We start from the raw sequence: 461,373 nt of genomic DNA on the forward strand, positions 1-461,373 counted from the left end.
TGCAGCCTACAAGGCTGGTGTGATTTCCGGAATTGAGAACAAGCTGGTGGCTGGGCAAAAGAAGGCAACATTCCGTTTCGATCCGCAAGCCAATTTTACGAGAGCGGATGCAGCAGTAATGGCACAGCGTATTATGGCTAAGATGAAGAGGTTGTAGAAATAAATGTATATATGAAGTGAAAATAAGCCTCTGACTCCCTGTTTACGGGAAAGAGGCTTCTCTTTTACATTTTCCATATACAAATCTTTGAATTGTGTGGTACTTTGCGTTACAATGACCTAAGAAGCTGTAAGCACAAACATTTAATGCAAGAAGGAGAAAGCTATCGATGAAACCGATTTTATCAAAAGCACAATTGGATTACACGAAAGCAAAGAATATGTTTGAGAATAGAGCAAAGGTTATGGAGAAGGAAATTGCAGCGAAGCGGGCACTGCAGGAGATCACTCAGGAAGTAATGGAAGAGCTTGTACAAGCAACTGGCTTCCATGATGCTTATAATGAACTGGTTATTGCTGAGAATGCTTTGATTGAATGGTCTCATAGCACAATCAAGCATGAGAAGAGCTACCGCGAGAACCGTGCAGCGATCGATGCCATGTACGAGAATGTTAATGCAAGTCCTGAGAAGCGCCAGGAATTGATACAGCTATCGATGAAGATACGATAGTCCCGGATATACTAAGTTAAAGGAAAGGCTGCTGAGGTTAACTCAGCAGCCTTTCTTTATGTAAATCATTATCCGTGAACGTGTTAACTCTGTTGTAATGTGGGTATATACTTATTAGCTCGAATGCTGATCAACAAATATCATCGCTTTTAATATGTAATAATTGCTTATAAACTTAACAAATATTGTTTAATGACGTTCGGATTGCCTCTATGCTATACTGATTCCCGTAGCCACCCAACATTAACAATAGTTAGTAGAACATACATATTGTATCTTCTAGAGTTTAGGGGCAGGGATACAGCAGGGCAGAAAAAGTTTTTTTAACCAAAGCGCAACTTTTTTGAAACTACTGCGTTTAAGGTGTAGAGTCACTTGCACAAGGCAATTGCGGAATGCCCTGAAGGCACTGCCCATTGCTAAATGGAAAAATTAGCTTTACGTGACTAGAGGCACATTGTATAATACTTAGGTAGAATTAGGAATCTAGTATTACTATGCCTTGAAGCTGTTTACAAGTTTCTGTGATACCCGTCACAGACATTATTTATACTTAATCTGCTCAACTCGGGAAAGGGGGTGCTCGACAAATGAGTGATATGAGCTACACAACTAAAGAAAAATCCCAGTTTATGAATGTCCAAGGAGGAGAAAAAAAGGTTATGAAGAAAATTTTATCCGTAGCATTATCTACAGCAATGGCATTCTCGATGTTTGCCTCTGTAGCGTTTGGTGAAACAGCAAAGGTAACTCCACAACAAGCATTTGATGCTTTGGCAGCAAAAGGCGTTGTTAATGGGTTCCCTGATGGTAAGGCTCATCTTGAAAAAGATCTGACTCGCGGTGAATTTGCTAAGATCGTTACTAAATTGTTCGGTCTTACTGAAGTAACTGGCAAACTGTCTTACAAAGACAAAGGTTACACAGCTAATAACTGGACTGTTCCTTACGTAGAAGCTGTTACAGCTGCAGGCTTGATGCAAGGTCAAGATACAGTTAAAGGACTCTTCAACTACAACGGTAAAGTAACAGTTGAAGAAGTTGCTAAAGTATTGGCAATCGCTCTTAAGCTGGACCAACCAACTACAACTGACAACGGTGCATCTGTATGGGCTAAAGGCTATGCTCAAGCAGTAATCAACGCTGGTCTAGTTGCTCAGAATACCAACTTCAAAGCTAATGCTACTCGCTCTTTGGTAGTTGAAACAGCTTACTATGCTGAACAAATCGGTAAGGTTCCTACCTTGACTGTAGCTTCTGCTGAAGCAGTAAGCCCAACTCAAGTAGTTGTTACCTTCTCTGATAAGACAACTGCAAACGTTGAGTTGACAACTGCCCTGGTAGAAGGCGTTGAACAAACAATCAACTTCAAACACCTTGAAAAGGACTACACTGCAAAAGTAACTCTGCAGGCGCCTAAGGTAGTAGCTGTTGAAGCTCCAAACTCCAAGCAATTGGTTGTTAAATTCAACCGTGCTATCAGCACTGATTCCTTGATCTCTGAAGATAAGGTTATCGCTGACACAATCAAAGTGGTTACCGTAACTGGAACTAATAACGTTACTGTTGCAGGTGCTCATGCTACTGTGAATGCTGGCGGAAATGAAGCAACTATCACTTTCCCAAGCACTGAGTTCATGAAGGGTCAGTACTCCGTTGTAGTTACTGATGCAGTTAAGACTTCTACAGGAACTGCTTTCGCTACTTACACTACGCTGTTGAATGTTGCTGACACTACCGCTCCTACAGTTGTTAGTGCAACAGCAGTAGCTAAGACTAATACTAATACTGTAACTGTAAAAGTAAGCGAGCCAGTGAAAAAAGCTGGAATTATCGCTTATGTAAACGGTGCGGCTGCATCTGCTACTGTATCTGATGATACTTATGACACGATTACACTCACTACTGGCGCTGCTCTGAACAGTGGTTCCAGCTATGATGTATCCCTGTTGAACGTATCTGACTTTGCAGGAAACGTTGCTAACCCTAACCCGATCAAAACTACTGTTGCTGTAACTTCTGATACAGCGGCTCCAAGTATCGCTAAGATTGTCAATGTAAGTGACAAGTACTTCGATATCACTTTCAACAAAAAAGTTAACTATCAGTCCTTTGTTGCTAATGTTCGCTTGTTGAATGTATATGGTGAAAGCCAAGGTACATTGTCTGTGGTCACAACTAAAGACAGCGACACAATTAGACTGCGAGTTCCTGCAGGCTTCAAGGTTCCTGATACTGCTGCATTCACTGGAAACCTGGTATTCGGTGCATCCGTTAAGGATACACTTGGTAACACTCTGGGAACTGCACTGACTCAGCCAGTAACAATCACTAAGGACACAGTTGCTCCAACAGTTGTAAGTGCTGTTTACGGCAGCAAGGGTCTGGTTGTTACCTTCTCTGAGAATATCCTTTCTCTGTCCGGTGCTCCAACATTGATCAATGAATCCACTGGTCAGTTGGTAAATGCAAACTTTGGATCTCCAGCAATTGATGGCGCGAAAGTAACGTATCCTAACGTAACTGCTTTGAGCGGAAGCTACACACTTCGTCTGCCAGCTTCATTCGTTGTTGATGATTCCCTCACTGGAAACAAATCTGCAGCGACTACAGTTACTGTAACTGCTGCTGCTGCTTCGACAACTGATACGGAGAGACCTGTTGTAACTAATGTTCGTTACAATGAAAATGTAGTTAACGGAAAGAAAGAAAGTGTTACCATTGTTGTATATGCTCAGGATAACAAAGGCTTGAATGTTGCCAGCCTTCGCGACCTTAACAGCTACACATTGGATGGAAAGGCTCTGCCAAACACTGCCTACTCTTTCATCACCAAGACAACTGGTGACAATTCTTCTGCACCACTGTCAGCAGAACTTACAATCACTATTCCTAGCTCGTCGATCACTGAGTCTAAGACTTATAACTTCGTAGCTTCCGGTATCGTGGATACTGCAGGAAATGGAATTGTTGCATTCCCTCAAAACATGAGCCTGACTGATGGAGTTGCACCTACACTGACTGGAGCCACTGTTTCCACTGGTGATACTCAAGTTCTGGTGTTGAGCTTCTCTGAAAAACTGGAAAGTGCAACTGTTCAGAAGGAAGACTTCGAATTCTATATCAATGGCACTGCAACAACTGCCCAAGATTCCCTGTACACTGCAAACACTGTAAATGCTGGTGCAGGTAACGATTCCGGTAAATACTATGTAACGTTCACTGTGAAGGCAACTGGTAAGCTTCTTGACCTTAACGCTAACAACATCAACACAATTAAGGTTAAAGTTAATACCACTTCTAACATCACAGATACTTCCAACAACGTTATCGTTACTGGAACAGAAGTTGACGCTAAGTAATCTCCGATTACTGCAGTTCAAGAATAGCCTCTTCGGAGGCTATTCTTTTTTTATAGCCATTTATCCCACCATAAGGAGGAATCACATTTGAAGACCGCTTGGAAAGTTACGATGTCAGCAGTACTGCTGGCGGGTGGCCTGTGGGCAGGCTCCATGCTTAACTTAAGGGCTGAAGGCGCCGGTGTCGGATCACAGCCAGGAACGGCAGAGGACCCGGTGGTGACTAAGAGCTATGTGGACCAACAAATTCAGAAGGCTTTACAGGGTGGGGCAATAAGTCCACCTACTCAGGCTCCTGTCGCTACAGCAACTAATGCACCGGCTGCAACTACAGCTCCTACCAAAGCGCCGGCTTCCGGTTCGGGCAATACAGGCAATACTGGCAATGCCAGTGAAATTGTTGATGTGAAGCCTGGACAGACCCTTATTGCTGGAGCAGGTGCAGAATTCATTGTTCGTGCCGGCAAAGCGGTTATTTATTCCCAGGATGCTAATGGGGTAGCTGACTTGACGGATGGTATCGATTTGGCGAATGGTGTCGCTGCGCCTACGAATCATCTGTTATCTTTCCCGCGGGATGGCCGTGGGATCGCTGTACAGGACGGTCAGACGATGAAAATCGTTGTTATGGTCCGTGGTGCATATACTCTGAAATAAACTACAATTCGTGTTAAAGATCACTTCAATCGACATTTTTCTTTCTATATAAAGAATGCCCTATATTGGACTTCAATATACCCCGGAACTCATTCCCACAGCTGACAAACATTGAGCCGACTTAGGCCTTTGGAATTCGTACACAATACCACCTGTAATCTTAAAAAAAATTCGCAGGAGGTGCTGTAACATGGCACGTACAAATCGCACTGTGGTACCAGAGAGCCGGGCAATGCTGAAACAAATGCAATATGAAATTGCTTCTGAATTCGGATTATATGGAGCTTCGTACGGCGGTGGAATGGATACGGAGTTTGCTTCTGAGCTGGGGACGATTGGCGGAGCAAGCGTTTCTGGAGGAACTCCATATCTGGGACATTTAAGCTCCAGAGATAATGGATCTGTTGGCGGGGAAATCACAAAGAGGTTGATCAAACAGGCAGAGCAGTCTCTTTTCGCATAACTGGCTTCAATTGACAGCACCCGGTAAATAAGATAATATGACCTTTGAGGAAGGCCGTAGACCTTTTCCATTCGGAAAAGGTTCATTTTTTGAATAAAACAGGCATTGGCCATTATTATTCTACTACTTATATTTGGCCTGTTTTCTACTAGGGAGCCCCCTTGAATACAGTGTCAGATCAACAATATGGGAGGTTGTTGTATATGTCGATCAAAGGGCGTCATCTGTTTACTTCTGAATCCGTAACGGAGGGACACCCCGATAAAATCTGTGATCAGATATCCGACGCGGTACTAGATGCATTTCTTGCTAACGATCCTAATGCCCGTGTAGCTTGTGAGGTAGCTGTAGCAACAGGTCTCGTGCTTGTCATCGGGGAAATTAGCACCAAGTCTGAATATGTGGATATTCCGGCCATCGTACGTAATACTATTAAGGAAATTGGTTATACCCGCGCGAAGTTTGGTTTTGACTATAATACTTGTGCTGTTCTTAGCTCGTTGAACGAGCAATCGGCAGATATTGCCCAAGGTGTAAATGCTGCTCTTGAGCACCGTGATCCTGCATCATTAGCTGAAGAGACTGCTAACATTGGTGCCGGTGACCAAGGTCTGATGTTCGGGTTCGCTACGAATGAGACGCCTGAGCTCATGCCTCTTCCGATTGCCCTGTCCCACCGGATTGCCCGTCGTCTGGCGGAAGTCCGTAAAGATGGAACTTTGAAATATCTGCGTCCGGATGGCAAAACCCAGGTTACGATTGAGTACCAGGGCGACAAGCCATTGCGTGTGGACACGATCGTTGTATCTACCCAGCATGCAGAAGAAATCACCCTTGAACAAATTCAGGCAGACATCAAAGAGCATGTCATTCTTCCGGTTGTTCCAGCTGAACTATTGGATGAAGCCACTAAATATTTCATTAATCCTACTGGGCGTTTTGTTATTGGTGGTCCTCAGGGAGATGCCGGTCTGACTGGACGTAAGATTATTGTGGATACATATGGCGGTTATGCCCGTCATGGCGGCGGAGCCTTCTCCGGTAAAGATCCGACCAAAGTGGACCGTTCTGCAGCCTATGCTGCCCGTTATGTAGCGAAGAATCTGGTCGCTGCCGGCCTTGCTGACAAGTGCGAGATTCAATTGGCGTATGCTATCGGTGTTGCAAACCCTGTATCGATCAATGTAGATACATATGGAACGGGGAAGATTAGTGAGGAGAAGCTGGTTCAGCTGATCAGCGATAACTTTGATCTTCGTCCGGCAGGAATCATCTCGATGCTGGATCTGCGTAAGCCTATCTATAGACAGACAGCAGCTTATGGACATTTTGGCCGTACTGATGTGGACCTTCCTTGGGAACGCGTGGATAAGGCGGATTTGCTAAAAGCCCAGTCCGGAATCTAAGAGTTAATTAAGCGAATAGAGCTTGCTTAATACCATCAAAGTTAGCCCAAACAGCACCCTCTTCATGAGGGTGCTGTTTGGGCTTTTTTTGTGAAAAGAGCAAGCGCATGTGCCTTCAGCCGTCATCTTCTAAACTTTGGAAGCCCTTTAGCCGAATATAACAGTATACAAGAAACGCTCGAGGGGCTGAAGGGAGCATTATCAAGAATGAAAAAGAAGGTAAGAATAGGCACAGCTATTATTATTGCAGGTCATCTGCTGCTTGGTCTGGGCAGTCCGGCTATCGGTATACATACATCAGCGGTATACGCCGCTTCGGAATTCGGAATCAGCATTTCTCCTGCGAACGGGTCTGCTTTTGTAAATACCGGGGCTTCGCTAGGGCTTAGCTTTGACCGCCAGGTGATCCCGCAAGCCGGGAAAATCACCATTACAGATGTAAAGGCCGAAACGGTATTTACGGAAATTGCAATCGGGAGTGCAGGGCTAATCGGAAACTCGTCAAGCTACGAGATCAAGCTGGGCTCCAGTCTAAAATTTGCTCCCTACAAAACATATAGCGTAAGTGTGCCTAAGGGGCTGTTCAAGGATAGTGCAGGCAATGAATCAGCAGCAACAAGCTGGAAGTTCACGACAGCCCCGGAGGTGAATCCGGCGATTATAGCAAGCAGTATGTCTCCGGCCATCAATTCCAGAGTAGAGGCTGCGAGCTTAACAGAGCTGAGTATACGCTTATCTGGAGTGCTTACAGCCGGGGGAGGCAGCGTCAGGCTGCTCTCATCAGCGGATAACGCGGTTATACAGGAGTTTGCGATCCGGGAGGGAGAAGCTGGGGTAGCCTTCCAGAGGGCAGATTCCTCGACAACGGTTACGCTGACGCTGGCTAATAAGCTTCCGTCCGGCGGAAATTATTATGTGCTTATTGATGCGTATGCATTCAAGGATGCCAATAATACTACTTACCAGGGGATAGCCAGCGGCAGCGGCTGGAGCTTTTCCACGATCGGCACGGGGACTATCTCTGCATCTACGGCTCCGGCCAACGCCTCTTTTGGTGCATCGGTTAGTGGAGCCCTTAAGCTGTACTTCGACCGCCCGGTGAGTCCGGCTTCGGGAGTGATCTCAGTCTCTCCAGGTGCATTAGGGGACCCGGGAACAAGATGGCTGAATGTCAATTCAACGAACGTTACCGGTGGGGGAAGCTCGACAATAACACTATTGCCGGCCTCCGCGGCCTCGCCGCTGTTGAGCGGTACGCTATATACAGTTACTATACCGCAGGGTGCTTTTTATGATCAGGATGGCCATCTCTTTCCGGCTTCAGGCCCATATTCCTGGACGTTCACAACAGCTTCGCTGACAACTCTGTCTGTAGCCGCCTTATCACCAGCGGACCGCAGTGAGTCGGTGGATATCTCCAAAACGATTGCGGTTAATTTCAACCGGGAGGTTGTCTATAATAGCAACGTCGCGAACGGGGTTGTTTTATACAAGAGCAATGGAGCTAAAGTGACAGCGACAGTTCAGCAAGGACTCTCAGCCAAAGAATTTATTATTAAACCGTCTGCTGCGCTGGAATCAGATACGATCTATTATATCGACATTGCCAAAGGCGCGTTCACGGATGCCGCAGACCCTAGTGTACTGTATGAAGGATTAAGCGGTACCAAGTCCTGGAGCTTCCGCACTGTAGCCATAGATAAGACCCCGCCATCGCTGACGAGCGCAGTGCTGGAGAACAACCGGACAATCCGCCTGAGGTATAATGAGTCGCTTAATGCTTCTGTGGCTCTGCTGGCTTCCAGCTTCGGGGTGACCGTCAATGAGGAAACCAGGAATATTGAGAATGCCTATATTCAAGGAGACAGTGTATTTGTAGTGATTAGCACAGGCATCGCTGTAGGCCAAAATGTAAAAATCAGCTATACCGGCGGTGTGCGGACCATTCAGGATACAAGCGGAAATGCTGCGGCTACCTTTTCTGGACAGCAGATCACCAACACTATAGAATCGGCGCTCCCTACGCCCAAAGAAGGCAGAATTACAGGCAAAACAGTGACACTGACCTTCAATGATACACTCAAACCGGTCTCTCCATATGCCTATGAACAGTTTGTGGTCACGACTGACGGGTATTCGCTTGGGGTGAATTCTATCAGTGTCAGCGGCAACACCGTATATTTAACTGTAGGCTCTGAGGTGGGCAATTCGGAGTCGGTCCGGGTGTCCTATTACGCCGGTTCGTACCCGCTGGTTAGCTCTCTGGGACAGAATATCGCAAACTTCGCTGAGTATAACATTCGCAATAGTAAGGATAATGTTCCTCCCGTGTTCCAGAATGCGACGGGCGGAGGAAAGAAAATTACAATGAACTACAATGAGGGGTTATCTGACAGCAACCTTCCGATGAACAGCCAGTTCTCGGTCCTGGTGGGCGGCAGCCCCAATTACGTCACAAATGTTGCAGTACGTGGAAGCAGTGTGACATTAACGCTTCAAAATAACCTGGCAGCTGGTCAAATTGTAACAGTCTCCTATGTACCCGGCGTAAAAGGCTTAACTGATCTTAACGGCAACCGGGCTGTGTATGTGGACCTGAAGCCGGTTGATCTGAGCGATATCACAGTATCGGAGATCAGCAGTGCAACAGTGAACGGTAATGAGCTGACGGTAACTTTTGTCCAAAGTATGTTGACTTCTTCTGCACTGAGCACTTCGCAGTTTGCAGTCAGGTTGAATAGTACCACTACTCTGGTTCAGAGCTATACCCTAACAGGCAACGTCCTCAAACTAATGCTGGCAGAGTCTGCGGGCAGCGGCCAGACAGTTGATTTATCTTATACTACGGGGACTTCCTTCATTAAGGATCTTAACGGAAATGCACTCGCTTCGTTCTCGCAGCTTCCGGTGAAGAACCTTACTGGAGGTGTGGCGGCTGCTGTACCAACAGATGTGAACCGTCCAGCTTATCTGGGTACCTTGGAGGCAAGCGAGTTTGGAGAGGCGATCCCGCTACTGAAGAGTGATTCCGCCGTTATCGCAGCAGACCGCTCAATTTATAGTCAGGATGTTAAAAGATACAGCCTTAATGCAGATAAGCTGACAGCCAGTTACATGTATTTAAATACACAGGGTACGGCTTCACTTGTGTTTGAAGTGCCTTCAACCGAATTGGCTGCTTATGTTACTGTACCTCTACAGCCACTCGTGGATGCGTTCAACCGCAACAAGGCTTCGTCGTTTGGCATTCGTTATGGGGATCAGATCTATAGTGTTGATCTCGGGAAAATAGACCTCAACGGAATCGTAGCCAGTCTAAATACAACTGGCAGTAATATTTCTCTTATCTATCGCATTGAGAAAATGCCGTCTGAGGCGTTTGCTCCATTCGTCCAAAGATTTCAGACACAGGGGCTAACCAGTATAACGCCTTTGGCTGATCTTCGGCTGGCAGCATCTGTGACAGGAAATTACGCTAATGAGACTGCGCTTAGCTTACCAGGGAAGTATATGATCCGGACAACAAGTCCAAATAGCAGTGAGCAGACTTCTGTAGCACGGTTAGATCAATCCTATTACGATGCAGCGTATCTGCCTACAACGAGTATTACCAAAGGGAATTACAAAGTAATGCGTGCATTGACCAGCGGAAATCAGATCGTTGGAGCATTTTCCTCCACGCGTTCTTTTGCAGATATAGCTACTCATTGGAGTAACACGGCTGTTTCTGAACTGGGAGCCAAGAATATCATCGACAACAGCTATGGCAGCCAGTACAAGCCGGATCAAGCCATCACCCGGGGCGAGTTTTCTGTAATGCTGAGCAGAGGGCTAGGTCTGCTGGGGGATAGCGTGACGGCGCAACGCTTCTCAGATGTGCAGTCATCCAGTCAAACGGGCAATTATATCGGCGCCGCGGCCAAAGCCGGCATTATCAACGGTAATACGGACGGGACCTTCCGTGCGGAGGATAAGATTACCCGTGAGCAGATGGCGATTATGATGGTGAGGGCGCTGGAGTATTCCGGACAGTCTGTAACGCTGAGTGCATCGGTAATGGATACGCTAAGCCCGTTCAAGGACCGGGCGAGAATTCTGAGCCAGAGTATTGAATTTGTAGCCAAGGCGGTCAAGGCGGGGATCATTCAGGGAGTCAGCACCACGCAATTTCAGCCGCAAGGCAATGCTACCCGAGGACAGGCTGCGGTCATGCTGCAGCGGATGCTGAAGACAGCAGGCTATTTGTAAGAGAATGATATAGATAAGCAGAGCATCCGGTCTATGGGCCGGGTGCTTTTTCGCAACTTTTCGAGCTGAATTCAGTCTATTAAAGGTATAGTCTATTACTATGAACTGATATCGGGAGCTTGATAGCGAAGTAGAAGAGTACAAATAGATGGGAGAGTTACACTGAAATGAATGAGTTTTTCATGGGGAAAAAGAGTACAGAGCACACACGGGGAAATCAATGGTCGCCTGCTAAAAAATGGATTGCTGCATCTCTGGCGGGTGTAATCTGGATAATGCCGGTTGTCGGGAGTGAAGGTGCAGGATGGCTGGGCGCAAGCACTGCGCCGGTAGCACAAGCAGCAGCGTCCTTCTCGGCGACAAAACTGAGTGAAGAGGTTATCACTTCCGGTGCGATGATGATGAAATACAAATTTACCACGGTGCGTTCCGGTAAGAGTGCGACAGGACTGGCCAGCGTCATTCGTGTCGATCTGAATAATCCTTATGTCTCTCTGGATGTAATGACCGGCAAAGGCGGGAATCTGACGACACGGCAGAGCACCGGGGGCATGGCGGCTGAAACAGGAGCCGTCGCGGCGGTGAACGGGGATTACTTCAATACCGGCGGCGAAGGTGCGCCGATTGGCGGTCAGGTATCCGGCGGTGTGCTGGTGTCTACTCCTTCACAGCTGAACGGAATGTACGCTTTTGCAGTAACCAAGGACCGTAAACCTATCATTGATGAATATACGTTTGAGGGGATGCTGACCGCAGAGGATGGCTCCCAGTTCCCGCTGTCCGGCATCAACAAAGGGGCCTACAATCCCGAAGGCGGCAGTTCGACTTACAGTCACGCTAACGCTGCTTATATCTACACAGATGCATGGACAGCGCTGGAGCGCCCTAAGGGCAGCTCTACTACACCGACGGAGGTGCTGGTAGAGAATGATATCATCACTCAGATCTCAATGGATTCGGCCCTGCCGATCAAGGTGCCCAAGGGAGCCTATATTCTCCGTACACACGGGCTGGCTGCCCAGTTCGTTAAGGCCCATTTAGTTGAAGGGCAGAAGCTAAGCAGCACATACAAGCTCCGTTCCAAAACCACCCAGCAGGAGCTCGATCCTTCTACGCTGCAGATGATGATCGGGGGGCATACGATTCTGGTCAATAACGGCAAGGCGTCGTCGTTCTCCCGTTCTACAAGCAGCATTGGCGGGTACCGGGCGCGTACAGCGCTGGGCTATTCCCAGGATGGCAGATACGTATATGTCATTGCAGCCGAGAAGAACAGCAATAGTGCGGGTCTCTCGTTGACAGAGCTGCAATCCTTCATGACGAATATCGGGGTGTGGAAAGGGATGAATCTGGACGGAGGGGGCTCTACAACGATGGTAGACCGCCCGCTGGCTGAAACCTCGACTACACTTACCTTCAATACCGAATACGGCAAGGAGCAGCGCACAATCGTTAACGGCGTGGGGGTATATACTTCTGCTCCGCAAGGTGAAGTGAAAGGAATCAAGATCAGCGGCAGTTCGGTACTGTTAATCGGACAAAAGGCCACATACTCCCTGAAGGGATATGATACGTACTACAATCCGGTAGATGTGGCAGCGGCTAATCCGGCCTGGACAGCAAGCGGCGGCAGTGTGACTGTGAATGCGGGCGAAGCAACGGCAGTTAAGCCGGGAACCGTGAAGCTGAAAGCGACCAGCGGAACAGCGAGTGCGGAGACCGAGGTCACCGTTCTGGGCGGAGAAGACTTGTCCAGCCTGATTGCAGGTACAGCAACTGCTCCGCTGCAAGCAGGGGCCACTGTATCAGTTCCGGTTAGCGCAGTGTCGAAGAGCGGGGCAACGATTGCTGTTCCGGCAACCGCACTGAAATGGGAGTTTATCGGCTTCAAGGGAAGTGTGGGTGACGGCAAGCTTAAGGTGGAGGCGGTTGATCCTGGCGTAACTACCGGGTATGCGATTGCCCGCTATGACGGCTTCAGTACGGCGGTTGTCTTGTCTACTGCGGCTGCTACGGCGTGGGAGGATTTCGAGAATGCCAATTATCCGTTCGCGTTCACTACCAATGCGGCAGGGGTTACCGGAACAGCAGCAGTAGTACCGGGCAGCGCAGAACGTGCAGGGTCGAAGGTGTTATCGCTTAGCTACGATATGAGTGCAGGCACCGGTAAAATGTACGCATACGCCCAGTTCAACGGTACAACGGGCAAGGATATTCCGGCGGCGGCGACCTCAATGTCAGTCGATGTGATGGGAGACATGAGTCTGAACTGGCTGCGTGCCGAGGTGACGGATGCCAGTGGAAAGACGGCCTATATTGATCTGGCGAAGGTCATCGACTGGAACGGCTGGAAGACGCTTAATATCGATTTGTCCGGCTCAGGGATTAAATTCCCAGCTTCCCTTAAGAGACTTTACGTGGTAAATGTAGAAGAAGGCCAGGATGAACGGGCCAAGACGGGGACAGTGGCCTTTGATAATATTTCCTTCGTGATGCCATCGCTTTCCAGTGAGGCGGGACTGCCCAAAGGGACAGCGGCGATGAGCATTGGCGGCAAGGCGATGACGGTTAACGGCACCAAGCGGCCGATTGATGTCGCACCGATTGTGAAGGACGGCAGTACGTATGTGCCGATAAAATATGTACTGGACGCGTTCGGCGGCAATGCGGTCTGGGATGCGAAGACCAAGAAGATTATGGTCCTTCGGGGCGCCAAGGCGCTGGATCTGACCGTGAACAAGAAGGAATTCGTACTGAACGGGAAGCGGCAGAGTGCTGAAGTAGCACCTATGATCCTGAATGCCAGGACTTTAGTACCGCTCAGACTCGTGACAGAACAGCTCGGACTCACTGTAAAATGGGAACAGAACACTAAGACCGTAACTATCGAATCGTGATATGTTAGTATAAAGGAAAGCCTTTAATACGACTCGATAGAAATGGGGCAAGCATCCGTGGAATTTCAAGCCGATGCAATAGATCGGGTGATTAAGAACACCATCGACGTGATGGAGAGCAGCAAGTATCAGATATTCGAAATATTGCAGGTGGCACGGGATGAGCTTGCTGCACTCAACAAAGAACTGCAGCGGGTCATGGAAGAAACGGATGAAACATTGCAAAAGGTAGACAAGCTGGAGCAGCAGTACCACCGCTCCCGGATCCGGCTGACAGAGGTCAGCCGGGATTTTGTCCGCTACACGGAGAAGGATATCCGGATTGCCTATGAGAAGGCGACGGAGCTGCAGCTGGAGCTGATGATGACCAGGGAGAGGGAAGCTTATCTGCGGAGCAGACGCGATGAACTGCAAATGCGGGTTCGCAGTGTCGAAAATTCTGTAGAACGTGCCGAATCGATTGGTTCGCAAATGAGCGTTGTCCTGGAATATCTGTCCGGAGAACTAGGTCAAGTGACGCGAATTGTCGAATCTGCGAAGAACCGCCAGATGATTGGACTCAAAATAATCCTGGCTCAGGAAGAGGAACGGAAAAGAATTGCCCGGGAAATTCATGACGGTCCTGCTCAAATGCTGGCGAATCTAGTCCTAAGGACGGAAATTGTAGAAAGAATGCTGGTAAAGCAGGAATTTGGGCTGGTACAAGCCGAAGTAATAGACTTAAAGGGGCAGGTAAGATACAGCCTGGAAGAAATGCGCAAGGTGATTTTCAACCTGCGTCCGATGGCGCTTGATGATTTGGGGCTGATTCCGACTCTGCGGAAGTATGTGCATGATTATGAGGAGAAGACGAAGATCCGTACCTCTTTTGAAACCAGGGGGAAGGAGCACCGTTTGTCCTCAGCGATGGAAGCGGCGGTATACCGGCTGGTGCAGGAGGGTCTGTCCAATGCGGCGAAGCATGCTTATCCGAGCTACGTACTGGTGGAGATTACTTATCAGGCTCAATTGATCAAGATTGTCGTGAAAGACAATGGCTTAGGCTTCAATGTGAAAAAAATCAGTGAACAAGCCAACCGGGAAAGCTTCGGTCTGGTGGGTATGCGCGAACGCGTGGAATTGCTGGAGGGAAGAATGGAAATACAGTCAGCCGAGAACCAGGGCACAACAATCGTAATTCACATTCCGACGAATGTGGAAAAGGGAAAGGAGTAATGTGATGGAGAACCAAATCTCTGGCAAAGCGCCCATCAAAGTTCTTTTGGCCGATGATCATCAATTGTTTCGTGAAGGGCTCAAGCGTATTTTGAATATGGAGGATGACATCGAGGTCATTGGCGAATGCGGTGACGGCATCCAGGTGCTTGAATTCTGTAACGGCAACAAGCCGGATATCGTACTGATGGATATCAATATGCCCATTGAGAACGGCGTGGAGGCTACGCAAAAGCTCCGTGAAATGTTCCCGGATGTCAAAGTGATTATCCTCTCGATTCATGACGATGAAAGCTATGTGTTTGAGACACTGCGCAAGGGGGCGAACGGATATCTGCTGAAGGATATGGAAGCCGAGTCGCTGATTAATGCGATCCGCTCCGTGTGCGAAGGACATGCTTTTATCCATCCGAAGGTGACCGGCAAGCTGATTAATCAGCTGCGGCGCATGACGTACCTTAACGAGACTGGCGCGATGGCCGAGACGGCCGTGAAGGAAGCCGGTGTCAAATTCGTTGCAGGCGACAACAATCCGCTGACCCGCCGTGAGGCAGAGGTGCTGCGCTTGATGGCAGAGGGCAAGAGCAACAAAATGATCGGGGAGTATCTGTTTATCAGTGAGAAGACGGTCAAAAACCATGTCAGCAGTATTCTGCAAAAGATGGAAGTGGATGACCGCACGCAGGCTGTAATTAATTCTATCAAATATGGCTGGGTAACTTTATAGCTTCCCTCATAAACTTTTAACTGAGCGTTTTGGAGAATCCTAATGATCCTTATAAACGGTACATAACTTGTATGCAGCCGTGAGCTGCAGCCATAGTATTGTTTCAGTCCGCACTCTATTCGAATTTTGCAAAATGCTAACTTAAATATGTACCCTAAGTTAAACTGGCGGGAGAGGCTCCCGCGCCAGTGGGCTGTCACCGTCCTTTTATCACCGGCATATAGTGTGGGTATAAGAGGGAGGTGCATCTTCATGATCGCCCAGTTAATCTGGATTATCTCTATTTATGCATCCGCAGCAGCCCTTGTTCAACTCCTGCATCATCGGGAAGAGACCCGGGCAGCAGCACGGACTGGTAAGCGGCTTCACTATATTCTGATTACCCGTAATCATGAGGCCGTGGTGGAGTGGTATCTCAGGGTCTTTGCAGTGCATGCTTGCTGGACCGGCAGGCCCCTGCAGGTCACCTTGGTGGATGACGGTTCAGAGGACAGGACCATGGCAGTAGCCTCACGGATGGCTTATTACAACTCATCTATTGAATTTGCGCCTGCGGTGCCGTTCTACGGTCTCGCGGACAGGGATGCACTCCTGCAGGGGGTTACAGTGGATCTGCGGGTTCAGGAGCCGCTGCTGCCGCTGCGGATGATGCGGCTGCCGGGAAGCGGGAGATTCTCATCCAAGCACGGCGAATGACAGCTAAATATGTATGTTACGGGTGAAGCACACTCTCCAGGAATGGGGCGGTGTGCTTTTTGGCGTGCTTCTTAAGATAAGGGGGCGATGGGATTGAAGGTGGCTGTGTATGTGGCGGCGCAGGGCGGGGAGTGGCAGGCCCGGATTTCGCTGAATTTGGCGGTGGACGAATTATGGTGGGCGGGTGAGGGTTGGGGAGGGCGGTTGGAAGAGCAGGAAAACCAAGCGGCAGATCAGGTTGTGCTGCTCTCCCGGTCACTGCCATTGGGGTGGGCAGTGAAGCTGGCAGCAGCCTGCCAGTTCAAGAACCAGATGCAGCGCTGGGAGGAGGCAGCCTGGACGAAATACGCCGCCGCTCTTCTGAAGGCAGAGATCCGGTCGGAGCGGGCTGCTGGAGGTGGCCGGGGAGCGGGTTGGCCTTTTGAGGAGGTTAAGGTGTACAGGCTGCCGGAGGACAGGGGATGGAGCGGGTATGGGGGATTGCAGGGTGTGTGGGGGGACGAACAGGAAAGCTTATGGAGGAGGGGAATGGAGGTACTTGCAGCGGGAGCAGACCGGCTGGTTGCGGCGTTGGACGGGCGTTCTCTGCTTCAGGGTGAAGCAGAGGCACTGGTGGCCGAGCAGCTCCCGGAGCTGGCGGAGCATTGGCGGGCTGCGGCGCAGCTCGCCTATCTCCAGGGACGGCTGCAGCTGGAAGCCGCCGTCCAGGGCAAGGCGGGCGCGCGGCTGGGCCTGCGCCGCCGCGAAGCACTGCGCTGCCTACGCTGCGGCAGCGTGCCCACGGGCCGCACGGCCTGCGCCGCGTGCGGCCTTGCCGGCTGCGCCTATTGCGAGGCCTGCCTCGCACTGGGGCGCAGCCGGGCTTGCGCGCTGCTGCTGCGCAGCGCACCGCTGCCGGCCGTGCGCTGCACGGCCGGCGTGTCCCCCACCGTGGCGGCACGCCGGTGGGGGCTTAGCGCAGCGCAGGCTGCGGCCGCCGCTGCTGCGCTGGGGTTCCTGGCGGAGCCGCGCAGGCGCTCCGCCGCCCCGGGCCCAGAGCGGTTCCTGCTCTGGGCAGTGACGGGAGCGGGGAAGACGGAGATCACTTTCCCGCTCCTGGACGCGGCGCTCGCGGCCGGAGGCCGGGTGCTGATCGCCACGCCGCGGCGTGACGTCGTGCTGGAGCTTGCGCCGCGCCTGGCCAGAGCCTTCCCGGCGGATGTCCCCGCCGTGCTGTACGGAGGCAGCGAGGACCGCTTGCGCCGCAGCCGGATCACCCTGGCGACCACGCACCAGCTGCTGCGGTTTAACCAGGCCTTCGATCTGGTCATCATCGATGAGATCGATGCGTTTCCCTATCACAACGATCCCATGCTGGACTACGCCGCAAGGCAGGTCTGCAAGCCCGGCGGACGATTCATCCTTCTCTCCGCCACGCCGCCTGCGGAGCTGCAACGTCTTGCCCGCTCCGGCAGATTGCCGCATGCAAGGGTCCCGGTCCGCTTTCACGGCCATCCCTTGCCGGTTCCGCGCCATATCCGGATACCGCCGCTCTACCGCTGTCTGAGGCAGGGCAAGCTTCCGGGGAGACTGCTGTCAGCTTTGCAGCGGTCCCTTGACCGTAAGGCGCAGATTTTCCTCTTTGTCTCCCGAATCGCCCATATTGAGGAGCTGCTGCAGCTGCTGCGGAGGATATTTCTCGGAGTCTCTATAGAGGGAACCTCCTCTCAAGATCCGGGCAGGGCAGAGAAGGTGCTTAAGTTCCGGGACTGCACTATTTCCCTGCTGGTAACGACAACGATTCTGGAGCGTGGGGTCACAGTACCGCATAGTGATGTGTTTATTCTGGATGCGGACAGCGGACTTTTTGATGAGGCAGCCTTGGTGCAGATGGCGGGCCGGGCGGGACGCTCCAAGGATGATCCGGCAGGCAATGTCATCTTCGCTTCGGCAGAGTGGAGCCGCTCGCAGCGCGCTGCCATATCACAGATCCGCAGTATGAATGCCATTGCCCGCAGACAGGGATATATCAAGTCTTAATGATTTTGTGAGGATTCCTTAGAAATAGCTGTGAATGCCCGGCTCCCCTCATTTTGAATGCTATACATGCTGAACTTTTGATCTCCACACACCATATTTTACAAGGAGGATTACCATGCGTAACCTGACGTCATGGATTAATCAAGCCCGCTCCCTAATCGCGCCTTCGCAGCCGGAATGTCTGTTTTGCGGCCGCAGAGGCCGCCCTTCCCCTGATTGGCCTGAGATCTGCCTGCACTGCCAGAGCAGCATTCCATGGATTCGCGTTCCCCGGTGCCAGACCTGCGGGCGTCACGTGGGCTGTCCCGATTGCAGCCGGAGCCATGCACCCATACCAATTGTGTGCAACCGGAGTGCAGTAGCCTACACCAGTGAAATGCGTGAAATATTAGGCCAGTATAAATACAGAGGGAATGAGCGGCTCGCGCCCCTGCTCGGTCTGATGCTGGACAGGGCATACGCGCTGCTGCAACAAGAACAGAGTGGACAACAACTGAATGAAGCGCTACAAAGCAACTTTTTTAGTACACCATTCCCGATAATGCATTCAAAGCTTCGTATGCGTTCTAACCTATGGCAAGCCGATTTGCTGGTCCCTGTGCCTGTGAGCGCTGTCCGTTTGTCGGAACGGGGCTTCAATCAGGCGGAGCGGCTGGCGGAAGTAGTATCCCTGCGCAGAGGAATCCCTCAGCTCCCGCTGCTGGTCCGCACCCATCACACTGCCAAGCAGAGCTTCAAAAGCAGGAGGGAGCGGCTGGCCGATATGAAGCATGCTTTTGCCGGGAATACAGATTCGGTGGTTCTGCAAAGTCTGAAGGAACACCTACATTCCCGCGCGACGCATCAGCTTGAACAGCGTCCTCTGCGAATTATTATTGTCGATGATATCTACACTACCGGAAGTACGATTCGTGCCTGCGCCGAAGCGCTTCAGCAGCTCTGCCGCAGCCAGAATTGCCTTGCTGAAATCTACTCTCTGACCTGGGCGCGTTCCTAGCAGTTGCCGCTGTTCCAGAATTCAATAAAACCGCTTCCCTGACCGATACTAAACATAGACGGATCTTCGGCGATCATGTAATCTTAGTATCATAAGCGATTCATGAGTTGTGCAGAATGATAGAAGGGAGCCGCGATAGATATGAATGTAGACAATTGTCCGAAATGCGGCCGGTTATATGTCAAGAACCTGATGAACCTGTGCCAGCCCTGCATCAAAGAGTTAGAGCAGCAGTATGAAATCTGTGTAGAATATTTGCGTAAAAATAGAGGCACCAACATACAGGAACTGTCCGATGCCACCGATATTTCCATCAAAGAAATCACGCGCTTTATTCGGGAGGGACGGATTTCCATAGCCAATGCGCCCAATATGATGTACCCTTGCGAGGTATGCGGAACCCTGATCCGGGAAGGGCATATGTGCGACAGCTGCCGCAGCCGGTTAACGAAGGATCTGGCGAATGCCGTTAAGGAGAATATGGACAAAGAGAAAGCCAAGAAATCCCCCGATGCCGCCTACCGCGTTGTAGATAAGTTCCGTAACTAATAAAAACCTGCAAAAAAACGCTTGCAGCTATAAAGAATGTTTCAACTGGGGCCGATAAACTTAGTAAAGATTATCGGCTTTTTTATTACAGAAGGAAGGTGAAGTTATGAAAATTAACGATGCCGGACGAATCAATGCGATTAATCCATACCAGCGAAGTGCGGAATCGCAAAGGCAGGATCAGATGAAGAAGAGTACACGCAAGGATGAGGTATCGATTTCGGATGAGGCCATTAAGCTGCTCCAGGCACAGAAGAGCGGCAAGATTGACACTGAACGTGCGAACAAGATCGAGAGCCTGAAACAGCAAGTATCCGCAGGTACCTACCAGGTTGACGCAGCCAAGCTCGCCGAGACACTCGCCCCCTACTTTAAGCAATCCTCCGAGAATTAGGTGAACACACCCATGGCACTTACAACATTATTAGAATTGCTTGAGCGGCTGGACGAGGCGCATGTGCAGATGCTGGATCTGGCCGCAGTCAAGAAACAGACCATTATGGACAACAAGGTAGAGGGTCTCATTGATATCCTGAACCGCGAGTCCAAGCTGATGAAGGTGATCGGACAGCTGGAAGAACGGCGTGCAGAAGCGGCATTCGAGTTTTTGCAGGGGGTTGGAATCCGTTCCAATCTGAATCTGAATCTTACCGAGCTGTCCCGCCTTGTATTTGATCCCGATGACAAATCGCGCCTGCTGCATATTCAGCAGAAGCTGTCCGGCACATTGCAGCAATTAAAAAAGGCCAATGAGCTGAACCAGAAGCTGATTGAGCAGTCGCTTACCTTTATAGATTATTCCCTGGATTTGCTGGTCGGAAGACCAAATCAGGAAATGACGTACCATCATCCGTCCGACAAGGGCAGCAGTGTAACTCGGCCGGGTCTTTTTGATGCCCGTGGATAATCAGGTTATCCGCTGAGCTGCGCCCACCGCAGCAATCACAAGGGAGGTACAAGTAGCATGACATCGACATTTCATTCCATAGAGACCGCAAGACGAAGCCTGTTTACCCAGACAGCGGCGCTCAACACCACCGGCCACAACATTGCCAACGCCAACACGGAGGGCTACACCCGCCAGCGTGTGAATATGAGAGCATCTATTCCGATTGAAGCCTATGGCCTTAACAACTCTACAGTTCCAGGACAACTGGGAACAGGCGTAGAATTTGGTTCCATTGACCGGATACGGGAGACCTTCCTCGATACCCAATACCGGGGCGAGAACTCGGCGTTGGGGAGTTGGACAATCCAATCGGATACGCTTGATAAGCTGGAATCGATTTTTAAAGAACCATCGGATACAGGGATAAGTACAGTGCTCGATAATTTTTGGAAGTCTTGGTCGGATCTCAGTAAAAATCCGGAAGACAGCACTTCCCGTAAGATCGTAGTTCAGACTGCTCAGGCTTTGACCGATGCACTTAATTATATGAGTAGGCAGCTTAGTAACCTTGATACGGATTTGGCCTCCAATGTAGCAGTCAAAGGTACTGAGGTACAGGGATATTTAACTTCAATCGCAGACCTGAACTCATCTATTTTCAAAATTGAAAGCATGGGTGACAAAGCGAATGATCTACGGGATCAACGTGACCTGCTGACGGACAAGCTATCCAAGATTGCTAATGTCAGTGTAATAGATACCGAATATGGCTATAATATATCGCTTGGCAGCCAACAGCTTGTACAAGGAGCCGCTGTATCTGCGACCGTGGACAGCGCATTCCTTAACACTGCATTTGCTTCAGGGGATCTAAAAACTGGAGAAGTACATGGTATGATTACTTCCAGTCAGAAGTATGTTGCGGATTATAAGAAGCAGCTTGATAATATAGCTAACACGATAGCGGTTGGCGAGGTAGAGGTCACGCTTCCCAAGGGTTCGGTGCTTCCTGAAGGAACGGTGTTAACCAATGAGGCTACCATCACTCAAGCAGACGGCTCAAAGGCCACGCTTAGTGCAGGATCGGCAATGCCGAGAGGTGCTACACTGAGTTCAGATGTAAAGACGGTCGTCAAAGGCCTCAATGGACTGCATCAGATTGGCTACACCATGGACGGGACGCTGAATCCCGGAAAGCCACTGTTTACAATTAGCGGAGAAGGAACGGAGATTACAGCGGGTAGTATTTCGTTTAATGCAGAGATTGCTGCAGATACCAACCTACTTGCTACTTCCCTGCGGACCAGTGGAACAGGCACCTCTGAAACAGTTGTAAAAGGCAATAATACATTGGCCTTGCTATTGTCCATCCAGCAGGGCGGCAGTTTTTCTTCACCAACAACAGGGATAAAAGCAACACCGGGATCATTTTATAAGAGCTTAATTGGGCAGCTTGGTGTTCAGTCCCAGGAAGCTACACGCCAGACAGAAAACTCTAATTTTCTCGTGGAGCAAGTGAATGCCAGACGGCAATCGGTCAGTGGGGTGTCTCTGGATGAAGAGATGTCCAATATGCTGGTATTCCAGCATGCTTACAGCGCTGCTGCGCGTTTTATGACGACTTATGATGAAATGCTTGATAAATTAATCAACTCTACCGGAACTGTAGGCAGATAAGGAAAGGAGGGCTAAAGGATGCTTAGAGTAACTTCCAATATGATGAACTCACAGTTGCTCCTTAACCTGAACCGCAATGCACGCACTATGAATGACACCCAGTTGCAGCTGGCAACAGGACGCAAGATTAATAAGCCGTCGGATGATCCGGTGGGGATAACTTATTCTCTGCGTTACCGTGCGGAATTGTCCACAAATGAGCAATATAAGGAGAACGTGAGCAGTGCTGTTTCATGGCTTGAATTTAATGATACCGTTATGACTCAAGCGGGGGAAGTAGTCCAGCGCTTGAGAGAGTTGTCGGTCAAAGGGGCCAATGGTTCTAACCCTCAAGAGGCACTCAATAGTATTAACGAAGAGGTAGTACAGCTCAAAGATCAACTAGTTGATATAGCAAACAGCCAATTCAATGGGAAATACATTTTCAATGGGCAAAAGTATGATGTCAAACCTTTCGATTTCTCTACCGGAGAGGATGGGAAACTTGATATTTCCGGGGCCGCCCTTGTCGTTACAGATGAAGGTCTTGTTAATTATTCTGTTGGTGACAGTGTCCAAATGCCCATTAACGTTACGGGGAATGAAGTGTTCGGGGCTTCCTCTATTAACAAAGATGGTACAGTAGAACCGGATACAGATAATATCTTTGCAGTCATCGACAGAATCTCTTCCGCTCTTGCATCCGGCGATACAGCTGCAATCTCTTCAGAACTTTCTAACTTGGATGATAGAATAAACAAGATGCTGGCAGTACAGGCGAACATTGGGGCCAAGACTAATCGTATAGAATTGATGCAGAACCGTCTAGGTGATCTGGAGGTTAACCTTACCGATCTTCAATCTAAAACTGAGGACGGTGACTATGCCGAACTGCTTATGCAGTCTAAGATTCAGGAGAATATTTATAATGCTTCTCTGTCCGTAGGTGCAAAGATTATTCAATCTACCCTTGTTGATTTCATAAGATAAAAGGGAGGATTGTTGATGCAGCCCATTGTACAGATTCGTCAGACTCCTGCTCTAATTGGTTTGGATACAACAGCGGGCAAACTTTCCATTACTCAGCCCAAAGCTGACCTGCAGATTACGACTACGCCCGGGGAACTGAGTATACAGCAGTTCGAACCGGAAATGACAATAGATCAGTCGGCAGCGAGAGCAGCCTATACAGGTGGTACCTACCGGGAAATGAGTGAACGCATCTATTCAGGCGTAGAGCAGCTTTGGCTGCAGGGGATTGCCAAACGGATGGAGCAAGGTGAGCGTATGGCTAACTTTCATAAGCCCGGAAATACCATAGCAGATGTATATGGAGAGGATTGGCGGCCAGTCTCCTATCCTGAGGTGAGAGGGCCAGCTTCAGTTGATAATGTTCATATTGATGTCAGAGTAGTTCCGCCTCAAATCGAATACCGCAAAGCAGAAGTGCGCATTGAAGCAACAGCTCATAAAGCGGAAATCAGCTATAATCCAGCAAGTGTTGAGGTGTATCTGAGACAGAAGCCTTCTCTAAGCTTTATTCCTCCGGAGCTAAATGTACAAATGTAATAGAATAAGGCTATAGAATAGGTTGATAACGACCATCTATAGCCTTTTTTGCTAGATATGTGAAAGGAAAGGTGTGGAGAAGATGGTTAAAGAATCACTAAATATGGGAACGATGGATATAAGCGCGGATCAAATTTTTATTTTTCCGAAAGGGATTCCCGGTTTTGAGGAGGAAACAGAATTTGCTGTTATTGAAGTAGGGGAAGGGCAATTCTCATACCTCCAGTCGCTCAAAACAGAGAGCCTTTCTTTTTTACTAACCGACCCTTTTCTGTTCTACCCGGAATATGAATTTGAATTCCCGGATAAGGATGCTGAAGAGTTGGAGATTAAGGATTCATTCCTTATCCGCTCTATAGTGACGATTAGGGAGCAGTTGGATCAGTCAACAGTTAACCTGCTGGCTCCGATCGTATTGAATCCTATTAATCATACAGGCAAGCAGATTGTGCTGATTAAGTCCGCGTATCAGGTCCGTCAGCGTTTGTGGAGAGACAATAGTGACGAAGCTCAAAAAGGCGGTGAATGAACATGCTGGTATTAACACGCAAAAAGGGCGAATCTATTATCATTCAAGACCATATTGAAATCACCATATTGGGTGTTGAAGGGGATAGTGTGAAAGTCGGCATTTCCGCTCCTAAGCATGTAGATATTTTCCGACAGGAAGTCTATTTATCCATTAAGGAAGCCAACAAAGAATCAGTGTCAACCAGTGCCGGGGATCTGAGTGCACTCCTGGAGCGGATACGGCCGCAAAAATAATTTCAAAAAATTCTAAATTAGCTATTAACAATAAAGTGCGGAAGACGATATATATATTAGGCACTGATCGGCAGGGCGGCCGACCTTAACGACAGTGCTTACCACATGGATGTGGACAAACCAATTTCAGGGAGGAAATACACAATGATTATCAATCACAATATCACGGCGCAGAATACTCACCGCCAACTTAGCACTAACACTGCTAACCAAAGCAAGAACATCGAGAAGCTGTCTTCCGGTCTTCGTATTAACCGTGCAGGCGACGATGCAGCAGGTCTGGCCATTTCCGAAAAAATGCGCGGTCAAATCCGCGGTTTGGATCAAGCTTCCCGTAACTCCTCGGATGCGATCTCGATGATTCAGACAGCTGAAGGCGCACTGAACGAAACCCACAGCATTCTGCAACGTGTACGCGAACTTGCTGTTCAATCCGCGAACGGAACGAACACTGACAGCGACCGTAAGAGCATTCAAGACGAAGTGAACCAATTGGCTGATGAAATCAACCGCATTGGTAACACTACTGAATTCAATACACAGAGCTTGATCAATGGTTCCAAGGATAAAACCGAAGCTATTGCTGCTGTGAAAAACGCAACATCACTGGATAAGATTGGTGCAGGAACAGATAAATTCGTAGTGAGATCAGCTGCAACTGCTGGTACAGGAGTTGGTGCAGCTGTTTCTGCAGCTGTTACTATTCATGACGGTACTGTTGGTAAGTACACTAGTGGTCTTGGTGGTGGAACACTTACAAACGCTACAACTACTTTATCAACTGCTGTAGATGCTACTCACAATGAGTTGACAGTGAAAATTGGTAACTCAGTGCGTACCATTACACTTGCTGCTTCTGCAGATGATGGTGCAGTAGCTACTGATTTGCAGGCTAAATTACAAGCTGCATTTAATGCTGCTCCTGCTGGAGGAACTGATTCCGGAGCTGCTACAGCAGGTGCTACAGGAATTTCCGTAGCGATTACTGGTGGTAAATTAGTTATAACTGATGGCAATGCTGGCAGAGGTGCAGACAGCAAAATCAGTGTAGTCGGTGGTAATGCAGCATCTGCATTGTTTAACAGTGCTACCGATGTAGCAGAGAACGGAAACGCTGCTAACAACAAAATGACCGTTAATTATACTAAAGATGGCGGCGCTACACCAAAGAGTATCAATATTGTATTAGCTAATGGAACGTACAATACACCGGATCTCTTGGCTGCAGAAATCGACTCCCAATTTGACACTGCAGCAGCTGCAGATGCTGACGCGGCAACACTTGCAAACGATGTTACTTTCACATCGGCGGCTGCACTGGGTAGTTCGATTCAAATTGGTACAGCGGCAGCTGGCAGTGGTAATGGTGTGACCTCTATTACGGGTGTAGCAGCTGGTTTGGCTGGTTTGACTGATGCAACACTTACAGCAGGTCTTGCAAAAAATGATGCACTATCGCTGAATGTTGATGGTAACACCTATAGTGTTACTTTGACTGCTGGAGACTACACGGACAAGGACATTTTGTCTTCTGCTATTAAGACAGGAATTAACACGCAAATTCAAAACTGGAACCTTGCTAACCCAACTGCTGCTCAAAGAGACTTGGTAGACGTTCAGGCACTATCTGTAGCGGATACAGACAGAGTGCGTTTCCAAGTATCCAGTGGTAAAGAAGGCGCAGCCAGCCAAATTACATTTGGTACGGTAGCGGGAAGTTCTGCTGCATCAGATCTTGGATTTAACACTACATCCGCTGTCGGTGCTGCTGGTGCGGATGCTTCCGTTAACTTCCACATCGGTGCGAACAAAGATCAGAACCTGAAGCTGGCCATCGGCGACATGCGTTCCAAAGCGCTGGGTCTTACTTCTGCTACCAAAACTGCAGGACAGACTGTTACCTTGCAAAATGGTGATGTAGCTGACGTATCATACGGAGATAGTACTGTTAAGAATGGCTCCGCGTCTGAATATGTTATCAACGTTGCTAACAAAGATACTGCGAACAGTGCAATCAGCATCATCAACAATGCGATTGAAATTGTTTCCCAGGAAAGAAGTAAACTGGGTGCTAACCAGAACCGTCTGGAGCACACCATCAACAACCTGAGCACATCTTCCGAGAACCTGACTGCCGCTGAATCCCGTGTTCGCGATGTAGACATGGCGAAGGAAATGATGTCCCAGACTAAGAACTCTATCCTTGCTCAGGCTGCTCAAGCTATGCTTGCTCAAGCTAACCAACAGCCGCAAGGCGTTCTGCAATTGCTTCGTTAAGATCTGTAACACGAAGGGCTCTGGTCAATCCAGAGCCCTTTTTGTATTTATATTTTATACATATCGGATAAATATATATTGACTATTGTATTAATTTGCAATCGGAAACGGCCGATATATAGACTATACATGAGTCGTGCCGGGGGGGAGCTTTCATGGAGATACAGTCCAATAGTTCGTCTAATCAGTACAATAATTCTGTTCGTTTATCTAAACCAGCTCCACCAGTAGAAAAGACTTCAGAAAATTCATCCGTTGATCAGATTAGAAGTGGTAACCAGATGAAGAGACTCGAAAGTCAGGGGATTACCTTTTCTCCAGGAGAAGAACAAGTAATCAAAGCATTGGACCGGGCACTGAAGGCACTGGAAGGTCCTGAGAAAAGCTTTGAGGTAAGTGTTCATAAAGAAACCAAGGCGATTATGGTGAAGGTGCTTAATAAAGAAACGGGAGAGCTCATCCGAGAAATTCCTGCAGAAAAAACTTTGGATATGGTAGCCAATATGATGCATATTGCGGGAATCTTGGTGGACGAGAGAGTATAAGCTTCTATACGAAGGGAGTACAAGCATGGCAATTCGCGTAAGTGGGATGTCTTCAGGGTTAGATGTTGAGGGTATTGTTAAGGAAATGATGACTGCAAGAAGGCAGCCCTTAATCAAATTAAACCAGAATAAGATCGCTCTGCAGTGGCAGAGGGACAGCTATCGGGAATTAAACAGTAAGCTTATTGATTTTCGTAATAATAAACTTCTTGCTAAATATGATAATTCTAATTCCATGATTACTCAAAAAGCTGTGGTTACGGGGAATACAGCCGCCTTAAAAGCCGAGGCAACTGCGGATGCCAATGGCATCCCCATGACGATCGGCATTACAAGACTTGCTAAACCTGCTACCGTCGAGACAGCCGGAATGACATTAACTAATTCATCGGGTATAAGATTAAACGGAAGTTCGAAGCTCTCCGATCTTCAGAAATTGAATAACACTGCAGCCCCCTCAAATGGTAAGTACAAAATTACTCTAAACGGTGATACCCTGGAGCTTGATGCCGGCCTATCCATTAATGAGACATTAGCAATGATTAATAAGTCGGAGAAGGGCAACGTTACAGCCAAATTTGATGAAGTATCAGGGAAGCTTACTATTGCCTCCAAGACTTACAATAATACAGGGAAAGTTGAAATGGGAACAACGGATTCCCTCTTATCGCTATTTGGCTCGGGGACTGTAACGAAAACTCAATATCAAACCGCTCAAGTGAATATAAATAATAGCCCGAAAGATATGGACTTCGCCAGTAATACGTTCACTATCAATGGTATAAGTATAACACTTCTGGCCGAGACTACATCAACTACCAAAGCTAGTATAGCTACTGAGACAGATGCATCTAAAGCTGTAGAGACGGTAAAGAGCTTTATTCAGGACTACAACGAATTACTTAATACATTGAATACCAAAGTGAATGAAGAGCGCTATAAAGATTTTACCCCGCTGACCGATGAACAAAAGCAGGCCATGAAGGAAAACGACATTGAACTGTGGGAAAAGAAAGCGAAAAGCGGTTTGCATAAAAATGACGATGTGCTTAAGTCGACCATTTCCTCCATGCGTGCAGTCGTTATGGAGCAGTTGGGAGCCCTCAGTAATGTTGGGGTAACTACAGGACTCTATTATGAGAATGGCAAGCTTATCTTGAACGAGGAGAAGTTAAAAAAGGCGTTCGAGAGCAATCCACAAGGCACTGCAGCGATTTTTCAGGGAACCTCAAGCCAGGGCGGGGTGTTCGATAAACTCGCCACAGAAATTAACAGTACATTGGACAAGCTGGTTCTGAAGGCTGGTACTTCCAAGTACTCGATGGATCTAACAGCTACCTACAAAACCGAAAGTACCATGGGTAAGCGATTGAAGGATTACAATACACGGATCAGCAATCTGACAACTAAGCTAGCAACCCTTGAGAATAATTACTACAAAAAGTTCACAGCGATGGAAACAGCGATGTCACAATATAATAGCCAGTCATCCAGTTTGAGCAGTTTGTTTACGTCTAAATAGATTATTTATTTCATGAAGGAGTGAACTGGAATTATGATTACATCACCATATGAAAAATATCGACAATCGGCGGTCTCAACATCCAGTCCCGGTCAATTACTGCTAATGTTATATGACGGAGCCATCCGATTTGGAAAAGCCGCTATGGATGGAATAGATGCATCTGATTTTAATAGTGTCAGCGTGAATGTGGGGAAGGTCCGGGCGATCATTAAGGAATTGAGTTTTTCCCTGGATTCGACCTACGAGGTTTCCAATGGACTGAAGACACTCTATGAGTATATAGATCATTTATTTATGGAGACGAATATTAATAAGTCCAAAGTGCAGGCAGAAGAAGCCATCGGCTACCTTCTGGAGCTTCGTCAGACCTTCGCCCAAGCTGCTAAAATGACGGCCGGACAAGACCTCAAGCATGGATAAGCTGCTCCAGGAGCTTGAGCATTTAACATTAGCGATGGTCTCGATCCTAAATGATTCCTCTTATGAGGAACTCGAAGCTTTTGTAGAACAGCGCCAAATCCTTGTCGATGCCATCGGGCAAGAGGTCGAGAAATGTCAGCCGACCCTTGCACAAAAGGAAGACATTCGTCGAATCATGGAACATGATCCGGCCATCGTTGCCCGGATGAATGCCCATCGCCTGGAAGCCAAAGACTGGCTGCAGAAGCGCGGTCAAGCCAAAATTCAACGAAACGCATACGAGACGGCATACACCCCGGACAGCTTCCTGATGGACCGGAAAAAATAATAGAAAAAAATAATAGATTCCCCCTGTTTCATTGTTTCATTCGGGGAGCGGGCGGGTATTTTTAAAACGTCTGCTCCTTTTTTTGTATCCTATTTCACCGAATCTGGCTTTTTCTGAGGTCAATTAGGGCATGGTAAAATATTGAATGTAACCATTTACTATTCCAATTGACAATAGAGAAGCAGCGGTGGTATAGTCGAATTGTGAGCAAGACTCACGTTCATCTGATGACGAAGGGAATGTTTAGTCAATGGAAGGTAAAGTTAAATGGTTTAACGCAGAAAAAGGTTATGGTTTCATCGAAACTGCCGATGGTGGCGACGTATTCGTACACTTCTCCGCGATTCAAACTGACGGTTTCAAGACATTGGATGAAGGTCAATCCGTAGAGTTCGATATCGTTGAAGGCGCACGCGGACCACAAGCAGCTAACGTCATCAAATTATAATCATCCGGCGCAGCCGACCTACATATATGGTAGATGGTTAGCAATTGAGACAACGCTAGCATTAGACCCTGGGATCTTCCCCGGGTCTTTTTTATTGTGGTTTAAAATAATGATGACTGTCTGTTAGGGATAAGGTAAGTATGAAGTTGGGATCTTTGAGATCACGTGGGGACTTTACATATTTCTCATAAATATCCTATATTTCTAGTCGAAAAAAGTCCGAAATTGGACACTTTGTAAAAATTAGTTGCGGAAAAGTGTTATCCCCCTCCAAATTTTGGGTAATAGGTACCGTTGGGCTTTTTTTGTTGCCTAGTCTGCACTCTCATTATTGCTTAGGCGTATGCTTCCGAAAGATTTTTGGTAAGAAGACATGCAGTGAAGCCTATGCCCATCAAACTCACAGGAGGATGAACAAAAGAATGAAGAAATTGTGGCGTGGCCTTACGGCCGGAGTACTTGGTATTTCAATGCTGCTCGGATCTCTGGGTAGTGCGTACGCAGCGAAGACACCCAAGGATATTCAAGGACACTGGGCGCAGAAGCAACTGCAGAGCTGGCTGGATAAAGGATACCTGGGCGGTTATCCTGACGGAACGGTAAAGCCGAATAAGGCTATTACCCGTGGTGAATATGTGGCATTGATCAATCGCCTGTTCGGGTTCACCGATACGGCTTCCATTAGCTTCACCGATGTGAAGAAATCAAACTGGGTATATAGCGAAGTATCCAAGGCAGTGAAGGCCGGCTACATTGGCGGGTATGAGAATAATACCTTCCGGGCCAATAATCCGCTCACCCGGCAGGAAGCAGCAGTCATTGCTGCCAAGCTGCTTAAGCTGAGTACAAGCTCTACTCCGCTTAAGTTCAAGGATAATGCTCAGATCTCAGCTTGGGCCAAGGTGGCAGTAGCCTCAGCGGCTGAGAAGAAGATCATCAACGGTTATCCTGACGGAACCTTCGGTCCGAAGAAATCTCTTACCCGTGCCGAAGCGGTTGGAATTATAAGCAACTCGGTTGTGCATAAGCCGAATACCGGTGGTGGAGTAACCCCAATGCCAACACCTACAACAACCCCTGCTGCTACAGTAACTCCAGTGCCAACTACTAGCCCAACAGCTACTCCGGTTCCTGGCGGTAGTGGTGGTGGCGGAGGCGGTAGCGCGACCTCGCCTTCTGTCAGCAACGTAACCTACGGTCATGTAGGTTCGGTTACCGCAGATGTATATGTTAAGCCTTCTGTAACGGGAGCTGTGTATTATGTAGTTGCTCCTTACAGCATGAACGTAACAGCACCAACTGCAGCACAAGTGAAAGACGGAATGATTAATGCAACAACAGCAGGCGTTCATTCCGGCAAAATCGCTGCAACTGGCGACACTGCTGTTGCTTTCTCTGTGTATGGTCTAAGTGCAGGTACTGAGTATACTGTATATGTTGCTCTGGCTGACGCTTCAGGCAATTGGTCGGGCGTAACACCGCTTCGCTTGAAAACAGCAGCAAGCACTGCCACTTCGCTTACACAGGTTGGAGTGACTAGCATAGGAACGGTAACAGCAGAAGTCTATGCAGCTTACGGGCAGATGGCCGCACCAGTAACACCTCTGAAATATGTGGTGGTTAAGGCAACAGATGCTGATCCAACCGCATTTCAGATTTCCCAAGCACAGAACAGTGCAGGTGCTACAATACCAGCACCTTGGGCTGGAACTCTTTCAGGTGGCCCAGTTGTGAAGCAAAGTATCAACATAACTGGACTCACTGCCGATACAGCCTACAAAGTCTTCTTCATCACAGACTCTAATGGCACATTGTCGCCCGTAGAGCTTCTGCGGATTCACACGAAATAAGTAAGCTTGATGAATGCAATCATTCATAATCCAGGCTTCAGAGTGAAATAATACAGCAATAGTATTCGGTCCGGCTAGGGCGGCTTTATGCTCAAGCCGGGCCGTTTGTTGTTAAGGCAGGACTTTTACATGTATTGTTAGATGAATGTAAAGTCTGTCATGATTTGTTTTTTACTTAGCCCTGACAATTTGCTATAATGGAAAAGTAAACAAAGGAGGAGTGCCTTATGAAATTCAGCATTCGAGGTCAACAAATTGAAGTGACCGACGCTTTGAGAGAGTATGTTGATAAGAAGCTCAGCAGACTTGAGAAGTATTTCGAAGCACCCCCTACCTCTGAAGGATTTGTGACGCTTGGCGTCGTTCGCGGCCTTCATACGGTGGAAGTGACAATTCCTCTAGCTGGTGTGACGCTTCGTGCGGAAGACCGCAGCGATGATATGTATGCATCCATCGATGCCGTAGTGGACAAGCTGGAACGTCAGATCCGCAAGCACAAGACTAAGCTTAATCGCAAGTTCCGCCAGGAAGGCAGCCTGAAGACCTTGTTCGTTGAAGGTTCGGCCAGCGCCGTAGCTGTTGAAGAGCAGGAACAGGATTATGATGATCTTGAGGTTGTGCGGAACAAACGGTTCACCTTGAAGCCTATGGATGTGGAAGAAGCGATTCTGCAAATGAACATGATTGGACATACGTTCTTCGTGTTCTCCAACATTGAGACTTCCGAAGTTAGCGTAGTTTACAAACGCGATGACGGCAAGTACGGTCTGATCGAACAGAACTAACCTGTGGACCGGGAATTGTTGGAATAAGCAAGGGCATCGGTTCAGCCTAACATGGACAATTAGACGAGTCCCTATTCGCCTGAAGCGAATAGGGCTCTTGTGCGTATATATAGAAGATTCGGTAAAATGCCATCATCTGTCCTCTTGTAAGGGGATTATACAGAATAAGGTTAGGGCGGCTTGTATTGCGGCTTCCCTTACAAACTGTTACAATTTATGAAGCAGCGGAATCGAAATCATATATGGCCCTTTCAATCTATGAGGATGGGCTCGGTTCCACCATCTGTGTTGCATGAAAGGGGTTAACCATGCTAGGACTTGTTAAGAAAATATTTGGCGACACTAATGAACGGGATGTCAAACGTCTCATGAAGACGGTCGAAGTAATTAATGGGCTGGAGCCGGATTTCGTATCGCTTACGGATGAAGAGCTGCAGGCGAAGACAGCGGAATTCCGCGCCCGTATTGAGAAAGGTGAGACCCTGGAAGAGATTCTTCCCGAGGCCTTTGCTACCGTACGCGAAGCTTCCAAACGGACGCTGGGCATGCGGCATTTTGACGTTCAGCTGGTTGGGGGTATGGCGCTGCATGAAGGCCGGATCTCCGAGATGAAGACCGGGGAAGGCAAGACACTGGTTGGAACACTGCCGGTGTATTTGAATGCGCTGCTGGGTAAAGGCGTGCATGTCGTCACCGTAAATGATTATCTGGCTCAGCGCGACAGTGGGCAAATGGGACAAATCTATAACTTTCTGGGCATGAGCGTTGGGGTCAACCTGAACGGCATGGACCATAATGATAAACAAGCGGCTTATGCCTGCGATATTACGTACGGAACGAATAATGAATTCGGGTTCGACTATCTGCGCGACAACATGGTGCTTTATAAGGAACAGATGGTACAGCGTCCGCTCTACTTCTGTATTATTGACGAAGTCGATTCCATCCTTATTGATGAAGCGCGTACTCCTCTGATCATCTCCGGCCAGGCTGAGAAATCGACAGAGCTGTATTATGCAGCAGACCGTTTCGTGAAGAAACTGACTGCCGAAGAGGATTACACCGTGGATATTAAGGTGAAGTCTGTTGCACTTACCGAGAAGGGCGTGGCTACGGCTGAGCGTGCTTTTGGGATAGAGAATCTGTATGACCATAGCCATGTTACCTTGAACCATCATATTGTACAGGCCTTGAAGGCGAACGCTATTATGCGCCGGGATGTCGATTATGTGGTGAATGAAGACGAGGTTATGATCGTCGATGAGTTCACAGGCCGTCTGATGCAGGGCCGCCGTTACAGCGACGGGCTGCACCAGGCGATTGAAGCCAAGGAAGAGATCGAAGTTCAGAATGAGAGCATGACGCTGGCTACGATCACCTTCCAGAACTACTTCCGGATGTACCGTAAGCTGGGCGGCATGACGGGTACGGCGAAGACGGAGGAAGAGGAGTTCAAGAAGATCTATGGTCTTGAGGTTCTTCAGGTTCCTACGAATAAGCCGAATCAACGGATCGACATGCCTGACGTGGTCTACAAAAGCGAGAACGGCAAGTTCAACGCGGTCGTTGATGAAATTGTGGAACGCCACAAGAAGAATCAGCCGGTGCTGGTAGGTACGGTATCGATTGAGAACTCCGAACGTGTATCGGAAATGCTGAAGCGCAAGGGTGTCAGACACCAGGTACTGAATGCGAAGCACCATGCGGCCGAAGCCGAAATTATCTCTTATGCCGGTCAGCCGGGAACCGTAACGATTGCCACGAACATGGCTGGACGCGGTACGGATATCGTGTTGGGCGAAGGGGTAACCGATGTGGGCGGTCTGCATATTATTGGTACAGAGCGTCATGAATCGCGCCGTATTGATAACCAGCTCCGCGGCCGCGCTGGTCGCCAGGGCGATCCGGGTTCGACACAGTTCTACCTGTCCCTTGGGGATGAGCTGATGAAGCGTTTCGGTGCGGATAACGTGCTGAACATGATGGACCGTCTTGGATTCGAGGAAGATCAGCCGATCGAGAGCCGTATGATTACCAAGGCTGTTGAATCTGCGCAGAAGCGGGTAGAAGGCAACAACTTCGACATCCGCAAAGTCGTATTGCAATACGATGACGTCATGAACCAGCAGCGTGAGATTATCTACAAGCAGCGCCGCGAAATTCTGGAGTCAGATAATATCAAAGACATCGTAGTGGAAATGATCAAGCCGGTTATCGACCGCATTGTGAATGCCCACTGTAGTGACGATATCCCAGAGAACTGGGAGCTGCAAGAGGTTGCAGATTATGTGAACAGCAAGCTTCTTGAAGAGGATGAGCTGACACGCGATGATCTGTGGGGCAAAGAAGTGGAAGAAATCATCGAATTCATCTTCGCCCGTGTGCTTGAGAAATATGCTGCCCGTGAAGAGCGTCTTGGCTCGGAGCTGGTACGTGAATTCGAGAAGGTTATTGTGCTTCGCTCCGTAGACAGCAAATGGATGGATCATATCGATGCTATGGATCAGCTTCGTCAAGGGATTCACCTCCGTGCTTACGGCGGTACCGATCCGCTGCGCGAATATCAATTCGAGGGCTTCGAGATGTTCAACGCCATGACAGCGAACATTCAGGAGGAAGTGGCGACCTACATTATGAAGGCGCACATTGAGACGAATCAGGAGCGGCAATCGGTAGTGGAGGAAGACAAGATCTCCACCAACGCGGAGCCTGCTGAGAAACGTCCGGTGCATGTGGAATCCACTGTCGGCCGTAACGATCCATGCCCATGCGGCAGCGGCAAGAAATATAAGAACTGCCACGGTCAGGCGTAAGATATAGTGAAGCTTCATGGAAGTTGACGAAAGTTTGGTGAAATAGTGAGCAGGCATTAAGCTGCGAATACTTTTCACAGATGTAGTCTTGCTCTTGAGTTCGTAGGTTATAATGACAATAAAAAGCGGCTGGGCCCGGGGGACTCCCCGTTTGCGGCCCGGCTGCTTTTTTGGGCTTGAAGTGGTTTGGGACGCACAGCTGTGCGGCAGACGGGAGCGCTCAGATGTTTTATGGCTGAGGTGGAAGTAACGGAGGGGAATTTTGGAACTGCAGGAGCGGTAGCGTCCGCCTTTAGGATTGAATTTCTACTGCGATGAGCAGTTTGAATGAGGAAATTCAATCCTAACAGCGGCCGAAAGTCCAAACATTCCCTGCAGTTACGGCGTACACCTGGCCATGGGGCAGCTGAAGCAATGCGACAGCAGCATAGATGTCCGTCCATGCCGGTGAGCCCAAACCGGCAGTCCCGGCGCAATATTTTAATTTGAAAGGTGATGTGATCCAATTGATCGATCCAAATGTGAAGCAGGACCTGCGTGAAATGGGCAAGAAATTAACCAACCTTAGGGGGTCACTTTGACTTAGACCTGAAGCTGGAGATTATAGCGAACTTCGAAGAGAAGATGGCGGCTCCCGGGTTCTGGGATGATTCCGAGCAGGCGCAGAGCGTGATTGGCGAGATGAATGCCGTGAAGACGGTGGTTGACCAATTCGAGAAGCTGCAGCAGGATTATGACGATGCTGCCATGATGGCGGAGCTGGCCGATGAGGAAGGCGACGACGCACTGGCTGAAGAGATAGCCGGAACGATCCGCAGTATAAGTGCCAGAGTGGATGAGTTCGAGCTGCAGCTGCTGCTCAATCAGCCTTACGATAAGCTGAACGCCATTCTGGAGCTGCACCCGGGTGCAGGCGGTACGGAGTCTCAGGACTGGGGCCAGATGCTGCTGCGCATGTACACACGCTGGGCGGAGAAGCGGGGCTTCAAAGTAGATGTGCTGGATTATCTGCCAGGCGATGAAGCGGGGATCAAGAGTGTAACTTTGTTAATTAAGGGCCACAATGTATATGGGTACCTCAAGGCAGAGAAGGGCGTGCACCGGCTGGTGCGCATTTCGCCTTTTGACTCCTCAGGCAGACGGCATACCTCCTTCGTATCCTGCGATGTGGTACCGGAGATTGCAGACGACGTTGAGGTGGATATCCGTACGGAAGACCTGAAGATTGATACGTACCGGGCCAGCGGCGCGGGCGGCCAGCACATCAATACTACCGACTCGGCGGTGCGGATTACGCATATGCCAACCGGCGTGGTGGTCACGTGTCAGAATGAGCGTTCACAGATCAAGAACCGGGAGCAGGCAATGAAGATGCTGCGTTCCAAGCTCTATGAGCGCAAAATTCAGGAGCAGCAGGCACATCTGGACGAGATCCGCGGAGAACAATCCGAGATTGCCTGGGGCAGCCAGATTCGTTCCTATGTATTCCATCCTTACAGCATGGTGAAGGATCACCGCACTTCGGTAGAGACCGGCAACGTTGGTGCAGTCATGGACGGCGATCTGGACGGGTTCATTGACGGATATCTGCGCAGCCAGATCAAGACGGAAGCTGAATAAAGGTAATCACATTCCTACGCGTCTTCGGAGGTGTAGGGATTTTTGTCTGAACATAAAGGAGTCCGGCCAACGATGCAAAAAATCAATTCACGCAACAAACCTCCGCTTATTCCCCTGAACGGGCCGCTGCGTCATACGGTGGACATTGCTCTTATTCTGATCGGCTCGCTGATCACAGGGTTGGCGTTCAACCTGTTCTTCCTTCCTAACCGGATTGCATCCGGCGGGGTGTCGGGGCTGTCGGTACTGGCTGAGGCCTGGTTTGGGGCAGAGCCTGCTTTTACCCAGTGGGCGCTTAATATTCCGCTCTTCATCCTCGGCGTGATCTTCCTCGGCAAACAGTATGGCATCCGTTCTCTGCTGGGAAGCTTTGTGCTGCCGCTGTTTATTTTCCTCACGAAGGACGGACCTGTGCCGACCACGAATCCGCTCCTGGCTTCTATCTATGGAGGAATTGGTGTGGGTCTCGGCCTGGGCCTCGTCTTCCGGGGGCGCGGCTCTACAGGCGGACTGACCATTGCGGCTCAGATTATTCAAAAGCTAACCGGCTTCAGCTTCTCGCTGTCTGTCGTGCTGCTGGATGGTACGGTGATTACCTTGGCGGCTTTTGTGCTGGGGATGGAGCAGGCGATGTATGCACTGATCGGGCTGTTCGTCACCGGCCGGGTGATCAACGCGCTGGAGGTGGGCTTCAGCACCACGAAGGTGGCGTATATCATCTCGGATCAGACCGAGGATATCTCGCAGGCGATTCTGAATGATCTGGACCGCGGGCTGACCAAGCTGAATGCGCAAGGCGGCTATACCGGTGACAACCGTACGGTGCTGATGGTCGTCGTAGGCCAGAATGAAATTACCAGGCTGAAGGCGATTGTCCGCTCGGTGGACCCGGGTGCTTTTGTGATTATAACCGAGGCTCATGAGGTGCTGGGCGAAGGGTTTAAAAGAGAAGCGTAGACTCCCTTAAGGGAGCTCTGCGCTTCTTTTGATATACTGCAGCGAATAGGATAACCCTGCGTTTCTTCTTGTGCGCCAGCTGAATAAAGTTAACGCAACATGTTGTATTTATATTAATTCGGTCGTATAATAATACATATTTGCAGGACGGTTATGCATGAGCGATAATGATAGAAATGAGAAACGGGAAGCGGGGATGACAGTGACAGACAAGCTGAGAGCGGCAATTGTCGGATCAACGGGTTATGGGGGCGTGGAGCTGATCAGGCTGCTGCAGGGCCACCCTGATATAGAGATTACTTCAGTGATTTCCTCTTCGAGTGCGGGTGCGCCGATTGAGGAGGGTTTTCCGCATTTAACGGGAGTGGTGCAGCGTAAGCTGGACGGTGTAGATGCAGCAGAGATTGCAAGCAGAGCAGATGTTGTATTTACTGCTACCCCGTCGGGAGTGAGCGCGAAGCTGGTGCCCGGGCTGCTTGAGGCAGGACTCAAGGTTGTCGATCTGTCGGGGGACTTCCGGTTGAAGGATGGCGCGGAGTATGAGCAGTGGTATAAGCATCCGGCTCCTCCGGCAGCGTATCTGGAGCAGGCGGTATACGGTTTATGCGAGGTGTACGGCGAACGTGCGGCCGGAGTGGATTTCATCTCGAATCCGGGATGTTACCCGACAGCTACGCTGCTGGGGCTGATTCCGGCGCTTGAGGCAGGCTGGATTAAGCCGGACAGCATCATTATTGATGCGAAATCCGGGGTGTCCGGGGCAGGGCGGGGAACGAGCCTGATGGTGCATTTTGCCGAGATGAATGAGAACTTCAAAGCCTACAAAATCAACAAGCATCAGCATATCCCGGAAATTGAGCAGGTGCTGACCGATATCGCGGGGGAGAAGGTTACGGTAACGTTCACTACGCATCTGGTGCCGATGACCCGGGGAATTATGAGCACGATGTATGCCGGACTGAATGGCGAACACAGCGAGCAGGATCTGGTGGAATTATACCGTAACTATTATGCAGGCAGGCCTTATGTGCGGGTGCGTGAGCCCGGAGTGGTTCCGGCGACAAAGGAAGTCAGCGGATCGAATTACTGTGATATCGGCTTCGTCACAGACGCGCGTACCGGACGGGTTACCATTGTGTCGGTCATCGACAATATCGTTAAAGGCGCCGCAGGGCAAGCGATTCAGAACCTCAATTTGATGATGGGATGGGAGGAAACCCGCGGGCTTGGTTACACACCAGTGTATCCATAAGCGCAAGCGGTCAAACAATATCATGAGTGAGCAACCACTATATACCGTCGTAGAAGGCGGAAGCATTACTGCACCTAAGGGCTTCACCTCCGGTGGCCTGCACTGCGGTCTCAAAAAAACAGAGCGCAACGACCTCGGCGCGATTCTCTGTGAGGTGCCGGCTACGGCGGCTGCGGTGTATACGACCAATGTGTTTCAGGCGGCTCCGCTGAAGGTTACGCGGGAGAGTCTGGCGGACGGGACGCTGCAGGCGGTGATCGTGAACAGCGGCAATGCCAATGCTTGTACAGGGGACCAGGGCGAGGCGGATGCGTATGAGATGCGTGCGGCGGCTGCCCGTTATTTGGGCGTGAATGAGCTGGATGTCGCTGTGGCCTCCACGGGCGTAATCGGGGAACTGCTGAAGATGGACTGTGTGCGCAGCGGGATTGCCGGACTGCCGGAGAAGATGGATGCGGGCGCTGCCGGTGCGGAGGAATTCAGCCAGGCGATTCTAACCACCGATCTGGTCAAAAAAGAAAGCTGCGTGAAAGTAACGGTAGGCGGTACTGAGGTTATTATTGCCGGAGCGGCGAAGGGTTCCGGGATGATTCACCCGAACATGGCGACGATGCTGGGCTTCATGACCACTGATGTGCTCATTGATGGCGAGGATCTGCTCAGTCTGCTGCGCACAGCTACTAATTCAACTTTTAATATGATTACAGTTGATGGTGATACCAGTACGAACGATATGCTGGTTACCATGGCCAGCGGACTTGCCGGCAATGAGAAGCTGACGCGTCTGCATGCGGACTGGGAGGCTTTTGCAGCGGCGTTCACTCATGTGTGCCAGAGTCTGGCGATGGCGATTGCCCGTGACGGCGAAGGGGCCACGAAGCTGATTGAGGTGCAGGTGAATGGGGCGGTGCATGATGAGGCTGCGGCGGCGATTGCCAAGACCGTGGTCGGCTCAAGCCTGGTGAAGTCGGCGATCTTCGGCGCAGATGCCAACTGGGGGCGGATTATTGCGGCCGTAGGGCGCGCGGGCGTTCCGGTATCGCCGGAGCAGGTAGATATTAAGCTGGGTGAGATCGAGGTGCTGCGCGGATCGCGTCCGGTGGCTTTTGATGAGGAGCAAGCGCTGCAATATCTGCAAAAAAGCGATACCGTGCTGATCACGGTAACCTTATCAGACGGCAGCGGGCAGGCTACAGCCTGGGGCTGTGACCTGACTTATGATTATGTGCGGATTAATGCGGCTTATCGCACGTAACCTGTGCAGAGGCATGTAGAAGCTTGTAGTGAGGGGGCAGGGAGATGACAGTAGAACCGATGGAGTCACAGGCGCAGACGGGGACCGCAGGGTTGTTCGTAATGAAATGCGGGGGGAGTACGCTGGCGGCGCTGCCGGATTCGTTCTTCGAGGATCTGCGGGAGCTTCAGGTCAGCGGGATTCAGCCTGTAATCGTGCATGGCGGCGGTCCGGCGATCTCCGGCAATCTGGAGAAGCTCGGCATTGAGAGCCGCTTCGTGAACGGCCTGCGGGTAACGACGGAAGAGGTGCTGGATGTGGTTGAGATGACCCTGTCCGGCAGCATCAACAAGGCGATTGTCCGCCGAATTCAGGCCAGCGGGGGGCAGGCACTCGGGTTGTCGGGCGTTGACGGCAACCTGATCATGGCGCACCCGGTGGCCAATCACGATGAAGTGGGTCTGGTGGGTGAAGTGACCGGTGTTCGAGCGGAGATTGTGACGGGTATCCTCGCGATGGGCTATATTCCGGTGATTGCACCTGTCGGTGTAGACGGCGAAGGACAGCGGTATAACATCAATGCGGATACCGCCGCCGGAGCAGTGGCTTCTTATATAGGGTCACCAAGTATGATCGTGGTTACGGATGTGCCGGGCATTATGCGGACGGTGGACGGGGAGAAGATCGTGCTTCCGTCCGTAACGGTGGCGCAGATCGAAGCACTGATTGAGAATGGCGAAATCTACGGCGGAATGATTCCCAAGGTGCGTGCCGCCATGGACTGCATCCAGGGCCAGGTGTCCGAGGTTATTATTGTAGATGGCAAAGAGCCGCGTGTCCTCAGCCGGGTGCTGAAGGGCGAAGCGCTGGGCACGCGGATTGTAAGAGCATAGATTGGCTGGAAGAATAATAAGACGCGCTGACGGGAAGCCGGCAGCAGCATGGTGGGAGAGTGACTAAGAATGAGTGAGCTTACGCAAACGGACAAGAATTCTTTGACAGGGGCGCCGCAGGAGCGTTCAGCAGGAACGAACGGACAGGGGGCCGCTCCTGCCAAGCTGAGCGCGGTATTCCCGTCGTATAGCAGATATGATATCAGTCTGGTCAAAGGCAAAGGCAGCTGGGTATGGGATGAGCAGGGTAACAAGTATCTGGACTTCATGTGCGGACTTGCGGTAACGAGTCTGGGCCATGCGCCGGAGAAGGTCGGTGCGAAGCTGAAGGAGCAGATTGATACGCTGTGGCATGTCTCGAACCTGTTCCACATTCCGGGTCAGGACCGGGTAGCTGCGCTGCTGACAGAGAATAGCTGTGCAGATCAGGTCTTCTTCTGCAACAGCGGAGCGGAAGCGAATGAAGCGGCCATCAAGCTGGCGCGCCGGTATCATCAGAAGGTAAGAGGTGTTGACCGCTACGAAGTTATTACGTTCGAGCAGTCCTTCCACGGCCGTACACTGGCTACTCTGACGGCCACCGGACAAGCGAAGGTCAAGGAAGGCTTCTTGCCGCTTCCCGCTGGCTTCAAGACGGTGCCGCTGCATGATCTGGACGCGCTGAAAGGCGCCATTACAGAGTATACGGCAGCGATTATGCTGGAGATGGTGCTGGCCGAGGGCGGTGTGCTTGAGGTGCAGCAAGAGTTCCTGGATGCTGTTGTAGCGCTGTGCAAAGAGCACGGTCTGCTGCTGATCGTGGACGAAGTGCAGACCGGGATGGGCCGTACGGGCAAGCTGTTCGCTCATCAGCATTATGGCATCGAGCCGGACATCTTCACCTTAGCCAAAGGGGTGGCGAGCGGCTTCCCGGCTGGTGTGATGCTCGGTAAAGGCTATCTGCGCGAGGCCTTCAGCCCGGGCAGCCATGCCAGCACCTTCGGCGGCACCCCGCTGGCGGCAGCGGTGATGGAAGCAACCATTGAGACCATGCTTGAAGACAAGCTGCCCGAGCGGGCTGCGGAGATGGGCGAATACTTAAGCGGACAGCTTAGAGCGAAGCTGGCGGACACTTCTTTTGTGAAGGAGATTCGCGGCAAAGGCCTGCTGATCGGCATCGAGTGCCAGGAGCCTGTAGCCGAGATCGTTCTTGCCGGACAGGAGCGCGGACTGCTGTTCGTTCAGGCTGGACCGGATGTGATCCGGCTGTTGCCTAATCTGTACGTCAGCAAGGCCGAGATTGATCAGGCGGTGGACATCCTATCGGAACTAATTCATACTTATGCTAACAAAGTAAGCGGGGAGGAAAATTGATGAGTCACGGAACACCAGGCGTAACAGAGACGATTGCCGCACAGCTCAAAGGCCGTGATTTGCTGGAGCTGAATGATTACAGCCCGGAGGAAATCACGTATTTGATTGACCTCGCGATTGAGCTGAAGCGCAAAGCTAAGAACGGTGAGGTCTACCAGCCGCTGCTGGGGAAGACGATCGGCCTTATTTTTGAGAAATCCTCTACCCGTACCCGGGTGTCGTTCGAAGTGGGGATGTATCAGCTGGGCGGACATGCACTGTTCCTGAGCAAGAATGATATTCAGCTGGGCCGCGGCGAGACGGTTGGTGATACGGCCCAGGTTATGTCGCGTTATCTGGACGGTATCATGATCCGTACGTTCGGCCATGATAAAGTGGAAGATTTGGCCCGGTATGCCTCAGTGCCTGTAATCAACGGCCTCAGCGATCTTGCACATCCCTGCCAGGTGCTGGCAGACTACCAGACTGTATACGAGCACAAGGGCAAGCTGAAGGGCTTGAAGCTGGCGTACATCGGTGACGGCAATAATATGGCCCATTCTCTGCTGATCGGCGGCGCCAAGCTGGGTGTGCATGTCTCTATTGCCGGACCTGAAGGCTACGAGCCGGACGAGGCTGTCGTGGCTGAGGCGCGCGAGATCGCCAAGGAGACAGGCTCGGTCATCACTGTGACCCGCAGCCCGCAGGACGCAGTACAGGACGCAGATGTCATCTACACGGATGTCTGGGCGAGCATGGGCTTCGAGGCCGAGCAGCTGGCGCGTGAAGCGGCGTTCAAGGACTATCAGGTCAACGAGGAGCTGGTGAAGGGCGCGAAGAGCGATTATCTGTTCCTGCACTGCCTGCCGGCTCACCGGGAGGAAGAGGTCAGCACCGGCGTCATCGACGGCCCGAACTCCGTGATCTTCGATCAGGCGGAGAACCGCCTGCATGCGCAGAAGGCGCTTATGGCGGCTTTGATGGGCTAGGCCGGCCGCACCTAACCTTCAAGCAAGCGCTGGGTTAAAGTAATTGAATTATATATACACAACACATATATAAGATCAACAGGCACTTAGATAGGAGGGTTGGAGGATCGGAGGGGAATTTTGGAACTGTAGGAGCTTCAGCGTCCGCCTTTGTCTACGGATTTCAACCGCGAACAGCGGTATAAATCAAGAAATCTGTAGACAACAGCGGCCGGAAGTCCAAATATTCTCTGTAGTGACGTCCAAAACCCGTTTTTAAAGCCGAAGTTGATCTTATAATCACCCTCCACACCGAAAGGAAGCTAAACACCCCATGCCAAAAGAAAAAATTGTACTCGCCTATTCCGGCGGGCTGGATACCTCAGTCATTCTGAAATGGCTGAAAGAAACGTATGATGCGGAGATTATTGCTTTTACAGCGGATATTGGCCAAAAGGAAGAACTGGACGGCCTGGAGGAAAAAGCACTCGCTACCGGCGCATCCAAGGTCTACATCGATGATCTGCGCGACGAGTTCGCAAATGACTTCATCTACCCGATGTTCCAGTCGGGAGCACTGTATGAGGGACAATATCTGCTGGGCACGAGCATTGCCCGTCCGCTAATCGCCAAGCGTATGGTCGATATCGCCATCGCCGAAGGCGCAACAGCCATTGCCCATGGAGCTACAGGTAAAGGGAATGACCAGGTACGCTTCGAGCTGAACGCTGCTGCATTATCGCCGAGCATTAAGGTAATCGCGCCTTGGCGTCTGGAAGAGTTCCGCAACCAGTTCCCGGGCCGCGCCGAGATGATCGCTTACGCGGAAGCCAACGGTATTCCGGTACAAGCCTCTGCGGCCAAGCCGTATTCGATGGACCGTAACCTGCTGCATATCAGCTATGAGAGCGGCGTGCTGGAAGATCCGTGGTTCGATCCAAGCGCACCGGAGAACAAGGAAATGTTCCTGCTCTCCAATGCCCCAGAGGATGCTCCGGATGAAGCCGAGTACCTGGAGCTGGATTTCCTGAAGGGTGACTGCGTAGCGCTGAACGGCGAAGCGTTATCCCCGCTGCAAGTGATGGAGAAGCTCAATGAGCTGGGCGGCAAGCATGGCATCGGACGTGTGGATATGGTCGAGAACCGTTTTGTCGGCATGAAGAGCCGCGGCGTGTATGAGACTCCGGGCGGAACCATTCTGTTCACCGCTCACCGCAAAATGGAATCGATCACCATGGACCGTGAAGTGATGAACCTGCGTGACAGCCTGATCACCCGTTACAGCACGCTGGTGTATAACGGCTTCTGGTTCGCACCGGAGCGGATTGCGATGCAGGCCCTGGTGAAGGAGAGCCAGAAGAACGTGACTGGTACGGTACGTGTGAAGCTCTACAAGGGGAACATCATCGGCGCCGGAGTCAAGAGTCCGGTCAGCCTGTACAACCCGGATATCGCCACCATGGAGGCAGATCCTACCCAGGCCTATGACCAGGGCGATGCGACCGGCTTCATCCGTCTGAATGCCCTTCGTCTGAAGGTATCGGCAGGCGTAGCTGAATCCAATAAGTAGCACTATATAAAAGCGGACACAAGAAGGCCGTTCCTCCCAACTGGACAGGGGCGGCCCTTCTAACGTCTATCAAGGAGGAACAACAGGTGAGCAAGCTGTGGGGCGGACGTTTTACCAAAGGGACGAACAAACTGGTAGAGGAATATACGGCTTCTATCGAATTCGATAAAGTGCTGGCGGAAGAGGATGTGCAGGGCAGTCTGGCGCATGTCATGATGCTGGGCAAATGCGGAATTCTGCCGCAGGAGGATGTCGAGACGATCAAGAACGGGCTCGCGAAGGTACTGGACAAGGTACGTGCGGGGGAGATTGTGTTCTCGGTTGCCGATGAAGATATCCACATGAATATTGAAAAGAACCTGATCGAAGAGATCGGCCCGGTCGGCGGCAAGCTGCACACCGGACGCAGCCGCAACGATCAGGTGGCTACAGACATGCACCTCTACCTGCGTAACCGCGTGGTGGAGCTGGTAGCGCTGCTGCATGAACTGCAGGGTGCGCTGATCGGGCAGGCCAAGGATAACCTGGAGACCATCGTTCCAGGATATACCCACCTGCAGCGGGCACAGCCGATTCTGTTCGCGCATCATCTGCTGGCTTACGTGTCGATGTTCCGCCGCGATGCGGAGCGCCTGACGGACAGCTACAAGCGGATCAACGTGCTGCCGCTGGGTGCCGGGGCGCTGGCGGGAACGACGTTCCCGATTGACCGCCACTTCGTGGCTGAACAGCTTGGCTTCGATAGCGTCTATGAGAACAGTCTGGATGCGGTCAGTGACCGCGACTTCATCGTTGAGTTCCTGGCGAATGCATCGCTCGTGATGACTCACCTGTCCCGTCTCAGCGAAGAGCTGGTGCTGTGGAGCAGCACCGAATTCAGCTTCGTGGAGCTGGACGATGCCTTCTGCACCGGCAGCAGCATCATGCCGCAGAAGAAGAACCCGGATGTACCGGAGCTGGTACGCGGCAAAACCGGCCGTGTCTACGGCAACCTGATCGGACTCCTGACCGTGCTGAAGTCGTTGCCGCTGGCCTATAACAAGGACATGCAGGAAGATAAGGAAGGCATGTTCGATACCGTTGCTACCCTTACAGGGGCCTTGCAGCTGTTCGCACCGATGATCTCCACCATGAAGGTGAACAAGGCGCGGATGCGCGAAGCGGTGAATACCGACTTCTCCAACGCGACCGATATTGCCGACTTCCTGGTAGGCAAAGGCCTGCCCTTCCGTCAGGCGCATGAGGTGATCGGCAAGACCGTCCTGTATTGCATCAACGAAGGCAAGTTCCTGCTGGATCTGACGCTGGACGAATTCAAGCAGTTCTCGCCGCTGTTCGACGACCAGATCTATGCGGTGCTCCAGCCGGAGGCCGTGGTGAACGCCCGTAATGTTTACGGCGGTACCGCCACGGTTCAGGTACAGGCTGCCATCCAGCGGGCCGAAGCGGACCTGACGGCTGCGGGTGAATGGGTGAAGCAGCATGGCGGAGCCGTGTAACTATACGCAGATCGTCTGCATTGCCAGCTAGAGGCACAGGATTGCTGAAAGCATTAGAGACTGTCATTTGCAGCGGAAGCTGCAGAAGGGCAGTCTTTTTTACAATAAAGTGAGAGGGGGGAAGGTATGGTTTGGAAAGCCCACATAGAAGGCTGGGGCCGTACTGCGGTCAGGCTGCTGGAGGTTCAATTATTCGCTGCGCAAGCTGGAACGGTGCCTGAGTATGATGTGGCAGCTTCGAGTTTTTTCCTGCTGAGTGTGCAGGGCGAGGCGACTGTAAGTCTATCGGGGACGATCTATTCCACCCGGTCTGCGCCTCTTCTGCATGGCGGCATGGAAACGGAGCTGAGGCTGACGCCGCTGGACAACGAATTTGTCTGTTATTTCATTCGCTACCAAGCTGACAGTGTATTGCCGGAGGACCGGGAGAGCTTCCATATGCCGTATGCCTTCGCTCCCTATACCCTGCTGCCCTTGCAGGAGATGGGCCAGACAATGGATCGTCTGTGGCAGCATACCGCCCCGCTGGACAAGCTGCAGGCACAGACGGTTTTTCATCGATTTGTATATGAGCTTATGCGGCAGATTCACACCTCGGCTCAGGAGACCAGCAGACCGGGTGTAGTCACCGAGGCCATTCACTATATTCATGAGCATTACAGTGAGCCGATTACCGCAGAGGTATTGGCCGGCATGTGTAGTTGCAGTACGAGCTACTTGTTCCGCATGTTCAAGAATCAGCTGGGGTTCGGTCCGATCGATTACCTGATCCATGTACGAATCCGCAGATCCAAGCAGCAGCTGCTCCAATCCAATGCCCGAATTCAGGAAATCGCAGCCAGTGTGGGTTATGCCGATGTCTATTATTTCAGCCGTTTGTTCAAAAAGCATGCTGGCTGCTCGCCCCAACGATTCCGGGAGAATAACAAGCACACCGTTCAGAATAATCCATTACATCTGCTGAAATCGTCTATTGTAACTGGTAAGCCTGTTTCTCATAATGATAATGAGAATTATTATCAATGTAATGAGGAAGGGGACACACCGATGTTCGGATTTTCAAGACCGGCCTTAGGGGCCACGCTGCTGTTATGTTCAGCTTTATTTCTAAGCGCATGTCAGTCAGGCAACAACGCTGGAAAGGCAGGCTCTGAGCCTATTCCCACCAGTACGGCTGCAGACAGCGAGGCCGCAGATACACGTATTTACAAGCATTTGAAGGGGGAGACGGAGATTCCCGTGAAGCCCAAACGGGTCGTCAGTCTTTTTCATCTGGGGGAATTGATGGCGCTTGGAGTGAAGCCGGTGGGAGCAACAACCTTCATTCTGAACAATCCGCTGTTAAGCGATGTGTCGGATATTGAAGATGTAGGTTCTACGCCTGATGCGGAGAAGATCCTGTCGCTTGCGCCTGATCTGATTATTACAACAGCCCCGTTCGCGGAGGTGGTCGAAGGAGGATACGAGGCTCTGAGCCAGATTGCACCAACCCTTGTGGTGGAGCAGTATAATGATCCGGTCAAGGATGTCGAAATGTTCGGAGATATTCTGGGCAAGCAGGCGGAAGCGAAGCAGTGGAACGAGGATTTTGCAGCCAAAATAAAAGAGTCCAAAGAAAAGATCACCCCCTACATCGAACCGGGCGAAACCTTCTCCATTCTGAATGTGCGGTCCGGTTCAGTCTTCGTTTACGGGGATACCAATCTGGGCGGGAATATCTTGTACAAATATCTGGGTCTGAAGCCGACCGAAAAAGTGGACAAAGAGGTGATCCACGGAGAGACCTGGGAGATCTCCAACGAGGTCATTCCCGAGTTCATCGGCGACCGGTTATTTCTCGCAGTGAATGAAGGGGCGGAGGCAGAACTGAAGAAAGTGGATAAGCTCATTCAGAATTCACCGGCAGGGAAAGCGGGCAAAATCTACAATATTGACTTTAATGAATTCCTGTTCAGTGATCCGATTTCGGTTGAACAACAAATGGATATCATCGTTAACCTGCTGGCTGGGAGCGGCACGTGAATAGGTGGGAGCCTAATAAAAAGGGGACGCTGGATGATTTGTCCAGGTCCCTTTTATGTAAAGATAAGAATGTATATGCTTCGCGCTAAAATCATCCTTATCTTTCTCGCTGAAACGGTACCGACCTTTAAAAGGACGGCAATGCCGTTTCCACTTGTGAATTTATCCGCTTACATATGAAATTCTCTACTTGTTTAGCGGCAGCCACTTCAGCACATCGCGGATCTTGGCATCCCAGTATCCCCACTCATGCTGCCCCGGCCCTTCCTCATAGGTCAAAGACAGCTTGGTCTTGGAGCAGGCCTTGCGGAAGACCAGATTGTCCTCATAGAGGAAATCCTCGGTTCCACAGCACTGGTAGAGCAGCGGCTTCGGCCCTTTGGAGCGGTTCACTTCTTCAAGCAGCCATAGCAGATCTTCCGGAGTACCAGCAATGTCCTTGTCCCCAAAAATCTGCAAATAATCCTTGGTCTTCTGCGATGGATCTTCAAAGTTTAAGAAATTATGCGCCATGTCCAGTGCTCCCGACAGACTTGCAGCGGCGGCCCAGTCCTGCGGCTTGCGCAGTCCCAGCTTCATTGCCCCGTATCCGCCCATCGACAATCCCGCCACGAAGTTATCCTCGCGCTTGGCCGACAAAGGGAAGAAGGAACGGGCCAGCGCCGGTAACTCCTCACTAATGAACGTCCAGTACTTGCCGCCCGCCTCCATATCCGTATAGAAGCTGCGGTGGACCTGCGGCATAACAACAGCGATGCCCAGCTCTGCCACATAACGCTCAATCGAGGTCCGGCGCAGCCAGATCGAATCATCGTCAGACAAGCCGTGCAGCAGATACAACGTGGGGTGTAAGGTCCCTTTGGAGACATTACTCATTCCGATCTGCGTCGTGGTCTGCTGCGGCAGAATGACAGTCATCGAAGTACTGAGCCCCAGCACCTCCGAATAAAATTTACATTCAATTAAAGCCATTTGCGTATCCCCTTTCTGCCCACATGATAGCACAGCCCCTACCTGATATAAACTGTAGATTTCTCCAGATTTATTGACCGCAAGCATTGCTGCTGCCGGAGGAGAAAGAATATAATGGAAGTAGGTAGAAAGATTCATAGAAACACGCAAGGACACAGGACTGAAGACATGGATGTGCTCCGGGCAGCGGGTGAGAGAAGCCATTATTCTGCTGCGCGGAAACTATCTATAATGGAATCCAATAGAGTATAGGGAGCGAACATAATGTCATGGAAAGACCCATGGAACCGCAGCCGCGAGCGGGGCAAGGAAGCGGGCTTCACCTTAATCGAGGTGCTGGCCGCCATCGTCATTTTGTCGATAGTGTCCCTGGTGCTGACCTCATACTTCACCCACGCGCTGTCCTACTCCAAATCCAACCAGAACAAGACGATCATGGTCAATCTGGCGCGGAACGCTTTGTTTTATATGGAGAAGCAGGATTTTGAAGCGATGAGTAATTATTTCAATATAAATGATACAAATCCCAACGCTGCACACCCTAGTATTGAAGCTAAGCAGTGTACAAGTACTTCTTGTATGTATAGTAATGATGATTTCATCAATTCATCGGTTTTGCCTGAAGTGCTGAATCCGGTAATTAATAATATTCTCTATCAGGTGAACATAACATACCAGGCAGATTTGCATCGGGACATGCTGACAGGGGGAGACAACCGCAAACAGGAAATGGCTCCTTATCTGATCCCTGTACAGATAGAGGTCACCGGCCCGGGCGGCCCGAATGCGAATACAGCCAGCACGGTAGTGGAGGGTTATATTACTGATGAGAAAATACGTTGAATGCCTAAAATCACAGCAGGGCTTCACACTGATTGAGCTGATCGCCGCCATAACTATATTTTCAATGGTTGTGGGCATTATCTCCATGGTGACTATGTTTGGTTTTCGCAGCTATCATAAGATAACTATTGAGAATTCACTTAGAGATGAAGCAGACATCATTATGTCTTCGATTATAAATGAGTTATACATATTTGCTCCTGAGCGGGTAGAGAGAACAATCGATAATGACGGAATTTTGCTAAAAAAGAAAAAAAGCGATACCGACTCTACGCTTGAAGTGATTAAGATTGCTTTCACTCAGGGGAAATTGGTCATCGGTGCTGAAACGGATGCGCCTTCTAATGACTCCCGGACAGCAGTGAAATCAGACCTGACAGGTTCACTCATTTCTTCGGCGACACCTGACGGAAGATTTTGCACTGGTACATCTCCTTGTGATAGCGGACTAATTGAAATTACGCTCAAATTGGCTCGGGAGTATGATGGCAGGGATTATACCATGGAGATGAAAAGTAAATTTGGATTTTAGGAGGATGCTGCCCATGCCTGGAGCTGGACCATCACTGCATCATGAGAGAGCGGGGAAATGGAAGGGATTCGCCGGACGCATCCGGGAAGAACGTGGATCAGCACTGGTGCTAGTGATGTTTATTGTGCTGCTACTAACGATTTTGGGCCTAAGTGTACTTTCGGCAGCTGTTGGGGGCGCCCAGCGAACGGAGACGCGTAAGAACGATGTGCAGAGCCTGCATCTGGCGGAGAAGACGCTGGATGAGGCGGTGGCCTACATTACGGCCGAACTGAATGATATAGTGGACAAAAGTGTTTATTCGAGCCAGAAAGAGCTGCGAAAGGCTTTGGATGATGAAGTGGATACTATTCTGAATAACATAAACGGCAGCGATGATCCACTGATTGCGAGTACGAAGCTGAATCAGGGCAGCGCGGACAAGGCAATCGGCAGAATTGTAAAGGTGACTAAGGCTGCTAACTCATCTAATAGCACGCCCTCTAATAGCAAGGAGCCCATCAACTACACCTTGACTCTGAGCGCTCAGGCTGAGGTCAATGGAGTCATCCGTAATCTATCCAAGAGCATGAGCATCGATACTTATCCGGATTTTCTGAAATATACCCTAGGCTCTGAGAGCGATCTCGTTATCAATGGATCACCTTATATTGAAGGGAATATCTATGCAGGCAATACGCTGAGGATCAGCGATAGGGCTCTATATATGTACAATTTTAATCCCTTTTTCTTCTCATCCCCTGGCTTTGAATTAAAGGGCGATGCGTATATCCAGTCGCTTGACAATCTGTTCTATACAGAAAATGACCAGGAATTCACTGGGAATCAGACTATTGGTAAAAAAATCATCGACGCAGCTAATGTCAAAATCAAAAGCCGCCGGAGCTTCGTTGAAGTCAATGTGGAGTCCTCATTCATCGATAAGGTAGAGGAGGCAATAGGGCCTGGAGCTAATAGGGAAGAGATTCTAACCCATATTAATAATGGCAGCCTGGGTGAGTACCTTAGTAGTAACTACGATGCGATCTTCGACCACCCGGTTCCTCCAGCCGAGCCTCCTGATCCTGAGGATACCCTGGAGGAATGGGAGAATGCTAAGCAGGAGTATGAGAAAGCGGTGACACATCCCAAGCAATCCCTGGTGTACAAGGGGAACTTAACAATAGACGGGCAGACACTCAAAGGGATAAATTATACACAAAAAAGTATCCCAGGTGATACCGATAGAGGATACTGGTATATTGTAGATGGAGATTTAACCATAAATAATTATAAAAACTCTTCTTCTATAGACATCTGTGCCAATATTCTGGTGACGGGCAAGGTTCAGATTAGAGGTGAGGTGCAGTTTGACTCTACCATGTATATATGGAAAGCAAGTCCGGACGATGGTACGGAGGACTTTACAACAGTATTGGAGGATGCCTCGATTCGAGGGCTGAACGGCAAGGAACTGGTTCTAATTTCTAAGGGGCAGATTTTGATTAATCGTGTGGAATCGTTCTCTCAAACGGCGTTTCCGCTTGATGCGTTCTTTTACACAGATTCTTCCGCTAAGTTGTATGGGGTAGGATCGATCTTCTCACTTAGCGGCGGCTTCTTCGCCAAGGGTAACCTGACGATCAATGCGGTTCGCGGCACAGCCATCGGTAGAGCGGAGGAGATTGATATCCAGCCCAATAATGACCTACCCCGCTTCAAGGCGGTTTATAACGATCAGGTCTTTGCCCACCAGCAGGCAGGGCTTCCCCGGGTGAAGACCGTTAATATACGGGTGGGGGACTTGAAGCTGGAGTAGGCAGCAATATGCAGCGTCAATTCAGGCGAACATAAGGAAGCGGATGTCCTCCATAGTGGAGAAACATCCGTTTCTTTGTGCTCAGCTAGTAGCGGTCTTCGTTGATAACATTGACTACAGCTGAAACCTTGATCTGAGGGTTCTCTGTAGAAGTCACCGTAATTTGCGTGGAGCCTTTCACCAGACCGGTGATAACCCCAGCCTGGGTGACGCTGACCACAGCTTCATTACTGCTGCTCCATGTTAGCTTGCCGCGCAGATCCTTATGTTCAATTGAGGCAGGAGACACTGACAGATCATTAATATTGAACAGGTCATGTTTAGTACCTACTCTGATATTGATGGGGTCCCTCAATTTGAGCCCTTCCAGGCGGGTTCCTACCGTGACATTGAAGGTGGCTTCAACAGGGTGCTCAGCGGGCGCTCCCTCTAAGGAGGCTTTTACAACTACCGGCCTGTTAAGGTCGGTAATCTTGAGGCCCAATAGTTCAATCTGGCTGCTGTCAGCGGACGGAACGATTTCTGCATATTGGCCGCCGTCGGCTTCCAGAGTCCATTCATAATCTGCCGGATCAGCGTCCAGCGGTTGAAGCACGACTACTTTTAATCTAATGCTCTTAGTAACGTTCACTTTATTCGGCCCGCTGATGGCAATTTCCCGCACTGGATTGATAAAGGTGACCGTAACCTCCTCTGGAGGTGTACCTCCTTTAAATGCCTTGGTCTTAGCGATGGCGGTCAGGGTCACTTTTCCGGACTTCTGTGCCAGGAGTGACGCATGATCCCTTACAGGAAAGGCCGAGTCAACGGTAAGAATTGCCCCTGCGGTGTTGCTGCCCTCTTTAATGGCCCACTCATATTGTTGAACGATATCGTCTACAGTATCGTAGCTGGCCAAGTAGTCTGTTGGAGTACCTACGTATGAAGCAGCAGGACCGCTGATATTCAGTTTTGGGGTTTTAACGGTAACTTCTGCACTAGCTGTGAAGGTTTGACCTGCTGCATCAACAGCCGTAAGTCTTATGGTGGCTACCCCAGGTGCAACCCCCCACACTACACCTGTATCAGAGATGGTAGCAATCCTGGAATTTAGAGACTCCCATTTGAGTGCTGGAGTGTTTGCATTATTAGGCATGATTTTTTTCAGCAAGTCCATACTTAGTTCGGTGTTGATCCGGATGGTCGCCCCTTGTAAGGTCAGGCCGGTCATCTTGACGTATGCGGTGAACGATAACTCTGCAAAATCCAGCGTGGTTCTCTCCAGGACTGGCGCAGGTGTCTGGCTTGGCGTTGGCGCAACGGTCGGTGTTGGCGTTGGCGCTATAGTTGGTGTGGCGGCAGGTGCTGTAGGCTGTGGCAGCCCCGTCTCTCCGCTGAACTTCACATTCATTGGAGTCCCTCCACCATTCAGAGAAGCGCCGATAATGTTGCCATGGACCCTACCGCTATTGAATTCAATGTCAGCCCGTGGGGCAAGAATAGTCCCTTCGATGTCGATCGAGCTGATGGTGAGTCTGGTTGCAGCATCTATGGAGCCGTTTGTTTTATTGTAAAAATTATAGATTACCTTCGAGCGTTGCTGCTCCAGTTCACTGCTTGAATATTTGTCGTCAATTTTGCAACTGTCCATACTGTACTTGTAATCCTCAATCGTTTTGTTACTTGAGCAGAATACAAAGGACGTGTTCTGTAATGTCGCAGTAGGACCTGTGACATTGAGAATGACGGTCGAACCTTTGGGGACATCAATTCCGACCGTATTTGTAATGGTCTGGCCGTTAATTGTGAAGATATTAATAGCCTTCGTTCCCTTGAGCAAGGTCTCGCCCCAGTTGTACCGTGTGGACTGGCCATTGTCAGAGAGGGCAGCAAGCGCGTCGGATTGTTCCTGCAGGTACTTGAATTCTGCAGCGAAATCAATCGGACTCCCCTGTTTAAAGTCCCCTTTGATATGCACATTGCTTGCAATTGACGCAGTTCCCCCCACAATTACATTACCATTAACGGAATCGTTGCTGATATTCAGGTTGCCACCGACGACCAGCGCATCCAGCGTATGCGGATCACCGGTGAAGCTGCTGGCAATCCCGCTGCTGCTGGTCGTGACATTGCCACCCGCAGCAATCGTTCCTTCGATTCCGCCTGTCCGGTTAATGTCCCCCCGAATGAATAGGCTGAAATCCTTAGCTATTCCAAGCGGCGGCATTCGGATGACCTGCGGTGGCGCTGGTGTCTGGCTGACTGTTGCAGCAGGTGTCACAGTTACGGTTGCAGTAGCCGTGGCTGCAGCCGTATTACCGGGTGTTGCAGACGCCAAATCTTCCTGCTCAGCATGAAGGTCCACGTAACTTATTTTCGAATGGTCCAGCGTATAATCCTGTTTCGCGGTAGCAATTGCCTTAATTTCGAAGCTGATTCCCTCTGCTGCATCAGGCACATAAGTCAATCCATCTGATGACAGCTTATAGGTGAACTTGCCAAGCTCCTTGGTAAGAGTGATACCGGAATCCTCACCACCGTTTTGTGTAAAGCCACTTGCGGCCAAATCACTGAACTTAAGGCTTGGCGGAAAAACCTCGGAATATTGGACATCGGAGATCACCGGCTCCTTGGAGCCAAGATCTAAGCTAAGTGCTGGAATAGGTTTTGGAATGATTTTATACGTGATCGTAAACGTTTCTCCCCGCTCCACCTTATCCTTGGATAACGACCTGCTAATAGACAGATTCGCTTGTACCTTCTCCACGTTGACTGTAATGATCTTGGAATCTAGCGCACCCTGTTTGTCCCTGGCCGTAATTTCAATCTGAAGTACGCCGTTCTCATGCAATGGATTATCAAAGGTATGGGTGACAGTCTCACCGGATAGAATTGTCTTCTTGTTCATAGCATCAACCTGTACATAGTTACCTGTCTGTTTGTCGCCAACCCATTTCCTGACGGTAATATCGGTAATCAGTTCTTTATCCTTGAGATCCAGGTCGGTAGCTGAATAGCTGACCGTTAACTTGTCATGATAAGAAGGCTTGGTGCTCATATTCTGCGGTGTATGCACAGTGATCTTCGGAGCGTGGTTGGCGCCGATGAAAGCACGGTACATGGTGTTGACGAATAACATCTGCTCCCAGTCCGGAAAGCCTGTGCTAGTGTGTCCCGTACCCGAGAAGGTGATATTGCCGACAGAATAGGTATAAAAGTGATTATAGCTATCATCCGTATCCCGTTCTGAACCTGAGATGTTGTACCACGGGATGACATCCGCCCGTTCCAGGTTAAGCGGGAAGAACTGGTCATGTGTCGTAGCAACGGTATACCGGCTGGAGTTGCTTCCACTCTTGTCTAGGATGAATGGGTATTGCGTCATTAGCCCCTGGTTGACGGGCACTACCTTAGTGGACGGGTAAATCGCATTACCGCCCAGATAAGTCCGTGGCAGAGCTTGTCCAACCATGTCATGGAAATAGTAACTCCAGTAATTCAGGTTATTGGCGCTTTCTTTGTAAGGCGCATCCTGTTCACGGAAAATGGTATCGTGCGTCAGCATCAGACTTTGCTTTGTTTCCTCAGCGAAGGCCTTGACTGCCCGGGCAGCCGCTTCGGATAGCATCGGTGTCGTGGCCCGGTCATACATGTCCAGGAAGCCAAATACGACCATGTCAAAGCTCCCGTTAAGTCCTGAGGTTCTGTCATCAGCACTGGTATGCTCGGCAATGTAGTTATTGAACCAGGTCATGTCATGAGGTGTAATGGTTAGTTCGTAGTAATCAGGATTTTTCAGATAAGCTGCTTTCATGTTTTTGGTGTTGAGCAAGTTACTATCGGTCTTGCCGGCAGGCATTATCTGTAGCACCTTGATCTCACGCTTAACGCCTTTGTAGAGAATGTTGCCGGTGTCGAAATCCTTCAGTCCACTTAAGGTACTTACTTCCATTCTCCAATACAGAGGCCCGGAGAAGGTGGAAGGTAAAGTGTAGCTTAAGGTATCGGTACTTGAGGTTACTTCTTTGGTGGCAACCGCAGTCTCCTCTGTCATCGGCAGGGAGGAATCCACATTTATATAAAGCTTGATGCGTACAGTATTAGTTCTTAAGTCAGGGATATTGTTGAGTTTAATAGGAAATTCAAGGATATCTCCGGCTTGATATAAGGTTGTAGAGCCTTTGCTGTAACTGTCCGGCTTGTGAGTAATGGTTAGTCTCGGCCGTTGTTTAAATGCCGACATTTGCGGCCAGCTTTCATTCTTAACCCCTGTTGTAAAAGTATCGAGTTCATTCTTGTTCTTCAGAAAAACTACATTGGGGCGGGTCGAAGTGCGGTAAGGGTTGAACGTTTCGTAGAGAACACCTTCAGTACCTTTTGCTTTCTGCTCAGTGAAAGTCTCTTCACGAAGGATAACATTCAAGCCTTTGTTAATATAGTAATCGGTGATCTCTTGGGCCTTAAGGTGTGTAATATCATTCTCAACATTGATAGTCTTATGTGCCGACTTGCGTTCGTCTTGGGTAGAATTGCTGTTACTGTTTACGAGATTTTTGCTAAAAGCTCCCTTGCCGATGTAAATGGCATCATATTTGCCGTCCCAATTATCACGCAGAGATACAAAGCGCTTCATAGTCATTGTATCAATCTCGATGCTTTCTACCCCTTGAAGACTATCGAGTTCACTCAAGGGGTACTTGTCATTGGCATCCAGTTCTAAGCTTGCAGTACTGGTGGGATCTGTGATCTCCAGAATACGGATCGTGTATGTATTATCAACTGCATTAACGGATAAAACAAAAAAATGAATGCTTAAAGCGATTAGCAGCGCAACGAATATCCCCCCTGAGAAATAAAACCATGTTCTCCGCCGGAATAATTTCATTCAGCATCTCCCCCGATAAGAAGTGGAATAATTGGTTGATAGATTTATCGAAAATTTTCGCTAAAATTGTCTAACAATTGGAAATCATAATTGTAAAAAAAACAGTTATGTGCTATATATCATTCTAGGACAATTTACCTTCATAGGCAATAATAACATATGTAAAAGATACCTTAAATTTAAGCAATTAGAACTATAAAATCAATGAATTATCAGAAAAACACTTCTGTAACACGCAAAGTCCTGGGCAAGATAGATTTCGATTTTTTTCGGAAAAATGGAAATTTACTTTCCACTTCTGCTAAATGTTATGAGGTTCGAATATTGAGGAATTTAAGTGAGAGCTGGGGATGAGCTACTGTGCCAATCATAAAAAAAAGACTTGGAGATTTGTTGGTAGACAACAGCATTATCTCGCAGGAGCAGCTGACTGAAGCACTGGCGGAACAACGCAAAACCAAACGAAAGCTTGGTGACTTGCTGATCTCGCAGGGCTACATTTCAGAACAACAATTAATCGAAGTATTGGAATTTCAGCTTGGTATACCACACGTTAGTTTGTTCAAATATCAGATTGATCCGGCTATCACACAAATTATTCCGGAGAGCATGGCCAAACGCTATCAAGTGCTTCCCTTCATGAAGGAAGGCGGCAAGCTGATGGTCGCTATGGCTGATCCGCTGGACTATTTTGCTATTGAAGATTTGCGGATGAGTACAGGATTCAGAATTGAACCTGCGATCTCTACCAGGGATGAGTTGCAGCGGGCGATTGCCCGTCATTATGGTATGCGTGATTCTATGAGCCAAATGATGGTAGAGTTGCCCACTCAGGAAGAGATTGAAGAGACCGAGATTACGGATGAGGATTCACCAATAGTCCGGCTGGTCAATCAGATGATTCAGCAGGCAGTAGCCTTGCGCGCATCCGATATTCATGTAGATCCGGGAGAGAACAACCTCTCCATCCGATACCGGATCGATGGAACACTACGGACAGAACGTGTAATTCCCAAACAGATGCAGGGCTTTATCACCGCGAGATTGAAGATTATGGCGAAGCTTAACATAGCAGAGCGCAGGCTTCCGCAGGACGGACGCATCAAGATGCAATTTGATTACAAGATGGTTGATATCCGTGTGTCGTCCCTGCCGACTATGCATGGAGAGAAGATCGTGCTACGGCTGCTGGATCTCAGCACTGGCGTCAAATCCGTAGACAGTCTTGGCTTCAGTGAGTCGAATGCTGCTGTATTTAGAGAAATGATTGCCAGACCGTACGGAATTTTGTTGATTACAGGGCCAACGGGAAGCGGGAAAACAACGACCTTATACTCTGCCTTGAACCAACTAAATGTGGAGAGTACGAACATTATAACCGTCGAGGACCCGGTAGAGTATCAGCTTGAAGGGGTCAATCAAGTGCATGTGAATGCTGCGGTCGGTCTCACCTTTGCGGCTGGATTGCGATCGATTCTGCGTCAGGATCCCAATATCGTTATGGTCGGGGAAATACGTGATACTGAAACAGCAGAGATAGCTGTCAGAGCATCGTTAACCGGACATCTTGTTCTATCTACATTACACACCAATGATGCTATCAGTACCATTTCGCGCCTTAGGGATATGGGAGTTGAGCCTTATTTGATTGCCTCGTCCCTTATAGGAGTAGTTGCCCAGCGGCTTGTGCGTAAAATCTGCCCGGACTGCAAAGAAAAGTACACGCCGTCGGAGCAGGAAGCGATCATGCTGCGGAAATACGGTCTGCCTACAGACTATTTGCACCGTGGACGGGGCTGCGGGAGTTGCAGCACTACAGGATACCGTGGGCGAATGGCCATTCATGAAGTCCTGACGATAGACGACCACATGCGGCAATTAATTACCAATCTGGCATCTGTTGATGAATTGAAGGCTGCTGCCCGGCAACGCGGGCTTGTACAACTAATGGAGGATGGCTTTCTTAAGGTTACACAGGGAACTACAACACTCCAAGAGGTCCTGAGAGAGACTGTATCGCAATAAACAAGAATTGATGTATCTTATCATGCGTTGAGGAGGATAGCCAATGTCTACTTTCACGAGGAACATCATAGAACTGCTCCATAGGACCTATACCTCCAAAGCTTCGGATTTGCATATCTCCGTAGGGTCTGCACCTGTAATCAGAATTGATGGAGTCCTGCACCCTGTTGAAGGAGACCGGGTCACGGCTGCGGAATCACAGGCAATGGCAGAGGTGCTTATGGGGAAAGGGAATAGCGGTATTTTCAATACTGCTGGAGAAATTGACTTCTCTTATCCGCTAGATAACGGAGTACGTTACAGGGTCAATGTGTACCGGCAGCGGAGCGGGGTAAGCATTGCAGCCCGTTCTATTCCTGCGGAGATCCCGTCACTACAGCAACTATCCATGCCGCTCATTCTGGAGAGCTTGGCCAAGAAGCCGCAAGGTCTGATCCTGGTGACAGGCCCTACGGGCAGCGGCAAGTCCTCCACACTGGCAGCAATGATTCATTCAATCAATCAATCGGAGAGCAAACATATCGTAACGCTGGAGGATCCCATTGAGTTCTTGCACAGTCATGGTAAGTGCTTAGTGGATCAACGTGAAGTCGGGAGTGACACCCACAGCTTCGCCAGCGGTCTGCGGGCGGCATTGCGGCAGGATCCGGATGTTATCCTGGTCGGTGAAATGCGTGATCTGGAGACGATCTCGGCAGCCGTTACTGCGGCTGAGACAGGGCACCTGGTACTGGCAACTCTACATACAACGGATGCACCACAGACGATAGACCGGATTATCGATGCTTTTCCAGGCCATCAGCAGAATCAGATTCGTTCGCAGCTGGCTTCAGTGATGCTAGCCGTAGTCAGCCAGCGTCTATTCCCAAGAGCCACAGGCCGGGGGCGGGTATGTGCAACGGAGATTCTGGTGAATACACCGGCCGTGGCCAATTTGATCCGCACGGAGAAGACACATCAACTAAAGAACGTCATGCAGACCAGCAGGGCGCTGGGGATGCACACACTGGAGATGAACATCCGTGAACACCTTGCGGGTGGTCTTATAACTCCTGCGGCAGCCAAAGCCTATATGAGCGAGGTGAACGGCTAATGGCATTATTTGAGTACCAGGTTAAGACACCGGCAGGCAGACCAATCAAGGGGAAGCTTACCGCTACGGATAAACCAGCTGCCATGGACGAGCTCCGTAAGCGTGGTCTTACCGTATTCTCACTGGTCGAACGTAAAACCTCCCTTCTGCAGATGGATATTTACATAGGAAATCCTGTTAAGACGATTCACTTTATTATTTACTGCCGCCAATTCGCTACGCTAATGAGGGCTGGAGTATCTATCGTAGACGCCACGCGGATTCTGGCAGAGCAGACGGACAGCAAGCCGCTACGCAAAGCACTTCAGGATGTAGGTTCCAGCCTGCTGCGGGGGATTCCGTTCTCCCAAGCCGTGCAGGATCACAAGCGGATCTTCCCGCCGCTGTTTGTCAGCATGATCCGTGCAGGTGAGGAATCGGGAAATATGGAAGGGACGCTGGAGCGGCTGGCGGTATTTTTTGAGAAACAGCATACAACGACTGAAAAGATAAAATCCGCGCTGACTTACCCCATCACCGTTGGCGTCATGGCTGTCGGGGCAGTTATTTACCTGCTGTGGGCGATTGTGCCGCAGTTTGTCACCATGTTCGAATCAATGAATGCAGAGCTTCCTGCAATTACTAAGATGGTGCTGGCGCTCAGTAAGAGTATTCAGGGCCAATGGTATTTCTGGATATTGGGAGTACTCCTCTTGGTGGTTGCTTATCAAATAACGAAACGTACCGAGAAAGGTGCATACGCGCTTGATTATGCCAAGCTGAAGGTACCCGTTTTCGGTAAGCTCAATCAGAAGGGCTCGATCGCGCAATTTACCCGGACCTTCTCATCACTCTATGCAAGCTCTGTACCGATTCTGCAATCCCTTGCCATTGTTGAAGAGGTGGCAGGAAATAAGGTGATTGGTCGTTATATCCGCAGTGCAAGTGATTCGCTGAGACAGGGAAATCCGCTCTCTGATCCGCTTAAGAAGGCATGGGTATTTCCGCCGCTGGTGACACAGATGATCGCCATCGGTGAAGAGACAGGGGCCCTAGATACGATGTTATCAAAGGTCGCTGATTTCTATGAGATGGATGTGGAGAATACAGTGGACCGATTGAAATCATTGCTGGAGCCACTTTTGATAGCCTTCCTGGCAGGAATCGTTGGGGTAATTGTAGCAGCTATTATGCTGCCGATGTTCAGTCTGTACGGTAATATGTGAACCTTGCGGTTCCTTGAAGATATTGAGAGGGGTGACGCCGGACAGACGGCGCAGAGGCCGAAGCTAGGCAGCGGGAAAGTTGCAATACAGGATTTAATTTCTGTCGGAATATCACATACTACTAAATTCAAGGGGGACACGAAATGTTAGCACAGGCGATCAAAAGAAGACTTAGTAAGAAAGAGAACCAAAAGGGGTTCACGCTGATTGAGTTACTGGCGGTTATTGTTATTTTGGGGATTATTGCGGTGATTGCAGTTCCAATGATTAGTGGAATTATAAATAAAACCAAAGTAGATGCTGATCTAGCTACTGCTCGCCAAGTGTACGAATCTGCAAGACTATACGTAACAGCAGAAAAACAGGGCGTATTCACAAGCACTAGTGGAATGACTGTAACCGTAGCAGAGTTGAAATTGAAGAAGTATTTAGATAATGGGATAGTCCTACCAAGCACCAAGGAACCTCTTTCAGGCGGTAATGTGTATTTTGACGCAGATGGTACTTTAGTTAATCTTGTGGCTGTAGATCTTAGAACATCTACTCTAAATACAGATTCAACAATGAAGAAATACAAAGAGACCGAAATTCTTTCAACAGAAAAAGAGTGATTTTTACTATTGTATATTTTAAGGAATCGGACTCATTCCGGTTCCTTTTTTAAAATCCCCGAAAGGGACAACCATCAACTATGACTACATTTATCGCAATCTATATAACGCTGCTAGGTCTGACGCTTGGCTCTTTCTTCAACGTAGTAGGTTTGCGGGTACCGGCAGGAGAGTCTCTGGTGCATCCGCCATCGCAATGTCCTAAGTGCAGGACCAGGCTTACGGGAATGGATTTGATCCCGGTGGTCAGCTATCTGTTCTCGCGGGGGAAGTGCCGGCATTGCGGAACTCCGATATCCCCTGTGTACCCGCTTGGTGAAGCGGCGACAGGATTCCTGTTTTTGGTGATGTATCTGAGATTGGGGCTGACCCTTGAGGGCGTTACCGGAATACTGCTGGTGTGCCTGGCGGTTATTATTACGGTCTCTGATCTGAGATATATGCTGATTCCTGACAAGGTTCTGCTATTCTTCACGCCGCTCTTCCTGGTGTTAGTTCCTTGTTTGGCAAAGGTTTCGCTGGGGGCTCATCTGCTGGGCGCTTTATGCGGAGGGGGCATTCTGCTGCTGTTGGCTCTCTTCGGGGGCATGGGAGTTGGTGACGTTAAGCTGTTTGCATTGCTGGGCTGGATTATCGGATGGCCTAATGTTATTTTGGCCTTTCTTATAGCATGCGCCTTGGGGGCCGGAGTGGGCGGTATATTGCAGTGGTCCGGGGTCATTCAGCGCAAACAGCCTGTTCCGTTCGGGCCATTCCTGGCGCTCGGCGCACTGCTGTCGTTTCTGTTCGGCCCAGACATCATCAGCGCATATCTTTCGTTTATCGGTTAGGGGGAACATCATCGGATGATGGGATTAGGTCAACAAACAGTCGGGATTTCCATAGAGGAATCCGCTATCCGCTGCGTCAGCTTGAAGAAGAATAAAACATGGGAAGTCCGCAAGAAAAAGGTGCTTCCATTACATCCCGGTATAATTGTTGAGAATCAGATTGCGGATGGGGAGTCGCTGCTGGATATTCTTAAGCCCTGGGTTAAGAAGCAGGGCCTTCGCGGAGCTAAGGTATCCTTAGCCATCCCGCCTGCTCAAATCATAATCCGTAAAATGAGTATTCCCAGCACAAATGAGAAGCAATTGGAGCAGCTTGTGAAGCTTGAGGTGGAGACGGGGCTGCATCTGCCTTTTGAAAATCCGGTATACGACTATGTAACTACTAGTGTTGATGAAGACCAGAGCCACCTGCTGGTATTTGCGGCACCGCGTAAGCCGATTCAGGATTATATCGATATCTTGGAAGCTGCGGGCTTGCGGGTAAATAGTATCGAAATATCCGCAACAGCGTTAGCCCGAAGTATCATGCTGAATCAAGGTCAAACCTTTGCAGAGACGATGCTGATCCATTTGGAGCGTTCACTGCTGGATATTTATATGTTCCGTGAGGGGAATCCTGTCTTCATCCGAACCATTAATGTCGCTGATCTTCAAGCAGGCAGGACAGAACCGATGGCTGTTCCTGGGCGGGAAGAGATCTCCTACAGGTCAGAGGTAGCTGCTGCTTATGAAAGTGCAGAGGAGCGTTTGTCGCCTGAGCAGATGCTGGAGATTACGGCTGAAATCTCACGGATGCTGAATTTCTATCAATATAGTCTTCATGACGGAAGTACAAGAATCAGCAATATTCTGATTACAGGAACACCTGGTATACGCGGTCAACTGCATGAGGAGTTGAGCCAGTCCTTAGCGGAGCAGGAGATTATTCCTTTGAGCCTGGATCAGATTGAGGCCAGCGCGGCGAGAAGCGAGGATCAGCAGTTGAACAGCTACCGGATAGCTACCGGAGCTGCATTAGGCTATGGCCGAAAGCATATTAATCTTTTGCCGCGAGAAGACCGTGAAGCTATGATGTTTCCTTATTTGGTCATTGCACTCGTTGGCATTTGGATGCTGGGCATGGTGGGGACGGGGATCTTTTATACAGCCAATAAGGGACAGATTAGCAATCAGTCTGAGCAAATTCAGGGTCTGAAGGACCGGGGGGAACTACTTCAGCTGGAGCTCGCCAAGGCTAACAATGGAGGTTCAGGTAAGCTGGACCGTAAGACTGCCGTTGAAGCGATTCTAAAGTATAAACAGAATATCGTTCCTATATTAAACGAGCTTGCATCTGGTCTGCCGAAAGGGGCTTCGTTTAATAGTATTGGCTATACGTTCCATAATTCTATTGACCTAACAGTGAAGCTGTCCAAAATGGAAGATGCGGCTAAATATCTGGCTGAATTGCGTGAAATGTCCTTCACTGTAGACGTTGTTGTTCAAAAGTTGTCTGAAGGAGATTTATCTGGCAACCTACCATCACCTAATACTCTAAAAAGCTACTATACAGCGAATTACCATGTTAACTTGGTTAAAGATCGGCTGCAAGAATCTGCTGCTTCTACAAACCCGGGGGAGGAGAATGAGCATGGAACAAATCAATAAATATCGTTCACCAATTGTGCTTGGCGTTCTTGTTTTGTTTCTGCTATTGTTCGCTTTCTTCTTGCTAGGATTTCAACCTACAACTAGTAAGATTGCAGAGCAGGAATCAGAGATATCGCAGTTGGAACAACAGAACCGACTCATGGAGAACAAAATACAAGAGTTTAATAGTTCAACGGCTGATAATGGTGCGCAGGATGAGCTTCTAGCCAAGCTTCCACGAGGAGACAATAGTGAGCAGTTAATTATTGACTTACAAACTATTGGAACAATGACCAATGCCAGATTGAAGGATATCGGCTTTGCGGTGGAGGATAACAATCCAGCTCAGGTTATGACGGGTTCTTCCGAAGCTGCATTTCCGGCAGTAAAGACAGTGAGGATGGATGCACTGGTAGAAGGGACTTATAGCAATGTCCTGAGCTGGATGAATGCATTACAGCTTCTGCCGCGTATTATAAATGTGGATTCATTCAGCTTCCAGCACTCTAGTAATGCCAAAAATATGATTTCAGCAAGTATTACTTTCACAGCATACTATGAGAAGTCAAAGGATACCGCTGATTAATCCCGCTCCCCCAACTCTGCCCCCATTTACACGGGGGCAGAGTTTTTTTACGCATTTCCCCCAATACCCGTTTATACCCCCGGGTGGTTTGGGTATTACAGCTTACGGGCTATTGTAATGTTATACAGTACTTATCGCAGCAGCTTAGTCTGAAGTACGCTTCAGGCTACCACACAGGAATACGAGGAGGCGTTCAAGATGAAGAACAAAAAATGGATGATCGGTTCACTGGCATTATCACTGGGTCTTGTCTCTGCAGGGGGCGGAGCGCTTGCGGCTTCACCGGTGGCAAGCATTGAGGGCGTAAGAACGGTTGCGGCGTCTGCACCGGGCAAGGAAGGGCCGGCTACCATTAACAATCTCACGGAACGTAGCGTTGTTCCGCTGGTGGTTCATGCCAAGAAGTTATATACGTATGCCAGCCGGGGAGGCAATGCATTCAACCCGGAGCTGTTCACTTATAAAACACTGGAGTACCGCTATCTGTCCAGTGATCTGAGCACGAAGCAGCAGCTGATGAGCTATATCAAGAAGGGATTCACGCATAATGCGGCGGCCTTCTACACACAGACACAGTTCCTGGAGCATGAGGGCAGAATGGCGCAGGTCAATGCCGATCTGGGGAATTCGCTGGACTTCACCAGAGCCACTGCCCGGATGGTCTCCAAGACTGCACAGACAGCAGTGTTCGAGCTGACTGTACCTGCGGAAGGACCGACTGGGTCTCCCGAAGTAGTAACAGTGAAGCTGAAGAAGGTTAACGGCTACTGGAGAATTGATATGTCGCCGGCTACTCTGTTCTAAGAAGCGGCTTCAGGTTTCGTCTAGCGCTTCATAAAATAACGGCTGTGCCGACCTTGTCACAAGGTGAGCACAGCCGTTTCTGTTTGCCATACATTTCAGGGGAATAGACGTTACCGTCCCTTCACTCCGTCCTCGACGAGCTGTCTGCGCGGGGATTCCGGCTGATCGGTTTTGCTCATCCCGCCGCGGTTGATGGCGATGACACGTTTCTGGGCGTAATAGGTATCGCGGGAGAGGAGATTCCTTTCTACCGCTTTACCATCCACATGGCGGGTAATGTAAGTTTCAACTACATAGCCGGTTTTACCGGCAAGCAGTACCCGGGTTCCGCCCTTGGGGAGCGACGCATCGCTCACATATTTATCCGTGGGGGGCAGCACCTCGACGGTTCTGGATTCAATGGAATAGGTGACGTTCTTCGGGAACGTGCCGAACAGCTTGATGGTCAGCGTGCGCCCCTGGACTTCGGATTTGATGATCAGATATTTGCCGGTGTTGTTGCGGAAGCGGAAATTGATATACCCCTCGGCAAAAGTGGCGTCCTGCCCCTTCGGCAGATAGCTGACCGGAAGCGAATGGCTCCGCCGTTCTACGATCTCTAGTCCGGAGCGCAGCGCGGCATTATACAGGGTGCTGGAGACCTGGCAGATTCCCCCGCCCGTACCAGGCTGGAGCTTGCCGTTCACGATGACCGGGGCTTCGCGGAAGCCGTATTCGGTCTGGGCCTTCTGGATCGCTTTTCCGTAATCGAAAACCGCATTCGGCGGCAGCACCGTGCCGTTCACGGCTTTGGCGGCGGCCTCTACATTGAAGCTGCGCCCGGGGCCGCTGGCCCCGAGGGAGGTGCTGAACTGGACGATTTTGCGATCGATGCCCTGATCCTTAAGCGCCTGTAGCGTGATCTTCGGCTGCTTGACGGCAAGGGGGATCTCCAGCTGAAGCTGCTGATCCTGAAGTGTGCCGTCAGCGGCCAACCGGGTAGGCACCGCCGCCTGCATTGCAAGCTCCAGCGCCTGCCAGTCCACCTCGTAGGAGGAGGTGCCGGGCGTATATACGACCCGGTCATCTCCGGTGATTTGCCGGACTGCATCGACCGGAACGCCGAAGGATTCTTTTTCCCACTCAGGATTCAAGAGACTCCTAAGCTGCGAAGTCTGCAACTGAATCTCCATATTCCAGCTGCCGGGCCAGCTGCGCCGGGCTTGTACGCGCTCCATCAGCGTGCCGTCCGTCAGTGTCTTCAGCGCCTGGAGGAAATCCCCGGCTTCATAGGTCACACCTGCCTGCTTAAGGGTAACCTGGAGTCCGGCATTATTTTTTGCCTTCAGCATGAGTGGAGTTGCTTCCAGCGCCTGAAGTCTTGCATCCATTCCGGCCGCTACGTCAGCGATGTTCATTCCGCCTACCTCCCAGCCTGCAATAGCGGTGTTTGCGGGCAGGGTGGGCTGGCTGCCGTAAAGATGAAGCCCTCCGGCAGCAAGCGAACCGGCCAGCATCAGACCGAAACCCGCGATGAGAGCGGCGTGTATTTTTTTCATAAGTAATCTCTCCTTCTATGGGGCGAAACCTGATGTTTTTATGTATATGTAAGGATTCGGTAAAACTTTCGGGTACTCAAGGGGTTATGGATTTGTTACAATAGATACGCCTGCGATAATCATGCAGTTTATGGAAGCTCCCCCGGCCCAGTGGCGCGGCGGAAGATGTCAGAATCGGGAAGTGAGAAAATGATTGAGATGCAGGATGTATGGAAGACCTATGCTAACGGGACCCATGCATTGCAAGGAATATCCGTCAAAATCGACCGTAATGAGTTCGTCTACATTGTCGGACCGTCCGGCGCAGGGAAATCAACGTTCATGAAATTAATTTATAGAGAAGAAACCCCAACCAAAGGACAGATCTCTGTAGGCGGGTTCAATATCGGCAAGCTGAAGCCCCGTAAGATCCCTTATGTGCGCCGCAATATCGGTGTGGTCTTTCAGGATTTCCGGCTGCTGCCGAAGATGACGGCGTATGAGAATGTGGCTTTTGCGATGGATGTTATTGAGGCGCCGAAGAAGATTATCAAGAAGCGTGTGAATGAAGTGCTCGATCTGGTGGGACTGCGCAGCAAGGCGGGGCGTGAGCCCTCACAGCTCTCAGGGGGAGAGCAGCAGCGGATCGCGATTGCCAGAGCTATCGTCAACAATCCTTCCGTTATTATTGCGGACGAGCCTACCGGAAATCTGGACCCGGAGACCTCGTGGGGCATTATGCAGCTGCTGGATGAGATTAATTTTCGCGGCACCACGATCGTTATGGCAACCCACAACCGGGATATTGTGAACAAAATGCGTAAACGGGTGCTTGCGATTGAGAATGGAACGATCGTCAGAGACCAATTGAGAGGGGAATACGGTTATGAGTTTTAAAACCTTCTTGCGGCATTTGCGGGAAGGCTTCAAAAACGTATTCCGCAACGGCTGGATGTCGGTGGCGTCCATCACTTCCATCGTTGTCTCTCTCTTCGTACTCGGTGTGTTCATCCTGCTGGTGCTCAACGTCAATCAAATTGCGGACAAAGCAGACAGCCAGGTGCAGATCAATGTGCATCTGACGCTGAATACGGACCAGAAGATGCGGGAGAAGCTGGAAAACGAAATCGGCAATATGCCGGAAGTCAGCAAGGTGGAGTTCGTCTCCAAAGAACAGGGCTTGAAGGAATTCCGCGAAGATATGGGGCCGGATGCCGCCGAGCTCCTGGAAGGATTCGATGAAGATAATAATCCGCTGCCGGACAAGCTGCTCGTTGAAGTCATTGAGCCGACCACAGTTCCGTTTGTAGCGGAGAAGATAGAAGCCCTGAACAAGACGCATGAAGAGCAGCCGATCTACAAGGTGAACTACGGTAAAGGCTCTGTGGAGACTTTATTCAAGGTGACCAAGGCGGTGCGGAATATCGGGTTTATTTTTGTAGCGGGACTGGCGCTGATGTCGATGTTCCTGATCTCGAATACTATCCGGGTAACGATTCTGGCCCGCCGCAAGGAAATCGGCATTATGAAGCTCGTGGGCGCGACGAATTATTTCATCCGCTGGCCCTTTTTTATCGAAGGCGCTCTAATCGGATTGATTGGTTCAGTGGTAACCTCGGGTGCACTCTACGCCGGTTACAGCAGTCTGGTGGCTTCTGTGAAGGGAGATCCGATGCTGGGGCTGCAGCTGATTCCGTTTGAGAATATCTGGTTGCTGCTGTGCGGGCTGCTGGTGGGCCTCGGGGTACTGATTGGCGTATGGGGCAGCACGGTGTCGATCCGCAAGTTCTTGAAGGTATAGCCTGTATGATTCACATTATTGAACAAAGGACGGAGAGTGCAAGTTGAAAAGAATTGCTGCCGGAATGGCCGTAATATTGCTGGCTGTCACAATGTTCGGGCCCTCTGACGGGTATGCGAAGAAAACAAGCGTTGCCGAAATTGACAAGCAGCTGAAGCAGCTGCAGCAGGAGGTCCAGGCGGCCAAGGCGGCGCAGGAGAAGGCGGACTCCCGTAATCAGGAAGCGAAGCACTATAAGAATAAGACCACGCTGAATTTGGACTATGTGCTGGGGCAGATTGCACAGGTGAAGGGTGAGATGACCACGATATCCGGCAAAATTGCCAGCACGGAGAAGTCGCTTACCGTGACGGCAACGGAGCTGGATGATGCTGAGGCGCGCGTGGCCTCCCGTGAAAAACTGCTGGAATCCCGTGTCCGTCTCATGTACACGGATGGCGCAGTCTCCTATCTGGATGTATTGCTGTCCTCGACCAGCTTCTCCGACTTCCTGGACCGGGCCGATTCCCTGAAGATGATCGTGGATCAGGATCAGGATCTGCTGGTGCAGCATAAGCTGGACAAGCAGACGGTGATTGCCAAGAAGCAGGAGCTGGAAGGGCAATATGCAACGGCGAAGCAGCTGTATACCGATCTGGAAGCCCAGCGCAGTATGCTGAAGGAGAAGGAAGCGGAGAAGCAGGAACTCATCGCTTATTATGATGAGGAGATTCAGAATTCGGAGGTTATCTCTGCTGAACAGGATGCTAAGCTGGTAGAGCTGGCTAGCAGCCGCTCTTCTCTGGAAGCGCAGAAGGACAAGCTTAAGGCGGAGGAAGCGGCGCGCAGAGCGGCTGCAGCGAAGGCTGAGGCGCAGCGCCGGGCGGCAGTAGCCGCAGCCAAGGCGGCCGAAGCTGCCAAGGCCGCGAAGGCCTCCAGGTCTTCGGGCGGCGACAGCTCCTCCGTTGCGAGCGCAGAAGAATATTCCGGTGGAGACGGTCCTTACCTGCGGCCGGTTGGCTACGCGCGGATCTCTTCTCCTTTTGGCTACCGTACACATCCGGTGACACATGAAGTCGGCAAGCTGCATACCGGTATAGACTTTGCCGTGCCGCAGGGTACGAGTATTCATGCGGCAGATTCCGGTACAGTTGTGGTAGCACGCTGGTATAGCGGCTATGGTTATTGTGTCATTATTGACCATGGCGGCGGGGTATGGACGCTGTACGGTCACATCCGCGAAGGCGGCATTAGAGTGAACGAGGGAGAACGGGTGGAGCGCGGACAGACGATTGCGGAATCCGGTTCAACGGGACGTTCTACCGGCCCGCATCTGCATTTTGAAGTGCGGATCAACGGGAAACCGGTGAATCCTATGCCTTATCTGTAAGTGGACTGAGCGGATATATTTCAAGTGTGGCTGAACTATATAGATTGAACTAAAAAATTCAAGTTAAGGGGAAGTCCAAATATTCTCTGGAGCCACGGCCAATCCCAAAACATAAAAATCATCAGTTCAATTTATAAAATAAATATATTTTCGTGCTGCGGCATATACTGGAAGAGATGCCGTTTCTCATGGAACGGGCCCATGCTGGTGTTAAGATGGACAAGAAGGGACGGTGGGAACATCATGTTAAAGAAAAGCACTGCGGCCTTTATGATCGTTGCGGCACTGCTGTGCGGCAGTCTGCTGACCCTGGGCGTGACCGGTTATGTGCAGGTATTCGGACAAGCCGCAGGTGAAGGGCTGGCGACGGTCCTGCAGACTGCCGGACTACAGGAGAAGGAATCGAAGAAGCTGGGTACCGCTCTTAGCCTGATCGAGAGCAATTATTATGAGAAGGTCGACCGGGAGAAGCTGATTGACGGTGCGGTCAACGGAATGATGGAAGCACTGGGCGACCCGTATTCGAACTACATGGGCAAGGAGACGGCACAGCGGTTCGAGGAGAGCATTGAAGGCTCCTTCTCGGGGATTGGCGCTGAAGTCTCCTCCGACAACGGCAAGGTCGTTGTAGTCTCCCCTATCAAGGGCTCACCGGCAGAGAAGGCCGGCATTCAAGCCAAGGATGTGATCCTCTCCGTTAATGGCGAATCGCTGGAAGGGCTGGAGCTGAATGCGGCTGTAGCCAAAATCCGCGGTCCCAAGGGCAGCAAGGCGACCCTGAAGGTCCAGCGGACCGGAACAGCAGAGCCGCTGCAATTCGTCATCACCCGTGATGATGTCAGACTGGAGACAGTCTATGGGAAGATGGAGAAGGAGCATGTCGGTGTGATCGAGGTTACGCAGTTCTCACAAAATACCTCGGAGCGGTTCAAGGAAGAGCTGACGAAGCTGGAGAAGCAGGGCATGAAGGGACTCGTTATTGATGTCCGCAATGACCCGGGCGGTGTGCTGCCGGTCGTCATTGAGATGGTTGAGCAGTTCGTTCCTTCCGGCAAGGCCATCGTACAGGTGGAGGACAAGAACAAGCGGCGCGAGATCAGCACCTCGAAGGGATCAAGCAAGAAGTATCCGGTAGTCGTGCTGATGAACAAAGGCAGTGCGAGCGCTTCTGAGATCATGGCCGGAGCCCTGCAGCAATCTGCCGGAGCCAAGCTGATCGGGGAGAATTCGTTCGGCAAAGGAACCGTGCAGACCAGCTTCGAGGAGCAGCTCGGTGACGGAAGCCTGCTTAAGATCACGATTGCCAAGTGGCTGACGCCTGACGGCACCTGGATTCACGGCAAGGGCATTAAGCCGGATATCGCCGTAGCCCAGCCGGATTACTTCTCGGTGGCGCCGATTAACAAAAGCGTTACGCTGCAATATAATATGAACAATGCAGATGTCAAAAGTGCACAGACCATGCTGGATGGGCTAGGCTACAAGCCGGGCCGCAAGGACGGCTACTTCGATGCCGGGACCAAAGAAGCCGTCAAGAAATTCCAGAGCGCAGCCAAGCTGAAATCGACAGGCTCGATTGATGCCAAGACCGCGGAAGCGCTGGAGCTGGCGCTGATCAAGGTCATCCAAGATCCGGTGAATGACAATCAGCGGAATAAGGGGATCGAAGAAATTCAGAAGGAAATCAAGGCTGCGGCGTCGAAAAAGTAAGAAGGCTGATTTCAGCCTTCTTTTTTTCTTTGATTGGGATATTATCATTTAATTCTGTTTTTAATTGTGGCCCGAATGAATGTGAAAAACAGCATGTGCTGGCATGCAGGTAATCCCATGTATCCCTTAGGATGAATTTGGTCTTTAAAATTTTAAATAAAGTATTATATATGTTCTAGGCTATGAAAAGGAGTGTGCGAACCGTTGAATGTCCTCCCGGAGCTGCTGACCAGCTTAGGCACAGCAGTCCTACATCTGCTGATGCAGCCCTATTACTATATCGCTATTCTATTTATTGCCCTGTATTACCGCAGACAGGTAGCCCTGGAACGGAAGCTTATTCATGTGAAGCTGCATAGCTGGGGACCGGAAACCTGGCGGACCGTCTGGACCGGCGGCCTCATGGGGCTGGTGGTCTCCCTTGCCGCAGTTGCACTGGGAGTTTCGTTATCCTATACGGCTGTAGCCTGTATCTGGGTAGTCAGCCTTGTTTTAACGCTGTTTCGGGTGCGTTACTTATGCTTTGCGTATGCCATAGGCGCGCTTGGAATTGTACAGTTTGTACTGTCGTTCTTCCCGGGGACGCTACAGAGCGGAGCCGCCGGAACGGTTGCCGGTGCCGTGCGGGCGATGGACATCCCCGCGCTGCTGGCGCTCGCCGCGCTGCTGCACGTGGCCGAGGCGCTGCTGGCGCGCTGGCAGGGGCCCCGGCTGGCGACGCCGCTGTTCCTTGCCGGCAAGCGCGGCAAGGTGGTGGGCGGCTACCAGCTGCAGGCCTTCTGGCCGCTGCCGCTGTTCGTGCTGATTCCCGCAGGCACGGGAATCGGTGAACTGCCGTGGCATCCGCTGCTGGGCGGGGGCCTCGGCCTGGTCTCGCTGCCGGTCATCATCGGCTTCAGCGAGATGACCCAGGGCATGCTGCCCGGACGCAAGGCGGCCCGGACGTTCGGACGGCTGCTGATCTACAGCGCCGTCCTGCTCGGCCTCAGCCTGCTTGCGGATCTATGGAGCCCGCTGACGGTGGTCGCGGCGCTCGCGGCTATTCTGCTGCACGAAGGTTTAAGCTGGTACAGCGCTCTGGAGGAGCGCAGCCTTAGCCCCGTATTCGTGCATCCCCCTGCCGGCCGCAAGGTGCTGGCCGTGCTGCAGGGCAGCCCCGCGCAGGAGCTGGGCATCCTGCCCGGCGAGATCCTGCTGAAGGTCAACGGGGTCCTGTTGACCAGCGCGGCGCAGCTGCATGAGGCGCTGCGCATGAACCCCGCGTTCTGCAAGCTGGAGGTGCAGAACCGCGAAGGAGAGAGCAAGTATCTGCAGCGCGCGATCTATGCCGGGGACCATCATCAGCTCGGCATCATTCTGGTGCCGGACCCGGACGGGGGCATCACCGCAGAGACCAAGCCGTCCAGCATCTTCAGCATTATCGGGATGCGGACAGGCATCCGGAAGCGGGGAGTGCAGGGTGACCAGCTGGGCCGGACGAAGAAGACTTCGCCGGCAGAGGCCAAGCAGGAATCTGCTGGCGTCTGACGGCGTCTGACGGTAGATTACCAACGTAATTGGCTCCCCCAGCGGCTGCTGGTGCGGAAGGTTAAAGAGGCCCGTTCTTTCTGAACTAAGTTCAGGGAGAACGGGCCTTTTATGTTTGTTAAGGAAATGGTGTAAGGTACCTGGAATATATGCGAAAAAACCGACCACATTCGGCGCTGCATGGGCACATGGACCAAATGTAATCGAAAAACCGACCACATTCGGCGCTGCTTGGGCATGTAGACCAAATGTAATCGAAAAACCGACCACATTCGGCGCTGCGTGGGCATGTGGACCAAATGTAATCGAAAAACCGATCACATTCGGCGCTGATTGTGTGCGTGGACCAAATGTAATCGAAAAACCGACTACGTTCGGACGGAGCGGATCGCACTAAGCACCGGAATTCCTGCAAATGATGCAATAATGTACCCGTAGCCCGTAACATTTTTAGAAGAATCCTGCAAAATGTGCAACAATGCGGCTCCAGACAAGCGGCCCGTGAGAGGAAACGCTCAGAATTGGCGAGAGATAGCATTTCCGTGGCTCAAGGGTTCCCCTGCGTACGCTTCAGATACAGAATCGCAATCTGTGTCCGGTCGCGTACGCCGAGCTTGCTGAGGATGTCGGTTATATAGTTTTTGACGGTGCCTTCGCTCAGGAACAGCTTGGCGGCGATTTCCTTGTTGGTGAGTCCCTCTGCAATGGAGGTAACGACTGCTTGCTCGGACTTGGTCAGGCCATAGGAAGCAAGCGGCTGAGCCTCGGGGGCTTCCTGACGCGCGGATGGCTGGAGGAAGCCCGCCAGCTTGCGGGCAATCTCGGGATGAATGAGCATATTGCCCTCATGTACGGTTTTGATGCCTTGAATGATCCGGTCCGGCGGGATGTTCTTGAGCAGATATCCGCTGGCTCCGGCGCGCAGAGCCTCAATAATATATTCGTCATCATCGAAGGTGGTCAGCATCAGGACGGCTAAGGCCGGATAGGCTTCTTTGATCAGCCGTGTGCCTTCCACCCCGTCACATCCCGGCATCCGGATATCCATGAGTACAACATCCGCTCCGCCGGGCAGCTCCCCCAGCAAGGAGATTGCCTCCCGGCCATTCCCTGCGATTCCGGCCACTTCGATACCGGCATCCAGCCCGATCAATACCTTCAGGCTCTCGCGGATGAATGAATCATCGTCAACAATCAATACTCTAATCATGAGTCAGCACCTCTTATCTGTGAATATACTCCCGCTGCCCGTCCCCGGCGAACTTGATGAGTGTATGCAAACTACCTGGTTGGCTCCATCTCTTATAAGACTAATATAGGAAGTTGGGGGATGCGGCATGCGTTACAGTTGGATAGCGGATCAGTCTGCCGATGTTCTAGCGTAGGGAAAATAGTTGGATTTTGAGCATTTGCTAATCCACGAGTGGCCTCTCTGGGGACAACAGTTGGAAAAACGACACTTAATTACTCCCGATTTGCCCTACAGCAGTAAAACCATCAGCAGTAGATGCTGTTTTTCCAACTAAATTCCCAAAATCATCGGAAACTGTGAAATTAAGATGCGTTTTTCCACTTGCTTCTGGCAGAGGGGGAGCAGCCCCCCGAGAACCGCGAATTATCCGTATGAAGCACTGGTGCATTAACACTCCCCCATTCAGCGCGGCACTCCCTCCGGCTGCCGGTACACGGGCAGCCGGGTGATGACCGTGAACTGCGGCTGCAGCCGCAGCTCCAGCGTCCCGCCCACCATGGAGCAGCGCTCGCTCATGCCCTTCATGCCCATCCCGCTGCTGCCCGGCAGACGGCTCAGCGGGTCAGCCTCGGGCAGCCTCCCATTATTGCCGGTCTCCATCCGCACTTCATGCACCGTATAGGTGATCTCCACCCATACGGAGCTGGCCTGCCCGTGCCGCAGCGCATTGGTGATGGCCTCCCGGGCATTTGTGTACAGCACAACCTGAAGGCTCGGATAGAGCGGATAAGGAATCCCTTGCACCGTATAGGAGGTGGCAATGCCGGTATCGCGGCCCACTTCCTCCAGCAGCCGGTCCAGCGCATAGGCACCGTCTGACTGCGGAGTAGGGTTAATCCGCTTCAGCGCCGCACGCATATCGTCCATACTGCCCGAGAGCTGATCCCGGATCTGGTTCATCATCTGCAGTCCCGTTTCCGGTGCGGCAGGGAGGGTGTGGATGGCCGCTTCGGTCATCATCTTGACCCGGATCAGCCGGTGACCGATGTCATCATGCAGCTGGCGGGCGATCCGCACCCGCTCCTCCGCTTGGGCGGCGGCCTCGACCTGCGAGGCGAACTGGAGCAGCCGCGAGCGGGCCTCTTCCAGCTCGAAATGCTTTTTGCGCAGCTCATCATAGAGGAATAAGGTGTCGGCACGCCCGCGCCCTGTCCGGAGCAGTAGCAGGTTCAAGCCGGCACACAGCAGGAAGGTGAGGTTCGTGAACACAAGCACTGCCGGATCTGCATTCAGCAGGGCAGCATTCAGCAGGGCCAGATGAATACAGAAGAAGGTAAGGGCCGTATTCTTGGGCTGCCGCCGGGTATAGGAGAGCACCGCAGACAAGGCCGGAAAAACCATCAGCGGCCCGTATTCATAACAAAGCCAGGCAGTGAGCACCAGCTCCATGCCTCCGGTCAGTGCGGCGGGAGATCCGGATGTCCTTGCACCCAGTGTGACCAGCAGCATCAGCAGCATGAAATGCAGAGTGAACCAGTCATAGTCGGCGAATTCATAGACTTGAATCGAGAGGATCGCCGGGATTATAAGCAGGCTGTAGCGCAGCAGTATCAGTTCTCTGGTCAAGTAAGCTCATCCTTTTAGATAAAATATCTCTTTTCTTCAACACTCTTCTCAGGTATATCCATCTTAGCATAGGAGCGCTACTCTTCAGGAGATGACTTTCGTCACCTCCGGATCATGACCTTTAGTACCTTCGGCTGTGCCTGCCCTGCAGTACAATGAGAGTATGAGATTGAAGGAACAAGGGGGCGCAGCAATGGCACTTGCGGTATTGAGCGATGTTGTGAAGAGATACGACGGTAAGCTGATTGTGGATCACGTGAATTTCAATATACAGGAGGGTGAAATCTTCGGCCTGCTGGGCCCGAACGGTGCCGGGAAAAGCACGACCATCAGCATGATCTGCGGACTGCTCCAGGCCGACAGCGGCGAGATCCGGATCGATGGGCTGTCCGTAAGGGAACGGCCGCTTGAGGTGAAGAAGCGGATTGGCCTTGTGCCCCAAGAGCTGGCATTATACGAGAATATGTCGGCAACCGATAATGTAAGCTTTTTCGGCAGACTCTATGGGCTGCGCGGACAGCTGCTGAAGGAGCGGACCCAAGAAGCGCTGGAGTTCACAGGCCTAAGCGACCGGGCGAAGGATAAACCGTCCACCTTCTCGGGAGGGATGAAAAGACGGCTGAATATCGCCTGCGCTATTATGCACCGGCCGCGCCTGATTATTATGGATGAACCCACAGTCGGTATTGATCCGCAGTCGCGCAATCATATTCTGGAGTCCGTGAAGGCTCTAAATAAGATGGGGTCGTCGGTGATTTACACCAGCCATTATATGGAGGAGGTAGCTGCGATCTGTGACCGGGTAGCCATTATGGACCAGGGGCATATCATTGCCTGCGGTACGGAGAACGAGCTGCGCGAACGGGTGGCCCACGAGGAGAAAATCGTTGTGAAGGCAGCGGGCATCACCCCTGCCTTAGTGAACGAATTGGGGCAGCATCCCCGGATCAACCGGGTAGAAGCGTTGCAGGATGCGATCGAGCTGTATCTTCCCTCCTCGCAAAGTGCGCTCCAGGATATTCTGTTTATTTTCTCCAAGCACCAAGGGGTCATTGCCTCCCTGAATATTGAAGAGCCGGATCTGGAGACCTTGTTCCTTAGTCTGACTGGCCGGACCTTGCGGGACTAGAGAGGGGGATAGGTGTGAATATCTGGATCATTATGGGGTTTGAGCTGCGCAGACAGCTCCGTTCACGCACATTGCTGCTTAATATGTTCCTGCTGCCGCTGGTGCTGATTTTCCTCTTGGGCGCTTCACTCTCCGGGGTGGTCGGGGTACAGGGGGCAGATGAGATCAAGCCTGTACGTGTAGCTATCGTGAATAACGGAGGCGGAGGGGCAGAGACGTCTGCGATCCTTACAGCTTTTCTGGAGACGCCTGAGGTGAAGGGGCTCATTATTCCTGTCAAGACAGAGAGCCGTGAAGCCGCAGAGAGCGGGCTGCGCACCAGCAAATATGCCTATGGGGTTATTGTTCCTCCGGGCTTTGACCAGGAGGTGCAGAGTGGTAAAAAGGCGAGCCTGGAGTTCATTCTGGGCAGGAGCCATGACGATAACCGGGTAGCCGGAACCGCCTTCGACAATCTGTTGATGGAGCTGAATTATAAGCAGGCGGCAGCCGTTACCCTTGGACCGCCGGCGTTTACAGCGACTTCGGCACCTGCCAGTAAGGCGGGGGTGGTGCTGGGGGATCTGAACAATGGCGGGAAGACCTATTCGGCGGCCCAGTTCTATGCAGCGTCCATGCTGCTGATGTTCCTGATGTACAGCGGACTTACTGTGGCAGCCTCACTTTTTAACGATAAAGAGAACCACACGCTGTTCAGAATCCATTCCATGCCGGTAAAAGATAGCCATCTGTTCATCGGAAAAATGCTCGGCGTAGGGCTAGTCAGCATCCTGCAATGCCTTACGATTATTCTGCTGTCTGACTGGCTGTTCGGGGTCTACTGGGGCAACCGCCCGGGACTGCTGCTGCTGTTCTGTCTGCTGATGATTGCCGCCTCAATGACGCTGGGCGTACTGATCTGCCTCTTCAGCCGGACCTCGGCGACTGCTACGAACATCATTAGTGTCCTGACTATAGTGATGACCTTCGTCAGCGGAGGAATGGCGCCGCTTCCCGATTCCTGGGTGAACAGTGCAGGTGCATTCACGCTTAACCATTGGGTACAGCAGGCGGTTATCCGGATGATGCTGCATTCCGGTCTGGAGCAGCTTTTGCCGAATCTGTGGGTGATGTGCTTCATCAGCGCGGCATTATTCGCGGCAGTGATTGTCTCATACCGGAAGGTGGGTTACCGTGGATAAAATATTAATTATTGCCTGGAATATGATTAGACGAAGCATTGGCACCTTCAGGGGGCTTATGGTATTCATTCTGCTTCCCGGCGTAGTGGTGGCAGCGATTATCTCCCTCACCGGAGGGATGGCGGAGGGGCCGGCAACTGTGCTGTATGCCAACTCGGATACGGGGGTAGCCGGCAGACATTTAATTACGGAGCTGGAGCAGGCCGGAGAATATAAGTTCGAGCCGCGCAGCGACGAGGCCACTTTGAAGGAAGCGACAATTAAGCAGGAGGGAACGGTGGGGGTGTTCATTCCTGCCGGGTATACTGCCGCCTTACTGGCGGGGGAGCCGCCGCAGATCAGCATCTATGAGCTGCGGGCAAGTGAGAGCTCAATCATGATGAAGCTGAAGATCACCGCCACTGCCGCTCAGATTGCCGAAGCAGCGCATACCGTTACTGCCGCCAGCGGAGGAACAGGCGATATGCAGGCGCAGCTCGCTGCTGTGCTGAAGCAGTCGGAGCAGCATAACGTGGGCAGCACCCGCACCGATTATGATCTCTATCCGCGGCAGACGCTGGGCGTGGTTACAGGGATGACGCTTATGTTCCTGATGGCACTGGTGACCAGCTCCGTCTCCCAGATCACGGATGACCGCAGAGGGCGTACCATGATGCGCATGTTCAGCGCGCCGGTCCGTTCGTATGAAATTGCGCTTGGCAACTTCCTGGGCAGCTTTCTTGTAGGAATGATTCAGATCCTTGTCGTACTGGTTCTGGGAAAATGGGTGCTCCGCTACGATTACGAGATGCCGCTCTTTCTCTACTTCCTGGTTCTGGCGGCCTTCATGCTGGTATCTATGGGCATCGCCAGCACCGTTGCAGGCCTGATCCGCAATCCGCGTAATGCGGGGATGCTGAATTCGCTGATTCTTACCCCGACCTGTATGCTGGGCGGCTGCTTCTGGCCCGTCTCTATCATGCCGGAATATATGCAGAAACTGGCCAATTTTACACCGCAGAAGTGGGCCATCCAGGCGGTAGATATTGCCGCAACCGGCGGCGGCTGGAATGAACTGTGGCTGCCGTTTGCGATCCTGGGCCTGATGGCAGCCGTTCTGCTGGCGATTGGCTCTGCCATTCTCCGTCCGAATGAAGCGGGAATCAGCACCTGAGATTGAAGCGTATCCTTGCTGCTCTACATGTCTAAAACCGACATATTCAAATCGCATAATTATGTGATATGATCGAATCAAAGGAATATATGACAGGGGGATGCGAGGATGGGCAGCAATAAGCTGGCTTGGACCTGGAAGGTGAAAGAGGAATACTTAGAGGAATATGTACAGATGCATCTGGAGCCGTGGCCGGAGATTCTGGAGGAGCACAGCAGGGCAGGCATCCGCAATTATTCGATTTTTCAGAACGGCAACCAGTTCTTCTATTGCTTTGAATGTGATGATACGGAAGCTGCATTTGCCTACATCGCCGGGAGTGAGGCCTGCAACCGCTGGAATGCGATCACCTCGAAGATGGTCGAAGGTTCCTTTGATTTCAACGACGCCGTTCCGATGGTGCCGCTGCGTGAGGTCTTTTATCTGAAGTAGTCCGGTTTACAGCAATGTTCATTGGAGCTATACTGGAGAGAATCGTTTGAAGCGAACTGAATAATTCAGTGTTATTAGGAGGAGCCTGTCACCAAGGCTTCTCTTTGTCGTTTTTCGTGTTTTTTAGGAGAAAATGAGTGAAATCGCAAGTGGAATTCATATTGTATTTACTGCTGATTCTATTATTCACCAAGCTGGCCGGGGACTTGTCTGTGCGGCTCGGGCAGCCTGCGGTGCTGGGGAAGCTGCTGGTCGGCATCCTGCTTGGACCGGCGGTGCTCGGCTGGGTGCAGCCTGGCGGATTCATTCATTACATGTCGGAGATTGGCGTGCTGCTGCTGATGTTCATTGCGGGACTGGAGACAGACCTGAGGCAGCTGCGTGAGAACTGGAAGGCGGCTTTTGCGGTAGCTGTGGGCGGCATACTGCTGCCCTTTGCCGGCGGATTCGCCATTGGGGAGTGGTTCGGCTTCGCGGATTATAATTCCCTCTTCTTGGGCGTCATTCTCAGCGCTACCTCGGTCAGCATTTCCGTTCAGGTGCTGAAGGAGATGGACCGGCTGAATTCGCCGGAAGGCTCGACCATTCTGGGGGCGGCGGTGATCGATGACATTCTCGTTGTGATTCTGCTGGCGGTGCTGATGAGCTTTTTCGGTACGGGGGATAACATTTCCCTAAGTCTTCTGATCGGCCAAAAACTGCTGTTCTTCGCCGTAGCTGTCATTGCCGGCTGGCTGACCGTGCCCCGCCTGATGCGCTGGCTCGCCCCTTTGCGGGTAACCGAGGCGGTCATGACTGCTGCGCTGGTGATTCTCTTTGCTTATGCGTATTTTGCCGAGAAAATGGGAATGGCCGGAATCATCGGCGCTTTTGCCGCCGGAATTGCTATTGCCCAGACGCCCTTCAAGCAGGTGGTAGAGTCCAAAGTAGAGCCGATTGCCTATACGCTGTTTGTGCCGGTCTTTTTTGTGAGCATCGGGCTGAATGTCAGCTTTGAGGGGCTGGGCAGCCACATTCTGTTTGTGGTGGTGTTATCCATGTTCGCTATATTGGCCAAATGGCTGGGCGGCGGAATCGGCGCTCGGCTGACCGGGTTCAATACGCGGTCCTCGCTCATTATCGGCGCAGGCATGATCTCCAGAGGCGAAGTCGCCCTGATTATAGCCGCCACCGGTCTTGCGAGCGGACTGCTGCTGCCACAGTATTTTACCGGCGTGATTATTGCTGTAATGGTAACCACACTCGTCACTCCGCCGCTGCTCAAGGGAATGTTCCGGTGACTATTTTTTAAAGAAAATAAGACAATCTCTAAATTTGTGGACCGTGATAATCTTATATAATGGGATGTACTCAAAAAACGATTAGAGGGGAATGAGTCCAATCCGATCTACAGCTACAACACTGGCGGCAGGTGCGGTCCTGTCGCTTAGCCTACTGCTGGGGTGTAGCAGCCAAAATACATCCGTCACCAATACTCCGGCGGCAGAACCGGCTTCGTCTGCTTTAGCATCTGCTTCTGCATCGCCGTCTGCAACTCCTACTGCTCCTGCACAGACTGTATCATCTGCACCAACTGCTTCCGCAGTCACCTCGGAAACTGCATCCGCAACGGCCCCGGCAACTCCAGCCGGCCTCACCAGCCAGTTCCCGCCGGATGGGCTGGCCGGATCGGTCATTATCGATTCCGTGAATGCCGAAGGGACGGTTCGGGCGAGAACCTCAGCGGGATCAGGCGAACTGCTGATGATCTCCGGCAGCCCGGAGGAGCGAGGGCATCTGAATGTGTCCAGCAATGACGGCCTCGAAGGGGAGCAGACGTATCAGGCCGATTACTCCATCGTGTACCGGGTGGGGAAGCAGGATCAGGTATTGCTTAAGCTGCCTGCCTTCTTATTCGTGCAGCCGACCGACCGCGTCCTGGAGTTTGCAGTCATTCGCTTTAAGGAGGCAGAGGTATATCTGCTTGCTCCCCAATATAAATCAGGACATGGCCTGGTGGCTTATGCTTTTGCTATGGAGAAGGCGAGCGGAGAAGTGTTTCCGTTATCCTTCAAGCAGGGAGAGATCGTACACGATACACTGGTCTATTCAGAGCTGCCGCCGTTCCCGGCCAATCAGAACGAACAGCTAGCGGTGCACTCGCCTGAGGGTGCCGGGACCGACCCGGAGCTGAAGCCACGGGTGTATGACTTGGATCTGGAGAAGCTGCAATTTGTTGCACAGTAGCGAAGTAGAGTAAAACCTCCCTTGTATCTGGAGTTTTTCTTCCAGGTAACCAAAGGGAGGTTCTTTAATATAGTAAGATACTGAAAATCAAAGGGTAGTGATTCAGGAAGCTGGCGGAGGTATGTCGGAAACTGCCATACCGCCACATTGCCACGCCTGCCACATCCCTCAGTTCCCTGTACTCTCATACCGGGACAACCCGTACCGGAAGACCCCGTAAGCCGCCGCCGCGCTTCCGATAGCCGCGACAGGGGCGAGGAGCCACCAGCCGGACCAGCCGCTTTTGCCAAAGATATAGGTTGCCGGATAGAAGCTGATGAACGAATAGGGCAGCACCGTAGAAATGAAGATGCGGATCGCCTGCGGAAACAGGGTAATCGGGTATTTGGCCAGATCGGACAGATTATGCACCATCAGCGGGAACGCATTCCCGGCATTGCGAATCCAGAAGGCCGCCGAGTTACCCATGAGATTAATCGATACCCGGATAATGACCGCAGTGACAAACAGCAGGATAAGAATGGCGGCCTTGCCCATAGTCCAGTGGATAGGGCTGTGCACAAGCGACTGCCAGATGATCACCCCGCCGATGAGCAGATTGCCGAGTCCGTTAATCCCAATCCCCGTACAGAACACCTGAAGAACCACCGGCACCGGCCGCAGCAGATAACGGTCCAGCTCCCCTGTGTTGACGAGCCTGCCCAGCCGCCAGCTTCCTTCGAAGAACAGCGAACCCGCCCCCTCCGTCAGGAAGATCATGGCGTACATGAAGGTGACCTCCCAGAACTGCCAGCCCTGAATGTCCGGAATCCGGTCATAGATCACCCACAGGAACACGAACCCCAATACCTGCGTCAAGGCCGCCGAACACATTAGGATATAAAAGTCTTTGTTATACTCCAGAATCGCCTTAAGCTGCTGCACATACAGTCTTCTATAGAGATAGAGCATTTGCGATATTTTCATTCTGCGTCCTCCTTCAGCCTTAGCCTCCATGAATGGTCACCTGGCGGACTGCCCAGTTCCACATGGCTTTGCCTGCCATCCAGAGCCCTGCTGCCCATAAGAGCTGAAGGGCGATCAGCCTTAGACTCTCCCCGGTATCTGCCTGCTGCAGGAAGATCATCGTTGGCGTATGAATGATGGCCTGGAAGGGCAGCAGCAGCGCCAGATTCTCCAGCCAATCCGGGAAAAAGGCCAGCGGCACCAGCGCGCCCGACAGCAGGTTGGTAAGCGCAATCCGCGTCCAGACAATTCCCAGTGATCCCGTGGACCAGAAGCATAACAGAGCTGCCAGATAGACCACGCCGAATTTGACCACAACCGCGCAGAGCAGACTGACCGCAAACAGCAGATAGACGATCGGCGAGTGGGGGAAGGTCACTCCGGTAAGGAAGGTGGCGAACACGATCAGCAGAACCGTACTTATCGCCCCCTCCAGCAGGCTCGCCCCCAAGGTCTCGGCGAATCGGGCCGTCTGGAAATCAATCGGCTTCAGCAGGTCCATGGCGACGCTGCCATCCAGGATTTTGCCGGAGATGGCGGTCTCGGAATACCAGGACAAGACGGAATTGGCCAGAAAGGTCACCAGCAGATAGGTTTTCATCTGATCCCAGGAGTAGCCGCCTACCGCCTCGCGCCCGCCATAGATTCCCTGCCAGAGGAAGAAGATCGCTACGAGATTAATGGAGTTTGCGAGTAAATTAATGATATAGGAGTTCCGGTAAGCCATCACATTTTGCAGAGAGCGATTGGCAATGCTTCTGTATTTGTTAAGCCGGGCTGCTGTCATCATGGTGCGCCTGCCCCCTTGCTCCCCGGTGCTCGTTCAAGTCCAGATGGCCGTCATAGACTGCCTTAATGACCTGCTCAATATGGGTATCCTCCATGCGGAAATCGAGTACCTCCCCATGCTTCATCACCCGGCTAACCACTTCACTGGCCGTATATTCATACCGGTCAAAAGTGACCGAGAACTCCTGGCTGCTCTGCTGTTCCAGCTTCAGCCCGGGACTCTGCTCCAGCAGCGCGTATAACTCCGGCACCCCGGAGCGCACCTGGAAGAAGATGACGCGGTTTTTGGCAAAACGGGCCTTGACCTCGCTCAGCGTACCGTCATAAATGATCGTGCCGTGATCGATAATGACCAGCCGCTTGCACAGGTCCTCGATGTCGCCCAGATCATGGGTCGTCAGCATCACGGTCGTCTGCTGCTCCTGGTTGATCTGCTTGATGAACCCGCGGATCTTCTCCTTCACGGATACATCAAGGCCAATCGTCGGCTCATCGAGATACAAAATCGGCGGATTATGCAGCAGGGCTGCGGCCAGATCGGCACGCATGCGCTGACCCAGCGAGAGCTTCCGCGCAGACAGGTGTATGAATTCGCTCATCCCGAGCATTTCGGTGAACAAGTCCATGTTCTTCCTGTAGAGGGCATCCGGAATCTGATAAATATCCTTCAGCAGCGAAAAGGACTCGGCAATCGGAATATCCCACCACAGCTGGGTGCGCTGCCCGAAGACTGCGCCGATCTGGGCGGCGTTTTCCATTCTTTTGCGGTACGGATTGATCCCGTTCACCGAGATACTCCCGGAGGAAGGCATCAGAATGCCGGTCAGCATCTTGATGGTGGTCGATTTACCGGCACCATTCGGTCCCACGTAGGCCACCGTCTCCCCTGCTTCAATCCTCAGATCCAGCGGCTTGACCGCTACTTTCTCGATATGCCGGGGCAGGAACAGATGCTTCACCGCTCCCTTAAGGCCCGGCTCCTTCACCGCCTGCATAAAGGACTTACTCAGTCCTCTCACTTCAATCATACTCAAGCTTAACCCTCCTGTTCATTACTTTGAAAGCGTTACCGCAGATGGCTGCGGAGAAAATATCTGAATCCTCAGCGATCTGAAAGACGTAAGAGTAAATATATCACTGAGCCGATGTCGAAAACTATCAGTTTAGGTCGATTTTGCAAAAAAAAGCGGCAACCCCGGATAGACTACACCAGCCGGGATTTACCGCTCCGCTTAAGCAGAGTCTGGGCGGCGAACCCTACCAGCAGGGGAAGCGCCAGTTGAACCTCAAGTCTCCAGTCTACCGCATACAGGTCTACGAGGTTAATCTGCTTCAACAATACATAGGTCACGTTGTATAAGAGGAATGAACAGCTGAAGGTGAGCAGAGGAATCAGATATAATGTCCTTTTGTTCTGCAGCAGCCGGTATCCCGCAAGGGTTAAGAGTGAATAGCTGGCCATGATGAGCAGGGCATAATTACCTCCGAAGCGCAGGAATGACACCATGGCGGTAGCCAGATTAAGGGCAGCCGATAGATAGCCGATGCGAAGCATGTCGAACCTCCTGGAATGATGTAGAAATATAAGATGAACAGATTTCTACATTTTACAGCGCTAACGCGGGGATTTACAGATCCAATACTGAATGTTCATTATTCCGTAATTGTATGTTATAATGCTTTCTTTTAAAATTGATGATATAGGAATTGGTAAATATGGAGGGATCGTTTGTGAGAGTCTTTAATCAATCAAGAGCATGGAGTATGCCTGGGGATTTAGAAGCTAGCGAACTTGAAGCCTTCCGGCCGCTGGGCGCACCACAAGTTGATGTCCAGGGAGGGGTGTCTGCGGCGGGTGCTTCTGAAGAATCCAGGGAGCACATCTATCATAGAGCTATGATTTCTTCGATCCGCAGTGAAATGAACAAATTAAGCCAGCTGCTTTCCATTCCTTATGTGGTGTTCCTGACGGACAAGGCGGGGACCATTCTGGAGCTGGTCTATTCTTCTTCGGAGACGCAGGCGGAGATGGAGCAGGCGGAGCTGCGTCCGGGGGTCAGCTTAAGCAGGCAGCAGGCGGGAATGAATGCCGTATCGCTGGCGATGGAGATGAACTGCATCGGGGTGGTGCGGGGAACCGAGCATACGGATCAGACCTTCCGGGACTGGAACTGTGTATGCGCTCCGCTGCAGGATGATGATAGCGTTTACGGGTATGTTGATATTTCTTTTAATAGAGGAGAGCCTATTGAGTTCGCTATTCCCTTCGTGCAGCAGATTGCCGAGAATATTATGGAGAAGTGGATGGAGAAGAACCCGGAGATGCAGCGGTACCGGCTTGAAGCCACGCTTCTGGAATATAAGCTGACCGCGCGGGAGCAGGAGGTAGCGAGGCTGTGGCTGATGGAGAAGAGCGCGCTGCACATCGGGAGCGACCTGGGCATCAGTGAAGGCACCGTGCGCAATATGCTTAAGAGTATCTATAGTAAAATGCGGGTGAATGACCGCTTCCAGTTCGTGAAGCGCCTTACGCCTTAGCCGGGGCAATTCGTTTCCGGGTACATACAAAATAGCCGGGCAGCGATACGAATGTATCCCTGACCCGGCTATTTGAAAATATAAGAATTGATGTGTTTCACGCTATCCATTATCCTTCTATTTCTCGCTGAAACGTTACCGTCCTTTAAAAGGACGGCAAAGCCGTTTCCACTTGTTTGCCACAGAAGCCCTGCTTCTCTAGTAGTAGGGTTAACCGCAGGAGCAGTTGAGTACCGGCTTACGCGCGGCCTGCGTCTCATCCAGGCGGCTGATTTCAGTCGTATGCGGTGCGTTAATGACTATCTCCGGCGTCTCCTCGGCTTCCTTAACGATTCGGATCATCGTCTCAATGAAGCCGTCGAGCGTCTCCTTACTCTCGGTCTCGGTCGGCTCAATCATCATACATTCCTCTACCGTCAGCGGGAAGTAGACGGTTGGCGGATGATAGCCGAAGTCAAGCAGCCGTTTGGCTACATCGAGGGTACGTACTCCGTATTGCTTAAGGTTCTTGCCGGACATGACGAATTCATGCTTGCAGACGCCCGGGAAGGGAATCTCGAAGTAAGGAGCCAGCCGGTGCATCATATAGTTGGCGTTCAGCACGGCGTTCTCGGACACCTCACGCAGGCCGTCAGGACCGTAGGTGCGGATATACGCATAAGCACGGACGAGAATCCCGAAGTTGCCGTAAAAGGCTTTGACGCGGCCGATCGATTCCGGCCCGCCGCAGTCCAGCGTGAAGCTGCCGTCCCCGTTCTGGGCCACAGTAGGCTGCGGCAGGAACGGGATCAGCTTCGCCTTCACACCGACCGGTCCGGCTCCCGGCCCGCCGCCGCCATGCGGCGTACTCATCGTCTTGTGCAGGTTGAGATGCACCACATCGAAGCCCATATCGCCAGGGCGGGTGATGCCCATAATCGCGTTGGAGTTCGCTCCGTCATAATAGAGCAAGCCGCCCGCTTCATGGACAATTGCGGCGATCTCGACGATCTGCGTCTCGAAGAGTCCGAGGGTACTCGGGTTCGTGAGCATCAGCGCAGCGGTGTCACTGCCGACAGCCGCCTTCAGCGCCGCAAGGTCAACCATACCCTTGTCATTGGACGGGATGGTGACCGTCTCAAGGCCGGCAGCTGCGGCGCTTGCCGGGTTGGTGCCGTGCGAGGAATCGGGCACGATCACCTTGGAGCGAACCTCGCCGCGGCTCTCATGATAGGCGCGGATCATCATCAGGCCGGTCCACTCGCCGTGGGCGCCGGCAGCGGGCTGCAGGGATACAGCATCCATGCCAGTCAGGGCGGCAAGATCCTTTTGCAGCGTGTACATCAGTTCAAGTGCACCCTGGATGCTCTCCTCCGGCTGGTACGGATGGATCTTGGAGAGTCCCGGGAAGCGGGCGACATCCTCGTTGATCTTCGGGTTGTATTTCATCGTGCAGGAGCCGAGCGGATAGAAGCCGTTATCGACTCCGAAGTTGCGGCGGGACAGGGCGGTATAGTGGCGGATCACATCCACCTCGGATACCTCCGGCAGTACGACCGGCTCACTGCGCAGCAGCCCTTCAGGGATGAGTGAGCCAAGGCCCTCGTCCTGCGGCACATCACACAGAGGCAGGGAGTAGGCAGAGCGGCCTGGACGGCTTAATTCAAAAATCAGACTTTGTTCCGGTTTCATAGACAGCCCTCCAGTGCACTTGCGAATTCATCAATTTCGGTCTTGCTTCGTTTCTCCGTTACGGCCACCAGCATATGTCCGGCCAGCTCGGGATAATCCCTGCTTAAATCATAGCCACCCAGATAGCCTTCCTTCAGCAGCTTGGAGTTCACTGCACTCACACTGCTGCCCTCCGGGAGCTTCAGGACAAATTCATTGAAGAACGGGGCAGTGAAGACGCGCTCTGCGCCGGTGATTTCAGCCAGCAGCCCAGCGGCATAGTGGCTCTTGCGGATGTTCAGCTCACCAACCTCACGCATGCCCTCTTTGCCCATGACGGAGAGGTAGACGGAAGCACACAGCGCCAAGAGCGCCTGGTTGGAGCATATATTTGAGGTCGCCTTCTCCCGGCGGATATGCTGTTCGCGGGCTTGCAGCGTCAGCACGAAGCCGCGCTTGCCATTCCGGTCAACCGTCTGGCCGACGATCCGGCCCGGCATCCGGCGCATGAGCGGCTCAGCCACCGCGAAGAATCCGCAGGTAGGGCCGCCCAGCGAGGCGGCGATACCCAGCGGCTGCGCGTCGCCGACTACGATGTCTGCGCCAAGTCTTCCCGGGGCTTCCAGCACGCCGAGCGCAATCGGGTTCGCGCTGACGACGAGTAGACCCTTTACCGCATGGACCAGCGGCTCGATCTGGCGCAGATCCTCAATGCCGCCGAAGAAGTTCGGGGACTGGACCAGCACTGCAGCCGTATCGCTGTCGATAGCTTCGGCCAGCTTGGCGAGATCCGTTACCCCGTCTGCGTAGTCAATCTCCACAATTTGCAGGCCCCAGGCGTTGGCAGAGGTGCGCAGCACCTGACGCGCCTCAGGATGAACTGTGCGGGAGACAATCAGCTTCTTGCGTTTGGTGGCTCCGGCGGCCAGCACCGCTGCCTCGGAGAAAGCAGTTGCGCCGTCATACATACTGGCATTGGCAACCTTCATCCCGGTCAGCTCACAGATATAGGACTGGAATTCGAAAATCGCCTGAAGCTCACCCTGGCTGATCTCCGGCTGATAAGGGGTATAGGCGGTATAGAATTCCGAACGGGAAATCACATGGTTGATGACGACTGGAACATGGTGATCGTATAATCCGGCGCCAAGGAAGCTGGCGTGGGTGTCGAAATCGGTATTCTTGTCTGCCAGCCCCTTCATATGGCGAAGCAGTGCGTACTCATCCAGAGCGCCGGACATCGGCAGAGTACCCTGGTAACGGACAGACTGCGGAATATCGGCGAACAGCTCATCGATGGACTGGATGCCTACGGTTTCCATCATTTCTGCGCGGTCTTGCCCGGTCATAGGCAGATAGCGGTGCTTCATTGCGGCTTCACTCCTTGGCTTCTTTTGTAGAATGGGGCTTTGATGACGGCAGCCTTCAGCTGCTTGCCGCGGATCTCTACGTACACCTCTGTACCGATCTCCGTATAGGCAGTATCCAGCAGGGCGAGTCCGAGATTCCGCTTCAGGGTCGGGGACTGGGTGCCGGTCGTTACTTCACCTATCTTCACTCCATCCGCGTATACGGGATAGTGGGAGCGGGGAATGCCGCGGTCGATCATCTCCAGGCCCACAAGACGCCGGGGCAGGCCGGCATCCTTCTGCTTCAGCAGGGCATCGCGGCCGATGAAGTCCCCTGCGTCCAGCTTCACGAAGAACTGGACACCGGCTTCAAGCGGCGTAATCTCCGCAGACAGCTCCTGGCCGTACAGCGGCAGCTTGGCCTCGAAGCGGAGTGTATCACGTGCGCCGAGTCCGGCAGGCGTAAGGCCGTGCGGAGCGCCAGCGGCCAGCAGGCCGTTCCAGAGTGTTGCTGCTGTATCGGCGGGAGCATACAGCTCGAAGCCGTCTTCGCCGGTATATCCGGTACGGGAGAGCAGGACAGTGACGCCGCAGACTTCAGCCTGTTCGATGAAGTGGAACGGCTTAAGCTCTGTTAGAGACACCTGCGTAACTTTGGCCAGAATCGTCTCGGCCAGCGGTCCCTGCAAGGCAAGCAGCAGGGTCTCATCCGAGACATTGTTCAGAGTGACCCCGCTGAACTCAGCGGTGAGATGCTCCTGCAGCCACTGGAAGTCTTTGTCGATATTGGAAGCGTTGACGACAAGCATATAGCGCTCTTCGCCCAGCCGGTATACGAGCAGATCGTCCACCACTCCGCCGCTTGGATAGAGCATCAGAGTGTACTGGGCCGCGCCGTCTTCCAGGCGTGTGACATCATTGGTGGTCATTCTCTGGAGGAAGGCTTCAGCGCCGCTCCCGGTAACCATGAATTCTCCCATGTGGGAGACATCGAACAGTCCGGCCCGTTCACGGACAGCTTCATGCTCCTTCACAATGCCTGTGAACTGCACCGGCAGCTCCCAGCCGCCGAAATCAATACATCTGGACTCCGCATAAGCGGCATAGAGGTCATAAAAAGGCGTTCTTCTCAAAGACTCCATCTTGTCACTCCCTTGGCTTTGATTACATACGAAAAAGGACAGGCGAAAGCCATTATGCACGCATGCATAAATGGACTTTCGCTCTGTCCCTTGTACCTGAGAGTTACCCTGCAGTACAGCGCAGGTTTCCCCGTTGGTGATCCGTGAAGCCTGCGGCGCAGGCACCCGGATGCTCTCCAGAGATGCGTCCGGCAAAGGTCCTTTTGCCTGAGAGATTCACCCATCCCGGGCTTACTCCTTCGGCGCTGTCTTCCTGTGAGACAGTCTCTCCCTATGCCATCATTCGCAAACCATATGTTTTTCTACTGTCTCCATTAAACCGGGTAACCCTCTGCCCTGTCAATCAAAAAACGTCAAAAAGTTGACAAATTTAATTTTACTGTCAGTTATATTGACATTAGGCAAGCCGATAACTTAGGCTATAACTAAATTTAGAACTCCAATTACGGAAAAGAGGCGGCTTGGACATGAGTGAAGTGCTTGACAACCTGCTATACAGCGAAGAGCATGAGTGGGCGCAGCAGGGCGAGGGACGCGTAGTACGTGTAGGGATTACGGATCATGCGCAGCATCTGCTGGGCGATATCGTGTTTGTAGAATTTCCGGAAGTGGGCGCAGCGATCTCCGCAGGCGACAGCGTGGGCAGTATCGAATCCGTGAAGACCGTATCGGAGCTATATTCACCCGTATCCGGTAAGGTGACTAAGATCAACGATGCGCTGGAGGCCAGCCCGGAGCTGATCAACGATCAGCCTTACGGAGACGGTTGGATTTTTGAGCTGGAGCTGGACGCAGAGTTCGCAGAGGCAGTAACCGGCCTGCTGGATGCGGCTGCGTACAAGGAACTGGTTGGGGAATAAAAGTTAGCTTATCCGCGAAAGCGCTGAATACGGCAGACTTCTCTTTATTACATTAGATGTCACTAATGTGAGAGGTCTGTCTTTTTGCGTCTGTCTGTTATTCCGGGAAGCTGAGCAAACCGGGATAGACGATGGGAGCAGAGTGCCACAGGAAGGGCAAGAGAACCAGGCCCGCCACAGCAAACAGAAGGCACAGCAGCAGGAAACGGTACCTTTTTCGGGGACGGGTGGCGGGCTTCAGCACGAAATAATACACTCCGGCTGAATAAAACGGGAAAAGCACGGCGGCAGACATCCCCATACATACGATAAATGTCGCTTCCCCTGCAGAACTGGGGATCATGGCTTCCGGGTTATAGACCGGATTGACTTGTAAAAAGAGGAGAAGAAACGTCGAATATGCGCTCAGCAGAAGCAGGGGGAAACAGCGGATCCGCCCATTCCCGGACAAGCCGTAGAGCATCCACCAGACCCCGAACCAAGCCAGGGCGAAAAGAGCTCCGGCAATAAGGTAATCAGCGCCAATTGCAATCAGCTTGTCCAGCGGATAGACGCGGGCCAGGTCTCCCCAGAAGTAACGGGAGGAGAAGAACTGCATGAAGGCGGCAAAAAATCCGACGAAGAGGGTAAGCATCCCCTGGGCAATAATGATCATGATCAGCGAAACGGCCAGCCGCAAAAACCTGAAAAACCCTGCGGCCTCCGGCGCCGCTCCGTTTGTATCCTGCATAGCGGTCTATCTCCTTATATTAGTAAGTGGATATATGTTTCTGCCGCCTGCCGGTATCTGAGCTGATTCGCTCGCGGTTACGTGCTATTCTTCCTCCTGAAGCTGCCGCAGCACAATCAATTCCACCCGGCGGTTCCGCTGCTTTCCCTCGGCGGTTGTATTATCGTAAGCAGGCCGGGTATCGGCATAACCCGCGTACTGGAAGGTATCGGGGCTCAGCCCCTCTTTGTCCAGAAAAAAGCGCAGGACGGACAGCGCCCGGGCGCCGGATAGCTCCCAGTTGTCTTTGTACACTGATCCTGGCGTCACGGGAACATTGTCGGTGTGGCCTTCGATGCTGATGGTGGCGCCGATACCGCGGAACAGGCCGGAGAGCTGGCGCAGTGCAGGGAAGGCAGGGGATTTCAACTCAGCCTTACCCGCATCGAACAGGAAGCGGTCACTCAGCGTGATGGCAATGCCCTGCGGCTTATCGGCAACAAAAATCTGTTCCCCGAGGTTATTCTCCTCCACATACTGGGTGATGACGCCCATCAGTGCAGCCAGCTTCGCTTCCTGTTCCCGAAAAGCAAGCTCGCGCGCTGACGGCTCGTGTCCCTCCCCATCTCCTGTTTGTCCGGTTCCAGTATGATCTGCCCTGGTTCCATTCAGCCCGCCCGCATTCGCGGAGCCTGTAGCAGAAGGACCGCTAGCCGTTCCGCCTTCTTCAGTATCCCCCTTCGAAAGGCCATTCCCGGTGATTCCCTGGTTGCCCTCCAGCACGCCGCTTCCGCCTTCCAGCACTGCACTTCCGCTCTTGAAGGTATCCGATAAGGAGCCGCTGACAATGGCGTACTTCTGCGAATCCAGGCTGCTCATAGCATACAGAATCACGAAGAAAATAAGCAGAAGCGTGATCAGATCTGCGTAGGTAATCATCCAGCGGTCCCGGCTCTCCTTGCCGGCGGCGCGGGGCTGCCGGCGGTTTCTTTGTCTCATAGCGGTTCTCCCGGGCTGGTGCTGCTGCTGCGTTTAGGGGCGTCTGCCAGGAAGGGGGCCAGCTTTTGCCGGACCAGATGCGGGTGATCCCCGTTCTGCAGGGACAGAATGCCGACGAGCAGCATCTCCATGGTGCCCAGCTCGCTTTGGCTGCGGGACTTGATTTTGGAGGCAATGGGTAAAAAGAGTAGATTAGCGCTGGCTACGCCATAGAGCGTTGCTGTAAAAGCTACGGCAATCGACGCGCCCAGGTTGGAAGGGTCCGTTAAATTGCTCAGAACCCGGATCAGCCCCATGACGGTGCCGATAATCCCCATGGTCGGTGCATAGCCGCCGGCGGATTCGAAAATTTTGGCATACCCTTCATATTTCAGCTCTTTGGCATCCATCCCAAGCTCCAGGATCTGGCGGACCTGATCCGGGTCATTGCCGTCGACAATCAGAAACAGTCCTTCACGGGTGAAGGGATCTGGATGTTCCTCTGCCCGTTTCTCCAGGGCGAGAACACCGCCGCGCCGCGTGAGTGCAGCCATGGCAATCAGCTCTTCGGCTTGTTCCCGGCTGTTATCCCGTTGACGGCCAAAAGCCAAGCGGAGCGCCGCCGGAATGCTGCGGAGCTTGGACGCCGGGAAGCTGATGAGCACCGCCGCAAGGGTACCGCCGAACACGATCAGGGCAGCATTGGGCTGCAGCAGGCCGGACAGGCTGCCGCCTTCCCACAGAAAACCGCCGGTCATAGCGGCAATTCCGGCCAGCAGGCCGAGTATTGTAATGAAATCCATAAATTCAGGCTCCTTAAATTTCTATATATTATGGTTTGCAACAGTCTGGGCAACGCTGTATAATAAACGGGAACGTGCATTCCTATCTTCCATATTTTTCAGCTTGGTATGGATGAAGGATAATTAGGGTTAAAATTATAATATATTCATATATTCTAGACGATAGAGGGGAGACGGGCAAATGAGTGATATTGTCGTCAGTACGAAGACTTTTGCACTGGAGTCCGAGTATACACCCCAGGGCGATCAGCCTCATGCCATAGAAGAGTTATTGGACGGCATCCGGCAGGGCAAGAAGCACCAGACGCTGCTGGGAGCGACAGGTACAGGCAAGACCTTTACCATCGCACAAGTGATTTCCAAGTTGAACCGCCCCACGCTGGTTATTGCGCACAACAAGACGCTTGCTGCGCAGCTGGCGAGCGAGTTCAAAGAATTTTTTCCGAGCAATTCCGTGGATTACTTCGTCAGTTACTACGATTACTACCAGCCAGAGGCGTACATCCCTTCCTCCGATACTTACATTGAGAAAGACTCCAGCATAAATGAAGAAATCGACAAGCTCCGCCATTCGGCAACCAGCTCGCTGTTCGAACGCCGTGACGTTATTATTGTAGCGAGTGTGTCCTGTATTTATGGTCTCGGTTCGCCGCAGGAATACGGAAGCTTGCTGCTCTCGCTGCGTGTAGGGATGGAGAAGCCGCGCAATCAGATTCTGAGCCGGCTTGTAGATATCCAGTATCAGCGTAATGATATTAATTTCGTGCGCGGTACGTTCCGTGTGCGCGGGGATGTCGTTGAGATCTTCCCGGCATCCCAGGGCGAGCATGCGATCCGGGTAGAGCTGTTCGGAGACGAGATCGAACGGATTACGGAGATTGATGTTCTGACAGGCGAGCTGATCGGTGAACGTGATCATATCGCGATTTTCCCGGCGTCTCACTTCGTTACCCAGGAAGAGACGATGCGTGTAGCACTTGTCAATATTGAGCGTGAGCTGGAGGAGCGGCTGTCTGTGCTTCGTGAAGCAGGCAAGCTGCTGGAGGCTCAGCGGCTGGAGCAGCGGACCCGTTATGATATCGAGATGATGAAGGAAGTCGGCTTCTGCTCGGGGATCGAGAACTATTCCGGTCCGCTTACCTTCCGGGAGCCGGGAGCGACTCCGTATACATTGATGGACTATTTCCCGGATGACATGCTGATTGTGATTGATGAGTCCCATGTGACGCTGCCGCAGATCCGGGCGATGTATAACGGTGACCGTGCGCGTAAGACTGTCCTGGTGGAGCATGGCTTCCGCCTGCCGTCTGCGCTGGATAACCGTCCGCTGCAATTCGAGGAATTCGAAGACAAGGTCAGCCAGATTGTATATGTATCCGCAACACCGGGCCCTTATGAGATGGAGCATTGCGATACTATGGTTCAGCAGATTATCCGTCCTACCGGTCTGCTTGACCCGATCATTGAAGTGCGTCCTACCGAAGGGCAGATCGATGATCTGATCAATGAAATCCGTGACCGGGTAGAACGCGATGAGCGTGTGCTCGTTACCACCCTTACGAAGAAGATGTCTGAGGACCTGACGGACTACTTCAAGGAGATTGGCATCAAGGTACGTTATATGCACTCCGATATCAAGACACTGGAGCGTATGGCGATTCTGCGTGATCTCCGTCTGGGCACCTTCCACGTGCTGGTCGGTATTAACCTGCTCAGAGAGGGTCTTGACCTGCCGGAGGTGTCGCTAGTCGCGATTCTGGATGCTGACAAGGAAGGCTTCCTCCGTTCCGAGCGTTCGCTGATCCAGACGATCGGCCGTGCCGCCCGTAACTCGGAGGGCCGGGTCATTATGTACGGGGACCGCATTACGGACTCCATGGAGAAGGCAATGAGCGAGACCCAGCGCCGCCGCGAGATTCAAATCGCCCATAACGAGAAGCACGGGATTACCCCGACGACCATCAACAAGAAGGTGCGCGATATCATCGAGGCGACCAAGGTGGCCGAGTCCAAGGCCGATTACCTCACCGGTGTCGGCGGCAAGCTGAACAAGAAAGACAAGCAGAGCCTGATGCAGCGCCTGGAGGCCGAGATGAAGGACGCCGCCAAGAACCTGCAATTCGAGCGCGCCGCCGAACTGCGCGATGCCTTGCTTGAATTGCGGGCAGAGTAACCCGGCGCTGAAGTTAACGATCCAGGGAACGGCGCTACTCAGGCCGTTCCTTTTGAAGATAAAGGGGCCACGCCCTTGCGCATCCCGTGGGAACAGCGTGCCGTTAAGTTCTTTGCGCATTCCGCAGGAACAGCCGCAGTTAAGTTCTTAGCGCGTATCCCGGAGGGACAGCGTGCCGTTGAAGCCCTTAGCGCGTATCCCGAAGGGACAGCGTGCCGTTGAAGCCCTTAGCGCGTATCCCGGAGGACAGCGTGCCGTTAAGCTCTTGCGCATTCCGCAGGAACAGCCCGCAGTTAATTTTTTAGCGCGTATCCCGAAGGGACAGCGTTGTCGGCAAGCCACAGCGAGCCGAATCGCTCTAATCGTAGGAGCGGCCCCGTAGGGGTTAGCGGGCCCATTGCCCCAGTAGTCGTCCATTCACCAACCTAATTCCTTCCGCCGAGCTTGCGGGTGTCCAGAGGGTGCAACCCTTGGGGCCCTCCCTTGGAAGGGAGGGTTTGGGAGGGATCGAAAGGTAATGTTTTTCCATTTTAAATTCCCCTTAAAGGAGAGGTACCGTTGGCACATGAAAGTATAGTAATCAAGGGCGCAAGGGCCCATAATCTCAAGAACATCGACGTAACGATTCCGCGTGACCGCTTCGTCGTGCTGACGGGACTGAGCGGTTCGGGCAAATCCTCTCTGGCCTTCGACACCATCTACGCCGAGGGACAACGCCGGTATGTGGAGTCTTTGTCTGCCTATGCCCGCCAGTTCCTGGGCCAGATGGAGAAGCCGGATGTAGATTCCATCGACGGACTCTCCCCGGCCATATCGATTGACCAGAAGACGACTAGCCGTAACCCGCGTTCCACGGTTGGGACGGTTACCGAAATCTATGATTATCTGCGGCTGCTGTTTGCCCGGATCGGCCATCCGCATTGTCCGGATCATGGCATAGAGATCACTTCCCAGACCGTTGAACAGATGGTGGACCGGATTATGCAATACCCGGAGAAGACCCGGCTGCAGATTCTGGCCCCGGTCATTTCCGGCCGTAAGGGTGAGCATAAGGGTCTGTTCACAGATATCTCGAAGCAAGGCTTCGTCCGTGTACGTGTGGACGGTGAACTGCGCGAAGTGACAGAAGACATTGTACTGGAGAAGAATAAAAAGCATACAATTGAGGTTGTTGTTGACCGGATTGTGATTAAGGATGATATCGAGACCCGGCTTACCGATTCCCTGGAGACTGCGCTGAAGCTGTCCGGCGGTCAGATTCTCGTGGATGTGATGGGCCAGGAAGAGCTGCTGTTCAGTGCAAGCTTTGCTTGTCCGGTCTGCGGATTCAGCATAGAAGAGCTGGCTCCGCGCATGTTCTCCTTCAACAGCCCCTTCGGGGCCTGCCCTGAGTGTGACGGGCTGGGAATGAATATGGTAGTCGATCCCGATCTGCTGATCCCGGATATGGAGAAGTCCATTGAAGAAGGGGCTTTCCTGGCCTGGACAGGCAGTACGTCGAACTACTATCCGCAGTTCCTGAAATCGGTGTGTGAGCATTTCAAGATTCCGCAGAATGTACCGGTTAGCAGCCTCTCCGCGGAGCATATGAACAAGCTGCTGCACGGAACGGGCAGCGAGAAGATCCGCTTCCGGTATGAGAACGACTTCGGCCAGCGCAAAGACGCCCTGGTTGCTTTTGAAGGAATCATTCCTAATCTGGAGCGCCGGTACCGCGATACAGCTTCCGAAGGAATCCGTGAGTTCATTGAAGGCTTCATGAGCGCCAAGCCCTGCCATTCGTGTAAGGGCAAGCGGCTCAAAAAAGAGATTCTGGCGGTGACCATCAATGAGCGGAACGTTGCGGATGTGACGGATCTGTCAATTGGGGATTGCCTGGACTTCTTCGCAGATCTCCAGCTCAGTGAGAAAGAAACAGCGATTGCCAATCTGATCCTCAAGGAAATCAGCAGCCGGCTCGGTTTCCTGGTGAATGTGGGGCTGAACTATCTGACCCTTAGCCGGGCAGCCGGCTCGTTATCCGGAGGGGAAGCCCAGCGCATCAGGCTGGCTACCCAGATCGGCTCCAGTCTGATGGGTGTCCTCTATATTCTGGATGAGCCAAGTATCGGCCTGCATCAGCGGGACAACGACCGCCTGATTGCCACGCTCGCCCATATGCGCGACCTGGGCAATACGCTCATCGTCGTTGAGCATGATGAGGATACCATGATGGCAGCTGACTATATTATCGACATTGGACCGGGTGCCGGCAAACACGGCGGCCAGGTCATTGCCCAAGGGACCCCGGAGGAGATTATGAAAGACCCCGGTTCCCTGACCGGTGAATACTTGAGCGGACGCAAGTTCATCCCGGTGACTTCCAAGCGGCGGCCAACCGATAATGAACGCTGGATTGAGATCCGTGGAGCGAAGGAGAATAACCTGAAGAATGTGAATGTAAAAATTCCGCTCGGTGTCTTCACAGCGGTAACCGGGGTATCCGGCTCCGGCAAATCTTCGCTTATTAATGAGATTCTCTACAAGAGTCTGGCCCGCCAGTTGAACAAGGCGGTCAAGGTCCGTCCCGGCCTGCACAAAGAAATCCGCGGTCTGGAGAATCTGGACAAGGTTATCGAGATTGACCAGTCTCCCATTGGACGTACTCCGCGTTCCAATCCGGCTACGTATACAGGGGTGTTCGATGATATCCGCGACCTGTTCTCCAAGACGAACGAGGCCAAGGTGCGCGGCTTCCAGAAGGGGCGCTTCAGCTTCAATGTGAAGGGCGGCCGCTGTGAGGCATGCCGTGGAGACGGCATTATCAAGATTGAGATGCACTTCCTGCCGGACGTCTACGTGCCTTGTGAAGTCTGCAAAGGCAAACGGTATAACCGCGAGACGCTGGAAGTGAAATATAAAGGCAAGAACATCTCGGATGTGCTGGAGATGACTGTCGAGGATGCAACGGAGTTCTTCAAGAATATTCCTAAGATTCACCGCAAAATGCAGACTTTGCTGGATGTAGGTCTGGGCTACATCAACATCGGCCAGCCGGGAACCACCCTGTCCGGCGGTGAAGCCCAGCGTGTGAAGCTGGCTTCCGAGCTGTACCGCCGCAGCACCGGCAAGACACTGTATATCCTGGATGAGCCGACAACCGGTCTGCATGTCGATGATATCGGCCGTCTGCTTGAGGTGCTGCACCGCCTGGTCGATTCCGGCGAATCGGTACTGGTCATCGAGCATAATCTCGATGTCATCAAGACAGCCGACTATATCATCGATATGGGGCCGGAAGGCGGCAGCGGCGGCGGTACTGTCCTGGCCACCGGGACACCAGAGAAGCTGATCAGTGTTGAAGAATCCTACACGGGCCGCTACCTGAAGCCTGTCCTGATCCGTGATACGGAACGTACGCAGGCTATGGAATTGCAGGCTTCTGAGACGGTGTAGCAATCAACTCATAAACCTGAATACCCCATGTCCCTTCTTACAGAAGAGGCATGGGGTATTTTTAATATATTGCGGCAGGTTTCACATGTTTCAAACGCTTTGGGGAGACAGAACGCCCTCTACGGATTCTCTAACTTTTAAAGCATACGTAATTGGAAATAAGGCACTTAATACAGCCAAAATGGTGTGTTGAACGAACGGAGTTGGAAAAAGTCCACTTCTCTCCATGGAACTCTGTAAATTTCTGAAAATAGATTTCAACAAGTGTTGTTTTTCCAACTATTGATAATAATTTCAAGGTTTTTGCCAAAATAAATGTACGAATTCCACTAAATATCCCTCGCACTCCCACTACGGCGGTAAGCAAAAACACACGAAGTAGTAATTTTGCCCAATCAGCAATTTATAGTATCTGCTCCCCACTACAAATCACTGCGGATGCCGAAGATAATCTTAAACCGGCGGGTAGCCTTAGATCCCCGTTTGAAGCCTTCCTGTGAGTCCGCAATCCAAACTGTTCTTCCAATCCAGACTCGAATGTAACAGGATAATGAGTACCGAGTCTCGAGATGGATTCGGAGTAGAGCGTGTGTATTCTCGTCAATGGGTCTGCTTTGTAAGGATACCGGACAAGAAAGCGCTTAGACATATTATTCAGGCTTTGTTAATAGGTATGAGTAAGCTCAACTACCTTTGAAAAAGGAGATCGTAAAATGACAAAGCATGCACTAATTACAGGGATTACAGGACAAGATGGATCATATTTGGCAGAACTTCTGTTATCAAAAGGCTATAAAGTATATGGTTTACGCCGTAGAACAAGTATACCAATAATGGATAACATCGAGCATCTCAAGAATGAAATAGAGTTTATAGAAGGCGATCTGCTTGATTTGGGATCACTGATGAGAGCAGTGAGCCTCTCGGACCCGGATGAAGTGTACAACTTGGCTGCTCAGTCTTTCGTAGCCACCTCATGGCTTCAACCTGTTGCAACTGCTCAGGCTACTGGAATGGGTGTTACCAATTTGCTCGAGGCGATTCGTTTGACTAAACCGGAAGCAAGATTTTATCAAGCCTCAAGCAGTGAAATGTTCGGTAAAGTGTTAGAAACACCACAAAAAGAAACGACTCCTTTCTATCCGCGAAGTCCATATGGTGCTGCTAAAGTTTATGGTCACTGGATTACTGTTAACTACAGAGAAAGTTATAACATGTTTGCCTGCTCCGGGATATTGTTCAACCATGAATCTCCACGCCGCGGTATTGAATTTGTAACCCGTAAAGTGTCTGATGCTGTTGCGAGAATTAAGCTGGGTCTGCAAACCGAACTCCGGATGGGGAATCTGGATGCCAAAAGAGACTGGGGCTTCGCAGGCGATTATGTAAAAGCAATGTGGCTGATGCTTCAGCAGGATAATGCGGATGATTTTGTCATCTCTACGGCAGAGACTCATTCAATTGAAGAACTTGTAAATATCGCATTTAGTCATGTAGGATTGAATTGGAAAGATTATGTTATGGTTGATCAGAGATTTGTTAGACCTGCTGAAGTGGATTTACTGCTTGGTGATTGCTCCAAGGCTAAAGAAAAGCTAGGCTGGGAACGGGAGGTTCCATTTGAACAATTGGTCAAGATGATGGTGGATAGCGATTTAGCACTTATCCGGTCCACTAAGTCCACAAAGGCCAGCCAAATCAATCACGCATAATTACAGCATGTCCGCCGTAAGATTCAATGAGAAGCTTTTACGTTGAATGGATAGCAGCAGCTGTAGGCTGGATTGAGGTGGATTGGCTCCTTGAAAATTAAAAAAACAACCGCAGTCAATGATAAATATCGCCAATCCGAGGCGTGATTTAGCCATAAGGAATATTTTTTGTGACAAATACACCGTTTTTAAAATTTTTCTATTGCGTGACGGAAATGGTAACGATAACATAGAAGGTGATATGGATTAGAGAAACTTGCTTGACAACACTCTCAGGGAGGGATTGCCATGCTGCTTGCAGAAGCTGCCGCGCAAGAACCGTCTAAATTTCATACCTTCGATGCGTTTATGATTGTATTCACGATCCTGATACTTATCGGTGTGGTCCGGCTGCTTAGAGCTCCGCAGAAGAACAAATTTGCTATCGGTTTTGCAGTGGTAAGCCTGCTGGTTTTTGTGGTATCCGATTATGCAATGATTATGAACTGGTTCAGCTAGAGTAAGGCACACATAACCTCAGAGGCAAGCTCATCTTAAAGACACCTTTACCGCCTGCGGCGATCCTAAAGGCGTCTTTTTTTGAAGATAAGAATTCATATGCTTCGCGTGCAGGAAAGAAGGGGAGAGCCATGGGAATAGGGAGGAGCGGGACGGCCCGAGGCAAGGTGGTACTGCCGGGTATTCTGCTATTATCATTGTCGGGATTCATAGGTCCAGCCGGTGTCGTTCATGGGGCGGGCTACGGCGGGACAGGAGCATTAGCGGCTGAGAGAGGCACGGCTGTGAACGTAATGAAGGCCGGACAAGCAGGTAAGGTGCAAAAGGAGAGCAAGGGACAATGGAGCCAGTCCGCAGCAGCAGATCCGGTTCCGCAAATCATAAGCAGAGTCTCGCCGTCAGTAGTCGGCATTATCGGCAAAGCGGGCGGAGAAACCGGCGGGCCGGATGACCGTTACAATCTGACTCATGGCTCCGGGATTATCGTCAGAGCTGACGGATGGATCATTACCAATGCCCATGTCATAGCAGGCCTGGAGAAGGCAGTAGTGGTCACCTCAGACGGGACGAGCTATAACATCACAGATACATACTCGGACGAATTCAGTGATCTTGCATTGGTCAAAATCAAAGCCAAAGCCTTAAAACCTGCAACCTTCGCAAGCAGCGCCGCCAATCTTCAGGTAGGGGAGAAGGTTATCGCGATCGGGACGCCGATCTCCTTTTCCCTGAGAAATTCGGCTACTGTAGGCGTGATTAGCGGTCTTAACCGTTCGGTGGATGCGGCATACCGGCTGATCCAGAGCGATACGGCCATCAATCCCGGCAACAGCGGAGGACCGCTGGTCAATATGAAGGGCGAGGTGCTCGGGGTCAACAGTATGAAGTTCGCAGCTGTGGGTGTGGAGAATATGGGCTTCTCGATTCCCGCAGATACGGTGAAGTACATCATGAATCAGCTGCTCCAATATGGAGAGGTCCGGCGTCCGAGCCTCGGCATTGAGCTTGAGGAGAGCTGGCCCGTGATTGTCGGACTGCCGGGGCAGGAGCCATTGACGGTGACGAAGGTGCTTACGGCAGAAGCGCGCAAGGCAGGAATCACGGCGGGAGATGCACTATATGCCATAGACGGACACCGGGTGACTTCGCTTGTGGATGTCAATGAATTATTCAGACAGTACAAGCCGGGGGCAGTGGTCAAGCTGCTGATGCAGAGTGACGGCGATATCGTAGCCAGAAGCCTTATTCTCGGACAAGGTGATCCTTTGGTGAACGCTGCTAAGACGGAGGGGGAGACCGATGATCAGACGACAGAGTGAGGAGGCGTCAGGTATAGCCGGACCGGGCAGCAGGGCGGGACATCTACAGCGCGGAGTTTCTGTTATTGCAGTCCTATTGTTGCTGCTCAGCCTATTTCCTGTGGGAAAGGCCCAGGCGGCGGAGGGGGCTCTGCTACAGCTTAGTCTTCAAGCGGGCAGTGCTTCTGCAACGGTTAACGGGAAGCCGGTCACGATTCCGAAGCCTTTTTCTGAGAATGGAACGCTGCTGGTCCCGCTGGGTATTTTCAAAAAAGCCTTCGGCAGCACCGTCTCCCTGCAAGGCGATGATGTGGTGAAGGTTATGTACGGGCCGCATACCGGTGCGATGACGATAGGCAGCACTACTGCCTGGAAGGATGGCGTCAAAATCAAGCTCGCCGCGCCCCCGCGTATGGTATCCGGTGTGCTGATGGTGCCGCTGAGGTTTGTGGCAGAAGTACTCGGCGCGCGGATGACTCCGGCGGAGGGCGGTGGGGTACTGGTTACGCTATCTCCTCCAGTAGCTGTTGTATGCGTTGAAGCGCAGAGCGGGATTGACAGTGACGCCGGCAAAACCCGGATCGGCAACAGTTATCTGGAGTGGAGCATGAACTATCCGCCGGGGCTTGTGGTAGGCGACAGCGGCGGGAATGAGAGCGTAGCGACTTTTACGAGTGCAGAGAACGGGTACTATCTGGAGGTGCACGCTTCGCCGCTGGCCGTTCCGCTTGATCCCGAGGGGCTGCTGGAGAATCTGGTCCGCTCCTCGGAGGAGGGCGGGGAGATTGTGCTGGACCGGGAGGCTGTGTCTAAGGCTAAGGTTCCATACGCCCGGACTGTGAGCAAGGATTCCAGCGGCGCGCTCTGGGAGGGCAGGCAATATTATGCCGGAGGCAGGCTGTATGAGATCTATCTGACAGATGATAATGCAGCGAATTATAAGGATCTGTGCAAATATGCGGCGCTGCTGAATTCATTCCAGCCCTCTTTTGATGCAGCCGACGGAAAGCTTCGCGACCTCTCCACCATCCGCAACGGGCTGCGCGAAGGCTACAACGATGATTACGGGATTGCGCTTAAGGTCCCTGCCGACTGGAGTGCGGATGATCAGCAGCTCTACTATGCGGGCAAACAGGGGAGTTATCTGCGTGTAAAAGTAAGCTCCGCTCCTGCGGGCTCCACGCTGGCAAGCTGGAACCAGGAACTGCAGTCTCAGCTCCGTGACACGTATGTGGCTGAGGCCTACACCTCGAAGGACAGCGTAGCGGGCAAGGTCTCGGGTGAGCCGGTGCTGATTAACGAGATCGGGCTTAACCCAGGCAGCGGGTGGAGCACTGAATATCAGATTTTGCTGCTGAAGAACGGTTACCGTTATTATTTTGAATATGTTGCGGCTTCCGGGCCCGGGCAGAGTGGTGATCAGGCGCACTTCAAAGAGGTGCTGAACTCCATCGATATTGATTTTGCCCAGACGAAGAGGAACTTCGGACGCCTGGCGTCCGAGGATTATACCCAGCTCAGCCAGAAGTCGGTCACCAAGACCTCCAAGACTTACGGCTATAAGCTCGAGATTCCGCGGCTGTGGAGCCCGGTTCAGGATCTGTTTGAGAGCCAGAGTGTGGAATACCGCTTCACCGGCGGCCGGTTCCAGCTCTATGCCAGCCCCGAGGTTACGCCGGAATATGCCGTCAGCCAGCTGCAGAGCTATTACCAGAACACCAAGCAAGATCCCAAGGGCCCGCAGGTGAAAAGCGTCACAGAAACCACCTTCGCCGGTATGCCAGCCACCATACTCACAGTAGAGCAGACCAAGAACAGCATCCCGGTGAGCACGAAGATCATTGTGTTCAACCGCAACGATGTGGTCTATACGCTCACTATTACACTGAACACCGCCAACGCTACGGCGAGCCAGCAGGCGGTACTGGAGCGGGTGCTGGGGTCGTTTGGGTGGGTGGGGGAGTAGGAGGAGAATAGGAGTAGGAGTATATGAAAAAAACGTCCCAGGCTGCCTGATCAGCTGGGACGGTTTTTTTGTAACAAACGAATAATATTATTACTTAAGCCTGATAAACAAAATTATGCTTTACATCCTTTAACAGCGGTGCTTGTTCATCCTTAGCAGACAGTACAGGAATTACATCGATCGGCCATTCAATGGCAATATCGGGGTCATTCCAAAGAATTCCGCCGTCACATTCGGGTGCGTACAGCTCATCGCATTTGTACTGTACCTCGACATCCTCTGTTAGTGTCATGAAGCCATGGGCGAATCCTTTGGGGATGAGCAGCTGTTTCTTATTCTCGGCATTCAGTTCAATGCCAAACCACTTACCGTATGAAGGACTGCCTTGACGGATATCGACAGCTACATCAAAGATTGATCCGCGTGTACAGCGTACAAGCTTGGTCTGTGCCTTCGGATTGAGCTGGAAGTGAAGTCCGCGCAGAGTACCTTTTACAGCGGAATAGGATTGATTGTCCTGAACGAACTGATACCGGAGCTCTTGTTCATGGAATTTAGCCTCGCTGTAGGTCTCCATGAACCAGCCCCGATGGTCTCCAAAGACTGCCGGTTCAACGACGAGGACATCTTCCAGATGGGTTTTGATAAACTTCATCGTATCCACTCTTTCTTTGGTTTAAAATTGAATTTTACCTGTAGCAACCTTAATTAAATATTGGCCGTATCCGGTCTTGCTCAGCTTATGTCCGCATTCGAGGAGATGTTCCTTAGTGATCCAGCCATTAATATAAGCAATTTCTTCGGGTGCAGAGATTTTGATCCCTTGATGGTCTTCAATCGTTCTGACGAAGTTGGTGGCATCCACCAGACTCTGATGGGTTCCGGTATCGAGCCAAGTAAATCCGCGTCCAAGCAGAGCAACATCCAGCTCACCCAGCTTCAGATAGGCTTCATTAATCGAAGTGATTTCCAGCTCGCCACGATGTGACGGCTTGACTTCCTTAGCAATAGAAATTACCCGGTTGTCATAGAAATAAAGGCCGGTAACCGCATAATTAGATTTTGGATGCTCCGGTTTCTCTTCGATGCTGAGGACCTTGCCGTCTCCGTCAAATTCCACTACACCAAAACGTTCGGGATCGGGAACATGGTAGCCAAATACGGTCGCCCCGCTTGTTTTGTCGGCAGCTTGCTTCAACATCTTAGTCATGCCGTTCCCGTAATATATATTATCTCCGAGAACCATAGCTACGGAGTCTTCCCCAATGAAGTCTTCCCCCAGAATAAAAGCCTGCGCCAGCCCGTCCGGACTTGGCTGAATCTTGTATTGCAACGAGATTCCAAACTGGGAGCCATCACCGAGTAAGTTTTCAAAGCGCGGTGTGTCTTCAACGGTAGAGATGATAAGAATTTCTCGGATGCCTGCCAGCATTAATGTGGACAGAGGATAATAAATCATGGGTTTATCATAGACCGGCAGTAATTGTTTGCTGGTTACCATTGTGAGAGGGTATAGCCGGGTGCCGCTGCCTCCCGCAAGAATTATGCCTTTCATAACTGTTTCAACTCTCCTTTTGCTGCATATAAATTTTGGGAACCGTGAGATCATTTACGTATTTATTCTTTTCTATTCATATTTTACGCTGGTCATTCTTCGTTTGTCTATTCAATCAGGAAGCTCCTGGCCTATTTTAAGATAGATCCCTGTAGAAAGCAAAATCCAAGTGTTTCTATTTTACTGGCAGACAGCTGTGATATTTGATACAATTAATAAGTTAAAAAGCTGTAAATGACCCGCCATCAGGCGGTTTGGGAGGATATAAATGAAAGAGCAAGGAATACGCAGAGAAGACGTAGAGCTACTGGCTCCGGCGGGAGATTGGGACTGCATGCGTGCAGCGGTGGCGAACGGGGCGGATGCTGTCTTTTTTGGCGTAGAGAAATTTAATGCACGGGCCAGAGCGAACAACTTCCGGATGGACGAGCTGCCGGAGATTATGGCGTTTCTGCACAGCTATGGAGTGAAGGGGTTCCTGACCTTTAATATACTGGTGTTCGAGAATGAGCTGCCGGATGCCAAGGGACTAATTGATGCCTGCGTGGATGCGGGGGTGGATGCCGTTATCGTTCAGGACCTGGGGCTGGTGAAGATGATCCGCGAGATCTCGCCGGACTTCCCGATTCACGGTTCTACGCAGATGACTATCACCTCGCCGGAAGCGGTGGAATTCACGAAGCCATGGGGGCTGGAACGTGTTGTCCTGGGCCGTGAAAATAATCTGAAGCAGATCCGCACGATTGGCGAGCAAGCCCGCCTGCCGATGGAGGTCTTCGTGCATGGTGCGCTCTGTGTATCCTATTCGGGCCAGTGTCTGACCTCCGAGATGTGGGGCGGACGCTCCGCGAACCGCGGGGAATGCGCTCAGGCCTGCCGTCTGCCGTATGATCTGATGATTGACGGTGAAGTGAAGCCGATGGGCGATGTAACTTACCTGCTGTCTCCGAAGGATCTTGCCGCCATCGACCTGATGCCGGAGCTGATTGAAGCTGGAGTGACTTCGTTCAAAATCGAAGGCCGGCTCAAAACCCCGGAGTATGTCGCTAATGTGGTCAGTAAGTATCGTAAGGCGATCGATAAGTATTTTGAAGGTAACTGGACGCCTACCTCGAAGGAGGATATGCGTGAGCTGCAGCAGAGCTTCTCGCGCGGGTTCACGAACGGTTTCCTTGAAGGCACTAATAATAAGAAGTTAGTCGATGGTACCTTCCCGAAAAGCCGCGGGGTGTACCTGGGCACCGTGGAGCAGATCCTGCGCGATGGTGTAGTCTGCCGCATTAATGCTCCGCTGAAACGCGGAGACGGGATTGTGTTCGATGCCGGAGATCCGACGAAGAAGGAAGAAGGCGGCCGCGTCTACGATCTGCGCCGCAAGGGCGTCAAGCTGGAAGGCGAAGCCGGTGAGGGCTGGATCATTGATATCGTTCCGGGCCGCAGTGACGTAGATCTGCGCCGTCTGCATGTGGGGGACCGCATCTGGAAGACGAATGACCCGGCGCTGGACAAGGCGCTGCGCCAGTCCTACGAGACCGAGAAGCCGTACCGGGTATTCCCGGTTCATGTGCGGGTGCAGGGCTGCGCAGGCGAGAAGCTGACGACCTGGTGGACAGACGTTCAGAAGAACGTCACTGTCCGTGTGGATTCGGAGCTCGCGCTGGAGACAGCGCAGAAGCGTCCGATGGATACCGCGCTGCTGGAAGAACAATTCGGCCGCCTGGGCGGGACCCTGTTCCAGCTTGAAGTGCTGGAGTCGCATCTGCAAGGCGACGTAATCGTGCCCATGCGCGAGCTGAACAGCATCCGCCGCCAGGCGGTGGAGCTGCTTGCGGGCGAGCGCCCTAAGCCTCCCGTGTATGTGAAACGGGAGGTTGAGGTCTACGGCGGCGCTTCCCGCAGGGGCGCCGCGGCGGGTGCCATCGCCGCAGGAGATGGCGCGGGGGCAGGCAGCGGTATTGCTGAGCTCACCGCGCTGTGCCGCAGCCTGCCGCAGGTGCAGGCTGCGCTCGAAGCCGGCGTAACGAATATTTACGCTGACTTCGAGTTCATCAAGCAGTTCCCGGCGGCAGTAGACGCTGTGCGGGCTGCAGGGGCCAGCATTGCGCTGGCCACCCCGCGCATCCATATGCCGAACGAGAACGGCTACCATGCCAACATCCTGCGGCTGCAGCCGGATGCTGTGCTGGTCCGCAACACCGGTGCGCTGTATTATTACCTGCGCCACCGCATGGAGCATCCGGAGGCGGCGCATCCCCGGCTGATCGGCGATTTCTCGTTGAATATCGCCAATCACAGAGCTGTGGATCTGTTCCTGGACGCCGGTTGTGACATGGTGACACCATCTTATGACCTTAATATTCAGCAGATGGTTGATCTGCTCGGGCACAGCGACACCTCCCGTATGGAGGTTGTCATCCACCAGCATCTGCCGATGTTCCATACAGAACACTGTGTCTACTGCACCTTCATGAGTGAAGGCACAGATTACACGAACTGTGGCCGCCCTTGCGAGGAGCAGCGTGCATCCTTACAGGACCGCATCGGCATGTCCCATCCCGTCCGAGTGGATGAAGGCTGCCGTAACACCGTCTATAACGCCGTCGAGCAGTCGGGTGCTGAATACCTCAATAACTTCCGTGAGCTAGGCGTAGCTTCTTTCCGTGTTGAGTTCCTGGAGGAGACTCCAGAGCAGGTAGCAGAGGTCATCAGCCTCTACAGCCGCGCACTGCGTGGTGAAATCTCCGGCACTCAGGTCTGGAAAAGCCTGAAGGCCACCAACCAGCTTGGGGTTACACGCGGGCAGTTGGTGAATGCGAAGTAAGTGTATTAGACCCATTCCCTCAAGGATTGACCTATTTTCGCGCGTTTTACACACTTAATCAGCTAAGGACATAATAACAGGCCCGGCAGTTACCGGGGGCATCCAACCAGATGGCTCCCGATATTCTTCCGGGCCTGTTTTTGTATCCTCCACAATATCCAGGCCAACCAAACCTTTTACCCATCCGCTCTTTCTTACAACGGCAACAGCTCTGGCCAGATGTCCAGAGCTTCACCACAGGCCGGGCAGTTCACCTTTCCGGTGAGATAAGGCAATTGTTCCATCAGCTGACCGTTCTTGACGGCATGAGCTGCTTGCCATAGGCGTGCTAACGGGCTGTCTTCAGGCTTTACACTATCAAGCACGGAAGGCGTAACAGCTTGACCATTCTCCTTGCCGTTGAATACCGGGTCGTCAGAATAGGCGGTCATCCCGAGGCTGTTCTCATTCGGCCAAATATACATTTCCTCGTAACAGCTCGGGCATCCGACCATATACTCGTCGCCTTCCGAATAGGTAAGTAATATACCTGCAACTGCCCGATCTCCCCGGTAAGCAGCATCCGCAGCGAGGATGTATCGCTTCTCCTGGTCATCCTTTTGAGCCGCTTCTGCATAGCGGAAGACTTCTTCTGATAGCTTGCCCAGATAATCTACAGCGGTAAGGTAGGCCGTATAAATCTCTTGGACAAGTTCCTTAGCAAGCGACGGGTTCTGGTGAGCAAATTCAGCAGGAAGCTGTCCGCTGTTCACTGTCCGCTGATTTGCCACGAAGATTCCGCAAGTCACGTAGATATCCAATTTTACTTCGGGATCAGCCGACTGCCCGGCCAATTCCGCCAGATAAGGCAACGCGGCATAAGTGCTACTGTAGATCGTGTCCTGATGGAACAGGTGCTCCCAGTACAGCTCATCTTTAGCTTCGGTGCTAAACTCCTTCTGCAACTGCTGCAGTAACCCGGGGACCGCTTCAGCCGGGCCGAAAGGGCCGTGAAGCTGTTGCCATACCGGACTGGATAAGTCTAACATGGATACCCTCCTCTTCGAATGGAAGTGCTGTATAGTGCTGTTATATCAATATCTATTGGGAACGTCAACGCCGGGCGTTCACCCAGAGATCTTCGTCCCTGTTTGTCCCTGCCTCAGTATACTGCCCAAAATCAGCAGGAACTGTTATAATTGAGATTATGAGTATATCTGTTAAAGGAGCCATGAGATGAAGATCCGTAAAGCGATTATTCCCGCTGCCGGTCTGGGAACACGCTTCCTGCCTGCGACCAAAGCGATGCCCAAAGAAATGCTGCCCATCGTAGACAAACCAACGATTCAATATATTGTGGAAGAAGCAGTTGCTTCCGGGATTGAAGATATTATTATTGTGACGGGTAAAGGCAAACGTGCAATCGAAGACCATTTCGATAATTCATTCGAACTGGAATTCAATCTGGCAGAGAAGCAGAAGTGGGAGCTGCTGGAGTCGGTACGCAAATCTTCAGAAATGGCAGACATCCACTACATCCGCCAAAAAGAACCGCGCGGCCTCGGACATGCTATCTGGTGTGCACGGAAGTTCATCGGTAACGAGCCCTTCGCCGTTCTATTGGGCGATGACATCGTGGAGTCGAACAAGCCCTGCTTGAAGCAGATGATCGAAGTGTACGAGCAGTACAGATCCTCCATCGTTGGCGTTCAACCCGTACCTTGGGAGGACGTTTCCCGTTACGGGGTGGTAGACGGATCTGAATTAGCAGAACGTGTCTATAAAGCCAACCGGCTTGTAGAAAAGCCAAAGCGTGAGGAAGCTCCATCCAACCTGGCAATCCTGGGACGGTATATCCTGACTCCGCGTATCTTCGATATGCTGGGTGAACAGCAGGTAGGGGTAGGCGGTGAAATTCAGCTTACGGATGCGATTTCCCGTTTAAGCGAAGTAGAGCGGATTATTGCTTATGACTTCGAGGGCAGACGGCATGACGTCGGCGAGAAGATGGGTTTTATCCAGACAAGCATCCACTACGCACTTCAGCATGAGGAGCTTAAGGAAGGGCTGTTAGAGTATTTGAAGGAAGTTATTGAGAATGAGGAGAGACTGATTAGCAGGTAATCAAACTATTGCTTATATTCATACTTACTCTTATCTAGCCTTCCCTAAATCATCATAAAAAAGCGGCCCACTGTACTCAGACAGTAAGCCGCTTTTTTGTATATCTGTTCTGTTATTCCGATCAGTACTGCGTATTCACAACAGCCTCAATGGCTGCGGCCTCAGCCGGATCTGCGGCAACCAGCTTGTCATAGACTGGCTGATCGACTGCTGCTCCTGCTTTCTTGAGTGCCGCCAAGTACCAGCGGGCTAACTCGCGGTTAGTGGTATCGCTGTAATCTTCAGTCAATCCAAGTTTCAACGTAGCAGCAGCCACATCATTTTGTCCTGAGATGACCTTTAGCTTACCTGCATTTAGTGCAATGGCGGGGGTGACAGAGAATGGACGTCCTTGCATCTGCTCAGGCGGTAGAGTTTTCAAATGCTCCACGCCATCCACCACGTGTTTGTATGCGGCCAGACCGGTTGCAATGTATTCCTGTTTCTTGGCCTCATCCTTCTGCTCACTAGCTACCGCAGCAAGTGTCTGAGCACGGTTAATCAATGACTCATACCACGTGATATCCCAGTTGAACTTGTAGGCATTGTCGCTGTACACTGCCAACGCCATGTCAGGTTGGCCTTTCAGATCATAATAGCTGGCCAATTGAGTCAATAAATTTTTATTGTAAGGCTCATCTTTCAGAGCACGTGTCAACACATTGGACGCTTCATCCAGATACTGCGCATCTTGAGTTTGCTTGAATACCTGCATGTCAAGAGAGGACAAGTATAATGCTGCTTCCGGATGGTATGGACGGGCATCTAATGCTTTGACCAAAGGAGTTTTAATTTCCTCATAGGAAGTACTCACGGCAACTAAGTTTTTGCCCTTGAGCGCAGCATTGCTGGACCCGATATAACTGCTCGACAGGAACAGCAGGAATATCGTCCCGATGGTCAGTACAGCCATGTATCCCATCCGAATTCCAGCTTTGTTCCAGCTCTGGCGGAGCGGCTTGTTATCCATTACAGCGCCCATACCAGCCAAACCGATGAACACCAGAATACCCATGAACGCGTAACTCATATTAAAGTCCAGCAGACTGTGTACAAGGATAGACAGTGCAATAATGTAGAAGAAGAATCCGTTATTGAACTCATCCTTGTCACGTTTCAGGTAGGCACGAATGTATTTGTAGAAAATATACCCGATAAAGCCCATAAATACAATGAACCCGACAATCCCGACTTCGATCAAATACTGCAGGAAGAAGTTATGGACCTGACGGCTCACATAAGGATTGTTCTGGTACTCTTCATATAAAGCAGACCAGCCGCCCCCACCCGATCCGAGAACCGGATAATCCTTCACTACCTTCATAGCATCTTTATAGAAAGTAAAGCGTTCGAGTACACTATGCTGCTTGAAGTTAATGTTCTCCAGCCGTGACTCAATATTATCTGGTAAAATACTTTTCAAGCCTGTCCCAATGAGCAGGAAAGCAACAACCGCTACAGCCACGACTGATCCGAGTGGAATCCATAGTCCTGTGAATTTACGTGTTTCCGAGCCCCCCAGCTTCCCGTGCAGCCATGGCGCCACAAACCTTTGGATCACCCAGCCCAAAGCAGCAACGACTGCAGAGGCCCCCAGCAGGTAAGCCCAAGCTTTAAGTGCTGATGATGAGGAATAAGTAGTATTTAGCTCTGTTCCAAGTGTTGTCAGCGGGTTAGTAACCAGCAGAGCCGCAAGGCCAGAAAGCGCGAGATGAATAATCCAGAGAATCTGCTGTGCAGGCTTCAAGAACAGCAGGAGCAGGATGAACACTACAGGCAGCATGACAAGTCCCCCACGGGACAAGGTCAGCAGCAGAGATACAATAATTGGTACCAGCATGAAGCTGTGTGTCAGCATGCCGTACCACTTTTTGGAGCGAATCAGGGCATATACCGCTACGAACAGGAAGGCCATTAGGAAGGCTGCATAAGTATTGGCATACTGGAAAATGGAGGTCAGACGCAGCCCGTTAGAATCCGTCATGACTGCATCCAAGTATTTACCATTACCCACCGTATTGGAGAACCAGCCTACCAGCCCACCGGCGAATTTCCAACTGCCAAGCCAGTTCAGCAGACCGAAACCGACGATGAAATAAGCAATCGCCAGAATGGCATTTTGAATGACAACATTTAGTTGCTTTTGCTGGAGCAAATATAACGCTATAATGAATATTGCGACATACATGCTCTGAATAAACAGCAGGTTCATCGCCATATAATGCGAAGCAGCGCCAATAAGCGACAACGCATAGGTAGCAGGCAACAGCAGCGAAGCCACAGCCAGCGCATCACGCTGTCCCTCCAGCTTGAACTTGGAAAAGTACAAGCCTACCCACACTAACAGCAACAGGCTGCTTAGGAGTGAAGACAGATAGATCGGCTTCTCAAAGTCAATCTGCTGCCCGTTAAATAATCCTACTTGAAACGGGGCCCAGACTAAAAAAACAATGAACCCTATCGCTAATGCCCATATGTAACTGGATATCTTTTCAACATTTCTCGACTGAACCGCATTTTTACCGTATACTGGTTTCGACACGTTTATAATCTCCTTTATCTGTAGGTACGAGGATATTTTAGCATATGAGTAGCTAAGGAGCTAGTTATCTTAACTTGCTTATGACATTTGAAATGAATATATGAACTAACATAATATTTTTCATAGAATTTAGAAGTAAAAGGCGGTAGTTTTTGTGCATGTTAAAGTATTATTATCAACTTTTAACGGTGAAGAGTATATTGCTGAACAAATAGAAAGTATTTTGAATCAAGACTATAAGGATTTAAGCCTACTAATAAGAGATGATGGTTCTCTAGATAATACAGTGGAAAAAATTCAATACTTTACATTAAAGTATCCAGAACGGGTGAAGTTGATAAAAGGGCATAACATCGGAGTTATTAACAGCTTTCGTTTTTTATTAGAAGAAGCAGAAAACGGACATTCTTTTTACTCATTTTGCGATCAAGATGATGTTTGGCTGCCACACAAAGTTGAGACGGCTGTCAACACTTTGAATAAACAGGTTGAGACTGAACCTTTAATGCATTTCACTTCAACGTATCTAACGGATTCCAAATTGGGAGTGATTAAAGTGTGGCCATCTCCCCCGACAAAGAATCTGTTTTTTTACAATGCATTGATAGAGAATATTGCAGTAGGCACAACCATCACTATTAATAAAGTTGCTAGAGAGATGCTCCTTACAAAGAATCCAGTCGAAAAAAATATTATTATGCATGACTGGTGGTTCTATTTATGTATTTCAGCATTAGGAGAGGTGATTTATGATCCTTCACCTTCAGTGTTATATAGGCAACATGAGAGAAACTTAATTGGTGGAAATAAATCACTAAGAGATTTGATACTTCGGAAATACCGAAGTTTTTCTTCTAATAAAGGGAGCAGGATATTGTATCATCAAGCCTTAGAGTTTTGGAAATGCTATGAAAATGAGGTGAAGGGTGATGTAAAAGAACAACTCAAGCTTTTTTTAGAACCAAGAAACAACATACTTAAGCGTTTAATATACCTTAAAAAAAGCAGGCTTCATAGACAAGGAATAATTGAAAATGTCTGGTTTAAATTCCTTGTTGTTATCGGATATATCTGAATGAAAAAATGGAAAATAAAGTTTACGGGGGATTTAGGTGCTTAAAAATACTAGTTTAACCTATTATAAAAAATATGGTTTTCTTCTTGCACAATTAGTGGAAAGAGATTTTAAAACAAAATATAGAAGATCTGTTCTTGGAGTCCTGTGGAGTCTGTTAAATCCGCTTCTGATTATGACTGTTCAATATATGGTATTTTCAACTTTATTCCGCTTTGATATACCTAATTATGCTGTTTATTTACTTAGTGGTATTGTAATATTCAATTTTATGTCTGAAGCAACATCTCAGGCAATGACATGCATTATACAAAATGCTTCTTTAATAAATAAGGTGTACATGCCTAAGTACATATATCCTTTCTCACGTGTACTATCTTGTGGTGTGAATTTTTTGTTTTCTCTTGTGGCTTTATATATTGTAATTATTGTCTCTGGTATGAAAATTACGTATCACCATATTGCATTGCTTTATGGAATATCCTGCTTAATTATTTTTATTTGTGGGCTTTCTCTACTCCTCGCTTCTTTAATGGTATTTTTCCGTGACACACAGTTTCTTTATAGCATCGTGCTTACAATTTGGACCTATATCACACCTATATTTTATCCAGAAAGTATATTGCCCTCACAAATGAAATTGCTTATGGAGTTAAATCCGATGTATCACTTTATAAGATTTATCCGTGTAATTATTTTAAATAACGGATTTCCTGATCCGTTAGCATGGGTATATTGTGCGATTTTCGCTATTGTTGCATTGATATTTGGATCGTTGATATTTAAGAAAACTCAAAATAATTTTATTCTTTATTTATAAGAGAGAGGGTTTCACTTGATTAAGGTAGAGAATGTATCGATGAAATTTCGTATGGCCAATGACCATATTACAAGCCTTAAAGAATTTATGGTTAAAAAAATAGTAGGAAAGCTTGAATATAAAGAATTCATTGCTTTGAATGATGTTTCTTTCACAATTGAGAAAGGCGATGTTGTAGGCATTATTGGAAAAAATGGTGCAGGGAAAAGCACTCTCTTAAAAATTATATCTGGGATTTTATCTCCTTCAAAAGGGAAATTAGAGGTTTCAGGAAATATCGCGCCAATGCTAGAGCTTGGGGCAGGATTTGATGTTGACTTGACAGCAAGAGAAAACATCTACTTGAATGGTGCGGTTCTGGGATATTCCAAGAAGTATTTAACCGAACGTTATAATGATATTGTGGAATTCTCAGAACTACATGATTTCATGGACACTCCAATTCGTAACTTCTCATCTGGTATGACTATGCGCTTGGCATTCTCTATAGCCACTTTGGTTAATCCCGATATATTAATCGTAGACGAAATCCTATCTGTCGGAGATTCACAATTTCAGAAAAAAAGCGCTAAAAGAATGCGCGAATTGATGAGTGGAGGGACTACAGTACTCTTAGTCTCACATAGTATTGATCAGATAAGATCGATGTGTAATAAGGTTGTATGGTTAGAGCATGGAACAGTGCGGATGTTTGGCAATGCACAGGAGGTTTGCAGTGAGTACACAGAGTCTTCTAGACAAGAATATTTAGTAAAGGAACAGAAGGAACATCTAGTAAAGGAAAATAGTACAACGTATGAATGGAAAGAACAATTATATACTCCTACACATATTGAAAAAATAGACGAATGTTACTTTATCGTGGATTGCTGGCACCAACGCGTTATTTACAGTAGTAACTTAACCGAACCAATAATTAATTGGAATACACTTTCCGATACTCTTGGGAATCCCCATTCAATCTCAAGCGATGGGAATGTTTTTTTGGTAGATGATGCTGCAGGAAATGAAGTTAGAGCTTTTGTTAAAGAAGGCGACAAGTTTATTCAAACTCAAATATTAGATAGAGTAGGAGAAAGTCCGAATAAAATATTGTATGATGCTCAAGCTCAGAGGTTTTTTGGGATATCGGCCATGTCACAGCATGTCTTTGTTTTAAATAATAGCGGTGACAAAGTTTGGATTGATAAGGTGATAAGATTAGGATATCTACAGGAAAATTCCTACATCAGAAATATTCGTATAATAGATGGAGAACTTTTTTTTGTATCAGGTCCTGGTAAGATTATAGTGGCAGATTATATTAATTCGCCGTTCAATATAATCCGTGAATATAAGGTTCCCTTCGAATTAAGAGGGATGAATGATATTTTGAAAATTGGTTCTTTCTTTTATATTACTGTATATCAAAATGGTGCTGGTGAAGTTGCACCGAAATTGATTAGAGTAAAGGATTTAAATGACCTGGAAACTTCTGATTTTGAAGATTTGAGAGAAATTGTTGATTTAAAAGGAGTGCCATATAGTTTTTCGTTTTTTGACGGTAGGGTATTTTTGACGGAGATAGATACGTACTCTCGAATCATCTCATTTCTGATTGTTAATGATGAAATAACTGATATTCAAGTTCATTTTGATACGGGCAGCCCCAGTGAATCATCTATTAGAAAGCGTAGCGGACAATAATGTTTGCAGAAAACTTGAGGGAGAGGCTATAATGGCAAAATTTAATTTGCAGTTTTACAATAATGAAACTAATTATACAGATGGTGAGATTATAGAAGATAAAATATTGGATTTTGTAGTAAATAATAAACACAATGATCTAAATGGACAAAATAATATTGATTGGCCTCTGTTTTATCATCTTTCTCATTTGAGAGAAAATATTTTGAATTGGTATCCCTTCAAGGAGAATTGCAGAATACTTGAAGTGGGTGCAGGTTGTGGCGCAATAACTAGATTATTATGTGAAAAGGCAAATTATGTTGCATCTGTAGAATTAACGTACAAACGTGCTAACATAAATTTTGAACGACATAAAGAGATCGAGAATTTAGAGATATTTGTTGGGAATTTTGAAAACATGAGGTTTGATGAAAAATTTGATTATGTTATTGTAAATGGAGTTTTAGAGTATGCAGGTGGATTTATTAATAGTGATAAACCCTATGAGGATTTTGTAAGAGGTTTGTCAAAACATTTGAAGAACGATGGAGAGGTCATCATTGCAATTGAAAATAGAATAGGAATGAAGTATTTTTCTGGAGCTAAAGAAGATCATCTTGGAGAATTATTTGTAGGATTAAATGATTATGTTAACGAAAAGAACATCAGAACGTTCTCGAAAAGTGAAATAAGTTTTCTATTAGAAGAAAGTGGTTTAGCTCTGAAGAAATTTTATTATCCATACCCTGATTATAAATTTCCGGAGACAATTTATTCTGATGAAGGTTTTGAATTGATTCCTTTATCTTATGATACGCATAGTTATGATACTGACCGTTATATGTTTTTTGATGAAATTAAAATGCAGAGTGTTTTAGTTAAAGAGAGTGTGGGAAGTTCATTTGCGAATTCATTTCTAATCGTTGCGGGAAAGAACGATGAACAAAGAGAATCTGAACAAGAAGCATTCACTGAAGAAATATTATATGTGAAAATTAATGCTAACAGAGATGATTCCTATAAGATATTTACTATGATTAAGAAGAATGATAGGGGATTAGCGGTTGTTAAGCATCCTCTCACCAAAAAAGCAAAAGAGCATTTAAAGCATATGGCACACGTATTTGAGAATTCGAAAGAACATAATAATAACATTTCTTTATTGCCTGGTTATATTGTAGACGATGATCTAGTCTTTGACTTCCTTGATCTACCTACAGTTGAAACTTTATTACTGGAAAAACTTGAAAATAGAGACCTTCAGGATTTTATGTCAATTATAAATAAATTTAGAAATATAATAATAACTCAAAACTATCAAGTGAATTCTTATTCGGATAAGTTTCAACAAATATTCGGTCCAGAAGTATATGATGGGGAGTTAGAATTTACCTCTTATAGCAATATAGACACTTTATTTGATAATATGTTCTATAATAACGAACAATGGATCGTAATTGATTATGAATGGAATTTGGATTGTGATTTACCTGTGAACTTCATTTTATGGCGATCTATTAAAGAATTCTATGCAAAGCATAGACATGTTAGATTTTTCATGGAAGAGAATGGTGTGTATGAGAATTATGGTATTACTCCTGAAATGATAAATGTATTTTATAAATGGGAAGGTTTCTTTTCTTCTGTCTATGTCAAGATGTTAAATAAAGAAATATACCAAAAGAATATTATAACTCTTCTTGATCCGGAGCAGGTTTTCAAATCGGAGAATTTAATTGCAAATCTGTATTTAGACACAGGGGACGGATTTAATGATTACGAAAAGATTCAACAGCACTTTGATAAAAATTTAAAGGAAATTGTTTTGGAATTTGATATTAGCGAATACAAAAATATTAAAGCTATTCGGTTTGATCCTCTCGAAGGCCATGCTTGCAAGTGTTCAATATTATCTTCTATGATGGATGGGGAGTCAGTCCTTTTAAAACCCTTTAATTCTTATTCAGATGATTCTGACGTAGACTTTTTTATAACAACTGATCCCATTTACTTAATGGATAATTTACCACCAAATATACTTAAATTACATCTTAGAATGAAAATTGAAGTTCTTGATGAGGAGCAGGCTTTTAAAGAGATTAATGAAAAAATACACCAAATGAAAGAAATGCAAGAGCAGTTTCAGTATGAAATTGATGAAATAAAGACTGAAAACAATAAACTTGCAAATGAATTGAAAAAAACGCTAAAAGATAAGGGATTACTTGCTGTTGAGCGTGAGAATCTTCTGGTTATCAAAAGAGAATTGAGCGATAATAATAATCGTTTAAATAATGAAATATCATTATTAAACGATCAAATCAGTCGATTAATGCATGAAAAATCAATATTAGCTCAAGAGTACACTACTTTAGTTACTTCGAAGATATGGAAATCAACTAAACCCGTAAGACTTATATTAGACAGTGTTAAAAACTTGAATAAGAAGTTTGTAAATTTAATAAGAGAATGCTTCAAACTAATCTTAAAGACAAAACAAAACTTAAAAACAATAGGTTTAACGAATACTATCAAAAAAATTTACAATAAAGGTCCAGAGTCATTAGCTAATGTTAAAGAGTCAGGCAAATTAGCTGAAATTGTTCAAGAACATGATATTTGGCGGGAGATCACTCAATGGATTGAAAATACTCCGCATTCATTTGTTGATATATTCCATGTACCAATGGGCTGGAATACCCCACTGTTTCAGAGATTTCAACACTTATCTCTTCAAGCGGGTAATGTTGGGGGGATTTCTTTTTATGGTGCTCATCCATTAGTAGATAAAGAAATAGAGATTTGTGAATTTGTCACTCCAACATTATGTGTAATCAATTTAGACAACTATGAAATTAAGAAGAAGCTTTTTGAAATATTGGATAATGTGGGTGGTCTCAAAATTATACGCCTCCAATCGATAGATCTTGCTACTAGAATTGAAGAATTAGAGTCATTTATCAATAAGGGCTACCATATCGTTTATGAATACATTGATGAAATTACACCTCAGATTACTGGGAATATTCCTAAGTTTGTCTTAGAACGTCATGATTATATACTGCAAAATTCAGAAATATCAATAGTTGCTACAGCCGACAAATTGTTTGATCAAATTAAACCGTATCGCAATCAAAATATGGAGTTAATAACTAATGGCGTTGACTATGAGCATTGGAATCTTAATAGGCATGCTGCAAAATGCCCAGAGGATATTCGAGAGATTGTTGAACTAGGGAAAATTGTAGTTGGTTACCATGGAGCATTGGCTCAATGGATCGACTATAATATGCTGAAAGATTTAGCTGAGAACAAAGAATACGTTTTGTTGCTGATAGGATATGAGCATGATGGATCGTTAAGAGAAAGTGGACTATTAGACTACGACAATGTGCATTTTATTGGGTCAAAACCATACGCACAGCTTAGTAATTACGCTGTTTTCTATGATATAGCCATTTTGCCGTTTTTGCTAAATGATATTACCAAATCTGTTTCTCCTGTAAAGATATTTGAATATATGGCTTTGAAAAAGCCTATTGTTACTTATGCACTTCCTGAGTGCCTGAAATACGAATCTTGTTTAATTGCCTATAGTCCAGCTGAGTTTATTGAATATGTTGAGAAAGCTACAACTTTGCGTATGGATACTACTTACCTTACAGTATTGACTAAAGAAGCATTGGAGAATACATGGACTTCCATAACTCAGCGTACAGTTGATTTAGTTAGACGTAATCCAATTGAAAAAGTATTAAACAATAGTAATCATAATGAGTTATCAGAATTGGATGTTCCTCTATCAGTTACGGCTCATGACAGACGAATTTATCAAGTTTTAAAGAAAGTATTTTGGAGGCTTCCATTATTCAGTCCGAGGTTTAAAAAAAATTTTTTGTATAATACTAAGAAATTATTTAAACCAAGTCTGCTTGCACACCCTCCCTCAGAAATACAGGAGGAGAATGGTCAAGTTATGCATAAGGAAATTGAAGGAGCTCAAAAAGAACAAATTCAATATATTGAACAGATATTGAAAATTCCAGAGCGTGATAAGGAAGCTTTTGTAGCTCTTACAGAATCACATTATAGTAGGGTTGAAGGAGACAGTAAGATAATTGCTTACTACTTAACTCAATTTCACCCAGATGAACATAATGAGAAGTGGTGGGGAAAGGGAGTTACAGAATGGGACAATGTTGCGCGTGCAGTTCCTCAATTTGTCGGACACTATCAACCACGGTTACCTGGTGAGTTAGGGTTCTATGATTTAAGGATTAAGGAAAACATGGCCCGCCAAATAGAATTGGCACAGATGCATGGGGTCTTTGGTTTCTCTTTTTATTATTATTGGTTTAACGGGGAGCGACTTCTGGAGAAACCGATTGAAATGTTTCTTGAAGATAAGAGCCTCGATTTTCCATTTTCTCTTTGCTGGGCCAATGAAAACTGGACTAAGCGTTTTGATGGAACGAACTCTGGAATATTGATGGAGCAGCCAAAAACTTTGGAAAGCTATAAAAATGTGATTCACGATATGGTTAGATTTTTAGATGATAGCCGTTACATCACTGTAAAAGGTAAAAAAATGATAACGGTTTACAGACCAGGGTTAATGCCTGAACCTGATGAGATAATTCGGTATTGGCGAGAGTATTGCCACAACCAAGGCATAGGTGAGTTATATATTATCGCGGTGAAGGAAAATATGGTTGAGTTAGATCTGCTTGGAATGGGATTTGATGCAATCTCAGAGTTCCATCCAGGCACCGTCTATACTCAACTGAAAAATATTACACATGACATCGAATATATTCGTAAAGATTTCTCAGGTGAGGTGTTTGATTATAAAGACTTGGTTGAGAAGCAAAAATACTTTAATTATGATCTACCTAAGCTTTATCGGGCAGTTATGCCAATGTGGGATAATACTGCTCGTAGAAACAACAAAGGAATGATTTTTCAAGGTGCAACACCTGCATTGTATAAGCAATGGTTAAAAGACGTGATTTTAGAAGGAAAGAGCAGGTCGGACTTAGATGACCAATTAGTATTTGTTAATGCGTGGAATGAATGGGGAGAGGGTGCTTATCTAGAACCTGATAAAAAATATGGATATGCTTATTTGCAAGCAACGAAAGAGGCAGTAGAGGAAACAAGATGAAATTAATTTGATTAAAATAATGCTTGGAAACTATGAGGAATGGCTAAGGTACGGCTAAGTCATTCCTCCATACTGTATTTCAAGTATGTTAATGTAGGGAGTGATATAGGTGCTGAGAAATGCAATGATAAGAGACAAATACTACTGGGTAGCATTTTCAATAACGGTAGCTTTAGCATATGGCTTTACACTGACGAATTTTTCAATGGGTGTGGATGATGAAAGCTTTGAGCGTTATATAAGTGATGGGGGGCTGTTAGCACAAGGGAGATGGGGAGGATATATTGCGAGATTCGTAATTAATACTTATGATTTCCTCCCTTTTTGGCGGGATTTATTAGGTGTACTTCTTATTGCTATTGGGATCACTTTTTGGGGATATATAATTCAAAAGTTCTCTGATAATTATTTTGATAATGTAGCAATCACGGTGTTTGCTTGTGTTGCAATATCCTGCCCATTAATTGCAGATAATTTCATTTTCATGTTGACTACTATAGAAATGGGGACTGTTTTCTGTTTGATTCCCTTGGCGCTTAATGGTTTTTTTGAATATACAATGCAAAAAAGAAATTTATTGAAAATAATACCTTCTGTTTTCCTGTGTAACTGTGCGCTTGCTTTTTCGGAGTTAGCTATAGTTTATTTTTTGTTTGGGGTTTTTATGGTGTGTTTTATTTCGGTTAATTTCTCTAAAAGTAAAGCTGAGTTTTCTTTACATAAAATGCTATTTACATTGCTAAAGGGTGTTTTTTTTATTGCTGTTGTTATCTTCTTGAACTCAATCATTACCTCTATATTGCAAAAGATTTTTTCAGTTGCTCCTTCAGGATATACCTCGAATTATATTCAGTATGATTTAAGTAACATAGGGGCTTTCATGAATTCCCTAAGTAGCTTTATAAAAGAGTTTGTTGGATTTAATTACATATGGCATCATATGGGGATATATATGGCCTTTATATCTGCCCTTATTTTAGTAATATACAGTGCTATCTACTTTATAAAAAATAAAAAAATATCAATATTTTTAGCTGGATTAGGATGTGTACTTGCTGCGTTTTCAATGTATTTCATTACAGGAAATCTTCATCTTGTAAATCGGATATTTATTACTAATAGTGTATTCACAGGTTTTGTTGCTGCATTGATTTATATGTGCTTTAATAATAAAGAATATTTTGGGATCAAGTTCCGTATTATCATAACTACTTTAATAGTATTGATCGTTTTATACCAAACAAAGTACATGAATCAAGTATTTTATGTGGACTATCAGAGATATCAATTGGACTTAGCGAAAATGAATTCAATTGCTATGGAATTAGAGAGAAATAATGCTGGAAATAACCGAAAAGAAGTAGTGTTTATAGGACTTCCAGAAAACTATAATTTAAAACTTGGTGATACAGAAGGGTACTCTATCTTTCAGTGGGATAGATTTTATGGTAGCGAAAGTGAAATAAAAAAATCTAGTAGAATCTTCCGCTTTATGAATTTACATGGATACAATATTAAACCACTTACAGAAATAAATGAGCAGGAGATTCTTACTAATGCAGAAGGAATGAAGTGCTTTCCTCATGAAGGGTATGTTAAGGATGTTGGGAAGTATTTAATTGTTAAATTGGGGCCCACTGCCTATGAGGTTAAGAATCTTGCTTTGTCAGAGTTCTATAAAAGTTATATTCTTGATTCAACCGAAGTAAAGTACACTAAGGATTGGTTTTCATATGAAGGCAATTTACTTAGCATGGGCGGATGGGCAGGTATTAATGGAGACGAATCTCCGTTAATTAAAATACAGGTTACGTTAATCGGTGAGCAACGACAGTATTTTTTGAGAACAAATACAGTTAGTAGAGATGATAGTTCTTCAGAAGGCTTAAATACTGGGTATCATATTTATTCCTTTGATACAAGTACCTTTAAAGGTGGGGAATATGAGGTCGCTTTGATAATAAGTGACAATTTGGGTGAACATGTAGTGAAAATAGGGGAAAATATTCAAATACCCTAGTATTGGAGAATAATCATATAGTCTCTAAATGTACTCTAATTACCGAACTGGGGAAACTAACTCTCCACATGGTAGCTGGAAATTGGATAACAAGGAAATCGAGCATTTGAAATACAACGATGAACGAACTGACAGATAACGCATTGTAGTTTCGAAGCTGGTACACTTAGACACTTCCGATGGTGGAAAAGTGTGTCATATAGAGCTGGCCCCACATGAGACTCTGTAAGATTAGATAGCTACTAAAAAATACAAGACGTTTCATTATAGCGGGTAACAAGTTTGCGGGGAATTAAGTTTATTAAAGAAGCACTCTATCAAATAAGAATAAATCAATGATACGCTATTATCAATTGCTACAGATATTTAGTTTTGTTCGGCAGATATCGAAATAACACGCGTAAAGGAAATGCGAAGAACCGAATTCTGATACCATGAATAACAGTCTTTTTTTGAGGAATGCCCGCGTCTAAAATTAGGTTTATCATGGATTGGTTGAAAAGGAGTGGAATAAGTGTATAAGGCAAGGAGATCGTTTTTTTCTGCTTCATTAAGTATAATTCTTACAACCATTGTGTTTTATTGCATTGGTACAATGATTAATGTAGACCTACCAAGCGATTTTTCGACAAGTATAAAGGGGATTTTCTCTGTTGATCCAGCTTCATTTTTGCCAGAGCCAACAGAGAAAAGAATGTTTTTTATATCTGTAATAGGTTTTCCCATAGTAATGTGCTTTTTGTATTTGATTTTTGACAAAGCATTTTTGAAATTTGAAATTCTATCATCAAAAACGATATATTATATCGTTTTTGCATTGAATACTTTATTAATTATATATTTACTCTATTCTTATACTACACAAAGTGGAAATGTGTTTTTTATTAATAACTCTTTTATCAAGGAATCTCCCATCTTATATATAGCAATTGTTATATTTATTTTGATAATGAAATTTTTTTTGGAAAGAAAAGAGAATGAAAAGTCGTTCTTTCACAACGCATTTAATGAAAAAATAAATAAGGTTATTAAATGGACTGTGATTTTGTATATCATTTTTGTTGGTTTTTCGAATACTCTTACAATCAACTCATTTTATGATATTGCGCAATATACAAGTCACTTTAATGCAGTATTTCATTCTGTTAGCCAAGTTTATTTAGGGAAGACAATGCTAGTGGATCTTACAAATCAATATGGACTATATCCTCATATATTAGAACCGATATTCAAATTAATTGGTTTAAATGTATTTACTTTTACATTAGTTATGAGTTTGTTAATATCGCTTTCATTCTATTGTATATATAAGGTTCTTGATAAATTGATTCTTAACAAATTTATATGCTTTTTAGCATTCTCATTTGTTTTGTTTTATGGATATATACATTTTAGGCTTATTAGCCCTGATCCATATTATCAATATTATCCCATAAGAACGTTATTTCCCTCTTTGTTATTATATCTTTCACTTAAATTTTTCGAGAGGAAAAGTAACTGGAAATATTATTTGTTTAGCTTAATCTTCTCATTGGCTGTATTGTGGAATATGGACACAGGAATAATTGTTTTCTTAACTTGGATATTAGCATTGATTTTCGATGAAGCTCTTAACTGGAAAGGCCTTTCTTTGTTTTGTAAAAGTTGTTTAAAACATTTTCTCGTTTCATTAGCAGGGTTAGTATTGGTTCTATTGACGTTTTCCTTATTTGTTTATTTGAGATCCGGAGTGATGCCGGATTATATAAGTTTTTTCAGTTATCAAACATATTTTTATGGTTTTGGATTCTTCATGCTACCTATGAAGATAATACATCCTTGGAATCTAGTTATTCTCATGTATATTATTGGGCTAATAATTTCATTGAATAGTATTATTCAAAAAGTAAATACATTACAAGTTAGATTAGTATTTATACTGTCTATTCTTGGAGTAGGGCTATTCACGTATTATCAAGGTAGAAGTCATGACCATGTTTTAACTCTAACTTGGTATCCTGCATTAATGTTATTGGTTATATATATATACATGATGTATTGTGAAGTGGAGAAAAAAAACAATGAGGTCGGGAAGAGGAAATGGTTGCTGTGCAGTACATTATTTCTTTTAATAGTATTAATTGGATCTTCATTACTTAGCATAGTGAAAAATACAAATAATATTTATCACCTATTTGAAAGTCGTTGGTCTTTAGTATTTGATAAAACTGAGACACCAGTTACGTCAGGTATTAATTTTATAAAAGAAAACACAACTGAAGGAGAAAAGATTTTAATTTTATCTTATCATTCAGGAGTGGATTATTTATATACTAAAACTATGCCTATAATCGATATTCCAGGAATGTCAGAATTATTTTTAATAAAAGAATACAATAAAATTAATACAGCAATAAATAAAAATAGTTCTTTGAAAAAGGTCTTTGTAGACTTAAACTTTTTAACAAACGCCCAACAGAATTATGAAGCTAATCTAATGGTCATGAAATCATTATATGATAATTTTGAGATAATAGATAAAAGTCCCTATGATAATATGGTGTTGTTAGTTCGAAAATCCGAAGGAACATCGTCTAATTCATTTCTACTGCCTAATCGACAAAATGATATTCATTATCTTATAAGTAATAATTTTTTCGTAAGTAAACCATTTAATGACAGTATAGTGGGTGTGAAGGAGTATCTGCCCGCAGTCTCGTTAAATCAAGAATTTACTATTGAGGTGGTTCTAAAACCGGATAAGGTTCAGAAACCATATGGCATAATAATCGGGAATCATCCGGGAGATGGATTTCAAGGATTTGTAATACAACAGGAAAATGATAATCAAAATGTTTATTCTTTTAATTATGGGAATGGAAATCAATGGGCTCCCCCATTAAAGTTCTCATTAGTTCCAAATGAATGGAGTTATATTACCGTTGTGTTTAATAAAGGAAAGACTAATATTTATATAGATGGCCAATTGTTTTTAGAGACTTCTGAGTTGAGTTTAGAACATTTTGAGAATAGTCGGCTACCATTATCAATAGGAAACTGGATGAATATGGATCGTGGTTTTAACGGTATTATAAGTGAAGTTCGAATAAGTAACAGTGTCTTATTGGATCAAGAAATATCTGATAATTGGAAAGGTATGAGAGATCATTTGCCAGACTTATAATAATAGGAGTTTTGATGATTTGTGAAAAATCCTTCGGTTAAATTTGTAATAGTAGGTATTTTAAATACAATTGTGGGACTTAGTGTATATACAGTATATCTAAAATTCATTCAAGACAATTATCTCCAAGCACTTATTCTATCACATGTGATAGGTGTGGCTCATAGTTATTTATGGAATAATAGATGGACATTTCAGCAGAAGAGATATAATGCCAAAAGTGGTATGAAGTTTATGTTGGTATACATCATTACTTTTTTTGTTAACTTATTTCTATTAACATTATTAGTTGATACAATAGGAATGAATAAATTAATCGCTCAGGCGACGGCTCTTTTTTTGACTACAGTAATTAGCTTTTTTGGCCATAAGTACTGGAGTTTTGGAGCTTCTAAAAATTCTTAAGGGGTGTACTAATGCTAAAGCAAGGTATAATTATTTTAATTAAAGAATTAGGTGAATATGGTTTGATTTCCTCTGATGTTAGGAATGATCAAGTCGAAATCTACAATCTTTTCGATAAACTTGCAGATGAATTTTCAGAGAAATACAATTTTGAAGTAAAACATGGAGATCTTAAGGTTTCATTATATTTAGATACTCGTGTTAAGACAAAAATATCCTTGGAAAATATCACTCAATTTGCTGAAATTAGCAAAACTGATTATGAGAAAATTACAAGACTTGATATCTTGTCTAAAGTAGAAAACTATTACGAATTATTCCATTCGGAAAGAAACAAAGACTTTGATTCTGAATTAACCCAAGTTTCTTATGGTGGACGTGTATATGATGAGAAGGAAATGAGAAGCTTAGTAGACTCATCACTAGATTTTTGGCTTACCGCTGGCCGATATAACAAACAATTTGAAAAAGAATATGCAGAATTCTTGGGAGTTAGATATGCACTCCTTACTAACTCTGGTTCCTCTGCCAATCTACTGGCATTCTCCGCTTTAACATCTCCGAAATTGAAGGATCGTCAGATAAAACCTGGAGATGAAGTAATTACAGTAGCAGCAGGTTTTCCTACAACTGTAACGCCTATTGTACAGAATGGTGCTATTCCTGTGTTTATCGATGTTGAATTGGGAACTTACAATATCATAGTAGATCGTATTGAAGCAGCGATTACACCAAAAACCAAGGCAATTATGGTTGCTCACACTATGGGTAATCCGTTTGAGTTAGATAAGGTTATGGAGATTGCTGCTAAATACAATCTATGGGTGGTTGAAGATAACTGCGATGCTCTTGGCTCTAAATTTAATGGGAAATTAACAGGTACACATGGACATATCGGTACATCAAGCTTCTATCCTCCGCATCATATGACTATGGGTGAAGGCGGGGCAGTATACACCAATAACGCCTTGCTTAAATCAATCATTGAATCCTTCAGAGATTGGGGCAGAGATTGCTGGTGCCCATCTGGCTGTGATAATACATGTAATAAACGCTTTGGTTGGGAGCTAGGTTCTTTACCATATGGGTATGATCATAAATATACCTACTCACATATTGGTTACAATTTGCGGGTTACAGAGATGCAGGCAGCTATTGGGGTTGAACAACTTAAGAAGGTTCCAACTTTCACTCAAGCACGTAAAGAAAATTTCAAACGATTGTTTGAAGGTTTGAAGGATCTGGGAGAACACTTTATTCTGCCAAGGGCAACTGAAAACTCAGATCCAAGTTGGTTTGGGTTTATGTTAACTGTACAAGATGGTGCAAAATTCACGAAGAATGAAATTGTAGAGTATTTGGAGGCCAATCGGATTCAGACACGCATGTTATTTGCCGGCAATTTAACCCGTCAACCAGCATTTCAAAATGTGAATTATCGTATAAGTGGCGATCTTAAAAATACTGATAAAATTATGCATGATACATTCCTGGTTGGAGTTTATCCAGGATTAACTAAAGAAAAAATTGATTATGTGGTTAGTAAGATCAGAAGTTTCGTGTTAGATAAAAAATAATTCGGGGGCTAATGAAATGAAGGTAGTTATTCTTGCAGGTGGGTATGGTACTAGAATCAGCGAAGAATCTCATCTCAGACCGAAACCTATGATTGAAATAGGCCAGAAGCCCATTTTATGGCACATCATGAAATTATATTCCCATTATGGTTTTAATGATTTTGTGATATGTCTTGGTTATAAAGGATTTTACATCAAAGAATACTTTGCTCATTATTTTTTGCATGAATCAGATGTTACATTCGATTTCACAAGTGATAATCAGTTGGTGACACACACCCATACAGCAGAACCTTGGAAAGTAACTCTTGTGAATACCGGGATTGATACAATGACTGGTGGAAGAGTAAAAAGAATACAAAAATACATTGGAAACGAACCTTTCATGCTAACTTATGGCGATGGTGTATCTGATGTGAATATATCAGAACTTGTTAATCAGCATAACTTACATGGACGTCTCGCAACAGTAACTACTGTGCAGCCAAGTGGCCGCTTTGGTGCATTAGATATAGCTTCCAACAACGAAGTAAAGGGCTTCCAAGAAAAACCTAAAGGTGACGGGTCTTGGATTAATGCAGGGTTCTTCGTGTTACAACCAGAAGTATTTAATTACATTGATGGTGATGAGACTTTCTTTGAAAAAGAACCTTTGGAAGGATTGGCACGTGATGGTGAATTGTTTGGTTTTAAGCATCATGGATTTTGGCAACCAATGGATACACTGAGAGATAAAAACCATTTAGAGGATCTTTGGAGTAGCGGGCAGGCTCCTTGGAAAACGTGGGATGCAAAGCCGGTGAAAACAAAATGATAAATAAACAATTTTGGAAGGGGAAAAAAGTTTTTTTGACTGGGCATACGGGTTTCAAGGGATCTTGGCTAAGCTTATGGCTAAGTTCCTTGGGCGCTGAAGTTACAGGATATTCTTTAGAGCCTTCAACTACTCCTAGTTTATTTGACTTATGTAATATAAAGGATCTATTGAAAAACAGTGTGATAGCTGATATTAGAGATGGCGAAAGTTTGAATAGAGCTATGCTCCAGGCTCAACCTGAAATTGTTATTCATATGGCTGCTCAGCCGTTAGTGCGGGAATCTTACAAGAGTCCAGTCGAAACCTATGAAGTGAACGTTATGGGTACAGTCAATTTATTGGAAGCCGTCAGAAATTGTCTAAGTGTTGTTTCTGTAGTTAATGTTACAACTGACAAGTGTTATGAAAATAAGGAATGGCATTGGGGATACAGAGAAAACGAGCCACTGGGTGGGCATGATCCTTACTCTAGTAGCAAGGCATGTTCTGAGTTGGTGACTAGTGCTTACCGAAATTCCTTTTTAAATAATCAGCTTGATGGTAGAAAGATTGCTGTTGCTTCAGCCAGAGCTGGTAATGTAATTGGTGGTGGAGATTGGGCAGTTGATAGGTTAGTACCAGATATCATTAGGTCTATTCTGACTGATCAAAAAATTATCATTAGAAATCCAAATTCTATTAGACCATGGCAGCATGTACTTGAACCTTTGAGTGGTTATCTTTTATTAGCAGAGAATTTATATAATTATGGTGAGAAATTCGCTAGTGCATGGAATTTTGGCCCTCTAGATGATGATGCCAAACCTGTTGAATGGATTGTTCGGGAGATTTGTAGTATATGGGAGGGAGCCAGCTTTGAAGTTGATACTAGTGCTCAACCTCACGAAGCGCAATATCTAAAGCTGGACTGTTCCAAGGCTGCTGCTGAATTGGAATGGCACCCGCGCTGGAACCTGAGGCAGGCGATTGACAAAATTGTAGAGTTCACGATTGCATACCAGAAAGGTGAAAAACTAATTGACGTTTGTGTAAAACAGATAAAGGAATACCAAGAGTCTTTGTAAGGAGTGGGGTTAGTTGAAACTATCCGATTATGTAATAGATTGCCTTAAGCAACAAGGTGTATCTCATGTTTTTGAATTTATCGGAGGAGCTATAGTCCACTTGTTGGATTCTGTCTCTTTCAGAGATGATATGGAATGTATATCTGTTCGCCATGAACAAGCAGGCGCATTTTCGGCTGAAGCTTATGCCAGAATAAACGGAAAGCTTGGAGTTGCAATGGCAACGAGTGGGCCCGGAGCATTGAATCTACTTACTGGAATAGGTAGTTGCTACTTCGATTCAGTTCCGTGTTTGTTCATTACTGGACAAGTAAACACTTATGAATATAAGTTCGATAGACCTGTCAGACAAATTGGTTTTCAAGAAACAGATATTGTTAGTGTAGCTAAACCTTTAACGAAGTATGCTGCTATGGTTACTGACCCAGATCAAATAAGATACGAAATAGAAAAAGCAATATACTTGGCACAAAATGGACGTCCCGGTCCAGTATTGTTAGATATTCCAATGAATCTTCAGAGAGCACAAATTGAGCCTGAAACTTTAGCCAGCTTCTATGATAGTGAAGAATATTTTAATGAACTTTCTAAAAAATCAGAAATCAGTGAATCTGTTATTGCAGATGTTATTAAGATGTTATCTGCTGCAAAAAGACCTCTCATTTTGGCAGGTGGTGGTGTAAGAGTTAGCAATTCAGCAGCAGCACTTACACAGTTTGTAGAGAAGTCGGGAATACCGGTTGTAAGCTCATTGATGGGAATTGATGTGATTTCACATGATAATCCTTTATATTCTGGTCTAATTGGGTCATATGGTAACCGCTATAGTAATCTAATCCTGGCCAACTGTGATCTATTACTTATATTAGGGTCAAGACTAGATAGTAGACAAACCGGGACCAGACCAGATACGTTTGGGCGCAGTGCTATAAAAATTCATGTTGATATTGATTATAATGAGCTCAACAGTAAGGTTGAAGCAACTCTGGCAGTAAAAGCAAATCTTAATGAATTCTTGGAGAAAATGAATTTAGCGCTAACAGACTTTAATAAACCAGATATCTCTAAATGGTTGAATTTGATTGGGGCTTTAAAAGAACAGTTTCCTACGTACTCTTTTACTCCGGTTGCTAATGAAATTGAACCAAACCGTTTTATGGAATTACTCTCGTCTAAGTCTGAAAAGTTTGGAGCGGTTTGCCTAGATGTTGGTCAACACCAAATGTGGGCATCGCAATCTTTCAAATTATCTGGAGAACAAAGATTATTAAACTCTGGTGGTATGGGAGCAATGGGGTTTGCCTTACCGGCTGCAATTGGCGCTTCCTTAGCAAATGGAGAGGAAACTCTTGTTATTGCAGGAGACGGGGGCTTCCAACTTAATATACAAGAATTAGATACTATTGTTCGTTTGAATTTACCTATAAAAATGGTTGTTATGAACAATAGTTCTCTTGGAATGGTAAGACAATTTCAAGATTTGTATTTTGAGGGTAGACAACAGTCAACAGTGAACCCCAATCCTTCATTTATAAAAATAGTTGAAGCGTATGCAATTCCAGCGTATCAGATGAATACAATGGATGATATTCATCAGCTTGAACAGTTCTTGAATACTAACGGACCAGCATTTATTGAGGTGAAGTTGGAAAAGAAAACAGAAGTACATCCTAAATTAGTTGTAAATAGACCTATTGAAGATATGTACCCATATCTTGATAGGGAAGAGTTAAAGAAAATAATGCTAATAGATCTTGTTGATGAAATGGACATTCCTACTTAAAGGGGTTCTCAGAGTGCTTAATAAGGATTGTATGAAAATCGCAATATTTGGTGCTACGGGTCATATTGCGAAAAACTTAATAGTTGGTCTTTCTTCTTCGGAACATTACGAATTATATTTATTCGCTCGGAGTCAAGAAAGACTGACTTCCTTTTTATTTGAGAATAGCATTCAAGGCAAGACTCATCTTAGAGAGTATAAACAGTTTCAAGACTTAGATACTTATAACGTTATTATTAATTGTATAGGAGTAGGTAACCCAGGAGACCTTCTCCGGAATCCCTTTAGTGTATTTCAAATCACAGAACAATATGACAACATTATTCTTCGCTATATACAAAATAATCCCGATTCTATATATATTAATCTTAGTTCTGGGGCCGCATATGGCTCTAATTTTGAAAAGCCTGCAACAAATACTAAATTACTTAATTTGAATATAAATAATTTATCACTCAAAGATTACTATGGGATTTCTAAGTTGAATACGGAGGCGAAACATAGAAGTCTAGAAAAGTTTAAAATAGTCGACCTTAGGATATTTGGTTTTTTTAGCGCATTTATTGATATGGATTCAAAGTTTCTTCTAACTGAAGTAATTGAGCATGTTGGGATGAGGAAAGTACTCAATACATCTTCAGAAAATATCCTTAGAGATTATGTACATCCAGAAGATTTCCTTTCTCTTGTGCAAAGTTGCATGGACGAGAATATACAGAATGGGGTATATGATGTGTATTCTCTCAAACCAGCGACTAAATTTGAAATTTTGGACTATTTTGTTAGGGAACATGGATTGAAATATCAAGTTGACACTAGCTACACTTACGATTCTATAACAGGCTCAAAGAGTAACTATTATTCTTTAAATGGAGAGGCCTCAACTATAGGCTATCTTCCTAAATATACTTCTTTAGAGAGTATCCAGTCAGGTTACCAACAATTAAGAATGAGGAATAAAAATGAAAACAATTAGTATAGTAACGCCTTGTTACAATGAAGAAGAGAATGTTAGGGAGCTTTATACTCAAGTAAAGGCAGTTTTTGCGGAGATGCCAGGTTATGTCTATGAGCATATATTTATTGACAATGCATCAAAAGATAAGACAGTGGCAATTCTAAAAGATATTGCAAAAGAAGACTCAAACGCAAAAATCATTGTTAATTCACGTAATTTTGGACATATACGATCTCCGTATCATGCCCTGCTACAGGCTGAGGGAGATGCTGCTATCTTACTTGTAGCTGACCTTCAAGACCCTCCTGGAATGATTAAAGATTTTGTTGATAAATGGGAAGAAGGATATAAAGTTGTTCTAGGTGTGAAAACGCAAAGTCATGAGAGTAAGACCATGTTTGCAATACGAAAGATGTACTATAATTTTATTAATCGTGTTTCAGAGATTGAACTGACTAAGAACAATACTGGTTTTGGATTATATGATAAACAAATTATTCAAATTCTAAAAGAGATTGATGATCCATATCCTTACTTCAGAGGGTTGATTTCTGATATTGGTTTTGAAAGCTATAAAATTGAGTATGTGCAGCCTGTTAGAAAACGTGGAATAACTAAAAATAACTTCTACACTCTTTATGATATTGCCATGCTTGGTATTACTAACCACTCTAAAATACCGTTGCGATTGGCTGCAATGCTAGGGTTTACTATGTCTGCTTTAAGTTTGCTGGTAGCAGTAGGTTATTTACTGGCTAAACTAATATTCTGGAATTACTTTTCTTTAGGTACAGCTCCTCTCATCATAGGGTTATTCTTATTCTCTTCCGTTCAGCTTTTCTTTATAGGAATAATTGGCGAATATATTGGTTCAATTCATACACAGGTCTTAAAGCGGCCGTTGGTAGTTGAGAAGGAACGGATAAATTTCTAAACGCTCTTCCTAACACCCAAGTGCAGTACAAAGTGAACGAATGTTATTCCCTTGAGCATGACCGTGGCATACTATGGAATGATCTGGCGCTTGGGACACTGACCAGCAGCCGTTTCCTCTCGGAGCTATAGCATCTCAATCATCATTACAACTAGTAAAAGGTGGGTACAAAATGAAACTCCTAATCACCGGCGGAGCCGGCTTCATCGGCAGCAACTTCGTAATCTATATGCTGCAGCAACATCCTGATTACCAGATCGTCAACGTTGATGCGTTGACTTACGCAGGAAATCTGGAGAACCTGAAATCGATTGAGAATCATCCGAACTATACGTTTGTGAAGGCAGACATTACCGATGTGGCGGCGATGGATAAGCTGATCGGTGACGGTGTAGACGTGGTGGTTAACTTTGCTGCGGAGTCTCACGTAGACCGGAGTATTCTGGAGCCGGAAGTGTTCGTGAAGACGAATGTGCTGGGCACTCAAGTGCTGCTGGATGCGGCTAAGAAATATAGTGTGAATAAGTTTGTTCAAGTGTCCACGGATGAGGTCTATGGATCACTTGGTGCTACAGGTCTGTTCACGGAAGAAACACCGCTGACGCCGAACAGCCCGTATTCTGCAAGTAAAGCAGGCGGAGACTTGCTGGTGCGTTCTTATCATGAAACCTTTGGGTTGCCAGTTAACATTACCCGGTGCTCGAATAACTATGGTCCTTACCAGTTCCCGGAGAAGTTGATTCCGCTGATGATATCGCGTGCGCTGGCAGATCAGGCTTTGCCTGTGTATGGAGACGGAATGAATATCCGTGACTGGCTGTATGTTGAGGATCACTGCAGCGCAATTGATCTGGTTATTCATGAAGGCGTGAATGGTGAAGTGTACAACATCGGTGGTAACAATGAGCGGACGAATGTGCATATTGTGAATACTGTGCTTCAAGAGCTCGGCAAGCCGGATTCGCTGATTTCTTATGTTCAGGATCGTCCCGGACATGACCGCCGTTATGGCATTGATCCAACGAAGATTACGAACGAGCTGGGCTGGAAGCCTAAGCACACGTTCGAAACCGGCATTAAGGAAACTATTCAGTGGTATCTGAATAACAAGGAATGGTGGACCCGCATTCAGTCTGGTGAATACCAGAAGTATGCTGCACTTCAGTACGGCAGCCGTCTGGGGGATTCTCTGTAATGGCGAAGATGAAGGTGTTTGTCACAGGCTCTGGCGGGCAACTGGGGCAGGATCTTATGCTTTTGCTTCTAGGGCAGGGGTATGAAGTGCTGGGCTGTGACCGTCAGGAGATGGATATTACCGATCTGGACCAGTGCCAACAGACTATTGGTGCGTTCGCTCCCGATGCGGTCATTCATTGTGCGGCTCATACGGCAGTGGATGCAGCTGAGACTGATGTGGATGCGGCGTACCTCATTAATGCAACCGGAAGCCGGAATGTGGCGCTCGCTGCTGAGAAGGTGGGAGCTAAGCTGGTCTATATCAGTACGGACTATGTCTTCGATGGCATGGGGGAACAGCCTTACCATGAATATGATAATACAGATCCCAAGAGTATCTATGGTAAGTCCAAACGGGCAGGAGAAATCCTGGTCCAGTCCTTATCTTCTAAATTCTTTATCGTACGCACCTCTTGGGTCTATGGCAAATACGGTAATAACTTTGTCAAAACAATGTTGAAGCTGGGGCAGGAAAAGCCATTGCTGCAGGTTGTCGATGACCAGAAGGGCTCACCTACCTATACGGTGGACCTGGCAAGATTCTTGCTTGAGCTTATCCAGACTGAAAAGTATGGAGTGTACCACGCCTCGAACACAGAGTCTTGCACATGGTATGAATTCACCCAGGCCATCTTTGCGGAAGCAGAGGAACTTCTGGGGCTGAAGTTTACAGCGAAGCTTGAACCTTGTGCGACGGAGCAATTCCCCCGTCCGGCGCCTCGTCCACGCAACTCGGTGATGGAGCATCTGGCGATCCGTACCAACGGGTTCCAGGATATCCGTCCATGGCGTGAAGGGCTGAGAGACTTTTTGCTGGAGCTGAAATAGCTGTAGGATATGTTGAATAACCCCTAATCCATCTTAATGGTTAGGGGTTTCTTATTGTAATTCGATAGTATTGGTGGGGTCAATTCAACAACCTTCCATAGCCCGGCACCTCTGTTTTCGTTATAATGGGGAGTAACAGGTTCGTACAATGAATATATGGAATTCGAGGTACCCCATGAAACTTAAAACAGTCAGTGTGCATATTGTTACTTATAACAGCGCAGATGATATAGCGGAATGCTTGTCAGCTGTGCTCACTCAGGATTATCCGGTCAAAAAGATTGTGGTGGTGGATAATGCGTCCACGGATGGATCGGCGGAGAAGGTTAGGGCGTTCTATCATGAGCTTACTCAGGGATCAGCACGTATGCGTATCGATTCGTTACACTCCGTAGACGCAGCAGTAATCTCATCACGTACCGCAGCTTCAGCCAACTGTGTAGGAAGTTTGGAGAGCCCTTCTATCCCTAACCTAGTCCTTCTGGAAAATGAACATAACACCGGCTTCGCCCCCGCACACAATCAGGCGATTGCCGGGACTACGACGGATTATGTGCTGGTGTTGAACCCGGACCTTACGCTGGCCCCGGATTATATATCTAAGCTGATCGCAAGGATGGAAGCCGATTCCCGGATCGGGAGTGCCACAGGCAAGCTGCTGCTGAAGGCGGATCATTCGCTGGTGGACAGTACTGGACTATGGATGAATAAGGCGCGGAGGGCGTTTGACCGTGGAGCGGGAGAGCCTGCTGACCAGTGGAATGAATCTGACGAAGTATTCGGTGTCTCCGGTGCAGCGGCGATGTACTCGCGGCAGATGATTGAGGATATCAGCGTGGAGGGGGAGTTTTTCGACGCGGATTTTTTTGCGTATAAGGAAGATGTGGATGTAGCTTGGCGTGCGGAATTGTTCGGCTGGAAGGCCTACTATGATGCGGAAGCGATAGGCTACCATGAGCGGGGCTGGAAGACTTCTGGCCGAAGCAGCAAGGCGATGTTCATCAAGCGGATCTCCTACATTAACCGTTACAAAATGATATACAAGAATGAGCCCTCCCGCACACTTCTACTCACTCTGCTAAATTCTCTGCCTTACGAGATCGCCGCACATGGCTATTCGCTATTGAAGGAGCCTAAGCTGCTGGGAGCCTGGAGATCCTTTTTCGCACAGAGAGCTGCCTTGAAGCGCAAGCGCCGCTACATCCAGGAGAAGGCTAAACGCCAGTGATATTGATAGCCTTGTAAAAACCTCCCTGAACAGGCGCTGCCTATCAGCGGGGTTTTTGTGTTATAATAATTGTCGATAGATTACTATATTTGTCAGGAGAGTATAGCAGTGAATGTAGATGTTAGTATATTGATTCTAAATTACAACACATGCCGCCTGACGATGGATTGTCTGAGGTCGGTATATGATTCCGAGACAGGATATTCCTATGAAATTATTCTAGTAGATAATAACTCCCAGGATAACTCGGTGGAGACGATAAGCAAGGCGTTCCCGGAGGTGCTGTTAATTGCTAATTCGGAGAATGTAGGCTTTGCCAAGGGGAATAACCAGGGGATGGAGGTCGCTTCCGGGCGTTATGTGCTGCTGCTCAATTCAGATACTGTGATCCGCAAGGATACGCTGGAGACGATGATCCGGTTCATGGACAGCCGTCCGGATCTTGGCGCGTCCGGGTGTAAGGTGATTTTGCCGGATGGGTCGCTCGATAAGGCCTGCCGGAGAGGGTTCCCGACCCCATCTGCATCGTTCTATTATGCTTTTGGCTTCAGTAAGCTGTTCCCGGACCGTCCGAAGTTCAACGGCTATCAGCTCGGTTATCTGGACCCGGATGACGAATATCCGGTAGATTGTCTGGTTGGAGCGTTCATGCTGCTGCGCCGGGAGACGATTGAGCAGGTGGGCGGTCTGGATGAGTCTTTTTTCATGTACGGAGAGGATTTGGATTGGTGTTACCGGATCAAGGAAGCCGGCTGGGGGATTTATTATTATCCGCAGACGTCCATCGTACATCTAAAGGGTGGCAGCGCGCGCCGCAGACCGTTCAAGATTGTGTATGAGTTTCACCGGGCCATGATTTTATTTCATAAGAAGCATTATAGCAGCCGTTACAACAGTATGATAAATGGAGCGGTCTATGCGGGAGTCGGCGTTAAGTTCACACTCTCGCTGCTGCGCAATGCATTAATTGCCCCGCGTAAGGTACCTACACCCGCACAGAGTCTGAATGTTCCCGGGGAAGCCGGTATCCGCAATGAATCGAAGGCTGAGGTGAGATTATGATTCGCCGGAATCAAAAGTTTTTGACCCAACTATATATGGTAGCCGACTTTATCGTGATCCAGTTGTCCTTCCTTGCGGCCTGGTGGCTGAAGTTCAAGAGCGGCTTGCTGGAATCCTACCGGACGCTGCCTATAGAATCCTATGGGTACTGGAGCATCATCTACGGGGCCATAACCGTACTGATCGGTATTATGATATCTCTATATTTGCCCAAGCGGAAGAAGCGGTTCATTGATGAATTCCTGAAGATTTTCCAGGTGCATGCCATGGGGATCTTTATACTGCTCGGCCTGATGTTCTTCCTGAGGGAGATTGATGTCTCCCGGCAATACCTGGCGATCTATATGGGCTTCAATATTCTGTCCATTATGCTATACCGTTATGTGCTGAAGAAGATGCTGAAGTCGCTGCGTGAAAAAGGCTTCAACCGCCAGTTCGTCCTTATTCTTGGTGCAGGCACATTGGGTAAAAGATTCTATAACAACCTGGAGCAGTATCCGGAGCTGGGCTATGAGGCTATTGGCTTCCTGGATGACTTCCATCAGTGGGATGGCATTGAGGAGCAGCGGTATAAGCCGATTCTGGGTACTGTGGATCAGCTGGAGGCGATGCTGGAGATGCTTCCTGTCGATGAGGTGATTCTGGCGCTGCCGCTGGATGCCCACTCGAAATACCCGGCTATTATTGCTACTTGTGAGAAAGCCGGGATGCGGACGCTGATTATCCCTGACTTCTTCGATTACCTGCCGGCCCGTCCGTATTTCGATAACTTTGCCGGGATGCCGATGATTAATGTACGCGATATTCCGCTGGATATGGCCGGGAACAAAATGGCAAAGCGTGCGTTTGATATTGTGTTCGCCTTGTTCGCCATTCTTATGCTGTCTCCGGTGATGCTGATTGTTGCGCTTGGAGTGCGTCTGACCTCTCCCGGACCAGTGATTTTCAAGCAGGAGCGGGTGGGGCTGAACCGTCGTAATTTCATGATGTACAAGTTCCGTTCCATGAAAATGCAGACGGACGGTGAAGTGGACACAGGCTGGAGCACGAAGGAAGATCCGCGCCGGACCCGCTTTGGTACGTTTATCCGCCGGACGAGTCTGGATGAGCTGCCGCAATTCTTCAATGTACTGTTCGGGCAGATGAGCGTGGTTGGTCCGCGGCCGGAGCGCCCTTATTTTGTAGAGCAGTTCCGCGGCGAAATTCCGAAGTATATGGTCAAGCATCATGTGCGGCCGGGGATTACCGGCTGGGCCCAGAGCAACGGTCTGCGCGGGGATACCTCGATTGAGGACCGGATCAAGCATGATATTTTCTATATCGAGAATTGGTCTCTGCTGTTCGACATCCGGATTATTGCCAAGACGATTCGTAACGGCTTCAAGAACGCTTATTGAGATTCTCAGTTGTGAAGATTGAATTACTTTCTGACTGGAAAAAAGGGTTTATACGGTGATCATCAGTAATTGATTTGAAACTTCTTAATGACTAAAAAATACATTCTCCTCGTATAACTTGAGAAGAATGTATTTTTGTTGTTTAAATTTTTGTTCAGTTTTGAAGTTTGAAGTGGCAATTTCTTTGATATACATCATTGAGCATTTAAAAATCCATTACCAGCCATATTTAGGCCTCCGTTTTCTACAATTTCATTTGAAATAATTAGTTTATAATAACCTTCGGGGACGTTATTCCAATAAATTGTATTATTAGAACCGACATAGCTACCGACAACTTTTATAACGTTAGTTTTATAGTCACTACTAGTACTCTTAAGATAATAGTAGACTCTGACACTACCTGTACCTCCAGGAGTATGCTGAGTGTGTGTTAAGTAAACAGTTGGTGTACTTGATGATACATAAAGTGTACCATCAGTTTGAATCCATCCTCCTACAGATAAAGTTTTAATAGTATAGGATAGACCCGCAGCCAGAGGTGAAATGCCCCCATCTAGAGACCTTGTGAAATTTGTGCTATTCCAGGTAATAGAATTATCGATTGAACTTTGCATTTCTGGAGTTACGGTTTTTATTTCAGAGACATTACTGGCGTCATTCAAATTGCTTGTAGCAGAGGATACATCAGCAGCATACGATTCTGCTGAAATAGGTGCAGTTGCTAGAAAAATTAATGAAGCAACTAATAACGTTTTTACCATTTTCATAGATCTGTCCTCCTAGTATTTTAGATAATAAGGAAAAATATTAAATAACTTCAAATACTGAACATGTATTATTTAACCATTATGATATTTATCAAACTTTTTCTAATTAATTGATATAATCCGAAATATTACAAGTGCATAAAATGTTCGCATTTTGTTCTCTTTTAAATTGACACCCCCCTTCGTGCTGACTTAGACTAGAGATACGGATTGTGCGTACGCAGGAGTGTGTATATTCACTTAGATGAACAATGAGGATGGACAAAGATGAACGAGATGCGGCAAATGATCAGACCGTGGCGGCATGTCTTCAAGCTGGACCCGGACCGTGTGCTTGGTGACAAGGAGCTGGCCGCTGTCTGCCAGTCGGGAACCGATGCGATTCTCGTCGGCGGCTCTACCGGCGTGACTTATGAGAATACGGTGAGTCTGCTTGCGAGAATCCGGCAGTTTAACCTGCCTTGCGCGCTGGAGATCTCGGATCTGGAGGCCGCTGTGCCCGGTTTTGACCTGTATATGATTCCCATGGTGCTCAACACTGACGATACTTCATGGATTCTCGGCCATCACCGCCGGGCGATTGAACGCTTCGGCAGTCTGATCCCATGGGAATTGCTGCTGACAGAGGGCTATATTGTGCTGAATAGCGATTCCTCGGTAGCACGCCTGACCGGTGCGGACTGCTCGCTGGATGCGGCTGGTGCGGGAGCCTATGCGCAGATTGCAGACAAGCTGATGAACCTCCCGGTGGTCTATCTTGAATATAGCGGACGCTACGGAGATCTGGAGATTGTGCGCGAGGTCAGGGAAGTGGTTGAGCACAGCCAGCTTTTCTATGGAGGCGGAATTACAGGTGCAGAGGAAGCCATGCATGTAGCCGCGCTATGTGATACAGTAGTGGTCGGCAATATTATTTATAGTAATATGGAACAAGCGCTGTTGACGGTCCAGGCTGTGCGGGATACCCCGCAGATGGACTGGTAGAGTTTATAGATCTTGATATAGCTTTTATTCAGAAAGGAGCATGTAACACATGCAACTTGTTAACATACAAGACGCCGTAAGCCGTCTGAATCCCCCGCAGCGTCAGGCTGTAGAAGCAACTGAAGGCCCCCTGCTAATTATGGCTGGCGCAGGCAGCGGCAAGACCCGCGTGCTGACCCACCGGATTGCCTGGCTGATCGCGAACCGCAAGGCGCCGCCTTGGGCGATTCTGGCGATTACGTTTACGAATAAGGCCGCCCGGGAGATGCAGGATCGTGTCTCCAAGCTGGTAGGGCCGGAGGGCCGGGATATTTGGGTATCCACTTTTCACTCGATGTGTGTGCGGATTCTGCGGAAGGATATTGATCAGATCGGCTTCACCTCGAATTTCTCCATTCTGGATTCGACAGACCAGCTGTCCGTCATCCGTAATTGTATGAAGGACCTGGATATCGATACCAAGAAGTTCGAGCCGAAGGCCATCCAGGCCGTCATCAGCACGAACAAGAATGAACTGATTACACCGGCGCAGTATGAGCAGAAGGCCGGCGATTATTTTGAAGGCTTAGTTGCTAAAGTGTACACCAAATACCAGCACCGGCTGAGAAGCAACAACTCCCTGGATTTCGATGACCTGATTATGAAGACGATCGAGCTGTTCAAGGAGAAGCCGGATGTACTGGATTTCTATCAGAAGAAGTTCAAGTATATTCATGTCGATGAGTATCAGGATACGAACCGGGCGCAGTACATGCTCTGCCGGATGCTGGCTGAAGGCCACCACCGGATCTGCGTGGTTGGGGACAGTGACCAGTCCATCTACCGCTGGCGCGGGGCGGATATCTCGAACATCCTGAACTTCGAAGAGGATTACCCCGAAGCCCAGACGATTCTGCTGGAGCAGAATTACCGTTCCACCTCGAACATTCTGAATGCCGCCAACGGCGTGATTGCCCTCAATACGGGCCGCAAGCCGAAGAAGCTGTGGACCGACTCCGATGAAGGCGCGAAGATTAAGGTATTCCGCGGCGACACTGAGCATGACGAAGGATATTTCGTCACCGGGGAGATCAGCAAAAATGTGAAGCAGGGACAGGCTTACCAGAACCATGCGATTCTGTACCGTACGAATGCCCAGTCCCGTGTAATAGAAGAAATTCTGATCAAATCGGATATTCCCTACCAGATCGTCGGGGGGATCAAGTTCTACGACCGTAAAGAAATCAAGGATCTGCTGGCGTATCTCCGCCTGCTGTCCAATCCTGATGATGATATCAGTCTGACGCGGATTATCAATGTTCCTAAGCGGGGACTTGGAGATACAACCGTTGGTAAGCTGGCGGCAGCGGCTGCTGCCCAGGGCGTCTCGATTTTCCGGGCGCTGCAGACGGTGGATGATCTCGGGTTCGCCGGACGGACCCGCAACACGCTGGTGGAATTCTACGATATGATCGAAGCGTTGCACCGGATGGTGGAATTCCTCTCGGTGACAGAGCTGACTGAGAAGATTCTAGAGCTGTCGCAGTACCGCCTTGAACTGCAGAATGAGAATACACTGGAGTCCCGTTCACGCCTGGAGAACATTGACGAGTTCTTGTCTGTTACGATGGAATTCGAGAAGAACAATGAAGACAAGTCGCTGGTCTCCTTCTTGACCGATCTGGCACTGATTGCGGACATCGACAGCGTGAATGATGATGAGGAACGCAGTGATGCGGTGGTGCTGATGACGATGCACAGCGCGAAGGGGCTGGAGTTCCCGACCGTCTTCATCATCGGAATGGAGGAAGGGGTATTCCCGCACAGCCGTGCCTTCCAGGACAATGATGAACTGGAAGAAGAACGCCGGCTGGCGTATGTGGGCATTACCCGTGCGGAGAAGCAGCTGTTCCTCAGCTGCGCACGGATGCGCACGTTGTTCGGGCGGACGAACGCGAATGCGCCGTCCCGCTTCCTGGAGGAGATTCCGGAGGAGCTGAAGGAAGATACCGTCCGTGAAACGGACCGCTTCCGGCGCGGAGGCGCAGAGGCAGGCGGTGCCTATGGCGGCCGGGGCTTCAGCGGAAGCGGAGGCAGCCGGGGGAACTTCGGCAGCCGCACCGCTGCTGCCGGGAACGCGCCGGGAGGCGGCGGGTCCGCCAGCTTCGGCAGCGGCAGCTCGGCAAGCGCGGTGCCTGGCGCGGGCCGTGTTGTGGTAACGACCGGAGGCGCGCAGCGCACGACGGGCGGAGCCGGGGCGGCTGCGGAGGCCGGAGGCTTCAAGGCGGGCGACAAGGTCTCGCACGGCAAATGGGGCATCGGCACCATTGTAGCCGTGAAGGGCAGCGGTAACGATACGGAACTGCAGATTGCCTTCCCGGCACCGGTAGGCGTCAAGCGGCTGCTGGCCGGCTTTGCGCCGATCACCAAAGTTGAATAAATCAAGCTTGCGATTAACGGCAGTGCTTTTGGATCACGCTAACCGTAGGAAACCCATTTGACGGAGGGATGTGCCGGATGGATATTATGTTCACGATGGAAGAACTTGTTGCCGAGCTTAATCAATACAATTATCACTACTACACGCTGGATGCCCCGCAGATCAGCGATAAGGAATACGATGTGCTCTACGATAAGCTGGTAGCACTGGAAGCGGAGAGCGGAATTGTATTGCCGCATTCTCCGACCCAGCGGGTAGGCGGGGAACTGCTGAAGGGCTTCACACCGCACCGCCATCTGGCACCGCTGTGGAGTCTGGATAAGGCGCAGAACATTGAACAGCTTCGTACCTGGAACACCCGTGTGCTGAAGCTGGTGAATGATTATAATACCAAGAACCCGGACAATCCGCTGCCGGAGCCGTGTTATGCCGTGGAGCTGAAGTTCGACGGCTTGACGCTGAACCTGACCTATCGTGATGGGGCCCTTGTACAAGCAGCTACCCGCGGCAACGGGGTGACAGGTGAGGGGATTCTGGCTCAGGTGAAGACGATCAAGTCCGTTCCGCTGAATATCCCGTTCAAGGAAGGCGTTATTGAAGTGCAGGGTGAGGGGATTATGAACCTGTCTGTACTGGCTGATTATAATACCCGCGCAGCAGAGCCGCTGAAGAATGCACGCAATGGTGCGGCAGGCGCGCTGCGCAACCTGAATCCCAAGATGACTGCCGACCGCAGGCTGAATGCTTTCTTTTATAATGTGGGGTATGCAGAGGGTGTACAGTTCGGCGATCATCAGGAGATGATGGATTTCCTGCGCAGTAACCGGTTCAAGGTTAACCCTTACCTCAACTACTTCAGCAATTTCGATGATGTAACCGAGCAGCTGGCAGAGATTGAAGAGAGCCGTTCCGGTCTGGATTATCTGATTGACGGAGCAGTGATTAAGGTCACAGACTTCCGCATCCGTGAGGCGCTGGGCTATACCGACAAGTTCCCGCGCTGGGCCGTTGCCTATAAATTTGAGGCGGAAGAGACCACAACTATTCTGGAATCTGTAAGCTGGAATGTCGGACGTACCGGCAAAGTGACTCCGCTCGCGCGGGTAGAAGCTGTAGAACTAGCAGGGGTTACTGTACAGAACTGTACCCTTAACAATGTGGGCGATATTGAGCGCAAGAATCTGAAGTTTGCACTGGGCACACGGGTGTTCATCCGCCGCTCCAATGATGTCATCCCGGAGATTCTGGGCAAGGTGACAGAAGAGAGTGACGGCGGGGAGATCCTATTCCCTGAGGAGTGTCCGGCCTGCGGGTTCCCGCTGGAGATGCGCGGTGCTCATCTGTTCTGCAACAACAAGCTTGACTGCAAGCCGCAGATTGTCAGCCGGATTACCCACTTTGCGTCCAGAGATGCCATGGATATTGAGACCTTCAGTGAGAAGACAGCCGCTCAGCTGCATGAGGAGCTTAGTGTACGGGAGCCTGCGGATCTGTATGAGCTAACCTTCGACCAGCTGGTGAAGCTGGAGCGGTTCGGAGAGAAGAAGGCGGCGAATCTGCTGAAGGCACTCGAAGACAGCAAGGGCAGAGATCTGGCCTCCTTCCTCTATGCGCTCGGCATTCCTAATACCGGCAAAGCCACGACAAGAATGCTGGCCGACCATTACCGCAGCCTGGAAGCCGTCATGTCTGCTACCGCGGAGGAGCTGGCCGGGCTGCCGGATATCGGGGGAATTGTGGCGGAGAGCATCGTGAACTATTTTGCCGACCCGTTCGTAGTGGTTAGCATTGACCGTATGCGGGCGCTGGGGGTAGAGGCCAAGGCTCCTGAAGCTCCGCGTGTAGTTAATACCAATACCTATTTCAGCGGCAAAACAGTCGTCCTGACCGGTTCCCTGCAAAAAATGACCCGCGAGGAAGCCGCTGAACGCCTGGAAGCTCTGGGAGCCAAAGTATCCGGCAGCGTCTCCAAGAAGACGGATCTGGTTATCGCCGGGGAGAAGGCAGGCAGCAAGCTGGCCAAAGCCCAGCAGCTCGGCATTCAAGTCATTGAGGATGAAGACGAACTGATCCGGTTACTGGAGTTGTAAGGCGGGAACGATCAACTGATTGAATAGCCCATCCTGAGTCCTGTACTTGCTTTGCCTGACGGCAGAGGGGTACAGGGCTTTTTTATGTACGTATGAGCATTTGATAATTTAATACAACTCCATACTTATTTTGACAGTTAGTTAATCTTTCCAAGGTAAGCTTGGGATTAGAACCGTCACAATGAGGAAGGGGTATATGATGAACAAGTTAATGAGGGGCATGATTGTTGGAGGATTGGCGGCAGCCGTAGTATCAGGAGCAACCCTTGCAGGTGCGGCCAAGAGCCCGGCTAATTCCGGGGGCGCTGCCAAGGCCCAGTCTAAGAATCTTATCGTTCTGATCGGCGACGGTATGGGCCCGGCCCAAGTGTCTGCGGCAAGATATTTTCAGCAATATACCAAGGGTGTCAAGCACCTGAACCTCGATCCATACTACGTGGGACAAGCTACTACATATGCAGACCGGGGAGAGGACAGCGGTAAAATCGTATCCGGGATCGTCACCGACTCCGCCTCAGCCGGTACTGCATTTGCTACAGGCCATAAAACCTATAACGCGGGCATCAGCGTCTCTAATGAGGATGTCTCGAGGCCCTTTGCTTCTATTATCGAAGCTGCCGAGAGCGCGGGCAAGGCCACTGGTCTTGTGACTACTGCCCGTATCACCCATGCCACACCAGCCGTATACGCATCCCATGTCCGTAACCGTGACAATGAATCAGCGATTGCCTCACAGTACCTGGAGAGCGGTGTAGATGTGCTCATGGGCGGCGGGAAGCAGTTCTTCCTGACCAAGGATGAGAAGGGCAAGCGTTCGGATAAGAACCTGCTGCCTGACTTCGAAGCCAAAGGGTACACGGTCGTTGAGAATACCACAGCCTTAAATGCACTTACTTCCAAGAATACCAAGGTCTTAGGCTTGTTCGGTAATTCCCATGTGGCTTACACTCCAGACCGCACTCCTGAAATTCCGAGCCTGGCGGCGATGACCTCCAAGGCACTGAATATTCTGTCCACCGATAAAGACGGCTTCGTTATGATGATTGAAGGCGGGCGTATTGACCATGCCGGTCATGCCAACGATCTGCCGACCCTCGTGCAGGAAGCGCTCGACTTCGATGCAGCCTTCAAGACAGCCGTTGAATTTGCGAAGAAAAACGGCAACACCTCCGTGGTGGTTACGGCTGACCATGAGACAGGCGGCCTCTCACTCTCGCGTGACAATATCTATGAGATCAACATCGATCTGTGGAATAAGCAGAAGCATTCCTCCGAGAGTCTGGCAGCCGATCTTGAAGCCGCGCAGACACCGGAAGAGATCCGCAAGATCGTAACGGCCAACACCTGGATTACAGATCTGACGGATGAGGAAGTTACCCAGATTATGAATGGCGACGGTTCTTCCTACAAACGCGAAGGCGCATATAATGCAGTGATTTCCAAGCGCCTGCTGGTCGGCTGGTCGGGTCACGGCCACTCTGCGGTGGATGTGGGGGTGTGGGCGTATGGCCCGATTGCTGACAAGGTGAAGGGGCAGATCGACAACACGCAGATCGCCACTGTGGGAGCAGGAATCCTGGGACTTGATCTGAACAAGCGTTCCGCAGAGCTGCAGTCGAAGTATCTCTATCCGAAATTCAAAATCAGCCGCGACAATGAGGTGCTCTACCCGGCACAGGCTCTGGTGAAGGCGCTTGGAGGAAACTATACAGGGAATACTTCTGCCGCCAAGCTCACTATCGGAAAGAATACGATCGAGGTCGATCTGACCGGTAAAACAGCGAAGCTGAACAACAAAGCGGCCGCATACACGGTGGATGTGGATAACAATGTACTCTACCTTCCGCTTAGTGCCTTCAACCAGTTGAAGGGCACGACCTTAACCTGGGATGCGCTGTCCGAACGCATTGTGCTCAGATAGGAGTGGCTTGTATTGCTCCAGATTCAGAATTTGACCAAACAATTCAGAGTGGATGGCAGAGCTGTGCCAATTCTTGATATCCCCCTTTGGAAGGTTGAAAAGGGAGAGCGTGTAGCCATTACCGGACCCAGCGGGTCCGGTAAAAGCACGCTTTTGCATCTGATCAGCGGCATCATGCGTACAGACAGCGGCAGAATTACAGTAGATGGACAGCCGCTTCACGAGTTAACTGAGGCGAAGCGTGATGCTTTCCGGGCTTCTGCTATCGGCTATGTGCTGCAAGACTTCCATCTGATTCCTTCGCTGACCGCGCGGCAGAATGTGGAGATTGCCATGACGGCCCGGCTTCCGCAAAAGGAGAGACGGCGCATAGTGGACGGCTGGCTGGAGCAGGTGGGTCTGGGAGGCCGCGGAAGGCATCTGCCTTCCCAGCTCTCACGCGGGCAGCAGCAGCGTGTTGCCATTGTAAGGGCTATGGTTAATCACCCGCCGCTTCTGCTGGCAGATGAACCGACAGGCAGCTTGGACTGGGAGACTGCCGATGAGATATCCTCGCTGCTCTTGGAGCTTAGCGCGGCTCATGGGCACACCTTAATCGTGGTAACCCATGACCTCAATATGGCCGAACGGTTTCCGCACCGCTTGAACATTCAGGATATCAATGAAGTACGCCGGGAGGTATTAGCCAGGCAGCGCTCTTCGTTCAGCGGGATAGGCAGGGAGGGGATTTCATTATGAGCTTGTTCCGGCTCACCCTCCGCAATGTGCTGCACCGGCGGTTCCTGTCTCTACTTACCGTGTGTGCCGTGGCAATTACAGTGGCCTTTATTGTCCTACTTGTTCTATCCCGTCAGAGTGTTGAGCAGGGGGCCAAGAAAGGCTATGGCCCCTTTGATCTTGTCATAGGAGCAGCGGGCAGTGAGACACAGCTGGTGCTCAATACTTTTTATCATATCGGAGCGCCAACCGGGAATATCCCGCTCGCTGTTCTGGATGAGGCACGGCGGGACCCGTCTGTGGAAGCCGCCTTTGCGATGACCACGGGCGATAACTACAAGGGCTATCCGATTGTCGGGATAGATTCCGGTTACTTCTTCACCCGCTACGGCGGCAGCAGGCTACAGGAAGGCAAGATGTATACCCATACTGGTGATACGATTGTTGGATCGTATATCGCCCGGTCCCTGGGACTGAAGGTAGGCGATACCTTTGCGGGGGCGCATGGACTTGTGCAGGGAGAAGACCACGAATCCGCAGCGGCTGAGCACGAGGAGGGTCAGGAGGAGGAACATGGGGCCGGAGAGTCAGGCGGGCATGCCCATGAGGATTTTCGCTACAGGGTAGCAGGTATTCTTCCGGAACTCCATACTCCAGATGACCGTGCAGTCTTTACAACGGTGGACTATGCCTGGGCTGTACACGGGCTGGCGCCCGAGGAGCGGGAGATTACGGCGGTGCTGGTTAAGCCGGCTAGTCTGCTAGGGGCCCATGATTTGAAGCAGGCGTTCGATGGCAGCAGCGGGGTTCAGGCGGCGTATACCAGCAAGGCTGTGTCCGATGTGCTGAATGCAGTGGACCAGGGCTCCCGGCTGCTTGGGATGCTGACCGTCATATGTGTGCTGCTCGCAGGTATTGCGATTCTATTATCTCTTGTTGCAGCAGCCTCGGAGCGGACCAAGGATGTCGGAATACTGCGTCTTCTCGGAAAATCACGGGCCTATGTATGGCTGTCTTTGACCACAGAAGGCCTGCTGGTAACAGTAACCGGACTCATCGCGGGGCTTGTGACCGGTCATCTAGGTGCCTATCTGCTGAGGGACATGCTCTTCTCGCAGGCTGGCATTCAAATCGAGCCCTACCACTGGACACCGGAGCATTGGCTTATTGTGCTTGGGGCGCTGGCTATAGGGCTGCTGTCCTCGCTTGGACCGGCCTTCCGGATGTACCGGATGCATCCGCTTGCCTTGTTCAAATCATAGGAGGTACGTTCAATTGATACGACTACAAGGAAGAATGCTTCTGCTGTCAGGAGCTGTGACAGGTATGCTGCTGCTTCAGGCGTGTGGCCAGAATGCTGAGAATGCTGCTACTAATGGGAACGGAGAGTCCTTTGCAGCGGTGGCGGAAGCTCCACAGAGCACTGAGGAAGTCCCGGTGGAAGCACAGACATCTGCATCCCCTTTCCCGCAGGCCACTGCTCCAGTTGCCAAGCGCGGAGCTGCTGCGTCTGCTGTTCCATCCAAGGGTACGGATGCCGGACCCGAGGTGACGGTTACGTTCAAGCCGTCTCCATCGCCTGCTGCTGCTGCACCTGTTGAGACGGCTACCCTGAAGCCCTCAGGGAAGACTGTAACTACTACCCCGAGTCCAGCCGTCTCTGCTTCTGAAACAAGCCCCCGCCCAGCGGCAGCGCGTAAGGGTACTGGAGGGAGCAGTGCTGAAGCAGAACCCGTCAAGGCTGGATCTACTCCGGCATTGAGCATGTCACCGTCACCGTCTGCGGCAGCAGCGGCTACAGTGGTTGCTGCCTCCACAGGGAATAAGACTATAGACTGGAACGGTTTTTTTGACGGAGACGATCAGACCCGGCCCTCAGAGCACTTCTGGGATCTCAGCGGACAGCAGGTCACCATTAAGGGATTCATGGGTGAGGTCCTTTCTTTTGAGAAAAACTGGTTCCTGCTTATTCCCGAACCGGGTGCTGAGTGTCCGTTCGATAATGGGGATGAGACCTACTGGAACAAGATTATGATCGTGTTTGTTCCTGAAGGCAGTAAGCTCCGCTACACCTCAGGTCCGCTGGAAATATCCGGGCGCCTGGATGTTGGAATCAAGATTGACGAGTCCGGCTACAAAACCATGTTCCGCCTGTACGACGCTTCCTTCAAAAGCCTGTGATCCATTGAGCAAGAACAAAAAACCTCCAAATCCCTAATTGGGAAAGGAGGTTTTTTAAATTTAACATAGAAGTTAGATGCTACATTATACCCGCTTCGCACCCGGCAGCCAGGCATCCTTATCGTACCCCCGCTGTTCCCAGTACCCGACATAATCCTCATTGATTAACTCAATGCGGTTCAGCCATTTGACTGATTTATAGGCATACATTTGCGGAGTAACGAGACGAACCGGCCCGCCGAGCTGATTGGGGATAGGTTTGCCATCGTGCATCACAGCCACCATGATATCGTCCATCCTCGCCTGATCCAGAGTGAGTGAGTCCGTATAGACACCGTCTCCCGAGTAGAACTTGACCATGACGGCCCCAGGCTGCACACCGGCCATATCGAGCAGCTTCGAGAGGGGGAGGCCCTCCCATGTATTTTTGTACACAGACCAGCCTGTCACGCAGTGAAAATCACTGACCTGCACCTCGCGCTGCAGCTTGACGAACTCTTCCCAGTTCCAGCTCAGCTTCTTATCCACCAGGCCATCAATAGTAAAAGACCAGTTGGAGTTGTCGAACGCGGGAATGGCCGTGACCGTATATACGCGAAAGCTGCCCTCGGCTCCCCCGCCGATAGGAGGTGCAGATTCCGCCAGCGGAATAGGGTCAGGAATCAATGCATTGGCATTGGTTGCCGCATAATCGGCTGTACCCGGAAACTGCAGGGATTTACCGATCCAGCGGACAAAAGTAGGGCCGAGCGTGACAGCAAGCCCTGCGCCTACCGCAACCTTAATGAACCCGCGGCGTGAATACATAGGCTGGGCTTCAGAAGGAGCCGCGCGCCGCGTCCGTCCTGCGGGAGAAGAGGTCTCTTTTACAGGTGCAGCTTCAGCCACAATCGTGCGCTTCTTGGGCTCCTTCAGCCACTTCACCCGGGTAATGGAGTGATAGATAATTACGGGCAGGCCGATCCAAGTCAGCAGATCATGAATGAATAACGCAGTATTCGCTGCTCTTGGCCCGGCAAGCCTGAACTGCCAGAGCACAACCCCTGAGATCAGCCAGCCGATCAAAAGCGTCAGCACGAAGAGGACGTTGGCTTTTTGCGCAGGTTTACCCTTCAGCCGCTTCCAGTGCTTCGCCGCCAGGAGCAGATAATAGACCACAGGGATCAACAGCGCCAGACCGAACACGATATGGCCCCATTTCAGCCACACTCTGCCTTCACCCAGCAGCTCTCTCCAGAAGCCGCCCACCAGCATCAGACCGCTAAGGGCAAGAATGAAGACCAGCCAGGCATTCCACAAGTGAATCGAGACGAGCTTCTTTCCGTATCCTTTCCGGATGCCGGTCAATATTTTTTTCACCTGTAGTCCCTCCCGTTGATGAATAAGTGTCCAACATCATATTAATTTAAGTTTTAACTAATTGTACCGCAAAAAAACACCGCTGAATAATATTATCCTGATCAAGCCCGACCGCAGGGTTGCCTTCGCTCAACTTTTTCTTATAGACTGATGGAAAGAGCTAAGGAAAGGATCAAATGCCCGTGAACCAAGAAACGATTCTGCTGGTGGATGATGAAGTGGAGATTGTGGAACTGCTGGATATTTATTTTCGCAATGAGGGGTACCGGCTGCTCAAGGCTTTTGACGGAAGGGAGGCGCTCGAATGCCTTGGCAAGGAAGAGGTGGATCTCATTATACTCGATGTGATGATGCCACACATGGATGGGATTGCCGCCTGCATGAAGATTCGTGAAGAACGCAACATGCCGATTATTATGCTCTCCGCCAAGAATGCCGATATGGACAAAATCCTTGGACTCAGCATCGGTGCAGACGATTATGTGGGCAAGCCGTTTAATCCGCTGGAGCTGGTGGCGCGGGCCAAATCGCAGCTGCGCCGTTACCATAAATTGAATCGGGATACTTCTGCCAGAACGAATGAGCATGAACTGATCTTTGAAGATTTGCTGATAGATACACTTCGGCATGAGGTAAGTGTGGACAATCGCAAGGTGAAGCTGACACCCCGCGAGTTTTCTATCCTGGAACTTCTGGCGCGGCATCAGGGACAGGTGCTCAGTATGGAGCAGATTTATCTGAAGGTGTGGAACGAGCCTTTTCTGGATGGAGGTAACACCGTGATGGTGCATGTCCGTAATATCCGCGACAAAATCGAGCTGGACGCCAAGCAGCCCCGTTATGTGCAGACCGTATGGGGCATTGGCTACAAACTGGATCATCCATCCTGAAAGCTGAGGTGAACCATAGTGAAGAACAAATATATAAGCACCATCCGCTGGAAGTTTATCTGGGCCTTTGTGCTGAGTATGTTGTCGGGGGGAGCACTGCTTTTGGCGGGCTATCGGCTGGTTCATTCCTTGATTTATCTGCAGCCGGCGCAGCCCTCCGCACTGTACTCGCGTACTCTGAAATGGATCATCAACCATATCGGTTCAGCGCCGCTGATGACTGCCGTCGGGATTGCCAGCTTCCTGATCTTCTTCTTCATCTATACGCGTAGAATCGTCTCATACCTCGAAGAGATCACCAGCGGGATCCAGCAGATCACGAAGCTTGATGAATCGCACCGGATTGAGGTTCGTACATCAGACGAATTGGGGGTACTTGCGGAGAACATCAACATTATGTCTGAGCGGCTACAGCATTCGCTGCTGGAAGAACGCAAGGCGGTCGAGTCCAAAAACGAGCTGATTACCGGTGTATCGCATGATCTCCGCACCCCGCTGACCTCGGTGCTTGGTTTTTTAGAGTATATTGAGCAGGACCGCTGCCGGGAAGAGACGGAGATTCGTTACTATGTAGGGATTGCCTATCAGAAGTCATTGGTGCTGCGCAAGCTGATTGACGACTTGTTTGAATACACGCGGGTTAACAGCAGCAGACTGCCGTTAGTGCTGGAACGGCTCGATCTCAAGGCATTTATGCGCCAGCTTGCGGAGGAATCGGTTCCGGCACTGAACCATGCGGGCATGACTTACGAACTGCAGGATAATACCGAATCGCTGTGGATTGAAGCGGCTCCTTATGAACTGGTGCGTGCGTATGAGAATCTGATTGCCAATGCGATCCGGTACGGGAAGGACGGGAAACGGCTTGAGATTGGTCTCAGCTGTGAAGGTAACGATGCAGTTGTGCGGATCAGCAATTTCGGCGAGATGATTGCGGAGGGGGATCTTCCACATATTTTTGAGCGGTTCTACCGGGCGGAGCGCTCCAGATCGCAGATTACCGGGGGATCGGGATTGGGTCTGGCGATTGCCAAGGGAATTGTGGAAAGGCACCATGGGGAGATTACGGCTCACAGCACCAGATCCCGGACTGACTTTGTTACCCGATTTCCGGTATCCTCCTGACAATCTTCAGTATTTCTTAAGAAGTGGCAAGGGTGTTTCTTAAGATTTAGCCGATATCCTTGGGCTATGGGATGAGACCCGGGGAGGCAGGAGAAATTGGATGATGTCAAAAATACACACGATCCGCACACTTTACCTCTACATATTCTGCGGTAGCGTTCTGCTTAGTGCAGGGCTGTTGCTGCTTATGCGGGGGATTTTTACTATGCTCTACTCCTGGTATACGCCGGAATCGGCTGCGCTGTTTGTCCGTTTCGTGCATTGGATTATCAATCATATCGGCGCAAGACCGGCGGCTGTCATGATGTTCACCGCTCTATGTGCAGGGCTGTTCCTGCTCCGTTCACAAAAAGCAGCCAACGATACCACCGCGCTGCTGCGCGCTGCAGAACAACTGGCGGTTCACGGCTCCTGTGAGCTTATGGACCTTGAGGTGCAATCGGGTGGGGAATTCAGACGGCTGGCCGCTAGTCTGCGCCGGATTCATCAGGCCGGATTGCGGCCAGCAGCGGCCCCTGTACCGCAAATACAAATGCCGGAGCCGGATGCACAAGAGTTCATAACGCTTATTTTGCGGACACGGGCGTTGATCAGCACGCTGGAACAGACAGTGGCGGAGTCAGAGGAAGAGGTCTGTATTCTCCCCGGTGCAGTTCTGCAGCATCTGGTGATGGCTAAGCACGAGGCGTTGGGACTGGAAAAGCTTCTGGAGAATTGGAGTCGGCAGGTATGAATATGGGAACAGGACGGAGATTCCTGCTACGTATTTGCTATACCGTTTTTGATCTGACAGTCATCCTTGCCATTCTCATGCTAGCAGGAATTATTTATATGAGTCAGTATGGAAAGCTGATGCTGGACCGTTATCCGGAGAAAATGATTCTACCGGAATCAAGCGTCATTAGGGCCTCTGACGGAACAGTGTTGCGGAGAATACCGCTGCCTGAAACGGGCTATCGAATCAAAACAGGACTAGGGGAAATGCCGCAGCTGCTCATAGATACTTTCATTGCTGTTGAGGACCGCCGTTTTTACAGCCATAAAGGTCTGGACTACCAGGGAATAGCCCGTGCATTAGTTAACAATACCGTACGAATGGGGGTATCTGAGGGTGGAAGCAGCATCACCCAACAGCTGGCAAGAGGATTGTATCTGAACCGGGGGCAGAATCTGCTGCGTAAGCTGAACGAAGCCTCGATAGCGTTGGCCCTGGAGAAGCAGTTATCGAAGGATGAGATTCTGCAGTTGTATCTCAACCAAATTTATATGGGACAAGGGCAATATGGGGTGAAATCTGCAGCGGAGCGTTATTTTGGTATAACTGATCTGAAGCATTTGGAGATCGGGCAGATCGCAACGCTGGCGGCTATTCCCAAAGGGCCTTCCATCTATAACCCGGCAGACAACATTGAATTGTCAGCAGGCAGACGGGATTTGGTCCTGCGGATTATGCAGCAGCACAAGCTGATAACAACCGAGCAGATGACGGCAGCAATGAAGAGCACCTACGTACCTCCGGTTAAGGATAAGACTGAGATTGTCGGGGCGTCCTATATGGATGCGGCAATTCAGGAAGCGATACGGCAGACAGGATTATCGCAAAAGGAGCTAAGCACAGGCGGTTATACGCTGGTGACGGGCATGAATATTGAGGCGCAGCGGGCTATGGAGCGGGCCTTCTCACAGGAAGAGGCATTTCCGCCGGATGGCAAAAACCAGAGAGCAGAAGCAGCCATGGTCATCATGGACCAGCGGACCGGTGAAGTGGCCGCACTGTTGGGAGGGCGAAGCCCGCGTACAGGCGGTCTGAACAGAGCCGTAACTCCTTCCCGGCAGCCAGGCTCCACGCTCAAGCCCATTATAGATTATGGACCGGCGCTGGAGAGCGGGAAATATACGCCGGACAGTCTCCTGCCTGATATTAAAACAACCTATGGCAGCTACAGTCCGGCTAATCTGAACGGTGTATATCGTGGGCAGGTGAGCATGAGGGTTGCCCTGCAGCAGTCCATTAATGCCCCAGCGGTATGGCTGTTGAAGCAGGTGGGGGTCAGCTATGCCCGTGGGTTTGCAGCCAGGCTGGGAATGGAACTCGCTGCAGAAGACAACCATCTGGCTATTGCCCTTGGAGGTCTGCATAGCGGGGTTTCTCCGCTCACGATGGCTCAAGCCTACACCGTCTTTGCAAATGGAGGCATTCTTAACAAGGCGTATCTGGTGCGTAGTATCAGGAATTCGCAGAATCAGGTGGTGTATTCACATGTCGCTGCGCCGCAGCAGGCCATTTCGGTACGTACCGCAGCGGATATGACAGCGATGCTCCGTCAGGCGGTGAATGAAGGGACGGGCAAACGGGCGCAAATGAACGTTACGGTGGCCGGTAAGACAGGAACCACGCAGCTGGACCTGCCGGGAGTCCCCGGCAAGGCCAACCGGGACTTATGGTTTGTAGGCTATACCCCTAGATGGACAGCGGCAGTATGGATGGGTTTCGACCGCTCTGATCCCGACAACTACATGACTGCCGGCAGCGGGCTTGCAGCTGCTATGTTCTCCAAGGTTCTCTCCATGCTATGAATAGATTTGCTTATTCCGCCGCCCATTCCTCCAGCTTCTTGTCACCGGGCAGCAGCAGAGCCAATAGGCCGAGCAGCGGCAGGAAGCCGCAGGCCACGAACACGGTGGCGATTCCAATTGTGTCGATCAGATGCCCGATCACAACAGAACCAATTCCGCCAAGCCCGAAGGCAAGGCCGGTAATCAGACCGGAGACCGTGCCGATATTGCCCGGATACAGCATCTGCGCGTAGATCACAGTGACGGAGAAGCTGGATAATAGAATGAACCCGGAGATGATCAGCAGCACAGCCGCCCAGAACTGGTTCACAAAAGGCAGGGCCAGCGCAAACGGCACCGTTCCGATCATCGACACCAGGATGAGATTCCGGCGGCCGAAGCGGTCGGCAAGCGGGCCCCCGAAGAAAGTGCCGACAGCACCGGCAGCGAGATAGATGAAGATATAGATCTGTGCCTTATCCAGCGTCATCCCGTATTTGTCCATTAAATAGAAGGCATAATACCCGCCGATGGAGGCGCCGTACCAGGATCTCACGAATACGATGAAGACCAGAATAACCGTTGTAATCAGAATACGTCTGCTGCGGGCAGGGTCAATGGAACGGGATACTGATTTTTTTCGGAAGGTATATCCGGCATCCAGCATCTCACGGTACCAGCGGGCCACATAGGCCTGGATGGCTACTCCGCCAGCGGCGATAACAGTGAAGCCTAGAGCACCCATCTGCCCGAAGGGAATGAATACCCACTTCATTAATAGAGGACCCAGGGCTTGGCCGGCGTTGCCGCCCACCTGAAATATGGATTGCGACAGCCCCTTGCGCTGACCGGCAGCCATATGAGCCACGCGCATGCCTTCCGGATGGAACGCAGCTGATCCGAAGCCCACAAGCATTACGGACACAATCACTAATACATAATTACCGGCAAAAGCTAGCAGGAACACTCCGGCAAAGGTGCAGCACATCCCCAGCGGCAGCAGGATCGGACGCGGCTTACGGTCAGCGGCGAAGCCGATAATAGGCTGTATCACCGAAGAGGTGAGGTTCAGCGCGAACGCAATCCAGCCGATTTGTGCATAGGAGAGCACCAGGTTATCTTTTAGTACAGGGAACATCGCCGGAATCAAAGCCTGAATGGAATCGTTGAATAAATGAACAAAGCTGACAGCGAGCAGAATACGGTAGATGGTAGCCTGCTGCAGATTGCGTGATTCCCCCAGAGGGCCGGGCGGAGCTTGAGACAGGGTCTTGTTGGACATTTGAACTCCTTTCAGGAACAGCTAATAAGTTAGTTATCTTTGGATATGAAGATAAATTCTATTGTAGCGACAAATGAAGTATTATGGGAATCAATTTGTGCAGGTGAGCGGTCAACTATTCATTATTAACTCAAAAAAAGCAGTGCTTAATCCTATTGTAAAAAAAGACTTGCAAACGTTTGGGACGCGTGATATATTATCTCTTGTGCTTATGAGACATCGACGCTGAATTGAGCGGCGGAAGAAAAATAAGTTGACAACAAACGTAATAAAATGATATGATCTAATTCCTGTGCAAGAGACATAACGTTGAAATGCCGGGAGCAAGTTCTTTGAAAACTGAACAAATGGAACGCTTTAATTTTTACAAGATTCATTCAATGAATCGTCAGTTTCAAAATGAGCAATCGCTCTTTCTATACTGCAATCTCTTCGTCCGCTCAGCTGAGCTGGACCGAAGAGATTGCAGGTGACGCTTACTTCGTAAGCGTCCTAATTGGAGAGTTTGATCCTGGCTCAGGACGAACGCTGGCGGCATGCCTAATACATGCAAGTCGAGCGGAGTTTGAGAGGAAGCTTGCTTCCTTTCAGATTTAGCGGCGGACGGGTGAGTAACACGTAGGCAACCTGCCCTCAAGCCTGGGATAACTACCGGAAACGGTAGCTAATACCGGATAATTTCTTTTTTCTCCTGAGGAGAGAATGAAAGGCGGAGCAATCTGCTGCTTGGGGATGGGCCTGCGGCGCATTAGCTAGTTGGTGGGGTAACGGCCCACCAAGGCGACGATGCGTAGCCGACCTGAGAGGGTGAACGGCCACACTGGGACTGAGACACGGCCCAGACTCCTACGGGAGGCAGCAGTAGGGAATCTTCCGCAATGGGCGCAAGCCTGACGGAGCAATGCCGCGTGAGTGATGAAGGTTTTCGGATCGTAAAGCTCTGTTGCCAGGGAAGAACGTCCGGTAGAGTAACTGCTGCCGGAGTGACGGTACCTGAGAAGAAAGCCCCGGCTAACTACGTGCCAGCAGCCGCGGTAATACGTAGGGGGCAAGCGTTGTCCGGAATTATTGGGCGTAAAGCGCGCGCAGGCGGTTATTTAAGTCTGGTGTTTAAACCTTGGGCTCAACCTGAGGTCGCACTGGAAACTGGGTGACTTGAGTACAGAAGAGGAAAGTGGAATTCCACGTGTAGCGGTGAAATGCGTAGATATGTGGAGGAACACCAGTGGCGAAGGCGACTTTCTGGGCTGTAACTGACGCTGAGGCGCGAAAGCGTGGGGAGCAAACAGGATTAGATACCCTGGTAGTCCACGCCGTAAACGATGAGTGCTAGGTGTTAGGGGTTTCGATACCCTTGGTGCCGAAGTTAACACAGTAAGCACTCCGCCTGGGGAGTACGGTCGCAAGACTGAAACTCAAAGGAATTGACGGGGACCCGCACAAGCAGTGGAGTATGTGGTTTAATTCGAAGCAACGCGAAGAACCTTACCAGGTCTTGACATCCAACTAACGAAGCAGAGATGCATCAGGTGCCCTTCGGGGAAAGTTGAGACAGGTGGTGCATGGTTGTCGTCAGCTCGTGTCGTGAGATGTTGGGTTAAGTCCCGCAACGAGCGCAACCCTTGACTTTAGTTGCCAGCAGGTTGAGCTGGGCACTCTAGAGTGACTGCCGGTGACAAACCGGAGGAAGGTGGGGATGACGTCAAATCATCATGCCCCTTATGACCTGGGCTACACACGTACTACAATGGCCGGTACAACGGGAAGCGAAGCCGCGAGGTGGAGCCAATCCCAGCAAAGCCGGTCTCAGTTCGGATTGCAGGCTGCAACTCGCCTGCATGAAGTCGGAATTGCTAGTAATCGCGGATCAGCATGCCGCGGTGAATACGTTCCCGGGTCTTGTACACACCGCCCGTCACACCACGAGAGTTTACAACACCCGAAGTCGGTGGGGTAACCCGCAAGGGAGCCAGCCGCCGAAGGTGGGGTAGATGATTGGGGTGAAGTCGTAACAAGGTAGCCGTATCGGAAGGTGCGGCTGGATCACCTCCTTTCTATGGAGAATCGTCTTCTGCAATGAAGACATTCAAATAAAAGTCTTCAGGAAGCTTACTTCCTGAAGCAGGCTTTACTTCGTAAAGCCTTGAGCGTTTCCATTTGTTCGGTTTTGATGGAATTTGCGGGGCCATAGCTCAGCTGGGAGAGCGCCTGCCTTGCAAGCAGGAGGTCAGCGGTTCGATCCCGCTTGGCTCCACCAACAAACTTCATCTATTTGTCATGTCTGAAATATTGGATACAACTTGATCCTTGAAAACTGGATACCGAAACGAATTTGCGTTTTAGAACATTCCTTTAAGCTGAACTTGTGTAAACAAGTTTTGAAGTTTTTAGCGATACTGAGCGATGGTTTTGGATTATGAGGGACTTTTGGCTTTGAATAGTCCAGCATGCGGAGTAATCCGGATGCGCTATTCAAAACAAGATGAGCGAATGAGCCAATACCGGAGCGATTTGGTTAAGCTACTAAGAGCACACGGAGGATGCCTAGGCGCCAGGAGCCGACGAAGGACGTGGCGAACAACGAAACTGCCTCGGGGAGCTGTAAGCAAGCTTTGATCCGGGGGTGTCCGAATGGGGAAACCCAGCTGTGGTAATTCGCAGTTACTCGTATCTGAATACATAGGATACGCAGAGGCAGACCAGGGGAACTGAAACATCTAAGTACCCTGAGGAAGAGAAAACAATAGTGATTCCGTCAGTAGCGGCGAGCGAACGCGGAACAGCCTAAACCAAGGGGCTTGCCTCTTGGGGTTGTGGGACGTCTCACATGGAGTTACAAAGGAATATGGTAGGCGAAGAGGTCTGGAAAGGCCCGCGATAGAGGTAAAAGCCCTGTAGCCTAAACTGTGTTCTCTCCGAGACGGATCCCGAGTAGTGCGGGGCACGTGAAACCCCGTATGAATCCAGCAGGACCATCTGCTAAGGCTAAATACTACCTGGCGACCGATAGTGAAACAGTACCGTGAGGGAAAGGTGAAAAGCACCCCGGAAGGGGAGTGAAATAGAACCTGAAACCGTGTGCTTACAAAAAGTCAGAGCCCTTTCTATGGGTGATGGCGTGCCTTTTGTAGAATGAACCGGCGAGTTACGTTTAACATGCAAGGTTAAGGTGAGAAGCCGGAGCCGCAGCGAAAGCGAGTCTGAATAGGGCGACTAAGTATGTGGACGTAGACCCGAAACCGTGTGATCTACCCCTGTCCAGGGTGAAGGTGCGGTAACACGCACTGGAGGCCCGAACCCACGCATGTTGAAAAATGCGGGGATGAGGTGGGGGTAGCGGAGAAATTCCAATCGAACTCGGAGATAGCTGGTTCTCCCCGAAATAGCTTTAGGGCTAGCCTCGGTGAATGGAGTGGTGGAGGTAGAGCACTGATTGGGTGCGGGGCCCGCAAGGGTTACCAAGCTCAGTCAAACTCCGAATGCCATTAACTTCTTGCCGGGAGTCAGACAGTGAGTGCTAAGATCCATTGTCAAAAGGGAAACAGCCCAGACCATCAGCTAAGGTCCCCAAGTGTGTGTTAAGTGGGAAAGGATGTGGAGTTGCACAGACAACCAGGATGTTGGCTTAGAAGCAGCCACCATTGAAAGAGTGCGTAATAGCTCACTGGTCGAGTGACTCTGCGCCGAAAATGTAACGGGGCTAAACACACCACCGAAGCTATGGCTAGGATCGACTTCACTGCGCCTTTGAGGCGTGTTTATCCGGATTGACATTGATGCCGTGAAACATCCGAAGGGGTGAATGGCTAAATGCTTTCAGGGCATAAACACAGACTTCGAAGCTGGAGTGAAGTCGATCCTGGGGTAGGGGAGCGTTGTATGTGGGTTGAAGGTGTACCGTAAGGAGCGCTGGACAGCATACAAGTGAGAATGCCGGTATGAGTAACGAAAAGATCAGTGAGAATCTGATCCGCCGAAAGCCCAAGGTTTCCTGAGGAAGGCTCGTCCGCTCAGGGTAAGTCGGGACCTAAGGCGAGGCCGAAAGGCGTAGTCGAAGGACAACAGTTTGAAATTACTGTACCACCGTAATCCGCTATGAGCGATGGGGTGACGCAGGAGGGTAGTGACGCGGACTGATGGATGTCCGTCTAAGCAGTGAGGCTGGTGTGTAGGCAAATCCGCACATCGCACAGGCTGGGCTGTGATGGGGAGCGAAAATTATAGTAGCGAAGGTCATGATCTCACACTGCCAAGAAAAGCCTCTAGTCAGGAGAAGGTGCCCGTACCGCAAACCGACACAGGTAGGCGAGAAGAGAATTCTAAGGCGCGCGGAAGAACTCTCGTTAAGGAACTCGGCAAAATGACCCCGTAACTTCGGGAGAAGGGGTGCCTCGGTAGGGTGAATAGCCCGAGGGGGCCGCAGTGAAAAGGCCCAAGCGACTGTTTAGCAAAAACACAGGTCTGTGCGAAGCCGCAAGGCGAAGTATACGGGCTGACGCCTGCCCGGTGCTGGAAGGTTAAGGGGAGCGGTTAGGAGCAATCCGAAGCTGTGAACCGAAGCCCCAGTAAACGGCGGCCGTAACTATAACGGTCCTAAGGTAGCGAAATTCCTTGTCAGGTAAATTCTGACCCGCACGAATGGCGTAACGACTTGGGCGCTGTCTCAACGAGAGATCCGGTGAAATTTTAATACCTGTGAAGATGCAGGTTACCCGCGACAAGACGGAAAGACCCCATGGAGCTTTACTGCAGCTTGATATTGAATTTGGGTACGATCTGTACAGGATAGGTGGGAGCCGTAGAGGCAGGAGCGCAAGCTTCTGCGGAGGCGCCGTTGGGATACCACCCTGATCGTATCTAGGTTCTAACCTAGTGCCCTCATCGGGTACGGGGACCGTGTCAGGCGGGCAGTTTGACTGGGGCGGTCGCCTCCTAAAGAGTAACGGAGGCGTTCAAAGGTTCCCTCAGAATGGTTGGAAATCATTCGCAGAGTGCAAAGGCATAAGGGAGCTTGACTGCGAGACCTACAAGTCGAGCAGGGACGAAAGTCGGACTTAGTGATCCGGTGGTACCGCATGGAAGGGCCATCGCTCAACGGATAAAAGCTACCCTGGGGATAACAGGCTTATCTCCCCCAAGAGTCCACATCGACGGGGAGGTTTGGCACCTCGATGTCGGCTCATCGCATCCTGGGGCTGAAGTAGGTCCCAAGGGTTGGGCTGTTCGCCCATTAAAGCGGTACGCGAGCTGGGTTCAGAACGTCGTGAGACAGTTCGGTCCCTATCTGTCGTGGGCGCAGGAAATTTGAGAGGAGCTGTCCTTAGTACGAGAGGACCGGGATGGACGTACCGCTGGTGCATCAGTTGTTCCGCCAGGAGCATGGCTGAGTAGCTACGTACGGACGGGATAAGCGCTGAAAGCATCTAAGCGTGAAGCCCCCCTCAAGATGAGATTTCCCAATTAGTAAGACCCCTTGAAGACGACGAGGTAGATAGGTTGGAGGTGGAAGTGCAGCAATGCATGGAGCTGACCAATACTAATCGGTCGAGGGCTTATCCAAAAGTTACCCCAAAAAGTGAAGATGAAGCTGACGAAGCGGATTCCGAGTACTTTCCGGGGGCCCCGTAAGAAGGGCAGACGCAGATTCGTTTCGGATTCAGTTTTCAGGCGATCAAGCCTGGCAGGATGTTAAACCGATGGTTTGATATTTTCTGTAGCGATTTCGAGAAGCGTAGGCTTCGAAAAATCATGTTTGGTGGCGATAGCGGAGGGGTTCCACACGTACCCATCCCGAACACGACCGTTAAGCCCTCCAGCGCCGATGGTACTTGGACCGAAGGGTCCTGGGAGAGTAGGACGTTGCCAAGCACACATGAGCCATTGTTGAGCAATCGACAGTGGTTTTTTTGCGTGCGGGCAGGGCTGTGGAAAAGCTGTGGATAGATTTCAGTAAGTGCAGAAAAGTTGCGCACATGTGGATACCTTTGCAGGAACAAAATGATCCCCGGATGTTGGGGGCATAACGCATAATATTGTGGACGAGTCAAGAAAAAACATAAGTAATACACCGATTTTGTGGATAAAAAGTGAATATTGTGGATAGATAAAATGTAATCGTGGATAACTCGTTTGAGCCGGAAAGAAACTTTTTCCGGTTTTTTGCTTTGCTGTGCAAAAGCTGTGGATAACTATTCTTTTTGCAGCTGATGGCAAGCCTTTATTAGCATCCGGGGGCTTTGCTTGTTATACTCACTGGTAAGCAGATAGCTGGAGCTAATTTATGGAATGTAACGGGGGGAACAGAATGGAAATCAGGCAATTACGTGCCGGAGAATTTGAGGACAGCCTGAGCTTGTCCGAATATGCTTTTAAGTATAAGGTTTCTGCAGAAGATAGAGTACGCGCCAAAGAGAATTTCAAACCGGAAGAAACCTGGGCGATTTTTGAAGGGGACAGCATCGGTGCGAAGCTGACGCTTCTTCCGTTACAGGTATATATACAAGGCAAGCCCGTTTCGATGGGGGGCATCGCCGGTGTAGCTACTTGGCCGGAGAACCGCCGGCAGGGTTATGTAGCCCATCTGCTGACCCATGCGCTCGAGACGATGAACGAAGCCGGTCAGACGTTGTCCTTTTTGCATCCGTTCCTGATTCCTTTTTACCGTAAATTCGGCTGGGAGATCTACTGTGAATATAAGAAGTACACTCTTCCTGTAGGGAAGTTCCCGCACAAGACGGAGATTAAGGGCAGTGTGAAGCGCGATTCTCCTGATCTTGCAGTATTCCAGCAGCTGTACGACCAATTCGCCATGAGGTATAACGGGACTCTCCAGCGCAGCGACACCTGGTGGAAGGAAAGTGTGCTCGATGACGACACGCATTCCTGTGTGTATTATTCCGAGCAGGGTGAACCGCAGGGCTATGTGCTGTATAAAATAGTGCAGCAGGAGCTGGTCATAGATGAGTTCATCTATGGGAACGAGCTTGCCCGCCAGGGCTTGTGGAGCTTCCTGGCCAATCATGACTCCATGATTACGGCTGCACAGCTGAAGCTGGTGCCTGCTGACGATATTCTGCCTTTTCTCCTTCCTGATCCGCGGATTGCGCAGGAGAATTATCCATACTTCATGGCGCGTATCGTCAATGCTAAGGCTTTTGTGGAGAACATGACCTTCAATATGCCGGAGGGTGACCGGGAGCGGGTGCTTTATATTGAAGATAAGCATGCGGTCTGGAACAACGGGTTATGGCGGTGGACTGTGTCGGAGCAGGGGGAGGCGACGCTTACCCGGATTCAGGGCGAGCGCTCAGAGGCTGGCCTTGAATGCAGTATCGGCACGCTTACAGTGCTGCTAATGGGATACAAACGTCCGCTTCAGGCGGCCGGATACGAACAATTATCCGGGACTGCTGAGGCGATAGCTTGGCTTGAAGCGCTGATTCCGCAGGCCGAGACGGCATTATTCGATTTTTTCTGACAGTGAACGGCTCCTCCCCTTCCCTCGGAAGCGGAGGAGCTTTCCTATACATAACGCCCCAATTCAGTGAACTAAGCAGGCAACCGGAATACAATACAGCCAAAAAGTAAAAAATAAGAGTAACCCCTTGGAATTCAGTGAGAATATGTTATAATATGAAAAAGTCAAAGAAAGTCAAAGTCAACGCAGGCCGGATATCATCGTTCTCAGGAATGTAACATTTAGAGAAAAAGCGCAGTGCAGAGGCTATTACAGCCGATTCTTATTGCATTGCCCGGTTTAAGTTCTTAAGAGCATGTCTCTGACGGCAGGCGTTGGCGCAGCACAGATTTAACCAATGCTTACACACTGGAGGATGAGTGATGCGTAATATCTCCGATATTATTGAACAATATCTGAAGAATATTTTGCATGAAAGTCCCGAAGGTACGGTGGAAATTCAGCGCAATGATCTGGCGGACCAGTTCTCCTGTGTCCCGTCACAGATCAATTACGTCATCAGTACACGGTTCACATTGGAAAAGGGATATGTGGTGGAGAGCAAACGCGGCGGTGGCGGATATATCCGGATTCAGCGCTATGAGCTGCCTCAGAATGTAGCCTTATACGCACATCTGAACTCCACGATAGGGAATGATATTGATCAGAATTCTGCCGAAGGGCTGATTTATCAGCTGGAGGAGGCCCGTTTCCTCTCCAAACGTGAAGCGTGTCTAATGCGGTCTGCGGTTTCCCGGGAATGCCTGACGGTTAATCTGCCGTACCGGGATGAGATTCGTGCCAAGCTTATGAAGGCTATGCTAATCTCTTTATTGGGCAAATAATTTGTCAAATGGTAAGGAGGGACACCGCTTATGCTATGCCAGGAATGCGGCGTCAAACCGGCAACACTCCACTTCACGAAGATCGTGAACGGGGAGAAGACGGAATTTCATATTTGCGAAAGCTGTGCGCGGGAGAAGGGTGAACTGATTCCCGGAACTGCGGGAGGCTTCTCTATCCACAGCTTGCTTTCCGGTCTTCTGGATCTGGAAGGCCCGGGCAAGGGCAAATCAGCGGCAGCACAAAGTGTGCAGGGTCTGCATTGTGAAAACTGCGGCATGACCTATTCACAGTTCAGCAAGCTGGGACGGTTCGGCTGCAGCTCCTGCTATAAGTATTTCGACAGTACGCTTGACCCGCTCTTCAGACGGGTGCATGGCAGTACAGCACATGTCGGCAAGCTTCCCAAACGGGCTGGAGCACAGATTATGTGCAAGCGCCAGATTGATGAGCTGAAGCAGGAATTACAGCAGAGTATTGTGCAGGAGGAGTTCGAGACCGCAGCTGAGCTGAGGGACAGAATCCGCAAGCTTGAAAAAGAAATGCCACAAGAGTAAAGTCTTTGATATATAGGGGGGATCAGGCATGTCAAGTCTCCGGTATACCGAACAAGCACTTAGTGAATGGATGCGCTGCGGCGGCAGTCATTCGGAGATTGTCATCAGCAGCCGTATGCGTATCGCCCGTAATCTGGAGCATCTTCCGTTCCCGCTACTCGCTTCAACAGAGCAGTCGGAGGAGGTGCTGGAGCAGCTTGCCCCTGTATTTCAGGGTGATGCCGCTGCAGGTTTCGGCAGCTTTGAACTGCTGAGACTGGATGAGCTGGGTGAGCTGGACAAAAAAGTGCTGGTGGAAAAGCACCTTATCAGTCCTAATCTGGCGGATGATTCCAAAGGCGGGGCAGTCATTCTTAATGAGGACGAGTCGGTCAGCATTATGATTAATGAGGAGGATCATCTCCGCATTCAATGTCTGTTCCCTGGGCTGCAGGTCAGAGAAGCATGGGTTAGGGCAACCGCCATCGATGATATTTTCGAGGCTGCTGTCAATTACGCCTTCGATGACCGCAGAGGATACTTAACAAGCTGTCCCACCAATGTGGGAACAGGACTAAGAGCTTCGGTTATGGTCCATCTGCCAGCATTGGTGATGACTCATCAGATCAACCGCATTTTATCCGCAGTCAATCAGGTGGGGCTTACCGTTAGAGGAATTTATGGTGAAGGCAGCGAAGCAGTAGGGAATATCTTTCAGATCTCGAACCAGATTACGCTGGGACAGACCGAAAGTGAGATTATTGAGAATCTTCACAGTGTAGTCACCCAGATTATAGAGCATGAGCGGAATGCGCGTGAACGCCTGCTGGCGGATTCCGCATTGCGGATTACTGACCGTATCAAGCGCTCCTACGGAATTTTGGCCTATGCTGCTGTGATGGAACTGAAAGAATCGGCACAGCGGCTCTCCGATCTGCGGCTTGGTGTAGATCTGGGGATTCTGGAAGGGCCTTCGATTTCAGTGCTCAATGAGCTGAATGTCAAGACTCAGCCTGGCTTTCTGCAAAAGCTGTTCGGTGACGAGCTGTCGCCTACTGAACGCGATATGTACCGGGCGAAGCTGCTCCGGGAGACACTGGGATCACAACATTAATTATAGATATTTATTATCCGTGGAGGTGCAGGAGATATGATGTTTGGAAGATTTACGGAACGCGCACAAAAGGTGCTGGCGCTGGCGCAGGAAGAAGCCGTACGTTTGGGACACAACAACATTGGGACAGAGCATATTTTACTCGGACTGATTCGTGAAGGAGACGGCATTGCCGCTAAGGCATTGATCGGACTTGGTCTGGGTCTGGAGAAGATACAAGATGAAGTGGAAACGCTGATTGGCAGAGGTCAGGAACAACCGACCAACATCGCTTATACTCCTCGTGCCAAGAAGGTGATTGAGCTGTCTATGGACGAAGCCCGCAAGCTGGGTCACACGTATGTGGGAACAGAGCATATCCTGCTCGGTCTGATCCGTGAGGGAGAGGGCGTAGCAGCCCGTGTGCTGAACAATCTCGGCATTAGCCTGAACAAGGCCCGCCAGCAGGTATTACAGCTCCTGGGCAGCAGTGAAGCCACCTCCAGTCACAGCGGAGCTCCGGCTAACGTCAGTACGCCAACATTGGACGGCCTGGCCCGCGATCTGACGGCTTATGCCAAGGACGGTAATCTCGATCCTGTGATCGGCCGCAGTAAGGAAATTGAGCGTGTCATTCAGGTGCTCAGCCGCCGGACCAAGAATAATCCGGTATTGATCGGTGAGCCTGGGGTCGGTAAAACGGCGATTGCCGAAGGTCTGGCCCAAAAGATCATCAACAATGAAATCCCGGAGACACTGCGCGACAAACGTGTCATGACCCTCGATATGGGTTCTGTAGTGGCCGGTACTAAATATCGCGGGGAGTTCGAAGACCGCCTCAAAAAAATTATGGATGAGATTCGTCAAGCAGGCAATATCGTGCTCTTCATCGATGAATTGCATACGCTGATCGGAGCGGGTGGTGCGGAAGGCGCCATCGACGCCTCCAACATACTGAAGCCTGCCCTGGCCCGTGGTGAGCTGCAGTGCATCGGTGCTACAACGCTTGATGAATATCGCAAATATATTGAGAAGGACGCTGCCTTGGAACGCCGCTTCCAGCCGATCACGGTGGATCAGCCTTCGCCTACAGAAGCTGTTCAGATCCTGTTCGGCCTGCGCGACCGCTATGAAGCCCACCACCGGGTGAAGATTACGGACGAAGCTATTGTAGAAGCCGTAAAGCTGTCGGACCGCTACATTCCAGACCGCTTCCTGCCCGACAAAGCGATTGACCTGATCGATGAAGCGGGCTCCAAGGTAAGACTGAATTCTTACACGATTCCGCCGAATCTGAAGGAACTCGAAATGCGTCTGGATGATATCCGTAAGGAGAAGGATTCTGCAGTACAGAGCCAGGAGTTTGAGAAGGCTGCTGCACTGCGCGATACCGAGCAGAAGATTCGTGAAGAGCTGGATACTACGAAGAATCAGTGGAAAGAAAAGCAGGGCCGCACCGATTCCCAGGTTACACCTGAGGATATCGCACAGGTGGTTGCCAGTTGGACCGGCATTCCGGTCAGCAAGCTGAAGGAAGAAGAGACAGACCGCCTGCTGAATATGGAAGCTCTGCTGCATGAACGTGTTATCGGCCAGGATGAGGCCGTTAAGGCGGTAAGCCGGGCACTCCGCCGGGCGCGTGCGGGCCTGAAGGACCCGAAACGTCCGATGGGCTCCTTCATCTTCCTCGGACCTACCGGGGTTGGTAAAACCGAGCTGGCGCGCGCGCTTGCCGAAGCAATGTTTGGTGACGAGAATGCGGTAATCCGTATCGACATGTCAGAGTACATGGAGAAGCATTCCACCTCCCGACTGGTCGGAGCGCCTCCAGGGTATGTTGGCTATGAAGAAGGCGGACAATTGACAGAGAAGGTGCGCCGCAAGCCGTACTCGGTTGTACTGCTGGATGAGATCGAGAAGGCCCACCCTGAAGTGTTCAACATTCTGCTGCAGGTGCTGGAAGACGGCCGTCTGACCGATTCCAAAGGCCGCGTGGTCGATTTCCGCAATACCCTGATTATTCTGACCTCGAATGTCGGGGCACAGGCGATCAAGAAGAATTCAACACTCGGATTCACGGCTGTTCAAGATGCAGGCGCCGATTACACCAATATGAAGGGCAAGGTTATGGAAGAGCTGAAGAAGAGCTTCCGGCCTGAGTTCCTGAACCGGATCGATGAGATTATTGTCTTCCACTCTCTGGAGGAGAAGCATATCGCAGAGATCGTTACCCTGATGTCCGACGAGCTGCGCAAGCGTCTGCGTGAGCATGATGTAGACTTCCTGCTCACCGACGGCGCCAAAGCGTTCCTGGCCAAAGAGGGTTATGATCCGGCCTTCGGTGCCCGTCCGCTCCGCCGGGCGATTCAGAAGCATATCGAAGACCGCCTCTCCGAAGAGCTGCTCAAAGGTAACATCAAGAAGGGGGATTCCCTGAGCATAGATGAGGTGAACGGCGAACTGGTCGTAACCACCGTTGAAGCACCGGCCGAGGTCTCCCTGGAGAAAACAGTCGAAACTGAATAATTGTACCGGAAAATGAAACAAAGCTCCCGCTCCTCCGTATAGAGGGGCGGGAGCTTTGTTTGTTTACGCCCCTCAGGCATACCTAAACCCGCCTAAAAAAAGACGCAAATGAAAAGTAGATCTTAAGTGACCTTCCGTTCAGTGTGCAGAAATGGTAAACTTTGAATAAGAGTAAAATATCCGCAATTTTAGCAAGTTCGGACGGTAAGGAGTACACATGGCTAAACCTAAAACAAAATTTTTCTGTACCGAATGCGGCTATGAATCACCGAAATGGTTCGGGAAGTGCCCGGGGTGCCAGGAATGGAACTCAATGGTAGAGGAAACGGAAAGCGTCGTCAAAACACAAGGCATGAATGCACCTATTTTTCAGAGTAAAGAAAAGGCGCAATCGATCATAAATATAGAAAGTGACAAGGAGCCGCGTATTCTGACGGGCATCGGTGAGCTTAACCGCGTGCTTGGCGGCGGGATCGTCCCCGGCTCGCTGGTGTTGGTTGGAGGCGACCCCGGAATCGGGAAATCGACACTGCTGCTGCAGACCTCGCATGCCTTGACTACACAAGGGCTGCGCGTGCTGTATATTTCGGGGGAAGAATCCGTGCGGCAGACGAAGCTGCGGGCTGACCGCCTCGGAGCGCTCTCTGCAGAATTGTACGTTCTATGTGAGACGAACATGGAGAGCATTGAGGAAGCAATTGAGCAGATTCAACCTCAATTTTTGGTCATTGACTCGATTCAGACTGTATTTATGCCGGAAGTAACCAGTGCGCCGGGCAGTGTAGCACAGGTGCGGGAATGTACGACAAGATTCATGCGGATTGCTAAGATCCGGGGAATTGCTACGGTGCTTGTAGGGCATGTAACTAAGGAAGGCGCTATTGCCGGCCCGCGTATGCTGGAGCATATGGTGGATTGTGTCCTTTATTTTGAAGGGGAACGCCATCATACGTACCGTCTGCTGCGGGCGGTGAAGAACCGTTTCGGCTCCACCAACGAGATCGGGATCTTTGAAATGGGGGAAATCGGGCTGACCGAGGTGGAGAACCCGTCGGAGCTGTTCCTGTCCGAGCGTCCGCTCGGAGTGGCCGGATCTGCAGTGGTAGCCAGCATGGAGGGCACAAGACCCGTTCTTGTTGAATTGCAGGCGCTGGTTGCTTCGACACATTTCCCTTCGCCCCGCAGAATGTGCACAGGTATGGATCATCAACGGATGGCGCTGATCATAGCTGTACTGGAGAAGCGGATGGGCATGTTCCTGCAGAATCAGGACGCTTACCTCAACGTTGCGGGAGGGGTGAAGCTGGATGAGCCGGCGGTGGATTTGGCTGTTGCCATCAGCATTGCCTCGAGTTTCCGTGATTTCCCGACCAAGCCGTATGATGTGTTTTTCGGGGAGGTAGGGCTTACCGGTGAGGTGAGAGGGGTATCACGCGCAGAGATGCGGGTGAAAGAGGCGGCCAAGCTTGGCTTCCGGCGGGTCATTATGCCCGAGAAGAGTCTGAAGGGCTGGAAGCATCCGCAGGATATCCAGATTATAGGCGTCAGCACAGTAGCACAGGCACTAGCGGTCGCGTTAGATTAGGGGGCACAGGGACATGAAAGAATATAATCCATCAGATAATATGAATGATCTGCTTAGAATGGCCGCACCCGGAACACCCTTCCGGGAAGGGCTGGAGAATGTGCTTCGCGCGAAGACCGGGGCACTGATTGTTGTCGGATATAGTCCGGAAGTTATGGCGGTTGTCGATGGCGGCTTCTCCATTAACTGCGATTTTTCACCAAACTATTTATACGAGCTGGCCAAAATGGACGGAGCGATTATTCTGAGCGAGGATCTGAAGCGGATTCTGTACGCCAATACGCAGCTGATTCCCGATTCCTCCATCTCTTCCATCGAGACAGGAATCCGGCACCGGACCGCTGAACGTGTAGCGAAGCAGACCGGCAAGCTCGTCGTTTCCATTTCCCAGCGCCGGAATATTATTACGCTGTATCAGGGCTCCATCCGTTACGCGCTCAAGGAAATCGGTTCTATTCTGGCCAAGGCCAACCAGGCGATTCAGACCCTGGAGAAGTACAGAGCCGTTCTGACACAAGGGCTTACGAACCTGTCCGCTTCGGAATACGAAGGGATTGTGACGGTGGCCGAAGTCGTCGGTGTGATCCAGCGCGTGGAAATGGTGCTGAGAATCAAAATGGAAATTAAACGTTACATCAACGAGCTTGGCAATGAAGGCCGGCTGATCAGCATGCAGATGGAAGAATTGGTTGGAAATACAGAGGAAGAAGCATGGTTGCTGTACAGAGACTATGCAAGAGAAGAGCAGGAGGAGAAGATCCGTGAGATCATTGCCGGGCTGAAGCGCAGCAGCGATGATGAACTGATGGATGACAACCATATTGCCCGCCTGCTGGGCTATTCCTCGACAGCCATTTCCTCCGAAGAAGCTGTGACTCCGCGCGGTTACCGCCTGCTGAACAAAATTCCAAGGCTGCCGAATGTGATCATCCACAATTTGGTGGAACGCTTCGAAATGCTGCCTAACCTGATGAGGGCAAGCATAGCTGAGCTTGATGAAGTAGACGGCATTGGCGAGGTCCGCGCACGCAATATTCAGGACGGGCTGAAGCGGCTCCAGAAACAAGTTCTTATTGACAGACAAATGTAAATACCATACAATCACGTAATGTTGTAGTCCCATGCAGTACAAGTAGGAAAATTGAGGTGAAGAAATGATACAAAAATCAATTCCAAGTCTTTTTACGATTGGTAATCTGATGCTTGGAATGTTTGGTATCATGATGGCGTTTGACGGCAAGCTGAGCATGGCCGCTATCATGGTGATTATCGCGATGCTGCTCGATGGGCTGGATGGCCGTATGGCCCGTGCGCTGAAGTGTGAGAGTGAATTCGGCAAGGAGCTGGATTCTTTATCCGATGTAGTTTCGTTCGGAGTCGCACCGGCGCTGATTATGTATTTAACAAGTCTGCAGGAGCTGAATCCTGCACTGGGATGGACGGTCACAGCGATCTTCCCTGTATTCGGAGCCTTACGTCTGGCCCGGTTCAATGTCCGCCCGGGGATTCCGGGATATTTCGTAGGATTGCCGATTCCTGCTGCGGGCGGAGTTCTGGCCACGCTTGCACTTTTCCATAAAGATGTATCTGCACCATTCATGATTGTTGCTACCTTGCTGCTGTCGTATCTGATGGTCAGCACAGTGAAGTATCCCAATTTCAAGAAGATCGGTTTTCCAAAAAAAGCGGTTATAGGCGCACCTGTAGTTATCGTGATTGCTGTAGCTGTTGCGGTGGTCTTCCCTGAACAGATTGCCAAGCTGATCTTTGGACTGCTGGCGCTGTATGCCTTGTATGGCTTCAGACAGAGCTTAGGACTATTTAAGGTACGGCGGCAACGCCGCCGCAGAAGACGCGCGGAAGATAAGGTATATCATTCTAAGAACGGTTAGCCCTTCTTCAGAACTTATTTCATTCATAGACCGGTAAGTACAAAAGGCATTGCCTTTCCTGAATATCAGGAGAGTGCAATGCCTTTTTGCTGCCTGAGGGAAGGGAAGTACACGGAATACGGTTCCCCCCTGAGCTGGCGGAATGGATGAAGGAGAGCGCGGACGGTCTGCTCAGGACAAGTTGAACAACCCGAGTGTTGCGCATTTCTGCGATTCCTTGGCGACAACCTCGTCCATATTGATAGCAAGCAAATTGCAGAGTGCAGACATGTAGAACAGCTCGCGGCCCAACTCGGAGCCAATGACCTCCCGGCAGTTCTCACACAGCTCTCCTGCCAGATGAGTCCCGGCAAGCTCTTTGGCTTGCTCAAGCCCTAGAGTAGGCTCGAAGACCTGCTTGGTGGCGTGCAGCTGAATGCAGCCGCATTCGGTAATGGCTTTGACGACAGCCCGGTTGACGGAAGCACTGCTCTGTCCGTTCTTGGACATGACATCCAGAAGACTACGGTGACGGAGCAGCAGTTCGGAGACTTGATCCTGGAAGGCCTGTAAACTTGGTGCGCTCATTTTCCATTCACCCCTGGGTTCGAATTGAATTCATTATATGCCAGGGCCTCCCTCATTTTCAACCAGGAATAGCAGTTTACGGCAACAGAGCCGGACGAAATTCGGGGCTTGCAGAAAAAATAACGCTCCCCCGGATTATTGTCCTAAAAATTGGAACATACTGGTGAGGTATAGAGGATTGATGGATGAATAAAAGGAGGTGCGAGGTTATGTGGAAAAAGTCTGTTTTGATACTTGCCGGGTGTTGTGGAGCCTGGTCCGGTTATTCGCTATATCACGCGGCAGAGAGAGGGTTCCCGGTAGGCCTTGGGAAACTGGAGAATAGCTTGCCTATGGAAGGAAGTATTTTGTTTGCGGTGCTGGGTGCCATTATTTTTCTGATTGCGGGGACTTTATGCGCGGAATGGGCAAGTTCAAAGCTGCGGGAGATGGTTGCGTATTGCTCGCGTATCCCGATGAATGAGCTTGCTGCAGGCGCAGCAGGGCTTACGGGAGGTCTGCTGCTGTCTCTGCTGCTGTATCCCGCTATGTCCTGGCTGGGCAAAGCAGGGGAGCTGCTGCAGGTAGCTGCTACGCTTGCTCTGGGCTATATGGGCCTGCGGATCGGGCTGGAAAAGAAGGAGGAGCTGGCTTCGCTCTGGAACACCGGACGCTGGGCACGCGCTGCTGAACCTGAGGAGCGTGGAACTCAGGAGCATAAAATCCTCGATACCAGCGTGATTATTGACGGGCGGATTGCTGACATCTGTAAAACGGGCTTCATCGAAGGTACGATTGTTATTCCTGAGTTCGTACTGGAGGAGCTGCAGCATATTGCGGATTCATCGGATTTGCTGAAGCGTAACCGCGGACGCAGAGGGCTTGATATTCTGAATAAGATTCAGAAAGAACTGGACGTTAAGGTGCTGATCTATGAAGGGGATTTCGAGGAGATCTCGGAAGTGGACAGCAAGCTGGTCAAGCTGGCGAAAGTACTGCACGGCAAGGTCGTCACCAACGACTTCAACCTTAACAAGGTATGTGAGCTCCAGGGTGTGTCGGTGCTGAATATTAATGACTTGGCAAATGCAGTGAAGCCGGTGGTTCTGCCGGGCGAAGAGATCATTGTTCAGGTCATTAAGGACGGCAAAGAACATGGACAAGGCGTAGCCTATCTGGACGATGGCACGATGATTGTGGTGGAGGGCGGCCGGGATTATATCGGCACTACAATGGAGGTTCTGGTGACGAGCGTGCTGCAGACATCGGCAGGACGGATGATTTTTGCCAAACCGAAGCTTCTGGAAAAAGCACAATAAGTTCAGCCGTGGCTTCCGGCAGCACCCTTTCGGGCTTGGAAATGCCAGCCAAACACGTTATGATGGGAGTATACGTGAAAGAAAGACAGGAGCCGAAAGCATGTCAAACAGTGTTGGCGTCGTTATCGTAGCGGCAGGCAGAGGAACCCGGATGGGAACGGCAGAGAGCAAGCAATATTTGCTGCTGCAGGGCAAGCCGATTATCGTGCATACCCTGGAGGTATTCCAGCGGCATAAGCTGATCTCCGAGATTGTGCTTGTCACCGGGGAAGAGGATGTGCAGCGCTGTAAGCAGTGGGTACAAGCCTTCAAGCTGGATAAGGTGGCTGCGGTCATTCCCGGGGGAACGGAGCGCCAGCACTCGGTACGCCGCGGACTGGATGAACTTAAGACCCATTGGGTCATGGTTCATGACGGGGTAAGGCCGTTCGTACAGGACAGCGAGATAGAAGCTTGCTACGAGCGGGCGCAGTCCGCCGGAGCATCGGTGCTTGCAGTCCCGGTTAAGGATACGATTAAGCAGGTAGACAGTGAAGGCAAGGTGCTGTCAACGCCGGACCGGCGAAGTCTGTGGGCGATTCAGACCCCGCAGACTTTTCGTTTGTCCGATCTGCTGTCCGCCTATGAGGAGGCAGAGCGGGACGGTTTTCTCGGGACTGATGATTCCAGTCTGGCGGAACGCAGCGGGATTACCGTGTCAGTTGTAGAAGGAAGCTATATGAATATTAAGATCACGACGCCGGAGGACCTGGATTTCGCTGAATTCACAGTAAGAAGCAGGGGAGAGGAACACAGATGATTGCTGTAGGACAAGGATTTGATGTACACCAGCTGGTCGAGGGAAGGCCGTGTATTATCGGCGGAGTTACGATTCCTTATGAGAAGGGGCTGCTGGGGCATTCCGATGCGGATGTGCTGCTGCATGCTGTAAGCGACGCTATACTGGGAGCGCTGGGCCTTGGGGATATCGGCAGACATTTTCCCGATACCGATCCGGCCTTCAAGGATGCAGACAGCCTGAAGCTGCTGGAGCAGGTATGGGCACTAGCGCGTGAGCGCGGATACCGGCTGGGGAATATCGATTCAACCATCATAGCGCAAAAACCGAAGATGGCACCTTATATTCCGCAGATGACGGAGATTATTGCCCGCACGCTGGGCGCTGATGTAGCGAAGGTGAATGTGAAAGCAACAACGACTGAGCAGTTGGGCTTCGCAGGGCGCGGAGAGGGAATTGCCGCCCAATCTATTGTCTGTCTGCTGCAAGATGTGATATCATCGTGAGATGGCTTTAGCGCAAGTAAAGGCCTAATTTTAACCAATATGAAGCGGAGGGAAACCCATGGCGGATCAAGTTCGGGTGCGTTACGCACCGAGCCCTACGGGACATTTACATATCGGAAATGCCAGAACAGCCTTGTTTAACTATCTGTTCGCCCGCAATCTGGGCGGCAAATTCATTATCCGGATTGAAGATACGGATCTTAAGCGCAACATTGCAGAAGGTGAAGAGAGCCAGCTGAAGTATTTGAAGTGGCTGGGAATCGATTGGGATGAAAGTGTGGATGTAGGGGGCGAATACGGGCCTTACCGCCAGACTGAGCGTCTGGATCTATACCGTGTATACTGGCAGGATATGCTGGACCGGGGCCTGGCTTACCGCTGCTATTGCACGGAGGAAGAGCTGGAGGCCGAACGCGAGGAGCAGACGGCACGAGGCGAAACCCCGCGTTATTCCGGCAAACACCGTAATCTGACCGAGGAGCAGCGCCTGGCCTTTGAGGCGGAGGGCCGTGTGGCCAGCATCCGTTTCCTGGTTCCGGAAGACCGCACTTATACCTTCAATGATATCGTAAAAGGCAGTATTTCGTTCAATAGCAAAGAAATGGGCGACTTCGTCATCGTGAAGAAGGATGGTATTCCAACCTATAACTTCGCCGTAGCGGTGGACGACCATCTGATGGCTATCTCCCATGTGCTGCGCGGAGAAGATCATATCTCCAATACCCCGCGCCAGCTCATGATATATGAGGCACTGGGCTGGGAAGCTCCGCTCTTTGGCCATATGACGCTGATTGTCGGCGATGACCATAAGAAGCTGAGTAAACGGAATGAATCGATCATTCAGTTTATTGAACAGTACGATCAGCTGGGCTACCTGCCGGAAGCTCTGTTCAACTTCATTACCCTGCTGGGCTGGTCGCCTGAGGGAGAAGAGGAGATCTTCACCAAGGAAGAGCTGATCTCGATCTTTACGGCAGACCGCTTGTCGAAAAGCCCGGCAGTGTTCGATACGAACAAGCTGGCGCATCTGAACAATCACTATATCAAGCATGCCGATCCTGAGCGGATTGCGGCACTAGCCATTCCTCATTTGCAGAAGGCGGGCCGTCTGCCTGAGGTACTCAGTGAGGAGCAGCATAGCTGGGCAGAGAGCTTGGTTGCGCTGTACCAGGAGCAAATGACCGCCGCATCGGATATTGTCGCGCTCTCTGAGCTGTTCTTCCGCAGCCATCTGGAGCTGGAGACCGAAGCGGCAGGGGTGCTTGCCGAAGCCCAGGTTCCTGAAGTGCTGTCTGCGTTTCTGGCCAAGGTGGAGGCTGCCGAAGACTTCAGCGCTCCCCATATGGCTGTTCTGATCAAGGAAGTGCAGAAGGAGACCGGACACAAAGGCAAAGCGCTGTTTATGCCGATTCGTGTCGCTCTTACGGGACAGATGCATGGTCGTGACTTGAATGCAACGATTGCGCTGCTCGGCCGCAGCCGGGTGATCGAACGCCTGAAATCACAAATCAAAGGCGCTTAGGGCAGGGACATACAAGGGGGAGAAGACCCTTGTCAGGTCTGCGTCTTTTCGCTAAGATAGAAGAATATACGAATAGCTGGGATCAGGAAAAGTAGGCGTATAAGGGCAATTACCAGAGAGAATAACCGCTTAAGGGCGAATGCCCTTGAAGGCTGGGAGTTATTCATTTGTCTGCCGCTGAAGATGCACCTGTGAGCTGCATGGTTGAACGTCCCTGTGCGGGGCTGTAGACTGTGCCGGGCTGTCGCCGTTACAGACACCAAGAGGAACACCGGATATAGGGGCTGCGAAGTTTAACAGCTCTGACGTATACGAATGTTCAAGCAGAGTGGGACCGCGGTTAAACGTCTCTGCAGCTATTATGCTGCAGGGGCGTTTTTTGTTGAAATATAAGAATGAATAGGTTTCACGCTATCCATTATCCTTCTATTTCTCTCTGAAACGGTACTGTCCTTTAAAAGGACAGCAAAGCCGTTTCCACTTGAAATATAGCAGCTCAAAGAAGAGGGGACCGCGATGTTTAAGCATATCAAGTCGGACATTCGGGCAGTATTCGACAATGATCCCGCCGCCCGCAGCAGGTTCGAGGTCGTTTTCACCTACGCCGGGCTTCACGCGATATGGGCACACCGGATGGCCCACTCTTTTTACAAACGCCGCTGGTTTACCTTGGCACGCATGGTCTCGCAGATCAGCCGGTTCATGACGGGAGTGGAGATTCATCCGGGCGCGGTTATCGGCAGCCGGTTGTTTATTGACCACGGAATGGGTATTGTCATTGGTGAGACCTGTGAGATTGGCGATGATGTCATTATCTATCAGGGCGTTACACTTGGGGGAACCGGTAAAGAGAAGGGCAAGCGTCACCCTACCGTCGGCAACAATGTAGTCATCGGCTCTGGTGCCAAAGTACTGGGTTCCTTCCGAATCGGCGATAATTCTAATATCGGCTCTAACGCAGTTGTGCTGCGTGAAGTGCCTAACAACAGTACGGTAGTCGGCAACCCCGGGCGTGTGGTCAAGCGTAACGGGGAACGTGTATCCGACCGGCTGGATCATACCAAGATGCCAGACCCGCTGATTGATTCCCTCAAATTCCTGCAGAAGGAAATCGAGGAGCTAAGAGAACAGATGGGTGCTGAAGATAAGTCGAAGAAGGAACAGCGGCGGCTCGAAAGCCAGCAATATATCGGCGATTACGAAATTTAAGAGCACCGGCATTTCAGGAATCCGGGGACAATAGAAAGGGTTGGGACAAGAATGGCTTTGCACATTTACAATACAATGACGCGCACGAAGGAAGAATTTGTACCGCAGGAGACGGATAAGGTGAAGATGTACGTCTGCGGACCCACGGTCTACGGCTATATGCATATCGGGAATGCAAGACCGGTCATTGTTTTTGACATGGTGCGCAACTACCTGGAGACGCTTGGGAATGAGGTCCGCTATCTGACAAATTTCACCGATGTGGATGATAAAATGATCCGCAAGGCAGAGGAGCTGAACATCACCGTAGCCGAGGTTGCCGAAATGTTCATTGCCGCCTACCAGGAGGATCTGGCGGGGCTGGGCGTGAAGCCGGCGACGATGAATCCGCGCGTTACGGAGAGCATGGACACGATTATCGAGTTCATTAAGGAGCTTGAAGATAAAGGCTATGCGTATGAGAACGGTGGAGATGTGTATTACCGTACCGGCAAATTTGCCGATTACGGCAAGCTGTCCCGCCAGAATCTGGAGGAGCTGCGCTTCGGTATCCGTGTCGAGGTGGATTCGCGCAAGGAGAACCAGGAGGATTTTGTACTCTGGAAGGCAGCCAAGCCGGGCGAAGTACACTGGTCCAGTCCATGGGGAGAGGGCCGTCCCGGCTGGCATATTGAATGCTCGGCGATGGTGCGCGAATATTTGGGGACGACGATCGACATTCACGGCGGCGGGGAGGATCTGAAATTCCCGCATCATGAATGCGAATGTGCCCAGACTGAAGCGCTGACGGGTGAACCGCTGTCGAATTACTGGATGCATAATGCTTTTCTGAATATCGGCGATGAGAAGATGTCAAAGTCGCTCGGGAACGGTCTACTCGTGAAGGATATCCGTGCGCGCTTCAAGCAGGGGGCTATCCGTTACTTTATGCTATCCAGCCATTACCGTAATCCGCTGAACTTCACAGAGGAAGCACTGCTGTCTGCTGAGAAAAGCGTAGAGCGGATCGCTCTGGCAGAAAGCAATGTGAAGCACCGCCTTGAACTGGCGGCGGAGGGGGCAGAGAATGAGGCAAGTCTGCAGGTTACGGAGCGGCTGTCCGCTGTCCTTAGCAACTTCCATGCCCGGATGCAGGATGATTTCAATACACCGGATGCTATTACGGCGGTGTTCGACTGGGTGAGCCTGGCGAACCTTACGCTTGCTGATCATGAGACGAATCCGGCTGACTTCGCCGTATTGCTTAAGGCTTTTGCCGAGATGAATGCTGTGCTTCGCCTCACGGTAGAAGCTGAGGAAGAAGTGGCAAGCGAAGAGGTGGAACGTCTGATTGCGGAGCGTGCGGAAGCTCGAAAGAACAAGAACTGGAGCCGGTCGGATGAAATCCGCGATGAGCTGAATGCGCTGGGGATTCTGCTGGAAGATACTCCACAGGGAATGCGGTGGCGGCGTAAATGAACGGGCTGTTTGATCTGAACCGCGCCTGGTTTCCGTATGAACCCTCCAAGCCGGCCCATCTGCTGCCGCCTATTGTTCTTGCTTATGCAGGTGATGCCATCTACGAAGTAGCAGTCCGGCAGTATCTGATCTCGCTGCCCAATCTGCGCCCCCAGCATCTGCACCGCTCGGCTACCGGGCTGGTCTCCGCCAGGGCGCAGAGCACCATTCTTGCTTTTCTGGACCCGGTACTCACTGAGGATGAGAAGGATGTGGTCAGACGGGGACGCAACGCCAAATCCGGCAGCATTCCCAAAAATGCGGATGTGCTGGAATACCGCCACGCCACTGCTTTTGAATGCATGATCGGTTATTTATATTACACAGGACAGCAGGCAAGAATCCAGGAGCTTGTTCACAGCAGTATCGAATATATGATGCACCGCCCCAAGTGAGTATACAGAACAGGAGATAAAACAATGGAAGAATTGAGAACTGAAGAGGAAATACTGGCAGGCAAGCATTCGGTGCTTGAAGCCCTTAGAGCGGGACGTACACTCAACAAAATATGGATCGCCGAAACTGCACAAAAGCACCTGACCGCACCTATCGTTGCGGAAGCGCGCAAGGCGGGCATTGTCATTCAGCATGTGGACAAGCGCAAGCTGGATCAGCTCGCACCGGGCGTTCAGCACCAGGGAGTGGTGGCGCAGGCGGCGCCTTTTGCCTACACGGAGGTTGCTGATATTCTGGCAATTGCTGAAGCCAAGGGAGAACCGCCGTTTCTGCTCCTGCTGGACGAAATTGAAGATCCGCATAACCTCGGGTCTATCCTGCGTACGGCTGACTGCACAGGTGTGCACGGAGTCATTGTGCCGAAGCGCCGCTCCGCGCAGATTACTGCCACCGTATCCAAGACCTCGGCTGGTGCAGTTGAATATGTGCCCGTGGCCCGCGTGACGAATCTAGGACAGACCATTGACCGGCTGAAGGAGCTGGGAGTCTGGGTAGTCGGCACGGATGTGGATACCGATCAGAATTTGTTCGGATCGGATATTGTCACCGGACCGGTAGCCGTGGTGATCGGCAATGAGAATAAAGGGATGGGCCGCCTGATCCGTGAGAAATGCGATGTGCTGCTTAAGCTGCCGATGGCGGGAAGAATCAACTCTTTAAATGCATCGGTGGCAGCGGGTGTAATCATGTACGAGGTACTCCGCCGCCGCCAAGAACAGGGATAACTATGGCAGACTGGCGCGATATCCTGCTCGTGGACGGATACAATATGATCGGCGGCTGGCCGGAGCTTGCGGCATTGTCGCAGACCGGTATGCAGGGGGCACGCGACCGGCTGCTCGATATGCTGGCCGATTATCAGGCATTCTCCGGGCTGCGCGTCATTGCTGTATTCGATGCCTACCGTGTGCCGGGACTGGGAAGGTCGTTTGAACAAGGGAAGATCCAGGTCTTCTTCACCAAGGAGAAGGAAACGGCAGATGAATGCATTGAACGGCTCGTTGGGGAATTCACGCACCGCCGCAGACAGATCTCGGTAGCCACCAGTGATTTTGTGGAGCAGCATGTCGTTTTTGCCCAGGGCGCACTCCGGATTTCGGCCAGGGAACTGAGGCTTGAGATTGAGGAGAACCAGAAGCAGGTGAAGAAGGCCATCGAGCCGGGAAGCGTGAGCGGGACCCGTCACTCGCTGGAAGACAAGCTGCCGCCGGAGACGCGTAAACGGCTGGAGGACTGGCGCAGACAGTAGGACAGGAATAGCAGTTGCCTCATACAAGAAAATGACATAATATGTTATTGAAGATTGTTTTTGGACAAATCCGGTTGACGGTGTAAGGTAACATAATATATACTGTTCCTATATTTCGAGAAGTAACGATGTGTCTTGCGTTGCAGCCGGGGGGATTCTTGGTGAGTGTCGACCTCAAGGAATTAATGCTGTCCGAGTATGATTTCATAAGTGATGAAGAAATTGTCGAGATCTTCCGTGGTGGCGACAGTGGCGCATTGGAGCATTTAATTAACAAGTACCGTAATTTTGTGCGTGCCAAGGCTCGTTCCTATTTTTTGATCGGGGCAGATCGTGAAGATATTGTGCAGGAAGGAATGATTGGCTTATACAAGGCCATCCGTGACTTCAAGGGTGACAAGCTGTCATCATTCAAAGCCTTTGCCGAGCTGTGCATCACCCGTCAGATTATAACCGCCATTAAGACCGCTACCCGCCAGAAGCATATTCCGCTTAATTCATATGTCTCGTTAGACAAGCCCATCTATGATGAGGACTCCGACCGGACATTGATGGATGTGATATGCGGAAGTCAGGTGCTGGACCCGGAAGAGCTGATTATCAACCAGGAGGAGTTCATCGGACTGGAAGATAAGATGGCCGAGATTCTGAGTGATCTGGAACGGAAGGTTCTGATGCTCTATCTGGACGGACGTTCCTATCAGGAGATTGCCGAGGATTTGAAGCGGCATGTGAAGTCCATTGACAATGCTTTGCAGCGAGTGAAACGTAAATTGGAAAGATATCTGGAAGTGCGTGACAATTAATGATATAATGACTAGGAAGGCTCGGGACTCGAGTCTTTTTTTAGTGTCCGCTAGATTTGGATAAGGTGAATTTGCGATAGGTGAAGCGTTGGTGGATGGCAGGTTTATACACAAGCGAATTGCAGCATAATGATTATGGAAGACAGCTGGCGCACAGGAAGAAGCAGGATCAAAGATGACTTATGGCATAAGGCTACAGCACCCGGAATTACCCAGTGCGATGGGGGAAACTTTCGTTGACACAGACATTGATATTATGCTAAAGTGTTTTAGGTAGGCCTAAATTCGCGGCTTTTTTTTGAATCAATATCTACGTCTTCTAATTTGATGATTAGAAGTACGTCTTCGGGAGGTGCACATCATGCGGGTAATTATCACTTTGGCTTGTACAAGTTGCAAACAAAGAAACTATGCAACAACCAAAAACAAGCGAAATCACCCCGACCGCTTGGAGATGAAGAAATTTTGCAAGTTCTGTAACGAGCAAACTCCTCATCGCGAAACCAGATAGTCTTTTGGAGGTGTAGTCGGCGTGAAACGTAGTTTCAAGTCTTTGTTTTCCTTTTTCACTGAGAGCTGGAGTGAACTCAAAAAGGTTCGCTGGCCTAGCCGTAAAGAATTGAAAAACTATACATTGATCGTTCTTGGTACAATTGTAGTTATTTCTCTTTACTTCTGGGTTCTGGACATCGGTATTTCCGCTGTGATTGAAGCGATTATTTAGAGAGGTCCCAGGTGGCTTGATATGGAAAAAAGATGGTACGTTGTTCATACCTATTCCGGGTATGAGAATAAGGTCAAGGCCAATTTGGAAAAACGCGTTGAGTCCATGGGCATGGAAGACAAAATATTCCGCGTTCTTGTTCCTATGGAAGAAGAACTGGTAAACAAGGATGGCAAGAAAAAAACTGTCATGCGCAAAGTTTACCCTGGTTACGTTTTGGTCGAAATGGTTCAGACTGATGATTCTTGGTATGTTGTCCGCAATACGCCGGGCGTTACCGGATTTGTCGGTTCAACTGGTTCGGGCTCTAAGCCTACCGCTCTGCTACCCGAAGAGGTTGAACAGATTCTGAAGCATATGGGCATGGTTGAACCTAAAGCGAAGATTGATTTCGAAATTAAGGAATCCGTGCGTATTATGGTCGGTCCGTTTGCGAATTTTGTGGGCTCCGTGGAAGAGATTTTGGCAGACAAAAGCAAGATCAAGGTACATGTCAACATGTTTGGACGGGAAACCCCGCTGGAGTTGGATTTCACTCAAGTGGAGAAGATATAACAAGCACAAGGGTTTCTTGTGGGAGAATGCTGTTTAGCATTCGAATACCACTATTTACGCAAGGAGGTGTCACTCATGGCTAAAAAAGTTATTAAAATGGTGAAACTGCAGATTCCTGCAGGGAAAGCGAATCCAGCGCCTCCAGTAGGTCCGGCGTTAGGTCAAGCGGGTGTCAACATCATGGCATTCTGTAAGGAATTCAACGCTCGTACTGCCGACCAGGCTGGTCTGATCATCCCGGTTGAAATTACAGTATTTGAAGACCGTTCGTTTACCTTCATCACCAAAACTCCTCCGGCTGCTGTTCTGCTTCGCATCGCTGCAAAAGTAGAAAAAGGCTCCGGTGAACCAAACAAGAAAAAAGTAGCGAAGCTGGGCCGCGCAGCGGTTCGTGAAATCGCTGAAACCAAAATGCCCGATCTGAACGCTGCATCTGTTGAAGCTGCAATGCGTATGGTTGAAGGTACTGCCCGCAGTATGGGAATCACAATCGAAGACTAATATGTATTCGATGAACCGGTCATTCATGACCGCAATATGTGGGAGGAATTTCCGCTAATACCACAAAGGAGGAACATTTCATGGCTAAACATGGTAAGAAGTACCAAGAATCCGCGAAGCTGATCAACAGCGAAGCGACTTACGAGCCTTCAGAAGCTGTAGAGCTTGTGAAAAAGGCGGCAACTGCCAAATTCGACGAAACCGTTGAAGCAGCAGTTCGTCTGGGTGTAGACCCGCGTAAACAAGACCAGGCAGTTCGTGGTGTTGTTGTCCTGCCTCACGGCACAGGCAAAACACAACGCGTGCTTGTATTTGCAAAAGGTGAAAAAGCGAAGGAAGCGGAAGCTGCTGGCGCTGATTTTGTTGGTGATGCTGACATGATCAACAAGATTCAACAGGGCTGGTTCGAATTCGACGTCTGCGTAGCTACACCTGATATGATGAGTGAAGTCGGTAAACTGGGTCGTCTGCTCGGTGGTAAAGGTCTCATGCCTAACCCTAAAGCAGGTACAGTTACTTTCGACGTTACCAAGGCTGTTCAAGAAATCAAAGCCGGTAAGATCGAATACCGTCTCGACAAAGCGGGCCAAATTCACGCGCCAATCGGCAAAGTGTCTTTCAACGCTGAACAATTGAACGAGAACCTTAAAGCTCTTATGGACGCTCTGAACCGTGCGAAACCGGCTGCTGCCAAAGGTGTATACCTTAAAGGTATCGCTATTTCGTCCACAATGGGACCTAGCGCTCGTGTGAACGCAGCTGCTTTCAGATAATTAAAGGTTGACTCCTTGAGTAATCTTTGATAATCTATAACAGTTGTGAACATTAAGGCGATCAATCTTAAATGTGAATATGCTTACCGTAGACAGTAGGTGCCGTAGGGCTTAATTTCCTACCGAGGTGTTGTGATAGAAACAAAAAGTGCCAGGCTCGCCTGATTAACTTTCCGTTTTATCAAGCCTTCGTGAATCTGCGGAGGCTTTTCTAATGCCTGCGTAGGAACGGCGCGGTTTCTCCGGAAGAATCGCCGTGACATAAATTTTCAGGAGGTGTATACAATTGGCAAATGCAAAAGTAATCCAAGCAAAACAGGATGCGGTTGATGTTGTTACTAGCAAACTGCAGAACAGTGTCTCCACTGTTGTTGCAGACTACCGCGGATTGAACGTATCGCAAGTGACTGAACTGCGTAAGCAGCTTCGTGAAGCTGGCGTTGAGTTTCAAGTCCTGAAGAACACATTGCTTCGCCGTGCAACTGTGGCAGCTGAGCTGACTGATCTGGACGCTGTCCTGACGGGTCCTACAGCGATCGCATTCAGCGAGACTGATGCGGTAGTAGCAGCTAAGATTCTAAATGACTTCGCTAAGAAGAACGACGCTTTGAAACTGAAAGGCGGCGTTGTAGAAGGTAAAGTTATCGATGCGGACCAACTGAAAGCACTGGCTGAACTGCCATCCCGCGATGGTTTGCTCTCCATGCTGCTTAGCGTGCTTCAAGCTCCAATGCGCAACTTCGCGCTTGCAGTTAAAGCTGTTGCTGAGAAAGAAGAACAAAGCGCGTAAGCCTTTGCTTCTGGCTTCATAATCAAGACCACAAACCAATTCAAATATAATGGAGGTTCAATCATGAGCAAAGAAACAATCTTAGAAGAAATTAAAGGCATGAGCGTACTGGAACTGAACGACCTGGTAAAAGCAATCGAAGAAGAATTCGGCGTAACTGCAGCAGCTCCAGTAGCAGCTGGCGGCGCTGTAGCAGCTGTTGAAGCTGAACAGTCCGAATTCGACGTAATTTTGACAAGCGCTGGCGCTTCCAAAATCAACGTTATCAAAATCGTTCGCGAAATCACAGGTCTTGGCTTGAAAGAAGCTAAAGAAGTTGTAGATAACGCTCCAAAAGCAATCAAAGAAAAAGTAAGCAAAGAAGAAGCCGAAGCTACCAAAGCAAAATTGGAAGAAGCAGGCGCAGCTGTAGAAGTAAAATAAGTTGATTCAATAGGTACTGCCCCGGAGCAGAAATGATTCTCTCCGGTTCCCGCAACCCCCTTGAACTTGTTCAAGGGGGTTGCTCTATAAGGGAGCCTTGCGGGTATTTGTAGTTCAACGTGAAAGGGAGGATGGTATGTCGCAGCATTATTACTCGCAGCAGCCGGAAGCGCGTCATGACAGACGGAGCATCGATACGGAGCTGAGAGGCAAACGCCTCCGCTTTACAAGCGACGCCGGTGTTTTTTCTAAAGGAGATATTGATCATGGCAGTCGTGTTCTGATTGAGGGGATGGAAATTCCTGAGGATGCGAAGGTACTAGACGTGGGCTGTGGTTACGGGCCTATAGGGATTAGTGCGGCGCATCTCGCTTCTAAGGGACATGTGACGATGGTTGATATCAACAGCCGTGCGGTAGAGCTTGCCCGCGAGAATGCGCAGCATAATGGAATCCGCAATGTTACGGTGATGGAAAGTGATGTGCTATCGGCAGTGCAGGGGCAGACATTCGATGTGATTCTAACCAACCCGCCGATTCGCGCCGGCAAGGCCGTAGTGCATGCGATTTTTGAACAGGCGTATGATCATTTGAATGAGGGCGGTTGTCTGTGGGTTGTCATTCAGAAGAAGCAGGGTGCGCCGTCGGCGGTTTCCAAGCTGGAGAGTATGTTCCCGGTAGTAGAAGAAGTAGGGAAAGACAAGGGCTATAGAATCTTAAAAGCTCAGAAATAAATAATAATACTCATTGACATGCGATGTCCGTAGTGGTATTATTATAAAATGTCAGTATTAAGCTAGGCTCCATGTCTTTAGTTTGCTGAAATGTCAAGTGATATATTGTCGCCCGGTAAGCGCATGCCGCACGGCAGGTTTTTGCGAATTCCGTTCTCTATGTTCCTGTCACGGCGAAGGTCGCCGGGGCAATAGATAATAGCGCATGAACTGTAGCCTGGTGACGTATAATACGCACGTTTTGGGCAAATCTACTGGATAAGGAGTATTTTGGCCGTGGATAGATGTGCTCTTTTTTCGAAAGATTTCGATAAGGGGCTTTTCTGTATTTATGGCCGAATCCTTGTGATATGGTTCCATTATACGGGTCCAAACAAGGGTTCGCAATCAATTTTTAAGTGAGTAGACATGAGGGGTGAGTAAAGTTGGCAGGACATCTTGTTCAGTATGGTCGACGCACTCGGCGGAGCTATGCGAGAATTAACGAGGTACTCGAGGTCCCGAACCTGATCGAGATCCAACAAAAATCTTATGACTGGTTTTTGGAGGAAGGATTGCGGGAAATGTTCCAGGACATCTCGCCGATCCAGGATTTCACAGGGAATTTGGTACTAGAGTTCATTGATTACAGCCTGGGTGAACCGAAGTATACGGTTGACGACGCTAAAGAGCGGGACGTAACATATGCAGCTCCTCTGCGTGTGAAGGTGCGTCTCATCAATAAGGAGACCGGTGAGGTTAAAGAGCAGGAAGTGTTCATGGGAGATTTCCCTCTGATGACGGAAACCGGCACTTTTATTATCAATGGTGCAGAACGGGTTATTGTCAGCCAGTTGGTTCGCTCTCCAAGCGTCTATTTCAGCACAAAAGTGGATAAGAACGGCAAAAAAACTTACACCGCCACAGTAATTCCGAATCGCGGAGCCTGGCTGGAGCTTGAGACCGACGCTAAGGACATCATGTATGTCCGTATCGACCGGACTCGTAAGATCCCGGTAACAGTCCTCTTGCGTGCTCTGGGCTTCGGCAGTGATGCTGAAATCCTGGAACTGCTTGGCAATGATGAATATATTCGCAATACGCTGGATAAAGACAACACGGATTCCACGGAGAAGGCGCTTATTGAAATCTACGAGCGTCTGCGTCCGGGCGAACCACCAACACTTGATAATGCTAAGAGCTTACTGGTCGCACGTTTCTTTGACCCGAAACGTTATGATTTGGCCAATGTAGGCCGTTACAAAATCAATAAAAAGCTGCATATTAAGAATCGTCTGTTCAATCAGCGTCTGGCACAGCCTTTGGTTGACGAGTCTACCGGAGAAATCCTGGCAGAATCCGGCCAAATGGTGGACCGCCGCCTGCTTGATGAGCTGATTCCTTATTTTGAGAAGAGTATGGCTGCTAAAAACTACCGTGTAACCGGCGGAGTGATGGACAGCGAAGATATTCCGCTTCAGACCATTGACGTATTCTCGCCAATCGAAGAAGGCCGTATCATCAAACTGATCGCCAATGGCAACATTGATAAATCGGTTAAGCATATTACTCAGGCTGATATTATATCCTCAATCAGCTACTTTATTAATTTGCTGCATGGTATCGGCAACACGGATGATATTGACCACCTGGGTAACCGTCGTCTGCGTTCTGTAGGTGAGCTTCTGCAGAATCAGTTCCGTATCGGTCTATCCCGTATGGAGCGCGTAGTCCGCGAGAGAATGTCGATTCAAGATGCCAATGCGATTACACCGCAGGCGCTGATCAACATCCGTCCGGTCATCGCGTCCATCAAAGAGTTCTTCGGCAGCTCGCAGCTGTCCCAGTTTATGGATCAGACGAACCCGCTTGCCGAGCTTACACATAAGCGTCGTCTGTCTGCACTCGGACCCGGCGGTCTGACTCGTGAACGCGCAGGCTTTGAAGTCCGCGACGTCCACCACAGTCACTATGGCCGTATGTGTCCTATCGAGACCCCGGAAGGTCCGAATATCGGTCTGATCAACTCCTTGTCCACCTTCGCCCGCATCAATGAATACGGCTTTATCGAAGCTCCGTATCGTTGGGTAGATCCGAAGACCGGCAAGGTAACTGAGCAAATTGATTATCTGACTGCCGATGAAGAAGATAATTATGTAGTTGCACAGGCAAATGTACTGATCGATGAAGAGGGCTCCTTCAAGGAAGACCAGGTTATCGTTCGTTACAACAAGGATTCAGACAACATCACCACCATGCCTAGCAATCGGGTAGACTACATGGACGTTTCGCCAAAACAGGTCGTATCCGTCGCAACGGCGCTCATTCCGTTCCTTGAGAACGATGACTCCAACCGCGCACTGATGGGATCGAACATGCAGCGTCAGGCCGTTCCGCTTCTTATTCCTAAGGCTCCGCTTGTAGGGACAGGGATGGAGCATAAGTCTGCTAAAGACTCCGGCGTATGTATTGTCTCCAAATATGACGGTATTATCGAACGCTCCTCTGCCAATGAAATCTGGCTGCGCCGTGTTGAGGCAGTTGAGGGCAAGGAAGTCAAAGGCGATATCGTTAAATATAAATTACACAAATTCATGCGTTCGAACCAGGGTACCTGTATTAACCAGCGTCCACTGGCGAAACGTGGGGATATCGTCAAAAAAGGTGACATCCTGGCAGATGGACCTTCCACAGAAATGGGCGAACTTGCGCTTGGCCGCAACGTAGTCGTTGCGTTCATGACTTGGGAAGGCTACAACTACGAGGATGCGATCCTGCTGAGTGAGAAGCTGGTGAAGGAAGATGTATACACTTCGATCCACATCGAGGAATACGAATCCGAAGCCCGTGATACGAAGCTTGGACCTGAAGAGATCACACGTGATATTCCTAACGTCGGTGAAGAGGCGCTTCGCAACCTGGATGAGCGCGGAATTATCCGCATCGGTGCGGAAATCAATGCCGGTGATATTCTGGTAGGTAAGGTTACTCCGAAGGGTGTAACTGAGTTGACTGCTGAGGAACGCCTGCTGCATGCGATTTTCGGTGAGAAAGCCCGTGAAGTTCGTGATACCTCTCTGCGCGTTCCACATGGTAGTGATGGTATTGTCGTTGACGTAAAAGTATTCACTCGCGAGAACGGCGATGAGTTGCCTCCAGGTGTGAATCAACTGGTTCGTGTCTACATTGCCCAGAAGCGTAAGATTTCTGAAGGTGATAAGATGGCTGGACGTCACGGTAACAAGGGTGTCGTTGCCCGTATTCTGCCAGAGGAAGACATGCCGTTCCTTCCGGATGGCACGCCGGTACAGGTTGTCCTGAACCCGCTGGGCGTTCCTTCCCGTATGAACATCGGACAGGTGTTGGAAGTCCATATTGGTATGGCTGCACTCCGTCTAGGAATCCACGTAGCTACTCCGGTATTCGACGGAGCTCGTGAGTATGATGTGTTCGATACGATGGAAGAAGCCGGTATGCAGCGTAATGGTAAGACCATACTGTATGACGGACGTACAGGTGAACGCTTCGAACGTGAGGTTACAGTCGGTGTCATGCATATGATCAAGCTGGCGCACATGGTTGATGATAAGATCCATGCCCGTTCTACAGGTCCTTACTCCCTAGTTACACAACAGCCACTAGGCGGTAAAGCTCAGTTCGGCGGACAGCGTTTCGGGGAAATGGAAGTATGGGCGCTCGAAGCTTATGGTGCGGCTTATACACTGCAAGAAATTTTGACTGTGAAGTCCGATGATGTGGTCGGCCGTGTGAAAACGTACGAATCCATTGTCAAAGGCGAAAACGTTCCAGAACCGGGTGTTCCGGAATCATTCAAGGTATTGATCAAGGAACTGCAGTCGCTCGGTATGGATGTCAAAATCCTTAGCGGTGACGAGCAGGAAATTGAGATGAGAGAACTGGATGATGAGGACGAGACGTCAGGCGACAAGCTGAGCCTCAATTTAGAAGGCACAGAAGTCGGCATAGAGTAGTTCACCAGCAAGCCACTAATTTCATTACACAAAAGGACCCGCCCTCTGTTGACTTCAGCGTCAAGAGAGGGCTGTGGTACTAAATCAGGATATAGGTTAAGGAGGGTTGCTCCTTGTTGGACGTTAACAATTTTGAATTTATGAAAATCGGGCTCGCTTCCCCGGAGAAAATTCGTTCTTGGTCCCGCGGAGAAGTTAAAAAACCGGAAACCATTAACTATCGTACATTGAAACCGGAAAAAGAGGGTCTCTTTTGCGAACGTATTTTTGGACCGCAAAAGGACTGGGAATGTCACTGTGGTAAATACAAACGCGTCCGTTATAAGGGCGTAGTATGCGACCGCTGCGGCGTGGAAGTTACCCGCGCTAAAGTCCGCCGCGAACGTATGGGCCACATTGAACTGGCAGCTCCGGTATCTCATATCTGGTATTTCAAAGGTATTCCAAGCCGTATGGGTCTGGCACTGGATATGTCTCCTAGATCCCTCGAAGAGATTATCTACTTTGCATCTTATGTTGTAACCGATCCGGGGGAAACTCCGCTGGAGAAGAAACAATTGCTGTCCGAGAAAGAATACCGCAGCTACCGTGAGAAATATGGTTACGGATTCCAGGCTGGCATGGGTGCGGAAGCCGTCAAAAAACTGCTTCAGGATATCGATATCGATAAAGAGCTGGAATTCCTCAAAGAAGAGCTGCGTACCGCTCAAGGCCAGCGCCGCAACCGGGCGATCAAACGTCTGGAAGTCATTGAGGCCTTCCGCAACTCCGGCAACAAGCCTGACTGGATGATCATGGATGTACTCCCGGTTATACCTCCGGAGCTTCGTCCAATGGTTCAGCTGGATGGCGGCCGGTTTGCTACGTCTGACCTTAATGACCTGTACCGCCGTGTAATTAACCGGAACAACCGTCTGAAAAGACTGCTGGATCTTGGCGCTCCTGACATTATCGTTCAGAATGAGAAACGGATGCTTCAGGAAGCAGTAGATGCACTCATTGACAACGGCCGCCGCGGCCGTCCTGTAACGGGGCCTGGTAACCGTCCGCTCAAATCGCTCAGCCATATGCTGAAAGGTAAACAGGGACGTTTCCGCCAGAACTTGCTCGGTAAGCGTGTCGACTATTCCGGCCGTTCGGTTATCGTAGTAGGGCCTTACCTGAAAATGTACCAATGCGGTCTTCCGAAGAAAATGGCACTGGAGCTTTTCAAACCGTTTGTAATGAAAGAGTTGGTTAACAAAGGGCTTGCCCACAACATAAAGAGCGCGAAGCGTAAGGTAGAACGCGTTAGTCCAGAAGTCTGGGATGTGCTTGAAGAAGTGATCAGAGAGCATCCGGTTCTGCTGAACCGTGCCCCTACGCTGCACAGACTGGGTATCCAGGCGTTTGAGCCGATTCTGGTAGAGGGCCACGCGATCCGACTTCACCCGCTCGTATGTACGGCTTACAATGCCGACTTTGACGGTGACCAGATGGCGGTACACGTTCCTCTGTCCGCTGAAGCTCAAGCCGAAGCCCGTATTCTTATGCTAGCGTCTGGTAACATCTTGAACCCTAAGGATGGTAAGCCGGTTGTTACTCCTTCTCAGGATATGGTCCTTGGTACGTTCTATCTGACCATGGATAACAATGAAGAAAAAGGAACAGGTATGATTCTGCGTACTGTGAACGAAGCGGTCTCCGCTTATCAGCGTGGAACTGCCGGTCTGCATGCGCGTGTTGCTATTCCAGCTAAAGCTCTGGGCAAAACCTGCTTCACAGAAGCGCAGCAAAATGCATTGCTGATCACTACGGTGGGTAAGATTATCTTCAATGAAATCTATCCTAGCAGCTTCCCGTATATCAACGAAGCGACCAAAACCAACCTGCTGCAGGGAACACCTGAGAAGTACTTCATCTATGAAAAGGGTGCGGATGTCCGCGAACTGATCATGGCTGCTCCGGAAGCCAGTGCTGTAGGTAAAGAATATCTGGGCCTCATTATTGCCCGCTGCTTTGAAACGTATCACACTACCAAGACCTCAGTAATTCTGGATAAAATTAAGCAACTCGGCTTTACGTACTCTACTCGTTCCGGTGTTACGGTTGCCGTATCGGATGTTATCGTGCCTGAGGAAAAAGTCACCATCCTTAAAGAATCCGAAGCTAAGGTTGATGTAGTGGCGAACCAATACCGCCGCGGTCTGATCACCAATGATGAGCGGTATGACCGCGTTATCGAGATTTGGTCGAAGACCAAGGATGATCTGACTAACGTATTGCTTAAATCGATGGACCGCTTCAACTCCATCATGCTCATGGTCGACTCCAAGGCGCGTGGTAACAAATCGCAGATCACCCAGCTCGGTGGTATGCGTGGTCTGATGGCAACACCTTCGGGCCGAATCTTTGAATTGCCAATCAAAGCGAACTTCCGTGAAGGCCTAACCGTCCTCGAGTACTTTATCTCCACTCACGGAGCGCGTAAAGGTCTGGCCGATACAGCGCTGCGTACAGCGGATTCCGGGTACCTGACACGCCGTCTGGTTGACGTAGCGCAGGATGTTATTGTCCGTGAAGAAGATTGCGGTACTGATAAAGGCTTCATGGTTAGCCGGATTCAGGATGGCAAGGAAGTCATTGAGGATCTTTACGACCGTATTGAAGGCCGTTATTCCTTCGAGACCGTCCGTCATCCGGAGACGAAGGAAATCATCGTTCACCGTAACGATCTGATTGATTCGGATAAGGCTGAAGAGATCGTGAATGCTGGCGTTACCAAGCTGCAGATCCGCTCTGTATTGAGCTGCCGTGCCCGTCACGGTGTCTGCAAGAAATGCTACGGACGTAACCTGGCAACAGGTAAATTCGTGGAAATCGGGGAAGCTGTCGGTATTATTGCCGCACAATCCATCGGTGAACCAGGAACACAGCTTACCATGCGTACATTCCATACCGGTGGTGTAGCCGGAGACGATATCACGCAAGGTTTGCCGCGTATCCAGGAGCTGTTTGAAGCGCGTAACCCTAAAGGTCAGGCTACGATCAGTGAGATTGACGGGGTAGTTAAGGAAATCCGTGAAACCAAGGACCGCCGTGAAATCGAAGTCCAGGGTGAAGCAGAGTCCAAGACGTATTCCATCACTTACGGCTCCCGTCTGCGTGTCAGCGAAGGCCAGGAGATTGAGGCCGGCGATGAATTGACAGACGGTTCAATTGACCCTAAAGAAATGCTGCGTATCAAAGGGATCCGTGGGGTACAGAACTACATTCTGCAAGAAGTACAGCGTGTATACCGTAACCAGGGCGTTGAAATCAATGATAAGCACATTGAAGTTATGATCAAGCAGATGCTGCGCAAAATCCGCATTATCGATGCCGGAGATACCAGTCTCCTGCCGGGTGCTTTTGCGGATATTCATGAATATGAAGCAGCCAACAAGGAAGCCATTCTTGCCGGAAATGAACCAGCAGTCGCCAAACCGGTTCTGCTCGGGATCACCAAGGCTTCCCTGGAAACTGATTCATTCCTGTCTGCGGCATCCTTCCAGGAAACTACCCGCGTCTTAACAGATGCAGCTATCAAGGGTAAAGTGGATAAACTGCTTGGTCTGAAAGAGAATGTAATTATCGGTAAGCTGATTCCTGCAGGTACTGGCATGAATCGTTACCGTAATGTGAAGCTGAGCGACCCGAATGCTGAAAGCAGTGAAGAAGCTTTGGAGCCGGTACCCGCTGAATAATTGAATACTCATGGCAAACAGTATCCGCGTCACGCAGAAATCTGGCGTGACGCGGCTGTCTGCTGTGATTATTAATAAATTAATTGTCGTTTTTCTTGACATCATGTGCTGAGGATGCTAATATGTCTAAGGTGCGTGAGTAGTCTTGTCATTCTTATTCAGTGGAGGTAATGGTTTTCATGACTGATGACAGAGGGTTACAGGATACTCAGGTCAAGATCGGTTCCAAGCAAACCGTTAAGGCGGTGGAGTTGGGCCAAGCCGCAGAAGTCTATGTGGCAGAGGACGGAGATCAACGGCTTACTTCCAGAATTGTAATGCTTTGCAACAAACAAGGTGTGAAGGTCACGTATGTGGACACAATGCTGAATTTGGGCAAGGCCTGCGGTATAGAAGTTGGTGCTGCGATGGCAGCCGTCTTAAAACAATAGCAGCAAGAGAACGTTTTTGTACCGGGGTACACTTCGGCAGCAAGGACTTTTCATTTGTCTTTTTATGAACCACCTGGGTCTGTGGACTTAATGTTTGTAAATTGACTATCATTTTAGGAAGGGGGTGGCACAACATGCCAACTATCAATCAATTGGTTCGTAAAGGCCGTCAAGCCAAAATCGAAAAATCCAAATCTCCCGCTCTTCAAAAAGGGTTCAACGCCCTCAAGCGTGAGGCTACAAATTTGAGCGCTCCGCAGAAACGCGGTGTATGCACTCGTGTAGGCACAATGACTCCACGTAAACCAAACTCAGCACTTCGTAAGTATGCCCGTGTTCGTCTGACGAACCGTCTTGAGGTGACTGCTTACATTCCGGGTATCGGACACAACCTTCAAGAGCACAGTGTAGTATTGCTGCGCGGAGGTAAAGTTAAGGACCTTGCAGGAGTTCGTTACCACATCGTTCGTGGTGCACTGGATACTGCAGGTGTTGCTAACCGGATGCAGGCTCGCTCCAAGTATGGTGCGAAACGTCCTAAAGTCAAGAAATAAGATGAGCTTATCAGAATAATAACCATATAAGAAAGGGGGATATCCATGCCACGCAAAGGTCCAGTTACTAAAAGAGATGTATTGCCAGATCCATTGTATAATAGCAAGTTGGTTACTCGTTTGATCAACCGTATTATGCTGGGTGGTAAAAGAGGTGTCGCTCAAAGCATTTTGTACAATTCGTTCAAGTTGATTCAAGAACGTACAGGTAAAGAGCCGATGGAAGTTTTCGAAGCTGCCATCAAGAATATCATGCCTGTATTGGAAGTTAAAGCTCGTCGTGTCGGCGGTGCTAACTACCAAGTACCTATTGAGGTTAAACCTGAAAGACGTACTGCTTTGGGATTACGTTGGCTTGTAAACTACTCACGCAACCGCGGTGAGAAGACTATGGAAGAGCGTTTGGCGGCTGAGATTATCGATGCTTCCAACAACACAGGCGCTTCCGTTAAGAAACGTGAAGATACACACAAAATGGCTGAAGCGAACAAAGCGTTTGCTCACTACCGCTGGTAGGATTACAGTCGTTCAAATAACTTCTATTTTGAAAGGAGATCCATTTCATGGCAAGAGAGTTCTCCTTAAAAAATACACGTAATATCGGGATCATGGCACATATTGATGCTGGTAAGACTACTACCACAGAGCGGATTCTTTTCTACTCAGGCCGTACGCACAAAATCGGTGAAGTTCACGAAGGTGCTGCTACAATGGACTGGATGGAGCAAGAACAGGAGCGCGGAATTACGATTACTTCCGCTGCTACCACCGCTGCTTGGAAGGGTAACCGCGTTAATATCATTGATACCCCAGGACACGTTGACTTCACTGTTGAAGTTGAACGTTCCTTGCGTGTATTGGATGGGGCAGTAGGCGTATTTAGCGCCAAAGAGGGTGTTGAACCTCAGTCCGAGACTGTTTGGAGACAAGCTGACCGTTATAGTGTTCCGCGGATCGCCTATGTCAACAAAATGGATATTATCGGTGCTGATTTCCTTAATGTAATTGATTCTATGCGTGATCGTTTGATGGCGAATGCAGTTGCTATTCAATTACCGATCGGCGCAGAGAATGACTTCATTGGTATTATTGACCTGATCGAGCAAAAAGCTCATATGTTCAAAGACGATCTGGGTCAAAACATTGAAGTTACGGATATTCCGGCTGAATACCTTCCGAAGGTTGAGGAGCTTCGTCTTGAGTTGATCGAGAAAGTTGCTGAACTTGACGAAGAACTTACTATGAAGTACCTTGAAGGCGAAGAACTAACAATTCCAGAAATCAAAGCTGCGTTGCGCAAAGGCGTATGTGAAGTTAAGATTTTCCCTGTAATTGTTGGGTCCTCTTACCGTAACAAAGGGGTTCAACTTATGTTGGACGCTGTTGTTGATTACTTGCCATCGCCTCTTGATGTACCAGCTATTGTTGGTCATCATGATGATGGATCTGAAGGGGTTCGCCATTCTTCGGATGAAGAGCCTTTCTCAGCTTTGGCATTTAAAATCATGACAGACCCTTATGTGGGCAAGCTTACGTTCTTCCGCGTTTACTCTGGTGTTCTGGAGTCCGGATCATACGTAGTCAATGCTACTAAGAACAAACGTGAGCGTATCGGCCGTATTCTACAAATGCACGCGAACAGCCGCCAAGAGATTTCCATCGTGTACTCTGGTGACATCGCTGCTGCAGTAGGATTGAAAGATACTAGCACGGGCGATACTCTGTGTGATGAGAAGAATCCAATTATCTTGGAATCCATGAACTTCCCTGATCCGGTTATCGAAATCGCTGTTGAACCAAAAACCAAAGCCGACCAAGATAAATTGGGCGTTGCTCTCGGTAAGCTGACCGAAGAAGATCCAACTCTTCGTGCTCATACTGATGAAGAAACTGGCCAAACTATCCTGGCAGGTATGGGCGAACTTCACTTGGATATTATCATTGATCGTATGCGCCGTGAATTCCACGTTGAAACTAACGTTGGTAAACCACAGGTTGCTTACCGTGAAACATTCAATGCGCCTGCTCGCGTCGAAGGTAAATTCGTTCGTCAATCCGGCGGACGCGGTCAATACGGTCATGTATGGGTTGAATTCGAACCTCTTGAGGCTGGTACTGGCAACCAATTCGAAAGTAAAGTAGTCGGCGGTTCTGTACCTAGAGAATATGTCGCTCCTGCACTTGCGGGTATTGAAGAAGCTATGAAAAATGGTGTTATCGCAGGCTTCCCGCTTGTTGATGTTAAAGCCACTATCGTAGATGGTTCTTATCATGATGTTGACTCCAATGAAATGGCGTTTAAAGTTGCCGGATCATTGGCGCTTAAGGCTGCAAAAGACAAGTGTAAACCTGTCTTGCTCGAGCCAATCATGAAAGTGGAAGTAACTGTTCCTGAGGAGTATATGGGCGATGTTATGGGGATGCTTAGTTCCCGTCGCGGTAAGATCGAAGGTATGGACTCCCGTGGTGGAGCTCAGATTATCCGGTCTAAGGTGCCTCTCTCCGAAATGTTCGGTTACTCTACAACACTTCGTTCCGGTACTCAAGGACGCGGCGTATTCTCAATGGAGCTTTCTCACTATGAAGAAGTTCCAAGAAGTATTGCAGAAGAAATCGCAGCCAAGAATAAAGGCGGAGAATAATTCAGAGTTTTTAACTTGCCGTCCGGATATACCACTTAAGACATCTTAGAATTGCAAATAGGCGGACGGCTCAAATATATGGACCCCACAATAAGGAGGAACTGTTCAAATGGCAAAGGCAAAGTTTGAACGTAACAAACCGCACGTTAACATTGGTACTATTGGTCACGTCGACCATGGTAAAACAACTCTTACTGCTGCAATCACAACTGTATTGTCCAAAAAATACGGTGGTGCTGCTGTAGCATTCGACCAGATTGATAAGGCTCCTGAAGAACGCGAACGCGGTATCACTATCTCCACCGCTCACGTTGAATATGAAACTCCTAACCGTCACTACGCTCACGTAGACTGCCCTGGACACGCCGACTATGTTAAAAACATGATCACTGGCGCAGCGCAAATGGACGGAGCAATCCTGGTTGTATCCGCAGCTGACGGCCCTATGCCACAGACTCGTGAACACATCCTGCTGTCCCGTCAAGTAGGCGTTCCTTACATCGTTGTATTCCTGAACAAATGCGACATGGTTGAGGACGAAGAGTTGCTTGAATTGGTTGAAATGGAAGTTCGCGATCTGCTTAGCGAATACGACTTCCCAGGCGATGACACTCCAATCGTTCGTGGATCTGCTCGTGAAGCTCTGCAGAACCCTGATGGCGAGTATGCACAGAAGATCGTTGAAATGTTCGAAACGATCGACACATACATCCCGCTTCCAGAACGTCAGACTGACAAGCCTTTCTTGATGCCTGTCGAAGATGTATTCTCCATCACTGGCCGCGGTACTGTGGCAACTGGTCGCGTAGAACGCGGAACAGTTAAAGTCGGAGAAGAAATCGAAATCGTTGGTATTCACGAAGAAACTAAGAAGTCTGTAGTTACTGGCGTGGAAATGTTCCGTAAATTGCTTGATTCCGCTCAAGCTGGCGACAACATCGGCGCATTGCTGCGTGGTGTTGACCGTAACAACATCGAGCGTGGCCAAGTATTGGCTAAGCCTAACTCCGTTAAGCCACACACTGAGTTCACTGCTCAGATCTACGTTCTGACTAAAGAAGAAGGCGGACGTCACAAACCATTCTTCACTGGTTACCGTCCACAGTTCTACTTCCGTACAACTGACGTAACTGGCATCATCAACCTGCCAGAAGGTACTGAAATGGTTATGCCTGGTGACAACATCACTGTAACTGTTCAACTGATCTCCCCAATCGCTATTGAAGAAGGTACTAAATTCTCCATTCGCGAAGGCGGACGTACAGTTGGTGCCGGTTCCGTAGCTTCCATCCAGAAATAATTCAGGCTCTATCCGTTAGGATAGACCGAATATAAGTCAGGCCCCCTTCATTTGAAGGGGGCCTGTTTTGTTGTTATGACAAAGATTATGAATTAGATTTCTTTCGCATACTCCGCATTAGGCAGCTTGGACAGAACGACATGCAGGCTGGACGGGGAAGAACTATTATTCGTATAAGCGAATGACTCGTCACCGGCGATGTAGATGGTCTCTCCTTGGATGAAGGAGAACTCTTCCTCATTAACATGAATGGTACCGTCACCGTGTAAGGCAAGGATGTAGACATCTGCTCCGGGGTGTTTGTGAACGGGAAGCTTTTGACCAGGCATGAAATTAAGCACGAATACGACGCTATCCCCTTTTTGGAAAATGATCTTTTTGGTAAAGCGGTCCTCTTGATACTGTACTGCCTCAGCTATTGTTTTCTTTTCCATTATAAATCCCTGCTTTCATTAATTGTATTGTTCAAAGCTTAACTTCATACTCGCAATGCTCATGACCGGTGACATTACATTTGATCTCTTTCACTGATACCTTACGGCCAAGAATCCGGCACAGCGCACCTTCAATGATAGCTCCCTCTAGATCACAGACCATTCTTTCATCTTCAAGGGAAGGTAGCCCTTTGCAAAAGCAATCGTCAACAGCGATATTAATTCTGCGCTCATCGGAATGAACAATTCGGGGGATCCCAATTTTGAGCTCCTCAAAGATCTGAAGCAGTTCTTCTACGGAATGGACAGGCAGGCTCCCGCCGATTTTTCTGCCAATGGTCACAGTCGTTCCCTTTCCCCCTAACGGAAGTCCCTGGTTCATTCCAATTAGACGGATGGTCCGGAATAGCTCAAGGGGTACCATATTGCCCAGAGTTGTTCTATTCATCTGGCGCATATCCTCAAAAGTGTATTGCTGCAAGCCCATCAACTCCTTTTCTCTCTATGAACCTATTGTATAGACAGACGGAACGTTAATCCTTGATATAGATCAAGTTTTATGAAAATCTGTGCGTTCAGTCACCCGGCAGCGCTTCGATCATTGATATGGTGGGATAAGCGACAGTAGAGGAGGAATGAGGTATGGATTGTAATACGTGCAGCTCTCATGCTTGTGTGCGCCAGGTTCCGGTATTCAGGAGTTTATCCGATGAAGAATTGGTTATCATAGAATCAATTACAGAATCCCATTCTTATAAAAAGGGCAGCCAGGTCTGCAGAGAAGCAGAGCCGTCTGAAGCGTTGTATGTGGTGAAGAGCGGTCTTATCAAACTGACGAAGAACAGTAAAGAAGGCAAGCAGCATATTGTCCGCTTTCTTTTCCCGGGGGATTATTTCGGGCAGTTTGCCCTGCTTCACAATAAAAATAATGATGTAACGGCGGAGATAATTGAGAGCGGAGTGGTCTGCCGGATGCACCGGAAGGATTTCATTCCCCTACTGGAGCAGAATGCGGGTCTGGCGTTTAGCTTTCTGATGTCTGTCAGTGAGCAACTGCATCTGGCGGAAGAAACAGCAGGGGCATTGCATATGTTTGAAGTTGAAAAACGGTTAGCCCGGCTTCTGGTCTACTTATACATGAGAAATCTACCAGAACCAGCAGTGACTATGCAAGACTTGAGACATACCGTAGATCTCCCGTCGGCGCAAAAAGAAGTGGCAGCAATGATCGGCACTACCGCCGAGACCCTAAGCCGTAAGCTGAACAAGCTGGAAGCGCTGAAGATCATCGCTATGCATAAAAGAACCGTGAATATTCTGGAGATGGAGGCTCTAATTCAGCTCGCTGAAATCAGTAATTAATAATTTTCAGATAAAACCGTGTGTTTTATAATTTTTTTTCTGGAAAAGGTGATTTGTTTTGCAAAGGCTCTTGCAATATAGCCGCCTATTAGATATAATAATAAATGTTGTTCTGAGACGTTGCGATGATGTGAGAGGTTACTGACACACCCGGCCCCTTTGCCATGGAGTCGACGTCAGAAAATTTTCACGGAGTATGTCCGATAATAAATTGGGCGATAGAAGGAGGGACTAAAATGGCAAAGCAAAAAATTCGTATTCGCTTGAAAGCATACGACCACAGAATTCTTGATCAATCCGCAGAGAAAATCGTTGAAACAGCAAAACGTTCGGGTGCTGGTGTATCCGGGCCGATTCCGCTGCCAACTGAGAAGCAAATCATTACCATTCTCCGTGCGGTACACAAGTACAAGGATTCCCGTGAACAGTTTGAGCAACGGACTCACAAACGTTTGATCGATATTGTGAACCCAACACCACAAACTGTGGATGCCTTGATGCGCTTGGATCTACCGTCCGGTGTAGATATCGAAATCAAATTGTAATTCATTAAGTAATCAGGAAAAGAAAAGAGGTGTCAACATTGAAAGGTATCTTAGGAAAAAAACTCGGTATGACTCAAGTGTTTACTCCAGAAGGTAACGTAATCGCGGTTTCTGTTATCGAAGCTGGACCTTGTGTGGTACTGCAAAAGAAAGACCTGAATATCGACGGATATGAAGCAGTGCAGTTGGGCTTTTCCGATAAAAAGGAAAGTCGCTCCAACAAGCCTGAACAGGGTCACGCCAAAAAGGCAAATGCAACACCTAAGCGCTACGTTCGCGAAATTCGCGGTGTTGACCTCGGGTCACTCGAGGTTGGACAAGAGCTTAAGGCTGACATCTTCGCTGAAGGCGAGTTTGTTGACGTAACAGGTACTTCGAAGGGTAAAGGCTTCCAGGGTAACATCAAACGCTGGGGACAAAGCCGCGGACCAATGGCACACGGATCGCGTTACCACAGAAGACCGGGCTCGATGGGTTCCATCCAGGCTAACCGTGTTCCTAAGGGCAAACGCCTGCCAGGACATATGGGTCACACGACCATAACGGTTCAAAAGCTTGAAATCATCCGGGTTGACGTAGAACGTAATGTACTGCTGGTTAAAGGCGCTATTCCGGGCCCGAAAAACAGCTTCGTGAAAGTTAGACAAACCGTTAAGAAATAATTACTGAAGAAAGGAGGAACATGAAATGCCAAAAGTAACACTTTTCAATACTAGTGGTAACGAAGTTGGCGAAGTTGAACTGAGTGATTCAGTTTTCGGTATCGAACCGAATGTACATGTGCTGCATGAAGCTGCACTTATGCAAAGAGCTTCCCTTCGTCGCGGTACACACAAAGTAAAAGGACGCTCTGAAGTGCGTGGCGGCGGACGTAAACCTTGGAAACAAAAAGGTACAGGTCGTGCTCGTCAAGGCTCCATTCGTTCTCCACAATGGAAAGGCGGCGGCGTAGTCTTCGGACCAACACCACGCAGCTATTCCTGGAAATTGCCTAAGAAGGTTCGCCGGTTGGCCATCAAATCCGCGTTGTCCTCGAAAGTACTTGAGAATGACATCATCGTATTGGATAGCTTGACTCTGAATGCTCCGAAGACGAAAGAATTCGCAGCGATTCTGAACAACCTTAAAGTGGGCAGCAAAGCCCTGATCGTAGCTCCTAGCTATGATGACAATGTAGCACTTTCCGCTCGTAACATCCCTGGGGTGAAATTCGTAGCGGCTGACGGCATCAATGTTCTTGACGTACTGACGTACGACAAACTGATCATCACTAAAGAAGCAGTTCTGAAGGTAGAGGAGGTGTTCGCGTAATGAAAGATCCTCGTGATATAATTAAGCGTCCAGTGATTACGGAACGCACATCCGAATACATGAGCGAACTGAAGTACGCTTTTGAAGTGGATATCCGTGCTAACAAGACCGAAATCAAAAAAGCTGTCGAGGCTATTTTTAAAGTGAAAGTCGTTAGTGTGAACACAATGCGCGTACCTGGTAAACTGAAACGTTACGGCAAATATTCCGGTTATACTCCGGAGTGGAAAAAAGCCATCGTGAAGCTTAGCCCGGACAGCAAGCCGCTTGAGTTCTTTGAAGCGGTAGAATAATACTCTTAAAGTAAGGAGGAAACTATAGTGCCAATCAAAAAGTACAAACCGACCTCTCCGGCAAGACGCAACATGTCTGTGTCTACGTTTGAAGAAATCACAACAAACCAGCCAGAGAAATCGTTGCTGTCCCCGCTGTTCAAGCATGCCGGACGCAACAACCAAGGTAAAATTACGGTTCGTCACCATGGCGGCGGACACAAACGTAAATACCGTATTATCGACTTCAAGCGGACTAAAGACGGCATACCAGGTAGCGTTGCTACAATTGAGTATGACCCGAACCGCACTTCCAATATTGCTTTGATCCACTATGCTGATGGAGAGAAACGTTATATCATCGCTCCTAAAGGCCTTAAAGTTGGGGATAAAGTTGAGTCCGGCCCTGCTGCGGATATCAAAATTGGTAACAGCCTTCCGTTGATCAATATCCCGGTAGGTACAGTTATCCACAACATCGAGTTGAAACCAGGCAAAGGCGGACAATTGGTTCGTGCTGCCGGTACTGAAGCTCAGTTGCTGGGTAAAGAAGATAAATACGTATCTGTTCGTTTAAACTCGGGTGAGGTTCGCAGAATCCTCAGCGTTTGCCGTGCGACTATCGGAGCCGTTGGTAACGGAGATCACGAACTGATCAAGATTGGTAAAGCCGGACGCAGCCGCTGGCTCGGACGTCGTCCTGAAGTACGCGGTGTTGTCATGAACCCTAACGATCACCCACACGGTGGTGGTGAAGGCCGCGCTCCAATCGGACGGAAATCGCCAATGTCACCTTGGGGCAAACCAACCCTCGGCTACAAAACGCGTAAGAAAAACAAAGCATCTGATAAATACATCGTTCGTCGCCGCACAAAATAAGACGCTTCAGGCAAGTTAGTTAAGCGCGAAGCGTCGATTCGCGGTTTTGAAGAACCGGATGAAGGGAGGATTCACACATGGGTCGCAGTTTAAAGAAGGGGCCGTTCATCGATGGCTACCTGCTGAAAAAAGTTGAGGATTTGAACGAGACAGACAAGAAAGTCGTAGTAAAAACCTGGTCCCGTCGCTCAACCATTTTCCCTCAGTTTATCGGACATACGTTTGGTGTATATGACGGCCGCAAACACGTGCCTGTATACGTAACAGAAGATATGGTAGGTCACAAGTTGGGCGAGTTCGCGCCAACACGTACTTACAAAGGCCACGCGGGTGACGATAAGAAAACCAGAAGATAATTGACGTCTTCGTTTGAGAGGAGGGAAAACAATGGAAGCAAAAGCACATGCAAGATCGGTGCGGATTTCCGCTCGTAAAGCGAAACTGGTTGTTGACTTGATTCGCGGCAAGCAAGTGGGGGAAGCAATTGCAATTCTTCGCCACACTCCGAAGTCCGCTTCTCCGGTTGTTGAGAAGCTACTAAACTCGGCGATTGCGAACGCTGAGCATAACTACTCTATGGACGTTAACAGCTTATTCGTAAGCGAAGTTTTCGTTAACCAGGGTCCTACAATGAAACGTTTCCGTCCGCGCGCCATGGGCCGCGCAAGCCGGATCAATAAACGTACCAGCCACATTACTTTGGTGGTATCTGAGAAATAAGGAGGGATAACACGTGGGTCAAAAGGTAAATCCAGTCGGACTCCGAGTCGGTATTATTCGCGATTGGGAATCAAAATGGTATGCAGGCAAAGATTTCGGTACTCTTTTAATGGAAGACGTCAAAATCCGGGAATACCTTAAAGGCAAGTTGAAAGATTCCTCTGTTTCCCGCATCGAGATCGAAAGAGCGGCAAGCCGAGTGAACGTTACAATTCACACTGCCAAGCCAGGTATGGTAATTGGTAAAGGCGGAGCAGAAGTAGAAGTACTTCGCAGCGCAGTTACAACTATCGCCGGCGGTAAGAAAGTGCACATCAACATCAATGAAATCAAACACCCTGAACTGGATGCTATTCTTGTTGCTGAAAGCATTGCACAACAGCTGGAACGTCGCGTATCGTTCCGTCGTGCTCTGAAGCAAGCGATTCAAAGAACAATGCGTTCCGGCGCAAAGGGAATTAAAACTCAGGTTGGCGGACGTCTTGGCGGCGCTGAGATTGCCCGTTCAGAAGGCTATAGTGAAGGAACAGTTCCACTTCATACGCTTCGTGCTGATATCGATTACGGAACAGCTGAAGCACATACAACTTACGGTCTTATCGGCGTAAAAGTATGGATTTATCGTGGAGAAGTTCTTCCCCCAGCTAAGAAACAAGCTGCTCAGGAAGGAGGCAACTAATCATGTTGGTACCAAAGCGCGTTAAACACCGCAAGCAACAACGCGGTCACATGAAGGGTATGGCAAAAGGCGGAACTGAACTCAACTTCGGCGAATTCGGTTTGCAGGCTCTGGAGCCATCTTGGATCACTAACCGTCAGATCGAAGCTGCTCGTATCGCAATGACACGTTACATCAAACGTGGCGGTCAGGTTTGGATCAAGATTTTCCCGGATAAGCCAATCACTCAGAAGCCTCTCGAGGTTCGTATGGGTAGTGGTAAAGGTAACGTTGAGAAATGGGTAGCCGTAGTTAAACCGGGTAAGATTATGTTCGAACTCGGAGGCGTGTCGGAAGAAATCGCTCGTGAAGCGATGCGTCTTGCCGCTCACAAGCTGCCTGTAAAGACTAAGTTTGTGAAACGTGAAGAATTGGGTGGTGAAGCAAATGAAAGCTAATGAACTTCGCAACTTAACCACTGCTGAGATTGAACAGAAAATCGCCGGATTCAAGGAAGAACTTTTCAATCTCCGTTTCCAATTGGCAACAGGCCAACTGGATAACCCGACTCGGATTCGTGATGTGCGTAAGGAAATAGCTCGTGCTAAAACCGTTATCCATCAAAGAGTACTTGGGATTAGTTAAGTGACGGCGGATGCATAATCCGTAATCAGGAAGGAGGCTAATTATGAGCGAAGAGCGTAATGCACGTAAAGTGCTGATCGGTAAAGTAGTCAGCGACAAAATGGATAAAACCATCGTAATTGCTGTTGAAACCTATAAAAAGCACAGTCTGTATCACAAACGCATCAAGTCCACGAAGAAATTCAAGGCACATGATGAAGAGAATGTAGCTAAAATTGGTGATGTCGTGAAAGTCATGGAAACTCGTCCATTGTCGAAGGACAAACGGTGGAGACTGGTTGAAGTGGTAGAAAAAGCGGTAATCATCTAAGACACGACATGAAGCAGATCCCTTTCCGGAAGGAGGAAAATAATAATGATTCAACCATTTACACGTTTGCATGTGGCTGACAACTCTGGTGCGAAGGAACTGATGTGTATCCGCGTACTGGGTGGTACTGGACGCCGTACAGCAGCAATCGGCGATCTGATCGTTTGTTCCGTTAAACAAGCAACACCAGGCGGCGTTGTCAAAAAAGGTGATGTTGTTAGAGCGGTAGTTGTTCGTACAAAACGTTCGGTACGCCGTAAAGATGGATCTTACATCGCATTCGACGAAAATGCAGCTGTTGTTGTCAAAGACGACAGAAGCCCGCGCGGAACACGTATCTTCGGACCAGTTGCTCGCGAACTTCGCGACAAGGACTACATGAAGATCGTTTCCTTGGCACCGGAAGTAATCTAAAAAATCGAGTGATGCTCGGTTGTACTTGATAAGGTCAGTTATAGGAGGTGTAATCAATGCCTAGAGTTAAAAAAGTTCTGGAATCCCATAACAATAAACTGCATGTGAAAAAAGATGATGTGGTGCTTGTGATCAGCGGGAAAGACAAAGGTAAAAAAGGCCGTGTCATCGCTGCTTATCCTCGTGAAAACCGCGTCCTGGTAGAAGGCGTGAACATGGTGAAGAAACACCAGAAGCCTAACCAGTTGAATCCGCAAGGCGGAATCATCGAGCAAGAAGCTTCGATCCATGTGTCCAACGTAATGCACATTGATCCGAAGAGCGGGAAAGTTACTCGCATCGGCTATAAAGTACTAGATAACGGTAAGAAGGTTCGGGTAGCAAAAAGATCCGGAGAGATTATCGACTAATACAGTCCTAATGAAAGGAGGTAAATCTTCATGGCAGCAAGAATGAAAGAACGTTATCTGAATGAAATCACACCATCTTTGATGCAGAAGTTTAACTACACAACAGTTATGCAAGTGCCTAAGATCGAGAAGATCGTCATCAACATGGGTGTGGGTGACGCTGTTCAAAACTCCAAAGTACTTGACGCTGCAGTTAATGACATGCAGTTGATCACTGGTCAAAAGCCAGTTATCACTAAAGCAAAGAAATCCATCGCCGGTTTCAAACTGCGCGAGAATATGCCGATCGGGGTTAAAGTAACACTGCGCGGCGAGCGTATGTATTACTTCCTGGATAAATTGATCAACGTAACGCTTCCACGCGTTCGTGACTTCCGTGGTATTTCCAGCAAAGCCTTTGATGGCCGCGGTAACTACACACTGGGTCTTAAAGAGCAATTGATCTTCCCGGAAATCGAGTATGACAAAGTGGATAAGGTTCGCGGTATGGACATCGTTATTGTAACGACTGCTAAGACGGACGAGGAATCCCGTGAGCTGCTGAATCAGCTGGGAATGCCTTTCACAAAATAAGAATCATCCATTTCTCCGAAAATGTTTAGGAGGTGTCAGTCTAAGTGGCAAAAACTTCAATGAAAGTTAAACAACAACGCGAGCCTAAGTTCAAAGTACGTGCATACACACGTTGCGAGCGTTGCGGTCGTCCACATTCGGTACTGCAAAAGTTCAAAATTTGCAGAATTTGTTTCCGTGAATTAGCTTATAAAGGCCAGATTCCTGGCGTGAAAAAAGCAAGTTGGTAAGAAGTTTATAAACGGGAAGGAGGTTTACACACATGACTATGTCTGATCCTATTGCAGATATGCTTACTCGTATTCGTAACGCCAACACTGTGCGTCACGAGACAGTAGAAATGCCTGCTTCTACTATGAAAAAACAAATCGCGGACATCTTGAAGCGTGAGGGCTTCATCCGTGATGCTGAATTCGTTGAAGATAGCAAACAGGGGATTATCCGTATTTTCCTGAAATACGGCCCAAGCCAGGAACGCGTTATCACTGGTCTGAAAAGAATCAGTAAACCAGGTCTTCGCGTATACACGAAGAGCAATGAAGTGCCTCGTGTACTCGGTGGCCTTGGAATCGCGATTATCTCCACATCTAAGGGAGTTATGACCGACAAAGAAGCTCGTCAATCTAAATCCGGCGGAGAAGTTGTCTGCTACATTTGGTAATAAACGTCACAAGATAAGGAGGTGCAACACATGTCTCGTATTGGTCGCAAACCAATCGCAGTACCTAGCGGTGTAGATGTCACTTTGGACAACACCGTTATTACAGTAAAAGGTCCTAAAGGCACTTTGACTCGTGAGCTTCATAAAGACATGAAGATTACAGTTGAAAATAACGAAATCACTGTTGTTCGCCCGTCGGACAATAAATTGCATCGTTCACTTCACGGCACAACCCGCTCCGTTGTCAATAACATGGTGAGTGGTGTGACTGAAGGTTTCTCGAAATCTCTGGAACTGGTTGGGGTCGGATATCGTGCAAGCAAATCCGGAGATAAAATCGTATTGAACGTTGGTTACTCCCACCCGGTTGAAATTACACCGGAAGCGGGTATCGAGTTTGATGTTCCTGCTAACACGAAGATCATCGTTAGAGGAATTGACAAAGAACGCGTTGGCGCTTATGCTGCCAAAATCCGTTCCGTACGTGAACCTGAACCATACAAAGGTAAAGGTATCAAATATGAAGGCGAGCGTATCATCCGCAAGGAAGGTAAAGCTGGTAAGAAGAAATAACCAGCTCTACCTTAATTGTAAGATACCCCGTGCATCTTAAAGTGAAGCTGTTTACGGCAAACTGAAGGGAGTGAAAGGGAAGTCATGATTACAAAAGAGGATAAAAACAAGGCTCGTCTCAAAAGACACCTGCGTGTTCGTAAGAAGATCCAGGGTACTACTGAGCGTCCACGTTTGAATGTGTTCCGTTCTTCGAAACACATCTACGCTCAACTGATCGATGATGTGACAGGCGTTACTATCGTATCTGCCTCCACACTTGATAAGGAATTGAGTGCTACAATCGGAAATGGCGGCAGCGTTGAAGCTGCAAGCAAAGTGGGTCAATTGATCGCTGAGCGCGCTAAAGAAAAGGGTTATGCAGTGGTTGTATTTGACCGCGGTGGATACTTGTACCATGGACGGATTCAGGCTCTGGCTAGCGCAGCTCGCGAAGCTGGTCTTGAATTCTAGAATATTTCTAAAAGGAGGTTAACGACTTGCGTGTAGATCCGAACAGTTTAGAACTGACAGAAAGAGTTGTACACATCAACCGTGTTGCAAAAGTTGTAAAAGGCGGACGCCGTTTCAGCTTTAGTGCACTTGTTGTTGTGGGCGACGGCAACGGCTACGTTGGTGCTGGTATCGGTAAAGCCGGCGAAGTTCCGGATGCCATCCGTAAAGGCATTGAAGACGCCAAGAAAAACCTGATCCACATTCCAATCGTAGGAACTTCGATTCCTCACCTGGTTACTGGACATTTCGGCGCAGGACGCGTTCTGTTGAAACCAGCATCCGAAGGTACCGGCGTTATCGCTGGTGGACCGGTTCGTGCGGTGCTTGAATTGGCAGGCGTTGGCGATATCTTGACAAAATCTTTGGGTTCTTCGAATTCCATGAATATGGTCAATGCTACTTTAGAGGGTCTTTCCCGTCTGAAGCGCATTGAAGAGGTCGCGAAGCTTCGCGGCAAATCTGTCGAAGAATTACGCGGTTAAGGAGGGGAACGTCAATGGCTAAATTGCAAATTACCCTCGTACGCAGTGTAATTGGACGTCCAGAAACACAACGTGTTACTGTTAAGACGCTCGGCCTGCGCAAAACCAACTCGTCCGTGGTTCACAACGACACTCCTGCAATTCGCGGAATGATCAACAAAGTGAGCCACTTGCTGTCCGTTACTGAAATTGAAGGCTAATAAGCCTCGCATAAATTAACAAACATAAGGAGGTGCAAACGATGAAGTTACATGAACTTGCTCCAGCTCCTGGATCACGGAAAGAACGCAACCGCGTTGGTCGTGGACCAAGTAGCGGTAACGGTAAAACTTCGGGCCGTGGTCACAAAGGTCAAAACTCCCGTTCCGGCGGTGGTGTACGTCCAGGCTTCGAGGGTGGACAAAACCCACTCTATCGTCGTCTGCCTAAACGTGGTTTCGTCAATCCTACCCGTAAAGAGTACGCGATTGTGAACCTGGAAGATCTGAATAGCTTTGCAGAAGGAACAGAAGTAACTCCTGAGCTTTTGCTTGAAACTGGTGTTGTCAGCAACACTAAGAGCGGCATCAAGATTCTCGGCAATGGTGAACTGGCTGTTAAATTGACTGTCAAAGCAAATAAGTTCTCTCAATCTGCGGTAGAGAAAATCGAAGCTGCCGGCGGTAAAACCGAGGTGATCTAATGTTCAAGACGCTTAAGAATATATGGCATGTTGAAGATTTGCGCAAAAAGATCCTGTTTACCCTGTTCGTTCTGATCATTTACCGCATCGGTTCGTTTGTACCGGTTCCCGGTGTGAACAAAGAAGTACTGGAATCAACAAATCAGGGCGGAGACGCTTTGATGGGTCTTTTGAACACCTTCTCGGGCGGAGCGCTCAAAAACTTCTCGATTTTTGCGATCAGCATTTACCCGTATATCACAGCATCCATCATAGTTCAATTGCTTTCGATGGATGTTGTTCCTAAGTTTGCCGAATGGGCTAAGCAAGGGGAGCACGGGAAAAAGCAACTGGCGCAAATTACGCGTTACGGCACAGTAGTGCTAGGTTTGATTCAAGCGTTTGCCACATCTATCGGGTTTAACCGGATTTATGGCACTGAGATGATTCCAAATGCAACCTTTGCGGATTACCTGCTTATTGCGATCATACTGACGGCGGGTACATCGTTCTTGATGTGGTTAGGTGAGCAGATCACTGAAAAGGGTATAGGAAACGGGATTTCGATCCTGATTTTTGCGGGAATCGTCGCCGCCTTTCCGGGATATATCACCACTACGGCGCAATCAAGCTTCATCCAGCCGGGTCAGATGTTCCTGAATATTCTTAAAGTCGTTATTGTACTGATCGTGGTTGTTGCGATTATTGTCGGGGTGATCTTTGTTCAACAAGGTATCCGTAAAATCCCTGTACAATATGCCAAACGCGTAGTCGGTAACAAAATGTACGGTGGACAGAATACGCACATTCCGCTTAAAATTAATGCGGCTGGTGTAATTCCTGTTATCTTCGCCGTTTCGCTGCTTCAATTCCCAATCGTTTTATCGAGCTTCTGGTCCACCCACGCTTGGGCTAAATGGGTCTCGGCTAATCTGGATCATACCAAGCCGCTCGGCATGCTGCTGTATGTAGTCATGATCATCGGATTCACGTTCTTCTATACGTTTGTCCAGATGAACCCGCAGCAAATGGCTGACAATATGAAAAAGAATGGCGGATACATTCCAGGTATACGTCCAGGTAAGGCTACAGAGAAATACCTGACTAGAGTAATGTCGCGTCTGACGATGTCCGGTGCGCTGTTCCTATCACTCATCTCTGTACTGCCAGTGTTATTTGGATCGTTGTCCGGGTTGCCGAAGCAAGTACAGATTGGTGGTACTGCACTCCTGATCGTTATTGGTGTTGCACTGGATACCATGAAGCAGATCGAGAGCCAATTGATCAAACGCCATTACAAAGGCTTCATCAATAAATAGGCGATAGGTTCCGGAGAAGTACCTAAGGATATTAAACTTCCCGGTACCTATTGTGCTGTTTCTTGCTTGGTGGCGAACTTTTGGGGGGAGAAGAGAATCGTGAACATTTTATTCATGGGCCCTCCTGGGGCAGGCAAGGGAACACAAGCCGCTGTTGTTGTTAAAGAACTTGGTATTCCGCATATTTCGACCGGTGATGCTTTTCGCTTGGCAATCAAGCAGGGAACACCGATCGGGCTGAAGGCTAAATCTTACATCGATGAAGGTTTGCTTGTACCTGATGATGTGACTATTGGAATCGTCGAAGAACGGCTGCAGCAGTCCGATTGCGAAAAAGGTTTTTTATTGGATGGCTTTCCAAGAACCCTTTCGCAAGCGGAAGCGCTGGGAGAAATCCTCAGCCGGCTTGGAACTTCACTGGATCACGTTGTTAACTTGAATGTGGACCGCGGACTGCTGATGGCGCGTCTTACCGGACGCCGGATCTGCTCAGTATGCGGAACATCCTACCATTTGATTTTCAATCCGCCGAAGCAAGAAGGCGTCTGCGACATTGATGGCGGAGAATTGTATCAGCGTCCGGATGACAACGAAGAAAGTGTAGGCAAGCGTCTGGATGAGTATGATAACAAGACAGCGCCGCTGCTTGCATTTTATGACGATAAAGGTCTTGTGCGTCAGGTAAACGGAGAATACGAAATCAATGTCGTTTCTTCTGAAATCGTATCTATGCTGCGGGGTTAATGTAATGATCATTTGCAAATCCGAACAGGAACTTGTCTTTATGAGGGAAGCTGGTCGAATTGTTGCCGAGAGTCACCGTCTTATTGCTGAAGCTATCCAGCCAGGCATTACTACCGGTGAGCTCGACAGAATCGCCGATGGGTACATTCGCAGTCAGGGTGCTGTGCCGTCTTTCAAAGGCTACAACGGTTTTCCTGCCAGCATTTGCGCTTCAGTCAACGAACAATTGGTGCATGGATTTCCAGGGAAACGCAAACTGGTAGAAGGCGACATCGTTACGCTGGATATCGGTGCAGAGTACCGTGGTTATCACGGTGATTCCGCCTGGACTTACGGGGTGGGCAGCATTTCCGAAGAGGCTCAGCGTCTGCTGGACGTCACGGAAGGCTCCCTGTACGCTGGACTGGCGTTAGTCAAACCGGATGTGCGCTTGTTTACAATCTCCCATGCAATTCAAGCATACATTGAAGACGCCGGGTTCTCCGTTGTCCGCGAGTATGTTGGTCATGGCATTGGGGCAGAACTGCATGAAGAACCGCAAATTCCGAACTATGGCATAGCGGACCGCGGACCACGTTTGAAGCCGGGTATGGTACTCGCCATTGAACCGATGGTTAACGCGGGAGAACGTTATGTCAGAACGCTGGATGATAACTGGACGGTCGTTACGGTTGACGGTTCACTGTGCGCTCACTTCGAGCATACAGTAGCAGTTACACCGGACGGCATGGAGATTTTCACAAAACTGAATGCGTAGGTGATCTTCACGTGAATACTGGGAGCAGCCCGCAGGTTGGTCAAATCGTGAGAATTCTCAAAGGCAAGGATGCCGGAGAGGCTGCCGTTGTTATCGCAGTTGTGGATAGCAGATTTGTATATATTGCTGATGGGGACAAACGTAAGTTTGACAGCCCAAAGAAGAAGAATATTCAGCACCTGGAGCTCATACCCTCCATCAGCAGTGAGATTGTAGACAGTTTGGAAGAAACCGGCCGGGTCACCAACGGAAAGCTGCGGTTTGCAGTGATGAAGTATGGCGCGCCCGCTGGAAAAAGTGCTAATGAGAAAGGAGACTAACTGTGGCTAAGGAAGACGTCATTGAGGTAGAAGGAACGGTTATTGAGCCGTTGCCTAACGCAACTTTTAAGGTTGAGCTTGAGAACGGTCATCAAATACTTGCCCATGTGTCCGGGAAATTGCGGATGCACTTTATCCGTATCCTAACCGGAGACAAAGTGGTCGTGCAGTTATCGCCTTATGATCTATCAAAAGGCCGTATAACTTACCGGAAATAGATGGGAACTACAACAAAAGTTTTGCTTCGCAAAACTTTGAGGAGGTAATTAACATGAAGGTAAGACCTTCTGTAAAGCCCATGTGCGAAAAATGCAAAGTCATCCGCCGCAAAGGGACTGTTATGGTAATTTGCGAAAATCCGAAACACAAACAAAAACAAGGTTAAGAAGGGGGTGTAGCGTAAAATGGCTCGTATAGCTGGAGTGGATTTGCCACGTGATAAGCGCGTTGAGATCGCCTTGACTTATATTTTCGGAATCGGTAAAACGACTTCCCAGAAAATTCTTAATGGAACAGGCATTGACGTTAACACACGTGTCCGTGATTTGACGGAAGATGAAGTCAGCAAACTGCGTGAAACGATCGACAAAGAGGTTAAGGTTGAAGGTGACCTTCGTCGTGAAATTTCCTTGAATATTAAGCGTCTTACTGAGATCGGCTGTTACCGCGGTGTTCGTCACCGTCGTGGATTGCCTGTTCGCGGTCAACGTACCAAAACCAATGCTCGTACCCGTAAAGGCCCGCGTCGTACTGTAGCAAACAAAAAGAAATAAGAAGAGGTGATAAGAGACAATGGCTAAACCGAAAAAAGTCGTACGTACGAAACGTCGCGACCGGAAAAATATCGAGTCTGGCGTGGCACATATCCGTTCCACGTTCAATAACACTATCGTTACGATCACGGATCCCCACGGAAATGCAATTTCCTGGGCAAGCTCCGGTGGTCAAGGATTCAAAGGTTCCCGTAAATCGACTCCATTTGCAGCGCAAATGGCAGCCGAAACAGCTGCTAAGGCAGCTATGGAACACGGCATGAAGTCCGTTGAAGTTATGGTTAAAGGACCGGGCGCGGGCCGCGAAGCAGCCATCCGTTCCCTTCAGGCCGCTGGTCTTGAAGTAAACCTCATTAAAGACGTTACTCCAGTTCCTCACAATGGATGCCGTCCGCCGAAGCGTCGCCGCGTTTAGTACAATCAGAATTGTGATTGTGGTATAATTCTGACGCATCTGCTAATAATAGGTGTTTAGGCATACTACATGATACACCTGATGGGGTGACTGTTTCATATAGGAGCGACGTTTGAAGGAGGGGTACACTCGTGATAGAAATCGAAAAGCCGAAGATTGAGACCGTAGAAGCCAATGATGATGGGACCTATGGGAAATTCGTAGTTGAACCGCTGGAACGTGGATATGGCACGACTCTGGGGAACTCGCTTCGCCGGATACTGCTTTCCTCCCTTCCGGGAGCCGCAGTGACTTCGGTCCAAATTGACGGCGTTCTGCATGAGTTCTCGACCGTTCCCGGCGTAATGGAAGATGTGACGGAAATCATCCTGAACCTTAAAGCTCTTTCTCTGAAGATTCATTCGGATGAAGAGAAAGTGTTCGAGATTGATGCTGAAGGAGAAGGCATCGTTACCGCAGGTGATATCCGTGCGGACAGCGATGTTGAGATCCTGAACCCGGATCTTCATATTGCAACGCTGGGACCTGGCGCGAGACTGCACATGCGCATTTTTGCAGGCCGTGGTCGCGGCTACGTCCAAGCGGACCGGAACAAACGCGACGATCAGCCAATTGGTGTAATTCCAGTTGACTCTATCTACACTCCTATTTCACGTGTGAATTACGGTATTGATAATACCCGTGTTGGTCAAGTGACTAACTACGACAAGTTGACGCTGGAAATTTGGACAGATGGCAGTATCCGACCGGAAGAAGCCGTTAGCCTTGGAGCCAAAATTTTGAACGAGCACCTCGTTCTGTTCGTAGGTCTTACGGATGAAGCGAAAGACGCCGAAATTATGGTTGAAAAAGAAGAAGACAAAAAAGAAAAAGTACTTGAGATGACTATCGAGGAGCTTGATCTTTCTGTCCGTTCCTACAACTGCCTCAAACGTGCCGGTATTAATACCGTGCAAGAGCTGACTACGAAAACTGAAGAAGATATGATGAAGGTTCGTAACCTGGGCCGCAAATCTTTGGAAGAGGTTCAAGAGAAGCTTGAGGAACTTGGTTTGGGACTTCGTACAGAAGAATAGTACCCGGAGTTCTTGAGACTTGAGTGAAGGAGGGAAAACAAATGGCATACCAAAAATTGGGCCGTGATTCCAGCGCGCGTAAAGCTTTGTTCCGCGATATGGTAACGGATCTGTTCCTATACGAACGTATTCAGACAACAGAAGCCAAAGCGAAGGAAGTTCGTTCCATCGCTGAGAAACTGATCACTAAAGCGAAAAAGGGCGATCTTCATGCTCGCCGTCAAGTAGCTGCATTTGTTCGTCGTGAGACTGTAGATGGTGAACAAGATGCAATCCAAAAATTGTTCTCTGACATTGCTCCACGTTACACAGAGCGTCCAGGCGGATACACTCGTATCCTGAAGCTGGGACCTCGCCGTGGCGATGCTGCGCCTATGGTTTATCTTGAACTGGTAGACCGCGCGTAGTTTCACAAGCTATGATTTCCGGATGTACGCTTTACGTATTTAACGTTATTGTACTGCAGGGCATATTACCCTGCCGTGCAAATAACCGCGGGAATCACCTTGTATAGAGTAGAAGGAGCTCCCGCCGGGGCTCTTTTTTTTGAGAGTAAATCAAGTATATGGATCAACAGGAGAATGAAATGCGCAATCTATTGATGAAAGTCAATTATGACGGCACCCACTATGATGGCTTTCAGACCCAGCCTCAGGGCAATACGATTCAGGACAAGCTGGAGCATGCTATTCAGCATCTGACCGGTGAGACGCTCAAAATCACGGGCTCAGGACGGACTGATGCGGGGGTGCATGCTTATGGCCAACCTTTTAACTTCATAACCTCCTCCCAGATTCCGCTGGAGCGCTGGTGCCTGGCTCTAAATGCCAGACTGCCGCAGGACATCGTGGTTACAGAGGCCGCTGAGGTTCCGCTCTCGTTCCACTCCCGTAGAGGGGCGAAGCGTAAAACCTACCGGTACACGATTAACGGCAACCGGTTCCCGGACCCGTTCCAGCGGCGCTGGCAGCATCATCATCCGATGAAGCTGAACGTTCCTGCGATGGAACTGGGGCTAAACGCACTGCTGGGTACCCATGATTACACCTCGTTTGCTTCCAGGAAGTCCACTAAGACTTCGCATGTGCGGACCATTTATGAGGCTTATCTTGAAGTTGACCGCAGCATGTGCCGCCCGGGCTCTCCAGACCAGGGAGTGATCCATACCTATATTACAGGCAGTGGCTTTTTGCAGCATATGGTGCGCATTATTATGGGGACGCTGATGCAGGTCGGGCAAGGTAAAATCAGCGCAGATAGAATGCCTGCCATTCTTGCGGCTTGTGATCGTGCAGCAGCCGGACCTACGGCTGTGTCAAAGGGGCTGGCACTCTGGAGTGTGGAATATGATGAGACGGAAGACTAAACGGCCGGCACTATATTTTTTATAAAAATAGTACTGAATGTTTAAAAATCACTTGCGCTTGTCATGTTTATACTGTAATATAAAAGTTGTGTTTTCTTGATGGCTATCCCACAGCCCCGATCAAGGAAATGCCAACAAATAAGTTTTTTAACTCACTAAATTGTAATTCAATCGCGAAACAAGATATACGAAACAGATGATTTTCGTACGAGAACAAGGAGGAAACATTCATGCGTACCACCTACATGGCGAAGCCGAACGAAGTTGAACGCAATTGGCACATCATTGATGCCGAAGGCAAAACACTTGGCCGTTTGGCAAGCGAAGCCGCTGCCCTGATCCGCGGCAAACACAAACCGCAATTCACTCCACACGTTGATACCGGTGATTTCGTAATTGTTATCAACGCTGAGAAGATTCACCTCACAGGTAAAAAAATGCAAAACAAGAAATACTACCGTCACTCGATGCACCCAGGCGGCTTGAAGGTTACTGTTGCAGAAGACCTGATCAAGACCAAACCTGAGCGTATGATTGAATTCGCAGTTCATGGCATGATTCCTAAGACTCGTCAAGGTAATCACATGAAGCTGAGACTTAAAGTATATGCAGGCGCTGAACATCCACATGCAGCACAAAAACCTGAAGTTTACGAACTTCGCGGATAAGAATAAAGGAGGACAGTTTCATGGCACAAGTACAATACTATGGGACAGGTCGTCGTAAACATTCGGTAGCACGTGTTCGCCTTGTACCGGGTGAAGGACGCATTGTCATTAACAAACGTGAGATGGACGAATATTTCGGTGTTGAAACACTGAAAATGATCGTAAGACAACCTTTGAACCTGACTGAAACTCTGGGCAGCTACGATGTAATCGTGCTTGCACATGGTGGCGGCATTTCCGGTCAAGCTGGCGCAATCCGTCACGGGATCTCCCGTGCATTGCTCAAAGTAGACCCTGAATATCGCGGTACGCTGAAGAAAGCCGGCTTCCTGACACGTGACCCACGTATGAAGGAACGTAAGAAATACGGCCTCAAAGCTGCTCGTCGCGCTCCACAGTTCTCGAAACGTTAAGATTTCCATGTTCTCAAGGAATGAAAGCTCCTGGCCTTTATGGTCAGGAGCTTTTTTATCTTTGCGTGCCGTATTAAATTTTGCCTTGCGCAGAAATTCACAGAAATCTTCGTATCGTACTCTGATCTGCTTCGAGGATCTGTTCGATGTCCCGCATCTGTAATACAAAATTCCCTTTAGTTAATCCGTAACGATAAACAAGCTGATGAATTTGTAAAGTAAGCTGACCATCGAAGCAAATTAAATCCCCTCTCGTTGCTGACTCAAGCGCAATATTTTTTAATGCATCCAGCTCTATCTCCTGAAACCGTTCTTCCATCGGGACGATCCATTCATGCTGAGTGGACAATGTTCTCTGATCCAGACAGACAATAAGCTGATCGGGACCATCCAAGGTGCTATAGGGATCGTAATAAGCAAAGATTACAGGTTTATCTATATGAGCCTCTAAAATCGGTTGACCAGAATGAGATGATTTATACTCCTCGTAACCCCTAGGCAACATTTCACCCTCATACTCACGGCGCAATATTTGATCGAAGCGTATTTTTGCCATATCTCTGGATACCCCAAATATCTTAGAAATCTGCTGGATGGCTATATTGTAATCTGCAGATAAATTAAAGGGCTGAATCATGAAAAAAGGCATTGTGGCATAAAGAACAAACTTTTCAGCATCTTCTTCTTGTGCTTTGATAAAAGGAACAGGAAGTACCATCTGATTCCCGGCATGTCTCAGCATGTGGCATAATTCATGCAGAAAATCAAATCGCTGCTTCATTGGTGTAGAACGGTTGTCCAATAATATACAGCGCAGACCCGATGAAGATTCGTATGCACGGCTTGGGACAGGAGCAAAATCTGTATGTATATTTAGCTCAGCTGAAAGCCTGGAAATCGTAATGTCTTCAGGTTGGAGAATGGAATGATTTATATAGAGATTTTCTACGAAATTTTCTAAATGTGTTTTTTTATAGTGAATAAACATATGAAACCTCCGAGTGGGAATGTATGTTCGTATATATAGATATGAGGAATCAGCCCGTTGGCTGAAACCACGATTTTCCTGCACATATTAATTAATGTTGTCTGAAGATTCTGCTTTTTTCTTTTCAAGATCTTTAATAAAATGCCAAAACGTTAACATTTCCCGTTTACGTTCTTCTGGTGCATCTAAATAATCCTTGAAGAACAGTCCATGCTCGGGATTGCTTAAAAAGGCTTCAAATTCAGAAAGCTCAGGAATTGGTGATGCGCCCTCCACTTCGCTAGACCCAAATGCAAGACGCTCCATTTCTTCAGCAGTTATGCCTAGAGCACGACAAACCTTAAGGACATTATCGACGGAAGCTCCTCCTACACCTCTCATTAAGATGGATCTCAGTGTCGTATAAGGAATCCCCGCTTTTTCTGAAAAAGCCTTTGTGTTCAGGCCGGTTTCTTCAATTAACCTCTTTAAGACTTCAGCCCGCTGCACATGTAGCCCCTCCCCATAATCATCGGTATATACGCTACTTCGTATTATTTACCTTTATTGTAGAAGCTTTAATGCGAATTGTAAATATGCATATTCGTATTTTTAGGCAAACAAGTCTTGACATAATGCGAAATTGAGCATATTATGATCTAAAAATACGAAATTGAGTATATTATCGATATTTTAACAGGAATGAGGGATAAAGATGAGTATTATCGAACAGGAGCACATGGTATTTGAAAATTCTGATTTAGTACAAAGAATGCTTCCGGAATACCAGATTTCATTAAAAAGTGTAGAGCGGTTATACAGAGTTGCAGACGAGGATGATAAAAAGATAATCGCCGGGATGGTTAGTGACTGTAAATATGTGATTGATTGGCTGAGCCATGGCCGGCGACCGGGAAATAAGCGGGGAATTGAACGCCGTGCTGGTTATGAGCGGGAAATTCTTTTAGAGCCTATTCGTATGCAGAACTTCACCTGCGACTTCAAAGCGATCCCTTCACAAGGACTGACAGAAGATGAACAGTATCAATTGGACTATATCCTTGGGCTGCTTAGCAGAAGAGAGCGAGAGTGTTATATGCTGGCTAACGGTGAAGGATTCTCGCATGTTGCTATTGCTGGAATGCTCATGATTTCGGCGGGCAGTGTAAGTGAGTATATCCAGCGTGCGCAAAAAAAGATCAGTTCCGTAATGGACGAATTTGGTTCACTTCTCAGATGAAGCACACTGCACGAAATATGAATAATGGGTTTGTCTAGTGAAAGCCCCTAATAAATAGAAGGGAGGTTAATCATCATGAATCCGTTACGTGCGACCCGCACGGTTCAGAAATGAGTCCTAAATACAAGGAGGGCGAAAGTGACCATTACGCTGTTAATTATGGCAATCCAGAAATTTCTGCAAAATGAATTAGCGGATGATACGCAGCCTGTTCCCCCAGTGCTGCTAGGTTATCTTTTGCCGGATACCACTGTAAATCTGGACTATCCGGTAATTATGATTCTGCCTGCTGAAGGAGAAGGAGATTCTGGGCAAGGGAAAATTCAAATTAAACTTCAATTTGGAACCCATTCCGAAGAGGATACAGGCTTGATTATGCTGCTAAATCTAATGGAGCGGGTACGTATCCTGCTATTGCGCCAGAGAGTTCTTGAACAGAAATTCAGTTTGGACGCCGTTTGGACATGGAAGCTTGACGAAGAGCACCCTTCAGCAGTGTGGAGGGGCGAACTTACAACAACCTGGGCATTGCCCCAAATTCGACAGGAGGTAGTATTGTGAATTCTATTGAAAATAATGACCAACCTCAAACCGGGCAGGAGCCCATACAAATTTATCTGGGTCCTAACTTGCGTGGCGGCCAACTGCTGCAAGCGGCCGTATTCCGGTCGGGCATTCCATCTTATTTAACGCCCCTAATGGCTGAACAGCCGGATGTGGCTGAATTGATTGTACCAGTTGAGGAAATGACCGCAGTGCAGGAGCGCATTCTTCAAGCAGGAACCGCAGAATATACAGTCTATCAAAGGCTTTTAGGGAAGGGGATCTAATCAATGTCATTTAAACATGGTGTAAGCATTATTGAACAATCAACTTCGGTTCTGGCTCCGGCAAAAGCAACAAGCGGTATTCCTTTTGCAGTAGGTACAGCTCCCCTCCATATGGCAACGGCGGCTGTACCTGTTAATACTCCTGTGCTTGTGTATAGCTACGCGGAAGCCGTTGCGGCTCTGGGATATAGTGAAGACTGGTCAAAATATACGCTGAGCGAATTAGTGTATTCTCATTTTGCCTTGTACGAGAGAGCTCCTATGATCCTGGTCAATGTGCTTGACCCGGCTATCCACAAAACAACGGTTGCTCCAGCAGCGGTAGTTGTCAGTAACCGGCTGGCAACTTTGCAGGCTGATGGGGTACTACTGCCGACACTGATTGTTAAATCTTCAGATGGTACTTCTACTTATATATCCGGTAAGGATTACACAGCTGCTTTTGATGAGAATGGACATGTGTTAGTCACAACGAAGTCTTCTGGTGCAATTGCATCCAGTATTGATCAGCTTTCTATTGGATATGACAAGCTGGACCCTGATGCTGTAAAAGCTGAGGATATCATTGGGGGCGTAACATCTTCCGGTGAATATACCGGTTTTGAGCTGGTTCATCAAGCTTATCCGCGTTTTGGTATCCTTCCGGATCTGCTGCTGGCTCCGGGCTGGTCGCATTTGCCTGCGGTTGCTGCAGTGATGAAGGCGAAAGCCGGAAATATCAACGGGAATTTCAAGGCGATTGCGCTGACGGATATTGATCCCTCCCGGTCTTACACAGACGCCGGTACATGGAAAGCCAACAATAGTTACACGGGTGCTTTGCAAGTTGCCGCTTACCCGATGCTGACGCTTGGGGGTAAGAAATATCATTTCTCCACCCAGCTTGCCGGCCTTATTGCCGCGACCGATGCGGGTAATGGCGGCATTCCTTTTGTATCCCCTTCTAATAAATCTTTGCAGGCGGACGGCACTGCATTGTCTGACGGGACAAACCAATTCCTCGGGATTGATCAGGCCAGCTTCCTGAACAGTGCAGGCATTGTAACAGCACTTAATTTGGGAACAAGCGGCTGGAAGAGCTGGGGGAACAACACCGCTGCCTATCCGGGCGTAACCGATCCTAAAGACAGCTTTATTCCGGTCCGCCGGATGTTCAACTGGATCAGCAACAGTCTGATTCTGACCTATATGCAGAAGGTGGATGACCCGATGAACAAGCGGCTGGTAGCCGCGGTTACGGATTCAGTTAACATTTGGCTGAATGGCCTGACGGCATCGGGAGCACTGTTGGGCGGTCGGGTAGAGTTCAATGAATCCGAGAATCCGGTGACAGATCTGATGGCCGGTAAAATTACATTCCATCTGCATCTTACGCCGCCTGGACCGGCACAGGAAATTTCATTCCTGCTTGAATACGACACAACATACTTGGCTGCGCTGGTAGCGTAGAAGGAGGAGCAATAATGCCAAACAGATCAGAACGGGTTATTGATTATTCGGTGTACTTGAATGCCGTCGATTACTTGGGAACAGCAACCGCGACCTTGCCGGAAATTACTTACTTGGTAGATACAATCAAAGGGGGCGGGATTGCAGGAGAAATGGCGGCACCTTCCCCAGGGTACACGGGAGCGATGAGTCTGGCGCTTAAATGGCGCACGATCGAGAAGGCAGCAGCCTCTCTACTGGCACCAAAGGTCCACACGTTGGATCTGCGTGCTTCCATTCAGACGTTCGATACCGCGACAAGTGAATACCGCGAGGTGCCGTTTAAGGTTACCGTTCGGGCGAGACCGCTCGGCTTGACACTTGGTAATCTGGAGACTGGAGCCGCAATGGATACCACCAACAACTTCTCGGTTAACTATTTGAAGGTCACGCTGGATGGTGTTCAGGTGTTGGAAATTGATAAGTATAACTACATTCATAAAGTATACGATGTCGATTACCTTGCGGCTACCAAACAGAATCTGGGTCTATAAGGAGAGTGCACGATGGGAACAAAAGAATTGGAGGAGACCGGAGCGGAAGTATACACTTTCGCCCGGCCCGTTAACTTTGAGGGCGATACGTTTGAAAGCCTGAGTATTGATTTTGACAAGTTAACCGGCGAGGACATCCTTACCTGTGACCGGCAATATCAGATGGAATCTGCCCGTCAATCCGGTGGAGAATTGATTAAAGAGACCAATAAAGCTTATCAGGCTTATATTGTGGCCAGGGCTGCTGGTGTTCATGTGGGGCTGATTAAAGCTCTGCCCGCTAAGGATTTCACAAAACTGACCTTACAGGCACAAAGTTTTTTGCTGCTGTAGGCTGCGGAGACGGCGATGGGATCAAAGACATCGCCGTCTCTTTGGCCATGCTTACCCACACTCCAATCCCCTATTTTCTCGGCCTGCCTGTTGAGGAACTGGGGGATTGGGCAGAGCGGGTGGCGAGAATTAAAGGAGGGAGGTAACCTATGGCAGGTTCAGGTTCAGGCAATCCAAGCAGCATCAGTGAGCTTATTGTCCGGCTGAATGTATTGGTGAATCCAAATGTTCCCCGCTCTGTCGAGGAAGTGGAACAGCAAATTAAGGATTTGGAAGACGTGCTTAAGGAGCTGGCCAGGGCGGGCTACTTCGATCAACTGCGCGGAGATGCTGAGGACGCTGGCGACGAAGCCGAACAACTTGGTGACAAACTTAAGGCTGCTTTCGAAAAAGTGGATTTCTCCATGCTGACTAAAGCGGTTGAACCCCTAAAAGCCGTATGGACGGCTGTGAATGATTCTGCCGGGGCAATGGCGCAGCTTCAGGCATCAACCGGATTAACCGCCGCTGAAATGAGCGGAATGAAAGAAATCTCGGATAACCTGTACAGTCAGAATTACGGTAAAAACTTCGAAGATATCGGTGACGCGGTTGGAACGGTGAAGCAAGTTCTGGGTCAAACCGGAGATGAGCTGGAGAAGACCACCCAGACAGCTATGACGTATCGCGATGTTTTTAAGGGGGATATACCAGACTCTGTACAAGCCGTTGACGCGATGATGCAAAAATTCGGCATCTCTTCAGAACAGGCCTATAATCTGATGGCTCAAGGTGCGCAGAAGGGGATGAATACATCCGGCGGGCTTCTAAGTGCCGTAGAGAAGTACAGCGCGGACTTCAAAAAGATGGGGTATTCTGCTGACGAGATGTTTGAATTATTAAGCTCTGGCATGGACAATGGGGGGGATTCCCTTGAGGGTCTTGCCGGGGTTGTGAAGAAATTCAGCTCAACGGTGAAAGAGGGCTCAGATTCCACAAAGGCCGCAGTCTATGAGTTATTTGCTCCTGAGCAGCTGAATCAATTCAGTGCTGCGCTTGTAAGCGGTGGGACGAAGTCGAAGGAATTCGGCGAATTAGTGAAAGTGGCCGGGAAGAATGGAGCTGTTGCCCTGGTCAAGGATTTGAAGGCAGGGGGAGATTCGGCGAGCAAGGCCATGCTTCAACTGCGCAAAACAATGGGCAGCGGGGATGAAATCTTCAAAGGGCTGGCAGACGGGTCCATGACCGGCAAGGATGCCATGAATCAGGTGATTGCGAAATTAAAAGCAGTTAAAGATCCGGTTCATCAAGCGGCCCTTGCCAGCGCTATATTCGGGGCTCAGTTTGAGGAGATAGGAAATAAAGCAGTGTTGTCGCTGGGCCAGACGCGGCATCAGTTTGATATGACCCGGCAGACGATGGATGAAGTATCTGCGATTAAGGACAATACGTTAACAGAGCAGTTCGCAGCTATAGGGCGGGAGTTGATGTCCGGTCTAGTGGTTCCTCTGGGAGAGAGCGTGATGCCTGCGCTTCAGGGGCTGACTAGCTGGGCGTCAGACAACAAAGAAGTGCTGATGGTTATAGGTCTTGCAGCCCCTACTGCAGTGCTGGCAACCAAGACTGTGAAGATTGTTCAGGAGTTCTCGAAGATCATCAAGGCGGCCAGCGGGGCCAGCGGAGCGGCTGGAGGATTTGCGGGTGCACTGGGATTGCTGACGAATCCCGTAGGTCTCGCTATTGCCGGTGTCGGACTGGTCACAGCCGGTGTCATTGCCTTCAAAAAGCATCAGGAGGATGCGCGCCAGGAGCTTTTGAATATGGGGGATGTGCTGGGTGAATCCTATGCTAATTATTCAGCGATTGAGGAGGCTAATTCCAAGACCCAGAATCTAATCACTGAGCATGACCGGTTGACAGGGAAGATTAAGGATGCAAAAACTCCTGCTGATGAATTGTTAGAAGCCAGACGAAAACTGAAGGATGTAGAGCAGAAACTTATCGATATGAATCCGAATATTCTGTCTGCTGAAGGCTCCAAGAATGATAAATTCCGAGAACAGATGGGTCTTGTCGGAGATATTGCCAAAGCCCGAGAAGAAATGGGACGTCGTGAACTAGAACATGAGGCCCTTACTGCACAAGCCAAATTGCCTGAATTAGAAAATAACTATTCAAAGCTGACTCAGGATCTTAAAGATCAAAGTGCCGCCTATGAGGAGATGAAGGTAAAGTATAGGGACTATGTCGTGCTTATGGAGGAGTACAACGAAATAGAATATAGTGATCTCGATCCTAATCAAAAAGGTGAGAAAATTTTAGCGTTTTCTAAAAAAGCAAGCCAAGTGACTGGGAAAGATTATACAATAATAGATCACTTTGAAGATGACTATTCTAAAATGGAGGAATCCATTAATAAAAAGAATACCCAAATTAAGAAAACAGATAGTGATAGGAAAGAGGCAGAAGATGGACTGGTAAATTATTATAATACTCAGAAAAAAATAGTTGAACTTGATCTTGGTGGTACCTTGCAAGAGCAAGCAGCCAAGTACAAGGATATGTCTGCTGCTGAACAAGAGCGATTCAGGCAGGCTCTGGATAAGGTGATGCTTCTTAACGCTGCACTTGATAAGCTGCCTACTGAAATGAAAGTGAATTTGCAGCTTATTTGGGAGCAGATAGGGAAAGTCCCGAATGCTACTGGAGTTCCAGGGGGAGAAGGCAAAGAAGGTGTCAAACCGAAAGAGAAATCATACCACCCGCTCTATGGCGGACCAACCATTGCAGAATACGCTGAAGGCGGTATCGCATACGTTCCCTCTATTTTTGGTGAGGCTGGCCCTGAAATCGCCATTCCCTTAAACCGCAAGCCCCGGTCGAGGTCTTTGCTTGAGAAGGCAAATGATTTGATGGGATATAATAACAATTCCGTTAACAATGGGGATATTCATGTAACCTGGGCGCCTAGTGTAACTCTTCAGGGTGGCGATACATCTGTAGCTGAACAGGTGCGGGAGGCTTTAAGGCAGACAGAGGACGGATTTGAACGCAGGTTCAAGTCGATGCTAGTGCAACAGAGGCGGGTGAGCTTCCAATGATCTATAGAACTGTACAAGGCGATATGTGGGATGGGATTGCTTTTAAAATATATGGAGATGCCCGTTTCCTGACGCTGCTCCTGAATGCTAATCCGGCACATGCTGCTGTCAGTGTATTCGCAGGCAATATTGTACTGAATGTACCAGACCTGCCCACAGACATATCCAGCTCACTGCCTCCCTGGCGAAGGGAGTAAAGCATATGGAAATTATGCAGGACGCACGCAGAGCGGTACTGGAATTGCGCTATAACGGAAAGGATGTTACGGAGGATATCACTAAATCGCTGACAGACTTTCAGTATAATGATGCTGCCTCAGGTTCTTTGGATGATCTTACAGTCACGCTGGAGGACAGGGGGCACAATTGGCAGGGGCCTTGGTCACCGGTTGAAGGCGATCAACTAATTGCTGCCATCCGTACGGTCAACTGGGATAAGCCGGGGGAAATCAAGAAGCTGCCACTGGGCACCTTTGAGGTAGACAGTATTGATTTTAGCGGTCCTCCTGACACGATCTCGATTAAGGCGGTCTCGCTTCCCGTGACCTCCGAGATTCGGATGCAGCGCAGCTCACGCAGCTGGGAGAAAACCAATCTGAAAACAGTAGCTGCCCAAGTGGCCAAACGCGCGAAGCTCAAATTAATCTATGAGGCTCAGGACAACCCCTCTTATGACCGGCTGGAGCAGTCGGAGGTGTCGGACTTGGCCTTTTTGCTGAACACAGCTACGCAAGAAGGCATCGCGATTAAAGTATCTTCTGGAAGCCTGGTACTTTTTGATGAACAAGAATATGAACAAAAAGAAGCGGTGGCCACGATTGTGCGCGGGGAGGACAATGTGACGGATTACAGCTTCGCTTACAATACTGCCTATGCAGCTTTCCGGGCATGTACAGTGACGTATACTCCCTCACAGGGCAAAGAGCCTCTCAAGGCTACGTATACCCCTCTAGGCGCACCTAAGAGCGGCCCTGTACTTAAGATTAATGAACAGGTTGACTCGCAGGCAGATGCGATGCGGCTGGCCCGTAAAAGGCTTCGCGAAAAGAATAAAGAGGGCGCCAAAGGGACTCTCTCGCTTATGGGAGATCTACGGATGGCTGCCGGACTCACAATTAATATCAAAGGCTGGAAGCGGTTTGACGGCAAATACATTGTTGAATCAGCAAGGCACTCAATTGGAAGCAGCGGATACACAACCAGTCTGGACATTCGTAAAGTATTGGGGTGGTGAATGGTGATACTTATTGGCAGGGTATCTACAGCTAATCCGGCAGCCGGAAGTGTCAGGGTTACTTTTGCAGACCGCGATGATATGGTTTCCGGCGAGTTACCGGTTCTAACACCGGGCGGCTGGGGAAAAGGCAATGCAGTACCGTTGCCGGGAGAGCGGGTCGTGTGTGCTTTTTTGAATCATGCGCGTTCCGCTGGCATCTGTTTGGGAACCTATTTTGCGGATGATGGTCAGCCTTCCGGTACCCAGGATCAGCGGGGGGTATGGTTCGAGGATGGCAGCTATGTCTATTACGACCGAACAGCCCAGAAGCTGAATGTTAAGGCAACCGGCGGGGTGCGGATCGAGGGAGACTTGACGGTTACCGGCAAGCTGTCTGCCAGCTCAGTTCATGATGGAGGAGGCAGAACCGGATGAGTAATAAGGGCAGTAAAGAGCAGAAGCAAGATTATAAAATGAATAAGATTGGCAGCCTGGGCCCTGTGGTATTTGTCGTTGCTGAAGGCGCTATTCGTACCATAGATGAATTCAAACGCAGCAGCTCCAGCCGGTGGGCGCAGCATGACATTATCGGCAAGAAGCCCAAGAAGGAATTCCTTGGACCGGGGGCAGATTCGGTTTCTTTCTCCGTTCATTTCTCGGCGGCGCTTGGCCTTAATCCGCGAAAAGAGTTAGACAGGCTTACCGAGCTGGACCGTGCCGGCAAGGCGATGCCGTTAATCATAGGGCGTAAGAATGTGGGGGTTGGGCTATGGGTCATCAGCAGTTTGTCGCAGGATTGGAACAGGTTGGATAGCATCGGCAATGTGCTGGACGCACAGGTCACGATCTCACTTGAGGAGTATGTGAAATGATATATACCATTGATATGACTCAGCCCGCCCTAATTGATTTTAGCCCGGCAACGGTAGAAGAGGAAGTCGCTCAGAATATAAGAATGATCCTTGCTACTCCGCTTGGGAGTGCACCGTTGGCCCGGGGAGTTGGCCTGGACTACTCAATTATTGATGAACCGGCATATATCGCAGAATCCCGCCTGACGGCAGAGATCATCACAGCCATTACAGAGCAGGAGCCGCGTGCGATAGTGGCCGATGTTTCTTTTCATAAGGATATAGAAGAGCAGCTTACAGGCAGTTTGGCCGTTGTACTGAAATATAGCCTGGCAGAGGAGGAGTAGGAATTGGAATATGCAGAATTACCGGATATCCGCTTTTCAGAGGAGGATGCAGCAGCCATACAGCAAAATGTAATCACAGTGTATGAAGGCCTTGCCGGACGCACTTTACAGCCTGCCGATCCGGTGCGGCTTTTTTTGTCTTCGCTCGCAGCTGTGATTATCCAGCAGAAGGTGCTGATCAATCAGACAGCCAAAGGAAATTTGCTGCGCTATGCCTCAGGCACGTTATTGGATCACATGGGGGCTTTTCAGGGAGCGAAGCGGTTAGAGGCATCGGCGGCAATCGTTACGCTTCAGTTTGTTTTATCGATCCCGCTGGCTTCAGCAACTTCGATACCAGCAGGGACACGCGTCGGAGTACAGGGCGGTAAGGGTTCGATATATTTTATAACCATGGAGTACTTGGAGATTCCTCCAGGAGAGACTGCGGGGATGATTAAGGCAAAATGCTCCGAATCGGGGACAACAGGGAACGGGTTCTTGCCGGGGCAGATTAATGTTCAAATGGACCCGCTGCCTTTTGTCCAGTCTGTAAGTAATCTAACTACCAGCTCTGGCGGAGCTGCTGCTGAGACGGATGAAGCCTTCAAGGAACGCATCCGCCATGCGCCGGAATCGTACTCAACGGCGGGGCCTCAGGGAGCATATGAATTCTGGGCTAAGTCCGCTTCCCCGGCAATTAAGGATGTTCATGCTTACTCTTCGGCACCCGGGCGTGTTACCGTTGTTCCGTTACTGGCAGAGGGGGGGATTCCAAGCGAGGATGTCCTGAATTCTATTGCTGAGACTTTGGAAGACCGGGGAATCCGGCCGCTTACCGATCTAGTAACCGTGAGTGCACCGCAGCCAATCAGTTACAATACTTCGCTGGTCTATTATATTAGCCGCAGCCGGGCTGCTGAGGTTCCGGGTATCCAGGCGGCAGTATCGGCAGCTGTTGCTGCTTATCAGCTATGGCAGCGCTCCAAGCTTGGCCGGGATATCAACCCGTCAGAGCTGATATCCCGTGTTATGGCTGCTGGGGCACTCCGGGTGACAGTGACAGAGCCCGTGTATAAAACCATGTCCGCAACCCAAGTGGCTCTGGCCGGCACAACGGCAATGACTTACGGAGGGTTGGCAGATGATTAATATCCAGACTTTAAGCCTGATCGATCTGCTGCCGCTTCCCATTCGTAAGGACCCTGCCATGGCTGCGGCTGCGGCTGCGTTAGATATACAGTTACAAGAGACGAATGCTATGATCGCCGGTTTGAATATTTTTGGCCGGTCAGCGGAATGGACAGATGCGGAAACGGATGAGCTGGCCTGGCAATTCAAGCCACCGTATTATGATCCAGCTCTGCCTGTTGAACAGAAGCGGCTACTGATTCAAAATGCAATACCCTTTCACAGACACAAAGGTACTGCAGGTGCAGTAGAAGATCTGATCGCCATCCTGTTTGGCCAGGGTGCAGTCGAAGAATGGTGGCAATATGGGGGAGACCCCTGTCATTTTCGGGTGGTCACCAATAATGCTGATGTGACTGCTGCACGGGCACAGGAGTTTATCGCCGCTGTTGATGCAGTGAAGCGGTTGTCTGCTGTACTGGATAGCGTCACTATTTCACAAGCGGAGCAGCTGCCTCTTTACTTTGGCGGCTTTTTACATTTTGGGGAACACATTAAGATATAGGGAGGGAATCATGTGGCAGTATTTGGAGGCATGACACTGACCAACAAAGGTCTTGTGCTGCAGGGAAAGGCCCAAGCGGGGGGCAAGTTGAATTATACCCGCATTGCTGTAGGCGACGGTTCACTTACAGGACAGGCTGTTCCGGCGATGAATGGACTGATTTCGCAAAAGATCAGTTTGCCGATTACACGAATAACTACACAGCCGCCTAATAAGGCGATTATTGGTTCGGTGCTGCGGAACGCGGATGTCTCTACAGGATTTTACTGGCGGGAAGTGGGAGTCTTCGCACAAGACCCGGATGCGGGGGAAATCCTCTACGCCTACGCTAATGCCGGAGTAACCGCAGATTACATTCCGCCAGGCGGCGGATCAGACATTATCGAGAAGACGTTCGATTGTGTCGTAGTAGTAGGCACAGCCGCCAATATTACGGCGGTCATTGATGAGTCGCTGGTGTTTGCGAAGAAGTCTGAGCTCAATAATGTTGAAGCTGCCAAAGTGGATAAAGTATCAGGCAAGGGATTATCAGCGAATGATTACACCACAGCCGAAAAGACTAAACTGGCTGGGATCACTGCGGGGGCAGGCGGGGGAAGCTCAGCAACGGATACGGTTATTGGGAGCCGGACGATTTCAGATACTACGGCACCAACAGGAGATAGCGGCACTATTACCAATCTGCTGGGTTGGCTGGCGAACACGGTCAAATCCATCACAGGCAAGTCTTCCTGGCGGACTGCTCCGGCCACAACACTGGAGGCTGCAAAAGCACATGCGGACGATGCCACCCGGCATCTGACGGCAGCGGATCGGACGGCAATCGCCGGGGCTATTCCTTCTTCGCAGAGGAATGTTGCGAACGGGGTGGCTGCTTTAGACAATGCATCGCTGGTAGTGGGCCAAGGGTTGAGACTTGGAGGCAGTGAGCAGTACATCGAAAAGGTGTTCTCATTCCAAACCGTTAATGGTACCGCTAATCAGAAGATAGATTACACATTTGGTCCAGCCGTCATGTCTGGATTTATTGAGGTGACAGTAACTGGGGCTTGGGGTAACTCTTCATCTGAAGGTAGATTGACAAAGCGGATGGATGTTATGGGTAGCACTGCGGGCACCATTAACCGTCAAAGCTCACAATATACCGAGGTTTCTGGCGCTATTAGAGGGCAGTTGTCAATCTCAGATGTGTATTGGAAAGAGGGTAAATGGACCGTAACAGTGGAAGCAAGAACTAGTGCAGGGAACAACTATACTACCCACGTTAAGCATCACGGACCACTTGGGGCTAAAGATTGGGTGCAGGGGAGTATCTACACGGGATCACCAACAACCTTGCCAATAGCAGTGCAGGTTATCTCAGATGATACGAAAACAAAGAGCGGGCAGCAGATTGAAACGGTTATAGGCTCTCAATCTAAGGCAGATGCAGCGCAGGCTGCTGCTATTGCCTACACCGATACAAAGGTAGGTCGGGTAGACCTGACCCAGACTCTGGGGCCGGGCACATCGATAATCCAAGCGGACCAGAACGGCAGCGAGTTGGACCTGACGGTTCAGGGAGTGACGCGGAATAACGTGCTGGCAATCTATGGGGACGCAGAGAGTTTGGCGGGGTGGACCCAATCTAGCGGCGAGCCGGTCATTTTGTCTTCCACTCAAAAGCGATCTGGTAGTTACTCCTTCAAGGCTGTGCCGAATGCGAGTAAGGGCAGTTATGTGTACAGAGACTTCACCACATCTCTGGAAGCAACCAAACAATATGTCTTAGCATTCGCGGTATTTGTGGAGACGTATACCAACGGCAATCAAGAGGTAAGTCTGCGGGACATTGGAACTTTTACACCGAAGTATAATGTCTACCTGGGAGCATCGGTTCCCGTGGGAAGCTGGCAGACTTACTACCTGAAGATTCCGCCAGGTAATACACTGGTGGGCAACGGCTTCAGGCTGTTGGTCGGTGCGGGCGGGGCAATGGTTAACTATATGTATTTCGATGACATACGGATGTATGAAGTCACCGCAGCGGAGTATGCGGCCATTGGTGCAACAATCACCGGAGCCGCGATTGATTCATATTTCCCACATGTTTCAGGCAAGCAGCACGTGCAGGGCGTGTCCGTCACAAAGCAAGGAAAAAATGCAGCTAGTGTATCTGTTTTATCAATGACCAATACAGTTAACGGGGCCACTTTAATTGAAGATAGGTCCACTAACTCCATTACTGTGAATTCCGGCACAGTGGCCGGCTACAACTACGCTGCAACAAGCAGGATACAGGTTATTCCTAACACCGTGTACACTTTGTCTGCAATTTTGACTAATGTATCAGGACCTGACTTACCTTCCCTTAGCGTAAGAAAAGGTAGCGATAATGGAGTGAGTAATATTACAGGATTAGGAGGGGTTGGCTCCAAAAGCTTCAGTTTTAATTCGGGTGCTGAAACTGAAATTATCCTTTTTGCCTATGGATCGGTTGCAACGGCTGCTGTCCAAACAAAGCGTTATGAGAACATTCAGCTTGAACTCGGCAGCGCAGCCACCTCATTCACGCCAGCAGAGCCGCAGTCCGTTATCCTCCCGGTCACGCTTGGGCAGATCGGGGATGTGCGGGATAGTGTGTACTCGCAGGGTACGGAGTGGATGTATGTGGAGCGTATAAAAAAGGGTATCGTTCTGGATGGGGCGCTTGCTTGGACGTATGGTGGAGGTTATCCCGGATTCCATCGTGCCATGCATACGAATTATCCTAATGCTGTTATTTTGAGCGGCTTGTATACCAAATATGATGGATTTACATCTCAATTTAAAGAGACTAGCGCCTCTGATGATTGCGCCAATATATATCCCACCAATGGCGGGAGCTTATACTTATCGCTGCCGCATAGCAAAACAGGGTGGTCGGACTCAATTAATCCGTCTAATAACGCTATCAAGGCCCTCATGAATGGATGGAAGGCAACAGCAAACGATGGATCAGCCTATTCATCTTGGGTGGCTATCCTGGACGGCAGCGCCCCGGCAACGAATACTTCAACCTATGTAGCCGCCAATAAAGCCCCGGGCTGGACGGCATGGGCTACGCTGGATTACGTGCTTGCTTCTGCCGCAGCTCCGGTGCCGATTCCAAACGCTGAGGGGAGCATTACGCTGCACCCGGGCGGGAACCAAATTAATATCGAGACCGGAGTTATTCAGAGAGAAAAGGTTACCCCTGTATTTAATTCTGGTGCCAACTACTGGGAGATAAATCGAAGTGACTCACCTTATGTTGCGTCAAAAACGTCAAAACGGTGCGGGAAATTTGTAGAGGTTTATGCGGGCAGTGAGGCGATACCAAGGGTATGGGCTGTAAATGCGATAGGTGTTGTCGGGACAGATAACGGCGTGCGTATGGGCATCCCCGTAGCCTACTATGACCCATCAGCGACCTACTACGTAACTTACATCGCCCTCGACAAATACGCCCTCACCGCCAATGTCACCGAGACAGCAGCCACATGGCGGACTGGCCTGGGCGGCGCGGTCTCGGATGTTCTCCAGGCTGTCGCGGAGATACGGCAGAATAATGATCTGCAGGACTTTGCCGATGATTATATTGAGGCAAAGGTTGATAACCTGAAGTTAGGGGTTGCCAATGGTTCAGCACTGCCTGCTACCATTCAGAAGTACAAGCTGACTGAGGATGGTGGATGGGCTACGAGGTATACAGGCACATTAAATAACTTGACCACTCCAGGCTACTACTATATACCAAGCACCCCATCAGATGCACCTATCGGCTATACTGATTCCGGTATTTTAGAGGTAATCAGGCTAGCAGACAGCACTACAAATACAATTCAAAGGCTGACTACTTATGGAGCGGGGAGGAGAACATTTACCAGAGGTGGCGGAAATGGCGGTATCTGGGGAGCTTGGCAAGAGACCGTCATGAAAGCCACACAGTTAGCCAATACTATGGACTTAAACACGCTGACGGAAGGAGAGTACTACGCTGTAAGCAACGCCTCTGCTGCAACTCACATAAATATGCCTGCCGAGGTTGCAGGTGTGTCGTATGCCTTGAAAGTTTTAAGGAATGTGGGAGATGGTGTGACACAGCTTTTAACGACTTATCTAGTAAGCTCTCCGAGAATGTTCGTTCGGAGCAATTACAACGGATTATATGGGGCTTGGTATGAAATTGAAACCACTCGTACCAAAAATGTTGCCGGAGGGTATGCCGGACTGGATACAAACGGGGATATCCTACTGACGGCAGTTCCTGACGCAGTTCAGAAGTACAGCCTCACCAAAGATGATGGGAAAGCACTAGTCCTAGCCGGGGGAACCGATCTAAATACTGTTCTTACAACAGGATTCTACTCAGCACAGAGCCTTGTCAATGCTCCCGGAGACTCCAGCGCATGGTTCCACATTATAGTCCAGACTCATTCTGGCAATACAGACGGCACCAGCTATGTGGTGCAAAGAGCGATAAATTTAACATCCGCCGGAACTCCTCCCGAATGGATCAGGAGACGGGTAGCAAATGTATGGGGAGCATGGGTTAATATTCCGAACAGCAGTATGTATAACGTTGCAAACGGATTAGCTTTTCTTGATGCAAACGGCGATCTATCTTTAAATACTATCCCTGATGCGATTATTCAGGGTACGGTTGCTTATGCCGTCACCACCGGTACAGTACCGAATCTCTACGTTCAAATATCATCCTTTTCCACAACTGCCCTAGTCACTGGAATCCGGCTGTCTATCAAGATTCATGTCGCTACCTCCGGCCCGATTACACTCAACGTCAACGGCCTGGGAGCTAAGTCCATCAAAAAGCCAAACGGCAATAACCCTCCGTTGGTGCAGGGCGGGGTGTACACAGTGGTGTACGATGGAACGGCTTTTATCTTACAGGGTGAAGGGGGTGAGTATGGTACAGCTGAAGCAGCACAGGTACTAACCGGCTATAGCGTTGGGAGAGAGTACGGGGTGGTGGATGGCTCCATGCCTAACCGATCCACTGAGAATCATCACATGCCTGCATCGCAATACACGGTTTGGGAGGGGGATCGAGTCTTCCTAAATCCACCTGAGGGATATTACAATGGTTCATCGTGGGTTACAGCTCCCGCGACAGATATTAGACCTGAAAATATTTTAGTCGGCAAGAATATACTTGGGGTGTCAGGTAATGGTAAAAGCCCAATGAAAGAAGCAGTTCGGACGTTTAAGTCTAACGGAGGGACAGTTTCAGTTTCGTTTGAAGGGCTTCCATTTGTCCCTATGCTTTTAATTTGTTCGCAAAATGTAGTATGTACTAACAGCTCTGTTCCGGGAACTTCTGGCTTAACTGAAGGTTACGGATTTGCAGTACGCAACACAGTGTCAGGTACAGCAAGGGGAGGGGCACTTCGTACAGCGTATACTCCGGTTTCTGGAGGATCTTCGTATTCTCAGTTCGGGTCATTCAACGTAACATGGACGGACAATTCAGTCACAATCACCATGTTTGATAATGGAAGTGTGGGCAATAAGGTCGCATTTATTTATGGTATTTAAGAGGAAGAAAGCAGAATGAACAATGGAATAAGCTATCCATTGCAGCCTCTCCAGAAACGGAGGGGCCTTTTTATTTTATAAGCTATCATCTGCCTCCACTCCATACTTTATTCCAAAATGAACAAAACCCATTGACTTCGCTGCATAAACGGATATACTATATCTTATAGAATTAGTCGGGATTAACCTCGTAGGTTTCGATCTTGACGATATCCGGATGGAGGAAACTTAGATGAACCTGCTCGAGAAAGAGGATTTAATCAAAGTGAAAGCGGAAGAGCTGGAGCATGCGGCTCCAGAAGAAATTATCCGCTGGGCGGTGGAGACCTTTCCGAATATAACCTTTGCCTGCAGCTTCGGGGCGGAGGATGTGGTGCTGGTGGATATGATCCAGAAGGTTAGTCCTTCGACAGATGTGTTCTATCTAGATACGGATTATCATTTCAAGGAAACCTATGAGACTAGAGATATTATGGCTGACAAGTACGGTATGGAATTTGTCCGGGTATCTCCGCAGATAACGGTGGAGGAGCAGGCCTTGCAATATGGGGAGGCGTTATGGAATACTGACCCTAACCAGTGCTGCGCCATCCGTAAGGTGGAACCTTTGACCCGTATTCTCTCACAATACGACGCTTGGATTACCGGGATTCGCCGGGACCAAGCCCCTACCCGTGCCAATGCGAAGAAGATAGAATATGATAATAAGTTCGGGCTGGTCAAGTTCAATCCGATTGCGAACTGGACTACGGAGGATGTGTGGAATTATATCCGCGAGAATGATGTAATCTACAATCCGCTGCATGACCGCAATTTCCCGAGTATCGGCTGTGAGCAATGCACCCGGGCTGTTATGCCTGGTGAAGATCCGCGTGCCGGCAGATGGTCCGGTTCGGACAAGACAGAATGCGGATTGCACAAATAAGATAGGGCTAAATAAGTATCAGCACTACACAGGCACTGCACAGGAGGAGAGAACAGGGATGACTTCAATACTTCCTCACGGAGGAACGCTGATCCGGCGCATAGCAGACGGAGAAGAGAGAGTAGAACTGCTGAAGCAAGCTTTAGGCCAGCAATCGATTGCCCTTAATACTTGGACCTTATCTGATCTGGATTTAATTGGTGTAGGCGCCTTCTCGCCGCTTACCGGATTCCTGAACGAAGAGGATTATCACTCGGTAGTAAGCAATATGCGGCTGGCTAACGGTACGGTATGGAGTATACCGGTTACACTGGCTGTCGGTGACGAGCTTGCAGCAACTCTTAAGACAGGCGACAGGGTTTCTCTAATCGGTGAAGACGACGGTGTTATCTACGGTCTGCTGGATATTGAGAGTATTTATACGGTAGATCAGCAGGTTGAAGCGCACAATGTGTTCAAAACAACCGATCCAGCGCATCCCGGAGTCAGCAAGCTGCTGTCCCGTCCGGCAACGTATGTAGGCGGACCCATAACGGTACTGAACCGCCCGCAGCCGGAGAAATTCGCCGAATTCTATTTTGACCCCGCCGAGACCCGCCGGATCTTCGCAGATAAGGGCTGGAGAACGGTTGTAGGCTTCCAGACGCGTAACCCGGTACATCGTGCCCATGAGTATATCCAGAAATGCGCTATGGAGGTTGTAGACGCCCTGTTCCTCAATCCCCTCGTAGGTGAGACCAAGTCGGATGATGTTCCGGCCAACGTACGGATGAAGAGTTATCTGGCCTTGCTGGAGAATTATTATCCGGAGAACCGTACTTTCCTAGGCGTCTTCCCGGCAGCGATGCGTTATGCGGGTCCGCGTGAAGCCATCTTCCATGCCATGGTGCGTAAGAATTACGGCTGTACACACTTCATTGTCGGGCGTGATCATGCAGGTGTGGGAGATTACTATGGTACGTATGAAGCGCAGGAGATCTTTGCTAACTTCACCGCCGAGGAGCTTGGGATTACACCGCTATTCTTCGAGCACAGCTTCTTCTGTGTGAAGTGCGGCAACATGGCCTCCAGCAAAACCTGTCCGCACCGGGCTGACCAGCACCTGACACTTTCGGGTACGAAGGTACGGGCACTGCTGCGTGACGGACAATGTCCGCCTCCAGAGTTCACACGCCCTGAGGTAGCACAAATTCTAATTGAAGGTATGTCACCGGAAGTCTCTGTAAACTCCTGACAGCCAGTACTATTTGGCCCTCTTGTCCCATATAGATGAGTAGAATCTATCGGGACGAGGGGGTCTTTGTTATGTCTGGAGGGCAGAAGCATAAAGTCTCGGTCTGGATCTCTTGGCGCGGCATCAAAAAAAGTATCCTGGGCGCAATGCTGCTCACTATAATGATTGGAATCATTGCCTACGACATGCCGACTGCCAAGACGGTCAATTATTGGAGCCTGCCGCTCTCCGGCAAGGTGATTGCCATTGATGCAGGTCACGGGGGACCGGACGGGGGAGCAGTGAGCCGCTCAGGCCTGATTGAGAAGGATATCAATCTCTCCGTGTCTCTGTATTTGCGCGATTATCTGCAGCAGGCTGGGGCGATTGTGGTGATGACCCGTGAAGGGGATTATGATCTGGCCCAGGGCAGCACCAAAGGGTACGCAAGGCGCAAGACGGAGGATCTCAAGCAACGGGTGCGTAGCATTGAAGAGAAGGGGGCCGATCTGTTTGTCAGCGTACATATGAACAGCATTCCTTCCAACCGCTGGAGCGGGGCACAGACCTTCTATTATCCGAGCAACGAAGGGAATAAGGCTTTGGCCGGGCTGGTACAGGATGAACTGAGAGCTACCCTTGAGAATACGGACCGCGTGGCGAAGACCGCGAATACCATTTATTTGTTAAAAGTGTTAAAGATGCCGTCCGTGCTCGTTGAGGTAGGCTTCCTGTCACATCCTCAGGAGTCCTTGCTCCTGGGGGATGATCTGTACCAGCGGAAGGTGGCAACCAGTATCTACAGGGGCATCCTGCGGTACAGCTCCGAGCAGCCATAGCGGCGTAGGGTGGGACTACTCTTCCCTCCGGGGGTAATGCTATAATGGGTACAAATACCGGGGCTTACCGCCGGATAGGAACAGAGGTGCTTTTCCATGCAGACCAGGGAACAAATTCAGGAACTTTTACAGCCGCTTACAGACCCGGAATCCGGAAAAAGCCTGATCGAACTACAGTTAATCCGCGATATCATGATCAAGGAAGACCGTATTTCGTTATCCATCGTATGTCTGGATTCGGATGAGAAGAAGCGGATGGAGCTGGAGCAGCAGGTGCGCGACCTGCTTACGGAGGGCGGGGCAGAACAGATTCACATCCGCCTGCGTGATGCCACCGACTATGAACGGGCTATGCTTCTCGGCGAGGGCGGCGGGGATGAGCCGGATTCAGAGGAAGGGGAGAAGCTCAAAGGACACGCAGCGGGCCTTGAGGGGCATGAGCTGATCAATGAGAACTCAGGGGTGAACTTCATCGCAATTGCCAGCGGCAAGGGCGGGGTCGGGAAATCAACCGTAACCGTGAATCTGGCGGTGGCACTGGCCCGCAAGGGCAAGAGAGTCGGCCTGATCGATGCAGATATTTACGGCTTCAGTATTCCGGACATGATGGGAATTGAAGAAGGGCCGATCGTGGAAGAAGGCACGATTATTCCGGTAGAACGCTTCGGTGTGAAGGTTATGTCGATGGGCTTCTTCATCCGGGAGAATAGTCCGGTCATCTGGAGAGGACCCATGCTTGGTAAAATGCTGCGACAGTTCTTCAGTGATGTCGGCTGGGGGGAACTGGATTACCTGCTGCTGGATTTGCCTCCAGGTACGGGCGATGTTGCCCTTGATGTCCACCAGATGCTGCCGCACAGCAAGGAGATCATTGTCACTACCCCGCATGCTACGGCTGCCTTTGTGGCGGCGAGAGCGGGCTCTATGGCTCTGCAGACGGAGCATGAGATTCTTGGCGTCATTGAGAATATGGCATATTACGAATGCTCCTCCTGCGGCAAAAAGGATTACATCTTCGGCAGAGGGGGCGGAGCCCGTCTGGCTGAGACGCTGCATACAGAGCTGCTGGCCCAGGTGCCGCTGGGTGCCCCGGACAACCATATCTCCGAGCCGGACTTCTCACCGTCAGTATATAAGGCGGATACGGCTACCGGAGTATTGTTCGCAGACATTGCAGACAAGCTGATTGCCAAGTACGAGCAATAATCACCCTTTGACCTTGCCGTGCACATAAACAAATAAGGCCTGTCCCTTCCAAGGGGCACGGCCTTATTTTGATTAAGAACCTGAACCGGAACCGGAATCGTCTCCGCCTTCCTGCTTCTGGCTGTCACCGCCCTGCTTGTCCTCCCCGCCACTTTCGCCTTTACCACCATCCTTTTTCTCAACCTTAGGCTGCAATTCATCCTGGACTACGGATTTGAGAAGCGTAAGTACCTCCATACGGAATAGCGGGTTCTGCATGGCTTCCTGCATAATGGTCATGGACTGCTTGCGGTAATCCGGTGTCTTCGTAAGATCGAGGAACATTTTCGTCATTTCGGGCGACTTCATAATTTCTCCAACCGACTTCTGATAAGTAGGGTCCTTGATTAATTGAAGATGAAGTTCCTTGCTCTCTTTGTTAATCGCTTTGGCGAAATCTCCGGCAAACTGCGGATCGGTCATGATTTTTTCGATTTCCTTCTGATACTCCGGCGCAGTGAGGGTATCTTTAACAGCGATGCGGATCTGCTCAGTTGTCTGCATAGGCATCATCTTCATGCTTAAACCACTGGTGGCGCTGCCCCCCTCTGAGCTTGGAGTAGACAAGGCCTCCTCTACAGCCTTTTTCCCTTCATCGCTTTTCAATATATCGACAACCATCGTCTTCATTTCCTTATATCCGCCTTGCCCCGAAGAAGAACTGCTCTGTTCGCCCCCGCAGGCCGTCAAAGTGATCATCAAGCCAAGTGCCAAGCCTCCAGACCAGATAGCCCTCCATTTCATTGGCGCTGCCCTCCTTTATAGAATTACTGCTTGTAGTATGCCGCGCGAGGGAACATTTATGTTGAAGCGGAATGGTTTTTTGACGGTAACCTTGGTAAAATAAATCTGACACGGGGAGGTGAAAGCGCTGAGCTTGAGAAAATGGTTTTATTTGTTCTGGACCACGCTTTTGATCGGTGCAGGCGGGGCGGTCATTGCTGGACTTGCTCTGCAGATAGGGAATGGCGGTATACAATTTAAAGGCACTGCCGATCTTCTCCTGTACTCACTGATTCTTTTGGGCTACGGAGTGCTTGTAAGCGTATACGCCCAGCTCGGATTTTTTGCGTATCTGATCCTCAACTATACGGGCATCGGGGTGTTCCCGCGCAAGGCGTGGCGCTACATACAACTGGTGCTGGCTGTGCTGGCACTGTTTGAGCTGATGTTCCTGCGCACCTTTGTCGGCGGAGACCAGAGCGCCCGGACGGATGTGACGCTAGGTGTGGCTATTCTGTTCACTGCACTTATTGTATCCTGGCTCAAGATACGCAGCACGAACGTGTCGGCCTGGGTCCCGACCTTTTTCTTCATGACAGCCATCACTATAGTGGAGATTATCGGCGTGCTGCGGATCGGCGTGGACAGCGCCACCATCTTTATTCTTGTACCGCTTGTCGCCTGTAATGCCTTCCAGATTCTGATGCTGCACCGTGTACTGAAGCCGGCTTCAATTTGACGATAGCAATCATGCTCAAAACCCCGCCCTCTGTATACAACCAGGGAGGCGGGGTTTTGGCACTGTTTGCACGGGAGCGGTTAGAATGAATATGAAGAGGTTAATCTTAAAGAACAGAGTGGAGGAGGGAATATATGAACATCAAGCGCTATATGATAAAAGACACCAGTGAAACACGCCTGAAGGACCTCGATCCTAATGAACGGGGAGACTTCAAATCCAAAGAAGAAGCCGAAGCCAAAATGGAGAAGCTGATTGAACGGCTGGTCAAACTGCAGGATATCCTTTTTGCACAGAAAAAGCATTCGCTGCTGGTTATCCTTCAAGGAATGGATTCAAGCGGTAAGGACGGAACCGTCAAACACATCTTCTCCGGCATCAATCCGCAAGGGTTCATCGTAACCAGCTTCAAGAAGCCCTCACTGGAGGAGGAAGCACACGATTTCCTGTGGAGAGTCCATATGAAGACCCCGCCCAAAGGCTATATTGCCGCATTCAACCGTTCGCATTATGAGGATGTGCTGGTGCCCCGCGTGCATGGCAGTCTTAGCAAGGAGGATGCCAAGCGGCGGTTCCGCTACATCCGCCAGTTCGAGGAGATGCTGGCGGAAGAGGGAACGACAGTTATTAAGCTCTTTCTGCATATCTCCAAGGAGAAGCAGCTCGAGAAGATTAAGGAGCGGCTTGAAGATCCGGCGAAGCACTGGAAATTCGATGCCAGTGATCTGCAGGAACGCGAATACTGGGACGATTATCAAAAGGCGTATGAGGATGTTTTTCAGGAGAGCAGTATAGATAAAGCTCCTTGGTACTGGATTCCGGCGAATCACCGCTGGTACCGCAACTATCTGGCCCTCAAGATTGTAGTCAAAACGCTGGAGGGGCTTGACCTGAGCTACCCGAAGCTGAATACACCGACGCCTGATATCTCTCAGCTGATCTCACCGCGTCACTGATGCATACACAGGTAAGGGAATTACATTCCTGCAGCGTCTTCCAGGCCATTATTCAGCAAGGCGGAATCGCGGACTTCCTTGCCGTTTGCACTGCTTTGGCTGATTAGCTCGGAGACGGTTACGAACTCATACCCCTGGCTGCGCAGCTTATCAATAATCTGAGGCAGGGCTTCATGCGTTTGTTTGCAGGAGTCGCTGGCATGCAGCAGCACAATATCTCCGGGATGGGCTTTGCGCGTTACACGGTTAACGATGTTATCCACACCTATGTTCTTCCAGTCCAGTGAGTCCGTGTCCCATTGAATGACTTTATAGCCGAGATCGGTCGCCACCTGCAGGACTCTTTTGTCAAAATCACCATTAGGCATTCTGATCAGGTTGGGCTGAGAACCGGTTAACTCCGTCAATACTGAATGGGCCGTACTGATCTGCGTGCGGATTTCATCATTGCTTAAGGTACTGTAGTTCACATGCTTGTGACCGTGGCTGCCAATCTCGAACCCGGCGTCTTTGATGCTTGTAACGATCTCAGGATGGGTTTTGCTCCAAGGTGAGGACAGGAAGAAAGTCGCTTTATCCACCTTTTTGTCTTCCAGCACCTTCAGAATCGGCTCAGGCCGTTTCTCTCCCCAACTGATATCGAAGGTTAAGGCGATCAGCTTCTTTTCCGTCGGCACACTGTAAATGGCAGAAGGGGCAGCTTCAGAGAATACGGTAATATTGCCCCTCTCCACATAGACAACGCCGGCGGTAAGAAGCGCAGCAGCAAAAATGTACAGGAACCGTTTGATCTTTTTGCCGCTAAATACATAAAAAGAATTCATAATGTCAGCGCTCCTCTCCCATGCGAAATGCTTGTTTGTTCTAAATGTATGCTCGTACAGGGCGCTTATGACCTCAGATATGAATCATTCCATACGAATTGCAATCCGGCAGAATCTAAATCAGGAGGTACGCATGTTATCTTTTAATACATTTATCAAGGATCTAAGGACAATTCGCACCGCGCTCCTAATGGCCACAATTCTATTCATAGCCGGGGGATTCTTGGGGTGGATCGGTACAGGAAGTCTTCAGCAGCTGCTGAATGAACAATTAAAGGGAATCAGTAAGATTAGCGGGAACCTCAGAGAGTCGTCCAATCCGCAGTGGAGCTTTTTTGTATTCATTTTTCTGAACAATAGCATCAAAAGCGTAGTCATCATTTATCTCGGTGCCTTATTCGGTCTCTTGCCGGCATTCTTCCTGCTCATCAACGGTGCGGTTATCGGCTATCTGATTCATTTGTCCGCGATACAGGGACAGGATCTGTTCACGCTGATTGTAAAAGGACTGCTGCCGCACGGCATCATTGAGATTCCGGCCATCATCATTGCCTGCGCCTTTGGGCTGAAGTTCGGCAGTAAGGTGCTCTCTGCACTCTTTGGATCGATGAGGCGGAGCGGGGAAGGGGCAATGAATTGGCAGGCCTTTATGCGGCAGACCTTCACCGCTTCGGTCTGGATTGTGATTCTGTTATTTGTGGCAGCAATCATCGAGAGCACAATTACATTTTGGCTTTTATCATAAAATCTTGGGGAATTGTGCATAACAGTAAAGCCGAAACAATTGGATCTGCTGCCAGGTTGAATAAAGAGAGTCCATAAATGGAATTTTCTTATGATAATGGTTATAGGTTCAATACTCCGGTTAATTTAGTGTAAGCACTTCAATAGAGCTTCCCACATCAAATGGCTTTTTTGATTGAGATGAAACGGCGTTTGATGGTTTTGGATAACTATGAATTTCATGAAGGAGGCCAAGCATATGCTCGGAATGTTATTCAATGAGAAGGAATGCAAGGAGCTGGACTATGTTTTGCGCAAAGAGCTGGATGAGATGCTACTGGATATGAGTGATCAGCGTTTAGATCAGAACATTAGGCATGCGATTGCCAATCGATATAAAACAGTTTTCCGTATGTATGCAAGATTTGCTCCACAGAAAGAGCTGTCTAAGTATGCATGGGGTGGACGTTCTTCTCAGTTCAAGCACTAGGCTGAAGCAGGCTGATAACCGGAATAAATAAAATGAATGAAATAGCTTGACGAAAAGGGAGCCGACATGATACATTATATCTCGCGCTCCTTTTGAATGTTTAAAGAGAAGACGCGGGCAAGAAATAATGAAAAATAACTTTTTCAAAAAAAAGCTTGCCAAACCATGAAACACTATGATATATTATGAAGGTCGCCGCTGAGATGCGGTGAAGAGCTAAAACGAGGCATTGATCTTTGAAAACTGAACAACGAGTGAGTGGGAAATCACTTCGGTGAGATCCAAATTAGAGAATGTAACAATTCTCGTCAGATGTTTCAAAATGAGCAATCGCTCTTTCTAAATACCAATTTGGAGAGTTTGATCCTGGCTCAGGACGAACGCTGGCGGCATGCCTAATACATGCAAGTCGAGCGGAGTCTGAGAGGAAGCTTGCTTCCTTTCAGATTTAGCGGCGGACGGGTGAGTAACACGTAGGCAACCTGCCCTCAAGCCTGGGATAACTACCGGAAACGGTAGCTAATACCGGATAATTTCTTTTTTCTCCTGAGGAGAGAATGAAAGGCGGAGCAATCTGCTGCTTGGGGATGGGCCTGCGGCGCATTAGCTAGTTGGTGGGGTAACGGCCCACCAAGGCGACGATGCGTAGCCGACCTGAGAGGGTGAACGGCCACACTGGGACTGAGACACGGCCCAGACTCCTACGGGAGGCAGCAGTAGGGAATCTTCCGCAATGGGCGCAAGCCTGACGGAGCAATGCCGCGTGAGTGATGAAGGTTTTCGGATCGTAAAGCTCTGTTGCCAGGGAAGAACGTCCGGTAGAGTAACTGCTGCCGGAGTGACGGTACCTGAGAAGAAAGCCCCGGCTAACTACGTGCCAGCAGCCGCGGTAATACGTAGGGGGCAAGCGTTGTCCGGAATTATTGGGCGTAAAGCGCGCGCAGGCGGTTATTTAAGTCTGGTGTTTAAACCTTGGGCTCAACCTGAGGTCGCACTGGAAACTGGGTGACTTGAGTACAGAAGAGGAAAGTGGAATTCCACGTGTAGCGGTGAAATGCGTAGATATGTGGAGGAACACCAGTGGCGAAGGCGACTTTCTGGGCTGTAACTGACGCTGAGGCGCGAAAGCGTGGGGAGCAAACAGGATTAGATACCCTGGTAGTCCACGCCGTAAACGATGAGTGCTAGGTGTTAGGGGTTTCGATACCCTTGGTGCCGAAGTTAACACAGTAAGCACTCCGCCTGGGGAGTACGGTCGCAAGACTGAAACTCAAAGGAATTGACGGGGACCCGCACAAGCAGTGGAGTATGTGGTTTAATTCGAAGCAACGCGAAGAACCTTACCAGGTCTTGACATCCAACTAACGAAGCAGAGATGCATCAGGTGCCCTTCGGGGAAAGTTGAGACAGGTGGTGCATGGTTGTCGTCAGCTCGTGTCGTGAGATGTTGGGTTAAGTCCCGCAACGAGCGCAACCCTTGACTTTAGTTGCCAGCAGGTGAAGCTGGGCACTCTAGAGTGACTGCCGGTGACAAACCGGAGGAAGGTGGGGATGACGTCAAATCATCATGCCCCTTATGACCTGGGCTACACACGTACTACAATGGCCGGTACAACGGGAAGCGAAGCCGCGAGGTGGAGCCAATCCCAGCAAAGCCGGTCTCAGTTCGGATTGCAGGCTGCAACTCGCCTGCATGAAGTCGGAATTGCTAGTAATCGCGGATCAGCATGCCGCGGTGAATACGTTCCCGGGTCTTGTACACACCGCCCGTCACACCACGAGAGTTTACAACACCCGAAGTCGGTGGGGTAACCCGCAAGGGAGCCAGCCGCCGAAGGTGGGGTAGATGATTGGGGTGAAGTCGTAACAAGGTAGCCGTATCGGAAGGTGCGGCTGGATCACCTCCTTTCTATGGAGAATCGTCTTCTGCAATGAAGACATTCAAATCGGAAGCTTCGCTTCCACAATAGAACCTTCGGGTTCGGACACTCACTCGTGTTCAGTTTTGAAAGAGCAAGTCTCTTTCGTATGCGTTTGGTGGCGATAGCGGAGGGGTTCCACACGTACCCATCCCGAACACGACCGTTAAGCCCTCCAGCGCCGATGGTACTTGGACCGAAGGGTCCTGGGAGAGTAGGACGCCGCCAAGCGAACAATCAATTCATTGATTGCTTCACAACTGTAAGTTTTGTTATATGGGCTTTTAGCTCAGTTGGTTAGAGCGCACCTCTGATAAGGGTGAGGTCGGTGGTTCGAGTCCACCAAGGCCCACCATATAACAATCTTGAATTGAATAGCAAGTACCGGGGTCCCCAGACAGTAATCGGGATTAACCTCGAAGCTACACCTCGCTTTTTGGGGTGATTATATGGGGCCATAGCTCAGCTGGGAGAGCGCCTGCCTTGCAAGCAGGAGGTCAGCGGTTCGATCCCGCTTGGCTCCACCAATCATTATTTACAAGAGTATATGCAAGAACTTGATCCTTGAAAACTGGATACCGAAACGAATTTGCGTTTTAGAACATTCCTTTAAGCTGAACTTGTGTAAACAAGTTTCAATATTTTAGTGATGCTAAGTGAAGGTTTTTGATTGTGCAAACAAGCAAAACACCGGAACGTTGGTTAAGCTATTAAGAGCACACGGAGGATGCCTAGGCGCCAGGAGCCGACGAAGGACGTGGCGAACAACGAAACTGCCTCGGGGAGCTGTAAGCAAGCTTTGATCCGGGGGTGTCCGAATGGGGAAACCCAGCTGTGGTAATTCGCAGTTACTCGTATCTGAATACATAGGATACGCAGAGGCAGACCAGGGGAACTGAAACATCTAAGTACCCTGAGGAAGAGAAAACAATAGTGATTCCGTCAGTAGCGGCGAGCGAACGCGGAACAGCCTAAACCAAGGGGCTTGCCTCTTGGGGTTGTGGGACGTCTCACATGGAGTTACAAAGGAATATGGTAGGCGAAGAGGTCTGGAAAGGCCCGCGATAGAGGTAAAAGCCCTGTAGCCTAAACTGTGTTCTCTCCGAGACGGATCCCGAGTAGTGCGGGGCACGTGAAACCCCGTATGAATCCAGCAGGACCATCTGCTAAGGCTAAATACTACCTGGCGACCGATAGTGAAACAGTACCGTGAGGGAAAGGTGAAAAGCACCCCGGAAGGGGAGTGAAATAGAACCTGAAACCGTGTGCTTACAAAAAGTCAGAGCCCTCTTTATGGGTGATGGCGTGCCTTTTGTAGAATGAACCGGCGAGTTACGTTTAACATGCAAGGTTAAGGTGAGAAGCCGGAGCCGCAGCGAAAGCGAGTCTGAATAGGGCGACTAAGTATGTGGACGTAGACCCGAAACCGTGTGATCTACCCCTGTCCAGGGTGAAGGTGCGGTAACACGCACTGGAGGCCCGAACCCACGCATGTTGAAAAATGCGGGGATGAGGTGGGGGTAGCGGAGAAATTCCAATCGAACTCGGAGATAGCTGGTTCTCCCCGAAATAGCTTTAGGGCTAGCCTCGGTGAATGGAGTGGTGGAGGTAGAGCACTGATTGGGTGCGGGGCCCGCAAGGGTTACCAAGCTCAGTCAAACTCCGAATGCCATTAACTTCTTGCCGGGAGTCAGACAGTGAGTGCTAAGATCCATTGTCAAAAGGGAAACAGCCCAGACCATCAGCTAAGGTCCCCAAGTGTGTGTTAAGTGGGAAAGGATGTGGAGTTGCACAGACAACCAGGATGTTGGCTTAGAAGCAGCCACCATTGAAAGAGTGCGTAATAGCTCACTGGTCGAGTGACTCTGCGCCGAAAATGTAACGGGGCTAAACACACCACCGAAGCTATGGCTAGATGCGTTGCATCTGGGGTAGGGGAGCGTTGTATATACGTTGAAGGTGTACCGTAAGGAGCGCTGGAGAGTATACAAGTGAGAATGCCGGTATGAGTAACGAAAAGATCAGTGAGAATCTGATCCGCCGAAAGCCCAAGGTTTCCTGAGGAAGGCTCGTCCGCTCAGGGTAAGTCGGGACCTAAGGCGAGGCCGAAAGGCGTAGTCGAAGGACAACAGTTTGAAATTACTGTACCACCGTAATCCGCTATGAGCGATGGGGTGACGCAGGAGGGTAGTGACGCGGACTGATGGATGTCCGTCTAAGCAGTGAGGCTGGTGTGTAGGCAAATCCGCACATCGTAAGGCTGGGCTGTAATGGGGAGCGAAAATTATAGTAGCGAAGGTCATGATCTCACACTGCCAAGAAAAGCCTCTAGTCAGGAGAAGGTGCCCGTACCGCAAACCGACACAGGTAGGCGAGAAGAGAATTCTAAGGCGCGCGGAAGAACTCTCGTTAAGGAACTCGGCAAAATGACCCCGTAACTTCGGGAGAAGGGGTGCCTCGGTAGGGTGAATAGCCCGAGGGGGCCGCAGTGAAAAGGCCCAAGCGACTGTTTAGCAAAAACACAGGTCTGTGCGAAGCCGCAAGGCGAAGTATACGGGCTGACGCCTGCCCGGTGCTGGAAGGTTAAGGGGAGCGGTTAGGAGCAATCCGAAGCTGTGAACCGAAGCCCCAGTAAACGGCGGCCGTAACTATAACGGTCCTAAGGTAGCGAAATTCCTTGTCAGGTAAATTCTGACCCGCACGAATGGCGTAACGACTTGGGCGCTGTCTCAACGAGAGATCCGGTGAAATTTTAATACCTGTGAAGATGCAGGTTACCCGCGACAAGACGGAAAGACCCCATGGAGCTTTACTGCAGCTTGATATTGAATTTGGGTACGATCTGTACAGGATAGGTGGGAGCCGTGGAGGCAGGAGCGCAAGCTTCTGCGGAGGCGCCGTTGGGATACCACCCTGATCGTATCTAGGTTCTAACCTAGTGCCCTCATCGGGTACGGGGACCGTGTCAGGCGGGCAGTTTGACTGGGGCGGTCGCCTCCTAAAGAGTAACGGAGGCGTTCAAAGGTTCCCTCAGAATGGTTGGAAATCATTCGCAGAGTGCAAAGGCATAAGGGAGCTTGACTGCGAGACCTACAAGTCGAGCAGGGACGAAAGTCGGACTTAGTGATCCGGTGGTACCGCATGGAAGGGCCATCGCTCAACGGATAAAAGCTACCCTGGGGATAACAGGCTTATCTCCCCCAAGAGTCCACATCGACGGGGAGGTTTGGCACCTCGATGTCGGCTCATCGCATCCTGGGGCTGAAGTAGGTCCCAAGGGTTGGGCTGTTCGCCCATTAAAGCGGTACGCGAGCTGGGTTCAGAACGTCGTGAGACAGTTCGGTCCCTATCTGTCGTGGGCGCAGGAAATTTGAGAGGAGCTGTCCTTAGTACGAGAGGACCGGGATGGACGTACCGCTGGTGCATCAGTTGTTCCGCCAGGAGCATGGCTGAGTAGCTACGTACGGACGGGATAAGCGCTGAAAGCATCTAAGCGTGAAGCCCCCCTCAAGATGAGATTTCCCAGTATGTAAGACCCCTTGAAGACGACGAGGTAGATAGGTTGGAGGTGGAAGTGCAGCAATGCATGGAGCTGACCAATACTAATCGGTCGAGGGCTTATCCAAATTTCTAACAACGCAGATTCGTTTCGGATTCAGTTTTCAGGAATTAAATTCCTGAAGCATTTACGCTGTAAATGCCCGTTTGGTGGCGATAGCGGAGGGGTTCCACACGTACCCATCCCGAACACGACCGTTAAGCCCTCCAGCGCCGATGGTACTTGGACCGAAGGGTCCTGGGAGAGTAGGACGTTGCCAAGCGGACAATATTCCCTGATAGCTCAGTTGGTAGAGCACTCGACTGTTAATCGAGTTGTCACAGGTTCGAGTCCTGTTCGGGGAGCCATGCTCTCATAGCTCAGCAGGTAGAGTGCTTCCATGGTAAGGAAGAGGTCACCGGTTCGAATCCGGTTGAGAGCTCCACAAATTTACTAAGGCCCGTTGGTCAAGGGGTTAAGACACCTCCCTTTCACGGAGGTAACATGGGTTCGAATCCCATACGGGTCACCATTTTATGGGATGAGAATTCCCAGGGTTCGTTGAAGCATAAACATCGTAAGGAATACTTCGCAATCTCGTAATGGAGTGAAGAGTATCCCATACGGGTCACCATTATTAATTAGTACCCTTATTAGTCACCATACCTATGGAGGCTTAGCTCAGCTGGGAGAGCATCTGCCTTACAAGCAGAGGGTCGGGGGTTCGAACCCCTCAGCCTCCACCATAATGTTCTTGATATTTGAGGGAGATTGTGGGCATTATATAGGTATCTATTGTAGGGGATTCGCCAAGTGGTAAGGCAACGGACTCTGACTCCGTCATCATAGGTTCGAATCCTATATCCCCTGCCAAATATGAGCCATTAGCTCAGTTGGTAGAGCACCTGACTTTTAATCAGGGTGTCGAAGGTTCGAGTCCTTCATGGCTCACTTTTATTGATTCATGCGCGTGTGGCGGAATGGCAGACGCACCAGACTTAGGATCTGGCGTCGTAAGACGTGGGGGTTCAAGTCCCTTCACGCGCACCAATTATTTGCGGACGTGGCTCAGCGGTAGAGCATCGCCTTGCCAAGGCGAGGGTCGCGGGTTCGATTCCCGTCGTCCGCTCCAATATTTTTTGCGCCCTTAGCTCAGCTGGATAGAGCGTTTGACTACGAATCAAAAGGCCGGGAGTTCGAATCTCTCAGGGCGCGCCACTATTCTTTCGAATAGTAACTTGTATTAACGGGATGTAGCTCAGCTTGGTAGAGCACCTGGTTTGGGACCAGGGGGTCGCATGTTCAAATCGTGTCATCCCGATATTTCATTTCACCTGTGCGGGTGTAGTTCAATGGTAGAACTTCAGCCTTCCAAGCTGATAGCGTGGGTTCGATTCCCATCACCCGCTCCATAATAATCTAATAGTTTCGGGATGTAGCTCAGCTTGGTAGAGCACCTGGTTTGGGACCAGGGGGTCGCATGTTCAAATCGTGTCATCCCGATCGAACAGCTTATGGCTGGCAATGAACTCTTACTGCGGTAAGAGTTTTTTGTTGCGTTATTAAAGGAACGTATGTTCCTTTAATCGTCTAAAAAAAAGACAACCTCAGCCGGGATGCCGATCCTTGCATAATAGCTCTGTAGGGATTCATCCTGCTCGATGGCAGTGCCGATTGATAGCAGCTTAACTGCAAATAGGTTAGCCTGCCGCTCCAGCTTGCCTGGAGAGAAGTAAGAATTCTCCTCCAGAAAGAAACGGTTGACCCCTTTGTGCAAACGGTCATGCGCGAGTTCATGGGCGCATACGAACCGTTGCCACTCCAGCGGCAGCTGGTTATGAATGACGATGAACCGTCTTCTTAGCTTACGGTAGTAGAGGCCCTTGGTGCCGTCACCCAGATGCATAAACCGGATGTGAATCCCGAGTGCTTCAGCCAGTTCGAAAGGGCTGCTGGTATTGTATTTTTTGACCAAACGCTTGATTAGCTCATCCATATTCTTCACCCGCAGCATGTTAATAGTAGTTGGATTGCCTGGTACTTACTCTTTACCTGGATGGTGCTTGGGCTTGGTCCGCTTGTTCATCTGCTTCGCCTCCCAGAACAGGCCGGTTAATACGTCCTTGATCCGCTGTTTATCTTCCTTGTTCAGGGGAATCCCGTCAAACATCAGCTCACCGTCATCCTCCAGCATTTGGCGGAAGTCCCGCTTATCCTTGCTGGTGGCCCAGGCAGGGACAGCGCCCTCTGTACTGCTTCCAGTCTCGGTTAAATAACCGGCATGTCCCATCAGTTCCTCGTAAGACACATCGGTCGCTTCAGCAATCTTACGCAGTGTAGCTGGCTTGGGGACACCCCGTAATCCATTCTCGATCCGTGAAATTTGGGCTCCACTGATACCGGCAAGCGCTGCCAGCTGATTAATGGTCAGTCCCTTTCCTTCCCGAAGCTGTCTCAGATAGTATCCGAATTCCTCTGCCATCGATAACCACTCCTTATCCCTAATCACCTAAAAAGCTGTTGTACTAACTATAAGCTATTTATGCCAATAGGTAAACAATAAAGAGTCTATTATTGCCAAAAGGTAAGAATAGGCATGAATATAGCTTGTTTATGCTCCAAAACGGGCTTAAATGAGATTTTACTGAATTGGGAGTTAAGTGGTATATTATCAAAAAAAGCGAACACTATGCGAACAAGTAGAATTTTAACACATTTGGCCGGAAAGGTCCGCAACAAAGTTCTTAAATCTGTATAACATCTAAGGAGTGGTATAAATGATGATGATTCTATCTTCGCTGCCTGAGCTTGACCGCCGCCGGACTCAGGTCACTATAGAGAATATGCTGGAGAAGTACCGGATTTTCAAATCTGTAACGTTCGAGGCTAGAGAGGCTGGGATTACTTATTCCTATACGGAACGGTTCCATGGCGCTACCCATACGGTTACCGATCAGACAGCAGCCATTGCCACGCATAATGTAGATGTGCCTGCTGCAAGACGCGCATACTGTGCTCTAATCGATTCAGTTGTAGAGCGGCTTACCCAGAGGGAACAACAACTGGTGCGTGAGAGGTACATGCGCAGAGAGGAGAGCTATGACTACACTATCTATAATCATGTGTTCGATCCTCCGGTGAGCAAGGATACTTATGTGAAAATAAGATCGAAGGCGTTCTATAAGATGGCGCTGGCGCTCGCCGATCTGCAGCTGTTGTCTCTGGCTACGCTCATGAAGACCCCGTCTGGAGGGAATGGATCTAAGGCGCCGAAATCCTTTTGACAACTTGCAGCTACCATATGTAATTGAGATGGCCGTATTGCCCGCTGGGGTGATGCGGCTTTTTTGTTGAACGGGGAAGAAGAGCGGGTCCGCCTTTTACCATCCCTTTTACCACCGGAAGTTATCGTTAACTCCTCTGTAATAGCGCCTGCGCAAGGTCTCAGGGGGGCTATGATTATAACATGGCAAATGAAGCAGAAGGACACCGCAGGAGCATGAATGCTCCACATCATCGAAGCCTAAGCAGGCTGGCAGATAAGCGCGGTGAAAGCTCCTTCGGTCATTGCCGGGTACAAGACGGTCCTATTCTTCCAATCGAATCCGCGGGTGACTTCAAGAAAGGCAGGAGGGGTTACTACATCTAATCATGAGAGGAATGAAATCATGACGGTACAACAGCTAAGGGGAAATATCACTGCTGCGCTGGTGCAGTTTTTCCCGGATATTCCTGTCTATGTGGAAGGGGATAAGCCGCAGTCAGCCTACTTCAGGCTGGAACTGCTCTCGGCAACCTACGATAGGCAGCGTGAAGGCAGATACATGGCGATCTACCGCTTCGGTATCCGCTATGAGCAAGGAAGTCTGCTGGACGCAGAGGCTATGGCTGACGGGCTCTGTGAGGCGCTGGACACAAGAGAAAGTGTTAATCCCGCTTATCGGGTGGTGCGCCAATCCTGGGTGGCCGGAGCAGAGGGACGGGGGGCGCTGTTCACCGTGGACTATATGCTCTATCTCCAGAAGCAGAAGCAGCCGGAGGAAGAGGCAGAGCTGATGGGACACTTCACAGAAGGGACGCGGCTGAAATGAGTTCTAAGGAAATGACGGCAATTGAGCGGGAACGAGCCAGCGGGGGGCCGGATGCTTTTGGAAAGAAGCAGATGATGAACTCCGCTCTGTTTGCGCCGCGGGAAAAGGATGTACTGGAGGTAGTTCTGCAAGAGGACGGGAGCTATACCTTGGAAGAGGCTAAGCATTTAATGGAGCTGTATCTAAATAAGGAGGTTATCTAATGGCTGGAGGAACATGGACAACACAAAACAAGGTGCGTCCGGGGGTATACGTAAATGTGGCCTCGAACAGCATTGTGGCAGGTAAAATGGGGGAACGCGGTACGGCTGCTTTGGCGCTTGCACTGCCTTGGGGGCCTGCGGGCGTCATTCTGAAGCTTACGGCTCAGGATGATTTCCAGCACAAGCTGGGCTACGATCTGACGGCTGCAGAGCTGCTGCCGGTGAGAGAGGTACTGAAGCGGGCGGGCACTCTGCTGCTCTACCGTCTGAATCAGGGCGTGAAGGCTGCTGTGACCAATAACGGAGTTCAGGCGACTGCGCTGTATGGCGGGGAACGCGGGAATGCGCTTAAGGTAGTGATCGAGAAAAATATCGATGACGCTACTAAGTTCGATGTCCGGACGCTGCTTGATGGTAGTGAGGTGGACAAGCAGACGGTAAGTGCTGCTGCCGGTCTGGCTGCGAATGCTTATGTGGAATTTAAACCGAATGATTCTGGCGCGCTGACGGTGACCGCTGGACTGCCGCTGGCAGGCGGGGCGAATGGTACGGTCACGAATGCGGAGCATAGTGCGTTCTTGTCGGCGCTGGGGGTTCAGGATTTCCAGACGGTAGGTCTGGTATCGCAGGATAACACGCTGAAGTCACTGTATAGTGCCTATGTGAAGCGTCTGCGTAATACGGAAGGCAAAAAGGTGCAGGCGGTCTTGTCCGATTACGCTACGGCTGATCATGAAGGCATTATCAGTGTGGCGAACGGCGTCATTTTGAGTGATGGAACGGTAGTGGATAAAGCGCATGCCGTGGCTTGGGTTGCAGGTGCTACTGCCGCTGCTGCGGTGAACGAATCCCTGACTTATCAGGCCTATGACGATGCTGTAGATGCGGATGTGCGTTTCAGCCATTCCGAGACCGTAGAAGCACTTACAGACGGAGAGCTGCTGTTCACCTATAGCGGAGGCCGTGCAGTAGTGGAGCAGGACATTAACACGTTCACTTCCTTCTCCACAGACAAAGGCAAGGCCTTCTCCAAGAACCGCGTGCTGCGCGTGCTGGATGGGATCGCTGGTGATTTGAAGCGGATTTTCGAGAGCTACTTTATTGGCAAATTGCCTAATAATGAGGACGGGCGCGCGCTCTTCTGGTCGCAGTGCGTCACTTATATGAATGATCTGCAGAACCTCGGGGCGATTGAGAACTTCAATGCGCAAAGCGACATTGTGGTGACTCCCGGAGCGGACAGTGACAGCGTGGTGCTGGAGGTAGCTGTGAAGCCGGTAGATTCCGTAGAAAAAGTATATATGAAAGTGAAGGTGGTCTGAGATGACATTCTTGAGAGCCAGTGATACGCTGTCCGGCCAGGAGGGCCGGGCGTATGCCATGATTAACGGACAGACGGAAGAGATGTTCTATGTCAAAACCCTGGAAGCCACTGTTGAGAAGCAGAAGGCGGAAGTGAAGACGCTGGGACGCCGAGGGGTGCAGCATAAGGCGACCGGCTGGTCGGGCAGCGGTACGATGACAATTTTTTATATGACGAGCCGTTTCCGCCAGATGATGCTGGAGTACATGAAGACAGGGATTGACCAATACTTCAGCATTAACGTGACCAATGAAGATCCGTCCTCAACCGTGGGCGCCCAGCGCATCATGCTGAAGGATGTCAACCTGGACAGTGTCATTATGGCTTCGCTGGATACGGAGTCGGATGCGCTGGAGGAAGAGGTTGCTTTTACCTTCGAGGATGTGGAATTGGTGCAGCCTTTCGCGGCTCCGGCGAATTCCGGCCAATAAAGCATAAGCGGGCTATCCGCAGGTTGTATAAAGAGTATATGACTGAATAGGTTCGGGGGCTCCCGCAAAGTATCTGGAGGATCATTGAAACCATTGCTGCGCTGTGCGGCGGTATTCTGCGGCGGGCCTCTTCGCTGCCCTAACACAATAAGAATCCGGGAGGAACAACATGAGTGAATTAAGTTTGTTTTTTGCGCAAAATGCGGCTTGTGATACCACAGAGGAATTCGCGGTCTCGCTGCGGTTCAAGGACAAGGAAGGTAACCCTGCCGTCTGGAAGCTGCGCAGTATGAATGAGGAAGAGAACCAGGAATGCCGCAAGGCGGCTACCCGTAAGGTCAAAGGAAAGAACGGCACCTACACTACGGACATTGATCCCAATGAATATATGGCGAAGCTGATGACAGCAAGCATTGTGCATCCGGATCTGAAGAATACAGAGCTTCAACGCTCCTACGGGGTGATGGGCGCCGAATCGCTGCTGCGCAAAATGCTGCTGCCCGGAGAATTCGCTGCGCTTGGAGAACGGGTACAGGCCCTGAATGGCTTCGCCACAGACATGAATGAGCTGGTAGATGACGTAAAAAACTAATTAACGAGGGCGATGGTGAGGCTAATCTGGCCTACTACGCCCTCCATGAGCTGCATATTCTCCCGCATGAGCTGATGAAGCTCTCCGTCCGCGAACGCGCGGCGATCTATGCCATGATCTCTGTACGCGTTGACAAGGAAAAGCGGGAGCGCGCGCGGAGCAAGGGGAAGAAGCGATGAAGGGGGTGAAAGAATGGAAATTACAAGTACAGCGCTGGTTCCCGTAACTGCACTAACCGTCTGGCAAAATGTAAACTCACAGTGGGACAGGCTGAACCAGAATTTTAATCGGGCCAGCCACTCGCTTAGTGGTCTGCAGCAGATCCTGGAGCGGGTGTATGAAGAGAAGAACAAGTCTTTCATGGAAGGGTTCATGCAGTCTCAGGATGCGGCCAGACGACTGTCGGAGGAAGGTGCTTCGTCACGATCCCGCCGCTCTGCTGGAGGGGCAGATGATAACGGTCCAGATGACGGCGAGGTCCGTGATGCCAAAAACGGGTTCATGGGTAAAGTCCAAAAAATAATGAAGGCGCTGGATGTCAGCGGGTTTGAGTTAATCACATACGTGGGTGAAAAAGCAGTAGGGTATATTTTGGACAAGAAGAAGGAAAAGGCGGAAGACAAGGAAAAAGAAAAGGCTGAGAAGGAGAAAAAGGCAGCGGAGCCCGGATTTCTCTCTAAAGCAAAGGATTCCTTAGGAGCACTGGACCTTGGGAGCGTATTTGATAAGGTCAAAGAACTGGGCACCAAGGCAGTAGTAGCCAATGCTTCTGACGAAGATAAGGCGAAATGGGGCAAGCTGCAGGGCAACATGGATAACGCAGTTGAATTGATGGGGCAAAAAGCGATCGTTGCGCTGCGTCCGATTCTGGATACCTTGAACAATGCGTTTCAGTCTGAAGGAATGACTACGGCTCTAAATCTGATCGCGAATGGCTTCTTGGTCATTGCTACGGTGATTAGCGAAGTGGTGGACGGCATCATGTATATGTTCACAGCATTTCAGGAGAACTGGGATGTTGTAGGTCCGATCCTTGCGGCCATTGCTATTGTCTTCATAGCGGCGATGATTGTGCAGTTGTATAGTCTTGCTGCCGCGTGGCTTGTAGGCATGTGGCCAATCCTTTTAATAGTTGCTGCTGTAGCATTGCTTATTTACATTTTGCAGCAAGCGGGAGTATCCGTAGACGCGGTAGTGGCTTTTATCGGGGGAGCATTTGGCTGGCTGAGGGCAACCATAGAGAATTTTGTAATCGGTCTGTACAATAACTTCGTCTCCTTTGCAGACTTCTTCCGTAACTTGTTTATTGATCCGACATATGCGGTGCAAAAGCTATTTTATGACCTGGCTACGAACTTCCTGGGCTTCATGTATCAAATGGCATTAGGTGTTGAAAGCTTTGCAGGCGGGTTCGTCAAAGCCATAGCTGAGGGTATAAACTTCGTGCTTAAAGGAGTTCAAACGCTGGCAGGGTGGTTAAGCAAAGTTCCAGGCTTTGAATTCTTGGCTGATTTCAAGCCTAACTTCCTGGAGACGGAGAACCCGCATGTCTTCAGTGATATGATCAAGAACGTTCAAGGGACACTGGTAGAACCTAAATCGACTAAGGATGTATACAATACTCCGAAGAAGGAATTCGTAGATGCCTCCAAGAGTGTGGAGGAATACACGACCAAAGCAAATAATCTCAAAAATAAATTAAATGAAAAGCTGGGTCCGACAAAGCAAAAGGAGGATACTTCTCCAAATACTGCCCAGACCGCTGCCACGAACATGAATAATATCGGCAAGGTGGGCGAGGTAGGCAAAATCAGAGAAAAGGTCGATGTCTCCAGCGATGATCTGGATATGCTGCGGGAGCTGGCGGAGATTCAGGCGATTCAGAATTTTGTCGAGCTGACGCCAACAGTGCAGGTAACAACCGGAAATATTAATAATTCTGGGGATATTGACTCCATTATCACGAAGATTGGGCAAAAGCTGAAAGAGGAGTTCGTCTCTACGGCGCAGGGGGTGTACACGTAACATGGAGGAGTATGGATTCTATCTTAGCTTCAATAATTATGAAGAGGTGATCCGGCTTCCGGTGAACCCCGAGACGCTGGAGATCAAGGAGATTGGCGACAGCAAAAGCTATACGATTGTGGATTTTGGCGAAATCAATGCGATTGCTTATCCGAAGCTGACGGAGATTACGATTGAGAGTATGTTCCCGGCACAGTATTATCCGTTCGTGGTGTATTCCGGTGAGAATGCCGGCAAGCTGCTGAAGCCCTATGAGTATGTAGAGCTGATCCGCAAATGGATGCTCAGCCGCAGGCCGGTCCGGTTTGTTTTCTCAGGGCTGAAATCGGCGAACGTGCAGAATACGCAGACCCCAGACTGGCTGAAGCAGGCCAGGGCACAGGCGCAGCAGGCTTTTACCGGGGATATTGGCATTAATATGGCGGTCAGTATTGAGAACTTCTCCTGGAAGCTGAGTGCGGGGTCCTCGGGGGATATCGATTATACACTTGGACTCAAAAAGTATGTGTTCTATCAGGCTCTAGCTGTGAAGGTGGGCAGCACCGGTGAAGTGAAGAAGCAGCAGAAACGGGCAAGCGAGAAGGCAGCACCCGCTACCTATACGCTCAAAGCCGGGGATACGCTCTGGTCGGTGGCCCAAAAGCTGCTCGGTGACGGCAGTAAATCCAAAACGCTGCAAAAGCTTAACCATATCTCGGACAGCGAACTGAAGAAGCTCAAAATTGGCCGAGTGATCAAGCTGTCTTAGGAGGCCGTGGCGATGGAATTAATCGTAATTAATAAGGAAGGCGCCATCTGGAATATTGCCGGAATCGTGACGGATATCACGTGGAAAACAACCCGGACCGGCAAGCCTGCGACGCTTGAGCTTACGCTGGTGGACAGCGGTATGTATCAGCATAAGAAGTTCGCGATCAGCAACGGGGATATTGTGCAGTTCCGCAGAGATGGGGTCGATGTATTCTACGGCTTCGTCTTCAGCATCGACACGGGTGCGAATCAGGAGATCAAGCTGACGGCCTACGATCAGATCCGCTATCTGCTGGGCAATGGCAGTTATGTGCTTCAGGACGTTACTGCGGCTGAGGTCATCAGCACCATTGCCAAAGACCGCGGCTTGCGGCTTGGATTACTGGAACCGGCTGAGTACAAGATCCCCTCGCTGATCGAAGACGGCAAGAAGCTGCTCGATATTATTATGGGGGCGGTCGGGAGTGAGCTGCAGTATAAGGGGAAGCTGATGGCCTTCTATGATGATTTTGGCAAGCTGACGCTGCGCAGTCCGCAGTCCATGCTGCTGAAGGTGATTCTGGGGGCAGGTCATTACCTGTATGATTATTCGCTGAAAAGAAGCATCGACGATAATACGTACAATACGATTCTGCTCTACCAGGACAACGAAAAGACCGGCAAACGCGAGTTCTATCCGGTCACAGATAAAGAAAATGTAAAGCGCTGGGGTATCCTGCATCTCTACCAGAAGGCGGACGATAATGCCAATGCTGCGCAGATTCAGGAAAAGGCAGGCAATCTGCTCAAGCAGCATAACCGTGAGAAGGTCAGTCTCTCCGTGCAGGCTATTGGCGATATACGGGTGAGGGCGGGGAACTTCATCTATGTGCTGCTGGATGAATTCCAGACGCAGCTGTTCCTGGTGGATCAATGCAGCCATAAAATTTCCGGAGGGGAGCATACGATGTCCCTAGACATTAAGGTGGTGTAGACAACATGCTCGATATTATTAAACAGGCAAGCCTCGGGGCCGTATCGAATACGAATCCGGTGGCTTTTTCTTATGGGACGGTGGTTCTGGCACAACCGCTGCAGATTCAGGTGGAGCAGCGGCTGCTGCTGACGGGAGCCGCACTGGTTGTGGTGGAATCCGTGATGGAGAGCAAGGCTGTGATCGAAGGCCGGGAGATCCTGCTGCGGCGTGGACTTGAAGCAGGAGACCGCGTGCTGCTCGTGCGGATGCAAGGCGGACAGAGTTATATTGTCCTCGATCGGCTGGTGGACCTATGATTCCGGCAATAGGCAGATCCGGTCCGGTGACGGGAGCGCTGGAAGGGAATGTGACCGCTCCGGGGAATGCCCCGAGCCTGACCTACCGGATGGACTGGGAGCGCGGGCGGATCGGCGGGCGGGTAGACGGGCTGGAAGCGGTGAAGCAGGCAGCAATCAAGGTGCTGCAGACCAGCCGTTATGAACACCTGATCTATAGCGCGGACTACGGAACGGAGTGGAAGCAGGTGCTGGGCCAGGACAGGCTGCTGGCCCGGCCGGAGCTGCGCCGCCTGATCAGCGATGCGCTGCTGCAGGATGAGCGGATTCAGGCGCTTGAGGATGTGGAGATTCTTTTTGAAGGAGATACGGTTAGCTTCAGCTGTACGGCTGTCACAGTATACGGTGATTTGGAGCTTAGAAAGGAGGGGATGGCCAGTGTATGAGGATCAGACGTACGAGGCTCTGCTGGAACGCATGTTGGATCGTGTGCCAGAGGGGCTGGATAAGCGCGAGGGAAGTATTATCTATGATGCGCTTGCGCCGGCGGCGGCTGAAATGGCCCAGATGTATCTGGAGCTTGAGGTCAGCAATAATCTGTTCTTCCCGGATACGGCGGACGGCGAATATCTGGAACGAACCATTGCCTGGACGGGACTGAAGCGTCATCCGGCAGGCAAAGCGCAGCTTGGCGCGAGGTTCTATACCAGCGGCGAACAGCCTCTGGACATTCCGCTGGGCAGCCGTTTCTCCCTGGGACTGCTTCATTATGTTGCGGCGGAGAAGCTGGCTCCCGGGACGTACCGCCTGGAGAGCGAGACGGCCGGGGCTGAGGGGAATCAGTATTCTGGCGCGCTGCTGCCGATTGATTATATCCCTGGACTTGCGCGGGGGGAGGTTACGGGCCTGCTGGTTCCCGGCACGGATGCGGAGACGGATGAAGCGCTGCGGCAGCGGTACTTCGATTCGGCCCGGCGGCCTGCAACGAGCGGCAATAAATATCATTATATGGAGTGGGCGCAGCAGATTCAGGGCGTAGGGGGAGCGCGAGTCTTCCCGCTGTGGGCCGGACCGAAGACGGTCAAGGTGGTCATTGTGAACGCGGAGCATCAGCCCGCCTCCCCGCTGCTGGTCTCCCAGGTGCAGCAGTTCATTGATCCTGCACCGGGTCTTGGCGAGGGCCAGGCTCCGGTGGGAGCGGTGGTGACCGTGGAATCGGCCACTGGCAAGGTGGTTGATGTCTCAGCTAAGGTTACGCTGGCAGCCGGCTATGCGTTGCAGCCGATTATTCAAGCTTTTACGGCGCTCCTGGAGAAGTATCGTAAGGAGAAGGCTTTTGCCGCTACCTATATCAGTCAATCGGTCATTGGCGCATTGCTGCTGAATACGGAGGGCGTAGTGGACTATAGCTTACTTAAGCTGAACGGCGGAACGGCAAATATCCCTCTGCTGGAGACAGAAGTGCCGCTGTTCGGCAATGTCGTACTGGAGGTGTAGGCATGGGATATCCGGAGCAAATCGATGTCTTTCAAGATAAGCTGAACAAAAAGGCAAACGGCGGCAGTCATGTTGTTGAGGAGAAGCTTCGGCTTAATAATGGTGTATTCAGCGGACTGCTGGCCCACGACAATATTAATAATCTGACGCTGGCCGTGTACACAGGCTCCCGCTTCAGCGGGACAGAGGTGCGGAATTACTCGGTCTCTTTCCCGGACGAGGCTCCTTGGCGGCGGCTCATTAACATCTATGCGGATGTGCCTGAAGTCTATGTGACTTACGAGACACCGGGAGACACTGTGGAAGCGGATGATGTGAACCAGTTACAGGGCGGGCTTATGGCTACGCAGCGTGAACTGGAGCGGTATAAACAGGCCGGTCTGATTGACGGCGGATCTTTTAGAAGAGAGGTGTAATATGGCACAGACCATTCAGGTCAAACGCGGTACCCGGGCCGAGCTGTCCACTTACGGGATGCTGAAGGCGGGCGAAATGGGCTTCTGTACAGATACGAAGGAGGTCTATATCGGAGACGGTTCATCTAACTCCATGGTGGGCCGGGCCTTGTCCGGTCCTGAAGCTTCGCGTCCTGCGGCAGCCTCGGCGGGGCGTCTGTACCTTGTGAGCAGCGGGAGTAACAACGGGTATTTGTATTTCGATGACGGGACCGCCTGGCGGCGGGTTAATGCGCAGAAATTAACAGATGTGAGCGGTACGGTGGACGATATCGCTGACGGCTCGACATATGCCAAGGTACTCAGGGCGGATGTTACAGCAGGACACCCCAATAAAGTGTCGGACGGCACGAATTCGAAGAGCGCTGCAGAAATTGCAACGCATCTTAACGATGCCGCGAAGCATAGGATGATCAACGATGGCGGTTCGACGATTACAGATCTGTGGTCCGCACAAAAAATCAAAAACGAAATCGAGCTGGCCAAGCATAATATTGAGCCGCAGGCTTCGGTGAAGGATCAGCACCTGACGGCTCCGCCAGGAAGTCCCGTGGAAGCTGACCGGTATATTATTCCTTCCGGTGCTACCGGTGTCTGGGCGGGTAAAACCAATCAGATTGCAGAATATGCCGCAGGTAGCTGGGCTTATTATGTTCCGGCTGTCGGCTGGACAGCCTACGTGGACGATGAGCAGAAAATCTACAGCTGGAACGGGAGCGCCTGGGTGCGGACGGGCGGCGCGCTACAGACGATCACGGCTGGGAATGGTCTTACCGGCGGCGGGCAGGCGGATAGTGTCACGCTGACCGTCGGGGCAGGCAATGGGATCATTGTCGGCTCAACCAGTGTTGCGGCCAAGCCGGGTAAGGGAATTCTGGTAAACTCGACTGGCATCGAGGTCAACATTGACGGATCGAGTATCGTCTACGATTCCGCCAATGGCAACCAGCTCACAGTAAGCACTATCGATGGCGGAACATTCTAGGAGGCGGTGACCATGGCACGGAAGACATTGATTCAAATCCGCCGCGGCCTGGAGAGTGCGCTGGGTACGCTTGCCGCAGGCGAGCTGGGCTACTGCACAGATAGCGGCAAGTTGTTCATCGGCAGCGGCAGCAGCAATATGCTGCTGGCGGCAGGCCAAAGCACAGGCGATATGCTGAAAAGCATCTACGACACGAATAACAACGGCAAGGTCGATTATGCCCAGGCTGCGGATACAGTTCCCTGGTCAGGTGTAGACGGCAAGCCTGCTGTATTCGCTCCGGCTGCACATACCCATGATTATCTGCCCAAAGGCCCGCTGACCTGGAATCAGCTGAAGGGGGTGTAGCTGTGGCTTATGGAGACAGTATCTATGGCCTTGTGGCGTATTCGGCAGATGGTGTGACAGGAGAGGGGCCGGAGATTACCGCTCCCAATCTGATGAAATACCTGCCCGATTATTATCAGGGCGTGCCTGAGATGAAGGCTGTGCAGGCCAGCGCAGGTAGAGCCTGCGGTGAAGCGGCTTACGCCATGGCCGACAGTGACGATCAGAAGACGCTGGAGTCGGCGACGTGGGGGCTGGCCCGCTGGGAGCGGATGCTGGGACTGGCCTCAGATCCGAACAAGTCCTACGCCACCCGGCGGGAGATGATCAAGGCCAAGCTGCGGGGCAGCGGCACGACGACACCGGAGATGATCCGGCGGACGGCGTCCGCTTTTTCCGGGGGAGATGTGGAGGTCGTGGAGGTGCCCGGAGCGTATAGCTTCGAGGTCCGATTCGTCGGCACACTGGGTATCCCGGCCAATATGGCAGGGCTGATTCAGATCATGGAAGAGATTAAGCCGGCACATCTGGACTATAGCTTCGTGTACAGCTACACCTGGTGGGATTCCTTGAAGTCCCTCACCTGGAACGGTGCGCACAGCAAGACCTGGAACGAACTAAGAGTATATGAATAGGAGTGTGAGCGATGAAGACAACGGGTAATCTGGGGCTGAAAAAGCCCGATGGTACAGACATTGTAGATATCACCGACCTGAACGGCAATATGGATATTCTGGACACCGCCGTCAAGGCCGTGCAGGATCATGCTGCGGATACGGTCAAGCACATTACGGCGACGGAACGCTCGGCATGGAACGCAAAGGCGTCTACGGCGGTTGCGACCACGACTGCTGCTGGCCTGATGGCTGGAGCGGACAAGTCGAAGCTGGATAGTGTGGCGCAGGGGGCTAATAATTATGTGCATCCTTCCACGCACTCGCCATCGGTCATCGCCCAGGACTCGTCCAATCGCTTCGTAAGCGATGTGGAGAAGACGGCCTGGAATGGCAAAGCGAATCTAGTGACAACACCGCAGCAGACTACGGCGGATATTACCTATTACGTCCGGACGGATGGAAATGATGGGAATACGGGGCTGGGGGATACGGCGGGTGGAGCGTTTAAAACATGGGCAAAAGCTTATAGCGTCCTGCCGAAAACAATCAATCATACAGTTAATGTTTATATAGGACCGGGAACATACCCAGAAGCAATTTCACTAAAAGGATTTGGAGGTGAAGGTGCACTGAGTGTTATCGGGGTCGCTGCAAGCAGATTTGTACAGAGGGTTGAGATTGTTAACTGTACGATAGTCACGACTATTGACGGTTTTACTTGTACTGCAACAACGGTTGAAGCGGTGAGCATTCGTTCTTCTACTGCCGCAGTCGTGAACCAAGTAATATCTACTGTGAGCGCGACGAATCAATCTGGTATTGTGCTAAATTTGGCAACTGCACGATTAACAGCTTGTGTGATTTCTAATAAAGGGCGGGTTGTGAGCGCCGTTAATGGCGGGAAAGCTTATGCGGAAAATTTCAGTGGCACAGGAAATACACACGGGTATGTAGCAGATTTGGCTGGTCACATATCGTATGCGGGCACTCAGGCATCTTCTACAAATGGGAATTTTGCCGGAGCGGGAGGGATTGTAAATTCAGAGGTGCTCAACCCATGGGGAGATAATACCTTTTCATCGCGTTCATTCGCTTACGGGACTCATACCGTTCAACAAAACTTATCTGCCAACGTATTAACGAAGATAATTTGCAATGCAGAGGGCAATGACAACAGGGGAGAATACAACCCAGCAACAGGTATCTTCACAGCTAAGACAACAGGCGTTTACTTGATTACAGCTGCCGTCCAATTTACAAATGTTCCAGACGGAAGTGAAATTAAGCTAGGAATAGGTTCTGCTACCGGAGGGTCTTTATACGTCTCGCATTTGCGACCAGGCAGTTCGGGTTATGGCTCTGTCAGTGGTGCAGCTTCAATGGGAATGGAAGCAGGAGGCACGTTGGTTTTGTGGGCAATATCAACGGCAAGCGTGGCAACCAATCCAGATCCTGCTTACACATACGTAATAATTACACAAATAGCATAGAGGAGGGGAATCGCATGAATGTAGCGCAAGCAATTATGTATTTATACCCAACCGCCAACCCCCTGCACGACTTCATCGTACAGGACAACGGCCCGGAACCCGTCCTTCGGCCGGGAGCCGAAGCCAAAGGCCGAGTCCGCTACGAGATCAAGCCGCCTGAAATTGGTGAACAACCTGTAGAAGGCGTCCACTACCGCTACGGCATTGACTACAATCTGCTGACCGAAGGCGAGGATTATGATCTGGTAGAGAAAGGGCCATATATTGCGGTCTGGAAGCTGAATGTGCCGCAGCCGACCGAGGCTGAGTTGCAAGCAGCTTGGGAAGCGTACGAGGAGGCTGAGGCGAACAAGCCGCCGGTCCTGACTGAGATGGAGCAGCTGCAGCAAGAGAATATGGTGCTGAGAGCGCAGAATCAGGCGCTGGCCGAACGGGCGGATTTTATCGAGGATATTATTGCTGAAATGGCAACCCAAGTCTATTCTTGAGCGTTCGGCTGGCTTGCCTAAGGTTTCACATATTAATAGAAAGGTGGTGAGAGCAATGGCCTTATTTTTTGCACAACGCGTCACGCTGGGGAAGACGAAGTATAGCGAGGTCCCCGCTACGCTGAAGCCTGCCGTCAAGCAGATTCTGATGGAGAACGGACTTACGTTCCTTGTAACTGAAGAGTAGATTGCCAGAGGCGCCGCTGAGGGCGTTTTTATTTTGCCCTCGGACCCGTCCGGGGGCTAAGTCCAAATGTTCAACGCAGTGACGATGAAGCTTCAAGTTTAAATCTTAAGTGCGTCTTATAGAACTACTTTAATAACTATTTTAATAACCACACAGAAGGGAGTGAAGCAATGGACAGCAACGATGTAGCGAATCTGGAGAAGCTGCTGCCGCTTGCGGATAAGTATGGACTGGCTTATATCATCGCTCTGATTCTGCTCATGATTATGCTTGTGCTTTTGCGGTCAATTGTGAAGGGGAATCTGGTGCCGCGTGAACTGCTGGAGCGTGCTGAGGAAGACCGGGACAGGCTGCAGAATATCCTCGATAAAGAGCGGTCAGACTTCATGGCACCCACGCTTGAAGTATTACAGCGGTTGAAGATAGACCATTCCGCGGGCAACCATACGGGTAGTAATAGTATTAATGAAGAAGACAGGGGGGGATAACGTGCTGAGTGCGTGGATCAAGCGTCTATCGCCCCTGCACCGGGACAGAGAGCGGAGGCTGGCGCTGGCAGGACATAAGGTGTCGCTCTCTATCCGAAGGTACAAGAATGTCTCTCAGGACATTCAGGATGAAATCAGGAACAACGGGTTCGCCCAGTTCCTAATCTATGATCGGGGGGCAGAAGATGAGCAGCATTGATATTGTGTTGTTACTGGCCTATTCCATATCCTTTATCTGTGCGCTGCTGCTGATGGCTGCGCTTTTTTTGTATTTCCGCCGGAGATTCCGGGTGCGCGTAGTTAGTCTGTTTATGCTGGCGGCGTTCTTTTTCCTCGGAGCGTATACGGTGAAAATGGCGGTGGCCTTCTGGATCAGATTCAGCTCCGCTCCCGCCCCGGAAGCTATACGAAGCTCGCTGCAATCGGATACCTGGGCTATTGCCCAGACGGGAACGACCCTAGGGCTAGTCATCCTAACCCTCTTGATGTACACCAGACGTCAGGATCTGTTCGTGGTCCTCTCTGAAATCAGGAAAGGGGAGGAATCGCATGCTGACGCTGGCTCAGCTTCTGAATAAATCTGCTGCCCGGTTAAAAGGGCTTCATCCCGCTGTACTCTCCGCAGCCACCGCACTGATTGAACGCTCTCATGCTTGCGGTGTGCCTATCCTGATTACCCAAGGCCTGCGGACGATTGCCGAACAGGATGCGCTCTATGCCCAGGGGCGAACCCGGCCGGGAGCAATCGTGACCAATGCGCGCGGCGGGTACAGTTATCACAATTATGGGCTGGCGGTGGATTTTGCGCTGCTGCTTCCGGATGGCTCCAGCGTCTCCTGGGATATGAGCAGGGACGGCAACCAGAATGGCACTCGGGATTGGATGGAGGTGGTGCAGCACGCTAAGGCCATCGGGTTCGAATGGGGCGGCGACTGGACTAGCTTCAAGGATTATCCGCATCTGCAGATGAGCTTCGGATTAAGTCTGGCGGAGTTGCGGACGGGGAAAAAGCCTGCGGCTGCGGCCGTGGAGGCGGTGGTTGAACGCATCAAGCCCAAGGAGGAGCAAGCGGTGAAGACTCAGATGAAAGTTGCAGTACAGGTGAATGGCAGGAAGATTGCGGACGGGTGGCTGGAGAATGGGGTTACCTATGTTCCTGCACGTAAAATTGCGGAGGCGCTGGGCGCTCAGATTGCCTACCATCCGGCTGCTAACACCGTGGAGATCACCACCACACCGCAGAAAGGAGCAATCTCATGATGAACCGCGAACTGCTGGACCATGTATTGGCTTTTGCCTCCATCCTGGCCGTATTTATTCTTGCCTTGGTGCAGCTGATCAAAAATAATACCCATTTGCCGCGTAACAGCATCCCTTTTATCGGACTGGGCATCGGGCTGCTGGTTGGAGCGGCGGCGTATCCTTTTACAGAGCTGGAGTTGACCTTGCGTCTATGGGCAGGCGGATTGGCCGGGTTATCGGCTACCGGATTATTCGAATTGGCATTCAACAACCGCTCAGGGCACACAATGAAATAAAAGTTAACCTGTGATGAACGGCCGGCTCTGCGGAGCTGGCTGTTTTTGTCGTTTCACGTCATATAACTTAACATTAACACTGCATAAAGCACATATCAAAGAGAGAATATACCAGGAAGAAATACATAATTTTTTGGGACTGCATAAATGGCCGGTTTGGTGTATAATCGAAATCACTGCACTGCTTTACCGCGCAATAAAGTTGAAGATTTCCGGGCGTTTTTATTGTATGATATGAGGAAGCTTTTCAAATAGACAATGCTAAGAGCATTGATCCGGAAGAGGATGGGGGGAGCAGCATGACCGAACTTACGACTACCGTTAGCAAAAGCAACTCCAACAATCTGCTGCGGCGAGACGTACGGTTCCTGGGGAACATACTGGGCGAAGTCTTGGTACACCAAGGCGGCAACGAACTGCTGGATATTGTGGAGAAGATCCGGGAGACCAGCAAATCGCTGCGCTCATTGTTTTTGCCTGAACTGCACAATGAATTTAAAGAGCTGATCAGCTCACTGGACCCGGAGAATCGCCATCAGGTGATCCGCGCGTTCGCGATTTATTTCCAGCTGGTGAACATCGCCGAGCAGAACCATCGGATTCGCCGCAAACGCGACTACGAACGATCTGCCGGAGAGACTGTACAGCCGGGGTCGATTGAGAGCGCGGTTCAGGAGCTTCGCGAACGGGAATTCTCCCACGAAGAGGTTCTTGAGATCATGAGCGGCATGTCGCTCGAGCTGGTTATGACCGCTCACCCTACAGAAGCTATGCGCCGTGCGATTCTCGATATCCACAAACGGATTTCCGACGACGTCATGGGGCTGGATAATCCGACGCTGACCTTCCGCGAACGCGAACAGCTCCGGGAGAAGCTGCTGAATGAGGTTATTACCTTGTGGCAGACCGATGAACTGCGTGACCGCAAGCCAACGGTGCTGGATGAAGTGCGTAACGGAATGTATTACTTCCATGAGACGATTTTTGAAGTGCTGCCGGATGTATATCAGGAGCTTGAGCGCTGTCTGAGCAAATATTATCCGGGCCAGAACTGGCATGTGCCGACCTATCTGCGTTTCGGTTCATGGATCGGGGGAGACCGCGACGGCAACCCTTCAGTGAAGGCATCCGTTACCTTACAGACCCTCCGTCTGCAGCGCAAGCTGGCTATTCGTGAATACCAGCGTATTATGCGCGAGCTGATGCAGTATCTCAGCTTTAGTACAAGCATTGTGAATGTGACGCCGGAGCTGCTGGAATCCATTGAGGCAGACCGGAATATTATCAATCTCAACCGCGTCGATGCCTGGCGTAATGATAACGAGCCTTACCGGATTAAGCTCAGCTATATGATCTCGAAGACCCAGAATGTGCTGGACGATGAGAAAAAAGGAACACCAGAGCGCTACGCATCCCCGGCGCAATTCATCGACGACCTGAACGTGATTGACCGCAGCCTGCGGCATCATTACGCCGATTATGTAGCAGATACCTACATTAAGAAGCTGATTCGTCAGGTGGAGCTGTTCGGCTTCCACACCTCTACGCTGGATGTCCGCCAGCACAGCCAGGAGCATGAGAATGCAATGACAGAGGTTCTGGCCAAGATGAATGTTACACCGGATTACTCCAAGCTGTCGGAGCAAGAGAAAATTGTGCTGCTGGAGAAGCTGCTGAATGATCCGCGTCCGCTGACTTCCCCTTACCAGTCTTATAGTGAAGGGACAGAGGAGTGCCTGGCGGTATACCGTGCGATCTATGAGGCGCAGGAGGAATACGGCGTACAGTGCATCACTAGCTATCTGATCAGTATGGCGGAGGCGGCAAGCGATATTCTGGAGGTTATGGTCTTCTCCAAGGAAGTCGGCTTGTTCCGCAAAGACAACGACGGTACGGTAGTCTGTACTCTGCAGGCGGTGCCGCTGTTCGAGACGATTGACGACCTGCATGATGCGCCGCAGATTATGCGTACGCTGCTCAGCATGCCGATCTACCGCGATGCGGTTCGTGCGATGAATGATCTGCAGGAGATTATGCTGGGATATTCCGACAGTAATAAAGACGGCGGCGTGGTTACAGCGAACTGGGAGCTGCGTGTGGCCTTGAAAGAGATTACAGCGACTGCCGATGAATTCGGCATTAAGCTGAAGTTCTTCCATGGACGGGGCGGCGCTCTCGGACGCGGCGGTATGCCGCTCAACCGGAGTATTCTGGCTCAGCCGGCTTCCACCATCGGCGGCGGGATTAAGATTACCGAGCAAGGCGAGGTTATCTCTTCCCGGTATTCGATGAAAGGCATTGCTTACCGCAGTCTGGAGCAGGCAACATCTGCGCTGATCACGGCGGCTATTCATGCCAAAACGCCGCAGACGGATCTGTACGAAGCCAAGTGGGATGAGATTATTGCCCGTATCTCTGAAGTCTCGCTGAATAAATATCAGGATCTGATCTTCCGTGATCCGGATTTCCTGACGTACTTCAAAGAGTCAACCCCGTTGCCGGAGGTAGGCGAGCTGAATATCGGCTCTCGCCCTTCGAAGCGGAAGAATAGCGAGCGCTTCGAGGACCTGCGTGCCATTCCTTGGGTATTCGCTTGGACGCAGAGCCGTTATCTGCTTCCAGCATGGTATGCCGCCGGAACCGGTCTGCAGAGCTTCTATGAGGGCAAGGAAGAGAATATGAAGATCATGCAGCATATGTATGCTAACTTCTCATTCTTCACGACCCTGATCGATACGCTGCAGATGGCGATTGCGAAGGCGGATCTTGTCATCGCCAAGGAATACGCGGGCATGGGTAAGAACGAGGAGGCGCGTGCGCGAATCTTCGGCCAAATCGAGGCCGAGTTCAAGCTGACCTCCGAGCTGATCCTTCAGATCACCGGCCAGCAGGATATTCTGGATAATGTTCCGGTCATTCAGGAATCCATCCGCCTGCGTAATCCGTACGTTGATCCGCTCAGCTACCTGCAGGTTCAGCTCCTCGCCGAGCTTCGCGCCTTGCGTGAGGCTGAGGGGGATGACGCTGAGCTGCTGCGCGAAGTGCTGCTCACGATCAATGGTATTGCCGCCGGTCTTCGGAATACCGGCTGATGGTTTGCGTTGATCACCGTAGCTGCACTTTACTCTACCGATCTTGTTCTTCAAAGTCGGCGAAGCCGCTTTAGGGTTTTGGGTCTAAAAGTCGGCGAAGCCGCTTTAAGGTTTTGATTTTCCGGTCTTAGGTTTTGATCTCTCGGTCTTGAATCTTTGAAGCCGGCCCTAAGGCGCTTTAGAAGTTCCCGCCCACCTCCTAGCCGGAGGTGGGCTTTTTTTATAGGAAATTGGCGGTCAGGAAGGCGCACGGGCCAATTGTATGAGGAAAACCGAACACATTAGAAGGTCGTGAAGTCGCATGGGCCAAATACAGTGGGTCCGCATACCGCCACCCGGCGCAATGTAGTCAGTTTTTCGATTACATTTGGACCACACGGCACCATCCGGCGCAATGTAATCGGTTTTTCGACTACATTTGGACCGCATACCGCCACCCGGCGCAATGTAGTCAGTTTTTCGATTACATTTGGACCGCACAGCACTCGTCCGGCGCAATGTAGTCGGTTTTTCGATTACATTTGAACTGCACAGTACTCGTCCGGCGCAATGTATGCCAAAAACCGAATACATTGGGTGATCTGAGGGTTATCGGCAAAATGTATGCAAAAAACCGAATAGAAATAGAATGAGGATGAAACAGGTGGATGCAAACAAGTGAGGTGCTGCCCTAAGAGGGGCATACGGCACGGGCATGCTTCATCTGATAGGAGGTTTTGCCGTTCCAGGGAGGCCGGGGGTCAGGGACCCGGCCGAGTCCATGCCCCACCCCATTGTTGCCTGAGATATACTTGGGCAACAAGAAAAGCAGTGGGGGGAACCAGGCTGATGGAGTGGGCGAAGCGGAAATTTGGAACTGTAGGAGCGATAGCGTTCGCCTTTATTGGCAGATTTCAACCGCATCTAGCGGTTCTAATCAGGAAATCCGCCAATAACAGCGACCGGAAGTCCAAATGTTCTGCGCAGCCCCCGACTAATCAGCCGCCAGGGGGCCAGGGGGTTCCATCAGCGCAACCCGGCAGCAAGCTTTCCCAGCACATTATATAGAAGGTAACAATACAAACCTTGATTTTTGAACACACATGATTTACGATTTAAATGCTTGTACCGTGGTCTTCGAAGAGCTGACAGTCCAAGGGCGGCAAGTCTGGGGGAGTTAACAGGTGGAGAATCTGGAAGGCAGACTGACAAAGCTCGCCCTGAAGGGTGACCAAAGGGCATTTGCCGAGCTTGTGGAACTATATAAAGACAAAATTTATCATTTGGCTTACCGTATGCTGAATAACCGCCATGAGGCGGAGGATGTTGTTCAGGAGACTTTTTTGCGCGTCTACAGAAATCTGGACAGGTATGATGATAAGCAGAAGTTCTCGACATGGATCTACCGAATTGGCACGAACCTCTGCATTGACCGGCTGCGTAAGCGGCGCCCGACCTATTCCCTGGATGCCGAGATGAACGACCAGGAGGGGATTGACGGGTATTCGATGATTCCGAGCGATAATGTGACCCCGGAGACGGAACTGCTGCTCTCGGAGACGCAGAGACTCATCTATGAAGCCATCGACAGCCTGCCCGTGAAGTACAGGTCGGTGATGATTCTGCGGTATTTGCAGGATTTGTCACTACAGGAGATCGGCGATGTGCTGGATATGCCCGTGACGACGATTAAGACCCGGGTGCACCGGGGTCGTGAGTTTTTACGTAAGAAGTTAGGACCCAAATTGTAAAAATAGATTATTTTTTATGAAACTCCTGCAGGGCAGGGACGTATGTAAGTTAAGCAAGTCTTATGCACTAAATTAGCACGTATGAAAGGATTGGCTCCTATGGAATGCAAACTGGCCGTCTCTATGATGCACGACTACCTGGATGACGACTTGCCCGACCTGCAGCAGAGGGAATTGAAGGAGCATCTTTTATCCTGTACGGAGTGCCGTGCGAGGTTCAAAGAACTGGAACAGACCGATATGCTGATGTTTTCCCTGATGCACCAGACACCTGTGGCCTCGGAGGATTTGGTTGGCCGGATTATGGATTCATTACCGAAACCCAAGAAGGAAAGAGCCTTCATCACCTGGATCAAGCGACATCCGGCCCTGACGGCGGCGTCTATGTTCATTCTTGTAATGCTGATGAGCTCCGTAACCTTTTGGAATCAGGATCGGCAGCTTGTGGTTAGAGGGGCAGACCTCGACCAGGTTGTGATCAAGGGGAATACGGTGATTGTACCCTCCGGCAAAATTATCTCCGGTGATCTGACGGTGGAGAACGGTAAGACTCAAGTCTACGGGGAAGTCAACGGGAACGTAACGGTGATCGACGGTTCGCTGTATCAGGCTTCAACCGCCCATATCTCCGGGCAAGTCAAAAGTATAGACCAAGCCGTAAGCTGGATCTGGTATAAAGTGACAAACATGTTCTCTGAAGTTGCCTACCGATAGCTAAATGTTGGTCGCTTGTAGCAGATAACTCATTTGCGCCTCTTTTTCCGGAAAGATGGCGCTTTTTTGTTGCCTGAAATTACAGGTTCTTCAATTTACCAGCCGCTAAACTTGCAACCGGAGGCGGAACGTTATAACCTAGAATAAGATTCAAGCTTAACAGACAATTTACATAAACCCAGCTAATTTGAAATGACGGGGGTTTTCGGCCATGAGCTACTTTACTGACCTTACATGGAAAGAATCCATTAAAGATATAATCGATATTCTAATTGTCAGCTATATTATCTATAAAGTGCTCAATATGGTGCGCGGGACGCGGGCAGTTCAGTTGCTGAAGGGGATTCTGGTGCTGGTCGTGATCTGGGGCGGCAGTACGCTTCTCGACTTATACACGCTGAAATGGCTGATGAACCAGATGTTTACGTTCGGGGTGTTTGCGATCTTTATTATTTTTCAGCCGGAGCTGCGGCGGGGGCTGGAGCAGCTCGGCCGGGGCAAGTTCTTCGGACGAAATGCGGAGAGCGATGAGGAGATCAGCAAATTAATCGGTGAAGTGATTAAAGCCGTGAATTATTTGGCTGTCCGCAAAATCGGGGCATTGATCGTATTCGAACGGGCCACGGGGCTTAATGAATATACGGAATCCGGGATCGCCATGCGCTCTGAGGTCAGCTCGGAACTGCTGATTAATATCTTCATCCCCAATACGCCGCTGCATGACGGGGCGCTGATTATGCAAGGAAGCCAGATCGCGGCGGCGGCCTGTTACCTGCCGCTCTCTGAGAATCCGTTCATCAGCAAGGAGCTGGGAACCCGGCACCGAGCCGCCATCGGTATCAGTGAGGTCGCTGACTCGGTGTCTGTGGTCGTCTCCGAGGAGACGGGGCAGATCTCACTGGCCATTAATGGACAAATTGTCCGGGATATCAAGGAAGAATCCCTGATCTCGAAGCTGCACCAAGAGCTGAGTGCAAGCAGCTCGCCCCTGATGGAGAAGAGCTCTGCTTTCTGGAGACGGAGGGGGAATAAAGACAATGGATAAATGGATGAAGAACAACAACTTCAACAAGATCCTTGCCCTGGCTCTAGGGATTATTCTGTGGACCATTGTGCATGTGGATACAGCGCCAACGTACCAGACTACGGTTAATACTGAAGCTAAGACGATTGAGAATGTCAAAGTGGAGATTGAAGGCTTCGACAGTGAGAAGTATGTACTGACCAAGGATGTGGATAGCGTCAGGATGGAGGTAATGGGCAAAAAGTCTGATCTGACCTATAAGTTCTCCGATGCTTATCGGGTATGGCTGGATCTGAAGGATGTGAAGCCTGGCGATAACACGCTTCCGCTGATGTATTCGACTCCAAGCGGTGTAACCCTGGAAGCTATGGTCCCGAATCAGGTGAATGTGCATATCGAGGCGCGGACGACCAAGTCTTTTCCCGTCTCGCTGAATATTACGGGAGAGCCGGCAGCAGGATATGAAGTAGGCAGTCCTGTAATTGATCCGGTATCCGTGGAGGTTACCCTTCCTGCAAGTGATCTTGGACGGGTAGCGAAGGTGCAGGGGAAGGTGGAGCTGGACGGGCAGAATGAGACTTTTAGCGAGAAGAGGCTGAAGCTCTTCGCTCTGGATAGTAAGGGGAATGCGCTTGAGGATGCGGTCATTGAACCCTCTACAGTAGCGGTAGAAGTGCCTGTTACCCTCCCTTCCAAAACCTTGCCGCTGGACATCAGCTTCACTGGCAGTCTGCCGGGTTCACTGGTGCTCTCTAGGGTAACGCCTGAGCAGGATATGGTAACAGTGTACGGCAGTGCAGAGACCCTTAAGACCTTATCCTCGTATGAGGCAGTGCTGGATTTGAGTACTATCAAGAATGCAGGTACAGAGCAGATGAAGCTGGAGCTTAAGCCGCCCGAGGGCACCGGCAAGATTGAGCCTGCAGCAATGACCGTAGCGGTCTCTGCGGCGGAGATTACCCAGCGGACCCTCTCTGCTATCCCCATTAAGCTGGAGGGCGTCAGCACCGGGCTGACATCCCGTGTCATAGATCCTGGAAGCGCCACTATGGATCTGACCCTATCAGGTGCGCCAACGCTGCTGGATCAGCTCGACCAGGATAGCATCAGCGTAGTTGCAGATGTCGGAGGGCTTACGGCTGGCGTTCACGATATTACGCTGCAGGTGTCGCTCCCCCGGTTCATTACCCTGCAGAATACCGCCTCGCAGCTTGTTGCGAAGGTGGAGCTGGTGGCACCTGCTGCTCCGGCCGCGACTGCCGCGCCGGACAGCAGCCCGGTCTCCTCATCGCCTACGCCGGAGCCCAGTGCTGAACCTGCATCCGGGGACGAGACGCTCGTAGAACCGACCCCGGAGCATACAGGTGAGGTTATAGAGGAGACCCCGGCGCCGACACATATTCTGCCGGAGACTGCTGAACCAACGCCGCCCGCAAGCGGAAATAATGCCGACAGTACGGGCGGAACGTAACTTTTCATGTACGTATGAGTCTATTTATATGCACCTGACATACACGAATTATCGAATCATTCATACTATAATTTATTAAGCTGAAGCAGCGTATTCTAAAGGAGAAAAAAAGATGGGTAAGTATTTCGGAACAGATGGCGTACGCGGGGTGGCTAACCGTGAATTAACAGCAGAAATGGCCTACAGTATTGGACGCTGCGGGGGATATGTGCTGGCAGGAAATGTGGAAAAGCCTAAAGTGGTCATCGGGATGGATACACGGATCTCGGGTCCGATGCTGGAATCTTCACTCATTGCGGGTTTGTTGTCCATTGGGGCAGATGTGATCCGTCTGGGTGTAGTCTCTACACCTGCTGTTGCTTATATCACAAGATTGCTCCAGGCGGATGCCGGAGTTATGATCTCTGCTTCACATAATCCGGTGGAGGATAACGGAATCAAGTTCTTTGGCGGAGACGGCTTCAAGCTGACAGACGAAACGGAGCTGCGGATCGAGGAGCTGATGGATGCCGAGCAGGATGAACTGCCGCGCCCGGTAGGATCGGGTCTGGGCACGCTGCAGGTGGATGATCAAGCGAAATACCTCTATTTGGAGTATCTGAAGACCACCATCGATCAGAGCTTCAAGGGCACGAAGGTGGTGCTCGACTGCGCGCACGGCGCAGCTTATGAGCTGGCGCCGCGATTGTTCAAGGAACTGGGCGCAGAAGTGATTGCCATTGGGGCAGAGCCGGACGGGCTTAATATCAATGACGGCTTCGGCTCCACACACCCGGAGACTCTGCGTGCAGAGGTGCTGCGCCATGGTGCGGATTTGGGACTTGCTTTTGACGGGGATGCGGACCGCCTGATCGCTATCGATGAGAACGGCGACGAGGTGGACGGCGACTTCATTCTCTGCATTTGCGGGGATGCGATGAACCGTGCAGGGAAGCTGAAGGATGGCACCATTGTATCTACAGTAATGAGCAACATCGGGTTCTACAAGGCAACAGAGAAGCTGTCGCTGAATACAGCGAAGACTGCGGTCGGCGACCGTTATGTCATGGAAGAGATGCGCCGCGGCGGCTATAATCTGGGCGGGGAGCAATCCGGCCATGTTATTTTCCTGGACTATAATACTACTGGTGACGGAATTCTGACTGCGATTCAACTGGTGAATACCATGAAGTCCTCCGGCAAAAAGCTAAGCACACTGAAATCCATGATGACTAAATATCCGCAGGTGCTGGTCAATGTGCGTGTGCAGGACAAAACCAATTATCCGAACAATCCGGCCATTGAGGCCGCGATCATAGAAGTGGAAAGCAAGCTGGGCGACAACGGGCGTGTCCTGGTGCGTCCTTCGGGAACCGAGCCGCTGATTCGTGTAATGGCCGAAGGGCCGGATAAGGCGGAGCTGGATCTTTTTGTAGGGCAGATTGTTGAAGTGGTTCAGCGCGAGCTGGTGTAAACACTCACTGAATTAGCAGGAACGGGTAGCCGGTGGATGGAGCAATCCAATTCGTTCACCGGCTGAATTATTAATAAGGTCATAGCTGTTTGGAAAAAATGTGAAATGGATGAAAAAGGTTTTCTTCGCCACATCGTTGCAAAATCAGTAAGAGGTGCATATAATAGACTAAGTGTCATTCCAGAAGGAAAGCGAGGATTGTAAGGTTATTGCAACACAAGCGCCAGAGCTTGATTTGCGCGGGAGAGAAGGGAGGACCGGTGGCTGCGTAAGCAGTGCAGGACGGTCTGAACGGATCACGGCAGATGTAAGCTGACGAGGTGGAGGTGTTCGAAATGTTCGGCGGGGACCTCCCGGTGATGCACCAGAGCCGTAAATGGAAGCGGAAAATGCGAGGGCGACCTTGCACACAACGCTTTTGTGGGTGCCAACTTAAAGATGTACAAATCATGGGTATGCGCATTTGCAGGAACGCAGACAGTTCTGCCACGGCAGAGGAGAAGACTGTGCATAATCGTGACTAACGATGTAATTGACAGGTTATCATGTTGGTTGTAATGGACAACATCATATTTGCTTTTCTTCAAAACATGCCGCACGGCACGTTTCTTTCCTCATGCGCGCCTAATTACGATAAATTGGACGGAGGAAATTATAATGTGTGGTATTGTAGGATATATTGGTAATCAGAATTCGCAGGGGATCTTGGTAGAGGGTCTGAAAAAGCTGGAGTATCGCGGGTACGATTCCGCAGGGATTGCCGTATTCACGAAGGATGGTCTGCAGGTGGTAAAAGCACAGGGACGTATGGCGAACCTGGAATCCCGTCTGGACGCGACTCCGCTGACAGGCAGTGCCGGTATCGGTCACACTCGCTGGGCAACACACGGCAAGCCGTCCGATGAGAACTCTCATCCTCACACTGACAACAGTCACAAATTCTCGGTAGTACACAACGGGATTGTCGAGAATTACCTGGATCTCAAAGAAGAGCTGATTGCCGGAGGATGCCACTTCACTTCGGAGACAGATACAGAAGTCATCTCTCACCTGATTGCCCGTGAGTACAAGGGAGATATCGTTAAGGCTGTACAGCAGGCGATTTCTTACATGCGCGGAGCGTTTGCCCTGGGTGTATTGACTGAATATGAACCGGATAAGCTGGTAGCTGTGCGTCAAGCCAGCCCGCTGATCATCGGTCTTGGAGAGGGCGAGAACTTTATCGGGTCGGATATTCCTGCACTGCTGGAATACACCCGCAACGTATATATTCTGAACGACGGCGAAATGGCTGTATTGACACGGGATGCTGTCGAACTGATGACGATTGAAGGTAATTTTATTTCTCGGGAAATGATTACTGTCGATTGGGATGCCGTTACCGCAGAAAAGGGCGGTTATGAGCACTTCATGCTGAAAGAAATCCACGAGCAGCCAAAGGCATACCGCGATACAATGCGCGGACGGATGAACGCGGAAGGTAACAAAGTCATTCTGCCTGAGCTTAACCTGACAGAAGAACAAATCAAGAACATCCGCAATATCCAAGTGGTAGCTTGCGGTACTGCATATAATGCCGGTCTGGTTGGACGTAACCTGATTGAGTCCCTGGTACGTATTCCTGTAGAGAATGATATCGCTTCTGAATACCGTTACCGTTCGCCAATCGTAACTCCGGAGACACTGGTGATCGTAGTCAGCCAATCAGGTGAAACTGCAGATACTCTGGCCGCTCTTCGTGAAGGTCAAGCAAACGGAGCCCATGTGCTGGCGATCACCAACGTAGTAGGCAGCTCTATTGCCCGGGAAGCAGACAGTGTACTGGTTACGCTGGCTGGTCCAGAGATCGCTGTAGCCTCGACCAAGGCTTACACTTCCCAGCTGATCGCATTCACTTTGCTGGGTCTGTATCTGGCTGAAGTACGCGGCACACAGACTGAGGCTGAGGTTACCAAGATTCTGGCCGCTATGCAGTCTCTGCCGGAGCAAGTTGAAGTCATTCTGGGCCAAAAAGACGCGATCGAAGCTTACGCTGAGCAAATCGCTGAGCACAAGCACCTGTTCTTCATCGGCCGCGGCGTAGATTACGCTGTAGCGCAAGAAGGCTCGCTGAAGCTCAAGGAAATCTCCTACATTCACTCCGAAGCCTATGCTGCGGGTGAACTGAAGCATGGTACCCTGGCATTGATCGAAGAAGGCGTTCCTGTCATCGCTCTGGCTACCCTGGAATCCGTGCTGGAGAAGACCGTCAGCAACATCAAAGAAGTGAAGGCACGCGGCGCCCATGTCATGGCCATCACCCACGAAGAGCACAAAGACGACCTGCTCCGCTCCGTTGACCAGGTGTTCGTGATCCCTCAGACCCTGCCGCTGCTGACCGCTGCACTGTCTGTAGTTACCCTGCAGTTGCTTGCTTACTATGCATCTCTGGCCCTGGGTCACGATGTGGATAAGCCAAGAAACTTGGCGAAGAGTGTTACTGTGGAGTAGGGTTTGGGGAAGTGGTTATATTTTTGATTAAAGTTGATATAGAAATATTCTATAATTAAGTTAATTCATCTTGAGCCGCCCTGAGAAATTAGGGCGGCTTATTTTTTTTGATGGGAAGATACAAATAAATAAATCAACTTCATCGTTAATTCCGGTAGAGTCTGCTATGATATGTAAGCGATTACGCTCCGCGGTCCCTAGGGTAGTTAAGGTATCATCATATTCAAACAGACAGTAGGCATAGAACAGTAAACAGGTTGTCATGGAGGAGGAAATCCATATGCTGTATATATTCGGCGGGTTGCCAGGCACCTGTAAGTCTACATTAGCATCAGCTTTAGCAAGTGAACTTCGGGCACCGTATCTTCGGGTTGATGTCGTAGAACAGGCTATGCGCGTGGCCGGGGTTAAGGTTGATGGACCTGAGGGTTACATCGTTTGTTACGAGATAGCGAGGCAGAATCTCATTTTGGGTCTGGACGTGATAGCGGACACGGTCAATCCCATTCACTATACCCGCCAAGCTTGGCGTAATGTAGCAGAGTCTCTAGAAATTTCGTTTGTCGAAATTGAAGTGGTCTGCTCGGACGAATGTACGCACAAGCATCGAATCAGCACTCGTACAACCGATATTCCCGGCTTTACCCTGCCCACTTGGAATGAGGTGAAGAACAGACATTACGAGCCTTGGGACCGTGACCGCATCGTGATTGATACAGCGCATCAAACCGTGACGGAAAGCTGGATGTCGTTACGTGAACAGCTAAGTCTGAAGAAGTTAGCTACTTAGATAATCCAAGAATCCCCTGAACATCGGTCGCCGGAGGTCTCCCATATTGGCGGGCATATTCGCGGCTGAATTGGGAGGGGCTCTCATAGCCTACGCGGAAGGCGGCATCGGAGGCTTGGAGGGATTCGGTCAGCATGAGGCGGCGGGCTTCCTGTAAGCGGATGACCTTCTGGTATTGCAGCGGGCTCATGGCGGTGACGCGCTTGAAATGCTTATGGAAGGCGGATGTGCTCATGTTTACAGACTCTGCAAGCTGTTCAACGACAAGGGATTGATCGTACTGCTTGGTGATCACTTGGATGGCCTCAGCAATCCGGTGTGCATGGCTGCCGATGATGGCGAACTGATGCAGGTGGGAGCCTTGGTCGCTTTGAAGAACGCGATAGAGAATCTCACGGATAATCAGTGGTGCCAGAACAGGAACATCCTGCGGCACATAGAGCAACTGGATGAGCCGTACGATGGCTTCGAGTAAGGGCTCAGAGGTTCGGGCAACCGTGATGCCAAGCGAGGTTTCACCCCGCACAAGGGTGGGGTCTGCCATTTCTTTCACAATTTCCAGGATGGTGCCAGAATCGAAGCTTAGCTTGATGCCCAGAAACGGATGCTCAGGCGAAGCCGTGGTAATTCTACCGTTGATCGGCAGCTCGACAGAGGTGACCAGGTAAGTGGAAGGATCGTAATGATAAGTTTCGCCGGACAGGGTGGCTGCTTTGGCTCCTTGGGCAACGACGCAGATCGATGGCTTATACACGGATTCCAGCGGTTCAGCTACATCAGTGGCGTGCATCAGCTGCAGGGAAGGGATAAGCGTCTGGCGGGTACCTGCCGATGGAGCATGGCGGAGGATCAGCGCAGCCAATTGCTGCAAAAGTGGCCCAGTCCGCAATGAATCGTTCAAGTTAGAAGCCTCCTTTTCCCATACTCATGGGGTTTGCTGTTAATCATAACGAGTTGAAGAGAAATAGGCAAGAAGTGAACAGGTCTGTTATAACTGGATGCTGGTCGATTGATTTACAATGGATCCATAAGGCCAACCGATCATCATCCGGCCTAAGCAAATTTAAGGAGAGTGGTCCTAATGAGTCAGAATGGAAAAGTAGCCATCGTCACAGGTGCATCAAGGGGTATTGGAAGACAAATTGCTATTCAATTGGCCGGGTTAGGAATGAAAGTGGTTGTCAATTATTCATTTAATCCTGGGAAAGCGGACGAGGTCGTCCAAATCATTAAGGAGTCTGGCGGGGAAGCGATAGCCGTTCAAGGCGACGTAAGCAAGGTGAGCGAGGTCGAAGCGCTATTCTCGGAGACAATCGGGCAATTCGGGCGTATCGATATTCTAGTGAATAATGCCGGGATTATGGAATGCGTGCCTATTGCGGACGTAACAGAGGAGATGTTCGACCGGCATTTTGCTGTAAATGTAAAAGGCACTTATTTCGCTTGCCAGCAAGCGATGAAGCATATGGAGCAGGGCGGAACGATTATTAATTTCTCGACCTCGGTATCAGGAGCGATGCTGCCAACCTATAGCGTCTATGCCGCAACCAAGGGGGCAGTCGAGCAGTTAACCCGCCAATTAGCAAAGGAATTCGGAGCGAAGGATATCGTCGTGAATTGCGTTGCACCCGGGCAGGTATCGACGGAGTTATTCCTGAACGGGAAGTCCGAGGAACTGGTGGATTCCTTCCGGCGGATGAATGCTTTTGGACGGCTTGGGGAGCCTGAGGATATTGCGAATGTGATCGACTTGCTTGTCAGTGACAAGGCCCGCTGGATCACAGGTCAGACGATTCGCGTCAACGGCGGGTTTAACTGAAGCAGATGATGAGTTCCGTCCTCTATCGCCTATGGTTTATAATGGATGGATGAATAGGAGGGGACGAAATGAATAAAGGCATGTTGCTTGTTCTAAATGGAACTTCAAGCTCCGGGAAGAGCTCCATCTCGGCTGAATTGATAAAGCAGAAAGAGATTCCATTTTATCATGTATCGATTGATGATTTTTTCATGAACTACAATGATTTCATTAATCATAAATTTCCAGACGAGCCTGTACGGGAAATAGACCATCAGGCGGTCTCGCAAATACTTGATGACTCCATAGTCTCCGTGTACTATTCGACGATTAAGCTGTTATCGGAAATGGGCTTCAATGTCATCGTGGATACCGTATTCGACAACGATAAGAGATTTAATGAGTTTTGGGATCATTTTGCTGATCGGACTACTACGCTATTTGTTGGTGTCCTGTGCTCCCGGGAAGAACTCATCAGAAGAGAGCAGGCCAGAGGCGACCGGCAGATTGGACTGGCGGATGCGCAGTTCGACATCGTCTATTGTTTTGAGGAATATGACCTCGAAGTGAATACGGAAGAGCTGAATCCGGCAGAATGCGCCGAACAGATCCTTAACTACATTAAGTCCAATCAGGAATTCTCGGCATTTCAGAAATTGCGCAAAAGAGATGCAGATCTTAATAGAACGCTACTGACATAACGTTGTCAGGAAGGGTGGGTATAATGAAGACTATATTAACCTACAAACGCGAATATTAGGAGGCTATTATGTCAGTCATTGGACCCGATTTCATCTCACTTCAGGTCAGCGATCTTGAAGGCTCTGCTGAGTTTTATCAACACTATCTTGGACTTGTTCGTTCACAGGCGGGCCCGCCTCATGCGGTGGTTTTTGACACCAAGCCTATTGCTTTTGCACTTCGTGACCTCCTGCCGGGAGTCGAACTCAGTAGGGGGACTCAGCCTGGACTTGGTGTTGCGCTATGGCTCTATGCCCCGGATACACAAGACATTCACGATAAGCTCGCAGCAGCAGGCGTGAAAATTACATCCGCCCCCATCGATGGTCCCTTCGGACGTACCTTTACCTTCGCCGATCCGGACGGTTACCTGATTACTCTGCATAGTAAAGGCTGATCCGCAACATAAGAAGACAGTGTTTCTGCACTGATTTGCTCCCCATATGGTAGACAGGTGAAATAATAAAGCCTGTTGCTGTATGGGGAGTTTTTGTGTGACCGAATTCTATTTTCTTAGTGAAATCAGATGCGTGAGAGTAGTTTGTGGTGAATTATTTAAGAGGAGGAAATATTATGATGAAAAGATGGACGATTGCATTGCTTTTAACAGCATTTCTTATGCTACATTTAACAACTGGGTCTAGTTATGCGGCAGAGGCACAAGCATCTACAACGATTAACAATGGTCAAATCAACAACGGACGAGTATTAATCCCCTTACGTGCTGTCTCCGAAAATCTTGGCGCAAGTTTGGAATGGTTTCAAACAGATAAAGTTGTTAAAATCAAAACCGGCAATTCGACGATATGGCTTGCAGCAAATTTCAAACGTGTGATTATTGAATCTGCTCCATCGAGTGAAGATCCAGATACACCATCGCGGAAATATGTTGATTTGGATACTGCTACACAAGTCATCAATGAAACTACTTACGTTCCTCTTCGTTTTGTTAGTCAGTCGTTAGGAGCAACGGTATTATGGAACCAGCTGTCTAAACAAGCAACAGTAACAGCGGGCAACAAAGGATTGGTTGTTAATATGGAGCCCCCATCTATTCAAATTCCTGAAAAGAATAAAGTTTCTGAAGCACGTTTGAAACTTCTATCAGATAAATTAAATCAAGCCTCAAATCTATCTTCAATTAAAAATGTGAATTTAACCCTCAAACCGTACTTCACGGATAGATTAATGAAGTCTATTATTCAGAATAAAGGATTGAAAACGACGGGTACTTATGAAACACCTGTCACTTTACCCATGTATACCAGTAATAATTCTGCCATACTTTCACAATCTGTAATAGTGGCCAATGGTCTTACAGGTGAAGATCAATATGCAGAAGATCGTACAGTCTCGCTAATATTCGCGAACGGAACTTGGAAGGTGGATAGCGTCACCAAGGGGTCTAGAGTTCTGATTTCGGGATTCTCTGATTATCATCCACAGTGAACAGGAGGTGAGGCATTTGAGTCCAGGGGTGAAGTGGTCGGCCTTTTTCTTATCGCTACTGGGTATTGGACTAAGTTTTCTGTTTCTGTTTGATAACCCATACAGTGATCAGGTGGTAACCATCAGAACACAAGTGATTGTGGTCCTCATGCTCATAGTACCTTCAGCCGTCATGGCCATTTCAATCTGGCTTGGTCTTCGCGTGTTTATGGCCATTTCGTTGGTCTGGCTGGCACCCTATTCATTCTACTTGGCTATGGCATCCATTCCGAGCATTTGGAACGTATTTTTTCTGATTCTATTGGTTCAATTTATAGCTACCATTTATTCTTCCAAACAATGCACAACAAAACCGGTACAATCACCGTCTAACCTAAAGAATGGAAAATAGCCTCTGAGGAGAGTGGACCACAGGTGTTTAAAAAGCTGGCTTTAACCCTACTAATGACGACGATGGTGTTCAGTGCAAGTGTAGCGGGTCCATCGCAATCGCAGGACAAGGCCCAGGCCGCCAGTGAGGGCACTGTGCAGGCGAAGACGGCCGATCAATTGTATCCGATTGAAGTGAACGGGAAATACGGCTTCATCAACGGCAAAGGCACAGTAGTCATCGAAGCGGTGTATGACGGATACGGGTATTCAGGAGTGCCTGGAGGAACGCTGTATGTCGAGGACCATGCGGCTAAAAAGCAATATTATTTCAGTTCAGCAGGCACCAAGCTGTTCGAATATAAGCTGAGAGACGCCGGCATTCTTTATAATGACCGCGCGCTGTATACGGCGAAGGTTCAACTCGCTGGCGGGACTACGGCGACACGGTACGGGTATATCGATAGCCAAGGCAAGGTGGCCATACAACCCATCTACGTCCGGGCATTTAACTTCTCCGAAGGCCTAGCCCGGGTTAATATGGGTAAAGCCTCCGGGTACATTAACACGAAGGGCGAGCTTATCGTTCCGTACCGGTATAGCTTTACGTCTGATTTCTCCGATGGCATGGCAGCCGTTACGCTTGCCGTTGGCGGCAAATACGGCTATATCGACACCACCGGCAAGCTTCGCATTACACCCCGGTATGATTACGCCACATCGTTTGCCGACGGGGCGGCAGTCGTGTATGTGAACGGCAAATACGGCTACATCGACAAAAAAGGTAATTACCTGATCAAGCCGCAATTCAGCATGGCGCAGCCGTTCTCGGAAGGACTGGCGTTTGTTGAACGCAACGGAGTCACCTTCTATATTAATAAGAAGGGCGCCAAAGTCATCCAGGGCTTTACGGCCGGAGGGTTGTTTAAGGGCGGTCTGGCTTCGGCCAGCCCGGGGCAGCGGTACGGCTATATTAATACCTCCGGCCGCTTCGTGGTCAAGCCGCAACTCTATTGGGCCGCTGATTTTAACGGTGAATTGGCGGAAATCACCCTGCTGGTTCCGGATACGCGCGAGGAAATCAGAGGGTACATGAACCGCAGCGGAACCATCGTCTGGCCGCCGGCTTCCGAGCTTCCGGGCGGAGTGGTGAAACCGTAACTAAATTAATCGATCAAGGGTAGAGGAGGCAATCATATTCCATGGGCAACGACTTATACAGAAAACTAGGGGCAGCCTTTCTGATTACGGCCGCGTTAATCTACACTATCGAGCGTGTATGTACATTGATCGCTCGAAATTATGAAATTTCTGCGTTATACGCGCAAATTTACGATGTCCAGCCTAAAACTCATGTCGCAGGCTTCTTCGATAATATCTTTGTGCCAATCCTTACGTTAATTGGTGTGATACTATTCGTCTACGGTTTTCCGAAGAAAACAAAATAGGAGAGTGAACAGCGATGAACAGTGATGAAAGGTTTTCGAACCGGGTCGATTCCTATTTGAAGTACCGTCCAAGCTATCCACAAGAGGCTATTGATTATTTGTACGACAATATTGGTCTGCGCCCGAACAGTAAAATAGCAGATATCGGTTCTGGCACTGGGAGCCTGTCCAAGCTGCTTCTGGAACGCGGCAGCGATGTAATCGCGGTCGAGCCCAATCAGGCCATGCGAGAAGCCGCAGAGCAAAGGCTCTACAGCAATCCGAACTTTCAGAGCGGATCAGGGTCGGCGGAAGCTACCGGGTTACCGGATCGGTCGGTTGATTTTATTGTCTGTGCTCAGGCATTTCACTGGTTTGACCGGGAAGCCGCGCAAAAGGAGTTCCGCAGAATACTACAGCCTGGCGGGAAAGTCATACTAATATGGAATTCCCGGCTTACTAACGGTACTTCATTTCGTGAAGAGTACGATCAACTGCTTCACACCTACGGCACTGACTATGAACAAGTAAATCATAAAAACATTTCTCAGGCGATGCTTCGCTCCTTTTTCAAAGAGAATACGATGCATAAAAGCCAGTTTGAAATGACTCAGGAGTTCGATTTCGAGGGTCTGAGCGGCCGTCTGTTATCCTCCTCCTACAGCCCTGTTCCGGGGCATCCGAATTACAATCCGATGATGACAGAACTGCAGAATATATTTGACCGGCATAATCAGGGCGGTGTGGTTCCCTTCGAATATGAAACTGAGATTTTTTGGGGAGAAGTATAGTCAAAAAGTATACACATGCTCACCGGCATCCGCCCAGGCCAGCGTTCCATCCGGCATCCAGCCCAGCAACGTGCCTGCGGATACGAACGTGAAGGTCCGCTCTTGTGTGTCGTAGACCTGTATGGCGCCTGTGCCGGATTTGAAGGCTGCGAATCTGTTGTCCGGTGACCACTTCAGGCCGGATAGCAACAGGTCATTATGCGGCTGCCGCTCATGCTCTGCGAGATCCTTCTTTAGCTGGTCCGTGATGCGCTCATCCTGCATAACCGAGGAGTCCCCGCTTCCGGTATTGTACCGGTTTTGGCCCAGCGGGTTCTTCTCATTTCTGTCTACGGGAAGAAGCAGATGCGAATCGTCCTCCCAAGTCAGAGAATAGACGAACAGGAAGCCGTCACTATGGGAGATGAAGGCGGCGTTCTGCTGCGAATGCAGTAATTTCCCCTTCTGATCCAGCACCGTCAGATCCGCCCCAGGTCCAATGTATTCGTCATGAGCAGTTAATACAGCTATGCGCTTGCCGTCAGGCGAGGAGGACATGCCGTAGACCGGCTTGCTGAATACATGAAGCTTCGTACGGGTGAAGTCCTTCAGGTCTAAGCGATACAACGTCTTATTGCCCGAGATCATATAAGTGAAGTCCCCATAGAAACGGTCGGAATACATCTCATGGTAACCGTAGTCATTACCGTAGGCATCCTTCTCCTGGGGAAAAGCCGGAATCTCCAGCGCCTCGCCCGTCAGGGCATGCACCAGATGGTGCTTCTCCTGCCCATAGAACAGATAGGAGGGGGCCACCGATTTCGGGGTCTGAATGGACTTAATCCAGCCCGTGTTCCAGGCAGGTACTACGCGCCGGGTACCGGAGGTGATGCCTTGGAACAACAAACTGCCCTTGCCATCCTGGGCTCTGATCACTACCGTGTTACGGTACGGCTGCTCGGTGCTGGCATACTTGCGCCCGTCTGTGGTGACGGCTTCATCCAGATTGAACGTCCCGGACCAGGCGCTGCTCTCATCCAGATGCAGGCGGATTTGTAGAAAGCGCGGAGACTCCCATTCCAGTGTATAGCTGAACTTAACCTCCGGGGCACTGGTTTGTAGACTATTTTTCAGTGCTTGCTCCAATGATTTCTGGTCGATATCAATGTTGGATTTCACCTGCACCAGTTGTCCGCCTCCGCCGATCATTCGCAATTGCTCAATATATAGCAGCGGCTCTTCCTCGCTTGAAGGTGCTGGAGCGGAAGGTGTGGCTGACACAGCCGTGGGTGATCCGATGGTTGGGGAAGCTGTGGGTGGCGTTGGGGAAGAGCTGTTTACAGTGGCCTTGTCCGCCCCCTGACACCCTGAGAGCAGAGCTGCCGCCAGCACAATTGCTGCCATATAGCGCATATAGAAACCTCCTGTAATGTTCGATTGTCCTATTGTTTTCAGAGAATAGATAGATTTTCCATATTGTTATGGACGCGGTTGCTGCGGAGAAGTTGCAGATGCGGGTTTGACTTCACAATCCGGCTTGGCTACCATGGAAGCAAAGATCTGGCTGTTATGCCACAAACAGAGGTGATCCTAAATGATAAGAGAAGTAGAGATGCAGACTCATTCCTTGAAAGAAATGAAAGACTTCTATGAGGATACTCTTGGGCTGGCGGTAGTCCAGGAAGATTTAGCCTCCTTTAGTGTACAAGCATGGGCGTCTACTCTAACCTTTACTGAATCTGATCCAGGCAGCCAGCCGAAATATCATTTTGCTTTTAATATTCCTGAGAATCAGATAGATGAAGCGTTGCGGTGGATCACTCCGAGGGTCCGGATTATTCCGAGCCAAGGACAGGAGATTGTGCAATTCGAGTCCTGGAATGCCGACTCCATCTATTTCTATGATCCGGCAGGTAATATTGTAGAGCTGATTGCCCGGCACAATCTGAACAATTCCTCCAATGAGGCGTTTTCTCCAGCCAGTCTGTTATGTGTAAGTGAGATCGGCCTGCCTGTATCCGATGTGGAGGAGGCCTTGCTCAAGCTATCCCGGGTTGGGATCGTCCCTTGGCAGGATTATAGTAGCCAGTTCGCTGCTGCCGGTGACGAGCACGGGCTGATTATTGCTGTGAAGCAAGGCCGGGTCTGGTTCATGTCTGACCAGGAGGAAGCTTATCCGCATCCGCTGACGATCAGAACGGATGTCTGTGAGGTTACGCTGGATGCTTCGGCGGGGATGAAGATCCGGGGGTTTCGTTAAGCTAACCGTATAGAATGAGTATAACGGTTCTTTCTTTTGACTTCCCGGCTCCAACACTCTAGCCTGAAGTTACATAATAAGGGAAGCGAGTGAACTTATGAATAGAAGCGCTGACAGGCTGAACGTTGTCGATCGGGACACGGAAGGGGTTAAGCTGTCACGCCAATCCACTTCCGTGTAGGCACAACAGATACGGAGGTATAGCTTTTGAAGAACACACAAGCAAGCTTTGAGTACAGTGGGGATTATTATGAAGCCATCGGAGATTTCATGCGGGAGCAGTATTTGAAATACGGTTTCGCCCAGGGAACGATGCAGGAAGCAGACTTTTTAATGGAGTTAATGAATCTGCGGCAGGGGACTCGCATCCTGGATATTGGCTGTGGTCCGGGTCGGCATAGTCTGGAGTTGGCCCGGCGCGGAATCAGAGCAGTAGGCGTGGATATTTCTGCGGAATTTATCAGGCACGCGAATCGGGAAGCTGCGAAGGAAGAGTTACAGGCAACATTTCTGGTGGCGGATGCCCGCGAGTCAATGTTTGAGCAGGAGTTCGATGGTGCGATCTGTCTCTGTGAAGGGGCTTTTGGACTGGCAGGCAGTGAAGAGAATCACCGGAAGGTCCTTAGAGGAGTTCATCGGGCGCTGAAGCGGGGTTCTCTATTTGTTCTTACGGTAATTAATGCGCTTAACTTAGCCCGGCGTATACAGGATGAGTCGTTATTTGATCCGTATTCCTGCACCGTAATCGATAAAGAAGAGGTCTACAGCCCCGAGGGCGAATCCAAAGAGGTATTGATCTATACTACCGCTTTTACCTTCCGTGAATTGCAGATGCTTCTGGTTAGTGAAGGGTTCGCAGTGGAGGCCGCATATGGCTGTAGCCCGGGACAATTCGGGAATCATCCCTTACAGCTCGGCAGTATGGAGATTATGATGGTTGCCTGCCGTAAGTAAATAGTAGTGTGGTGAATAAGCAGCGGTAGCCGGGACTCTTAAGGGGCCAGGGCTGCCGCTGTATTTTGATATGCGCCAGTCTGAGTTAGTTTACTGGACCTGAAAAGAGCTTCAAAAAAGAAACTGAGTTGAGAAGATTATGCAACTTTTGGAAGAGCGGTTCAGTCTATTATGGTGAGGTGACAAATCAACAAGTGGAGGATATTCCATGAACTACAAAAGGAAAGTCGTGTTTATTGGTTTGCTGCTTGGTGCTTTATTAGCAGGATGCAGTCAGAATGTAAATTCATCTTCAAATACTCCTGCAACTGAAAATTCCGCCAATAATGAAGGTGAAGGAATGACAGAAGCCGAGCCGTTCTCTTATACCGCAGAACAAAAAAATGAAATTAGTGAAGCTGCTAAGAAAGCCGGATTAGATAAAGTCTATATCCCTACAGTAGAATTAGGTGTCGATGATTTTCTGGATCGTGTTGAAGCTAAAGACAATCAAGTCCGTATTGTATTTTTTCGTGGTGCAATCACTCAATCCAAAGAAGAACTTAAACCAACTAACGAGATTGCTTCGACTAAAAAAGTTGAGCTTTCTAAAGATGTATCTGGTGAGTGGATTGCTCAAGAGAACGAAGTACCGTATTTATACTTTGAGAAAGACGGATTATATTTCAGTATGAGTTCAGCTAGAACCTTTTTTCAGGCTGATTATGAGAGAGCAGCCGCTTCGCTTGAACCATTAACAGTTCAAGATACGGCAGGGACGAAAACAATTCCTTACGCCATTACAAACAGTAGCGCCATTAGCTACGGAACATTTTCTGAAATGGATGCACAAACAGATATTGTTGTTAAGGGAACGAAGGCAGGGGCTCAGGAAGTAGTTCTGAAAAAAGAAGATGTGGACGGATTGGTTATTGACAATCGCACATTATCCGAATTTGTACTGAGCGATGTATTTAGAAATAATACCGGTCACACGTTGTCTAGCGGGGAGACCATCACCGTCCAAGAAAATGCAGCGGCCGACTCATCAAGAGTTTACAGCACATTTGGATATCAGTTGATGAATGAAAATGAAGAATACTTGCTGTTTTTGAGAGAGAGCCTCACTGATCCTGGTGTATACATTATCCGTGGCGTTGTTTATGGTAAAGTACCTGCTGCGGGTGAAGGCATTCAATCTAAGAGCACTGCTGATGATATACAGTTTAAAGGAGACGATTACACCAGGGTACAATTAGATACTATTTTTGAGGACGCCCGGAAAGCATATCTAAACTGAGTGTAAGTGATCTTTGTATAGCAAATGAACCTTTTCCCCGCTCTATTTGTTTATAACTTGCCAGGCTCTGAGTAGTGAAGCTTAACAACCAAAGCGGGGGGATTAAAGGTGTCTATGATATTGGCTATGCATATTGCTACACATCTGCTCACGGGCAGTTTTATTGTATCGATTGTGCTTATGCGCAAGGCGATTTCTTTTAAGGAAAAAGTGGTTCTGCTCGGACTGGCCTCATTCCTGGGAATTGTGCCGGATCTCTTAGGTAACAGGTATGTATCTCCATGGTCGCATTCCGTTGTAGTTATGGGGCTGGTTATGGTTCCAATGGTGTTCATATTCAAGCTGCTATTGAAGAAATATTCGTATATCCAGTTATATCTGTGTCTGGCGGGGAGTGTGCTGGGGCATATTCTGGTGGATTATTTGGGACATGGGGTTCATTTGATCTATCCTCTGTCCAGTGAAGCTTATACGCTGCCATTGATCTATCTGGGTGATCCAACAGTATGGGTGCCTATGCTTGCGGGTGTGATGAGTTTTGTGCTTCCGGTGTCGTTGGGCAGGAGACGGGTGTTTAGTACGGGCTGTGCGGTGTTTATTGTCCTGTATCTCGGCCTTAAGCTTGCTATGCTAGTGCAGCTGGAGCAAGGGCTTCCACGTAAATTCACGCTCACTCCACAGGCTGCCATACAGGTGTCTCCGCTGGGAGATAATCAGGTGCACAAACTGAGCGATTTTTGGAAAATGGGGTTTGATGTCATCGACTCTCAGCGAAGGGTGCTTGGGGTGTTGCCTGTCTTGGGCGGAGAAGTCCAGTTGGACGTGAATATGCTCTTTGCCGCGAAGGGTGATATTGTTCGAAGTAATATGGGAAAAGACGGACTGGAGTACGTATACCGGAAGCCTATTTCTGAGGATGAAGCAACATTTGAAGTGATCGAGGAGAGCAGACAAGGGCCGGAAGGGGAGATTGCTGCCCGCGACCGGGAGGGAAATCCCCGTTATTTCATCTATAAGGATGGAGAGTGGCAGGAAACAAGCGGAGGCCATGGCTCGACCAGCCTGCTCCAATATCTTAATGCAATCTTAATGTCTTTGCGTAATCCTTAACGCTATATTAATGCCGGACATGATATGTTGAACACCACAGAATAGTCTTCTGTGGTCTTTTTGTTGTGTCAGGGAAACGGGGGATATGGGGTTTCAACCAAGATCCTACAAATAACAAGCGAGTGGTGAAACTGAGTGATTTCATTTTTAAAACGATTTTTAATTGGCAGGCCCTTAAAGTCCAGTGAACTCGGAGAGCAAAAGTTAAATAAAAAGAAAGCGCTGGCTATACTGTCTTCTGATGCGCTGTCATCCGTTGCCTACGGGCCGGAGCAGATTCTGATTGTTCTGGTTACGATTGGGGCCGCCGCCTTCTGGTATTCAATCCCGATTGCGCTGGGTGTGTTGGTCCTGCTGACTGCGCTCATTCTGTCCTACCGGCAGATAATTTTTGCTTATTCCCACGGCGGGGGCGCCTATGTGGTGTCCAAGGAGAACCTGGGCAAGTATCCGGGGTTAATTGCCGGCGGTTCGCTGCTGGTTGACTATATTTTAACGGTTGCTGTAAGCATATCGGCGGGTACGGATGCCATCACCTCAGCGTTTCCAAGCCTGCATGAGCATAAAGTGGTGATCGCCATTGTGTTTGTGCTGCTTATCACGATTTTGAACTTAAGAGGGGTCACGGAATCTGCCTCCGTCCTCGCGTATCCGGTCTATTTATTCGTCCTGGCCTTATTCATCCTGATTGGTACAGGTCTGTATAACATCTTGTCAGGTAACGTTCCGGCGGAACTGCATACCTCACTGGGTACTCCGGTAGCGGGGATCAGCCTATTTCTATTATTGCGCGCATTTTCTTCCGGGAGCTCTGCGTTAACGGGGGTCGAAGCGATCTCCAATGCCATACCGAATTTCAAAAGTCCGGAAGCGTCCAACGCGTCCAAAACCTTAATCGCCATGGGAGTGTTACTGGCTGTGATGTTCTCAGGCATTGTGGTGTTAGCCTATTATTACGGGATTGCTCCCCGTGCTGACGTCACTGTGGTATCGCAAATTGCCGAGCAAACCTTTGGCCGGAATGCGATGTACTATTTTATCCAGGGAACGACTGCATTAATCTTGATCCTGGCTGCCAATACCGGTTATTCCGCCTTTCCATTGCTGGCTGTGAACCTTGCCAAGGATAAATTCATTCCGCGAATGTTCACCATGCGGGGGGACCGGCTGGGTTACTCCAACGGTATTATCATATTGGGTGTTCTGTCCATGCTTCTGATTTATGTCTTTGAGGGGAAAACGGAGCAGCTGATTCCTTTATATGCTGTAGGTGTGTTCATTCCCTTTACGTTGTCGCAGAGCGGGATGATGGTGAAATGGCTCCGGGAAAAGCCAGCAGGCTGGGTGCAAAAATTCATCATCAACACGGTTGGCGCTCTAATCAGCTTCGTTGTGACGATGATGTTCTTCATGACCAAGTTTACTCAGGTATGGCCGGTATTTGTCTTTCTGCCGATTCTGCTCCTGGTGTTCCACCGGATTCATAAGCATTATGAGGCCATTGCGGACCAGCTTAGAATTTCGACCTGTGAGGAAACGATCAAGATTGAAGGCAATGTCATTATCGTGCCGGTTGCCGGAATCACTCATGTCGTGATGAACTCCCTGGAATATGCCAAGTCGCTGTCTCCGCAGCAGATAATAGCCGTCTACGTGCCCTTCGAGCGGGAAGATGAAGCGGTGTTCGAGGAGAAGTGGAGAAAGTGGCAGCCGGACGTTAGATTAGTAACCCTATATACTCCTTATAGAAGCATTGTACAGCCGTTGACCAAGTTTATTGATAAAGTGAATTGGAAGGCCGCAGAGCTGAACCATAGGGTAACGGTAATTATTCCACAGTTCATTCCGAAGAAAGGCTGGCATAATATCCTTCATAATCAATCGAGTCTGCTGATACGCGCCCGTCTGCTGTTCCGCAGCGATGTGATTGTTACTACAGTGCCTTATCATTTGAAGAAGTGACGTATAACAGCAAGAAGCCTGCACCCCTATACCGGGCGTGCAGGCTTCTTGCTGTTATTAAGGTTCGTTAACTTAACTAGCTTAAGCAGCCTGCTTCGCAGGCAGCAGACGGCGGATCAGCTTCGCCAGCTCCATCACTATGACTGCGCCTAGGGCGAGTCCGGTGGCGGTCAGCCAGTGGTTCATTCCGAACGTGGCAGGGATCGAGAAGATCTCTCTGACACCTGGCAGGACCGCAATGCCGTAGAAGGCGAAGCAGATCATGACTGCGCCGATTACATATTTGTTGCTGAAGAAGCCGGCCTCCACAGAGGTCTGGCTGTTGGAGCGGGCGGCGAAGGTCTGCAGGGTGCGCGCCAGAATCAGCGTGGTGAAGGCCATCGCAATCCCCATTTCATCCGAATGCTGCAGCCCGATATACTGGGAGATAATCACGGCAATCCCGATAAGCAGACCACGGGTGATCACTGCCTGCATCATCCCGCCTGCGAAGATACCCTCGCTGATGTCCCGCGGCTTGCGGCTCATCACATCCGGCTCGGCTTTTTCCATGCCCAGCGCAATTGCCGGGAGGGAGTCATTCGCCAGGTTAATGAACAACAGCTGAATGGCCGTGAACGGATTGATCCAGTCGAAGATCAGGGCGAACAGGATGGCGATAATCGCACCCAGATTGCCGGCGAACAGATAGGCGATCGCCTTCTTAATGTTATCGAACACTGTCCGGCCAACGGCCACTGCATTGACAATCGATACGAAGTTATCATCGGTGAGGATCATGGCTGCTGAATCCTTGGCCACATCGGTTCCGCTGCCCATCGCAACCCCGATGTCGGCCTGCTTCAGCGCCGGGGCATCATTGACACCGTCACCGGTCATGGCGGTGATTTTGCCCTTACGCTGCCAGGCCCGGACGATCCGGATCTTGTTCTCCGGGGAGACGCGGGCATAGACGCCGATCTGCTCCAGCCTGCTGTCCAGCTCTTCGTCGGACATGGCATCCAGCTCCTGGCCGGTAACGGCGATCTCATGCTCCGCCATCAGCCCGATGTCGCGGCCGATTGCCTGGGCGGTGGTCTTATGGTCCCCGGTGATCATAATCGTACGGATACCTGCTTTGTTCGATTCGGCGATAGAGCCGTATACTGCCTCGCGCGGCGGGTCAATCATCGCCGACAGGCCGACCAGAACCATGTCATGCTCATCGTCTAGGCCCACCTCAGTCACCGTGTCCGGCACGTTCTTATAGGCATAAGCAAGCACGCGCAGCGCTCTGCTGGAGAACTGTTCGTTCGCTTCATTGAAGCACTCCAGGACCTCCAATGACAGCGGAACCTCCTGGCCCTCCAGCAGGACATGGGAACATCTGCTGAACAGAACATCCGGGCCGCCTTTGGTAAGCAGGGCCTTCTGTCCTTCGAACGTATGCAGCGTGGTCATTAGCTTGCGTTCCGAATCGAACGGCAGCTCGGCCTCGCGCGGGAAGTTATCGCGGATCTCGCGGTAATCCCTGTCCTTGTTATTACTGAAGGCAATCAGTGCTACCTCGGTCGGGTCGCCCAGCTCCTTGCCTTCTTCATTAATATTGGAGTCGTTACAGAGTACTGCGATATGCAGCAGCTTGCGGGCCTCTTCTGACCAGTCATCGGCCTTCAGCTTGAACTGCTCCTCCGGGCCTCCGGGAAGGAAATAATCGACAACCGTCATTTTATTCTGGGTTAGTGTTCCTGTCTTGTCTGTACAGATGACGCTTGTTGATCCCAGTGCCTCTACAGCAGGCAGCTTACGGATAATAGCATGCTGCCGGGCCATTTTGTTCGTGCCCACGGAGAGCACAATGGTTACGATAGAAGACAATGCCTCGGGAATAGCGGCAACGGCTACTGCTACAGCGAACATCAAGGCATTCAGGATGGCTTCGGTGGTGTCTACCGTGTCATTCGACAGCCAGACGCGTGCGGCCTGAATGGAGAAGATCAGCACAGACAGCAGCAGGACGGCGATCCCCAGCTTTTTGCCGAAGCTCTCCAGCTTGCGCTGCAGGGGCGTCTGCTTGGCTTCGGCACTCTCGATCAGCCCGGCAATCTTCCCGAGCTCGGTGCCGAGTGCCGTTCCTGTAATGACCAGTGTTCCCCGTCCATAGACGACCAGTGAGCCGCTGAAGGCCATATTGCGCCGGTCGCCCAGCGGAGCCTCCTGCTGGATAGGATCGGTATGCTTATCCACGGCTTCGGATTCGCCGGTCAGCATGCCCTCATCGATCCGCAGACTCCCGGATTCAATAATCCGTCCATCCGCAGGCACATAATCGCCAGCTTCGAGGAATACGATGTCACCCCGGACCAGCTCCCTTGCCGGAATCGACAGTAAGGCCCCGTCCCGCATGACCTTGGCCTCGGGTGCGGACATTTTGCGCAGAGCATCCAGTGAGCTCTCCGCCTTCCGGGTCTGAACCACACTGATTACAGCATTCAGAATCAGCACCACGAAGATGATGACGGATTCCATAATATGTCCCATTACGATCTGAACTGTTGCCGCGATGAGCAGCACAATGACCATAGGATCTTTGAAATTCTCCAGAAACAGCTTCCAGAGCGGGTCCTTCGCTTTGCCCTTCAACTCATTGTAGCCTTCCTTGGCCAGCCGGGTATCTACTTCAGCAGACGTAAGCCCGCTTGTGGAACTGTCGACTTCTTTCAGGGTGTCTGAACTATTGCGGCGGTAATACTCCATCAGGTACAAGCTCCTCTCCCGTTAGTGATTCTTTAGTCTGTATGGTCCAAATTTACGTTATATAGTATGACAAGTTTCAAGAATTTCAGCCTGGACGGCTGTTCTTAGATAATTTCTGAGAATTCTAATGAAATTCAAAGGAAAGTAGGGTATATTTTATAAATATAAACTTTTTTTCTAAATTGAGGAATCGAAATGGAGCTGATTCCGTGAGGATTTTATTAGTGGAAGATGAGCAGAGACTTTCCGAAGCCTTAGTGTATATTTTGAATAAGAATAATATTACGGTGGATGTAGCGAATGACGGAATTATAGGTCAAGGTATGGCTGAGATGGGAGGGTATGATGTAATTGTTTTGGATCGGATGCTTCCTGGCAAGGAGGGAGTAGATATTTTGAAATATCTGCGCTCCATCCAAATTAAGACTCCTGTGATTATCGTGACGGCTAAAGATGCCGTGGAGTCCAGGGTAGAGGGACTGAATGCAGGGGCCGATGATTATCTGATCAAGCCATTCTCCGTGGATGAGTTCGTAGCCAGAGTACGGGCGCTCGGTAGGCGCTCTGAAGCTGCTTTTACAGACAATAAGGTCAAGATTGCCGCACTAACTTTTGATCCGTTGCTGGGTGAAGCTATCTGTGATTCTACTACTATAAAATTCACACAAAAAGAGGCACAACTGTTGGATTTGCTTATCCGTAATCAAGGACATGTGCTGACCAAAGAACAAATCCTGGAGCGGGTCTGGGGATTCGATACTGACGTCGAGATGAGCAGCGTGGAAATCTATATCTATTATTTACGTAAGAAGCTGATCCCCAAGGCATGTGGAATTACCATTAATACCGTGCGGGGCGTGGGCTACTGCCTGAAGGAGGCCTAACATGCTTCAAAAGGTCAGATGGAGATTAACATTTATTAATATCACAGTAATAGGCAGTATAGTGTTATTGTTCTCACTGGCGATTTACTGGAAATCACCCCGCAATCATGATGCTTTGTTTCCTTTGCTGTATAAATCACTTCCACTTCTCCTCATTACGTTACTTCTGGTATTTCTGGGGAGCTGGTTCATTGCTGGGAAAGCGTTGGTTCCGGCGAGAAAGGCATGGCAGAGACAAATTGATTTCACAGCGGATGCTTCGCACGAACTGCGTACGCCAATCACTGTTATTCAGACGAATCTGGAGCTTGTGTTGGGCAACCCTGAGGAGACCGTTGAGAGCCAGAAAAAGTGGCTGGATAATATCTTCATGGAGAATAAAAGAATGACCCATCTGGTTAACGATCTACTGATGCTTTCACGTGCAGATGCCAATGAGCATCCCTTCTCCCTGGTGTGGATGGATCTGGATCAAGTTCTTCTTGAAGCGCTTATCCCTTTTGAACCTCATGCAGCTAATGCAGACGTTACCTTAGTTTTCGATCTTGAACCGAATACATACTGCTGGGGAGACCCAGAGAAATTAAAGCAGTTAATCATTATTTTAATGGATAACGCTCTTCGTTACACTGACCGATCCGGCCAAATTACAGTTCAAATGGTCAAGAAAGACAAGACTGTAGAACTGTCAGTGGCCGATTCCGGTGTGGGAATAGAAGCGGAACATCTGGAGAAGATTTTTGACCGCTTTTACAGGGTTGATAAAGCCAGATCAAGAGACGGTGGGGGATCCGGTCTTGGGCTTGCTATCGCCAAGTGGATTGTGACGAAGCATCACGGACATATTCGGGCAGTAAGCAGCCCGGGGGAAGGGACAGCTTTTCAAATAACTTTGCCGGTGGTTAGAACTTAATGAAGCAGCTAAAGCGTCTTACAGAAGGCTGTTTTTTAATAGGTTGTAAGTTGCGTAGTTCCTTCTGGTCAAGGGTACCCTGTAATGACTGTCTGGATAGATAATTTCGTGATTTCCCGGTATAGAGGGGAACGGAATAACTGCTTGTATATGTATAATATTGGCCAGATAGCTACGGTGGGGAATGAATATATTAGGAGAACATTGCTCTTTGATCTGCTCCAGATTCGTACTGGTCTCTATGACAGAATTATTGGCCATATAAATTTTGAATAATCGTTTGTCTGTCTTTTCTATAAATAAAATATGGTCTTCATTAACATCTATGTCGTAATATCGTTGTTTAATATTGATCAAATGTGCTTTTTCGTGTAGCAACTGGTTGAGAAGTCTTTGTTCATTAAGGTTGGTTTTGGCTTGCCTGAGAGCCTTGTCCAGTCGGGCTTCCTGTATAGGCTTGTTGATAAAGTCCACCAGATTCAGTTCAAATCCAATACTGTAATGTTCGGGCAAAAAAGAGTTTGAAACCACAATAATTTGCAGCGGAAATCCTTGTTTGATTAGATTGCTGCAAGCGGATAAACCATCCATTCTGTCCAAAAGAATATCGGTAATAATGATATCAGGTTTGTACTTCATTACACTTTCCATTAATCTTGTTCCCGAGGAGACGCTATCCAGCAGATTGAGTCCTGCACCTAAGGCAGCCTGAATTAATTGTTTTCTTACATGATAGTCATCTTCTGCAACAATACAAGAATATCGTTCTTTCATGGCGATCTCCTTTTATAATTGAGAATCATATGAGTATTTTCAGTATATTTTATATTTTTGACAGAAAAAAGTCTATGAGTTATTTCTTAGCTATATTATTGGAAGGTACTTTAATAACCTATGAGCGGAGAAGCAGGGGGGGGTGTCTGGGATGCTCAAGCATATGGTATATATTTGTGTGTTTATTTTTATCATTGTTTGTTTGGAAAATGGAGGATATTTTCTTGTTCATAGTAGTCATACCACTTCCTCTTTTGTAGTACTGGACAAGCCGGAGTACCGTCTTGGCGATTCCCCTTATGATGAAAGCGGAGTACCTGTGTGGACCTATCTGGACAAAACTCCGTGGGAGATTTCTAGCTCAACGTTCCTATCCAGAGCACGAGAAACAGAAGAACAGTATGTATGGTTTAAAATTAAACTTCCAGATGCAGCTTGGAAGCATCCTTATCTGTATATTTACCGGGTTCATGATAGGTTCGAAGTATACTCTAACAATAAGCTGCAGTATGCTTCCAGTGATTTGAAGCCGTCTCAACAATCATCTGCCAGCTGGACTTCGCATTATATTGAATTAGATGAAGAATTGCTGGGACACGATGTTTTTTTTCGTGTCAATTCAAATAGCCGACATCTTGGGTTTGAGCCCAAAATAATGATAGGCACTAATTCGAGTGTAATTAGAGAGCTTTTCTATGGGGATCTTGATAACTACGCGGCTGGTGTCATTCTAGGTTTTGTGGGTTTTTTGGCACTCTTCTTTTTTTTTCGATACAAAAAAGAACCTTCACTACTACATCTATCATTGTTTTCTGTAAGTGGTGGCATTATTGCTGTCACTGAGCAGGTGCAGACCCGTTTTTTGTGGAACACTCCGGTGCTGGATTCTTATCTCCATATTACAGCTATTTCTTTTATATGCGTTCCCTTTCTCTCGCTTGTAGAAATGATGTACCAGAAGCAGACGATTAAAAATAAAGTAATAAGAGTGTTAAAGCAAGGAGCTATTCTGCTGTTCTTTTTCGTAATCACATTGATGTGTTTTGATATGGAGCTACTGGACAGAATTAATTATCACATCTTGTTTTCTGTCTTTGTTTTTGTTGTGTTTTCAATTCTGAGTGTTACCTTGAGCCTTTCTCTAATCAAAAGAACAATGGATCAGGAATTGATTATATTAAGCTATGGCGTATTCGTATTTCTGCTAATCAATATGAAAGATCACATTGATCACCTCTTGCATTCTTTTATTTTTCTTCCGGGAAGAGGCATGAATTTGCAGCCTCATCCGGTACAAATTTCCTTGCCCTGGTCCTTATTGTGTATGATGATGACTTTTTCCATATTTCTGTACAGACGCTTTTCGAAAATTTCTGATCAAAATAAGCTATATTTAATGAAATTAGAGGAGCAGAATGAGGAACTACGGGAATTGAATACCATGAAAGATGACTTCTTGTTCAAGACCTCCCATGCACTGCTTGCTCCTTTAAAAGGGATGATTGGGGTTGCAGATTCACTTATAGAGGGCAGAAGCGGCTATTTAGACGAAGTGATTAAAAAGAGCTTATCCATGATTGTGATCAGCGGGAAAAGGCTGACTAATCTCGTTGACGGAATATTGGACTTTACCAAGCTTAAGTATGAAATAACAACCCTGGATCGTAAGGCCATTTCGTTAAGAGAGATAGCCGAACTGGTTATCCTTTCTTGTCGTACTCAGCTTCAGGGTAAACCAGTAAAAATTGCGAATAGGATTGATCCCAATGTTCCGCTTGTAGATGCGGATGAAGGCCGTGTTCAGCAAATCATTTATTATCTAATCGAAACTGCTATTAAATCTACCAATTGGGGAAATATAGAGATTAGCTCGAAGGTAATCGAAGGATATGTTCAGATTGAAATTCGGGATACAGGAGTGGGGATAACGCCGGAGAGGTGTGAAATCATCGAGAGCTGTGTAGAAGCGGATACCCAATTCTTTGCTGATGGAGGAGGCGAGGAAGTAGGTCTGGTAATCGCCAAACACTTGGTTCAATCCCACGGCGGCGACTTTCATCTCATCTCAGACCTGGGAGCGGGAACCACCGTGATATTTACACTCCCCATCTTTTCGGAGCCTAACGGCTGTTCGGTTCACCTTCCTGAGGAAGGCATAGCTGCAGATACATATGATATGACGGACCCGGCTGCAGAACACAATCTGCCTAATGATGCTGGATATTCTCAGAAAACGTTTATTCTCATTGTTGATGATGAGCCAATTAATGCTCAAGCTTTGCTCAACTTTCTGTCATCTGAGCAATATCTGGTTATGTTCGCATTAAGCGGGAGTGAGGCCATTGAGCTGATCAATAAAGGATTTGAGCCTGATCTGATTATATCGGATATTATGATGCCGCAGATGTCAGGATTTGAACTCTCCCAACGATTGAGGCAGATGTATTCTCCTAGAGATCTGCCAATCATTATGTTGGCTTCCTCCAATCTTGAGCAAGACCTGGCAAAGGGCCTGGATGCCGGAGTAAACGATTATTTAGTCAAACCCGTGTCAAAGCAGGAGCTGTTGGCACGTATAAAAATGCATACCCAGTTAACCAAGAGCAACAAAAATATAGAACTTATGCTATCTGAAAGAATAAGTAGAATCAGAAACATGTTAGATCATGCGGGACAAGGATTCTTGCAATTTGAAGACGATCTTCAGGTTCAAGCGGACTACAGCCGGGAATGCCTGGCGATATTCGGTTTTTCTATTGAACAGTATGATTTCCCCAGATTAATTTGCCCGCATCATGCGGAGAATCAACAATTTGTTAGGGATCTTCTTAAGAAGCTTTTTCATTCACAACTTAAAAAAAATCAGTTAGATACCTATCTTACCCTATTGCCGGATACGTATGAAGTAGATGATCTGCTCTATAGAATTCAGTACCGGTTCTTTACTTGCAAACAGACAAATAAAAAGATTTGCCTAGTTACCATCAAGGACATCACCCAGCAACGATTGTTGGAGCAGCAGCTGGAAAAGGAACGGCAGCAATTGAGAATGATAGTACAGGTAAGAAGCAATCATAATCTCTTTTGTGATTATTTACAGCAATACCGTGAGTACTCCCTTTCTCTAAACTACCTGATTGAAGGCAGACACGAATTGTTGTTAGAGGAGGTGATGGGGATATATAAGACCATACATACGTTCAAAGGATATTTTAAATCATTTCATATGCATACAAGTTCATCCAATATTTACGAGATGGAGAAACGATTATATGAATTCACAAGGAGAGCACATAAGGAGCAAGGCGATTTAACAACAATAATAGATGAATTGAAATTATTTGATACATGGATTCAGAAGGATATGGAGCTGCTTGAAGAAATTTTTGGGGAAACCTTCTTGGAGCAGGCGCATGTGTCTGGGAATGAAACAACAAGCTTAAAAAGTATTTCAGAGGTAACAGATTTAAATTCAAAAGAATTGTTAACACTGGCAAGAGAAATTGGCAAGAACATAAATCCGTTAGTCGTTACAGGCGCGGATATTGAAATTAATGTGGACCTTCACCGCGGAATCTCACAAATCCTGACCCATCTGCTGCGAAACTGTATTGTGCATGGAATTGAGATTTCGGGTGAGCGGATAAGCAGGGGCAAGAGCCCTTACGGCACCATTCAATGTCATTTTTCACTACACCACGATAATGAAAGGCTTCACTGCATAATTATGGATGACGGACAAGGCATTCGAGAAGACTTAGTCAAAAATATTTTTGAAGAAGGTGTTACAACGAGCTTTGGGCTGAATTCTTATGCTGGTCATGGGCTCGGGTTATCAGTAGTCAAAGAATTGATTGAACGGCTAAATGGTTCTATTACAGTGATCACCGAACCGGGTGCAGGAACAGAAATGCTGATAGACCTTCCGTACCTTATTCATGATTATTCAAGGCGAAAGCTTAACGTATATTAAAAAATTTCAAATAAGAGAGTGGGAGAATATCCTGCTTTCTTTTTTTTATGGAGTCTTCCGAAGCATCCATTCTACCGAAAGAGGTCGAATTTCCAGCCTAATTGTCCATTTTTAGTCCTATCTGGACAAAGGGGTTATTTATACCTACTTCTCCCTTTATAGTTAGTACATTGGGAACGTAATACAGATTTTTCTGGAAAGAGGGAGGAGGTCACTGGTATATGAAGTTATTTTGCTTTTCTTATGCAGGCGGCTCGGCCATGTTTTACGGGAATTGGAAGGATTATTTTCAAGGCGTGGTATCCGTTATTCCAATGGAATTGCCAGGTAGAGGCAGCCGTTTTACAGAACCGTTATGCCGCAGTATTGAGGAAATGGTGGATGATGCCTTTAATAAGGTTCGGAGGCAGCTGGATGGCTCTGCGTACATATTATTTGGTCACAGTATGGGGACTATTGTCGTTACTGAGCTCATTAACAGGTTATTGCTTGCAGGATACTATGAACCTCAGCATGTATTTCTCTCCGGGAGATTTCCGCCACATTTGGGTACTAAACGTCCTATAAGTGAATTCCCTGAAGAGCAGTTCATCGACGAAATCTACCGGATAGGAGGAACTCCACGGGAGCTTATTGAGAACAAGGAGTTATTTCAGATGTTCATCCCGATTTTGCGGGCCGATTATAGAGCGTTAGAAACATATTCATATAGAGATAGGGGCTTTCTCTGGAACTCGGATATCACTGTATTAACTGGGAAGGAGGATGCAACACTTACCGAATCCGATAACAAAGCCTGGAAGAACTATACTCTTGGAAGCTGTAGCTTCATCGAATTCCCGGGAGGGCATTTCTATCTTTTTGAGCAAGCCAAGAGCGTTACAACATTAATTAATGAGACACTGCTGAGCAGAAAATATGCTGAAAGGAGTATGAGTTACTAATGAGAACAATAACTGCGCATAAAAAAGAAACCGCACCACTGAATTATCTTACGGATGAGGAGAAGAAGTTTCAGAATCATGTAAAGCATTTTGCCCAGACAGAAGTTAGCCCGCTTATCCATCAAATGGATAATGATGCGAAGATGGATAAAGGACTTACAAACAGTCTGTTTACAGAAGGGCTGATGAATATAGAAATTCCTGAGGCGTATGGGGGATCAGCACATCCCTTTTTCTATTCGATCCTGGCGATTGAGGAAATGGCAATTGTTGATCCGGCAGTAGCCGTCTTTATCGATGTGCATAATACACTGGTAGTTAATGCATTTATACGCTGGGGAACCGAGTCGCAGAAAGAAAGGTTTTTGCCAAGATTGGCGAACGGCACTGTAGGTGCATTCTCCATTACGGAAGAAGAAGCGGGCAGTGATGCGGCCTCTTTGACCTGTCGGGCAGAGAAGGTAGACAACGGGTATATTTTGAACGGTAAAAAACACTGGGTAACCAATGCGGCTGAAGCCGAATTGTTCATCATGTTCGCGAAGGTTCCTTCCTCCAATCCAGCACAGTCATCCAGCAGCGGGCATTTAACCGCATTCATCATTGACAAGAACGTATCTGAAGGAATAACTGTTTGTGAGCCGCAATTAAAAATGGGAATCCGGGCAAGCTCCACCTGCGACATGATTATGGATAATGTGTTTGTACCCGATGAGAATGTTTTGGGTTCTCGAAGCAAAGGGCTAATGATCCTGCTTGAGACGTTGTCAGATGGAAGAATTGGTATAAGTGCTCAAATGTTAGGCCTTGCGCAAGGCGCTTTTGATGAAGCTGTGAAATATTCAGGAGAACGAATTCAATTTGGAGAATATATCTCCACTTATCAGGGGGTACACTTTCCTCTTGCTCAGCTGGCAACGGAAATTCAGGCAGTTCGATTAATGATCTACAATGCGGTGCGGATGAAACAAGCTAAATGTAACTTTAGAGAGCTTGTCCTTCATTCAAGCATGGTTAAGCTGTACGCTTCTCAGGTGGCGGAAAGAGCTGCCTCGCAATGCCTGGAGATTATTGGCGGGAAGGGATACATGAAAGGAAATGTATTAGAAAAGTTATATAGAGATGCTAAAATCGGAACGATTTATGAAGGCACATCGAATATACAGCTTAGTAATATAGCAAGGCATTATGTGAAAATTAAATAGTGGAGGGTATATTGCATGAGAGACTTATATGCTGTGGTCCAAGCGTCGGATACTCTTGATTCTGAGGAATTGAAAAAGAACTCAACAATTGTCGAGATACTGCAAAAACGTGCAGCGATCCACCCGGATCAACCAGCTTTTTGTTTTCTCACATATTTGAGTGACAAAAGACAGGAGCATACGCTGAACTTTAAACAACTGGATACAGGAGCACGCAAGGTAGCTGCTTATATGCAAAGCTTGGGGTTGTCCGGGAAACGGGCCATTCTAATGTATCCGGATGGTTTGGATTTTATTGTCGCTTTTTTGGGTTGTCTTTACGCGGGAGTAACTGCCGTCCCTCTCTATCATTTCATTACCAGAAGAAAGTCTGACCGGATGTTGTCTATCATAGAGGATTGTGATCCCCAAATCTTTATGAGCGATAGCAAGCGCATTTCAACGATCAAAAAATTTACCGATAATCAATTCTCCGGCACAACCTTTAATTGGTTAACAGTGGAACAGGCGGAGGAAGTGAATCCGGACGATTTCAAGCCAATGAACTACCAGCGAGATGAACTGGCTTACCTGCAGTATACTTCAGGCTCCACCTCTACACCTAAGGGAGTCATGATCACGCATAACAACATCATGCACAATATGGATGTTAACCAATGGAGCTTTGACCTTACACAGGATTCCATTGGCGTGTCATGGATTCCTCATTATCATGATATGGGACTTGTGCTCACGATCTTACAGCCCATTTATTCAGGATATCGCCAAGTCTTCATGCAGCCGGCAGATTTCGTATCAAGACCGTTCCGGTTTTTGAAAGCGATATCCGATTTTAAGGGTACCATGACACTTATGCCCAACTTTGCCTATGAACATTGCGTTCTCCATGTTACAGCCGAACAGAAGCAGGAGCTAGATTTATCCAGCATTGTTATAGCCATTAACGGTGCTGAACCTGTTCAATATTCTACTCTGGAAGTGTTCAATCAGGCCTTCCAAGTATGCGGCTGGAAGGAGAATGCTATGGCCCCTGCATGGGGGCTGGCAGAGGTGACACTTACGGTAACAGCCCATAAGCCGACGGGTGGTCCGGTCCGGGTATTGGATGTAGATCAATATAAGCTTGAGCAGAATATCGCTGAACCGGCCGGCAAGGATTCAGGTACGATACGTTACTGCAGTGTGGGAGCAGCGAGAGCGGATACACAGGTGGTGATTGTTAACCCTGATACCCTGACAGAGTGTCCCGAGGGGCATGTCGGAGAGCTTTGGGTATCATCAGATAGCGTCGCTATTGGATATTGGAATAAACCTGAGAGCACTAACGATACGTTCGCAGCTTATTTGGCTGTAACGGGAGAAGGGCCTTTTATGCGTACAGGCGACTTGGGTTTTGTATGGGAAGGGCAGCTATATATTAGCGGCAGAATAAAAGACGTAATTATTATCCGGGGTTCGAACTATTATCCAAATGATATTGAGTTTACGGCAGCCCATTGCCATCCCCAGCTTGTACCTAACAGCTGCGCAGCATTTGCTGTCACGGAGGGGAATCAGGAATGCTTATATATCGCCCAAGAAATTAAACGGACGGAGACCAACCGGATAGATGCACTGGGGATCTGTGACAGCATACGTAAATCTGTTGCTGAAATTCATGGATTACAAGTACAAGGGATCTTGTTATTGCGCTTTGGAGGGATACATAAGACATCCAGTGGAAAAGTTCAACGCAAGCAGTGTAAAGAAGCCTACTTGCAGGGTGAGCTTGATGTGTTGCATACCAGTATCGCCGGTCAGGACAATAATGATGTGACAGAACCATCCGCTGAATTAAAGCAAATCGAGAAGTGCCTCCTTGAGCTAGTTGGCAGTTCAACCCGTATAGACTGCAAGCAAGTCCGTATTACAAGCAGTATGGTGACTATGGGACTCGATTCAATGGCGATGATGATGCTCAAGCAAAAAATCGAAGATATGTTCCTGTGCCAGCTTGAACTGGCTGATCTATTCAACTGCACATTGGCGGAATTGGCATGTATTATTAAGGATTTCACCCATTCGAAAGAAGGGTCAATACATCCATTAGAGGATTTGGCAGCGCTCGGTTCTATTAAGGACGTAGAGAGTGAAACCTTCCCTTTGACGGAGCTTCAGAATGCCTATTGGATGGGGCGTAATGAAGGATTTGAGATAGGTGGAATTGCCGCTCACGGGTACCTCGAAATAAAGGTGAAACGAATGGATGTGGATTATAAGCGATTAAACCTTGCATGGCAGAAAATTGTAAAGCGCCATGAAATGCTCAGAGCTATGATCACTTCAGACGGAAAACAGCTTATAGTAGATTCGAACTCAAGCTATGATATTACTTACCACGATTTAAGTACACTGCATTCAACCCTTCAACAAGATCACTGCGAAGAAATAACACGCAAACTCAGTCATCAGGTTATCCCTCTGGATACTTGGCCGATGTTTGAAATTCATCATAGCAAGCTAGGCCCACAGGAAAGTATTTTGCATTTCAGTATTGATCTAATGATTGCGGATATCTGGAGCATCAATCTGCTATTTAAAGAGTGGTACCAGACGTATGTAGATCTGGAAACATCGCTCAATGAATTAAATTACACCTTCCGGGATTATTGCCATGCGTTAGAGCTGCTTAAGGGAACTGAGTTATATCGGAAATCTGAGATTTATTGGAAAAATCGTGTGGAGCAGCTGCCTCAGGCCCCCGTCCTGCCATTGGTTAAGTCGTTAATGAATCTGGGTGAAATCAAATTCCATCACCGGAGTTACACACTTCCTTCACACCTGTGGAACAAGTTAAAGGAACAGTCTTCCTTACACGGAGTGACGCCCTCTGTAGTTATTCTTTCGGCGTACTCCAAAATACTCGGAATGTGGAGCCAATCGGCACAATATTCACTGAACTTGACGCTCTTTAACCGGCAGCCCCTTCATCCCGATATTCACCTGCTCGCTGGCGAGTTCACTTCAGTTCTGGTGTTTGGAGTAGACCTGGCACGAGCCGAATCCTTTGCGGACTATGCGCAACGGATACAGCGCCAACTGGCTGAAGATATGGATCACCGTTATTACAGTGGTGTTAATGTAGTTAGGGATCTTGGTCATAAGTGGGGGAAATCACCATATGAGTCTGTTCTACCGGTAGTCTTCACAAGTGCGATATCCAGCGAATCCTCCATGGTATTCGGTGGAGGCGACAATTTTTTTGGAAAGGTAGAGACCCAATCCCAGACGCCTCAGGTGTACCTGGATCACCAGGTGTATGAAGAGGGAGACGATTTGATTCTAAGCCTGGATGCCATAGAAGAATTGTTTCCAAATAAGATGCTGGATGATCTATTCCATGTGTACATTAAATACCTGGAGGAACTGGCCTTACATTCGGAGAGATGGAGCAGTCTGGACGGCGGTCTTCTGCCTGAGAAGCAGTTGGAGCGGAGAACTACGTATAACCGGACCGAAGCACAGTTGTCCGAAGTGCCTGATGAGATGCTGTACAGCCGGTTTGTGAAGCATGCGATTCAAAAGCCGGGGAATGCAGGAATCATTACATCTGCACGTACATTAACGTATGGGGAAATATTGAACGGTGCCAGTTTTATTGCAGCTTCATTAAAAGCACAGGGAGCTAGACCGAATGAATTAATTGCTGTATCTATGGAAAAATGCTGGGAACAAATCGTAGTTGTTCTGGGAGTTGTAATGGCAGGAGCCGCTTATGTGTGCATAGATCCTGCATTGCCTAAAGCGCGTCAAGAATATGTGATGGAGCATAGCAGTGTCAGGTTTATTTTCGCCCAACGCCTCCTTAAGGGCCTGCCTCCCGGCATAACCTGTTGTGTCGTGGATGAGACTATTTTACAGGAGCAGGTCAAAATTGTAGAGACTGATGCCAGTCCGGATGATTTGGCCTATGTGTTATATACTTCGGGATCAACAGGACTGCCTAAAGGGGTGTCCATCTCTCACCGGGGAGCACTTAATACGATTCTGGATATTAATCATAAGTTTGAGATTCATGAAAAGGATCGGATTTTGGCATTGTCTTCTCTCAGTTTTGACTTGTCGGTGTACGATATTTTTGGAATTCTCCTGGCGGGAGGAGCTATTGTTATCCCTGATCCGTCTACGGAACGCAACCCTGCACATTGGTTAGAGATGATGAACCGGCATAAAGTTACGATTTGGAATTCGGTTCCATCCTTGATGGAGATGCTGGTGGAGACAGTAGAAGCGATGCGATGCAGCATCCAATTAAGGACGGTACTAATGAGTGGTGACTGGATTCCATTACATCTTCCTGAGCGTATTTGGCGGCTTGGGCCTGCTACGGAAATTATCAGTCTCGGCGGAGCTACTGAAGCATCTATCTGGTCGATCTACCATCCTCTCCGTTATATAGATTCTTCTTGGAGCAGTATTCCGTACGGGAAACCTTTGTCCAATCAAAAGGTTTACGTGCTTCACCCGGATTTAAGTGATTGCCCGGAATGGGTGACAGGCGAATTGTACATTGGCGGTGCCGGAGTCGCTTTGAATTACTTTGGGGATCAGGAAAAGACGAAGAGGTCATTTGTGCAGCATCCTGTTACAGGTGAACGGATCTATAGAACAGGAGATTTAGGGCGTTTTCATCCTGAGGGTCATATCGAATTCCTGGGCCGTGAAGACTTCCAGATTAAGCTGGGCGGCTTCCGTATTGAACTGGGCGAAATCGAGAGCGTGATTCATCAGCATCCGAAGGTAAGAAGAGCTGTAGTTAAGAAGGTCTTAGGTAAAGAAGGAAACGCCAGCTTAGCCTCCTATCTTGTTCTGCATTCAGCGGTTGAGTCAGAGGACATGGCAAAACAAGGCGGAGATGATTTCGGCCGCAATATGTCACAAGAGCTGCGGGACGACAGCTTCATTACTGACAAGCAGGAAAGGATTCTTTTTAAACTAAGCCACAAGGGACTTAGAGCGCCTGAAATGTTAATGCGTGAAGCCGGAGAAACGGGAGAACACACGATAATGCTGGAGGCGCAACCATTCGATCATGACGATTATATTAAACGGTCCAGCTCCAGACGTTTTCTGGATACTCAGGTGTCTCTGCGGACTCTTTCCAGCTTCTTAGGGTGTCTGCAAGGCAGGGAAGTTGGGGATGCAGAACGTTTCCGCTATGGTTCGGCAGGACATTTATACCCTGTGCAGGTGTATTTATGTATTAAGGACAATAAGGTAGGTGGATTAAGCGGAGGTACTTATTATTATCATCCTTTGGATCATACGCTGATTCCTCTCCGTACCTCCAAGGAAATGAATGGGGATCTGCATGTCATTGAGAATAGAATGATATACGAATCGGCGGCCTTTACGATTTTCCTGATAGGAAAGCTCCCGGCGATTGAACCCTTGTACGGCAAACGTTCCAGAGACTATTGCCTGATTGAAGCGGGTCTAATCACACAGCTGCTGGAGACCTCTGGTATTCAGAACGAAATTGGAGTATGCCAAATCGGTGCATTAACCGATGAGCGTCGGGTTCCCGAACTATTGGCGTTGGATTCAGATCATATCCTTCTTCATACTTTATTGGCTGGAGGGGTTGATTATGCAGATCCGCTGCGGGGAGTTCCTACGGAAGCGAAAGACAACTTACCCATTGAGTCCTTCCCAGAACGAGTAGAAGAGGAAATTCGTAAATATTGTACTCAAAAGCTCCCGCATTATATGGTGCCTTCATCCTTTACATTTATGGACAGATTGCCGCTCACGCCGGTTGGCAAGGTCGATCTGAAGGCATTGCCGGAACCGGCAATTGAACGGCCAACGGATCAGGGCAACACGAACCCGGCAATGAATGAGATGGAAGCTCTAATCCATCGTATATTTTTCGCGAAATCAGGCATGAATGCCCAGCTTGATGTCCACAAAAGCTTCCTGGAGCTTGGGATTGATTCATTGACAATCACCCGGGCTTGGAGAGAGATCGTACAAGAGACCGGGATTCAGTTCCCCGTTGTCCGCGTTTTTGAAAAACCTACGATCGCCAGCTTGGCCGCCTTCCTAATGCAGCAAGATGCAGAATCGCAGAGTAAACTGCTTGTAAATGAAGCCATTGCGGATACAGCGGTTAGCGAGAAAGCGGCGAAACAGAGACAAGCATTAATCAATCGAAGCAAACGCCGCTGACATTATATGGGCAAGCCACAGAAAAGGAGAGAGTCATGGATAATAATTTTGGTGCATTAGATATAGCCGTAATTGGTATGGATTGCCGATTTCCTGATGCTGCAAGCCCGGAAGAGTTCTGGGGTAACCTGGTAAGCGGATTAGAGTCTGTAATTCCCATATCGGATGAAGAGCTACTATACTCAGGCATTCGGCAGGAGACGTTAGAACATCCGAATTATGTGAAATACGGCTCCTTTATAGATCATTATGATAAGTTTGCCGCCTCCTTTTTTGGATACAGTGCCAAAGAAGCGGCTATGATGGACCCCCAGCATCGAATATTTCTGGAGCTGTGCTGGCATGCTCTGGAGAAATCCGGTTGCGATTCTGAGCAATACAATGGAAGTATCGGGGTATTTGCCGGCTCGACCTTTAATTCCTATTTGCTGAACAATGTACTGAATGGAAGGGGGGCAGGCAGTAGTGCTGATAATTTCTTTGTACAAATCTCCAATGATAAAGATAATTTGGCAACCCGTGTTGCTTACAAGATGAACTTATCGGGTCCTGCTCTATCCATTCAGACAGCGTGTTCTACTGCCTTGGTGGCCATCCATTACGCTTCCCAGAGTCTGCTGAATCAGGAATGCGATGTTGCATTGGCGGGCGGAGTTACTGTGCGCAGTCCTCACAAGACAGGTTATATGTATCAGTCAGATATGATCTTATCTAAAGACGGACATTGTCGCCCTTTTGATGCTGATGCTTCAGGAACTATATTTGGCAGTGGAGCAGGGGTAGTCGTCTTGAAACGGTTGGAAGATGCTGTTCGGGATGGCGACATCATTCATGCTGTGATCAAAGGTTCCAGTGTTAATAATGATGGCGGCGAAAAGGTGGGTTATACTGCACCGGGAAGAAAAGGGCAGGAGACGGTTATTAAGACTGCGTTGGCACTCGCGGACATTCCGCAGCATAGTATTACCGCTGTTGAGGCTCATGGTACCGGTACCTTTTTGGGAGACCCGGTCGAGTTCGAATCGCTAAACCAGGTGTATGGTTCCAGTCATCATCAACAGCAGATTGCTCTCGGCTCGGTAAAAAGCAATTTGGGACATTTGGAGTGTGCAGCGGGAGTTGCGAGTTTTATCAAGATGGTGCTGTGCCTGAAGCATAAAATACTTGTTCCGAGCCTGAACTATCAGACGCCTAATCCTCATTTGCAAATCGAGAAATCACCGTTTTATGTGAATACGCTGGTCAAGGATTGGGAGCGGGTAGAGGGAGAACCGCTAAGGTGTGCCATCTCATCTTTTGGGATCGGAGGAACGAATGCACACTTGATTTTGGAGGAATGGACCGAAACGAAGAACTCCGCGGCTTCCTCTCCAGAGCTTGTGCTGCTGTCTGCACGAAGCCAGCACGCATTAAGCGAAATGTCAGCAAGTATGGCCTGCTTTTTAAGGTCAAATCCAGAGGTGAGTTTGGGCGATGTAGCTCATACCCTAAGAGTTGGGCGCAGAGCATTTGAGTATCGGCTGGCAGCTGTTGGCTCCACTGCCTCAGATTTGGCTGGTGTACTTGAGGATTACGAGACAAAAAATAAATGGATAGGCTTCATCAAACAGACTAAACCGAGAATTGTGTTTATGTTCCCGGGACAAGGTTCTCAATATATTCATATGGCGAAGGAACTGTACGATAGTGAGCTTGTATTCAGACAGTTGATTGACCAGGGAGCTGATCTGTTACAGGAATTTATGAAGATTAATGTGCTGGCCGTGCTCTTTCCGTCAGAAGGGGAAGAAGCAGAGGCAGAACGTCTGCTCACATTAACTCATATTACACAACCGGTGATGTTCCTGATTGAATATGCGCTAGCCAAGCTCTGGATGAGCTGGGGAATCAACCCGGATGCATGCATAGGACACAGTATTGGTGAATATGCTGCTGCCTGTCTGGCAGGTGTATTTACATTTGAGCAGGGACTGATGCTGACGGCTAAAAGAGGCGAGTTCATAGGTAATCTTCCCGCTGGCTCTATGTGCGGTATTTCGGCCTCTGAGCAGGATATAACTCCTTACTTGACTGAGAAACTATCTGTTGCTGCTGTGAATGGGCCGGGGTTTACGGTTGTAAGCGGACCGGAGAATGACATAAGAAAGTTCATGCAGACCATTGAGGAGAATGGCATAAGCTGCAGTAGGCTGCACACCTCTCATGCTTTCCATTCATGGATGATGCAACCGGCTTATGAGCAATACTTACGGTTTATGCAAGGAATAACACTCAATCAGCCAACAATTCCTTACCTGTCTAATGTAACCGGTGATTGGATTGAAGCCGGACAAGCTACATCACCTGAATACTGGGCCAGTCATATTATCTCTTCGGTACGTTTCAGTGATGGGGCGGACAAGTTATTGGAGAATGAGGAGAGTCTCTTTATTGAAGTTGGGCCTGGAAACGTCTTGAGTATCTTTATGAAAAATATTCAACCGACGACTAAGGTGTTCGCTTCTCTGCCGCATGCCAGGGAAAAAAGCCATTCTGTGAAATACATTTACGGTTCAGCCGGGAAGCTGTGGACTAATGGTGCTGTATTCCATTGGAATGAATTCTCGGAAGAAGGCACCCGGCGTAAAGTTGAACTTCCTGTGTACCCGTTTGAGCGGAGACGGTATTGGATGGAGCCCCACACCCATGACCTGGACACTGATTTTGATGTGGTGATAAGTGATTCGGAGTCCGGGCTTGATGAGCAGGATAAGGTGCTGTACAGCAGCGGACAAGCCCCTCGTAATGAGCTTGAACAGAAGACGATGGATGCTTTTTCAGCTGTGCTTGGCTTCCATTCTATCGGCATTTACGATAGCTTCTTTGAACTGGGCGGACATTCTTTATTGGCAATTCAATTGCTGTCCAGGATAAACGAGCAATTCGGAATTGAAATTAAATTGAATGAGTTTTATAAATTTCCTACGGTTGAAGCTTTAGCACAAGAAATCGGGCTTGCTATTTCTTCAAGAGCAGATCAGCCTTCTGAACCCGCGCAAGAGCTTTGGAAGCTCAATAATGTTATTGAGGATGTGGAAAGGAGAGCTGATCCGTTCCCATTAACCGAAATGCAAGAAGCACAATGGCTGGGACGGATATCCAGTTTCGGTGTGGGCAACATAGCGGCGCATGTCTATTACGAATCGGAGAAAGAGGGACTTGATATTCAGCGTCTGGAGCAAAGCTGGCAAGCGTTGATCGACCGCCATGAGATGCTTCGTTCAGTCCTGTTACCCGACGGAGGCCAGCGCATCCTTACGGAGAGATTAACCTATAACATTCGGAATTTGGATGTGCGGAAACTGGATCACGAGTCGGCTGAGGCAGAAGCGCTAGTTGTCCGGTCCCAAATGGACCACGTTGTCCGTCCTGTAACGGAATGGCCTCTCTTTGAGATTCGTACAACGCAGTTACCCGGGAACAAGGTGCGTATTCATTTCAGTATGGATTTGGTGATTTGCGATGTGGGCAGCATGCGGATTCTGCAGAGCGAGTGGGCGCAGCTGTACAGGGGAGAAGCTCTTCAGCCTGCGGTGTTAGACCTTTCCTTCAGGGATTATGTTCTGGCAGAGAAGCAACTGAAGGATTCACCGCCATACGTCAAAGCGGATGAATTCTGGGAGCAGAAGATAAAGAGTCTGCCAGCGAATACAGCTCCTGAGCTGCCAGTGGCTAAGGATATTTCATCTATAAAAGAAATCCGGTTTAAACGTTGGAGTTTTGTTGTTGAAACCTCCAGATGGGATCAAATTAAAGAGGCTGCTGTAAAACGGGCGTTATCTCCTTCCAGCGTGATTCTAACCGTGTTTGCTCAGGTACTCGGTCTTTGGAGCAAATCCAATGAGTTTTGTATTAATACACCGATCATTAACCGCTTGCCTATTCATGAGCAGGTCAAGCAGATTGTAGGGGAATTTGCCTCCTTTGCTCCGGTTGTTGTCAGCCTGAATAAACAGAAGACCTTTGAAGAATGTGCCAGAGAATTACAGCAGAATAGTTGGGAGAATCTCGATAACCGGTATATAAGCGGAACTTCTATCTTACGTAAGCTTGCAAAGCTGCGAGGCGGGAGTTCAGGACCAGTGTTTCCGGTTGTCTTTACTAGCACCATCGTACAAAAGGTTGCAGGTGAAAAAGAGTTCTTCGAGACATTGGGTGATTATTCCTACCTGATATCTCAGACTCCTCAAGTATGGCTGGATCATACGGCAATGGAGATGGAGAATGGCCTCTTGCTAAGCTGGCATGCGCTGGAAGAGATGTTCCCGCAAGGAATGCTGGACCAAATGTGGGAGACTTACGAAGGAATTATGAATCGGTTAGCTACTGATGAGTCTACATGGGGCAGTACTTATAATCAGCTACTTAGAGAGGTTGATCTATCCATCGTTCTTGAGGCCAACGCCACGGATCAGCCAATAGATTGTGAATTGTTACACGATCCAATCTTCCGTTATGCCAAGGCGAATCCCAATCAAATCGCGTTAGTGACCTCCCGGAAGGAAATAAGCTATGGAGAATTGGATAAGCTGGCAACAGCAGTAAGCTGCAAATTGATGGAGAAGCAATTACGGCGTGCGGAGTTGGTTCCTGTCATCATGGAGAAAGGGTACGAGCAGGTAGTTGCGGTATTGGGCATTCTGCAAGGAGGCGGGGCTTATCTGCCGCTGGACCCGGAGCTGCCCCGGGAAAGATTGCAATATATATTGGAGAGCAGCGCGGTCAGAGTGATTCTGATACAGGAGAAATATCGTGCTTCTCTTCAGTGGATTCAGGACTTGGGAATTGCAGTCGAAACGATTACCTCACATAATGCAGTGTCCCCGGATAAGGTTACACGGCGGGATTCTTGTCAGGAGCTGGATGATTTAGCTTATGTCATTTTTACATCTGGTTCTACGGGAATGCCCAAAGGCGTTATGATCACCCACCGGGCAGCACAAAATACGATCATGGATATCAATGCCAAATTCCAGGTTAGTTCAGAGGATATAGGGTTTGCACTCTCCGAGCTGAATTTCGATTTATCGGTATACGATATATTCGGTATCCTGGGAGCAGGAGGGGAATTGGTGATTCCTGATGCCCATTCCTCACGTGACCCTAAGCATTGGCTGGATATGCTAAGTCTTCATAAGGTGTCTGTGTGGAATTCTGTTCCTGCACTGATGGCGATGCTGGTCGAATATACAGCGCTCTTAGAGGCCAGTCTTCCCTTTAGACTTGTTCTTCTGAGTGGTGACTGGATCCCGTTGAATTTAGCTTCCCGCATAAAGAAGCAGGCGGCATTGGCGCAGGTAATGGGTCTGGGAGGTGCGACGGAGGCTTCAATCTGGTCCAATTATTACCCGATTCAGGAGGTAGACCCTTCATGGAGGAGTATACCTTACGGTAAACCGTTATCCAACCAAAAATTCCACGTATACAATAAGGAGTTCGTTGATTGTCCGGTGTGGGTACCTGGCGATCTGTATATTAGTGGAAGAGGGTTGTCACTGGGATATTTGAATGATGTCACGCTCACAGACCAAGCTTTTATAACCCACCCTGATACAGGTGAACGGTTGTATAGAACAGGCGATATGGGGCGTTATCTTCCCGATGGGAACCTGGAGTTTATGGGACGCGAAGATTTTCAAGTGAAAATTTCCGGATTTCGGATTGAGCTGGAAGAGATTGAATCCGTGTTGTTAAAGCATATAGCCGTAAAAGGGGTCGTTGTCCATCTTGCAGGCAAGGATACGGATAAGAAAACTCTGACCGCTTACATCCTTGTAAAGGACGGAATGACGCTTGATACGAAAGAACTGAAATTATTCGCTGCAAATGCTCTACCTAATTACATGGTACCGAATCAATATATGATTCTTGATGAATTCCCGCTTACTGTGAACGGTAAAATTGATCGTAAATCGCTTCCCGTTCCGGAGAATACCGGCAGAAAGTCGAAAGCTCAAGACCTGTCGGACAATAAAGTACTGAATATCTTAATCCCCATATTTGCAGAAGTGCTTCGTCTAGCGGAGGAGAAGGTTGATATCCATACCAATTTCTTTACCCTTGGAGGGGATTCGATTAGGGGAATTCAAATTATTAGTCTTGCTTCCAAGGAAGGCATAGAGATTTCACCGCAGTTATTCTTTGAACATTCTACACTAGCTGAGCTGGCAGAGGTTCTGAACAATAGTATGGTTGAGCTGGAAGATGGAGAGGAGCAGTATGTTGGAGAATTGCCCTTAAGTGCTGGTCAACAGCTTCTACTGGAAAGGTATGAATCTCTCCCAGCCTTAAATCAATCGCTTCTGTTCAAGGTGGAAAAGTTAATGGAACCGGAAAAATTGGAAAGTGCGTTTCAGTATGTAGTTTCCAGGAATGCAGCATTGCAAATGCAGTTCAACCATAGTGACGGAGTCTGGACACAAGCTCTTTACAGTAAGGTAAAGAAGCCGGAGATTGATTATGTAGATTTGAACGGCCTGGAGGAAGACGAGGTTCATAAATTGACCGAACAGATTCGTTTTGACCAGGAGCAGCAGTCAGCAGACATCCTGATCAAGCTAATTTTTTTGGATCAGCCAGATCAGAAATTGCAGTATATACTGCTGGTTTGGAATGAGCTGATTATGGACCAGCGTTCCGTAGGGCTATTCCTGGAACAGATTTATGATTGCTACAATCAGATCTCTGCGGGAGAGAAGATTAAGCAGATTCACCGTACCAAGCAATTTAGGGATTGGCTGAATCTGAACAGGGAGGAGCCTGCAGAACAAAGTCTGCAAGATTGGGATGACTCATCCGTAGCCCTTCACTTGGGTAATCCAACAGAAACCTCTGACCGTATGTGTACCCTAAACTTTACATTTACGAAAGAACCCGTCTGGAGTGCCGTGCTTGAGGAAGCAAAATTACAGGATTATGAGCTTCTCCTCATTGCAATGGGGTATTCCATGCAAGAGCTGGGTTATGCGCAGCAGCTTTGGGTTGACTGTATGTGTGAAGCGGAGCAGAAGGTACTCGTGCAAAATGGAATGAATCATATCTTGGGCCAATTAGGCAGCATACATCCCGTTCACTTCCGCTCAGATTATAGATCAGGATTGAGCGAATACATTCGAGCAGGCAAGACAACTATCCGTAATTGTAAAAAGTCGACAGGGGGCAAGCCCTCCATCCATCCAAAGATTAAGTTCTCCTTCAGTGAAGCACTGGAAAAGTTGAATAAGAGAATTGGTGTGAGCAGCGCAGCTTCATTGATCTCGTCAACCAGCGAAAGAGCTTACCGTAGCCCCTACTTACTAGAGATAAGTGCATCTGCTGATGAGGAAGAATTGTTATTTCAATTCCAGTTTAATGCTGCCCAAGTAGATGATAGACGAATGGAGAAGCTGGGATACAGTCTATTACAGAATTTGCAGTCCTTATTCCTGTCTATCAAAAGTGAGGATTTGGATGTTTATGTGGCAAGTGATTTTCCTGATATGAGTTGGAGCGATGCAGAACTTAAATCATTCATGGGGATATTGGCAACTAGCCATTAAGAAGGGGAGGAAGTTTATGATGTCAACTGGACTTGCAGAAACAAGGAGCCCATCTGCAGTGATGAGGAACCTGGAAGATATTTATGAGCTAAGCCCATTACAACTGGATAACTTTAACCGCTACCTTACTTCACAGGGAGATGGTTTGTTTCACGAGAATCTGATCTTTAACTTTGATGGGGAAATCGACGACAGGATTTTTACTCAGTGCTGGCATGAAATATTGAAGCATCATTCGATTTTGCGAACAGCTTTTTTTAATAAAGGTATTGGGAAGCCTGTGCAGGCTGTATTAAGGAAGGCCCTGTTTCCTATTCAAATACACGATTGGACAGGCATAAGTGAGGAAGAACAAGCACACAGGATGGAGGTGGTGATAGAGGCGGACCGGTTAATCCCGTACCGCATGGAGGAAGCGCCATTAATGAGAGTAGCGCTAATCCATCTTAATGATCGTAAGTTCCGTCTCTGGTGGCGTTTTCACCATATGATCATGGATGGGTGGGCATTTACGGTAGTGCTGTTTGATTTCCTGCAGCTCTACAAGCAGTTAAGCAGTTCAGGGGAGATAGCACTCATGCTTCCAGGATATCCTTATAAGGATTACATTCGTTATCTTAAAAATAGGGATACTGCTGAGGAAAGTGCTTTCTGGCCCGAATATTTACAAGGATGCACGCATCAGCCTCCGCTGAGCCTGCTGAAGCCTCCAGCACCAGACGCTCCTGTAAGTCAGGTGCGCCAGGGAAGGCTCGATTATCATATATATGAATTGTTTCAACCTTTACAAGAAGTGATCAAGGCGAGCGAAGTAACGATGAATGGTGTATTTCAAGGGATCTTCTCGTTATTAATCAGTCATCTGAGCGGCGGGGGAGCTGACGTTGTCACCGGACAGACAGTAGCAGATCGGCCGCTGCTGCTTGAGAATGCTCAAGCACGCGTAGGTTTGTTCGTTAATACCTTGCCGATTCGTTGTCAAATTCGGAAGGAGGAGGGCTTCGTTGAGTGGGTCAGAGGCATTCAGACGTCTATGATGAATACGTTTCGCTTTGCTTCTTCATCAGAGCAGGAGATTAAACATTGGTGTGGCATGTCCGATGACCGGGACCTGTTCCATAGTGCTTTGGTATTTAAGAATATCCCGCTTGCTGATGATCCGTTTGTAGGTCTGCCCTTCCGGACGGATGATTACAGTCTGGAGAGTCGCCCGCATTTCGCGCTTTCATTATTTGTGTGGCCGGAAGCTAAGCTTGAGCTTAAGCTCATTTATGATAATAGTCTTTACAGCAGCGAATCTGCTTGGAGTGTTCTGAACAACGTCAGAGCTGCGCTCGTGAAATTTATTGAAGATCCTGAGATCTCGGTGTTATCCATGATGGATTTCGATATTTAGCAAAAGGAGTAGAGATGATGCGAGTACGTACTAATAACGGTAGGCTCACGGTAACATACAGCCCATTATTTGTTGCTCCAAAGCTTAATCCCCAGGCGACTTGTCGTATATTCTGTCTGCCCTATGCCGGAGGGATGGCCGAGATTTATTACCCCTGGTTGAATGTTCTTCCGGAAGAGTTCGAATTGGTGGCAGTGCAATACCCGGGTCATGTCCCGGGGACCGGGGATGAGCTGTATACCTGTCTAAATTCGCTTGCTGAAGAGATCGCAAATGAGATTAGCGCCTTCAGCGATAAGAAATATATTATTTTTGGACATAGTATGGGTGCACTCATAGCATATGAAGTAACCAAACGGTTAGCCGGAAAAAAAGTCAGACAACCGGAGCATTTATTTATTGCTGCCCGCACTCCGCCGAATCTTCCTGTAGTTGCCCCTATGATTCACAAAATGTCGGACAGCGAAATTATTCAGATAGCGCGGGCTTTTAATGCTTTGCCCGAAGAGGTGCTTCAGAATGAAGACATCCTCCAAATGATTATTCCTACATTAAAAGCTGACTTCGAGATGATTGGGACATGGAAACATGATCACAATGCACCTCCGCTTAATGTTCCGCTGTGTGCCTTTACGGGGATGTTTGACAGTTTAGGGGTTCCAGAACAGATGAAAGAATGGAGCAACTATACCAGCAATTCATTCAGGATGATAACGATGCCGGAGAAACACTATTTTATTCTAAACCCCGCTGTTCAGGAAGACATTATTCATATTATTCAAGATTGCATACGTTAGACAACAAGGCTGGAAGGAAGGAAGATATGAACACAAATGATAAAAAAATATTTATGCTTGGGGAGGAGGCTATTCCTAAGGCACTGTTAAAGCTCTCCACACCAATGATATTAGGAATGCTGATAAATGCAATCTACAATGTAGTTAACGCTTTGTTTGTAGGTGGACTTGGAACGAGCCAAATGGGGGCCGTGTCTGTTGCCTTTCCGATCTCTATGCTCGTAGTGGGGGTAGGCTTGACCTTCGGGAGCGGGGCCGGATCTTATATTTCGCGTCTTCTTGGTGAAGGAAGACATGATCAGGCGAGCAGGACTGCATCCACCGCAGTATTAACCAGTATAGTAGCCGGCGGGTGCTTGATAGCGGTCATATTAGGGTTTCTTGAGCACGTGCTTACTTTCCTGGGGGCAACGGATACTATTATGCCTTATGCGACGGCTTACGCTACCCTCTATATCGGAAGTTCGATGCTTAACGTATTTAATGTTACCATGAATAACATTGTGGCCTCAGAAGGCGCAGCCAAATTTAGTATGATTGCAATGCTGCTTGGTGCAGGGTTGAATATTATACTGGACCCCATTTTTATATATGGTCTGGACTGGGGAATAAGAGGTGCAGCAATTGCCACAATGGTTGCCCAAGGAACCACTACCATCCTTTATTTATGGTACATTTTGGGCCGGAAAAGCTTCGTGAAGATTTCATTTCATAACTTCTCCCTGGATGGAGAAATCTACCGACAAATCTTGAAGGTGGGTGTTCCTACCTTTATCTTTCAGGTCCTCACCAGTGTGTCCATAGGCTTGACTAACACGGCAGCAAGTCATTATGGAGATACCGCTGTGGCATCAATGGGCATCGTGACCCGGATTTATTCCATTTTTTCTTTTGTGGTATTTGGATTTACCAAAGGATTTCAGCCGCTTGCCGGATATAGCTATGGCGCCAAAAAGTATGACCGTCTGCAAGACACGATTCGAATTGCGATTAAATGGTCAACCTGGTTTTGTGGAATAGGGGCGTTCATCCTAATTGTGTTCTCAAGACCGATTATTGCTCTGTTCTCTAACGATCCGGATGTAATTCGAATAGGGAGTCAAGCTCTAATTGCAAACTGCTCGATGTTTATCTTCTTTGGGTTCCAAATGGTATACATCACCTTATTTCTGGCTATTGGAAAGGCGAAAGAAGGAGCCATACTCAGCATGTGCAGGCAAGGAGTATTTTTTATTCCGACCCTATTGATCTTGCCCCAATTTATGGGCCTGAACGGTGTCATTGTTTCACAGGCTGTAGCTGATTTCCTGACAGTGCTCTTAACGGTGTCTTTTGCCTGGAAGATGAGAAAGAATGTTTCTGGGGTGGTAACCGGATAGTTGGTAACCGGATAATTAAAGAGAACCAGCCAGTCCTCTATTATTGGGGATTGGCTGGTTCTTTGTTTATTCAAATACCAAGGTCTCTTTAACCTTCATCCTGGCTGCCTTGCGTGAGGAAAAGATACTAGACATGTAACCGACGAGAAGCAGAATAACAAACCAAATGATATTTGGAAATATGAACGAGAACAGGTCAACAGTCAATGGCGTTTTGATTGTAACGTTCCCGATGATTATGGAGCCTAGATATTCAATCGGAATCCCCAGAATCAACGTGATACTCCAACTGATCAGGGCGATGAAGATGGCCTCCGCAGTTATGATTCGTTTGATTTGTTTCGTGGTAGAGCCGATAGCCTTCATGATCCCAATTTCTTTGGTACGTTCGGCTACTTGAATACTCATCGTGGAGGTCAGCCCAATGGCACCGACAATCACTACAATAATAGCGACGAACAGAAAGGTGTACATCGTCATCAGTGAATGTTTTTTGACAATCGTGTAGAAATTCGTCTTACTCTCGCTTGAGGAAGTGCTGATTCCTTCTTGTTCGAGCTTCTCTTCAATGAGGGAAAGGCCGCTGTCTTGTTTCACGAGTTCGGGTGATGTCATTATTTTAATATGATTATTCGTCTCAATAGCGGGGCTTAACTGGTCAAAGCCTTGCTTGTTAATGAACATCGTAGAGCCACCCAGCTCTTTAACGATTCCCACAATGTGGAGTGAATGAACCTCTTCTCCGATCCTGACATTAATCTCGTCGCCCATCTTTACTGAAGGCTCCGAGTCGAAGAATCTGTATCCGATAACGACCTCATTGGTGTCGCCCTCCTTCAGCCAGCGGCCCTCCATCACATCAGGAGTATAGGTTTTCGTATCAAAGGGAGGGGCTAAAAGGTGGTAACGGCTACTCATCCTTCCATCAGCATTAATCAGATTTACGCTGCCGCCTCCCCATAATTCATAATTCTTGATTTCTGGAATATGTTGTACCGCCTGATCTAATGTTCCGCTATCCACAGGGGATTTGGTATTTATTTCATAATCATAACCGAGCTTATCCATCGACTGATCTATTGTATAATTCAAGGAAATGATTGAGGTCACGACAGATATAAAAAGTGCTCCCCCAAACGTTAACGTTACAATATTCAGATAAAAGCGTCCTTTCCGCTTCACTGCATTTCGAATAGAGAGACGGATGGGTCTGGACAGAAACCTTCCCCCTGTTGCCCACTTCATCATAGGTCCTTCTTTAATATAAGCATCATCGCTTGAATGGCTGTTCAGCGAATCTTTCACTGACATCGCCACCCCTTTTCGTATAGGAATGAAAGCTATTACCAGAGGGACGAATAATGCCAATAGAGCAAATAACAAGAGGAGGCTGTTAGGGATACTGGAGTTTGGAAGGTCCATATTACTGATTCTCATCAGAAACTTGGAAAAGCTCTGGCTGAGTACGGAAGAGAGTGGTAATGAGATTGCGATGTTCCCCGCGACCAGCAGCAGAATAATACATAAATAGGCTCCAAATATGTTGTTGGTCTTTGCGCCGATAGCCTTTAGTATGCCAATCTGCTTCACCTGTTGAGTCAGAATAGTTGAAAGCAGACTGGTAATGATCATGCAGCCTAATACAAAGGCCAGGCCGCTAAATATCCGAATTATAAACAACACGGCATTGTACTCAGCCTTATGTGGGCTTTGTCCAGGAGTAAGAGAAACCTCAATGTTACTCACGGAATATCCCTTATTAACAATCTCTTTCATGTAATCTCTGGTTGTGGACAGAATATGCTCACGGTTATAAGGATGTTCGGACAAGGTGATATCTAAGCGGTTGGGGGTGAGGCCCAGCTGGGCAAGAGTCTCAAATGACACATAAGCGTATACCGTTTGATGCATAGAGGCAGGGTGAACATGGATATCATTAACCGAGCCTACGACCTTCAGCTCCTTGATGCTTGAATCGGGAAGGGTGAATACAATGTTTTCATTAATCGCCGTTTTGGCCACACCCAGCGCATCCCGCTCAATTAATACTTCGTTTAGACCCGGGTTGAAGGAGCCGTCAATACTGGAGATTTTATTGCTTTGAATATTCTTGAAATCTTTTATCCCGTATAAATAAAGGGTTTTCCATTTATCCTCCCCGATCTTGATGCGCAGCGGGTATGCCGCCTTTTCTTCAACTTTACCAATGCCTTCAAAGTTCTTGGTCAATTGGATCAGGTTGTCTTCAACACGGTCTAACATAATATTTGCTGATGAAGGCTGGGTGGGTACGAATACATCCACTAGCTCCCGGTCCAGAATGAAATAGGTGAACAACATGATCCCAAAAGCTGAAGTGCCGACTAGCATGGCGAGCAACGACAGGATCGTTCGGAATTTATCCTTGGCTAAATCACGGAAAACCTTTAAAAGTAATAATTTCATATCGCTGCTTCCTCCAGTTGGATTGTTTTATCTTCTATAATAGCACCGTCCTTCAGCAGAATTTTTCGGGAAGCTCCCTGAATCATTTCTCTTTCGTGTGTAACCATAATGATGGTCTTGCCCTCCTGCTGAAGTCGCCCAAAGAGCGCATGAATAATTTCCGCATTTCTGGAGTCCAGATTACCTGTAGGTTCATCCGCTACAAGAATCTTCACATCGTTTGCGATGGCTCTGGCGATGGCTACGCGTTGTTGTTCCCCGCCGGAGAGAGCACTGGGTCTTTTATTGGCGTGATTGGCAAGCCCGACTTTATGGAGCAATTCGAGAGCGCGTTCTTTTCTAAGCTTAGGCGGGATTTTATTGACCAGATCCATAGGGAGGAGGATATTCTCAATGACGGACAGTGTAGGGATCAGTTGAAAGAATTGAAATACAATGCCTATGTTTTGTCCCCGCCATGCAGCCATCTCGCTTTCATTTAAAGGGTTGATGAGTTCTCCGTTTACCCGTACTTCTCCTCCGCTAGGCTTATCTACTCCGGTCAGAATATTGAGCAAGGTTGATTTTCCGCTTCCGGATCTCCCCATGATCAGGGTGAACTCTCCTTGAGGAATCTCCAGGGTAATATTCTTAAGTGCAGAATAGGAGCCGGCTTCAGTGCAATAGTTTTTCTCGACATTATTTAAGCTAATCATTCGTGTAACCTCCGTTTGATTTGATATGATTTGATCTCAGAGTTGCTGTTGCAAAAGCTTTAATATACGGCTACCGGAATATTCCTGTATTTTACGGATTCAGGAAGCTCCAGGATTTGGGTGACTTTACCTTTAGCCAGATCTACCCGCACCTCTACGATTCCTTTTCGCTCACTGACTTGCGTGAGGATGTCCTTACCTTCTACATTTTCCCCGGATCGCATGGTTGCTTTGGTGAAAATAATCTTATACAGGTTGTGATCATAGTCTGCGGGAGACTTATGACCTGCTCTATATTTAACGCCATTCATTGGAATCTCGGCGGCAAACCAGGTGGTAGGCAGCACATAATTTAGCAGCTTGGCGGGATGGTCTTGCTGAATCCTTGTCTGGACCCGTTCATCCGAAAGGGCAGTCTCAAGGACCTGATCCAATATAGCTGTATCAGTGGTATTGATGGAGATAGTGGCTGAATCGCTGCTGTATACCGCATAGAGGCTGTTGATTGTCAGTTTTTGAACTGCACTTGCCAGCAGGATACCAATAAGCAGAGCCGCCAGATAAGTGAGCAGCGGAAGGATGAACCTGCTTCGCCGGGGAGCCGTCCGCTGCCGTATGTTCATAGAGAAGGGGATTCTGAAGGGAAGGAACATGCCCGTTCTGTTTCTATATTCGGAATAACTTGATCCGAACTTGGCTTCGCATTCCCGTTCCTCTGCTCTTGCAAGCATGTAATAGACGAACAGCATGGTGATGAACATGATCAGCACGATATACCGGGGCCACAGAATCAGCAGCCCAAAGCTGCAAATGATGAATGAGGCATACTGCGGGTGTCGTATATGGTTGTAGATTCCTCCTGTGACGACTCCTTTTTTGGCTAATTTATAATAGTAAACATGGACTGCGCCTACCAAAAAACCAATGAAGCCTAATAATGCCAGGATGCCGCCAATGATATTGTGTGCATTTACCAAGGATGATGAGGTCTCGCGGACCGCGTGCGGCAGGAAAAATTGAATTAGCCATGACAAAAGTGGGGATTGATTAAAAAAATTCAATGCAGGCTTATACACCGAATAGAAGTAAACCGCAAAGGGACTGGCCATATAAAAGAACTCAAAAGCCACCAGAAAGTAAAAAAGGAAGGACCCCCGGAACGTAAACTTTGCAGATTTAATGGATTGCATGTCTCACACTCCTTATCTTGTTACAGGAATCATGACATGCGAGTCTTAGAATTGGATTAGAGATTGAGTCTTGTAAGCGAACATTTCTTGAAAAAAGACACTTTCTAGAAAATGGAGGTGTCTTTTTTGTACTTTTTAGAGCAAAACCCATAAATAGTGGTATTTTTCCCAATGAGGGTTCCTTATGCCGGAGAGGGACAGGCACTATAATATGAAGGCGGTTACATGAAACCGAGGATGAATATAAAAGGGGAGGCAAAGTATGAAAAGTATGAAGCGTGTTTTAGCGGGGCTCTCAACAGTACTCGTAATGTCATCTGCTCTGGCAGGATGCGGCGGGAACTCGGGTAATAGCTCGTCCGGCGCAGCTGCAACAACGGCTCCGGCATCGAATGCGGCAGAGGCAACCAAAGCTCCGGAAGCGGGTAGCGGTGAGAAGGTAACGATCAATCTGTGGAGCTTCACCGACGAAATTCCAAACATGACTAAAAAGTATTTGGAAATTCATCCAGAGGCAAATGTGGAGTTCAAAACTACGATTGTTGCAACTACAGATGGCGCATATCAGCCTGCTCTTGACCAGGCTCTTGCTGCCGGCGGCAAAGATGCACCTGATATTTATGCTACTGAAGGCGCATTCGTTCTCAAATATACACAAGGTGATGCATCCACTTTTGCAGCCAACTATTCGGACCTGGGCCTTACTGATCAAATGGTTAAGGATGCAGGCATCGCTCAATATTCTGTTGATATCGGCAGCAAAGACGGGCAACTGAAGGGTCTCGGCTATCAGGCAACAGGCGGAGCCTTTATCTATCGTCGTTCGCTTGCCAAGGATGTGTTTGGAACAGATGACCCGGCTAAGATTAAGGATGAGGTGGGTCCAGGCTGGGATAAATTCTTCGGTGCAGCAGAGAAGCTGAAAGCTAAAGGATATGCCGCAGTTTCCGGTGACGGCGATATCTGGCACGCGATCGAAAACAGCTCGGATAAAGGCTGGATTGTTGATGGCAAGCTGCATATTGATCCGAAGCGTGAAGAATTCCTTGATCTCTCCAAGAAGCTTAAAGACAATAACTACTACAACGATACGACAGATTGGCAAGAAGCCTGGTTCGCTGATATGAACGGCACTGGCGAAAAACCAGTCTTCGGTTTCTTCGGTCCCGCTTGGCTCATTAACTATACGTTAAGCGAACATGCCAAAGATACAAAGGGCGACTGGGCAGTTACTGAATCACCAACAGGATTCTTCTGGGGAGGCACTTGGTTGCTCGCTAACAAAGACGTAACTAAGGACGAAGCCAAGAAAAAGGCTGTTGCAGACTTTATCAAGTGGGTAACACTCGATACTACTGAAACCGGACTCCAGTACTACTGGGCTAACGGAACGTTGAAAGATGGCGAGCAAGGCGCGAAGGACAGTGTTGCTTCCTCCGTTGTTATGGATAAGTCTAAAGGTGACTTGGAACTCGTTGGCGGACAGAACATTTTCGATATCTTTGTTCCGGCGAATGCCAACGCTTCCGGTAAGAACTTGACTGCATTCGACGAAACGATCAACAAGCTCTGGCGTGATCAAGTACGCGAATATACTGCAGGCAATAAGACCCGTGATAAAGCAATCGAAACCTTCAAACAGCAAGTCAAAGATCAACTTAATATCGATAGCGAATAAAAATCAAACGAAGGGGCGGGGAGTCATCCCGCCCCTTCATATCAACTAAAGGGGTGAGAGCATGCGCCGCAAAGGTGTGAACTACTCTAAATTCGGCTATATTTTTACGTTTCCGTTTGTTTTGGCATTTCTGATCTTCTCACTCTATCCGATTTTGTACACCGCATTCATCGGGTTCACGGATTTGCAGGGATTAATACCAAAACCAATACATATTTTGGATAATCCTTTTCAGAATTTCAAAGATTTGCTCTTTAGTAACGCCTCTTTCCGGAAATCTCTGATTAACACCGGGTTGCTCTGGTTCCTTAACTTCGTTCCCCAGATCCTTCTTGCACTCTTACTCACTGCCTGGTTCACTAACCAGCGTCTTAAAATTAAGGGACAAGGCTTTTTCAAGGTTCTGCTCTACATGCCAAATGTTATTACTGCGGGTACAATCGCCTTGCTGTTCAGCACTCTGTTTGGCTATCCGATGGGTCCGGTAAACAGCTTTTTTCAAATGATGGGCTGGTCCGACGCTCCGATCTACTTCCTTCAGGATAAGACGGTAGCGCGGGGCATTGTGGCATTCATCCAGTTCTGGATGTGGTACGGAAATACCATGATCATTCTTATCGCAGGTGTTATGGGTATCAATCCTGCGCTCTTCGAGTCTGCGGCGATTGACGGTGCAAACGGAGTTCAAACGTTCTTCCGGATCACACTGCCAAGTTTACGTACCATTCTGTTATTCACGCTGATTACATCGATGGTCGGTGGCTTGACTATGTTTGATATCCCGCAGCTCTTCCTTGCAGGCGGACCGGATGACTCTACGCTTACCACGTCCATGTTCATTTATGGGCAAGCCTTTAAAGGAAGCTATCTGTACAACCGTGCTGCTGCTGCGAGTATGATTATGTTCTTGATTTCGGGGATATTGTCTGCATTTGTGTTCTATCTAATGCGTGACCGTGACGCGGCAAGACTGAAAAAAATCGAAAAAATGCATCGGAAATCCAACAAGAGCAGCCAAAAGGGGGGCGTAGCACATGGACAATAATCAAAAAGGCGGAAATGTCACCCGGACGATCAATAAAACGATTATCTATATCGTTTGTATCAGCCTGGCGGTGCTCAGCATTTTACCGTTTTGGATTATGTTTGTAAACGCCACCCGCTCTTCAGCACAAATCCAAGCCGGTCTCTCATTATTGCCTTCATCCCATATGATGGACAACCTGCGGGTGCTGCTCGAAAAGAGCTTCGATCCGATTCAGGGGTTCATGAATTCATTTATTATTTCGGCTTCAGCCACTCTCCTGACTGTCTATTTCTCATCCCTTGCGGCGTACGGTCTAGTGACTTATAGCTGGAAGCTGCGCGGGGCATTCTTTACCTTTATTTTGTGTGTAATGATGATTCCTTCTCAGGCAAGTGCCATTGGTTTCTATCAGTTTATGTACAAAATACATTGGACCAACAGCTTCCTTCCACTGATTCTTCCTGCAATTGCCGCGCCGGCGGTAGTGTTCTTTATGCGCCAGTATCTGCTGGCCACGCTGTCGATTGAGATTGTGGAAGCAGCACGCGTGGACGGGTCCGGTGAGTTCAAAACCTTTAACCGCATTATCTTGCCGCTGATGGTTCCGGCAGTCGCAACGCAGGCCATCTTCGCCTTCGTGGGCAACTGGAACAACTTGTTCATGCCGTTAATCCTCCTTACTCAGAAGGAGAAGTACACGATGCCTATCATGGTCAGCTTGCTCCGAGGGGATATATACAAGACCTCATTCGGCTCGATTTATATGGGGCTGGCGCTGACCGCATTGCCGCTGTTCGTAGTCTACTTCCTGCTCTCCCGTTATATTATCGCAGGTGTAGCGCTGGGCGGAGTCAAAGAATAACCGGATCAGGATAGCTGTGAAGACAAACCATGCTGCAGAGAAGGTCCATTCCGGTGGATCATTCTACTGCAGTTTTTTATATGCGGCCGGTTGAATGAACATCCGGCATCAGGTAATGTTGAAGGATCAGCGGATAGGGGGAAGCAGGAGTGAAAATCGGATTGTTAATTATCGATCTGCAAGAGGTCCATGTAAGCGAGGTAGAGCAGAAGGAGATTGACCGCGCCTGCGAGTATATCAATTATGTCTCCGGGATGCTGCGGGCCAAGGGCCATGCCGTGATTCATATTCAGGACATTGAAGGGATGCAGCCCTCTGAGGAAGCGAAGTTCGCGATCATCCCCGGAATTGAGATTCAGGAGACGGATTTCAACGTGAAGAAGGAATACTCGAATGCCTTTTGGAAGACGGATCTGGAAAAGCTTGTGCGGGAGCAAGGCATCGATCTGCTGATTCTCTCCGGTTATGCCGCCGAGCATTGCGTTCTGTTCACTTATAACGGTGCTGCCGAGAGGGGAATTAAGGCGGTACTGCTGCAGAATGGGATTCTAAGCTCGCACAAGGATGTAATCACGGCGGCGTACAGAGACCGTAATCTGATTTCGTATCCTGTGATTCAGGCTCTGGTGTAATCTTGGCTGGCTGAGAAGGAACGCCGGACGATAAGAAGATAAGAAGCTTCAGATGACGTCACCAAAAAACACCTCAGGCGCCGAGTGGGCCTTGAGGTGTTTTGGTATGCTTTGCTGTGCTGGCGTGCAGTTATTTCCCCTCAGTACGGGCTAATTCCGCATGCACGATAGGGGCTACCTTAGTGCCCAGCAACTCAATGGCACGCAGGACCTCATGGTGCGGCATGTAGCCGACATTCACATGCAGGAAGAACCGGGTCACGCCGAGATTCTTGCGCAGCAGAATGATCTTCTCGGCGACATACTCTGCGTCACCGACATAGAGTGCTCCGCGTAAGCTGCGGGCATCGTCGAAGGCTGCGCGGTTGTAGGTTCCGCCCCAGCCCCGTTCGCGGCCGATGACATTCATCTGTGCTTGGGTGGACGGGTAGAACAAGGCCGCAGCCTGTTCGTTAGTTTCACTTACGAAGCCGTGGGAGTGTGTGGCGATCTGCAGTTTGTCCGGATTATGTCCGGCGCGTGCTGCGGCTTCCTTGTACAAGTTCACCAGCGGAGCGAACCGCTCTGGCATTCCGCCGATAATGGCGAAGGCAATTGGCAGACCCAATGTTCCGGCCCGCACGGCAGATTCGGGATTGCCGCCGCTGGCGATCCAGACCGGAAGCGGGTCCTGAACAGCGCGGGGATAGACCGGCAGATTGTGAATCGCCGGACGATGTCCGCCGCGCCAAGTGACCTTCTCGGAGGCGCGGATCGCCAGCAGCAGCTCCAGATTCTCCTCGAACAATTCATCGTAATCCTCCAGACTATAACCGAACAGCGGGAAGGACTCAGTGAACGAACCGCGTCCGGCCATAATCTCTGCCCGCCCGTTCGAGAGGCCATCCAGCGTAGCGAAATCTTGGTAGACCCGCACCGGGTCATCCGAAGACAAGACACTGACCGCACTGGTCAGTCTAATCCGCTTGGTTGTCGCTGCCGCTGCGGCGAGGACTACAGCGGGGGCACTCCCTGCATAATCCTTCCGGTGATGCTCGCCTATTCCATATACGTCCAGGCCCACTTGATCAGCGAGCACAATCTCCTCGACAGCTTCCCGCAGCCGTTCTGCATGGCTGATCGTCTGCCCCGTCACCGGGTCAGGTGTAGTCTCCAAAAACGTACTTATCCCTATTTCCATAATCTTCTTCTCATCGGCCATGTTCATCCGCCCCTTTCTTCATGTCTTCATTCTACTATACTTTTTAATGTTTCTCAACTTTAGTAAGTGAAATGAGCGAATTTTGTTTTTTATTATTGTATACAGAAGCCCCCGTTATTAGCAGGGCGCACCAATGTAGGCGAAAAACCGAACACATTGGGCAGGTACGAGGCGGGGGCAAATGTAGACGAGTCGCGTAGGTGAAATGTAGTCGAAAAACCGACTACAATTAGATCGGGTGCGGCGCGTAGGCGAAATGTAATCGGAAAACCGATTACAATTGGATCGGGTGCGGCGCGTAGGCGAATTGTAGTCGAAAAACCGACTACAATTGGATCGGGTGCGGCGCGTAGGCGAATTGTAGTCGAAAAACCGACTACAATTGGATCGGGTGCGGCGCGTAGGCGAAATGTAATCGGAAAACCGATTACAATTGGATCGGGTGCGGCGCGTAGGCGAAATGTAATCGAAAAACCGACTACAATTGGATCGGGTGCGGCGCGTAGGGATGGCGTAAAGTAAGTTGTGTACCAAGATTTGGAGCCTAGTCAGGCACCAAAAAAGTAGGGTATCCTCGGGATTGCGAAACCACCAAGGAGGAACCCTACCAATGAATATTTTACCCGAAAGTTCGCTGAATAATCTATTTGAAAAACTTGTTAAAGATTTTGTGAAAGACAACATGGAACGCCTGTTGCGCGCCGAAATCCAGGGGTTTATGGAGAGTGAAGAAGCCGGCGCCAGCAATAGTCGCAATGGCTACTATACGCGAGACTTACACACGAAATATGGCCATATCGAGGATCTTCAGGTGCCCCGGGACCGCCAAAGCCTTTTCCAGACGCAGTTGTTTGAGCCGTACCAGCGGCGGGACGGATGGTTAGAAGAGGCCGTCATCCAAATGTATAAATCGGGCATGGGTACGCGGGATGTGGCCCGGTTCATTGAAAGTATGTTTGGTAGCCACTACTCCCCAACCACGGTCAGCAATATTACGGCTACAGTGCTGGACGATATCCACCAGTGGCAAAAGCGGCCACTGAGCAAACGGTATTCTGTGATCTATTTAGATGGGCTGTACGTGAAGCTGAAACGGGGCACGGTTCGTGGTGAAGTGGTCTACTTTGCGATGGGAATTGACGAGGAGGGACAGCGTCAAATTCTCGGGTTCTACGTGGGTGGCCAAGAGAGTTCGAATGGCTGGCGGGAGGTACTCAAAGACCTGTACGACCGCGGAGCGCAGGAAGTCCTGCTGGGTGTGTTTGACGGGCTACCGGGACTGGATGCGGCGTTTAAAGAGACCTATCCTCAGGCGGATGTACAGCATTGCGTAGTGCACAAAGTGCGGGCCACGTTTCATAAAATTCGGGTGGAGCACAAAACCGATGTCATGGAGGCGTTGAAAACCGTATATACAGCACCGGATGAAGTGGTAGCCCGGGCTAACTTTGATACGGTCAAAGCGAAGTGGAACAAGCTGTATCCGAAGGAAATGAGGTCCTGGGAGGAACAGTTATCCACACTCCTGACGTTCTACAACTATCCGCTGTCGATCCGTAAAGCGATCTACACGTCGAACCCCATCGAGCGGATGAACAAGGAAATCCGCAAGCGTCTGAAACCGATGAACAGTCTGACAAACATGGATGCCGCAGAGAAAATCGTGTACCTGGAGATGCTGGAATACAATGAACGTCATGCAGGGCGGGTCGCCCAAGGCTTTGGAGTGGATGCCGTTAAAAAGAAGCTAAAAGAGCTATTCGAAACACGCTACCCCTCTTTGCCCACACCGGAAGAGGCGTAGCAGATAAATCCAGTTTCTGGGAGTCGGGGTTCCCCCTCCCCCCAGAAACACTACATCCCAACCCGTAACCCGGGGGAGGCACTTCTACTCTTTTACACAAACTTCTTGACGCTACCCGCGTAGGGGAAATGTAATCGGAAAACCGATTACAATTGGATCGGGTGCGGCGCGTAGGCGAAATGTAATCGGAAAACCGATTACAATTAGATCGTGGTCATACCCCTGTCAAGTAGACAGATGAAAAAAGCTAAGCAGCCAGCGCGTGTCGATACTCAATCGGCGCGCGCTGTTTCAGTTTCGCCTGAAAACGTTGGTAATTGTAAAAGTAGATATACTCCTCAACGGCTTGATGAATCTCTGCTTCTGACTTACACTGGTGAAGGTACAACTTTTCTGTCTTCAGATGCGAAAAGAAGGATTCGATGCAGGCGTTATCCAGGCAGGTTGCTTTGCGAGAGTGGCTGCCCTTGACGCTGAATGCCTCTAATCGTGTGTTGTACGCCTGAGACGTGTACTGAAAGCCTTGGTCCGAATGGAGCACGGCCTCAGACACGTCTCTTTTCCGTGTCCACTGTTCAACGGTATCTAAGACGAGGTTTACGTCGTTTCGCTCCGAGATCTGCCAAGCTACAATCTCATTGTTAAAGAGGTCCTGAATCGCAGACAGATAATAAAAACGGGTGCCGTCTGAGATATATGTGATGTCCGTTACTAGCTTCTGCTGAGGTGCTGTCGCATGAAACTTACGCTTTAATCGGTTCGGGTAGACCACGGAAGGAGTAGAGCCCGCACGACTCCTTTTCTTGCGAATGACAGACTGGATCGATAGCTCTTTCATGAGCCGCCATACCTTCTTGTGGTTGACGAGGTAGCCTGCCTCCCGCAGGGCTGCCTGCATTCGAGGGTACCCGAAATAGGGATGAACCAGGTGAATAGCCACCATATGCTCTTTAATGGCGTGCTCTTGCTCATGGGCATCCATTCGTCGAACCTCTGCACCTCGCCACTTGTAGTAATTTGCCCGCGATACCTCTGCAATGGCTAATAGGCGGGTGATGCCATGTTGGTCACGTAGTTCTTCAATTACGGCGTATTTGTCGTGCAGTCCAAGCTTCCCTCCCTTTACAGATTTGGATACCGCTTTTTTAAGTAGTCCACCTGTGCCTTTAAGTAATCTCGTTCTTCTTCTATACTGGCAAATGTAGAACGTGGACGTCCTTTTAAAGGGCTTGTTGCCCCTTTTTGTGTATCGAGTGGCTCCCCATTCCGATATTTCTTTACCCATACTTTAAGCTGGGTACAGTTCACAATCCCCAACCTGTCGGAGACGACCTTATAGCTCTCACCTCCTGTAAAATAGGCTTGAATAGCCTCTTTCTTGAATGCCTCCGTGTACGATTGAAACACTTGTCCCTTTTTGGCCATACCAAAATCCCCTCCAAGTTCACTCATTTCCTCATGTTAACACATGAGGTTTTTTCGAGTGTCTACTTAAAGGGGATAATACCATCGGGTGCGGCGCGTAGGGGAAATGTAATCGGAAAACCGATTACAATTGGATCGGGTGCGGCGCGTAGGTGAAATGTAGTCGAAAAACCGACTACAATTAGATCGGGTGCGGCGCGTAGGTGAAATGTAGTCGAAAAACCGACTACAATTAGATCGGGTGCGGCGCGTAGGCGAAATGTAATCGGAAAACCGATTACAATTGGATCGGGTGCGGCGCGTAGGCGAAATGTAATCGAAAAACCGACTACAATTGGATCGGGTGCGGCGCGTAGGGGAAATGTAATCGGAAAACCGATTACAATTGGATCGGGTGCGGCGCGTAGGCGAATTGTAGTTGAAAAACCGAATACATTTGGCAGGTACGGGGTGTGTGGGCCGAGAAGTTGCTCCTCCACACCAAAGAGACCGGGTTGCCCCGGCCTCTTTGGCGGCTTGCTGTCTTCAGGATTCAGGATTTATCCTTCTTGACGGCAAGCTGTACAATCATAATCACAAGAACGAGCAGTGCGATGAGCTGGTCTGTACTCATACTAGTCCGAACCTCCAATCCCGTTACAAGGATGGCTCTTATCGGACCTGCGTCTCCTCTCCAAGAAGCTGCTTCGTTCCCCTTATTTCAGCCTATGTATTCTTACATATACTTAGTACTTAAGCATATAAATATTATTGCAGCAGACGGCTGCTGGCGGGGCGGCAATGCCTCTGAACAGCCTTGCGTAATGCAGGTGAACCTTCCAGCAATTTTTATCTTGTACTTCGGATGAGGCTGCTTTAGTATATATAAATTGGCTTATATTTATATCTACTGTAAGGAGTGCATCGGGGAATGCTGCAGATCAAATGGGGGGCTGAATTATGGTTGTGATAGCCTGCCTGATTTTTGTTGTGACTTTGGTTTTTGTGATCTGGCAGCCGCGGAATTTATCGATTGGCTGGTCCGCCTGCGGCGGGGCGATTCTCGCGCTTGCGGCAGGAGTGGTCAGTTTCGGGGATGTCCGTGATGTGACGCTGATTGTATGGAATGCAACGCTTGCCTTTGTAGCGATTATTCTAATTTCCTTAATTCTCGATCGTGTCGGCTTCTTCGAGTGGGCGGCGCTGCATATGGCTGCGGCGGCACGCGGCAACGGCACGCTGATGTTCATCTATGTGATTGTGCTGGGTGCAGTCGTGGCGATGCTGTTCGCCAATGACGGGGCAGCGCTGATTCTGACGCCGATTGTGCTGGCGATGGTCCGGGCGCTGAATCTGGACGAGCGCAAAGTCTTTCCTTTTATTATTGCCAGCGGCTTCATTGCCGATACCACCTCGCTGCCGCTGACCGTCAGCAATCTGGTTAATATTGTATCCGCCGATTTCTTCGGTATCACCTTCATGCAGTATGCAGGACATATGTGGCTGCCGACCCTGTTCTCGCTTGGAGCAAGTATTCTGGTCTTATATCTGTACTTCCGCCGCAGCATCCCGAAGGCTTATGACACCGCTGGCATGAAGCTTCCGGGGGATGCCATCAAGGACCAGCGGATGTTCCGGCTATCCTGGTTCGTACTCGCGCTTCTGATTGCCGGATATTTCGTCAGTGAATTCCTGGACATTCCGGTATCTGTGGTAGCAGGAGTAATTGCAATCTGTTTCCTGCTGATGGCCCGCAGAAGTCCTTACGTGAAGACGATGGAAGTGGTCAAGGGGGCGCCTTGGGCGATTGTTTTCTTCTCCATTGGCATGTACGTGGTGGTGTATGGACTGCGTAATGCGGGATTGACGGATGTGCTTGCAGAGATGATCGGCGGAATAGCGAAGCACGGGCTGTTCGCAGCCACGATGGGCATGGGCTTCCTGGCTGCGCTGCTCTCCTCGGCGATGAATAATCTGCCAACGGTGCTGATCGGGGCGCTGGCCATTGATACCGCACACGCCGCGGGTCTGGTGAAGGAGGCTCTGATCTACGCGAATGTTATTGGTTCGGATTTGGGCCCGAAGATTACGCCGATCGGTTCACTGGCTACCCTGTTGTGGCTGCATGTGCTGTCTGGCAAGGGTGTGAAGATCTCCTGGGGCACCTATTTCAAAATAGGGATGATCCTTACGGTTCCCACACTGTTCATCACGTTGCTGGGTCTATATTTGGAGCTGAAGTGGCTCTGATCACATTTACAACTCACAATATAAAGGAGCGGTGCAGACCTTAGTCTGACCGCTCTTTTTTTCACAATCTAAGGCAGATCATTCCTTCTTCTTTCCCTGCGGCTGCTCCTGCTGCTCCGGATACTTCACCACAGGCCATTTCACCTTGCGCAGGGCGTTCATCAGCTCCGGCCCGGCATGCAGATTGCTGCTGACCAGCTCCCCTGGCGTGAGCGCCATCCACTGGTTGAGAGAGACGTCGGCGAACCGGTCGCTCTTGAACATTTCCAGGAACCAGAGCGTCTCTGTGCCGGTATTCTGAACATAATGCCCCTCTGCAAAAGGCACATAGCCGACATCCCCGGCTCTTACATTGAAGGTGCGCGCATCGCCGTTGCCTCCGAAGACGGTCATTCGTCCTTGCCCGCTGAGGTAATACTGCCACTCGTCATTATTAGGGTGCCAGTGCAGCTCCCGCATCGCCCCGGGCTCAATCTCTACCAGGGCTGCGGCGATATTCCGTGAGATGGGGAAATTGCTGGAGTCGACAATCCGCACACTGCCTCCCGGAGTCTTGAGCGGCGGCTGGGCCATCAGCCGATGCTTGAAGCTCAGCGGAATCTCCCCGTAAGGTGATTCGATCCGCTGGCTTGCAATCGGGCCGGGCACCTGATCCTGATAGATGTACACCTGCTCCTTGGGAAGATAGGCGAATGCGGACTCAGGAACGCCGAAGTTCGCGGACAGGACTTCGCGCGGTGTATGAGCGAACCAATCGGAGATGGACAGGGTATTCAGATCCGAGAAGCCTCCGTCGTCGAACACAAGGAGGAATTCACATCCCTCAGCCAGACCCTGAATGGAATGAGGGATGCCTGGAGGGAAATACCACAGATCGCCGGGACCCACATCGGCAATGAAGTTGCGGCCATTCTGGTCCACGGCTGTAATCCTTGCGCTGCCCAGCAGCATGTAGGACCATTCCGCCTGCTGATGCCAGTGCAGCTCACGTACACCGCCCGGCGTCAGGCTCATATTTACGCCCGCAAGCGTAGTAGCCACAGGCAGCTCCCTGACCGTCACCTCACGGGACCATCCGCCATGATTCAGCTGCATATGGGCGTCAGAGAACGAGAACTTCAGATTCGGGATCAGCCCGTTGTCCGTGACCGGAGGAACGAACATATCGGGATTCTCCCGGTCGCGCATGACGTCACGTGGACCCAGGTCGATATTGCCTGCACCGTCACTGCGTATGGGCTGGGGAATGACGGGCTGGCCTGGAGAACGGGGATGCTCAGGATTCATCACATAGCTCCTTTCTGGAACGCACAGCATTTCAAGAAAATATATGCGCAAATGTGATAATATTTGACTACCGGATAAAGATCCGTACGATAAACAGAGAGCAGGGTTAGAACCAATGACATTAAGTGGACAAGAACGCTACCGCTTCAGCGAAGCGCCTATATGGGAATTGCAGCGCACCTATTATGAACAGCTGGGTCTCCAGGCTTGGGCTAACGACCAGGTTCCGCAGTATATTACAAGCAATCCGATGATCGGAACGGCATATGCGGAGATCATCTTCGGCTTTCTTCAGGACCGTGCGCAGAAAGGATTCACTACAGAGCCTGTAGTGGTACTGGAGCTTGGTGCAGGAGTGGGGCGTCTGGCGTTCCATGTGCTCCAGCAGCTCTGTGAGCTGATCCAATATGCGGGCGTGCTGCTGCCGCCGTTCCGTTACGTGATGAGCGATCTGCCGTGGAAGAACATTGAGGGCTGGCAGCAGCACGAGGGGTTGAAGCCTTTTGTAGAGCAGGGAATGCTTGACTTTGCCCGCTTCGATGCGGTCCGGGATACGGAGCTGTCCTTAACGCAGAGCGGATTGGTGATTAAGCCCGGGGAGCTGGAGCAGCCGCTGATGGTGATCGCCAACTACTTCTTCGACAGTATCCCGCAGGAGCTGCTCTATATGGATGAAGGCAAGATCTATGAATGTGAGGTCTCGCTGAAATATCCTGAGGAGTCCGCTACGATGGGGCCGTCCGAGGTGCTCCGTGATCTGGTGCCGGAATACCATTACAAGCGTGCAGCGGGCTATGAGGACCCCTCGTATCCTTATCATGAAGTGATCTCGTTCTATCTGGACAAGCTGGAGGATTCACATGTGCTGTTCCCGGAGGCGGCCCTGTCCTGCATGGAGCGTCTGGGGGCACTCTCCCGGGGAAGCTTCCTGCTGCTCACTGCCGATAAGGGAGACCACCGGCTGGAGAACTGGGAGTTCGCCGAGCCGCCAAAGCTGATTCATCACGGAAGCATCTCGCTTACGGCGAATTATCATGCGCTGGTGCATTATTTTGAACGGAAGGGTGCACAATCCCAATTCACGCAGCATCATTATAAAAATCTTAATGTGGGCTGTATCCTGATGCTGGAGGAGCCGATGCTGCATCCACATACCCGGCTGGCCTACCGGCGGTTTGTCGAGCGGTTCGGGCCGGATGATTTCTTCAGCCTGAAGGTATGGATCGACAAGAATTACGACACCATCGGCATGCAGCAGATTCTGGCCTTCTGGCGGCTGGGGGGCTATGACGCGGAGCTGTTCATTCAGAGCGCCGAACGGATCTCTGCGCTGCTGCCGGATGCCAGCGACGAGGAGCTGCTGGACCTTCAGCGGGGGATCGACCGGATGTGGCGGGGCTTCTACCCGATGCCGCAAAAGTATGATTTGGCGCTGGACTGCGGCCTGCTGCTGTTCGAGATGGAGCAGTACGGGGAATCCCGCCGCTTCCTGGAGCATTCGCTTGCGTCAAGTACGGAAGAGCCTGTAATTACCGTGCTGTACTGCCTGGCGATCTGCAGCTATGAGCAGGAGGATGATGAGGCAGCGCTGGATTATACGCGCAGATCCCTGCTGATCGAGCCGGAGCATGAGGAAGCATTGGAGCTGCTGGCGGCGCTCAGCCAGGACCCGGCAGAGGCGTAGGCGGCTGCCCCAGGCAGTCCGGTACGGCCCTTTACACCCGGTGTGTGTTTTGTTATTCTGTATCCAATAAAGCAAACGCGATGACGAGAAGAGTACATTCGGGTTCTTCCCTCACAGAGAGCTCCGGCTGGTGTGAAGGAGCAGGGAAGACTGAATGGAAACAAGCCTCTGAGCGGCTTACCGGAACCAGGCAGCAGCCGGGGATGGTACGACAGGAGCTCCTGTTACAGAGCTAGAGTATAAGCCCTGCGTGATGGCAGCGCCGTACTTGATGAGATTAATATGGTGACATATTAATAAACCTGGGGTGGTACCGCGAGAATTTCGTCCCCAAGACTTACGGTCTTGGAGGTGAGGTTCTTTTTTGTTGTATCCAGCGAAGGCGGCATGCTACCCATAAACAGGAGGAGATTGGAATGACGGACAATAATGGACCGGCTCTGCCGGAGAATTATATGGATAGGCTGATTAGAGAAGATGTGGAGGCGGGAGTCTTCAGCAGGGAGATCTGCACCCGGTTTCCACCGGAGCCCAATGGCTATCTGCATATCGGGAGTGCTTTTGCCATCCATACAAACGTGGAAATTGCCCGTAAATACGGCGGCCGCTTCCATCTGCGCTTCGATGATACCAACCCGCTCAAAGAGGATAAGGAATATGCGGAGGCAATCATCCGTGACCTTGAATGGCTGGGCTGCAGTCCAGGGGAGCACATCTACTACGGCTCCGATTATTCGGAGGAGATCTACCGCAGGGCAGAGACGCTCATTCTGAAGGGGAAAGCCTATGTCTGTGATATGACGGCAGCAGAGGTAACGGCTTACCGGGGGACCTTAACCGGGCCGGGGAAGGACAGTCCTTACCGCAGCCGAACGCCGGAGGAGAATCTGCGGCTGTTCCGGGAGATGCGTGCGGGGAGCTATCCGAATGGCGCTAAAGTGCTGCGGGCCAAGATCGACATGGCCTCGCCGAACATGAATCTGCGAGATCCGGTGCTGTACCGGATTATTCATGCCGCGCATTACCGCACGGGCGTTGCCTGGTGCATCTACCCGATGTATGATTTCGCCCATCCGATTCAGGATGCGCTGGAAGGGGTGACGCATTCGCTCTGCTCGATCGAGTTCAAGGATCACCGGCCGCTGTATGAGTGGGTGCTGCGGGAGCTGGAGATCCCTGAAGCCCCGAGGCAAAGGGAATTCGGCCGGGTGAACCTGACGGGAGTGGTCACCAGCAAGCGGTATCTCCGGGAGCTGGTTGCCGGGAATTATGTGGACGGCTGGGATGATCCGCGGCTGCCTACGCTCAGCGGGCTGCGCAGAAGGGGATTCACGCCGGAGAGCATCAGGGATTTTGTCCGGGAGATCGGGATGGTCCGGAATACGGCCATGGTGGATTTCTCGCTGCTGGAGCATTGCCTGAGACAGGACCTGAAGGCGAAGGTGCCGGCGGTCATGGCGGTACTGGACCCGCTGAAGGTCGTGCTTACCAATTACGCTGAAGGGGCCTCTGAGCTGCTTCCGATCCCTAACAACCCAGAGAATGCCGAGCTGGGTTCAAGAGAAGTACCGTTCTCCGGCACGCTCTACATCGAGCGGGCCGATTTCATGGAGGTGCCTGTGAAGGGCTTCCGCAGACTGGTTCCAGGCGGCGAGGTGCGGCTTAAGGGCGGTTATATTATCCGCTGCCATGAGGTCATTAAGGATGCGCAGACGGGGGCCGTCCTCGAACTGCGGTGCACCTACGACCCGGAGACCAAGAGCGGCGGTGCATTAAGCGGCCGGAAGGTGAAGGGGACCGTGCAATGGGTCTCCGCTGCACATGCGCTGAAAAGTGATGTATACCTGTATGAACAGCTGCTGACGGATAACAGCGGGCCGAAGGAGGAGGGCGAGAGCTGGGAGGAATACATCAACCCGAGTTCCGTAACTCTGCTCACGGATTGCCTGCTGGAGCCGCTTGCGGGTAACCCTCAGCCCGGGGACACCTACCAGTTCCTGCGTCACGGCTATTTCTGCATCGACAGCAGGTATAGCACAGCTCAGAAGCTGGTGTTCAACCGAATCGTCCCGCTTAAGGACACCTGGAAGGGCAACGCGGCCACATCCGGGGAAGTGTAATATATACACATTCTAGGAACGCTGTACGGACTGGCTACGCCAAGGCAATTTTCTTAAAAGCTCAAAGAGTTACACATGCAGCGATGCTCCTGTTATAGGAGCATCGCTGATTTGCGTGATGCGCCTGCCAAGCTAATGGTCGACAAGCGGGAGAAAATACTGGTTAGAAGTAAAGCGTTGCCTGCACTTTGTACATTAGATTTCATTAAAATCGGCCCAAATACAGCTTCTATTGTATTTTATACAGCAGATTAGTGGGAAAATGGCCGTTGATAACAAAAAACCGGCAATCAAGTGTATGAAATACAACAGAGTGAGTTCTATCGCAATTTATTGTGTAATCTATTGCACAAAGTACAATCACCTCCAGCAAAGGAGTTCACTCGATTGTGGGAGTGGGTAATAACATAAGGGTATGAGCCTCACTTTATCGCGTGTCTTTACATAATATGGGTTGAGGATTAGGCGTGCAGGCATAAGCTCAGGCAGCGTATGAAAACCCAGTGAAAATACATTTACAATTCTCATATTGAGGATTATAATAAAACCAGATCAAATGTTGCACCAGGGAAACTTTCGTGTGTATAGACAACTTTTTCCGGGCAAGAGGAGGACAGAACATGATGGAGCAAAATACCGCAGTAGAATCATCCCCTATACTAAAAGGTCATACCAACAAACATTCGGCGCAATCGGTGCTTAACGGAGATGTCAAAGGACTAAAGAGACTTCTTCCTTTTCTGGGCCCGGCTTTTATAGCTTCCGTAGCTTACCTGGACCCCGGCAATTTCGCCACCAATATTACCGCAGGCTCGAAATACGGGTATCTGCTGCTCTGGGTCATTTTCGCCTCGAATCTGATGGCCGTACTCATTCAATCCTTATCCGCCAAGCTTGGTATTGCTACCGGCAAGAATCTGCCGGAGGTCGCGCGGGAGCAATTCCCGAAGGGCGTGTCGATCTTCCTGTGGATTCAGAGTGAAATCGTCATTATCGCTACCGACCTGGCGGAATTCATCGGCGCAGCGCTTGGACTGTATTTACTGTTCGGTATCCCGATGCTGCCGGCTGCACTGATAACCGCTATAGGGTCATTCGCTATTCTGGAGCTTCAGCGGCGCGGCTACCGTACCCTGGAGGCTGGAATCGCCGGTATGGTGATGATCGTAGTTCTGGCTTTTGCATTCCAGGTCATTATGGCGAAGCCGGATGCAGGCAGTGTAGTGGCGGGGATGTTCACCCCCAGATTCGAGGGCGTGGACAGCATTCTGCTGGCTGCCGGGATTCTCGGCGCAACGGTTATGCCCCACGCCATCTATCTGCATTCTTCGCTAACCCAGAGCCGGATCGTCGGGATTGATGAACGGGAGAAGAAGCAGATCTTCCGGCTGGAATTCATCGATATCCTTATCGCGATGCTGATTGCCGGTGCGGTCAATATGGCGATGGTCATTGTGGCGGCCGCGCTGTTCTTTAAGAACGGTCTGGTGGTGCAGGATCTGGATGTCGCCTTCGAGCAGTTCCGCAATCTGGCCGGTCCCGTGACGGCAGTCTCCTTCGGCCTGGGCCTGCTAATCGCAGGGCTATCCAGCTCGTCGGTCGGTACGATGGCCGGTGATGTGGTCATGCAGGGCTTCATTAATAAAAAAATCAACCTCTACCTCCGCCGGGCGATCACCATTATTCCGCCGCTCGCCATCATCGCTTTGGGCGTTAACGCAACCAGCGCACTGGTAATGAGCCAGGTCGTCCTTTCCTTCGGGATTGCCTTCGCCCTGATTCCGCTCGTCATCTTCACCAGTGACCGCCGGATCATGCAGGGGTTGGCGAACCACCGGATCACCACCATCCTCGGCTGGATCATATCTGCCCTGGTGGTCGCCCTGAACCTGTTCCTGGTGGTGGAGATGTTTGTGTAAGCTATGCAGGAAATTGAATATTTGAAGTATGGGTAGCGGAGCGGGCGATTTGATTGTGGAAAAGCGGAGCGTGCTCCTAAGCGTCGCCTTAACTCATACGCATAACAAAAGAGGTGTCTCATTTGCCGTTTGCCGGCTTCTGAAGACACCTCTTTTCTGTTAAAGGATCAGCCGGCTATTGCTTCACAATATCCTGCACCGCTTTATCCAGCTTCTCCAGTAGCTGGTCATGATTCAGCTGGCCGCCGAGGTATTCCTGCATGGCTGCGCCGAAGCCCTGGGTGACGCCGTCAGGGAACATATCCCAGTTCCAGCCCAGCGCGCTCGCAGACTTCTCCTGCACGGCAACGGCGACCTGGCCGATATCAGCGGCATCTGCGGTGATATTTGCTTCCGCCGGGATGAACTTGAATTCCTTGGTCAGATACTTCTGGCCCGTTTCCGAGCTGACCATCCAGTTCAGGAAGGCCTTGGCTTCCTCCGGATGTGCGGATTTGCTGTTTACGATATAGTTGTTAGGCACGCCTACCAGGATGGTGCCTTCTTCGTTATTGATCGGGAGCGGGAGGAGGCCCAGGTTCAGAGCCGGATCGATTTTGTCGATATCGCCTTGCGTCCAGTTCCCCTGCAGCATCATGGCGGCCTTGCCGGAGGCGAATTCAGCCACCTGGGTCGCGTAATCGGTAGTCATCTTGTTGTCCTGGGCATTATCGAAGATCACATCGACCAGATCCAGCCATTGCTTGAAGACGGCATTGCCCTTGATGGTCTGTTTGCCTGCCTTGACATCGTCAATGAACTGCTTCGGATCAGGCTGGTGCGCCATGCCCACGTTAACAAGGTGAATCCCCATGGACCACCACTCATTGGTCGCTTCAAACGGCGTGATGCCGGCGGTCTTCAGCTTGGCTACGGCATCCTTGAGCTGCGGGAGTGTCTTGGGCTCTTCCGTTATCCCGGCTTTGGCGAACAGATCCTTGTTGTAGATCAGCCCGTAGCCTTCTACATTCATAGGCATGCCATAGAGCTTGCCGTCTACGGTTGCCGGTGTCTTGGCAGTTGGGATCAGCTGGGCGGCCCAAGGCTCATTGCTCAGGTCAGTGGCGCGGTCCATATAAGGAACAAGGGCTGTATACCCGCCGTTATTGAAAATCTCAGGCTCAGAGCCGGAGGCAATCTCAGCTTTCAGCAGCGCGCCGTAATCCTCACCGCCGCCATGCGTTTCGACTTCCACCTTCACCCCCGTCTCCTTCTCATATTCTTCAGCGAGTGCATTCAGCTGCTCGGCAATCTCCACCTTGAACTGGAACATCTTGATGGTAACATCCTTGGCAGGCGCTTTGCCGGCTTCCGGTGCTGCGGATTCGCTTGACGCGTTAGGAGCATTCGTAGCGCTTCCATTGCCTGCGGAATTCGTATTGCCGCTGTTCCCGCAACCTGCGATAATGAGGGTGCAAACGGTTGCCATGATGAACGCGAACTTTCTTGTCATAGAATAACCTCCCTGGTCTGTGGTTCCTGCTCTTAGAGCGTAAAGGAATGGATAGATGACTTACACTTCATATGTTGCTCGAAAAAGTGGATATTATTGCGGAGGGAAGCCTGCCCTAAGATCATCCCTTGATGGAGCCTGCCGTCACGCCTTCCACAATATAACGCTGGAGTGACAGGAAGAACAAGAGAATAGGCGTGATCGCCATGACGAGACCCGCAAGGGCCAGATCCCACTTCTTGGTGTACTGACCGAAGAACTTGGTCACAGCTACGGGCAGGGTCGTCAGATCCTTATTCCCGCCGATCACCAGGACAGGCAGCAGATAGTCATTCCAGATCCATAGTGTATTCAGGATAATGACGGTTACAATAATTGGCAGCAGCAGCGGGAAGACGATCCGGAAGAACACGCCGTACGGATTCGAGCCGTCCACCCGCGCGGCTTCCTCCAGCTCCAGAGGAACCGTCTTAATGAACCCGTGGAACAGGAAGACCGACAGCGGCATCCCGAAGCCGAGGTAACAGGCCACGATGCCGTACAGCTCGCCGCGCAGCTCCAGCAGGCTGGTCACCCGGACCAACTGCAGCATGAGCGACTGGAACGGGATGATCATCGCCGAGACCAGCAGCAGGAACACGAAGGAATTGAAGCGCGTCGGCTTGCGCACAATCTGATAAGCGGCCATCGAGCTGAACAGGACGATGAAGATTACACTTAGAATCGTAATTGTCAGAGAGTTGAAGAAGGCCTGCGGGAAGTTAATGGCATCCCAGACCTTGGAATAGTTACTCCAGTGGAACACCTGCGGCCAGGAAGCGGCATCGATCAGGATGTCCTTCAGCCCCTTAACCGAGTTGCTCAGGACCAGATAGAACGGTGACAGGAAGACAATAGCCAGCAGAATGGCGGCAATTTCCAGAACGAAGTTGCCCGGGCGGTAGCGGCTGCTGTTCATTAGGCGGACACCTCTTTTCGTTTGGTAAGCCAGACCTGGGTGACGGTGATCAGGGAGACGGCGGCGAAGAAGAGCAGCGCTTTGGCTGTACCCAGGCCATACCGGTTGTTGATCAGCGCCTCCGCATAGATGTTATAGGCCAGCGACTGGGTCGAGGTGCCCGGTCCGCCTTTGGTCAGCGACAGGTTGAGGTCGAACATTTTGAAGGCATTGGAGGTCGTCAGGAACAGGCAGATGGTAATCGCCGGCATAATCAGCGGGATGTAGACGCTCTTGAACAGCTGCGGAGCGCGGGCACCGTCTATGCGGGCAGCTTCAATGAGATCCTTCGGAATCCCGGCCAGCCCGGCGATATAGATGACCATCATATAACCGGCCGTCTGCCAGACGAACACGATCACCAGACCCCAGAACCCGGTGCTTGGCGTCCCCAGCCAGGGCAGCTGGAAGAATGAAATCCCGGTCAGCTCACCGATTGTAGCGAAGCCCTTGGTGAAGATGAACTGCCAGATGTAGCCGAGCAGAATGCCGCCGATCACATTGGGCATGAAAAAGACGGTACGGAGCAGCTTCTTCGTCTTCAGCGTCGTCATTAGAATGAAGGCCAGGAGCAGCGCAAGCACGTTGGCAGCCACAACTGAGATCACGGTGAAACGCAGGGTGAAGACCAGGGACTCCCAGAACTTATCGTCATTCATGAAAATCCGTTTCCAGTTGGCCGCGCCGGTCCAGACCGCTTTGTCCAGATCCAGCCCGTTCCAGTCCGTGGAGGAGTAGTAGAAGCCGAGGAAGAACGGGGTGACCACAATGGTCAGGAAAAAGAGCAGACAGGGGCCGAGAAATACGATTTGCTGTCCCCAGCCGCGCTGTATACCTAGAGTTTTTCTCATATGGACTCTCCTTTGGGTAAGTTTGGGTAAGATATCTACGGGTTCACAGCTTGATTATAGAAAGCCCGGGCCACCGCCAACACTTCATTTCATGCCGGAAAAGGTGGATTATATTGCAGGCCATACGGCGCACACAACTTGCAGGAGGTTTCCCCCATGTTCAAGAACAGCATCCGTACACGGCTGATGGCCTTAGTGCTGCTGGCGTCAGTGATCCCGTCAGGCATCTCTGTGACCTTCTCTTATCTCTATACGAGGCAGTCGGTTACGGACCAGTCCGTAAAGCAGAATACGAAGCTGCTGACGCTGGGGGAGGCGAATCTCCGGAGTTATTTCAGCGGCATGAACCAGCAGGCGATGTCGCTCTACAGCGGGATCAATGTTCCCAGCTCCTTCTACACCACTCTGCTTACCGCCAAAAGCCCCGCCCTGGCCCCGCCCGGCACCATACTGCCGGACACCCGGGCTATCATCTCCACCCAGCTGTACAATCTGTTCCTCTCCGACCGTAATACGTATCAGATTCATCTGTATGTGAGGGCCGCCAGGCAGTCCAATCTGCTGCTTAAGGGATTTTTCCGCCGTGAGGATAATGCAGGCTATACTGCGAAGGAGCAGGCCGGAGGGACTTACCGCCCTTATCTCGAAGTGACGCATATGGATCATCAGTACGGAGTGAAGTCCGGCTTTCCCAATCTGAAGCCAGGGAGCGTGCCGGTCTTCACGGCCCATTTCCCCATCTACCGGACCCCTAGTGACAGCGTACTGGCAGATCTGTCGATCGATTATACGCTGGGGGAGCTGGAGGGGATTGTGGAGTCGATGTACAATTCGGACACTGAGCGCCTGTATGTGCTGAATGAGCAAGGCGAGGCGCTGTTTGCCTCGGGTACGGACTGGATCGGGAAGCCGGTCGAGGCAGGCTGGAGCCGTCTCCCCGCAGAGCAGGACAGCGGGCATTTCGCCTGGAAGAAGGACGGCTTCCAGGGGATCGTAATGTTCAAGCAGATCAAGGCCCCTTTGTTCAGCGGAAGCATTATCAAGCTGGTGCCCTATGAAGATCTCTATACGGACGCAAGGGTGATTACCCGGTTCAATATGGGCATCGGACTGCTGTTCCTGCTGATAGGGGGCATCAGTGCCGTGCTGATCTCCATCGGCTTCACCCGTCCGATCAAGAAGCTGATTCACTTCACGCAGAAGGTGCAGACCGGCCAGCTGGATGCGCATATGGATGCCGAGCGGGAGGACGAGTTCGGGCTCCTCACCCGCAAGATCACCGGCATGACCCGCACGATCAATGAGCTGATCGTCAAGGAATACCGGCTGGAGCTGGCGAACAAGACGAATCAGCTGAAGGCGCTGCAGGCCCAGGTGAACCCGCATTTTCTCTACAATGCGCTGCAATCCATCGCCAGCCTGTCCTTGCGCTATAATGCGCCGAAGGTGTATGATCTCATCTATTCCCTGGGCAGTATGATGCGTTATTCGATGAATACCGAGCGGACCCGGGTGCCGCTGCGGGATGAGATTGAGCATGTGCAGAACTATATGATTCTCCAGACGGAGCGGTTCGGCGAAGAGAATCTGCGGCTTGTGGTTCAGGCGGGACCGGAGGCGCTGGAGCTGATCCTGCCGAAGATGATCCTGCAGCCGATTGTGGAGAATATCTTCAAGCATGCCTTCGCTGACGGCATAAGCGGAGGGCTGATCCAGATCGAGTGCAGGCTGGAGGGAGCGGCCAGGCTGGTGCTTGCCGTCATTGATAACGGCCGGGGCATGAGCCCGGAGCGGCTGGAGGAGATTACGGCCTGCCTCAGAGGCAGCAGCCAGCAAGGCCAGGAGGAGATCGGCCTGTACAATGTGCTGGCCCGGCTGCGGCTCCAGTTCGGCAGCGCAGCGGAGATGCTGCTTAAGAATAATGAAGACGGCCAGGGGCTTACCGTTACGCTGATTATTCCGCTGGAGGAGATCGGCGGTTAATTCCGGCGGCTTTTGCGAATAGAGACTATTTCTTGAAGGAGCGGCTGAGATGAAGGTGCTGATTGTAGATGATGAGAAGCATGTGCGGGAGGCCATCCGTTATTTTGTTCCGTGGGACAGCTATAACATCTCCGGGATCTATGAGGCGACCAACGGGCAGGAGGCGAAACAGATTATGCAGGAGCATCAGCCGGCTGTCGTCTTCACGGATATGCGGATGCCGCTGATGGACGGGGCGGAGCTGCTGGAATGGCTGCACCGGCATTATCCGCATACGAAGACGATTGTCATCAGCGGGTATCAGGATTTCAATTACGTCAAGCCGGCCATCGTATACGGCGGTACGGATTATCTGCTGAAGCCGCTGAACAGCAAGCAGCTGATTGCCTCTGCGGAGCATGCCTTCAAGCTGTGGATGGAGGAGGAGGCGGAACGGAAGCGGCGCCAGCGCCAGAACATGCAGCTGAACGCGCTGCGTCCGCTCTACTGGGACAAGATGCTGTCCGATCTGGTGAGCGGACAGGCCTCGTTCCATGAGCTGAAGCTGTCCCTCTGTGAAGAGCTGGGGATGCCGATTGGGGCGCAGGAGTGCAGAATCGCCGTAATCCCGCTGCAAGCTGCAGACTGCCATCTGCTGCGGAGATTCCGCGGGGATGTGGCTTTGACGGCCTTCGTGCTGGCTAATGTCTGCAATGAAGTGATGGCGGCGGACCAGAGCGGCTATGCCTTCCGCAACTGGCAGGGTGGAGGCGAGCTTGTAGTTCTGCTGTGGAGTGCTGTAGCGCGGGCGGAGGAGCTGCTTAACCGCATGAATGAAGCCATCCGCCAGGCGTTCGGCGTTCAGCTGGATATCGGGCTTAGTCCGCTGAGCCCGTTGCCGGAAGGGCTGCGGTCTGCATTTGAACAGGCAGGCCAGGCGCTTGAGGAGCGGAATCTATTGCAGCGGGACGGGCGAATCCATCCCTTCAGAGCGCACAGGGACGGGAGTGGACCTGCAAACGACTACGGCCTGGAGGAACGGCTGGATAAGCTTAGAATCGCCGTATTGTCCGGCGATCTGGAGCGGATGGAGCGGGTGGCGGAGGAGTGGGCCGGGCATCTGGCCGGGCTGAAGCTGCTCACGGAGCGCGTTCTGCTGCAGCAGCAGACGGAGATTCTGGAGGTTCTGAAGCGCTGGCGGCCGGAGGAGGAGCTCAGCCTGGAGCGCTGTTATGACGCCGAGGGGCTGTTCTCGGTGGAGAACTGGCAGTTCCGGCTGAAATCGCTGCTGAACCGCTTATCCAAGAGCAGCCCGCAAGCGCCGGACAGCCGGCTTGTCCAGGAGATCAGGGAGTACCTGGACCGGAATTATGCGCAGGAGATGACACTGCAGCATATTGCGGAACGCTTTTTCATCAGCAGAGAGAATGTGTCGCGCAAGTTCAAGCAGATTACCGGAGAGAATCTGTCGGATTATCTGACCGGTCTCCGGGTGGAGAAGGCGAAGACGCTGCTCCAGAATACAAATCTGCGGCTGTCGCAGATCGCGGAGCTGGTGGGCTATGAGGATGAGAAGTATTTCAGCCGTGTCTTCAAGAAAACCGCCGGCCTCACGCCAAGAGAATACCGCAAGTTGGAGGAAGAAGCCTGAGTATGTAAGGTTTACGGTCTACCTTTCAGCATTTCCCGGTCTGCAACCGATAATAGCTATATGGGCAATGAATACATAGCTGCGGTTATAGGGGAGAGCTGGATAAAATGGACAATGATCTGGGAAGAACGATTAAGAATGACCTGATTAATGCCTATGGAGTGACTGTAATTCCGGCGGGAAGCAGACTGAATGCCGAGCATCTGGAGCTTATCCGCAAACAAAAAATCGACAGATTCGACATTCTTTTTGCAGATGAGGCTGACCAGGCGCCCTCCTACCAGAAGATGGTCAACAGTACAGTGGACCTGTCCAAGGAATTATTCGAATCTTACCGAATCTCCCGCAAAATCCCGCTGGCGGATATCCGCAAGGAGGTGCTTCCGGTCATCCAGGAGATCTCGCGCAACCCGGATATCTTCGCCTTGTTCCATTCGGTGCAGGGCAAGGATGATTATACATATGAGCACAACATCGGCGTTGCGGTGCTCTCTACCCTAATCGGCAGATGGCTGGAGATGAGTGAAGCGGAGTTGTCCGTGCTCTCCATGGCTGCCACTCTGCATGACATCGGCAAGCTGAAGATTCCCTCAGAGCTGCTGAATAAGCCCGGCAAGCTGACGGACGAGGAATACACCCAGGTGAAGAAGCACACAGTCTACGGCTACGAGATCCTCAAAGAAACCACCGGAGCCAATTCACGCATTGCCCTGGTGGCGCTTCAGCATCATGAACGTAATGACGGCAAGGGATATCCGCTGGGCCTGAAGGACGAACAGATCGATCCGTACAGCAAAATTGTGGCCGTGGCGGATATTTTTCATGCGATGTCCAGCAAGCGCCCGTATCATGAACCGACGCCGTTCCATATGATTGTGGATCAGATGAGAAGAGGCAGCTTCGGCGCGCTGGACCCGCATATTGTAACCGTTTTTCTGGAAAATATCGTGAAGCGGTCAGTTGGGCGTGAAGTGGTCCTAACCGATGGCCGGGTCGGCGAGATTGTCTACTTGAACCCGCATGATATCGAGACTCCGCTGATCCGCATCGGGGATGAATATATTGATCTCAGCAAAAGAACGGAGCTTAATATCCGGGAGATCAGTCTCTGATTCCGATCTACTTGTTGAAATAATCGGCCACTCCCTCAGCGACTGCCTGAGCTGCCTTGCGCTGATAAGCCGCCTTGCGTACAATCGATTCGTCGTACGGGTTCGACAGGAAGCCCAGCTCTACAAGAGTGGCCGGCAGCGGATTCTCCCGCAGAATATGGTAGTCGCCGAAGGAGAGGCCGTTGCTGCGCAGACCGATGCCCTCACCCAGCCGGGTCTCCACCGCCCGGGCCAGCCGCAGATCATTCTGCTGCGAATAGAAGAAGGTCAGCGTGCCGGAGACATTCTTCGGCGATGAATTATAATGAATGCTGACAAAAGCGTCCGCACCGAGCGACCGCCCGAGCTGCACCCGCTGGGAGAGCGCAGGCTTCTGGTCCCCGCGGGTCCGGGTCATCTCCACCCTGGCTCCCTTGGCGGTCAGATAATCCCGCAGGTAGAGGGAGGTCTGGAGCGTCAGATCCTTCTCCATCGTGTCATAGGTTGTCCCGAGCATGCCGGGATCGGTGCCGCCGTGGCCGGGGTCCACAATGATCAGTTTGCCCCGGATACTGCCGGATTTCCGTACCACACTCGGAGTCTGGCTATTCGAGCTGACAGTGCTTGCGCTGCGGACGGTTCCGCCTGACAGATACCCGGAGGATACCCAGCCGACCGTTCCTCCGGCGGTGCGGACCCGCGACCACTCTCCCTGACGGAGCAGGAGCGTAACCTTGTTGCCGGATTGCAGGGAGCCGACTGCCTCATAACCGGTTCCCGGCCCGCTGCGGATGCGGAGGGAAGACGCGGTCACGACAGCCGTTCCGCTAGAGGCTGATGAGGTCTTGACCGTCGCTTTGGCCGATGCCTTGGAGGCGGTGGAATTGGAAGAGGCGCTGGCGGAAGTAGTACTAGTGGAGGAACTCCCACTGGTACGCTTCAGATAATAACCGGCTACCCAGCCGGAGACAGAGCCCGCCCGGACCTTGAGCCAGCCATGCTGCTCTTCAGTGACGGTAACGGTGGCTCCGGCAGCCAGAGAACCTGTGACGGCGGCGCTTGCAGCAGGCTCACTGCGTACATTCAGAGAGCTGGCGAACACTTTGGCCGTGTAAGAAGTTGCAGCATAAGCGGTAGAAGACGGCAGGACAGGTGCCAATATGGATGAAGTCAGCAGACAGGCTGACAGGACTGCGGTATGTATTTTTTGTCGCATACAAATAAAGCCCCATTTCCCCTAGAGATAACATTCTATTACCCGTTTCATCGGTCGGAGAATACCGAAAAATTAAAATTGAAGATAAATACCTACTTCAGCTACTGCTAACAACGATACTGATCATCTTCCTCTCATTTTCCTCTGCGGCTGCCCAATATCGCCCGAAGCCCTATTCGTTGGCAGGAAATGTCTGTATAATTATTACATATTGGGGAAACAGACAAAGGAGTGCCGCCGTGATCAGACCTAGATTATTCATTGGTTCTTCCAGAGAATCTATCCGCTATGCCAGGGCTATCCACGAACAGCTGAAGCGGACCGCAGAGGTCCATCCGTGGTATGCCGCTGCTTTCCGGCCGAATGAATACACCATGGAAGCGCTGGAGCGGAATCTGGATATCAGCGATTTTGCCGTCTTTGTGTTCTCACCGGATGATGTAGCCCGGATTAGGGGTAAATATTATTATGTGACCCGGGACAACACGCAGTTCGAAATGGGCCTGTTCTGGGCGCGGCTGCGTCGCGGCAGGGTCTTCTGCCTGCTGCCGGATCAGGTGCCTGCCCGCAGTGATCTTGTTCCGGGTGAGAATGTGGAAGAGTATCATCTGTTGTCGGATCTGTCGGGACTAACCCCGCTGGAATATGAGTGGCAGCATGAGAATGCTACAGCGGCGGTGGATGTGAGCTGCGGCAAGATCATCGACAGTATTCAGGCGCAGGGGATGTACCATGACCCGGCTATAGAGCTATTGCAGCTTCGGGCAGAGCTTAGGCGAAAAGAAAGTATCCTTCACTTCTTTTGGCAATATAATAATAATGTAACGCCACCGCAGGCAGGCGAGAAATATCAGGCACTGAGCGAAGCCGTCCGCAATTCATTCCTGCCCCCGGAGGATTGCCGGGTCATCGGAGCCGCCATGTGGCGGGCCGAAGCGGAAGCGGGCCTGAAGCAGGTCGGCGGCAATGTGGGACGCGGGCAGATGTATACGTTCGCCGCCTATAAGGACGGGAGCGTGAAGCCGGGGGTGCTGGATGCCTTTCTGGCAAAAGAATGGACTTTTTTACAGCGTACGGAAGTTGCGGAGGTATATATCCTATGCTATCCTTTAGGGGAGAACCATGTGCTGTCCGTGCACTTCTCGGGAAGTCAGCGATTATCGGCAGAGGATATTACAGCAGTCGTGGCCTATAACCGGGATTTGTTCCGCACCGTCAATCATTTAGTGGGAGGGGACTAACAGGATGAAGAATATGAAGAATGCCGTTAGTGTATCCAGTACTGTCCGCCGGTCTGCAAGCGGTGACGGCAACAGCGCGGGAGGCAAAGGCCGCTCCAGACGCAAATCCGGCCCCAAGCTTACGCCCTCAGCGTCAAGCGTGTATTTGGCACCATCCGTGGAGGGTGGCGACGACGAGTACAAGAAGCTGGTCAGCGGTAAAGTGGATAATAACAAGCCATCATTTGCCTGAACATTGGCTATATCATACTATTGAACAGGTCCCCAGCTATTGCTGGGGGCTTTTTTTGCTGTTTGGGGAACGGCGGCCTGCGACGGCGGCCTACGACTTAGGGAATGCGAAGTTATGCGCTCTCCTGATGCGCCTGCTTATCCTGGCATTCTCCGTCTGCCGGGTCTTGAATTTAAACTAATATAAGGAATTAGGGTGACTATGTGGACTCCGCCGGGCGTGGGGGAAATGAAAGGAATAAATCCCATTGGTGACGCTGAAAAGTGGGCTGGACAGAGGAGGGCAAGTTAGTTAAATGAGCAAATCAGGAGCACAAGTGCACCTGATTTGAGTAGAAGTTGGTTAAATGAGCAAATCAGTTAGGCGGCACCCCACCAGCGCAATAGCCCCCTATTGCGCGGAGGAGATCCCGCGCTGCTTCTTCGCAACCTCGCGGCGCACCACCGGGGCGACCTCGGTGGCGAGCAGCTCGATGGCGGCGGCTACTTTGGCGTAAGGCAGGCCGCCGATGTCTAGCTGGGTCATGAAGCGGTTATGGCCGAACAGCTCATGCTGATAGAGAATCTTCTCGATAATCTGCTGCGGGCTGCCCACGGCCAGGGTGTTGTCCGGCGAGGTGAACCGGCCGAACTCGCTGCGGGAGATCCGGTACTCCTGACCGGGGCGCGGGCTGATCGCATTACGGTAGCTGTAGTAATAAGGGTAATACTCATCCAGTGCCTGCTGAGAGGTCTTGGCGATGTAGCCATGGCTGGTAATGGCGATCTTCAGGTTCTCCGGCTGGTGGCCAGCGGCTGCCCCGGCGCGGCGGTAGGTGCCGGCCAGATTCTGGAAGGGCTCCGGGCTGCCGCTCAGAATCGCGATAGCCATGCCGATGCCAAGGGTGCCGGCCTTCTCTGCACTTTCAGCCGACCCGCCGATGCCGACCGAGAGCGGCAGCTTCTGCTGGAGCGGACGCGGAGCGATCTCGGCGTTATGCAGCGGGGAGCGGAATTTGCCTTCCCAGTTCATGACCTCATGCTTGTTCAGTGTGAGCAGCAGGTCGAGGTTCTCGCTGAACAACTGCTTGTAATCCTCCAGCTCGTAGCCGAACAGCGGGAAGGATTCCAGAAAAGCGCCGCGTCCGGCAATGATCTCGGCCCGTCCGCCCGACAGCAGGTCCAGGGTGGCGAAATCCTCGAAGACACGCACGGGATCAATGGTGCTTAGCACGGTCGTGGCGCTGGTGAGCTTGATCCGCCGGGTCACCTGGGCAATAGCCGCCAGTACAACGGGCACTGATGAGATTACGAAATCCAGCCGGTGATGCTCGCCTACGCCGAATACATCCAGCCCGGCTTCATCGGCCAGCTTCGCGGCTGCAATGACTTCCTGCAGGCGCTGGGCGGGGCTGATCCGCTGCCCGGTATGGCAATCGGTAACGATATCGCCCAGTGTATAAATGCCGAATTCAAACTCCGGCAGGCTTGCTTCCTTTTCTTGCACATCCGTTTCTTTATTCCCTTGAGTATTCCCTTGGTTGTTCATGGTACAGACCCCTTATCATCCAAAATTAGTGAGCAGCAGTTATCTTGTAAGCTTGTCCGTTAGTGCAAGGATATAGCCCAGTATATCACAATTACTTACTAATTGTAAGTATATGAGTGGAAGTTTGTAATGCTTGTCCTGCGGTAACGCTCTATGCATAGAAGCTTTTGTGTCTGCAATCGGAGTGTCCGGCAGAAATCCCATTAAGTTTTATATATACTAACTGGGCGGTTGAGATTATACTAAGTTGAACGAACCGTTTCTTCAGCAGGCGGAGCGTCTCCCCATATGTACACACACAGACACTAGAATATTATGCTGGAGGAAATTGAATGAGCATTACAGAACTTACTAGCCAACTTTCCAGTTTCACAGGAAGGCTACTGCGGGAACGCTTCGGGAAGGGACCTGAATCGATACATGCCTCGATCGGGCAGCAGTGTATTGCATTGCATATCCGTAATTTCATCGGACCTGTAGAGAGGTTTTTATTGAATAAGGAAGAAGAACAGGCGTTTCGTTATACACGGGAGCTTCTGATGAAGTCCCTGCTTCCCGAGCTTGCAGCGTACCTGAAGGAGAGCATGGCTATTGAGGTCGGCGAACTTTTTTATGATTGGGGCATTCATAACGCATCGGGTATGATCGTGGCACTAATCAAGAATGACGACGTACCGATTGATGATTATGCCGGGCGCGAGGAAGTCCACATCCAGATTAACGAAGTAAGCAGGAAGGTTCAGAAGGAACCGGTCTATACGGACTCCTGGTGGCTGGGACCCCGCATTCTGATTATTAAGCGCGAAGGCATCATGATTCCTTTGGAGAAGGAATTGATTGGCCTCGGCTACGAGAATACACTGAAGACCACCAAGCGCAAGATGGAAAAACGATATTTGGAGGATACCACCACGATCGCCCAGATGCTCGGCAAAGAGCTGGCGGATATTTATGTGGATTGGGATTTCGACAAAGATACCAGCGTGATAGCCTATACTTTTCACTGAAGTCTAACCATATATGAGGCGGAAATGAGTCGGACATGCGAATGAGCCGAACATGAGCCGAAGAAGGGGGAATGGTCCCTTTCTTCGGTTTTTTTATTTTCTGCCCATCTGCAGTTAGGGGTGCTGAGACTTTTTAGGAGGATAAGCTGGATGGAGGAGTGCAAGTGGACGGTATTATATGTAGAAGATAATCAGCTCAATATGGCCTTAGTACACCACATCTTCAAAAGAAATCTGCCCTCCGTATTGCTGCTGAAAGCTGAAACGGCAGAGCTCGGATTACACATGGCACGGGAATCTCTGCCGGATCTGATCATCCTGGATATCGGGCTTCCCGGACTTAACGGATATGAAGCACTGGAAATACTGCAGCAGGATCAGGCGACTTGTCATATTCCGGTGCTGGCGACCAGTGCGTTTGCGCAAAGCTCGGATATTGAAAAGGCCCGGAAGAAGGGCTTTGCCGAATATATCACCAAGCCCTTTCAGGTTAAAGCGTTCACCGAAACCGTGAAAAGGCTGCTCTACGGAGAAGACCTACAGAAGATTTAGCTCGAAAAAGCAACAAGGGATTGATTAAGGTGGGGAACTGGGGAGATCTCTGTCTGGCGGCGGGTTCACGGGCTGCTGTAATCCGCTGAATAAGGAATTATTTGTATTCGACATAATGATTTGACTTTCGCCCGAATATGCAAGATATTTATATTGCAGATTTAATATAACAGAATTGCATCTAATACTTCATAACGGGCGGTGGATCTTATGCTAGGGCAGCATACGGAGTCGTCTTCTCCATTTGAACAGGCATTTAAGACAGGAACTGCCGGAGTAGCCTTTCTTTCCATGGCTGAAGAATGGATGAAAGTAAATCCGGCGGTAACCCTCTTGCTCGGATATTCCGAAGAACAGCTGCTGGGACGCAGCTTCTCAGCGTTCTGGGATGAAGATAGCTTGCACATACATAGTTACAGGATGGGGAGCCTCAGGACAGGAGCAGCCCCTTTTTTTGAAGCCGAAATCAAGCTGCACCATGTGGACGGCTCTGCCGTTCCGGTGCTGCTGCATGTGGCGAGGGTGAGCGAGCCTGCGACGGGAGAAGGGCTGTATTATATGGTTCACTTGGCTGGGAGGCCGCTTGCGGCACCGGCGGAGGCACTCCCCGCGACACCTGAGCGCCTGTACCAGCTGATTGCCGGCAACATCAGGGACATTGTCTACTATGCAGCGGCGGGCTCAGTCTGCCGCTATTGCTCCCCCTCAGTGGAAGAGGTGCTCGGGTATAGACCGGAGGAGCTGATCGGCCGGGACAACAGCAGATTGGTTCACCCTGAGGATCTGGCCTTAATCAGCGCGCAGCAGATGGCTGACTCGCCTGATGTCCAGCTGCGGATATTACATGCGAATGGGCGATATATCTGGATTGAATTCTCCCTGAGAACAGTGGAAGACAGCGGGGAGCGCGGGGTGCTGGCTGTCGGCCGCGATGTGACCCGGCGCAAGATTGTGGAGCAGAAGCTTCAGGAGTCGGTCGAGCGGTATACCTCGCTGAAGAAATATAATCATGACGCGATCATATCGCTGGACCTGGAAGGCCATATTATTAACGGGAATGAACAGGCGGTACGGCTGACAGGGTATACGATCGCCGAGATGGTGGGCATGAGTGTCAGCCGGATCATCGGCGAGCGGCAGCTGCAGAATGTAATTGGTCCCCGCCGGCAGAGCGGCTCTGCGGGACAGGATATCAACCTGATCTGGCATAAGGACGGGCATTCTGTGGAGGTTCTGACCACCCTTGCGCCGATTATTATCAACGAGTCTAACGTAGGCTTTTATATTATCGTCAAGGATATTACCGAGCAGAAGCAGCTGCTGATTGCTAAGGAGACCGCGGAGAATACGAACCGCGCCAAAAGTGAGTTCCTGGCCATGATGAGCCACGAAATCCGTACCCCGATGAACGGGGTGATCGGGATGACCGACCTGCTGCTGGAGAGCAGTGAGCCGGGGTCCCAGCAGCGGGAGTTCCTGGAGATTATCCGCCAGAGCGGCGAATCCCTGCTCAATATCATCAACGACATTCTCGATCTTTCCAAGATTGAGGCAGGCAAAATCTCACTCCAGGACGAGCCGTTCATTCTCCAGCACTGCATGGATTCCGCGCTGGAGCTGCTTCAGCTCAAGGCGGAGCGCAAGGGGCTGATCCTTAGCGTGGAGACCGGGCCGGATGTGCCGCAGCGGCTGATCGGGGACGGAGAGCGGCTGAAGCAGATTCTGCTCAATCTGGCTGGCAATGCTGTGAAGTTCACCTGTACCGGCGGGGTAAAGGTAAGCGTAAAGCGCATTGCTGATGGCCCGGCAGGAGTAACGCTCCAGTTCACCGTGGCGGATACGGGTAGCGGCATTCCCGAGGAGGCCCGCAGCCGCTTGTTCGAGCCGTTCTATCAGCTGGAGCATTTCAGGGGCCGCCAGGGGGAAGGCACAGGTCTGGGGCTGGCGATCAGCAAGCAATTGGTCGAGCGGATGGGCGGAGAGATCTATCTGGATACAGCTGCAGAGCAAGGGGCGACCTTTGTGTTCACCGTGGTTATCCAGCCTGAAGCACAGGCGTTTCCGGCTGAAGGGCCGGAGGGGAACCTGCCGGAGCAGCATTCAGCAGGCCAGTCCCTGCATATTCTGGTAGCCGAGGACAATGTGATCAACCAGATCGTCCTGCGCAAAATCCTGGAGAAGCGCGGCTTTGCCGTCGATGTGGCCGAGGACGGGCGGCAGGCGGTCGATATGACGGCCCGTCACGGCTATGATCTCATCTTCATGGATGTGCAGATGCCCGGGATGAACGGCCTGGAGGCCACGGCTGCCATCAGGGCAGAACACCCGGCAGATCAGCAGCCGGTCATTATTGCAGTGACGGCCAACGCGCTCAAGGGCGACCGGGAGTTATGCCTTGAAGCAGGGATGGACGAGTATATCAGCAAACCGCTGAGAAGCGACAGCATTGCCAAGGTCATCGGGAAATTTTTTGCGGACCAGGATTAAGCAGTTCTCTCTTCACAGAATAATCACAATACTAAGTTAAAGCTGCAATGCAGTGCTGTGCTATCTTGCATATGGAAGTCTTTTTGATTAAGATAGCAGAAACTGGTGCATAAGCAGCACCGATATACCTTGTAATGACAATGACGAAGAGAGTAAGTACTTCATAGCGGATTATAACAGGGAAGGCGTGCCGGAGACTGAGAGCACCCCCATTAGACGCTTAGTGCCGAAGTTCACTTCCGAGTCGGTCCCTGAAGTACACTGCTGCAGCAGTTATGGGTAGGGTGGCCCGCTTCCTGCGTTAACGGATGTAAGACAGAATGAATCGACTGGCCGGTATCCTTCGGGTATGCCGTCAGGTGCTGATGCGTCAGCAGGATTCAGCTCTAAATAAGGGTGGTACCACGGCTCCTCGTCCCTTGCGGCGGGGGGTCTTTTTGCGTTCGTTCATAGCCTTAACTATTAACTACACAAAGGAGTGTCTTGGAATGAGTAATGTGGAATTGGATGAGCTGAGAGCAAGATTGGATGAGATTAACGGTCAGCTGCTGGAGCTGATCTCGGAGCGTGCCAGTATCGTTCAGGAGATTGGAGTGCTCAAAGAGAAGCAGGGCGTGCCGAAGTTCGATCCTGAACGGGAGAAGGCGATGCTGGAGAAAATGGTCGCAGGCAATAAGGGGCCGTTCACGGATGGAACGATCCGCACGCTGTTCAAGCAGATTTTCTCTGCTTCGCTTGATCTGCAAAGTACGGAGCATAAGAAGACCCTGCTGGTAGCGCGCAAAGACCATGCGGAGGATACAGTTATTGAGCTGCCGGGCGGCGTTACAGTAGGCGGATTATCCTCGCTGATGGTGGCTGGTCCATGCTCGGTCGAGAGCGAGCTGCAGACACGTACGGTCGCTGCGGCCCTGCAGAAGGCAGGCGTCAAGGTTATGCGCGGCGGCGCCTTCAAACCCCGGACCTCACCGTATGATTTCCAGGGACTGGGCATGGATGGCCTGCGGATTCTGCGTGAAGCGGCGAATGAATACGGGCTGCTCACGATCAGTGAGATTGTCGATCCCCGGCATATTGAAGAAGCACTGGATTATGTGGATGTCATTCAGGTGGGTGCACGGAACATGCACAACTTCGAGCTGCTGAAGGCGGTAGGGGAAGTGAACAAGCCGGTGCTGCTGAAGCGCGGACTATCCGCCACGCTGGATGAATTCGTTCATGCGGCAGAATATATTATGTCCCGCGGTAATATGGAGATTATGCTGATTGAACGCGGTATCCGCACTTATGAGCGGTCGACGCGCAATACGCTGGATATCTCGGCGGTGCCGATTCTCAAGCAGGAATGCCATCTGCCGGTGCTGGTCGATGTCACCCATTCCACCGGACGCAAGGATATCCTGATTCCATGTGCCAAGGCCGCGCTCGCTGCCGGAGCCGACGGGATTATGGTCGAGGTGCATCCTGATCCGGCTACCGCCTTGTCCGATGCGGCGCAGCAGCTTAATATTGAGGAGTTCAACACCTTCTTCAATGAAGTGAAGGCTTCGGGATTATACCGTTAAATTGAATAGGGTGAATTCAGGTACTAGGAGGAACTGAAATTTTGAAGCAATTCGTCTCATACAACAACGGTTGGTTCTCCAACACACGGAGTGATATTTTATCGGGCATGACCGTGGCTATTGCCTTAATTCCTGAAGCGATTGCTTTCTCCATCCTTGCTGGCGTAAGCCCTATGGTTGGTTTGTACGCCTCCTTCTGTATTGCTATTGTAACGGCCTTCGCCGGCGGGCGGCCGGGGATGATCTCGGCGGCGACAGGAGCGATGGCGCTCCTGGTCGGCAGCCTGGTGCTGTCGCACGGCATTGAGTATCTGTTCGCGGCTACGGTGCTGGCAGGCATCCTGCAGATTGTGATGGGACTGCTGAAGCTGGGCCGGTTCATCACCTTCCTGCCGCAGCCGGTCATGACGGGCTTTGTCAACGCGCTGGCGATTCTGATCTTTATGGCTCAGCTGGTGCATTTTGAGGGACAGGGCTGGATCATGTACGCACTCGTAGCTCTTACGCTGGTCATCATCTATACGGTTCCCCGGATCACCAAGGCGGTGCCGTCGGCGCTGGTCGCCATTGTCGTAGTCTCGGTACTCAGCATTGTGCTGGGTCTGGAGGTAAGAACCGTGGGCGATATGGGGACTATTACCTCAGCTCTGCCGGTATTCCATCTGCCGAGCCTTCCCTTGACGCTGGATACGCTGCTGATTATACTGCCGTATTCGCTCTCACTCGCGGTCGTCGGATTACTGGAATCGCTGATGACAGCCACGCTGATTGATGATATCACGGGCACCGGCAGCGATAAGAACCGGGAAGCGAAGGGGCAGGGGCTGGCCAACATCGTGACCGGCTTCTTCGGAGGCATGGCGGGCTGCGCGATGATCGGCCAGTCGATGGTCAATATGAAGTCGGGCGGACGGACACGCTTGTCCACTTTTGTCTCCGGGATCTTCCTATTGTTCCTGATTCTTGTGCTGGGTGATGTTGTCAAAAAGATTCCTATGGGCGCACTGGTCGGTGTAATGATTATGGTCTGCATCAGCACCTTCGAATGGAAGTCTCTGACCTCCTTGCGGAGAGTTCCGCTAAGCGATGCCCTGGTCATGGTGGTCACTGTGATTACAGTAGTAGCTACCGATAACCTGTCGATCGGCGTGCTGTTCGGCGTGCTGCTGAGTGCTTTGTCTTTTGCCTGGAAAATTGCGTCCCTCCAGCTGAGTGTTCATACTACGGCATCTGTAACGACTTATCGGGTATCGGGTCAGCTGTTCTTCGGAACCACGAGCCATTTCGTGAATGAATTCATGTATGATAGTGATCCGGCGCAGGTCATTATCGATTTCAGCCGTTCCCATGTGTGGGATCAGTCGGCGGTAGGGGCCATTGCCAAGACGATGGACAAATACGCGGCTTTGGGCACTAAGGTCACTCTCACGGGTCTAAATGAAGAAAGTGCCCGGCTGGTACAGCGGGTTGGATTGTCGTCTTCGGGCGGCCATTGACGGATCAAGGACAGAAGGCTGTTTTTGGAGCGATTGGGCTTCAGAAGCAGCCTTTTTTTGAAATATACAAATTTTAATAGTCCATGCGGCCTTTAGAAAAGGATTTTTGAAAAGTTTGTCGAAATTTTCCGGTAGAGGGACATTTGTCATTGCTTCTTCGGATGGCCCTACTATAACCACGCAATTGTGATGCGCGAAAGGGAAGGCCTCCATGTTTTCTTTTATCCGAACCAGACTGATTGCCCGTATTCTCTGTGTTATGACCGTTGTGATTCTCTGCATTACAGCAGGCAATGCCGCCATTCAGTGGGTGAACACCGGATCAGCGGTCAAAGGGACGATCAGCAGCTACAACATGAGTATTGCCAGCCATTATGTGACGCAGATTGATGCCGGGCGCTACAGTGAATTCCTGGCCGATCGGCAGGAGTCGGACCTGTATTGGTCGCTCCGCCATGAACTGGATCAGTTCCGGAAGTCGATTGGTGCCCGTTATGTATATTTTGTGCGGATTGATGATGCCCGCCAGCCGCAGCTGATGATTGACGGCAGGCCGGAGGGAGACCCGCTGGCTTCGGGGATTAATGAGAGTACCGATATGCCTGCGGCCGCAGTTACGGCTGTGCTTGCCGGAGAGAATGCCAGCACGCCGCTGATCAGCAATCCTGAATACGGGGATTATATCTCGGCATTCGTTCCTATGAAGGACACCGCTGGGAAGCTGGTCGGGGCGCTGGGCATTGATACGGATGTTGCTGTGCTTAGTACGCTGACCCGTGATGTTCTGATGGAGAGCCTGCCTCTCTATAGTATTATTCTAGCTCTGTCTCTGGGAGCACTCGCGGTGCTGGCCTGGTTCGTCTCCCGGTCCTTGCGTCCGCTGAAGACGATTACACAAAGTGCAGGTGCTATGGCTGGAGGGGATCTCGCCGGGGCAGCACTTATCCTGCAAGCCCGTCCGGTTAACTCCCGGGATGAGATTGGCAGGGCTTATCAGGCGATGCTCCAGATGTCAGGGGATTTGAATGCCAGAGTGAAAGGGATGGTATCCGGGGTATCTACCGCATCGGATAGTCTCTACGGCTCCTCCGAGACCTTCGCCAGGAATGCCGATGATGTGCTGAAGATGAGTGAGACGGTGAGCGGCAGAATCAGTGATATCCATGCCGGGGCTAACTCGCAGACGGAAGGCGCACAGAGCAGCGCTGTGGCTATGGATGAAATGGCGCTGGGCATCTCGCGCATCTCGGAGGCTTCGGCTGCGGTCTCGGAATTCGCAGTCAAGGCGCTGGACATTGCAGAGGCGTCCCAGACGGCCATGAGCCACACTAATCAGCAGATGAAATCGATCTCTGTATCCACCGGGGAGACGCTGGATATTGTGCAGCGGCTGCAAGGGTACACGGATGAGATTGAAGGCGCGCTGGCTGCGATCAGGCAGTCTGCGGATCAGACGAAGCTGCTTGCGTTGAATACTTCCATTGAGGCGGCGCGTGCGGGGGAGCACGGCAGAGGCTTCACTGTCGTAGCCGGTGAAGTACGCAAGCTGGCAGAAGGCTCCGCAGCCTCAGTCGAGCGGGTGGCCGAGCTGCTGATGCAGATCGGCCAGGCTTCCGCAAGCATCGGGGTACAGATGACGGAAGCGTCCGCTGAAGTGAAGGAAGGGGTGCGGATGTCAGCCGAGGCGGAGGCTGCTCTGCTGGAGGCCTCCGCCGCCTTCCGGGAGGTGGCCGGACAGATCATTGATGTGTCGGCGACAGCGGAGCAGCTCTCCGCCGGCTCGGAGGAGGTTGCGGCAGTGGTGGGCAGCATGGCCGATATTGCCGGAGAGGTCTCGGAGCAGACCCGGGAGATCCGTGAGCTGACCGATCTGCAATTGGCGCGAATCAAAGAAGTCTATGAGGCTTCGCTGAGCGTCAGCGCGAGTACAGGTGATCTGCGGGAGGCCATCCGGCAGGTGAATGTATAGGGCTAGAGGGCCGATGGGCTTGATCTATACTGCCCGGAGTAGATACAGAATTACCAGATGTTATGCCCTCCAGCTTTCAAAAGCGTCCGACTATTGGTATGATTACAAGGGATGTGAACATCTATTACCGATTATATGGAGGAATTGAACATGAGTGAAACTACAATATCCGGGATTATTGATCATACGCTGCTGAAGGCGGATGCCCGGAAAGACGATATTATCAAGCTTGCCGAAGAGGCTAAAGCCTACAAATTCGCCTCTGTGTGCGTGAATCCGGCTTGGGTAGCTACTGCGCATGCCGTGCTGAAGGATACACCAGAAGTGAAGGTGTGTACAGTAATCGGCTTCCCGCTGGGAGCATCGACTCCGGAGGCTAAGGCTTTTGAGACGAAGGATGCCATTGCGAACGGTGCCGGTGAGGTAGATATGGTCATTAATATCGGTGCACTGAAGGACGGCAATGACGAGCTGGTGAAGCGCGATATGGTTGCTGTAGTCGAAGCCGCGCGCGGCAAAGCATTGACCAAGGTCATTATTGAGGCCTGCCTGCTGACTGAAGAGGAGAAGGTCCGTGCCTGCAAGCTTGCTGTAGAAGCGGGCGCAGACTTCGTGAAGACCTCAACCGGCTTCTCGACCGGCGGGGCAACAAAGGAAGATATCGCCCTGATGCGGGCAACGGTCGGCCCTGAGATCGGCGTGAAGGCCTCCGGCGGTGTCCGCAGCGCGGAAGACGCGCTCGTGATGATCGGCGCAGGCGCCAGCCGGATCGGAACCAGCGGCGGCGTAGCGATTGCCAAGGGCGAGCAGAGCCAGAGCGGCTACTAAGCTGAACACAGATATATAGATTGTACTTGTAATTTTTTTGTCCCGGGAATGGCGTGACTCCAAAGAATGTTTGGCCCTCCGGCCGCTGTTGTCCCCGGATTTTTTGATTTAACTCGCTGTTTGCGGGAGAAATCCGGTGACAAAGGCGGACGCTGACGCTCCTACAGTTCCAAAATTCTCTTCCGTCACGTTTCCCCTGTCTGTATTCCAAGTTCAATCTACATAGACCAATAAACGGCTGCGGCCTCCTTGATGTCAAGGGGGGACGCAGCCGTTTTCTGTTTAGAAGAAGTATAATAGATGGATTTCCTCCATCTGCTGATGAGTGAATGAACGCTGCCGAACCAGTAGTTGGATAAACAACACTTAAATTCTCCCTATTCGTGCAAAGTAGCATAAACTAACTATATTAGTTGCTGTTTTTCCACCTGTTACCGGTAACTCCGTTCATATCGGCGAACTAAGATACGTTATTCTAAGCCTGTTGATTACCTATATTTTGGTGATAATGTCAGTAACATGAGCTAAATAAATCTTCCACTCCACAGGTAGCTTTTGCAGCGTAAATAATCGATCAAACTCGGCGAACGTTAATCTAGCGCTAACATGCACAGTACTATTTCCCTGTTCAAACAGAAACTTTAGCAACACATACACCAATAAAGCCACGTATAGCTGCCCATATACTGCATTTTCTGTGGTTCCAAATAACTTGGGAATGTTTAAATGCTGCTTAATCCAACGAAAAAATACTTCAATCTGCCAACGTTTCTTATAGATGTCTGCTATGGCTTCGGGGGAGTGCCAGTGCAGATTTGTCGCAAGAATGACGGGATTCCCTTTAGGATCTTTAAGAATCACCACCCGAAACTGATTCTTGCTGAGCGCCTTAACCTTTCCTAATTGGCACGTCAAATCCTGCTCGATACTTCCCTCAAATGGGCGATTTCGCAGGCGCGGGACCGGATTCACGAGCGTGGTGTTATCCTTAAGCCGAATGACAAAATATTGCCGCTCTTTCTTCTCTTGATAGCTGTCAAACAGCTTGTGCTTCCCGTAAGCGCGGTCTGCCACCAAAATATATTGGCTGTCGAGCAGGAAGGCGCAACTGTTTAAATCATGCTGTACAGCCGGGGTCTCCGTCACTTTGTGCAATTCATTCGAGTCCCCAAGTAATCCGACATGCAGCTTAACGCCTGCTTTTCTGCCTTTAATTTGTGCCCAAGGCAAGCGGCCTTGACCGACCGAAATGGTGGTTGAATCCACGATTAACAGTTCTTTCGGAATACCGAGTGACCGCTTGGCCTTCCGATTACAGAGCCCTATCATGAGTTTCAATAGACGCTTAAATAAGGAGAAAGGAACCTCTTTAGCCTTTTTGGAAAGCGTCGAATAATTCACCGCACGTTGTCCCTGAAGGGACATCCGTTGCGCGCCGTCTCGGTACCCGTCCCACTGCTGAAACGCTGCTTCAGCTAGAAACAAAAACAAATCATACACGGTAAATTTACGCGCAACATCAATATAGTTTAATTCTTCCAGAATCGGACGTAGTTTTTCCTCGGGAATCACCAATTGCAGAATGTTTGAAATTGAAGTAGACTTTTTCATGAGGCCGCCTCGTTTCGGAAGGTTTGTAGGGGTACAAACACTTTATCGAAATGGCGGCCTTTTTGCTACCTTTTTTTGGGTAATCAACAGGCTTAACGTTATTCCACTTGCTTGCTTGTTGCAGGATGAGCTAACCGTTCAGGGTTCTCCGGGGGATAGAGGAAGCTTACCCGCATACCCGAGCAGGCGTCTGCTTTGGAACGTAGGCTTAATTGTATTCGGTACAATTAAAAACAGCGTTTAGCCGTCTTTTGCGTAAAATGGGGAATTATAGCTGTACAAACTACAACTAGAGTCTGCGCGACGACGAAACTGCCCCTAAATCAGGCCCTAAACCAGCCCCTTATCCATCGCCTTGCCGATCAGCGTAGCGAACAGGCTGTTGGACCAGGCGAACCATTCGCGTGAGAAGTCAGCAGGGTTATCCGGGTGGAAGCCCTCGTGCATGTAGCCGGTATCGGCGTCGGTGCGGATCAGCATGTCGATCAGCTCCTTGATCTCCTCATCGTTGTCCGCCGTCAGCGCCTGCATGGACAGCGCCATATGCCATACGTAACCGCCCGGGGTGTGCGGACTGCCGATGCCCTTGGCGTGCTTGCCCTCGAAATAGAAGGGGTTATCGAAGCTGAGCGCGAACCGGCGGGTGTTCTGATAGATCTCATCCTCTACGCCCACGTAACCAATGTAAGGAATAGAGATCAGCCCTGGGGTTCCGGCATCGTCCATCAGCGAGTAATTGCCGTAACCGTCCGTCTCATAGGCGTAGATTCTGCCGTATTTCGGATGGGTCACGATGCCGTAGGTACGGATGCCGAAGTCGATCTCCTTGCGCAGCTTCGCCGCTCTCGCCGCCAGCCGCTCGTCCTGGTATACCTCGCTTGCCATCTCGCCGATATACCCCAGAATGACCACAGCGAACATATTCGAGGGAATATTGTAGCCGAATTCGCAGCTGTCATCGCTCGGGCGGAAGCCCGACCAGCTCATCCCGGTGTAGTTGACCGGCATCCCGCGTCCGTTATTGTGCAGCGTCTCCGTATCCTGGAGCGTCTGCCGGATGAAGTGGTATGGGGATTTCTCCCCGTGATGCTGCTCAGTCTCGATCGTGTTCACGATGGAGGTCAGTGCCTGGTAGCAGGCGGCATCGAAGATATCGGTTTGCTCCGCTTCCTTCCAGTACATATAAGCCAGCTGAACGACGAAGCAGAGGGAGTCCAGCTCATATTTGCGCTCCCACATCCACGGATTCAGATTACAGTCGTCCGTATCGCGGTAATGCTTGTCGCTTGCCGTCTCGTTGAAGGCATTGGTGTACGGATCAATATTCACATAGAACATCTGGCGGGCAATCAGGCCGCGGAGAATCCGCTGCAATTCAGGGTCCTTTTTGGCAAAAGGAATATAGTGCCGCACCTGCTCCGTCGAATCGCGCAGCCACATGGCCGGGATATCGCCGGTGAACACGAAGGTCGTGCCGTCTTCCAGCAGCTTGGTCGTGGTCTCCAACGTGTTCGGGAAGCAGTTGCGGAACAACTGCTGCAGTTTCGGGTGGTGGGCAAGCCGTTCATCGGCCTCATTCAGATAGGCGGTAATGGAAGCTGGCAGATTCATGGTGTAACTCCTCCTGGCATAGTGAATTTAGGGTTGTACGGTTGCAGGGCATAGGTGACGATTTGAGCGGGGCCGGCAGAGCGGCGGAGAGAACCTTCATCCAAGGCTTCCCGCTGTTTGCGCCGTTCCAGAATATCACTGGCATGGACAGCCTCCACCGGAAAATGCGGCGTAAGCGCGAGCTCCTGCTCTACTCCCGCCAGATTATACCAGCGCAGAATAATGTCCTCATGGTCTGCGGACATTTTGAAGGCGGACAGCACCAGGGTGCGGCCCTGCCACTCCAGCGGCTGATAGACCGCAGGGAGGGAACCCTCCTGCCAGCCGGTCTGAACCGTGAACCAAGGTACCTGATACTGGTATGCCCAGGCACAGGCCTCCGTCCAATCCGCATCCCCGGCGAATGGACGGACCGCGAACTCAACGGTCTGCTCACCGAGGCACTGGGCTTCCGGTGTAGGGAACACGCCCCAGTCGCCCAGCTCCGATACGCTGCGCAGCAGGGTGATAGCAATCGTTTTGCTGCCGTCCCGCAGCACCTCATATTCGTTCAGCCCTTTGTTGGCCACCAGCAGTCCGGCGCTGCCGTCCGACACACTGACGTAAGCCTGCTGGTGCTGGGCATTGCTCGGATTGATCCAGTCCGCAGCCGGCTCGATCTCACGCTCGGCGGCTTCAAAGATAGAATCGGCCCGAAGGGTGGATGCAGCCAGCCCGGTAGGGACAAGCACGCGCAGACGGTGGTCCTTAGCCTGATTATTGAACGCGGCAGAGACCTGAACGCCGGTCCCGCCAGTCTCCAGGCTGATCCGTGTCACGATCCGCAGCGGAGCTTGCTCGGTTGAGCGTCCGGCCTTGCGCTGCCGGAACGGCACCATTCTGCGCTTCTCGTCCTCGAACGAAGCATCGGCGGAAGCGGGAATAGCCCATTCATGCACGATTTCATACGTGATGCGGTAAGGCTCATGCTCGGTAAGCGAGATCCGGGCGGCAAGGCCCTTGGTCGTCAGTGCAGCATCGCCCTCCGGCTGGCGGAACACGTATTCATTCCCGATATCGCCGCAGTTCTCATAGACGCCGAGTCCGGTGAAGCTGCGGCCCGTCCGCTTGTCAGCCACATCGTAAGAACCGTCCTCGCGGATCTGAACGGCCAGGAAGTCATTCTCCATCCCACGTTCCAGCAGCTTAAGCGGACCTTCAGCAGCAGCCCAGGCAGACTCATCCGCCGACTCTACCCAGGCGTAGGTGCTGTAGCCTAACGGCGGCACCTGTGCAGCCTCGAAGGTCAGCCGGACGATCCGGGCCATATAGGGCTTGCGGAACTGGTCGTCCGGCAGCTCATAGCCGAACCGGGTGCCCAGATCCTCCGCCCGGCAAGCCACATGCCGCCCTTCAGCATCCAGCAGCCGCCCTTGCTCAAGCGCAAGCGGAAGCTGATCCAGTGCTGCGGCAATCGCCGCCGGATTCGGTCCTTCCTTGAAGTAACGCTTGGCGAAGATGACCTCCACGCTTACTGTTCCGCTGCGTTCCCAGCCGGTGGTATTGAAGACCGTCACCGGCCGGGCCGCTTCGCTCCAGGCCGCAACACTCCGGGTTCCAATCTGTGCGGAGACCGCTCTCAGACTGTCTTCAATAATAGCTTCGCCTACATGGCGGCTCTTCTCGAAGCGGCTGATCATCTCACGGTGGACCTCATCCACACTGCAGCCGCAGATGCTGTCATGCGGGTGATTCTGCATCAGGGTCTTCCAGGCATAGGTCAGCAGGGCATGGGGGTAGGCCTGCCCGCTGACCAGATAAGCGAGTGCCGCCAGCGGCTCTGCGCCCTTCTCCAGCAGCGTCTGGCCCTGCTGGTTGAGCTGCTTCAGGTAGACGCGGGCGGAAGCGGTATTCACCAGCGTCCCCCAGCCGTCCGTATGCTGGCTGCGCAGCTCGCCGTGCACGGTGACCAGATCCTCAGGCAGCGAGGGTGCCAGCGCCTTCAGATACTGCTCGAAGCTGGAGTGGACGAAGTCCGTGTCCGGATACAGCTTCCGGGCCGTCTCCAGCGCATCCGCGAGATCACGCTGCACCGGCTGATGATCACAGCCGTTCATGAACAGCAGCTCCGGGGTGGAGGCATATTTGCCGGCATCCGCGATTTTTTTGTCCCAGAAGACCTTGGCTTCCTCTGCATCCACCGGCACCTCGTTGCCGTTGCTGTACCAGTTCGCAAACAGCAGCCCCAGCACAGTAGAGCCGTCTGGAGATTCCCAATACATCTCGGAGTAGGGGGATTCATAGCTGGTGCTGTTCAGCTCGCCGACCATATTATCGAAGCCCGTCGGCTTCACGCCGCGGCCGAACACCGCAGTCCCGATGTCAGCCTGCTGGAGCAGCTGGGGGGCTTGGCCCATATTGCCAAAGGAATCGGGGAAGTACCCGAGCTTCGAGATCACGCCATATTTCGCTGCATCCTGATGGCCGATCAGCAGATTGCGCACATTGGCCTCGGAGCTGGTCAGGAATTCATCCTGGAGCACATACCAGGGGCCGATGACAATCCGGCCTTCGCGGATGAACCGCTCCAGCTGCTCTCTCCGCTCAGGATGCACCTGCAGATAATCTTCAATAATGATGGTCTGTCCGTCCAGGTGGAAGTACCGGTAGCGCTCGTCCTGCTCCAGCGTCTCCAGCAGCTCGTTCATCAGCTTCGCCAGCAGCACATGGTGACGCTCGTAAGGCATATACCATTCCCGGTCCCAATGAGTGTGTGAGATCAGGTGGGCAGTTGTACGGGTCATGAGAGAAACCTCCTATATCTTCAGTCGGGTGTTGTAGTGTCGGCATTCGTAGCAAATGTTTGCATACCTGCCGGAGGATCACAATATGTAACTTTTGCAGGGGGGGAGGAGGGTTCATAATTCACACATTTACGGCAGTCAGCCAGCAGCGGCCCGTAGAAGTTATTCAGCTCATAAGCCCCGTAGCAGCGCGGTTTTACACTCTTTTAACATGACAATGCACAACCTACATATTTACGATGTCAGCTTAGTTTCTCTACAATTTGGGATGTAAGCGTTAGCAGGAAAGGCCATAGCAAGAATGCGAAGCGGATACAGATTTATGTGTAATGAAAACTAACATAGAGAGGAGTGGGAGAATGAAGGGGAACAAGTCCCTTGGCAAACGAATCTGGCAGAATTGGGAGCTCTATCTGTTCATGCTTCCCGCGTTACTGTATTTCTTCATCTTTCATTATGGTCCGATGTACGGCATTCAGATTGCCTTCAAGAACTTCGTACCCTCCAAAGGAATTACGGGCAGCGACTGGGTAGGCTTCGACCATTTCGAACGGTTCTTCAATTCTTATTTCTTCTGGGATCTGCTGTGGAACACGTTCAGCATCAGCTTCTATGAGCTTGCCATCGGGTTTCCGCTGCCGATCATTCTGGCCCTGGCCTTCAATGAGGTCCGCAACGGCCCGTTCAAGAAGTCGGTCCAGACGGTTACCTATGCGCCGCATTTCATTTCTGTAGTCGTAATGGCGGGGATGATTATTACCTTCCTGTCGCCCTCCAGCGGAATGATTGTCCGGGCGATTGAATTCCTGGGCTTCCAGCCCGCACAGTTCCTGACCGATCCGGCCTGGTTCAAAACGGTGTATGTCTTCTCGGGCGTCTGGCAGAGCACCGGGTGGGGGACGATCATCTATCTCGCGGCCCTGTCGGGCGTAGATCCACAGCTGCATGAAGCGGCCATCGTGGATGGAGCCAGCCGGATCAAGCGGGTGCTGCATATCAATCTGCCGACGATTATCCCTACGATCACAATCATGCTGATTCTGAACATGGGTAACATTCTGGGCCTGGGCTTCGAGAAAATCCTGCTGCTGCAGAATTCGCTCAATATGGAAGCCTCCGATGTCATATCCACCTATGTCTACCGCGCCGGTCTGGTGAACGCCCAATACAGCTTCTCGACGGCTGTCGGATTGTTCAACTCGGTGGTCAATGTAATACTGCTCGTTACCGTGAACCGGATTGCCAAACGCACCAGTGAGAACAGCCTCTGGTAGAAAGGAGTTGAAGTCTATGGTTACTGCCATGAAAGAATCCAGGGGAGATAAGCTGTTTCTGATCAGCACCTACATCTATTTGTGCCTTGCGCTCGTAGTGGTCCTCTATCCGCTGATCTATATCCTCAGCGCGTCCATCAGTTCGCCGCAGGATGTCAATTCGGGCGCGATGTGGCTGTTCCCGAAGAATGTGACGCTGGACGGCTATAAGCTGGTGTTCGAGAACCCGAAGATCTGGAACGGGTATCTCAATACCATCATCTACACAGCGGTGGGCACTCTGCTGAATTTGGCGGTTACGCTGCCTGCTGCATATGCGCTCAGCCGGTCTGATTTTGTCGGACGCCAGTTGTTCATGGGCCTCATTCTGTTCACGATGTTCTTCAGCGGCGGGCTGGTGCCGACGTATCTGCTCGTCAAGAACCTGGGCCTCATTAACAGCATGGGGGCGCTGATCCTGCCGGTGGCCGCATCGGTATGGAACATCGTGGTCGCCCGGACCTTTTTCCAGTCCACGATTCCAAAAGAATTACAGGAAGCGGCCCACATCGACGGCTGTACGAATCTGAAGCTGTTCATCCGCATTATCCTGCCGCTGTCCGCGCCGATTGTCGCCGTCATGGCCTTGTTCTACGGGGTTGGACACTGGAACAGCTACTTCCCGTCCCTGATCTATTTGAACGATGAAGCCAAGTATCCGCTGCAGATGGTGCTGCGCCAGATTCTGGTCCTGCAGGAAATGTCGGCCGAAACTACAGGCGCTGCGATCAACGGCGAGGTAGCTATGGCCATGAATAATAAGGCAGAGACGGCATCGCTGGTCAAATATGGCGTCATCGTTGTCTCTACACTGCCGATTGTGGCGGTCTACCCGTTCCTGCAGCGTTATTTTGTCCAAGGGGTCATGATTGGCTCTGTAAAAGGCTAAAGGTTAAAATGTAATGAACCTAAGGGAGGAATTATTAATGCAGATCACACGTAAACCATGGAAGATTCTGCTGTCTTCGGCTGTGATTGTTGGACTGCTGGCAGGCTGCGGGAGCTCCAATGAAGGCACCGCGAATAAGAGTACCGGAGAGGCCACGGTGAACAAGGAGGGCTTCCCGATTGTTAGCGAACCCGTTACCCTGACGCTGATGGCGCCGGATGTGGGCATTCAGAACTGGGAGAACATGCCGGTGCTCCAGCAGATGAAGGAGAAGACCGGCATTACGATGGAATATAAAAATGCGCCGAAGGACAGCTTCGATACCAAAAAGAATCTGGTGTTCGCCAGCGGCGATTACCCGGATATCTTCTATGCGGCCGGTCTGACGACTGCCGAGCAGATGAATTACGGCGAGCAGGGGATTCTGATCCCGCTGGAAGACCTGATCGAAGAATATGCCCCGAACTTCAAGGCTTTGCTTGCGGAGAACCCGGATGTGCGCAAATCGATTACCGCTCCGGACGGTCATATCTACTCCCTGCCGGTGGTGGAAATGAGCCAGCACTGGTACCGCAACCCGATGTGGTATAACGGGGACTTCCTGAAGGCCCTGAACATCGATAAGCTGCCGGAAACGACCGAGGAGCTGTACACCTACCTGAAGCGCGTGAAGGAGGAAGATCCGAACGGCAACGGGACCGCCGATGAAATTCCGATCTCTTCGGTGACCACAACTGCTGCGAACCTCCGCGATATCCGCACCTGGCTGCTGGGCGCTTTTGGCATCTATGAAGAAGAAATCTATGTAGACGATGCGGACAAGGTCCACTATACACCGCTTGAAGAAGGCTATAAGGAGTATCTGACCTATATGAACCGTCTGTGGTCCGAAGAGCTGCTGGATCATGAGAGCTTCTCGCAGACGGCAGAGCAGAAGAAGGCCAAGGCGCAGAATAACCGCGTGGCGCTCTTTTCCGACTGGCATGCTTATATGACTAAGGGCGGAGAGCCGTCCACGGCAGATCCGATGTTCGCCCCTGTGCGCAGTGAATCGGTGTCCGCTCCGGCGATTGCCAAGAACAGAGGAATTACGACAGGCGCATTCGCCATTACGAACAGCAATCCTGCACCGGAAGCCTCACTCCGCTGGGTGGATTACCTCTATTCCTATGAAGGCGCTCTGTTCTTCAACAAAGGACCGGAGGGTACGCTCTGGGAGTACACCGACAAAGACAACCGCGTGAAGCAATACCTGCCTGTACCGGACGGCAAGGAGATGGAGGATTTCCGGGCCACCTTGACGCCGAACTACGGTATTCCTGCACCAACTCTGTCCATGGACGATATCAACAAGGGGCTGAAGACAGACTTTGACCTCTGGGTAGAGCAGGAGACCAAGCAGAAGCTGCTGGATAAAGGCGCGCGGATTCCATTCCCGGCCCTGTTCCTCACTGTGGAAGAGCAGACGGAGATCAGCAGTCTGAATTCGGATTTGAGCACTTATGTCAAGCAGATGGAAGCGAAGTTCATTACCGGAGCCGAGCCGCTGACCGGCTGGGATAATTATGTGGCAACAGTCAAGAAGATGGGCGGAGAGCGAGTGGCTGAGATCAACCAGGCTGCTTATGACCGCTGGAAAACCAACTAAATCCTACAGGCGCTATCCGTCTTCTTCGAAATTTCATCCTCTGAAGTGCCGAGAGTGAGCGGCATGAATGACTGATGCAGAAAGGTGCTGTGAAAATGATCTATAAGGATAAAACACAATCTGTGGCGGATCGGGTACAGGACCTGCTGCAGCGCATGACGCTTGGAGAGAAGGCTGGACAATTAGTCCAGCCTTTCGGCTGGCAGTGCTATGAGAAGCACGCGGACGGAACCACAGGCATGACAGAGGCCTTCAAGCGTCAGGTTGCCGCCGGAGGCGTCGGCTCCCTGTATGGGACGCTGCGTGCCGACCCGTGGACTGGCGTTACGCTGGAGACCGGTCTGTCCCCGAAGGAGGGGGCGGAGGCTGTTAATGCGATTCAGGCTTACGCCATGCAGGAGAGCCGGCTCGGGATTCCGATTCTGTTCGGCGAAGAATGCTCCCACGGGCATATGGCTATCGGCGCCACTGTATTTCCGGTGCCGCTTGCATTGGGCAGTATGTGGAACCCGGAGCTATACCGGGAGATGTGCCGGGTGGTAGCGCTGGAGACCCGCAGCCAGGGCGGAGCGGCGACCTACTCGCCGGTGCTTGATGTGGTGCGTGATCCGCGCTGGGGCCGTACGGAGGAGACCTTCGGCGAAGACCCGTTCCTGATTGCGGCGATGGGTGTAGAGGCCGTGAAGGGCTTGCAGGGAGAGCGGCTGGATGCGGAGGATTCCGTGCTGGCCACCTTGAAGCACTTCGCCGCCTACGGCAGCTCGGAAGGCGGGCGCAACTCCGCGCCCGTGCATATGGGACTGCGCGAGCTGCATGAGGTTGATCTGCTGCCGTTCCGTAAGGCGGTAGAAGCCGGAGCGCTGTCCATTATGACAGCGTACAACGAGATTGACGGCGTGCCTTGTACGACGAACCGCTATCTTTTGCAGGATGTGCTGCGGGAGCAATGGGGCTTCGAAGGGTTCGTGATCACAGACTGCGGAGCGCTGGGCATGCTGACGAATGGTCATAACACCGCAGATAGCGGAGAAACGGCTGTAGCCCAGGCACTGCTGGCGGGCATCGATATGGAGATGTCGGGCGAGATGTTCGAGAAGCATATCGCAGACGCTATCGAGCATGGGCGGCTGCAGGAATCCGATCTGGACCGCGCGGCGGCGCGGATTCTGGAGCTGAAGTTTAAGCTCGGTCTGTTCGACCGGCCCTTTGCCGATCCTGAGCAGGCAGAGCAAATCATCGGCAAGCCGGAGCATCGGGAGCTGGCCCGGCGGATCGCCGGTGAGAGCATCATCATGCTGAAGAATGAGAACACAGCGCTGCCATTAAGCAAGGGGATTCGTAAGCTTGCCGTAATCGGTCCCAATGCGGATGCTCCGTACAACCAGCTTGGCGACTACACCTCGCCGCAGCCCGCAGGCGCGATTGTCACGGTGCTGGAGGGTATCCGGCAGGCGCTGGGCGGCGGAGCGGACAAGGTCCTGTATGCACCCGGCTGCCGGATCAAGGGCGATTCCCGCGAAGGCTTCGCCCCTGCGCTGGCCTGTGCGGCTGAAGCTGATGCGATAGTGCTGGCGATCGGCGGCTCCAGCGCCAGAGATTTCGGTGAGGGGACGATTGATCTGCTCACCGGCGCTTCTGTCGTGACGGAGCATTCCTGGAGCGACATGGAATGCGGGGAGGGCATCGACCGGTCCACATTGAATCTGATGGGTGTGCAGCTTGAGCTGGCGCAGGAGCTTCACAAGCTGGGCAAGCCTCTGATTGTGGTCTATATTAACGGCCGCCCGATTGCCGAGCCTTGGATTGTAGAGCACGCGGACGCCATTCTGGAGGCTTGGTACCCGGGGCAGGAGGGCGGACATGCGATTGCCGACATTCTGTTCGGCGAGGTGAACCCTTCCGGGCGGCTGACGATCAGCATTCCGAAGCATGTCGGCCAGCTTCCCGTGTATTACTACAAGCGGCGGACGAGAGGCAAACGGTATCTGGAGACAGACTTCCACGCCGGATATCCCTTCGGCTATGGTCTTAGCTTCACTGAATTCGGTTACAGCAACCTGAAGGTCGAGCCTTCTGTAATCTCTGCGGATGAAGAAGCGCTTGTCTCCGTGGATGTGACTAATAGGGGCAACCGGGCAGGCAGCGAGGTGGTACAGCTGTATATTTCCGACTTGGCCTCTTCTATTACCCGGCCCGAGAAGCAGCTGAAGGGCTTCCGCAAGATCAGCCTTCAGCCGGGAGACACGCAGACGGTGACGTTCCGTGTAGGCCGGGAGGAGCTGGAGTATGTATCAGCAGATCTGACGCGGATCGTCGAGCCAGGAGAATTCACGGTGATGGCAGGCCCGCACTCCGCAGAGTATCTGAGTGCCCCGCTCCATGTCAGAGAGGAGGGCTAAGCCATGAAGCGTATGGAGCGGTTCACCGGATGGCTGGCCAAGCGGCAGTGGACTGAGAAGATAGAGCTTGCGGAATGGAGGATGCGTAAGTCCCGTTACCTCACTCCGGGCTGCTATGAGCATGAGGAGGAAGTGCATCAGGAATACAATATTTCTCTGCTGGACGGCGGGTATGGAACCACCTATTTCCTTCAGCGGGAGATCACGGTTCCGGGAGACTGGGGACCGGAAGAGGCGGCGCTGCTCTATCTGGGACGCGGGGAAGGCCTGCTGAAGCTGGACGGAGCGCCGTATCATGGCCTGGACAGCAATCACTGGTTCATTCCGCTGCCGTCCGGCGCTGCGGGCGGGCGCCTGGACCTGGAGATTGAGCTGTATGATCCTGTGCCGGAACCGGAGGACCCGCTGAACCGGCAGGCGGTGATTAAGCCCCCGCTGACGGGCATTGAAATTAAGCTTGTGCGCGTCAATCGCCCGGTATACAGCCTGCTGTATACGGTGCGAATCGTACACGAAGCAGCCCTCCTGCTGACGGAGGGTGATATGCGCCGCATCCGCAGCTTTAAGGCGCTGGAGCGGGTAATGGACGCGCTCTATATGAAGGAGGAGCTGCTGCTGGACGGCGGAGCTGTACCTGCGGCGGAACAGCAGCTACGGGCTGCTGCTTCGGCGGAACGGCCGGCAGGGCTGGACCCGGGGACGATGCATATGGTCGGCCAGTCCCATATTGATGTGGCCTGGCTGTGGCCGGTCCGGGAGACGGTGCGCAAGGTCAGCCGGACCTTCTCCACCGTCTGCACCCTGATGGATAAGTACCCCGACTTCCGGTACTCCCAGAGCCAGCCGCAGCTCTATGCCTTCGCCAAGGAGCATTATCCGCAGCTCTATGCGCGGATCAAGGAGCGGATTGCCGAAGGCCGGTGGGAGCTGGTCGGCGGCATGTGGGTAGAGCCGGATCTGAACATTCCCGGCGGGGAGTCGCTGGTCAGGCAGATGCTGTACGGGCAGGACTTCTATATGAAGGAATTCGGCAAGCATTCCACGATTGAATGGCTGCCGGATACCTTCGGCTATTGCGCCTCCCTGCCGCAGCTGCTGAAGCAGGCGGGCATCGGTTATTTCATGACCACCAAGCTGGGCTGGAATGATACCAATCCCTTCCCGCATACCTTATTCCATTGGGTAGGAATTGACGGGACGAAGATTGTGGCCTATCAGAACCATGGGGTCAATGAGCATACCCACCCGAAGGATGTGCAGGAGCACTGGCAGGCCTACGCCCAGAAGGAAGAGCATGATGAGCTTATGCTGCTCTATGGCCACGGAGACGGAGGCGGCGGAGTCACTCATGAGATGCTGGAATATGTGGCCCGTACTGATCTCGCGCCGGGTCAGCCGGTCAGCGGATTCTCTACGGCCGAAGCCTTCTTCTCGGAGATCGGTGCGCGTCAGCCGGAGCTTCCGGCGTGGCACGGCGATCTCTATCTGGAGCTGCACCGGGGCACCTTCACGACCCATGCCTTCAATAAACGCAGCAACCGCAAGGCGGAGGTCTTATACCGGCAGGCGGAGATCTGGAGTGTGCTGGCGGAGAAGAACGGTGCTCTGGAGCTGGAGCAGCCGGATCAGCCGGATGTGCAGCGTCTGCTGCCCGCCGGGGAGCTGGCCGAGGGCTGGAAGCTGCTGCTGCTCAACCAGTTCCATGACATCATTCCGGGGACTTCCATCCCGGAGGTGTATACAACCTCGCGGGAGGAATACGCCGAGATCTTCCGTCTGGGCGGGCAGGTGCTGGACCGCTCCCTGCATGCTCTGGCGGCTGAAGTGAATACATCGGGTGAGGGCCGTCCCTATGTGGTCTTCAACAGCCTGGGCTGGGAGCGGACGGAGCTGCTCCGGCTGGAGGGCGGTCCTGAGCTGGCTGAGGTGCAGGTATTCGATGAGGACGGCCTGCTTGTGAGCGAATGCTGGAACACGGAGGCTGGCGGGAACAGCTACATGCTGGCTGTACAGGTCCGTAAGGTTCCGGCCTTCGGCTGCCGGACGATCTGGCTGCGGGAAGCTGCGGAGCCAGCCGGAGTAGGGCCTGAGCCGCAGGATGAATCCGCCGCCGGAGACGAGTTCCCGGAGCAATGGGAGACGGACCATTATATCCTGACATTCAATGAAGACGGCGAGATCAGCCGCTGGTATGACACAAGCGCGGGCCGTGAGCTGCTCCAGCCCGGCCAACCCGGCAACCAGCTCCAGTTCTATCATGACACCCCGACGCTATGGGATGCCTGGGATATAGACCCGCGTTATGAGCAGCAGCCTGCGGGCAAGGCGAAGCTGCTGGACCGCAGGGTGGTCAGCAGCGGCCCCGTGCAGACCGTGCTGAAGTTCCGCTGGCAGCTCGGTGAATCACAGATTGAGCAGGAGATTGTACTGCCCCGGAACAGCCGGAGAGTGGACTTCCGCACCAGCGTAAGCTGGAGGGAGCAGCATAAGCTGCTGAAGGTTGCTTTTCCGGTGGATATTGTGGCAACGAAGGCTACGTATGAGATCCCGTTCGGCGCGCTGGAGCGCCCGACCCACCGCAACACCAGCTGGGAGCAGGCACAATTCGAGGTCTGCGGACACCGCTGGGCCGATCTGTCAGAGGGCGGCTATGGCGTCAGCCTGCTGAATGACTGCAAATACGGCTATGACATCCATGACGGGGTGCTGCGGCTCTCGCTGCTGCGCTCTCCGCGCTGGCCGGACCGTAATGCCGACCAGGGGGAGCATGAATTCACGTATTCGCTCTATCCGCACAGCGGAGAATGGCGGCAGGCCGATGTGGTACGGGAAGCGGCGGAGCTGAATGAGCCGCTGCTGGCGGTCAGCGAAGCCGCACATTCCGGCTGTTATCCAAGCACCCATGCCTGGCTGGCCTTCCAGAGCAGCCACGTCATGCTCGACACAATCAAGCAGGCAGAGGACGGCAGTGGAACGATTGTACGTCTGTATGAAGCGGCGGGCAGCAGAGAGTCGGCCACACTGGACTGGAAGGACGAGGACGTCCGCGCCTGCCGGGTCAATCTGCTGGAGAGCGAGACCGGCTCAGTGGATACCACCGGCGGCGTGATCCCGCTGTCCTTCCGGCCTTATGAGGTCCAGACGTTTAAGTTATATAAGAAGCACGAAAGAAATTAACGAAAGCAAAGAAGCGGAGGGGAAATTTGGAGCTTCTTATATACCACGAACATCATTCGCAGGAGGAATAGACATGCAAATTACAAGACATCCCAATAATCCGATTGTCGTCCCGGGCGGCTATGAGTGGCGCAAGGTGACCGTGTTCAATCCTGCGGTTATCATCGATAACGGCAAGTTCTATATGATCGAGCGCACCGCCGGTTCCCTGACCCCATGCAAGAACTATCTGGGCTTGCTGGAAAGCGAGGACGGTGTGAACTTCACCCATGTGAAGGATGAGCCGATTGTTACACCGGATATGCTGGGCTTCCCGTACGGTAGTGTGCAGGACCCGCGCATTGTGAAGATCGACGGAACCTTCTACCTCAACTACGCTCTGCGCCCTTGCGCCATGAGCTATTATCCTACCGGGGCCGGCGTTCCTGAGCGCTCCATTCCCGAATACCCGGACGGCTGGGGGGAAGAGGAGGGCCACTGGCTGACCCGTTCCTCGATTCTGAAGTCAACCAATCTGCTGGACTGGGAGTTCGTGGCGGACACCACGCCGCTCCACATCAACGACCGGGACAACATCCTGTTCCCTGAGAAAATAAACGGCAAATTCGTGCTGCTGCGCCGCCCCGAAGAATACGTGGGTGAGGCTTATGGAACGGAGAAAGCCGCCATGTGGATTACCTATTCCGAGGATCTCGTGCATTGGGAAGAGCCCAAGCTGCTCGCCACCGCCGGGAACCTGTCCTGGGAATCGAGGAAGATCGGCGGCTCTACGCCTCCAATCCGTACAGACAAGGGCTGGCTGGTGCTCTATCACGGCGTCGATGAAGAGATCGTCTACCGCGTGGGGGCGATGCTGCTGGATCTGGAGCAGCCGGAGAAGATCATTGCCCGGACCCATAACTTCATTATGGAGCCGGAGACGTATTACGAGAAATTCGGCTTCCAGATTCCGAATGTCATCTTCCCGACCGGCAATGTGGTCAAGGACGGCCTGCTCTATATCTACTACGGCGTAACCGACACAGCGATCGCGCTCGCCACGGTGCCGCTGGATGAGCTGGTAGAGCATATTTTGCAGGAAGCGGAGTAGCCGGGAGGCAGCCCGTATGGTGGAATGTGGCGGGGGCTTCGGTGATGGACTATTGCGCTATTGTACTTAGTGCAACAGACTGAGGTTAAATTCACTTGAAAAAAGAACCTAATGTATTTTATACATTAGATTCTCAGGTTTCAGGCACTTTCACTTCATTTCAGTGATATCTATTGTACAGAGGAGACAATTTCATAATTCAAAACCCTTGCTATACCTGGCTTTTTTGAGCACAGAAAAAGGAGTACCTCCCCACATTCTCGAAGTGATAGGCGACGAAACCAACACCCGAGAAGAAAAGAGGTAATCCCTATCTATTCTATTCGACAAGAAGAACTGTTTTCCTTTGAGGAATTGCTCCAGATGGGTCCAGAAGATAAATACAGCCAAATCTTTGAACACTTACATTTAGCTCCAGTTCTGTCCGCACTGGGGAAAAAGAACCATCGCGGACGGCCTGAGCAATTAAACGTACCTGCCATGATCTACTCGCTGCTGATTGCCAAAATGGAGAACATTGAGTTTATTTCTGCCTTGGTCCGGCGACTGAATCATAGCCACGAATTTCGAGTCCAGTGCCGGTTTACGGGCTCGGACAACATTCCAAGCCAGGCTTCCTATTCCCGTTTGATTCATGCGCTGGAGCAAACGGGAATGCTGGAACAACTTCAGGATCGCCTAGTCACATCTGCCCTAGAAGAAGGTTTTGTGAGCGGCACCCATCTTGCTGTGGATTCCTCCATGGTCGAGGCGTGGGATTGCCAATTTAGCGAATCGGCTTCCAAGCGTCGTGCGGCTCGTCGGGAGCAAAAGAAAGGCGAAGCTCCGGTGGCCGAGCAACTTCAGCTCGAACCTCCCGAGCCTGAGCCGAAGGCGGTGAACGAGCCGCTGAAGAAACCCAAGTACAGCAAGCCAGGTCGTCCATCCCAGGCCGAAAAGGAACGTCGGCGCGAGGAAATGGAAGCCTATGAACAAAGTCTCGGACCGTTCCAGAAAACCATTGAAGCGATGTTGCCTTACACGTACAATGAACTGCTGACCGCGTTGCCCCGGCATGCTGCGCGTTGTGACAAGAAAAATACGAAGGGGCGAATGACCAGCTATTACGGGTTCAAGGCGAATCTGCTGGTCGACACGGACAGCCAGTATATCCTCAGTGGCCTCTTTAGTTCGGCCAATCCGAATGACCAGCGGATGGCGGTCGTCCTTCTCAAAGGCCTGCTCCTGAAGTTTCCGGGGCTAAAGGTCAAGCATATCTTGGGCGACAAAGGCTACGACTGCGCGGCGATCTACCAGTTGATTCATTCGCTCGGCGCCTATCCTGCGATTTCCCTGATTCACCACAAAGACCCGCCTGCAGGAATGAATCTGGAGTACACGCCGGTGTGCGCTCAAGGACATGCGTACCGTTACGACAGTTTTGATGCCAAGTATGAGACCCTGAAGTACACCCGGCCTAGCGAATGCAAAGGCTGTGCGCTCTCCGGTACCGATTGCCAAAAAGTGTTTAAAATTCGCATACAAACGGATTTGCGTTTACACACCTATCCCGCAAGAGGTAGCGAAAGTTTTACCACGCTGTACAACAAGCGTACGGCGGTGGAGCGTGTGTTTGCCTATCTCAAAGAGTATTTCGGCATGAAACGAACGCGTCACCGCGGTGTCCGGGCAAGTGTTGATTTCCAGCTCAGTACATTAGCGTACAATTTGAGTAAATTTGCGTTAGACAAGTTGAACCAGCAGGTGAAAAACTCCCAGCAAGTCGCCTGATTTTTTAAAAACATGACCTTAGACTTTGGCCCAGTCTTGCTTTTCAGTAAACTGAATTATGAAATTGTCTCCAGAGTACAGTAGAAGGGATTATTTGATCGTTTTGCACGGATTCTATTGTACGTAGTACAATTACTCCAATTTTAGCAGTTATCGCCCATTAGCGATTAGAGGTTTCAACTCAAACTGTAGGCGGAGGCTCCGCCCAATCAAACCGGTCTTTTCGCAGCGGTCCCCTTCAAGGCATGTTCCTTGCGGTATTGCCCTGGCGTCAGGCCGGTTTCTTTTTTGAACTTGCGGATGAAATTGGGCGCATCCAGGTAACCGACCTGCTCGATGATCTCCTTGAGCGGTGCGCTGGTGTTCTCCAGCAGCCGGATGACCTCGTCCACACGCCGCTGCCAGATATATTGCGAGAAATTGCTTCCGGTCTTCTCCTTGAAGCTCCGGCTTAAATAAGAGGTCGAGATGGCGAACTTCAGCGCTACATGCTCCAGGCTGAGGGTGTAGTCGGCGAACTGCTGGTCCACATAGGCCAGAATGTCATCCATTAGGGAAGACTCGCTGGTCTCTGTATTCCGCTCGACCTGGGCGCATATGGCGGAAGCCAGCGAGAGCAGCCGGCTCTCCAGCTCCTCCAGCGTCTCGAAGGAGGTCAGCTCCGGCATATTGGTGAACACCTCGTCCATACCCAGCTCCGAGGCGGTGCGCAGAAAAGCGTTCAGCAGATCGAAGCAGATACACCGCAGCAGATGAACCTGCAGCGGCTCGTCCTTGATTGTGTCAATGGTATCGGCAATCATCTGGGCCGCTACCGATTCGTTGCCCTGCTTCAGACTCTGCTCCAGCTTCAGCATGGATTTGCGCGGAATCCAGAAGCTCTCGGCAGCGGAGGGGTTCAGCTCCGCAAGCTGTTCGAAATAGGTGACCTGACCGCTGCGGCGGATCATCCGGTGCTCCAGCGCGGCAGCGGCTTCAATGAACGACTGGTTCACCCGGGCGAGATCGCGGTAGGCCATGCCGACACCGATACTCAGCGCAAGCTGCGAGTGTTCACGGATCACATCCTGAATCCCTTCAATCACCTGCTCCATCCGGCTCTGAACGGGCAGTTCCCCCTCACCTGGCAGGGAGATGATCAGGGCGAACTGGTCCTTGACCGAGAATTCGATCCCGAAGATCTGCGCATCCGGGCCCGGCAGGCAGATATTGCTGAGCATCTCCTGCAGCAGATGGCGTTCCTGCCAGGACTTGCCGCCCGGCGCTGCATCATCCCAGGACAGGATGGCTGAGAAGTAGAGGCCTTGTCCCTGCGGATGCCTGAAGCCTGCGCTCAGAATCATCTGCTCAATCTCGGGATCATCCGGCTGGCCGTGCTTGAGCAGCAGCAGCATACACTGGTTGCGGACAAAAGGCTCCTGGAGGTCAATCCGGGCACTGTAGTCATGAAGCGTCTGCCGGATGGACTCCCATTCATCGCGCAGCTTAGGGGCTTCATTACTACTGCCTCTCGGCTTGGCGAACTCCATCAGATCGCGGATCGGGTGGTATTGCCGCTTGGCCAGCAGCAGCGCGGCCGCTATGCCGGTAACGACCGTAATACAAAAGACAATCAGAATTAGCGTCTGGACATGGGCGACCCGGCTGAAGAACTGGAAACTGGGCATCGTGGTGACGTAGGTCCAGCCATTCTCCTCGGACTTCACGGACACCACGGAGTACTGTTCCCCGTCCAGCTCCAGATTGTGAATCCCCGGCTTTAGAGCGGATAGGGTCTGCAGCTCGTTTTGGGGAAAGCTGACGCCATGGCTGTTCGCGGTCAGCACCTCGCCGGAAGGGCCGAAGATATAGCTGCTGCCCGAGAAATCGCTCAGAACCGAGTCCATGACGCCGGTAAGATTGGATTCCTTCATCAGATAGACGACTGTTCCGTAAGGGAACGGGTCATTCGGCTTCACCGGGACGAGCATGGCGAGCATCGGCTCCATCCGGGAATTGACGGTCACATTCTCGGCCGGACGCACCAGCGGCTGACGGGCCTCGTTCAAGTCGCGCCGCAGTTTCTCCGGGGTCCAGCGCTCGAACTGATAGAGGGTATCGAAGGTGACATGAAGATCAGCCAGCCCACGGTAAGAATAGATATTGGAATCGCCGTGGAAGTAGAGGAACAGATCCTCCGCGATGCTGCTGCTGGCCTTGTAATTCGCCAGTGCCTGAATCGCCTCCAGACTGTAATAAGGATGCCGGACCATATAAGGAGTCAGATGCTTGTCATAGGCGATTCTTCCGGCGATCTCCTGAAGCTCATTCATCCGGCCGTCGATGGTGCTTTTCACTTGATTAAGCTGATTAACATTGGATTGTTCAATTTCGACCCGCAGGCCCTTGACGGCGTTTTCATAGACGAAGATGGTAACGCCGGTGAGCGGGATCAGGAACATGAGGATATAGGAAAAAGCGTATTTCAGCAGCAGCCTTGACTTGAAATGATTCCAGGTCAGCCGGAACCGGTTCAGCAAGGATGGCTGGGGTGCGGGATTGGCCATGCAGCAGTACCTCCAGTGTTAAGATATTCGGACTAGAAAACTAGGATGAAACCTCTTGAACTAGAAATTGCAGTTCTCTTCTGGATTACACTTGTGCTACTATGAACATTATAACATTATAATCTTTGGAGTGAAGCAGCTTTATATTTTTCTAACAGGACGGCACGGCCGTTACTACTTGTTAAATATAAGGATGTATGGAGTTCATGTCATTAATCATTTTTTGTAATTCCCCTGTAAATCTGTAATTGAGAAAAAGGAGATGGGACGAGTGGGCACAGAAAACGTGCTGCGCAATTTGCGGCTGGTGGACGGCCGGACGGTGGATATCTCCATTCAGGGTGGGATCATTACCGCGATTACCCCGCCGGCCCAGGCGGAAGGCAGGACCCTACTGGACTGCTCCGGATTATATGGCTCCAGCGGATGGATTGATCTGCATGTACATGCTGTGCCGGAGTTTGACCCCTACGGCGATGAGATCGACGAGATCGGGGTGAAGCAGGGAGTGACGACAATGGTGGATGCGGGAAGCTGCGGGGCAGACCGGATCGGAGCTTTTTATAGTGCCAGTCTTCTGGCCGATACACGGGTGTTCGCGCTGCTCAACATCTCAAGAATCGGCCTTGCGCGGACCGATGAGCTCTCGCAGCTGGAGTGGATTGACCGGGCCAGAGCGGTGGAAGCGGCGGCAGCCTACCCGGAATTCATCGTCGGCCTGAAGGCACGCATCAGCCAAAGTGTCGTCAAGGACAGAGGCATTGAGCCGCTTAAGCTGGCACGCGCGCTGTCGGAAGAATTGAAGCTTCCGCTTATGGTGCACATCGGCTCAGCCCCGCCTGCCGTCTCCGAAGTGCTGGAGCTGCTGCGGGCGGGCGATGTCATTACCCACTACCTGAACGGCAAAGCCAATAATCTGTTCCGGGCGGACGGCACTCCGCTGCCGGGGCTGCTGGCTGCTGTAGCCCGGGGCGTCCGGCTGGATGTAGGACACGGCACCGCAAGCTTCTCCTTCCGGGTGGCGGAGCAGGCGAAGGCGGCTGGTATCGGGCTGAATACGATCAGCACAGACATCTACCGGGGCAACCGGCTGAACGGTCCGGTGTACAGCATGGCGGATGTACTGACCAAGTTCCTCTATCTCGGCTATAGCCTGGAAGAGGTAATCCGTGCCGTCACCAGCAGCGCCGCAGCGTGGCTCGGCAAGCCGGAGCTTGGGCAGATCCGGGTAGGGGAGCAGGCGAATCTGACTTTATTCTCCCTGGAAGACGGTGAGAAACAGCTTATGGACTCAGAGGGTGAGGTCCGGACCGCGCACCACTATATTGAAGCAAAAGGAGTCTTTATCAATGGATCACTCATTACAAGCTAAATATGGATTGAAGCGTGTGATTAATGCCAGCGGAAGAATGAGCATTCTCGGCGTATCCGCGCCCACCGATTCGGTGATGGAGGCAATGAAGCAGGGCGGACAGCAGTATGTGGAGATTGCCGATCTGGTGGACAAATCGGGAGAGTACATCGCCCGCCTGCTCGGTTCGGAGGGGGCTGCTGTCGTGAACTCGGCCTCCAGCGGCATTGCGCTGTCGGTCGCAGCCATTGTGACCGCCGGAGATCCGCGCCTTAGTCTGCGCCTGCACCAGGAGCCGGTGCTGAAGAATGAGATTATCATGCTGAAGGGTCATAATGTACAGTATGGAGCGCCGGTGGAGACGATGGTCTTCCTCGGCGGCGGCCGGGTAGTTGAAGTGGGATATGCCAACGAAGGCCGCGCAGAGCATATCGAACAGGCCATCGGGGAACGTACCGCAGCGATCCTCTATGTGAAATCCCACCACGCCGTCCAGAAGAATATGATCTCGGTGGAGGAGGTCTGGGAGGTGGCACAGCGCAGGGGCGTGCCGATGATTGTCGATGCGGCTGCGGAGGAGGATCTGCGGAAGTACGTCCAGTATTCGGATCTGGCTATCTATAGCGGCTCGAAGGCTGTGGAAGGTCCAACTTCGGGCATTGTAGCGGGCGGGAAGAAATATATTGAGTGGCTCAAGGTACAACTGCACGGAATTGGCCGCAGCATGAAGGTCGGCAAAGAGACCACCTTCGGACTGCTCCAGGCGTTGGATGAATACCAGGACAAGCCGGACAACAGCCAGCAGGAGAAGCAGGCACTGGAGGCGCTTCAGCCGCTGGCCGGTCTTCCCGGAGTGTCGGTCCGCACCGTGCAGGATGAAGCGGGCCGGGCGATTTACCGGGGACGCATCCAGATTGATGCCGCTGCTGCGGGAATGGATGCAAGGGAGGTCAATGACCGCCTGCGGGAAGGCGGGATTGCCGTGTATACCCGGGACTATGGGGTGAAGCAGGGGTATTTCGATATTGATCCAAGGCCGCTCCAAGGAGATGATCTCCAGGTTATCGTCAGCAGAATTCAAGAGATTATAGGGGGCAGATCATAATGAGCAAGATTCAGGAGCGTTTCTATAAGAACAGAGCGGCATTGAATGTGCTGGCCGGCAGTATCGCGAACGCCAAGGACATCTACGAGGCTGCCGAAGGGCATGTACTGATAGGCGTATTATCCAAAAATTACGCCAATGCCCGCGAAGCGTCCGCCGCTATGACGGAGTACGGACAGATGATCCAGGATGCCGTATCCATCGGGCTTGGCGCCGGGGACAACCGCCAGGCGGCGGCGGTCGCAGAGATTGCTTCAAGCTATGCGGGCAGCCATATCAATCAGGTATTTCCGGCTGTAGGCGCGACCCGTGCCAATCTGGGAGCGAAGGATAGCTGGATTAACAGCCTGGTCTCTCCCTGCGGACAGACCGGCTATGTCAATATATCCACCGGACCGGTCAGCTCGGGGAATGCTTCGCAGGCCATCGTTCCAGTTCATGCTGCCATTGCTCTGGTCCGGGACATGGGCGGCAATGCGCTCAAATATTATCCGATGAAGGGGCTGGAGCTGGAAGAAGAGTATCGTGCGGTAGCCAAGGCCTGCGGAGAAGCCGGATTTGCCCTTGAGCCTACGGGCGGCATCGATCTGGATAACTTCGCACCTATTCTGGAGATTGCCCTTCAGGCAGGCGTGCCTCAGGTCATCCCGCATGTCTATTCCTCCATCATTGATCCCCAGACCGGGAACACGAACATCCAGGATGTCCGTACACTGCTCGGCACGATGAAATCGCTGGTGGACCGCTATGCCTAGAATCGCGGCCTTCGGCGAAGTGATGATGCGGCTGCAGGTTCCGGGGGTGGAGACGCTGGCCCAGAGCAGCAGGCTGGAGTACTCTTTTTCGGGCAGCGGGGTAAATGTAACGGCGGCGCTGGCCAGATACGGCCATAACGGAGCATTAATCACGACCTTGCCGGAGACGCCGGTAGGGGAAGCAGCGATTGCTTACTTGCGCAAGCTTGGGGTAGATACCTCACTGATCCGCCGGGGCGGCAAGCACCTCGGAATGTACTTCCTGGAGAACGGGTTCGGTGCCCGCCCCGGAAGAGTTACGTATACCGACCGGCTGGGCAGCAGCTTCAATACCGCTGAGGCCACTCAATATGATATGGCGGCGCTAGCTTCCCGGGTGGATGTGCTTCATCTATGCGGCATTACGCTGGCAATGAATGACGGGGTACGCGGGCAGATGAAGCAGCTTGCGGCGGAGGTGAAGCGTGCGGGGGGCAGGGTGGTATTCGACTGCAACTACCGTCCGGCGTTATGGGGCGAGGAGGGGTATGCCAAAGCCCGTCCGCATTACGAGGAGCTGCTTACGCTTGCCGATCTGGTGCTGATGAACGAGAAGGATGCACTGTACATTCTTGGCACCGCAGCGGCAGATTATGATAGAATAACACAGTTGAAGCAAGCGGTTCCCGCCGTGGCGGAGCGCTTCGGAATCGCAGCGGCAGCGGGCACACACCGTGAGATTAATGCGGACAATACGCATTCCCTGACAGGCTACATTTACCGTCAAGGTACATTCGCGTTCTCCCGTAAGCTGACCTTCCCGGTGTATGACCGGATTGGTGCCGGAGATGCTTTTGCCAGTGCCATTATTCATGGTGAATTGCAGGATTATCCGCAGCAGCAGACGGTGGATATGGCAGCGGCTGCAGCGATGCTGGCCCATACCATCCCGGGCGATACAGCGTTGTTCACCGAGAGTGAGGTGCTCCGGGCGCTGTCAGACTTTACCCTAGATGTTGAAAGGTAGTGAACGTAAGGTGTCACTGAAACGCAAGCAAGGCCCCTTATACCAGCAGATCCAGAAGATCCTCAAAGACCGGATTCTGCACGGGGTATACCCGCTCGGCAGCATTATCCCCTCCGAGCCTCAGCTCGAGAAGGAGTTCGGGGTCAGCAAAATGACGGTTCGCGGCGCGGTCCAGGAGCTAGCCCAGGAAGGCTATGTGCAGAAGAAAAGCGGCGTCGGAACCATTGTCATGCGCAATACCGCCTACCAGAAGCTCTCCAAGGGCAAGCGGTTCACGGAGCTGCTGGTCGAAGCGGGCCATAAGCTGGAAAAGAAACTGCTCGCATCCCAGCGTCTCGCGAATGAAGCAGGAACAGAGGAATACAGCCGCTTCGGGCCGTATTGCCAGCGGATCGAACGTCTGTATATTCTGGATGGCCAGCCCTATATACATCTGGTGCATTTCCTGACGGCAGCAGCTCTGCCCGGCGGGGGAGCGGCAGAGATGGGGGCAGACATCCAGTCCCTGTATGACTCGCTGGAGGAGAATGACATTGTGCTGGAGAACTTCAGGGACCGGTTTTTTGTGGAGTCGGCACCACCCGAGGTATGCGAGCTGCTGAACCTCCCGCCCGGCACGTATGTACTCAAGCGCCTGCGCAACTCCTATGACGGGGAAGGCAGGCTGATCGAACACAGCATCGGCAGCTATAATACGGAGCTTCATCATTATCTGGTCAGCTACGATACTTGAGATTCTTCATATGCTACGGTTGCACACAAGCTCGCTTGTGGGTAGCCGTGGCATTTTTAGTACATATTCGGTTCATATTCAGTTCATATTGTCGTCATAGAGAGGACATCTCCGTCCGGTAAGCTTGTATTAACGGAATTGAAGCAAGCTTACTACCAGCTAAGACAGGAGAAGATGAACATGAGACCATCGGCGGATAAGACAGCGGGAAAGCAATCGGGCTTCAAGAGAGTGCGTAAGATTCTGCTTAAAGTATTGGGAGCGATCCTAGTCGCTATCGTGCTTTTTGTGGGGATTGTGTATATCACGAATGTAATCAGCAGCAATGCGGAGGCCAAAAGGATAGAGCCTTACGGCCAGCATGTATCCGTAGACGGCAAGAATATGAATGTGTTCATTCAGGGCGATGGCCCGGACACGGTCGTGCTGCTTCCCGGCTTCGGAACAGCTTCACCGGCGCTTGATTTCAAGCTGCTCATCGATGAGCTGTCTCCACATTACAAGGTTGTAGTGGTTGAGCCCTTCGGCTACGGCTTAAGCGACGCAACGAAGAAAGAACGAACCTCAGAGAATATCGTAAGTGAAATCCATGAAGCGTTACAGCAGCTCAATATTGACCGTTATATCCTTATGGGCCATTCCATTTCAGGAATTTACAGTCTGGATTATGTGAACAAATATACTGATGAAGTCAGCGCATTTGTCGGACTGGACAACAGTGTACCCTCGCTGAGCGAGAAAAAGATTGAGTCTTCAGAGACAACCATGGTTAAATGGTTCCGTGACTTGGGCTTTGCCCGGCTGCAATTGAAGCTGAGTGCTGACCCTTATGAGGGACTGGCATATGATGAACATACCAAAGAACAATTGAACCTGCTGATACAGAAAAATATGTACAACACGACGCTGTTAAATGAGGCGGAGAGCATGTACTCCAGCTTTAAAGGGGCTGAACAGCGAGGGGTAACGTTCCCTCCTAATCTTCCTGTCCTTCTTTTTGTTCAAGCAGAGCATCCGGCCACCGATCAATGGATTCCTGAGCATGAGAAGCTGATCAAGAATTCCGTACATGCAGACATGGAGCTGCTGGATGCCAACCATTATTTGTACCGTTCCCATCCGAAAGAAATTGCTGAGAAATTTATGAGCTTCATGAGGGGGATAGAGCAGCAGCCCTGAGGCTTTGCAGGGGATTTGTTAAACTTAATAAAACACAGTGAATTAATAAGAATTTTATCTTTTCAAATGACATGGTTTGTGAGAGAATAGGTACAATCTTGTAGAGTTAACATTTGACATTACCTATTTTAGAGGAGGAAATACCCATGTCAGAAGAGCGCAAGCTGTCCTTTGAAACCCTCGCCGTCCACGCAGGCCAGGAGATTGATCCCACTACTTTAGCCCGTGCCGTGCCGTTGTATCAGACCACATCCTACGGGTTCCGTGATGCGGAGCACGCCGCGAATCTGTTCGCGCTTAAGGAGTTCGGCAATATCTACACCCGGCTGATGAATCCGACGACTGATGTGTTTGAACAGCGTCTTGCAGCGCTTGAGGGCGGGGCAGGGGCACTGGCGACTGCTTCCGGAGCCGCAGCGATTTCCTTCTCTATTCTGAATATTGCCGGGGCAGGGGATGAGATTGTCTCCTCAGCAAGCCTGTACGGCGGAACTTATAATTTGTTCTCCACGACGCTGCCCAAGCTGGGCATTAAGGTGAATTTTGTGGATTCGGATAACCCGGAGAACTTCCGGGCAGCGATTACGGACAAGACCAAGGCGCTCTACGCTGAGACGATTGGTAATCCGCAAGGGAATGTGCTGGATATCGAAAAGGTTGCAGCCATCGCCCACGAGTACGGGATTCCGCTGATTGTAGACAACACCTTCCCAAGTCCGTACCTGCTGCGTCCGATTGAATTCGGGGCTGATATCGTCGTACACTCGGCGACCAAATTCATCGGCGGCCACGGTACCTCCATTGGCGGAGTCATCGTGGACGGCGGCAAGTTCGACTGGAAGGCCAGCGGCAGATTCCCGGGCCTGACCGAGCCGGACCCGAGTTACCACGGGGTAGTCTACACTGAAGCGGTCGGACCGATTGCTTATATCATCAAAGCGCGGGTCCAACTGCTTCGTGACCTAGGCGCGGCCATTTCACCGTTCAACTCGTGGATGCTCTTGCAGGGTCTCGAAACGCTGCATCTGCGTCTGGAGCGCCACAGCCAGAATGCACTCAAGGTTGCCCAGTATCTGGAGGCGCATGATTCGGTAGAGTGGGTCAGCTATGCTGGACTGCAGAGTCACCCTTCGTATGAGCTGGCACAGAAATATCTGCCTAAGGGCCAGGGTGCGATTCTGACCTTTGGAATTAAGGGCGGGGCGGCCGCAGGGGTGAAGCTGATCGAGAACGTGAAGCTGTTCTCCCATCTGGCCAATGTCGGCGATTCCAAGTCGCTGATCATCCACCCGGCGAGCACTACTCACCAGCAGCTGTCGGACGAAGAACAGATTACCGCCGGTGTTACACCGGAGCTGCTGCGCTTGTCCATCGGCACCGAATCCATCGACGATATCCTCTATGATCTGGAGCAGGCGATCGCTGCCAGCCAGCAGGCTTAGGCTGGATTAGCGGGAGCGGGCTGTGCTGGGGAGTGAGAGGTTGAGCCGCTGAGCTGCCGGAGAGTTGTAGCTGGATAGACGGTGAGCAGAAGCAGTGTACTCCCCCCAACTGGTTTCAATTAAGCACAGTTCCTTGCGGCTATAGGAGTTACAGACCACTGTTTGATGCAGAATGTTACTGTATCAGGCGGTGGTCTTTTTTTAGCGGAAGCAGGGGGTGGGTTGGGGAGAAGTCCCGCCGAATGTATTTTGTGCAATAGATTAGGCCATATCCGGCGTTAAAATCCGTTCTGATGTATTCCATACAACAGATTTCCGGCATACGTCTCCAAAACACCCTTTCTGCGAAAATCTGCTGTACAAACTGCAACAGATCGCTTTTTACAGCTTCTAAAGAGAAAATCTGCTGTAGTAAATACAATAGATCACCCAAACGTCAAGCCGAACCCGAAGCCGAACCCTAAATCCATTCGAAGTCTATAGAAATTAACAACAGAATATGTAAAGGTTACTTCCCACCTGCTTCAGCTTGCCCACCCATTGAAGCTCGTCACCCGACCGTCTGCCCACTACCCATCCGGGTAAGATGCTGCTGCATTCATTTGATACCGTTTGCATATTTCAGTGCCTTTGCCAGTATTTATAGATTGAAGCCTCTTAAAATGCTGGCAGCTTCTCCTCAGGGGGAGCGGAGCGGCAGTAATTCAAAGGTAAAGGGTGGGTGCGAGGATGAAGGGTGAACGCCAGCAGAAGGATGATCCAAACAAGGAAGAGCGCCCGTTCAAGTATAACACCGGCGACCGGACCATTGGCATAGAGATGAGCCAGTCCGCATCTGTAGCTTCCGCCGCAGCGGAATTTCTTGCTGAAGGGGAGCCGCGTAAGGGAAAAGTGAACCGGGAGCGGACTTATTCCCGCCGCCCGGGGGAGCGTCAGGCATTTCTGGTCCTGCGTGATGGAGCGGGCGAGCGGTCTCTTCAACGCGCAGAGCCGGGTGTCTACCCTGCGGGCCCTTGCCTGATCCGGGGCGAGGAATGGCTGCTTGCGCCGGAGGTCGCAGCACTCTATTCAAGCTGGATGTCATGCAGTGATGAGGAGCAGGCGGAGCGTATCCTGCAGCGGATCTATCACCGGCTGCGGGCTGCTGCTGCCGACCTCCTGGAGTCGGCGGACGGCGTCTGGGCCGCAGTTGCTCTGCTCTATACGCCGGAGCTCGCTGCCCGCCCGGCCAGACTCGCTGCGCTTCAGGATGCGCAGCTTGACGCGCTGTTCGCCGCCGCGCTGCAGAGCCAGCGGCTGGGCGGCGACAGCCGCATTGACTTGCTGGCGCCGTACCCCGCCAGCCTGGAGGAATTCGCGGCGCAGCGCGAATTCATTGAGGGCGTGGCCGAGCAGACCCTCGGCCACGCTTATGCGGCAGCCTGCCGCATCGGGGCGCTGCTCGCGCCCGGTGTGGGGCAGGCTGCCGCCGGGGAAATCGCGCGTATCGCTGATTTCCTGGTGCTGGACGGCGCGGCGGCGGAGGCCGCGCCCAGGGAGAACGCCGCCGAGGGCTTCGCGCAGGCGGCGGCTGGGGTGCTGGCCGCCGTGCGCCGGGTCCGGCCGGCGGCGGCAGTGCTCGCCGCGGGGGCACCGGCGGCGTATGCGCTGGCCGATCTGTATGAGATCGGCATGAGCGGGGTCTTTTGCAGCGCGGCCCAGCGGACCGAAGCGCTGCTGCGGGCGGCCTGCCTAACCTGGATAGCGAGGCAGAAGCATCCCGATGCTGCCGCCGGAGGCTGGCAGTAGGTGGCAGTATCTGGCGGTAACGGCGGCCTGGCCTGCCTACACTGTCTAGTCTGCCGCGAGTAGCCGGATCGGCCAGGCAACGACCGGTACAGCGCTCTATTCTCCACCATCTGCACAAACGTATGCCAACGAAATACCCGCAAAACACTCGAAAACCCGCAACAACCCACAACAACCCGATTTCGCCAAGCCCTGGGGCTGCGCGGAATCGGGTTTTCAAACTAACTTATAGGTGTGTTTTATGTCGTATTACTCGGGCATGGCACGGTTATGGTTATAGCTGGGGCTGTGCTGAGGACTCTTGTGGCGGCTCGGTGGGGGCTGACCGGGATTGATACTTGTTGAGTGCATTTGTCACAGCTATAACCCCAGCCCCAGTTTCCCCCGAGTTCTCTCTCTATTCAGCTCCCGATCCCTCATACCAGCTCCTGAGCCTTACCTACCCCAGCTTCACCGTCCCCCCGCCCGGAATGCGGCGGGCTTCATCCCCCACAGAGACCCATACCTCCGTTGCCGACGGGTTATAGACCATCTCCTGCGAAGCGGAGAAGCGCAGTCCTTGCACAGCGGACAGGTAGTCCACGATCTCGATGTTGGTCGCGTACCAAATGTCTTCATGGCCGCCCATCATAGCGGCGAACTGCTCCAGCTCCTGCCAGTTATCATCGTCATTGAACTCATAGCTGTGTCCCCAGACATAGAGCAACTGCATGTATGAGAAGCGGGGCTTCTCCTCAAGGAATTTCTTGCCCAGGGCGAGCATCTCCTTGTGGTGGCAGGTGGGGTGCCAAGCCAGCAGGTTGTCCGGCAGGCTGAAGCTGTGGTGGGAATTCACCGTGCGGGAATATTCAATGCCCAGGGCAGGGAGCAAGCCGATCACCTGATCATTGTAATTGCCGAACGGATAGGACATGCCCCTTACAGGATAACCGGTCAGCTCCTCCAGAGCCTTGCGGTCTGTCAGAATCTCAGCGGCGATCCCCTCGCGCGGGGTCATGGTAAGAAAGGGATGAGTGCTGGTATGCGCCGAAATCTCATGCCCCTCATAGAGCGCAGCCACCTCGTCCCGCGAGATGTAGCCCTCATTGCCGAACAACCCCGAATTGAGATGAAAAGCCCCCTTTAGCCCATGCTGATTCAGAATCTCTACGAGCTTCCGGTCGTAGGTTCTTCCATCATCCCAGCTCGTTGTTAGCGCTTTAGTAACACCGCCTGGAAATAGATCGAATTTGACTCTCATTGCTGTTATCCTCCCTGACTATGAAATATACCAAATTTGCATGTGAGCACAGATCCCGCCTGAGACGAATACGGCTCCACCAAAAACAATGCCAGAATAGAGAGCGATTAGCAAGATTCTTGTTAACGGACGGTATTCCGCCGCTTGACTATACTGAGGTGGCGAACAGTGCGTTCGTGCAGCAGCAAGCGCTGGCCAGGACATTCACACATCATATTCCCGCCAATCCCCCGTTGGTGAACAATTAAGTGTGTGTATCTATCCCTCGCATTTTTCTCCCGGAACAAGCTTCTCTTTATATTCCTGAACCATCGGCGGGCAGTCTGCACTGCGCTATGAGTAAGCCGGATTCCGCTGCCGCATCATGTGCACCTTTGGCTGCATTTTTGCATGTCGTTATTATGCTAAAGAAGGGCATGATCGTCAAGGAATCGGCCCGGTGGATACGCTACTCTAGAAGGGTAGATGACATAAGGTTGGAGGGACACGGATGCAGCGTTGTTTATATAGAACCGAGTGCAGGGAGGATGCTAATCCGTCAGCGTTCTGGGGCGCACAGACCGGACTGCTGAATGAACGCATGGACAGGCTGGGCCTTGCACGGCTGAGTATTTTTCAGGATGGCAAGGAGCTGTTTCTGTACTATGAGTGCACCAGCCGGGAGGTGGAGCCGGAGCAGTTATTCCAGGGTGCGGCAGAGATTCTCAAGAAATGGCCGGGAGGGGGGCAGTCCCGGTTGTGGGTGCCTATGATGGATATTTTTCATTATCAGCAGCCGGTCTCCGCAGAACATTGGAAGCGCAGTCATACGGCGGGAACCCCCCACGGAAGAGTGGCGGCGCTGAAGCCGGAGCAGGTCGCAAGCTATGTATATCACCATTACCAGTATCAGGAGGAGCGCCCGGGAGACGGCGACAAGTACGGGATCATTGGGCTGCATGAGAACCTGCTGTTTTTTTATTCCGAGCTGCCTGCAACGGTGGAGCCTGCCCCGTACAGCGGGAAGCTTGCCACGAATCTCCGGCCGGAGAACTGGGGTGAGGTGATGGAGCCGCATTTCAGGAAATGGAGTGAGATGCAGCCGGATCAGGCCATTTGGAAAAAGCTTGCGCTCGTTCTATCCATCCCCCGCCCCCATGCAGGAAAAGGAGAATGAATATGCTACGTACAGCCATTTGTCTTAATGGTGAGTGGGATTTCATGCCGCTCTATGACCAGCCGCGCAGCCGCGCGCTTCCAGAAAGATTGCAATACGAGGCCCGCAAAATACAGGTTCCCTCGAGCTGGCGTTACAGCTATACTGCGCCTTCGGGCAGCAAATTCGGCGAAGTCCCCGAGTATCAGTTCCAGCCCTTCGATGTGTACAGATACCCGGAGGAATGGAATGCAGCCGAAGCCGGGGTGCTTCACCGCAGCTTTCAGGTGCCGGAGATGATGCTGGAGCAGCGGGTCATTCTGCGATTCGATGGCATTATGCAAAAAGCGGCCATCTATCTGGACCGCGAGCGGATTGCCGTCTGGGAGGACGGCTTCCTGCCCTTGCGGCTGGATATCACCGCGCTGGTGAAGCCCGGCCGGGAGCAGCATCTGCATGTGGTCTGCGGCAGCTTCGACACAGCGGTGCTTCCCTCCGGGGAGACCAAAATCACCGGGCTCTCCGGCTCCTGGTTCGGCAGAATTGCCCGGGGCATCTGGCAGGATGTCTTCCTGGAGGCCTATCCGCCAGTATGGCTGGAGGATCTTACGATCCGCACCTCTGTCCGGCAGGGAAGGCTGGAAGTGGATGCTCTGATCAGCAGCACAGAAGAGGGGCTCTCACCCGAAGGCTTGTGTGTGCTCCTGCAGGTCAGGGAGCGGAAATCCGGCGTTCTGTCCGCATTGGCAGAGCCGCCGCACCTGTCGCAGCCACTGTCGGCCGACCGGCCGCTGCCCGTGCTTGAAGCGGAAGCCGCAGTGGCGCTTCGCCCTGCGGAGGCTGCGTCAGGGCGGCAGTTATGCGTCAATACCGGCAGCCGGGAGTGGGGCGGGGCAGCATTCAGCCTGCCCTGGCAGGAGGCCAGGCTGTGGAGCCCGGATTCCCCTGTCCTGTATGAGCTGGAGCTTGTGCTTCAATCGGACGGTGAGATTCTTGACCGCCGGAGCGAGACCTTCGGCTTCCGGGAGTTCTGGTGCGAAGGGCCGCAATTTATGCTGAACGGGATTCCCGTTAATCTGCGTGGGGACTCCTGGCATTTTCAGGGGGCGGCCCAGCAGACAGAGGACTATATCCGGGGCTGGTACCGGATGTGCCGGCAGGCGGGCATTAACAGCATCCGGCTCCATGCGCAGCCGTATCCGTCCGATTATCTGCGGATTGCCGATGAGGAGGGGATGCTGATTGTCGATGAGACGGCCATCTACGGCTCCAGCAAAAGCATGGATGCCGCCCATCCCGACTTCATCGCCAATTGCCGCGCGCATGTGCAGCGGCTGGTGCAGCGGGACAAGAATCATCCTTCGGTCATTCTGTGGAGTGTGCAGAATGAGATGCGCTGGGTGGACGGACGCGATCACTACAAGCAGCATATCCCCGGCCTGATCGGACTGATGAAGGCGCTGGATGCCACCCGCCCGGTCATGGTGGAGGGAGATAACCGTCTGGTCTCCAAGCAGCAGACCGAGGTGGAAAGCCGTCATTACAACATTGACGGCACGATCGCGCAGTGGGACAGGAAGGTTCCGCTCACCTTCGGCGAGCATGGCGGCTGGTGGTACATTTGTCCGCAGAACAGCAGCATGTATACAGGGCTGGACGCCTACCGTGACTCAGATGCCAGTGCTGCCGGGCTGGCCCACAAGGAGCGGCTGTTCGTGGAATATGCACGGCGGCAGGGTGTCTCAGGCATCTCTACTTTTAATTTTGTTCATTACTTCATGCGGGCGATGCCGGAGCAGGAGCTCAAGCTGCCGCAGGCTGACCTGACCACACCCGGCCCTAAACCAGCTGTAATTCCAGCCTACTCGCTTTCGCTGAACAACGGGCTGTTGCCGGAGGAGTATCCGGTCTACAGGCCTAATCCGGCTTTTGCCATTATGGCCGCGGCTTTCAAGCCGGTCACGCTGATTACTGCCGAATACAACCGCTGCTTCTTCGATGATGCGCCGGTCTCCCGCAGCTTCGATGTCTATAACGATACGCTGTCAGCGCAGCAAGTAACGGTCGAATGTGAAGTTATGCAGGGAGGGCGCAGGGTACACAGCGAGACCTTCCGCTTCCGTCATGAGCCTGCTCAGCGCCGGAGCATCCGGCTGGAGTGGATGCCGGAGCCGGTAAATGGCGAAGGAGTTGGAGCAGAAGCTGGGGCCGGAGTAGGAGCACCAGTAGGTGAAGGTGAAGCCATGCTGTCCGCCCGGCTGTTCCATGGCAGCGAGCTGATGCATGAGCTTAATGTAAGCTACCGCCTGCTGTCCGGGCGCTGCCGGACCGAGCCGGTAGAGATCGCCTTGCCCGCAGCATATATCGGCTCTGACCGGGACTTCCAGGCGATTCACGCGCTGGTGCCCGCACTGGTCCGGGCAGAACCGGAAGCGGTAGATAAGCTTGCGGCTGGAACCCTGCTGATTGCCGGCAGCAAAATGCAGGATAAGGACGGGTCGCTGGACCGGAGACTGAGAGGATTCGTGCAGCGGGGCGGCAGGCTGCTGCTGCTGGAACAGCTTCATCTCTCTCCCGGCAGGCTGCCGCTCACCCGCAGGGAATTCATCCGCGCACATAGCGGGGATTACGGGCATCCGGTGCTCCGGGGATTAGGCGCGGAGGACCTGATGTACTGGCATGAGGAGCTGCGCGAGGACGGGCCGCTGCCTATCATCCGGGCGGCGTTCGAGAAGCCGGTGACCGGCGACTTCACCCTGCTGCTGGAATGCAGCGCAGGGGACTTCGGAGACGGCGGCGATCTGTGGTCGCCGCTGCTGGAATACCGCAGCGGTGCGGGCATGCTCCTGGCGAATCAGCTGGAGATTATGGATCATCTCCAGCGGGTTCCCCAGGCGCAGTTGCTGCTGCGCAGCCTGCTGCAGTATGCGGGCCGCGCGGCAGCACCGGCATCAGCCGCCATATCCGGGCCCTCCGCCGCTGCGGCGGCTACCGCCCCGGCTACCGACGCCGGGCCTATCGCTGCCGCCGCCGTCAAAGCTAGCGCCGCAGCCCGGCACGCAGCCCCGGCTACCGACGCCGGGCCTATCGCTGCCGCCGCCGTCAAGGCTAGCGCCGCAGCCCGGCACGCCGCGCCGGCTACCGTATCCGCGCTGGCGCCAGCCGCGGCAAAATCCGCTGCGGTCTGGGTCCGCAGCGACAGTCCGGCGGCAGCCTTGCTCGGCAAGCTCCGCCTGAAGGGCCACAGGCTGGACAGCGCCGCAGGCTTGTCCGGCCTGACCCCCGGCCTCCTCGTCGTGGAGGCCGGACTGCTGGGCGCGCCGGGCGCGGCGGAAGCCGTGCGCCAGGCGGCCCTGGCCGGCGGCAGCGTGCTGGTGCTGCCGGCGGAGCCCGGCGGGCAGGAGGCCCTCGCCCGCCTGCTGGACGCTCCCGTGCGTATCGTGCCGCACGGGACGTATCATCTGGCGGCGGACTATGCGCACGCCGCCGTGCAGGGCATCAGCCCGGTCGACCTGTTCGGCTTCGACAAGGTGCATCTCTCGCCCCGGGATGTCGTCAACCGGGAGCTGGCCGGGTGCAGGCTGGAGGTGCCGGACGCGGAGGTGCTGTGCACCAGCGTGGAAGGCACAGCCTGGAAGGACTATTTCGCCGGGCAGCATACGGCGGAATACAGCCGGCTGGCGCTGGTCGAGCTTAACCGCAGCAAGGCGGCTGCTCCGGGAGCTTTTGTAATCCGGCAGGAGGCCGGAGCGGGAGAGATTCTCTGCTCGCAACTGCTTGCCGACCCGGACAGTGACAAGAGCCTCAGGCTCTACACCCGCCTGCTCGCCAATCTCGGAGCCGCGTTTGCAGATGAGCTGCTGCTCCATGACAAGGGGGATGCGCAGTGGGCGGTGGAGGCTGCAATGACGCTGTTCTGTCCGCCGCACATCGACTACGAGGCGATGAAGGCCTACTATACAGACCCCGAATTCTCCCTGAACAATCTGGGGGAAGGCCTATATGGCTGGATGAAGAAAAAAGAACGCCGCCCGGACGGAACCTTCCTTATCCCCGCACTGGAGGGACGCCTTCTGTTCCTGAGCTGCTTCGTGCATCTGCCGGAGACGGCGGATACATCTGGAGGCGGCGGACGCCCGGGCGGAATAAGGACCGGCAGACTCCGGGTGAACTCGGCTTGCGCTTTTGACATCTATATGAACGGCAGGCTGGTGCCGGAGCCTGAACAGGAGATTACGCTGGCCAGCGGGATCAACCGCCTGATCGCCATCGTCCGGGGAGCGCAGGAGGATATCACCTTTGGCATGGTGTTCCTGAATACGGACGGCACGTATATGAATGATCTTGAGTTCCGCCTGACGATGGATGAGGTTGAGCCCAAATGAGCAAGAGCAATGGAGAGGAGCTGACCGATATGAACGCCAATGAACCAGTATCATCTGCATCATCCGTACCGTCCACATCATCCACGCCACCCGCAGGCCCTTCCGGCCGCGCACAGAGTAACAAGGCTGTAGAACCGCCTTATGGGGTCAGTCTACTTGCGCGCACAAATGAGCTGGACCAGTATTTTACCTTCAACGATGACGCGAGGGAGGTAGAGTTCAAGCGGCATGATATGCCGACCCCCTGGCTGAACTATTTATCCAACGGCACCTTCCATACCATGCTGTCCCATGCGGGCGGGGGGTTGTCCTTCTACAAGTCTCCGCAGATCTGGCGGATTACCCGCTACCGTTTCTTCCATCTGCCCACCGACCGCTCCGGCCCGTATATTTACTTGCAGGATGCCGGAACAGGCAGCTACTGGTGTCCCACGTATGAGCCGGCCTTCCGGAAGCCGCAGGAGTGGCGGAGCAGCCATGGCATGGGTTATACCCGCTTTGAAGCACAGGCAGAGGAGCTGGCGGCGAAGACGGTTTATTTTGTCGGGCCCTATGAGAATTCCCTGATCTGGAATCTGACGCTGACGAACCATAGCAGCGAAGCCAAGGAGCTGAACGTGTATGCCTACGCCGAGTTTGGGATGATGGAATTCATGCGCGAGCTGCAATGGCAATGCTATAACAAGCATCAGGTCTCGGCGCAGTACCATGAGAAGGAAGCGCTGATCTACAAATACGGGGTGGAAAATCAGCCCAAGCCGGACGAAACCCCGCTGGTCTATATGATGTCCGATGCACCGCTCGCCGGATATGACGGAGACCGTGAAGAATTCATCGGCAGCTACCGCAGTGAATCCAATCCGGCCGCTATTGAGCAGGGGGGCTGCACTGGATCAACGATTCTGGGAGGCGACCCCTGCGGCGCACTCCAGGTCCGGGTAAAGCTCGCGCCCGGCGAGACCCGCACCGTGAACTTTTTTCTCGGGACAGCCATGAACGAAGCCGAGATTGAACGGGCCATCGACCATTCGCGGGAGGCGGATTTTGTCACCCGTTCCTATGCGGCGCTTCAGGAGAACTGGGAGCATTATCTCGGGGCCTGGAATTGTGAGCTGCCGGATCAGGATGCGCAGCGTATGCTCAACACCTGGAATCCGTACCAGTCGCAGCGGAATTTCCTTTTCTCGCGCAATATTTCGTATTATGCCACCGGCACCTTCCGGGGCGTAGGCTACCGGGATACCGCTCAGGATATTCTGGCAGTCGTACCGTACGGTCCCGAGGCAGCCAAGGATAAAGTCCGCCTGCTCCTGGGGCAGCAGTATCAGGACGGGCATGTGAATCATTACTTTTTCCCTAATGAGGGCTGGGACCCGGTCACCAGCATCCATTCGGATGATCACCTGTGGACAGCGCTGGCCGTATGGGACATTCTTGCCGAGACCGGAGACGCGGCATTCCTCCAGGAAAATATTCCGTTCTATGACGGCGGTGAAGCGCCGCTCTATGATCATTTGAAGCGGGCGGTGGACTTCACCGTCTCCAATCTGGGGCCGAACGGCTTCCCGCTGATGCTGCGCTCGGACTGGAATGACCAGCTTTTCCGCGTATGCCGTGAGGGCAGAGGGGAGAGCATCTGGACAGCGATGCAGTTCGGGACGGTGCTGCTGCGCATGAAGGATTTGGCGGCGGCCTCCGGTTACCCGGAGCATGCGGCGGACTATGACCGGCTCTACGGGGAGCAGAAGCAACTCGTGAACACGCTGGGCTGGGACGGGCAATGGTTCCGGCGGGCGGTGATGGATGACGGGCGGTATCTGGGGACCGCTGAGCATGAGGAGGCCCAGATCTGGCTCAATGCCCAGACCTGGGCGACCCTGTCCGGGATGGCCGAGTCTGACAAGGGACTGAAGGCGATGGACAGTGTGCGTGACATTCTCGATACTGAGCTGGGCATCCGAAAACTGCACCCGTCCATCACCACCTTCCCCGATCCCGCCGATCCGCTAACCAACTATAACAAAGGAACCGGGGAGAACGGGGCCGTCTTCTGCCACGCCAATACCTGGGCAATTATTGCGGAGTGCATGCTGGGCAGAGGGGACCAGGCGTACAAATATTACCGCCAGCTCATCCCGAACATCGCCATGGAGCAGGCCGGAATCTGGCGCTACAAAGCGGAGCCGTATGTCTACGCCTCGAACCTGTTCGGGCCGGAGTCCGACAGATTCGGTCTGGCGAATGTATCCTGGCTGACGGGGACCGCCGCGTGGATGTATGTAGCCGCTACGCAGTACATTATGGGCATCAAGCCGGTGCTGGCCGGACTGTCCATTAACCCGTGCATCCCGTCTTCCTGGGAGGGCTTCTCGGTCACCCGGCGCTTCCGGGGCTGTGAGTATGAGATTACCGTGAAGAATAACAGCCATGTCTGCTCAGGCGTCCGGGAAATCCGGGTTGACGGCGAACGGCTCGAAGGAACAGTCATACCCGCGTACCCGCACAAGCAATCAGTGAAAGTGGAGGTCATATTATAACAGCAGGCTTCCTGTATAGACAGAGTCTAAGTTAGATTCAGAGTATACAAGCAGTATATAAAAATCGTCCCGCTAACGGCCTTAGCAGCGCCCCGGCGGGACTTTTTGTTAGTGTTCAACGACAGCCGGTTGATGCAACCAGGAACTACGCAGCTTGGAACTGGCCCTATGAAACCGTTGGATCAATGAAGTGCAGAAGTGCACCTGATTTCGCAGGTGAACCAGAAGTTACTGTTAATGACGTTAAACAAATTCATCCTTCTATTAACCTCAGTAACCTTAACCTCATTAACTCCACCTCTTCCCAAGCACGTTCAATAACCTCCCTAACCCTTTCTCCAGGCCAACCCTCTTTCCCGAAAATCAGGCTTGCCCCCGGGTTTACTTTTACGCCTTGCGTGGTATAGTATAGGTATAAGTTGCATGAAGGAAATATAGTTGCTCTATTGCAACAATGATTATCATTCTCATTTATCTCCAGTCATTATCCTCAACAACCATACCTATTCAACATGCTGTCCCGGCGATGCCGGGGCAGCATGTGTCATTTTAAGGGTGTTAATAATGGCTCTCATTCTCAAGTGTGCGCTTAACCAAAACCATTCAGGAAGGTGATTTATTATGCAAGCAACCTCGAAATCAATGCCCAAATCCATAGCGCGTCAAGGAGGGGCGCAGCAGCCCCGGACTCCGGGACCGCGCCGCTTCGATCCGTTGGCGATGCTCAGCAACTCCGAAATGCAGGCCGCTCTGGGGAGCGGGCTGATTATGCTGGCAGCCTGGGCTACCAGCGGCTGGTCGGAGGTCTTATCCGTAATTCTCTACGTGATCTCTTATACACTGGGCGGCTGGATGAAGGCGAAGGAAGGCGTGGAGACGCTGGTCAAAGAGCGTGACCTGGATGTCAACCTGCTGATGATCGCTGCAGCGCTGGGTGCCGCCTCCATCGGGTACTGGAATGAAGGGGCGATGCTGATCTTCATCTTTGCCCTGAGCGGAGCGCTGGAGAGCTACACGATGGAGCGCAGCAAAAAGGATATCTCCGCCCTGCTGGCCCTCAAGCCTGCTACCGCCGTGCGCATTGAGCAGGGAGCGATGAGTGAGGTTACCATTGATCAGCTCGTGTTGGGCGATCTGCTGCTGGTCCGTCCGGGTGAGCTGGTTCCCGCTGACGGTAAGGTATGCCGGGGGGAATCCTCTGTGAATCAGGCCTCCATCACGGGAGAATCGCTTCCCGTAGACAAAGCTGCCGGCAGTGAAGTATTCGCAGGTACCGTCAATGGAGAAGGTCCCCTCTATATAGAAGTGACGAAGACTGCCGAGAATACACTGTTCGCCAAAATCATCCGCATGGTGGAAGAGGCGGAGAACGAAGTGCCGGATTCGCAGCGTTTTATCAAACGGCTGGAATCCGTATATGCCCGGGTTGTGGTGGCTGCCACAGTACTGCTGATCACCCTGCCGCCGTTTGTGCTGGACTGGAGCTGGAGCAATACGTTCTATAAGGCAATGGTCTTCCTGGTTGTGGCGTCCCCGTGTGCGCTGGTATCCTCAATCATGCCCGCCATGCTGTCGGCTATCTCCAAGAGCGCCCGCAAAGGCATCCTGTTCAAAGGCGGGGTTCATCTGGAGAATATGGCGCGGACCTCGGTCGTTGCTTTTGACAAAACAGGTACCCTGACGGAAGGCATTCCGCAGGTCACGGACTTCATCGCCGGAGAAGGGTATGTGCGGGAAGAGCTGCTGGCCGTGAGCGCCTCGATCGAGAAGCTGTCGGGGCATCCGCTGGCAGAGGCCATTGTCGCGCTTGCGGAAGCGGAGCAAATCGGACTGCGGGATATTGAAGAGAGCCAGTCGGTTACCGGCTGGGGAATTGAAGGCGTCATAGACGGCCAGCTGTGGCGGATCGGCAAGTCCAATCTGCTGGATGAAGCGGCAGGTGCGGCTACGGACCATTGGATGGCTCTGCGCAGCAGTCTGGAACAGGACGGCAAAACGGTATCGCTGATCCTTGCCGGAGAGACCATCGCCGGAATGATTGCCCTGCAGGACACCGTTCGCCCCCAGGCGGCGGCTGCCGTGCGCAAGCTGCATGATCTGGGGATCAAGGTAGCGATGCTGACCGGAGACCGCGAGGCTACAGCCCGGGTAATCGCGGGGCAGAGCGGCGTTGATCTTGTGTTCGCGGGACTTTTGCCGGAAGATAAGGTATCGCACGTCAAGGCGCTTCGGGAGCAATACGGTCATGTCATCATGGTAGGCGACGGGGTGAATGATGCACCTGCACTCGCTACCGCAACGGTTGGCATGGGCATGGGGATGAAGGGCAGCGGGGCTGCCCTGGAGATTGCCGATGTGGTGCTGATGAATGACAACATTGAAGAGATTGCCGGGACGATTGCCCTGGCGCGCCGGACACAGCGGATTGTGAAGCAGAATATGATTTTTGCGGTAACGGTCATTGCCACCTTGATGATCAGCAACTTTGTGCAGGGGATTGCGCTGCCGTTCGGGGTCGTCGGGCATGAGGGAAGCACGATTCTCGTCATCCTTAACGGCTTGCGTCTGCTGCGTTAGAAGCCGGTACAATGGAGGGAGCAGCAGAATATGTGCCCCCGCTTATTTTAAATTGCTTAAAATTGAATTGTTCACAAAAAGGAGCGTTTACAACGGTTCTGGCATATTGACAACTCCCCTTGAGGTGATCATAATAAATACTAGATTATAATTATTTTAAATAAGGAATGGCGTCTTTTCCGTCCATCTCAAGGGGGATATCATCATGTACAAATCAATTATTGTCGGTACTGGACCGGCCGGATTGACAGCTGCTATATATTTGGCCCGGGCGAACCTGAACCCGCTCGTTATCGAAGGTCCGCAGCCAGGCGGACAGCTTACAACTACAACAGAGATCGAGAACTTCCCGGGATTCCCGGAAGGCATTTTGGGTCCTGATCTGATGGATAATATGCGCAAGCAGGCAGAGCGTTTCGGTGCACAGTTCGTGACCGGCTGGGTGAACAGCGTGGAACTGGGCGACCGTCCGTTCAAGCTGAACGTGGAAGGCATGGGCACGCTGATTACGGATACGCTGATTATCTCCACGGGTGCTACAGCCAAGTATCTCGGGATTCCCGGGGAGCAGGATAACATCGGACGCGGGGTCAGCACTTGTGCTACCTGTGACGGATTTTTCTTCCGCGGCAAAGAGATCGTGGTGGTCGGCGGCGGCGATTCCGCGCTTGAAGAAGCGGGCTTCCTGACACGTTTTGCTTCCAAGGTAACCCTGGTGCACCGCCGTGAAGAGCTGCGGGCCTCGAAGATTATGCAGGACCGTGTCCGCGATAACGCCAAAGTGACCTGGGGACTGAACCGTACTCCTGTAGAGGTGATTGCCGGAGACAAGGGCGTAACTGGCCTGAAGGTAATTAACAACGAGACCGGCGAAGAAGAGTTCATTGAAGCCAGCGGAGTATTCGTGGCGGTCGGCCATCATCCGAATACGGCATTCCTGGGCGGACAGATCACTACAGATGCGAACGGTTATATCGTATCGAATCCTGGCACCTCCGAGACGAACATTCCCGGCGTATTCGCTTGCGGCGATGTGCAGGATACCCGTTACAGACAGGCCATCACGGCTGCAGGCAGCGGCTGTATGGCGGCTATGGATGCCGAGAAATATATCGAGAGCCTGGAGCACAGCGCAGTAATTATGTAAGTATGGCATTTGGAGAAGCAAGGATTCCGGTGCTAGAATAGATTTTAGAGTCTAATACTTTAGATACGAGGAGGAAATCATACTATGGAGAATGTAATTGTATACACATCGACGAATTGCCCGCATTGCCGTCAGGTGAAAAGCTTCCTGAGCGATAAAGGGGTAGTGTACGAAGAACGCAACATTGAGCAGAACGAAGAGTACGCCCAGCAGGTGTGGGATATGGGCATGAGAGCCGTGCCGATTACGGTGATCGGGGATATGAAGATCGTTGGTATGAACAAGACCAAGTTCGACAAGGCTTTGGCTGCAACGGAATAATAGCCGGCAATCCTGAAATATATAGAGCCGCTTCCCGGTGGGAGGCGGCTCTTTGCAAATATAAGCATTTATATGTTTCACACTATAAATGATCCTTCTATTTCTCGCTGAAACGGTACCGTCCTTTAAAAGGACGGTACCGTTTCCACTTGGTGCGGAGGAAAAACAACATTTAAATCTGCCCATTGGTCTGGCCTGCTTTAACGAATATGAACAATCTTAAATGCTGCTTCTCCACTTGCTTACGTGATTACTGTCTGCTAGCAGGCCTCAGGTAAGAGACATGAACATCTGAAAGACAGCATAAACGGCAATGCCGCTGGCGATAAGGAGGAATCCCGATTTCTTCCGCGACTGGAACAGACGCAGGACACCGAGGCTGACGAGCGGAGCAATGATGAGCAGCAGCAGCAGCACTGCGATGAACATCTTCGCCGAAATATCAGACGTATCAACATAAGTCATGGATTCTCTCTCCATTTCAGAAAAAAGGGTATGGTGACAAATGTCACACAAGTATCCTTATTATATAGGATAGATACTCCTTTTAGAGCAGGAAATGCAGATAAAAATGCGGCGATTTTAAGAAATATAAGAATATATGCCGTAGACCCGAAGTGATCCTGCTATTTCACGCAAAAACAAGCCGCATCATAAAAAAGCATGCCGCAGCCGTTCCGCTTGCGGGTGTGTTCTATAGGGTCACGCGAATGTTGCCCAGAAAATGCATCACCGCTGAAAAACCCGCTCCAATCATAGTTCCCCGGCTTCCCAGCCTGGAGAAGGTGATTTCGAGCTGCTGCTTGTGGTAGGGGAGGGTACGCTCCGCTACAACCCGGCGCAGCGGCTCGCCGAGCCACGGCTCCGCCTCCGATAGAGCGCCCCCGATAACGATCAACTCAGGGTTGAAGCTGTTGATCAGATTGGTAACTCCGATTCCCAGATACTCGCCAATGGAGTTGAAATGGCTTAGGGTATCGGGCTGCCCCTCAAGCGCATACTTGACCAGTCCGGTCGTTGTGCGGGCCGGGAGAGAGAGGCCGGGGTTATCATAGGTTTTCTCGGAGGCATACAGCTCCCAGCAGCCCCGGCTGCCGCAGCTGCAAGGCTTGCCTTCTGCTTCAATCGTCATATGTCCGGTCTCTCCCGCATAGCCGCGCGCGCCCTTATACAACTCTCCGCCGATAATAATCCCCGACCCGATCCCCGAGCCTGCGCTGATATACAGCAGATGGCGCACATCACGCGCCGCTCCGAAGTTCAGCTCACCCTGGGCGCCTGCATTGGCCTCATTATCAATGGTGACCGGCACCGCGAAGGCGCTTTCCAGAATCGAACGCAGGTCGACCATCTCCCAGCCCAGGTTGGGCGCGAACAGGACAACGCCGTGCTCATCGACCATTCCCGGAACGCCGACACCAATGCCCACGAGTCCGTAATGAGAAGGCGGAGCCGTAGCGATCAGCTCCGAGATCATCTGCTGCATCTGTCCGAGCACATAAGGGAAGTCGTGATTCTCGAGCACACTGTCCCGTTCATGAAGAATGCCGCCCCCCAGATTGCAGAGTACGGCCTTAAGCTGTTTTACGCGCAGCTCGATCCCGATTACAGTTCCTGCCATTTCGTTAAAATGCAGCATCAGCGGCTTACGCCCGCCGCTGGATTCTCCGGGTCCAGCCTCAGTAACCAGCTGCTGCCCGCATAGCTCGGCTACCAGATTGGAGACGGTGGCTTTATTAAGGCCTGTCACCTCGGATACCTTGGCCCGCGAGATGGGGGAATGCATACGGATGGTATGTAAAATAATCGATTTGTTTATTTTTTTGACCAGCGCCTGATCACCGGTAACTTTCAAGCAGCACACTTCCTTTTACAATATAAGAATTTATATGTTTCACACCATAACTTATCGTTCTATTTCTCGCTGACACGGGAGCGTGAAGACGCTCTCCGCTGCGCGGGTATGCCCCCTAGTCTAGAATGAAGAGCGCAAAAATGCAACTGCATCCATTGAATTAGGACGATCCGGATGTTACATATTTTTTAATAAAAGGAATTTATAGAGGTGGGAACAGGCATCAGGATCAATGCATAACAACGGGAAAAATAAAAATAAAAAAACTTTGTTTAACCAATATACAAAGTCAAAAAGATGTGTTAAGATGATGCTGTAAACGCTTGCGGGCGAAGCAAAATATCGAGGAGGATTTTACAAATGGCTTATTTTGAAACAGTGAGCAAGATCTCTTACGAGGGAAGCCGTTCCACTAACCCTTATGCATTCAAATTCTACAACCCTACAGAAATCGTAGCCGGCAAAACAATGGAAGAACACCTGAAATTTGCAATGGCTTACTGGCATACATTAACAGCTGGCGGTTCCGATCCGTTCGGCGCTGAAACTGCAGTCCGCGCTTGGGACAAACTGAGCACGCTCGACAAGGCTAAGGCCCGTGCTGAAGCAGCATTCGAATTCATGGATAAGATGGACCTGCAGTACTACTGCTTCCATGATGTGGACATCGCTCCTGAAGGCGCGTCCCTGCGTGAATTCTACAGCAACATCGATACCATCGTAGACATCCTTGAACAAGGCATGAAGGCTTCCGGCAAAAAATTGCTGTGGAACACTGCCAACATGTTCACCAACCCGCGCTACATGCACGGTGCAGGCTCTACCTGCAACGCTGACGTATTCGCACACGCTGCTGCACAAGTGAAGAAAGGTCTGGAAGTAGGTAAACGTCTGGGCGCTGACAACTATGTATTCTGGGGCGGCCGTGAAGGTTATGAGACTCTGCTGAACACCAATATGCAGCTGGAGCAGGACAACATTGCCCGCCTGTTCAGCATGGCTGTTGATTATGCGAAGGAAATCGGCTTCGACGGCCAATTCCTGATTGAGCCTAAGCCGAAAGAGCCTACCAAGCACCAATATGACTTCGATGCAGCAACTTGCATCGCATTCCTGCAGAAGTACAACCTGGATAAGCACTTCAAGCTGAACCTTGAAGCGAACCATGCTACACTGGCTGGCCATACTTTCGAGCATGAACTGCATGTAGCCCGTATCAACGGTATGCTGGGATCACTCGATGCGAACCAGGGCGATCCATTGCTCGGCTGGGATACAGATGAATTCCCTGCAAGCATCTACGATGCTACACTGACTCTGTATGAAGTACTGAAGAACGATGGTCTGGGCAAAGGCGGAATCAACTTTGACTCCAAGGTACGCCGTCCTTCCTTCGAGCCTGAGGATCTGTTCCTGGCACACATCTCCGGTATGGACGTATACGCTAAGGGCCTGAAGGTAGCTGCTAAGCTGCTGGAAGACGGCGTATTCGAGAACTTCATTGCGGATCGTTACAGCAGCTTCAACGAAGGCGTTGGCGCTGACATCGTATCCGGCAAAGCGACACTGGCTTCGCTGGCTGACTACGCGCTGAACAACGAGAGCCCGCGTCCGAACAAATCCGGACGTCAGGAACTGCTGAGAGCTACACTTAACCAGTACATCCTGACTGCTGAGTAAGACGCTGCCGGATTTGCGGGATTGCCCGCAGATTCATTAGAGAATACACGCAACGGGGGTTGCTGAAGAGAGCATTCTTCGGCAGCCCCTTTTTTAATGCAGACTCGCGGAGTTTTCTGCGGAGTAGGGCATCGGAAGTGCAATAGTGTATGTATTTCATAAATGCGATAAATCTTGAGGTGCTGGGCTGTGTGAGTGTATTTTGTGCAGTAGAATGATCTAATTTGGCTGGGAAATAGCATTCTGCTGTATTCCATACAACAGATATTTGAGGGTACCCTACAAAACAGCCTTTTCAACAAATTCTAGTGTACAAAGTGCAATAGCTTGCGATTTTTGGCCGATTTATTGAGAATCTATTGCAGGAAATACAATCGCAGCCGCATGTTCAGTGGAAGCGATTCCGGTCATACGGAAGAGGCTTACGAAGCGAGTTTTGCTAGAAGAGAATACAGGATGCGGAACCCCGCAAAACTTAAGATTATGCTTACGAAGCGAGTTATATTGCGGAGATGTTCCAAGAGATGTAATGCTTTATATAACTTTTAGGAGGATAACTATGAAATATGTAATTGGTGTCGATCTTGGAACCAGCGCGGTAAAGACTGTGCTGGTTGATCCTCAGGGCAAGGTGGCTTTTGAGCATTCTGAAGCGTATCCGCTCAGCAGACCCCAGCCGAACTGGAGTGAGCAGAACCCGGAGGATTGGGTGGAGGGAACCATCGCCAGTCTGAAGCGTCTGATGGAAGTATCGGGCGCTAAGCCTGGACAGATCGACGGCATCAGCTTCTCCGGCCAGATGCACGGGCTTGTGCTCGTTGACGGCGAAGGCAAGGCGCTGCGTCCCGCCATTCTATGGAATGATACGCGTACGACTGCGGAATGCCGCAAGATTGAGAAGAAGCTTGGCAGCAAGCTGATTGATATCGCCAGAAACCGTGCGCTCGAAGGCTTCACGCTTCCGAAGATTCTGTGGGTCCAGGAGCATGAGCCGGAGGTGCTCGCGAAGGCTGAATTATTCCTGCTGCCGAAGGATTATGTGCGCTACCACCTGACAGGTGATTACGCCATGGACTACTCCGATGCAGCCGGAACCCTGCTGCTCGACGTTGGCGCGAAGCAGTGGAGTGCGGAGATTGCCGGAGCGTTCGATCTGCCGGTCTCCCTCTGCCCGAGACTCGTAGAATCCTTCGAGCAGACTGGAACCCTGCTTCCGGCAGTTGCCGAAGCCTCCGGCCTGCTGCCTACCACCAAGGTGTTCGCCGGCGGGGCAGACAATGCTTGCGGCGCACTAGGCGCCGGCATTCTGGGTGAAGGCCGGACGATGTGCAGTATCGGGACTTCCGGCGTGGTATTGTCCTACGAGAGCAACAAGGATCTTAACCTTGAAGGCAAGGTGCATTTCTTCAACCACAGTGAGAAGGATGCCTTCTATATCATGGGTGTTACCTTGGCGGCAGGACACAGCCTGACCTGGTTCAAGGAGACCTTTGCAGCAGAAAAGAGCTTCGACGAATTGCTGCAGGGAGTGAACGAAATCCCGGCTGGCAGCAGCGGGCTGCTGTTTACCCCTTACATCAGCGGGGAACGTACACCGCACCCGGATGCGAGCATCCGTGGCAGCTTCATCGGGATGGATTCCGGACATACTCTGTCCCACTTTACCCGCGCTGTGCTGGAAGGCATCACCTTCTCGCTGCGTGAATCGATTGAGATTGTGCGTGAATCCGGCAAAGAGATTACCGAGGTTGTGGCGATCGGCGGCGGGGCCAAGAATGAAGCCTGGCTGCAGATGCAGGCTGATATCTTCGGCGCTACGATCATCAAGCTGGAGAGCGAGCAGGGTCCGGCTATGGGCGCAGCTATGCTGGCAGCCTATGGCGCAGGCTGGTTCGAATCCCTGGGTGCATGTGCGGAAGCCTTCATCCGTCCGGCAGAGACCTATACCCCTAATGCAGATCAGGCAGCGCTATATGACGGGATCTTCGCTTTGTATCAGGATGTATACGGCCAGACCCGTGAGCTGAATGAGAAGCTGGCTTCGTACCGTAAATAGAATATCCGCACGGAATGACTGCCATCCTGTAAAGGGTGGCAGCTTATTTTCTTTTAAAATATAAGAATTTATATGTTGCACACGATAATTTATCCTTCTATTTCTCGCTGAAACGGTACCGTCCTTTAAAAGGACGGCAATGCCGTTTCCACTTGTATAGGTTATGGTATAAGCTTGCTGTAAAGTTTGTAATAAGCTCTGTGAAGGGAGGCCCCAATTGATCAAAGTACTGATTGTGGATGATGAGCCCAAGCTGAGGGAAGGGATGCGCACCTTGATTCCCTGGGAGGAAGAGGGGTATACCGTGGTGGCGACAGCGGCTAACGGTTATGAAGCGCTGGACAAATTCCGTGAGCTGAAACCTGGACTTGTGATGGCGGATATCCGTATGCCGGGAATGACCGGACTGGAATTGATCGCTGAGCTGCGCAAGGAAAGTCCGGGCTGCCATGTGCTGATTCTGAGCGGCTATGCCGATTTTGAATATGCGAAGCAGGCCATCTCCTATCATATTGACGGATACTTGCTTAAGCCGGTGGATGAGGAGGAGCTGATCAGCTATCTGCAGGAGCTGCGGGAGAAGATCAGCCTGGAGGAACGGATCAACGAATGGCAGGCGCTGGAGCCGGCAAGAACCACCGAGGTGCTGGTGCGGGAGCTGCTGCAGTCGAATTCGAAGGAAGCCGCAGCTGAACTGGGCCTCACGGACAGCAGCTGCGAAGTGGTGCTGCTGGAATTGAAAGGGCTTAACAAGGGTGAGGATGCCCGCGAGGATGCAGTGAAGCGGCTGATGGAGCGGCATTGGCAGGAGCAGGAGGGGGACGGCTTCTTCTTCACCCTCCCCCCATACATGGGAATTCTGCTGAAGGAGCCGCTCCGGGATGAACGCGCCCGGGCGGCGCTCTGGCAGGAGCTGCACCATCTGATCTCGAAGGAGGGGCTGGAGTTCGTGGCCGCAGCGGGCGGAGCAGCTGTCCGGCCGCAGGAGGCAGGAGAGTCCTTCGGGGCCGCACGCGCCCGTCTGGACGATGCCTTCTTCGGGCAGAGGAATACTCTCCTTTGCGGAATGCCGGATCTGTGGGAGGAGCCTGCACAAGGCGCGATGGAACCGGAGGAGGAGCCGGACCCCGAGCGTGATATTGAGGTGCAGCTGTTACTGGCAGTGGAGGCTGGCAGCAGCGAGGTAGCCAGGGAGCTTACGCTGCAGATTATCCGCCAGCTTGTGCATACCCAGCGGGACGAGACTTATATCAAGGACCAGCTGCTGCGGATTGTCAGCAGTACGATTGCCCGGCTGGAGGCGGCAAGTCCTGAGCTGCGCCCGCTGATTGCCGGACAAGCCTCGCCGATGGGCGAGGTCTACAGCAGCAGATATCTGCATGATGCAGAGCGGCTGGTGGCGGGGTACATGGAGCAGCTTTCCCGGCTGACGGGTAGCGGAAGCGGACGCGGCGATGAGATTAAGCGGATTACAGATCTGATCCAGCGCCGGTATAAGGAGAATTTGAAGCTGGGCACACTTGCGGAGATTTTTAACTACAATAGTGCCTATTTGGGTAAAATGTTCAAAAACCAGGTGGGCGAGCACTTCAACACGTATCTGGATAAGGTACGGATTGAGAAGGCCAAGCAGCTGCTGACCCAGGGCATGAAGGTCTATGAGGTGGCTGAGCAGGTTGGATACATGAACTCCGATTACTTCAATGCCAAATTCCGCAAATATGTCGGCGTCTCCCCAAGCGCATACCGCAAGGAGAACTGAATTAAAGCACTTAACGAAAAGATAAAAGAAGCGAAGGGGAAATTTGGAGCTGTAGGTCACGGCAAGCTTGCAGAGAATTCGGTATGAGGCTTATGATATACAGGCTGTTCCCCTTCTTGCAGAAGACCGGGAGCAGCCTGTTTGTATAGAGAGGGGAGATTGATATCAAGAAGCTGGTGCGGATGGTCAATAATATGAAGCTGAAATACAAGCTGATCTTCTTTTATATCGTAGTGGTGATGATTCCCGTGCTGATTGCAGGGATTATTCTGACGAATTATTTTCGGGAGGGAGCCTTGAACAGAGCGATAGATCAGGCCACCAACAACGTGGAAAAGATCAAAAGCCAGTTGTACAGCAAGCTGCGGGTTCCTACAGATATTTCGAATCTGCTCTATTTCGATGAGGATCTGGAGCGGCTGGTCAATACACATTATCCGAGTATCCTGGAGCTGACCAAGGCTTACTTGAACTATACCGACCTCAAGGAATATGTGCTGCGGTACCGGGAAATCTCCAATATCCGCTTTTTCATCGACAATCCCACACTTGTAGACGATATGTCTATCGCACCGGTAACGCCGGAGATCCGTACGAGAAACTGGTACACACAGGCTATGCAGAACAATCAGATCTACTGGATGTATATCCACGACAAGGACCCTTATATCAACAGCCCCAAAGGAACCATCAACAAACTGAGTCTGATCCGACAGGTGCCCTACCCTGAATACAGCAAGTCGGGAGTCCTGATGGTGCAGGTAAACCAGAATGAGCTGAACCAGATGCTGCATCAGGAGCCGTTCGAGACCATCATTATCGATGAGCAGGGCTATATTGTATCCGCCAAAAATCCGCAGCTGGTGGGCAGTACAGTGGATGCTTTTGACATAGGGATTGATGTGCAGGCGCAGTCCAAAGGCGTGTTCACGACCCAGGTGAAGGACAAGGATTCCTACGTCATCATCGATGAGATGATCCCTGAGCTGAGTGTCAGCAAGCTGAAGATTATCTCGGTATTTGAGACCAAAAGCATTCTGAGCGATGCCAACAAGGTGAGTCAGCTGGGCCTGCTTATCGTAATCGGGGTGCTGCTGGTTGCGCTTGTACTGGTCTATACTATCTCGCTGCTGACGAGCAACCGCCTGCTGCGGCTGAGCCGCCAGCTTAATCAAGTGGCCCTCGGGAATCTGAATGTGGTCTCCCACATTGACGGAACAGACGAGATCGGCCAGCTGTCGCGCCAGTTCAACTACATGGTAGCCAGCATCAACCAGCTGATTACCCAGGTGATAGAGAGCAATGAGAAGAACAGCACGCTGGAGATCGCCCAGCGGGAGATTAAGCTGAAGATGATGGCCAGCCAGATTCATCCGCATTTTCTGTTCAACGCACTGGAGTCGATCCGTATGAACGCCCATCTGCGGGGAGAGAAGGAGATCGCCAATATTGTCCGGCTGCTGGGCAAGCTGATGCGCAAGAATCTGGAAGTAGGCCGGGAGAGAGCGCCGATCAAGGAAGAGGTTGAGATGATCCGCTCCTATCTGGAGATACAGAAGTTCAGGTATGAGGACAGGCTGGAATATGAGATTGCCTTCGATCCAGCCGCCGCTGAGGTGATGATTCCGCCGCTGATTATCCAGCCGCTGGTGGAGAATTCGGTCGTTCATGGTCTGGAGAACAAGGAAGGCACGGTGCATGTCAGCATCGCTGTTACCCTCATGGAGAATCAGGAGATTCAGGTGATTGTATTGGATGACGGGATCGGCATGAAGGAAGGAAGGCTGTCCGAGATTATGGAGGTCATCACCAAGGCAGAGGAAGAAGAGCAGGGCCGGATCGGGCTGCGCAATGTGCAGCAGAGACTGACTCTGTATTACGGAGCGGAGCACGGGCTGAACATCTCAAGCCGGGAAGGAGAGGGGACCCGGATTACATTTTCAATCCCGAAGGGACAGTGATTTGAAGGCTTAAGGGGATGCAGGCGGGGAGAATGTCTAATTTCTATAGGTTTTTACGTGAAATCTGTTGGGTATTCTCGCCCCCGGCGCTGGGATAAGATAAAGCTATCAAAGCGAAGGGGGAATAATGATCGTGAAAGCGCTCACTGAAAGCGGTGTTACAGCAAATGAAAGCGTAACCCCCCGCCCACCTGCGAAACGGAATAGTGGATTTTGGAAAAGCGTACTCCAGCAAAAGTACTTATACCTGATGTCCCTTCCATTCGTAATCTGGGTATTTATATTCAGCTATGTGCCCATATGGGGATGGCTAATGGCCTTCCAGAATTATAAGCCGGTCAGGTCGTTCAGCGAGCAGAAATGGGTCGGACTGGACAACTTCCGGGAGCTGTTTCAGGATGAACGCTTCTACCTCGTATTAAGAAATACACTGGCGATGAGCATGCTGGGACTGATCTTCGGCTTCGTGGTTCCTATCCTGTTCGCCGTGATGCTCAACGAGCTGCGCGGGAACATCTTCAAGAGATCGGTTCAGACGATATCATACCTGCCCCACTTTGTATCCTGGGTCGTTGTTGGCGGGATTGTCTACAAGACGCTTGCCATCGATGGAGGGATCGTGAATGATCTGCTGCTCTGGACGAATGTGATTGATGAGCCGATTCAGTTCATGGCCAAAGGGAAATACTTCTGGGGAGTCTTAACGGCTGCTGACATCTGGAAGGAAACGGGCTGGAATGCGATTATCTATCTGGCAGCGATTACAGGCATTGATAAAGAGCTGTATGAAGCGGCCAAAGTGGACGGTGCAGGACGGGTCAAGCAGATGTTCAACATTACGCTGCCGGGTATCCGCACAACGGTGATGGTGCTGCTGATTATGAATATCGGCCATCTGGTCGGCATCGGCTTCGAGAAGCAATTCCAGCTGCAGAACAACATGGTTACCGATTATTCGGAAGTGCTGGATTTGTATGCGCTTAAATACGGGATACAGATTGGACGGTTCTCCTATGGTACCGCGATAAGCATGTTCACCTCGGTAGTCAGTGTCATCCTGCTGTTTACCGCCAACGGTCTAATGAAGAAATTTGCCAAAGAAAGCATTATGTAAGGAGGGGATCATCCATGGGTGGCAAAGCATTTCAAATGTCAAAAGGTGAACGTGTCTTCGATATTTTTCTCTACATCGCTCTAATCCTGATTATGATTGTGACGTTATATCCCTTTCTGAACGTGCTGGCGATTTCTTTCAATGAATCTACAGATACGGTCCGGGGCGGCATCTATATCTTCCCGCGGGTCTGGACTCTGGAGAATTACCAGCGGATCTTCAGCTATACGGGGCTGATTCAAGGCTTCAAAATATCGATTCTGCGTACTATTTCCGGTACCCTTCTGGGTCTGATCAGTGCTTCCATGCTGGCCTTTACCCTCAGCCGTCCGGAGTTCAGAGCCAGAAGATTCGTCTCGGTATTCCTGGCCCTGACCATGTACTTCTCCGGCGGTATGGTGCCGATGTACATTCTCATGAAGGACCTGAATCTGATCGGAACGTTCTGGATCTACATCCTGCCGGGTATGGTATCCGCGTTCAACGTCTTCATTATCCGCTCCTTCATGGACGGGCTGCCGTTTGCCCTGCAGGAATCCGCCAAGCTGGACGGCGCGAATGACTTTATGATTTTCTACAAAATCATTCTTCCGCTCTGTAAGCCGGTGCTGGCGACTATCGCCTTATTCCTGGCCGTGGGGCAATGGAATGAGTGGTTCACCACCTATCTCTACAACGGCAACAAGCCGCATCTGACTACGCTGCAGTTCGAGCTGATGAAGGTCCTGTCTTCGACCAATCAGGGCAGCGGCATGGCAAATGCGAATGATATGGCCAGACAGATGGCGCAGATTTCACCGGAGTCGATCAAGATGGCGATTACCATTGTCGTAACGGTGCCGATTCTCGTGGTCTATCCGTTCCTGCAAAAGTATTTTGTCGGCGGTATGACGCTGGGTGCAGTTAAGGCATAGGCCTTAACCCAGAGCGACAGGGGGAGAAGCTGCCGGGTTCAGTGCAGAGCCAGGCAGCTAACCCGCTTAAGGCTGAGTGTTAATTTATGGTAATTTATATTTATAGTAGTTATGCAAGCGTTCACAATGGTATATTCAGGTCTCACCTGATATGCATAGAGGCAACATACTAAGATACAAGGGGGATACACAATGAACCGCAAGAGTACCAAGACGATCTTCACGCTCCTGCTGATGAGCTCGATGCTGATCGCCGGTTGTGGAGGCAATGGCAATAATGCAGCCAACAATACGACGTCTAACAACTCAGGAACTACACCAGATGCTACTGCCGCAGCAGATGATACGGCTCTAGATACCTCACCGGCTACGTTCACATTCTTCGGTGCGGATGCCAGCCCGAACTGGAACAAGATGCAGGATGATGTAGGTAAAGCGATTACGGAGAAGACAGGGGTTACCCTTGAAGCTGAATTCGATGTAGGCAGCGGCGGCGGCGACCAGAAGATTGCGATGATGGCGGCGAGCGGCGACGTTCCTGATATTATTTTCGCTAAAGGAAGTCTGAGTACCCTGGTGGATGCGGGACTGATCATTGATATGACGGACCTGATCGACAAATATGGCCCCAACCTCAAGAAAGTCTACGGCGAGAACATGAACCGTCTGAAATACAGTCTGGACGACCAGAGTATTTATCAGATCCCTACGAATATGGGTGTCGGCCAGAAATCCTTCGATGCCACAGGCGGATTTGAAATTCAGCATCGTGTGCTCAAAGAGCTCGGCTATCCAAAGGTGCGGACTGTAGCTGATTTTGAAAAGGTGCTTAAGGATTATGTGAAGCTGCATCCGGAAACCGATGGACAGCCTACCATTCCGCTGACGCTGAATGCCGATGACTGGAAGATTATGATCACTGTGACGAACCCGGCCTTCACTACAACCGGCGCACCGGATGATGGTGAATATTATGTGGACCCTGAGACCTTCGAAGCGAAGCTTCACTACAAACGCGCCGAAGAAAAGGAATATTTCCGCTGGCTGAACGGTATGTACAATCAAGGACTGCTCGATAAGGATACCTTCGTTCAAAAGGATGACCAATACAAAGCGAAAGTGGCCAGCGGCCGTGTACTCGGTCTGATCTCCCAGGAATGGGAATACTCTGACGGTGAGAATGCCCTGAAGGCTGCCGGCAAAGACGAGTATACCTATGGACACTTCCCTGTAACCCTGACCGAAGAGTATAAGGATCATTCCTTCATGCAGACAGGAATCGACGGCTACGGGATTGCAATCACTACGGCTGCCAAAGATCCTGAGCGGATCATCAAATGGCTGGACTGGATGTCCTCCGATGAAGGCCAGGTCCTGAGAACCTGGGGGATTAAAGATAAGCACTATACTGTGGACGCGAATGGCAAACGTGAGGTTCTGCCTGAGATCCGTGACGGCTTAGCCAATGATACAGCGAACACTCAAAAAACAACCGGGATCGGCCAGTACCTGATCTTCGGTGCACGGTATGGCGACGGAGTAAAGGATTCAACAGACAACTACTACACCACAAGTTTCCCTGAACAGATCGTGGCTTCGTACTCAGAAGCTGAGAAGGAATCCCTTGCCGGATATAAGGCGACTACCTGGAAAGACCTGTTCCCGAAAGAGGATGAATTCCCTGTAAAAGAAACAGGTGCCCTGTACAACCTGCCGGTTCCGACAGACGGTAAATATCAGGTCATCTTCAAAAAGACCCAGGATATCGTACGTAAACGTATCCCGGAAGCGATTCTGTCCAAACCGGCTGATTTCGATAAAGTCTATGATGCCTTCCTGGCCGAGCTGGACAAAGCCGGCGCTCAGGATATGGAAAAAGAATTCACTGAGCTTGTGAAGAAGAGAGTATCCCTGTGGACAGGCAAAAATCTGTAAATCCTAATAGGATATAGCATGATCCAGAGTACAGCAGAAGGCAGAAAGGCCCGACTTAGGTCAGGGCCTTTTGCTGTATTCAGAACTTAGTACGAAGGGTGAGGAGAACATGGAAACTAAACAAAATACATCCGCATGGAAGCTCAGATACCGTCAGCCCGCAGCGGTCTGGGAAGAAGCGCTGCCGCTGGGGAACGGACATATGGGAGCGATGGTATTCGGCGGTACGGATAAAGAGCTGATTTCGCTGAATGAGGATACCTTATGGTCCGGGTTCCCCCGGGATACCAATAATTACGAAGCGCTCAGGTATTTGAAAAGAACCCGGGAGCTAATCGCTGCAGGCCAGTATGGGGAGGCCGAGGATATGGTGAATGCCCATATGCTTGGGGTCAACGCCCAGGCCTATATGCCGCTCGGGGACCTGATTCTTACGCAGCCGGGCACAAAGAATTGTACGGCCTATGAAAGAGAGCTGGATCTGGATAGCGGAGTTGCCAGAGTGACCTATCAGACGGAGCAGGGCAGCTTCACCCGTGAGGTGTTCATCAGCACACCAGACCAGATCGGTGTCGTGCATCTGACAAGCGATCAGCCCGGAGGAATTCAGCTTGAGCTGGCACTGGACAGCCAATTACAGCATTGCGTTAGTCTAGGGGAGGGGAACCGGCTGGTAATGCGGGGACGCTGCCCCTCGCATATTGCCGACAATACTACCAGGATCATCCGCTGGCGGTACTCTATGAGGAGGGACTTGGAGTTGCGTTCGAGCTGCACCTGCATGTACAGGTAACCGGGGGAAGTATCCGGTATTCCGCAGGCAAGCCGGTAATCAGTGGCGCGGACCGTGTGCTGCTGCTGCTGGCTGCCGGAACGGACTATGAGGAGGTGCGGTCCAGAGCAAGCCATAGGACTGCTCCGGCTGCTCAGCATTTGGAAGCAGTGGTAAGCCCGGCGGAGCTGTGCGCGAGCAGGTTAAGCGCTGCAGCCGGTAAGACTTATGAGGAGCTGTTCGCACGCCACGTGGCAGATCATCAGGCGATCTTCCGCCGGATGGATCTGGATCTTGGCGGTCACGAGGCGGATGAGCGGCCCACCGATGAACGTCTGGCCGCATATCAGCAGGGGGCAGAAGACCCGGCGCTGGAGGCCCTATTGTTCCAATATGGCCGCTATCTGCTGATGGGCAGCTCACGTGCCGGAACCCAGGCAGCGAATCTGCAGGGAATATGGAATGCCCATGTTCAGCCGCCATGGAACAGCAATTACACAATCAATATCAACACGCAGATGAACTATTGGCTGGCGGAGGTCTGCAATCTTAGCGAATGCCATGAGCCGCTCCTTGAGCTGATTAAGGAGCTTAGTGAGACCGGTGCCAGAACGGCTGCTATTCATTACGGGGCGCGCGGCTGGGTAGCCCATCATAATGTGGATCTGTGGAGGGCTTCCACACCGTCCGGCGGAGATGCCAGCTGGGCCTTCTGGCCAATGGGCGGCGTGTGGCTATGCCGCCACCTGTGGGAGCATTACGAATTCAACCCGGATATGAAGGTTTTGGCTGAGACCGCTTATCCGCTATTGAAGGGAGCTGCCCTCTTCTGCCTGGATTGGCTGGTGGAAGGACCGGAGGGCCGGCTGGTTACCAGTCCGTCTACTTCGCCGGAGAACCGGTTCATCACGGAGGACGGCAGAGCGTGCAGTATATCTATGGGTTCGGCTATGGATATGAGCCTGATCGCTGAGTTGATGCAGCACTGCATGGAGGCTGGGCGCATTCTCGGCGTGGATTCTGAGCTTCAGGAGGAGCTGGAGCAGACACTTGCCCGTCTATCTCCGCTGAAGATCAGCAAGGACGGAAGGGTGCAGGAATGGCTATATGACTTCGCCGAAGCGGAGCCGGGGCACCGCCATGTCTCCCATCTGTACAGCCTGTATCCGGGCAGCCGGATTAACAGGCGGGACACGCCGGAGCTGCTGGAAGCCAGCCGCATCACGCTGGAGCAGCGGGTTGCTTCCGGCGGGGGGCATACCGGCTGGAGCTGTGCTTGGCTGATCAACCTCTATGCCCGGCTCGCAGACGGCGATGCGGCTTACGGCTATGTGCGCACGCTGCTAACCCGCTCCGTCTACCCCAACCTGTTCGATGCCCATCCGCCGTTTCAGATTGACGGTAATTTCGGTGTGGCCGCCGGCATCGCAGAGATGCTGTTGCAGAGTCATTTGGGCGAGCTTACGCTGCTTCCGGCACTTCCGGGAGCCTGGAAGAACGGCCATATCCGCGGTCTGAAGGCGCGCGGAGGGTATGAAGTGGACCTGGAATGGGCCGCCGGAGTTCTGGTATTCGCGCGGATTACAGCCCGGTTCGATGGAACGCTGCGCCTCGGCTATACGCAAGAGCTGAAGCTGCAGCTAGCAGACGGCCGCCGCCAGGCGCTGAATGGTGTGCTTCAGGTTACGGCTGGCGGGGTTTACTCGGTGGGGGTGTGATCAACTAAAGGTACAAGTGACTTGGGGAGGGGGAGAATTGCTTATTATGCACGGAGAGGGCAGAGCCGATATAATGGATAGCATAGACAACAACCCCTGCTTATTCTTCAGGTTCGGGTTGTAAACAGGGGATTATTGGCATTTAATAAAGAGTATACGGCTATAGCCGATGATATAGATTGCAGGAGGCGTGCGGATCATATGGGGAAGAGACAGGGATCGCTGATGAAGACAGCGGTTGGACTTATGCTTGTGTTTGCAGCTATACCGCCTGCGACGTACTGGGGATACGAGCATGCGTATGCTGCAGCGGATTCGGCAGTGGTGCAGACCACACAAGGAATGACGCAGAAGCTGACCGGTGCGATGAGTAACCGCAGAGAGACAATTACCTTCACTTATCAGGGCAAGACCGCCAAGCTGAAGAGTGAGATCCAGACAGCGATCAATCAGGCGATGGGGAGCGACCCGTACCTGTATTATATTATTGACAGCTATGCCTTCTCATACCGTGGAAGCACGCGGGCTGTTCATGTGACGGTTCAGGTGGAATACCGGGAGACGCTGCAGCAGACAGCATATGTTAACAAGCAGGTGAAGGCTATTCTGCAGCAGATCATAACACCGGGAATGAACAATCACCAGAAGGTAAAAGCGATCCACGACTGGGTCGTCCTGAATTTTGAATATGATCACTCGCACCGTAAATACACCGCTTTTGAGGGACTTCAGACCGGGAGTGCGGTCTGCCAGGGCTATACGCTGCTAACCTATAAGCTGCTGCTGGGGGCGGGGATTCCGAACAGAGTTGTGGAAGGAACGGCCAGGGCCGCAGACGGTGTGACCCAGTCGCATGCCTGGAATTTGGTGCTTTTGAACGGGGCATGGTATCATCTCGACACCACTTGGGATGACCCGGACCCGAGTCCGGAGGGCGGAATCAGTACGCTCTATTACATGAGGACGGATGCCCAGATGCGGCTTGACCACACTTGGACCAAGTCCTATCCGGCGGCCTCCACCAATTATGCCCAGACCTTGTCTAAGCTGGTCAATCAAGGGGGCCAGGGGGTGGAGGCATACAAGACGCTCCAGAAGGATCTGAATTACTGGCTGTACGAGGAGAATATGGTGGTTTCGTCGGCGGAACAGCTCAAGGAGCTGGCGAAGCAGGCGGCAGACGCCGGACAGCAATCGCTGCTGTTCCGCTATCGCGGAAGCGACAAGCTGCTGAGGCAGGATCTGCAGGGGCTCTACGGGCTGGGACTGAACAACCTGGCCTTCAACAGCTCGCCGTTCGAGAATACAGGAGATCTTAAGGTATATGTGACCTGGAAATAAAAGAGTGTCAGCTACCCGGCGAACCAGCCAGGTGGAGTCTCAGGCATTGGTCTCCAGGAATTGAATGGTCTGAAGCTTGTTTGTTGAAGGGTTGAAGCGGACCATCACGAATACGCCGAATTCCCGGCCCGCCTTGCTGCGGACCAGCAGCTTGAACTTCTCTTCTGTAAGCTTCGGCTTGATCTGGGTCCGGCCGATGTGCTTGTAATCGATGATTTCGGCGTTGTATTTCTGCTGCGTCTCTTTCACGGCCAGGGTTCCCCACCGGGCATAGTCAGGTGCAGCGGAGCTGGGGTTTACCGGGTTGCTCAGGATCAGGGCTAACGTCAGCAAGGCTACTGTCCATATTTTTTTCATCATTGCCTCCTTGAGCTGGAATTACAGGTTAGCGTCCCCCGGCACCCTCGCCTTTATGCGACTCCCTAGAGCGCAGCTCTGGGGTTTTAGTGTTTTCCGAACCCGTCCTCACAGGTAATATCCATCTTTAGAAGCTGGTAAAGAGACTGCTTGGAAGCCTCCAAGTTTTTTTGTGCGTCTTCAATTTCAGCTATTTTAGCCGTTATGATAAGTGTCTGTTCATCCTTAAGATAAGTAATAATCTCCGGGACATAATTCCGGTAATTATTTTCTTCTCTAAGGACATACTCTTCTGTAATAAGGCCGATTTTCTCATAATAACGCAGAGTCGATATCGGAAGATCAGCCCTTTGGGCGACTTCACTGGTTTTCATGGCAATCCCCCCATCATTGTGCTTGCTATGAAGTATACTTTATAGTTTACAATTCTTCTAGTGACGATACGTCGTCAAGAACATTCCATAAAGATAAAAGGAGAGAAATGATATGAGCAACATGACAGGTAAATTCCACACCACCAACGATTTCAACGAAATTGTCCTGGAGCGCCGCTCCGTGAAAGTCTATGATCCCGAGGTGAAAATCAGCAGAGAGGAGCTGACAGAGATTCTGGCAGAGGCTTCCCGTGCCCCCTCTTCCGTCAACATGCAGCCATGGCGTTTCCTGGTTATTGACAGCGCTGAAGGCAAAGCAAAGCTCGCACCGCTGGCTGCCTTCAACCAGACTCAGGCGTTAACTTCCTCGGCTGTTATTGCGATATTTTATGATACGAATAACGTTGAATATATGGACGAAATTTTCGGCAAAGCTGTAGAGCTTGGGTACATGCCCCGCGAGGTAATGGAAATGCAGCTGCAGCAGGTCAAGCCTTATTATGCGAAGATTTCCGCATCCGATTTGCGGGATGTGAATCTGATTGACTCGGGGCTTGTAGCGATGCAGTTAATGCTGGTGGCCCGCGCCCACGGATACGATACCAACCCGATGGCCGGCTATGACAAGGAGCATATTGCCGAAGTGTTCGGCCTGGACAAGGAACGGTTCCAGCCGGTCATGCTGATCTCGATAGGCAAGGCTGCCAAGGAGGGGTATCCTTCCTACCGTCTGCCGGTCGATACGATCACAACCTGGGCATAATCAGTAGCTGCAGGGATTCCCCCGAATAGAACTTATATTTATAAAGACCGGTTTTGGCCCGCTGCTGCGGGATCAAAACCGGTCTTTTGCTGTGCTGCAATGAATCAGTCTGCGTGGGTGCTTAGATCACACTTATCGAGGGGGATAAGGCTGCTCTTGCGGAACCAGCCATAGCCCAGCCAGATTAGCAGGAACAGCGGCACACTGACGTAGGAGACAAGAATGCCATACCAGTCGATCTTCGCACCGGTGAAGGCGCCCATGTTCTGGCCGAAAACGGCTACCATACACAGAGCGAAGGCAAACAACGGACCGAACGGGAACCATCTCGCCCGGTAAGGCAGCTCCTCCAGCGAATGGCCCTGCTTCACGAAGGCCCGGCGGAACCGGTAATGGCAGACGGCAATCCCCAGCCAGTTGATGAAGCCGCACATCCCGGAAGCGTTAAGCAGCCAATTGTACACTGCGCCATCTCCGAAGAAGGAGGCAAGGAAGGCGAGCATGCCGACAGCGGTAGTCACGAGCAGTGCGCCTACAGGAACACCTCTGCGGTTCAGCTTGCCGAGCGCGCGCGGTGCCATTCCATCCTTGGCCATGGCGTACAGGACACGGGTGGAGGCATACATCCCGGAGTTTCCGGCAGACAGCACGGAGCTGAGAATCACGGCATTCATTACCGAGGCGGCAATCGCCAGCCCTGCTTTGTTGAAGACGATTGTGAACGGGCTGACGCCGATATCATCAATACCGCCGCGGAGCAGATCGGGATTCGTATAAGGAATCAGCATACCGATGACGGCAATGGCGAAAATATAGAAGATCAGGATGCGCCAGAACACCTGGCGGATCGCAATCGGCACGTTGCGGCGCGGATTCTCGCTCTCTCCGGCGGCTACGCCGACCAGCTCCGTTCCCTGGAAGGAGAACCCGGCGGCCATGAAGACCCCGACGAAGGCGAAGAAGCCGCCATGGAAGGAGCTGCCTCCGAGCTCAAAGTTGCTGAAGCCCACCGCCTTGCCGCCCAGAATCCCGAAGATCATCAGGACGCCGACCGTCAAGAAGACGACCACCGTAATAATCTTGATAATGGCGAACCAGTATTCCGACTCGCCATACCCCCGCGCAGAGAGGAAGTTCAGGCCGAACATGAGCGCCAGGAAGAGCAGGCTCCACAGGAACGAAGGACTGTCCGGGAACCAGTACTTAATGATAACGGTGGCTGCTGAGAGTTCGGCTGCAATGGTTACTGCCCAGTTGTACCAGAAGTTCCAGCCGATAGCGAAGCCGAAGGCGGGGCTGACGAACCGTGTACCGTAAGTGCTGAAGGAACCGGAATCGGGCAGATAGGTTGCCAGCTCCCCAAGGCTGGTCATCAGAAAATAGACCATAATGCCGACGGCCGTGTAGGCGAGCAGGGCTCCGCCCGGACCGGAGGAGGCGATGGCCCCGCCGCTGGCGAGGAACAGTCCGGTTCCGATCGAGCCGCCGAGGGCGATCATGGTCAGATGTCTTGCTTTGAAGGATTTGCGCAGGCCCGGCGTATTGGCGTTACCTGCCTGTACTGCCGGCCGTTTAGGCTGCTGTGCTTGCATGAATAAGACACTCCCTTTAGATTGATGGTTCTGTTCACAGGGGGAGTGCCGCTGCCTGCATGTGCCGGTGTCTTCTTCCCGGCATGCTGCACGCAAAAAAACCGCAGACGGACGCTGCGGTTTCCTGATTATAGGCTCCGCATCATACTCCCTGTTAAGATAGCGCAACACGGTGCAGCTCCCGCAGTCTCCTGACAGGCAGTATGCACAGTGACAGTTCCGCGCCTTTCGGCAAACGGCCCCAATCGTAGCTGCGGACTAAGAGCAGCAGTTACAATTTCGGCGGATATTCCTTTGGGCGCGTATCACCGATGGCTCTTAGGCATCTCCACGCGCTTACTCTTCTTATCCGCGACCTCTACCTCATCCTAGGTATGATGAGGCTATCTTTGAACGATTTGAACAACAGGAATCAGTATAATGCATACCGGCTTCTCAGGCAATGACAAAATACGGCAGGTTCACGTCAGCTCCGCCGCCGCTCTGACATCTGCTGCCAGACAGTGCCCGCCGCTTCCTCGCCGGACAGAATCCGCTCCAGCGCCATCTTGGCCTGGAGCCCGACCTCGAATTCGGGGTCTTCCGCAGCAACGCTAAGCGCGTCCTGGGCCTCAGCGGTCCCGACTTCGTAGAGGAAGCGTGCCGCCCGCCAGCGCACCAGCTTGCTGGCATCACTCAGCGACGCCGTCATCACCGGCGTCGCCGCCGGGTCGCCGATGTCGGAGAGCGTGTCCCCGGCGGTGCGCCGCACGGCCGGGGCGCTGTCCTTCATCGCCTCATAGAGAAGCTCCATCGCACCGGGCGTGCGGATGTCGCCCAGGTACACGACCGCCAATCTGCGGATCTGCAGCTTGGGGTCGTGCAGAGCCGCCCGCAGCTCCGGCAGGAGCTGCTCGCCCGGCGCCAGATCCTCCAGCGCGGCATAGCGCACGCGCCAATCCTCGGCGTGCAGGTCTCGCAGCAGCTCGGCCTGCTCTTTCTTGTGCCGCTGCTCGACGAACTCGCCGGCAGCCCCGTGCGCGATGGCCTGCTGCACGAGGGAGTCGAGGCGTTCCTGCGGATACGCCGCCTCCAGCTCCTGCTCGACCTCGCGGGCAATCTCCGGCGGCTCGCCGTAGCGTACGCCGTAATCGCTGAGCTTGCGCTCTTTGATCATCACGGCGCTGGCCACATCGGTCACCGCCTGGGTGAAGCGGCTGGAAAGGGCGATGCGCTCCTCCTTCGCGCCGGTCTTGACCCGGATCTGAATCGGGATGCCGCGGAACATCTGCACGAACACCTGGGACTCCCCGAAGTGGGCGCCGTCATTCTCATCGCCAAGACTATATTCCGCGCTGAGGCCGTCCGCCCCGAAGCGGTTCTGGACCTCGCGCAGAATTGCAGCCCAGTCGGCACTGCCCTTGCGCTCCAGCGCGGCGAAGTCAGCGGCATGATAAATACTGGTCACGCCCGGAATCTCCAGCATCTCCTGCGCCCAGGAAGGGGCGGAGCGCCGGGTCTCCGGGGTATAGGTCCGGCGGATACCGGGGGCAAGGCTTTCGTCCAGATGAAGCTTCATGGTATTTGGACTCGGTGTCGGTTCAATAAATGTAATCTTCATATGTCAGCTCCTTGGGTTATATGGCATAAGTTCCGTCCTGCGTTACCCGCATTTTACCTCATTTGAGCGGGTGAATACAAAGGGCGGAGGCCTGAACCCGCTAAAATTTTAAATAGTTGAATTAGTTGATACAGCAACGCAAACGGAAATGTTGCACATTTTGCAATTTTGACTTCTTAAATAACCGGGGTGTTAGGGGAATGTTGCATGAAATGCAGGAATTGTCCCGCTTCGGCCTCATGGTGGAGTATAATTGCTGACATTTATACAACAATCCTGGATATGAGGCCGAGATTGGGAGGGAATGTTGCAATTCGTGCAGGATTTTATCGAATCCCGCTACCGCCCGCTAAATCCGCATCATTTACCATCCTGCCTGACAAAAGAAGCCCGGACGTTTCCCGCCCGGCTATTTGGGTACAATTTGTAATGAGTGCCCTGTAGTTTCTATGGGGTTTGCAGGTTTTGCAGGGCCCTGTAATTTTGCAAATGATTCTGCGGAACCCTATAGTTAAGATATGTGGTTTGCCGCCCGGCAACAGAAACGGCAGATCTGCTATAAGGAGTGGTTCTTGTATGGCCAGAATACGTTATAATAACATCGACAATGTAAGCACCGATAAAACACTTAAGGAATTCCGCCAATGGCGTGAGGACCGCCGCAAGAAAAAGAAGGATTACACCTATAAAGTGCCGAATCATCCGCCGCGCCTCGACTATCTGGCCGGGAACCGGCTGGAGACAACGATTACGTGGATCGGGCACTCCACTTTTTTTCTGCAATACGAAGGGCTTAATATTATCACCGACCCGATCTGGGCGCGGCGGCTGGGCTTCGAGAAGCGGATCGGTCAGCCGGGCATTCCGCTGGCGGATATCCCGCCGATCGATCTGATTCTGATTTCCCATTCCCATTATGACCATCTGCATATCGCGTCCATCCGCAAGCTATACCGGGCAGGAACAACCATTGTGGTGCCTGCAGGGCTTAAGCGCAAAATGCTCCGCAAAGGCTTCCCGAGCTGCCAGGAAATGCAGTGGTGGCAGGAGATTACGCTGGGCGCCGTCAAGCTGACGTTTGTCCCGACCCAGCACTGGACGCGGAGAACGCCGTTCGATACGAATTCCTCGCACTGGGGCGGTTATGTGCTTCAGCCGGCAAACCCGCAGAAGCACCCGGAGGGGGAGGAGGGCAAGGCGCAGCATAAGCTGCTTCCGCCGAACCTCTATTTTGCCGGAGACAGCGGCTTCTTCCCTGGCTTCAAGGAGATCGGCAGACGCTTCAAGCTGCATGTTGCGCTGATGCCGATTGGCGCTTATGAACCTGAATGGTTCATGAACTCCCAGCATGTGAATCCCGAGGAGGCCGTACAGGCCTTTCTTGATGTAGGCGCCGAGCTGATGATTCCCATGCACTTCGGAACCTTCAGGCTGGCAGATGATACCGCGCGCGAAGCGCTGGACCGGATGGAGCAGGCGAGGGTAGCGCAGGGGCTTGGTGAGGAGCGTATCCGTACCTTGGGCTATGGGGAGACGCTGGTCGTCCAGCCCGAGGAACGCCCGGCTGGGCAATAACCCGTAGAAGGCTTGTATTAAACACTTCTACTTAAATAAGAGCCGTAATAAGGGCCATTTTGCTTGTTTTTATGCTATAATGAGCCGGAACCTATGTGAAAAGGATGGTAATGCTTAATGATTAGCACAAGCGGTATAACACTCCGCTACGGAAAACGCGCACTATTTGAGGATGTAAACATAAAATTCACACCCGGCAACTGCTACGGTCTGATTGGCGCGAATGGCGCCGGCAAATCGACCTTCCTAAAGATTCTGTCCGGAGAGATCGAAGCGAACATCGGCGATGTGCATATCACACCCGGTGAACGTCTGGCCGTACTGAAACAGAACCATTTCGAGTATGACGAGTTCCAGGTGCTGGAGACCGTAATTATGGGTCATACCCGCCTGTATGAAATTATGAAGGAAAAGGACGCCCTGTACGCAAAGAGCGACTTCACCGAAGCAGACGGACTTCGTGCCGGTGAGCTGGAAGGCGAATTCGCGGAGCTGAACGGCTGGGATGCTGAGCCTGACGCTGCTGCTATGCTGATTGGTCTTGGGATCATGCGTGAGATGCACGACAAGAAAATGGCCGAACTCAGCGGCAACGAGAAGGTGCGGGTGCTGCTGGCCCAGGCCCTGTTCGGACGTCCGAACAACCTGCTGCTCGATGAGCCTACCAACCATTTGGATCTCGAATCGATCGGCTGGCTGGAGAATTTCCTCATGGACTACGAAGGCACCGTTATCGTGGTATCCCATGACCGTCACTTCCTGAACAAGGTCTGTACGCATATTGCGGATATCGATTTCGGCAAGATCCAGATGTATGTCGGTAACTACGACTTCTGGTATGAGTCCAGCCAATTGGCCCAGGCGCTGCAGCGCGATGCCAACAAGAAGAAGGAAGACAAGATGAAGGAGCTGCAAGCCTTCATTCAGCGCTTCTCGGCCAACGCCTCGAAATCGAAGCAGGCGACTTCCCGTAAGAAGCAGCTCGAGAAAATTACCCTGGATGATATCCGTCCGTCCAACCGTAAATACCCGTTCCTGAACTTCAAGCCGGAGCGTGAAGCCGGCAAGCAGTTGCTTACGATCAGCGGCCTGACCAAGGCTGTGGACGGCGAGAAGCTGCTGGATGAAGTCAGCTTTGTAGTCAACAAAGGGGATAAAATCGCTTTTGTAGGACCGTATTCCCAGCCTAAATCCCTGCTGTTCGATGTGATTATGGGCGAGAAGGAAGCAGATGCAGGCGAGTATACTTGGGGAGTGACAACTACCCAGGCGTATTTCCCTAAGGATAACTCCAACTACTTCGACGGGGTGAACATGAACCTGGTGGAATGGCTGCGCCAATACTCCAAGGATCAGGATGAGACCTTCCTGCGCGGCTTCCTGGGCCGGATGCTGTTCGCCGGCGAAGAAGCACTGAAGAAGGCAAGCGTGTTGTCCGGGGGCGAGAAGGTCCGCTGTATGCTGGCCAAGATGATGCTGAACGGAGCCAACGTGCTGGTGTTCGATGAGCCTACCAACCACTTGGATCTGGAATCGATCACTGCGCTCAATAACGGCCTGATCGACTTTGACGGCACGATCCTGTTCACCTCCCATGACCATCAGTTCATCCAGACGATTGCCAACCGCATCATTGAGATTACTCCGGCTGGCATCATTGACCGTACGATGAGCTATGACGAATATCTGGAGAACCCGGAGATCAAGGAAATGCGTGCCCGGATGTACCCTGTAGAGGCTTAAGAATCAGATATAGACAGAATGAACGGTCATGAGTTCATATGAAAAACGGCTGCGTCGTCCCCGGAGGGATAACGCAGCCGTTTCCACTTGAAATCTAAGGTCTAGGATCCGCCAGTCCGGCGGCGCTGATTGTTAGGCTTCTTGTTATTCTGGCTTTTCAGCGGCTTCGCGGAGCCGGCCTGGAAGGTTGAACCCGGTTTTCCCGAAGCATGCTGTTTCTTCTGCTCCAGCTTCTGGCGGATGGCATCAGCCAAATTAATTTTTGGTTTCTCATTGTTCTCGCTCATTATGTTACCCCCTTAGGCAGCAAGTCCTTATTCCTTATTCTAATTGTTTTTAAATGCTGCTACAAGGGCAAGAATAACTCAAAGAAAGTTTTCCTGTATTTAAGCGGCAGGGATGGGGAAGAGGGGCAGAGATGACTGATATTTATGAAGATATTCGCAAGGGTGAAAAGGGTGCGCTGGTCAGTATCGCTGCATATGTGATTTTGTCCGCTTTTAAGCTGGTCTGCGGCTACCTGTTCGCCTCCAGTGCGCTCCTGGCGGACGGATTCAATAACCTAACCGATATTGTGGCCTCGCTGGCGGTGCTGATCGGGCTGCGAATCTCGCGGAAGCCGCCGGATTCCGATCACACCTACGGGCATTTCCGGGCTGAGACGATTGCGGCGCTAATGGCCTCTTTTATTATGGCGCTGGTGGGCATTCAGGTTATTGTGGAGGCGGTGCGCTCGCTGTTCGAGGGCGAGAAGGCCACGCCGCAGCTCTGGTCTGCCGGTGTTGCGTTGGTGTGTGCGGTAGCGATGATGGGGGTATATATATATAACAAGCGTCTGGCAGAGCGAATTAATAACCATGCGCTGATGGCTGCTGCGAAGGATAATTTCTCGGATGCCATTGTAAGCGTAGGGGCGGCTGTAGGGATTGTAGGGGCACAGTTCGGACTGCCGTGGATTGATTCGGCGGCTGCCATCGGAGTCGGCTTGCTGATTATCAAGACAGCCTGGGATATTTTCCGCGATTCCACGTACCGGCTGACGGACGGCTTTGACGAAGATAAGCTGATGGACCTGCGCAGCACCATTGCCCGAACCCCTGGCGTAGAGGGTATCAAGGATCTGAAGGCCCGTGTACACGGCAATCATGTGCTGGTGGATGTAGTCGTAGAGGTGAATGCCCGCATGACGGTCATGGAAGGGCATGAGATCAGCGACTCGATTGAAGAGCGGATGACCAAGCTGCATAACATCATGCATGTGCAAGTACACGTGGAGCCTAAGGACTAACATTCCATGATTTCTCCTAGTTTGCTGTAATTTCCACCAAATCCAAGGAGAAATCGAGACTATAGACCTGTATGTTACCATAAGATGGAAAGGTTTTTTGTGAAATTTGGAGCATGTTCCAAATCCCGGGCCAGCCTATAATGAGGGCAGAAAGCAACAAACGTAGCGCGCGCCGTTGTTGATTTTCTTAATACGCTAAGCGGGGGAACGCTATGATCGTATCACGCAAGAAAATTACAGCATCGTTATGGATTTCCGCTTCATTGGCATTATCCTTGGGAGTGTTAAGTCCCGGACAGGCTTTCGCTGCAACCGAATCTTCGATTACAACGCTTGCGGCGTCCGCTGGACAGACAGGCATTATTGAAGCTTCGGTCCGGCTGCGTACAGATCCGTCTACCAGCAGCACGGTACTGAAATATCTAAATAAAGGCGACCAGGTCGTGATTCTGGAAGCTGCGAACAGCTACTGGTACAAAGTAAGAACTGCAGAGGGAATTGTGGGGTATATGAGCTCGGGAGATTCTTATATCCGGGTAGCTGCGGCTTCCGCACCTGCGTCCCGGACAGCCGTGATTCAGGCCACGGTCCGTGTAAGAGAGACCCCTGCAACCAGCGGGCAAGTGGTTGGATATCTCTATAAGAATGACCAGGTAACCATTCTTGAAGAGACCAACAGCTATTGGTACAAAATAAGAACGGCAAACGGGACGGTGGGTTATACCAGCTCATCCGATCAATATATTACAGCGGGTGCTTCATCGCCGACTGCCCCATCCACTCCAGCTCCAACGCCAGTACCTGTTCAGACACCAGTGCCGGTGCCTGTTCCAACACCAACACCAGCTCCGGTACCTGTTCCAACAGCGGGACAGACGGCTGTGATTGAACGTGTGATATCAGCGGGCATGGGCTATCTGGGAACACCATATGAATACGGCTCTGACCGCAATAATACAAGTACCTTCGATTGCTCTGATTTCATCCGTCAGATCTTCATGGATGCAGCGAATTTGAAGCTGCCTGCCGATTCCCGGCAGCAAGGGGACTGGGTGAAGCAGAACAGCGGTGTAACTACGGATGTATCCGGCTTGAAGCGCGGCGATTTGATGTTCTTCATGGATTATAAAGGAACTTCTCCCTCTGCGTATACCGGAATCAACAAGTCTACGGCAAGAATTACGCATGTCGCCATGTATTTGGGTGACGGGAAGCTGCTGCATACCTATTCAGTAAGCTCCGGCGGTGTAAGAGTAGATAATCTTAGCGCTTCTTGGATGAACCGCTTCCTGTACGGAGGTTCGGTCATCCGCTAATATATACAGCTAGGACAGCAAGAAGCGACAGGCAGTACAAGTTTGTGACGGGTGAACTACAAGCGGGTGTATGGCGGGGTTATCCCTTCAGTAGAAGATTCTACTGAAGGGATAACCCTTTTTGTCGCCGCATGAACACACAAAAAAAGGCCGTCCGGATTGGTGTCCACGGGCCTTGTCAGGGTAGATCCGTGGAGCCATAGCTGCAGTATATGAACAGCTATGACTCCTATGTGTCGATCGCTTATGGATTGATTACGTATGCGGAAGCAGGAACCTTAATCCAGGCTTTGCCCAGCCAAGTGTAGACTTCTCTCCATTCGTTGCCCATTGCGTCAGTCATAATCACACCAGTAGTATCAACAGTCTGTGCACTCAACCAGCCAGCAGGAGTTGCCATGCTTCCCATAGAAAGATGGAATGCTGTGATCTTGGTCAGAATGATCTGAGGAGTTGCCGGCTTGATATCAGCCGCCGTAATGACCGGGTCTGCCGGATTCAGATAAGTTGCTCCGGTTACAGTAGTTACTGCATCGGAAGAAGTGGTTTTGGTAGTTGCTGTTGTTCCTGTTACTACCTCTGCTGCGGAAGCTGTTGCTGCCAAGGAAGCCATAAGACCCATTGCTACTGTTAAACTGGCTAATTTTTTCATCGATGTTTCCTCCTAGGTATGATGGTGTGATTTTCTATGTTCGTGCTGTGCTAATAAGGATGTAAACATAAATTGCATCAAATGAACCATCGGCATCAAGAAATTTTATTTTTCTTGTCCAGCCTGCCGGGAAACGCCGCATTATAGTCTGAATCACAGATGACAACCTGAGCGTTAAGGCCTATACTTTTTGAAGACAGCAAGAAGCCCGGAGGTTTCCTGACGGAGACCTCCGGGCCTTGAGCACTGCCCGGCCGGCAGCTAAAGGTATGCTTGCCTACATAGATCGTCCCCTGCGCCCCATAAAGAGTGAGACTACGAAGAGGACCAGGAAGATGTAGAACAATACTTTGGCGATGCCGACAGCTGCCGCCACAATATTGAAGAATCCGAAGATACCGGCAATCAGGGCCACTACCAGCAGAATTATAGACCATCTTAACATGAGATGTCATCCTTTCTGTGCGCTTAATGTAATCATTGTTTAAACGGGGCTTATCCATTTGAAACAGGGAGGAAAGGGAAAGGATTCCAGGGGCTTGGCCTTTGTTTCGGCCGAATTCTGTAAGGGTAACTATGCAGTATCACACAAGGGTACACTGAATAATTTATACACTTTGGAAGGGGTTATCTACTATGATCATTGAACTTAGCGTAGCACTGGTTGCTATCGCCTTTGCAGTACTCGTATTCTTCTTAATCAAAACCTTGAAATCGGCGAAGGATTCGCTCGACAAGGTCAGCCAGACGCTGCAGGAGGTTCAGAAGACTATCGATGAGCTTACCTATGAAGTGAAAACAACAGTCCGGCATGCCAATGACATCACCGCCGATGTCCAGGGTAAAATTCAGAAGATTGACCCGATCGTAGATTCCGTGAAGAATCTGGGCGATGTTATGAATGAGCTGACACTGACCGTGAAGCAGGTATCTGTAACGGTAATCGAGAAATTCCGTAAATCACGTGAACTGAAGGATAAGGCTAAGTCGGTATCTATCGCAGAAGTCCCGTTAACACCAGCCGAAGAGAGAACTGTACAATCCTATGAGGCAGTGAGTTCAAGCAATTCCAAGGGCAAGATTGCTACAGCCCTCAAAGGCGTGGATGCAGCCGCCGCGATTTGGCAAAAATTCCGCCACTAATACCTTAATGAAATGATATACGGCGGGGCACAGGACGGGGCAATACCAGCACATGAAAGGCGGGAACTCTATGAAAATGGTTATTCTCTTGCTTAGTCTGCTTGCTCCCTTCATATCTGCACCGCCGCAAGGAGAGACAGTTACGCCCGTTCCCGGTACCGCCGTACAGCTGCCGGCAATGTTCGCCTTCGAGCATAGCGCAGTTGCCGATTCCTACATAAGCAGCTTCGATTCGTTGTCCGGTATTGGCTTATATATGACGGAAGAGGAGCTGCTGAAGGCCAAGGGAACGCCTCAGCAGATTGCTGAAGATCCATGGGCGGGTTGCCTTGAATATCAATATGCCGATCTCTCGGCGGGAGTATGCGGCGGTGTGGTCCTCTATGTACATGTTTCGCCTGCCCAGGCAGAGCAATACAGTCTGAGCCTTAACGGGCAGGTGATCCATCCGCAGACTATGAGAGTGCAGGATATGCTGGGGACGCCTGATTTTGAAGCCGAGGATGGGGATGTTTATATTAGAGGAGAGGCCGCGCTCAAGATCTACCGCAATATGAAGAGCGGCGAATGGGACGGCTTGGATTTGTTCGATGCTTATTCCTTCTGAAGCTGATTCAAGTCCGGTGATTTTGGTTAATGAATGGTCAGTCATCTATCCGGTGGCTAAGCCCTTATTCATTATGAAGGAGAGTGATTTCATGGATTCAACCGGTACACAGGCTTATGCCAAGCTGTTGGAGAACGGCGTTCAGGCGATAGAAGAAGTGAATCGGCTCCGTAGCAGCGGCTACACCCGAGAGGATCTTTATGTGATTAGTCACGATGAAGACCGCGAAGGGCGTATCGTGGACGCCGCAGATACCAATGAAGTGGGGCTTAGTGAAGAAGGGCTGTTTGGTGCCATTGCCAACCTCTTCCGTTCGCGCGGCGACGCTTTACGCTTCAAGATGACTTCACTGGGCTTTAGCGCAGCGGAGGCGGCATTTTACGAGAAAGAGCTTGATGCAGGCAAAGTTCTGGTCATTGCCAAAAGAAACCCACAATAATCGCGGGTCAGCTTCGTTGACCTCAATAGTACAATAGCGTAACCTCCAGTCCCACTAAATGTAGTGGAGCTGGAGGTTACTTTGTTGAAGCCGGAACCTGTTTTATGCCAATATCTAGCTGAATGGTAACAGGCCGTGTAAATATCGTATGATAGAATGATAGAGTTGCGGGTTTATGGTCTTAATATTATTCGCGTGAGGTGAGGAAGCTTGAGAATATTAATCGTAGACGACAATCCTACCAATGTAATTATTATCCGTGAGATCCTCAAGAAGGAAGATTACCGGAATTTCATAACGGCTTCGTCCGCCAAAGATATGCTGAAGCTGCTGGGCGTCGGTGTGGGGGAAGAGCCCCGGCCGTCCGATGTGGATCTGATTCTGCTGGATATGATGATGCCGGAAATGGACGGAATTGAAGCCTGCCGGGTGGTTCAGCAATATGAGCATCTGAAGGATATTCCTATTATTATGGTTACGGCTGTAGGTGACTCCAAGAAGCTCGCCGAGGCGCTGGATGCCGGAGCGGTGGATTATGTGACGAAGCCGATCAACAAGGTGGAGCTGATGGCCCGTATCCGCTTGGCGCTGCGGCTGAAGCGCGAGAAGGACTGGCATAAGGAACGGGACCAGCGGATACAGGATGAATTGAAGCTGGCTGCCCTGGTGCAGAATGCTGTACTCAGCCTGCCGCTTGCCGAAGAGTCTCTGGAGGTACATGCGATTTACCAGCCCTCCTTTGAGCTGGCCGGAGATCTGTATGCCTGGTATCCCTTGGGAGACGGGCGTTATGCGGTCATCCTGCTCGATATGATGGGCCACGGTATCTCGTCTTCCTTGTTTACCATGTTCCTTGCCTCGGTATTGAAGGATACCGTAACGACTTATGTGGAACCGGAGAAGGTAATTCAGGAGCTTAACAGACGTTTTAATCAGCTATATATTGAGAAGCAGCTGGTCCAGTATTATTTCACGGCGATTTATCTTGTCATTGACACCCGTCAGAAGCGGATTAATTATGTGAATGCCGGGCATCCGCCGGCGCTGTTCTTTGAAGGAGATGCCAAGACGCCTGTACTGCTGGAGAGCAATTGTCACCCTGTAGGTCTGTTTGACCGGATCGATATTCAGCAGCAGAGCCTCAGCTACGAGGACGAGGGTCATCTGGTGCTGTTCACGGACGGCCTTATGGAGATGGTAGAGGGTGAACAGGAGGAGCAGCTGAAATTCATGGTCGGGCATCTAAACGCCACTCATGACTGGCAGGAAGACCTGGTACGCGCCGCATTCCTGAGCGAGCCGGTCAATTCGGACCGGGATGACGATAAATGCCTGGTCTGGATCTCACTGAAGAAAGGAACCGATAAGGAATGAAGATAAAGGCTAAACTGCTGATCGGATTCAGTGCCATGCTGGCGATTATGCTGGCACTTACCCTGATCGGGTATGACAGGCTTCATTATATGAGCAGTCAGCTGGACAGCTACCAGGAGAGATACAGCAAGGGCCGGGCTTCTTCGGGACTTCGCGGGGAAGTGAACGATATGGCACGGATACTGACCACTTCCATGCTTAATGCCGATACTGTAACCCTGGAAGCACAGAAGGCTGAGATTGACAGCAAGGTCCTCAAGTCTGCAGAGCATCTGGAGAACATTAAGGCCTCGCTGAAGACGGCAGAGGAACTGCAAATGTTATCAAGGATCGAGAACTCCTATTCTGCTTATCTGAAATATCAGGATAAGGTTCTGGAGATGCTGAGAGCCGGATACTTTCAGAATGCCAACACGTACCGCAACGCAGAAGGGCAGGACGTTCAGAACGAGGTGCTGAACAGTCTGAATGCGTTGTCTGATTACAATGCCTTCCGCATGACCGAGGAGACTGCCAAGGCCCAGGAGGCTTCTAGCAGATCGATTCAGATGGTCACCCTGATCATGGTCTTGGGGCTGCTGCTCGGGCTGGGTGTCATTCTGTGGGTGATACCGAGTATCACGCGCGGCCTAAGCGTCGTCTCCATGATGATTACCAGCTTCGGCAACGGCAAGATGCGGGCGATCCGCAGGATCAAGGTGAGGTCGAAGGATGAGATTGGCGATGTAGCACGGGTATTCCAGCGGATGGCCGAGGATATTGAGCAGAAGCAGCAGCTCGAGAGATCCTATGCCCAGGCACAGAGCGATCAGGCCTGGCTGAATGCCAATATTGCCCGGATTACGGAGCTGCTGCGCGGTGTCAGCTCACTGGATCAGGTATCCCAGACCTTCATCAGTGAGTTCACGCCGGTGCTGGGAGCGCAGTATGGTGCCGTCTACCTGAAGAGCCAGGACAATCCGAACCTGCTGGTCAGCAGCGCCTTCTATGCCGGTGAGGAGGGGGTTACGCCTAAGGAGAGCTTCGAGATTGGTCAGGGGCTAATCGGGCAGAGCGCCTTGGATAAGCTGCCGATCAAGCTGACAGAGGCGCCTGACAACTATATCTCGGTTTCTTCAGGATTCGGGGAAGCGCATCCGAGTTATATTTCCATCCACCCGCTTTTATTCCAGGATGAAGTGCTGGGTGTAGTGGAATTCGCATCCTTCACACCGTTCTCAGTGCTGCAGAATGAACTGCTTCATCAGCTCTCCAGTAATCTGGGGATTATTCTGAACAACATCAGCCGCAGGCTTGTGGTTGAGGAATTGCTGCGCGAATCGCAGGCACTGACCGAAGAACTGCAATGCCAGTCGGAAGAGCTCCAGACCCAGCAGGAGGAATTGCGCCGCTCCAACGAGAATCTGGAGGAGCAGACAGATGCCCTGAAGCGCTCAGAGGAGCTGCTGCAGCGCCAGCAGGAAGAGCTGGAGCATTACAATACAGAGCTGGTCTCCAAGACCCGTGCACTGCAGGATCAGGTGCAGGAGGTTGAAGAGAAGAAGGATGAAATCGAGCATGCCCGCATGCAGCTGGAGAAGCAGGCCATGCAGCTTGCGGTAACCAGCAAATACAAATCCGAGTTCCTGGCCAATATGTCGCATGAGCTGCGCACCCCGCTGAACAGCCTGCTCATTCTCTCCCAGCTCCTTACAGAGAATAAGGAAGGCAATCTGAGCGAGAAGCAGGTGGAATTCGCTCATACCATCTATATGTCAGGTGCGGATCTGCTTAAGATGATTGATGAAATTCTCGATCTGTCTAAGGTCGATGCCGGCAAAATGGAGCTGAATCATGAAGAGATTCCGCTGATCGAGCTGAAGACCTTCGTGAAGCAGAACTTTGCACCACTGGCTGCGCAGAAGGGACTGTCGCTGCGCCTGTCCTTTGACGAGCCGCTGCCGGACAGTGTATATAGCGACAGTCACAGACTGAAGCAGATCCTGCGTAACCTGTTGTCCAATGCCTTCAAATTCACCAGTGAGGGGTATGTAGAGTTCTCTGTCAGCCATGCGGACGTCAAGCGGCTGCCTGCCTATCTGCCGCATGATTATGATTATATTGCCATAGCCGTCAAGGATAGCGGCATCGGCATCCCGTCAGATAAGATGGATATCGTCTTCGAGGCATTCCAGCAGGTTGACGGTACAACGAGCCGCAAATATGGCGGTACAGGGCTTGGTCTGTCAATCAGCCGCGAATTAGCCCGCCTGATGGGCGGGGCGATTGGGCTGGAATCCCGTGAAGGGCAAGGAAGCATATTCACGCTGTATCTGCCGGTTCAGGGGAACTTCAGCCTGTTGCCGGGAGCATTACAAGCCGCACCTGCCGGGGAGCCTTTGCAGCTTGAGGAGTTCCGGGAGCAACAGCCATGGGATAAATCAGGGGATATCGCACCTACACCTGCTATGCCTGTAGTTGTGGAAGATGACCGCGATTCTCTGGCCAGCGGCGACAAGGTACTGCTGATTGTTGAGGATGACGAGAGCTTTGCCAAGATATTGCTGAGCATGGCCCGCGGCCGCGGCTTCAAGGGTCTGGTGGCCCTGCAGGGCGATATCGGCCTGCAGATGGCCAAGAACCTGCTGCCGGATGCAATCATCCTCGACATCCAGCTGCCCGTCATGGACGGCTGGTCGATTCTGAGAGAGCTTAAGGGCGACTCCCAGACGCGCCATATTCCGGTGCATGTGATCTCTGTGAATGATGAAATGAAGCAGGGGCTCATGATGGGAGCGATGGCTTATCTCAGAAAGCCGTCCTCGCGTGAAGCGCTGGACCGGGCCTTCTCGCAGATTGAGAACTACACCGCCAGCACGATGAAGCATCTTTTGATCGTCGAGGACGATGATATCCAGCGCCGCTCCATCGAGGAGCTGATCGGACATGACGATGTAGTCATTACAGCGGTGTCTACAGGCCAGGAGGCTCTGAATGAGCTGCACAAGCAGAGATACGACTGTATGGTCCTTGATCTGATGCTGGATGATATGACCGGCTTCGAGCTGCTGGATCAGATCCGCGACGATGAGGAGCTGAACGATCTGCCGATTATTATTTATACCGGCAAGGATCTGGACAGCAAGGAAGAGACCAAGCTGCGCAAATATGCGGAATCGATTATCATCAAGGATGTCCGCTCGCCGGAACGGCTTTTGGATGAGACAACGCTGTTCATGCATCGGGTAGAAGCAAATCTGCCGGAGGATAAGCGTAAAATCCTGCAAAAGCTGCACAATAAAGAAGAGCTGTTCGACGGCAAAAAAATTCTGCTCGTCGATGATGATATCCGCAACGTCTTTGCCCTCTCCAGTGTGCTCGAAGGTTATCACATGGAAGTGAAATTTGCCGAGAACGGCCGCGAGGCCATCGACATGCTTGTCGAACAGAGTGATTATGACCTGGTGCTGATGGATATGATGATGCCCGAGATGGACGGATATGAAGCTATGCGCCGCATCCGGCAGATGCCGCAGTACCAGAAATTGCCGATTATCGCCCTTACAGCCAAGGCTATGAAGGAGGACCGAGCCAAATGTATTGAAGCCGGAGCCTCCGATTATATGAAGAAACCGATCAGTACAGATCAGCTTCTTTCGTTAATGCGCGTCTGGTTGTATTCGTAAGGATGATTTCGGGGTAATACCTATACAGCAGGTTCAAACCAAGTACGGAAATAAGGCGCAGGCAAGGGAGTATTGATGACAATGGCAGCGATGGAGCACGGATATGAGGGGCAGGGGAATCCGCCGGGGAGCAAGCAGGAGCTTGAACAGATTGAAATTGAGCTGCTTCTGAACGGAGTACACCGATTGTATGGATATGATTTCAGGAATTATGCCCTGCCTTCCTTGAAGCGGCGCATTTGGCATCATGTCCATGCTGAGAGCTTACCTACCATTTCTGCCCTGCAGGAAAAGGTGCTGCATGACCGTGCATGCTTCGAGCGGTTCGTGTACAGTCTCTCGATCCCTGTGACAGAGATGTTCCGTGATCCCGGACTCTTCCTGACCTTCCGTCAGAAGGTTATTCCGCTCCTGCGGACCTATCCTTACATCCGGATCTGGCATGCCGGCTGCTCGACAGGCGAAGAGGTCTACTCGATGGCAATTATGCTGCATGAGGAAGGATTATATGACAAGGCTAGAATTTATGCCACGGACATGAACGCCCGTTCTTTGCAGCAGGCCAAAGAAGGCGTGTACGAGATCGGCAAGATGAAACAATACACCAAGAACTACCTTGAGGCCGGAGGCACGGGGGTCTTCTCGGAATACTATACAGCGAAATATAACTCAGTGATTCTGCAGCCGTATTTACGCAAGAACATCATTTTTGCAGAGCATAATCTGGCAACGGATACTTCCTTCAACGAATTCAATGTGATCCTGTGCCGGAACGTAATGATCTACTTTAACGACGAGCTCCGCGATCATGTGCATGGCTTGTTCCATGAGAGCCTCAGCCGGTTCGGAGTGCTGGTCCTCGGTTCCAAGGAGTCCATTCATTTCACACGATACAGTGACAGCTACGAGCCGCTGGACCGGGTAGAGAAAATATACCGCAAAAATAAATAGCGGGTAAGGAGGGACCTATGGGGGTTCAGGAACCGATTCATATACTGCTGGTTGACGACCGTCCCGAGAATTTGCTGGCACTCGAAGCCGTCCTTGAGAGTCAGCATTACAAGCTTGTCAAAGCCAATTCTGGAGAAGAAGCACTGCGGTGCTTATTGAAATATGAATTCGCCGTGATTGTTCTGGACGTTCAGATGCCAGGTATGGATGGGATCGAAACCGCCAAATTAATCAAAGCCAGGGAGAAAACCAAGGATATTCCGATCATCTTCATCTCTGCGAACAGCCGGGAATCGGAGCACCTATTCGCAGGGTATTCTGCCGGCGCTATTGATTATATGGTCAAACCGTTTATTCCGCAGATTCTGAAGTCGAAGATTGAAGGCTTTGTGAATATGTATCTGACCAGCAAAAAGCAGCAGATTCAAGCGATGCAGCTGCAGCAAAAGACGCTGGAGCTTGAGCGCATGAACGGTGAATTGATCAAAGCCAAGGAAGACGCGGAGATCGCGGCTAAGGCCAAGACCGAGTTTCTGGCGATGATGAGCCATGAGATCCGCACGCCGATGAATGGCGTAGTGGGCATGATTGATCTTTTGATGGAGACCCAGCTTGCACCGGAACAGAAGGAATATACAGAGATTATCCGTAAAAGTGCGGACACACTGATTACCGTGATTAACGATATTCTTGACTTCACCAAGATGGAATCGGGCAAAATGGAAATGGAAGAGCAATTATTTGAGCTGCATACCACTATCCAGGAGGTTTTTAGCCTGTTCTCAGCCGAGGCCGGCAAAAAAAATCTGGAGCTGGCCTATTTCATCGATCAGAAGCTGCCGCGGCTGATCTATGGAGATATGGCCCGGCTCCGCCAGGTTCTCATCAATCTCGTATCCAATGCGGTGAAATTTACCAACCAGGGCGGCGTTTATTTAGTTGCTTCCAGTGTGCCGGCAGAGGATAATAAACTGGTAATCGAATTTACAGTTAAAGATACCGGCATCGGGATTTCACCGGAGAAATGTGACCGGCTGTTCCAGCCATTCTCCCAGCTTGATTCCTCCATGACGCGTAAATACGGAGGCACGGGCCTCGGCCTCGCTATCTGCAAGTCCCTCGTGGGCATGATGGGCGGAGATATCCGTGTAGAGTCGATGGAAGAGAAGGGGGCTACCTTTGTATTCAGCATCCAGGTTGCCGTGCCGGAGGAAGAGCTGGAAGGCGGCTGCCGGGAAGAGGAAAGCTTAGCGGAAGAGGTCGATGAGGCAAGCCGGAGCAAAGTGCTTGTGGTGGATGACCATCCGATTAATCAGCGGCTTATGGTTAGCATGCTGGATAAGCTCGGGTATCTTGCTGATGTTGCCGAGGACGGGAATGAGGCTGTAGAGCTGGCCCGGAAATCCGTTTATGATTTTATCTTCATGGACCTGCAGATGCCGGTAATGGATGGGCTTGAAGCAACCTCCCTGATTCGTGAGGAGAGCGGCGGTTCGCCTGACAAGACGGTGATCATTGCGATGACTGCGAATGTGATGGAGGGGATTCAGGACCGCTGTACCGCTGCCGGAATGGACGGCTACATCAGCAAGCCGCTCAAGCTAAGCAGCATCAAACAAATGATCTCCAGATATTCAGGCAGGGATAATCCCGCCACCCAGCGGAACACCTCAATTTTCAACGCATGATCCATGAATTTCCAGCGTCGTATTGCTGTTTTTTTGTTTCAAGCCTGTGCTATTAGGGTTATTGGTAAAGAAAACATTTAATCAGGAGAGTTGTCTATGAATACACATAAAAGCGAAAAGTTTCACGCAAAGACCGAAACCGTTGGTTCGGTATGTACTGTTTATCTGGTAGGTGAACTCGACCTGTCTGTGGCGCCCGATTTTCGTTTGGTAATGGAACCGCTAGTGGGAGATACAGGACTTGATCTCGTGATCAATCTGAAGGATCTGAAGTATATTGACAGCACCGGTATCGGAATCCTGTTGTCGATCCTCAAAGCAAGACATGGAATGGACGTCAAGTTTACCGTTGCTGAAGTTCCTCCGCAAATACAGAAGCTGTTTGACATGACCGGCATTTCCAAGTTTTTTGCCTCCCAAGAGAATTCCCACTAGGAAAGGATCGAACTAAGAATGAGTGATGACATACAAAGAGTAGTTCTTCAGTTACCCGCCAGTGCAGAATATGTCGATATTGTCAGACTTAATTTATACGGCATTGCCTCCAAAATGGGTTTCACTTATGAAGACATTGAAGATATGAAGGTAGCTGTCTCGGAAGCGTGTAATAACTCCGTGCTCTATGCCTATGGGCAGGCGGACGGTATGGTTGATGTAATCTTTGAGGTAGGATCAAGTGTCTTATCCATTACTGTCAAAGATGAGGGGGAGAGCTTTGATGGTTTGGATGCGTCCGGGGAACGTCTGACGCTTCATGACAAGGAGCTGAATGATGTTCAAGTGGGCGGACTGGGATTCTATCTAATGCAGGCGCTGATGGATGACGTTAGCGTTGTTAGCGAATCAGGGAAAGGGACAGTCGTTACCCTGACTAAACGGCTCAATTTCAGCGAGGAGAAAGTATGAATGACAAAGTGACTCCCCCAGAGTCCATGAATGAAGCAGTAAGCCTGATCTGGGAATACCAGCAGACGAAAGACAATGAAATCGCAACAGTGCTCATCCGCAAATATGAACCTATGGTGAAGATGGCAGCCGGCAAAATTGCCCGTAACCGTCCGGATCTCTATGAGGATCTGTATCAGGTAGGGCAAATGGCGCTGATCCGGCTGCTGGCGCAATACGACATCAGCTTGGGGATTCCCTTCGAGCCGTATGCGATGAAGAGCATGATTGGACATATGAAAAACTACCTGCGTGATAAATCCTGGTACATACAGGTTCCACGGCGGATTAAGGAAAAAGGCGCGCTTGTTCAGCAGGCCATTGATGAGTTGACCATTCGGCTCGAACGTTCTCCGGCGGTTGAAGAGATTGCCCATTATCTGGATCTTACTGTTGAGGAAACGGTGGAGGTACTGGCCGGCAGAGAGTGTTATCATTATGTCTCCCTGGATTCCCCGCTCTCCCAGGAAGAGAGCGGGGCCACACTCGGTGAATTGATCAGCTCCGATGCGAATGACTACGAGACGGTGGAGAAGCGTATGGATCTCCAGCAGGCGCTCGGGCAGCTGAAGGAGCAGGAGCAGCAGGTGCTGCTGCTGGCCTTCCAGGATGGCCAATCCCAGCGGGCCATTGCCCAGAAGCTGGGTGTCTCGCAGATGAGTGTCTCCCGTATCCAGAAGCGGGCCACCGAGAAGCTGAAGCAGATCATGGCTAATTCATCCTATTAAGAATCAAGGTCATTATATTTATCAGGGCAGGTTCCATCCCGTAAGGGATAGAGCCTGCCCTTTTTTGGGTAGATAAGAATTTATATGTTTTGGGGTCCCCGCAAAGTACCTGAGTCATCACCTACGCTAGAGCCCCACTTTGTGGGGGTAAAGAGCAACATCCCTCCTGCAGTCTATTCACGGTAGAGTAGGCTGCAGGAGGGATGCGCGGGAAATGTGTTTAGTTAGCATCAATATACTTTTTGATTTCTCCAAGATATTCCCCGATAACCGGTACATTGAGAAACAAACTGAGAATATAGCCGAGAATACCGAGAATGACAAAGGTACCGAGTGAGAGGCCCAGGCCTCTGGAGATCCCGGCCATCAGATTGGTGATAATCCGCTTCTTGGGGTCTGTATAGTTCTCCAGGATATCCTTGAACTCGGATTTCTCCAGTGAGTCGGCGATCTTGTCGAGCCTCGCATTCAAGCGTTTGACCTCATGCCGCAGCTCGAAGGGATGCTCATCTACGTCATAAGCTTTGGTTCTGTTGTCCGCTTCTCCCATAAGGCGTACCTGCTTTCTGTAGCCTGAATCAGGCTTTATTGAAATATAAGACATGCATAAATAGGGAGCGGCCAGCTACGGAAGATGTGGCCGCTCCCTTCAATGTATAATCAGCCTGAACATCCGGGATTAATAAGAGGATTTAACTTCGTCCTTGGCATCCTTCGCTGCGCCTGCGATTTCCTTGGAAGCGTCCTTCGCCTTGTCGGCAACCTCTTTGGAGGTATCCTTGGCTTCAACCGCTATGTCCTGGGAGGCGTCCTTAACGCTGCCCGTGATGTCCTTGGAGGCATCGCTTACCGTTTCACCAATCTTTTTGCCGGTTTCCGCCAGAGTAGCTGCAATTTGTTGCTTGCTGTCACTGACGGTGGTGAAGATATCGGAGGCCTTGGCCGATACGGTGCCTGCCAGGTCTGTAGCTTTTTCACCTACGGTCGTAGCAATCGTCTTGGTCTTGTCAGTTACGGCTCCCGCAACCTCTTTTGTCTTATCCGTAGCTACTGTGAGCTTATCGGACAGGTCACTGCGCATCTCGCGTCCAGGCTTTGGTGCGAATAGCAATGCTGCCGCCGCTCCTAAGAGTCCGCCGATGAAGATCCCTTTTAAGAATGTGCCGCCGCTTTCTACCGGATATTCCTTCTCTGCTTTATTCATTATCAATCACTCCTTGTCAGAATTGTTATTCAAATTCAGGTGAGCCTGAATGTTCTTACTTCGTATATACACTTTGGGCTATGTGCTGAAACAGCGGAATAGCTTGGCAAAGATTGCCGGAGGATAAGGGAGCATCCCAGCCCAAAAGGTGTTTTTTTTATAACTAAATGGATGAATATGCGGCTTTACAAGTTTGATTGATCACGAAGGGAAGGGGGTAAGAAATAGATAATTATAGCGCCTATATACATCTCATATTAAGGAGCATTCATTCCCCGTCTAGGATATTGATAAAATAACAACATCTTATGGAGGTGCAGCATTATGATTAAAGTAGTCACAGCAGCCGAGCGTCATACTTCGAATAGAGAATGGATACACAGTGAATTCAGCTTCTCCTTTGCCGATTACGATGATCCCAGCAACGCCCACTTTGGTGCCCTGCTGGCGCATAACGACAATGAATTGAAGCCAGAGCAGGGCATGCATGAGCACCCGCATCATGATCTGGAGATTATCACTTATGTGGTATCCGGTGTGCTGAAGCATCAGGATGATCTGGGAAATCATGCAGATCTGCAGGCAGGCAGTGTACAGCTGATGAGCGCAGGAACAGGCATTAATCATTCAGAGACGAATCCGTCGGACCATGTGGATGTCCGGTTCCTGCAGATTTGGCTTTTACCCGACCGGCCCGGCAAGACCCCGAAATGGGATGCCCGGTTCTTTCCGGCCGAGCTTAAGCTCAACCACCTGCTGCCTGTTGCTTCAGGGGAAGGGACTCAGGGCTCGCTGCAGCTGGACAATGATGTTAACATTTACCTGTCCGTGCTGCAGACAAACCGGGAGCTGCGCTATCCCCAGCAGGAGGAGCGGCGCACTCATCTCTACGTCATTTCCGGCAATCTGGAGATCGCGTGCGCAGATGGTGTATTCCAGCTCCAAGAGGGGGATGCGGCGCGCATCCGCAAGAGCTGCGAGCTTACGCTCAAAGGCATAAGCAGCTCAGGGGATGCAGAATTCATTCTGATTGATCTCCCGTAGCCGCCGGAGCATGACAGTAAGATTATTATTGCAGCACACAAAAGCCCTTCAGCTTCAACGTCCCGTCTTACGGACAATGAAGCTGAAGGGCTTTCCCTTGTATACCAACTGCTGGTGCTATTTCTTGCGCAGGCGGCCAAGCTCTGAGACGAGCGCCTCCACCTGGGAGATACTGAGCCGGTCACTGCCCATCGCAACCTCGTATATATCCTGGATATCCTCATACTGCTCCACTGAGAAGGCTGACGCCTGCATCGCAGCGGCACTGGCCATTTTCAGCTTGTTTTTGATGCCTTCAATCATATATTCAACGTTCTCCTGGCTTGGGTTTGACAAATCCATTGAGTATAACCATCCTCCCTGAGTAATATAGAATTTGAACTGGTATAGTTCAAATATCTTATCATGTTTGGGCAGGGGATGACCATTTTTTTGTCCAGATCACGCAAACATGTTAAATTAAAGGTAAATATAACAGGCTGCTGAGTGAGAGGGGGAGAGAGTCTTTGGCCATCAGAGAAGAAGAGAGCAGAAAACGGCGTAAAATGAATGCCGGAGAGCTGGCAGCTTTCTTCCGCGGGATCGCAGACCTGTATTCCGCTGAGCAGCTGACCTTCCTCTGTATCGGAACAGACCGCTCCACCGGAGATGCACTGGGGCCGTTGACGGGAAGCCGCCTGCTGGAGTACGGATTCCCCAATGTAACGGGTACGCTTCCGGCGCCCTGTGATGCGGATAATCTGGTTCAGCGGATAACAGAGATTCCGGAAGGGCAGATTATTATCGCTGTCGATGCCTGCCTGGGACCGCCGGCCGCACTGGGCTGTTATTTTGCGGCAGCGCAGCCGCTGCGTCCGGCAGAATCGGTAGGAGGACTCCTGCCTGCTGTAGGGAATTACAGTCTGGCGGCGATCGTTGATGTGAATAGTCCCCGTCCTTACCGGACCATACAGACTACCCCGCTCTACCGGGTAATGGTTATGGCAGATCAGATTGCCAAGGCAGCCGCCCAGGGATTCGGTCTTACGGATTGAGAGCGTTTCAAATCAGCCTGTTCTAGCTTATTAATATAGACCACTACATAGGAAGAGGGTAAGCAGCCATGGAAAATGTTCGATGCGAGGGAAGCAACATCTGCTACAGTGATCAAGGCAAAGGGGATGTAATCGTACTGTTGCATGGATTCTGCGGGAGTGCCGAGTACTGGGAAAAGGTGATTCCAA

At 50.6% G+C, this 461,373-nt stretch carries 380 protein-coding genes, 15 tRNA genes, 7 rRNA genes, 1 pseudogene, 3 riboswitches and 2 other annotated features (2 of these 408 only partly in view); of the genes and pseudogenes, 338 read left to right on the forward strand and 65 right to left on the reverse strand.

The features are described from left to right. The 40 genes from MKX42_RS03680 to MKX42_RS03875 form a co-directional block, all read left to right on the forward strand. Positions 1 to 157: the 3' end of an S-layer homology domain-containing protein gene (locus tag MKX42_RS03680; RefSeq protein WP_340751336.1), read on the forward strand. 3,488 nt of this gene lie to the left of the window's left edge; only the last 157 of its 3,645 coding nucleotides appear in the window; its start codon lies off the left edge, out of view; the stop codon is at positions 155 to 157. Positions 158 to 329: 172 nt separating this feature from the next. After that, positions 330 to 671: a hypothetical protein gene (locus tag MKX42_RS03685; protein ID WP_339220749.1), complete on the forward strand. Its 342-nt coding sequence runs from the start codon at positions 330 to 332 to the stop codon at positions 669 to 671. Positions 672 to 1,261: 590 nt separating this feature from the next. Then, the gene (locus tag MKX42_RS03690; protein WP_340751338.1) at positions 1,262 to 4,033 is read left to right on the forward strand and encodes a hypothetical protein; all 2,772 of its coding nucleotides are present in this window, start codon (positions 1,262 to 1,264) and stop codon (positions 4,031 to 4,033) included. An 87-nt stretch (positions 4,034 to 4,120) separates the two neighbouring features. Then, positions 4,121 to 4,690, forward strand: a complete 570-nt coding sequence (locus tag MKX42_RS03695; RefSeq protein WP_340751340.1) for a hypothetical protein — start codon at positions 4,121 to 4,123, stop codon at positions 4,688 to 4,690. A gap of 190 nt (positions 4,691 to 4,880) precedes the next feature. Next, positions 4,881 to 5,153: an alpha/beta-type small acid-soluble spore protein gene (locus tag MKX42_RS03700; RefSeq protein WP_209868427.1), complete on the forward strand. Its 273-nt coding sequence runs from the start codon at positions 4,881 to 4,883 to the stop codon at positions 5,151 to 5,153. Between the two features lie 203 nt (positions 5,154 to 5,356). Beyond that, positions 5,357 to 6,559, forward strand: a complete 1,203-nt coding sequence (gene metK, locus MKX42_RS03705) for a methionine adenosyltransferase (protein ID WP_340751342.1) — start codon at positions 5,357 to 5,359, stop codon at positions 6,557 to 6,559. A gap of 207 nt (positions 6,560 to 6,766) precedes the next feature. After that, positions 6,767 to 10,807: an Ig-like domain-containing protein gene (locus MKX42_RS03710; protein WP_340751344.1), complete on the forward strand. Its 4,041-nt coding sequence runs from the start codon at positions 6,767 to 6,769 to the stop codon at positions 10,805 to 10,807. 182 nt (positions 10,808 to 10,989) lie between these two features. Beyond that, positions 10,990 to 13,704 (forward strand): stalk domain-containing protein, encoded by a 2,715-nt coding sequence (locus tag MKX42_RS03715; RefSeq protein ID WP_340757608.1) that lies wholly within the window; start codon positions 10,990 to 10,992, stop codon positions 13,702 to 13,704. 57 nt (positions 13,705 to 13,761) lie between these two features. Next, the gene (locus MKX42_RS03720; RefSeq protein ID WP_340751347.1) at positions 13,762 to 14,919 is read left to right on the forward strand and encodes a sensor histidine kinase; all 1,158 of its coding nucleotides are present in this window, start codon (positions 13,762 to 13,764) and stop codon (positions 14,917 to 14,919) included. Between the two features lie 4 nt (positions 14,920 to 14,923). After that, on the forward strand, positions 14,924 to 15,646 hold the full coding sequence (locus MKX42_RS03725; protein WP_340751349.1) for a response regulator transcription factor: 723 nt from the start codon (positions 14,924 to 14,926) through the stop codon (positions 15,644 to 15,646). Positions 15,647 to 15,898: 252 nt separating this feature from the next. Then, complete coding sequence (locus tag MKX42_RS03730) at positions 15,899 to 16,342, forward strand: glycosyltransferase family A protein (RefSeq protein WP_340751351.1); 444 nt, start codon at positions 15,899 to 15,901, stop codon at positions 16,340 to 16,342. 93 nt (positions 16,343 to 16,435) lie between these two features. Then, the gene (locus MKX42_RS03735; RefSeq protein ID WP_445669296.1) at positions 16,436 to 18,361 is read left to right on the forward strand and encodes a helicase-related protein; all 1,926 of its coding nucleotides are present in this window, start codon (positions 16,436 to 16,438) and stop codon (positions 18,359 to 18,361) included. Positions 18,362 to 18,476: 115 nt separating this feature from the next. After that, entirely contained in the window at positions 18,477 to 19,358 is an 882-nt protein-coding gene (locus MKX42_RS03740) for a ComF family protein (RefSeq protein WP_340751355.1), read from the forward strand. Between the two features lie 141 nt (positions 19,359 to 19,499). Further along, a complete protein-coding gene (locus tag MKX42_RS03745; RefSeq protein ID WP_340751357.1) occupies positions 19,500 to 19,907 on the forward strand; it encodes a TIGR03826 family flagellar region protein in 408 nt (135 codons plus the stop codon). Positions 19,908 to 20,013: 106 nt separating this feature from the next. Then, complete coding sequence (gene flgM, locus MKX42_RS03750; RefSeq protein WP_340751359.1) at positions 20,014 to 20,301, forward strand: flagellar biosynthesis anti-sigma factor FlgM; 288 nt, start codon at positions 20,014 to 20,016, stop codon at positions 20,299 to 20,301. Positions 20,302 to 20,313: 12 nt separating this feature from the next. Beyond that, positions 20,314 to 20,814 (forward strand): flagellar protein FlgN, encoded by a 501-nt coding sequence (locus MKX42_RS03755; protein ID WP_339220733.1) that lies wholly within the window; start codon positions 20,314 to 20,316, stop codon positions 20,812 to 20,814. A gap of 57 nt (positions 20,815 to 20,871) precedes the next feature. Continuing rightward, positions 20,872 to 22,473 (forward strand): flagellar hook-associated protein FlgK, encoded by a 1,602-nt coding sequence (gene flgK / locus MKX42_RS03760; protein WP_340751361.1) that lies wholly within the window; start codon positions 20,872 to 20,874, stop codon positions 22,471 to 22,473. A gap of 18 nt (positions 22,474 to 22,491) precedes the next feature. Continuing rightward, positions 22,492 to 23,442: a flagellar hook-associated protein FlgL gene (gene flgL / locus MKX42_RS03765; RefSeq protein ID WP_340751363.1), complete on the forward strand. Its 951-nt coding sequence runs from the start codon at positions 22,492 to 22,494 to the stop codon at positions 23,440 to 23,442. Positions 23,443 to 23,457: 15 nt separating this feature from the next. Continuing rightward, a complete protein-coding gene (locus MKX42_RS03770) occupies positions 23,458 to 24,021 on the forward strand; it encodes a DUF6470 family protein (protein ID WP_340751365.1) in 564 nt (187 codons plus the stop codon). Positions 24,022 to 24,103: 82 nt separating this feature from the next. Then, positions 24,104 to 24,550, forward strand: coding sequence for a flagellar assembly protein FliW (gene fliW / locus MKX42_RS03775; protein WP_340751368.1), 447 nt, complete (start codon positions 24,104 to 24,106; stop codon positions 24,548 to 24,550). 2 nt (positions 24,551 to 24,552) lie between these two features. Continuing rightward, positions 24,553 to 24,786 (forward strand): carbon storage regulator CsrA, encoded by a 234-nt coding sequence (csrA, locus tag MKX42_RS03780; RefSeq protein ID WP_340751370.1) that lies wholly within the window; start codon positions 24,553 to 24,555, stop codon positions 24,784 to 24,786. Positions 24,787 to 24,930: 144 nt separating this feature from the next. Beyond that, a complete protein-coding gene (locus MKX42_RS03785; RefSeq protein ID WP_340751372.1) occupies positions 24,931 to 27,063 on the forward strand; it encodes a flagellin N-terminal helical domain-containing protein in 2,133 nt (710 codons plus the stop codon). Positions 27,064 to 27,218: 155 nt separating this feature from the next. Then, entirely contained in the window at positions 27,219 to 27,608 is a 390-nt protein-coding gene (locus tag MKX42_RS03790; protein WP_340751374.1) for a flagellar protein FlaG, read from the forward strand. A 25-nt stretch (positions 27,609 to 27,633) separates the two neighbouring features. Beyond that, positions 27,634 to 29,130 (forward strand): flagellar filament capping protein FliD, encoded by a 1,497-nt coding sequence (fliD, locus tag MKX42_RS03795; protein ID WP_340751376.1) that lies wholly within the window; start codon positions 27,634 to 27,636, stop codon positions 29,128 to 29,130. Positions 29,131 to 29,163: 33 nt separating this feature from the next. Beyond that, positions 29,164 to 29,553 (forward strand): flagellar export chaperone FliS, encoded by a 390-nt coding sequence (fliS, locus tag MKX42_RS03800; RefSeq protein ID WP_340751378.1) that lies wholly within the window; start codon positions 29,164 to 29,166, stop codon positions 29,551 to 29,553. Continuing rightward, complete coding sequence (locus MKX42_RS03805) at positions 29,546 to 29,881, forward strand: hypothetical protein (RefSeq protein ID WP_340751381.1); 336 nt, start codon at positions 29,546 to 29,548, stop codon at positions 29,879 to 29,881. The genes fliS and MKX42_RS03805 overlap by 8 nt, the downstream gene beginning before the upstream one ends. 250 nt (positions 29,882 to 30,131) lie before the next feature. Next, positions 30,132 to 30,329, forward strand: a complete 198-nt coding sequence (locus MKX42_RS03810; RefSeq protein WP_019915069.1) for a cold shock domain-containing protein — start codon at positions 30,132 to 30,134, stop codon at positions 30,327 to 30,329. Between the two features lie 422 nt (positions 30,330 to 30,751). Beyond that, complete coding sequence (locus MKX42_RS03815; protein ID WP_340751382.1) at positions 30,752 to 32,179, forward strand: S-layer homology domain-containing protein; 1,428 nt, start codon at positions 30,752 to 30,754, stop codon at positions 32,177 to 32,179. Between the two features lie 227 nt (positions 32,180 to 32,406). Continuing rightward, entirely contained in the window at positions 32,407 to 32,964 is a 558-nt protein-coding gene (gene hpf, locus MKX42_RS03820; RefSeq protein ID WP_340751386.1) for a ribosome hibernation-promoting factor, HPF/YfiA family, read from the forward strand. 308 nt (positions 32,965 to 33,272) lie between these two features. Then, positions 33,273 to 35,777, forward strand: a complete 2,505-nt coding sequence (gene secA / locus MKX42_RS03825; protein ID WP_340751387.1) for a preprotein translocase subunit SecA — start codon at positions 33,273 to 33,275, stop codon at positions 35,775 to 35,777. 542 nt (positions 35,778 to 36,319) lie between these two features. Continuing rightward, positions 36,320 to 37,397, forward strand: a protein-coding gene (gene prfB / locus MKX42_RS03830; protein ID WP_340757609.1) for a peptide chain release factor 2 whose coding sequence is annotated in 2 segments (ribosomal slippage) — positions 36,320 to 36,355 and positions 36,357 to 37,397 — 1,077 coding nt in all. Because the reading frame shifts where the segments join, the coding sequence is not laid out codon by codon here. Positions 37,398 to 37,469: 72 nt separating this feature from the next. After that, positions 37,470 to 38,354 carry a YitT family protein gene (locus tag MKX42_RS03835; RefSeq protein ID WP_036694686.1) on the forward strand — a complete coding sequence of 295 codons (885 nt, stop codon included), beginning with the start codon at positions 37,470 to 37,472 and terminating at the stop codon, positions 38,352 to 38,354. A gap of 196 nt (positions 38,355 to 38,550) precedes the next feature. Further along, complete coding sequence (gene argC, locus MKX42_RS03840; RefSeq protein WP_445669359.1) at positions 38,551 to 39,606, forward strand: N-acetyl-gamma-glutamyl-phosphate reductase; 1,056 nt, start codon at positions 38,551 to 38,553, stop codon at positions 39,604 to 39,606. Positions 39,607 to 39,628: 22 nt separating this feature from the next. Then, positions 39,629 to 40,861 (forward strand): bifunctional ornithine acetyltransferase/N-acetylglutamate synthase, encoded by a 1,233-nt coding sequence (argJ, locus tag MKX42_RS03845; protein WP_340751390.1) that lies wholly within the window; start codon positions 39,629 to 39,631, stop codon positions 40,859 to 40,861. Between the two features lie 44 nt (positions 40,862 to 40,905). Next, complete coding sequence (argB, locus tag MKX42_RS03850) at positions 40,906 to 41,733, forward strand: acetylglutamate kinase (RefSeq protein ID WP_340751391.1); 828 nt, start codon at positions 40,906 to 40,908, stop codon at positions 41,731 to 41,733. A 69-nt stretch (positions 41,734 to 41,802) separates the two neighbouring features. Next, positions 41,803 to 43,086, forward strand: a complete 1,284-nt coding sequence (locus MKX42_RS03855) for an aspartate aminotransferase family protein (protein ID WP_340751393.1) — start codon at positions 41,803 to 41,805, stop codon at positions 43,084 to 43,086. Next, a complete protein-coding gene (gene argF, locus MKX42_RS03860; protein ID WP_340751395.1) occupies positions 43,086 to 44,054 on the forward strand; it encodes an ornithine carbamoyltransferase in 969 nt (322 codons plus the stop codon). Before MKX42_RS03855 ends, argF begins: the two co-directional genes overlap by 1 nt. Positions 44,055 to 44,367: 313 nt before the next feature. Beyond that, the gene (locus MKX42_RS03865; protein WP_036694693.1) at positions 44,368 to 45,603 is read left to right on the forward strand and encodes an argininosuccinate synthase; all 1,236 of its coding nucleotides are present in this window, start codon (positions 44,368 to 44,370) and stop codon (positions 45,601 to 45,603) included. Positions 45,604 to 45,689: 86 nt separating this feature from the next. Beyond that, positions 45,690 to 47,102 carry an argininosuccinate lyase gene (gene argH / locus MKX42_RS03870; RefSeq protein WP_340751397.1) on the forward strand — a complete coding sequence of 471 codons (1,413 nt, stop codon included), beginning with the start codon at positions 45,690 to 45,692 and terminating at the stop codon, positions 47,100 to 47,102. 126 nt (positions 47,103 to 47,228) lie between these two features. Continuing rightward, the gene (locus MKX42_RS03875) at positions 47,229 to 49,124 is read left to right on the forward strand and encodes an AraC family transcriptional regulator (protein WP_340751400.1); all 1,896 of its coding nucleotides are present in this window, start codon (positions 47,229 to 47,231) and stop codon (positions 49,122 to 49,124) included. A 186-nt stretch (positions 49,125 to 49,310) separates the two neighbouring features. Here the strand turns inward: MKX42_RS03875 and MKX42_RS03880 are convergent, their stop codons facing one another. After that, positions 49,311 to 50,096 (reverse strand): alpha/beta hydrolase, encoded by a 786-nt coding sequence (locus tag MKX42_RS03880; RefSeq protein ID WP_340751401.1) that lies wholly within the window; start codon positions 50,094 to 50,096, stop codon positions 49,311 to 49,313. Between the two features lie 264 nt (positions 50,097 to 50,360). Here MKX42_RS03880 and MKX42_RS03885 point away from each other — a divergent pair, with 264 nt between their 5' ends. Genes MKX42_RS03885 through MKX42_RS03895 form a run of 3 tightly spaced genes read left to right on the forward strand, consistent with a single transcriptional unit; the run spans position 50,361 to position 53,269 of the window. Continuing rightward, positions 50,361 to 50,939, forward strand: a complete 579-nt coding sequence (locus MKX42_RS03885; RefSeq protein ID WP_340751403.1) for a prepilin-type N-terminal cleavage/methylation domain-containing protein — start codon at positions 50,361 to 50,363, stop codon at positions 50,937 to 50,939. Beyond that, on the forward strand, positions 50,923 to 51,471 hold the full coding sequence (locus tag MKX42_RS03890) for a PilW family protein (protein WP_340751404.1): 549 nt from the start codon (positions 50,923 to 50,925) through the stop codon (positions 51,469 to 51,471). The genes MKX42_RS03885 and MKX42_RS03890 overlap by 17 nt, the downstream gene beginning before the upstream one ends. 13 nt (positions 51,472 to 51,484) lie before the next feature. Next, on the forward strand, positions 51,485 to 53,269 hold the full coding sequence (locus MKX42_RS03895) for a hypothetical protein (protein ID WP_340751406.1): 1,785 nt from the start codon (positions 51,485 to 51,487) through the stop codon (positions 53,267 to 53,269). Between the two features lie 85 nt (positions 53,270 to 53,354). Here the strand turns inward: MKX42_RS03895 and MKX42_RS03900 are convergent, their stop codons facing one another. Continuing rightward, positions 53,355 to 58,133, reverse strand: a complete 4,779-nt coding sequence (locus MKX42_RS03900; RefSeq protein ID WP_340751408.1) for a DUF5057 domain-containing protein — start codon at positions 58,131 to 58,133, stop codon at positions 53,355 to 53,357. A 360-nt stretch (positions 58,134 to 58,493) separates the two neighbouring features. Here MKX42_RS03900 and MKX42_RS03905 point away from each other — a divergent pair, with 360 nt between their 5' ends. The 8 genes from MKX42_RS03905 to MKX42_RS03940 all read left to right on the forward strand — a co-directional run bounded on the left by MKX42_RS03905 (position 58,494) and on the right by MKX42_RS03940 (position 66,916). Beyond that, the gene (locus MKX42_RS03905; protein WP_340751410.1) at positions 58,494 to 60,158 is read left to right on the forward strand and encodes a GspE/PulE family protein; all 1,665 of its coding nucleotides are present in this window, start codon (positions 58,494 to 58,496) and stop codon (positions 60,156 to 60,158) included. Between the two features lie 43 nt (positions 60,159 to 60,201). Next, on the forward strand, positions 60,202 to 61,251 hold the full coding sequence (locus tag MKX42_RS03910) for a type IV pilus twitching motility protein PilT (protein ID WP_340751412.1): 1,050 nt from the start codon (positions 60,202 to 60,204) through the stop codon (positions 61,249 to 61,251). After that, on the forward strand, positions 61,251 to 62,456 hold the full coding sequence (locus tag MKX42_RS03915; protein ID WP_340751414.1) for a type II secretion system F family protein: 1,206 nt from the start codon (positions 61,251 to 61,253) through the stop codon (positions 62,454 to 62,456). The genes MKX42_RS03910 and MKX42_RS03915 overlap by 1 nt, the downstream gene beginning before the upstream one ends. Before the next feature lie 143 nt (positions 62,457 to 62,599). After that, positions 62,600 to 63,067, forward strand: a complete 468-nt coding sequence (locus tag MKX42_RS03920) for a type II secretion system protein (protein ID WP_339251761.1) — start codon at positions 62,600 to 62,602, stop codon at positions 63,065 to 63,067. An 80-nt stretch (positions 63,068 to 63,147) separates the two neighbouring features. Then, on the forward strand, positions 63,148 to 63,897 hold the full coding sequence (locus MKX42_RS03925) for a prepilin peptidase (RefSeq protein WP_340751417.1): 750 nt from the start codon (positions 63,148 to 63,150) through the stop codon (positions 63,895 to 63,897). 15 nt (positions 63,898 to 63,912) lie between these two features. Next, a complete protein-coding gene (gene pilM, locus MKX42_RS03930; protein WP_340751419.1) occupies positions 63,913 to 65,544 on the forward strand; it encodes a pilus assembly protein PilM in 1,632 nt (543 codons plus the stop codon). Then, on the forward strand, positions 65,528 to 66,112 hold the full coding sequence (gene pilO / locus MKX42_RS03935) for a type 4a pilus biogenesis protein PilO (protein WP_340751421.1): 585 nt from the start codon (positions 65,528 to 65,530) through the stop codon (positions 66,110 to 66,112). The genes pilM and pilO overlap by 17 nt, the downstream gene beginning before the upstream one ends. 198 nt (positions 66,113 to 66,310) lie before the next feature. Beyond that, positions 66,311 to 66,916, forward strand: coding sequence for a DL-endopeptidase inhibitor IseA family protein (locus MKX42_RS03940; protein ID WP_340751423.1), 606 nt, complete (start codon positions 66,311 to 66,313; stop codon positions 66,914 to 66,916). Positions 66,917 to 67,026: 110 nt separating this feature from the next. Here the strand turns inward: MKX42_RS03940 and MKX42_RS03945 are convergent, their stop codons facing one another. Continuing rightward, complete coding sequence (locus MKX42_RS03945; RefSeq protein WP_340751425.1) at positions 67,027 to 68,454, reverse strand: VanW family protein; 1,428 nt, start codon at positions 68,452 to 68,454, stop codon at positions 67,027 to 67,029. A 189-nt stretch (positions 68,455 to 68,643) separates the two neighbouring features. Here MKX42_RS03945 and ftsE point away from each other — a divergent pair, with 189 nt between their 5' ends. The 5 genes from ftsE to MKX42_RS03970 all read left to right on the forward strand — a co-directional run bounded on the left by ftsE (position 68,644) and on the right by MKX42_RS03970 (position 74,840). Continuing rightward, entirely contained in the window at positions 68,644 to 69,330 is a 687-nt protein-coding gene (gene ftsE / locus MKX42_RS03950) for a cell division ATP-binding protein FtsE (RefSeq protein WP_036721184.1), read from the forward strand. Continuing rightward, positions 69,320 to 70,234 (forward strand): permease-like cell division protein FtsX, encoded by a 915-nt coding sequence (gene ftsX / locus MKX42_RS03955; RefSeq protein ID WP_076080079.1) that lies wholly within the window; start codon positions 69,320 to 69,322, stop codon positions 70,232 to 70,234. Before ftsE ends, ftsX begins: the two co-directional genes overlap by 11 nt. A 43-nt stretch (positions 70,235 to 70,277) precedes the next feature. Next, the gene (locus tag MKX42_RS03960; RefSeq protein ID WP_340751427.1) at positions 70,278 to 71,603 is read left to right on the forward strand and encodes a murein hydrolase activator EnvC family protein; all 1,326 of its coding nucleotides are present in this window, start codon (positions 70,278 to 70,280) and stop codon (positions 71,601 to 71,603) included. Between the two features lie 243 nt (positions 71,604 to 71,846). Continuing rightward, positions 71,847 to 73,313 (forward strand): S41 family peptidase, encoded by a 1,467-nt coding sequence (locus tag MKX42_RS03965; RefSeq protein WP_340751429.1) that lies wholly within the window; start codon positions 71,847 to 71,849, stop codon positions 73,311 to 73,313. 204 nt (positions 73,314 to 73,517) lie between these two features. Beyond that, positions 73,518 to 74,840: a PDZ domain-containing protein gene (locus MKX42_RS03970; protein ID WP_340751431.1), complete on the forward strand. Its 1,323-nt coding sequence runs from the start codon at positions 73,518 to 73,520 to the stop codon at positions 74,838 to 74,840. A gap of 547 nt (positions 74,841 to 75,387) precedes the next feature. Here MKX42_RS03970 and MKX42_RS03975 read toward each other — a convergent pair. Further along, positions 75,388 to 76,050 (reverse strand): response regulator transcription factor, encoded by a 663-nt coding sequence (locus MKX42_RS03975; RefSeq protein ID WP_340751432.1) that lies wholly within the window; start codon positions 76,048 to 76,050, stop codon positions 75,388 to 75,390. Positions 76,051 to 76,494: 444 nt separating this feature from the next. Continuing rightward, a complete protein-coding gene (locus MKX42_RS03980) occupies positions 76,495 to 77,658 on the reverse strand; it encodes a sensor histidine kinase (RefSeq protein WP_340751433.1) in 1,164 nt (387 codons plus the stop codon). Between the two features lie 193 nt (positions 77,659 to 77,851). On the opposite strand from MKX42_RS03980, the gene MKX42_RS03985 reads away from it, so the two are divergent. From MKX42_RS03985 to MKX42_RS04010, 6 genes are all read left to right on the forward strand, one after another. Then, on the forward strand, positions 77,852 to 78,787 hold the full coding sequence (locus tag MKX42_RS03985; protein WP_340751434.1) for an ABC transporter ATP-binding protein: 936 nt from the start codon (positions 77,852 to 77,854) through the stop codon (positions 78,785 to 78,787). A 14-nt stretch (positions 78,788 to 78,801) separates the two neighbouring features. Beyond that, positions 78,802 to 79,968 carry an ABC transporter permease gene (locus tag MKX42_RS03990; RefSeq protein ID WP_340751435.1) on the forward strand — a complete coding sequence of 389 codons (1,167 nt, stop codon included), beginning with the start codon at positions 78,802 to 78,804 and terminating at the stop codon, positions 79,966 to 79,968. Continuing rightward, a complete protein-coding gene (locus MKX42_RS03995) occupies positions 79,961 to 81,121 on the forward strand; it encodes an ABC transporter permease (RefSeq protein WP_340751436.1) in 1,161 nt (386 codons plus the stop codon). Before MKX42_RS03990 ends, MKX42_RS03995 begins: the two co-directional genes overlap by 8 nt. 108 nt (positions 81,122 to 81,229) lie before the next feature. Further along, positions 81,230 to 81,553 carry an L-rhamnose mutarotase gene (locus MKX42_RS04000; protein ID WP_340751437.1) on the forward strand — a complete coding sequence of 108 codons (324 nt, stop codon included), beginning with the start codon at positions 81,230 to 81,232 and terminating at the stop codon, positions 81,551 to 81,553. Positions 81,554 to 81,702: 149 nt separating this feature from the next. Next, complete coding sequence (locus MKX42_RS04005; protein WP_340757611.1) at positions 81,703 to 82,833, forward strand: cation:proton antiporter; 1,131 nt, start codon at positions 81,703 to 81,705, stop codon at positions 82,831 to 82,833. Between the two features lie 91 nt (positions 82,834 to 82,924). Beyond that, on the forward strand, positions 82,925 to 83,779 hold the full coding sequence (locus MKX42_RS04010; protein WP_340751438.1) for a hypothetical protein: 855 nt from the start codon (positions 82,925 to 82,927) through the stop codon (positions 83,777 to 83,779). 168 nt (positions 83,780 to 83,947) lie between these two features. On the opposite strand, the gene MKX42_RS04015 is transcribed toward MKX42_RS04010, so the two are convergent. The 4 genes from MKX42_RS04015 to MKX42_RS04030 form a co-directional block, all read right to left on the reverse strand. Beyond that, a complete protein-coding gene (locus MKX42_RS04015) occupies positions 83,948 to 84,745 on the reverse strand; it encodes an ABC transporter permease (protein WP_340751439.1) in 798 nt (265 codons plus the stop codon). Between the two features lie 19 nt (positions 84,746 to 84,764). After that, positions 84,765 to 85,574 carry an ABC transporter permease gene (locus tag MKX42_RS04020; protein WP_340751440.1) on the reverse strand — a complete coding sequence of 270 codons (810 nt, stop codon included), beginning with the start codon at positions 85,572 to 85,574 and terminating at the stop codon, positions 84,765 to 84,767. Further along, entirely contained in the window at positions 85,552 to 86,601 is a 1,050-nt protein-coding gene (locus MKX42_RS04025) for an ABC transporter ATP-binding protein (RefSeq protein ID WP_340757612.1), read from the reverse strand. The genes MKX42_RS04020 and MKX42_RS04025 overlap by 23 nt, the downstream gene beginning before the upstream one ends. 176 nt (positions 86,602 to 86,777) lie before the next feature. Next, on the reverse strand, positions 86,778 to 87,128 hold the full coding sequence (locus tag MKX42_RS04030; protein WP_340751441.1) for a hypothetical protein: 351 nt from the start codon (positions 87,126 to 87,128) through the stop codon (positions 86,778 to 86,780). 176 nt (positions 87,129 to 87,304) lie between these two features. On the opposite strand from MKX42_RS04030, the gene MKX42_RS04035 reads away from it, so the two are divergent. Next, the gene (locus MKX42_RS04035) at positions 87,305 to 88,111 is read left to right on the forward strand and encodes a LuxR C-terminal-related transcriptional regulator (RefSeq protein WP_340751442.1); all 807 of its coding nucleotides are present in this window, start codon (positions 87,305 to 87,307) and stop codon (positions 88,109 to 88,111) included. 210 nt (positions 88,112 to 88,321) lie between these two features. Here the strand turns inward: MKX42_RS04035 and gcvPB are convergent, their stop codons facing one another. The 3 genes from gcvPB to gcvT are packed head-to-tail and all read right to left on the reverse strand — an operon-like array spanning position 88,322 to position 92,252. After that, positions 88,322 to 89,782 carry an aminomethyl-transferring glycine dehydrogenase subunit GcvPB gene (gene gcvPB, locus MKX42_RS04040; protein ID WP_340751443.1) on the reverse strand — a complete coding sequence of 487 codons (1,461 nt, stop codon included), beginning with the start codon at positions 89,780 to 89,782 and terminating at the stop codon, positions 88,322 to 88,324. Further along, the gene (gene gcvPA / locus MKX42_RS04045) at positions 89,779 to 91,131 is read right to left on the reverse strand and encodes an aminomethyl-transferring glycine dehydrogenase subunit GcvPA (protein ID WP_340751444.1); all 1,353 of its coding nucleotides are present in this window, start codon (positions 91,129 to 91,131) and stop codon (positions 89,779 to 89,781) included. Before gcvPA ends, gcvPB begins: the two co-directional genes overlap by 4 nt. Further along, positions 91,128 to 92,252: a glycine cleavage system aminomethyltransferase GcvT gene (gene gcvT, locus MKX42_RS04050; protein WP_340751445.1), complete on the reverse strand. Its 1,125-nt coding sequence runs from the start codon at positions 92,250 to 92,252 to the stop codon at positions 91,128 to 91,130. The genes gcvPA and gcvT overlap by 4 nt, the downstream gene beginning before the upstream one ends. A gap of 81 nt (positions 92,253 to 92,333) precedes the next feature. Continuing rightward, a riboswitch (glycine riboswitch) is annotated at positions 92,334 to 92,434 on the reverse strand. Positions 92,435 to 92,437: 3 nt separating this feature from the next. Continuing rightward, positions 92,438 to 92,535: riboswitch (glycine riboswitch) on the reverse strand. Positions 92,536 to 92,719: 184 nt separating this feature from the next. Here gcvT and gcvH point away from each other — a divergent pair. Further along, a complete protein-coding gene (gene gcvH / locus MKX42_RS04055; protein ID WP_036721148.1) occupies positions 92,720 to 93,112 on the forward strand; it encodes a glycine cleavage system protein GcvH in 393 nt (130 codons plus the stop codon). Positions 93,113 to 93,209: 97 nt separating this feature from the next. Here the strand turns inward: gcvH and MKX42_RS04060 are convergent, their stop codons facing one another. The 3 genes from MKX42_RS04060 to MKX42_RS04070 form a co-directional block, all read right to left on the reverse strand. Continuing rightward, the gene (locus tag MKX42_RS04060; protein WP_340751446.1) at positions 93,210 to 93,842 is read right to left on the reverse strand and encodes a hypothetical protein; all 633 of its coding nucleotides are present in this window, start codon (positions 93,840 to 93,842) and stop codon (positions 93,210 to 93,212) included. An 84-nt stretch (positions 93,843 to 93,926) separates the two neighbouring features. Continuing rightward, entirely contained in the window at positions 93,927 to 94,820 is an 894-nt protein-coding gene (locus MKX42_RS04065; protein WP_340751447.1) for a flagellar motor protein MotB, read from the reverse strand. Continuing rightward, positions 94,817 to 95,602: a flagellar motor protein gene (locus MKX42_RS04070; RefSeq protein WP_340751448.1), complete on the reverse strand. Its 786-nt coding sequence runs from the start codon at positions 95,600 to 95,602 to the stop codon at positions 94,817 to 94,819. The genes MKX42_RS04065 and MKX42_RS04070 overlap by 4 nt, the downstream gene beginning before the upstream one ends. Before the next feature lie 181 nt (positions 95,603 to 95,783). Between MKX42_RS04070 and uvrB the strand changes: the two genes are divergently transcribed. Together uvrB and uvrA are read left to right on the forward strand one after the other, a co-directional pair. Then, on the forward strand, positions 95,784 to 97,775 hold the full coding sequence (gene uvrB / locus MKX42_RS04075; protein ID WP_340751449.1) for an excinuclease ABC subunit UvrB: 1,992 nt from the start codon (positions 95,784 to 95,786) through the stop codon (positions 97,773 to 97,775). A gap of 558 nt (positions 97,776 to 98,333) precedes the next feature. Then, entirely contained in the window at positions 98,334 to 101,210 is a 2,877-nt protein-coding gene (gene uvrA / locus MKX42_RS04080) for an excinuclease ABC subunit UvrA (protein WP_340751450.1), read from the forward strand. 422 nt (positions 101,211 to 101,632) lie between these two features. Here uvrA and MKX42_RS33370 read toward each other — a convergent pair whose 3' ends face one another. Further along, the gene (locus tag MKX42_RS33370) at positions 101,633 to 101,815 is read right to left on the reverse strand and encodes a DUF3977 family protein (RefSeq protein WP_445669360.1); all 183 of its coding nucleotides are present in this window, start codon (positions 101,813 to 101,815) and stop codon (positions 101,633 to 101,635) included. Positions 101,816 to 101,923: 108 nt separating this feature from the next. Here MKX42_RS33370 and gmd point away from each other — a divergent pair, with 108 nt between their 5' ends. The 4 genes from gmd (at position 101,924) to MKX42_RS04100 (ending at position 106,684) form a co-directional block, all read left to right on the forward strand. Then, positions 101,924 to 102,922 (forward strand): GDP-mannose 4,6-dehydratase, encoded by a 999-nt coding sequence (gene gmd / locus MKX42_RS04085; RefSeq protein WP_340751451.1) that lies wholly within the window; start codon positions 101,924 to 101,926, stop codon positions 102,920 to 102,922. A 288-nt stretch (positions 102,923 to 103,210) separates the two neighbouring features. Next, on the forward strand, positions 103,211 to 103,420 hold the full coding sequence (locus tag MKX42_RS04090) for a hypothetical protein (protein WP_036721132.1): 210 nt from the start codon (positions 103,211 to 103,213) through the stop codon (positions 103,418 to 103,420). A gap of 131 nt (positions 103,421 to 103,551) precedes the next feature. After that, positions 103,552 to 104,739, forward strand: a complete 1,188-nt coding sequence (locus MKX42_RS04095; protein ID WP_340751452.1) for a S1C family serine protease — start codon at positions 103,552 to 103,554, stop codon at positions 104,737 to 104,739. Continuing rightward, entirely contained in the window at positions 104,720 to 106,684 is a 1,965-nt protein-coding gene (locus tag MKX42_RS04100) for a stalk domain-containing protein (RefSeq protein WP_340751453.1), read from the forward strand. The genes MKX42_RS04095 and MKX42_RS04100 overlap by 20 nt, the downstream gene beginning before the upstream one ends. A gap of 94 nt (positions 106,685 to 106,778) precedes the next feature. On the opposite strand, the gene rfbC is transcribed toward MKX42_RS04100, so the two are convergent. Beyond that, positions 106,779 to 107,339: a dTDP-4-dehydrorhamnose 3,5-epimerase gene (gene rfbC, locus MKX42_RS04105; RefSeq protein ID WP_076161238.1), complete on the reverse strand. Its 561-nt coding sequence runs from the start codon at positions 107,337 to 107,339 to the stop codon at positions 106,779 to 106,781. Positions 107,340 to 107,360: 21 nt separating this feature from the next. Next, positions 107,361 to 108,239 carry a glucose-1-phosphate thymidylyltransferase RfbA gene (gene rfbA, locus MKX42_RS04110; RefSeq protein WP_340751454.1) on the reverse strand — a complete coding sequence of 293 codons (879 nt, stop codon included), beginning with the start codon at positions 108,237 to 108,239 and terminating at the stop codon, positions 107,361 to 107,363. Positions 108,240 to 108,507: 268 nt separating this feature from the next. On the opposite strand from rfbA, the gene MKX42_RS04115 reads away from it, so the two are divergent. Further along, positions 108,508 to 111,060, forward strand: coding sequence for a DUF3656 domain-containing U32 family peptidase (locus MKX42_RS04115; protein WP_340751455.1), 2,553 nt, complete (start codon positions 108,508 to 108,510; stop codon positions 111,058 to 111,060). A gap of 194 nt (positions 111,061 to 111,254) precedes the next feature. On the opposite strand, the gene MKX42_RS04120 is transcribed toward MKX42_RS04115, so the two are convergent. Then, positions 111,255 to 112,088: a hypothetical protein gene (locus MKX42_RS04120; protein WP_340751456.1), complete on the reverse strand. Its 834-nt coding sequence runs from the start codon at positions 112,086 to 112,088 to the stop codon at positions 111,255 to 111,257. 187 nt (positions 112,089 to 112,275) lie between these two features. Here MKX42_RS04120 and galU point away from each other — a divergent pair, with 187 nt between their 5' ends. Further along, positions 112,276 to 113,163 carry a UTP--glucose-1-phosphate uridylyltransferase GalU gene (gene galU / locus MKX42_RS04125; protein WP_340751457.1) on the forward strand — a complete coding sequence of 296 codons (888 nt, stop codon included), beginning with the start codon at positions 112,276 to 112,278 and terminating at the stop codon, positions 113,161 to 113,163. 121 nt (positions 113,164 to 113,284) lie between these two features. Here the strand turns inward: galU and MKX42_RS04130 are convergent, their stop codons facing one another. Continuing rightward, positions 113,285 to 115,744: an O-antigen ligase family protein gene (locus MKX42_RS04130; RefSeq protein ID WP_340751458.1), complete on the reverse strand. Its 2,460-nt coding sequence runs from the start codon at positions 115,742 to 115,744 to the stop codon at positions 113,285 to 113,287. A gap of 154 nt (positions 115,745 to 115,898) precedes the next feature. Here MKX42_RS04130 and MKX42_RS04135 point away from each other — a divergent pair, with 154 nt between their 5' ends. From MKX42_RS04135 to MKX42_RS04220, 19 genes and pseudogenes are all read left to right on the forward strand, one after another. Next, on the forward strand, positions 115,899 to 116,819 hold the full coding sequence (locus MKX42_RS04135; protein ID WP_340751459.1) for a glycosyltransferase family 2 protein: 921 nt from the start codon (positions 115,899 to 115,901) through the stop codon (positions 116,817 to 116,819). Between the two features lie 37 nt (positions 116,820 to 116,856). Then, positions 116,857 to 117,639 (forward strand): ABC transporter permease, encoded by a 783-nt coding sequence (locus MKX42_RS04140; protein ID WP_340751460.1) that lies wholly within the window; start codon positions 116,857 to 116,859, stop codon positions 117,637 to 117,639. Between the two features lie 15 nt (positions 117,640 to 117,654). After that, positions 117,655 to 119,325 carry an ABC transporter ATP-binding protein gene (locus MKX42_RS04145; RefSeq protein ID WP_340751461.1) on the forward strand — a complete coding sequence of 557 codons (1,671 nt, stop codon included), beginning with the start codon at positions 117,655 to 117,657 and terminating at the stop codon, positions 119,323 to 119,325. Between the two features lie 31 nt (positions 119,326 to 119,356). After that, positions 119,357 to 124,471, forward strand: a complete 5,115-nt coding sequence (locus tag MKX42_RS04150) for a glycoside hydrolase family 99-like domain-containing protein (protein ID WP_340751462.1) — start codon at positions 119,357 to 119,359, stop codon at positions 124,469 to 124,471. A gap of 109 nt (positions 124,472 to 124,580) precedes the next feature. Continuing rightward, the gene (locus tag MKX42_RS04155) at positions 124,581 to 126,491 is read left to right on the forward strand and encodes a glucosyltransferase domain-containing protein (protein WP_340751463.1); all 1,911 of its coding nucleotides are present in this window, start codon (positions 124,581 to 124,583) and stop codon (positions 126,489 to 126,491) included. A 514-nt stretch (positions 126,492 to 127,005) separates the two neighbouring features. Further along, positions 127,006 to 129,654: a LamG-like jellyroll fold domain-containing protein gene (locus tag MKX42_RS04160; protein WP_340751464.1), complete on the forward strand. Its 2,649-nt coding sequence runs from the start codon at positions 127,006 to 127,008 to the stop codon at positions 129,652 to 129,654. Positions 129,655 to 129,675: 21 nt separating this feature from the next. Continuing rightward, the gene (locus MKX42_RS04165) at positions 129,676 to 130,059 is read left to right on the forward strand and encodes a GtrA family protein (RefSeq protein WP_340751465.1); all 384 of its coding nucleotides are present in this window, start codon (positions 129,676 to 129,678) and stop codon (positions 130,057 to 130,059) included. 11 nt (positions 130,060 to 130,070) lie between these two features. Beyond that, positions 130,071 to 131,636, forward strand: a complete 1,566-nt coding sequence (gene rfbH / locus MKX42_RS04170) for a lipopolysaccharide biosynthesis protein RfbH (RefSeq protein ID WP_340751466.1) — start codon at positions 130,071 to 130,073, stop codon at positions 131,634 to 131,636. A gap of 16 nt (positions 131,637 to 131,652) precedes the next feature. Further along, positions 131,653 to 132,450 (forward strand): glucose-1-phosphate cytidylyltransferase, encoded by a 798-nt coding sequence (rfbF, locus tag MKX42_RS04175; RefSeq protein WP_340751467.1) that lies wholly within the window; start codon positions 131,653 to 131,655, stop codon positions 132,448 to 132,450. Continuing rightward, the gene (gene rfbG / locus MKX42_RS04180) at positions 132,447 to 133,517 is read left to right on the forward strand and encodes a CDP-glucose 4,6-dehydratase (protein ID WP_340757613.1); all 1,071 of its coding nucleotides are present in this window, start codon (positions 132,447 to 132,449) and stop codon (positions 133,515 to 133,517) included. The genes rfbF and rfbG overlap by 4 nt, the downstream gene beginning before the upstream one ends. 13 nt (positions 133,518 to 133,530) lie before the next feature. Further along, a complete protein-coding gene (locus MKX42_RS04185) occupies positions 133,531 to 135,300 on the forward strand; it encodes a thiamine pyrophosphate-binding protein (RefSeq protein WP_340751468.1) in 1,770 nt (589 codons plus the stop codon). Positions 135,301 to 135,313: 13 nt separating this feature from the next. After that, positions 135,314 to 136,276, forward strand: a complete 963-nt coding sequence (locus MKX42_RS04190) for an NAD(P)-dependent oxidoreductase (RefSeq protein WP_340751469.1) — start codon at positions 135,314 to 135,316, stop codon at positions 136,274 to 136,276. After that, positions 136,263 to 137,192, forward strand: coding sequence for a glycosyltransferase family 2 protein (locus MKX42_RS04195; protein ID WP_340751470.1), 930 nt, complete (start codon positions 136,263 to 136,265; stop codon positions 137,190 to 137,192). The genes MKX42_RS04190 and MKX42_RS04195 overlap by 14 nt, the downstream gene beginning before the upstream one ends. Beyond that, a pseudogene (locus MKX42_RS33375) lies at positions 137,186 to 137,323 on the forward strand (dTDP-4-dehydrorhamnose 3,5-epimerase); the annotation flags it as partial. The gene MKX42_RS04195 and the pseudogene MKX42_RS33375, both read left to right, overlap by 7 nt. 41 nt (positions 137,324 to 137,364) lie before the next feature. Next, complete coding sequence (gene rfbB / locus MKX42_RS04200; RefSeq protein WP_340751471.1) at positions 137,365 to 138,387, forward strand: dTDP-glucose 4,6-dehydratase; 1,023 nt, start codon at positions 137,365 to 137,367, stop codon at positions 138,385 to 138,387. 8 nt (positions 138,388 to 138,395) lie between these two features. Next, positions 138,396 to 139,256: a dTDP-4-dehydrorhamnose reductase gene (gene rfbD, locus MKX42_RS04205; protein ID WP_340757614.1), complete on the forward strand. Its 861-nt coding sequence runs from the start codon at positions 138,396 to 138,398 to the stop codon at positions 139,254 to 139,256. A 175-nt stretch (positions 139,257 to 139,431) separates the two neighbouring features. Then, complete coding sequence (locus MKX42_RS04210) at positions 139,432 to 140,484, forward strand: glycosyltransferase family 2 protein (RefSeq protein WP_340751472.1); 1,053 nt, start codon at positions 139,432 to 139,434, stop codon at positions 140,482 to 140,484. Between the two features lie 108 nt (positions 140,485 to 140,592). Then, entirely contained in the window at positions 140,593 to 141,546 is a 954-nt protein-coding gene (locus MKX42_RS04215; protein WP_340751473.1) for a glycosyltransferase family 2 protein, read from the forward strand. Beyond that, positions 141,543 to 142,943 carry an undecaprenyl-phosphate glucose phosphotransferase gene (locus tag MKX42_RS04220; RefSeq protein ID WP_340751474.1) on the forward strand — a complete coding sequence of 467 codons (1,401 nt, stop codon included), beginning with the start codon at positions 141,543 to 141,545 and terminating at the stop codon, positions 142,941 to 142,943. The genes MKX42_RS04215 and MKX42_RS04220 overlap by 4 nt, the downstream gene beginning before the upstream one ends. Positions 142,944 to 143,137: 194 nt before the next feature. Here the strand turns inward: MKX42_RS04220 and MKX42_RS04225 are convergent, their stop codons facing one another. Then, positions 143,138 to 143,713 (reverse strand): hypothetical protein, encoded by a 576-nt coding sequence (locus MKX42_RS04225; RefSeq protein WP_340751475.1) that lies wholly within the window; start codon positions 143,711 to 143,713, stop codon positions 143,138 to 143,140. Positions 143,714 to 143,989: 276 nt separating this feature from the next. Between MKX42_RS04225 and MKX42_RS04230 the strand changes: the two genes are divergently transcribed. From MKX42_RS04230 to MKX42_RS04260, 7 genes are all read left to right on the forward strand, one after another. Then, complete coding sequence (locus MKX42_RS04230) at positions 143,990 to 144,697, forward strand: heptaprenylglyceryl phosphate synthase (RefSeq protein WP_340757615.1); 708 nt, start codon at positions 143,990 to 143,992, stop codon at positions 144,695 to 144,697. 49 nt (positions 144,698 to 144,746) lie between these two features. Further along, on the forward strand, positions 144,747 to 147,116 hold the full coding sequence (gene pcrA, locus MKX42_RS04235) for a DNA helicase PcrA (protein WP_340751476.1): 2,370 nt from the start codon (positions 144,747 to 144,749) through the stop codon (positions 147,114 to 147,116). Positions 147,117 to 147,193: 77 nt separating this feature from the next. Continuing rightward, positions 147,194 to 149,206, forward strand: a complete 2,013-nt coding sequence (ligA, locus tag MKX42_RS04240) for an NAD-dependent DNA ligase LigA (protein WP_340751477.1) — start codon at positions 147,194 to 147,196, stop codon at positions 149,204 to 149,206. Positions 149,207 to 149,405: 199 nt separating this feature from the next. Continuing rightward, entirely contained in the window at positions 149,406 to 151,127 is a 1,722-nt protein-coding gene (locus tag MKX42_RS04245; protein ID WP_445669361.1) for an alkaline phosphatase, read from the forward strand. Positions 151,128 to 151,139: 12 nt separating this feature from the next. Beyond that, the gene (locus MKX42_RS04250; protein ID WP_340751479.1) at positions 151,140 to 151,865 is read left to right on the forward strand and encodes an ABC transporter ATP-binding protein; all 726 of its coding nucleotides are present in this window, start codon (positions 151,140 to 151,142) and stop codon (positions 151,863 to 151,865) included. Further along, a complete protein-coding gene (locus MKX42_RS04255; RefSeq protein WP_340751480.1) occupies positions 151,862 to 153,106 on the forward strand; it encodes an ABC transporter permease in 1,245 nt (414 codons plus the stop codon). Before MKX42_RS04250 ends, MKX42_RS04255 begins: the two co-directional genes overlap by 4 nt. Before the next feature lie 13 nt (positions 153,107 to 153,119). After that, positions 153,120 to 154,025, forward strand: coding sequence for a hypothetical protein (locus MKX42_RS04260; RefSeq protein WP_340751481.1), 906 nt, complete (start codon positions 153,120 to 153,122; stop codon positions 154,023 to 154,025). A gap of 84 nt (positions 154,026 to 154,109) precedes the next feature. On the opposite strand, the gene MKX42_RS04265 is transcribed toward MKX42_RS04260, so the two are convergent. After that, on the reverse strand, positions 154,110 to 155,384 hold the full coding sequence (locus MKX42_RS04265; RefSeq protein WP_340751482.1) for a molybdopterin-dependent oxidoreductase: 1,275 nt from the start codon (positions 155,382 to 155,384) through the stop codon (positions 154,110 to 154,112). A 182-nt stretch (positions 155,385 to 155,566) separates the two neighbouring features. On the opposite strand from MKX42_RS04265, the gene MKX42_RS04270 reads away from it, so the two are divergent. The 4 genes from MKX42_RS04270 (at position 155,567) to MKX42_RS04285 (ending at position 159,976) form a co-directional block, all read left to right on the forward strand. Beyond that, a complete protein-coding gene (locus tag MKX42_RS04270; RefSeq protein WP_036694776.1) occupies positions 155,567 to 156,274 on the forward strand; it encodes a response regulator transcription factor in 708 nt (235 codons plus the stop codon). Between the two features lie 18 nt (positions 156,275 to 156,292). Further along, positions 156,293 to 157,399: a sensor histidine kinase gene (locus MKX42_RS04275; protein WP_340751483.1), complete on the forward strand. Its 1,107-nt coding sequence runs from the start codon at positions 156,293 to 156,295 to the stop codon at positions 157,397 to 157,399. 100 nt (positions 157,400 to 157,499) lie between these two features. Continuing rightward, a complete protein-coding gene (locus MKX42_RS04280) occupies positions 157,500 to 158,132 on the forward strand; it encodes a hypothetical protein (RefSeq protein ID WP_340751484.1) in 633 nt (210 codons plus the stop codon). A gap of 98 nt (positions 158,133 to 158,230) precedes the next feature. Further along, positions 158,231 to 159,976, forward strand: coding sequence for a transglycosylase domain-containing protein (locus tag MKX42_RS04285; protein WP_340751485.1), 1,746 nt, complete (start codon positions 158,231 to 158,233; stop codon positions 159,974 to 159,976). Between the two features lie 10 nt (positions 159,977 to 159,986). On the opposite strand, the gene MKX42_RS04290 is transcribed toward MKX42_RS04285, so the two are convergent. Beyond that, positions 159,987 to 161,237: an MFS transporter gene (locus MKX42_RS04290; protein ID WP_340751486.1), complete on the reverse strand. Its 1,251-nt coding sequence runs from the start codon at positions 161,235 to 161,237 to the stop codon at positions 159,987 to 159,989. 493 nt (positions 161,238 to 161,730) lie between these two features. Here MKX42_RS04290 and MKX42_RS04295 point away from each other — a divergent pair. The 12 genes from MKX42_RS04295 to pssA all read left to right on the forward strand — a co-directional run bounded on the left by MKX42_RS04295 (position 161,731) and on the right by pssA (position 177,168). Then, a 16S ribosomal RNA gene (locus MKX42_RS04295) occupies positions 161,731 to 163,291 on the forward strand. A gap of 127 nt (positions 163,292 to 163,418) precedes the next feature. Then, a tRNA-Ala gene (locus MKX42_RS04300) sits at positions 163,419 to 163,494 on the forward strand. Positions 163,495 to 163,750: 256 nt separating this feature from the next. Then, positions 163,751 to 166,797: ribosomal RNA gene (locus MKX42_RS04305) — 23S ribosomal RNA — on the forward strand. Between the two features lie 191 nt (positions 166,798 to 166,988). Then, a 5S ribosomal RNA gene (gene rrf, locus MKX42_RS04310) occupies positions 166,989 to 167,105 on the forward strand. Together the 16S, 23S and 5S rRNA genes with 1 tRNA gene alongside form the textbook arrangement of a ribosomal RNA operon. Before the next feature lie 436 nt (positions 167,106 to 167,541). Beyond that, positions 167,542 to 168,714 carry a GNAT family N-acetyltransferase gene (locus MKX42_RS04315; RefSeq protein WP_340751487.1) on the forward strand — a complete coding sequence of 391 codons (1,173 nt, stop codon included), beginning with the start codon at positions 167,542 to 167,544 and terminating at the stop codon, positions 168,712 to 168,714. A gap of 362 nt (positions 168,715 to 169,076) precedes the next feature. After that, complete coding sequence (locus tag MKX42_RS04320; protein WP_036721901.1) at positions 169,077 to 169,538, forward strand: CtsR family transcriptional regulator; 462 nt, start codon at positions 169,077 to 169,079, stop codon at positions 169,536 to 169,538. A 30-nt stretch (positions 169,539 to 169,568) separates the two neighbouring features. Then, positions 169,569 to 170,093 carry a UvrB/UvrC motif-containing protein gene (locus MKX42_RS04325; RefSeq protein ID WP_340751488.1) on the forward strand — a complete coding sequence of 175 codons (525 nt, stop codon included), beginning with the start codon at positions 169,569 to 169,571 and terminating at the stop codon, positions 170,091 to 170,093. A gap of 28 nt (positions 170,094 to 170,121) precedes the next feature. Next, on the forward strand, positions 170,122 to 171,186 hold the full coding sequence (locus MKX42_RS04330) for a protein arginine kinase (protein ID WP_340751489.1): 1,065 nt from the start codon (positions 170,122 to 170,124) through the stop codon (positions 171,184 to 171,186). A gap of 36 nt (positions 171,187 to 171,222) precedes the next feature. Next, complete coding sequence (gene clpC / locus MKX42_RS04335; protein ID WP_340751490.1) at positions 171,223 to 173,691, forward strand: ATP-dependent protease ATP-binding subunit ClpC; 2,469 nt, start codon at positions 171,223 to 171,225, stop codon at positions 173,689 to 173,691. 217 nt (positions 173,692 to 173,908) lie between these two features. After that, the gene (radA, locus tag MKX42_RS04340) at positions 173,909 to 175,276 is read left to right on the forward strand and encodes a DNA repair protein RadA (RefSeq protein ID WP_036692317.1); all 1,368 of its coding nucleotides are present in this window, start codon (positions 173,909 to 173,911) and stop codon (positions 175,274 to 175,276) included. A 13-nt stretch (positions 175,277 to 175,289) separates the two neighbouring features. Further along, positions 175,290 to 176,366: a DNA integrity scanning diadenylate cyclase DisA gene (gene disA, locus MKX42_RS04345; RefSeq protein ID WP_340751491.1), complete on the forward strand. Its 1,077-nt coding sequence runs from the start codon at positions 175,290 to 175,292 to the stop codon at positions 176,364 to 176,366. A gap of 64 nt (positions 176,367 to 176,430) precedes the next feature. Beyond that, on the forward strand, positions 176,431 to 177,168 hold the full coding sequence (pssA, locus tag MKX42_RS04350) for a CDP-diacylglycerol--serine O-phosphatidyltransferase (protein ID WP_076081725.1): 738 nt from the start codon (positions 176,431 to 176,433) through the stop codon (positions 177,166 to 177,168). Between the two features lie 171 nt (positions 177,169 to 177,339). On the opposite strand, the gene MKX42_RS04355 is transcribed toward pssA, so the two are convergent. Beyond that, positions 177,340 to 177,735, reverse strand: coding sequence for a hypothetical protein (locus MKX42_RS04355; RefSeq protein ID WP_036692322.1), 396 nt, complete (start codon positions 177,733 to 177,735; stop codon positions 177,340 to 177,342). Between the two features lie 209 nt (positions 177,736 to 177,944). Between MKX42_RS04355 and MKX42_RS04360 the strand changes: the two genes are divergently transcribed. The 25 genes from MKX42_RS04360 (at position 177,945) to tuf (ending at position 204,178) form a co-directional block, all read left to right on the forward strand. Next, a complete protein-coding gene (locus MKX42_RS04360) occupies positions 177,945 to 179,033 on the forward strand; it encodes a PIN/TRAM domain-containing protein (protein ID WP_340751492.1) in 1,089 nt (362 codons plus the stop codon). 100 nt (positions 179,034 to 179,133) lie between these two features. Continuing rightward, complete coding sequence (gene ispD, locus MKX42_RS04365) at positions 179,134 to 179,832, forward strand: 2-C-methyl-D-erythritol 4-phosphate cytidylyltransferase (RefSeq protein WP_076081727.1); 699 nt, start codon at positions 179,134 to 179,136, stop codon at positions 179,830 to 179,832. Further along, positions 179,829 to 180,317, forward strand: coding sequence for a 2-C-methyl-D-erythritol 2,4-cyclodiphosphate synthase (gene ispF, locus MKX42_RS04370; RefSeq protein WP_340751493.1), 489 nt, complete (start codon positions 179,829 to 179,831; stop codon positions 180,315 to 180,317). Before ispD ends, ispF begins: the two co-directional genes overlap by 4 nt. Positions 180,318 to 180,375: 58 nt before the next feature. Next, on the forward strand, positions 180,376 to 181,839 hold the full coding sequence (gltX, locus tag MKX42_RS04375) for a glutamate--tRNA ligase (protein WP_340751494.1): 1,464 nt from the start codon (positions 180,376 to 180,378) through the stop codon (positions 181,837 to 181,839). Positions 181,840 to 182,355: 516 nt separating this feature from the next. Next, positions 182,356 to 183,048, forward strand: a complete 693-nt coding sequence (gene cysE, locus MKX42_RS04380) for a serine O-acetyltransferase (RefSeq protein ID WP_340751495.1) — start codon at positions 182,356 to 182,358, stop codon at positions 183,046 to 183,048. A gap of 51 nt (positions 183,049 to 183,099) precedes the next feature. Beyond that, entirely contained in the window at positions 183,100 to 184,506 is a 1,407-nt protein-coding gene (cysS, locus tag MKX42_RS04385) for a cysteine--tRNA ligase (protein ID WP_340751496.1), read from the forward strand. Beyond that, a complete protein-coding gene (locus tag MKX42_RS04390; protein WP_340751497.1) occupies positions 184,503 to 184,940 on the forward strand; it encodes a Mini-ribonuclease 3 in 438 nt (145 codons plus the stop codon). Before cysS ends, MKX42_RS04390 begins: the two co-directional genes overlap by 4 nt. 24 nt (positions 184,941 to 184,964) lie before the next feature. After that, positions 184,965 to 185,726, forward strand: coding sequence for a 23S rRNA (guanosine(2251)-2'-O)-methyltransferase RlmB (gene rlmB / locus MKX42_RS04395; protein WP_076081731.1), 762 nt, complete (start codon positions 184,965 to 184,967; stop codon positions 185,724 to 185,726). A gap of 2 nt (positions 185,727 to 185,728) precedes the next feature. Continuing rightward, the gene (locus MKX42_RS04400) at positions 185,729 to 186,250 is read left to right on the forward strand and encodes an NYN domain-containing protein (protein WP_036692346.1); all 522 of its coding nucleotides are present in this window, start codon (positions 185,729 to 185,731) and stop codon (positions 186,248 to 186,250) included. A 161-nt stretch (positions 186,251 to 186,411) separates the two neighbouring features. Continuing rightward, positions 186,412 to 187,056, forward strand: a complete 645-nt coding sequence (gene sigH / locus MKX42_RS04405) for an RNA polymerase sporulation sigma factor SigH (protein ID WP_036692348.1) — start codon at positions 186,412 to 186,414, stop codon at positions 187,054 to 187,056. 361 nt (positions 187,057 to 187,417) lie between these two features. Beyond that, complete coding sequence (gene rpmG, locus MKX42_RS04410; RefSeq protein ID WP_074086515.1) at positions 187,418 to 187,567, forward strand: 50S ribosomal protein L33; 150 nt, start codon at positions 187,418 to 187,420, stop codon at positions 187,565 to 187,567. Positions 187,568 to 187,588: 21 nt separating this feature from the next. Next, complete coding sequence (gene secE / locus MKX42_RS04415; protein ID WP_036692354.1) at positions 187,589 to 187,780, forward strand: preprotein translocase subunit SecE; 192 nt, start codon at positions 187,589 to 187,591, stop codon at positions 187,778 to 187,780. Between the two features lie 21 nt (positions 187,781 to 187,801). Then, complete coding sequence (gene nusG / locus MKX42_RS04420; RefSeq protein ID WP_020427084.1) at positions 187,802 to 188,335, forward strand: transcription termination/antitermination protein NusG; 534 nt, start codon at positions 187,802 to 187,804, stop codon at positions 188,333 to 188,335. A 75-nt stretch (positions 188,336 to 188,410) separates the two neighbouring features. Next, positions 188,411 to 188,836: a 50S ribosomal protein L11 gene (gene rplK, locus MKX42_RS04425; RefSeq protein WP_019908208.1), complete on the forward strand. Its 426-nt coding sequence runs from the start codon at positions 188,411 to 188,413 to the stop codon at positions 188,834 to 188,836. Between the two features lie 80 nt (positions 188,837 to 188,916). Further along, on the forward strand, positions 188,917 to 189,609 hold the full coding sequence (gene rplA, locus MKX42_RS04430) for a 50S ribosomal protein L1 (RefSeq protein ID WP_036692357.1): 693 nt from the start codon (positions 188,917 to 188,919) through the stop codon (positions 189,607 to 189,609). A 68-nt stretch (positions 189,610 to 189,677) separates the two neighbouring features. Beyond that, positions 189,678 to 189,831 (forward strand) — a sequence feature (ribosomal protein L10 leader region). Between the two features lie 64 nt (positions 189,832 to 189,895). Then, complete coding sequence (gene rplJ, locus MKX42_RS04435) at positions 189,896 to 190,399, forward strand: 50S ribosomal protein L10 (RefSeq protein WP_340751498.1); 504 nt, start codon at positions 189,896 to 189,898, stop codon at positions 190,397 to 190,399. 63 nt (positions 190,400 to 190,462) lie between these two features. Beyond that, positions 190,463 to 190,822 carry a 50S ribosomal protein L7/L12 gene (gene rplL, locus MKX42_RS04440; protein WP_036721862.1) on the forward strand — a complete coding sequence of 120 codons (360 nt, stop codon included), beginning with the start codon at positions 190,463 to 190,465 and terminating at the stop codon, positions 190,820 to 190,822. A gap of 136 nt (positions 190,823 to 190,958) precedes the next feature. Then, positions 190,959 to 191,555 carry a class I SAM-dependent methyltransferase gene (locus tag MKX42_RS04445; protein ID WP_340751499.1) on the forward strand — a complete coding sequence of 199 codons (597 nt, stop codon included), beginning with the start codon at positions 190,959 to 190,961 and terminating at the stop codon, positions 191,553 to 191,555. Between the two features lie 425 nt (positions 191,556 to 191,980). Further along, complete coding sequence (rpoB, locus tag MKX42_RS04450; RefSeq protein ID WP_036692364.1) at positions 191,981 to 195,526, forward strand: DNA-directed RNA polymerase subunit beta; 3,546 nt, start codon at positions 191,981 to 191,983, stop codon at positions 195,524 to 195,526. 113 nt (positions 195,527 to 195,639) lie between these two features. After that, on the forward strand, positions 195,640 to 199,251 hold the full coding sequence (gene rpoC, locus MKX42_RS04455) for a DNA-directed RNA polymerase subunit beta' (RefSeq protein WP_340751500.1): 3,612 nt from the start codon (positions 195,640 to 195,642) through the stop codon (positions 199,249 to 199,251). A 179-nt stretch (positions 199,252 to 199,430) separates the two neighbouring features. Further along, positions 199,431 to 199,682 (forward strand): ribosomal L7Ae/L30e/S12e/Gadd45 family protein, encoded by a 252-nt coding sequence (locus MKX42_RS04460; protein WP_340751501.1) that lies wholly within the window; start codon positions 199,431 to 199,433, stop codon positions 199,680 to 199,682. A 134-nt stretch (positions 199,683 to 199,816) separates the two neighbouring features. Beyond that, the gene (gene rpsL, locus MKX42_RS04465; protein ID WP_036721853.1) at positions 199,817 to 200,236 is read left to right on the forward strand and encodes a 30S ribosomal protein S12; all 420 of its coding nucleotides are present in this window, start codon (positions 199,817 to 199,819) and stop codon (positions 200,234 to 200,236) included. 45 nt (positions 200,237 to 200,281) lie between these two features. Further along, positions 200,282 to 200,752 carry a 30S ribosomal protein S7 gene (rpsG, locus tag MKX42_RS04470; protein WP_020427074.1) on the forward strand — a complete coding sequence of 157 codons (471 nt, stop codon included), beginning with the start codon at positions 200,282 to 200,284 and terminating at the stop codon, positions 200,750 to 200,752. Between the two features lie 47 nt (positions 200,753 to 200,799). Beyond that, entirely contained in the window at positions 200,800 to 202,878 is a 2,079-nt protein-coding gene (gene fusA / locus MKX42_RS04475) for an elongation factor G (protein WP_340751502.1), read from the forward strand. 109 nt (positions 202,879 to 202,987) lie between these two features. After that, positions 202,988 to 204,178 (forward strand): elongation factor Tu, encoded by a 1,191-nt coding sequence (gene tuf, locus MKX42_RS04480; protein ID WP_036721850.1) that lies wholly within the window; start codon positions 202,988 to 202,990, stop codon positions 204,176 to 204,178. A gap of 92 nt (positions 204,179 to 204,270) precedes the next feature. Here the strand turns inward: tuf and MKX42_RS04485 are convergent, their stop codons facing one another. Together MKX42_RS04485 and MKX42_RS04490 are read right to left on the reverse strand one after the other, a co-directional pair. Beyond that, positions 204,271 to 204,612: a cupin domain-containing protein gene (locus tag MKX42_RS04485; RefSeq protein ID WP_340751503.1), complete on the reverse strand. Its 342-nt coding sequence runs from the start codon at positions 204,610 to 204,612 to the stop codon at positions 204,271 to 204,273. A gap of 31 nt (positions 204,613 to 204,643) precedes the next feature. After that, positions 204,644 to 205,099, reverse strand: coding sequence for a V4R domain-containing protein (locus tag MKX42_RS04490; RefSeq protein WP_340757616.1), 456 nt, complete (start codon positions 205,097 to 205,099; stop codon positions 204,644 to 204,646). A 155-nt stretch (positions 205,100 to 205,254) separates the two neighbouring features. Between MKX42_RS04490 and MKX42_RS04495 the strand changes: the two genes are divergently transcribed. From MKX42_RS04495 to rpsI, 35 genes are all read left to right on the forward strand, one after another. After that, positions 205,255 to 205,974, forward strand: coding sequence for a Crp/Fnr family transcriptional regulator (locus tag MKX42_RS04495; RefSeq protein WP_340751504.1), 720 nt, complete (start codon positions 205,255 to 205,257; stop codon positions 205,972 to 205,974). Between the two features lie 236 nt (positions 205,975 to 206,210). Then, on the forward strand, positions 206,211 to 206,519 hold the full coding sequence (gene rpsJ / locus MKX42_RS04500) for a 30S ribosomal protein S10 (protein ID WP_017692074.1): 309 nt from the start codon (positions 206,211 to 206,213) through the stop codon (positions 206,517 to 206,519). Positions 206,520 to 206,557: 38 nt separating this feature from the next. Further along, the gene (rplC, locus tag MKX42_RS04505) at positions 206,558 to 207,181 is read left to right on the forward strand and encodes a 50S ribosomal protein L3 (RefSeq protein WP_340751505.1); all 624 of its coding nucleotides are present in this window, start codon (positions 206,558 to 206,560) and stop codon (positions 207,179 to 207,181) included. Between the two features lie 25 nt (positions 207,182 to 207,206). Beyond that, a complete protein-coding gene (gene rplD / locus MKX42_RS04510) occupies positions 207,207 to 207,830 on the forward strand; it encodes a 50S ribosomal protein L4 (protein WP_036721837.1) in 624 nt (207 codons plus the stop codon). After that, positions 207,830 to 208,123 (forward strand): 50S ribosomal protein L23, encoded by a 294-nt coding sequence (gene rplW, locus MKX42_RS04515; protein WP_019908225.1) that lies wholly within the window; start codon positions 207,830 to 207,832, stop codon positions 208,121 to 208,123. The genes rplD and rplW overlap by 1 nt, the downstream gene beginning before the upstream one ends. 27 nt (positions 208,124 to 208,150) lie before the next feature. After that, positions 208,151 to 208,981, forward strand: coding sequence for a 50S ribosomal protein L2 (rplB, locus tag MKX42_RS04520; RefSeq protein ID WP_036692392.1), 831 nt, complete (start codon positions 208,151 to 208,153; stop codon positions 208,979 to 208,981). 77 nt (positions 208,982 to 209,058) lie between these two features. After that, entirely contained in the window at positions 209,059 to 209,337 is a 279-nt protein-coding gene (rpsS, locus tag MKX42_RS04525; RefSeq protein ID WP_036692395.1) for a 30S ribosomal protein S19, read from the forward strand. Between the two features lie 31 nt (positions 209,338 to 209,368). Further along, a complete protein-coding gene (rplV, locus tag MKX42_RS04530; protein WP_019908228.1) occupies positions 209,369 to 209,701 on the forward strand; it encodes a 50S ribosomal protein L22 in 333 nt (110 codons plus the stop codon). A gap of 13 nt (positions 209,702 to 209,714) precedes the next feature. After that, complete coding sequence (gene rpsC / locus MKX42_RS04535) at positions 209,715 to 210,380, forward strand: 30S ribosomal protein S3 (RefSeq protein WP_340751506.1); 666 nt, start codon at positions 209,715 to 209,717, stop codon at positions 210,378 to 210,380. Between the two features lie 2 nt (positions 210,381 to 210,382). Continuing rightward, a complete protein-coding gene (gene rplP, locus MKX42_RS04540; protein WP_020427064.1) occupies positions 210,383 to 210,817 on the forward strand; it encodes a 50S ribosomal protein L16 in 435 nt (144 codons plus the stop codon). Then, the gene (rpmC, locus tag MKX42_RS04545; RefSeq protein ID WP_019908232.1) at positions 210,807 to 211,004 is read left to right on the forward strand and encodes a 50S ribosomal protein L29; all 198 of its coding nucleotides are present in this window, start codon (positions 210,807 to 210,809) and stop codon (positions 211,002 to 211,004) included. Before rplP ends, rpmC begins: the two co-directional genes overlap by 11 nt. 43 nt (positions 211,005 to 211,047) lie before the next feature. Continuing rightward, positions 211,048 to 211,314, forward strand: a complete 267-nt coding sequence (gene rpsQ / locus MKX42_RS04550; protein WP_173140476.1) for a 30S ribosomal protein S17 — start codon at positions 211,048 to 211,050, stop codon at positions 211,312 to 211,314. A 45-nt stretch (positions 211,315 to 211,359) separates the two neighbouring features. After that, positions 211,360 to 211,728: a 50S ribosomal protein L14 gene (rplN, locus tag MKX42_RS04555; RefSeq protein ID WP_036680556.1), complete on the forward strand. Its 369-nt coding sequence runs from the start codon at positions 211,360 to 211,362 to the stop codon at positions 211,726 to 211,728. 56 nt (positions 211,729 to 211,784) lie between these two features. Continuing rightward, positions 211,785 to 212,138, forward strand: a complete 354-nt coding sequence (gene rplX / locus MKX42_RS04560; RefSeq protein WP_019908235.1) for a 50S ribosomal protein L24 — start codon at positions 211,785 to 211,787, stop codon at positions 212,136 to 212,138. A gap of 30 nt (positions 212,139 to 212,168) precedes the next feature. After that, a complete protein-coding gene (gene rplE, locus MKX42_RS04565) occupies positions 212,169 to 212,711 on the forward strand; it encodes a 50S ribosomal protein L5 (RefSeq protein WP_036692402.1) in 543 nt (180 codons plus the stop codon). A gap of 44 nt (positions 212,712 to 212,755) precedes the next feature. Then, a complete protein-coding gene (locus tag MKX42_RS04570; protein ID WP_036589425.1) occupies positions 212,756 to 212,941 on the forward strand; it encodes a type Z 30S ribosomal protein S14 in 186 nt (61 codons plus the stop codon). 32 nt (positions 212,942 to 212,973) lie between these two features. Further along, entirely contained in the window at positions 212,974 to 213,372 is a 399-nt protein-coding gene (rpsH, locus tag MKX42_RS04575; RefSeq protein WP_036692403.1) for a 30S ribosomal protein S8, read from the forward strand. 30 nt (positions 213,373 to 213,402) lie between these two features. Beyond that, positions 213,403 to 213,945: a 50S ribosomal protein L6 gene (gene rplF, locus MKX42_RS04580; RefSeq protein WP_036692405.1), complete on the forward strand. Its 543-nt coding sequence runs from the start codon at positions 213,403 to 213,405 to the stop codon at positions 213,943 to 213,945. Positions 213,946 to 214,029: 84 nt separating this feature from the next. Next, positions 214,030 to 214,398: a 50S ribosomal protein L18 gene (gene rplR, locus MKX42_RS04585; RefSeq protein WP_036692407.1), complete on the forward strand. Its 369-nt coding sequence runs from the start codon at positions 214,030 to 214,032 to the stop codon at positions 214,396 to 214,398. A 26-nt stretch (positions 214,399 to 214,424) separates the two neighbouring features. After that, positions 214,425 to 214,922, forward strand: a complete 498-nt coding sequence (gene rpsE / locus MKX42_RS04590) for a 30S ribosomal protein S5 (protein ID WP_036652980.1) — start codon at positions 214,425 to 214,427, stop codon at positions 214,920 to 214,922. Between the two features lie 14 nt (positions 214,923 to 214,936). Then, positions 214,937 to 215,122 (forward strand): 50S ribosomal protein L30, encoded by a 186-nt coding sequence (rpmD, locus tag MKX42_RS04595; protein ID WP_019908243.1) that lies wholly within the window; start codon positions 214,937 to 214,939, stop codon positions 215,120 to 215,122. Positions 215,123 to 215,163: 41 nt separating this feature from the next. Continuing rightward, positions 215,164 to 215,604, forward strand: a complete 441-nt coding sequence (gene rplO / locus MKX42_RS04600; protein WP_036692409.1) for a 50S ribosomal protein L15 — start codon at positions 215,164 to 215,166, stop codon at positions 215,602 to 215,604. Then, positions 215,604 to 216,902 carry a preprotein translocase subunit SecY gene (gene secY / locus MKX42_RS04605; protein WP_340751507.1) on the forward strand — a complete coding sequence of 433 codons (1,299 nt, stop codon included), beginning with the start codon at positions 215,604 to 215,606 and terminating at the stop codon, positions 216,900 to 216,902. Before rplO ends, secY begins: the two co-directional genes overlap by 1 nt. Positions 216,903 to 217,001: 99 nt before the next feature. Continuing rightward, positions 217,002 to 217,646: an adenylate kinase gene (locus tag MKX42_RS04610; protein ID WP_340751508.1), complete on the forward strand. Its 645-nt coding sequence runs from the start codon at positions 217,002 to 217,004 to the stop codon at positions 217,644 to 217,646. A gap of 4 nt (positions 217,647 to 217,650) precedes the next feature. Continuing rightward, positions 217,651 to 218,403 (forward strand): type I methionyl aminopeptidase, encoded by a 753-nt coding sequence (gene map, locus MKX42_RS04615; RefSeq protein ID WP_340751509.1) that lies wholly within the window; start codon positions 217,651 to 217,653, stop codon positions 218,401 to 218,403. Positions 218,404 to 218,414: 11 nt separating this feature from the next. Continuing rightward, positions 218,415 to 218,723, forward strand: a complete 309-nt coding sequence (locus MKX42_RS04620; RefSeq protein WP_340751510.1) for a KOW domain-containing RNA-binding protein — start codon at positions 218,415 to 218,417, stop codon at positions 218,721 to 218,723. Positions 218,724 to 218,725: 2 nt separating this feature from the next. After that, entirely contained in the window at positions 218,726 to 218,941 is a 216-nt protein-coding gene (gene infA / locus MKX42_RS04625) for a translation initiation factor IF-1 (RefSeq protein ID WP_018753971.1), read from the forward strand. Positions 218,942 to 218,994: 53 nt separating this feature from the next. Then, positions 218,995 to 219,108 (forward strand): 50S ribosomal protein L36, encoded by a 114-nt coding sequence (rpmJ, locus tag MKX42_RS04630; RefSeq protein WP_026688601.1) that lies wholly within the window; start codon positions 218,995 to 218,997, stop codon positions 219,106 to 219,108. 19 nt (positions 219,109 to 219,127) lie between these two features. Then, positions 219,128 to 219,496: a 30S ribosomal protein S13 gene (gene rpsM, locus MKX42_RS04635; RefSeq protein WP_036692419.1), complete on the forward strand. Its 369-nt coding sequence runs from the start codon at positions 219,128 to 219,130 to the stop codon at positions 219,494 to 219,496. A gap of 19 nt (positions 219,497 to 219,515) precedes the next feature. Continuing rightward, positions 219,516 to 219,911 (forward strand): 30S ribosomal protein S11, encoded by a 396-nt coding sequence (gene rpsK, locus MKX42_RS04640; protein WP_020427052.1) that lies wholly within the window; start codon positions 219,516 to 219,518, stop codon positions 219,909 to 219,911. Between the two features lie 131 nt (positions 219,912 to 220,042). After that, on the forward strand, positions 220,043 to 220,987 hold the full coding sequence (locus MKX42_RS04645; RefSeq protein WP_036692422.1) for a DNA-directed RNA polymerase subunit alpha: 945 nt from the start codon (positions 220,043 to 220,045) through the stop codon (positions 220,985 to 220,987). Positions 220,988 to 221,028: 41 nt separating this feature from the next. Next, positions 221,029 to 221,394, forward strand: coding sequence for a 50S ribosomal protein L17 (gene rplQ / locus MKX42_RS04650; RefSeq protein ID WP_019908254.1), 366 nt, complete (start codon positions 221,029 to 221,031; stop codon positions 221,392 to 221,394). Positions 221,395 to 221,573: 179 nt separating this feature from the next. Beyond that, positions 221,574 to 222,353, forward strand: coding sequence for a tRNA pseudouridine(38-40) synthase TruA (gene truA / locus MKX42_RS04655; RefSeq protein WP_340751511.1), 780 nt, complete (start codon positions 221,574 to 221,576; stop codon positions 222,351 to 222,353). A 230-nt stretch (positions 222,354 to 222,583) separates the two neighbouring features. Continuing rightward, positions 222,584 to 223,021 carry a 50S ribosomal protein L13 gene (gene rplM / locus MKX42_RS04660; RefSeq protein ID WP_036692430.1) on the forward strand — a complete coding sequence of 146 codons (438 nt, stop codon included), beginning with the start codon at positions 222,584 to 222,586 and terminating at the stop codon, positions 223,019 to 223,021. A gap of 20 nt (positions 223,022 to 223,041) precedes the next feature. Further along, complete coding sequence (gene rpsI, locus MKX42_RS04665) at positions 223,042 to 223,434, forward strand: 30S ribosomal protein S9 (RefSeq protein ID WP_036692433.1); 393 nt, start codon at positions 223,042 to 223,044, stop codon at positions 223,432 to 223,434. 97 nt (positions 223,435 to 223,531) lie between these two features. On the opposite strand, the gene MKX42_RS04670 is transcribed toward rpsI, so the two are convergent. Together MKX42_RS04670 and MKX42_RS04675 are read right to left on the reverse strand one after the other, a co-directional pair. Further along, on the reverse strand, positions 223,532 to 224,422 hold the full coding sequence (locus MKX42_RS04670; protein ID WP_340751512.1) for an ImmA/IrrE family metallo-endopeptidase: 891 nt from the start codon (positions 224,420 to 224,422) through the stop codon (positions 223,532 to 223,534). 87 nt (positions 224,423 to 224,509) lie between these two features. Continuing rightward, positions 224,510 to 224,911, reverse strand: coding sequence for a helix-turn-helix domain-containing protein (locus MKX42_RS04675; RefSeq protein WP_340751513.1), 402 nt, complete (start codon positions 224,909 to 224,911; stop codon positions 224,510 to 224,512). 205 nt (positions 224,912 to 225,116) lie between these two features. On the opposite strand from MKX42_RS04675, the gene MKX42_RS04680 reads away from it, so the two are divergent. From MKX42_RS04680 to MKX42_RS04770, 19 genes are all read left to right on the forward strand, one after another. After that, positions 225,117 to 225,641, forward strand: a complete 525-nt coding sequence (locus MKX42_RS04680) for a sigma factor-like helix-turn-helix DNA-binding protein (protein WP_340751514.1) — start codon at positions 225,117 to 225,119, stop codon at positions 225,639 to 225,641. A gap of 138 nt (positions 225,642 to 225,779) precedes the next feature. Next, a complete protein-coding gene (locus MKX42_RS04685; protein ID WP_340751515.1) occupies positions 225,780 to 226,202 on the forward strand; it encodes a hypothetical protein in 423 nt (140 codons plus the stop codon). Next, positions 226,199 to 226,471: a hypothetical protein gene (locus MKX42_RS04690; RefSeq protein WP_340751516.1), complete on the forward strand. Its 273-nt coding sequence runs from the start codon at positions 226,199 to 226,201 to the stop codon at positions 226,469 to 226,471. Before MKX42_RS04685 ends, MKX42_RS04690 begins: the two co-directional genes overlap by 4 nt. 3 nt (positions 226,472 to 226,474) lie before the next feature. After that, positions 226,475 to 227,920 (forward strand): phage tail sheath family protein, encoded by a 1,446-nt coding sequence (locus MKX42_RS04695; protein ID WP_340751517.1) that lies wholly within the window; start codon positions 226,475 to 226,477, stop codon positions 227,918 to 227,920. Positions 227,921 to 227,934: 14 nt separating this feature from the next. Next, positions 227,935 to 228,453 carry a phage major tail tube protein gene (locus tag MKX42_RS04700; protein WP_340751518.1) on the forward strand — a complete coding sequence of 173 codons (519 nt, stop codon included), beginning with the start codon at positions 227,935 to 227,937 and terminating at the stop codon, positions 228,451 to 228,453. A gap of 12 nt (positions 228,454 to 228,465) precedes the next feature. Further along, on the forward strand, positions 228,466 to 228,786 hold the full coding sequence (locus MKX42_RS04705; protein WP_051477757.1) for a phage tail assembly protein: 321 nt from the start codon (positions 228,466 to 228,468) through the stop codon (positions 228,784 to 228,786). A gap of 149 nt (positions 228,787 to 228,935) precedes the next feature. After that, positions 228,936 to 231,866, forward strand: coding sequence for a phage tail tape measure protein (locus tag MKX42_RS04710; protein WP_340751519.1), 2,931 nt, complete (start codon positions 228,936 to 228,938; stop codon positions 231,864 to 231,866). After that, on the forward strand, positions 231,863 to 232,063 hold the full coding sequence (locus tag MKX42_RS04715; RefSeq protein ID WP_340751520.1) for a tail protein X: 201 nt from the start codon (positions 231,863 to 231,865) through the stop codon (positions 232,061 to 232,063). The genes MKX42_RS04710 and MKX42_RS04715 overlap by 4 nt, the downstream gene beginning before the upstream one ends. 5 nt (positions 232,064 to 232,068) lie before the next feature. Further along, complete coding sequence (locus MKX42_RS04720; RefSeq protein ID WP_340751521.1) at positions 232,069 to 233,100, forward strand: phage late control D family protein; 1,032 nt, start codon at positions 232,069 to 232,071, stop codon at positions 233,098 to 233,100. Continuing rightward, positions 233,101 to 233,517: a phage baseplate assembly protein V gene (locus MKX42_RS04725; RefSeq protein WP_340751522.1), complete on the forward strand. Its 417-nt coding sequence runs from the start codon at positions 233,101 to 233,103 to the stop codon at positions 233,515 to 233,517. It abuts the gene before it with no gap. Continuing rightward, positions 233,514 to 233,954, forward strand: a complete 441-nt coding sequence (locus MKX42_RS04730; protein WP_340751523.1) for a phage tail protein — start codon at positions 233,514 to 233,516, stop codon at positions 233,952 to 233,954. Before MKX42_RS04725 ends, MKX42_RS04730 begins: the two co-directional genes overlap by 4 nt. Then, positions 233,951 to 234,280, forward strand: a complete 330-nt coding sequence (locus tag MKX42_RS04735) for a GPW/gp25 family protein (RefSeq protein ID WP_340751524.1) — start codon at positions 233,951 to 233,953, stop codon at positions 234,278 to 234,280. The genes MKX42_RS04730 and MKX42_RS04735 overlap by 4 nt, the downstream gene beginning before the upstream one ends. Positions 234,281 to 234,283: 3 nt before the next feature. After that, entirely contained in the window at positions 234,284 to 235,411 is a 1,128-nt protein-coding gene (locus MKX42_RS04740; RefSeq protein WP_340751525.1) for a baseplate assembly protein, read from the forward strand. Further along, positions 235,404 to 235,955 (forward strand): phage tail protein I, encoded by a 552-nt coding sequence (locus MKX42_RS04745; RefSeq protein WP_340751526.1) that lies wholly within the window; start codon positions 235,404 to 235,406, stop codon positions 235,953 to 235,955. The genes MKX42_RS04740 and MKX42_RS04745 overlap by 8 nt, the downstream gene beginning before the upstream one ends. Before the next feature lie 12 nt (positions 235,956 to 235,967). After that, on the forward strand, positions 235,968 to 241,511 hold the full coding sequence (locus tag MKX42_RS04750) for a phage tail-collar fiber domain-containing protein (RefSeq protein ID WP_340751527.1): 5,544 nt from the start codon (positions 235,968 to 235,970) through the stop codon (positions 241,509 to 241,511). Between the two features lie 232 nt (positions 241,512 to 241,743). Further along, the gene (locus tag MKX42_RS04755) at positions 241,744 to 242,436 is read left to right on the forward strand and encodes a phosphoadenylyl-sulfate reductase (protein ID WP_076081754.1); all 693 of its coding nucleotides are present in this window, start codon (positions 241,744 to 241,746) and stop codon (positions 242,434 to 242,436) included. Positions 242,437 to 242,494: 58 nt separating this feature from the next. Then, on the forward strand, positions 242,495 to 243,670 hold the full coding sequence (gene sat, locus MKX42_RS04760; protein WP_340751528.1) for a sulfate adenylyltransferase: 1,176 nt from the start codon (positions 242,495 to 242,497) through the stop codon (positions 243,668 to 243,670). 71 nt (positions 243,671 to 243,741) lie between these two features. Beyond that, positions 243,742 to 244,488 carry an N-acetylmuramoyl-L-alanine amidase CwlD gene (gene cwlD / locus MKX42_RS04765; RefSeq protein ID WP_340751529.1) on the forward strand — a complete coding sequence of 249 codons (747 nt, stop codon included), beginning with the start codon at positions 243,742 to 243,744 and terminating at the stop codon, positions 244,486 to 244,488. Positions 244,489 to 244,584: 96 nt separating this feature from the next. After that, a complete protein-coding gene (locus MKX42_RS04770) occupies positions 244,585 to 245,694 on the forward strand; it encodes an Mrp/NBP35 family ATP-binding protein (protein WP_340751530.1) in 1,110 nt (369 codons plus the stop codon). Positions 245,695 to 245,766: 72 nt separating this feature from the next. Here the strand turns inward: MKX42_RS04770 and gerD are convergent, their stop codons facing one another. Further along, a complete protein-coding gene (gene gerD, locus MKX42_RS04775) occupies positions 245,767 to 246,477 on the reverse strand; it encodes a spore germination lipoprotein GerD (RefSeq protein ID WP_340751531.1) in 711 nt (236 codons plus the stop codon). Between the two features lie 127 nt (positions 246,478 to 246,604). On the opposite strand from gerD, the gene MKX42_RS04780 reads away from it, so the two are divergent. Next, positions 246,605 to 247,195: a KinB-signaling pathway activation protein gene (locus MKX42_RS04780; RefSeq protein ID WP_340757617.1), complete on the forward strand. Its 591-nt coding sequence runs from the start codon at positions 246,605 to 246,607 to the stop codon at positions 247,193 to 247,195. A gap of 134 nt (positions 247,196 to 247,329) precedes the next feature. Further along, positions 247,330 to 248,151 carry a PPK2 family polyphosphate kinase gene (locus tag MKX42_RS04785; RefSeq protein WP_340751532.1) on the forward strand — a complete coding sequence of 274 codons (822 nt, stop codon included), beginning with the start codon at positions 247,330 to 247,332 and terminating at the stop codon, positions 248,149 to 248,151. Between the two features lie 20 nt (positions 248,152 to 248,171). Here MKX42_RS04785 and pdaB read toward each other — a convergent pair whose 3' ends face one another. Beyond that, entirely contained in the window at positions 248,172 to 248,975 is an 804-nt protein-coding gene (gene pdaB / locus MKX42_RS04790; RefSeq protein ID WP_340751533.1) for a polysaccharide deacetylase family sporulation protein PdaB, read from the reverse strand. Between the two features lie 133 nt (positions 248,976 to 249,108). On the opposite strand from pdaB, the gene MKX42_RS04795 reads away from it, so the two are divergent. The 20 genes from MKX42_RS04795 (at position 249,109) to MKX42_RS04890 (ending at position 257,148) form a co-directional block, all read left to right on the forward strand. After that, positions 249,109 to 249,720 carry a stage II sporulation protein M gene (locus tag MKX42_RS04795; protein WP_340751534.1) on the forward strand — a complete coding sequence of 204 codons (612 nt, stop codon included), beginning with the start codon at positions 249,109 to 249,111 and terminating at the stop codon, positions 249,718 to 249,720. A gap of 237 nt (positions 249,721 to 249,957) precedes the next feature. Then, on the forward strand, positions 249,958 to 250,188 hold the full coding sequence (locus MKX42_RS04800) for a hypothetical protein (RefSeq protein WP_036692450.1): 231 nt from the start codon (positions 249,958 to 249,960) through the stop codon (positions 250,186 to 250,188). Between the two features lie 348 nt (positions 250,189 to 250,536). After that, positions 250,537 to 252,097: ribosomal RNA gene (locus MKX42_RS04805) — 16S ribosomal RNA — on the forward strand. A 124-nt stretch (positions 252,098 to 252,221) separates the two neighbouring features. Beyond that, positions 252,222 to 252,338: ribosomal RNA gene (gene rrf, locus MKX42_RS04810) — 5S ribosomal RNA — on the forward strand. 47 nt (positions 252,339 to 252,385) lie between these two features. Next, positions 252,386 to 252,462 (forward strand) — tRNA-Ile (locus MKX42_RS04815). Positions 252,463 to 252,558: 96 nt separating this feature from the next. Continuing rightward, a tRNA-Ala gene (locus tag MKX42_RS04820) sits at positions 252,559 to 252,634 on the forward strand. A gap of 173 nt (positions 252,635 to 252,807) precedes the next feature. Continuing rightward, a 23S ribosomal RNA gene (locus MKX42_RS04825) occupies positions 252,808 to 255,733 on the forward strand. Positions 255,734 to 255,811: 78 nt separating this feature from the next. Next, positions 255,812 to 255,928 (forward strand): 5S ribosomal RNA (gene rrf, locus MKX42_RS04830). 9 nt (positions 255,929 to 255,937) lie between these two features. Beyond that, positions 255,938 to 256,013, forward strand: a tRNA-Asn gene (locus tag MKX42_RS04835). 1 nt (position 256,014) lies between these two features. After that, positions 256,015 to 256,090, forward strand: a tRNA-Thr gene (locus MKX42_RS04840). A gap of 12 nt (positions 256,091 to 256,102) precedes the next feature. Continuing rightward, positions 256,103 to 256,177: transfer RNA gene (locus MKX42_RS04845), tRNA-Glu, on the forward strand. 138 nt (positions 256,178 to 256,315) lie between these two features. After that, a tRNA-Val gene (locus MKX42_RS04850) sits at positions 256,316 to 256,391 on the forward strand. 53 nt (positions 256,392 to 256,444) lie between these two features. Further along, positions 256,445 to 256,518 (forward strand) — tRNA-Gln (locus MKX42_RS04855). A 5-nt stretch (positions 256,519 to 256,523) separates the two neighbouring features. Continuing rightward, positions 256,524 to 256,596, forward strand: a tRNA-Lys gene (locus MKX42_RS04860). Between the two features lie 15 nt (positions 256,597 to 256,611). Then, positions 256,612 to 256,695 (forward strand) — tRNA-Leu (locus tag MKX42_RS04865). 7 nt (positions 256,696 to 256,702) lie between these two features. Next, positions 256,703 to 256,777: transfer RNA gene (locus MKX42_RS04870), tRNA-Gly, on the forward strand. Positions 256,778 to 256,786: 9 nt separating this feature from the next. Then, positions 256,787 to 256,863 (forward strand) — tRNA-Arg (locus MKX42_RS04875). 29 nt (positions 256,864 to 256,892) lie between these two features. Then, positions 256,893 to 256,966, forward strand: a tRNA-Pro gene (locus tag MKX42_RS04880). A gap of 17 nt (positions 256,967 to 256,983) precedes the next feature. Then, positions 256,984 to 257,057, forward strand: a tRNA-Gly gene (locus MKX42_RS04885). Positions 257,058 to 257,074: 17 nt separating this feature from the next. After that, positions 257,075 to 257,148 (forward strand) — tRNA-Pro (locus MKX42_RS04890). Between the two features lie 79 nt (positions 257,149 to 257,227). On the opposite strand, the gene MKX42_RS04895 is transcribed toward MKX42_RS04890, so the two are convergent. Together MKX42_RS04895 and MKX42_RS04900 are read right to left on the reverse strand one after the other, a co-directional pair. Beyond that, a complete protein-coding gene (locus MKX42_RS04895) occupies positions 257,228 to 257,641 on the reverse strand; it encodes an ImmA/IrrE family metallo-endopeptidase (RefSeq protein ID WP_340751535.1) in 414 nt (137 codons plus the stop codon). A gap of 45 nt (positions 257,642 to 257,686) precedes the next feature. Then, complete coding sequence (locus MKX42_RS04900) at positions 257,687 to 258,127, reverse strand: helix-turn-helix domain-containing protein (RefSeq protein WP_340751536.1); 441 nt, start codon at positions 258,125 to 258,127, stop codon at positions 257,687 to 257,689. 301 nt (positions 258,128 to 258,428) lie between these two features. Between MKX42_RS04900 and MKX42_RS04905 the strand changes: the two genes are divergently transcribed. The 32 genes from MKX42_RS04905 (at position 258,429) to MKX42_RS05060 (ending at position 287,187) form a co-directional block, all read left to right on the forward strand. Further along, positions 258,429 to 258,929, forward strand: coding sequence for an ArpU family phage packaging/lysis transcriptional regulator (locus MKX42_RS04905; RefSeq protein ID WP_445669362.1), 501 nt, complete (start codon positions 258,429 to 258,431; stop codon positions 258,927 to 258,929). Positions 258,930 to 259,313: 384 nt separating this feature from the next. Further along, the gene (locus MKX42_RS04910; RefSeq protein WP_340751537.1) at positions 259,314 to 259,736 is read left to right on the forward strand and encodes a phage tail terminator family protein; all 423 of its coding nucleotides are present in this window, start codon (positions 259,314 to 259,316) and stop codon (positions 259,734 to 259,736) included. Next, positions 259,733 to 259,939, forward strand: coding sequence for a hypothetical protein (locus MKX42_RS04915; RefSeq protein ID WP_340751538.1), 207 nt, complete (start codon positions 259,733 to 259,735; stop codon positions 259,937 to 259,939). The genes MKX42_RS04910 and MKX42_RS04915 overlap by 4 nt, the downstream gene beginning before the upstream one ends. Continuing rightward, positions 259,939 to 261,261, forward strand: coding sequence for a phage tail sheath family protein (locus MKX42_RS04920; protein ID WP_340751539.1), 1,323 nt, complete (start codon positions 259,939 to 259,941; stop codon positions 261,259 to 261,261). Before MKX42_RS04915 ends, MKX42_RS04920 begins: the two co-directional genes overlap by 1 nt. Position 261,262: 1 nt before the next feature. Further along, positions 261,263 to 261,733, forward strand: coding sequence for a phage tail tube protein (locus tag MKX42_RS04925; RefSeq protein ID WP_340751540.1), 471 nt, complete (start codon positions 261,263 to 261,265; stop codon positions 261,731 to 261,733). A 169-nt stretch (positions 261,734 to 261,902) separates the two neighbouring features. Next, positions 261,903 to 262,325 (forward strand): phage tail assembly chaperone, encoded by a 423-nt coding sequence (locus MKX42_RS04930; protein WP_036696211.1) that lies wholly within the window; start codon positions 261,903 to 261,905, stop codon positions 262,323 to 262,325. 192 nt (positions 262,326 to 262,517) lie between these two features. Further along, on the forward strand, positions 262,518 to 264,350 hold the full coding sequence (locus tag MKX42_RS04935) for a hypothetical protein (protein ID WP_340751541.1): 1,833 nt from the start codon (positions 262,518 to 262,520) through the stop codon (positions 264,348 to 264,350). 1 nt (position 264,351) lies between these two features. Continuing rightward, a complete protein-coding gene (locus tag MKX42_RS04940) occupies positions 264,352 to 265,098 on the forward strand; it encodes a LysM peptidoglycan-binding domain-containing protein (RefSeq protein WP_340751542.1) in 747 nt (248 codons plus the stop codon). Between the two features lie 12 nt (positions 265,099 to 265,110). Next, positions 265,111 to 266,073 carry an XkdQ/YqbQ family protein gene (locus MKX42_RS04945; protein ID WP_340751543.1) on the forward strand — a complete coding sequence of 321 codons (963 nt, stop codon included), beginning with the start codon at positions 265,111 to 265,113 and terminating at the stop codon, positions 266,071 to 266,073. Positions 266,074 to 266,078: 5 nt separating this feature from the next. Continuing rightward, positions 266,079 to 266,372, forward strand: a complete 294-nt coding sequence (locus MKX42_RS04950; protein WP_036696221.1) for a DUF2577 domain-containing protein — start codon at positions 266,079 to 266,081, stop codon at positions 266,370 to 266,372. Beyond that, on the forward strand, positions 266,369 to 266,797 hold the full coding sequence (locus tag MKX42_RS04955) for a DUF2634 domain-containing protein (protein WP_340751544.1): 429 nt from the start codon (positions 266,369 to 266,371) through the stop codon (positions 266,795 to 266,797). Before MKX42_RS04950 ends, MKX42_RS04955 begins: the two co-directional genes overlap by 4 nt. Beyond that, entirely contained in the window at positions 266,790 to 267,848 is a 1,059-nt protein-coding gene (locus MKX42_RS04960) for a baseplate J/gp47 family protein (protein ID WP_340751545.1), read from the forward strand. Before MKX42_RS04955 ends, MKX42_RS04960 begins: the two co-directional genes overlap by 8 nt. Before the next feature lie 2 nt (positions 267,849 to 267,850). After that, positions 267,851 to 268,264 (forward strand): phosphoglucomutase, encoded by a 414-nt coding sequence (locus tag MKX42_RS04965; RefSeq protein WP_340751546.1) that lies wholly within the window; start codon positions 267,851 to 267,853, stop codon positions 268,262 to 268,264. A gap of 1 nt (position 268,265) precedes the next feature. Then, positions 268,266 to 269,288, forward strand: a complete 1,023-nt coding sequence (locus MKX42_RS04970; protein WP_340751547.1) for a DUF2793 domain-containing protein — start codon at positions 268,266 to 268,268, stop codon at positions 269,286 to 269,288. A gap of 12 nt (positions 269,289 to 269,300) precedes the next feature. Further along, a complete protein-coding gene (locus MKX42_RS04975) occupies positions 269,301 to 269,636 on the forward strand; it encodes a hyaluronate lyase N-terminal domain-containing protein (protein ID WP_340751548.1) in 336 nt (111 codons plus the stop codon). 2 nt (positions 269,637 to 269,638) lie between these two features. Next, positions 269,639 to 270,250 carry a YmfQ family protein gene (locus MKX42_RS04980; protein WP_340751549.1) on the forward strand — a complete coding sequence of 204 codons (612 nt, stop codon included), beginning with the start codon at positions 269,639 to 269,641 and terminating at the stop codon, positions 270,248 to 270,250. 11 nt (positions 270,251 to 270,261) lie between these two features. After that, the gene (locus tag MKX42_RS04985; protein ID WP_340751550.1) at positions 270,262 to 271,722 is read left to right on the forward strand and encodes a hypothetical protein; all 1,461 of its coding nucleotides are present in this window, start codon (positions 270,262 to 270,264) and stop codon (positions 271,720 to 271,722) included. Between the two features lie 14 nt (positions 271,723 to 271,736). Then, a complete protein-coding gene (locus MKX42_RS04990) occupies positions 271,737 to 272,210 on the forward strand; it encodes an XkdW family protein (protein ID WP_340751551.1) in 474 nt (157 codons plus the stop codon). Between the two features lie 55 nt (positions 272,211 to 272,265). After that, entirely contained in the window at positions 272,266 to 272,397 is a 132-nt protein-coding gene (locus MKX42_RS04995) for a hypothetical protein (protein ID WP_340751552.1), read from the forward strand. A 170-nt stretch (positions 272,398 to 272,567) separates the two neighbouring features. Beyond that, positions 272,568 to 272,885 (forward strand): hypothetical protein, encoded by a 318-nt coding sequence (locus MKX42_RS05000; RefSeq protein ID WP_340751553.1) that lies wholly within the window; start codon positions 272,568 to 272,570, stop codon positions 272,883 to 272,885. 1 nt (position 272,886) lies between these two features. Further along, positions 272,887 to 273,084, forward strand: coding sequence for a hypothetical protein (locus MKX42_RS05005; protein WP_076081810.1), 198 nt, complete (start codon positions 272,887 to 272,889; stop codon positions 273,082 to 273,084). Next, positions 273,071 to 273,463, forward strand: a complete 393-nt coding sequence (locus MKX42_RS05010; protein WP_340751554.1) for a hypothetical protein — start codon at positions 273,071 to 273,073, stop codon at positions 273,461 to 273,463. The genes MKX42_RS05005 and MKX42_RS05010 overlap by 14 nt, the downstream gene beginning before the upstream one ends. Then, positions 273,435 to 274,145: a M15 family metallopeptidase gene (locus tag MKX42_RS05015; RefSeq protein WP_340751555.1), complete on the forward strand. Its 711-nt coding sequence runs from the start codon at positions 273,435 to 273,437 to the stop codon at positions 274,143 to 274,145. The genes MKX42_RS05010 and MKX42_RS05015 overlap by 29 nt, the downstream gene beginning before the upstream one ends. After that, a complete protein-coding gene (locus MKX42_RS05020) occupies positions 274,145 to 274,423 on the forward strand; it encodes a holin (protein WP_340757619.1) in 279 nt (92 codons plus the stop codon). Before MKX42_RS05015 ends, MKX42_RS05020 begins: the two co-directional genes overlap by 1 nt. A gap of 299 nt (positions 274,424 to 274,722) precedes the next feature. Continuing rightward, on the forward strand, positions 274,723 to 277,515 hold the full coding sequence (gene ppc, locus MKX42_RS05025) for a phosphoenolpyruvate carboxylase (RefSeq protein ID WP_340751556.1): 2,793 nt from the start codon (positions 274,723 to 274,725) through the stop codon (positions 277,513 to 277,515). Between the two features lie 1,163 nt (positions 277,516 to 278,678). Next, positions 278,679 to 279,245, forward strand: coding sequence for an RNA polymerase sigma factor SigW (gene sigW, locus MKX42_RS05030; RefSeq protein WP_036696241.1), 567 nt, complete (start codon positions 278,679 to 278,681; stop codon positions 279,243 to 279,245). Positions 279,246 to 279,344: 99 nt separating this feature from the next. Continuing rightward, positions 279,345 to 279,959 carry an anti-sigma factor family protein gene (locus MKX42_RS05035; RefSeq protein ID WP_036724508.1) on the forward strand — a complete coding sequence of 205 codons (615 nt, stop codon included), beginning with the start codon at positions 279,345 to 279,347 and terminating at the stop codon, positions 279,957 to 279,959. A gap of 211 nt (positions 279,960 to 280,170) precedes the next feature. Further along, positions 280,171 to 281,004, forward strand: coding sequence for a diadenylate cyclase CdaA (gene cdaA, locus MKX42_RS05040; protein WP_076160722.1), 834 nt, complete (start codon positions 280,171 to 280,173; stop codon positions 281,002 to 281,004). Then, positions 280,997 to 282,454, forward strand: a complete 1,458-nt coding sequence (locus MKX42_RS05045) for a CdaR family protein (protein ID WP_340751557.1) — start codon at positions 280,997 to 280,999, stop codon at positions 282,452 to 282,454. Before cdaA ends, MKX42_RS05045 begins: the two co-directional genes overlap by 8 nt. A 112-nt stretch (positions 282,455 to 282,566) precedes the next feature. Continuing rightward, positions 282,567 to 283,907, forward strand: a complete 1,341-nt coding sequence (gene glmM, locus MKX42_RS05050; protein ID WP_340751558.1) for a phosphoglucosamine mutase — start codon at positions 282,567 to 282,569, stop codon at positions 283,905 to 283,907. Between the two features lie 657 nt (positions 283,908 to 284,564). Continuing rightward, the gene (gene glmS / locus MKX42_RS05055; RefSeq protein ID WP_340751559.1) at positions 284,565 to 286,397 is read left to right on the forward strand and encodes a glutamine--fructose-6-phosphate transaminase (isomerizing); all 1,833 of its coding nucleotides are present in this window, start codon (positions 284,565 to 284,567) and stop codon (positions 286,395 to 286,397) included. 280 nt (positions 286,398 to 286,677) lie between these two features. Then, positions 286,678 to 287,187: an AAA family ATPase gene (locus tag MKX42_RS05060; RefSeq protein WP_340751560.1), complete on the forward strand. Its 510-nt coding sequence runs from the start codon at positions 286,678 to 286,680 to the stop codon at positions 287,185 to 287,187. Here MKX42_RS05060 and MKX42_RS05065 read toward each other — a convergent pair. Next, positions 287,180 to 288,088 (reverse strand): AraC family transcriptional regulator, encoded by a 909-nt coding sequence (locus tag MKX42_RS05065; RefSeq protein WP_340751561.1) that lies wholly within the window; start codon positions 288,086 to 288,088, stop codon positions 287,180 to 287,182. The two genes, MKX42_RS05060 and MKX42_RS05065, sit on opposite strands and share 8 nt — an antisense overlap. 180 nt (positions 288,089 to 288,268) lie before the next feature. Here MKX42_RS05065 and MKX42_RS05070 point away from each other — a divergent pair, with 180 nt between their 5' ends. From MKX42_RS05070 to MKX42_RS05095, 6 genes are all read left to right on the forward strand, one after another. After that, positions 288,269 to 289,006: an SDR family oxidoreductase gene (locus tag MKX42_RS05070; protein ID WP_340751562.1), complete on the forward strand. Its 738-nt coding sequence runs from the start codon at positions 288,269 to 288,271 to the stop codon at positions 289,004 to 289,006. Positions 289,007 to 289,074: 68 nt separating this feature from the next. Continuing rightward, on the forward strand, positions 289,075 to 289,686 hold the full coding sequence (locus tag MKX42_RS05075; protein WP_340751563.1) for a phosphotransferase-like protein: 612 nt from the start codon (positions 289,075 to 289,077) through the stop codon (positions 289,684 to 289,686). Between the two features lie 68 nt (positions 289,687 to 289,754). After that, entirely contained in the window at positions 289,755 to 290,123 is a 369-nt protein-coding gene (locus tag MKX42_RS05080) for a VOC family protein (RefSeq protein ID WP_340751564.1), read from the forward strand. Positions 290,124 to 290,299: 176 nt separating this feature from the next. Next, positions 290,300 to 291,175 (forward strand): stalk domain-containing protein, encoded by an 876-nt coding sequence (locus tag MKX42_RS05085; protein ID WP_340751565.1) that lies wholly within the window; start codon positions 290,300 to 290,302, stop codon positions 291,173 to 291,175. A gap of 414 nt (positions 291,176 to 291,589) precedes the next feature. Then, the gene (locus MKX42_RS05090) at positions 291,590 to 292,705 is read left to right on the forward strand and encodes a WG repeat-containing protein (protein ID WP_340751566.1); all 1,116 of its coding nucleotides are present in this window, start codon (positions 291,590 to 291,592) and stop codon (positions 292,703 to 292,705) included. Between the two features lie 301 nt (positions 292,706 to 293,006). Then, positions 293,007 to 293,762: a class I SAM-dependent methyltransferase gene (locus MKX42_RS05095; RefSeq protein ID WP_340751567.1), complete on the forward strand. Its 756-nt coding sequence runs from the start codon at positions 293,007 to 293,009 to the stop codon at positions 293,760 to 293,762. On the opposite strand, the gene MKX42_RS05100 is transcribed toward MKX42_RS05095, so the two are convergent. After that, complete coding sequence (locus tag MKX42_RS05100) at positions 293,763 to 295,154, reverse strand: hypothetical protein (protein ID WP_340751568.1); 1,392 nt, start codon at positions 295,152 to 295,154, stop codon at positions 293,763 to 293,765. A gap of 181 nt (positions 295,155 to 295,335) precedes the next feature. Between MKX42_RS05100 and MKX42_RS05105 the strand changes: the two genes are divergently transcribed. From MKX42_RS05105 to MKX42_RS05125, 5 genes are all read left to right on the forward strand, one after another. Further along, positions 295,336 to 296,001, forward strand: a complete 666-nt coding sequence (locus MKX42_RS05105) for a VOC family protein (RefSeq protein WP_340751569.1) — start codon at positions 295,336 to 295,338, stop codon at positions 295,999 to 296,001. Between the two features lie 207 nt (positions 296,002 to 296,208). Further along, entirely contained in the window at positions 296,209 to 296,955 is a 747-nt protein-coding gene (locus tag MKX42_RS05110; protein WP_340751570.1) for an SAM-dependent methyltransferase, read from the forward strand. A 208-nt stretch (positions 296,956 to 297,163) separates the two neighbouring features. Next, positions 297,164 to 298,234 carry a hypothetical protein gene (locus tag MKX42_RS05115; RefSeq protein WP_340751571.1) on the forward strand — a complete coding sequence of 357 codons (1,071 nt, stop codon included), beginning with the start codon at positions 297,164 to 297,166 and terminating at the stop codon, positions 298,232 to 298,234. A 114-nt stretch (positions 298,235 to 298,348) separates the two neighbouring features. Further along, entirely contained in the window at positions 298,349 to 299,344 is a 996-nt protein-coding gene (locus MKX42_RS05120; protein ID WP_340757620.1) for a metal-dependent hydrolase, read from the forward strand. 135 nt (positions 299,345 to 299,479) lie between these two features. Further along, positions 299,480 to 301,306 carry an APC family permease gene (locus MKX42_RS05125; protein WP_340751572.1) on the forward strand — a complete coding sequence of 609 codons (1,827 nt, stop codon included), beginning with the start codon at positions 299,480 to 299,482 and terminating at the stop codon, positions 301,304 to 301,306. Between the two features lie 81 nt (positions 301,307 to 301,387). Here MKX42_RS05125 and MKX42_RS05130 read toward each other — a convergent pair whose 3' ends face one another. Continuing rightward, positions 301,388 to 304,042, reverse strand: a complete 2,655-nt coding sequence (locus tag MKX42_RS05130; protein WP_340751573.1) for a cation-translocating P-type ATPase — start codon at positions 304,040 to 304,042, stop codon at positions 301,388 to 301,390. A 209-nt stretch (positions 304,043 to 304,251) separates the two neighbouring features. Here MKX42_RS05130 and MKX42_RS05135 point away from each other — a divergent pair, with 209 nt between their 5' ends. Together MKX42_RS05135 and MKX42_RS05140 are read left to right on the forward strand one after the other, a co-directional pair. Next, positions 304,252 to 304,926 (forward strand): response regulator transcription factor, encoded by a 675-nt coding sequence (locus MKX42_RS05135; RefSeq protein ID WP_340751574.1) that lies wholly within the window; start codon positions 304,252 to 304,254, stop codon positions 304,924 to 304,926. Position 304,927: 1 nt separating this feature from the next. Then, positions 304,928 to 305,839 (forward strand): sensor histidine kinase, encoded by a 912-nt coding sequence (locus tag MKX42_RS05140; RefSeq protein WP_340751575.1) that lies wholly within the window; start codon positions 304,928 to 304,930, stop codon positions 305,837 to 305,839. A gap of 18 nt (positions 305,840 to 305,857) precedes the next feature. Here the strand turns inward: MKX42_RS05140 and MKX42_RS05145 are convergent, their stop codons facing one another. Further along, positions 305,858 to 306,613, reverse strand: coding sequence for a LytR/AlgR family response regulator transcription factor (locus tag MKX42_RS05145; protein ID WP_340751576.1), 756 nt, complete (start codon positions 306,611 to 306,613; stop codon positions 305,858 to 305,860). Between the two features lie 151 nt (positions 306,614 to 306,764). Here MKX42_RS05145 and MKX42_RS05150 point away from each other — a divergent pair, with 151 nt between their 5' ends. The 8 genes from MKX42_RS05150 to MKX42_RS05185 all read left to right on the forward strand — a co-directional run bounded on the left by MKX42_RS05150 (position 306,765) and on the right by MKX42_RS05185 (position 330,094). Then, positions 306,765 to 310,586, forward strand: coding sequence for an ATP-binding protein (locus MKX42_RS05150; protein WP_340751577.1), 3,822 nt, complete (start codon positions 306,765 to 306,767; stop codon positions 310,584 to 310,586). 221 nt (positions 310,587 to 310,807) lie between these two features. Beyond that, a complete protein-coding gene (locus MKX42_RS05155; RefSeq protein ID WP_076160783.1) occupies positions 310,808 to 311,530 on the forward strand; it encodes a thioesterase II family protein in 723 nt (240 codons plus the stop codon). Then, positions 311,530 to 312,735, forward strand: a complete 1,206-nt coding sequence (locus MKX42_RS05160) for an acyl-CoA dehydrogenase family protein (protein WP_340751578.1) — start codon at positions 311,530 to 311,532, stop codon at positions 312,733 to 312,735. Before MKX42_RS05155 ends, MKX42_RS05160 begins: the two co-directional genes overlap by 1 nt. A gap of 15 nt (positions 312,736 to 312,750) precedes the next feature. Further along, positions 312,751 to 318,945 carry an amino acid adenylation domain-containing protein gene (locus tag MKX42_RS05165; protein WP_340751579.1) on the forward strand — a complete coding sequence of 2,065 codons (6,195 nt, stop codon included), beginning with the start codon at positions 312,751 to 312,753 and terminating at the stop codon, positions 318,943 to 318,945. A gap of 35 nt (positions 318,946 to 318,980) precedes the next feature. Then, a complete protein-coding gene (locus tag MKX42_RS05170; RefSeq protein ID WP_340751580.1) occupies positions 318,981 to 326,522 on the forward strand; it encodes a non-ribosomal peptide synthetase/type I polyketide synthase in 7,542 nt (2,513 codons plus the stop codon). A 16-nt stretch (positions 326,523 to 326,538) separates the two neighbouring features. Further along, positions 326,539 to 327,918: a condensation domain-containing protein gene (locus tag MKX42_RS05175; RefSeq protein ID WP_340751581.1), complete on the forward strand. Its 1,380-nt coding sequence runs from the start codon at positions 326,539 to 326,541 to the stop codon at positions 327,916 to 327,918. A 14-nt stretch (positions 327,919 to 327,932) separates the two neighbouring features. Continuing rightward, on the forward strand, positions 327,933 to 328,715 hold the full coding sequence (locus MKX42_RS05180; protein WP_340751582.1) for a thioesterase II family protein: 783 nt from the start codon (positions 327,933 to 327,935) through the stop codon (positions 328,713 to 328,715). Positions 328,716 to 328,741: 26 nt separating this feature from the next. Next, positions 328,742 to 330,094, forward strand: a complete 1,353-nt coding sequence (locus MKX42_RS05185) for an MATE family efflux transporter (RefSeq protein ID WP_340751583.1) — start codon at positions 328,742 to 328,744, stop codon at positions 330,092 to 330,094. Positions 330,095 to 330,160: 66 nt separating this feature from the next. On the opposite strand, the gene MKX42_RS05190 is transcribed toward MKX42_RS05185, so the two are convergent. The 3 genes from MKX42_RS05190 to MKX42_RS05200 are packed head-to-tail and all read right to left on the reverse strand — an operon-like array spanning position 330,161 to position 334,424. Further along, the gene (locus MKX42_RS05190) at positions 330,161 to 332,539 is read right to left on the reverse strand and encodes an ABC transporter permease (protein WP_340751584.1); all 2,379 of its coding nucleotides are present in this window, start codon (positions 332,537 to 332,539) and stop codon (positions 330,161 to 330,163) included. After that, positions 332,536 to 333,234: an ABC transporter ATP-binding protein gene (locus MKX42_RS05195; protein WP_340751585.1), complete on the reverse strand. Its 699-nt coding sequence runs from the start codon at positions 333,232 to 333,234 to the stop codon at positions 332,536 to 332,538. The genes MKX42_RS05190 and MKX42_RS05195 overlap by 4 nt, the downstream gene beginning before the upstream one ends. Positions 333,235 to 333,293: 59 nt before the next feature. After that, on the reverse strand, positions 333,294 to 334,424 hold the full coding sequence (locus tag MKX42_RS05200; RefSeq protein ID WP_340751586.1) for a methyltransferase family protein: 1,131 nt from the start codon (positions 334,422 to 334,424) through the stop codon (positions 333,294 to 333,296). 262 nt (positions 334,425 to 334,686) lie between these two features. Between MKX42_RS05200 and MKX42_RS05205 the strand changes: the two genes are divergently transcribed. The 4 genes from MKX42_RS05205 to MKX42_RS05220 all read left to right on the forward strand — a co-directional run bounded on the left by MKX42_RS05205 (position 334,687) and on the right by MKX42_RS05220 (position 338,623). Beyond that, the gene (locus tag MKX42_RS05205) at positions 334,687 to 336,102 is read left to right on the forward strand and encodes an ABC transporter substrate-binding protein (protein ID WP_340751587.1); all 1,416 of its coding nucleotides are present in this window, start codon (positions 334,687 to 334,689) and stop codon (positions 336,100 to 336,102) included. Between the two features lie 61 nt (positions 336,103 to 336,163). Beyond that, complete coding sequence (locus tag MKX42_RS05210) at positions 336,164 to 337,147, forward strand: carbohydrate ABC transporter permease (RefSeq protein ID WP_340751588.1); 984 nt, start codon at positions 336,164 to 336,166, stop codon at positions 337,145 to 337,147. Then, the gene (locus MKX42_RS05215) at positions 337,137 to 337,991 is read left to right on the forward strand and encodes a carbohydrate ABC transporter permease (protein ID WP_340751589.1); all 855 of its coding nucleotides are present in this window, start codon (positions 337,137 to 337,139) and stop codon (positions 337,989 to 337,991) included. The genes MKX42_RS05210 and MKX42_RS05215 overlap by 11 nt, the downstream gene beginning before the upstream one ends. 149 nt (positions 337,992 to 338,140) lie before the next feature. After that, positions 338,141 to 338,623 carry a cysteine hydrolase family protein gene (locus tag MKX42_RS05220; RefSeq protein ID WP_340751590.1) on the forward strand — a complete coding sequence of 161 codons (483 nt, stop codon included), beginning with the start codon at positions 338,141 to 338,143 and terminating at the stop codon, positions 338,621 to 338,623. Between the two features lie 130 nt (positions 338,624 to 338,753). Here MKX42_RS05220 and MKX42_RS05225 read toward each other — a convergent pair whose 3' ends face one another. Continuing rightward, complete coding sequence (locus MKX42_RS05225) at positions 338,754 to 339,803, reverse strand: LLM class flavin-dependent oxidoreductase (RefSeq protein ID WP_340757621.1); 1,050 nt, start codon at positions 339,801 to 339,803, stop codon at positions 338,754 to 338,756. Positions 339,804 to 340,434: 631 nt separating this feature from the next. Here MKX42_RS05225 and MKX42_RS05230 point away from each other — a divergent pair. Next, the gene (locus tag MKX42_RS05230) at positions 340,435 to 341,628 is read left to right on the forward strand and encodes an IS256 family transposase (RefSeq protein ID WP_339249823.1); all 1,194 of its coding nucleotides are present in this window, start codon (positions 340,435 to 340,437) and stop codon (positions 341,626 to 341,628) included. 247 nt (positions 341,629 to 341,875) lie between these two features. Here the strand turns inward: MKX42_RS05230 and MKX42_RS05235 are convergent, their stop codons facing one another. Both MKX42_RS05235 and MKX42_RS33380 read right to left on the reverse strand, forming a co-directional pair. Next, a complete protein-coding gene (locus MKX42_RS05235) occupies positions 341,876 to 342,829 on the reverse strand; it encodes an IS3 family transposase (protein WP_445669363.1) in 954 nt (317 codons plus the stop codon). Then, entirely contained in the window at positions 342,751 to 343,053 is a 303-nt protein-coding gene (locus tag MKX42_RS33380) for a transposase (RefSeq protein ID WP_445669297.1), read from the reverse strand. The genes MKX42_RS05235 and MKX42_RS33380 overlap by 79 nt, the downstream gene beginning before the upstream one ends. Positions 343,054 to 343,992: 939 nt before the next feature. Here MKX42_RS33380 and MKX42_RS05240 point away from each other — a divergent pair. Beyond that, positions 343,993 to 345,282, forward strand: coding sequence for an arsenic transporter (locus tag MKX42_RS05240; RefSeq protein WP_340751591.1), 1,290 nt, complete (start codon positions 343,993 to 343,995; stop codon positions 345,280 to 345,282). Between the two features lie 78 nt (positions 345,283 to 345,360). Here the strand turns inward: MKX42_RS05240 and MKX42_RS05245 are convergent, their stop codons facing one another. Continuing rightward, the gene (locus tag MKX42_RS05245) at positions 345,361 to 346,569 is read right to left on the reverse strand and encodes an oxalate decarboxylase family bicupin (RefSeq protein ID WP_340751592.1); all 1,209 of its coding nucleotides are present in this window, start codon (positions 346,567 to 346,569) and stop codon (positions 345,361 to 345,363) included. A 115-nt stretch (positions 346,570 to 346,684) separates the two neighbouring features. Here MKX42_RS05245 and MKX42_RS05250 point away from each other — a divergent pair, with 115 nt between their 5' ends. From MKX42_RS05250 to MKX42_RS05260, 3 genes are all read left to right on the forward strand, one after another. Beyond that, positions 346,685 to 348,253: a tetratricopeptide repeat protein gene (locus MKX42_RS05250; protein ID WP_340751593.1), complete on the forward strand. Its 1,569-nt coding sequence runs from the start codon at positions 346,685 to 346,687 to the stop codon at positions 348,251 to 348,253. A gap of 71 nt (positions 348,254 to 348,324) precedes the next feature. Continuing rightward, positions 348,325 to 348,588: a binding site (T-box leader), on the forward strand. 81 nt (positions 348,589 to 348,669) lie between these two features. Continuing rightward, the gene (locus MKX42_RS05255) at positions 348,670 to 350,373 is read left to right on the forward strand and encodes a glutamine--tRNA ligase/YqeY domain fusion protein (protein WP_340751594.1); all 1,704 of its coding nucleotides are present in this window, start codon (positions 348,670 to 348,672) and stop codon (positions 350,371 to 350,373) included. A 623-nt stretch (positions 350,374 to 350,996) separates the two neighbouring features. Further along, positions 350,997 to 352,292: an Nramp family divalent metal transporter gene (locus MKX42_RS05260; protein ID WP_340757622.1), complete on the forward strand. Its 1,296-nt coding sequence runs from the start codon at positions 350,997 to 350,999 to the stop codon at positions 352,290 to 352,292. Positions 352,293 to 352,467: 175 nt separating this feature from the next. Here the strand turns inward: MKX42_RS05260 and MKX42_RS05265 are convergent, their stop codons facing one another. From MKX42_RS05265 to MKX42_RS05275, 3 genes are all read right to left on the reverse strand, one after another. Then, positions 352,468 to 353,784, reverse strand: a complete 1,317-nt coding sequence (locus tag MKX42_RS05265) for an ABC transporter substrate-binding protein (RefSeq protein WP_340751595.1) — start codon at positions 353,782 to 353,784, stop codon at positions 352,468 to 352,470. A gap of 121 nt (positions 353,785 to 353,905) precedes the next feature. Next, positions 353,906 to 354,742: a carbohydrate ABC transporter permease gene (locus tag MKX42_RS05270; protein ID WP_340751596.1), complete on the reverse strand. Its 837-nt coding sequence runs from the start codon at positions 354,740 to 354,742 to the stop codon at positions 353,906 to 353,908. Continuing rightward, the gene (locus MKX42_RS05275; RefSeq protein WP_036730439.1) at positions 354,742 to 355,632 is read right to left on the reverse strand and encodes a carbohydrate ABC transporter permease; all 891 of its coding nucleotides are present in this window, start codon (positions 355,630 to 355,632) and stop codon (positions 354,742 to 354,744) included. Before MKX42_RS05275 ends, MKX42_RS05270 begins: the two co-directional genes overlap by 1 nt. Before the next feature lie 156 nt (positions 355,633 to 355,788). Between MKX42_RS05275 and MKX42_RS05280 the strand changes: the two genes are divergently transcribed. From MKX42_RS05280 to MKX42_RS05290, 3 genes are all read left to right on the forward strand, one after another. Next, positions 355,789 to 357,615: a sensor histidine kinase gene (locus tag MKX42_RS05280; RefSeq protein ID WP_340751597.1), complete on the forward strand. Its 1,827-nt coding sequence runs from the start codon at positions 355,789 to 355,791 to the stop codon at positions 357,613 to 357,615. A gap of 49 nt (positions 357,616 to 357,664) precedes the next feature. Beyond that, positions 357,665 to 359,245, forward strand: a complete 1,581-nt coding sequence (locus tag MKX42_RS05285) for a response regulator (RefSeq protein WP_340751598.1) — start codon at positions 357,665 to 357,667, stop codon at positions 359,243 to 359,245. 107 nt (positions 359,246 to 359,352) lie between these two features. Further along, entirely contained in the window at positions 359,353 to 360,357 is a 1,005-nt protein-coding gene (locus MKX42_RS05290; protein ID WP_340751599.1) for an HD-GYP domain-containing protein, read from the forward strand. A gap of 7 nt (positions 360,358 to 360,364) precedes the next feature. On the opposite strand, the gene MKX42_RS05295 is transcribed toward MKX42_RS05290, so the two are convergent. Further along, positions 360,365 to 361,552, reverse strand: a complete 1,188-nt coding sequence (locus MKX42_RS05295) for an N-acetylmuramoyl-L-alanine amidase (protein WP_340751600.1) — start codon at positions 361,550 to 361,552, stop codon at positions 360,365 to 360,367. A 239-nt stretch (positions 361,553 to 361,791) separates the two neighbouring features. Here MKX42_RS05295 and MKX42_RS05300 point away from each other — a divergent pair, with 239 nt between their 5' ends. Both MKX42_RS05300 and MKX42_RS05305 read left to right on the forward strand, forming a co-directional pair. Further along, a complete protein-coding gene (locus MKX42_RS05300) occupies positions 361,792 to 362,793 on the forward strand; it encodes a TIR domain-containing protein (protein WP_340751601.1) in 1,002 nt (333 codons plus the stop codon). 4 nt (positions 362,794 to 362,797) lie between these two features. After that, positions 362,798 to 363,025, forward strand: a complete 228-nt coding sequence (locus tag MKX42_RS05305; RefSeq protein WP_036730425.1) for a hypothetical protein — start codon at positions 362,798 to 362,800, stop codon at positions 363,023 to 363,025. Positions 363,026 to 363,415: 390 nt separating this feature from the next. On the opposite strand, the gene MKX42_RS05310 is transcribed toward MKX42_RS05305, so the two are convergent. Then, the gene (locus MKX42_RS05310) at positions 363,416 to 364,552 is read right to left on the reverse strand and encodes an LLM class flavin-dependent oxidoreductase (RefSeq protein ID WP_340751602.1); all 1,137 of its coding nucleotides are present in this window, start codon (positions 364,550 to 364,552) and stop codon (positions 363,416 to 363,418) included. Between the two features lie 332 nt (positions 364,553 to 364,884). Between MKX42_RS05310 and MKX42_RS05315 the strand changes: the two genes are divergently transcribed. The 7 genes from MKX42_RS05315 (at position 364,885) to deoC (ending at position 374,456) form a co-directional block, all read left to right on the forward strand. Beyond that, entirely contained in the window at positions 364,885 to 365,559 is a 675-nt protein-coding gene (locus MKX42_RS05315; RefSeq protein WP_340751603.1) for a Na-translocating system protein MpsC family protein, read from the forward strand. Between the two features lie 150 nt (positions 365,560 to 365,709). Then, positions 365,710 to 366,111, forward strand: a complete 402-nt coding sequence (locus MKX42_RS05320; protein WP_340751604.1) for a response regulator — start codon at positions 365,710 to 365,712, stop codon at positions 366,109 to 366,111. A 210-nt stretch (positions 366,112 to 366,321) separates the two neighbouring features. Beyond that, positions 366,322 to 368,598 (forward strand): PAS domain S-box protein, encoded by a 2,277-nt coding sequence (locus MKX42_RS05325; protein ID WP_340751605.1) that lies wholly within the window; start codon positions 366,322 to 366,324, stop codon positions 368,596 to 368,598. A 488-nt stretch (positions 368,599 to 369,086) separates the two neighbouring features. Next, positions 369,087 to 370,163, forward strand: coding sequence for a bifunctional 3-deoxy-7-phosphoheptulonate synthase/chorismate mutase (locus tag MKX42_RS05330; RefSeq protein WP_340751606.1), 1,077 nt, complete (start codon positions 369,087 to 369,089; stop codon positions 370,161 to 370,163). Between the two features lie 41 nt (positions 370,164 to 370,204). After that, positions 370,205 to 371,659, forward strand: coding sequence for a SulP family inorganic anion transporter (locus MKX42_RS05335; protein ID WP_340751607.1), 1,455 nt, complete (start codon positions 370,205 to 370,207; stop codon positions 371,657 to 371,659). 211 nt (positions 371,660 to 371,870) lie between these two features. Continuing rightward, complete coding sequence (locus MKX42_RS05340; protein ID WP_340751608.1) at positions 371,871 to 373,628, forward strand: methyl-accepting chemotaxis protein; 1,758 nt, start codon at positions 371,871 to 371,873, stop codon at positions 373,626 to 373,628. Positions 373,629 to 373,778: 150 nt separating this feature from the next. After that, on the forward strand, positions 373,779 to 374,456 hold the full coding sequence (gene deoC / locus MKX42_RS05345; protein WP_339220409.1) for a deoxyribose-phosphate aldolase: 678 nt from the start codon (positions 373,779 to 373,781) through the stop codon (positions 374,454 to 374,456). A gap of 492 nt (positions 374,457 to 374,948) precedes the next feature. Here the strand turns inward: deoC and MKX42_RS05350 are convergent, their stop codons facing one another. The 3 genes from MKX42_RS05350 to MKX42_RS05360 form a co-directional block, all read right to left on the reverse strand. Continuing rightward, on the reverse strand, positions 374,949 to 376,067 hold the full coding sequence (locus MKX42_RS05350; RefSeq protein WP_340751609.1) for an IS4 family transposase: 1,119 nt from the start codon (positions 376,065 to 376,067) through the stop codon (positions 374,949 to 374,951). 330 nt (positions 376,068 to 376,397) lie between these two features. Continuing rightward, positions 376,398 to 377,678, reverse strand: coding sequence for a glycoside hydrolase family 125 protein (locus MKX42_RS05355; protein ID WP_340751610.1), 1,281 nt, complete (start codon positions 377,676 to 377,678; stop codon positions 376,398 to 376,400). Further along, positions 377,675 to 380,461: an alpha-mannosidase gene (locus MKX42_RS05360; protein WP_340751611.1), complete on the reverse strand. Its 2,787-nt coding sequence runs from the start codon at positions 380,459 to 380,461 to the stop codon at positions 377,675 to 377,677. Before MKX42_RS05360 ends, MKX42_RS05355 begins: the two co-directional genes overlap by 4 nt. Positions 380,462 to 380,820: 359 nt before the next feature. On the opposite strand from MKX42_RS05360, the gene MKX42_RS05365 reads away from it, so the two are divergent. From MKX42_RS05365 to MKX42_RS05395, 7 genes are all read left to right on the forward strand, one after another. After that, positions 380,821 to 381,735: an ABC transporter permease gene (locus tag MKX42_RS05365; RefSeq protein ID WP_235192024.1), complete on the forward strand. Its 915-nt coding sequence runs from the start codon at positions 380,821 to 380,823 to the stop codon at positions 381,733 to 381,735. Between the two features lie 16 nt (positions 381,736 to 381,751). Next, a complete protein-coding gene (locus tag MKX42_RS05370) occupies positions 381,752 to 382,663 on the forward strand; it encodes a carbohydrate ABC transporter permease (protein WP_036694906.1) in 912 nt (303 codons plus the stop codon). Between the two features lie 37 nt (positions 382,664 to 382,700). Beyond that, positions 382,701 to 384,311: an extracellular solute-binding protein gene (locus MKX42_RS05375; RefSeq protein ID WP_340751612.1), complete on the forward strand. Its 1,611-nt coding sequence runs from the start codon at positions 382,701 to 382,703 to the stop codon at positions 384,309 to 384,311. Between the two features lie 95 nt (positions 384,312 to 384,406). Then, on the forward strand, positions 384,407 to 386,710 hold the full coding sequence (locus tag MKX42_RS05380; protein ID WP_340751613.1) for a glycoside hydrolase family 3 N-terminal domain-containing protein: 2,304 nt from the start codon (positions 384,407 to 384,409) through the stop codon (positions 386,708 to 386,710). Between the two features lie 3 nt (positions 386,711 to 386,713). After that, a complete protein-coding gene (locus MKX42_RS05385) occupies positions 386,714 to 389,887 on the forward strand; it encodes an alpha-mannosidase (RefSeq protein WP_340751614.1) in 3,174 nt (1,057 codons plus the stop codon). A gap of 73 nt (positions 389,888 to 389,960) precedes the next feature. After that, positions 389,961 to 390,977, forward strand: coding sequence for a glycoside hydrolase family 130 protein (locus MKX42_RS05390; protein ID WP_340751615.1), 1,017 nt, complete (start codon positions 389,961 to 389,963; stop codon positions 390,975 to 390,977). 363 nt (positions 390,978 to 391,340) lie between these two features. Beyond that, positions 391,341 to 392,747, forward strand: a complete 1,407-nt coding sequence (locus tag MKX42_RS05395) for a transposase (RefSeq protein ID WP_340751616.1) — start codon at positions 391,341 to 391,343, stop codon at positions 392,745 to 392,747. A 209-nt stretch (positions 392,748 to 392,956) separates the two neighbouring features. On the opposite strand, the gene MKX42_RS05400 is transcribed toward MKX42_RS05395, so the two are convergent. Beyond that, positions 392,957 to 395,293, reverse strand: coding sequence for a helix-turn-helix domain-containing protein (locus tag MKX42_RS05400; RefSeq protein ID WP_340751617.1), 2,337 nt, complete (start codon positions 395,291 to 395,293; stop codon positions 392,957 to 392,959). 271 nt (positions 395,294 to 395,564) lie between these two features. On the opposite strand from MKX42_RS05400, the gene MKX42_RS05405 reads away from it, so the two are divergent. The 8 genes from MKX42_RS05405 to MKX42_RS05440 all read left to right on the forward strand — a co-directional run bounded on the left by MKX42_RS05405 (position 395,565) and on the right by MKX42_RS05440 (position 404,652). After that, complete coding sequence (locus tag MKX42_RS05405; protein WP_340751618.1) at positions 395,565 to 396,665, forward strand: amidohydrolase/deacetylase family metallohydrolase; 1,101 nt, start codon at positions 395,565 to 395,567, stop codon at positions 396,663 to 396,665. Beyond that, positions 396,643 to 397,749: a DgaE family pyridoxal phosphate-dependent ammonia lyase gene (locus MKX42_RS05410; protein WP_340751619.1), complete on the forward strand. Its 1,107-nt coding sequence runs from the start codon at positions 396,643 to 396,645 to the stop codon at positions 397,747 to 397,749. Before MKX42_RS05405 ends, MKX42_RS05410 begins: the two co-directional genes overlap by 23 nt. Beyond that, on the forward strand, positions 397,749 to 398,504 hold the full coding sequence (gene dagF / locus MKX42_RS05415; RefSeq protein ID WP_340751620.1) for a 2-dehydro-3-deoxy-phosphogluconate aldolase: 756 nt from the start codon (positions 397,749 to 397,751) through the stop codon (positions 398,502 to 398,504). The genes MKX42_RS05410 and dagF overlap by 1 nt, the downstream gene beginning before the upstream one ends. Next, the gene (locus tag MKX42_RS05420) at positions 398,497 to 399,510 is read left to right on the forward strand and encodes a sugar kinase (RefSeq protein ID WP_340751621.1); all 1,014 of its coding nucleotides are present in this window, start codon (positions 398,497 to 398,499) and stop codon (positions 399,508 to 399,510) included. Before dagF ends, MKX42_RS05420 begins: the two co-directional genes overlap by 8 nt. After that, positions 399,497 to 400,243, forward strand: a complete 747-nt coding sequence (locus MKX42_RS05425) for a GntR family transcriptional regulator (protein ID WP_340751622.1) — start codon at positions 399,497 to 399,499, stop codon at positions 400,241 to 400,243. The genes MKX42_RS05420 and MKX42_RS05425 overlap by 14 nt, the downstream gene beginning before the upstream one ends. 180 nt (positions 400,244 to 400,423) lie before the next feature. Further along, the gene (locus MKX42_RS05430) at positions 400,424 to 401,422 is read left to right on the forward strand and encodes an alpha/beta hydrolase (RefSeq protein WP_340751623.1); all 999 of its coding nucleotides are present in this window, start codon (positions 400,424 to 400,426) and stop codon (positions 401,420 to 401,422) included. A 146-nt stretch (positions 401,423 to 401,568) separates the two neighbouring features. Then, positions 401,569 to 402,864: a homocysteine synthase gene (locus MKX42_RS05435; RefSeq protein ID WP_340751624.1), complete on the forward strand. Its 1,296-nt coding sequence runs from the start codon at positions 401,569 to 401,571 to the stop codon at positions 402,862 to 402,864. A 729-nt stretch (positions 402,865 to 403,593) separates the two neighbouring features. Continuing rightward, positions 403,594 to 404,652, forward strand: a complete 1,059-nt coding sequence (locus tag MKX42_RS05440) for a hypothetical protein (RefSeq protein WP_340751625.1) — start codon at positions 403,594 to 403,596, stop codon at positions 404,650 to 404,652. Positions 404,653 to 405,091: 439 nt separating this feature from the next. Here MKX42_RS05440 and MKX42_RS05445 read toward each other — a convergent pair whose 3' ends face one another. Beyond that, positions 405,092 to 405,892, reverse strand: coding sequence for a polysaccharide deacetylase family protein (locus MKX42_RS05445; RefSeq protein WP_340751626.1), 801 nt, complete (start codon positions 405,890 to 405,892; stop codon positions 405,092 to 405,094). Between the two features lie 490 nt (positions 405,893 to 406,382). Between MKX42_RS05445 and MKX42_RS05450 the strand changes: the two genes are divergently transcribed. The 6 genes from MKX42_RS05450 to MKX42_RS05475 all read left to right on the forward strand — a co-directional run bounded on the left by MKX42_RS05450 (position 406,383) and on the right by MKX42_RS05475 (position 417,994). Then, positions 406,383 to 407,048, forward strand: a complete 666-nt coding sequence (locus MKX42_RS05450) for a hypothetical protein (RefSeq protein ID WP_340751627.1) — start codon at positions 406,383 to 406,385, stop codon at positions 407,046 to 407,048. Then, positions 407,045 to 411,412, forward strand: coding sequence for a glycoside hydrolase family 2 TIM barrel-domain containing protein (locus MKX42_RS05455; RefSeq protein ID WP_340751628.1), 4,368 nt, complete (start codon positions 407,045 to 407,047; stop codon positions 411,410 to 411,412). The genes MKX42_RS05450 and MKX42_RS05455 overlap by 4 nt, the downstream gene beginning before the upstream one ends. Further along, a complete protein-coding gene (locus tag MKX42_RS05460) occupies positions 411,409 to 413,949 on the forward strand; it encodes a GH36-type glycosyl hydrolase domain-containing protein (protein WP_340751629.1) in 2,541 nt (846 codons plus the stop codon). Before MKX42_RS05455 ends, MKX42_RS05460 begins: the two co-directional genes overlap by 4 nt. 621 nt (positions 413,950 to 414,570) lie before the next feature. Continuing rightward, on the forward strand, positions 414,571 to 416,526 hold the full coding sequence (locus MKX42_RS05465) for a heavy metal translocating P-type ATPase (protein WP_340751630.1): 1,956 nt from the start codon (positions 414,571 to 414,573) through the stop codon (positions 416,524 to 416,526). Between the two features lie 205 nt (positions 416,527 to 416,731). After that, entirely contained in the window at positions 416,732 to 417,673 is a 942-nt protein-coding gene (gene trxB, locus MKX42_RS05470; protein ID WP_036694921.1) for a thioredoxin-disulfide reductase, read from the forward strand. A gap of 84 nt (positions 417,674 to 417,757) precedes the next feature. Next, a complete protein-coding gene (locus tag MKX42_RS05475) occupies positions 417,758 to 417,994 on the forward strand; it encodes a glutaredoxin family protein (RefSeq protein WP_340751631.1) in 237 nt (78 codons plus the stop codon). Between the two features lie 270 nt (positions 417,995 to 418,264). Here the strand turns inward: MKX42_RS05475 and MKX42_RS05480 are convergent, their stop codons facing one another. Together MKX42_RS05480 and MKX42_RS05485 are read right to left on the reverse strand one after the other, a co-directional pair. Continuing rightward, positions 418,265 to 418,459, reverse strand: coding sequence for a hypothetical protein (locus tag MKX42_RS05480; protein WP_036694925.1), 195 nt, complete (start codon positions 418,457 to 418,459; stop codon positions 418,265 to 418,267). Positions 418,460 to 418,688: 229 nt separating this feature from the next. Then, on the reverse strand, positions 418,689 to 419,849 hold the full coding sequence (locus MKX42_RS05485) for an ROK family transcriptional regulator (protein WP_340751632.1): 1,161 nt from the start codon (positions 419,847 to 419,849) through the stop codon (positions 418,689 to 418,691). A 360-nt stretch (positions 419,850 to 420,209) separates the two neighbouring features. Between MKX42_RS05485 and xylA the strand changes: the two genes are divergently transcribed. The 10 genes from xylA to MKX42_RS05535 all read left to right on the forward strand — a co-directional run bounded on the left by xylA (position 420,210) and on the right by MKX42_RS05535 (position 435,102). After that, entirely contained in the window at positions 420,210 to 421,529 is a 1,320-nt protein-coding gene (xylA, locus tag MKX42_RS05490) for a xylose isomerase (protein WP_340751633.1), read from the forward strand. A 559-nt stretch (positions 421,530 to 422,088) separates the two neighbouring features. After that, entirely contained in the window at positions 422,089 to 423,585 is a 1,497-nt protein-coding gene (xylB, locus tag MKX42_RS05495; RefSeq protein WP_340751634.1) for a xylulokinase, read from the forward strand. Positions 423,586 to 423,802: 217 nt separating this feature from the next. Beyond that, positions 423,803 to 425,347, forward strand: coding sequence for a response regulator transcription factor (locus MKX42_RS05500; protein ID WP_340751635.1), 1,545 nt, complete (start codon positions 423,803 to 423,805; stop codon positions 425,345 to 425,347). A 182-nt stretch (positions 425,348 to 425,529) separates the two neighbouring features. After that, entirely contained in the window at positions 425,530 to 427,308 is a 1,779-nt protein-coding gene (locus MKX42_RS05505; protein WP_340751636.1) for a cache domain-containing sensor histidine kinase, read from the forward strand. Positions 427,309 to 427,435: 127 nt separating this feature from the next. Further along, positions 427,436 to 428,422, forward strand: coding sequence for an ABC transporter permease (locus MKX42_RS05510; RefSeq protein WP_340751637.1), 987 nt, complete (start codon positions 427,436 to 427,438; stop codon positions 428,420 to 428,422). Positions 428,423 to 428,436: 14 nt separating this feature from the next. After that, on the forward strand, positions 428,437 to 429,336 hold the full coding sequence (locus MKX42_RS05515) for a carbohydrate ABC transporter permease (RefSeq protein ID WP_340751638.1): 900 nt from the start codon (positions 428,437 to 428,439) through the stop codon (positions 429,334 to 429,336). A 192-nt stretch (positions 429,337 to 429,528) separates the two neighbouring features. Then, the gene (locus tag MKX42_RS05520; protein ID WP_340751639.1) at positions 429,529 to 431,271 is read left to right on the forward strand and encodes an ABC transporter substrate-binding protein; all 1,743 of its coding nucleotides are present in this window, start codon (positions 429,529 to 429,531) and stop codon (positions 431,269 to 431,271) included. 109 nt (positions 431,272 to 431,380) lie between these two features. After that, on the forward strand, positions 431,381 to 432,064 hold the full coding sequence (locus MKX42_RS05525) for a glycoside hydrolase family 95 protein (protein WP_340751640.1): 684 nt from the start codon (positions 431,381 to 431,383) through the stop codon (positions 432,062 to 432,064). 56 nt (positions 432,065 to 432,120) lie between these two features. Beyond that, entirely contained in the window at positions 432,121 to 433,761 is a 1,641-nt protein-coding gene (locus MKX42_RS05530) for a glycosyl hydrolase family 95 catalytic domain-containing protein (protein WP_340751641.1), read from the forward strand. Positions 433,762 to 433,962: 201 nt separating this feature from the next. After that, positions 433,963 to 435,102, forward strand: coding sequence for a transglutaminase domain-containing protein (locus MKX42_RS05535; protein WP_340751642.1), 1,140 nt, complete (start codon positions 433,963 to 433,965; stop codon positions 435,100 to 435,102). 39 nt (positions 435,103 to 435,141) lie between these two features. On the opposite strand, the gene MKX42_RS05540 is transcribed toward MKX42_RS05535, so the two are convergent. Continuing rightward, positions 435,142 to 435,459 carry a DUF3889 domain-containing protein gene (locus MKX42_RS05540; protein WP_340751643.1) on the reverse strand — a complete coding sequence of 106 codons (318 nt, stop codon included), beginning with the start codon at positions 435,457 to 435,459 and terminating at the stop codon, positions 435,142 to 435,144. 86 nt (positions 435,460 to 435,545) lie between these two features. Beyond that, positions 435,546 to 435,833: a MerR family DNA-binding transcriptional regulator gene (locus tag MKX42_RS05545; RefSeq protein WP_340751644.1), complete on the reverse strand. Its 288-nt coding sequence runs from the start codon at positions 435,831 to 435,833 to the stop codon at positions 435,546 to 435,548. Between the two features lie 112 nt (positions 435,834 to 435,945). On the opposite strand from MKX42_RS05545, the gene MKX42_RS05550 reads away from it, so the two are divergent. After that, entirely contained in the window at positions 435,946 to 436,596 is a 651-nt protein-coding gene (locus tag MKX42_RS05550; protein WP_340751645.1) for a nitroreductase family protein, read from the forward strand. A gap of 104 nt (positions 436,597 to 436,700) precedes the next feature. On the opposite strand, the gene MKX42_RS05555 is transcribed toward MKX42_RS05550, so the two are convergent. Continuing rightward, positions 436,701 to 438,188 carry an amino acid permease gene (locus MKX42_RS05555; RefSeq protein WP_340751646.1) on the reverse strand — a complete coding sequence of 496 codons (1,488 nt, stop codon included), beginning with the start codon at positions 438,186 to 438,188 and terminating at the stop codon, positions 436,701 to 436,703. 152 nt (positions 438,189 to 438,340) lie between these two features. Beyond that, positions 438,341 to 438,557: riboswitch (Lysine riboswitch) on the reverse strand. A gap of 97 nt (positions 438,558 to 438,654) precedes the next feature. Then, positions 438,655 to 439,788, reverse strand: a complete 1,134-nt coding sequence (locus MKX42_RS05560) for a virulence factor (RefSeq protein ID WP_076080429.1) — start codon at positions 439,786 to 439,788, stop codon at positions 438,655 to 438,657. Between the two features lie 576 nt (positions 439,789 to 440,364). On the opposite strand from MKX42_RS05560, the gene MKX42_RS05565 reads away from it, so the two are divergent. Together MKX42_RS05565 and MKX42_RS05570 are read left to right on the forward strand one after the other, a co-directional pair. After that, the gene (locus MKX42_RS05565) at positions 440,365 to 441,363 is read left to right on the forward strand and encodes an MBL fold metallo-hydrolase (RefSeq protein WP_340751647.1); all 999 of its coding nucleotides are present in this window, start codon (positions 440,365 to 440,367) and stop codon (positions 441,361 to 441,363) included. Between the two features lie 117 nt (positions 441,364 to 441,480). Then, positions 441,481 to 443,106: an ABC-F family ATP-binding cassette domain-containing protein gene (locus MKX42_RS05570; protein ID WP_340751648.1), complete on the forward strand. Its 1,626-nt coding sequence runs from the start codon at positions 441,481 to 441,483 to the stop codon at positions 443,104 to 443,106. 101 nt (positions 443,107 to 443,207) lie between these two features. Here the strand turns inward: MKX42_RS05570 and MKX42_RS05575 are convergent, their stop codons facing one another. Then, on the reverse strand, positions 443,208 to 443,393 hold the full coding sequence (locus MKX42_RS05575) for a hypothetical protein (protein WP_036694961.1): 186 nt from the start codon (positions 443,391 to 443,393) through the stop codon (positions 443,208 to 443,210). A gap of 131 nt (positions 443,394 to 443,524) precedes the next feature. Here MKX42_RS05575 and MKX42_RS05580 point away from each other — a divergent pair, with 131 nt between their 5' ends. Then, complete coding sequence (locus MKX42_RS05580) at positions 443,525 to 444,394, forward strand: cation diffusion facilitator family transporter (protein WP_340751649.1); 870 nt, start codon at positions 443,525 to 443,527, stop codon at positions 444,392 to 444,394. 212 nt (positions 444,395 to 444,606) lie between these two features. Next, a complete protein-coding gene (locus tag MKX42_RS05585; RefSeq protein WP_340751650.1) occupies positions 444,607 to 445,710 on the forward strand; it encodes a C40 family peptidase in 1,104 nt (367 codons plus the stop codon). A gap of 244 nt (positions 445,711 to 445,954) precedes the next feature. Here the strand turns inward: MKX42_RS05585 and MKX42_RS05590 are convergent, their stop codons facing one another. Both MKX42_RS05590 and MKX42_RS05595 read right to left on the reverse strand, forming a co-directional pair. After that, a complete protein-coding gene (locus tag MKX42_RS05590; protein ID WP_340751651.1) occupies positions 445,955 to 446,362 on the reverse strand; it encodes a hypothetical protein in 408 nt (135 codons plus the stop codon). Between the two features lie 277 nt (positions 446,363 to 446,639). Then, positions 446,640 to 446,807 carry a DUF1328 domain-containing protein gene (locus MKX42_RS05595; protein ID WP_036730311.1) on the reverse strand — a complete coding sequence of 56 codons (168 nt, stop codon included), beginning with the start codon at positions 446,805 to 446,807 and terminating at the stop codon, positions 446,640 to 446,642. 191 nt (positions 446,808 to 446,998) lie between these two features. Between MKX42_RS05595 and MKX42_RS05600 the strand changes: the two genes are divergently transcribed. The 10 genes from MKX42_RS05600 to MKX42_RS05645 all read left to right on the forward strand — a co-directional run bounded on the left by MKX42_RS05600 (position 446,999) and on the right by MKX42_RS05645 (position 457,902). Continuing rightward, the gene (locus tag MKX42_RS05600; protein ID WP_340751652.1) at positions 446,999 to 447,505 is read left to right on the forward strand and encodes a DUF948 domain-containing protein; all 507 of its coding nucleotides are present in this window, start codon (positions 446,999 to 447,001) and stop codon (positions 447,503 to 447,505) included. 70 nt (positions 447,506 to 447,575) lie between these two features. Next, positions 447,576 to 448,112 (forward strand): hypothetical protein, encoded by a 537-nt coding sequence (locus tag MKX42_RS05605; RefSeq protein WP_340751653.1) that lies wholly within the window; start codon positions 447,576 to 447,578, stop codon positions 448,110 to 448,112. A gap of 91 nt (positions 448,113 to 448,203) precedes the next feature. Continuing rightward, positions 448,204 to 448,551 carry a general stress protein gene (locus MKX42_RS05610; protein WP_340757623.1) on the forward strand — a complete coding sequence of 116 codons (348 nt, stop codon included), beginning with the start codon at positions 448,204 to 448,206 and terminating at the stop codon, positions 448,549 to 448,551. A 210-nt stretch (positions 448,552 to 448,761) separates the two neighbouring features. Continuing rightward, positions 448,762 to 449,925: a fused response regulator/phosphatase gene (locus MKX42_RS05615; RefSeq protein WP_340751654.1), complete on the forward strand. Its 1,164-nt coding sequence runs from the start codon at positions 448,762 to 448,764 to the stop codon at positions 449,923 to 449,925. Next, positions 449,922 to 453,590, forward strand: a complete 3,669-nt coding sequence (locus MKX42_RS05620; RefSeq protein WP_340751655.1) for a response regulator — start codon at positions 449,922 to 449,924, stop codon at positions 453,588 to 453,590. The genes MKX42_RS05615 and MKX42_RS05620 overlap by 4 nt, the downstream gene beginning before the upstream one ends. Positions 453,591 to 453,671: 81 nt before the next feature. Beyond that, complete coding sequence (locus MKX42_RS05625; protein ID WP_445669298.1) at positions 453,672 to 454,541, forward strand: CheR family methyltransferase; 870 nt, start codon at positions 453,672 to 453,674, stop codon at positions 454,539 to 454,541. A gap of 17 nt (positions 454,542 to 454,558) precedes the next feature. Beyond that, on the forward strand, positions 454,559 to 456,229 hold the full coding sequence (locus tag MKX42_RS05630; RefSeq protein WP_340751656.1) for a response regulator: 1,671 nt from the start codon (positions 454,559 to 454,561) through the stop codon (positions 456,227 to 456,229). A gap of 96 nt (positions 456,230 to 456,325) precedes the next feature. Then, entirely contained in the window at positions 456,326 to 456,664 is a 339-nt protein-coding gene (locus MKX42_RS05635; RefSeq protein WP_036694974.1) for an STAS domain-containing protein, read from the forward strand. Positions 456,665 to 456,682: 18 nt separating this feature from the next. After that, positions 456,683 to 457,135 carry an anti-sigma B factor RsbW gene (gene rsbW, locus MKX42_RS05640; RefSeq protein ID WP_036730295.1) on the forward strand — a complete coding sequence of 151 codons (453 nt, stop codon included), beginning with the start codon at positions 456,683 to 456,685 and terminating at the stop codon, positions 457,133 to 457,135. After that, positions 457,132 to 457,902 carry a sigma-70 family RNA polymerase sigma factor gene (locus MKX42_RS05645; RefSeq protein ID WP_036730293.1) on the forward strand — a complete coding sequence of 257 codons (771 nt, stop codon included), beginning with the start codon at positions 457,132 to 457,134 and terminating at the stop codon, positions 457,900 to 457,902. The genes rsbW and MKX42_RS05645 overlap by 4 nt, the downstream gene beginning before the upstream one ends. Positions 457,903 to 458,122: 220 nt before the next feature. Here MKX42_RS05645 and MKX42_RS05650 read toward each other — a convergent pair whose 3' ends face one another. Then, entirely contained in the window at positions 458,123 to 458,452 is a 330-nt protein-coding gene (locus tag MKX42_RS05650) for a DUF5665 domain-containing protein (RefSeq protein ID WP_036694977.1), read from the reverse strand. Between the two features lie 129 nt (positions 458,453 to 458,581). Continuing rightward, a complete protein-coding gene (locus tag MKX42_RS05655; protein ID WP_339311608.1) occupies positions 458,582 to 459,106 on the reverse strand; it encodes a YtxH domain-containing protein in 525 nt (174 codons plus the stop codon). Positions 459,107 to 459,430: 324 nt separating this feature from the next. On the opposite strand from MKX42_RS05655, the gene MKX42_RS05660 reads away from it, so the two are divergent. Beyond that, positions 459,431 to 460,150, forward strand: coding sequence for a pirin family protein (locus MKX42_RS05660; protein ID WP_340751657.1), 720 nt, complete (start codon positions 459,431 to 459,433; stop codon positions 460,148 to 460,150). Between the two features lie 117 nt (positions 460,151 to 460,267). Here MKX42_RS05660 and MKX42_RS05665 read toward each other — a convergent pair whose 3' ends face one another. Then, positions 460,268 to 460,492 carry a DUF1128 domain-containing protein gene (locus tag MKX42_RS05665; RefSeq protein WP_340751658.1) on the reverse strand — a complete coding sequence of 75 codons (225 nt, stop codon included), beginning with the start codon at positions 460,490 to 460,492 and terminating at the stop codon, positions 460,268 to 460,270. Positions 460,493 to 460,656: 164 nt separating this feature from the next. On the opposite strand from MKX42_RS05665, the gene yyaC reads away from it, so the two are divergent. Both yyaC and MKX42_RS05675 read left to right on the forward strand, forming a co-directional pair. Continuing rightward, positions 460,657 to 461,184 carry a spore protease YyaC gene (yyaC, locus tag MKX42_RS05670; protein ID WP_340751659.1) on the forward strand — a complete coding sequence of 176 codons (528 nt, stop codon included), beginning with the start codon at positions 460,657 to 460,659 and terminating at the stop codon, positions 461,182 to 461,184. A gap of 68 nt (positions 461,185 to 461,252) precedes the next feature. Beyond that, positions 461,253 to 461,373 carry the 5' portion of an alpha/beta fold hydrolase gene (locus tag MKX42_RS05675; RefSeq protein WP_340751660.1) on the forward strand. The gene runs 665 nt beyond the window's last position, so the window shows 121 of its 786 coding nt (coding positions 1-121); it begins with the start codon at positions 461,253 to 461,255; its stop codon lies beyond the right edge, outside the window.

Source organism: Paenibacillus sp. FSL R7-0204, assembly GCF_038002225.1.
Taxonomy (GTDB): domain Bacteria; phylum Bacillota; class Bacilli; order Paenibacillales; family Paenibacillaceae; genus Paenibacillus_AQ.

Coding starts and splice junctions, on each gene's coding strand:
- MKX42_RS03685 (WP_339220749.1), top strand. CDS start 330: ATGAAACCGATTTTATCAAAAGCACAATTGGATTACACGAAAGCAAAG.
- MKX42_RS03690 (WP_340751338.1), top strand. CDS start 1,262: ATGAGTGATATGAGCTACACAACTAAAGAAAAATCCCAGTTTATGAAT.
- MKX42_RS03700 (WP_209868427.1), top strand. CDS start 4,881: ATGGCACGTACAAATCGCACTGTGGTACCAGAGAGCCGGGCAATGCTG.
- metK (WP_340751342.1), top strand. CDS start 5,357: ATGTCGATCAAAGGGCGTCATCTGTTTACTTCTGAATCCGTAACGGAG.
- MKX42_RS03710 (WP_340751344.1), top strand. CDS start 6,767: ATGAAAAAGAAGGTAAGAATAGGCACAGCTATTATTATTGCAGGTCAT.
- MKX42_RS03715 (WP_340757608.1), top strand. CDS start 10,990: ATGGGGAAAAAGAGTACAGAGCACACACGGGGAAATCAATGGTCGCCT.
- MKX42_RS03725 (WP_340751349.1), top strand. CDS start 14,924: ATGGAGAACCAAATCTCTGGCAAAGCGCCCATCAAAGTTCTTTTGGCC.
- MKX42_RS03730 (WP_340751351.1), top strand. CDS start 15,899: ATGATCGCCCAGTTAATCTGGATTATCTCTATTTATGCATCCGCAGCA.
- MKX42_RS03740 (WP_340751355.1), top strand. CDS start 18,477: ATGCGTAACCTGACGTCATGGATTAATCAAGCCCGCTCCCTAATCGCG.
- MKX42_RS03745 (WP_340751357.1), top strand. CDS start 19,500: ATGAATGTAGACAATTGTCCGAAATGCGGCCGGTTATATGTCAAGAAC.
- flgM (WP_340751359.1), top strand. CDS start 20,014: ATGAAAATTAACGATGCCGGACGAATCAATGCGATTAATCCATACCAG.
- MKX42_RS03755 (WP_339220733.1), top strand. CDS start 20,314: ATGGCACTTACAACATTATTAGAATTGCTTGAGCGGCTGGACGAGGCG.
- flgK (WP_340751361.1), top strand. CDS start 20,872: ATGACATCGACATTTCATTCCATAGAGACCGCAAGACGAAGCCTGTTT.
- flgL (WP_340751363.1), top strand. CDS start 22,492: ATGCTTAGAGTAACTTCCAATATGATGAACTCACAGTTGCTCCTTAAC.
- MKX42_RS03770 (WP_340751365.1), top strand. CDS start 23,458: ATGCAGCCCATTGTACAGATTCGTCAGACTCCTGCTCTAATTGGTTTG.
- fliW (WP_340751368.1), top strand. CDS start 24,104: ATGGTTAAAGAATCACTAAATATGGGAACGATGGATATAAGCGCGGAT.
- csrA (WP_340751370.1), top strand. CDS start 24,553: ATGCTGGTATTAACACGCAAAAAGGGCGAATCTATTATCATTCAAGAC.
- MKX42_RS03785 (WP_340751372.1), top strand. CDS start 24,931: ATGATTATCAATCACAATATCACGGCGCAGAATACTCACCGCCAACTT.
- MKX42_RS03790 (WP_340751374.1), top strand. CDS start 27,219: ATGGAGATACAGTCCAATAGTTCGTCTAATCAGTACAATAATTCTGTT.
- fliD (WP_340751376.1), top strand. CDS start 27,634: ATGGCAATTCGCGTAAGTGGGATGTCTTCAGGGTTAGATGTTGAGGGT.
- fliS (WP_340751378.1), top strand. CDS start 29,164: ATGATTACATCACCATATGAAAAATATCGACAATCGGCGGTCTCAACA.
- MKX42_RS03805 (WP_340751381.1), top strand. CDS start 29,546: ATGGATAAGCTGCTCCAGGAGCTTGAGCATTTAACATTAGCGATGGTC.
- MKX42_RS03810 (WP_019915069.1), top strand. CDS start 30,132: ATGGAAGGTAAAGTTAAATGGTTTAACGCAGAAAAAGGTTATGGTTTC.
- MKX42_RS03815 (WP_340751382.1), top strand. CDS start 30,752: ATGAAGAAATTGTGGCGTGGCCTTACGGCCGGAGTACTTGGTATTTCA.
- hpf (WP_340751386.1), top strand. CDS start 32,407: ATGAAATTCAGCATTCGAGGTCAACAAATTGAAGTGACCGACGCTTTG.
- secA (WP_340751387.1), top strand. CDS start 33,273: ATGCTAGGACTTGTTAAGAAAATATTTGGCGACACTAATGAACGGGAT.
- MKX42_RS03835 (WP_036694686.1), top strand. CDS start 37,470: ATGCAAAAAATCAATTCACGCAACAAACCTCCGCTTATTCCCCTGAAC.
- argC (WP_445669359.1), top strand. CDS start 38,551: ATGACAGTGACAGACAAGCTGAGAGCGGCAATTGTCGGATCAACGGGT.
- argJ (WP_340751390.1), top strand. CDS start 39,629: ATGAGTGAGCAACCACTATATACCGTCGTAGAAGGCGGAAGCATTACT.
- argB (WP_340751391.1), top strand. CDS start 40,906: ATGACAGTAGAACCGATGGAGTCACAGGCGCAGACGGGGACCGCAGGG.
- MKX42_RS03855 (WP_340751393.1), top strand. CDS start 41,803: ATGAGTGAGCTTACGCAAACGGACAAGAATTCTTTGACAGGGGCGCCG.
- argF (WP_340751395.1), top strand. CDS start 43,086: ATGAGTCACGGAACACCAGGCGTAACAGAGACGATTGCCGCACAGCTC.
- MKX42_RS03865 (WP_036694693.1), top strand. CDS start 44,368: ATGCCAAAAGAAAAAATTGTACTCGCCTATTCCGGCGGGCTGGATACC.
- MKX42_RS03875 (WP_340751400.1), top strand. CDS start 47,229: ATGGTTTGGAAAGCCCACATAGAAGGCTGGGGCCGTACTGCGGTCAGG.
- MKX42_RS03880 (WP_340751401.1), bottom strand. CDS start 50,096: ATGGCTTTAATTGAATGTAAATTTTATTCGGAGGTGCTGGGGCTCAGT.
- MKX42_RS03885 (WP_340751403.1), top strand. CDS start 50,361: ATGTCATGGAAAGACCCATGGAACCGCAGCCGCGAGCGGGGCAAGGAA.
- MKX42_RS03890 (WP_340751404.1), top strand. CDS start 50,923: ATGAGAAAATACGTTGAATGCCTAAAATCACAGCAGGGCTTCACACTG.
- MKX42_RS03895 (WP_340751406.1), top strand. CDS start 51,485: ATGCCTGGAGCTGGACCATCACTGCATCATGAGAGAGCGGGGAAATGG.
- MKX42_RS03900 (WP_340751408.1), bottom strand. CDS start 58,133: ATGAAATTATTCCGGCGGAGAACATGGTTTTATTTCTCAGGGGGGATA.
- MKX42_RS03910 (WP_340751412.1), top strand. CDS start 60,202: ATGTCTACTTTCACGAGGAACATCATAGAACTGCTCCATAGGACCTAT.
- MKX42_RS03915 (WP_340751414.1), top strand. CDS start 61,251: ATGGCATTATTTGAGTACCAGGTTAAGACACCGGCAGGCAGACCAATC.
- MKX42_RS03920 (WP_339251761.1), top strand. CDS start 62,600: ATGTTAGCACAGGCGATCAAAAGAAGACTTAGTAAGAAAGAGAACCAA.
- MKX42_RS03925 (WP_340751417.1), top strand. CDS start 63,148: ATGACTACATTTATCGCAATCTATATAACGCTGCTAGGTCTGACGCTT.
- pilM (WP_340751419.1), top strand. CDS start 63,913: ATGATGGGATTAGGTCAACAAACAGTCGGGATTTCCATAGAGGAATCC.
- pilO (WP_340751421.1), top strand. CDS start 65,528: ATGGAACAAATCAATAAATATCGTTCACCAATTGTGCTTGGCGTTCTT.
- MKX42_RS03940 (WP_340751423.1), top strand. CDS start 66,311: ATGAAGAACAAAAAATGGATGATCGGTTCACTGGCATTATCACTGGGT.
- MKX42_RS03945 (WP_340751425.1), bottom strand. CDS start 68,454: ATGAAAAAAATACACGCCGCTCTCATCGCGGGTTTCGGTCTGATGCTG.
- ftsE (WP_036721184.1), top strand. CDS start 68,644: ATGATTGAGATGCAGGATGTATGGAAGACCTATGCTAACGGGACCCAT.
- ftsX (WP_076080079.1), top strand. CDS start 69,320: ATGAGTTTTAAAACCTTCTTGCGGCATTTGCGGGAAGGCTTCAAAAAC.
- MKX42_RS03965 (WP_340751429.1), top strand. CDS start 71,847: ATGTTAAAGAAAAGCACTGCGGCCTTTATGATCGTTGCGGCACTGCTG.
- MKX42_RS03975 (WP_340751432.1), bottom strand. CDS start 76,050: ATGATTAGAGTATTGATTGTTGACGATGATTCATTCATCCGCGAGAGC.
- MKX42_RS03985 (WP_340751434.1), top strand. CDS start 77,852: ATGGCACTTGCGGTATTGAGCGATGTTGTGAAGAGATACGACGGTAAG.
- MKX42_RS04000 (WP_340751437.1), top strand. CDS start 81,230: ATGGGCAGCAATAAGCTGGCTTGGACCTGGAAGGTGAAAGAGGAATAC.
- MKX42_RS04010 (WP_340751438.1), top strand. CDS start 82,925: ATGAGTCCAATCCGATCTACAGCTACAACACTGGCGGCAGGTGCGGTC.
- MKX42_RS04015 (WP_340751439.1), bottom strand. CDS start 84,745: ATGAAAATATCGCAAATGCTCTATCTCTATAGAAGACTGTATGTGCAG.
- MKX42_RS04020 (WP_340751440.1), bottom strand. CDS start 85,574: ATGATGACAGCAGCCCGGCTTAACAAATACAGAAGCATTGCCAATCGC.
- MKX42_RS04025 (WP_340757612.1), bottom strand. CDS start 86,601: ATGATTGAAGTGAGAGGACTGAGTAAGTCCTTTATGCAGGCGGTGAAG.
- MKX42_RS04030 (WP_340751441.1), bottom strand. CDS start 87,128: ATGCTTCGCATCGGCTATCTATCGGCTGCCCTTAATCTGGCTACCGCC.
- gcvPB (WP_340751443.1), bottom strand. CDS start 89,782: ATGAAACCGGAACAAAGTCTGATTTTTGAATTAAGCCGTCCAGGCCGC.
- gcvPA (WP_340751444.1), bottom strand. CDS start 91,131: ATGAAGCACCGCTATCTGCCTATGACCGGGCAAGACCGCGCAGAAATG.
- gcvT (WP_340751445.1), bottom strand. CDS start 92,252: ATGGAGTCTTTGAGAAGAACGCCTTTTTATGACCTCTATGCCGCTTAT.
- gcvH (WP_036721148.1), top strand. CDS start 92,720: ATGAGTGAAGTGCTTGACAACCTGCTATACAGCGAAGAGCATGAGTGG.
- MKX42_RS04060 (WP_340751446.1), bottom strand. CDS start 93,842: ATGCAGGATACAAACGGAGCGGCGCCGGAGGCCGCAGGGTTTTTCAGG.
- MKX42_RS04065 (WP_340751447.1), bottom strand. CDS start 94,820: ATGAGACAAAGAAACCGCCGGCAGCCCCGCGCCGCCGGCAAGGAGAGC.
- MKX42_RS04070 (WP_340751448.1), bottom strand. CDS start 95,602: ATGGATTTCATTACAATACTCGGCCTGCTGGCCGGAATTGCCGCTATG.
- uvrB (WP_340751449.1), top strand. CDS start 95,784: ATGAGTGATATTGTCGTCAGTACGAAGACTTTTGCACTGGAGTCCGAG.
- gmd (WP_340751451.1), top strand. CDS start 101,924: ATGACAAAGCATGCACTAATTACAGGGATTACAGGACAAGATGGATCA.
- MKX42_RS04090 (WP_036721132.1), top strand. CDS start 103,211: ATGCTGCTTGCAGAAGCTGCCGCGCAAGAACCGTCTAAATTTCATACC.
- MKX42_RS04095 (WP_340751452.1), top strand. CDS start 103,552: ATGGGAATAGGGAGGAGCGGGACGGCCCGAGGCAAGGTGGTACTGCCG.
- MKX42_RS04100 (WP_340751453.1), top strand. CDS start 104,720: ATGATCAGACGACAGAGTGAGGAGGCGTCAGGTATAGCCGGACCGGGC.
- rfbC (WP_076161238.1), bottom strand. CDS start 107,339: ATGAAGTTTATCAAAACCCATCTGGAAGATGTCCTCGTCGTTGAACCG.
- rfbA (WP_340751454.1), bottom strand. CDS start 108,239: ATGAAAGGCATAATTCTTGCGGGAGGCAGCGGCACCCGGCTATACCCT.
- MKX42_RS04115 (WP_340751455.1), top strand. CDS start 108,508: ATGAAAGAGCAAGGAATACGCAGAGAAGACGTAGAGCTACTGGCTCCG.
- MKX42_RS04120 (WP_340751456.1), bottom strand. CDS start 112,088: ATGTTAGACTTATCCAGTCCGGTATGGCAACAGCTTCACGGCCCTTTC.
- galU (WP_340751457.1), top strand. CDS start 112,276: ATGAAGATCCGTAAAGCGATTATTCCCGCTGCCGGTCTGGGAACACGC.
- MKX42_RS04150 (WP_340751462.1), top strand. CDS start 119,357: ATGGCAAAATTTAATTTGCAGTTTTACAATAATGAAACTAATTATACA.
- rfbH (WP_340751466.1), top strand. CDS start 130,071: ATGCTAAAGCAAGGTATAATTATTTTAATTAAAGAATTAGGTGAATAT.
- rfbF (WP_340751467.1), top strand. CDS start 131,653: ATGAAGGTAGTTATTCTTGCAGGTGGGTATGGTACTAGAATCAGCGAA.
- rfbG (WP_340757613.1), top strand. CDS start 132,447: ATGATAAATAAACAATTTTGGAAGGGGAAAAAAGTTTTTTTGACTGGG.
- MKX42_RS04195 (WP_340751470.1), top strand. CDS start 136,263: ATGAAAACAATTAGTATAGTAACGCCTTGTTACAATGAAGAAGAGAAT.
- rfbB (WP_340751471.1), top strand. CDS start 137,365: ATGAAACTCCTAATCACCGGCGGAGCCGGCTTCATCGGCAGCAACTTC.
- rfbD (WP_340757614.1), top strand. CDS start 138,396: ATGAAGGTGTTTGTCACAGGCTCTGGCGGGCAACTGGGGCAGGATCTT.
- MKX42_RS04210 (WP_340751472.1), top strand. CDS start 139,432: ATGAAACTTAAAACAGTCAGTGTGCATATTGTTACTTATAACAGCGCA.
- MKX42_RS04220 (WP_340751474.1), top strand. CDS start 141,543: ATGATTCGCCGGAATCAAAAGTTTTTGACCCAACTATATATGGTAGCC.
- MKX42_RS04225 (WP_340751475.1), bottom strand. CDS start 143,713: ATGAAAATGGTAAAAACGTTATTAGTTGCTTCATTAATTTTTCTAGCA.
- MKX42_RS04230 (WP_340757615.1), top strand. CDS start 143,990: ATGCGGCAAATGATCAGACCGTGGCGGCATGTCTTCAAGCTGGACCCG.
- pcrA (WP_340751476.1), top strand. CDS start 144,747: ATGCAACTTGTTAACATACAAGACGCCGTAAGCCGTCTGAATCCCCCG.
- ligA (WP_340751477.1), top strand. CDS start 147,194: ATGGATATTATGTTCACGATGGAAGAACTTGTTGCCGAGCTTAATCAA.
- MKX42_RS04245 (WP_445669361.1), top strand. CDS start 149,406: ATGAACAAGTTAATGAGGGGCATGATTGTTGGAGGATTGGCGGCAGCC.
- MKX42_RS04255 (WP_340751480.1), top strand. CDS start 151,862: ATGAGCTTGTTCCGGCTCACCCTCCGCAATGTGCTGCACCGGCGGTTC.
- MKX42_RS04280 (WP_340751484.1), top strand. CDS start 157,500: ATGATGTCAAAAATACACACGATCCGCACACTTTACCTCTACATATTC.
- MKX42_RS04285 (WP_340751485.1), top strand. CDS start 158,231: ATGAGTCAGTATGGAAAGCTGATGCTGGACCGTTATCCGGAGAAAATG.
- MKX42_RS04290 (WP_340751486.1), bottom strand. CDS start 161,237: ATGTCCAACAAGACCCTGTCTCAAGCTCCGCCCGGCCCTCTGGGGGAA.
- MKX42_RS04315 (WP_340751487.1), top strand. CDS start 167,542: ATGGAAATCAGGCAATTACGTGCCGGAGAATTTGAGGACAGCCTGAGC.
- MKX42_RS04320 (WP_036721901.1), top strand. CDS start 169,077: ATGCGTAATATCTCCGATATTATTGAACAATATCTGAAGAATATTTTG.
- MKX42_RS04325 (WP_340751488.1), top strand. CDS start 169,569: ATGCTATGCCAGGAATGCGGCGTCAAACCGGCAACACTCCACTTCACG.
- MKX42_RS04330 (WP_340751489.1), top strand. CDS start 170,122: ATGTCAAGTCTCCGGTATACCGAACAAGCACTTAGTGAATGGATGCGC.
- clpC (WP_340751490.1), top strand. CDS start 171,223: ATGATGTTTGGAAGATTTACGGAACGCGCACAAAAGGTGCTGGCGCTG.
- radA (WP_036692317.1), top strand. CDS start 173,909: ATGGCTAAACCTAAAACAAAATTTTTCTGTACCGAATGCGGCTATGAA.
- disA (WP_340751491.1), top strand. CDS start 175,290: ATGAAAGAATATAATCCATCAGATAATATGAATGATCTGCTTAGAATG.
- pssA (WP_076081725.1), top strand. CDS start 176,431: ATGATACAAAAATCAATTCCAAGTCTTTTTACGATTGGTAATCTGATG.
- MKX42_RS04355 (WP_036692322.1), bottom strand. CDS start 177,735: ATGAGCGCACCAAGTTTACAGGCCTTCCAGGATCAAGTCTCCGAACTG.
- MKX42_RS04360 (WP_340751492.1), top strand. CDS start 177,945: ATGTGGAAAAAGTCTGTTTTGATACTTGCCGGGTGTTGTGGAGCCTGG.
- ispD (WP_076081727.1), top strand. CDS start 179,134: ATGTCAAACAGTGTTGGCGTCGTTATCGTAGCGGCAGGCAGAGGAACC.
- ispF (WP_340751493.1), top strand. CDS start 179,829: ATGATTGCTGTAGGACAAGGATTTGATGTACACCAGCTGGTCGAGGGA.
- gltX (WP_340751494.1), top strand. CDS start 180,376: ATGGCGGATCAAGTTCGGGTGCGTTACGCACCGAGCCCTACGGGACAT.
- cysE (WP_340751495.1), top strand. CDS start 182,356: ATGTTTAAGCATATCAAGTCGGACATTCGGGCAGTATTCGACAATGAT.
- cysS (WP_340751496.1), top strand. CDS start 183,100: ATGGCTTTGCACATTTACAATACAATGACGCGCACGAAGGAAGAATTT.
- MKX42_RS04390 (WP_340751497.1), top strand. CDS start 184,503: ATGAACGGGCTGTTTGATCTGAACCGCGCCTGGTTTCCGTATGAACCC.
- rlmB (WP_076081731.1), top strand. CDS start 184,965: ATGGAAGAATTGAGAACTGAAGAGGAAATACTGGCAGGCAAGCATTCG.
- MKX42_RS04400 (WP_036692346.1), top strand. CDS start 185,729: ATGGCAGACTGGCGCGATATCCTGCTCGTGGACGGATACAATATGATC.
- rpmG (WP_074086515.1), top strand. CDS start 187,418: ATGCGGGTAATTATCACTTTGGCTTGTACAAGTTGCAAACAAAGAAAC.
- nusG (WP_020427084.1), top strand. CDS start 187,802: ATGGAAAAAAGATGGTACGTTGTTCATACCTATTCCGGGTATGAGAAT.
- rplK (WP_019908208.1), top strand. CDS start 188,411: ATGGCTAAAAAAGTTATTAAAATGGTGAAACTGCAGATTCCTGCAGGG.
- rplA (WP_036692357.1), top strand. CDS start 188,917: ATGGCTAAACATGGTAAGAAGTACCAAGAATCCGCGAAGCTGATCAAC.
- rplL (WP_036721862.1), top strand. CDS start 190,463: ATGAGCAAAGAAACAATCTTAGAAGAAATTAAAGGCATGAGCGTACTG.
- MKX42_RS04445 (WP_340751499.1), top strand. CDS start 190,959: ATGTCGCAGCATTATTACTCGCAGCAGCCGGAAGCGCGTCATGACAGA.
- MKX42_RS04460 (WP_340751501.1), top strand. CDS start 199,431: ATGACTGATGACAGAGGGTTACAGGATACTCAGGTCAAGATCGGTTCC.
- rpsL (WP_036721853.1), top strand. CDS start 199,817: ATGCCAACTATCAATCAATTGGTTCGTAAAGGCCGTCAAGCCAAAATC.
- rpsG (WP_020427074.1), top strand. CDS start 200,282: ATGCCACGCAAAGGTCCAGTTACTAAAAGAGATGTATTGCCAGATCCA.
- fusA (WP_340751502.1), top strand. CDS start 200,800: ATGGCAAGAGAGTTCTCCTTAAAAAATACACGTAATATCGGGATCATG.
- tuf (WP_036721850.1), top strand. CDS start 202,988: ATGGCAAAGGCAAAGTTTGAACGTAACAAACCGCACGTTAACATTGGT.
- MKX42_RS04485 (WP_340751503.1), bottom strand. CDS start 204,612: ATGGAAAAGAAAACAATAGCTGAGGCAGTACAGTATCAAGAGGACCGC.
- MKX42_RS04490 (WP_340757616.1), bottom strand. CDS start 205,099: ATGGGCTTGCAGCAATACACTTTTGAGGATATGCGCCAGATGAATAGA.
- MKX42_RS04495 (WP_340751504.1), top strand. CDS start 205,255: ATGGATTGTAATACGTGCAGCTCTCATGCTTGTGTGCGCCAGGTTCCG.
- rpsJ (WP_017692074.1), top strand. CDS start 206,211: ATGGCAAAGCAAAAAATTCGTATTCGCTTGAAAGCATACGACCACAGA.
- rplD (WP_036721837.1), top strand. CDS start 207,207: ATGCCAAAAGTAACACTTTTCAATACTAGTGGTAACGAAGTTGGCGAA.
- rplW (WP_019908225.1), top strand. CDS start 207,830: ATGAAAGATCCTCGTGATATAATTAAGCGTCCAGTGATTACGGAACGC.
- rpsS (WP_036692395.1), top strand. CDS start 209,059: ATGGGTCGCAGTTTAAAGAAGGGGCCGTTCATCGATGGCTACCTGCTG.
- rplV (WP_019908228.1), top strand. CDS start 209,369: ATGGAAGCAAAAGCACATGCAAGATCGGTGCGGATTTCCGCTCGTAAA.
- rplP (WP_020427064.1), top strand. CDS start 210,383: ATGTTGGTACCAAAGCGCGTTAAACACCGCAAGCAACAACGCGGTCAC.
- rpmC (WP_019908232.1), top strand. CDS start 210,807: ATGAAAGCTAATGAACTTCGCAACTTAACCACTGCTGAGATTGAACAG.
- rpsQ (WP_173140476.1), top strand. CDS start 211,048: ATGAGCGAAGAGCGTAATGCACGTAAAGTGCTGATCGGTAAAGTAGTC.
- rplN (WP_036680556.1), top strand. CDS start 211,360: ATGATTCAACCATTTACACGTTTGCATGTGGCTGACAACTCTGGTGCG.
- rplX (WP_019908235.1), top strand. CDS start 211,785: ATGCCTAGAGTTAAAAAAGTTCTGGAATCCCATAACAATAAACTGCAT.
- rplE (WP_036692402.1), top strand. CDS start 212,169: ATGGCAGCAAGAATGAAAGAACGTTATCTGAATGAAATCACACCATCT.
- rpsH (WP_036692403.1), top strand. CDS start 212,974: ATGACTATGTCTGATCCTATTGCAGATATGCTTACTCGTATTCGTAAC.
- rplF (WP_036692405.1), top strand. CDS start 213,403: ATGTCTCGTATTGGTCGCAAACCAATCGCAGTACCTAGCGGTGTAGAT.
- rplR (WP_036692407.1), top strand. CDS start 214,030: ATGATTACAAAAGAGGATAAAAACAAGGCTCGTCTCAAAAGACACCTG.
- rpmD (WP_019908243.1), top strand. CDS start 214,937: ATGGCTAAATTGCAAATTACCCTCGTACGCAGTGTAATTGGACGTCCA.
- rplO (WP_036692409.1), top strand. CDS start 215,164: ATGAAGTTACATGAACTTGCTCCAGCTCCTGGATCACGGAAAGAACGC.
- secY (WP_340751507.1), top strand. CDS start 215,604: ATGTTCAAGACGCTTAAGAATATATGGCATGTTGAAGATTTGCGCAAA.
- map (WP_340751509.1), top strand. CDS start 217,651: ATGATCATTTGCAAATCCGAACAGGAACTTGTCTTTATGAGGGAAGCT.
- rpmJ (WP_026688601.1), top strand. CDS start 218,995: ATGAAGGTAAGACCTTCTGTAAAGCCCATGTGCGAAAAATGCAAAGTC.
- rpsM (WP_036692419.1), top strand. CDS start 219,128: ATGGCTCGTATAGCTGGAGTGGATTTGCCACGTGATAAGCGCGTTGAG.
- rpsK (WP_020427052.1), top strand. CDS start 219,516: ATGGCTAAACCGAAAAAAGTCGTACGTACGAAACGTCGCGACCGGAAA.
- rplQ (WP_019908254.1), top strand. CDS start 221,029: ATGGCATACCAAAAATTGGGCCGTGATTCCAGCGCGCGTAAAGCTTTG.
- truA (WP_340751511.1), top strand. CDS start 221,574: ATGCGCAATCTATTGATGAAAGTCAATTATGACGGCACCCACTATGAT.
- rplM (WP_036692430.1), top strand. CDS start 222,584: ATGCGTACCACCTACATGGCGAAGCCGAACGAAGTTGAACGCAATTGG.
- rpsI (WP_036692433.1), top strand. CDS start 223,042: ATGGCACAAGTACAATACTATGGGACAGGTCGTCGTAAACATTCGGTA.
- MKX42_RS04670 (WP_340751512.1), bottom strand. CDS start 224,422: ATGTTTATTCACTATAAAAAAACACATTTAGAAAATTTCGTAGAAAAT.
- MKX42_RS04680 (WP_340751514.1), top strand. CDS start 225,117: ATGAGTATTATCGAACAGGAGCACATGGTATTTGAAAATTCTGATTTA.
- MKX42_RS04695 (WP_340751517.1), top strand. CDS start 226,475: ATGTCATTTAAACATGGTGTAAGCATTATTGAACAATCAACTTCGGTT.
- MKX42_RS04700 (WP_340751518.1), top strand. CDS start 227,935: ATGCCAAACAGATCAGAACGGGTTATTGATTATTCGGTGTACTTGAAT.
- MKX42_RS04705 (WP_051477757.1), top strand. CDS start 228,466: ATGGGAACAAAAGAATTGGAGGAGACCGGAGCGGAAGTATACACTTTC.
- MKX42_RS04710 (WP_340751519.1), top strand. CDS start 228,936: ATGGCAGGTTCAGGTTCAGGCAATCCAAGCAGCATCAGTGAGCTTATT.
- MKX42_RS04715 (WP_340751520.1), top strand. CDS start 231,863: ATGATCTATAGAACTGTACAAGGCGATATGTGGGATGGGATTGCTTTT.
- MKX42_RS04720 (WP_340751521.1), top strand. CDS start 232,069: ATGGAAATTATGCAGGACGCACGCAGAGCGGTACTGGAATTGCGCTAT.
- MKX42_RS04725 (WP_340751522.1), top strand. CDS start 233,101: ATGGTGATACTTATTGGCAGGGTATCTACAGCTAATCCGGCAGCCGGA.
- MKX42_RS04730 (WP_340751523.1), top strand. CDS start 233,514: ATGAGTAATAAGGGCAGTAAAGAGCAGAAGCAAGATTATAAAATGAAT.
- MKX42_RS04735 (WP_340751524.1), top strand. CDS start 233,951: ATGATATATACCATTGATATGACTCAGCCCGCCCTAATTGATTTTAGC.
- MKX42_RS04745 (WP_340751526.1), top strand. CDS start 235,404: ATGATTAATATCCAGACTTTAAGCCTGATCGATCTGCTGCCGCTTCCC.
- MKX42_RS04755 (WP_076081754.1), top strand. CDS start 241,744: ATGAACCTGCTCGAGAAAGAGGATTTAATCAAAGTGAAAGCGGAAGAG.
- sat (WP_340751528.1), top strand. CDS start 242,495: ATGACTTCAATACTTCCTCACGGAGGAACGCTGATCCGGCGCATAGCA.
- cwlD (WP_340751529.1), top strand. CDS start 243,742: ATGTCTGGAGGGCAGAAGCATAAAGTCTCGGTCTGGATCTCTTGGCGC.
- MKX42_RS04770 (WP_340751530.1), top strand. CDS start 244,585: ATGCAGACCAGGGAACAAATTCAGGAACTTTTACAGCCGCTTACAGAC.
- gerD (WP_340751531.1), bottom strand. CDS start 246,477: ATGAAATGGAGGGCTATCTGGTCTGGAGGCTTGGCACTTGGCTTGATG.
- MKX42_RS04785 (WP_340751532.1), top strand. CDS start 247,330: ATGAACATCAAGCGCTATATGATAAAAGACACCAGTGAAACACGCCTG.
- pdaB (WP_340751533.1), bottom strand. CDS start 248,975: ATGAATTCTTTTTATGTATTTAGCGGCAAAAAGATCAAACGGTTCCTG.
- MKX42_RS04795 (WP_340751534.1), top strand. CDS start 249,109: ATGTTATCTTTTAATACATTTATCAAGGATCTAAGGACAATTCGCACC.
- MKX42_RS04800 (WP_036692450.1), top strand. CDS start 249,958: ATGCTCGGAATGTTATTCAATGAGAAGGAATGCAAGGAGCTGGACTAT.
- MKX42_RS04895 (WP_340751535.1), bottom strand. CDS start 257,641: ATGGATGAGCTAATCAAGCGTTTGGTCAAAAAATACAATACCAGCAGC.
- MKX42_RS04900 (WP_340751536.1), bottom strand. CDS start 258,127: ATGGCAGAGGAATTCGGATACTATCTGAGACAGCTTCGGGAAGGAAAG.
- MKX42_RS04905 (WP_445669362.1), top strand. CDS start 258,429: ATGATTCTATCTTCGCTGCCTGAGCTTGACCGCCGCCGGACTCAGGTC.
- MKX42_RS04910 (WP_340751537.1), top strand. CDS start 259,314: ATGACGGTACAACAGCTAAGGGGAAATATCACTGCTGCGCTGGTGCAG.
- MKX42_RS04915 (WP_340751538.1), top strand. CDS start 259,733: ATGAGTTCTAAGGAAATGACGGCAATTGAGCGGGAACGAGCCAGCGGG.
- MKX42_RS04920 (WP_340751539.1), top strand. CDS start 259,939: ATGGCTGGAGGAACATGGACAACACAAAACAAGGTGCGTCCGGGGGTA.
- MKX42_RS04925 (WP_340751540.1), top strand. CDS start 261,263: ATGACATTCTTGAGAGCCAGTGATACGCTGTCCGGCCAGGAGGGCCGG.
- MKX42_RS04930 (WP_036696211.1), top strand. CDS start 261,903: ATGAGTGAATTAAGTTTGTTTTTTGCGCAAAATGCGGCTTGTGATACC.
- MKX42_RS04935 (WP_340751541.1), top strand. CDS start 262,518: ATGGAAATTACAAGTACAGCGCTGGTTCCCGTAACTGCACTAACCGTC.
- MKX42_RS04940 (WP_340751542.1), top strand. CDS start 264,352: ATGGAGGAGTATGGATTCTATCTTAGCTTCAATAATTATGAAGAGGTG.
- MKX42_RS04945 (WP_340751543.1), top strand. CDS start 265,111: ATGGAATTAATCGTAATTAATAAGGAAGGCGCCATCTGGAATATTGCC.
- MKX42_RS04950 (WP_036696221.1), top strand. CDS start 266,079: ATGCTCGATATTATTAAACAGGCAAGCCTCGGGGCCGTATCGAATACG.
- MKX42_RS04955 (WP_340751544.1), top strand. CDS start 266,369: ATGATTCCGGCAATAGGCAGATCCGGTCCGGTGACGGGAGCGCTGGAA.
- MKX42_RS04965 (WP_340751546.1), top strand. CDS start 267,851: ATGGGATATCCGGAGCAAATCGATGTCTTTCAAGATAAGCTGAACAAA.
- MKX42_RS04970 (WP_340751547.1), top strand. CDS start 268,266: ATGGCACAGACCATTCAGGTCAAACGCGGTACCCGGGCCGAGCTGTCC.
- MKX42_RS04975 (WP_340751548.1), top strand. CDS start 269,301: ATGGCACGGAAGACATTGATTCAAATCCGCCGCGGCCTGGAGAGTGCG.
- MKX42_RS04985 (WP_340751550.1), top strand. CDS start 270,262: ATGAAGACAACGGGTAATCTGGGGCTGAAAAAGCCCGATGGTACAGAC.
- MKX42_RS04990 (WP_340751551.1), top strand. CDS start 271,737: ATGAATGTAGCGCAAGCAATTATGTATTTATACCCAACCGCCAACCCC.
- MKX42_RS04995 (WP_340751552.1), top strand. CDS start 272,266: ATGGCCTTATTTTTTGCACAACGCGTCACGCTGGGGAAGACGAAGTAT.
- MKX42_RS05000 (WP_340751553.1), top strand. CDS start 272,568: ATGGACAGCAACGATGTAGCGAATCTGGAGAAGCTGCTGCCGCTTGCG.
- MKX42_RS05010 (WP_340751554.1), top strand. CDS start 273,071: ATGAGCAGCATTGATATTGTGTTGTTACTGGCCTATTCCATATCCTTT.
- MKX42_RS05015 (WP_340751555.1), top strand. CDS start 273,435: ATGCTGACGCTGGCTCAGCTTCTGAATAAATCTGCTGCCCGGTTAAAA.
- MKX42_RS05020 (WP_340757619.1), top strand. CDS start 274,145: ATGAACCGCGAACTGCTGGACCATGTATTGGCTTTTGCCTCCATCCTG.
- ppc (WP_340751556.1), top strand. CDS start 274,723: ATGACCGAACTTACGACTACCGTTAGCAAAAGCAACTCCAACAATCTG.
- MKX42_RS05035 (WP_036724508.1), top strand. CDS start 279,345: ATGGAATGCAAACTGGCCGTCTCTATGATGCACGACTACCTGGATGAC.
- cdaA (WP_076160722.1), top strand. CDS start 280,171: ATGAGCTACTTTACTGACCTTACATGGAAAGAATCCATTAAAGATATA.
- MKX42_RS05045 (WP_340751557.1), top strand. CDS start 280,997: ATGGATAAATGGATGAAGAACAACAACTTCAACAAGATCCTTGCCCTG.
- glmM (WP_340751558.1), top strand. CDS start 282,567: ATGGGTAAGTATTTCGGAACAGATGGCGTACGCGGGGTGGCTAACCGT.
- glmS (WP_340751559.1), top strand. CDS start 284,565: ATGTGTGGTATTGTAGGATATATTGGTAATCAGAATTCGCAGGGGATC.
- MKX42_RS05060 (WP_340751560.1), top strand. CDS start 286,678: ATGCTGTATATATTCGGCGGGTTGCCAGGCACCTGTAAGTCTACATTA.
- MKX42_RS05070 (WP_340751562.1), top strand. CDS start 288,269: ATGAGTCAGAATGGAAAAGTAGCCATCGTCACAGGTGCATCAAGGGGT.
- MKX42_RS05075 (WP_340751563.1), top strand. CDS start 289,075: ATGAATAAAGGCATGTTGCTTGTTCTAAATGGAACTTCAAGCTCCGGG.
- MKX42_RS05080 (WP_340751564.1), top strand. CDS start 289,755: ATGTCAGTCATTGGACCCGATTTCATCTCACTTCAGGTCAGCGATCTT.
- MKX42_RS05085 (WP_340751565.1), top strand. CDS start 290,300: ATGATGAAAAGATGGACGATTGCATTGCTTTTAACAGCATTTCTTATG.
- MKX42_RS05095 (WP_340751567.1), top strand. CDS start 293,007: ATGAACAGTGATGAAAGGTTTTCGAACCGGGTCGATTCCTATTTGAAG.
- MKX42_RS05100 (WP_340751568.1), bottom strand. CDS start 295,154: ATGCGCTATATGGCAGCAATTGTGCTGGCGGCAGCTCTGCTCTCAGGG.
- MKX42_RS05105 (WP_340751569.1), top strand. CDS start 295,336: ATGATAAGAGAAGTAGAGATGCAGACTCATTCCTTGAAAGAAATGAAA.
- MKX42_RS05115 (WP_340751571.1), top strand. CDS start 297,164: ATGAACTACAAAAGGAAAGTCGTGTTTATTGGTTTGCTGCTTGGTGCT.
- MKX42_RS05120 (WP_340757620.1), top strand. CDS start 298,349: ATGATATTGGCTATGCATATTGCTACACATCTGCTCACGGGCAGTTTT.
- MKX42_RS05130 (WP_340751573.1), bottom strand. CDS start 304,042: ATGGAGTATTACCGCCGCAATAGTTCAGACACCCTGAAAGAAGTCGAC.
- MKX42_RS05140 (WP_340751575.1), top strand. CDS start 304,928: ATGCTTCAAAAGGTCAGATGGAGATTAACATTTATTAATATCACAGTA.
- MKX42_RS05145 (WP_340751576.1), bottom strand. CDS start 306,613: ATGAAAGAACGATATTCTTGTATTGTTGCAGAAGATGACTATCATGTA.
- MKX42_RS05150 (WP_340751577.1), top strand. CDS start 306,765: ATGCTCAAGCATATGGTATATATTTGTGTGTTTATTTTTATCATTGTT.
- MKX42_RS05155 (WP_076160783.1), top strand. CDS start 310,808: ATGAAGTTATTTTGCTTTTCTTATGCAGGCGGCTCGGCCATGTTTTAC.
- MKX42_RS05160 (WP_340751578.1), top strand. CDS start 311,530: ATGAGAACAATAACTGCGCATAAAAAAGAAACCGCACCACTGAATTAT.
- MKX42_RS05165 (WP_340751579.1), top strand. CDS start 312,751: ATGAGAGACTTATATGCTGTGGTCCAAGCGTCGGATACTCTTGATTCT.
- MKX42_RS05170 (WP_340751580.1), top strand. CDS start 318,981: ATGGATAATAATTTTGGTGCATTAGATATAGCCGTAATTGGTATGGAT.
- MKX42_RS05175 (WP_340751581.1), top strand. CDS start 326,539: ATGATGTCAACTGGACTTGCAGAAACAAGGAGCCCATCTGCAGTGATG.
- MKX42_RS05180 (WP_340751582.1), top strand. CDS start 327,933: ATGATGCGAGTACGTACTAATAACGGTAGGCTCACGGTAACATACAGC.
- MKX42_RS05185 (WP_340751583.1), top strand. CDS start 328,742: ATGAACACAAATGATAAAAAAATATTTATGCTTGGGGAGGAGGCTATT.
- MKX42_RS05190 (WP_340751584.1), bottom strand. CDS start 332,539: ATGAAATTATTACTTTTAAAGGTTTTCCGTGATTTAGCCAAGGATAAA.
- MKX42_RS05195 (WP_340751585.1), bottom strand. CDS start 333,234: ATGATTAGCTTAAATAATGTCGAGAAAAACTATTGCACTGAAGCCGGC.
- MKX42_RS05200 (WP_340751586.1), bottom strand. CDS start 334,424: ATGCAATCCATTAAATCTGCAAAGTTTACGTTCCGGGGGTCCTTCCTT.
- MKX42_RS05205 (WP_340751587.1), top strand. CDS start 334,687: ATGAAAAGTATGAAGCGTGTTTTAGCGGGGCTCTCAACAGTACTCGTA.
- MKX42_RS05210 (WP_340751588.1), top strand. CDS start 336,164: ATGCGCCGCAAAGGTGTGAACTACTCTAAATTCGGCTATATTTTTACG.
- MKX42_RS05215 (WP_340751589.1), top strand. CDS start 337,137: ATGGACAATAATCAAAAAGGCGGAAATGTCACCCGGACGATCAATAAA.
- MKX42_RS05225 (WP_340757621.1), bottom strand. CDS start 339,803: ATGGAAATAGGGATAAGTACGTTTTTGGAGACTACACCTGACCCGGTG.
- MKX42_RS05230 (WP_339249823.1), top strand. CDS start 340,435: ATGAATATTTTACCCGAAAGTTCGCTGAATAATCTATTTGAAAAACTT.
- MKX42_RS33380 (WP_445669297.1), bottom strand. CDS start 343,053: ATGGCCAAAAAGGGACAAGTGTTTCAATCGTACACGGAGGCATTCAAG.
- MKX42_RS05240 (WP_340751591.1), top strand. CDS start 343,993: ATGGTTGTGATAGCCTGCCTGATTTTTGTTGTGACTTTGGTTTTTGTG.
- MKX42_RS05245 (WP_340751592.1), bottom strand. CDS start 346,569: ATGAATCCTGAGCATCCCCGTTCTCCAGGCCAGCCCGTCATTCCCCAG.
- MKX42_RS05250 (WP_340751593.1), top strand. CDS start 346,685: ATGACATTAAGTGGACAAGAACGCTACCGCTTCAGCGAAGCGCCTATA.
- MKX42_RS05255 (WP_340751594.1), top strand. CDS start 348,670: ATGACGGACAATAATGGACCGGCTCTGCCGGAGAATTATATGGATAGG.
- MKX42_RS05260 (WP_340757622.1), top strand. CDS start 350,997: ATGGAGCAAAATACCGCAGTAGAATCATCCCCTATACTAAAAGGTCAT.
- MKX42_RS05265 (WP_340751595.1), bottom strand. CDS start 353,784: ATGACAAGAAAGTTCGCGTTCATCATGGCAACCGTTTGCACCCTCATT.
- MKX42_RS05270 (WP_340751596.1), bottom strand. CDS start 354,742: ATGAACAGCAGCCGCTACCGCCCGGGCAACTTCGTTCTGGAAATTGCC.
- MKX42_RS05275 (WP_036730439.1), bottom strand. CDS start 355,632: ATGAGAAAAACTCTAGGTATACAGCGCGGCTGGGGACAGCAAATCGTA.
- MKX42_RS05280 (WP_340751597.1), top strand. CDS start 355,789: ATGTTCAAGAACAGCATCCGTACACGGCTGATGGCCTTAGTGCTGCTG.
- MKX42_RS05285 (WP_340751598.1), top strand. CDS start 357,665: ATGAAGGTGCTGATTGTAGATGATGAGAAGCATGTGCGGGAGGCCATC.
- MKX42_RS05290 (WP_340751599.1), top strand. CDS start 359,353: ATGGACAATGATCTGGGAAGAACGATTAAGAATGACCTGATTAATGCC.
- MKX42_RS05295 (WP_340751600.1), bottom strand. CDS start 361,552: ATGCGACAAAAAATACATACCGCAGTCCTGTCAGCCTGTCTGCTGACT.
- MKX42_RS05305 (WP_036730425.1), top strand. CDS start 362,798: ATGAAGAATATGAAGAATGCCGTTAGTGTATCCAGTACTGTCCGCCGG.
- MKX42_RS05310 (WP_340751602.1), bottom strand. CDS start 364,552: ATGAACAACCAAGGGAATACTCAAGGGAATAAAGAAACGGATGTGCAA.
- MKX42_RS05315 (WP_340751603.1), top strand. CDS start 364,885: ATGAGCATTACAGAACTTACTAGCCAACTTTCCAGTTTCACAGGAAGG.
- MKX42_RS05320 (WP_340751604.1), top strand. CDS start 365,710: ATGGAGGAGTGCAAGTGGACGGTATTATATGTAGAAGATAATCAGCTC.
- MKX42_RS05325 (WP_340751605.1), top strand. CDS start 366,322: ATGCTAGGGCAGCATACGGAGTCGTCTTCTCCATTTGAACAGGCATTT.
- MKX42_RS05330 (WP_340751606.1), top strand. CDS start 369,087: ATGAGTAATGTGGAATTGGATGAGCTGAGAGCAAGATTGGATGAGATT.
- MKX42_RS05340 (WP_340751608.1), top strand. CDS start 371,871: ATGTTTTCTTTTATCCGAACCAGACTGATTGCCCGTATTCTCTGTGTT.
- deoC (WP_339220409.1), top strand. CDS start 373,779: ATGAGTGAAACTACAATATCCGGGATTATTGATCATACGCTGCTGAAG.
- MKX42_RS05350 (WP_340751609.1), bottom strand. CDS start 376,067: ATGAAAAAGTCTACTTCAATTTCAAACATTCTGCAATTGGTGATTCCC.
- MKX42_RS05355 (WP_340751610.1), bottom strand. CDS start 377,678: ATGAATCTGCCAGCTTCCATTACCGCCTATCTGAATGAGGCCGATGAA.
- MKX42_RS05360 (WP_340751611.1), bottom strand. CDS start 380,461: ATGACCCGTACAACTGCCCACCTGATCTCACACACTCATTGGGACCGG.
- MKX42_RS05365 (WP_235192024.1), top strand. CDS start 380,821: ATGAAGGGGAACAAGTCCCTTGGCAAACGAATCTGGCAGAATTGGGAG.
- MKX42_RS05370 (WP_036694906.1), top strand. CDS start 381,752: ATGGTTACTGCCATGAAAGAATCCAGGGGAGATAAGCTGTTTCTGATC.
- MKX42_RS05375 (WP_340751612.1), top strand. CDS start 382,701: ATGCAGATCACACGTAAACCATGGAAGATTCTGCTGTCTTCGGCTGTG.
- MKX42_RS05380 (WP_340751613.1), top strand. CDS start 384,407: ATGATCTATAAGGATAAAACACAATCTGTGGCGGATCGGGTACAGGAC.
- MKX42_RS05385 (WP_340751614.1), top strand. CDS start 386,714: ATGAAGCGTATGGAGCGGTTCACCGGATGGCTGGCCAAGCGGCAGTGG.
- MKX42_RS05390 (WP_340751615.1), top strand. CDS start 389,961: ATGCAAATTACAAGACATCCCAATAATCCGATTGTCGTCCCGGGCGGC.
- MKX42_RS05395 (WP_340751616.1), top strand. CDS start 391,341: ATGGGTCCAGAAGATAAATACAGCCAAATCTTTGAACACTTACATTTA.
- MKX42_RS05400 (WP_340751617.1), bottom strand. CDS start 395,293: ATGGCCAATCCCGCACCCCAGCCATCCTTGCTGAACCGGTTCCGGCTG.
- MKX42_RS05410 (WP_340751619.1), top strand. CDS start 396,643: ATGGATCACTCATTACAAGCTAAATATGGATTGAAGCGTGTGATTAAT.
- dagF (WP_340751620.1), top strand. CDS start 397,749: ATGAGCAAGATTCAGGAGCGTTTCTATAAGAACAGAGCGGCATTGAAT.
- MKX42_RS05420 (WP_340751621.1), top strand. CDS start 398,497: ATGCCTAGAATCGCGGCCTTCGGCGAAGTGATGATGCGGCTGCAGGTT.
- MKX42_RS05425 (WP_340751622.1), top strand. CDS start 399,497: ATGTTGAAAGGTAGTGAACGTAAGGTGTCACTGAAACGCAAGCAAGGC.
- MKX42_RS05430 (WP_340751623.1), top strand. CDS start 400,424: ATGAGACCATCGGCGGATAAGACAGCGGGAAAGCAATCGGGCTTCAAG.
- MKX42_RS05435 (WP_340751624.1), top strand. CDS start 401,569: ATGTCAGAAGAGCGCAAGCTGTCCTTTGAAACCCTCGCCGTCCACGCA.
- MKX42_RS05440 (WP_340751625.1), top strand. CDS start 403,594: ATGAAGGGTGAACGCCAGCAGAAGGATGATCCAAACAAGGAAGAGCGC.
- MKX42_RS05445 (WP_340751626.1), bottom strand. CDS start 405,892: ATGAGAGTCAAATTCGATCTATTTCCAGGCGGTGTTACTAAAGCGCTA.
- MKX42_RS05450 (WP_340751627.1), top strand. CDS start 406,383: ATGCAGCGTTGTTTATATAGAACCGAGTGCAGGGAGGATGCTAATCCG.
- MKX42_RS05455 (WP_340751628.1), top strand. CDS start 407,045: ATGAATATGCTACGTACAGCCATTTGTCTTAATGGTGAGTGGGATTTC.
- MKX42_RS05460 (WP_340751629.1), top strand. CDS start 411,409: ATGAGCAAGAGCAATGGAGAGGAGCTGACCGATATGAACGCCAATGAA.
- MKX42_RS05465 (WP_340751630.1), top strand. CDS start 414,571: ATGCAAGCAACCTCGAAATCAATGCCCAAATCCATAGCGCGTCAAGGA.
- trxB (WP_036694921.1), top strand. CDS start 416,732: ATGTACAAATCAATTATTGTCGGTACTGGACCGGCCGGATTGACAGCT.
- MKX42_RS05475 (WP_340751631.1), top strand. CDS start 417,758: ATGGAGAATGTAATTGTATACACATCGACGAATTGCCCGCATTGCCGT.
- MKX42_RS05480 (WP_036694925.1), bottom strand. CDS start 418,459: ATGACTTATGTTGATACGTCTGATATTTCGGCGAAGATGTTCATCGCA.
- xylA (WP_340751633.1), top strand. CDS start 420,210: ATGGCTTATTTTGAAACAGTGAGCAAGATCTCTTACGAGGGAAGCCGT.
- xylB (WP_340751634.1), top strand. CDS start 422,089: ATGAAATATGTAATTGGTGTCGATCTTGGAACCAGCGCGGTAAAGACT.
- MKX42_RS05505 (WP_340751636.1), top strand. CDS start 425,530: ATGGTCAATAATATGAAGCTGAAATACAAGCTGATCTTCTTTTATATC.
- MKX42_RS05510 (WP_340751637.1), top strand. CDS start 427,436: ATGATCGTGAAAGCGCTCACTGAAAGCGGTGTTACAGCAAATGAAAGC.
- MKX42_RS05515 (WP_340751638.1), top strand. CDS start 428,437: ATGGGTGGCAAAGCATTTCAAATGTCAAAAGGTGAACGTGTCTTCGAT.
- MKX42_RS05520 (WP_340751639.1), top strand. CDS start 429,529: ATGAACCGCAAGAGTACCAAGACGATCTTCACGCTCCTGCTGATGAGC.
- MKX42_RS05525 (WP_340751640.1), top strand. CDS start 431,381: ATGGAAACTAAACAAAATACATCCGCATGGAAGCTCAGATACCGTCAG.
- MKX42_RS05535 (WP_340751642.1), top strand. CDS start 433,963: ATGGGGAAGAGACAGGGATCGCTGATGAAGACAGCGGTTGGACTTATG.
- MKX42_RS05540 (WP_340751643.1), bottom strand. CDS start 435,459: ATGAAAAAAATATGGACAGTAGCCTTGCTGACGTTAGCCCTGATCCTG.
- MKX42_RS05545 (WP_340751644.1), bottom strand. CDS start 435,833: ATGAAAACCAGTGAAGTCGCCCAAAGGGCTGATCTTCCGATATCGACT.
- MKX42_RS05550 (WP_340751645.1), top strand. CDS start 435,946: ATGAGCAACATGACAGGTAAATTCCACACCACCAACGATTTCAACGAA.
- MKX42_RS05555 (WP_340751646.1), bottom strand. CDS start 438,188: ATGCAAGCACAGCAGCCTAAACGGCCGGCAGTACAGGCAGGTAACGCC.
- MKX42_RS05560 (WP_076080429.1), bottom strand. CDS start 439,788: ATGAAGATTACATTTATTGAACCGACACCGAGTCCAAATACCATGAAG.
- MKX42_RS05565 (WP_340751647.1), top strand. CDS start 440,365: ATGGCCAGAATACGTTATAATAACATCGACAATGTAAGCACCGATAAA.
- MKX42_RS05570 (WP_340751648.1), top strand. CDS start 441,481: ATGATTAGCACAAGCGGTATAACACTCCGCTACGGAAAACGCGCACTA.
- MKX42_RS05575 (WP_036694961.1), bottom strand. CDS start 443,393: ATGAGCGAGAACAATGAGAAACCAAAAATTAATTTGGCTGATGCCATC.
- MKX42_RS05580 (WP_340751649.1), top strand. CDS start 443,525: ATGACTGATATTTATGAAGATATTCGCAAGGGTGAAAAGGGTGCGCTG.
- MKX42_RS05585 (WP_340751650.1), top strand. CDS start 444,607: ATGATCGTATCACGCAAGAAAATTACAGCATCGTTATGGATTTCCGCT.
- MKX42_RS05590 (WP_340751651.1), bottom strand. CDS start 446,362: ATGAAAAAATTAGCCAGTTTAACAGTAGCAATGGGTCTTATGGCTTCC.
- MKX42_RS05595 (WP_036730311.1), bottom strand. CDS start 446,807: ATGTTAAGATGGTCTATAATTCTGCTGGTAGTGGCCCTGATTGCCGGT.
- MKX42_RS05600 (WP_340751652.1), top strand. CDS start 446,999: ATGATCATTGAACTTAGCGTAGCACTGGTTGCTATCGCCTTTGCAGTA.
- MKX42_RS05605 (WP_340751653.1), top strand. CDS start 447,576: ATGAAAATGGTTATTCTCTTGCTTAGTCTGCTTGCTCCCTTCATATCT.
- MKX42_RS05610 (WP_340757623.1), top strand. CDS start 448,204: ATGGATTCAACCGGTACACAGGCTTATGCCAAGCTGTTGGAGAACGGC.
- MKX42_RS05620 (WP_340751655.1), top strand. CDS start 449,922: ATGAAGATAAAGGCTAAACTGCTGATCGGATTCAGTGCCATGCTGGCG.
- MKX42_RS05625 (WP_445669298.1), top strand. CDS start 453,672: ATGGCAGCGATGGAGCACGGATATGAGGGGCAGGGGAATCCGCCGGGG.
- MKX42_RS05630 (WP_340751656.1), top strand. CDS start 454,559: ATGGGGGTTCAGGAACCGATTCATATACTGCTGGTTGACGACCGTCCC.
- MKX42_RS05635 (WP_036694974.1), top strand. CDS start 456,326: ATGAATACACATAAAAGCGAAAAGTTTCACGCAAAGACCGAAACCGTT.
- rsbW (WP_036730295.1), top strand. CDS start 456,683: ATGAGTGATGACATACAAAGAGTAGTTCTTCAGTTACCCGCCAGTGCA.
- MKX42_RS05645 (WP_036730293.1), top strand. CDS start 457,132: ATGAATGACAAAGTGACTCCCCCAGAGTCCATGAATGAAGCAGTAAGC.
- MKX42_RS05650 (WP_036694977.1), bottom strand. CDS start 458,452: ATGGGAGAAGCGGACAACAGAACCAAAGCTTATGACGTAGATGAGCAT.
- MKX42_RS05655 (WP_339311608.1), bottom strand. CDS start 459,106: ATGAATAAAGCAGAGAAGGAATATCCGGTAGAAAGCGGCGGCACATTC.
- MKX42_RS05660 (WP_340751657.1), top strand. CDS start 459,431: ATGATTAAAGTAGTCACAGCAGCCGAGCGTCATACTTCGAATAGAGAA.
- MKX42_RS05665 (WP_340751658.1), bottom strand. CDS start 460,492: ATGGATTTGTCAAACCCAAGCCAGGAGAACGTTGAATATATGATTGAA.